This is a genomic window from Bacillus sp. EB106-02-03-XG38 (assembly GCF_058792175.1).
Genome location: NZ_JBYTED010000001.1, coordinates 1,391,901 through 1,821,562, shown reverse-complemented (window position 1 = coordinate 1,821,562; position 429,662 = coordinate 1,391,901). Strand labels below are relative to the sequence as shown.

412 protein-coding genes, 17 pseudogenes, 3 riboswitches and 1 other annotated feature (1 of these 433 only partly in view) are annotated in these 429,662 nt (G+C 35.0%); of the genes and pseudogenes, 306 read left to right on the top strand and 123 right to left on the bottom strand.

All coding sequences use genetic code 11. From position 1 onward, the window contains the following. A partial coding sequence (locus AC3WTI_RS09205) for a collagen-like repeat preface domain-containing protein (protein WP_492304355.1) occupies positions 1 to 881 on the bottom strand: 881 nt, incomplete at its 3' end. 113 nt (positions 882 to 994) lie between these two features. Further along, a complete protein-coding gene (locus tag AC3WTI_RS09200) occupies positions 995 to 1,960 on the bottom strand; it encodes a tyrosine-type recombinase/integrase (protein ID WP_087958687.1) in 966 nt (321 codons plus the stop codon). Positions 1,961 to 2,073: 113 nt separating this feature from the next. Here AC3WTI_RS09200 and spoVK point away from each other — a divergent pair, with 113 nt between their 5' ends. Then, complete coding sequence (spoVK, locus tag AC3WTI_RS09195) at positions 2,074 to 3,030, top strand: stage V sporulation protein K (protein ID WP_087958688.1); 957 nt, start codon at positions 2,074 to 2,076, stop codon at positions 3,028 to 3,030. A gap of 33 nt (positions 3,031 to 3,063) precedes the next feature. Here the strand turns inward: spoVK and AC3WTI_RS09190 are convergent, their stop codons facing one another. Next, on the bottom strand, positions 3,064 to 3,198 hold the full coding sequence (locus AC3WTI_RS09190; RefSeq protein WP_255448302.1) for a hypothetical protein: 135 nt from the start codon (positions 3,196 to 3,198) through the stop codon (positions 3,064 to 3,066). A gap of 99 nt (positions 3,199 to 3,297) precedes the next feature. Continuing rightward, entirely contained in the window at positions 3,298 to 3,921 is a 624-nt protein-coding gene (locus AC3WTI_RS09185; protein ID WP_071757744.1) for a trimeric intracellular cation channel family protein, read from the bottom strand. Positions 3,922 to 4,013: 92 nt separating this feature from the next. On the opposite strand from AC3WTI_RS09185, the gene hflX reads away from it, so the two are divergent. The 7 genes from hflX to AC3WTI_RS09150 all read left to right on the top strand — a co-directional run bounded on the left by hflX (position 4,014) and on the right by AC3WTI_RS09150 (position 10,464). Then, positions 4,014 to 5,288: a GTPase HflX gene (hflX, locus tag AC3WTI_RS09180; protein ID WP_142305906.1), complete on the top strand. Its 1,275-nt coding sequence runs from the start codon at positions 4,014 to 4,016 to the stop codon at positions 5,286 to 5,288. Next, on the top strand, positions 5,281 to 6,552 hold the full coding sequence (locus AC3WTI_RS09175) for a methionine gamma-lyase family protein (RefSeq protein ID WP_087958690.1): 1,272 nt from the start codon (positions 5,281 to 5,283) through the stop codon (positions 6,550 to 6,552). Before hflX ends, AC3WTI_RS09175 begins: the two co-directional genes overlap by 8 nt. A 174-nt stretch (positions 6,553 to 6,726) precedes the next feature. Continuing rightward, positions 6,727 to 7,116 carry a transcriptional repressor GlnR gene (gene glnR / locus AC3WTI_RS09170; protein WP_001978453.1) on the top strand — a complete coding sequence of 130 codons (390 nt, stop codon included), beginning with the start codon at positions 6,727 to 6,729 and terminating at the stop codon, positions 7,114 to 7,116. Between the two features lie 48 nt (positions 7,117 to 7,164). Then, complete coding sequence (glnA, locus tag AC3WTI_RS09165) at positions 7,165 to 8,499, top strand: type I glutamate--ammonia ligase (RefSeq protein ID WP_000135338.1); 1,335 nt, start codon at positions 7,165 to 7,167, stop codon at positions 8,497 to 8,499. 299 nt (positions 8,500 to 8,798) lie between these two features. Then, the gene (locus AC3WTI_RS09160; RefSeq protein WP_142286752.1) at positions 8,799 to 9,122 is read left to right on the top strand and encodes a PadR family transcriptional regulator; all 324 of its coding nucleotides are present in this window, start codon (positions 8,799 to 8,801) and stop codon (positions 9,120 to 9,122) included. Next, complete coding sequence (locus AC3WTI_RS09155; protein ID WP_087958692.1) at positions 9,115 to 9,657, top strand: DUF1700 domain-containing protein; 543 nt, start codon at positions 9,115 to 9,117, stop codon at positions 9,655 to 9,657. The genes AC3WTI_RS09160 and AC3WTI_RS09155 overlap by 8 nt, the downstream gene beginning before the upstream one ends. Then, a complete protein-coding gene (locus tag AC3WTI_RS09150) occupies positions 9,658 to 10,464 on the top strand; it encodes a DUF4097 family beta strand repeat-containing protein (protein WP_097841668.1) in 807 nt (268 codons plus the stop codon). It abuts the gene before it with no gap. An 85-nt stretch (positions 10,465 to 10,549) separates the two neighbouring features. Here the strand turns inward: AC3WTI_RS09150 and lexA are convergent, their stop codons facing one another. Continuing rightward, a complete protein-coding gene (gene lexA, locus AC3WTI_RS09145; RefSeq protein ID WP_048527687.1) occupies positions 10,550 to 11,170 on the bottom strand; it encodes a transcriptional repressor LexA in 621 nt (206 codons plus the stop codon). Positions 11,171 to 11,311: 141 nt separating this feature from the next. Here lexA and AC3WTI_RS09140 point away from each other — a divergent pair, with 141 nt between their 5' ends. Beyond that, positions 11,312 to 11,968 (top strand): YneB family resolvase-like protein, encoded by a 657-nt coding sequence (locus tag AC3WTI_RS09140; protein WP_097841667.1) that lies wholly within the window; start codon positions 11,312 to 11,314, stop codon positions 11,966 to 11,968. Positions 11,969 to 12,013: 45 nt separating this feature from the next. Further along, positions 12,014 to 12,253: a DUF896 domain-containing protein gene (locus tag AC3WTI_RS09135; RefSeq protein WP_000948565.1), complete on the top strand. Its 240-nt coding sequence runs from the start codon at positions 12,014 to 12,016 to the stop codon at positions 12,251 to 12,253. Positions 12,254 to 12,292: 39 nt separating this feature from the next. Here the strand turns inward: AC3WTI_RS09135 and AC3WTI_RS09130 are convergent, their stop codons facing one another. Beyond that, entirely contained in the window at positions 12,293 to 13,876 is a 1,584-nt protein-coding gene (locus AC3WTI_RS09130) for a bifunctional metallophosphatase/5'-nucleotidase (RefSeq protein ID WP_097841666.1), read from the bottom strand. Between the two features lie 183 nt (positions 13,877 to 14,059). Between AC3WTI_RS09130 and AC3WTI_RS09125 the strand changes: the two genes are divergently transcribed. The 14 genes and pseudogenes from AC3WTI_RS09125 (at position 14,060) to AC3WTI_RS09060 (ending at position 28,815) form a co-directional block, all read left to right on the top strand. Continuing rightward, the gene (locus tag AC3WTI_RS09125; protein ID WP_097841665.1) at positions 14,060 to 14,998 is read left to right on the top strand and encodes a phosphate/phosphite/phosphonate ABC transporter substrate-binding protein; all 939 of its coding nucleotides are present in this window, start codon (positions 14,060 to 14,062) and stop codon (positions 14,996 to 14,998) included. An 83-nt stretch (positions 14,999 to 15,081) separates the two neighbouring features. After that, complete coding sequence (gene phnC / locus AC3WTI_RS09120; RefSeq protein ID WP_097841664.1) at positions 15,082 to 15,855, top strand: phosphonate ABC transporter ATP-binding protein; 774 nt, start codon at positions 15,082 to 15,084, stop codon at positions 15,853 to 15,855. Further along, positions 15,852 to 16,646, top strand: coding sequence for a phosphonate ABC transporter, permease protein PhnE (phnE, locus tag AC3WTI_RS09115; protein WP_087958698.1), 795 nt, complete (start codon positions 15,852 to 15,854; stop codon positions 16,644 to 16,646). Before phnC ends, phnE (AC3WTI_RS09115) begins: the two co-directional genes overlap by 4 nt. Then, entirely contained in the window at positions 16,646 to 17,449 is an 804-nt protein-coding gene (gene phnE, locus AC3WTI_RS09110; protein ID WP_097841663.1) for a phosphonate ABC transporter, permease protein PhnE, read from the top strand. The genes phnE (AC3WTI_RS09115) and phnE (AC3WTI_RS09110) overlap by 1 nt, the downstream gene beginning before the upstream one ends. An 88-nt stretch (positions 17,450 to 17,537) precedes the next feature. Then, a pseudogene (locus tag AC3WTI_RS09105) lies at positions 17,538 to 18,019 on the top strand (coproporphyrinogen III oxidase). 224 nt (positions 18,020 to 18,243) lie between these two features. After that, positions 18,244 to 20,244 carry a transketolase gene (gene tkt, locus AC3WTI_RS09100; protein WP_087958700.1) on the top strand — a complete coding sequence of 667 codons (2,001 nt, stop codon included), beginning with the start codon at positions 18,244 to 18,246 and terminating at the stop codon, positions 20,242 to 20,244. A 156-nt stretch (positions 20,245 to 20,400) separates the two neighbouring features. After that, entirely contained in the window at positions 20,401 to 20,841 is a 441-nt protein-coding gene (gene sirA, locus AC3WTI_RS09095; RefSeq protein WP_087958701.1) for a sporulation inhibitor of replication protein SirA, read from the top strand. A gap of 78 nt (positions 20,842 to 20,919) precedes the next feature. Next, complete coding sequence (locus tag AC3WTI_RS09090; RefSeq protein ID WP_001123316.1) at positions 20,920 to 21,141, top strand: YneF family protein; 222 nt, start codon at positions 20,920 to 20,922, stop codon at positions 21,139 to 21,141. Positions 21,142 to 21,262: 121 nt separating this feature from the next. Beyond that, positions 21,263 to 23,014 carry an ABC transporter ATP-binding protein gene (locus AC3WTI_RS09085; RefSeq protein ID WP_097841662.1) on the top strand — a complete coding sequence of 584 codons (1,752 nt, stop codon included), beginning with the start codon at positions 21,263 to 21,265 and terminating at the stop codon, positions 23,012 to 23,014. Next, positions 23,014 to 24,777, top strand: coding sequence for an ABC transporter ATP-binding protein (locus tag AC3WTI_RS09080; RefSeq protein WP_087958703.1), 1,764 nt, complete (start codon positions 23,014 to 23,016; stop codon positions 24,775 to 24,777). The genes AC3WTI_RS09085 and AC3WTI_RS09080 overlap by 1 nt, the downstream gene beginning before the upstream one ends. 119 nt (positions 24,778 to 24,896) lie before the next feature. Continuing rightward, a complete protein-coding gene (locus tag AC3WTI_RS09075) occupies positions 24,897 to 25,916 on the top strand; it encodes a nuclease-related domain-containing protein (RefSeq protein WP_097841661.1) in 1,020 nt (339 codons plus the stop codon). 6 nt (positions 25,917 to 25,922) lie between these two features. Next, on the top strand, positions 25,923 to 26,489 hold the full coding sequence (locus AC3WTI_RS09070) for a hypothetical protein (RefSeq protein WP_087958705.1): 567 nt from the start codon (positions 25,923 to 25,925) through the stop codon (positions 26,487 to 26,489). A 212-nt stretch (positions 26,490 to 26,701) separates the two neighbouring features. Then, entirely contained in the window at positions 26,702 to 28,429 is a 1,728-nt protein-coding gene (locus tag AC3WTI_RS09065) for an S-layer homology domain-containing protein (RefSeq protein WP_097841711.1), read from the top strand. 239 nt (positions 28,430 to 28,668) lie between these two features. Then, positions 28,669 to 28,815, top strand: a complete 147-nt coding sequence (locus AC3WTI_RS09060) for a BC1881 family protein (protein WP_048527526.1) — start codon at positions 28,669 to 28,671, stop codon at positions 28,813 to 28,815. 429 nt (positions 28,816 to 29,244) lie between these two features. On the opposite strand, the gene AC3WTI_RS09055 is transcribed toward AC3WTI_RS09060, so the two are convergent. Beyond that, positions 29,245 to 29,451, bottom strand: coding sequence for a DUF3903 domain-containing protein (locus AC3WTI_RS09055; protein ID WP_087958706.1), 207 nt, complete (start codon positions 29,449 to 29,451; stop codon positions 29,245 to 29,247). Positions 29,452 to 29,593: 142 nt separating this feature from the next. Here AC3WTI_RS09055 and AC3WTI_RS09050 point away from each other — a divergent pair, with 142 nt between their 5' ends. Next, positions 29,594 to 30,007 carry an NUDIX hydrolase gene (locus AC3WTI_RS09050; protein ID WP_087958707.1) on the top strand — a complete coding sequence of 138 codons (414 nt, stop codon included), beginning with the start codon at positions 29,594 to 29,596 and terminating at the stop codon, positions 30,005 to 30,007. A gap of 12 nt (positions 30,008 to 30,019) precedes the next feature. Here AC3WTI_RS09050 and AC3WTI_RS09045 read toward each other — a convergent pair whose 3' ends face one another. Continuing rightward, the gene (locus tag AC3WTI_RS09045; protein WP_087958708.1) at positions 30,020 to 30,697 is read right to left on the bottom strand and encodes an LrgB family protein; all 678 of its coding nucleotides are present in this window, start codon (positions 30,695 to 30,697) and stop codon (positions 30,020 to 30,022) included. Continuing rightward, positions 30,694 to 31,059, bottom strand: a complete 366-nt coding sequence (locus AC3WTI_RS09040) for a CidA/LrgA family holin-like protein (protein WP_492304354.1) — start codon at positions 31,057 to 31,059, stop codon at positions 30,694 to 30,696. The genes AC3WTI_RS09045 and AC3WTI_RS09040 overlap by 4 nt, the downstream gene beginning before the upstream one ends. Before the next feature lie 152 nt (positions 31,060 to 31,211). Here AC3WTI_RS09040 and alsR point away from each other — a divergent pair, with 152 nt between their 5' ends. Next, positions 31,212 to 32,117: an acetoin biosynthesis transcriptional regulator AlsR gene (alsR, locus tag AC3WTI_RS09035; protein ID WP_492304353.1), complete on the top strand. Its 906-nt coding sequence runs from the start codon at positions 31,212 to 31,214 to the stop codon at positions 32,115 to 32,117. Between the two features lie 63 nt (positions 32,118 to 32,180). Here the strand turns inward: alsR and AC3WTI_RS09030 are convergent, their stop codons facing one another. Continuing rightward, the gene (locus tag AC3WTI_RS09030) at positions 32,181 to 32,780 is read right to left on the bottom strand and encodes a YgaN family protein (protein ID WP_097841660.1); all 600 of its coding nucleotides are present in this window, start codon (positions 32,778 to 32,780) and stop codon (positions 32,181 to 32,183) included. A 176-nt stretch (positions 32,781 to 32,956) separates the two neighbouring features. Between AC3WTI_RS09030 and AC3WTI_RS09025 the strand changes: the two genes are divergently transcribed. The 3 genes from AC3WTI_RS09025 (at position 32,957) to AC3WTI_RS09015 (ending at position 35,462) form a co-directional block, all read left to right on the top strand. Further along, positions 32,957 to 33,523 carry an ABC transporter permease gene (locus AC3WTI_RS09025; protein ID WP_087958711.1) on the top strand — a complete coding sequence of 189 codons (567 nt, stop codon included), beginning with the start codon at positions 32,957 to 32,959 and terminating at the stop codon, positions 33,521 to 33,523. Positions 33,524 to 33,613: 90 nt separating this feature from the next. After that, positions 33,614 to 34,525: an ABC transporter ATP-binding protein gene (locus AC3WTI_RS09020; protein WP_142286753.1), complete on the top strand. Its 912-nt coding sequence runs from the start codon at positions 33,614 to 33,616 to the stop codon at positions 34,523 to 34,525. After that, complete coding sequence (locus tag AC3WTI_RS09015) at positions 34,518 to 35,462, top strand: ABC transporter permease (protein ID WP_492304352.1); 945 nt, start codon at positions 34,518 to 34,520, stop codon at positions 35,460 to 35,462. The genes AC3WTI_RS09020 and AC3WTI_RS09015 overlap by 8 nt, the downstream gene beginning before the upstream one ends. Before the next feature lie 41 nt (positions 35,463 to 35,503). On the opposite strand, the gene AC3WTI_RS09010 is transcribed toward AC3WTI_RS09015, so the two are convergent. Then, positions 35,504 to 36,649 carry a M20 peptidase aminoacylase family protein gene (locus tag AC3WTI_RS09010; RefSeq protein WP_097841658.1) on the bottom strand — a complete coding sequence of 382 codons (1,146 nt, stop codon included), beginning with the start codon at positions 36,647 to 36,649 and terminating at the stop codon, positions 35,504 to 35,506. A gap of 88 nt (positions 36,650 to 36,737) precedes the next feature. Continuing rightward, positions 36,738 to 37,646 (bottom strand): EamA family transporter, encoded by a 909-nt coding sequence (locus AC3WTI_RS09005; RefSeq protein ID WP_097841657.1) that lies wholly within the window; start codon positions 37,644 to 37,646, stop codon positions 36,738 to 36,740. Positions 37,647 to 37,972: 326 nt separating this feature from the next. Between AC3WTI_RS09005 and AC3WTI_RS09000 the strand changes: the two are divergent. The 3 genes and pseudogenes from AC3WTI_RS09000 (at position 37,973) to AC3WTI_RS08990 (ending at position 39,437) form a co-directional block, all read left to right on the top strand. Continuing rightward, positions 37,973 to 38,116: pseudogene (locus AC3WTI_RS09000) on the top strand (peptidase T). Positions 38,117 to 38,132: 16 nt separating this feature from the next. Beyond that, positions 38,133 to 38,840: a cytochrome c-type biogenesis protein CcdA gene (gene ccdA / locus AC3WTI_RS08995; RefSeq protein WP_087958716.1), complete on the top strand. Its 708-nt coding sequence runs from the start codon at positions 38,133 to 38,135 to the stop codon at positions 38,838 to 38,840. Positions 38,841 to 38,930: 90 nt separating this feature from the next. Beyond that, a complete protein-coding gene (locus tag AC3WTI_RS08990; protein ID WP_001028637.1) occupies positions 38,931 to 39,437 on the top strand; it encodes a CcdC family protein in 507 nt (168 codons plus the stop codon). A gap of 60 nt (positions 39,438 to 39,497) precedes the next feature. Here AC3WTI_RS08990 and AC3WTI_RS08985 read toward each other — a convergent pair. Next, a pseudogene (locus AC3WTI_RS08985) lies at positions 39,498 to 44,075 on the bottom strand (DUF7507 domain-containing protein); the annotation flags it as partial. On the opposite strand from AC3WTI_RS08985, the pseudogene AC3WTI_RS08980 reads away from it, so the two are divergent. Then, positions 44,071 to 44,358: pseudogene (locus AC3WTI_RS08980) on the top strand (hypothetical protein); the annotation flags it as partial. The pseudogenes AC3WTI_RS08985 and AC3WTI_RS08980 sit on opposite strands and share 5 nt — an antisense overlap. Before the next feature lie 28 nt (positions 44,359 to 44,386). Here AC3WTI_RS08980 and AC3WTI_RS08975 read toward each other — a convergent pair. Beyond that, positions 44,387 to 44,827: a DUF2621 domain-containing protein gene (locus tag AC3WTI_RS08975; protein ID WP_000889381.1), complete on the bottom strand. Its 441-nt coding sequence runs from the start codon at positions 44,825 to 44,827 to the stop codon at positions 44,387 to 44,389. Positions 44,828 to 44,930: 103 nt separating this feature from the next. After that, positions 44,931 to 45,227, bottom strand: coding sequence for a hypothetical protein (locus tag AC3WTI_RS08970; RefSeq protein ID WP_048544144.1), 297 nt, complete (start codon positions 45,225 to 45,227; stop codon positions 44,931 to 44,933). A 245-nt stretch (positions 45,228 to 45,472) separates the two neighbouring features. On the opposite strand from AC3WTI_RS08970, the gene AC3WTI_RS08965 reads away from it, so the two are divergent. Beyond that, the gene (locus tag AC3WTI_RS08965; RefSeq protein ID WP_142286754.1) at positions 45,473 to 46,060 is read left to right on the top strand and encodes an AAA family ATPase; all 588 of its coding nucleotides are present in this window, start codon (positions 45,473 to 45,475) and stop codon (positions 46,058 to 46,060) included. Here AC3WTI_RS08965 and AC3WTI_RS08960 read toward each other — a convergent pair. Beyond that, positions 46,016 to 46,927 (bottom strand): class I SAM-dependent methyltransferase, encoded by a 912-nt coding sequence (locus AC3WTI_RS08960; protein ID WP_309247725.1) that lies wholly within the window; start codon positions 46,925 to 46,927, stop codon positions 46,016 to 46,018. The genes AC3WTI_RS08965 and AC3WTI_RS08960 overlap by 45 nt on opposite strands. Positions 46,928 to 47,120: 193 nt before the next feature. Here AC3WTI_RS08960 and hutP point away from each other — a divergent pair, with 193 nt between their 5' ends. The 11 genes from hutP (at position 47,121) to AC3WTI_RS08905 (ending at position 61,027) form a co-directional block, all read left to right on the top strand. After that, positions 47,121 to 47,561, top strand: a complete 441-nt coding sequence (gene hutP / locus AC3WTI_RS08955) for a histidine utilization transcription antiterminator HutP (RefSeq protein ID WP_000926516.1) — start codon at positions 47,121 to 47,123, stop codon at positions 47,559 to 47,561. Between the two features lie 104 nt (positions 47,562 to 47,665). Continuing rightward, positions 47,666 to 49,183 carry a histidine ammonia-lyase gene (hutH, locus tag AC3WTI_RS08950; RefSeq protein WP_097841656.1) on the top strand — a complete coding sequence of 506 codons (1,518 nt, stop codon included), beginning with the start codon at positions 47,666 to 47,668 and terminating at the stop codon, positions 49,181 to 49,183. Positions 49,184 to 49,206: 23 nt separating this feature from the next. Then, positions 49,207 to 50,865, top strand: coding sequence for a urocanate hydratase (hutU, locus tag AC3WTI_RS08945; RefSeq protein ID WP_097841655.1), 1,659 nt, complete (start codon positions 49,207 to 49,209; stop codon positions 50,863 to 50,865). A gap of 12 nt (positions 50,866 to 50,877) precedes the next feature. Further along, positions 50,878 to 52,149, top strand: coding sequence for an imidazolonepropionase (hutI, locus tag AC3WTI_RS08940; RefSeq protein ID WP_097841654.1), 1,272 nt, complete (start codon positions 50,878 to 50,880; stop codon positions 52,147 to 52,149). After that, positions 52,128 to 53,099 (top strand): formimidoylglutamase, encoded by a 972-nt coding sequence (hutG, locus tag AC3WTI_RS08935; protein ID WP_087958721.1) that lies wholly within the window; start codon positions 52,128 to 52,130, stop codon positions 53,097 to 53,099. Before hutI ends, hutG begins: the two co-directional genes overlap by 22 nt. A 281-nt stretch (positions 53,100 to 53,380) precedes the next feature. Further along, a complete protein-coding gene (locus AC3WTI_RS08930) occupies positions 53,381 to 53,842 on the top strand; it encodes a CarD family transcriptional regulator (protein ID WP_179192020.1) in 462 nt (153 codons plus the stop codon). 589 nt (positions 53,843 to 54,431) lie between these two features. Next, complete coding sequence (locus tag AC3WTI_RS08925; protein WP_253621605.1) at positions 54,432 to 55,559, top strand: alkene reductase; 1,128 nt, start codon at positions 54,432 to 54,434, stop codon at positions 55,557 to 55,559. 67 nt (positions 55,560 to 55,626) lie between these two features. Next, a complete protein-coding gene (locus AC3WTI_RS08920; protein WP_097841651.1) occupies positions 55,627 to 57,195 on the top strand; it encodes an FMN-binding glutamate synthase family protein in 1,569 nt (522 codons plus the stop codon). 291 nt (positions 57,196 to 57,486) lie between these two features. Next, positions 57,487 to 58,965, top strand: a complete 1,479-nt coding sequence (gene putP / locus AC3WTI_RS08915) for a sodium/proline symporter PutP (RefSeq protein ID WP_142305902.1) — start codon at positions 57,487 to 57,489, stop codon at positions 58,963 to 58,965. 490 nt (positions 58,966 to 59,455) lie between these two features. Continuing rightward, a complete protein-coding gene (locus AC3WTI_RS08910) occupies positions 59,456 to 60,394 on the top strand; it encodes a ring-cleaving dioxygenase (RefSeq protein ID WP_097841649.1) in 939 nt (312 codons plus the stop codon). A 24-nt stretch (positions 60,395 to 60,418) separates the two neighbouring features. Next, positions 60,419 to 61,027 (top strand): alpha/beta hydrolase, encoded by a 609-nt coding sequence (locus tag AC3WTI_RS08905; RefSeq protein ID WP_087958727.1) that lies wholly within the window; start codon positions 60,419 to 60,421, stop codon positions 61,025 to 61,027. 44 nt (positions 61,028 to 61,071) lie between these two features. Here the strand turns inward: AC3WTI_RS08905 and AC3WTI_RS08900 are convergent, their stop codons facing one another. Next, positions 61,072 to 62,604, bottom strand: coding sequence for a BA3702 family sensor histidine kinase (locus AC3WTI_RS08900; protein ID WP_087958728.1), 1,533 nt, complete (start codon positions 62,602 to 62,604; stop codon positions 61,072 to 61,074). Between the two features lie 234 nt (positions 62,605 to 62,838). On the opposite strand from AC3WTI_RS08900, the gene AC3WTI_RS08895 reads away from it, so the two are divergent. Then, positions 62,839 to 63,210, top strand: a complete 372-nt coding sequence (locus AC3WTI_RS08895) for a VOC family protein (protein WP_097841648.1) — start codon at positions 62,839 to 62,841, stop codon at positions 63,208 to 63,210. Positions 63,211 to 63,229: 19 nt separating this feature from the next. On the opposite strand, the gene AC3WTI_RS08890 is transcribed toward AC3WTI_RS08895, so the two are convergent. Beyond that, positions 63,230 to 64,066 (bottom strand): YitT family protein, encoded by an 837-nt coding sequence (locus AC3WTI_RS08890; RefSeq protein WP_142286757.1) that lies wholly within the window; start codon positions 64,064 to 64,066, stop codon positions 63,230 to 63,232. Positions 64,067 to 64,162: 96 nt separating this feature from the next. Here AC3WTI_RS08890 and AC3WTI_RS08885 point away from each other — a divergent pair, with 96 nt between their 5' ends. The 4 genes from AC3WTI_RS08885 (at position 64,163) to AC3WTI_RS08870 (ending at position 67,616) form a co-directional block, all read left to right on the top strand. Continuing rightward, positions 64,163 to 64,984, top strand: coding sequence for a protein phosphatase 2C domain-containing protein (locus AC3WTI_RS08885; RefSeq protein ID WP_142286758.1), 822 nt, complete (start codon positions 64,163 to 64,165; stop codon positions 64,982 to 64,984). 13 nt (positions 64,985 to 64,997) lie between these two features. Beyond that, positions 64,998 to 65,456 carry a peptidoglycan recognition protein family protein gene (locus AC3WTI_RS08880; protein ID WP_087958732.1) on the top strand — a complete coding sequence of 153 codons (459 nt, stop codon included), beginning with the start codon at positions 64,998 to 65,000 and terminating at the stop codon, positions 65,454 to 65,456. Between the two features lie 11 nt (positions 65,457 to 65,467). Continuing rightward, a complete protein-coding gene (locus tag AC3WTI_RS08875) occupies positions 65,468 to 65,719 on the top strand; it encodes a DUF2164 domain-containing protein (protein ID WP_001994665.1) in 252 nt (83 codons plus the stop codon). 418 nt (positions 65,720 to 66,137) lie between these two features. Continuing rightward, positions 66,138 to 67,616, top strand: a complete 1,479-nt coding sequence (locus AC3WTI_RS08870) for a DUF4822 domain-containing protein (RefSeq protein WP_142305901.1) — start codon at positions 66,138 to 66,140, stop codon at positions 67,614 to 67,616. Between the two features lie 130 nt (positions 67,617 to 67,746). Here the strand turns inward: AC3WTI_RS08870 and AC3WTI_RS08865 are convergent, their stop codons facing one another. Beyond that, on the bottom strand, positions 67,747 to 67,959 hold the full coding sequence (locus AC3WTI_RS08865; protein ID WP_097841645.1) for a CsbD family protein: 213 nt from the start codon (positions 67,957 to 67,959) through the stop codon (positions 67,747 to 67,749). A 171-nt stretch (positions 67,960 to 68,130) separates the two neighbouring features. After that, positions 68,131 to 68,943 carry a GNAT family N-acetyltransferase gene (locus tag AC3WTI_RS08860; RefSeq protein ID WP_097841644.1) on the bottom strand — a complete coding sequence of 271 codons (813 nt, stop codon included), beginning with the start codon at positions 68,941 to 68,943 and terminating at the stop codon, positions 68,131 to 68,133. A gap of 152 nt (positions 68,944 to 69,095) precedes the next feature. Here AC3WTI_RS08860 and AC3WTI_RS08855 point away from each other — a divergent pair, with 152 nt between their 5' ends. The 8 genes from AC3WTI_RS08855 (at position 69,096) to AC3WTI_RS08820 (ending at position 77,149) form a co-directional block, all read left to right on the top strand. Continuing rightward, on the top strand, positions 69,096 to 69,299 hold the full coding sequence (locus AC3WTI_RS08855; RefSeq protein WP_087958736.1) for a hypothetical protein: 204 nt from the start codon (positions 69,096 to 69,098) through the stop codon (positions 69,297 to 69,299). Positions 69,300 to 69,750: 451 nt separating this feature from the next. Then, complete coding sequence (locus AC3WTI_RS08850; protein ID WP_087958737.1) at positions 69,751 to 70,539, top strand: helix-turn-helix domain-containing protein; 789 nt, start codon at positions 69,751 to 69,753, stop codon at positions 70,537 to 70,539. A 46-nt stretch (positions 70,540 to 70,585) separates the two neighbouring features. Next, positions 70,586 to 71,437, top strand: coding sequence for an ABC transporter ATP-binding protein (locus tag AC3WTI_RS08845; protein WP_087958738.1), 852 nt, complete (start codon positions 70,586 to 70,588; stop codon positions 71,435 to 71,437). Then, a complete protein-coding gene (locus tag AC3WTI_RS08840; RefSeq protein ID WP_097841643.1) occupies positions 71,438 to 72,088 on the top strand; it encodes an ABC-2 transporter permease in 651 nt (216 codons plus the stop codon). 135 nt (positions 72,089 to 72,223) lie between these two features. Continuing rightward, positions 72,224 to 73,837 carry a long-chain fatty acid--CoA ligase gene (locus AC3WTI_RS08835; protein WP_087958740.1) on the top strand — a complete coding sequence of 538 codons (1,614 nt, stop codon included), beginning with the start codon at positions 72,224 to 72,226 and terminating at the stop codon, positions 73,835 to 73,837. Positions 73,838 to 73,960: 123 nt separating this feature from the next. Continuing rightward, on the top strand, positions 73,961 to 74,536 hold the full coding sequence (locus AC3WTI_RS08830; protein WP_087958741.1) for a biotin transporter BioY: 576 nt from the start codon (positions 73,961 to 73,963) through the stop codon (positions 74,534 to 74,536). Between the two features lie 65 nt (positions 74,537 to 74,601). Beyond that, positions 74,602 to 76,065 carry an acyl-CoA synthetase gene (locus AC3WTI_RS08825; protein WP_087958742.1) on the top strand — a complete coding sequence of 488 codons (1,464 nt, stop codon included), beginning with the start codon at positions 74,602 to 74,604 and terminating at the stop codon, positions 76,063 to 76,065. Next, positions 76,058 to 77,149 (top strand): acetyl-CoA C-acyltransferase, encoded by a 1,092-nt coding sequence (locus AC3WTI_RS08820; protein ID WP_087958743.1) that lies wholly within the window; start codon positions 76,058 to 76,060, stop codon positions 77,147 to 77,149. Before AC3WTI_RS08825 ends, AC3WTI_RS08820 begins: the two co-directional genes overlap by 8 nt. Positions 77,150 to 77,156: 7 nt before the next feature. Here the strand turns inward: AC3WTI_RS08820 and AC3WTI_RS08815 are convergent. Continuing rightward, positions 77,157 to 77,738, bottom strand: a pseudogene (locus tag AC3WTI_RS08815) (DUF6434 domain-containing protein). A 104-nt stretch (positions 77,739 to 77,842) separates the two neighbouring features. On the opposite strand from AC3WTI_RS08815, the gene AC3WTI_RS08810 reads away from it, so the two are divergent. Further along, positions 77,843 to 78,286, top strand: a complete 444-nt coding sequence (locus AC3WTI_RS08810) for an NUDIX domain-containing protein (RefSeq protein WP_097841642.1) — start codon at positions 77,843 to 77,845, stop codon at positions 78,284 to 78,286. 44 nt (positions 78,287 to 78,330) lie between these two features. Here the strand turns inward: AC3WTI_RS08810 and AC3WTI_RS08805 are convergent, their stop codons facing one another. After that, complete coding sequence (locus AC3WTI_RS08805; RefSeq protein ID WP_179861177.1) at positions 78,331 to 79,533, bottom strand: alanyl-tRNA editing protein; 1,203 nt, start codon at positions 79,531 to 79,533, stop codon at positions 78,331 to 78,333. A 137-nt stretch (positions 79,534 to 79,670) separates the two neighbouring features. Between AC3WTI_RS08805 and AC3WTI_RS08800 the strand changes: the two genes are divergently transcribed. Both AC3WTI_RS08800 and AC3WTI_RS08795 read left to right on the top strand, forming a co-directional pair. After that, positions 79,671 to 80,078, top strand: a complete 408-nt coding sequence (locus tag AC3WTI_RS08800; RefSeq protein WP_142286760.1) for a hypothetical protein — start codon at positions 79,671 to 79,673, stop codon at positions 80,076 to 80,078. 68 nt (positions 80,079 to 80,146) lie between these two features. Then, the gene (locus AC3WTI_RS08795) at positions 80,147 to 81,385 is read left to right on the top strand and encodes an MDR family MFS transporter (RefSeq protein ID WP_097841640.1); all 1,239 of its coding nucleotides are present in this window, start codon (positions 80,147 to 80,149) and stop codon (positions 81,383 to 81,385) included. A gap of 240 nt (positions 81,386 to 81,625) precedes the next feature. Here the strand turns inward: AC3WTI_RS08795 and AC3WTI_RS08790 are convergent, their stop codons facing one another. After that, positions 81,626 to 82,012, bottom strand: a complete 387-nt coding sequence (locus AC3WTI_RS08790; RefSeq protein WP_142305900.1) for an Hsp20/alpha crystallin family protein — start codon at positions 82,010 to 82,012, stop codon at positions 81,626 to 81,628. 124 nt (positions 82,013 to 82,136) lie between these two features. After that, entirely contained in the window at positions 82,137 to 82,259 is a 123-nt protein-coding gene (locus tag AC3WTI_RS08785) for a small acid-soluble spore protein P (protein WP_000517650.1), read from the bottom strand. Positions 82,260 to 82,380: 121 nt separating this feature from the next. Here AC3WTI_RS08785 and AC3WTI_RS08780 point away from each other — a divergent pair, with 121 nt between their 5' ends. Then, a complete protein-coding gene (locus AC3WTI_RS08780; RefSeq protein ID WP_087958749.1) occupies positions 82,381 to 82,644 on the top strand; it encodes a hypothetical protein in 264 nt (87 codons plus the stop codon). A gap of 45 nt (positions 82,645 to 82,689) precedes the next feature. Next, positions 82,690 to 83,415: a polysaccharide deacetylase family sporulation protein PdaB gene (pdaB, locus tag AC3WTI_RS08775; protein WP_142286794.1), complete on the top strand. Its 726-nt coding sequence runs from the start codon at positions 82,690 to 82,692 to the stop codon at positions 83,413 to 83,415. A gap of 40 nt (positions 83,416 to 83,455) precedes the next feature. Here the strand turns inward: pdaB and sspO are convergent, their stop codons facing one another. Then, complete coding sequence (gene sspO, locus AC3WTI_RS08770) at positions 83,456 to 83,605, bottom strand: small acid-soluble spore protein SspO (RefSeq protein ID WP_000518053.1); 150 nt, start codon at positions 83,603 to 83,605, stop codon at positions 83,456 to 83,458. Positions 83,606 to 83,895: 290 nt separating this feature from the next. On the opposite strand from sspO, the gene acnA reads away from it, so the two are divergent. Beyond that, positions 83,896 to 86,619 (top strand): aconitate hydratase AcnA, encoded by a 2,724-nt coding sequence (acnA, locus tag AC3WTI_RS08765; protein WP_097841638.1) that lies wholly within the window; start codon positions 83,896 to 83,898, stop codon positions 86,617 to 86,619. Positions 86,620 to 86,690: 71 nt separating this feature from the next. After that, on the top strand, positions 86,691 to 88,394 hold the full coding sequence (locus AC3WTI_RS08760; RefSeq protein WP_097841637.1) for an ABC transporter ATP-binding protein: 1,704 nt from the start codon (positions 86,691 to 86,693) through the stop codon (positions 88,392 to 88,394). 22 nt (positions 88,395 to 88,416) lie between these two features. Here AC3WTI_RS08760 and AC3WTI_RS08755 read toward each other — a convergent pair whose 3' ends face one another. Beyond that, positions 88,417 to 88,749 (bottom strand): YmzC family protein, encoded by a 333-nt coding sequence (locus AC3WTI_RS08755; protein WP_253621603.1) that lies wholly within the window; start codon positions 88,747 to 88,749, stop codon positions 88,417 to 88,419. Positions 88,750 to 88,763: 14 nt separating this feature from the next. Then, complete coding sequence (locus AC3WTI_RS08750) at positions 88,764 to 88,973, bottom strand: hypothetical protein (RefSeq protein ID WP_087958753.1); 210 nt, start codon at positions 88,971 to 88,973, stop codon at positions 88,764 to 88,766. Positions 88,974 to 89,456: 483 nt separating this feature from the next. Between AC3WTI_RS08750 and AC3WTI_RS08745 the strand changes: the two genes are divergently transcribed. The 4 genes from AC3WTI_RS08745 to sspN all read left to right on the top strand — a co-directional run bounded on the left by AC3WTI_RS08745 (position 89,457) and on the right by sspN (position 91,558). Then, complete coding sequence (locus tag AC3WTI_RS08745) at positions 89,457 to 90,032, top strand: TlpA family protein disulfide reductase (RefSeq protein WP_087958754.1); 576 nt, start codon at positions 89,457 to 89,459, stop codon at positions 90,030 to 90,032. 115 nt (positions 90,033 to 90,147) lie between these two features. Beyond that, positions 90,148 to 91,095 (top strand): 3'-5' exonuclease, encoded by a 948-nt coding sequence (locus AC3WTI_RS08740; protein ID WP_087958755.1) that lies wholly within the window; start codon positions 90,148 to 90,150, stop codon positions 91,093 to 91,095. Between the two features lie 141 nt (positions 91,096 to 91,236). Further along, a complete protein-coding gene (locus AC3WTI_RS08735) occupies positions 91,237 to 91,380 on the top strand; it encodes an FbpB family small basic protein (protein WP_001254697.1) in 144 nt (47 codons plus the stop codon). Positions 91,381 to 91,423: 43 nt separating this feature from the next. Next, positions 91,424 to 91,558 carry an acid-soluble spore protein SspN gene (gene sspN / locus AC3WTI_RS08730; RefSeq protein ID WP_000527987.1) on the top strand — a complete coding sequence of 45 codons (135 nt, stop codon included), beginning with the start codon at positions 91,424 to 91,426 and terminating at the stop codon, positions 91,556 to 91,558. 58 nt (positions 91,559 to 91,616) lie between these two features. Here the strand turns inward: sspN and AC3WTI_RS08725 are convergent, their stop codons facing one another. Next, positions 91,617 to 92,909, bottom strand: coding sequence for a glycoside hydrolase family 18 protein (locus tag AC3WTI_RS08725; protein WP_087958756.1), 1,293 nt, complete (start codon positions 92,907 to 92,909; stop codon positions 91,617 to 91,619). A 109-nt stretch (positions 92,910 to 93,018) separates the two neighbouring features. Between AC3WTI_RS08725 and AC3WTI_RS08720 the strand changes: the two genes are divergently transcribed. Continuing rightward, positions 93,019 to 93,438 (top strand): acyl-CoA thioesterase, encoded by a 420-nt coding sequence (locus AC3WTI_RS08720; RefSeq protein ID WP_000495807.1) that lies wholly within the window; start codon positions 93,019 to 93,021, stop codon positions 93,436 to 93,438. Positions 93,439 to 93,465: 27 nt separating this feature from the next. Here AC3WTI_RS08720 and AC3WTI_RS08715 read toward each other — a convergent pair whose 3' ends face one another. Beyond that, a complete protein-coding gene (locus tag AC3WTI_RS08715; protein ID WP_001054449.1) occupies positions 93,466 to 93,756 on the bottom strand; it encodes a HesB/YadR/YfhF family protein in 291 nt (96 codons plus the stop codon). A 108-nt stretch (positions 93,757 to 93,864) separates the two neighbouring features. After that, on the bottom strand, positions 93,865 to 94,461 hold the full coding sequence (gene plsY / locus AC3WTI_RS08710; protein WP_000258967.1) for a glycerol-3-phosphate 1-O-acyltransferase PlsY: 597 nt from the start codon (positions 94,459 to 94,461) through the stop codon (positions 93,865 to 93,867). Between the two features lie 225 nt (positions 94,462 to 94,686). Between plsY and AC3WTI_RS08705 the strand changes: the two genes are divergently transcribed. The 8 genes from AC3WTI_RS08705 to AC3WTI_RS08670 all read left to right on the top strand — a co-directional run bounded on the left by AC3WTI_RS08705 (position 94,687) and on the right by AC3WTI_RS08670 (position 105,653). Continuing rightward, positions 94,687 to 96,543 carry an anaerobic ribonucleoside triphosphate reductase gene (locus tag AC3WTI_RS08705; RefSeq protein WP_087958757.1) on the top strand — a complete coding sequence of 619 codons (1,857 nt, stop codon included), beginning with the start codon at positions 94,687 to 94,689 and terminating at the stop codon, positions 96,541 to 96,543. Next, on the top strand, positions 96,540 to 96,992 hold the full coding sequence (gene nrdG / locus AC3WTI_RS08700) for an anaerobic ribonucleoside-triphosphate reductase activating protein (protein WP_087958758.1): 453 nt from the start codon (positions 96,540 to 96,542) through the stop codon (positions 96,990 to 96,992). The genes AC3WTI_RS08705 and nrdG overlap by 4 nt, the downstream gene beginning before the upstream one ends. 18 nt (positions 96,993 to 97,010) lie before the next feature. Then, the gene (locus AC3WTI_RS08695; RefSeq protein WP_087958759.1) at positions 97,011 to 97,688 is read left to right on the top strand and encodes a response regulator transcription factor; all 678 of its coding nucleotides are present in this window, start codon (positions 97,011 to 97,013) and stop codon (positions 97,686 to 97,688) included. Positions 97,689 to 97,889: 201 nt separating this feature from the next. Next, on the top strand, positions 97,890 to 99,131 hold the full coding sequence (locus AC3WTI_RS08690) for a S1C family serine protease (protein ID WP_087958760.1): 1,242 nt from the start codon (positions 97,890 to 97,892) through the stop codon (positions 99,129 to 99,131). A gap of 79 nt (positions 99,132 to 99,210) precedes the next feature. Then, the gene (locus AC3WTI_RS08685; protein ID WP_042512305.1) at positions 99,211 to 99,624 is read left to right on the top strand and encodes a CoA-binding protein; all 414 of its coding nucleotides are present in this window, start codon (positions 99,211 to 99,213) and stop codon (positions 99,622 to 99,624) included. Between the two features lie 377 nt (positions 99,625 to 100,001). Continuing rightward, on the top strand, positions 100,002 to 101,966 hold the full coding sequence (parE, locus tag AC3WTI_RS08680; RefSeq protein WP_048527581.1) for a DNA topoisomerase IV subunit B: 1,965 nt from the start codon (positions 100,002 to 100,004) through the stop codon (positions 101,964 to 101,966). Position 101,967: 1 nt separating this feature from the next. Further along, a complete protein-coding gene (parC, locus tag AC3WTI_RS08675; RefSeq protein ID WP_087958761.1) occupies positions 101,968 to 104,391 on the top strand; it encodes a DNA topoisomerase IV subunit A in 2,424 nt (807 codons plus the stop codon). 230 nt (positions 104,392 to 104,621) lie between these two features. Further along, entirely contained in the window at positions 104,622 to 105,653 is a 1,032-nt protein-coding gene (locus AC3WTI_RS08670; RefSeq protein ID WP_097841636.1) for an oxidoreductase, read from the top strand. A gap of 57 nt (positions 105,654 to 105,710) precedes the next feature. On the opposite strand, the gene AC3WTI_RS08665 is transcribed toward AC3WTI_RS08670, so the two are convergent. After that, a complete protein-coding gene (locus AC3WTI_RS08665; RefSeq protein WP_087958763.1) occupies positions 105,711 to 106,154 on the bottom strand; it encodes a VOC family protein in 444 nt (147 codons plus the stop codon). 82 nt (positions 106,155 to 106,236) lie between these two features. On the opposite strand from AC3WTI_RS08665, the gene AC3WTI_RS08660 reads away from it, so the two are divergent. Further along, the gene (locus AC3WTI_RS08660; RefSeq protein ID WP_087958764.1) at positions 106,237 to 107,181 is read left to right on the top strand and encodes a helix-turn-helix transcriptional regulator; all 945 of its coding nucleotides are present in this window, start codon (positions 106,237 to 106,239) and stop codon (positions 107,179 to 107,181) included. A 92-nt stretch (positions 107,182 to 107,273) separates the two neighbouring features. On the opposite strand, the gene AC3WTI_RS08655 is transcribed toward AC3WTI_RS08660, so the two are convergent. After that, on the bottom strand, positions 107,274 to 107,894 hold the full coding sequence (locus AC3WTI_RS08655) for a TetR/AcrR family transcriptional regulator (protein ID WP_142305899.1): 621 nt from the start codon (positions 107,892 to 107,894) through the stop codon (positions 107,274 to 107,276). Positions 107,895 to 108,031: 137 nt separating this feature from the next. Between AC3WTI_RS08655 and AC3WTI_RS08650 the strand changes: the two genes are divergently transcribed. The 11 genes and pseudogenes from AC3WTI_RS08650 (at position 108,032) to AC3WTI_RS08600 (ending at position 121,188) form a co-directional block, all read left to right on the top strand. After that, positions 108,032 to 108,925 carry an ABC transporter ATP-binding protein gene (locus AC3WTI_RS08650; RefSeq protein ID WP_097841634.1) on the top strand — a complete coding sequence of 298 codons (894 nt, stop codon included), beginning with the start codon at positions 108,032 to 108,034 and terminating at the stop codon, positions 108,923 to 108,925. After that, positions 108,918 to 109,724, top strand: a complete 807-nt coding sequence (locus tag AC3WTI_RS08645) for an ABC transporter permease subunit (protein WP_097841633.1) — start codon at positions 108,918 to 108,920, stop codon at positions 109,722 to 109,724. Before AC3WTI_RS08650 ends, AC3WTI_RS08645 begins: the two co-directional genes overlap by 8 nt. A 50-nt stretch (positions 109,725 to 109,774) precedes the next feature. Continuing rightward, a pseudogene (locus AC3WTI_RS08640) lies at positions 109,775 to 110,145 on the top strand (VOC family protein). A 127-nt stretch (positions 110,146 to 110,272) separates the two neighbouring features. Then, positions 110,273 to 110,806: a sigma-70 family RNA polymerase sigma factor gene (locus tag AC3WTI_RS08635; protein ID WP_097841632.1), complete on the top strand. Its 534-nt coding sequence runs from the start codon at positions 110,273 to 110,275 to the stop codon at positions 110,804 to 110,806. Between the two features lie 12 nt (positions 110,807 to 110,818). Beyond that, complete coding sequence (locus AC3WTI_RS08630; RefSeq protein WP_097841631.1) at positions 110,819 to 111,817, top strand: anti-sigma factor; 999 nt, start codon at positions 110,819 to 110,821, stop codon at positions 111,815 to 111,817. Positions 111,818 to 111,834: 17 nt separating this feature from the next. Next, a complete protein-coding gene (locus tag AC3WTI_RS08625; protein WP_097841630.1) occupies positions 111,835 to 112,872 on the top strand; it encodes an LCP family protein in 1,038 nt (345 codons plus the stop codon). A gap of 204 nt (positions 112,873 to 113,076) precedes the next feature. Beyond that, entirely contained in the window at positions 113,077 to 114,339 is a 1,263-nt protein-coding gene (locus AC3WTI_RS08620) for a dicarboxylate/amino acid:cation symporter (RefSeq protein WP_087958772.1), read from the top strand. A 348-nt stretch (positions 114,340 to 114,687) separates the two neighbouring features. Next, a complete protein-coding gene (locus AC3WTI_RS08615) occupies positions 114,688 to 116,391 on the top strand; it encodes a peptide ABC transporter substrate-binding protein (RefSeq protein ID WP_142286762.1) in 1,704 nt (567 codons plus the stop codon). 307 nt (positions 116,392 to 116,698) lie between these two features. Beyond that, positions 116,699 to 118,405, top strand: a complete 1,707-nt coding sequence (locus tag AC3WTI_RS08610; RefSeq protein WP_492304351.1) for a peptide ABC transporter substrate-binding protein — start codon at positions 116,699 to 116,701, stop codon at positions 118,403 to 118,405. Between the two features lie 244 nt (positions 118,406 to 118,649). Continuing rightward, positions 118,650 to 120,356 (top strand): peptide ABC transporter substrate-binding protein, encoded by a 1,707-nt coding sequence (locus AC3WTI_RS08605; RefSeq protein WP_087958774.1) that lies wholly within the window; start codon positions 118,650 to 118,652, stop codon positions 120,354 to 120,356. A 112-nt stretch (positions 120,357 to 120,468) separates the two neighbouring features. Next, a complete protein-coding gene (locus AC3WTI_RS08600) occupies positions 120,469 to 121,188 on the top strand; it encodes a class I SAM-dependent methyltransferase (RefSeq protein ID WP_087958775.1) in 720 nt (239 codons plus the stop codon). A 40-nt stretch (positions 121,189 to 121,228) separates the two neighbouring features. Here the strand turns inward: AC3WTI_RS08600 and AC3WTI_RS08595 are convergent, their stop codons facing one another. Further along, the gene (locus AC3WTI_RS08595; RefSeq protein ID WP_087958776.1) at positions 121,229 to 121,618 is read right to left on the bottom strand and encodes a hypothetical protein; all 390 of its coding nucleotides are present in this window, start codon (positions 121,616 to 121,618) and stop codon (positions 121,229 to 121,231) included. 134 nt (positions 121,619 to 121,752) lie between these two features. On the opposite strand from AC3WTI_RS08595, the gene AC3WTI_RS08590 reads away from it, so the two are divergent. The 5 genes from AC3WTI_RS08590 to AC3WTI_RS08570 all read left to right on the top strand — a co-directional run bounded on the left by AC3WTI_RS08590 (position 121,753) and on the right by AC3WTI_RS08570 (position 128,575). Next, positions 121,753 to 122,088 (top strand): hypothetical protein, encoded by a 336-nt coding sequence (locus tag AC3WTI_RS08590; RefSeq protein ID WP_097841628.1) that lies wholly within the window; start codon positions 121,753 to 121,755, stop codon positions 122,086 to 122,088. 165 nt (positions 122,089 to 122,253) lie between these two features. Next, a complete protein-coding gene (locus tag AC3WTI_RS08585) occupies positions 122,254 to 122,592 on the top strand; it encodes a VOC family protein (RefSeq protein ID WP_087958778.1) in 339 nt (112 codons plus the stop codon). A 255-nt stretch (positions 122,593 to 122,847) separates the two neighbouring features. Then, the gene (locus AC3WTI_RS08580) at positions 122,848 to 124,947 is read left to right on the top strand and encodes a vWA domain-containing protein (protein WP_087958779.1); all 2,100 of its coding nucleotides are present in this window, start codon (positions 122,848 to 122,850) and stop codon (positions 124,945 to 124,947) included. Positions 124,948 to 125,020: 73 nt separating this feature from the next. Beyond that, positions 125,021 to 128,383, top strand: coding sequence for a tubulin-like doman-containing protein (locus AC3WTI_RS08575; RefSeq protein WP_087958780.1), 3,363 nt, complete (start codon positions 125,021 to 125,023; stop codon positions 128,381 to 128,383). A 57-nt stretch (positions 128,384 to 128,440) separates the two neighbouring features. Then, complete coding sequence (locus tag AC3WTI_RS08570; protein WP_087958781.1) at positions 128,441 to 128,575, top strand: phosphonate ABC transporter permease; 135 nt, start codon at positions 128,441 to 128,443, stop codon at positions 128,573 to 128,575. A gap of 79 nt (positions 128,576 to 128,654) precedes the next feature. On the opposite strand, the gene AC3WTI_RS08565 is transcribed toward AC3WTI_RS08570, so the two are convergent. From AC3WTI_RS08565 to AC3WTI_RS08555, 3 genes are read right to left on the bottom strand one after another with little or no spacing between them, the layout of a single operon-like run. Next, positions 128,655 to 129,791, bottom strand: coding sequence for a Ger(x)C family spore germination protein (locus AC3WTI_RS08565; RefSeq protein ID WP_087958782.1), 1,137 nt, complete (start codon positions 129,789 to 129,791; stop codon positions 128,655 to 128,657). After that, entirely contained in the window at positions 129,792 to 130,889 is a 1,098-nt protein-coding gene (locus tag AC3WTI_RS08560; RefSeq protein ID WP_087958783.1) for an endospore germination permease, read from the bottom strand. Further along, entirely contained in the window at positions 130,886 to 132,424 is a 1,539-nt protein-coding gene (locus AC3WTI_RS08555) for a spore germination protein (protein ID WP_097841627.1), read from the bottom strand. The genes AC3WTI_RS08560 and AC3WTI_RS08555 overlap by 4 nt, the downstream gene beginning before the upstream one ends. A gap of 296 nt (positions 132,425 to 132,720) precedes the next feature. Here AC3WTI_RS08555 and fdhF point away from each other — a divergent pair, with 296 nt between their 5' ends. The 17 genes from fdhF to AC3WTI_RS08470 all read left to right on the top strand — a co-directional run bounded on the left by fdhF (position 132,721) and on the right by AC3WTI_RS08470 (position 148,321). Beyond that, complete coding sequence (gene fdhF / locus AC3WTI_RS08550; protein WP_087958784.1) at positions 132,721 to 135,660, top strand: formate dehydrogenase subunit alpha; 2,940 nt, start codon at positions 132,721 to 132,723, stop codon at positions 135,658 to 135,660. A gap of 12 nt (positions 135,661 to 135,672) precedes the next feature. Beyond that, on the top strand, positions 135,673 to 136,155 hold the full coding sequence (locus tag AC3WTI_RS08545) for a helical membrane plugin domain-containing protein (protein WP_087958785.1): 483 nt from the start codon (positions 135,673 to 135,675) through the stop codon (positions 136,153 to 136,155). 115 nt (positions 136,156 to 136,270) lie between these two features. Then, a complete protein-coding gene (locus tag AC3WTI_RS08540; RefSeq protein ID WP_000039582.1) occupies positions 136,271 to 136,615 on the top strand; it encodes a Na-translocating system protein MpsC family protein in 345 nt (114 codons plus the stop codon). A 16-nt stretch (positions 136,616 to 136,631) separates the two neighbouring features. Continuing rightward, positions 136,632 to 137,429, top strand: a complete 798-nt coding sequence (fdhD, locus tag AC3WTI_RS08535) for a formate dehydrogenase accessory sulfurtransferase FdhD (RefSeq protein ID WP_087958786.1) — start codon at positions 136,632 to 136,634, stop codon at positions 137,427 to 137,429. Positions 137,430 to 137,449: 20 nt separating this feature from the next. Further along, a complete protein-coding gene (gene moaA / locus AC3WTI_RS08530; protein ID WP_218777774.1) occupies positions 137,450 to 138,466 on the top strand; it encodes a GTP 3',8-cyclase MoaA in 1,017 nt (338 codons plus the stop codon). Between the two features lie 202 nt (positions 138,467 to 138,668). Next, positions 138,669 to 139,448 carry a formate channel gene (locus AC3WTI_RS08525; RefSeq protein ID WP_087958788.1) on the top strand — a complete coding sequence of 260 codons (780 nt, stop codon included), beginning with the start codon at positions 138,669 to 138,671 and terminating at the stop codon, positions 139,446 to 139,448. Positions 139,449 to 139,472: 24 nt separating this feature from the next. Continuing rightward, complete coding sequence (locus tag AC3WTI_RS08520; protein ID WP_097841626.1) at positions 139,473 to 140,489, top strand: molybdopterin-synthase adenylyltransferase MoeB; 1,017 nt, start codon at positions 139,473 to 139,475, stop codon at positions 140,487 to 140,489. 18 nt (positions 140,490 to 140,507) lie between these two features. Next, positions 140,508 to 141,815 (top strand): molybdopterin molybdotransferase MoeA, encoded by a 1,308-nt coding sequence (gene moeA / locus AC3WTI_RS08515; RefSeq protein ID WP_097841625.1) that lies wholly within the window; start codon positions 140,508 to 140,510, stop codon positions 141,813 to 141,815. Then, positions 141,796 to 142,260: a molybdopterin synthase catalytic subunit MoaE gene (gene moaE / locus AC3WTI_RS08510; RefSeq protein ID WP_253621602.1), complete on the top strand. Its 465-nt coding sequence runs from the start codon at positions 141,796 to 141,798 to the stop codon at positions 142,258 to 142,260. Before moeA ends, moaE begins: the two co-directional genes overlap by 20 nt. A 4-nt stretch (positions 142,261 to 142,264) precedes the next feature. Next, complete coding sequence (moaD, locus tag AC3WTI_RS08505) at positions 142,265 to 142,501, top strand: molybdopterin converting factor subunit 1 (protein WP_087958792.1); 237 nt, start codon at positions 142,265 to 142,267, stop codon at positions 142,499 to 142,501. Positions 142,502 to 142,561: 60 nt separating this feature from the next. Then, complete coding sequence (locus AC3WTI_RS08500) at positions 142,562 to 143,623, top strand: P-loop NTPase (protein ID WP_087958793.1); 1,062 nt, start codon at positions 142,562 to 142,564, stop codon at positions 143,621 to 143,623. Between the two features lie 156 nt (positions 143,624 to 143,779). Continuing rightward, positions 143,780 to 144,004 (top strand): group-specific protein, encoded by a 225-nt coding sequence (locus AC3WTI_RS08495; protein WP_087958795.1) that lies wholly within the window; start codon positions 143,780 to 143,782, stop codon positions 144,002 to 144,004. A 41-nt stretch (positions 144,005 to 144,045) separates the two neighbouring features. Next, the gene (locus AC3WTI_RS08490; protein ID WP_087958796.1) at positions 144,046 to 144,444 is read left to right on the top strand and encodes a hypothetical protein; all 399 of its coding nucleotides are present in this window, start codon (positions 144,046 to 144,048) and stop codon (positions 144,442 to 144,444) included. A gap of 137 nt (positions 144,445 to 144,581) precedes the next feature. Continuing rightward, a complete protein-coding gene (locus tag AC3WTI_RS08485) occupies positions 144,582 to 144,830 on the top strand; it encodes a DUF1294 domain-containing protein (protein ID WP_087958797.1) in 249 nt (82 codons plus the stop codon). 91 nt (positions 144,831 to 144,921) lie between these two features. After that, positions 144,922 to 145,863: an EamA family transporter RarD gene (rarD, locus tag AC3WTI_RS08480; protein ID WP_087958798.1), complete on the top strand. Its 942-nt coding sequence runs from the start codon at positions 144,922 to 144,924 to the stop codon at positions 145,861 to 145,863. 79 nt (positions 145,864 to 145,942) lie between these two features. Continuing rightward, the gene (locus AC3WTI_RS08475; protein WP_087958799.1) at positions 145,943 to 146,368 is read left to right on the top strand and encodes a divergent PAP2 family protein; all 426 of its coding nucleotides are present in this window, start codon (positions 145,943 to 145,945) and stop codon (positions 146,366 to 146,368) included. Between the two features lie 99 nt (positions 146,369 to 146,467). Then, positions 146,468 to 148,321, top strand: a complete 1,854-nt coding sequence (locus AC3WTI_RS08470; RefSeq protein WP_097841624.1) for a terpene cyclase/mutase family protein — start codon at positions 146,468 to 146,470, stop codon at positions 148,319 to 148,321. 78 nt (positions 148,322 to 148,399) lie between these two features. Here the strand turns inward: AC3WTI_RS08470 and AC3WTI_RS08465 are convergent, their stop codons facing one another. Further along, entirely contained in the window at positions 148,400 to 148,543 is a 144-nt protein-coding gene (locus tag AC3WTI_RS08465) for a YfhD family protein (protein WP_142286795.1), read from the bottom strand. A 133-nt stretch (positions 148,544 to 148,676) separates the two neighbouring features. On the opposite strand from AC3WTI_RS08465, the gene fabG reads away from it, so the two are divergent. Then, the gene (gene fabG / locus AC3WTI_RS08460; protein WP_087958801.1) at positions 148,677 to 149,417 is read left to right on the top strand and encodes a 3-oxoacyl-ACP reductase FabG; all 741 of its coding nucleotides are present in this window, start codon (positions 148,677 to 148,679) and stop codon (positions 149,415 to 149,417) included. A gap of 51 nt (positions 149,418 to 149,468) precedes the next feature. Here the strand turns inward: fabG and dhaS are convergent, their stop codons facing one another. Then, complete coding sequence (dhaS, locus tag AC3WTI_RS08455) at positions 149,469 to 150,953, bottom strand: aldehyde dehydrogenase DhaS (RefSeq protein ID WP_087958802.1); 1,485 nt, start codon at positions 150,951 to 150,953, stop codon at positions 149,469 to 149,471. A gap of 272 nt (positions 150,954 to 151,225) precedes the next feature. On the opposite strand from dhaS, the gene AC3WTI_RS08450 reads away from it, so the two are divergent. From AC3WTI_RS08450 to AC3WTI_RS08425, 6 genes are all read left to right on the top strand, one after another. Next, on the top strand, positions 151,226 to 151,504 hold the full coding sequence (locus AC3WTI_RS08450; RefSeq protein ID WP_000800722.1) for a YhdT family protein: 279 nt from the start codon (positions 151,226 to 151,228) through the stop codon (positions 151,502 to 151,504). 3 nt (positions 151,505 to 151,507) lie between these two features. Beyond that, entirely contained in the window at positions 151,508 to 152,947 is a 1,440-nt protein-coding gene (panF, locus tag AC3WTI_RS08445; RefSeq protein ID WP_097841623.1) for a sodium/pantothenate symporter, read from the top strand. A 68-nt stretch (positions 152,948 to 153,015) separates the two neighbouring features. Next, positions 153,016 to 153,996 carry a nucleoside hydrolase gene (locus AC3WTI_RS08440; RefSeq protein WP_142305898.1) on the top strand — a complete coding sequence of 327 codons (981 nt, stop codon included), beginning with the start codon at positions 153,016 to 153,018 and terminating at the stop codon, positions 153,994 to 153,996. A 117-nt stretch (positions 153,997 to 154,113) separates the two neighbouring features. Further along, positions 154,114 to 155,223, top strand: coding sequence for a serine hydrolase (locus AC3WTI_RS08435; protein WP_087982182.1), 1,110 nt, complete (start codon positions 154,114 to 154,116; stop codon positions 155,221 to 155,223). A 203-nt stretch (positions 155,224 to 155,426) separates the two neighbouring features. Beyond that, entirely contained in the window at positions 155,427 to 156,953 is a 1,527-nt protein-coding gene (gene argH / locus AC3WTI_RS08430; protein ID WP_306298351.1) for an argininosuccinate lyase, read from the top strand. Between the two features lie 67 nt (positions 156,954 to 157,020). Continuing rightward, entirely contained in the window at positions 157,021 to 157,854 is an 834-nt protein-coding gene (locus AC3WTI_RS08425; RefSeq protein ID WP_097841621.1) for a GNAT family N-acetyltransferase, read from the top strand. 34 nt (positions 157,855 to 157,888) lie between these two features. Here AC3WTI_RS08425 and AC3WTI_RS08420 read toward each other — a convergent pair whose 3' ends face one another. Continuing rightward, positions 157,889 to 158,638: a (S)-benzoin forming benzil reductase gene (locus AC3WTI_RS08420; protein WP_087958808.1), complete on the bottom strand. Its 750-nt coding sequence runs from the start codon at positions 158,636 to 158,638 to the stop codon at positions 157,889 to 157,891. A 116-nt stretch (positions 158,639 to 158,754) separates the two neighbouring features. On the opposite strand from AC3WTI_RS08420, the gene AC3WTI_RS08415 reads away from it, so the two are divergent. Next, the gene (locus AC3WTI_RS08415) at positions 158,755 to 166,227 is read left to right on the top strand and encodes a DUF7507 domain-containing protein (protein WP_492304350.1); all 7,473 of its coding nucleotides are present in this window, start codon (positions 158,755 to 158,757) and stop codon (positions 166,225 to 166,227) included. Between the two features lie 47 nt (positions 166,228 to 166,274). Here AC3WTI_RS08415 and AC3WTI_RS08410 read toward each other — a convergent pair whose 3' ends face one another. Beyond that, positions 166,275 to 166,832 carry a CatB-related O-acetyltransferase gene (locus tag AC3WTI_RS08410; protein ID WP_087958810.1) on the bottom strand — a complete coding sequence of 186 codons (558 nt, stop codon included), beginning with the start codon at positions 166,830 to 166,832 and terminating at the stop codon, positions 166,275 to 166,277. Positions 166,833 to 166,969: 137 nt separating this feature from the next. Here AC3WTI_RS08410 and AC3WTI_RS08405 point away from each other — a divergent pair, with 137 nt between their 5' ends. The 8 genes from AC3WTI_RS08405 (at position 166,970) to AC3WTI_RS08370 (ending at position 171,894) form a co-directional block, all read left to right on the top strand. After that, the gene (locus AC3WTI_RS08405) at positions 166,970 to 167,311 is read left to right on the top strand and encodes an ASCH domain-containing protein (RefSeq protein WP_087958811.1); all 342 of its coding nucleotides are present in this window, start codon (positions 166,970 to 166,972) and stop codon (positions 167,309 to 167,311) included. Beyond that, positions 167,308 to 167,703, top strand: a complete 396-nt coding sequence (locus AC3WTI_RS08400; protein WP_097841619.1) for an NUDIX hydrolase — start codon at positions 167,308 to 167,310, stop codon at positions 167,701 to 167,703. Before AC3WTI_RS08405 ends, AC3WTI_RS08400 begins: the two co-directional genes overlap by 4 nt. 86 nt (positions 167,704 to 167,789) lie before the next feature. Beyond that, positions 167,790 to 168,410: an acetate uptake transporter gene (locus AC3WTI_RS08395; protein ID WP_000070938.1), complete on the top strand. Its 621-nt coding sequence runs from the start codon at positions 167,790 to 167,792 to the stop codon at positions 168,408 to 168,410. A 140-nt stretch (positions 168,411 to 168,550) separates the two neighbouring features. Next, positions 168,551 to 168,994, top strand: coding sequence for a flavodoxin (locus AC3WTI_RS08390; protein WP_001062755.1), 444 nt, complete (start codon positions 168,551 to 168,553; stop codon positions 168,992 to 168,994). A 16-nt stretch (positions 168,995 to 169,010) separates the two neighbouring features. Further along, a complete protein-coding gene (locus AC3WTI_RS08385) occupies positions 169,011 to 169,910 on the top strand; it encodes a WD40/YVTN/BNR-like repeat-containing protein (RefSeq protein ID WP_097841618.1) in 900 nt (299 codons plus the stop codon). 216 nt (positions 169,911 to 170,126) lie between these two features. Beyond that, positions 170,127 to 170,327 (top strand): cold shock-like protein CspB, encoded by a 201-nt coding sequence (gene cspB, locus AC3WTI_RS08380; protein WP_001179150.1) that lies wholly within the window; start codon positions 170,127 to 170,129, stop codon positions 170,325 to 170,327. A 190-nt stretch (positions 170,328 to 170,517) separates the two neighbouring features. Continuing rightward, positions 170,518 to 171,363 carry an exonuclease gene (locus AC3WTI_RS08375; protein ID WP_087958814.1) on the top strand — a complete coding sequence of 282 codons (846 nt, stop codon included), beginning with the start codon at positions 170,518 to 170,520 and terminating at the stop codon, positions 171,361 to 171,363. Between the two features lie 183 nt (positions 171,364 to 171,546). Then, the gene (locus tag AC3WTI_RS08370) at positions 171,547 to 171,894 is read left to right on the top strand and encodes a hypothetical protein (RefSeq protein WP_142286764.1); all 348 of its coding nucleotides are present in this window, start codon (positions 171,547 to 171,549) and stop codon (positions 171,892 to 171,894) included. 280 nt (positions 171,895 to 172,174) lie between these two features. Here the strand turns inward: AC3WTI_RS08370 and AC3WTI_RS08365 are convergent, their stop codons facing one another. Both AC3WTI_RS08365 and AC3WTI_RS08360 read right to left on the bottom strand, forming a co-directional pair. Continuing rightward, positions 172,175 to 173,266 (bottom strand): DUF3900 domain-containing protein, encoded by a 1,092-nt coding sequence (locus AC3WTI_RS08365; protein WP_000345047.1) that lies wholly within the window; start codon positions 173,264 to 173,266, stop codon positions 172,175 to 172,177. 116 nt (positions 173,267 to 173,382) lie between these two features. Beyond that, on the bottom strand, positions 173,383 to 173,724 hold the full coding sequence (locus tag AC3WTI_RS08360; protein ID WP_142286796.1) for a hypothetical protein: 342 nt from the start codon (positions 173,722 to 173,724) through the stop codon (positions 173,383 to 173,385). A 363-nt stretch (positions 173,725 to 174,087) separates the two neighbouring features. Here AC3WTI_RS08360 and AC3WTI_RS08355 point away from each other — a divergent pair, with 363 nt between their 5' ends. Then, positions 174,088 to 174,999 carry a VanW family protein gene (locus AC3WTI_RS08355; protein WP_097841617.1) on the top strand — a complete coding sequence of 304 codons (912 nt, stop codon included), beginning with the start codon at positions 174,088 to 174,090 and terminating at the stop codon, positions 174,997 to 174,999. A 174-nt stretch (positions 175,000 to 175,173) separates the two neighbouring features. Further along, positions 175,174 to 176,082: a VOC family protein gene (locus AC3WTI_RS08350; protein ID WP_097841616.1), complete on the top strand. Its 909-nt coding sequence runs from the start codon at positions 175,174 to 175,176 to the stop codon at positions 176,080 to 176,082. A gap of 21 nt (positions 176,083 to 176,103) precedes the next feature. Here the strand turns inward: AC3WTI_RS08350 and AC3WTI_RS08345 are convergent. Both AC3WTI_RS08345 and AC3WTI_RS08340 read right to left on the bottom strand, forming a co-directional pair. Then, positions 176,104 to 177,011, bottom strand: a pseudogene (locus AC3WTI_RS08345) (GNAT family acetyltransferase). Beyond that, complete coding sequence (locus AC3WTI_RS08340) at positions 177,008 to 177,526, bottom strand: GNAT family N-acetyltransferase (protein WP_087958819.1); 519 nt, start codon at positions 177,524 to 177,526, stop codon at positions 177,008 to 177,010. The pseudogene AC3WTI_RS08345 and the gene AC3WTI_RS08340 overlap by 4 nt, the downstream one beginning before the upstream one ends. A gap of 303 nt (positions 177,527 to 177,829) precedes the next feature. Between AC3WTI_RS08340 and AC3WTI_RS08335 the strand changes: the two genes are divergently transcribed. Then, the gene (locus AC3WTI_RS08335) at positions 177,830 to 178,507 is read left to right on the top strand and encodes an MgtC/SapB family protein (protein ID WP_097841615.1); all 678 of its coding nucleotides are present in this window, start codon (positions 177,830 to 177,832) and stop codon (positions 178,505 to 178,507) included. A gap of 202 nt (positions 178,508 to 178,709) precedes the next feature. Further along, on the top strand, positions 178,710 to 181,625 hold the full coding sequence (gene colA, locus AC3WTI_RS08330) for a collagenase ColA (RefSeq protein WP_097841614.1): 2,916 nt from the start codon (positions 178,710 to 178,712) through the stop codon (positions 181,623 to 181,625). Between the two features lie 421 nt (positions 181,626 to 182,046). Here the strand turns inward: colA and AC3WTI_RS08325 are convergent, their stop codons facing one another. Then, a complete protein-coding gene (locus AC3WTI_RS08325) occupies positions 182,047 to 183,300 on the bottom strand; it encodes an ATP-binding protein (RefSeq protein ID WP_097841613.1) in 1,254 nt (417 codons plus the stop codon). 634 nt (positions 183,301 to 183,934) lie between these two features. Between AC3WTI_RS08325 and AC3WTI_RS08320 the strand changes: the two genes are divergently transcribed. The 5 genes from AC3WTI_RS08320 to hlyIIR all read left to right on the top strand — a co-directional run bounded on the left by AC3WTI_RS08320 (position 183,935) and on the right by hlyIIR (position 189,318). After that, positions 183,935 to 184,375, top strand: coding sequence for a hypothetical protein (locus AC3WTI_RS08320; RefSeq protein ID WP_097841612.1), 441 nt, complete (start codon positions 183,935 to 183,937; stop codon positions 184,373 to 184,375). 436 nt (positions 184,376 to 184,811) lie between these two features. After that, the gene (locus AC3WTI_RS08315; RefSeq protein WP_087958824.1) at positions 184,812 to 185,105 is read left to right on the top strand and encodes an ArsR/SmtB family transcription factor; all 294 of its coding nucleotides are present in this window, start codon (positions 184,812 to 184,814) and stop codon (positions 185,103 to 185,105) included. A gap of 433 nt (positions 185,106 to 185,538) precedes the next feature. After that, positions 185,539 to 186,774: an N-acetylmuramoyl-L-alanine amidase gene (locus AC3WTI_RS08310; RefSeq protein WP_097841611.1), complete on the top strand. Its 1,236-nt coding sequence runs from the start codon at positions 185,539 to 185,541 to the stop codon at positions 186,772 to 186,774. A gap of 300 nt (positions 186,775 to 187,074) precedes the next feature. Beyond that, positions 187,075 to 188,313, top strand: coding sequence for a hemolysin II HlyII (hlyII, locus tag AC3WTI_RS08305; protein WP_097841610.1), 1,239 nt, complete (start codon positions 187,075 to 187,077; stop codon positions 188,311 to 188,313). A gap of 399 nt (positions 188,314 to 188,712) precedes the next feature. Further along, a complete protein-coding gene (gene hlyIIR / locus AC3WTI_RS08300) occupies positions 188,713 to 189,318 on the top strand; it encodes a hemolysin II regulator HlyIIR (protein ID WP_097841609.1) in 606 nt (201 codons plus the stop codon). 142 nt (positions 189,319 to 189,460) lie between these two features. On the opposite strand, the gene AC3WTI_RS08295 is transcribed toward hlyIIR, so the two are convergent. Next, a complete protein-coding gene (locus tag AC3WTI_RS08295) occupies positions 189,461 to 190,939 on the bottom strand; it encodes an Lsa family ABC-F type ribosomal protection protein (protein ID WP_000061784.1) in 1,479 nt (492 codons plus the stop codon). 999 nt (positions 190,940 to 191,938) lie between these two features. On the opposite strand from AC3WTI_RS08295, the gene AC3WTI_RS08290 reads away from it, so the two are divergent. Next, positions 191,939 to 194,659 carry a sensor domain-containing protein gene (locus AC3WTI_RS08290; RefSeq protein WP_142305916.1) on the top strand — a complete coding sequence of 907 codons (2,721 nt, stop codon included), beginning with the start codon at positions 191,939 to 191,941 and terminating at the stop codon, positions 194,657 to 194,659. 599 nt (positions 194,660 to 195,258) lie between these two features. Here AC3WTI_RS08290 and AC3WTI_RS08285 read toward each other — a convergent pair. Next, positions 195,259 to 195,762 carry a GNAT family N-acetyltransferase gene (locus AC3WTI_RS08285; RefSeq protein WP_087958827.1) on the bottom strand — a complete coding sequence of 168 codons (504 nt, stop codon included), beginning with the start codon at positions 195,760 to 195,762 and terminating at the stop codon, positions 195,259 to 195,261. Positions 195,763 to 196,017: 255 nt separating this feature from the next. Here AC3WTI_RS08285 and AC3WTI_RS08280 point away from each other — a divergent pair, with 255 nt between their 5' ends. The 6 genes from AC3WTI_RS08280 (at position 196,018) to AC3WTI_RS08255 (ending at position 200,747) form a co-directional block, all read left to right on the top strand. Further along, positions 196,018 to 196,416: a DUF2871 family protein gene (locus AC3WTI_RS08280; RefSeq protein WP_000737900.1), complete on the top strand. Its 399-nt coding sequence runs from the start codon at positions 196,018 to 196,020 to the stop codon at positions 196,414 to 196,416. Positions 196,417 to 196,737: 321 nt separating this feature from the next. Next, positions 196,738 to 198,129 carry an FAD-binding oxidoreductase gene (locus tag AC3WTI_RS08275; protein ID WP_097841828.1) on the top strand — a complete coding sequence of 464 codons (1,392 nt, stop codon included), beginning with the start codon at positions 196,738 to 196,740 and terminating at the stop codon, positions 198,127 to 198,129. 4 nt (positions 198,130 to 198,133) lie between these two features. Continuing rightward, positions 198,134 to 199,102: a bile acid:sodium symporter family protein gene (locus AC3WTI_RS08270; protein WP_097841827.1), complete on the top strand. Its 969-nt coding sequence runs from the start codon at positions 198,134 to 198,136 to the stop codon at positions 199,100 to 199,102. 12 nt (positions 199,103 to 199,114) lie between these two features. Then, positions 199,115 to 199,462 carry a DUF4260 domain-containing protein gene (locus AC3WTI_RS08265; RefSeq protein WP_097841826.1) on the top strand — a complete coding sequence of 116 codons (348 nt, stop codon included), beginning with the start codon at positions 199,115 to 199,117 and terminating at the stop codon, positions 199,460 to 199,462. A 23-nt stretch (positions 199,463 to 199,485) separates the two neighbouring features. Then, on the top strand, positions 199,486 to 200,013 hold the full coding sequence (locus AC3WTI_RS08260; RefSeq protein ID WP_097841825.1) for a GrpB family protein: 528 nt from the start codon (positions 199,486 to 199,488) through the stop codon (positions 200,011 to 200,013). Between the two features lie 134 nt (positions 200,014 to 200,147). Then, complete coding sequence (locus AC3WTI_RS08255) at positions 200,148 to 200,747, top strand: FMN-binding negative transcriptional regulator (RefSeq protein WP_078985193.1); 600 nt, start codon at positions 200,148 to 200,150, stop codon at positions 200,745 to 200,747. 73 nt (positions 200,748 to 200,820) lie between these two features. On the opposite strand, the gene AC3WTI_RS08250 is transcribed toward AC3WTI_RS08255, so the two are convergent. From AC3WTI_RS08250 to AC3WTI_RS08230, 5 genes are all read right to left on the bottom strand, one after another. Beyond that, positions 200,821 to 201,009, bottom strand: a complete 189-nt coding sequence (locus AC3WTI_RS08250) for a Phr family secreted Rap phosphatase inhibitor (RefSeq protein ID WP_087958833.1) — start codon at positions 201,007 to 201,009, stop codon at positions 200,821 to 200,823. Beyond that, on the bottom strand, positions 201,006 to 202,100 hold the full coding sequence (locus AC3WTI_RS08245; protein WP_001102707.1) for a response regulator aspartate phosphatase: 1,095 nt from the start codon (positions 202,098 to 202,100) through the stop codon (positions 201,006 to 201,008). The genes AC3WTI_RS08250 and AC3WTI_RS08245 overlap by 4 nt, the downstream gene beginning before the upstream one ends. Positions 202,101 to 202,354: 254 nt before the next feature. Then, positions 202,355 to 203,821 (bottom strand): protein adenylyltransferase SelO, encoded by a 1,467-nt coding sequence (locus AC3WTI_RS08240; protein ID WP_097841824.1) that lies wholly within the window; start codon positions 203,819 to 203,821, stop codon positions 202,355 to 202,357. A gap of 177 nt (positions 203,822 to 203,998) precedes the next feature. Then, on the bottom strand, positions 203,999 to 204,997 hold the full coding sequence (locus tag AC3WTI_RS08235) for an NADP-dependent oxidoreductase (protein ID WP_087958835.1): 999 nt from the start codon (positions 204,995 to 204,997) through the stop codon (positions 203,999 to 204,001). Between the two features lie 112 nt (positions 204,998 to 205,109). Beyond that, positions 205,110 to 205,511 carry an ArsR/SmtB family transcription factor gene (locus AC3WTI_RS08230; protein ID WP_087958836.1) on the bottom strand — a complete coding sequence of 134 codons (402 nt, stop codon included), beginning with the start codon at positions 205,509 to 205,511 and terminating at the stop codon, positions 205,110 to 205,112. Between the two features lie 475 nt (positions 205,512 to 205,986). On the opposite strand from AC3WTI_RS08230, the gene AC3WTI_RS08225 reads away from it, so the two are divergent. From AC3WTI_RS08225 to AC3WTI_RS08210, 4 genes are all read left to right on the top strand, one after another. Continuing rightward, positions 205,987 to 207,606: an FAD-dependent oxidoreductase gene (locus tag AC3WTI_RS08225; protein ID WP_142305915.1), complete on the top strand. Its 1,620-nt coding sequence runs from the start codon at positions 205,987 to 205,989 to the stop codon at positions 207,604 to 207,606. Positions 207,607 to 207,945: 339 nt separating this feature from the next. Continuing rightward, the gene (locus AC3WTI_RS08220; protein ID WP_063262537.1) at positions 207,946 to 208,599 is read left to right on the top strand and encodes a hypothetical protein; all 654 of its coding nucleotides are present in this window, start codon (positions 207,946 to 207,948) and stop codon (positions 208,597 to 208,599) included. Further along, positions 208,586 to 209,365, top strand: a complete 780-nt coding sequence (locus AC3WTI_RS08215; RefSeq protein ID WP_063262600.1) for a hypothetical protein — start codon at positions 208,586 to 208,588, stop codon at positions 209,363 to 209,365. The genes AC3WTI_RS08220 and AC3WTI_RS08215 overlap by 14 nt, the downstream gene beginning before the upstream one ends. Before the next feature lie 531 nt (positions 209,366 to 209,896). Then, positions 209,897 to 210,841 (top strand): glycerophosphodiester phosphodiesterase, encoded by a 945-nt coding sequence (locus tag AC3WTI_RS08210; protein ID WP_087958839.1) that lies wholly within the window; start codon positions 209,897 to 209,899, stop codon positions 210,839 to 210,841. Positions 210,842 to 210,891: 50 nt separating this feature from the next. On the opposite strand, the pseudogene AC3WTI_RS08205 reads toward AC3WTI_RS08210, so the two are convergent. The 3 genes and pseudogenes from AC3WTI_RS08205 to AC3WTI_RS08195 all read right to left on the bottom strand — a co-directional run bounded on the left by AC3WTI_RS08205 (position 210,892) and on the right by AC3WTI_RS08195 (position 213,016). Beyond that, positions 210,892 to 211,568: pseudogene (locus tag AC3WTI_RS08205) on the bottom strand (YdcF family protein). Positions 211,569 to 211,661: 93 nt separating this feature from the next. Continuing rightward, entirely contained in the window at positions 211,662 to 212,171 is a 510-nt protein-coding gene (locus AC3WTI_RS08200) for a DUF3916 domain-containing protein (protein WP_087958840.1), read from the bottom strand. 2 nt (positions 212,172 to 212,173) lie between these two features. Then, the gene (locus AC3WTI_RS08195; protein ID WP_097841822.1) at positions 212,174 to 213,016 is read right to left on the bottom strand and encodes a LysR family transcriptional regulator; all 843 of its coding nucleotides are present in this window, start codon (positions 213,014 to 213,016) and stop codon (positions 212,174 to 212,176) included. Positions 213,017 to 213,101: 85 nt separating this feature from the next. Here AC3WTI_RS08195 and AC3WTI_RS08190 point away from each other — a divergent pair, with 85 nt between their 5' ends. After that, positions 213,102 to 214,334 carry an MFS transporter gene (locus AC3WTI_RS08190; protein WP_142286768.1) on the top strand — a complete coding sequence of 411 codons (1,233 nt, stop codon included), beginning with the start codon at positions 213,102 to 213,104 and terminating at the stop codon, positions 214,332 to 214,334. 110 nt (positions 214,335 to 214,444) lie between these two features. Here the strand turns inward: AC3WTI_RS08190 and AC3WTI_RS08185 are convergent, their stop codons facing one another. Continuing rightward, on the bottom strand, positions 214,445 to 214,675 hold the full coding sequence (locus AC3WTI_RS08185; RefSeq protein ID WP_087958842.1) for a hypothetical protein: 231 nt from the start codon (positions 214,673 to 214,675) through the stop codon (positions 214,445 to 214,447). 257 nt (positions 214,676 to 214,932) lie between these two features. On the opposite strand from AC3WTI_RS08185, the gene AC3WTI_RS08180 reads away from it, so the two are divergent. From AC3WTI_RS08180 to AC3WTI_RS08165, 4 genes are all read left to right on the top strand, one after another. Then, positions 214,933 to 216,060, top strand: coding sequence for a serine hydrolase domain-containing protein (locus tag AC3WTI_RS08180; protein WP_087958843.1), 1,128 nt, complete (start codon positions 214,933 to 214,935; stop codon positions 216,058 to 216,060). Between the two features lie 229 nt (positions 216,061 to 216,289). Next, positions 216,290 to 217,447: an agmatine deiminase family protein gene (locus AC3WTI_RS08175; RefSeq protein WP_142305914.1), complete on the top strand. Its 1,158-nt coding sequence runs from the start codon at positions 216,290 to 216,292 to the stop codon at positions 217,445 to 217,447. 379 nt (positions 217,448 to 217,826) lie between these two features. Continuing rightward, the gene (locus tag AC3WTI_RS08170; RefSeq protein WP_097841821.1) at positions 217,827 to 218,804 is read left to right on the top strand and encodes an agmatine deiminase family protein; all 978 of its coding nucleotides are present in this window, start codon (positions 217,827 to 217,829) and stop codon (positions 218,802 to 218,804) included. 38 nt (positions 218,805 to 218,842) lie between these two features. After that, entirely contained in the window at positions 218,843 to 219,664 is an 822-nt protein-coding gene (locus tag AC3WTI_RS08165; RefSeq protein WP_097841820.1) for a MerR family transcriptional regulator, read from the top strand. Between the two features lie 54 nt (positions 219,665 to 219,718). Here AC3WTI_RS08165 and pepF read toward each other — a convergent pair whose 3' ends face one another. Next, on the bottom strand, positions 219,719 to 221,506 hold the full coding sequence (gene pepF / locus AC3WTI_RS08160) for an oligoendopeptidase F (RefSeq protein WP_097841819.1): 1,788 nt from the start codon (positions 221,504 to 221,506) through the stop codon (positions 219,719 to 219,721). Positions 221,507 to 221,622: 116 nt separating this feature from the next. Next, a complete protein-coding gene (locus AC3WTI_RS08155) occupies positions 221,623 to 222,414 on the bottom strand; it encodes an arylamine N-acetyltransferase family protein (protein WP_087958847.1) in 792 nt (263 codons plus the stop codon). 216 nt (positions 222,415 to 222,630) lie between these two features. Here AC3WTI_RS08155 and amyS point away from each other — a divergent pair, with 216 nt between their 5' ends. Continuing rightward, positions 222,631 to 224,172 (top strand): alpha-amylase, encoded by a 1,542-nt coding sequence (gene amyS, locus AC3WTI_RS08150; RefSeq protein WP_087958848.1) that lies wholly within the window; start codon positions 222,631 to 222,633, stop codon positions 224,170 to 224,172. Between the two features lie 94 nt (positions 224,173 to 224,266). Here the strand turns inward: amyS and betA are convergent, their stop codons facing one another. After that, the gene (betA, locus tag AC3WTI_RS08145) at positions 224,267 to 224,938 is read right to left on the bottom strand and encodes a collagen-like exosporium glycoprotein BetA (protein ID WP_097841818.1); all 672 of its coding nucleotides are present in this window, start codon (positions 224,936 to 224,938) and stop codon (positions 224,267 to 224,269) included. A gap of 326 nt (positions 224,939 to 225,264) precedes the next feature. Here betA and AC3WTI_RS08140 point away from each other — a divergent pair, with 326 nt between their 5' ends. The 4 genes from AC3WTI_RS08140 (at position 225,265) to AC3WTI_RS08125 (ending at position 229,778) form a co-directional block, all read left to right on the top strand. Continuing rightward, positions 225,265 to 225,981 (top strand): hypothetical protein, encoded by a 717-nt coding sequence (locus tag AC3WTI_RS08140; RefSeq protein WP_097841817.1) that lies wholly within the window; start codon positions 225,265 to 225,267, stop codon positions 225,979 to 225,981. 494 nt (positions 225,982 to 226,475) lie between these two features. Beyond that, a complete protein-coding gene (locus AC3WTI_RS08135; protein ID WP_097841816.1) occupies positions 226,476 to 228,377 on the top strand; it encodes an endonuclease MutS2 in 1,902 nt (633 codons plus the stop codon). A gap of 6 nt (positions 228,378 to 228,383) precedes the next feature. Further along, positions 228,384 to 228,908 (top strand): GNAT family N-acetyltransferase, encoded by a 525-nt coding sequence (locus tag AC3WTI_RS08130; protein ID WP_097841815.1) that lies wholly within the window; start codon positions 228,384 to 228,386, stop codon positions 228,906 to 228,908. A gap of 159 nt (positions 228,909 to 229,067) precedes the next feature. Then, positions 229,068 to 229,778, top strand: coding sequence for a histidine phosphatase family protein (locus AC3WTI_RS08125; protein WP_087958853.1), 711 nt, complete (start codon positions 229,068 to 229,070; stop codon positions 229,776 to 229,778). Between the two features lie 51 nt (positions 229,779 to 229,829). On the opposite strand, the gene AC3WTI_RS08120 is transcribed toward AC3WTI_RS08125, so the two are convergent. Continuing rightward, positions 229,830 to 230,795 carry a quinone oxidoreductase family protein gene (locus AC3WTI_RS08120; RefSeq protein WP_097841814.1) on the bottom strand — a complete coding sequence of 322 codons (966 nt, stop codon included), beginning with the start codon at positions 230,793 to 230,795 and terminating at the stop codon, positions 229,830 to 229,832. Positions 230,796 to 230,917: 122 nt separating this feature from the next. Here AC3WTI_RS08120 and AC3WTI_RS08115 point away from each other — a divergent pair, with 122 nt between their 5' ends. Further along, on the top strand, positions 230,918 to 231,811 hold the full coding sequence (locus AC3WTI_RS08115) for a LysR family transcriptional regulator (RefSeq protein WP_097841813.1): 894 nt from the start codon (positions 230,918 to 230,920) through the stop codon (positions 231,809 to 231,811). Positions 231,812 to 231,946: 135 nt separating this feature from the next. On the opposite strand, the gene AC3WTI_RS08110 is transcribed toward AC3WTI_RS08115, so the two are convergent. Then, positions 231,947 to 232,483: a GNAT family N-acetyltransferase gene (locus AC3WTI_RS08110; RefSeq protein ID WP_097841812.1), complete on the bottom strand. Its 537-nt coding sequence runs from the start codon at positions 232,481 to 232,483 to the stop codon at positions 231,947 to 231,949. 553 nt (positions 232,484 to 233,036) lie between these two features. Here AC3WTI_RS08110 and AC3WTI_RS08105 point away from each other — a divergent pair. Beyond that, positions 233,037 to 233,798: a CPBP family intramembrane glutamic endopeptidase gene (locus AC3WTI_RS08105; RefSeq protein WP_097841811.1), complete on the top strand. Its 762-nt coding sequence runs from the start codon at positions 233,037 to 233,039 to the stop codon at positions 233,796 to 233,798. 215 nt (positions 233,799 to 234,013) lie between these two features. On the opposite strand, the gene AC3WTI_RS08100 is transcribed toward AC3WTI_RS08105, so the two are convergent. Continuing rightward, positions 234,014 to 234,502, bottom strand: a complete 489-nt coding sequence (locus tag AC3WTI_RS08100; protein WP_097841810.1) for a DinB family protein — start codon at positions 234,500 to 234,502, stop codon at positions 234,014 to 234,016. 184 nt (positions 234,503 to 234,686) lie between these two features. Between AC3WTI_RS08100 and AC3WTI_RS08095 the strand changes: the two genes are divergently transcribed. Further along, complete coding sequence (locus AC3WTI_RS08095) at positions 234,687 to 235,163, top strand: DinB family protein (protein ID WP_142305913.1); 477 nt, start codon at positions 234,687 to 234,689, stop codon at positions 235,161 to 235,163. Between the two features lie 218 nt (positions 235,164 to 235,381). Beyond that, complete coding sequence (locus tag AC3WTI_RS08090) at positions 235,382 to 236,419, top strand: DUF4003 domain-containing protein (protein WP_137035660.1); 1,038 nt, start codon at positions 235,382 to 235,384, stop codon at positions 236,417 to 236,419. An 83-nt stretch (positions 236,420 to 236,502) separates the two neighbouring features. Here AC3WTI_RS08090 and AC3WTI_RS08085 read toward each other — a convergent pair whose 3' ends face one another. Further along, positions 236,503 to 237,267 carry a DUF817 domain-containing protein gene (locus tag AC3WTI_RS08085; protein WP_097841807.1) on the bottom strand — a complete coding sequence of 255 codons (765 nt, stop codon included), beginning with the start codon at positions 237,265 to 237,267 and terminating at the stop codon, positions 236,503 to 236,505. Between the two features lie 260 nt (positions 237,268 to 237,527). Here AC3WTI_RS08085 and AC3WTI_RS08080 point away from each other — a divergent pair, with 260 nt between their 5' ends. Further along, the gene (locus tag AC3WTI_RS08080) at positions 237,528 to 238,079 is read left to right on the top strand and encodes a GNAT family N-acetyltransferase (protein ID WP_097841806.1); all 552 of its coding nucleotides are present in this window, start codon (positions 237,528 to 237,530) and stop codon (positions 238,077 to 238,079) included. Between the two features lie 99 nt (positions 238,080 to 238,178). Further along, a complete protein-coding gene (locus AC3WTI_RS08075; RefSeq protein WP_001047302.1) occupies positions 238,179 to 238,406 on the top strand; it encodes a coiled-coil domain-containing protein in 228 nt (75 codons plus the stop codon). A 71-nt stretch (positions 238,407 to 238,477) separates the two neighbouring features. Here AC3WTI_RS08075 and AC3WTI_RS08070 read toward each other — a convergent pair whose 3' ends face one another. Beyond that, positions 238,478 to 239,803: an ArsB/NhaD family transporter gene (locus AC3WTI_RS08070; protein WP_087958862.1), complete on the bottom strand. Its 1,326-nt coding sequence runs from the start codon at positions 239,801 to 239,803 to the stop codon at positions 238,478 to 238,480. A gap of 262 nt (positions 239,804 to 240,065) precedes the next feature. On the opposite strand from AC3WTI_RS08070, the gene AC3WTI_RS08065 reads away from it, so the two are divergent. Both AC3WTI_RS08065 and bshB2 read left to right on the top strand, forming a co-directional pair. After that, a complete protein-coding gene (locus AC3WTI_RS08065) occupies positions 240,066 to 240,416 on the top strand; it encodes a YojF family protein (protein ID WP_000407039.1) in 351 nt (116 codons plus the stop codon). 15 nt (positions 240,417 to 240,431) lie between these two features. After that, positions 240,432 to 241,094 (top strand): bacillithiol biosynthesis deacetylase BshB2, encoded by a 663-nt coding sequence (gene bshB2 / locus AC3WTI_RS08060; protein WP_000439468.1) that lies wholly within the window; start codon positions 240,432 to 240,434, stop codon positions 241,092 to 241,094. A gap of 110 nt (positions 241,095 to 241,204) precedes the next feature. Here the strand turns inward: bshB2 and AC3WTI_RS08055 are convergent, their stop codons facing one another. Next, positions 241,205 to 241,633, bottom strand: a complete 429-nt coding sequence (locus tag AC3WTI_RS08055) for a cytidine deaminase (RefSeq protein ID WP_097841805.1) — start codon at positions 241,631 to 241,633, stop codon at positions 241,205 to 241,207. Between the two features lie 105 nt (positions 241,634 to 241,738). Continuing rightward, complete coding sequence (locus AC3WTI_RS08050) at positions 241,739 to 242,290, bottom strand: DUF5823 family protein (RefSeq protein ID WP_097841804.1); 552 nt, start codon at positions 242,288 to 242,290, stop codon at positions 241,739 to 241,741. Between the two features lie 364 nt (positions 242,291 to 242,654). On the opposite strand from AC3WTI_RS08050, the gene AC3WTI_RS08045 reads away from it, so the two are divergent. Together AC3WTI_RS08045 and AC3WTI_RS08040 are read left to right on the top strand one after the other, a co-directional pair. After that, the gene (locus AC3WTI_RS08045) at positions 242,655 to 243,854 is read left to right on the top strand and encodes a multidrug effflux MFS transporter (protein ID WP_097841803.1); all 1,200 of its coding nucleotides are present in this window, start codon (positions 242,655 to 242,657) and stop codon (positions 243,852 to 243,854) included. A gap of 578 nt (positions 243,855 to 244,432) precedes the next feature. Next, positions 244,433 to 245,824 carry an amino acid permease gene (locus AC3WTI_RS08040; protein ID WP_142286772.1) on the top strand — a complete coding sequence of 464 codons (1,392 nt, stop codon included), beginning with the start codon at positions 244,433 to 244,435 and terminating at the stop codon, positions 245,822 to 245,824. Between the two features lie 49 nt (positions 245,825 to 245,873). Here the strand turns inward: AC3WTI_RS08040 and AC3WTI_RS08035 are convergent, their stop codons facing one another. Beyond that, positions 245,874 to 246,893: a zinc-binding alcohol dehydrogenase family protein gene (locus AC3WTI_RS08035; protein WP_087958867.1), complete on the bottom strand. Its 1,020-nt coding sequence runs from the start codon at positions 246,891 to 246,893 to the stop codon at positions 245,874 to 245,876. Positions 246,894 to 247,231: 338 nt separating this feature from the next. On the opposite strand from AC3WTI_RS08035, the gene aiiA reads away from it, so the two are divergent. Beyond that, entirely contained in the window at positions 247,232 to 247,984 is a 753-nt protein-coding gene (gene aiiA, locus AC3WTI_RS08030; RefSeq protein ID WP_097841802.1) for a quorum-quenching N-acyl homoserine lactonase AiiA, read from the top strand. Between the two features lie 40 nt (positions 247,985 to 248,024). Here the strand turns inward: aiiA and AC3WTI_RS08025 are convergent, their stop codons facing one another. The 3 genes from AC3WTI_RS08025 to AC3WTI_RS08015 form a co-directional block, all read right to left on the bottom strand. Next, the gene (locus AC3WTI_RS08025; RefSeq protein ID WP_142286773.1) at positions 248,025 to 248,519 is read right to left on the bottom strand and encodes a hypothetical protein; all 495 of its coding nucleotides are present in this window, start codon (positions 248,517 to 248,519) and stop codon (positions 248,025 to 248,027) included. A gap of 89 nt (positions 248,520 to 248,608) precedes the next feature. Beyond that, complete coding sequence (locus AC3WTI_RS08020) at positions 248,609 to 249,073, bottom strand: DMT family transporter (RefSeq protein WP_000965804.1); 465 nt, start codon at positions 249,071 to 249,073, stop codon at positions 248,609 to 248,611. A gap of 13 nt (positions 249,074 to 249,086) precedes the next feature. Beyond that, the gene (locus AC3WTI_RS08015; protein ID WP_142286774.1) at positions 249,087 to 249,533 is read right to left on the bottom strand and encodes a DMT family transporter; all 447 of its coding nucleotides are present in this window, start codon (positions 249,531 to 249,533) and stop codon (positions 249,087 to 249,089) included. Positions 249,534 to 249,642: 109 nt separating this feature from the next. Here AC3WTI_RS08015 and yeiL point away from each other — a divergent pair, with 109 nt between their 5' ends. From yeiL to AC3WTI_RS07995, 4 genes are all read left to right on the top strand, one after another. Further along, positions 249,643 to 250,335, top strand: a complete 693-nt coding sequence (gene yeiL, locus AC3WTI_RS08010; RefSeq protein ID WP_087958871.1) for a transcriptional regulator YeiL — start codon at positions 249,643 to 249,645, stop codon at positions 250,333 to 250,335. Between the two features lie 13 nt (positions 250,336 to 250,348). Beyond that, positions 250,349 to 250,702 carry a glyoxalase superfamily protein gene (locus AC3WTI_RS08005; RefSeq protein WP_097841801.1) on the top strand — a complete coding sequence of 118 codons (354 nt, stop codon included), beginning with the start codon at positions 250,349 to 250,351 and terminating at the stop codon, positions 250,700 to 250,702. Positions 250,703 to 250,907: 205 nt separating this feature from the next. Next, complete coding sequence (locus tag AC3WTI_RS08000) at positions 250,908 to 251,951, top strand: flavin-containing monooxygenase (protein WP_087958873.1); 1,044 nt, start codon at positions 250,908 to 250,910, stop codon at positions 251,949 to 251,951. Between the two features lie 385 nt (positions 251,952 to 252,336). Then, positions 252,337 to 252,585 carry a hypothetical protein gene (locus tag AC3WTI_RS07995; RefSeq protein ID WP_000666946.1) on the top strand — a complete coding sequence of 83 codons (249 nt, stop codon included), beginning with the start codon at positions 252,337 to 252,339 and terminating at the stop codon, positions 252,583 to 252,585. A 36-nt stretch (positions 252,586 to 252,621) separates the two neighbouring features. Here AC3WTI_RS07995 and AC3WTI_RS07990 read toward each other — a convergent pair whose 3' ends face one another. Together AC3WTI_RS07990 and AC3WTI_RS07985 are read right to left on the bottom strand one after the other, a co-directional pair. Further along, positions 252,622 to 253,659, bottom strand: a complete 1,038-nt coding sequence (locus AC3WTI_RS07990; protein ID WP_087958874.1) for a serine hydrolase domain-containing protein — start codon at positions 253,657 to 253,659, stop codon at positions 252,622 to 252,624. 102 nt (positions 253,660 to 253,761) lie between these two features. Next, positions 253,762 to 253,956: a hypothetical protein gene (locus AC3WTI_RS07985; RefSeq protein ID WP_097841800.1), complete on the bottom strand. Its 195-nt coding sequence runs from the start codon at positions 253,954 to 253,956 to the stop codon at positions 253,762 to 253,764. A gap of 133 nt (positions 253,957 to 254,089) precedes the next feature. Between AC3WTI_RS07985 and AC3WTI_RS07980 the strand changes: the two genes are divergently transcribed. Next, a complete protein-coding gene (locus AC3WTI_RS07980) occupies positions 254,090 to 254,371 on the top strand; it encodes a hypothetical protein (RefSeq protein WP_000397706.1) in 282 nt (93 codons plus the stop codon). A 29-nt stretch (positions 254,372 to 254,400) separates the two neighbouring features. Here the strand turns inward: AC3WTI_RS07980 and AC3WTI_RS07975 are convergent, their stop codons facing one another. Continuing rightward, positions 254,401 to 254,691, bottom strand: a complete 291-nt coding sequence (locus AC3WTI_RS07975; protein WP_087958876.1) for a DUF3784 domain-containing protein — start codon at positions 254,689 to 254,691, stop codon at positions 254,401 to 254,403. A gap of 117 nt (positions 254,692 to 254,808) precedes the next feature. Here AC3WTI_RS07975 and AC3WTI_RS07970 point away from each other — a divergent pair, with 117 nt between their 5' ends. Both AC3WTI_RS07970 and bla2 read left to right on the top strand, forming a co-directional pair. Then, positions 254,809 to 255,090: a MazG nucleotide pyrophosphohydrolase domain-containing protein gene (locus AC3WTI_RS07970; protein ID WP_060631692.1), complete on the top strand. Its 282-nt coding sequence runs from the start codon at positions 254,809 to 254,811 to the stop codon at positions 255,088 to 255,090. Between the two features lie 142 nt (positions 255,091 to 255,232). After that, positions 255,233 to 256,006, top strand: a complete 774-nt coding sequence (gene bla2, locus AC3WTI_RS07965; RefSeq protein ID WP_087958877.1) for a BcII family subclass B1 metallo-beta-lactamase — start codon at positions 255,233 to 255,235, stop codon at positions 256,004 to 256,006. Positions 256,007 to 256,438: 432 nt separating this feature from the next. Here bla2 and AC3WTI_RS07960 read toward each other — a convergent pair whose 3' ends face one another. Beyond that, positions 256,439 to 257,470 (bottom strand): hypothetical protein, encoded by a 1,032-nt coding sequence (locus AC3WTI_RS07960; protein ID WP_087958878.1) that lies wholly within the window; start codon positions 257,468 to 257,470, stop codon positions 256,439 to 256,441. 273 nt (positions 257,471 to 257,743) lie between these two features. Between AC3WTI_RS07960 and hcp the strand changes: the two genes are divergently transcribed. The 7 genes and pseudogenes from hcp to AC3WTI_RS07925 form a co-directional block, all read left to right on the top strand. Beyond that, positions 257,744 to 259,030, top strand: a complete 1,287-nt coding sequence (gene hcp / locus AC3WTI_RS07955) for a hydroxylamine reductase (RefSeq protein ID WP_087958879.1) — start codon at positions 257,744 to 257,746, stop codon at positions 259,028 to 259,030. 420 nt (positions 259,031 to 259,450) lie between these two features. Then, positions 259,451 to 259,771: a PadR family transcriptional regulator gene (locus AC3WTI_RS07950; RefSeq protein ID WP_000429486.1), complete on the top strand. Its 321-nt coding sequence runs from the start codon at positions 259,451 to 259,453 to the stop codon at positions 259,769 to 259,771. 74 nt (positions 259,772 to 259,845) lie between these two features. Next, positions 259,846 to 260,187 (top strand): DUF1048 domain-containing protein, encoded by a 342-nt coding sequence (locus AC3WTI_RS07945; protein WP_087958880.1) that lies wholly within the window; start codon positions 259,846 to 259,848, stop codon positions 260,185 to 260,187. Positions 260,188 to 260,341: 154 nt separating this feature from the next. Further along, a complete protein-coding gene (locus AC3WTI_RS07940) occupies positions 260,342 to 261,103 on the top strand; it encodes an ABC transporter ATP-binding protein (RefSeq protein WP_087958881.1) in 762 nt (253 codons plus the stop codon). Next, complete coding sequence (locus tag AC3WTI_RS07935) at positions 261,104 to 261,853, top strand: ABC transporter permease (protein ID WP_087958882.1); 750 nt, start codon at positions 261,104 to 261,106, stop codon at positions 261,851 to 261,853. 249 nt (positions 261,854 to 262,102) lie between these two features. After that, complete coding sequence (locus tag AC3WTI_RS07930; protein ID WP_033681224.1) at positions 262,103 to 262,492, top strand: hypothetical protein; 390 nt, start codon at positions 262,103 to 262,105, stop codon at positions 262,490 to 262,492. Between the two features lie 151 nt (positions 262,493 to 262,643). Continuing rightward, positions 262,644 to 262,862, top strand: a pseudogene (locus tag AC3WTI_RS07925) (ABC transporter permease); the annotation flags it as partial. A gap of 146 nt (positions 262,863 to 263,008) precedes the next feature. Here AC3WTI_RS07925 and AC3WTI_RS07920 read toward each other — a convergent pair. Then, complete coding sequence (locus AC3WTI_RS07920) at positions 263,009 to 263,968, bottom strand: helix-turn-helix transcriptional regulator (RefSeq protein WP_087958884.1); 960 nt, start codon at positions 263,966 to 263,968, stop codon at positions 263,009 to 263,011. Positions 263,969 to 264,077: 109 nt separating this feature from the next. Between AC3WTI_RS07920 and AC3WTI_RS07915 the strand changes: the two genes are divergently transcribed. From AC3WTI_RS07915 to AC3WTI_RS07905, 3 genes are all read left to right on the top strand, one after another. Further along, entirely contained in the window at positions 264,078 to 264,557 is a 480-nt protein-coding gene (locus tag AC3WTI_RS07915; protein ID WP_087958885.1) for a GyrI-like domain-containing protein, read from the top strand. Between the two features lie 146 nt (positions 264,558 to 264,703). Beyond that, on the top strand, positions 264,704 to 264,961 hold the full coding sequence (locus AC3WTI_RS07910) for a DUF3963 domain-containing protein (RefSeq protein WP_087958886.1): 258 nt from the start codon (positions 264,704 to 264,706) through the stop codon (positions 264,959 to 264,961). Positions 264,962 to 265,113: 152 nt separating this feature from the next. Then, the gene (locus AC3WTI_RS07905) at positions 265,114 to 265,746 is read left to right on the top strand and encodes a LysE family translocator (protein ID WP_087958887.1); all 633 of its coding nucleotides are present in this window, start codon (positions 265,114 to 265,116) and stop codon (positions 265,744 to 265,746) included. A gap of 252 nt (positions 265,747 to 265,998) precedes the next feature. Here the strand turns inward: AC3WTI_RS07905 and AC3WTI_RS07900 are convergent, their stop codons facing one another. Next, positions 265,999 to 266,589, bottom strand: a complete 591-nt coding sequence (locus AC3WTI_RS07900) for a TetR/AcrR family transcriptional regulator (RefSeq protein WP_087958888.1) — start codon at positions 266,587 to 266,589, stop codon at positions 265,999 to 266,001. 667 nt (positions 266,590 to 267,256) lie between these two features. On the opposite strand from AC3WTI_RS07900, the gene AC3WTI_RS07895 reads away from it, so the two are divergent. The 6 genes and pseudogenes from AC3WTI_RS07895 to AC3WTI_RS07870 all read left to right on the top strand — a co-directional run bounded on the left by AC3WTI_RS07895 (position 267,257) and on the right by AC3WTI_RS07870 (position 274,745). After that, the gene (locus AC3WTI_RS07895; RefSeq protein ID WP_087958889.1) at positions 267,257 to 267,910 is read left to right on the top strand and encodes a CPBP family intramembrane glutamic endopeptidase; all 654 of its coding nucleotides are present in this window, start codon (positions 267,257 to 267,259) and stop codon (positions 267,908 to 267,910) included. Between the two features lie 117 nt (positions 267,911 to 268,027). Then, positions 268,028 to 268,150 (top strand): annotated as a pseudogene (locus tag AC3WTI_RS07890) (glycosyl transferase family 2); the annotation flags it as partial. Between the two features lie 580 nt (positions 268,151 to 268,730). Further along, a complete protein-coding gene (gene sigI / locus AC3WTI_RS07885) occupies positions 268,731 to 269,453 on the top strand; it encodes an RNA polymerase sigma factor SigI (RefSeq protein WP_087958890.1) in 723 nt (240 codons plus the stop codon). Continuing rightward, a complete protein-coding gene (locus tag AC3WTI_RS07880; RefSeq protein ID WP_144488166.1) occupies positions 269,443 to 270,753 on the top strand; it encodes an anti-sigma-I factor RsgI family protein in 1,311 nt (436 codons plus the stop codon). The genes sigI and AC3WTI_RS07880 overlap by 11 nt, the downstream gene beginning before the upstream one ends. Before the next feature lie 203 nt (positions 270,754 to 270,956). Next, positions 270,957 to 274,303 (top strand): annotated as a pseudogene (locus AC3WTI_RS07875) (trifunctional glycoside hydrolase family 18/polysaccharide deacetylase/glycosyltransferase family 2 protein). Between the two features lie 166 nt (positions 274,304 to 274,469). Continuing rightward, entirely contained in the window at positions 274,470 to 274,745 is a 276-nt protein-coding gene (locus AC3WTI_RS07870; RefSeq protein ID WP_087958893.1) for an ArsR/SmtB family transcription factor, read from the top strand. A gap of 244 nt (positions 274,746 to 274,989) precedes the next feature. Here the strand turns inward: AC3WTI_RS07870 and AC3WTI_RS07865 are convergent, their stop codons facing one another. Then, on the bottom strand, positions 274,990 to 275,313 hold the full coding sequence (locus AC3WTI_RS07865) for a winged helix-turn-helix transcriptional regulator (protein WP_087958894.1): 324 nt from the start codon (positions 275,311 to 275,313) through the stop codon (positions 274,990 to 274,992). Between the two features lie 124 nt (positions 275,314 to 275,437). Between AC3WTI_RS07865 and AC3WTI_RS07860 the strand changes: the two genes are divergently transcribed. The 7 genes from AC3WTI_RS07860 (at position 275,438) to AC3WTI_RS07830 (ending at position 281,610) form a co-directional block, all read left to right on the top strand. Further along, positions 275,438 to 275,971 carry an NAD(P)H-dependent oxidoreductase gene (locus tag AC3WTI_RS07860; RefSeq protein ID WP_142286797.1) on the top strand — a complete coding sequence of 178 codons (534 nt, stop codon included), beginning with the start codon at positions 275,438 to 275,440 and terminating at the stop codon, positions 275,969 to 275,971. Between the two features lie 296 nt (positions 275,972 to 276,267). Then, a complete protein-coding gene (locus AC3WTI_RS07855; protein ID WP_142286775.1) occupies positions 276,268 to 277,767 on the top strand; it encodes a class I adenylate-forming enzyme family protein in 1,500 nt (499 codons plus the stop codon). Positions 277,768 to 277,933: 166 nt separating this feature from the next. Next, positions 277,934 to 278,482: a GNAT family N-acetyltransferase gene (locus AC3WTI_RS07850; protein WP_000985511.1), complete on the top strand. Its 549-nt coding sequence runs from the start codon at positions 277,934 to 277,936 to the stop codon at positions 278,480 to 278,482. Between the two features lie 182 nt (positions 278,483 to 278,664). Next, complete coding sequence (locus tag AC3WTI_RS07845; protein WP_087958897.1) at positions 278,665 to 279,228, top strand: GNAT family N-acetyltransferase; 564 nt, start codon at positions 278,665 to 278,667, stop codon at positions 279,226 to 279,228. Next, complete coding sequence (locus AC3WTI_RS07840) at positions 279,225 to 279,929, top strand: SDR family NAD(P)-dependent oxidoreductase (RefSeq protein ID WP_087958898.1); 705 nt, start codon at positions 279,225 to 279,227, stop codon at positions 279,927 to 279,929. The genes AC3WTI_RS07845 and AC3WTI_RS07840 overlap by 4 nt, the downstream gene beginning before the upstream one ends. Continuing rightward, entirely contained in the window at positions 279,926 to 280,699 is a 774-nt protein-coding gene (locus tag AC3WTI_RS07835) for a GNAT family N-acetyltransferase (protein ID WP_142286776.1), read from the top strand. The genes AC3WTI_RS07840 and AC3WTI_RS07835 overlap by 4 nt, the downstream gene beginning before the upstream one ends. A gap of 11 nt (positions 280,700 to 280,710) precedes the next feature. Then, entirely contained in the window at positions 280,711 to 281,610 is a 900-nt protein-coding gene (locus AC3WTI_RS07830) for a PhzF family phenazine biosynthesis protein (protein WP_087958900.1), read from the top strand. 185 nt (positions 281,611 to 281,795) lie between these two features. Here the strand turns inward: AC3WTI_RS07830 and AC3WTI_RS07825 are convergent, their stop codons facing one another. Continuing rightward, the gene (locus tag AC3WTI_RS07825; RefSeq protein WP_000801653.1) at positions 281,796 to 282,005 is read right to left on the bottom strand and encodes a hypothetical protein; all 210 of its coding nucleotides are present in this window, start codon (positions 282,003 to 282,005) and stop codon (positions 281,796 to 281,798) included. A 175-nt stretch (positions 282,006 to 282,180) separates the two neighbouring features. On the opposite strand from AC3WTI_RS07825, the gene AC3WTI_RS07820 reads away from it, so the two are divergent. From AC3WTI_RS07820 to AC3WTI_RS07740, 17 genes and pseudogenes are all read left to right on the top strand, one after another. Further along, positions 282,181 to 283,029: a phosphotransferase gene (locus AC3WTI_RS07820; RefSeq protein WP_087959032.1), complete on the top strand. Its 849-nt coding sequence runs from the start codon at positions 282,181 to 282,183 to the stop codon at positions 283,027 to 283,029. A gap of 18 nt (positions 283,030 to 283,047) precedes the next feature. Further along, a complete protein-coding gene (locus tag AC3WTI_RS07815) occupies positions 283,048 to 283,605 on the top strand; it encodes a DUF7010 family protein (RefSeq protein ID WP_097841797.1) in 558 nt (185 codons plus the stop codon). 28 nt (positions 283,606 to 283,633) lie between these two features. Then, complete coding sequence (locus AC3WTI_RS07810; protein ID WP_097841796.1) at positions 283,634 to 284,458, top strand: MBL fold metallo-hydrolase; 825 nt, start codon at positions 283,634 to 283,636, stop codon at positions 284,456 to 284,458. A 60-nt stretch (positions 284,459 to 284,518) separates the two neighbouring features. Beyond that, positions 284,519 to 284,599 (top strand): annotated as a pseudogene (locus tag AC3WTI_RS07805) (esterase); the annotation flags it as partial. 510 nt (positions 284,600 to 285,109) lie between these two features. Beyond that, positions 285,110 to 285,505, top strand: coding sequence for a transcriptional regulator SpxA (spxA, locus tag AC3WTI_RS07800; protein WP_087958903.1), 396 nt, complete (start codon positions 285,110 to 285,112; stop codon positions 285,503 to 285,505). A gap of 30 nt (positions 285,506 to 285,535) precedes the next feature. Beyond that, positions 285,536 to 285,670: a BA3454 family stress response protein gene (locus AC3WTI_RS07795; RefSeq protein ID WP_087958904.1), complete on the top strand. Its 135-nt coding sequence runs from the start codon at positions 285,536 to 285,538 to the stop codon at positions 285,668 to 285,670. 191 nt (positions 285,671 to 285,861) lie between these two features. Continuing rightward, a complete protein-coding gene (gene saiR, locus AC3WTI_RS07790) occupies positions 285,862 to 286,275 on the top strand; it encodes an Rrf2-family transcriptional regulator SaiR (RefSeq protein ID WP_001083471.1) in 414 nt (137 codons plus the stop codon). A gap of 116 nt (positions 286,276 to 286,391) precedes the next feature. After that, positions 286,392 to 286,727, top strand: coding sequence for an IDEAL domain-containing protein (locus tag AC3WTI_RS07785; protein WP_071758698.1), 336 nt, complete (start codon positions 286,392 to 286,394; stop codon positions 286,725 to 286,727). Positions 286,728 to 286,742: 15 nt separating this feature from the next. Beyond that, a pseudogene (locus AC3WTI_RS07780) lies at positions 286,743 to 286,907 on the top strand (DUF3888 domain-containing protein); the annotation flags it as partial. A 983-nt stretch (positions 286,908 to 287,890) separates the two neighbouring features. Beyond that, positions 287,891 to 289,210, top strand: coding sequence for an aromatic amino acid transport family protein (locus AC3WTI_RS07775; protein WP_087958905.1), 1,320 nt, complete (start codon positions 287,891 to 287,893; stop codon positions 289,208 to 289,210). 107 nt (positions 289,211 to 289,317) lie between these two features. After that, positions 289,318 to 289,740, top strand: coding sequence for a SpoIIAA family protein (locus AC3WTI_RS07770; protein WP_087958906.1), 423 nt, complete (start codon positions 289,318 to 289,320; stop codon positions 289,738 to 289,740). A 215-nt stretch (positions 289,741 to 289,955) separates the two neighbouring features. Then, complete coding sequence (locus AC3WTI_RS07765; protein WP_071758701.1) at positions 289,956 to 290,432, top strand: heme-degrading domain-containing protein; 477 nt, start codon at positions 289,956 to 289,958, stop codon at positions 290,430 to 290,432. A 389-nt stretch (positions 290,433 to 290,821) separates the two neighbouring features. Continuing rightward, the gene (zwf, locus tag AC3WTI_RS07760) at positions 290,822 to 292,306 is read left to right on the top strand and encodes a glucose-6-phosphate dehydrogenase (protein WP_087958907.1); all 1,485 of its coding nucleotides are present in this window, start codon (positions 290,822 to 290,824) and stop codon (positions 292,304 to 292,306) included. Positions 292,307 to 292,402: 96 nt separating this feature from the next. After that, complete coding sequence (gene gnd, locus AC3WTI_RS07755) at positions 292,403 to 293,296, top strand: phosphogluconate dehydrogenase (NAD(+)-dependent, decarboxylating) (protein ID WP_087958908.1); 894 nt, start codon at positions 292,403 to 292,405, stop codon at positions 293,294 to 293,296. Between the two features lie 51 nt (positions 293,297 to 293,347). Continuing rightward, a complete protein-coding gene (gene fsa, locus AC3WTI_RS07750) occupies positions 293,348 to 294,016 on the top strand; it encodes a fructose-6-phosphate aldolase (protein ID WP_071758704.1) in 669 nt (222 codons plus the stop codon). 149 nt (positions 294,017 to 294,165) lie between these two features. Further along, a complete protein-coding gene (gntK, locus tag AC3WTI_RS07745) occupies positions 294,166 to 295,707 on the top strand; it encodes a gluconokinase (RefSeq protein ID WP_087958909.1) in 1,542 nt (513 codons plus the stop codon). A gap of 121 nt (positions 295,708 to 295,828) precedes the next feature. Beyond that, positions 295,829 to 296,896, top strand: a complete 1,068-nt coding sequence (locus tag AC3WTI_RS07740; protein ID WP_087958910.1) for a lactonase family protein — start codon at positions 295,829 to 295,831, stop codon at positions 296,894 to 296,896. 148 nt (positions 296,897 to 297,044) lie between these two features. Here AC3WTI_RS07740 and AC3WTI_RS07735 read toward each other — a convergent pair whose 3' ends face one another. Further along, positions 297,045 to 297,221: a DUF1272 domain-containing protein gene (locus AC3WTI_RS07735; RefSeq protein ID WP_073515708.1), complete on the bottom strand. Its 177-nt coding sequence runs from the start codon at positions 297,219 to 297,221 to the stop codon at positions 297,045 to 297,047. A gap of 195 nt (positions 297,222 to 297,416) precedes the next feature. Here AC3WTI_RS07735 and AC3WTI_RS07730 point away from each other — a divergent pair, with 195 nt between their 5' ends. Together AC3WTI_RS07730 and AC3WTI_RS07725 are read left to right on the top strand one after the other, a co-directional pair. Further along, positions 297,417 to 298,238, top strand: coding sequence for a pentapeptide repeat-containing protein (locus tag AC3WTI_RS07730; protein ID WP_087958911.1), 822 nt, complete (start codon positions 297,417 to 297,419; stop codon positions 298,236 to 298,238). Between the two features lie 20 nt (positions 298,239 to 298,258). Beyond that, the gene (locus AC3WTI_RS07725; RefSeq protein ID WP_097841795.1) at positions 298,259 to 298,795 is read left to right on the top strand and encodes a hypothetical protein; all 537 of its coding nucleotides are present in this window, start codon (positions 298,259 to 298,261) and stop codon (positions 298,793 to 298,795) included. A gap of 18 nt (positions 298,796 to 298,813) precedes the next feature. On the opposite strand, the gene AC3WTI_RS07720 is transcribed toward AC3WTI_RS07725, so the two are convergent. Then, the gene (locus AC3WTI_RS07720) at positions 298,814 to 299,698 is read right to left on the bottom strand and encodes a DMT family transporter (RefSeq protein ID WP_087958913.1); all 885 of its coding nucleotides are present in this window, start codon (positions 299,696 to 299,698) and stop codon (positions 298,814 to 298,816) included. Positions 299,699 to 300,024: 326 nt separating this feature from the next. Here AC3WTI_RS07720 and AC3WTI_RS07715 point away from each other — a divergent pair, with 326 nt between their 5' ends. Next, positions 300,025 to 300,810, top strand: a complete 786-nt coding sequence (locus tag AC3WTI_RS07715; protein ID WP_087958914.1) for a glycosyltransferase family 2 protein — start codon at positions 300,025 to 300,027, stop codon at positions 300,808 to 300,810. Here the strand turns inward: AC3WTI_RS07715 and AC3WTI_RS07710 are convergent. The 4 genes from AC3WTI_RS07710 to rfbF are packed head-to-tail and all read right to left on the bottom strand — an operon-like array spanning position 300,779 to position 304,759. Beyond that, positions 300,779 to 301,702 (bottom strand): NAD-dependent epimerase/dehydratase family protein, encoded by a 924-nt coding sequence (locus tag AC3WTI_RS07710; RefSeq protein ID WP_142286777.1) that lies wholly within the window; start codon positions 301,700 to 301,702, stop codon positions 300,779 to 300,781. The genes AC3WTI_RS07715 and AC3WTI_RS07710 overlap by 32 nt on opposite strands. Continuing rightward, a complete protein-coding gene (locus AC3WTI_RS07705) occupies positions 301,699 to 302,922 on the bottom strand; it encodes a class I SAM-dependent methyltransferase (protein ID WP_097841794.1) in 1,224 nt (407 codons plus the stop codon). Before AC3WTI_RS07705 ends, AC3WTI_RS07710 begins: the two co-directional genes overlap by 4 nt. A gap of 12 nt (positions 302,923 to 302,934) precedes the next feature. After that, positions 302,935 to 303,990 (bottom strand): CDP-glucose 4,6-dehydratase, encoded by a 1,056-nt coding sequence (gene rfbG, locus AC3WTI_RS07700; RefSeq protein ID WP_097841793.1) that lies wholly within the window; start codon positions 303,988 to 303,990, stop codon positions 302,935 to 302,937. Between the two features lies 1 nt (position 303,991). Continuing rightward, positions 303,992 to 304,759, bottom strand: coding sequence for a glucose-1-phosphate cytidylyltransferase (gene rfbF / locus AC3WTI_RS07695; protein ID WP_087958917.1), 768 nt, complete (start codon positions 304,757 to 304,759; stop codon positions 303,992 to 303,994). Between the two features lie 278 nt (positions 304,760 to 305,037). Between rfbF and AC3WTI_RS07690 the strand changes: the two genes are divergently transcribed. The 4 genes from AC3WTI_RS07690 to AC3WTI_RS07675 all read left to right on the top strand — a co-directional run bounded on the left by AC3WTI_RS07690 (position 305,038) and on the right by AC3WTI_RS07675 (position 308,106). Beyond that, complete coding sequence (locus AC3WTI_RS07690) at positions 305,038 to 305,445, top strand: MerR family transcriptional regulator (RefSeq protein ID WP_087958918.1); 408 nt, start codon at positions 305,038 to 305,040, stop codon at positions 305,443 to 305,445. Between the two features lie 120 nt (positions 305,446 to 305,565). Continuing rightward, the gene (locus AC3WTI_RS07685; RefSeq protein ID WP_087958919.1) at positions 305,566 to 306,894 is read left to right on the top strand and encodes a hemolysin family protein; all 1,329 of its coding nucleotides are present in this window, start codon (positions 305,566 to 305,568) and stop codon (positions 306,892 to 306,894) included. Between the two features lie 52 nt (positions 306,895 to 306,946). Then, entirely contained in the window at positions 306,947 to 307,360 is a 414-nt protein-coding gene (locus AC3WTI_RS07680; protein ID WP_000613585.1) for an ATP synthase subunit I, read from the top strand. Between the two features lie 197 nt (positions 307,361 to 307,557). After that, complete coding sequence (locus AC3WTI_RS07675; protein WP_000938438.1) at positions 307,558 to 308,106, top strand: DUF2179 domain-containing protein; 549 nt, start codon at positions 307,558 to 307,560, stop codon at positions 308,104 to 308,106. Positions 308,107 to 308,222: 116 nt separating this feature from the next. On the opposite strand, the gene AC3WTI_RS07670 is transcribed toward AC3WTI_RS07675, so the two are convergent. From AC3WTI_RS07670 to AC3WTI_RS07660, 3 genes are all read right to left on the bottom strand, one after another. After that, a complete protein-coding gene (locus AC3WTI_RS07670) occupies positions 308,223 to 308,462 on the bottom strand; it encodes a DUF3923 family protein (RefSeq protein WP_087958920.1) in 240 nt (79 codons plus the stop codon). Positions 308,463 to 308,538: 76 nt separating this feature from the next. Further along, positions 308,539 to 308,919, bottom strand: a complete 381-nt coding sequence (locus AC3WTI_RS07665; protein WP_142305911.1) for a hypothetical protein — start codon at positions 308,917 to 308,919, stop codon at positions 308,539 to 308,541. A 174-nt stretch (positions 308,920 to 309,093) separates the two neighbouring features. After that, positions 309,094 to 310,272: an MDR family MFS transporter gene (locus tag AC3WTI_RS07660; protein ID WP_087958922.1), complete on the bottom strand. Its 1,179-nt coding sequence runs from the start codon at positions 310,270 to 310,272 to the stop codon at positions 309,094 to 309,096. 112 nt (positions 310,273 to 310,384) lie between these two features. Here AC3WTI_RS07660 and AC3WTI_RS07655 point away from each other — a divergent pair, with 112 nt between their 5' ends. Both AC3WTI_RS07655 and AC3WTI_RS07650 read left to right on the top strand, forming a co-directional pair. Beyond that, on the top strand, positions 310,385 to 310,927 hold the full coding sequence (locus AC3WTI_RS07655; protein WP_087958923.1) for a CGNR zinc finger domain-containing protein: 543 nt from the start codon (positions 310,385 to 310,387) through the stop codon (positions 310,925 to 310,927). A 41-nt stretch (positions 310,928 to 310,968) separates the two neighbouring features. Then, positions 310,969 to 311,724, top strand: a complete 756-nt coding sequence (locus AC3WTI_RS07650) for a class I SAM-dependent methyltransferase (protein WP_097841791.1) — start codon at positions 310,969 to 310,971, stop codon at positions 311,722 to 311,724. 55 nt (positions 311,725 to 311,779) lie between these two features. Here AC3WTI_RS07650 and AC3WTI_RS07645 read toward each other — a convergent pair whose 3' ends face one another. Both AC3WTI_RS07645 and AC3WTI_RS07640 read right to left on the bottom strand, forming a co-directional pair. Then, on the bottom strand, positions 311,780 to 311,923 hold the full coding sequence (locus AC3WTI_RS07645; protein WP_000945246.1) for a hypothetical protein: 144 nt from the start codon (positions 311,921 to 311,923) through the stop codon (positions 311,780 to 311,782). Positions 311,924 to 312,020: 97 nt separating this feature from the next. After that, positions 312,021 to 312,162: riboswitch (cyclic di-AMP (ydaO/yuaA leader) on the bottom strand. Positions 312,163 to 312,195: 33 nt separating this feature from the next. Then, entirely contained in the window at positions 312,196 to 312,765 is a 570-nt protein-coding gene (locus tag AC3WTI_RS07640; RefSeq protein WP_253621599.1) for a GNAT family N-acetyltransferase, read from the bottom strand. A 21-nt stretch (positions 312,766 to 312,786) separates the two neighbouring features. Between AC3WTI_RS07640 and AC3WTI_RS07635 the strand changes: the two genes are divergently transcribed. Both AC3WTI_RS07635 and AC3WTI_RS07630 read left to right on the top strand, forming a co-directional pair. Then, on the top strand, positions 312,787 to 313,035 hold the full coding sequence (locus tag AC3WTI_RS07635) for a GlsB/YeaQ/YmgE family stress response membrane protein (RefSeq protein ID WP_087958926.1): 249 nt from the start codon (positions 312,787 to 312,789) through the stop codon (positions 313,033 to 313,035). A 63-nt stretch (positions 313,036 to 313,098) separates the two neighbouring features. Beyond that, positions 313,099 to 314,220: an AI-2E family transporter gene (locus tag AC3WTI_RS07630; protein WP_142286779.1), complete on the top strand. Its 1,122-nt coding sequence runs from the start codon at positions 313,099 to 313,101 to the stop codon at positions 314,218 to 314,220. Positions 314,221 to 314,248: 28 nt separating this feature from the next. Here AC3WTI_RS07630 and AC3WTI_RS07625 read toward each other — a convergent pair whose 3' ends face one another. Beyond that, positions 314,249 to 315,406: a 1-deoxy-D-xylulose-5-phosphate reductoisomerase gene (locus AC3WTI_RS07625; RefSeq protein ID WP_097841790.1), complete on the bottom strand. Its 1,158-nt coding sequence runs from the start codon at positions 315,404 to 315,406 to the stop codon at positions 314,249 to 314,251. 138 nt (positions 315,407 to 315,544) lie between these two features. After that, positions 315,545 to 315,752, top strand: a binding site (T-box leader). A 43-nt stretch (positions 315,753 to 315,795) separates the two neighbouring features. On the opposite strand from AC3WTI_RS07625, the gene AC3WTI_RS07620 reads away from it, so the two are divergent. From AC3WTI_RS07620 to AC3WTI_RS07600, 5 genes are all read left to right on the top strand, one after another. Further along, on the top strand, positions 315,796 to 316,794 hold the full coding sequence (locus AC3WTI_RS07620; RefSeq protein WP_097841789.1) for a tryptophan--tRNA ligase: 999 nt from the start codon (positions 315,796 to 315,798) through the stop codon (positions 316,792 to 316,794). Between the two features lie 219 nt (positions 316,795 to 317,013). Then, complete coding sequence (locus tag AC3WTI_RS07615) at positions 317,014 to 317,577, top strand: maltose O-acetyltransferase (protein ID WP_097841788.1); 564 nt, start codon at positions 317,014 to 317,016, stop codon at positions 317,575 to 317,577. 56 nt (positions 317,578 to 317,633) lie between these two features. Beyond that, the gene (locus AC3WTI_RS07610; protein ID WP_097841787.1) at positions 317,634 to 318,827 is read left to right on the top strand and encodes an MFS transporter; all 1,194 of its coding nucleotides are present in this window, start codon (positions 317,634 to 317,636) and stop codon (positions 318,825 to 318,827) included. Between the two features lie 117 nt (positions 318,828 to 318,944). Next, complete coding sequence (locus AC3WTI_RS07605) at positions 318,945 to 319,973, top strand: ROK family transcriptional regulator (RefSeq protein ID WP_142305909.1); 1,029 nt, start codon at positions 318,945 to 318,947, stop codon at positions 319,971 to 319,973. Positions 319,974 to 320,018: 45 nt separating this feature from the next. Further along, the gene (locus tag AC3WTI_RS07600; protein ID WP_097841785.1) at positions 320,019 to 320,399 is read left to right on the top strand and encodes a VOC family protein; all 381 of its coding nucleotides are present in this window, start codon (positions 320,019 to 320,021) and stop codon (positions 320,397 to 320,399) included. Between the two features lie 64 nt (positions 320,400 to 320,463). Here AC3WTI_RS07600 and AC3WTI_RS07595 read toward each other — a convergent pair whose 3' ends face one another. Both AC3WTI_RS07595 and AC3WTI_RS07590 read right to left on the bottom strand, forming a co-directional pair. Further along, on the bottom strand, positions 320,464 to 320,913 hold the full coding sequence (locus tag AC3WTI_RS07595) for an NUDIX hydrolase (protein ID WP_097841784.1): 450 nt from the start codon (positions 320,911 to 320,913) through the stop codon (positions 320,464 to 320,466). Positions 320,914 to 320,931: 18 nt separating this feature from the next. Then, on the bottom strand, positions 320,932 to 321,771 hold the full coding sequence (locus tag AC3WTI_RS07590; protein WP_253621597.1) for a DUF2785 domain-containing protein: 840 nt from the start codon (positions 321,769 to 321,771) through the stop codon (positions 320,932 to 320,934). Between the two features lie 123 nt (positions 321,772 to 321,894). On the opposite strand from AC3WTI_RS07590, the gene AC3WTI_RS07585 reads away from it, so the two are divergent. The 5 genes from AC3WTI_RS07585 (at position 321,895) to AC3WTI_RS07565 (ending at position 326,661) form a co-directional block, all read left to right on the top strand. Next, positions 321,895 to 322,617: a GNAT family N-acetyltransferase gene (locus AC3WTI_RS07585; protein WP_087958940.1), complete on the top strand. Its 723-nt coding sequence runs from the start codon at positions 321,895 to 321,897 to the stop codon at positions 322,615 to 322,617. 168 nt (positions 322,618 to 322,785) lie between these two features. Then, positions 322,786 to 323,808 carry a tyrosine-protein phosphatase gene (locus AC3WTI_RS07580; RefSeq protein WP_087958941.1) on the top strand — a complete coding sequence of 341 codons (1,023 nt, stop codon included), beginning with the start codon at positions 322,786 to 322,788 and terminating at the stop codon, positions 323,806 to 323,808. A 111-nt stretch (positions 323,809 to 323,919) separates the two neighbouring features. Next, positions 323,920 to 324,834, top strand: coding sequence for a phosphotransferase family protein (locus AC3WTI_RS07575; protein WP_087958942.1), 915 nt, complete (start codon positions 323,920 to 323,922; stop codon positions 324,832 to 324,834). Positions 324,835 to 324,876: 42 nt separating this feature from the next. After that, positions 324,877 to 325,587 (top strand): YjjG family noncanonical pyrimidine nucleotidase, encoded by a 711-nt coding sequence (locus AC3WTI_RS07570; RefSeq protein WP_087958943.1) that lies wholly within the window; start codon positions 324,877 to 324,879, stop codon positions 325,585 to 325,587. 111 nt (positions 325,588 to 325,698) lie between these two features. Next, entirely contained in the window at positions 325,699 to 326,661 is a 963-nt protein-coding gene (locus AC3WTI_RS07565; RefSeq protein WP_097841782.1) for a tubby C-terminal domain-like protein, read from the top strand. A gap of 46 nt (positions 326,662 to 326,707) precedes the next feature. On the opposite strand, the gene AC3WTI_RS07560 is transcribed toward AC3WTI_RS07565, so the two are convergent. Further along, on the bottom strand, positions 326,708 to 326,911 hold the full coding sequence (locus AC3WTI_RS07560) for a helix-turn-helix transcriptional regulator (protein ID WP_087958945.1): 204 nt from the start codon (positions 326,909 to 326,911) through the stop codon (positions 326,708 to 326,710). Next, complete coding sequence (locus AC3WTI_RS07555) at positions 326,899 to 327,258, bottom strand: DUF3796 domain-containing protein (RefSeq protein ID WP_087958946.1); 360 nt, start codon at positions 327,256 to 327,258, stop codon at positions 326,899 to 326,901. The genes AC3WTI_RS07560 and AC3WTI_RS07555 overlap by 13 nt, the downstream gene beginning before the upstream one ends. Positions 327,259 to 327,437: 179 nt before the next feature. On the opposite strand from AC3WTI_RS07555, the gene AC3WTI_RS07550 reads away from it, so the two are divergent. The 6 genes from AC3WTI_RS07550 (at position 327,438) to AC3WTI_RS07525 (ending at position 333,118) form a co-directional block, all read left to right on the top strand. Next, the gene (locus AC3WTI_RS07550; RefSeq protein ID WP_000958869.1) at positions 327,438 to 327,632 is read left to right on the top strand and encodes a hypothetical protein; all 195 of its coding nucleotides are present in this window, start codon (positions 327,438 to 327,440) and stop codon (positions 327,630 to 327,632) included. 88 nt (positions 327,633 to 327,720) lie between these two features. After that, positions 327,721 to 328,446: an ABC transporter ATP-binding protein gene (locus AC3WTI_RS07545; RefSeq protein ID WP_001968993.1), complete on the top strand. Its 726-nt coding sequence runs from the start codon at positions 327,721 to 327,723 to the stop codon at positions 328,444 to 328,446. Then, positions 328,439 to 330,097 (top strand): putative ABC transporter permease subunit, encoded by a 1,659-nt coding sequence (locus tag AC3WTI_RS07540; protein WP_087958947.1) that lies wholly within the window; start codon positions 328,439 to 328,441, stop codon positions 330,095 to 330,097. Before AC3WTI_RS07545 ends, AC3WTI_RS07540 begins: the two co-directional genes overlap by 8 nt. Before the next feature lie 56 nt (positions 330,098 to 330,153). After that, a complete protein-coding gene (locus AC3WTI_RS07535) occupies positions 330,154 to 330,912 on the top strand; it encodes an SDR family oxidoreductase (protein ID WP_087958948.1) in 759 nt (252 codons plus the stop codon). A gap of 338 nt (positions 330,913 to 331,250) precedes the next feature. Further along, positions 331,251 to 331,967, top strand: a complete 717-nt coding sequence (locus AC3WTI_RS07530) for a hypothetical protein (protein ID WP_087958950.1) — start codon at positions 331,251 to 331,253, stop codon at positions 331,965 to 331,967. 92 nt (positions 331,968 to 332,059) lie between these two features. Beyond that, positions 332,060 to 333,118 (top strand): pyruvate kinase, encoded by a 1,059-nt coding sequence (locus tag AC3WTI_RS07525; RefSeq protein ID WP_087958951.1) that lies wholly within the window; start codon positions 332,060 to 332,062, stop codon positions 333,116 to 333,118. 51 nt (positions 333,119 to 333,169) lie between these two features. On the opposite strand, the gene AC3WTI_RS07520 is transcribed toward AC3WTI_RS07525, so the two are convergent. Both AC3WTI_RS07520 and AC3WTI_RS07515 read right to left on the bottom strand, forming a co-directional pair. Further along, positions 333,170 to 333,454, bottom strand: a complete 285-nt coding sequence (locus AC3WTI_RS07520; RefSeq protein ID WP_142286783.1) for a DUF1292 domain-containing protein — start codon at positions 333,452 to 333,454, stop codon at positions 333,170 to 333,172. A 160-nt stretch (positions 333,455 to 333,614) separates the two neighbouring features. After that, positions 333,615 to 334,295, bottom strand: coding sequence for an NAD(P)H-dependent oxidoreductase (locus tag AC3WTI_RS07515; protein WP_087958953.1), 681 nt, complete (start codon positions 334,293 to 334,295; stop codon positions 333,615 to 333,617). A gap of 129 nt (positions 334,296 to 334,424) precedes the next feature. Between AC3WTI_RS07515 and AC3WTI_RS07510 the strand changes: the two genes are divergently transcribed. Then, positions 334,425 to 334,805, top strand: coding sequence for a winged helix-turn-helix transcriptional regulator (locus AC3WTI_RS07510; protein ID WP_000340656.1), 381 nt, complete (start codon positions 334,425 to 334,427; stop codon positions 334,803 to 334,805). 59 nt (positions 334,806 to 334,864) lie between these two features. On the opposite strand, the gene AC3WTI_RS07505 is transcribed toward AC3WTI_RS07510, so the two are convergent. From AC3WTI_RS07505 to AC3WTI_RS07495, 3 genes are all read right to left on the bottom strand, one after another. Beyond that, positions 334,865 to 335,464 carry a hypothetical protein gene (locus tag AC3WTI_RS07505; protein WP_097841780.1) on the bottom strand — a complete coding sequence of 200 codons (600 nt, stop codon included), beginning with the start codon at positions 335,462 to 335,464 and terminating at the stop codon, positions 334,865 to 334,867. A gap of 265 nt (positions 335,465 to 335,729) precedes the next feature. Further along, on the bottom strand, positions 335,730 to 336,041 hold the full coding sequence (locus AC3WTI_RS07500) for a hypothetical protein (protein ID WP_087958955.1): 312 nt from the start codon (positions 336,039 to 336,041) through the stop codon (positions 335,730 to 335,732). Between the two features lie 162 nt (positions 336,042 to 336,203). Beyond that, positions 336,204 to 337,481: a histidine--tRNA ligase gene (locus AC3WTI_RS07495; RefSeq protein ID WP_087958956.1), complete on the bottom strand. Its 1,278-nt coding sequence runs from the start codon at positions 337,479 to 337,481 to the stop codon at positions 336,204 to 336,206. 339 nt (positions 337,482 to 337,820) lie between these two features. Here AC3WTI_RS07495 and ybaK point away from each other — a divergent pair, with 339 nt between their 5' ends. From ybaK to AC3WTI_RS07465, 6 genes are all read left to right on the top strand, one after another. After that, a complete protein-coding gene (gene ybaK / locus AC3WTI_RS07490) occupies positions 337,821 to 338,297 on the top strand; it encodes a Cys-tRNA(Pro) deacylase (protein ID WP_064475857.1) in 477 nt (158 codons plus the stop codon). Positions 338,298 to 338,543: 246 nt separating this feature from the next. Then, positions 338,544 to 339,053, top strand: coding sequence for a DinB family protein (locus AC3WTI_RS07485; RefSeq protein WP_087958957.1), 510 nt, complete (start codon positions 338,544 to 338,546; stop codon positions 339,051 to 339,053). Positions 339,054 to 339,773: 720 nt separating this feature from the next. After that, on the top strand, positions 339,774 to 340,898 hold the full coding sequence (locus tag AC3WTI_RS07480) for a helix-turn-helix domain-containing protein (RefSeq protein WP_097841779.1): 1,125 nt from the start codon (positions 339,774 to 339,776) through the stop codon (positions 340,896 to 340,898). A gap of 12 nt (positions 340,899 to 340,910) precedes the next feature. Continuing rightward, on the top strand, positions 340,911 to 341,864 hold the full coding sequence (locus tag AC3WTI_RS07475; protein ID WP_142286784.1) for an alpha/beta hydrolase: 954 nt from the start codon (positions 340,911 to 340,913) through the stop codon (positions 341,862 to 341,864). Positions 341,865 to 342,113: 249 nt separating this feature from the next. Then, positions 342,114 to 342,217, top strand: a riboswitch (purine riboswitch). 163 nt (positions 342,218 to 342,380) lie between these two features. Next, a complete protein-coding gene (locus AC3WTI_RS07470; protein ID WP_087958959.1) occupies positions 342,381 to 343,262 on the top strand; it encodes a 5'-methylthioadenosine/S-adenosylhomocysteine nucleosidase in 882 nt (293 codons plus the stop codon). 661 nt (positions 343,263 to 343,923) lie between these two features. Next, entirely contained in the window at positions 343,924 to 344,751 is an 828-nt protein-coding gene (locus tag AC3WTI_RS07465; protein ID WP_097841778.1) for an endonuclease I family protein, read from the top strand. A gap of 137 nt (positions 344,752 to 344,888) precedes the next feature. Here the strand turns inward: AC3WTI_RS07465 and AC3WTI_RS07460 are convergent, their stop codons facing one another. Beyond that, positions 344,889 to 346,319, bottom strand: coding sequence for a YfcC family protein (locus tag AC3WTI_RS07460; protein WP_097841777.1), 1,431 nt, complete (start codon positions 346,317 to 346,319; stop codon positions 344,889 to 344,891). Positions 346,320 to 346,518: 199 nt separating this feature from the next. On the opposite strand from AC3WTI_RS07460, the gene rraA reads away from it, so the two are divergent. The 7 genes from rraA to AC3WTI_RS07425 all read left to right on the top strand — a co-directional run bounded on the left by rraA (position 346,519) and on the right by AC3WTI_RS07425 (position 354,154). Beyond that, on the top strand, positions 346,519 to 346,998 hold the full coding sequence (gene rraA, locus AC3WTI_RS07455) for a ribonuclease E activity regulator RraA (protein WP_087958962.1): 480 nt from the start codon (positions 346,519 to 346,521) through the stop codon (positions 346,996 to 346,998). 338 nt (positions 346,999 to 347,336) lie between these two features. Next, positions 347,337 to 349,142, top strand: coding sequence for a DUF4430 domain-containing protein (locus AC3WTI_RS07450; RefSeq protein WP_097841776.1), 1,806 nt, complete (start codon positions 347,337 to 347,339; stop codon positions 349,140 to 349,142). Between the two features lie 57 nt (positions 349,143 to 349,199). Beyond that, complete coding sequence (locus AC3WTI_RS07445) at positions 349,200 to 350,033, top strand: DUF4430 domain-containing protein (protein WP_097841775.1); 834 nt, start codon at positions 349,200 to 349,202, stop codon at positions 350,031 to 350,033. 27 nt (positions 350,034 to 350,060) lie between these two features. After that, on the top strand, positions 350,061 to 350,939 hold the full coding sequence (locus AC3WTI_RS07440; protein WP_097841774.1) for an energy-coupling factor transporter transmembrane component T: 879 nt from the start codon (positions 350,061 to 350,063) through the stop codon (positions 350,937 to 350,939). Next, positions 350,918 to 352,573, top strand: coding sequence for an ABC transporter ATP-binding protein (locus AC3WTI_RS07435; protein ID WP_097841773.1), 1,656 nt, complete (start codon positions 350,918 to 350,920; stop codon positions 352,571 to 352,573). The genes AC3WTI_RS07440 and AC3WTI_RS07435 overlap by 22 nt, the downstream gene beginning before the upstream one ends. Next, complete coding sequence (locus AC3WTI_RS07430; RefSeq protein ID WP_087958967.1) at positions 352,546 to 353,247, top strand: ECF transporter S component; 702 nt, start codon at positions 352,546 to 352,548, stop codon at positions 353,245 to 353,247. The genes AC3WTI_RS07435 and AC3WTI_RS07430 overlap by 28 nt, the downstream gene beginning before the upstream one ends. Before the next feature lie 184 nt (positions 353,248 to 353,431). Continuing rightward, complete coding sequence (locus tag AC3WTI_RS07425; protein WP_087958968.1) at positions 353,432 to 354,154, top strand: YwiC-like family protein; 723 nt, start codon at positions 353,432 to 353,434, stop codon at positions 354,152 to 354,154. A 32-nt stretch (positions 354,155 to 354,186) separates the two neighbouring features. On the opposite strand, the gene AC3WTI_RS07420 is transcribed toward AC3WTI_RS07425, so the two are convergent. After that, a complete protein-coding gene (locus AC3WTI_RS07420; protein WP_000544998.1) occupies positions 354,187 to 354,378 on the bottom strand; it encodes a hypothetical protein in 192 nt (63 codons plus the stop codon). A gap of 122 nt (positions 354,379 to 354,500) precedes the next feature. After that, positions 354,501 to 354,599, top strand: a riboswitch (SAM riboswitch). Positions 354,600 to 354,699: 100 nt separating this feature from the next. Between AC3WTI_RS07420 and AC3WTI_RS07415 the strand changes: the two genes are divergently transcribed. The 4 genes from AC3WTI_RS07415 (at position 354,700) to AC3WTI_RS07400 (ending at position 356,558) form a co-directional block, all read left to right on the top strand. Further along, entirely contained in the window at positions 354,700 to 354,957 is a 258-nt protein-coding gene (locus AC3WTI_RS07415; protein ID WP_000171477.1) for a hypothetical protein, read from the top strand. Between the two features lie 253 nt (positions 354,958 to 355,210). Then, entirely contained in the window at positions 355,211 to 355,600 is a 390-nt protein-coding gene (locus tag AC3WTI_RS07410) for an SWIM zinc finger family protein (RefSeq protein WP_087958969.1), read from the top strand. A gap of 23 nt (positions 355,601 to 355,623) precedes the next feature. After that, positions 355,624 to 356,199, top strand: coding sequence for an NAD(P)H-dependent oxidoreductase (locus AC3WTI_RS07405; RefSeq protein WP_097841772.1), 576 nt, complete (start codon positions 355,624 to 355,626; stop codon positions 356,197 to 356,199). Next, positions 356,196 to 356,558 (top strand): group-specific protein, encoded by a 363-nt coding sequence (locus AC3WTI_RS07400; protein ID WP_142286785.1) that lies wholly within the window; start codon positions 356,196 to 356,198, stop codon positions 356,556 to 356,558. Before AC3WTI_RS07405 ends, AC3WTI_RS07400 begins: the two co-directional genes overlap by 4 nt. A 181-nt stretch (positions 356,559 to 356,739) precedes the next feature. On the opposite strand, the gene AC3WTI_RS07395 is transcribed toward AC3WTI_RS07400, so the two are convergent. Then, a complete protein-coding gene (locus AC3WTI_RS07395) occupies positions 356,740 to 358,086 on the bottom strand; it encodes a short-chain fatty acid transporter (RefSeq protein ID WP_097841771.1) in 1,347 nt (448 codons plus the stop codon). Between the two features lie 403 nt (positions 358,087 to 358,489). Between AC3WTI_RS07395 and alo the strand changes: the two genes are divergently transcribed. The 3 genes from alo (at position 358,490) to AC3WTI_RS07380 (ending at position 363,100) form a co-directional block, all read left to right on the top strand. Next, positions 358,490 to 360,028 carry an anthrolysin O/cereolysin O family cholesterol-dependent cytolysin Alo gene (gene alo, locus AC3WTI_RS07390; RefSeq protein WP_097841770.1) on the top strand — a complete coding sequence of 513 codons (1,539 nt, stop codon included), beginning with the start codon at positions 358,490 to 358,492 and terminating at the stop codon, positions 360,026 to 360,028. Between the two features lie 321 nt (positions 360,029 to 360,349). After that, complete coding sequence (locus AC3WTI_RS07385) at positions 360,350 to 361,579, top strand: serine hydrolase domain-containing protein (RefSeq protein ID WP_097841769.1); 1,230 nt, start codon at positions 360,350 to 360,352, stop codon at positions 361,577 to 361,579. A gap of 768 nt (positions 361,580 to 362,347) precedes the next feature. Next, the gene (locus tag AC3WTI_RS07380) at positions 362,348 to 363,100 is read left to right on the top strand and encodes a DUF7225 domain-containing protein (RefSeq protein WP_097841768.1); all 753 of its coding nucleotides are present in this window, start codon (positions 362,348 to 362,350) and stop codon (positions 363,098 to 363,100) included. A gap of 22 nt (positions 363,101 to 363,122) precedes the next feature. Here AC3WTI_RS07380 and AC3WTI_RS07375 read toward each other — a convergent pair whose 3' ends face one another. Then, positions 363,123 to 363,221 (bottom strand): YjcZ family sporulation protein, encoded by a 99-nt coding sequence (locus AC3WTI_RS07375; RefSeq protein WP_087958976.1) that lies wholly within the window; start codon positions 363,219 to 363,221, stop codon positions 363,123 to 363,125. On the opposite strand from AC3WTI_RS07375, the gene AC3WTI_RS07370 reads away from it, so the two are divergent. Further along, positions 363,220 to 363,516: a DUF5360 family protein gene (locus AC3WTI_RS07370; protein ID WP_370452560.1), complete on the top strand. Its 297-nt coding sequence runs from the start codon at positions 363,220 to 363,222 to the stop codon at positions 363,514 to 363,516. The genes AC3WTI_RS07375 and AC3WTI_RS07370 overlap by 2 nt on opposite strands. 154 nt (positions 363,517 to 363,670) lie before the next feature. Here AC3WTI_RS07370 and AC3WTI_RS07365 read toward each other — a convergent pair whose 3' ends face one another. After that, complete coding sequence (locus AC3WTI_RS07365) at positions 363,671 to 364,216, bottom strand: transcriptional regulator (protein WP_097841767.1); 546 nt, start codon at positions 364,214 to 364,216, stop codon at positions 363,671 to 363,673. A 123-nt stretch (positions 364,217 to 364,339) separates the two neighbouring features. Between AC3WTI_RS07365 and AC3WTI_RS07360 the strand changes: the two genes are divergently transcribed. Genes AC3WTI_RS07360 through AC3WTI_RS07350 form a run of 3 tightly spaced genes read left to right on the top strand, consistent with a single transcriptional unit; the run spans position 364,340 to position 366,266 of the window. After that, positions 364,340 to 364,579 carry a PLD nuclease N-terminal domain-containing protein gene (locus AC3WTI_RS07360; protein WP_087958979.1) on the top strand — a complete coding sequence of 80 codons (240 nt, stop codon included), beginning with the start codon at positions 364,340 to 364,342 and terminating at the stop codon, positions 364,577 to 364,579. Continuing rightward, positions 364,576 to 365,481, top strand: a complete 906-nt coding sequence (locus AC3WTI_RS07355; RefSeq protein WP_087958980.1) for an ABC transporter ATP-binding protein — start codon at positions 364,576 to 364,578, stop codon at positions 365,479 to 365,481. The genes AC3WTI_RS07360 and AC3WTI_RS07355 overlap by 4 nt, the downstream gene beginning before the upstream one ends. Further along, positions 365,478 to 366,266 (top strand): ABC transporter permease subunit, encoded by a 789-nt coding sequence (locus AC3WTI_RS07350; RefSeq protein WP_087958981.1) that lies wholly within the window; start codon positions 365,478 to 365,480, stop codon positions 366,264 to 366,266. The genes AC3WTI_RS07355 and AC3WTI_RS07350 overlap by 4 nt, the downstream gene beginning before the upstream one ends. A 54-nt stretch (positions 366,267 to 366,320) precedes the next feature. On the opposite strand, the gene AC3WTI_RS07345 is transcribed toward AC3WTI_RS07350, so the two are convergent. The 3 genes from AC3WTI_RS07345 to AC3WTI_RS07335 all read right to left on the bottom strand — a co-directional run bounded on the left by AC3WTI_RS07345 (position 366,321) and on the right by AC3WTI_RS07335 (position 369,313). Continuing rightward, the gene (locus AC3WTI_RS07345; protein WP_492304349.1) at positions 366,321 to 367,580 is read right to left on the bottom strand and encodes a serine hydrolase domain-containing protein; all 1,260 of its coding nucleotides are present in this window, start codon (positions 367,578 to 367,580) and stop codon (positions 366,321 to 366,323) included. 101 nt (positions 367,581 to 367,681) lie between these two features. Then, positions 367,682 to 368,881 (bottom strand): MFS transporter, encoded by a 1,200-nt coding sequence (locus AC3WTI_RS07340; RefSeq protein ID WP_087958983.1) that lies wholly within the window; start codon positions 368,879 to 368,881, stop codon positions 367,682 to 367,684. Positions 368,882 to 368,896: 15 nt separating this feature from the next. Further along, positions 368,897 to 369,313, bottom strand: coding sequence for a MarR family winged helix-turn-helix transcriptional regulator (locus AC3WTI_RS07335; protein WP_139365427.1), 417 nt, complete (start codon positions 369,311 to 369,313; stop codon positions 368,897 to 368,899). A gap of 174 nt (positions 369,314 to 369,487) precedes the next feature. Here AC3WTI_RS07335 and phaZ point away from each other — a divergent pair, with 174 nt between their 5' ends. The 4 genes from phaZ (at position 369,488) to AC3WTI_RS07315 (ending at position 372,187) form a co-directional block, all read left to right on the top strand. Next, on the top strand, positions 369,488 to 370,405 hold the full coding sequence (phaZ, locus tag AC3WTI_RS07330; protein WP_142286786.1) for an intracellular short-chain-length polyhydroxyalkanoate depolymerase: 918 nt from the start codon (positions 369,488 to 369,490) through the stop codon (positions 370,403 to 370,405). A gap of 60 nt (positions 370,406 to 370,465) precedes the next feature. Then, a complete protein-coding gene (locus AC3WTI_RS07325; protein WP_087958986.1) occupies positions 370,466 to 370,693 on the top strand; it encodes a hypothetical protein in 228 nt (75 codons plus the stop codon). A 113-nt stretch (positions 370,694 to 370,806) separates the two neighbouring features. Next, positions 370,807 to 372,003: an MFS transporter gene (locus tag AC3WTI_RS07320; protein WP_097841765.1), complete on the top strand. Its 1,197-nt coding sequence runs from the start codon at positions 370,807 to 370,809 to the stop codon at positions 372,001 to 372,003. Further along, positions 371,987 to 372,187, top strand: a complete 201-nt coding sequence (locus tag AC3WTI_RS07315) for an NETI motif-containing protein (protein ID WP_000166305.1) — start codon at positions 371,987 to 371,989, stop codon at positions 372,185 to 372,187. The genes AC3WTI_RS07320 and AC3WTI_RS07315 overlap by 17 nt, the downstream gene beginning before the upstream one ends. Before the next feature lie 99 nt (positions 372,188 to 372,286). Here the strand turns inward: AC3WTI_RS07315 and AC3WTI_RS07310 are convergent, their stop codons facing one another. Next, entirely contained in the window at positions 372,287 to 372,697 is a 411-nt protein-coding gene (locus AC3WTI_RS07310; RefSeq protein WP_087958988.1) for a DUF4279 domain-containing protein, read from the bottom strand. Between the two features lie 360 nt (positions 372,698 to 373,057). Between AC3WTI_RS07310 and AC3WTI_RS07305 the strand changes: the two genes are divergently transcribed. Then, positions 373,058 to 373,516, top strand: coding sequence for a VOC family protein (locus AC3WTI_RS07305; protein ID WP_087958989.1), 459 nt, complete (start codon positions 373,058 to 373,060; stop codon positions 373,514 to 373,516). A 129-nt stretch (positions 373,517 to 373,645) separates the two neighbouring features. Here the strand turns inward: AC3WTI_RS07305 and AC3WTI_RS07300 are convergent, their stop codons facing one another. Beyond that, on the bottom strand, positions 373,646 to 374,746 hold the full coding sequence (locus AC3WTI_RS07300; RefSeq protein ID WP_087958990.1) for an S-layer homology domain-containing protein: 1,101 nt from the start codon (positions 374,744 to 374,746) through the stop codon (positions 373,646 to 373,648). Positions 374,747 to 375,152: 406 nt separating this feature from the next. Between AC3WTI_RS07300 and AC3WTI_RS07295 the strand changes: the two genes are divergently transcribed. Next, on the top strand, positions 375,153 to 375,485 hold the full coding sequence (locus AC3WTI_RS07295; RefSeq protein WP_087958992.1) for a DUF3895 domain-containing protein: 333 nt from the start codon (positions 375,153 to 375,155) through the stop codon (positions 375,483 to 375,485). A gap of 77 nt (positions 375,486 to 375,562) precedes the next feature. On the opposite strand, the gene AC3WTI_RS07290 is transcribed toward AC3WTI_RS07295, so the two are convergent. Beyond that, the gene (locus AC3WTI_RS07290) at positions 375,563 to 376,270 is read right to left on the bottom strand and encodes a DNA alkylation repair protein (RefSeq protein WP_087958993.1); all 708 of its coding nucleotides are present in this window, start codon (positions 376,268 to 376,270) and stop codon (positions 375,563 to 375,565) included. Positions 376,271 to 376,596: 326 nt separating this feature from the next. Between AC3WTI_RS07290 and AC3WTI_RS07285 the strand changes: the two genes are divergently transcribed. Next, positions 376,597 to 377,055, top strand: coding sequence for a hypothetical protein (locus AC3WTI_RS07285; RefSeq protein ID WP_097841764.1), 459 nt, complete (start codon positions 376,597 to 376,599; stop codon positions 377,053 to 377,055). 166 nt (positions 377,056 to 377,221) lie between these two features. On the opposite strand, the gene AC3WTI_RS07280 is transcribed toward AC3WTI_RS07285, so the two are convergent. Then, positions 377,222 to 378,466 carry an MFS transporter gene (locus AC3WTI_RS07280; RefSeq protein ID WP_087958995.1) on the bottom strand — a complete coding sequence of 415 codons (1,245 nt, stop codon included), beginning with the start codon at positions 378,464 to 378,466 and terminating at the stop codon, positions 377,222 to 377,224. Between the two features lie 222 nt (positions 378,467 to 378,688). On the opposite strand from AC3WTI_RS07280, the gene AC3WTI_RS07275 reads away from it, so the two are divergent. The 4 genes from AC3WTI_RS07275 to AC3WTI_RS07260 all read left to right on the top strand — a co-directional run bounded on the left by AC3WTI_RS07275 (position 378,689) and on the right by AC3WTI_RS07260 (position 384,981). Continuing rightward, positions 378,689 to 379,270 (top strand): TetR/AcrR family transcriptional regulator, encoded by a 582-nt coding sequence (locus tag AC3WTI_RS07275; RefSeq protein ID WP_087958996.1) that lies wholly within the window; start codon positions 378,689 to 378,691, stop codon positions 379,268 to 379,270. A gap of 431 nt (positions 379,271 to 379,701) precedes the next feature. Then, on the top strand, positions 379,702 to 381,477 hold the full coding sequence (locus tag AC3WTI_RS07270) for an S-layer homology domain-containing protein (protein ID WP_097841763.1): 1,776 nt from the start codon (positions 379,702 to 379,704) through the stop codon (positions 381,475 to 381,477). A gap of 287 nt (positions 381,478 to 381,764) precedes the next feature. Next, positions 381,765 to 382,511, top strand: a complete 747-nt coding sequence (locus AC3WTI_RS07265) for a DnaD domain-containing protein (RefSeq protein WP_097841762.1) — start codon at positions 381,765 to 381,767, stop codon at positions 382,509 to 382,511. A gap of 79 nt (positions 382,512 to 382,590) precedes the next feature. Further along, positions 382,591 to 384,981, top strand: coding sequence for a penicillin acylase family protein (locus tag AC3WTI_RS07260; RefSeq protein WP_097841761.1), 2,391 nt, complete (start codon positions 382,591 to 382,593; stop codon positions 384,979 to 384,981). Positions 384,982 to 385,204: 223 nt separating this feature from the next. Here AC3WTI_RS07260 and AC3WTI_RS07255 read toward each other — a convergent pair whose 3' ends face one another. The 3 genes from AC3WTI_RS07255 to AC3WTI_RS07245 all read right to left on the bottom strand — a co-directional run bounded on the left by AC3WTI_RS07255 (position 385,205) and on the right by AC3WTI_RS07245 (position 389,223). Further along, positions 385,205 to 386,992, bottom strand: coding sequence for a helix-turn-helix transcriptional regulator (locus AC3WTI_RS07255; protein WP_087959000.1), 1,788 nt, complete (start codon positions 386,990 to 386,992; stop codon positions 385,205 to 385,207). A gap of 114 nt (positions 386,993 to 387,106) precedes the next feature. Beyond that, positions 387,107 to 387,685, bottom strand: coding sequence for a sensor domain-containing protein (locus AC3WTI_RS07250; protein ID WP_087959001.1), 579 nt, complete (start codon positions 387,683 to 387,685; stop codon positions 387,107 to 387,109). Positions 387,686 to 387,885: 200 nt separating this feature from the next. Continuing rightward, the gene (locus AC3WTI_RS07245) at positions 387,886 to 389,223 is read right to left on the bottom strand and encodes an erythromycin esterase family protein (protein WP_087959002.1); all 1,338 of its coding nucleotides are present in this window, start codon (positions 389,221 to 389,223) and stop codon (positions 387,886 to 387,888) included. Positions 389,224 to 389,583: 360 nt separating this feature from the next. On the opposite strand from AC3WTI_RS07245, the gene AC3WTI_RS07240 reads away from it, so the two are divergent. From AC3WTI_RS07240 to AC3WTI_RS07230, 3 genes and pseudogenes are all read left to right on the top strand, one after another. Continuing rightward, on the top strand, positions 389,584 to 390,462 hold the full coding sequence (locus tag AC3WTI_RS07240; protein ID WP_097841760.1) for a CPBP family intramembrane glutamic endopeptidase: 879 nt from the start codon (positions 389,584 to 389,586) through the stop codon (positions 390,460 to 390,462). A 50-nt stretch (positions 390,463 to 390,512) separates the two neighbouring features. Continuing rightward, positions 390,513 to 390,726, top strand: a pseudogene (locus tag AC3WTI_RS07235) (alpha/beta-type small acid-soluble spore protein). Between the two features lie 618 nt (positions 390,727 to 391,344). Beyond that, a pseudogene (locus AC3WTI_RS07230) lies at positions 391,345 to 391,935 on the top strand (WXG100 family type VII secretion target); the annotation flags it as partial. 22 nt (positions 391,936 to 391,957) lie between these two features. Here AC3WTI_RS07230 and AC3WTI_RS07225 read toward each other — a convergent pair. After that, positions 391,958 to 392,374: a VOC family protein gene (locus tag AC3WTI_RS07225; protein WP_087959005.1), complete on the bottom strand. Its 417-nt coding sequence runs from the start codon at positions 392,372 to 392,374 to the stop codon at positions 391,958 to 391,960. A 953-nt stretch (positions 392,375 to 393,327) separates the two neighbouring features. Here AC3WTI_RS07225 and AC3WTI_RS07220 point away from each other — a divergent pair. From AC3WTI_RS07220 to AC3WTI_RS07180, 9 genes and pseudogenes are all read left to right on the top strand, one after another. Further along, entirely contained in the window at positions 393,328 to 394,155 is an 828-nt protein-coding gene (locus AC3WTI_RS07220; RefSeq protein WP_087959006.1) for a helix-turn-helix transcriptional regulator, read from the top strand. 293 nt (positions 394,156 to 394,448) lie between these two features. Next, a complete protein-coding gene (locus AC3WTI_RS07215; RefSeq protein WP_000997182.1) occupies positions 394,449 to 394,688 on the top strand; it encodes a cupin domain-containing protein in 240 nt (79 codons plus the stop codon). Between the two features lie 952 nt (positions 394,689 to 395,640). Next, the gene (locus AC3WTI_RS07210; RefSeq protein ID WP_142305907.1) at positions 395,641 to 396,708 is read left to right on the top strand and encodes a glycoside hydrolase family 113; all 1,068 of its coding nucleotides are present in this window, start codon (positions 395,641 to 395,643) and stop codon (positions 396,706 to 396,708) included. 89 nt (positions 396,709 to 396,797) lie between these two features. After that, positions 396,798 to 396,989, top strand: a complete 192-nt coding sequence (locus AC3WTI_RS07205; RefSeq protein WP_000670803.1) for a DUF378 domain-containing protein — start codon at positions 396,798 to 396,800, stop codon at positions 396,987 to 396,989. A gap of 210 nt (positions 396,990 to 397,199) precedes the next feature. Next, positions 397,200 to 398,282, top strand: coding sequence for a 3-phosphoserine/phosphohydroxythreonine transaminase (serC, locus tag AC3WTI_RS07200; RefSeq protein ID WP_097841830.1), 1,083 nt, complete (start codon positions 397,200 to 397,202; stop codon positions 398,280 to 398,282). A 12-nt stretch (positions 398,283 to 398,294) separates the two neighbouring features. Next, positions 398,295 to 399,467 (top strand): 3-phosphoglycerate dehydrogenase family protein, encoded by a 1,173-nt coding sequence (locus AC3WTI_RS07195; RefSeq protein ID WP_087959007.1) that lies wholly within the window; start codon positions 398,295 to 398,297, stop codon positions 399,465 to 399,467. A gap of 13 nt (positions 399,468 to 399,480) precedes the next feature. Further along, positions 399,481 to 400,728, top strand: coding sequence for a DUF1015 domain-containing protein (locus tag AC3WTI_RS07190; RefSeq protein ID WP_087959008.1), 1,248 nt, complete (start codon positions 399,481 to 399,483; stop codon positions 400,726 to 400,728). Between the two features lie 143 nt (positions 400,729 to 400,871). Further along, a complete protein-coding gene (locus tag AC3WTI_RS07185) occupies positions 400,872 to 401,381 on the top strand; it encodes a DUF4303 domain-containing protein (protein ID WP_087959009.1) in 510 nt (169 codons plus the stop codon). 72 nt (positions 401,382 to 401,453) lie between these two features. Next, positions 401,454 to 401,573, top strand: a pseudogene (locus tag AC3WTI_RS07180) (enoyl-CoA hydratase); the annotation flags it as partial. Between the two features lie 696 nt (positions 401,574 to 402,269). On the opposite strand, the gene AC3WTI_RS07175 reads toward AC3WTI_RS07180, so the two are convergent. After that, positions 402,270 to 403,565: an APC family permease gene (locus tag AC3WTI_RS07175; protein ID WP_087959010.1), complete on the bottom strand. Its 1,296-nt coding sequence runs from the start codon at positions 403,563 to 403,565 to the stop codon at positions 402,270 to 402,272. Between the two features lie 150 nt (positions 403,566 to 403,715). Here AC3WTI_RS07175 and AC3WTI_RS07170 point away from each other — a divergent pair, with 150 nt between their 5' ends. The 9 genes from AC3WTI_RS07170 (at position 403,716) to AC3WTI_RS07130 (ending at position 414,507) form a co-directional block, all read left to right on the top strand. Beyond that, a complete protein-coding gene (locus AC3WTI_RS07170) occupies positions 403,716 to 404,156 on the top strand; it encodes an Lrp/AsnC family transcriptional regulator (protein ID WP_000344587.1) in 441 nt (146 codons plus the stop codon). Positions 404,157 to 404,359: 203 nt separating this feature from the next. Further along, positions 404,360 to 404,941, top strand: coding sequence for a cysteine hydrolase family protein (locus tag AC3WTI_RS07165; protein WP_087959011.1), 582 nt, complete (start codon positions 404,360 to 404,362; stop codon positions 404,939 to 404,941). Between the two features lie 82 nt (positions 404,942 to 405,023). Next, positions 405,024 to 406,052, top strand: a complete 1,029-nt coding sequence (gene hypE, locus AC3WTI_RS07160; protein ID WP_097841758.1) for a hydrogenase expression/formation protein HypE — start codon at positions 405,024 to 405,026, stop codon at positions 406,050 to 406,052. 10 nt (positions 406,053 to 406,062) lie between these two features. Continuing rightward, a complete protein-coding gene (gene hypF, locus AC3WTI_RS07155) occupies positions 406,063 to 408,393 on the top strand; it encodes a carbamoyltransferase HypF (protein ID WP_097841757.1) in 2,331 nt (776 codons plus the stop codon). Between the two features lie 79 nt (positions 408,394 to 408,472). Next, on the top strand, positions 408,473 to 409,738 hold the full coding sequence (gene ectB, locus AC3WTI_RS07150; protein WP_087959013.1) for a diaminobutyrate--2-oxoglutarate transaminase: 1,266 nt from the start codon (positions 408,473 to 408,475) through the stop codon (positions 409,736 to 409,738). A gap of 107 nt (positions 409,739 to 409,845) precedes the next feature. Next, positions 409,846 to 410,448: a protein adenylyltransferase Fic gene (gene fic, locus AC3WTI_RS07145; protein ID WP_048525267.1), complete on the top strand. Its 603-nt coding sequence runs from the start codon at positions 409,846 to 409,848 to the stop codon at positions 410,446 to 410,448. Between the two features lie 835 nt (positions 410,449 to 411,283). Beyond that, complete coding sequence (gene sdaAB, locus AC3WTI_RS07140; protein WP_087959014.1) at positions 411,284 to 411,982, top strand: L-serine ammonia-lyase, iron-sulfur-dependent subunit beta; 699 nt, start codon at positions 411,284 to 411,286, stop codon at positions 411,980 to 411,982. Positions 411,983 to 412,004: 22 nt separating this feature from the next. Beyond that, positions 412,005 to 412,895, top strand: coding sequence for an L-serine ammonia-lyase, iron-sulfur-dependent, subunit alpha (gene sdaAA, locus AC3WTI_RS07135; RefSeq protein WP_000281945.1), 891 nt, complete (start codon positions 412,005 to 412,007; stop codon positions 412,893 to 412,895). 292 nt (positions 412,896 to 413,187) lie between these two features. Further along, positions 413,188 to 414,507, top strand: coding sequence for an aromatic amino acid transport family protein (locus AC3WTI_RS07130; protein WP_097841756.1), 1,320 nt, complete (start codon positions 413,188 to 413,190; stop codon positions 414,505 to 414,507). An 84-nt stretch (positions 414,508 to 414,591) separates the two neighbouring features. On the opposite strand, the pseudogene AC3WTI_RS07125 reads toward AC3WTI_RS07130, so the two are convergent. After that, a pseudogene (locus AC3WTI_RS07125) lies at positions 414,592 to 414,949 on the bottom strand (hypothetical protein); the annotation flags it as partial. An 878-nt stretch (positions 414,950 to 415,827) separates the two neighbouring features. Between AC3WTI_RS07125 and AC3WTI_RS07120 the strand changes: the two are divergent. Further along, entirely contained in the window at positions 415,828 to 417,810 is a 1,983-nt protein-coding gene (locus AC3WTI_RS07120) for a methyl-accepting chemotaxis protein (protein WP_142286789.1), read from the top strand. A 95-nt stretch (positions 417,811 to 417,905) separates the two neighbouring features. Here the strand turns inward: AC3WTI_RS07120 and AC3WTI_RS07115 are convergent, their stop codons facing one another. Genes AC3WTI_RS07115 through AC3WTI_RS07105 form a run of 3 tightly spaced genes read right to left on the bottom strand, consistent with a single transcriptional unit; the run spans position 417,906 to position 419,926 of the window. Further along, positions 417,906 to 418,280 (bottom strand): hypothetical protein, encoded by a 375-nt coding sequence (locus AC3WTI_RS07115; protein WP_087959016.1) that lies wholly within the window; start codon positions 418,278 to 418,280, stop codon positions 417,906 to 417,908. A gap of 43 nt (positions 418,281 to 418,323) precedes the next feature. Continuing rightward, the gene (locus AC3WTI_RS07110; protein ID WP_097841755.1) at positions 418,324 to 418,665 is read right to left on the bottom strand and encodes a YolD-like family protein; all 342 of its coding nucleotides are present in this window, start codon (positions 418,663 to 418,665) and stop codon (positions 418,324 to 418,326) included. Continuing rightward, entirely contained in the window at positions 418,652 to 419,926 is a 1,275-nt protein-coding gene (locus AC3WTI_RS07105) for a Y-family DNA polymerase (RefSeq protein ID WP_097841754.1), read from the bottom strand. Before AC3WTI_RS07105 ends, AC3WTI_RS07110 begins: the two co-directional genes overlap by 14 nt. Positions 419,927 to 420,264: 338 nt before the next feature. On the opposite strand from AC3WTI_RS07105, the gene AC3WTI_RS07100 reads away from it, so the two are divergent. The 5 genes from AC3WTI_RS07100 to AC3WTI_RS07080 all read left to right on the top strand — a co-directional run bounded on the left by AC3WTI_RS07100 (position 420,265) and on the right by AC3WTI_RS07080 (position 427,918). Next, complete coding sequence (locus AC3WTI_RS07100; RefSeq protein ID WP_000438639.1) at positions 420,265 to 420,492, top strand: hypothetical protein; 228 nt, start codon at positions 420,265 to 420,267, stop codon at positions 420,490 to 420,492. A 289-nt stretch (positions 420,493 to 420,781) separates the two neighbouring features. Then, positions 420,782 to 422,050 carry a glycoside hydrolase family 5 protein gene (locus AC3WTI_RS07095; protein ID WP_087959038.1) on the top strand — a complete coding sequence of 423 codons (1,269 nt, stop codon included), beginning with the start codon at positions 420,782 to 420,784 and terminating at the stop codon, positions 422,048 to 422,050. A gap of 561 nt (positions 422,051 to 422,611) precedes the next feature. Beyond that, positions 422,612 to 425,221, top strand: a complete 2,610-nt coding sequence (locus AC3WTI_RS07090) for a putative mucin/carbohydrate-binding domain-containing protein (RefSeq protein ID WP_144488171.1) — start codon at positions 422,612 to 422,614, stop codon at positions 425,219 to 425,221. A 255-nt stretch (positions 425,222 to 425,476) separates the two neighbouring features. After that, complete coding sequence (locus tag AC3WTI_RS07085; RefSeq protein WP_087956662.1) at positions 425,477 to 426,025, top strand: fascin domain-containing protein; 549 nt, start codon at positions 425,477 to 425,479, stop codon at positions 426,023 to 426,025. 1,557 nt (positions 426,026 to 427,582) lie between these two features. Further along, on the top strand, positions 427,583 to 427,918 hold the full coding sequence (locus AC3WTI_RS07080; RefSeq protein WP_097840794.1) for a hypothetical protein: 336 nt from the start codon (positions 427,583 to 427,585) through the stop codon (positions 427,916 to 427,918). Between the two features lie 482 nt (positions 427,919 to 428,400). Here AC3WTI_RS07080 and AC3WTI_RS07075 read toward each other — a convergent pair whose 3' ends face one another. The 3 genes from AC3WTI_RS07075 to AC3WTI_RS07065 form a co-directional block, all read right to left on the bottom strand. Then, a complete protein-coding gene (locus AC3WTI_RS07075; RefSeq protein ID WP_087956664.1) occupies positions 428,401 to 428,775 on the bottom strand; it encodes a hypothetical protein in 375 nt (124 codons plus the stop codon). A 722-nt stretch (positions 428,776 to 429,497) separates the two neighbouring features. Then, positions 429,498 to 429,659 (bottom strand): hypothetical protein, encoded by a 162-nt coding sequence (locus AC3WTI_RS07070; protein ID WP_087956665.1) that lies wholly within the window; start codon positions 429,657 to 429,659, stop codon positions 429,498 to 429,500. After that, positions 429,659 to 429,662 carry the end of a response regulator aspartate phosphatase gene (locus AC3WTI_RS07065; RefSeq protein ID WP_097840791.1) on the bottom strand. The gene runs 1,112 nt beyond the window's last position, so only the last 4 of its 1,116 coding nucleotides appear in the window; the start codon falls outside the window, past its right edge; its stop codon occupies positions 429,659 to 429,661. The genes AC3WTI_RS07070 and AC3WTI_RS07065 overlap by 1 nt, the downstream gene beginning before the upstream one ends.

Below are 429,662 nucleotides of genomic sequence, written 5' to 3'. Positions count from 1 at the left end.
ACGCCCTGAGGTCCAGTAGCGCCGGTAGCGCCCGTGTTACCTTGAACGCCCTGAGGTCCAGTAGCGCCGGTAGCGCCCGTGTTACCTTGAGGTCCGGTAGCGCCAGCGGGTCCTTGAGCGCCCGTGTTACCTTGAGGTCCTTGAGGTCCGGTAGCGCCAGCGGGTCCTTGAGCGCCCGTGTTACCCTGAGGCCCTTGAGGTCCAGTAGCCCCCGTAGCGCCAGCGGGTCCTTGAGCACCCGTGTTACCTTGAGGCCCGGTAGCGCCAGCGGGTCCTTGAGCGCCAGTGTTACCTTGAGGCCCTTGAGGTCCAGTAGCGCCAGCGGGTCCTTGGGCGCCCGTGTTACCTTGAGGTCCTTGAGGTCCGGTAGCCCCCGTAGCGCCTGCTGGCCCAGTAGGTCCAGTAGGTCCTTGAATAAATGAAGCAGAATTAACTAGAGCGGTTTGTAATGCTGCTATTAATTTAAGAAGCTCTTGAAGTGTGCAAGGGTCGATTCGGAATAATTTTGTAATGTATAGTAAATAATTAATTAAATTTTGAAGCTCGATAAATACCGCGCTTGCTACGAAAGTTGGATTTTTTAATATAGTTATTAAGTTTTTAATAATAGCTAGCCCTTGTGCTTTCAGGGAGGAAGTAGCGTCTAGTGAGCAAATAAATTTACTTAGTAGGTTCAATGTATCGATTAGGTCTTCAATATTTTGGGGAGATGGATTTGCGAAAAGTTTTGGGATTATTTTTGTTAAATCAATAATGATCGCTCGGAATGTTCTAAGTTGTGCCTTAGTAACTGGGATTGATGGGGTATTTGGGATTCGTCCGGCGCTACTTGGAAAGCATGGTTTGGAGAATTTGTTCTGACTGTCGTTATAATGAGACATTAAATCTCTCCTTTCTAATGAGGATATGAACGAAACTCATCATAGTAGATGCAAAAATTAGTTAAATGGTCATAGTAAAATCGTTTGTTTGAAGAAAAAATAGAAAAAACGCCTTATGATAAGGCGTTTTTTCTATTTTCTGCGTATTGATAATATCGTTTTAGTGAAATTTTTGATTTGAATCCAGCTAGTTTTATAATTTCTGACTCTGGAGTTTCTTTTTTTATTAAGTTTAAAATATAGGTGTTACGAAAGTGTTGTCCTGAGATTCCTTTACGTAAATTAGCTCTAGATACTTCAAGGCGAATCATTTTTTGGATAGCGATTTCTGTTAATCCTTTTGGTGCATCATTTTCGTATACCCATCTGTATGTTCCGCGATTAAAATCAAACGCAATAAATAATGGATCATTACTATGGTATTTTGGGCGAACGGGTTCAGGGATGCTTTTATAATAAGTATATAGTTGTTTTTTGTCTTCGCTAGTTAATAAAATTGTTCTTTCTACCCCTGCGGTTGCTGGTATAGATAATGTGTTCGTTTCAAAGTGGACATGATGCATAGTTAATGCTGTCAGTTCCTGTAAGGATAATCCATAGTCAATTAATAAGTTTAAAATAGCGATATTACGATCCATCAATAAAGGGCGTACAGGACGTTGCTTTTCTGAAAGTCCTTCTAATGAAGTAACTATATGTTTTAATCTTTTTTCTTCATCAGATGAAATGAAATCTTCATTGCGGAGTGTGCGGTCTGGTTGAATAGAAATTTCCATGTTCTTTAATGGGTTAGGGATGTTTAAAAAGTGATGCATTCTATTTAATACAATAAATACACGGTGCATCGTTTTCTCTGAGTAATGTCGATTCTTTTTTAAGTCGAAAAAGTAATCTTCGTAGTCTTTTGTACAAAGTGTAGCCCATATATTACTGGAAGGGAGCTTTTTGTTTCTTTCTAACCAATGTCCGAAATCTTCAATGTCATAAACATAACGTTTAATAGTTGAAGGTTTTCGGCCTTTATTTAATAAAAAAATAGAAAAGGCTTGTATTGTATCATGGAATTCCGTTGTCTCCATAGTCCCACCACCTTCATTATTTCTTATATTATAGCAAACTTTTCTGAAAATAGTCATTTGCAAGGGAGACAAGAATAATAATATTTGGTGAGTGGATAAAATGAGGTGATTGTATGGAACAATCGATGCGAAAGAAAAATAATAATCAAATTAACATCGTGTTAAATCATCGAAAGAAAATTTCTTTACCGGCCGCAGAAAATAAAACTGCAATTTCAAGTGAAACTACTACGAAACATGAGATGCTACAAAGAATTGAAGAAGAGATGGGGAAGCTCGTTGGGATGGATGATATAAAAAAGATAATAAAAGAAATATATGCTTGGATTTATGTAAATAAAAAAAGGCAAGAAATAGGATTGAAGTCGGAGAAGCAAGTACTCCATATGTTATTTAAAGGGAATCCCGGTACCGGTAAGACAACTGTTGCTAGAATGATAGGGAAGTTGTTATTTGAGATGAATATTCTATCAAAAGGGCATTTAGTTGAAGCCGAACGTGCGGATCTTGTAGGAGAGTACATCGGTCATACAGCTCAAAAAACAAGGGATTTAATAAAAAAAGCAATGGGGGGGATTTTGTTTATTGATGAGGCGTATTCATTAGCCCGAGGGGGAGAAAAAGATTTTGGAAAAGAAGCAATTGATACGCTCGTAAAACATATGGAAGATAAACAACACGGTTTTGTATTAATTTTGGCCGGATATTCAAGAGAGATGAATCATTTTCTTTCATTGAATCCAGGGCTGCAATCCCGTTTTCCGTTCATAATTGAGTTTGCGGATTACTCGGTAAATCAGCTGTTAGAAATAGGGAAGAGGATGTATGAAGAACGTGAATATCAGTTATCGAAAGAGGCTGAATGGAAATTTAGAGACCATTTACATGCTGTAAAGTATTCGTCGCAAATTACATCGTTTAGTAATGGACGATATGTCCGGAATATTGTTGAAAAATCGATTCGTACACAAGCAATGCGATTGTTGCAAGAGGATTCGTATGATAAATATGATTTGATTGGAATATCAAGTAGTGATTTGATGTTTGAAGAGGAGACGCACAGTACGTAAACTGTGCGTCTGTTTTTTGTATAAATGCTTTTATTATTTTTTTGCTTTTTCTTGATAAGATTTATGGAAGCGTTCCATTTTAGCGCTTTTTTCGTGTGCAGAATTAAAATCGTGTCCAATTTGGCCTACTGAGCTTTTTTGAGACCCTTTATTAACATGGTTTGTCATTTTTATTCACCTCGCTTTGAGGATTAGTATAAACATTATGTAAAGAAAAACTCGTTAGAAAAGAAAAACCTCTTTACGATCTGTAAAGAGGTTGGATTGCTATTTGTTCATTGAACGTTCGTTTGTGTCGATGCGTCTATGCGGTAAATGCCATTTGTAATGAATAGAAACCATGCGGAAGCAAACAATTAAAATGAATAAGGTGTATAGAGCCCAATCGCTAACAATAATTTGAGCGCCGATTAAGAAACCTGCTAGAATCGTCCAAAAAGCATATACATCAGCTCGCAGAACGAGAGGTTTTCTACGGGCTAAAAGGTCGCGAATAATACCGCCGCCAATGCCAGTTAAAACAGCTGCTACGATTGTAGCGCTAATTGGTAAGTTTAGTTTTTGAGCGTATAATGCTCCTTGAACGGCAAATGCTGATAAGCCGATAGCATCAGTAATGTTTTCCCACTTTTTCCAGTGTCTAATTAATTTATTTGGAAAAAGAAAAATAATCGTCATTGATAAAAGTGCGATTTGGAATAACATGTCTTGTTGCCAAAACGCGACAATCGGATAACCGATTAATAAATTACGAAGGGCACCTCCCCCAAATGCGGTGGCCATTCCTAAAATATACACCCCGAAAATATCATAATCCTCTTCCATTGCAACAATGGCTCCGCTTAATGCGAAAGCGATTGTGCCTATGATGCTAAAAATCTCCCATGCCATGAATTTTCTCCCCCGCTAACTAGATGAAATGTGCTTCCTCTGCTATTATATTAGAAGGTTTAAATTTCGAAAAGGATGAGTGAACATATTTGATGGAAGAAAAAGAAAAAGTCATATTAGTGGGCTGTCAATTGCCGCAAGAAGATGATGAAAAATTTATGCATTCCATGAAAGAGCTTGCATCGCTAGCGAAAACTGCACGTGCAGAATTGTTAGTGTCTACAATGCAAAAACGACCGAAGTTTCATCCGGCGACTTATATAGGTAAAGGTAAATTAGAAGAGCTTACAATGCTAACTGAAGAATTAGAACCGGATGTTATCGTATTTAATAACGAATTAACGCCGAGTCAAATTCGGAATTTATCTTCAGTATTAGATGCGAGGGTAATTGATCGAACGCAACTCATATTAGATATTTTTGCGCAACGTGCGAAGTCGAGAGAAGGTAAGCTTCAAGTAGAATTAGCTCAATTGCAATATACAATGCCGCGTCTTATGGGACAAGGGTTGTCTTTGTCACGTCTTGGTGGTGGTATTGGAACGAGAGGACCGGGTGAGACGAAGCTTGAGACGGATCGTCGTCATATTCGATCGCGCATTGATGAAATAAAGAAACAACTTGCGGTTGTTGTGGAACATAGAAAAAGGTATCGTGAAAGAAGAAAAGATAATAAAGTATTTCAAGTTTCATTAATAGGATATACAAATGCGGGAAAATCTACGCTGTTTAATAGATTAACGGAAGCTGATACATTTGAAGAAAACTTGTTGTTTGCAACGCTAGACCCGACAACAAGGAAGATGCCGTTACCTTCTGGTTATACAGTATTACTAACTGATACGGTTGGTTTTATACAAGATTTACCTACATCATTAATCGCTGCTTTTCGTTCGACATTAGAAGAAGCTGGTGAAGCGGATGTTATTTTACATGTTGTTGATTCTGCAGATCCTAATTATGAAGGGCATGAGAAAACAGTAAAACAATTATTGTCAGAACTCGAAATTAATCATATTCCTATTATTACGTTATATAATAAAAAAGATGAATTACATCAAAATTTCATTCCGTTTCCGAAAAATGACTTCTTAATGACTAGTGCTTTTGAAGAAAATGATCTATTACATATAAAAGAAGCGATAGAAACGAAAATGAAGGAAGAAATGAATCGTTATCAAGTGGAAATTCCTCCGAGTGAAGGTAAGTTGTTAACTCTATTGAAGACGGAGACCTTATTAACGAAGATGGATTTTTTGGAAGATAAATTTGTATATGATTGCGCAGGGTATATTTTTGCTCACTCATCGCTTAATGTACAATTAAAGAGATTTTTAGTGGAAGAAGGAGAAAATAAAAATGTTTGATCGTTTGAAAAATGGAGAAAAAATTGCTCCAATCGTAAAAGAAGTAGAGAGTCAAATTATAGAAGTACATAAACGTGCGGATGAAGTAATTGAAAGTAATCAGTTTCGTGTATTAGAAAGTTTTCGTAAACATAAAATTAGCGATTCACATTTTATTCCGACGACAGGTTACGGTTATGATGATATTGGCCGTGATACGTTAGAAAAAGTGTATGCAGATGTATTTGGAGCGGAAGCGGGTCTTGTTCGTCCGCAAATTATTTCAGGTACGCACGCTATTTCTACGGCGTTATTCGGTATTTTACGTCCAGGAGATGAGTTGTTGTACATTACTGGCAAGCCGTATGATACGTTAGAAGAAATCGTTGGTGTGCGCGGAAAAGGTGTAGGTTCATTTAAAGAATATAATATTGGTTATAATGCAGTTCCGCTTACTGAAGAGGGGCTTGTTGATTTTGGAGCTGTTGCGGCTGCCATTCATAGTAATACGAAGATGATTGGTATTCAGCGCTCGAAAGGTTATGCTACTCGTCCGTCATTTACTATTTCGCAAATTAAAGAGATGATAGCGTTTGTTAAAGAAATTAAACCTGATGTTGTCGTTTTTGTAGATAACTGTTATGGCGAGTTTATTGAGGAACAAGAGCCATGTCATGTTGGTGCAGATTTAATGGCGGGTTCGCTTATTAAAAACCCAGGTGGTGGAATTGTTAAAACTGGTGGTTATATTGTTGGTAAAGAACAGTATGTTGAAGCGTGTGCATATCGTTTAACATCTCCAGGAATTGGTGCGGAAGCAGGAGCGTCTTTATATAGTCTGCAAGAAATGTATCAAGGTTTCTTCTTAGCACCGCATGTAGCGGGACAAGCGCTAAAAGGAGCGGTTTTTACAGCTGCATTTTTAGAGAAGTTAGGAATGAATACTTCACCAGCATGGAATGCGCCAAGAACAGATTTAATTCAATCTGTTCAATTTGATGATAAAGATCGTATGATTGCATTCTGCCAAGCGATTCAATATGCATCTCCGATTAATTCTCACTTCACTCCATATGCCAACTATATGCCTGGATATGAAGATGATGTAATTATGGCTGCGGGAACGTTTATTCAAGGTGCAAGTATTGAGTTGTCAGCCGATGGTCCGATTCGCCCGCCGTATGTTGCTTACGTGCAAGGTGGATTAACTTATTCACATGTGAAAATTGCGATTTGTTCTGCAATTGACGCATTAATTGAAAAAGAATTATTAACAATTTCTTAACGGGAAGCTGTCGATTTCGACAGCTTTTTTCGCATGAAAGTAATGATTTATTTCATTAGAAAAAAGAATGAAAAAATTTATAAAAAATCATGTAAGAAAAGCTAACATCTATTGACACTAAACATAACATGGTATAAAATGAGAAGCAGTTAAGGCGAAGGAGGAACTGAGACAATGAAAGAAGATAGACGTTCTGCTCCGCTGTTTCCTATTAGTATTGTTATGGATTTAACACAATTGTCTGCACGTCAAATTCGCTATTATGAAGAGCATAATCTTGTTTCTCCAACCCGTACAAAGGGGAATCGTAGATTATTTTCATTTAACGATGTAGATAAGTTGTTAGAGATTAAAGATTTATTAGATCAAGGCTTGAATATGGCTGGTATTAAACAAGTGTTACTAATGAAAGAAAATCAAACAGAAGCAGTGAAAGTAAAAGAAGAAACGAAAGAAATTTCAAAAACTGAGCTTCGCAAAATACTTCGAGACGAACTACAACATACAGGTAGATTTAATCGAACGTCATTGCGACAAGGTGACATTTCAAGGTTTTTTCACTAAAGACAGCTGATTCTGAAGGTGTTTAGAGGGACTAAGGAGGAATTTATAATGGCTAGATACACAAGAGAAGATATTTTCCGTTTGGCGAAAGAAGAGAATGTAAAGTATATCCGCTTACAATTTACGGACCTTTTAGGGGTAATTAAAAACGTAGAAATTCCAGTGAGCCAATTAACAAAAGCTCTTGATAACAAAATGATGTTTGATGGATCTTCTATTGAAGGTTTCGTACGTATTGAAGAATCTGATATGTACTTATATCCGGATTTAGATACTTGGGTAATTTTCCCTTGGACAGCTGAAAAAGGGAAAGTAGCTCGATTAATCTGTGATATTTACAATGCAGACGGCACTCCATTTGATGGTGATCCACGTAACAATTTAAAGCGTGTGTTAAAAGAAATGGAAGCATTAGGATTCTCAGATTTCAATCTTGGACCAGAGCCAGAATTCTTCCTATTTAAAGTAGATGAAAAAGGAAATCCAACATTAGAATTAAACGATAACGGTGGATACTTCGACCTTGCGCCGATGGATCTAGGGGAAAACTGTCGTCGTGATATCGTTCTTGAACTTGAAGAAATGGGCTTTGAAATTGAAGCGTCTCACCATGAGGTTGCTCCAGGGCAACACGAAATTGACTTTAAATATGCAAATGCAATTCGTTCATGTGATGACATTCAAACATTCAAACTTGTTGTAAAAACAATTGCTCGTAAACACGGTTTACACGCAACATTTATGCCGAAACCATTATACGGTGTGAACGGTTCGGGTATGCACTGTAACTTATCATTATTCAAAAATGGTGAGAATGTATTCTTCGATCAAAACGGTGACTTACAATTAAGTGATGATGCTCGTCACTTCATCGCAGGTATCTTAAAACACGCGCCAGCATTTACAGCGGTAGCGAACCCAACTGTAAACTCTTACAAGCGTTTAGTACCTGGATACGAAGCTCCTTGTTACGTAGCATGGTCTGCACAAAACCGTAGCCCATTAGTACGTATCCCTGCATCTCGTGGTATTAGTACACGCGTAGAAGTACGTAGTGTTGACCCAGCTGCAAACCCATATTTAGTAATGGCTACATTATTAGCAGCAGGTCTTGACGGAATTAAAAACAAATTAACTCCACCAGCTGCAGTAGATCGTAACATCTATGTAATGACAAAAGAAGAGCGCGAAGAAGCGGGTATCGTTGATTTACCAGCAACATTAGCGCAAGCTTTAGTAACATTACAATCGAATGAAGTAGTATGCGGTGCACTAGGTGAGCATTTACTTGAGCACTTCATCGAAGCGAAAGAGATTGAGTGGGATATCTTTAGAACGCAAGTTCACCAATGGGAACGCGATCAATATATGTCTCTATACTAAGAGAGAGAAATGCCTTGATACTACGGTATCAGGGCTTTTTTTATTTGTGGGCAAATGGTTTGTGAAATGAACTGGATGGCTGCCCGCAAAACGCCCGAAAAAAGTCATGTGGACTATTTAAAATGCGTGCTATCTATGAATGAAAATGTGAAAGTTGAAGTATGGTGTGGGTGTAATTAATTCGATAATTAAGTATTGAAAAATATAGTACCTTGCAATAAACAATACCAAGTGGTATATTATGGATATAATAAGTACCGTGTATTGAACAGTACTGAAGTGAGAAAGGGGGATTGACCTTGAATGTTCAGTTTAAAAAAGGTGTGTTAGAGCTGTGTGTGTTGGCACTTGTGAAGCGTAAGGATTGTTACGGTTATGAACTTGTTCAGCAAATCTCAAATAAATTTTTAATATCGGAAGGGTCAGTGTATCCTTTATTACGTCGTTTAACGAAGGAAGAATATTTTCAAACGTATTTGAAAGAATCTACGGAGGGACCACCTCGTAAATATTATCAACTAACGGAGCAAGGGGAAACGCAACTGAATTTGTTAGTAACAGAGTGGCGTGATTTTGCAAAAGGCGTACAAGAAATTATTGAAGGGGTGGAATGGGATGAGTAAAGAGCAGTTTCTAAAAGAATTATCAAGTCATCTTAGAAAGTTACCGGAAGAAGAGAGGAAAGATATTTTATGTGATTATGAAGAGCATTTTCAGTTTGGGAAAGAAGAGGGGAAAACTGAATCGGAAATAATAAAGGGTCTTGGCTCGCCGAAAGTAATTGCGAAAGATTTACTTGCTTTGTATCGCTTTGATGAAATGAAAAAGGACCCATCTACTTCGAATATAACAAGAGCTGTCATGGCAGCGATTGGACTTAGTTTGTTTAATTTCATTATTGTATTAGGCCCGTTAGTCGCAATTATCGCTTTTATATTTTCCTTTTGGGTCGGTGGGATTGTTAGTGTAGTGACACCATTTTTCGTTATTGGAAAAGTATTTATGGGTACATTTATATGGTTAGATGTATTCGTAAGTATAACGTTTGTTGGGATAGGTTTGTTGTTATGTATTGTCGCTTATTATAGTACGATGTGGTTTAAAAGGTTATGTGTACGTTATGTAATATGGAACTTCAAAATGATAAAAGGGGAGTAGATGATGAAAAAAATATTGTTAGTAGCAATCGCTTGTATCATTATTGGAGTAATCGGGATTTCACAAACATATGAAAAAGCAGTACAAACTGCGGAAAAAGGAAACAAGGAAGATGTTATTAAAAACGAAACATTAAAAAATATAGAAGTTAAGTTAGATGCTGGGGATATTGTCGTCCAAAAATCTCCTGATTCTTCTTTTTATGTAAAGCAATCAGGAGATGCACGTAAACAAGAGATTCGTATTGCTGAAGATGGTGACACATTAAAAATTATTGGGGAAAGAGAAAAAGGTGCTTCATTTGATTTTTCCTTTTACGATTTTAGGTTTCAAACGTCTACAGTGACTCTCCTTGTGCCTGAACGCTCTTACCAAGATGTAAAAGTAAATTCATCTGCTGGACAAATAGAAATAAGTGATGTGAAAAGTGATCGTATAACTGCTGGGACATTCGCCGGAGAAGTAGCTTTGAAACATGTCACAGCAAAAAGTGTGGAAGGATCTTCAAAAGCTGGTGAGGTAAATTTTAAAAAGGTAATTGGGAAAATAACAGCGAAAACGGCTAGTGGGGAAGTGCATATTATGGATCATGATCCTAAATATGATGTAGAGGCAAGTTCAACCGCTGGGGATGTAGATATTACTTTATTGGAAAAACCACAAGATGCAGTTATAACTGGGCAAAGTGCTGCTGGCGAAGTAATGATTTTTAATGAAGAAAATAAAAATATAACTATTGGAAATGGCAGTAAAAAGATTAGTGGTAAAACAGCTGCTGGCGATGTGACGATTGAAACTCGCTCGTAAGTAATAGAATGTATGAAAATCTATCAAAATACAAAAAAAGAAGATAATTACCGTATATAAATAAGGTAATTATCTTCTTTTATTATTAATGTAAATCACGATACACGCCAATTACTTTGCCGATAACTGACACTTGTTTTAAAATGATAGGCTCTAATGAAGAGTTTTCCGGTTGTAGACGGAAATGGTCTTTTTCTTTGTAGAAACGTTTAACAGTTGCTTCGTTATCTTCTGTTAAAGCGACTACAATTTCACCATTATATGCAGACTGTTGCTGGCGAACAACAACTAAATCACCATCGAAAATACCAGCTTCAATCATACTATCTCCAGAAATACGTAACATAAACACTTGGTCTGCTCCAGCGACAATGCTAGCTGGAAGTGGGAAGTGATCTTCTACACTTTCAACTGCTGTAATCGGTAATCCAGCAGTAACTTTTCCGACAATTGGAACTTGAATAACAGATTGTGTTTCTGCATCCATTCGATCGTCACCCAAAATTTCAATTGCTCGTGGTTTTGTTGGATCGCGTCGAATATATCCTTTTTCTTCTAGTCGTGATAAATGTCCGTGCACTGTAGAACTAGAAGCGAGGCCGACTGCTTGACCAATTTCACGTACGGAAGGTGGATATCCTTTTTCTTGTACTTTTAGCTTAATAAAGTCGAGAATGTCTTGCTGGCGTTTCGTTAACTTTTCCATGTTTTCTAACACCTCGTTTTCTTTCATTTTTCTTATTAATAAGTATAACATGCGAAAAAACATTCTACAAACATAAGTTCGAACAAAAGGCGAATTTATGTTACACTGGAGGGAAATAATAGTGAGAAAGAGGGGTTCATAATGAATGCAATTATTTATGCGCGTGTGAGTACAACGAAGGAAGCGCAAGAAACGTCATTATTACGTCAAAAAGATGAATTATTGCATTTAGCTGAGCGCTATCAAATGAATGTTACTAAGGTGATTGAAGAGCAGGCGAGTGGCTATACAATTGAACGTGACGGCATATTAGAAGTGCTTGATACAATTCGAGATGAACAAATTGATGTGTTACTTATACAAGATGAAACGCGCCTTGGTAGAGGGAATGCAAAAATTGCATTAATGCACTGTTTACATAAAGAGGGAATAAAAGTATACACGCATACGCATAATGGGGAATTACAATTGTCGGATTCTGATTCGATGGTATTAGATATTATCGGTATTGTTGAAGAGTACCAAAGAAAGATTCATAATTTGAAGATTAAACGTGGTATGCAACGAGCCGTAGAAAAAGGTTATCGTCCAGAAAATAATTTAAAGAATCGTCATTTAAGTGTAGGGCGAGAGAAGAAAGAAGTGCCGATTGAGGAAATTGTACGTTTGCGCAAGAATGAACTTACTTTCGAAGAAATTGCAGCGACGCTTCGCGGCTTTGGTCATAACGTTTCAAAAGCGACAGTACATCGTAGATATGTAGAATATACAAAGCAATTGCTTGATAAAGAAACGTAACTATTGTATGATAATAATCAGTTTTGATTAGAAGGGGGATTCGAGATGCTTAGTCACGAACTCGTTGAACGCATTAACTTCTTAGCGAAAAAAGCAAAAGCTGAAGGTTTAACTGAAGAAGAACAACGTGAGCGTCAATCGCTACGTGAACAATATTTAAAAGGATTTCGTCAAAATATGTTAAACGAACTTAAAGGAATTAAAGTCGTTAACGAACAAGGTACAGATGTTACACCGGCGAAATTAAAAGCTTTAAAAAAGCAAGATAATGCAAAATTAAACTAAAAGATGGGCAAAGCCCATCTTTTTTATTTATTACATTCGTTATTTAATAACTTTCCAGTTGTTATTAACTGTTGCCTCTATCTTTTTGTGTTTCAAAATATAATTAGCAATTAGTTCAGACATATCTGTTGGTATGTCTTTTATTACGGGCTTATTTTGGAACATAAAGAAGTTTCCTCCGCCGCTAGCACGATAATTATTCATAACAACGTCATACTCTTCATCTATATTAAGAGGAATGCCTTTGCATTGTAAGGATTCTACTCTCTCTCCAATAGGTTTGGAAATGTTTAATACGTACGAAATCCCTTCCCACATATCGTAATTATAGTGTTGGGGCTTTGGTTCTATGAAGGTAGGGTTTACGATAATATCTCCATCTGCATGTAATGTGAAATAAGAAGCAGAGAGTTCAAGGGCATCTTTTATATCTGCTCCAGTTATTCTAATTACTTGTAATGTATTTGGATAAATATAATTAGAGACGATGTCACGCATTGTTACATGCTCAGGAAAACCTGGAGATGTATTATGAAATAAGCTTGTACAAGAAATAGAAACATTAGCTATCTCCATCTGTATGTTATTTATAAATTCAATAAAAGGATGGTCTTGCAAACGAGTTTGCATAGCGTCTGAAATTTGCATGTCTCCACAGATTAGTCCAATGGGGTGATCCAGCCAATTTTGTGTTTTCTCTTCATAATCGGCAACTAAGGAAAGAATATGTTGGTCCACCGCGATTCCTTGCACAGGCAATAATTGTGAATAACTCTCTTTTTTCACCCATTTTTGTTCTGTTTTTTCAAAAGTTACTGTTATTTTTCCAACGGAGTGTCCATTGCATCCGGTCTGTAAAATTGTTGTACCATTTATTGCGGTTTCAGCGATTTCCCGGTGTTGGTGTCCTGTTAGTAAAATATCGATTCCTTCAATTTCATGGCACATTGCATATCCTTGGTTTTCACCTGTTAAAACTTCAGTCGGTACCCCGGTTTGTAGATCGCGTTCAAATCCTCCGTGATACGCTACGACTAATAAATCTGGTTTCTCGTGTTCGTGAATATAAGAAACCCATTTTTTTGTTGTTTCTAATGCATCTTCAAATTGTAAATCTTGAATGTGATGGGGTTGTTCCCAATTAGGAATATAATGTGTTGTCACCCCTAAAATAGCAATTTTTATATTTGATTCAATATGTTTTATTATATATGGTTTCCCGAAATAAGGTTCTTTGCTGTTTTTATCTAAAATGTTTGCTGATAGATACGGGAAGTTCGCAGTAGAAATCGCATTGTTTAATACGCCCATTCCATAATTAAATTCATGATTCCCAATCACTGCGGCATCATAACGTAAATAGTTCGCTAATAAAGACATTGGATTTCTCTTATCTTTTTCATATGTAGCGTAATGATAAGTAAAGGGTGTTCCTTGTATGAAGTCACCGTTATCAATTAAAAGAACGTTTCTATTTTGGGAACGTTCTTTTTTTATAAGAGTAGAAATTTTAGCTAAACCAATTTCAGCTTCGGAGTTATCTTGGTAGTAAATTGGATAAACAGTACCATGTATATCACTTGTTAATAAGATGTTTAAAGTTACATTTTGATTTTGGTTCAATATCATTCACCTTTTCTATTGTTATCTACTAATTAAGCATATCAAATATATGAAGAGAATTTTAATGAGAATGTATAGAGTGTGTAAAGATTCTGTAAATAAACAATTATTCATGAAAATGTGTGATATATTTCTTCATGTTTACGGAAGGTAATTTATAACAATAAAAATGGAGGCTTTAATATGTTGAAAAAAGTTTTTGCAATGAGCACGACAGTTGTATTGGCGGCGGGATTATTAAGTGGCTGTGGAACGAAGGAATCTAGTGCAAGTAAAAATGAAGATACGAAAAAAGGTTATGTACCGAAAACCTTAAATGTTCAATTTGTTCCTTCTCAAAATGCAGATACATTAGAGGCGAAAGCAAAACCACTTGAGAAGCTATTAAGTGATAAATTAAATATTCCGGTAAAAGTTAGTATTTCAACGAACTACAATACAATTGTAGAAGCGATGGCATCTAAGCAAGTAGATGTAGGGTTTTTACCTCCAACAGCGTATGTGTTAGCGCATGAGAAAAAGGCTGCAAACGTAATTTTACAAGCACAACGTTTTGGAGTAGATGATGAAACGGGAGCTCCTACAAAGGATTTAGTAGACTTTTATAAATCAGAATTTGTAGTTAAGAAAGATTCAAATATTAATAGTGTAAAAGGTTTAAAAGGTAAAAAAATAGGTTATCAAGATGTAACGTCATCAGCGGGATATGTATGGCCTGCGGCAGTGTTGTTAAAAGATGGAATTGATCCACTGAAAGATGTGAAACCTGTTACATTAAAAGGTCACGATCAGTCGCTTATTGCTCTTTTAAATGGTGATGTAGATGCAGCTGTTGTATTCCAAGATGCTCGTAATATTGTAAAAAAAGATTATCCGAATATATTTGATCAAACGAAAATAGTGAAATTTACAGAGAAGATTCCGAACGATACGATTTCGGTACGTTCGGATTTAGATGCAGAGTGGAGTAAGAAATTACAGGACGCTTTCATTGAAATAGGAAAGAATGAGGAAGGTCACAAAATCATAAAAGAAGTATATTCACATGAAGGATATGTTAAATCTGATGATAGTAAATTTGATATCGTTCGTGAATATGGAAAGAAAGTAAAAACGCAATAATACATATGGAAATGGCAGCTAACTGGAATGATATGTTTTCAGTTAGTTTGCCGTTTTGAATACATAGAAGGTAGGTAAGATGTGTGATAGAGTTTCGAAATGTCTCCAAAGTGTATCCGAATGGTACAAAAGGATTAAATCATATAAATTTGAACATTAAAAAAGGCGAATTTGTTGTAATGGTAGGGCTGTCTGGGGCTGGAAAGTCTACACTTCTCAGATCGGTAAATCGACTTCATGAGATTACAGAAGGCGAAATTATGATTGAAGGGGAGTCTATTACTGCTGCGAAAGGAAAAGGCTTACGACGCATGCGCCGAGATATTGGTATGATTTTTCAAAGTTTTAATCTTGTAAAGCGATCAACGGTATTGAAAAATGTATTAGCTGGCCGTGTTGGGTATCATTCAACACTGCGTACAACGTTAGGTCTATTTCCAAAAGAAGATTTGGAGCTTGCTTTTCAATCGTTAAAAAGGGTGAATATTCTAGAAAAAGCAAATGCGAGAGCTGATGAATTATCAGGAGGACAACAGCAAAGGGTATCGATTGCTAGAGCATTAGCGCAAGAAGCAAAAATCATATTGGCAGATGAACCTGTTGCATCGTTAGATCCACTAACAACAAAGCAAGTATTAGATGATTTGAAAAAAATCAATGAAGATTTTGGAATTACAACAATTGTAAACTTACATTCTATTGAGTTAGCTAGGCAATATGCGACACGCATTATTGGATTACATGCAGGAGAAATTGTTTTTGACGGTTCAGTAGAAGAGGCAACGGATGAAAAATTTGCTGAAATTTATGGAGACGTAACGCGGAAAAGTGAATTGTTAGAGGTGGCAGTTAAATGAGTGACGTAACGATATATTCGAAATCGATACCGAAGCCGCCGAGTAAGTTGAAACATATGTTAACGTTTCTTTTAGTCATTTTACTGTTGTGGGGAAGTAGTGTACAGGTGGACGCATCATTTTCAAAACTAGTAATTGGTTTTCCTAATATGATGGATTTATTAAAAGAGATGGTGCCGCCAGATTGGAGCTATTTTCAAGTTATTACAACAGCGATGTTAGATACAATACGTATGGCGATTATTGGGACAACTCTAGGAGCAATATTAGCTATTCCACTGGCATTATTTGCGGCAAGTAATGTGTTTACTAGTACATTCTTGTACGGTCCAGCCCGATTGGTTTTAAATTTTATCCGAACGATACCAGATTTATTATTAGCGGCAATTTTTGTAGCTATTTTTGGAATAGGACCACTTCCAGGTATTTTGGCTCTTACTTTTTTCTCGATTGGGCTTGTGGCAAAATTATTGTATGAGTCAATTGAATCGATTGATCCAGGTCCATTAGAAGCGATGACAGCAGTAGGAGCAAATAAAATACAATGGATTGTGTATGGGGTAATTCCGCAAGTGAAAGCACATTTTGTCTCCTATGTTCTTTATACATTTGAGGTGAACGTACGTGCAGCAGCTGTTTTAGGTTTAGTAGGGGCTGGTGGTATTGGACTATATTATGATCGTACACTTGGATTTTTACAATATGAACAAACTGCCTCTATTATTATCTATACTCTTGTTGTTGTATTGTTAATTGATTATGTAAGTACATTGTTGCGGGAGAAATTATAATGAGTAAAACGACGTTAATCGTACCAAAACCGAAGAAACCGAGTATGCATCGCTGGATTATTTTTACAGCACTTGCGTTTGTTTATGTATGGGCTTTTTCAGGAGTACCGCTAGAGGGAATAAAGGAAACGGCGGGAGAAATTACAAAAGCAATTATGACAGGTGTATTGAATCCGGATTGGTCGTATGTATCTTTGCCAGATGGTGAAGATTTATTACATGGTTTAATTGATACGTTGGCAATTGCGATATTAGGTACATTTATTTCTGCCTTTTTATCTGTTCCATTCGCTTTTTGGGCAGCAACGAATATGAGCAGTGGAAAATTAACTTCAGGAACTGGAAAATTTGTACTTAGTTTTGTTCGTACATTTCCTGAATTAGTTATGGCTCTTTTATTTATAAAAGCTGTTGGACCAGGCTCTTTTGCCGGAGTTCTAGCTTTAGGGTTACACTCTATTGGGATGTTAGGAAAACTATATTCAGAAGGAATTGAAAATATAGATAAGGGACCGACGGAAGCATTAATAGCAACAGGCGCGAATCGCTTTCAAATACTTTGGTATGCAGTATTACCACAAGTATTACCGGATTTTCTATCGTATACGTTATACAGGTTCGAAATTAATGTACGATCCGCTGCTATTTTAGGTGTTATTGGAGCAGGGGGGATTGGTACGCCTCTCATTTTTGCACTGAGTTCACGCAATTGGTCTCGTGTGGGAATTATTTTATTGGGTATCATTTTAATGGTAATTATCATTGATTATATTTCAAGTTCGATACGGAAGAAAATCGTATAAGTTATGTTAGAAGCACCTACAAAAGGTGCTTTTTTTATATAATTAAGAATAATGAATGTAGACATTATGGAAAACCAGGGGGGATATTTTGGCTTTACAACATGATTTTGTATTTGTTTCAAATAAAAAAAAGGATTAGATTTTAAAGAGATAGATTGGATTGACCTTTGTTTTCTATATAAAGAAGAGGCAACGATAGATGAGTGTGTTGTATTAAGTGATGAGCTAATCGTATATCTATTAGATTTCATCCATTGGATTCCGACCTATTATCCAGCGAAAAGAGCAGAAGGATTCGGAATTCACTATTATGGTATTACGAAAATAGAACAGCGAGGGGCAGTAATAGCAGAACAGTTATTTTGTTCGCTTGTTAGCATGTTTTCTTTAGCCCCAGAAATAATTGAATTGACAGGACAGTTTCAATGGGAAAATGGTAATAATACGGATGGAGAATATGAAAGATACGTATTTAATCGAGATAAATTATCCCAAGATTTACAGTCGTTTATTTGTTTGCTTCGCAGAGTGAAAAATGGGGAAGGATATATTTTGCATTATGGAATTTAAAATTGATGAATAAATATACAGATAATTCCCTTTCTTTTTAAAATAAAAACAATGAAAAAAGTATGTCATATTGAATGCCCATACATTCCTGAAATCATTGATTTTTTTATAAAAAACCAAAAAAATATCAACATATTTGTCGATACATGTTGTATAATCTTGCGTGGGAAGCTATCATATAAATGTATAAAACGTTTACTAATATAAGCGAAGGGAAGAATAGCATGTCACATTCAATCGAACAACTTTCTATCAACACGATTCGCACATTATCCATCGATGCGATTGAAAAAGCAAACTCTGGTCACCCAGGAATGCCAATGGGTGCAGCACCAATGGCTTATACATTATGGACTCAATTTATGAAACACAATCCAAATAACCCAACGTGGTTTAACCGTGATCGTTTCGTATTATCTGCAGGTCATGGTTCAATGTTATTATATAGCCTACTTCACCTATCTGGTTATGATGTAACAATGGATGACTTAAAGAACTTCCGTCAATGGGGAAGCAAAACTCCAGGACATCCTGAGTACGGTCATACAGCTGGTGTAGATGCTACTACTGGTCCACTTGGACAAGGTATTTCAACTGCTGTAGGTATGGCGATGGCTGAAAGACATTTAGCTGCTAAATATAACCGTGATGCGTATAATGTAGTAGATCATTATACATACGCTATTTGTGGTGATGGAGATTTAATGGAAGGCGTTTCTGCTGAAGCATCTTCATTAGCTGCTCACTTACAATTAGGTCGTCTTGTTGTGCTTTACGATTCAAATGATATTTCATTAGATGGCGATTTAAATCGTTCATTCTCTGAAAGTGTAGAAGATCGTTACAAAGCATACGGATGGCAAGTAATCCGTGTTGAGGATGGAAACGATATTGAAGCTATCGCGAAAGCAATCGAAGAAGCGAAAGCTGACGAAAAACGCCCAACGCTAATTGAAGTAAGAACGACAATTGGTTTCGGTTCTCCAAACAAATCAGGAAAATCAGCTTCACATGGTTCTCCACTTGGTGTAGATGAAACAAAATTAACGAAAGCAGCATATGCTTGGACTGCTGAGCAAGATTTCCATGTAGCAGAAGAAGTATATGATAACTTCCGTAAAACAGTACAAGATGTTGGTGAAACTGCACAAGCAGAGTGGAACACGATGCTAGGTGAATATGCACAAGCATACCCAGAATTAGCAAACGAACTGCAATCAGCAATGAATGGTCTTCTTCCAGAAGGTTGGGAGCAAAACTTACCAACTTATGAATTAGGATCAAAAGCGGCAACTCGTAATTCTTCAGGTGCTGTAATTAATGCAATTGCAGAGTCTGTACCATCATTCTTCGGTGGATCTGCTGACCTTGCTGGTTCTAACAAAACATACATGAATAACGAAAAAGACTTTACAAGAGATGATTACAGCGGAAAAAATATTTGGTACGGTGTACGTGAGTTCGCAATGGGTGCAGCAATGAACGGTATTGCACTACATGGCGGTTTAAAAACTTACGGTGGTACGTTCTTCGTATTCTCTGACTACTTACGTCCAGCAATTCGTCTTGCAGCATTAATGCAATTGCCAGTAACGTATGTATTCACACACGACAGTATCGCTGTTGGTGAAGATGGTCCAACACATGAACCAATCGAGCAATTAGCAGCGCTACGTGCAATGCCAAATGTATCTGTTATTCGTCCAGCTGATGGCAATGAATCTGTTGCGGCTTGGAGACTAGCTCTAGAATCTACAAACAAACCAACTGCTTTAGTATTAACTCGTCAAGACCTTCCAACATTAGAAGGTGCAAAAGACGATACGTATGAAAAAGTAGCAAAAGGTGCATATGTAGTTTCTGCAAGCAAAAAAGAAACAGCTGATGTAATCTTACTTGCAACTGGATCTGAAGTAAGTCTAGCTATTGAAGCACAAAAAGCTCTAGCAGCAGACGGCGTTGACGCATCTGTTGTCAGCATGCCATCTATGGATCGCTTTGAAGCTCAAACTGCTGAGTACAAAGAATCTGTATTACCAAAAGCAGTAACAAAACGTTTCGCAATCGAAATGGGTGCTACATTCGGATGGCACCGTTACGTGGGTCTTGAAGGAGATGTGTTAGGTATCGATACATTCGGTGCTTCTGCTCCTGGTGAGAAGATTATGGAAGAGTATGGATTTACTGTAGAGAACGTTGTTCGTAAAGTAAAAGAAATGCTTTAATGATTTTAGAAAAATCTCTCCGGCATGGAGAGGTTTTTCTATGTAAATGAGTTTTTTCGACAGAAAAAGTTTTTTATCTCTCCGCAGTCAGACAATCATTGCAAAATTTCTTCTATATAATGAAGAGAAAAGGTTGTCCAGATTGGGAGGCGAAAGATGAAAACGTATGAATTGTATTTAATTCAAGAGGATATTGCGAAGGCTTACTTTGGTCGTGAATATTTGTTTTTTGATTTATTTGCTCGATTTTCAGAATCTGGGTCCCTTTCGGAGAAAAAAGTGTTATATAAACAAATGATGTATATAACGATGCCATTACAAGTAATGAAAATTCATCATAAATTAGAACAAGCTTTGCGCGTTCTTGGTAAATATGATCGAACACATCATACACATACACTTTATACAGGATCGGAATACGGCGAAATAATGGTGAAACCGCACTATATTCGTATGAATACCTCTGGAAATGTCTCTATGGAAACGACTTTCTTTGAGGTGTTAAGGAAGTGTGAATTAACATTTTTAGCTATGGATTATGAAAATACAAAGTACGGATGGCTGAATCCTCTAAAACAAGTACGAACATATGTGTAAAAAATGTCGAATTGTATCTTGTCTTATTGAAAAGGTTTTAGTACACTGTAAGGTAGACAACATGAAGGAGGAAAATATATGCCAATTTGGTTAGGTATTCTAGTGGGCGTAGTAGCACTAGTAGCAGGTGTGGCGTTAGGATTTTTCATTGCCCGCAAATACATGATGAACTACTTAGAAAAAAATCCACCAATTAATGAACAAATGTTAAAAATGATGATGATGCAAATGGGACAAAAACCTTCCCAAAAGAAAATCAATCAAATGATGAGCGCAATGAGCAAGCAACAAACAAAATAAGCGCTAAAAGACACTCGCTAAGAGTGTCTTTCTTTTTTTAGTTATAGAGTTTAAAACTTTTAAAAATTCTGTATTTTTGGTAAACTGAAAACATCGCTCATTTTAAGGGAGGAGGAGAAGAATGAAGGTATTTATTAATTTAGCGTGGTTTTTTAAACAGGAAAAACGAGCGTACATAATCGGAATTATTATGTTATTTGGTGTCGCGCTTCTTGAACTTGTAGCCCCGAAAGTACTAGGTATTGTGGTAGATGAAATTAATAATGGAACATTAACATCTGAAAAATTGTTGAAGTGGGTTATTTTGTTAGTGGTTGTAGGGGTTACTATGTACATATTACGTTATTTATGGCGTATTATGATTTTTGGGTCTTCGTTAAAATTAGCCCGTCAATTACGAAAGAATTTATATGAACATTTTACAAAGATGAGTCCATCTTTTTATCAATCACGTCGAACTGGAGATTTGATGGCGCATGCGACCAATGATATTCAGGCGATTCAACAAACTGCTGGATCGGGGGTTCTAACGCTCGTTGATTCATTAGCGGTTGGTGGATGTGTACTCGTAGCGATGGGCTTTACAATTAGTTGGAAGTTGACTTTGTTAAGCTTAATTCCAATGCCGATTGTAGCGATTTCGACAAATTATTATGGAACGTTATTACATAAAAGATTTCATAAAGCGCAGCAATCGTTTTCGGAAATCAATGATAAAGTGCAAGAGAGTATGAGTGGGATGAAGGTAATCCGGTCACTTGGACAAGAAAAAGAAGATTTACAAGCATTTCGAAAAAAGTCAGAAGATGTCGTACATAAAAATATGTTGGTTGCACGTATTGATTCGTTGTTTGATCCGACCATCTCTCTTATCGTTGGATTTTCTTTTTTAATTGCAGTATGTTACGGGTCAGTATTAGTTGTGAGAGACGAATTGACTGTAGGTAATCTTGTTACATTTACAACGTACTTAGGTACCCTCGTTTGGCCAATGTTAGCGTTTGGATGGTTGTTTAATATTATGGAGCGTGGGCGTGCTTCGTATGACCGTGTAGAGAAAATACTCTCTCAAAAATCAGATGTCGTAAATAGAGAAGATGCTGTACATAAAGTAGCAAGCGGTGATGTGACATTTGCGGTTGATTCATTTTCATATAAGAAAAATGAATTGTCGCAGCTAATAGATGTTCACTTTGATTTGAAGAAAGGTGAAACACTAGGAGTTGTCGGCCGTACGGGTGCGGGGAAAACGACGTTATTAAAATGTTTAATCCGTGAGTATGATCATTTTAATGGTGAATTAAAAGTTGGGGAGCGGGATATTCGTGATGTGACACTTTACGGTGTTCGTTCTGCCATTTCATATGTGCCGCAAGATCATTTTTTATTTTCAGCGAGTATAGGGGAAAATATTGCCTTCGGAAAGGCGGATGCTACATATAATGAAATTACCCGCGCTGCAGAGATTGCTTGTATTCATAATGACATCCTCCAATTTTCAGAAGGGTATGAAACAGTAGTAGGAGAAAGAGGAGTTTCTTTATCTGGAGGTCAAAAACAGAGAATTTCTATTGCGCGTGCTTTATTAACAGATGCTGAAATTTTAATTTTGGATGATTGTTTATCAGCAGTAGATGCAAAAACAGAAGAAACGATTTTAAGTGCATTAAAGAGGGAAAGAGCAGGGAAAACAACGATTATTACTGCTCATCGCTTAAGTGCAATTCAACATGCCAATCTTATACTTGTTGTGGATGAGGGGCGAATTGTGCAACGAGGTACACATGAGCAATTAATGGAAGAAAACGGTTGGTATAAAGAAATGTATGAGAGCCAGCAGTTAGAAGCATTAGTCGAGAAAGGAGGCGTATGATGACTAAGAAGAAGCGGAGTGATTTAAGTAGGTTACTTTCTTATATGAAGCCATATAAAGGATTGCTATCTTTAGCATTTGTCTTTTTAGTTGGTGCAACTGTAACCGAAATGATGGGGCCTTTTTTAATTAAACAATTTCTTGATGAACATTTAGTACCACGTAACTTTGATCAATCAGCACTTGTTACACTATTTGTAGTGTATCTTATTGCTCATTTATTAAAAGTATTATTTACATATTTAGACTTATTATATTTTCAAAATATCGCTTTTAAAATTGTTCAAGATATGCGTGTGGAAGTATATGATCATGTTCAAAAGCTGTCATTAAGTTTCTTTGATCGTACGCCGATTGGTACGCTCGTATCGCGCATAACGAATGATACGGAAGCAATTAAAGATTTTTATGTAAGTGTATTGTCCACATTTGTCAAAAATGTAGTCTTTTTAATAGGTATTGTAGTAGCAATGTTTTTATTAAATGTAAAATTAGCTCTATTTTCTCTCATATTAATTCCGATCATGTTTGCAATTATGGTGCTATATCGCCGGAAAAGTGCAGTTTTTTATTTAGAAGTACGTAATCAACTTAGCGTGCTAAATGCAAAGTTAAATGAGTCTATTCAAGGAATGAATATTGTTCAAGTGTTCAGACAAGAAAAGCGCATGAGAAAAGAGTTTGAAGAAGTGAATGATAAACATTATAGTGCAGGGCGACGTACGTTAAAGTTAGATGCGTTACTTTTACGTCCAGCAACGGATTTAGTTCATATTGTAGCTATTGCGTTAGTCCTTGGTTTATTTGGAATTGATGCTTTAAAGAGCCCTGTTGAAGTAGGAGTTCTGTATGCCTTTGTTAACTATATACACCGTTTCTTCCAACCTGTAAATGAGATGATGATGAAATTATCATTTTTCCAACAGGCACTTGTTTCATCATCACGTGTATTTCATTTAATGGATGAAAAAGATTTAGCGCCAGTTCAGAAAGGGGAGGGAAATCCTCAAGTCGTTAATGGAGATATTGAATTTAAAAATGTTACTTTTTCATATGATGGTAAACGAGATGTTTTAAAAAATGTATCTTTTCACGTGAAACAAGGGCAAACGGTTGCTTTCGTTGGACACACTGGTAGTGGAAAAAGTACCATTATGAATTTGTTAATGCGATTTTATAATATTAATTCCGGAAATATTGTAATAGATGGTGTAGATTTAGAGGGATTTACAGAACAAGAAATTAGAAAAAAAATAGGACTCGTGCTGCAAGATGCATTTTTATTTGCGGGAAATGTAAAACAAAATATACGTATGTATAATGAAGAGATTACGGATGAAGAAGTAAAAGAAGCAGCGCAATTTGTGCAAGCGAATACGTTTATTGAGAAATTACCAGAGCAGTATGAAACGGAAGTAGTAGAAAGAGGAACCGCTTTTTCTAGTGGTCAACGACAATTAATTGCCTTTGCTAGAACGATAGCAACGAATCCGAAAGTATTAGTATTGGATGAAGCAACAGCTAATATTGATACAGAAACGGAGGATGCAATCCAAACAGCATTACAGCAAATGCGAAAAGGGAGAACGACTATAGCAATTGCGCACAGATTATCTACCATTCAAGATGCAGATCAAATTTTTGTTATGCATGATGGAGAGATAGTGGAAAGAGGGACACATCAAGAATTACTGAGTAAACAAGGGTTGTATCATAATATGTATTTACTACAAAATAAAGGAAGTTTACAAAAGGCCTTGTAGAATTACAAGGTCTTTTGAATGCGCGTGAAATTTTTACAAAAAATATAAGGATAACATAGTATAATGGAGTAGAAATATGTATGGAAAATAGTAGGGAATGAAATGAAGGAGAAAAATATATGGATTATGTGCTAATGGGTGTAATTTTATTATTATTAGCTGCAGTATTCGTACTGTTTTATAAAAATAAACAGCTAGAATCAGAAAGCCAGCAAGTAGAATTTGAAAAGAAACAAGCAATTGAAACGTACGAAAATGAAATTGCAGCTACGGTTACAGAGCATAAAGAACAACAAAATACATTGAAAAATATGGAGCAGAAAAAATACAATGATTTACAAATAAGTGCAGCTAGAGAACTTGAAAATATGCGGATGATGAAAAATCAATTAGCTGTGCAACATAGTAAAGAACGCAGTGAAATGCAAGAAAAGCATAGTAACGAAATACATATGTTTCAAAAGTTAATTGCCGATTTGCGAGAGTATACAAAAAATGGAGCTGAAGTGAGTACATACGAAACATTACAATATATGAAGCGTGGTTTCGTAGAGCAAGGCATAATACTACATAATGAATTTCATATTATGCCGAATGTTTTTATTACAAATCAGCATGGAGGAAATGATCTTCGAATTCATCATCTCGTCTTAAGCAAAACGGGTATATATGTACTTGAGACGAAAGAATGGACAGGGCAATTAATTCATGGCATAACGAAAGAAAATGCTAGTATATATTCATTTATGATTGAGGAAATTGGCAAGTATCAACAAGAGATGGAGAAAGAAGAGACGTTTGCATACATTACAGGTGAAGACTCATTAACGATACAAGTGAAAAATGAAGGGAATCCAGTATATAGAGCGAAGAAACTATCGCATTTTCTATACAATTGTTTGAAAGAAAAGCAAGTTGATATTGTAAAAGAAAACGTAAAACCAATTGTATATTTTTATAATGAGAGCGGAAAAGAAGTGCTAGATCTTTCTGAAGAAAAAACGCCGAGATTAAAAGATAGAGAGCAAATGGTAACGTTCTTCAGAAATGAGATTTTAACAGGGAAAGTAATATATACAGATCAAGAGTTAGAAAAACTTCGAGACGTCATTAATCAAATGAATTATATAATGAATTAAAAAGGAGTGGGCTTTTTGAGTGCTATATTAAGGGGTATTTTGTATGTTTATATTTGTTTGTATATACTAATATATCTTGCGTTTGTTTTTGTGATTGATGCAGTTCATATGTCATTAAGTGTAAAAAGTATGTTTATAGTAGTCATGCCGTTCGTTTTATTATTTGTAATTCAAAAGTTCGTCTTACATGTTTCCGTAAATCGTAATAAAGAAAAGAAGCAAATGCTAGGTGGAATGATAGTAGGTTGTATTCCATTGTTAGTGTGTACAGGACAATTAAGTATGAATACATACACTTCAAAGTTTAATCAAGATCGATGGTTACATGCCGAAGAGAAACGGGTACATATGGTAGATAATCTAATACAAAAATATAAATTAACAGGAAAATCAAATGAAGAAATTACAAAATTATTGGGAACGCCTACTGAAACGAGAAATGGAGAAGACGGGGTTATCACTTCGTACTATCTGGGAACTGAACGAGGCTTTATTCCTATAGATAGTGAACATCTTGTTTTACAATTTGATAGAGATGGTAAAGTTATGAAATATAAGGTGAAAAGAGATTAAAGAACCGTAGAGAGGCTATATATTATAGCTTCTTTTTTATATTCCAATATAGTAAATGTAGGCAAATAGTAGTCATTCCTATCTATACGAATTGGGATGAGTCTGTTATATTGTAAATGGTTATGTTACTTAATAGTTTACTATATAACCTATATTTTGGTTGAGGAGGGGGAATTTAACACGAATTTAATTACTGCGTGTTAAGTATTATGATGAAAAAAAGATTTTATAATGTTTTAGCTGCATCGATTGTATTTGGTACGGTAACGATTCCAAATTATTCCTATGCTAATGAACTTGAAAAAACAGTAGCAGTTTCAACTGATGAACAAGCTTTAAAAAGTATTGAAAACCATATGCAGGATGAAGATGGTCGTGGAGAGGACAAGGGAGTAATAAATGAAGTGCAAGGTGAGTTTCTTGTACATATAGTGAAAGAAGTACCTTTATACGATTCTAGTGATTTTCAAAAAGAGACAGGGGTTCACATTTCGAACCAAGTTGTAAAAGCTGAGAAGAGAAAAGGAAACGCTTACTATGTTCGAACTTCATCTGGAGCTGGGTGGATAGAAAATAGTGAGGGGAATGTAGAAAATAAAGAAATTCACCCTTTATCAAATGAAAAGCTGGTAATTAATGAAGTAACTTCTATTTACTCTGAACCATTTTCTTCATACAAAGAAGGAAATGTATTGGAGCCACAAACTATCCAAGTAATTGGACAGGCCGGAGAATGGTTCCAAGTAAAAATAAATAATGAGGTGAAATGGATTTATTCACCTTCAGCAAAATTTGAAGGAACAAAGGATTCGCTTATTCAAGAAGCGACACCAGCACGTACAAAACGTGCAGCAGTTATGTATGCTGCACCAATAGAAGAGAAAACTACGGATATTTATGGTGTAACTTTAAAAGAAATGATTGTACCGAAAGGAAATGACAATATTCGTCCTGGTTATGCGATGAATCCGAAGTATATTACGATTCACGAGACAGATAATTATAGTGTTGGGGCAAATGCTAGAAACCATGCAATATATTTATATAACCAAGCAACGGGAACGGAAGATCGTTCAGCGTCTTGGCACTTTACAGTAGACGATAAAGAGATTTATCAACACCTTCCATTAAACGAAAATGCTTGGCATGCCGGAGATGGAGCAGAAGGAACTGGAAATCGAGAATCCATTGCGATTGAAATTGCTGTAAACGAAGATGGTGATTATAATAAAGCTGTTGAAAATGCTCGTAAATTAGCAGCTTATTTAATGGGAGAATTACATATTCCTATAGAAAATGTGAAGAAGCATCAATTTTGGAGTGGTAAAAATTGTCCCGCCATTATGATTAAAAACAATGCGTGGGAACCATTTTTACAAGGAACAAAAGCTTATTATGATGCGAACCATAAAGATGATATAACAGGCGGGTGGTACGAAGCAGACATTCGTGAATTAGATAAACGTGGCATTATGGTTGGAGACGGGAAAGGTTCTTATTGGCCAGATCGTCTCGTAACGCGTGGTGAATTCGCGAATTTGATTTCAAGATCATTGCAGTTACCTGAAGGATCATCGAATTTTAATGATTTAAATACAGCACATCCATCGCTAATAGACGGTATTAATCGTGCAGCAACTGCCGGGATAATAAGTGGTAGAGGGAATGGGACATTTGCTCCAAATGATACGATTAAACGAGATGAAGCTGTTATCATGATTGACCGTGCACTGCAATATAAAAAAATTAAAGGTAACTTAGTTCCGTTACCATTCTCGGATCAAGATTTAGCATATGATAAACAAGCTGTACAACGTGTTTATGGATTAGGTATTGTAAAAGGAAATGAAAATAATGAATTTATGCCGAAAGGTTCTGCAACGCGTGGAGAATCGGCAGCATTTATTAATAGAATGTTAAATGTAATAGAAAGTAAATAATGAAAAAGCATTCGCGATTGCGAGTGCTTTTTTATTTTTCAATACGTTACGGAAGGGAGAGAAGAGTTTTAGGGGGAATAAGGAATGAAAGCGGAGGTGATGCATATATATAGATGCATTGGGTTATTTTTATCGTGCATAAACGGGTAGCTCAATTATTATCAATGTGGAGTGTACTGAAGCTCTACTGATTAAAGTTTTACTGTATCATATTGTATAAATGAAAAGGAGGTAAGACGGTGAAAGCTATACCGACTGAAGCCCTGAGTAAAGAATTGATGGAAAGAGAAGGAGTTATATCTATTACAGTAAAAGAATTTGAAAAGATAGAAGTAGCTGGAGTAGTAGTCGCTGGTCCTGCGGTAATTTTGATTAATCAAGACTAAGTACATAGTATTGATTTAGAAAAGTATGAAAAGCATCCGCCGAGGATGCTTTTCATACTTTTGAAGTTTTCTATGATTATGACACCAGTTCTAGCTGGATGTATGCTATTAATGGAATAAAAATAATATAGCAAACTAATATGTTTTACGACTGAATTATGTAAGTAATTCATATTTCCCATATAAAAGGATTTGTTTTAATATAATGAGTGTAAAGTTCGAGTATTCGAAGTACTACTTGAATTATATCCCTATCCCTTTTCTAAAAATGCGAACAAGTTTTGCCCTATTCTATTCAATAATTAATTGCATAGAAATATAATGTTCGATGACCATTATGGAACGTACATAATGGAAAAATCCCGATCCTTAAAGAGGATGCCCCTAATCTTCATGTGAAAATATGATCGGATAAGAAAGCTGACCAATTTATGGTCGGCTTTCTTTTTGTTCAAAAGTTATTTTTTCTTTAATTTCTGTTTGCAATAATAAAGCTTTACCGAAACGACGTTTACATTCCGTACGCACTTTTTCAATGGCTAGTAGCTGAGTAGTGGCGGGAACGGTTACGATAGCTTGGCGAGGTTTTCGATTTTCTTCACAAAAGACACATTCCACAACATATTTAGAAATCATATTTTCATCCTTCCGTTTTTCATTTCTAAGAAGGGATTGCCTTTGAAGTTGATGTAGTCTTTCGTCATTATTTTACTATTTTCCTCTTTTTTTCAAGGGGAAAATAAAAAAGAAGACGAATAGTAGTAGGGGAGGGATGTATATGGAAAGATGGATAGGTTGTGCAGCAGTATGTGTAAACGAAAGAAATGAAGTTCTAATGGTGTTACAAGGACAAAAGGGTGAAGAAAAAAGATGGTCTGTTCCAAGTGGCGGGCTTGAAAAGGGAGAAACACTAGAAGAATGTTGTATTCGAGAAGTTTGGGAAGAAACAGGTTACAATGTGGAAGTTGTAAGTAAAATATATGAAAAAGAAGGTATTACATACGGGGTTCCTGTATACGTTCATTATTATGTCGTTAAAACAATAGGTGGTAGTATGAAAATCCAAGATCCTGATGAATTAATACATGAAATTGCTTGGAAGAGGATAGATGAAATAAAGGAGTTAACGCTATCTTTCCCGGAGGATTATGAGATTTTAAATACATATATAAATAAAAAAGCGAGTGTTTAAACACTTGCTTTTTCAATGTATCCACGATAAGAAAAGCGGAACGATAACTAAACTAGCTCCTGCTGTTAAAAGCATAGATAAACTTGCGATCGTTCCCTCTACAGGACCGATTTCGAATGCTTTTGATGTACCGGTTCCATTTGCGCTCGTTCCTAACATAATACCTTTTGCAATTGCTGTTTTAATACGGCATATACGAATGAGAGAAGGTCCGAGCAATGCTCCTGTTAACGCGGTTAAAACAACAAATACTGCTGTTAATTGTGACATACCACCAATCATTTCTGAAATGGCCATTGCAATTGGCGTCGTTACAATATGAGGTGCTAAACTATGTTCTAACGATGAATCAATTTGAAAATAATTTGCTAGTAGTGCTGAAGTAATAACTGATAAAAACGAACCGACAATGACGTTAAGTAAGATAGCTATTCCATGTTTCTTAAGTAAATCAAAGTATTTATAGATTGGCCATGCAAAAGCAACTGTTGCAGGTTTTAATAATTCTGTTAACCATTGGCCTCCAGTTTCATACGTTTCATAAGATGTGTCTAGTCCGAGTAATAAAGCGATTAAAATAATAGGACAGACGAGAAGAGGAGAAAGTAAGCTCCAATTCCAGCGTTGATACATTTTCTTCGATATCCAATATGTGAATAGTGTTAATAGTAAACAAAGAAAGCCGATCATTGCACGGATTCTTTCCGCTTTAGTAGCAATTCTGTTAAGAGTCCTGTAACGAGAGTGACACAAAGTGTACTAATCATAATAATTAAAATGAGATCGATTCCATATTGTGATAGTGTATCTTTGTAGCGTATGACAGCGACTGCAGAAGGAATGAAAAATAAAATAAGTTCTTTTAATAAAAAGTCTGCACCGTCCTGTATCCACTCTTTTTTCACTAGGTTAAATTTTAATGAGATTAATAATAAAAAAATACCGATAATACTTCCTGGAACCGGGAGGTGTGCCTGTTTTGCAATCCATTCACCTGTCCAAGCGAAACAAAATAATAGTAAAATTTGTCCGCTTAATTTCCACCATTTCATACAGTAACCACCTCTTTCTTTTTTTACATAAAAATTGTAAAAAAGAATTAACAATTTCTACTATACGTTCATTCGAAAAATTTGTCTAATATATAAATTATATGTTATTAATATATTAGACGTATTAATTGAAATGGAAAAGGGTGTCCAAAATGGAATTACGGCATTTGCAATATTTTGTTGTAGTGGCAGAGGAGTTACACTTTGGACGAGCGGCTGCTCGTTTACAAATGACACAACCACCGCTTAGTCAACAAATTCAGCAATTAGAAAAAGAAATGGGAGTTATGTTATTTTCAAGAACGAAGAGAAAGGTTGAATTAACAGAAGCTGGAGAAATGTTTTTGAAAGAAGTAAAAAAAGCGTTTGAACAAATTGAAAAAGCGGTAGAGATTGCACAAAGTGCCCAAAGAGGAGAAGTGGGCTCACTTTCAATTGGTTTTGTAGGTGCGGCGATATATGATATTTTACCATCTATCGTAAGGGAGTATAGAAAGAAATTTCCGAGGGTGTCTGTTGCATTACATGAATTATCTACTCCAGATCAAGTGCATGCACTTCATGATAATCGTATTGATATTGGATTTTTGCGTCCACCAATCCCAACACAATTATTAGAATTAGAGCCAATTCAAAAACTATCTTGTACGTTATGTTTACCGAAGGCTCATCCACTTGCAGAAAAAGATGAAATACATATAGAAGATTTACGGGATGAACCGTTTGTATTTATTACGAGACCAGTATGGCCAGCGCTGTATGATACAATTTTGTCACTTTGCCGCGACGTCGGGTTTAGTCCGCGTATCGTACAAGAAGCAACAGAATACCAAACAGTTATGGGATTTGTAGCGGCAGGGATTGGAATTACGGTAATACCTGTATCGGCAAATAAATTGTATAAAACAGAAGTCGTATATAAAGAGTTATGTGATTCGAATTTTGTTGCAGAAATGTCAGTAGCTTACAAGAAAATGAATACTAACCCAGAACTTTTAGAGTTTTTAAAAATTGCAAGAGAGAAGAAAAGAATTGAAGTTGAGGATGAGATTAATTAATTTGTTAAAAAGTACACCTCGTTAAACACTAAGGCGGAAATGCAATACTATTGCATTTCCGCCTTAGTGTTCTTTTTTTAGCTCTATACTAAAGAGATAAACATGTTCGTTTTCTTTTAAGAGTATATCAATACTTGAATCTTCATCAATTGTAGGGACGCTTACAGTTTCTTTATTTGTTTGAATAACCGCTGCTAAAATTGTTTTTTGATTGTATTTTAAGTTTTTAGTAGATTGGATTGTAGTAGTTGCAGAACTATTTATGCCTAGGAGAGACTCTTGAGGGACAAGTGTTGAACCACCGTCGATATTCATATACCATTGACCTTTCTCTTGTATATCTTTATCAAATTGGAAATGCGGTGGTATAAAAGAAAGTTTCACTTTCTTTTTTGAAAAATGAGAGGTAGCAATATAAGCAATTTCTTTTGTTTTTTTACCATTTTGATAATAATCAATCGTAGCATGTATTTCATCTTTTTCATTTTTTAGTGTAACGTTGTAAAACATGCTGTTTCCTTCTTGAAAAGGGGTCATTTTTAAAATAGAGGATTGTTCTTCTGTTAATTTGTATGGCTCAACAATGGCAACTTCATTATTTTTAAGTGGGTTACAACTGGTGAGAAATAATAAAAACAAGATTGATAGTAACTTTATACGCATGCAATACTCTCCTTTTTTACAATTATATTCTAAATATGATTTTTTTACCATTTTTGTTTTCTAGGACTAAAGACTTAGAAACAATTCAGATTGTAGTGCGATGTTTAAAATGTCATATTTTTATACACTAGTAGTATAGAATGAGTTTGTTATGAAGTAAGGTAGGGGAAGAACATATGTCTTTATGTCAGTTAGTGAGAAAAAATATAAGAACATTTGCTGCCAAAAGGATGAAGCAATTTATGTGGATTGCTATGAGTACTATGGTTTTGTTTTTTATGATATCGCTCCAATTTAATAAAGGGGCTATTGGGGAATTAGGGACTACACTTTTATTTCAAATATGTTTTTACACGCTGTTTCTTATATTCATTATTATATGTATTTTTACTACATATAAAATAATGTTTTCTCTTCTGCAAGTGAGGAAAGAGGAAATTAAAACTTATGCAGCAGAGAATAGGAACGTACTATGTGTATTATGCCAGGAGCAATTATTCATTTATGGCGCAGCGTTTGTTTTTGGATTAGTTAATGGGATGTTATTTTTGAAATTATTTACGATTATCTTTATGAAAATAGTAGGAATACAAGGGGTGAATAGTGCACCGATTACAATGTATGCAATAGTAGTTGTTAGTATAATTATGGTTGGTATCGTTCTATTATCGATGGTGCAATGTTTTCGATTTGTTCAAAATTTACAAGATGAAAATTCATTTCATTTCAAAGAAAAGGCATGAGAAATCATGCCTTTTTCTATTTTACACAGAAAAATAATCATGTTACAGTGTAAAGACCTGACAAAGAATGGGAAGGAAAGGTTGTATAGAATGACAAATGAACAATCGATTGTAAAGGTTGAGCGGTTAACGAAGCGAATCGGTTCAAAGACACTTGTAGAAAATATTAGTTTCGAAGTTAAAAAAGGTGAAGTAGTTGGCCTGCTCGGGCCAAATGGTGCTGGGAAAACGACTTTAATGAGAATGATGGTCGGTATGATTCGTATGACAGAGGGCGAAGTTTGGATTGATGGTCAATCTGTAAAACAGCAATTTGAAAGTACTGCTTCGAAAATTGGAGCAGTAATTGAGACACCGGAATTTTATCCTTTCTTGAGTGGCTATGAAAATTTAACGTATTTCGGACGAATGAATGGTAATGTGACAGAAGAACGTATTGATGAAGTAGTTAAATTGCTAGGGATGGGACAAGTAATTGATCGTAAAGTAAAAGCATATTCACTCGGCATGAGACAACGTTTAGGTATAGCTCAAGCACTTATTCACGATCCAGATGTATTGATATTAGATGAACCAACGAATGGATTAGACCCTAGTGGAATACATGAGATGAGAATGTACATAAAGAAAATTGCTCATGAACAAGGAAAAGCGGTACTTGTATCTAGTCACTTACTTTCAGAAGTTGAATTAATGTGTGACAGAGTTATCATTATTCAGCACGGAGAATATGTGGCGACGCAAAATATTCAGCATAATCAAAGTGAAGAGATGGAGACAATCCGTATACGTGTAGATGATGTGAATAAAGCAGCAGAAATGTTAGAACAAGATGTTTTAATAAAAGGTAATGATCTACTTATTCATGTAAAAGATGAAGAAATCCCAAATGTTATTCGTACATTGCTTGAGAAAAACATTCAAGTGTATCGTGTATATGAAGAAAGAAAAACGTTAGAAGAGCAATTTTTAGAATTAACAGGGGGAAAAGATATTGTTTAATTTAGTGTATAACGAACTGTATAAAATATTTAAGCGAAAGCGAACGATTATTCCATTTGCGGTTATTGCAGTATTAGTAATCGGATTAGGATGGGTTACGGTAAAGTATTTGGAACCGGAAACAAAAGGATGGAAAGCGGATTATACAGAAAGAACTGTAGAAATTGAGAAAAAGCTAGGCATGAAAAAAGAAGCTATTTTAGCAGAACGATCTGGGGACGAGCTTGTAAAGGAATATCAGCTTAAGATGAAGTACTTAGACTCAGATACAGCACCAGCAAGCAGTTCTCCACTTTCTTTCATGAGAGATACAGGTTTTATTGTATTTCCAATATTACTCCCATTTATCCTCGTGTATGCAAGTACAGTTTTTGCGAATGAATATAGCTGGGGAACATATAAATTTTTAACGATACGACCAGCAAGTCGCTTTAAAATTTTGACAGCCAAGTTTTTAGGAATTGTGATATTTGCAGCATTATTGTTTATATTTAATATGATTTTCTCCACTTTATGTGGACTTGTTATTTATAAATTCCAGCAGCCTGCATGGAGCGAGTTTATTTTCCAAGATGGAAATATAATAAAACAAAATATTTTTGTAGAAGCTAGTAAGTATTATATTTTATCTTGGTTGCCGACGATTGTATATGCAGCCTTTGCATTTATGATTTCTGTGTTAACAAGATCTAGTGGAGGCGCGATTGGTATTTCACTATTTCTTGCTTTATCTGGAAACATCGCATTACTAGCAGCAACTAGATATGATTGGGCGAAATATTTATTGCCAGCAAACACAGATTTATACAGTATTTCAAAGAATGGCAGTTTTATTGATGGCGTAACGTTCCCGTTTGCTTCATGTATGTTATTACTATATTTATTTGTATTTTTAAGCATTTCCTATACCGTATTTTTAAAACGTGATTTAACTTAATAAAAAAAGAGCCGTTAAGTATTTCTTAACGGCTCTCTTTTTTATGCAAATTGTTTAAGTGCTTTTTCAGCTAACAAAGCGAAGTATTTTGCACTTATAGGTAATGCCTGCTCGTCTACTGTAAAAGCGGGATGATGCCATTCATGTGTACCACCCGTTCCCATAAAGACGAATGAACCAGGTATTTCTTGTTGATAAAAAGAAAAATCTTCTCCGGCCATTGACGGGGTAGGAGAGATGATATTTAAATTCATATTTTCTGCAACTTGAGTCGATAAGTTTGTTAGAGATGTATCGTTATGAACAGCAGGAGGACCTGCATAAAAACGAAATTCTGTTTTTACACCTAATGCATCAGAAACTCCTTGGATAATACGTTTCATGAGTGCTGGAATCTTTTCGCGTGTTTCCGTTTGGAATGTACGTACAGTTCCTTCCAGCGTTGCTTTTTCAGGAATAACGTTCCACGTATTTCCTGAATGGATGTTTGTGACACTGACGACGGCATTATGTGAAGAACTTATATTTCGGCTTACAATTGTTTGTAGTGCCATCACAATTTGAGAAGACGCGACAATAGGGTCTACCCCAGCATCTGGTACAGCAGCATGTGTACCAACTCCGTGAATTTCAATTTCAAATCGATCAACCCCGGCCATCAGTGGACCATCTTTAATACCGATTGTACCGACTGGTAAATCAGGTTTATTATGCATACCGAAAATAGCTTGAACGCCATGTAAATGCCCGGCTTCAATGACTTTGCAAGCCCCATTACTACTCTCTTCAGCTGGCTGGAATATAAAGCGTACCGTTCCGCTAAGAGAAGATTCCTTTTCCTTTAATAAATAAGCGGCACCTATAATAGCAGCTGTATGAAAATCATGTCCACAAGCATGCATCCTGCCGTGAATTTTTGAAGCGTATGGCAAATTTGTTTCTTCTTGAATAGGAAGAGCATCAATATCAGCACGGATTGCTATAAGTGGTCCGCTATTATTCCCTGAAATTTCAGCAATAACGCCTGTTTCTAAATTAGAATTTATAATCGTAATATTTTTTTCTTCTAACCAATTTTTTATAGCTTTCGTCGTTTCAAATTCTTCATATGATAATTCTGGATGCTCATGTAAATTTCGACGAATAGAAATTAGCGTCTCAGTTAATTGCTCTCGATTTGCTGCCACTTATAATGCCCTCTTTCTTAAATGAAGTATTTACATTAAGTATACAATAAGAAAGGAGAGGATTCTCAAATGAAAATCCTCTCCCGTTTCAAGCTGCCAATTTTTTGTGTGTATGATGTTTACGATAACGTCCACGCATTGCATAGGCAATTTGCGGGATTGCAATACCGATTAAAATAAGGGATACACCAAGCCATTGTGAAGATAATACAGCTTCTTTTAGAATGAATACAGACATAATTGTTGTAACTGGTAGTTCTGCTGCACCAAGAATAGTTGCTAAGCCAGAACCGATTTTTGGAATACCAATTGTAAAGGCGATAGAAGGAATAACGATACTAAATGTTCCTAAACCTAAACCATATTTCCAAAGTCCGTCAGAAATTGCACCATTCAAAATAAATGTTGGCGGGAATACGATCATTACTAAAGTTAAAGCGCCTGCCATTAAGAGAACACCGCGCGGCAATGAAGGTACTTCAACAGCAACTTTTCCGCTGACGAAAATGTATGTTGCAAATGTAACAGCAGATAATAAACCTAATATGATTCCAGTCGTATCGAAATCACCTGCTGATTTTTCTAGTAAACCACTTGATAAAAATGTACCTACAAGTAAAATAATAACGGAAATTACCTTTTCTCTTGAAGGCAATGTTTTTGTTGCGACTGCTTCAATAATAATTCCGACCCAAACGAATTGGAATAAAAGTATAATTGCAATGGATGCTGGTACAGTTTTTAATGAAGCATAATAAAAAATTCCAGTGAAACTTGCAGATGTACCTGCAAAGAATAAAATTAACGCTTGTTTTAATGGAACACGATGTCTAGAAAATAGAAGTGTAATAGCAAGCAAAATAATCCAACCGAACAAATACTGGCTGCCAATTACCTCTCCAAGTGAAAATCCTTCCGCATATGCAAGTTTAACGAAAATAGCTAAAATCCCATAACTACACGCTCCTAATAAAACTAAAAGAGAATAACGAAGCATGAAAAGTTCCTCCCATCTATATGAAATTGTTCCGTAACGGACATATATAACTAGAGGGAGTATACAAAATTAAAAATGAAGGGTCAAATAAAAGAAAAGTGTGACATTTTATAGAATAATAATAAAAGTATGATATTTATGCATAATCTTGAAATTAGTAATAATAGAAGTATTATAAAATCAGGTTTGTAATGTATAAAGACAGCATTTGAAAAAAATATTTTTTAATTAATATGTGGATAGACGTACTCGTAACATGCTAATCATTTGAGAAACTATGTTACCTTTGTTATGTTAATAACAATTAGAGAAGTTTCGTAGTCCAATTGAGATTTTTCTATATAATAGAAGGAAATGAAAACGTTTTTTTAGAAATTGTGTGAAAGAGTAGTTTTTCTTATTGTCACGTTGGAAAAGTAATTTCACGAATTGTTCATAGTATTTTTATATGTTTTTGCTACAATATGTAAGGAGAGGAGTGAGGTAATGCAAGATATTAGTATTTTTTTAGCGTTTGGTGCAGGGTTTTTATCATTTATTTCCCCATGTTGCTTACCGCTTTATCCGGCATTTTTATCGTACATAACAGGTATGTCGGTTTCTGAGTTGAAAGAAGAAAATGCAATGCTTCGCAAAAGAAGTATGATACATACAGCGTTTTTCTTACTTGGATTTTCAATTATATTTATTGCAATTGGATTTGGTACAAGCTTTATCGGAGGAATCTTTACAGATTATAAAGATTTAATTAGACAGTTAGGTGGTATATTTATCATCGTGTTCGGTCTTATTATTGTCGGTGTGTTTAAACCGAAATTCTTAATGCAAGACCGTAAATTTACGTTTAAAAATCGTCCGAGTGGCTATTTTGGATCCGTCCTAATTGGATTGGCATTTGCTGCAGGGTGGACGCCTTGTACGGGACCGATTTTAGTATCTGTCATTGGATTAGCAGCAACGAACCCAGAATCAGCAATGATTTATATGATTGCATACATACTTGGATTTGCTATCCCATTTTTCGTACTATCATTCTTTATTACGAAAATGTCTTGGATTAAAAGAAATAGTATGAAATTCATGAAAATTGGGGGATACGTTATGATTGTCATGGGTATCTTCCTATACTTTAACTGGATGACGAAAATTATCGTATATTTCTCAAGTTTATTTGGTGGTTTTACCGGTTTTTAGTATTATTCTGTGAAAATGTTGGAAATACTAACGGAAAAGCATATAATGAAAGTATATTTTGCATATAGCCACAAAAAAGGATGAGAAAATATGAACATAGTTGTTTTATCCAGTATCGTTGCTGTTTGTATGGCTGTCGGTGCGATGTTTATTCGTTTAAAAGCAGCTAAGAAACCTGCAACATTGAAAAAAATTATACTTCCACCATTTTTTATGAGTACGGGCGCATTGATGTTTGTTTTTCCTGAATTTCGACTAACTCCAGCAGAAATGTTAGAAGCAATTGGCGTAGGTTTGTTTTTCTCTATTTTTCTTATTAAAACATCTAAATTTGAAATTAGAGGACAAGAGATTTATTTGAAGCGTTCAAAAGCATTTGTTTTTATATTAATTGGATTACTTGTCGTGAGGATTGTATTTAAAACATACTTAAGCCAATCTCTTGATTTAGGACAACTTAGTGGCATGTTCTTCTTACTGGCATTTGCGATGATTGTGTCATGGAGAATTGCGATGTACCGTTCCTTTACGAAATTGCAGAAGGAAATGGAAAAAGAAGATGGTTTTTATAATGAAAAAGATATGAAATTAACTTAAAAACCGTATATGTATAAAATAAAAAGACAGCGTTTGACGCTGTCTTTTTATTTTATATTGTTAACACCTTCTGTCCCAGCTGCGCCGTATAAAACGTTCCCCATTAAAGAAACAATTTAAATTTGGTGATACGAACGGACCGATAAATGGAATAATATTTGGCTCTGTAGTCTCATCAACAGGAATCGGTGGCTTAGTAGGATCAGGTCTAAGTGTATAGCGAATGCGGGCGGTATTTTGAATGAGACCGTTTCGTGGCTCTGCTGTTACTTGAACGATAAAACGGACAACAACGGATTCACCTGGATTAACAGTTTCAATAAGAATACCAATTGTCGGATTACTTCCAGGACGTGAAACGCCGTTTACTGTTACTGAATTTGGATAGAAAGTAACTTCGGGAGGCAGTGAATCAGTAATGAGTACATTATTTGCAGGAGTAGAGCCATGGTTAGTAAAGGTAAGTGTATATGTGATGAAGTCACCGAGTTCTACACGATTTATATTTGCGGTCTTAATAAATGTGTTTGGCTCATTAGGGTTTACTTCTATCGTAATTGGTGGTGTTGTTGTCGTTGTTGTGATAGGTGGTCTAGTAGGATCAGGTTGAGACGTATACGTAATGGACGCGATATTTGTAATCATTCTATTAGCTGGAAGTGTAATAACCTGTACTTGGAATGAAATAGTTACGGATTCTGTTGGATTAAGAGTTCCGACTGGAATGCCTGTGGATGGATTTGCGTTTGGAACGGGAATGTTATTAATTGTGACACTATTTGGAATGAATGATGTGCCGACAGGAAGTGAGTCTGTAACAGAAATGTCAGTGACAGGAATCGTACCTTCATTTTGGAATGTGATAGTAAATGTAATCGTATCACCTACTGACACGATAGATTTATCAGCTGTTTTTATCGGATTAATAGTCCCAACGTTTACAGGAGTAATTGTAGTAGGTGTAGGTGTAGTAACGGATACAGGTGGCTTAGTAGGATCAGGTTGGTACTGGAAGGAAACGTTACCTTGGTTTTGAATTTCTCCGCTTGGTGGAATTGAAGTAACTAGGACACGGAAGGAAATCGTTGCGGATTCAGACGGAGCAAGTGTTGAAACCGTGATGCCTGTGGATGGATTTGCGGTTGGTTGCGGCACATTGTTAATAGTAACACTATCTTCAATGAACGAAGTACCGACAGGAATTGTATCAGTTACAACGATATTATTAGCAGGAATGGTACCTGTATTTTGGAGTGAAATTGTATACGTAATGATATCACCTAGTGTAACTGTTTCCGGCGTAGCTGTTTTTTGCGGATTTAATATAGCTGTATTTACGTTCGTTGTGTTAATTGGAGTAGGGTCTGTAATAGTAATAGGTGGTTCACCAGGAACTGGTTCATATGTGAAAGTAACAGTTGCTTGATTTCGAATGATACCACCAGGTGGTACGCTTGTTACCCTCGCTTGGAATTGAACAGCAATTGTATCGTTCGGATTGACTGTACCAATAGGTATACCCACTACAGGATTTGCGCCAAGTTCCGTAATACCATTTATTACTACAGTACCTGGAATAAATGTTAACCCATTTGCTAACGGATCAGTAACGATAACGGAAGTTGCAGGGATCGATCCACGGTTTTGGAATGTAATTGTATATGTTACGATTTCATTCAAATCTACAATTTGTTTGTCTGCTAGTTTATTTGGGTTAGGTGTAGGCGTAATAACGGATACTTCAACGGTTGGAGTAGGATCTGTAATGGTAATAGGTGGTACGCTAGGGTTTGGCTGGAATGTGTAAGTGACAGTTGCAGTGTTTTTAATAATGCCGTCTGACGGGAGTGTAGTTATAGTAACCTGATAAGTTAATGTAACAATTTGCCCTGGAGTTACAGTACCGATATTTACACCACTATTTGGACTTGCTCCAGGTGAAGAAATACCATTTATCGTAACGCTGTTGGGAATAAAAGTAGTACCACTTGGAGTAGGGTCTGTAATAATCACATCTGTCGCATTTATATTTCCGACATTTTGGAACGTAACTGTATAAGTGACAGTATCACCAAGATTAATAACTTGAGGGGATGCTTGTTTGTTAGGGTTAGTAGTCACTTCACTTACTTGCGTCTTTGTAGTAGGTGTAGGTGTAGTAATAGATATAGGTGGTCTAGTAGGATCTGGCTGGTATTGGAATGAAACTGTCCCTTGATTTTCAATAAAGCCTGTTGGTGGTATTGATGTTACTTGAACTTGGAAAGTTACAACGACTGAAGTGTTAGGTTCTAATGTACCGATAAGAATTCCGGAACTAGGAATGATGCCTGGTTGTGTAACACCATTGATCGTAACGCTATTTGGTATGAAAGTGGTACCGGCTGGAATAGGATCGGTTACAAGTACATTTGTTGCAGGGACAGTACCTGTGTTTTGTAAGGAGATTGTATAAGTGATTGTGTCACCTAATAAAGCAAATACTTTATCAGCAGATTTTGTAGGATTCGTTGTTGCTGTGTTGACATTTGTAGTAGTAGGGGGCGTTGGAGTAGTTACTGTTACTGGTGGTTCTCCAGGATTAGGTTGGAAGGTGTAGGTGATAGTGGCTTCATTTACAATAATTCCGTTAGGTGGTATGGAAACAACGCGAACTTGGAAAGTTAAAACGACCGATTCGCTAGGGGTTAATGTGCCAAGAGGTATGCCAAGAGCTGGATCTATATTACTAGTTGGAGTGCCGTTAATTGTAACGCTATTTGGAATGAAAGTAGTTCCTGTTGGGATGGGGTCTGTAAAAACGATGTCTGTCAGTTGTACAGTTTGTAAGTTTTGGAAGGTAACGGTGTACGTAATAATATCACCTATATCAACGTTGTTTCGATCAGCTGTTTTCGATGGATTAATAATACTATTAATGATTTCAGTATTAACTGGTGGTGTTGTCTCTGTTTCTGTAATAGGAGGTTCATTTGGATTAGGCTGAGATGTAAAGTTGACTGAACCAACATTTGTAACAACCCCGTTAGGCGGTATATTTGTAATCGTTATTTGGAATGTGATGGTTACTAATTGACTCGGTTGTAATGTACCGATAGATATTCCAATACTTGGATCAATACCTGGTTGTGAAATACCATTTATTGTAACGGAATCCACAATAAATTGTGTACCTACTGGTGGTGAATCAATGACAGATACATTTTTCATAGGAATATTTCCGATGTTTTCAAGAGTGATTGTATACGTGAGTGCATCTCCAATGTTAGCAACTGATAAATCTACTGTTTTAGTTGACTCTAACTCTGCATTTTGTACAATTGTTTCTGCGATTGGAGTAGGTGTGGTTGTTGTAATGGGCGGAAGAGTAGGGTCTGGTTGAGATGTGTAAGTGACATTTGCTTCATTTGAGATAATACCATTTGGTGGTAGAGCAGTTACTTGTACTTCTAAAGTAACAGTTACTATTTGTCTAGGGTTTAGTGTGCCAACTGGAATTCCTGTTTCAGGGGTCAAATCAGGTTGTGAAATACCGTTAATCGTAATGCTTCCAGGAATAAATGTAGTTCCAGTAGGGATAGAATCTGTAATAATGACATCAGTTGCAGGTATATTACCAGAATTTTGAAGGGTGATTGTATAAGTGAGTGTATCACCAATACTTGCAAACTCACGGTCTACCGTTTTTTGCGGATTCGGGTTAGCGGTACGAACCGGTAAAGTAACAGTAGGAGTTGTTTCCGTCGTTGTAATAGGTGGTTCACTAGGATTAGGTTGAGAAATATAGGTTACAACTGCTGTATTTTCTATTTTTCCGTTAGGTGGAATAGCATTTATTTGTACTTGGAACGTAACCGTGGCGGTTTCGCCAGGGTTAACAGTACCGACAGAAATGCCTGTAAGGGGGCTTACACCAGGTTGAGGGATAGTATTTACTGTAACACTATCAGTAACAAAATTTGTACCAGGTGGCAAAGAGTCTGTAATTGTTACACCTATAGCAGGTATAGTTCCTTGGTTTGTAAAAGTGACAGTATAAGTTACGATATCACCAATTTCTGCAAACGTAAGATTTGCGGTTTTAGTTGGGCTTATGACTACAGTTTGAATAGGAGTCGTTGTTTCGGGAGTCGTTTCTGTTTTTGTGACTGGAGGTAAGTTTGGATCCGGTTGATAATTAAATGTTGCACTTCCTTGATTGCGTATTTCTCCACTAGCAGGGATGTTTACTACTCGTACTTGGAAAGTAATGGTCGCTCGTTCGGATGGTGCTAAAGTTCCAAGTGAAATTCCTGATGCTGGATTGGATCCTGGTTGAGGAATACCATTAATCGTAACACTGTCTGGAACTAATATAGTACCAGCAGGGATAGAATCCACTACTGTTATATTCGTAGCAGGGAAAGTACCTGTGTTTTGAAATGAGAGCGTATAGGTAATGATATCATTTAATGCAACAAAGGAACGATCTGCTGTTTTTTGTGGATTTAGTGTTGCAGTATTAACTGCCGTTTCTGTTTCAGGAGTTGTAATAGTTGTTGTAACAGGAGGTTCATTCGGATTTGGCTCATATGTGAATGTTATATTTGCTTGATTTCTAATGATCCCCCCAAGCGGTATGCTATTTACTACACCTTTAGGAAACTTTTTTAGAGGGCAAGTAAATGATATTAATGGAAATTTAAATACAATTGGTAGTTTTGCAGATCGTAATTTTTCTGGAACAACTACAAATGCAAATGCGAGAGCTGAGTTTGATATTACAAATGTAAATGCAACGGGTTCTATTGCACCAAATACGACATCCACACAAGTCAACATTACAGGCACAGGCGATACGATTTATACGAGTGCGGTCGGATTACAAATAGACTTGGCAGAAGCTAGATTAACAGCCGTAAAATCAGTAACTGTAAGTTAAAAAAGATTGCTATAATCTAGCAATCTTTTTATGAGGAGGATTTTGTCAGTAAAGATTCATAATGAGAATAATCAATTTCTTTTTCTTGTAGTTTTTTTACTAAAAATTTATGGTCGCGTTTTGGTGTAGCAATAATATACCCTTTAATAATTAAATCTTGTGTAATTTGAGAGGCTTTTTCTTGTAATGCCAGTTCTCCGATTTTGCCAGCGATTTTTGATTTAGCAACATCGCGAAATAGTTCTGGAACAGGACTTACGAGCTCTTCTAACAATTGTTTTTGTTCGTCATCCCATAAATGCCTAGTTTTATTAATATAGTGCTCTTCCCAATCTAAAATAGACATACCATCTTCTTTCGGTAATCGTTTTAAAAATTTTCTGAACATAAAGTATCCGCCGATAGACATAAGTCCTAATAAAATAACAGTCCATAGCACAATAAACCAACTGAACCATCCTTCGAGCAAGTATATCCCCCCTTAATGATTGCGGTTTTCTATTATTCATATTATAAACAGTGAGATTCATAGAAAGCAAGAACGCTTGGTCATTTTGACCAAGCGTTATCATTTAAACAAAGTATAGTTGTTCCACACATAAATTATTATTATCATCTTCTACATATTCAATGATTAATGTGCCAACTTTACGATCTTTATCTTCAGTTGTGAAAATAGAGTAAGAAGTAAAACGTGCTGTTGATAGGCCGCTTATATGTGTAGGTAAAGAAATGTAGTCATTATCGTGGAAGAATTCCATCAGTTCAATATCCTCAAATTCTTTTCGGTCAACTTGTTTGTTTGTATAGCGGCGTTGAAGTTGTTTTAAAGACTCATTCCAAGAAATTGCTTTTGTATCGTATACCATTGTTCTATCTCCTTACTGTATGTAATCATTAAGAACATACGTTCTAAATTAGTATACTCTTTTTATTAGAAAAGGGAAAGCAAAAAATAATGTAAGCTCGGATTTCCAAGCTTACATTATTGATGCGTCCGTCATAATCTCTATTTTTTATTATAAGTTACATAAGAATAAGAAACAAGATGATATATATATTGTTGATAGTATTGAAAATTCTGTATATTATAGATGTACTAAAGTTTAAAGGAATGAGAGGAATGGCGTATGTAATTTCACTACAAGGACCGATGGCAAGCGGAAAAACAACATTGGCTAAAAGGTTAGAGCGATGTGGGCTTTCAGTTATATATGAAAATCCTTATCCAATTATAGAAAAGCGAAAGCAATTAAATTTGGATATGAATTCAAAAGAAGGGTTTATAGTAAATCAAAAAATGTTTATCGAAGCTAAAATAAAGGATTTTCAAAATGCGAAGGGTTCAGACGTTATTTTTGATCGTGGACCTGAAGATATTGAATTTTATACACTTTTTTATCCGATGATTATAGGGAAAGAGTGGGATATAGAAACTGAATTGAAAGATGAATTATATAAATTAAGAGAATGCCGTTCAGATTCTATTTTTTATTTAGATGTGACGAAAAAGAATGTATATAATAGAAAAAATAATGATAGAACAAGAAACAGAAGTACATTTGAGGAGCAATTTAAATTAGTAGAAACTGAAAAAGATTGGTATAAACAATTTCCTGTAGCTTATGTGGACACAAATAGATTAACAGTGGACGAATTAGAGATATATTTTATGAGATGGTTGAAGGAGAGAGGGCTGTGAAAAAAATACTTTTATTTGTATATCCTTCATTTCGGCGTGAAGATATGTATTGTCAGGTATATTTAGCGATGGAAACATGCTAGAAATATAGTTTACAATTGGAGTAGCATGATGAAAAACAAGAGCATTATGAATAACTGCTTCTTCAATAGTTGGAAAAAAAGACTGTAATATCTCTTTACCATTTTCCAAACAAAATGGAGTGACTGAAGATGTTGTTTTCGGCAAATCAAATGCGTCTAACATGCGGTTACACATTTCAACTATACGAGGTAATGTAACGTCAGAATTTGTTGTAGCTAAAAGTGAGCCACCAGGACGTATTACTTTATGGAATCCTTGGACTGTTTTTTCGACGTCTTTCATGTGGTATAACATATGTCTTGCGACGATCCAGTCGTAGCAATTAGCTTGAAAAGGGAGTTTACCAGCATCACCTAGTCTCCATTCAATTATGCTATTTTTTATTGTAGCTTCAGAAAGCATCGTTTTCGATTGATCAAAACCGGTTAGTTGTCCTTTATGCCCGTTAGTTTGTAAAAGAGAAAGAAAATTCCCGTTAGCGCATCCAACCTCTAATATTTTTTCGTCTCCTTGAAGTTGTAAATATTCCATTACGAGTTCATCTAAATTTACTTGTTTTTCTTCGTAATGTTTATGCGTATCGATACGAGTTTGTAAATGGTTGCTTACGTTGTATTGGCGTTTTACATCATTCATTTTTTCACATTCCACCTTCGTGCAAAATTGCTGAATTGCATGTGTTAATACGTCGGTTTTCTTTAAACCTTCATATTGAAGTGCAGATTCAAACCTTTCAAGTAATTTTTCTTCAATTCGAAAATGAATATCTTTTCGCTTCGTCATTGAAATATCGCCCCTTTGCATCTGTTAGTGAGACTATAGCACGCCTGAAAAAAATGTGTAAATCATTTGTGTACACAAATGGAGAAGATGAAAAAATGTTTGAATGTGAGTTTAAACTATTGACGATTTAACCGTTTTCATATATTCTTAAATTAAGAAATATTCAAATAATTAAAAGAAATGAGAGAGTCACATGCTTCTTCAAGGAACACATCGAATTGGTCGTATGGCCATGCTGTTGGCACTTGCGGATGAGAATGAAAGCCCTGTATTATCTATTCCAAAAGGTTGGAAGTATTGTACGGGGAAAGTGGGTTCGATGAATTCGCAAAAAGTTGTAGCAGCAATGGAAACAGCGGCTAAGAGCAACCAAGTTATTGAAACAGACGTTTACAGAGAAACACATGCACTTTATCATGCAATTATGGAAGCTTTGTACGGAGTGACGAGAGGTCAAATTCAGTTAGCAGACGTTCTTCGTACAGTAGGACTTCGATTTGCGATTGTGCGCGGTACACCATACGACGGAAAAAAAGAAGGCGAATGGGTTGCTGTTGCATTATATGGAACGATTGGTGCACCTGTAAAAGGATCTGAGCATGAGGCGATTGGTTTAGGAATTAATCACATATGATTTGCCCATAGTCTATTAGTTAGAAGGGGGCCTTACTTTTTTTAGGACAGAAGTCTGTCTTAAAAAGATAAGGTCCCCTTTTGCCTTTTTAAGGAGGAAAAAGAATGATTACGTTAACAGGACACACATTGACAATTGAAGAAATGAAGAGGTTGTTACTTGAAGGAGAAGGTGTAACAGCTTGTCCAAATAGTATGCAAAAGGTGGCGGAGTGCCGCGAAGTAGTTGAGAAAATTGTAGAAGACGGAAAAGTAGTTTACGGTATTACAACTGGATTTGGAAAGTTCAGTGACGTGCTTATTCAAAAAGATGATGTAAAGGCACTTCAACACAATTTAATTCAGTCACATGCATGCGGGATAGGTGATCCATTCCCTGAAGAAGTATCGCGCGGTATGTTGATTTTACGAGCGAATACGATGCTTAAAGGCGTATCTGGCGTTAGACCGCTTGTTGTAAATATGCTTCTTGAGTTTGTAAATCGCAAAATTCACCCAGTCGTTCCGCAACAAGGCTCACTTGGTGCGAGTGGTGATTTAGCACCTTTATCTCATCTTGCACTTGTATTATTAGGAGAAGGTGAAGTGTTCTATAAGGGGAAACGCGTTCATGCGATGGTGGCTCTTACAGAAGAAGGTCTTGAGCCGATTGAACTTGAAGCGAAAGAAGGGCTTGCATTAATCAATGGTACGCAGGCAATGACAGCGCAAGGAGTTCTTTCTTATATAGAAGCTGAAGCAACTGCTTATCAAGCGGAATTCATTGCTTCGATGACAATCGAGGGGTTACAAGGCATTATTGATGCATTTGATGAAAATGTTCATAAAGCACGTGGTTATAAAGAACAAGTGGAAGTAGCGAGCAGAATTCGTGACATCCTTCATGATAGTAAATTAACAACAAAACAAGGAGAACTACGAGTACAGGATGCCTATTCACTTCGCTGTATCCCGCAAGTACACGGTGCTTCTTGGCAAGTTTTAAATTATGTGAAAGAAAAATTAGAAATTGAAATGAATGCTGCAACAGATAATCCGCTAATCTTTGATGGCGGAGAAAAAGTAATTTCGGGTGGTAATTTCCATGGTCAACCGATTGCGTTTGCGATGGACTTCTTAAAGGTAGGAATGGCAGAACTTGCAAATATTTCAGAGCGTCGTATTGAGCGTTTAGTAAACCCGCAATTAAATGATTTACCAGCATTTTTAAGTCCAGAACCAGGACTTCAGTCTGGTGCAATGATTATGCAATACGCAGCAGCATCACTAGTTTCTGAAAATAAAACGTTAGCACATCCGGCGAGTGTTGATTCAATCCCGTCATCAGCTAACCAAGAAGACCACGTAAGTATGGGAACAATCGCTTCACGCCATGCACATCAAATTATTCAAAACGTAAGACGTGTTCTTTCAATTGAAATGATTTGTGCGATGCAAGCTGTAGAATATCGCGGTATTGAAAACATGAGTACAGTGACAAAGAGCTTCTACCATCAAGGTCGTCAGCAAGTACCTTCTATTACTAATGACCGTATATTCTCAACGGATATTGAAAATATTGCGTATTGGTTAAAAACGAATTATTCGATAAAAGAAAGATTAGATGTAAACGCAGCACTATAAAATGAGAAAAGGGAGAGATTGAAATGGAAAAAGTAAAACAAACAATTCGCGCGCCAAGAGGTACTGAGTTACAAACGAAAGGATGGGTTCAAGAAGCTGCACTTCGTATGTTAATGAACAATTTAGATCCTGAAGTTGCTGAAAAACCAGAAGAATTAGTTGTATATGGCGGAATTGGCCGTGCAGCTCGTAACTGGGAAAGTTATCAGGCGATTGTAGATTCATTAAAAACGTTAGAAAGCGATGAAACATTACTTGTTCAATCAGGAAAACCAGTTGCAATCTTTAAATCACATGAAGATGCACCACGCGTTCTTTTAGCGAACTCAAACTTAGTACCGAAGTGGGCGAACTGGGATCACTTCCGTGAACTAGAGAAAAAAGGTCTTATGATGTACGGACAAATGACAGCAGGAAGCTGGATTTATATTGGAACACAAGGTATTTTACAAGGAACATATGAAACGTTTGGAGAAGCGGCACGTCAACATTTCGATGGGTCATTAAAAGGTACATTAACGCTTACTGCTGGTTTAGGTGGTATGGGTGGTGCACAACCTCTTGCTGTAACGATGAACGGCGGTGTTGTTATTGCTATTGATGTTGATAAGCGCAGCATCGATCGTCGTATTGAAAAGAGATATTGTGATATGTATACAGAATCGTTAGAAGAAGCATTAGCAGTTGCGAACGAGTATAAAGAGAAGAAAGAACCAATTTCAATTGGTTTATTAGGAAATGCGGCAGAAATTTTACCAGAGCTAGTGAAGCGTAATATTACGCCAGATTTAGTTACGGATCAAACATCTGCTCATGATCCATTAAACGGTTATATTCCAGTAGGCTACAAATTAGAAGAAGCAGCAAAACTTCGTGAAGAAGATCCAGAACGTTACGTACAATTATCAAAAGAAAGCATGACAAAACATGTAGAAGCAATGCTTGCTATGCAAGCAAAAGGCGCAATTACATTTGATTATGGAAATAACATTCGCCAAGTTGCTTTCGATGAAGGTTTGAAAAATGCGTTTGATTTCCCAGGATTCGTTCCAGCATTTATCCGTCCATTATTCTGCGAAGGAAAAGGACCATTCCGCTGGGTAGCACTTTCTGGTGATCCAGAAGATATTTATAAAACAGACGAAGTAATTTTACGTGAATTCGCTGACAATGAGCATTTATGTAACTGGATTCGTATGGCTCGTCAGCAAGTTGAATTCCAAGGTCTTCCATCACGTATTTGTTGGCTTGGTTACGGTGAGCGCGCGAAATTTGGTCGCATCATTAATGAAATGGTTGCAAATGGTGAATTATCAGCACCGATCGTTATCGGCCGTGACCATTTAGATTGCGGATCAGTAGCATCTCCAAACCGTGAAACAGAAGCGATGAAAGACGGTAGTGATGCAGTAGCAGACTGGCCAATTTTAAATGCATTAATTAACAGTGTAAACGGTGCAAGCTGGGTATCTGTTCACCACGGTGGCGGCGTTGGTATGGGTTATTCACTTCATGCTGGAATGGTTATCGTTGCAGATGGAACAGAAGCAGCAGCTAAACGTATTGAGCGCGTATTAACTTCTGATCCTGGTATGGGTGTTGTTCGTCACGTTGATGCAGGATATGACTTAGCTGTGGAAACTGCGAAAGAAAAAGGCGTAAACATTCCAATGATGAAATAAGGAGGAGAAAACATGCTGGACACTTTACTAATAAATATCGGTCAATTACTAACAATGGATCAAGAAGATGGCTTGTTAAGACGGGAAGCGATGAACACGCTTCCTGTTATCGAAAACGGTGTGGTTGGAATTGAAAATGGTGTAATTACTTTCGTTGGAACAGCGGAAGAAGCGAAAGGACTACAAGCGAAAGAAGTTATTGATTGCGGCGGGAAAATGGTTTCTCCTGGTCTTGTTGATCCGCATACTCACCTTGTATTTGGTGGATCTCGTGAAAATGAAATCGCACTAAAATTACAAGGAGTTCCGTATTTAGAAATTTTAGAACAAGGCGGAGGTATTCTTTCAACCGTAAATGCAACGAAAAAAGCGTCGAAAGAGGAACTTGTTCAAAAAGCGAAATTCCATTTAGACCGTATGCTATCTTTCGGAGTTACAACTGTAGAAGCGAAGAGTGGTTACGGATTGGATGATGAGACGGAATGGAAACAATTAGAGGCAACCGCACAATTACAAAAAGAGCATCCGATTGATTTAGTTTCCACATTTTTAGGTGCTCATGCAGTTCCGAAAGAGTATAAAGGTAGATCGAAAGAATTTTTACAATGGATGTTAGACTTATTGCCAGAAATGAAAGAGAAGCAATTAGCTGAATTCGTTGATATTTTCTGCGAAACAGGTGTGTTCTCTGTCGAAGAATCAAAAGAGTTTTTATTAAAAGCGAAAGAACTTGGCTTTGATGTGAAAATTCATGCAGATGAAATCGACCCACTTGGTGGTGCGGAAGCAGCAGCTGAAATTGGTGCAGCATCAGCCGACCATTTAGTTGGTGCTTCTGATAAAGGAATTGAAATGCTTGCAAACTCTAATACAGTAGCCACCTTATTACCAGGAACAACTTTCTATTTAAATAAAGAAAGCTTTGCGCGCGGTCGTAAAATGATTGATGAAGGTGTTGCAGTTGCGTTAGCAACAGACTTTAACCCAGGTAGCTGTCCAACTGAAAACATTCAGCTTATTATGAGCATTGCAATGCTGAAGTTGAAAATGACACCAGAAGAAGTTTGGAACGCGGTAACAGTTAACTCTTCTTATGCTATTAAACGAGGTGATGTAGCTGGGAAAATTAGAGTTGGTCGCAAGGCAGATGTAGTTTTATGGGATGCTTATAATTATGCTTACGTACCGTATCATTACGGCGTAAGTCATGTGAATACAGTATGGAAGAATGGTAATATTGCATATACAAGAGGTGAACAATCTTGGAGCACGGCCACTATTTAAAGAAGAATGCAAAATTTATTGATCGTGAAGTGACCAAATGGAGTGAAATGATTAAAGATTGGGAGGAAGGCGTAGAAATATTCGGCGCTGCCTTAATTGGAGCACCCCTTTCTAAACCATCTATTAGTCATTCAGGAGCAAGTTTTGCACCAAAAACAATTCGTGCGATGTTAGATGCATATAGCACGTACGCAATTACAGAAGAACATGATATGAAAGAAAGTGTCTTATATGATTGCGGCGATATTACGATGCATGTGACGGATATAAAAGAGAGTCATAACCGAATTGCGAAAACAGTTGGTCATGTAACGAAAGTAAATCCGAACATGATACCAATCGTTCTTGGCGGTGATCACTCCATTAGTTTTCCGAGTATAACAGGATTTGCAAACAGTAAAGGAAAGGTCGGGATTATTCAATTTGATGCCCATCATGATTTACGTAATTTAGATGATGGTGGCCCATCAAATGGTACACCGTTCCGTAGTTTACTAGAAAATGGTGTCATTACAGGGAAACAACTCGTTCAAATCGGAATTCGCAATTTTTCAAATGCGCGAGCGTACCATGAATATGCAAAAGAACATGGCGTGACAGTGTATACAATGAAAGATGTACGAGAGCGAGAAATCAAAGATATTATGACGGAAAGTATTGAAGTATTAAGAAAGCAAGGTGTGACTTCTATTTACATTTCTCTTGATATGGATGTATTAGATCAAGCATTTGCACCAGGTTGTCCAGCAATTGGTCCTGGAGGAATGGATAGTACGACTTTACTTGATGCGATTGAATTTCTTGGTAAAGAACCGCTCGTTCAAGGGATGGATATTGTAGAGATTGATCCAACGCTTGATTTTAGGGATATGACGAGTCGAGTAGCCGCGCAAGTGATTATGAGTTTTCTTTTAGCGAGAGAGACAGTCCAAAAGCAGGTTAGTATATAGGCGTGAAATTAATAGGGAATGTTTAACGATTCCGTATAAAAAACACATTACTACTTATATGTAGTAATGTGTTTTTATGTAAAAAGAGAAGGTAAAATTAGAATGTATATATGTGTGGAAAAGTTAATAAGATTGCGGGTTTTTAGTGATATTTTACGAATTTATTTTCTTAGTTCGAAAGGATTGACATGAAAAATAATTTTATGATAAAATAAAAATTTTGCTAAAAAATCAATTGTGTGTTAAGATTGAGAAGGTTACCATATATGGAGGTGGATTATTTGTTTCAAATTGGCGATAACATTGTTTATCCAATGCACGGAGCAGGTATAATTAAAGCCATAGAAGAGAAGGAAATCGCAGGAGAAAAACAACAGTATTATGTTATAAAAATGTCGGGTAGTAACATGGAAGTAATGATTCCGGCAGGGAGAATATTGAGCTCAAATATACGACCAGTCACGGATATAACGGCAATAGCACACATATTGGATATTTTTCAACATGGAGAATCTGATAGATTACTTACGTGGAAACAAAGGTATAAATTGAACACTGATAAAATAAAGACGGGTAAAATACAAGAAGGTGCTGAAGTTGTACGTGATTTATTACGTATGCAGAAAGAAAAAGCACTTAATGCAAGCGAAAAGAAAATGTTAGATAACGCACACGAATTTTTGATTAGTGAACTGGGATTAATTGAAGGTATCACAGAAAGTCAAATAAAAAGCTTTTGTTAAGATTCATTACTAATAATGTATTACATCCCAAAAAAGATTTTGAATTTTTTGGGAGCATAATTATAGAAAATTAATCCTTTCAAAGACATTCAACTCTTTCAAACCACTTTTAGAGCATTAACCTCTTTTGTTATTACTACAATCAAATCCATTTTTATTTTTTAATTCTTTACGAATGTTCGAAGTTTAATGAAATACTTCGATAGAATAGTTACTTGATTTTTGCAATCCTGATTCACACTGGCACGGACGAGGAGCCGTAAGGATGAAAGAGAGGTAGGGCTTTCATTGTTTTAGGTATATAAGTTATTATTTTTAGAAGAATACTGGACCATTTCCACTTCTATTGATAAGGGATTTTTTATATGTGAAGAGATAATAATTCTTTATATAAAAGAGATAAAGAAATTGATACCCATATATGGTCAACTAAAAAGGTTTCCTACTAAGGAAACCTTTTTTAGTTTATTTATAGGATTCTATTTGTTTGATATTCGAATGTTTTGTGTTTAAAGCGTATAAATTGACGTTACTATCTAAAAGTAAGTATGATGCGTTTATAGTAAGAATATTTTTAGGGGGAAGAAAAATGACGAGTTCAAATAAAAAAGCAGCAAGTATTTATGAAGGAACAAATATAAACGCTTGGGGATCTTTTGAAAATATTGAAGAAACGAAGTTGTTTCATCCGATTCAAATTGGATCTTGGTCTCTTCGTAATCGTATAGCAATGGCTCCGATGACGAGATGTTTCGCAAATCATGAAACAGGAGTCGTTGGTGCTGATGTAGTCGAGTATTATAGAAAACGTGCAGCTGATGGAGTTGGATTAATTATTACAGAGGGAATCATCATTAGCCCAAGGGCAAAAGGTAATCCGGGAGTACCAGGAATTTATACACAAGAACAAATCGATTCGTGGAAGCCTGTTACAGAGGCAGTACATAAAGAGGGCGGAACGATTATTGCTCAAATATGGCATGTTGGACGTATGAGTCATCACGAAATAATTGGTGGACAAATGCCGCAAGCGCCATCTGCAATTGCAGCAGAGGGAAATGTTCCGCGTTTTCGTAAACCGTTTGATACGCCAGAAGCAATGACGTTAGAAGAAATACAAGAAGTGATTGGTCAATACGCACAAGCTGCAAAAAACGCGATTGAAGCTGGGTTTGATGGAGTAGAAATACACGGTGCACACGGATATTTAATTGATCAATTTACGTATGAGCTTGCAAATAAGCGTACTGATAAATATGGTGGAGACTTAAAGGAAAGGTTAACGTTTATGAAAGAAGTAACGGCGGCTGTAATAGAAGCTGTTGGAGCTAATAAAACACTTCTTCGCTTTTCTGCTTTCAAAGGTGATAATCCTACGTATATGTGGGAAAATCCTGAGCTTGCAATTGAAACGTTTGTAAATATGTTCAAAGAAGTTGGATTAACGATGATTCATCCTTCAACGATGAATTATACGGCAGTTATTGCTGACGGAAAGAATTTTCATCAATTAGTTAGAAAATATTGGGATGGTACGATTGTAGGAGTAGGGAACTTAAATCCGAAAGAAGCTGAAGAAGCGTTGCAAGAAGGAACAATTGATGTGGTGGCATTCGGAAGACCATTAATTGCTAATTCAGACTTTGTTCATCGAATTAAAAATGCTGAAAGTTTAGTTGAATATGATGCGAAAGAGCATCTTGCTACATTAATTTGAATAAAGATAAAAGGAGAACAAATCAGGTGTTCTCCTTTTATTATGGATTTTCATAGGAGGAAGCGGGATGAGTGAAACGCTACTCGTTATTATTAGTATATTGCTCTTATTGATGCTACTATTAATCATTTTTTTTATTATTACATTTTTCATTAAAAAACGGACGCATCATTCTATATTAAAGCTGCATCCATACTTAGGGAGAATGCGTTATTTACTTGAAAAGATAGGACCTGAATTTAGGCAATATTGGTTTGATCATGATACGGATGGAAAGCCTTTTTCGCGTTATGATTTTCAAAGTGTAATGTTTCTAGCAAAGTACCGTTCTGAAATACTCGGTTTTGGATCGAAACGAGATTTTGATGCATCTGGCTATTATATTGCTAATACTTTGTTACCGGTATTAACAGATGAACTAAGTGTGAATCTAACGCAAGAACGTGAAGGGAAAAAGTATGTGATTCATAAAGAAGGGTTATTTTCACGAAGAGAAAAATTGACAGCGGATACAACGAATCTTTGGCTATATGAAGAAGACGATGCAATTATCGTTGGTGAAAATCGTAAATATCCATGGAAACTGTATGGTATGTTTGGAGCATCAGCAACTTCGTACGGTGCGATTGGAGAAAATTACATTTTAGCGAGTGGGTTTGGGGCGAAGATGGCTGGTGGCTCGTGGATTAATACGGGAGAAGGTGGTGTAATACCGGAACATTTACATACAGGTGCAAATATTGTTGCGCAAATTGGTCCAGGTTTATTTGGTTACCGTGATGAAGATGGTAATTTTTCAATGGAGCAATTCACGGAGAAAGCAAAGGAAAGCAATATTAAAGCATTCGAATTGAAATTTGGGCAAGGTGCGAAAATACGTGGTGGCCATCTAGAAGGGCAAAAAGTAAATGCAAAGATTGCGTCTGTTCGAAATGTACGAGAAGGCGAGACAATTAATTCACCGAATCGATTTTCATTTTTAAATAATGCAGTAGATACACTTTATTTTATTCAACGTTTGCAAGAAAATGGCGGTAAGCCTGTCGGTATGAAAATTGTAATTGGACAGCAGGAGCCGCTGGAAGATTTATTCAAAACGATGAAAGAGTTAAACATCTATCCAGATTTCATTACAATTGATGGTTCAGAAGGTGGATCAGGAGCAACGTATAAATCGATGGCAGATAGTATGGGAATGCCGCTTATTCCAGCGTTACTGACATGTATTGATACAGCGAATCATTATGGTGTTCGGGATAGATTCAAAGTGTTTGCTTCAGGGAAATTAATTACACCAGATAAAGTGGCAATTGCTTTAGCAATTGGAGCAGATGCTGTAAATTCAGCACGCGGATTTATGATGGCAAGTGGCTGTATTATGGCGCTTCAATGTAATTCGGGGCAATGTCCATCTGGAGTTGCGACAACAAATCTGCATTATCAAAAAGCGCTAGATCCGTATGAGAAGAAATGGCGCGTAATGAATTATGTTGTTAGTATGAGATACAGTTTATTTTCACTTGCAGCAGCAGCAGGAGTAAAGAGTCCGCGTCATTTAACGAGAGAGCATATTGTGTTTAAAGATGAGGTGGGACGGATTGTTCCTCTTTCACAATTGTTTCCTACTTGTAAATAGAAAATAAGCTATGTTAAATAAATTAAAAGTCATACATTTGTATGGCTTTTTTATTTGAAAAATAGGCGTCTTTTAATTTCTGAATATTTTTACTTTAATTTCTTTTGAAAGCCGGGTAATCCACTGGGATAAAGGCGTTTATAGAGGTTTTCACATGTAGTGAAAAGGGCTTGTTCACTTGAAAGAACAAAAAATGTTTGGTAAGGTAGGGAACCATAAGCGAAAACAAGAAAATAGAAAAAGTCATTTTTCGAAATTTTGAATGGCTTATGTAACTAAGGGAGAGATTTGGTGAAGATTGAGATTATGGTTTCGCTTGCTATTTATATGGCAGGTATGTTGTATATCGGTTATTGGTCTTATAAGAAGACATCCGATTTATCAGATTATATGTTAGGCGGAAGGGGACTCGGTCCAGCAGTTACAGCTTTATCAGCTGGTGCTTCTGACATGAGTGGTTGGATGCTAATGGGATTACCTGGTGCGATGTATGCAACAGGGTTATCAAGTGTATGGATTGCGATAGGTTTATTAATAGGTGCTTATACAAACTATTTAATTCTTGCCCCGCGTTTGCGAACGTATACAGAAGTGGCAAATGATTCAATTACGATTCCAGACTTTTTAGAGAATCGTTTTAAAGATCGTACAAAAATACTTCGTTTTGTCTCCGCTATCGTCATTTTAGTATTTTTCACATTTTATGCGTCGGCTGGTTTAGTATCAGGTGGACGTTTGTTTGAGAACTCTTTCAACCTAGATTATAAAGTTGGTTTATTTGTAACTGTCGGTGTCGTAGTTGCTTATACACTATTCGGTGGCTTTTTAGCAGTAAGTTGGACCGACTTTGTGCAAGGGTGTATTATGTTTATTGCTCTTGTATTAGTACCAATTGTTGCTTTTACAGATGTGGGCGGTGTAACAGAAACATTCAATACAATTAAGCAAGTTGATGCATCGCGTTTAGATATGTTTAAAGGGACTACAATTCTTGGTATTATTTCATTTTTAGCATGGGGTCTCGGGTATTTTGGTCAACCGCATATTATTGTCCGCTTTATGGCAATTACCTCTATCAAAGATTTAAAAACTTCTCGTAGAATCGGTATCGGTTGGATGACGATTTCAATTATAGGTGCAATGCTTACTGGACTAATTGGTATTGCTTATTACGCTAAAAATAATGCGACATTACAAGACCCAGAAATGGTCTTCGTAACATTCTCAAATATTTTATTCCATCCGTACATCACTGGGTTTTTACTATCAGCTATTTTGGCTTCGATTATGAGTAGTATTTCCTCGCAATTACTCGTTATTTCAAGTGCTGTAACGGAAGATTTCTATAAAACATTTTTCCGTCGTAACGCAAGTGATAAAGAACTTGTATTTATCGGTAGACTGTCAGTATTAGTAGTAGCTATGATCGCAGTTGTTTTAGCGTATCATCCAAGTGATACAATTTTAACACTTGTCGGTTATGCTTGGGCAGGATTTGGTTCAGCATTCGGACCCGCTATTTTATTAAGTTTATATTGGAAGAGAACGAACAAATGGGGCGTTCTTGCAGGGATGATTGTAGGTGCAGTAGTTGTAATTACTTGGGTACAAATTCCAAGTTTAAAAGCGACTATGTATGAAATGGTACCTGGATTCTTCTGTAGTTTATTAGCTGTTATTATTGTAAGTTTAGTAACGAAAGAACCAGTGAAAGCAATTCATCGTGAATTTAATGAGATGGAAGCAGTGCTGGAAGGGGAAACAAAATAATTAGCGAAGAGAGTAAACTGGCGTTTACTCTCTTTTTATCCCACTTTAATGGGCAGTAAGATCTCCACCTCAAAATTCAGCGAAAGTAAAGAATTTAGGTGGGGGATCCACTGCCCATTAAAGTCCGATTGGTCAGGGCTAATAATCAGTGGGGATGAAGAAAACCCCCACTGATTAAAGTTTCACTTTATTTAAAATGAAAATAAGGAACTTGTTGACAACTAAAAGTAAGTAACTATATAATAAATATAGGTTCAAGATAATTTGTGTTACGAATAAAGATTTCAGATGGAGTAAATATTTTTTTGGAGATTATCTCGAATTTGAGATAATTTCGATACACTCGATATTGATGTGTAATTTTATGGTCAATATCTCGAATTCGAGATAAAATTATAATAGCGGATTTTACTTTTCAGTATGGACAAAATGAATAATGAATTTTAATGTATAACAATTTTTATAAGGGACTTAAAAAGGAGTGAACGAAATGGAAAAGAAAACAATGGGGATCCATCACATTACAGCAATCGTAGGACATCCACAAGAAAATATAGACTTTTATGCTAGTATATTAGGCTTACGTTTAGTGAAACAAACAGTGAATTTTGATGATCCAGGTACGTACCATCTTTATTTTGGGAATGAAGGAGGAAAACCTGGAACAATTATTACGTTTTTCCCATGGGCAGGTGCTCGTCAAGGCGTTATTGGAGACGGTCAAGTAGGCATCACGTCTTATGTCGTACCAAAAGGTGCCATGGAGTTTTGGGAAAATAGATTAGAGAAATTCGATGTTGCATATACAAAAATGACTCGATTTGGAGAGGAGTATTTAGAATTTGATGATCCGCATGGTTTGCATATAGAATTAGTAGAAAGAGAAGAAGGTGAATTAAATAATTGGACTTTTGGAGAAGTTACGCCAGAAGTAGCAATTAAAGGATTTGGCGGTGCTGTTCTTTTATCGGCACAACCTCAAAAAACTGCTGAATTGTTAGAGCATGTTATGGGTCTTGAGAAAATTGGAGAAGAAGGTGAATTCGTTCGATTCCGTTCTCCTGCTGACATTGGAAATATTATCGACTTGAGATTATCAACAATCGGGCGTGGCCAAATGGGTGTTGGTACAGTTCATCATATTGCTTGGAGAGCGAGTGATGATGATGATCAACTAGACTGGAAAGAGCATGTGTCTCGCTTTGGATACGGTGTAACTCCTGTACAAGACCGAAACTATTTTAACGCGATTTATTTTAGAGAACACGGAGAAATTTTATTTGAAATTGCGACAGATCCTCCTGGTTTTGCTCATGATGAATCGTTAGAGACGATGGGTGAGGAATTAAAATTACCGGAGCAATATGAATCACATAGAAACCAAATTGAACAAACACTTCTACCATTTGAAGTGAGAAATTTAGATTAAAGTGATTGAAAGGGGAAAAGGATGATGATGAAACATGTTTTTCAAAAAGGAAAAGATACGTCAAAACCAGTGTTGTTATTACTTCATGGTACAGGAGGTAATGAATTAGATTTATTACCACTCGCAGAAATAATTGACCCCGAAGCATCTGTATTAAGTGTTAGAGGAAATGTATTAGAAAATGGCATGCCACGTTTCTTCCGTAGATTGGCAGAAGGCATTTTTGATGAAGAAGATTTGATTTTCCGTACGAAGGAATTAAATGAGTTTTTAGATGAAGCTGCAAAAACATATGAATTTGATAGAAATAACATTGTAGCTATCGGTTATTCAAATGGGGCAAACATTGCTGCAAGTTTATTATTCCATTACGAAAATGCGTTGAAAGGTGCTGTTCTCCATCACCCAATGGTACCGCGAAGAGGAACGCAATTGCCTAATTTAGCAGGAAAATCCGTGTTTATCGCTGCTGGGACAAATGATCCGATTTGTTCATCAGCAGAGTCAGAGGAATTGAAGGTGCTATTAGAAAGTGCAACTGTAAACGTAACAATGCACTGGGAAAATAGAGGGCATCAATTAACAATGGGTGAAGTAGAAAAAGCGAAAGAATGGTATGGCAAAGTATTTTAAAAAAGAAGCATCTGCTAATAATTAGCAGATGCTTCTTTTATTATTTATGACTGAATTGTAAGATGAGATGAAGAAAGTGGCAATTGAATATCAACGATCGTACCTTTATTTAATTCGCTTGAAATGTATAATTTACCATGATGTTCTTCAATTATTTTGTAACACATCATTAATCCTAGTCCAGTTCCTTTTTCTTTTAAACTATAGAACGGTTCGCCTAGACGAGAGATGCGGTCTTCTGGGATACCGCACCCTTCGTCAATAATCCGTATTAAAATGAAAGCATCATCAAATGGTTTTGTTTGGATGTAAATATTTCCGCCATTTGGCATCGCTTCTATTGCATTTTTTAATATGTTTATAAAAACTTGTTTTAATTGGTTACCATCACACTGAATATCATGTTTGTAAGCAAAATGATCCATAATAATATGAACACTATGCATAACAGCAGTTGGTAAAATAAATGTAACTACTTCTTCAATTAAAGTTTGTATGTTACAAGTTTGGATAGATAATACTTGTGGCTTAGACATCGCCATAAATTGACTTGTAATAGATTCCATCTGTGAAATTTCACTTAACATAACATCGATATACCATTTTTGCTCCTCATTGATTTCAGGGAGGAGCAATGTTAGAAAACCTTTTAGAGAAGTGAGTGGATTTCGAATTTCATGGGCGATTCCAGCTGTCAGTTGTCCGACTACTGCAAGCTTTTCTGATTTTCGTAATAACTTTTCTGTTTCTTTCAGTTCGGTAACGTCTCTACCCATTACGATAAGACCTTTTCGCGAGCCGTCAGGATGATAGAGAGGAACTTTCGATATACTTAAGATTAAGTCGAAATCATCTCTATGAATAATAAATTCCTCACCATGAAGAATTTGTCGTTGTTGCCACGCTAGTTCATCAACTTCTTCACAATGTAAAAAAGCTTCTCGGTACGCTTCATTATATTGAATGAGTTCACTATCTTTTTTTCCGTGATAAGGTACATGGTGGAAATTGAAGCAAGAAAGTGCATAGTCGTTTGCTTCAAGCCAGCGTCCTTCATGATCCTTAAATATAACAAACGCAGGCATGGAGTCCACTAATGTACGTAATCTCTTCTCACTTTCTTTTAGCATATTCTCAATTCTTTCTGATTTTTCAAGAGGTTTCATAATGGCATATACGCCAGTTAAACGATTTCGGACAAAAATAGGAACTAGTTTTGTTACGACATCTAATAAAAATCCATTTTTATGATAAATAGATAAAATATACTCTTGTTGATTATCCGCTTCCGTATTTTTTATATTTTGTAATACTTGCTCAGAAATATGGGCTTCTAAAATAGAGATAATATTTTTCTGTTCTAATTCTAAAGAAGTGTAGCCTAATATTTTTTCGGCAGAAGGATTTATATGTAGAATAACCCCCTCTAAATTTAATGAAATAATACTATCAGGGTTATGTTCGAACAGAGATACATACATTTCTGTTAAAGAACAATCTTGTTTATGTTTTTGCAAACGTCTAGAAATGTTCGGATGACGTTTTTTTTGAGTTGATGAATATTTTTTACGACTCATAATAGTTCCTCCGTACAAATAGCATCTAAAAAGATTTGTCTATTCATAACTATAATATAGATGTAATGTGTATTTCTATAAAAAATGGAAGTTATATAATAAATTTTGTTTTCTTTATTTTGGAAAAGTGAGTGTAAGGTGGTAATAAGGGGAGCTTATATTGTTTTATAAATCTTATGTAAGTTACAAAAGTATGGTTTCCTTATAACATTAGGATAGAAGAGGGGGAAGAAAATGAGACGTTATATTCAAGGGATTGATCATGTGCAAGTAGCTGCGCCTGTAGGGTGTGAAGAAGAAGCACGAGCGTTTTATGGTGAAAAAATTGGCATGGAGGAAATACCGAAACCAGAGGAATTAAAGAAGCGTGGTGGATGTTGGTTTAAGTGTGGAAATCAAGAAATTCATATCGGAGTTGAGCAAAACTTCAATCCAGCTAAAAAGGCGCATCCAGCTTTTTATGTTTTAAGAATAGATGAATTTAAACAAGAGTTAATAAAGCAAGGTATTGAAGTAATAGATGATCATGCACGTCCAGATGTAATTAGATTCTATGTATCAGATCCGTTCGGAAATCGAATTGAATTTATGGAAAATAAAAACTAGGTGGATTTCCACCTAGTTTTTATTTTCTAAACAATCCTAATACTTCAACCGTTTCAGTAATGTTAACGAATGCATGAGGGTCGATTTCAGAAATTGTTAATTTCATACTTGCTAATTCTTCACGAGAAACGACTGTCATAAGTACGCGTTTCTTTTCGCTGGAATAAGCACCTTCGCCATCGAGTAATGTAATTCCACGTACAACAGTTGAAAGAAGTTGTTTTTTCATTTTTTCTGCTTCATTTGTTACAATCATAAGTGTAACTTTTCGATGTTTCGTATGAATAGCATCGATCACTTTACCAGTTACATAAATGGAAAGTAAGCTTGTAAGAGCAACATCCCAAGTGAAGAAGAATCCTGCAATGATTACAACGACTGCATTTAAAATAATAAGGAATCCGCCAAGTTTAATGTCTCGTTTGCGAGATAACAACATACCGATAATATCAAATCCACCAGTTGAGCCATTGCAGTTAAAGACAAGACCGATACCAGCTCCGGCAATAACACCACCAAAGATAGATGATAAAAGTGGATCTGTTGCTACGACTTTCACTGGAACATAGTATAATGCAACAGATAATACAATAACAGAGATAATAGTGTTAAAAATTACTTTTTTTCCAAGCCCTATGTATCCTAAAATAAGGATAGGTAAGTTTAATACAAAGTTAATAATACCTGTGTTTACAGGAGTTACAATCCCTAAAATAATAGCAATTCCGCCAATTCCACTACTTAAAATTTTGTGGGGGATAAGGAAAAGATTAAAGGCAATCGCAATAATAATAGAACCAATAATAACACCAAGAAATCTGACCATCTCTTTCCCGTCCTTCAATAAAAAATTCATATTATTTCAAGATTATATATGATATTGAAAGTTTTAGGTAAAAACAGTTTATTTCGGGAAATTAGATTAATCAAAAGAATTTGAGTATTTTATTATTTGAAAGGGGATACAGTTGTGAAGATAAAAACATATCAACAGAAAAGCCCGTTGAAGCAAGAATGTGAGGATTCTTATTTTTGTAATGAAGAAAAAAAGATTTATGGTGTATGTGACGGTGCAACACCGCTCGTACCCTTTCGTGATGAAAAGGGACATAATGGAGCATACATCGCTTCACATTTATTTGCAAGTTATTTTGCTTCATTACGTGAAAATCATAGTTTACCAGTTGCAGTTGCAAAAGCAAATGAAGCATTGCAAAGCAAAATGTTAGAGTATGAAGTAGATACGAGAAAGAAAGAGCATTTGTGGTGCACATGTATTGCGGCCGTTCAAATAGTTGGTGAGAAAATTGAATATGCACAGTTAGGGGACTGTATGATTGTCGCAATATTTCAAAATGGAACGATGCAAGTATTAACGAAAGACACGGTTGAAGGAATTAGTCAACGAGCAAAAAAGAAAAGAGAAGAAAATCGTAAAAAGGGGTTATCTGTACCGGAAGAACATATTTTTCAAGATGTGAAAGAGCAGTTAAAATATAATCGTTATCTTGCAAATGTGCAGGGTGGGTATTCCGTTGCGAATGGAATGAAAGAAGCGATTCATTATTTGCAGCATGGGGAATTACATATAGATGAAGTGGGTGGGATTTTTATTTGTTCAGACGGATTATTCCACCCAGATTGGCCACTCGAACAAACTGTTGCATATATAAGAAAGAATAGTATAAATGAATATGTAGCAATTATTGAAGAGCTAGAAGGGAAAAAGAGAATACGACCAGATGATAAAACAATGATGATGATTAATTTTTAAGGGGGATATTCAAATGGAAATTAAATGTGTTAATTTAACATTTCAAGATGAATTAGTTCCTTTAGAAAAAGTAAACAAACTGATTATCCACCATACATCCGAAGATGGATGGGATGTGTATAAAACACATGAATTTCATCAAAAAGTAAGAGGATGGAGCGGGATCGGTTACAATTATTTTATTGAAGAAGATGGAACTGTAATCGAAGGACGAGGTTTACATATTGGAGCACATGCGAAAGATAATAATAGAGATACAATTGGAATATGTATGACGGGTAATTTTGATAAATATGATCCAACTACCGCACAAATGAATGCATTATATTCTTTATGTAAAATGTTTATGAAACAGTTTGCTATAAAGAAAGAAAATATACTCGGTCACAGGGAGCTAGAAGGCGTTACAAAAAGTTGTCCTGGAAAGCATTTTTCTATGGTAGAGTTAAGAAACGTACTATCTTACATATAGAGGAGTAATAAATGATGATGAATATAAAAATACCAAATGATAAAAAAGAAGAGCTAGTAGCACAAATTCAGCAATTTTTCGTTGAAGAAGATTTAGATGAAATTGGGCGCTTCCAAGCAGAGCGTTTAATAGAAGAAATGATTAAATTAGTAGGACCATTTGCATACAATCAAGCAATTGGAGATGCTAGAAAACTTGTAACAGAGAAACTATCTAATATTGAAGAAGATTTGTATGTGTTAGAGAAGAATGAAGGGAAGTAAACTTTCTCCAATTATAAAATAAGTATTTGCCACGGCTTCGTTCCGATGTTTTGGTTAGAAAGGGCCGTGAAATTGTTTTTGGATATGTAAAATAAAACCTCTTTTTGGTCAGGATCCTAGAATTAAATAACGTTATTCTTTCTTAACAAGCTAGATGAGAAAGAATAACGTTTTTTTAGATTGAGATTAAAAATATATTATCTTAATTTTATCTTTTTTTTATAATTTATTTATGGGCAATTTATAGTTGCTATTTATAATTTCTATATATAACAGCTATGGATATCACAAAAAAACCTTGGAGTTGTAAGCGATTAGCTGTAATTAAAATTTACAACATGAATTGCTCACATAGAATTTTATTTTGGAAGATAAGTGGTGTGATTTTTTGTTAAATAAAAGAAGGGATTGGGAAGCTATGAATAAAACAATTTTAAAAACATGTATCATATCAGCAGCTTTAGGTGGAAGTCTATTAAGTGAAACAAATGGAGAGGTGAAAGCAGAAGCGGCTACACCAAAAACGAATCATACTGGTGTATTCAAAGATGTTCCAAAGGGGCACTGGGCATATGAGGCGATTCAGCAATTAACAAGTGAGAAAATCCTTTTTGGCTATGATGATGGAAGATTTGGTTTTGGAGATAACGTAACACGCGAACAAGTTGCAGCTTTAATGTATCGTTATTTTAATATGGAAGAAAACAAAAATTATCAAAACCCATACAGTGACGTAAGTGAAGATTCAACAAGCTATATAAAGGAAATTTTATCCTTAACAGAAATGGGTGTTTTTACGGGTGATGATCATGGAAACTTTAGACCGAAGGCATCCTTAACACGCGCAGAAATGGCGCAGGTTCTTACAAATGCTTTTCATTTAAAGGCAAAGCGTGATCATACTTTTACTGACGTTTCAACGAACTCATGGGCAAGAAATGCAATTAGTGCTGTTCAAACAAATAACATTGCAAAAGGAGTAGGAGAAGGGAAATTTGCTCCAAGTATGGATGTGACGCGTGAACAGTACGCACAATTTTTATACAATGCAATACAAGAAACTGAGCAAACCCAACAAACGAAAGGGCAACTATTAGTTAGTATACTTGGTGAAACAAATTGGCAAGGGACAAAAGTCTATGACAAAGATCATAATGATGTAACGAAAGAAAATCAAAATTTCATTGGGCTTGCAAAATATGATGCTAAAACTGCAAGGTATGAATTTTTTTATGCAAATACAGGAGAGAGTCGTAATGATAGCGGTACCTTTTTTATAACGAATGATGGAAAGAAAAGAGTGTTAATTTCTGAAACGCAAAGTTATCAAGCAGTTGTTGAATTAACGCAATTAGATAAAGAGAAATTTACATATAAAAGAATGGGGAAAGATGCAAAAGGAAACGATGTAGAAGTGTTTGTTGAACATATTCCTTATCATGAAAAAGAGTTGTCTTTCACGCGACCTGATAAAAATTTAGAGAGCTCGACGGGTAAAATAGTTACAGATGTTGATGGAGACAAAATATTATCTAGTACACTATGGAACGGAACGGTGGTATTAGACGAACAAGGTAATAATGTAACAAAATACAACTCAAACTTAATCAGTCTAGCAAAATACGATAAAAATACAAATAAATACGAGTTTTTCAATGTGAACACAGGAGAAAGTCGTGGCGACTATGGTTTCTTTGATATTGTACATGGTAATAAAATAAGGGCTCACGTTTCGTTAGGAAATAATAAATACGGTGCTGTCCTTGAACTTACAGAGTTAAATAAAGAGAAATTTACGTATACAAGAATGGGGAAAGATGCGAATGGAAAAGATATAAAAATCTTTGTTGAGCACGAACCGTATACAGGTGACCTAAAACCAAATTTCACAAAGTAAGATGTAAAATAGTTGTTTATAGACAAATAGATGCCTTCAGGCATCTATTTGTCGTTTTAAAATGATTTTATGAGCAAATATAAACTTTAGTAACTTACTACTTGCCCAACCGTACATCTTGGTTCTTTTTTTATTTATTCTCTTTATGCTCTTTATAGTCATTAACTTTCTCTTTTACATTACCGACAGTATCTTTAGCGGTGCCTTTTACCTTATCCCATTTTCCTTCAGCTTGTAATTTCTTATTGTCAGTTACTTTCCCGACAACTTCTTTTACTTCGCCTTTTACCTTATCAATAGCACCTTCTACTTTTTCTTTTAAACCATGATCATGTTTAGTCATACATTTCTCCTCCTTGTAGTTTGATTAGAATGCTCTTTTCATATTGCAAGTTGAATGATGTATCTAGTAATAGCGTATCAAATCTAGTTTGAATATTCAAATGATTAATAGGATAGAAAAGGAATTGTCATGAAATGTATAAAATTGTAATGAGAAGAGAAAGAATGTTAATTATATTTCTTTTGCAGTCCATATAGATTTCGTATAAGCAATTTTCATATGGGCACGTTCCATATTATTTTGACTGCTGCTACCGAACCTTGCTTGTCCAACTATTAACTTACAATTGGCTTCAATAGCTATTTCAATTCGTTTTTGAATTAATGCGGTATGACAGCCTTTACGTTGAAATTCTGGCAAAGTAGCAGAAGCAGCTAATGAAGCAACACCGTTATTTATATAGAGAACTCCTATACTAGCAGGAGTGTTTTGAACTTCGGCTATGAAAAAATGCCAGCCAGGTTTATTGTAGAGAATTTCGTTATTTTGGCGGACTCCATCTTTTGTAAAGGATGGCATGTTAAATCCACGTACATATATGTCTGCAAAAATATGAAATTCACTTTCTTTCAGTTGGCGTACTGAAATGTTGGAAGGAAGCAGGGGTGGATCTTCTTTCGGTATACTATATAAAGCTGTATGGAAGCTGGATTGGTAAAATCCTTTTTCAGATAAGTATTGGAATAATTCAGCTGTACCTTGAGCGGGTGTAATTTCAAAACGACAAGGGATTTGTAATGATTGATAATAAGAGATGATTTCATCTATCTCATCTGTATTTGTAAAGGTGGCGCCTTTTACTGTGTTAAAAGCAGGACCAGCAATTATTTTTGATGAAAAGGCAGTTGCACTCCCAAACTTTTTCATTTGTACTTGCATTGGATTTCCGTTTATTGCTTGTAGTACCTTTAATCTAGAAGAAAGCATATGTATTTCTGAGCTTTCAATTTCTTGTGCTGTATTGAGTGTCATAATTGTACTCATATAATTCCTCCGTCAATAAATATATTTCAAAGTACATATACGATGTTTGTTCTGAGATTCCTGTTGAAATGTAAGAGAATAAGAGGTTTTTTGGAAGGGAAATGGAAGTGAACTGTCGAAGGGAGTGAAAACAGATTAAAGGTGGTGCTCTCATGAAACAGAAAGATGTGCAGACATGCTCTAATTGTGGTTCTCAAAACATAGGAGAAGGTGAGTTTGTCGGATATGCACAAGTACGGAAAAAGGAGACGATGTTTACATCTTCACCAGTAGATGCTTATATTTGTACAGATTGCGGGAATATCCTTTTATTAAAAGTACGACATTATGAAAAATTTAAGCAGAAGCCGTTATGATTATGGAGAAGTGCTTTTGTTAGGGAATTTAATAGGAGTAATATTTTACATATATATGAGTATGCCTTATATAAAGAGATGATAACATATACTGTGTGGGATGCTTATTAATCGTTGCACAATATACAAAAATGTATAGAAGAAATTGTGAATTAATATGAGAAAGAAAATTAGCTCTTCTTGGAATATTTCATATCGAAAACTCCTTTAAATGAATAAGGGAGTTTTTATTTTTTTATAACAAAAATTACCTTTAATTGTTATAATTGGTTATTGAGATAGAGTGTTTTTATTCACACGATAATCATAAAAGAAAACTAGCTAAATTGTATAGAAAACCGCTATATAACATAATCGCAACTGTACGTTGACAAAGTGCAACCGCAGGAAGATAGAGATGAGGGCAATGTTTACATACAATTTAGGTAAGAAAACAAAGGGGGACACACATATGGGATTTGGTGAAAAGCTTTTTAAATTAAGAAAGGAAAAGGGCCTTTCTCAAGAAGCATTAGCTGAAAAATTAAACACAACAAGGCAAGCCGTGAGTAAATGGGAAAACGGTCAAGGTTTTCCTGAAACTGAAAAGTTAATAATGATTGGAAATGTATTTGAAGTATCACTCGACTATTTATTAAAAGAAACTGCTGAGCAAAGTAATGAAAATGTGGATGGCTACTATGTAAGTCAGGAAATGGCAGAAGGGTATATAGTGTACGGGCAAAAGATTTCAAAATATATAGCGTTAGGGTTTAGTTTACTTATTTTGTCTACGATTCCGTATTTATTATTTAAAGAAAATGCAACAATGTCGACATTCCTTGTCATTATTATTGCTGTCCTTGGAATTGGAGCAATGATGGTACCTGTAACGATAGAAGAGAGTCGATACAATGTATTGAAAAAGGAAGAACTACTATTTGATCAAAACTTTCTAAAAGAATTGACAAACAGATATGCGATTATTAAGAAAAAGTATGCAGCAGTAATAATCATTGGATTTTGTTTTATAGCTGCAGGCGCAATCCCGTTTTTGTTTGAGAAAAAGCATATCACTTCAGGGGAATTAGTACAGTATTATCCGTACTGTGTTGTACTTATTGCAATTGGAGTCTATCTTTTTGTTCGTGTGTTAGGAGTATTAGAGGCCTATCGAATTTTAGTAGAAAATAAAGAATATAGTAATCGTCTTATTTTTAAACTGAAAAAGAAAGTGAGAGAAAAAGTGGATAATTTTTAATAGGAGAAAACATACATTTATGAAAAGTTAAGATAGGAGTGAAACGATGTCAAACATTCTAGAAATTAAAAATTTAAGTAAATCATTTGGAAACAAAATTGTTTTAAAAGATGTTACATTCGATGTGCCAGCAGGCTCAATAGTGGGATTCATTGGTGACAATGGGGCAGGCAAATCAACAACATTTAAAACAGTATTACAATTAATTTCTAAAGATAGCGGTACAGTAAAAATATTTGGTGAAGAAAATATAAATAAAGATGCCAAGAATAAGGGGAAGATTGGAGTCGTATTTGATGCTATGAATCTCCCGGCCCATCTTACAATAAAACAACTAAATAACGTTTTTGAAAAGATGTTTGAATCTTGGGATAGAGAAAATTTTTACCGATTAGTTCATTCTTTCTCTTTACCTACTAATGAAAAAGTAGGTAGGTTTTCACGTGGAATGTCGATGAAACTATCTATAGCTGTTGCATTGTCACATAATGCAAAATTATTAATCCTAGATGAAGCGACGGGAGGTCTCGATCCTTCATCTAGGGAGGAGGTGTTAGAGGAATTAAAAAGTTTTGTGAGTAACAGTAATGGTGGTATACTACTTTCTTCTCATATTATGAGTGATGTAGAAAAAATAGCTAGCCATCTTATCATTATAAAAGATGGAGAAATTTTATTGAATGAAGAAAAGGATAAGGTTTTGGACAATTATGCCATTGTAGATGTTGATGAGGAACAACTAACTTTAATCAACAAAGATATAGTTGTGATGAAAAGGAATAATGGTTCTTATTTCAATGTACTTGTATCAGATGTGCATAAACTACCAAATGGGATTGCTCATAGAACCATTTCGATAGAAGAAATAAGTGTTTTATTAACGAGGAGTGAGAAATAAATGAAAGGTTTATTATTGACAAACTATTATCTAGTGTATCGAACTTTCTTTATGTTTATGGGAATAGCGATATTAGGATCGGGATTTGTTTTTTATTTTGGTAATGCTTCAATGTACCGTTTAATCGCTACATTCATTATCTTATTTGCTGCGATTCCTGCACTTGAAGTTATTAAATATGAGAGTAAGTCGGGGTATGAAAAATATGTACTTACTTTACCAGTTACTAGAACTAACATTGTACAAAGTCACTATCTTTTCTATTTTTTAGTTGTAATTATTGGTACTGTATTATCGTACGGCATATTTTATGTACATGGTTTCGTTTCAGATACATCAATTGATGATGGTATATTTAAGAGTGTTTCTTTAGGGACGTTCATCATTCTTAATGCCGGAGCAATAGCTTATCCGCTTCTCTATGTTTTTGGAGCAGAAAAATCTGATGCTATTACAATTGGAGGCGCATGCGGGGGACTTGTTACTTATTTTGGATTACAAAGTGTAATTAGCTTTCTAATAGAACAATTTCCAATATCAAATTTAAATTTATCTGTATACATTTCAATTCTATATACAATATTTGGCGTTATCATATACATCTTTTCTTTTGTTATTTCGGTATTTATATATCGTAAGAAGGAGTTTTAGTATGTTTTCTCTTGGTATTTTCTGAATTATTTCCAAAGAAATGATTCAGAAAATACAGAAAAATGTCGTAATTTTTTGTGGAAGTCTGTTATAATAAACGAAAAATGAAAACGTTTTAAAGGGGGATGTAACCATATGATGATGAATGTACCGCTAACAATTAGTTCTATGATGGAAAGAGCAGAAAAACTGTTTTCAAAGAAAGAAATTGTTTCACGGACACATGATACAATTACGACGTTAACGTATAAGCAGTTAGGTGAAAGGACGAGAAGGCTTTCCAGTTCGTTAAAAAAATTAGGAATTAAAGAAGGCGAGCGTATAGGAACGTTAGCGTGGAATCATCATCGACATGTGGAAGCGTATTTTGCTATTCCTGGTATTGCTTCCGTTTTACACACAATTAATATTCGTTTATCTCCTCAACATATTTCATACATTATTCAGCACGCAGAAGATCGAATTCTACTTATTGATGAAGATCTCGTACCGCTCGTTGAAAAAATTCAATCACAATTATCAACTGTACAAGCCTACATTATTATGACTGATAAAGATGAACTTCCAAATACTACGCTAGAACCTGTATATCATTATGAAAAGCTATTAGAAGAAGGCGATCCAACTTTCCAATTTGTAAAAGATATTGATGAAAATACACCTGCTGGTATGTGTTATACGTCAGCAACTACAGGAAATCCAAAAGGTGTTGTATATACGCATCGTAGTACTGTATTGCATTGTATGGCGCTCGGCTTAGCGGATACAGCTGCTTTATCGGAAAGTGATGCAGCAATGGCAATTGTACCGATGTTCCATGTGAACGCTTGGGGGCTTCCTTTTGCAGCTACTTGGTTTGGAACAAAACAAGTTCTGCCAGGACCAATGTTTACTCCAAAAATTTTATTAGAGATGATTCAAGCTGAAAAAGTAACGATAGCAGCCGGTGTGCCGACAATTTGGCTCGGTGTATTACAAGAATTAGAAAATAATAGTTACGATTTATCTAGTATAACGAGAATATTATGCGGTGGTGCTGCTGCACCGAAAAGCGTTATTAAAGCATTTGAACAAAAATATAATGTTCCTTTCGTACATGCATATGGTATGACTGAAACAAGCCCACTCGTAACACTTGCACGTTTAAAAAGTTATGAAACAGAATTATCATATGAAGAGCAATTAGAAATCCGCTCAAAACAAGGATATCTTGTCCCTGGTGTAGAGATGAAAGTAGTCGGTACAAACGGTGAAGTGAAGTGGGATGGTACTGAGATGGGAGAGTTATGTTTACGAGCACCTTGGATCGCTGAAAGCTATTATAACGATGATCGTACTGTCGAAGGATTCCGAGACGGTTGGTTATATACTGGTGATGTTGTTACAGTTGATGAGGAAGGCTGTGTGAAAATTGTTGACCGTACGAAAGATGTTATTAAAAGCGGAGGTGAGTGGATTTCTTCAGTTGACCTTGAAAATGCATTAATGGCACATGATGCTATATTTGAAGCAGCTGTCGTTGCCGTTCCTCATCCGCAGTGGCAAGAGCGACCAATTGCCTGCGTCGTTCAAAAGAAAAATAGTAAGGTTACGAAAGAGGAAATATATGAGTTTTTAAAACCACAGTTTGCGAAGTGGTGGTTACCAGACGATATTGTATTTATGGAAGAAATACCGAAAACATCTGTTGGGAAGTTTTTAAAGCAGGCGCTTCGGAAAGAACTTGAGCATTTGCATAAAGAGAAATAATTGAAAAAATATTTGTAAACCTATATTCAAAGTAAGTTGACAAATACTAAATGGAAAGATAATATAACTCCTATAATATGTTATCTAAAAAACATTTTAAGTTTACAAATAGGAGAAGCAAATATGAATACAAAAAACTTAGTTTTCGTCGCTTTATTTAGTTCTATTATGGGAGTGTTAGGGTTAATACCTCCAATTGCTCTTGCTATTACACCAGTTCCGATTACATTACAATCACTCGGTGTTATGCTTGCTGGTGGATTGTTAGGATCACGTCTTGGTGCGTTAAGTCAGCTTATTTTCTTACTTATAGTTGGAGTTGGAGCACCATTACTTGCTGGTGGACGCGGTGGTCCAGGCGTATTTGTTGGGCCAAGCGCAGGATATTTACTTGGTTATATTGTAGGAGCATTTGTCATTGGTTATTTAATTGAGCGTTTACGTGAAGTTTCTATAATAAAGGTATTATGTATTAATATAATTGGTGGTATTTTCGTAGTTTATGTATTTGGTATTATTATACAAGCTTTCGTAATGGATATTTCTATATGGCAGACGATGAAAGTGAGCGTCGTATTTTTACCAGGCGATTGCATAAAAGCGATTATAGCAGCAATTCTTGTAACGAAATTACATCGTTCATTGAAACATATTATTACGCCTGCACTAAAGGGCGGGAAATATACAAATGCGGGATAAGAAGGAGAAGAAACACGTTCATTGCGTGTTTCTTTTTATTATTTTGTAAGGGAAGGACGTCTCAAATGGGGATTACAAAAGAATATAAAGAGCATGCCTTTTTACAACCAAATAAAATAGCAATAAGGGAAAATAATCGAGTTTTAACATATAAAGATTGGTTTGAGTCAGTGTGTAAAGTTGCAAACTGGTTGAATGAAAAAGAATCGAAGAATAAAACGATAGCAATTGTATTAGAAAATAGTATAGAGTTTTTACAACTATTTGCTGGTGCTGCTATGGCCGGATGGGTTTGTGTGCCATTAGATATAAAGTGGAAACAGTATGAGCTCAAAGAAAGAATTACAATTAGTAATCCGGATATGATTGTGACAGAGCGATATAAGGTAAATGAACTACCGGATGAAGAAGGAAGAGTAATCGAAATTGATGAGTGGAAAAGTATGATAGAGAACTACCTGCCTACATATTATCCTGTAGAAAATTTACAAAATGCTCCGTTCTATATGGGATTTACATCAGGATCGACTGGGAAGGCGAAAGCATTTTTACGTGCACAACAATCGTGGGTTCATAGCTTTGATTGCAATATATATGATTTTCATATGAAAAAAGAAGATTCTATTTTAATAACTGGGACGCTCGTTCATTCTCTTTTCTTATATGGCGCAATAAGTGCATTATATGTAGGACAAACGGTGCATGTTATGAGAAAGTTTATTGCAGATCAAGTGTTGGATAGGTTAGAAACGGAACATATCTCGGTCATGTATTCAGTTCCGACAATGCTAGAGTCTTTATATAAAGAAAACAGAGTAATAGAAAATGAAATGAAAATTATTTCGTCAGGAGCGAAATGGGAAGCTGAAGCGAAAGAAAAAATAAAGAGTATATTTCCTTATGCACGAAAATATGAATTTTACGGTGCATCGGAACTAAGTTTTGTAACAGCACTAGTTGATGAAGAGAGCGATAGAAGGCCAAATTCAGTAGGAAAACCTTGTCACAATGTGCAAGTTCGAATATGTAATGAAGCAGGAGAAGAAGTACAAAAAGGCGAGATTGGAACTGTTTATGTGAATAGTGATCAGTTTTTTATGGGATACATATTGGATAAGGTTTTATTTCCAGAGTTGACTGAAGATGGCTGGATGACAGTACGAGATGTAGGTTATGAAGATGAAGAAGGCTTTATTTATATTGTCGGTAGAGAGAAGAATATGATTTTATTTGGAGGAATTAATATTTTTCCAGAAGAAATAGAAAGTGTATTACATGAGCATCCAGCCGTTGATGAAACAGTTGTAGTTGGTGTGAAAGATAGTTATTGGGGTGAAAAACCTGTCGCCATTGTAAAAGGAAGTGCTACGAAGCAACAATTAAAAAGTTTTTGCTTACAACGATTATCCTCGTTTAAAATACCGAAAGAATGGCATTTTGTAGATGAATTACCGTATACAAATAGCGGGAAAATCGCTCGTAGTGTAGCAAAAAATATGATTGAAAACCAGGAGAAGATATATGAATAGAGCGGTTATTGTAGAAGCGAAAAGGACACCTATTGGTAAGAAGAATGGGATGTTAAAAGATTATGAAGTTCAGCAATTAGTAGCGCCGCTTCTTACGTTTTTAAGTAAAGGAATTGAGAGAGAGATAGACGATGTTATATTAGGGAATGTTGTTGGACCAGGAGGGAATGTTGCGAGATTATCTGCTTTAGAGGCAGGACTTGGCTATCATATTCCTGGTGTAACGATTGATCGGCAATGTGGTGCTGGATTGGAAGCGATTCGCACCGCATGTCATTTCATTCAAGGCGGTGCAGGTAATTGTTATATTGCAGGAGGAGTAGAGAGTACAAGTACATCACCTTTTCAAAATAGAGCGCGATTTTCACCAGAAACAATTGGTGATCCTAATATGGGAGTGGCGGCTGAATATGTTGCAGAGCGTTATAATATAACGCGAGAAGTGCAAGACGAGTATGCTTGTCTTAGTTATAAACGGACACTGCAAGCATTAGAAAATGGATATTTACAAGATGAAATACTTCCGTTTAATGGCTCTTTTGACGAAGCTATAAAACGAGAAATGAAGTATGAAAGAATGATTAAAAGAACAAAGCCCGCATTTTTACAAAATGGTACAGTAACGGCAGGTAATTCGTGCGGTGTAAACGACGGGGCGTGTGCCGTTCTTGTAATGGAAGAGGGGCAAGCCAGAAAATTAGGATACAAGCCTGTCCTTCGTTTCGTTCGTAGTGCTGTAGTTGGAGTAGATCCAAATCTTCCGGGGACTGGTCCGATATTTGCGGTGAACAAATTATTAAACGAAATGAATATGAAAGTAGAGGACATCGATTATTTTGAAATGAATGAAGCATTTGCTTCAAAGGTCGTTGCTTGTGCAAAGGAGTTACAAATTCCATATGAAAAATTAAATGTAAATGGTGGGGCAATTGCGCTCGGTCACCCGTACGGTGCATCTGGTGCTATGCTTGTAACACGCTTGTTTTATCAGGCGAAACGAGAATATATGAAAAATGGGATTGCGACGTTAGGAATAGGGGGCGGGATAGGGCTGGCGCTATTATTTGAGAAAGTAGAAAATTAGAAAGGGACTAGTTTTCTACTTTTTGAGGAACATAGGCGTTGCTACCAGGTTTTGCTTTTATTTCGTTCCAAGCAGCGATAGCATCAGCTTTTGATTTTCCTTTGTTATTTGGATCTTCGAAAAAGTCGCGAGTGAAACGATTGTATTCAAACTGCGCACTAATAGTTGTTTTATAAGTAGGATCTTTTTTTCGTTCGTTTTCTTCATACCAAAACGTTAGCGCATCTTCATATGTTTTTCCAACATTCTCTTTAAAAAAATTTTGAAGAGCTACTGTAAAGCGGAAGTTTGCTCCGATTTTTTCTTTGAAAAAAGCACGAACATCTTCGCTACAGCGGTGATTGTTAGTAATAATCGTTTGAAGAGAAAGTTCTTTATAAGAGAGAGAGGCTTTACTCACCTTTTGACTAGAGCAGTTTTTTAATATTTTACCAGTATGTAAATAATGTGAGATACGCTCGGTTATTTCAATCTTAGAGCCACTAGCTGGCAACCCATGCTCACGACAAAATGTTTGGAGTTCTGCTTTTAACTAATAAAAGTTTTGGAAATCTTCAAGTGATATAGACTTTGTTAAAGGTGGACGCATGAATGTAATAACTACTTTCTACCATAATTTTCTTTAATTGTAAAACATACGTTCTTTTTATGGAAGGATTAATTTGTAAATATAATGGGAAGAGGAGATTACATATGGAAAATGTAATGCAAGTTCGTGTTACGGGAATTTTAATTGAAGATGAAAAAGTATTGCTAGTAAAGCAAAAAGTGGTTAATCGCGATTGGTCTTTACCTGGAGGAAGGGTAGAGAGTGGTGAAACGTTAGAAGAAGCGATGATTCGAGAAATGAGAGAAGAAACAGGATTAGAAGTTAAAATTAAGAAGCTACTATATGTTTGTGATAAACCAGATGCTAGTCCATCTTTATTACATATTACGTTTCTGCTTGAAAGGATTGAAGGTGAAATTACGCTACCTTCTAATGAGTTTGATCATAATCCAATTCATGATGTGCAAATGGTACCGATTAACGAATTAAGTTATTATGGTTTTTCGGAAACTTTTATCAATCTTATAAGTGGCGGTTTTGCAAATGCAGGGAGTTATCAAGGGTTGAAACAACATATAGGCCTGTAAATATAGTTGAAGGATAGCCGTTAGCTATCCTTCATAAACATGTTTTACACTGCTGACTGTAAAGAAGAAACAAGTTGATTTAAAAACTCTTCTCCGGTCATAACCGCTTTTCCGCCGCCGCGAGCACTCTTTTTATTTCCGCCACCTTTTCCTTCAATTGTAGGAAGTGCCACTTTTAAAAGAGCATTCATATCGAGCGTGACTGTTTTTCCACAAGTGAGGATGCATTGTAGTTTGTCCTCATTTTCAATAACGAAATATGTAAGGGCATGCTCTTGTTGTTCTGTAATAATAGCAGAAAGCTTTGCGATTTCTTGCATAGAACGATTTGTAAATACTTTAGAAATAAGTATGCCAGCATGTATTTCTAAAGGCTGTTGCAGTAGTTTGTTTGCTTCTGCATATAATAATTTTTCATTCATTGTTTGTATTGTTTTTTCGTTTTCTTTTTGAGAAATAAGCAGTTGTGCTACTTTTGCTGGAATATCATTCTCGCTACTGTTTAATTGTTTAGAAACATCCTTCATAATTTGTTGCTGTTGTCCCATTAATTTAAGTGTGCGCCAGCCAGCGATAAACGTTAATCGTATGCCACCTTTATTACGCTCCCATCCTAATACTTGAATAGGACCTACTTCACCTGTATGTTTCGGATGTGTTCCGCCACAGCCGTTGTAGTCGAGGTTTTCAATTATAACAACACGTATATTTTCTGTTAAAGTCGGTTCTTTACGAAGGGGCAATGTTTTCGCTTCTTCTAAGTTCATCCACTGGATGCGGATTGGATGGTTTTCAAAAACAATTTTGTTTGCAATTTGTACTGATTTTTCAACTGTTTCTGCATGCAGATTTTCTGTTTCTAAATCAATTGTTAACGTCTCTTTACCAAGATGGAATCCAATTGTAGGTATGTTAAAATGGTCCCAAAAAGCAGCAGATAAAATGTGCTGAGCCGCATGTTGCTGCATATGATCAAAACGGCGCTCCCAATTGATTTTCCCTTCAACTTCTTCTGTATGTAATTGTTCTACAATGAAGTGACGAATTTCTCCATTTATCTCTTCTACATTGATTACATCGATTTTATTTAGTGTGCCGGTATCAAATGGTTGTCCTCCACCTGTCGGATAAAATGCCGTTTCGTTTAAAACAACGTATAAGTTACCGTCTTTATCATAATCTTGCTTTATAATTTTAGTAGTAAATTCTTTCTTATAAGCATCAGTGTAATATAATTTTTGCTTCAATTTTCTTTCCCCTTTCGTGTTCACTAGTTTCATTGTAAAGCAATTGAAATTAGTTTCCTAATATTTCAGAAGAAAGAAACTATTTTTAGAATTTTCTTGCTATAATAAGAAAAAGAAAATGCGGGGGTGGAATGAATATGTTATATGAAAACGGAGTAGATAAACTACTTAGTTTAAGCAAAAATATTTCTGAATTGTATCGAGAATTAAATGAAATGACCCGGATTTTAACGGACTGTAATCGAGAAAGTGTGAAGTTTGATCGGTTATATGTAAAAGAGGTACTGTGGAAGAAAGAAGATGTAATAGAGAAATATGACGAGCTGCTTGTACAACTTTGTATAAATGAATGTTTTGATCTGAAAAGTGTCATTACAGGGGAATATAAGTATACATATGAAGAAGTAGAAAACATCGTTTTACAATTTAATGAGAAATATAATGTCGCAATTTTAATTAAAGATGTTTGTAAAGAACTACAGTTTACATATGGCATAGATATGGATATAACAAGAACAACGAGAGTATCAACAGCTCAAGTATAAAAAGGGAAAAGAAAGCAGATCCTTTGCTTTCTTTTTTTATGTAAGAACAGGGAGAGTAGGTTTTTAAGATGAAGGGGAAGTTGCAAAATATTCATCCGTTAGGAATGACAATTATAATAGGGACTTTATTTGCGAGGTTTGCCACGTCAATGAGTATTCCTTTTTTAGCAATTTATTTAACGACTGTGAAAGGCGTTTCAGCTGGAATGACGGGTGCTATTATCGGAACGAGTGCACTTGTTGGAGTGTTTGCTAGTTTTATCGGAGGAAATTTATCGGATCGGTTCGGCCGAAATATGATTATAATATGGTCCATGATCGTTTGGGTGTTTGTATTCATAGGTTTTTCACTTGCAGATCATGTTTTAAGTTTCTTTTTATTAAATGCTTTGAATGGATTATGCAGGTCCTTTTTTGAACCGACGTCAAGAGCGTTATTATCAGATTTAACGAAACCTGAGTATCGTTTACTCGTATATAATTTGCGTTACGGTGCAATCAATGTTGGTGTAGCAATTGGCCCACTTGTTGGGTTACAGATTGGAAGCGCAAAATCAACAATTCCGTTTTTAGTAGCAGCTGGAGTATATATTCTATATACAGCTATATTAGCGTTCCAATTTAAGAAGTGTCCGATTGAAAAAAAGAAAGTAAATACAGAAAAGCCTGTCACAATGTTAAATGCAATTCGTATTTTGCGAAAGGATGTCGTATTTTTAGTTGCACTAGTTGGTATTATTTTGAGTAATTGTGGTTTTTCTCATTTAACGACAACAGTATCTCAATATTTTGCAAATGCACATATATTTCAGGATGGAGTGAAATTATTTTCATATATGTTAGCTTTAAATGCGATTGTTGTAGTCGTAATTCAATACCCTGTTATTCAAATGTGTAAAAAGTATACACCGCTAGTATCCATTATGGTCGGAACTTTATTTGTGAGCGGAGGATTGTTTGGATTTGGAATAGTAGAATCTACGCTAGGTGCTGCCATTTGCACAATTATTTTTACAATTGGAGAAGTTCTCATGTTTTCAATGACGGATGTGTTTATAGATGATATAGCTGTTTCACATTTAAAAGGAACCTATTTTGGAGCAATGGGCTTTTCAGGAATTGGAGCAGTAATTGGTCCATGGATTGGGGGCGTACTTCTCGATTACTACGGGTACCAAAATGGATTTATTGTGTTTTCAGCGCTAGCTATATGTGCAACTGTAGCATTTCCTGTACTTTTAATTACAAAAAGTTTATTGAAAAAAAGAGATGATAGAAATTGTAATTTAGAATTACATGCGAAATAAAGTGAAACTTTAATCAGTGGGGGGTTCAACCCCACTGATTGTTAGTTGAACCAATCGGACGTTTACGGACAGTTGATCTCCCACCTAACTTCTTTGCTCCAACTGCATTTTGAGGTGGGAGTTTTACTGTCCGTTAACGCGGGATAAAATAAGCCCCAGCAGACGACTGGGGCTTATTTTTGTATTTCCCCCGCTATTTGCGGGCAGTAAAACTCTCATTGGTTAAAGTTTTACTTTATATTACTTTTCAATTTGAAAAAGAACTTTTTCTTCATGTTTATTAGCAACTTCATTTTTGGAGATATGAATGGCTAAATATCCATTCTCTAAGCAGGCTAGCATCTTCTTATAAATAATAGTAGCGGGTAAAGGAATGATTCGCTGCAAAGAAATATTTTTATGAAGTATGCAAATGTTTAGGCCTGTCTCCATCTTTTTAATGACTACATTTTGTTCGGATATATTTGGTACATCTGTTTCCAAAATGTACTCTTGTTCAGTTTCGCAAAGGTCAATATGAATTTGATTTGGGAAACTAAAGTTACTACAAGAGTCAGAACAAAACTGGTCCATCCATTCTTCGAAACCATCAACATGAAAAAGACAATCCTTCTTTTTCTTGCCCATGTAAGACACCCTCCGTAAAATCTCAATTCATACTATGTTATGCATGAATGAAGTAGGGGTGAAGAATAAATGTAAAAATATAAACATTGTATGTGATAAAGGTAGTTAGTGTGAGCCTTTTGTTTTACATATCATGATGTGCATGATTTTTTTGGCGTGAATGGTTACGGTTTTTTACTTTATGAGATCCGCTTAATGGTTCAGGTTGTCCCTTTTTTTCTTTTGCTTCACGATTGTTTTTTCCCATTGTATGTGACACCTCCTCTTTCTCTTTAGAATGAGAGAAGTTTGCGAATTTATACGAGAATGTTTTTAGAAAAAAAGGTAAAGATAAATGGGACTAACTATTATGGAAAGGGGATTGTATAATGCCATATCATAAAGATAAACAACAAGCTTTTCAAGCGGCGCAGCAAGGAGTTACACAAGCAGAACATGCATATAACAACATTGTGAAGAATGATCCAAACTACGGTCATGATTTAAAAGAGTTACGCCAAGAGGTTCAGGAAGCGTATGAACAGATTCAAAATGCGTTAGAAGTAGCTTCGGAAACACAGCGCCCACAACTTGAGCAATACGAAAATAATCTCCAAAACATTATGCGAAATGTAGATCAATTGGAAGAGTAAATAAGGTTGTTGTGTATTCGACAACCTTTTACTTTCATGAACGTTATGCGAAAACAGAAAATTTTTCTATTCGTTTTTTCTTTACTATGCGCAGTACATATATTTCAAGTTGAAAAAGTGGAAGCGAAAATGTTGCTCAGAAAAGAGCTAGAACCAACTGGCTATGTAACGTGGGAAGTACCTAATAATGAAAAGATTATTGCCATTACATTTGATGATGGACCAGATCCAACGTATACTCCACAAATTTTAAATTTATTACGTCAATATAAAGCAGAAGCGACATTTTTTATGATTGGATTTCGAGTGCAGCGTAATCCATATTTAGTGAAAGAAGTGTTAAAAGAGGGGCATGAAATTGGAAATCATACGATGAATCATTTGTATGCAAGTAATTCATCAGATGAAAAATTAGAAAATGATATTTTAGATGGTAAGAAATATTTTAAAAAATGGGTGAAAGAACCTTTGCTATTCCGTCCTCCTGGTGGATATATTAACGATGCTGTATTTAAAACCGCGAAAGAAGCGGGTTATCAAACTGTACTATGGTCGTGGCATCAAGACCCGCGTGATTGGGCGAATCCAGGGGTGGAATCCATTGTAAATCATGTAGTGAAAAATGCTAAAAGTGGAGATATCGTATTGTTACATGATGGCGGAAATGATCGTAGTCAAACAGTAGCAGCATTAGCAAAAATTTTACCTGAGCTGAACAAGCAAGGTTATCGATTTGTGACGGTTTCGGAATTACTACGTTATAAACATTAAAAAAAATCCCAAAAGGAAATATACCTTTTGGGATTTTTCGTTACTGGTTCTTTTTACGTTTCTTATTATTTTGTCGCTCTGCAGGAGTTAAAGGCTCGTTTGCAAATTCTTCGTTATAACCAGCACCTTGTCCTTGTGCAGATGCCGCATTCATTCCTGAAATAGTATGATTCGCTTTTCTTTTACCCATTTTGTTTCACCTCTATAACTTTTTTGTAAGTTGAATGATGAGCAGTTCATGGTGTGTATGAACTGTAAGTAAAGCGTTAATAGAGCACTTTACTTTACGGTAATAGTATTCATAAGGAGCGTGAACATTATTCAAATTTAGAAACATAAAGAAAACTTATGATAATCTATAAGTTTCTTATTATTTACTTATTTAGAAAGTTGTAATAAGATATTATCGTAAGGTATTGAAAAGTTTGTCTACATTTTATATTCAGACAACTTAGTCACGTTTAACAGGGGGGAAACATAATGGTCAAACATAATCCATTTCAATCACGTGCAACTTTTGAAGTAGATGAAAAAACGTATCATTATTATGATTTGAAAGCGCTTGAAAACGCAGGGGTTGGCAACGTATCTCAATTACCATATTCCGTGAAAGTTTTACTTGAATCAGTACTTCGTCAAGTAGACGGACGTGTAATTACAGAAGAGCATGTTACAAATTTAGCGAAATGGGGAACGAAAGATGTGCAAGATATCGATGTTCCATTTAAACCATCTCGTGTAATTTTACAAGATTTCACTGGTGTACCAGCTGTTGTAGATTTGGCTTCGCTTCGTAAAGCAATGGCAGACATGGGTGGGGATCCTGATAAAATCAATCCAGAAATTACTGTAGACCTTGTAATTGACCACTCTGTACAGGTTGATAGAGCGGGTACGGCAGACGCGCTTGCATTCAACATGGACTTAGAGTTTAAACGTAATGAAGAACGTTATAAATTTTTAAGCTGGGCACAAAAATCATTTGATAACTACCGAGCAGTTCCACCAGCTACAGGTATTGTACACCAAGTAAACCTTGAATATTTAGCACCAGTCGTTCACGCTGTGAAAAATGCTGAAGGTGACTTAGTTGCATACCCAGATTCATTAGTTGGAACAGACTCACATACAACAATGATCAACGGTATCGGCGTTCTTGGATGGGGCGTTGGTGGTATTGAAGCAGAAGCAGGAATGCTTGGACAGCCTTCATACTTCCCAGTACCTGAAGTAATCGGTGTGAAATTAACTGGTACACTTCCAAGTGGAACTACAGCAACAGACGTTGCATTAAAAGTAACACAAGTATTACGTCAAAAAGGTGTAGTTGGTAAATTTGTTGAGTTCTTCGGTAATGGACTAAAGAGCATGCCTTTAGCTGACCGTGCAACAATTTCAAATATGGCACCAGAATATGGCGCAACTTGTGGATTCTTCCCAATTGACGAAATTTCATTAGAATACTTACGTTTAACAGGTAGAGATGAAGAGCAAATCCGCGTTGTTGAAGAATACTGTAAAGCAAACGGCTTATTCTATACAGCAGACAGCAAAGATCCGATTTACACTGATCTTGTTGAAATTGATTTAAATACAATTGAATCTAACCTTTCTGGACCGAAACGCCCACAAGATTTAATTCCACTTTCAGATATGAAAGATGCGTTCCACAAAGCTGTTTTAGCGCCAGTTGGAACACAAGGACTTGGATTTAATGAGCAAGAGTTCGATAAAGAAGTGAAGGTTACATTAGAAGATAAAGAAGTAACGATGAAAACAGGTGCAATTGCAATCGCTGCAATTACAAGCTGTACAAATACATCAAACCCATACGTATTAATCGGGGCAGGTTTAGTTGCGAAAAAAGCAATTGAAAAAGGACTTGTAGTACCTGAGTACGTAAAAACATCATTAGCACCAGGATCTAAAGTTGTTACTGAATACTTAGATAAATCAGGTTTAACAACATATTTAGATCAATTAGGTTTCCAAACAGTTGGTTACGGCTGTACGACTTGTATCGGTAATTCTGGTCCATTAGCGCCAGAATTAGAAGAAGCAATTGCAGCAAACGACTTACTAGTAACATCTGTTTTATCTGGTAACCGTAACTTTGAAGGTCGTATTCACCCACTTGTAAAAGCAAACTACTTAGCATCACCACCACTTGTTGTGGCATATGCACTTGCAGGTACTGTTGATATTGACCTGAAAAATGATGAAATCGGTAAAGATGCAAATGGCAATGCTGTTTACTTCAATGATATTTGGCCATCAGCTAAAGAAATTGAAGATGTAGTTCAAAGCGTTGTTACATCTGAACTGTTCAAGAAAGAATATGCACAAGTATTTAATAGCAATGAGCGTTGGAATGAAATCCAAACTTCAAATGAAGCTCTATATACTTGGGATAATGATTCAACATACATTCAAAATCCACCATTCTTTGAAGGATTATCTAAAGAGCCAGGTGAAGTTGAAACGTTATCAGGTTTACGCATTGTTGGTAAATTTGGTGACTCTGTAACGACAGATCACATTTCACCAGCAGGTTCAATTGGTAAGCATACACCAGCTGGACGCTACTTATTAGAAAACGGCGTACAACCAGTTGACTTTAACTCTTACGGTTCTCGTCGTGGTAACCATGAAGTTATGATGCGTGGTACATTCGCGAACATCCGTATTAAAAACCAAATCGCACCAGGAACAGAAGGCGGATATACAACATATTGGCCAACTGGTGAAGTAACATCTATCTATGATGCTGCTATGAAATATAAAGAAGATGGCACAGGCCTTCTAGTTGTTGCTGGTAAAGATTACGGTATGGGAAGTTCTCGTGACTGGGCTGCGAAAGGTACAAACTTATTAGGTATTAAAGCAGTAATCGCAGAAAGCTTCGAGCGTATTCACCGTAGTAACTTAGTGTTAATGGGTGTGTTACCACTTCAATTTAAAGATGGTGAAAGCGCTGAAACGTTAGGTCTTGTTGGTAACGAGTCATTTGAAATTCAAATTGACAAAACAGTTAGACCACGCGATCTTGTAAAAGTAGTTGCAACTGATGCAGATGGTAACGAAAAACAATTTGAAGTAGTAGCTCGTTTCGATAGTGAAGTTGAAATTGACTACTACCGTCACGGTGGTATCTTACAAATGGTTCTTCGTGAGAAAATTGAAGAATCTAAAGTGTCGAACTAAATAATTGAATTGAACGATAAGGAAGCTAACAATTGTTAGCTTCCTTATTTTATGGAAAGGGATGAAACCATTTGGTTTCATCCCTTTCTTTTTACTATAAAAATGGAGGGAACATCATGAAAGAATATAAAAGAATATTGTTACCGTTACAGAAAGAAAAATTATTAGTAATAGCAGCTGTATGCAGCGGGATTTTTGCTGCTATTTTAAACTTATCTCGTCCACTATTCATGGGGCTAATTGTAGATAATCTTATTCAACGAGAGCTAAAGGGAGCTTATCTTTACATTACTTTGTTTGCAGCTAGTCGATTGTTGATGTGGATTAACAATCTTTCATTTGATTATGTAAGCTCCAAAGCAAGTCAGCGAATATTACTAGAGAAGCGTATAGGTGTATTACGTCATTTTTTCTTATTACCGTTTGAAGAGAGTGAGAAAATTAAACAAGGAGAGTTAGAAACGTTAGTTATGTCTGATATTCCGAATTGGGTCAGGTTATATGGGTCTATATTAATAGAATATATACACGCCATTGCGCAATTTGTAGGTGCGTTCATAGCACTACAACATATAGATATAGAGTTCATATTGTGGGTAACTCCGTTTTTATTTTTAAGTGCAACGGTTCCGGTATTGATGGGGAAAAAGGTAAGAAATATTGCAAGCATTGCTCAAAAGAATCAGTCAAGTGTTGTAGAGATGGTGTCACAGTTTGTAAAAGGAGTGCAAGATTTACGTAGTTTGCAAAAAGAAAAGTGGGCCATTCGCTTATTTAAAGGAGTAACGGCACAATCTTATAAAACAGAAGTAAAGAAGACGATGATGCAACATTGCATTGGAGTAGTTGGAACAGTGATTGAAACAGGAGCATATATCGTTGTTCTCATTATAGGTACGCAAAAAATAATGCAAGGGGAAATGGAAGTTGGTTCACTTGTAGCAGTGTTAGCGACAATTGAAATGCTCTTTTTTCCAGTCCGTTACGTGGGTGATTTATTAATGATGACACAGGTTGCAATCGCTTCGGCAAATAGAGTTTCTTCTTTTTTAGATAAACGAGTGGCAAATAGTAATCTAGAAAGAGCGATGGGGATGACGGTAACAAATGTTTCATTTCAGGAGAAGGGTGAAGAGAAATGCAGAATTGAGAATATTGATTTGCAAATTCACCCTGGTGAACTCGTTATAGTTGTGGGAGAAAGTGGCGCAGGAAAAACGACGCTTTTAAAATTAATGACAGGGTTGTATAAACCATCAAACGGTAGCATTGTTTATCATGGTAATAAGGCTCGTATGACGACAGTGTGGCAAGAACCTCGCTTTTTCCGAACGACTGTAAAAGAGAATACGTATTTCGGGGAAGTGTATGTAGAAAACCAGTTAGAAAAAAATATGGAACTTGTTAATGTGAAGCCAATTATTAGAGATTTACCTGAGGGGATTCAAACTGTACTACATAAAAGCGGTGAAGAGTTTTCGGGAGGGGAAAGAAAACGTCTTGCATTATTGCGAGCAATAGGTTCAAATCCGAATCTTATTATGTTAGATGAACCGACTGCGGGATTAGATCCGAGCAATCAAGAAACTGTCTGGAATATGATAGAAGGATTAGGAAGGGATGTAACGAGAATTGTGGCAACGCATGATGTCGAGAGGGCGATGATAGCGGATTGGATTGTTGTCATGAATAATGGAATTATTGTGGAATGTGGGGATCCTAGAGAATTATTAACATATAAGTCATTTTTCAAAAAGATGTTAATAAAAAGATAAGAGCGACATAGTGCTCTTATCTTTATTCATTCGTATTAAGTTGATGCGTATAAGACTCAGTATCGTTAGCGTCAAACTCTTTCACCAGAGTAAGTTGGTTTGTATCGGGATTATATTTAAAAATTTTGACCGTATGATTGCTACTTAGAGATGGGTTATATTCTTGAATGGCGAATGTGTTTTCAGCAATCTGTGTCATATTATCGGTCGAAATATTTTCTGTAGAATCATGATTTGTAGAAATTTCAACGACCTTTTTACCATTGAAAAATAAAAGAACAATTACTAAAACAACTAAACATATCCGTATATAACGAAGTTCTTTACTTATAGGATGTTCTCCCAAAATAATCATCCTTTCTATAACTACTATATAGTAGTTGTAGTCGTCGTGAAGAAACTAAGAACACCAAGGCCGGCTAATAGTATAAATGAGATTAAAGCGATATAGAGGCAAATACGTCCCACTTGCCTTTTTTCAGGATCTTTACTGAAGAGCGAGATGATCCAAGTGATAATGCCGATTGGGGAAAATATAAAACTAAGAATATATAATAGTATTTTTTCAAATAAATTCATAAAAACATCCTCCTTTTTGACATTTCTATATGTGCCGTTTTCTTCTTATTAATGCTGCCATTATGTAGGAAAGTACAGAATAAACAGCACTAAAAATGATCCAAGCATCAAAGCTTTGTAAAGCTAGGTGTATGTCAAATTCAGAGACGATAATGAAAAATATAAAAGGGACAGTAAAAGAAATAATAATAGCAGCCCATTTAAATTTGTATAGCAAACTGCTCAAACAAATACATAGTAATGGTAAAGTGAAAAAAACGTAAGTGAACGGGTTGATTAGCAATTGTAAAATACATATCACCTCGCAGGTTTCGTATATATTACTAATTATATGATGAAAAGGAAAATATTTCATCTTAGTTACGAATATTTAGATTATTTCGACTGTGAATATTTCCAAGCTTGTCCGTATAAGCTAAAATAAGGTATAGAGTGTTTGAATGATTAAGTTATAAGAAGATAAACACGTTAGGGTGATATAAAATGTGGAGGAAGCTTACGATTATTGTAGTGTTACTTTGTTTAGCGGGATATGCGGCTTATGAACAGTTTGGTGAAAAAAATCAGGCAGTACAAGGAAAACAAGAAAAAAGTGAAGCTGCTATGAAAGAGATGATTGCAAGTAATGGTATTGAAATAGGGAAGAGTGCGCCGGACTTCGAATTAACAAAGTTAGATGGAACGAATGTAAAGTTATCAGATTTAAAAGGAAAGAAAGTAATTTTAAACTTTTGGGCAACGTGGTGTGGACCTTGTCAGCAAGAAATGCCAGATATGGAGGCTTTTTATAAAGAACATAAAGAAAACGTAGAGATTTTAGCAATAAATTATACGCCTTCAGAAAAAGGTGGAGGAGTAGAAAAGGTAAGCAATTTTGCTAAGGAAAAAGGAATTACTTTTCCAATTTTATTGGACAAGAACATTGATGTGACAACAGCGTATAAAGTAATTACGATCCCAACCTCGTATTTTATAGATACGAAAGGTGTCATTCAAGATAAGTTTATTGGACCGATGACGCAAAAAGAAATGGAGAAACGGATTGCTAAATTAAAATAATGGTGAAAAGGTAGAGGTGGAAAGTTACCATTTCTGCCTTTTCTTTTTCACGTAGTGATAGCAGCATGTTATGATAAAAGAAATATAAACGTTTAGAGGTAAAGGAGTGTTTGGAGTGGGGAATATATCCTTACCGTTAGATTATGTTGTAATTGATTTTGAAACAACAGGATTTAACCCTTATAATGATAAAATAATTCAAGTCGCAGCAGTGAAATATCGCAATCATGAACTAGTAGATCAATTTGTTTCCTATGTGAATCCAGAGCGTTCAATTCCGGACCGAATAACAAGTTTAACAGGTATTACAAATTATCGTGTCTCGGATGCACCGACGATTGAAGAAGTGTTGCCTTTATTTTTAGCGTTTTTACATACAAATGTAATTGTCGCTCATAATGCATCTTTTGATATGCGCTTTTTGAAAAGTAATGTGAATATGCTTGGATTACCGGAACCTCAAAATAAAGTGATTGATACTGTGTTTCTAGCAAAGAAATATATGAAGCACGCGCCTAATCATAAACTTGAAACGTTAAAGCGAATGCTTGGCATTCGTTTAAGTTCTCATAATGCATTTGATGATTGTATTACTTGTGCAGCTGTTTATCAAAAATGTGCTTCTATTGAAGAAGAGGCGAAAAGGAAATCAAATACAGAAGTGCTTGATGAAACAGCAGTATATGAAGCAGTAAAAGGGATATTTGTACGAAATAAACGTGATATCGAATGGGTTCGTTGTATCAATGTAGGAAGCTATTTAGATATAAAAGCTTTTTATCCAGTTATGAGGGTGAAAGTAAAAGGACGAAAGAAATACATATTAACAGAGATATTAGAAGATGATGTGAAAGAAATATGTACGAGTTTAAAATGTGAACCGGCGTTAAAAAGTGAAGTTGGTAATACGAGAATTATGCTTAATAGCTTAGAGGACGTCTTGAAATTAGAAAGTTATATTTTAGAACAGTATGATTTCGTACTACAAGCGCTAAGTGAATATAAGCGAAGTGAAATGAATGCGGATGAAAAGCTAAAAGAATATTTAAATATGATGGTATAGAAAATCCCGTGTACGTTTTATTGTACACGGAGTTTTTTTAGGAGTACTAAAACATAAAATTTTCTTACAAATCTGATTAAAGAGTTTTTCCTTTGCTCATACTATGTATAGTAAGAATGCGAAGGAGAGAGGGTGAACAGCGTGAGAAGAAGTCGCCGTAAATCATTTGACGAACTTGTGAAAGAAAATAAACAACAATTATTAAGCGATCGCGATGCAATCGATCGTATTGAAGAGCGTATTGAAAAACGTTATGAAATGAAACTTTTTAAGCAAGCTGAATAATTCTTAACACTAGTACGATACTAGTGTTAAGGAGGCGATAGTAATGGGTAATCCGAAAAAGAATTCAAAAGACTTTGCACCGAATCATATTGGAACACAATCAAAAAAAGCTGGTGGCAATAAAGGAAAGCAAATGCAAGACCAAACAGGCAAACAACCGATTGTTGATAACGGTTAAAAAAGGGAGAATGTTATCATTCTTCTTTTTGTGATGAGTAAAAAAGGGCTGACTTATGTCAGCCCTTTTTCGTAATCGTAAAGTTTTCGACGAGTAAACGCCAATTTTGCGGGAATGGTAAACCGATCTTCCAGTAGCTAATGCCACCAATGCCTTGTTCTTTCATTAAATTGAATTTACTTTGAATAGATCTCGAATCTTCAAACCAAACTTCGTGTTGTACGCCGTTTTCGTCAAAGTAATTGAAATGAGGAGCTTGAGCTGTGAAATCATAGCGGATAGGAACATTGTATTTACGAGCTAATGCAACAGCTGCGACAGAGCTAACTGCTTTTGCCGGCGGATTCCCTTGTTTGAACGGAAGTTTCCAATCGAATCCGTATAAATTTTGTCCCATCATAATCTTTTGGGGAGGCATTTGAGATTTTGCGTATTGAAGTACTTCTTTTACAGGACCGATAGGAGAAATCGCCATCGGTGGTCCGCCTTGCCAACCCCAGTCGTATGTCATAATAACGACGAAATCAACAATTTGTCCTTGTGCTTTATAATCGTGAGCTTCGAAAAATTTTCCTTTTTGGTTTGAACTTGTTTTCGGTACTAGCGTTGTACTCAATGTGTATCCGTTAGGTAAACGGGTTTTCACATTACGTAAAAAGCGATTATACGCCTCTCGGTCTTCAGGAGCTACACTCTCGAAATCAAAATGAATGTCTCGCATGCCATATTTTTCAGCTGTTTGCAAAATGTTTGTAATAAATTTGTTTTGAATTGTTGGATCCCGTAAAATAACTGAGGTCAGATCGGCACTGAAATTTCCATTTTCGATGTTCGTAATAACGAGCATAGGAATGGTGTTGCCTTGCGTTGCAATATTAGCGATTTTAGCTGTTTCCGTTGGTTCTTTTAACGTACCATCTCTTTTTGCCTCGAAACTGAAGTAAGCTAAATATGTTAAAAATGGATTAATGGCACGTGTAGCATTAACTAAACTTTCTTTAATAGGTATAGTTGAAGGTTGTAAATAAGCGATGGATTCTACTGCTCGTTTCGTCCCTTTCGGTATATATAATTGCTGCCCAACGTGGAGAATGGATTTTAAAGATAAGTTATTCACTTTAGCTAAGCTAGCAAGAGGGACGTTATAAGTTTGAGAAATTCGATAGAGGCTATCACCAGGCTGTACATAATAATTATTCCCTTTCGTATTCACGATCAGTGCCTGACCAACAACGAGTGTTTCAGCTGGATTTAGTCCATTGTCCTTTACTATTTCGTCAGGTGTGGATCCGTATTTTGATGCCAAGCTATATACGCTATCCCCGCTACGAACCGTTACAATTTGAATCATATGCTTGCTCCTTTCGGTAAAAGATTCACTGTTTTTATTTTATTTTTGATTCCGCTGTATTATGATTAAATGTATGCAAGGTAGCAGAAGTGAAAGAAGGCGAGTATGTATGTTTGTAGCAGAACATGAAGTTGAAATCCGTTATGCGGAAACAGATCAAATGGGTGTTGTTTACCATTCAAACTATTTAGTGTGGCTTGAATTAGGCCGTACAAAACTTATACAAGATTTAGGTTTTTCATATGTTGAAATGGAGAAAGAGGGCATTATTTCTCCTGTGTTAGATTTGCAAATTTCATATCGTAAAGCGATGCGTTACGGTGAAAAGGCAATTGTGAAAACGTGGGTGGACACTGTGAGCCCGCTTCGTGTTGTATATGGATATGAAATTTATAATGGTGATGGAGACCTTTGTATTACTGCGAGTACGACGAATATTTGTGCGAAAAAAGAAGGATTCAGGCCCGTATCATTTAAAAAGTTCTATCCTGAGTGGTATGCGAAATATGAGGAAATTAAGAAAAAATAAAAAAGCGTGGCAGATGCCACGTTTTTTTTATTTTTCATAATTAAATTGCGGGAAATCATCACCGTCGTTAAATGTAACAGATAAATTATGTCCATCGAAGAACCACTCATCATCGCCTTCAATAAAGAAGTTAATACCTTCTTCTTGAGTTTGAACAGCAGGATGTGCAGGATCATCTTTACGAATACCTAAAGAAAGTCCCTTTTGCACCGTACTGCAACCGCCGTATTGTACGAAAAGGCGTAGTGTTTCACCCGATTGTAAGTTTAATTCGTTTTTATACCATTGTGCTGCTTCTTTTGTTACGGAAAGATTCATGTATAGTTCCTCCAAATTATGTTGCTTTTTCTTTAGTATAAAAAATAACGCAAAAAGACGCTATTAATATGCTTCACGTTTTCTTTTTGCGTTATGTGGGTTACGATCTTATTTTTGCTTTTTTGAAAAGTTTGCTTTCGGTTCAGTTTTATTTATAATTCGTCCGATATTTGCACGGTGTTTATAAATAACCATACCTGCTAATAAACACATCGCAATAATGAAGATTTTATCCCCGCTAACAATTGATGCAATAACAGCAACGACGGCTGTTACCATAGAAGAAAGTGATACGTATCTTGTTGTAAATAAAAGGCTGAAAAAGACAACAGCTAATATTGCAAAAACAACTGGTGAGTAGCATAATAGCACGCCAGCAGAAGTTGCAACTGCTTTACCACCACGGAATTTCGCGAAAATCGGATACACATGTCCAAGAACAGCTGCTAATCCGAACCATAGTGGGTGAACATCTAATCCGAAAATAATCGGTAGACTTGTTGCTAATGTACCTTTTAAAATGTCAGCAATTGTAACGATAAAACCTGCTTTTTTCCCTAGTGTGCGGAATGTATTTGTTCCGCCTAGATTACCGCTTCCGTGCTCACGAATGTCAATTCCATAACCAATCTTTCCAACGACTAGTGCAAATGGAATCGAGCCAAGTAAGTAGGCAACGATAAATAAAAGATATGTAGTAACCATAAGTTCAGTCTCCTTTATTCAAATGTGTTGATAAAGGGTAAAAAGAGTTTTTCCCGTATATTGTACCATACATTTGTAAAGAGCACATTTCTTTTTTGTAAATGAAAAATTCATTATTTCGTGGAAAAAATTTCACAGGAATGTTACATTTCTCACAGAAACAATCAGACTATATGTAGTAACATTTTAATCAAAAGACAACAACATATTGGTGGAGGGTTATAAATGTTACAAAAAAATACACGTGGAGAAGAATTAATGAGAGTATTTGAGACGATTGTCCACGGCAATGAACAAGATTTAATGCAAGAAAATGCAAATGTAGATGGCCGCTCTCCGATGGGAGTAATGGGAACGTTCGCATCTGAGAGTGCGAAATATTACGCTGTTGAAAATTTATTGTCAGATCAAGTGAAAAAAGCGATAAATCAAAATATATTATATCCACATGACTTAGACTTTTATGCGACGGGAACGACGACTTGTTCGCAAATTCCGTTAGCGCAAATGCTTGCGAACGGTTTTCATACCGGACATGGGCATATGAGACAACCACAAGACATTAAAAGTGCATTGGCCCTTTCATCTATTATTTTTCAAGCGAATCAAAATATGCAGCACGGTGGTCAATCCTTTGCACTCTTTGATATTGATTTAGCTCCGTATGTGAGAAAAACAGTAGCGAGACATAAGAAACGATTGCAGTCATATCCGCTTACGAAAGAACAAATAGAAGAATTTGCATGGAAAGAAACAGAAAATGATACGTATCAGGCGTGTGAAGCTTTCATTCATAATTCAAATAGTATGCACAGTAGGGGCGGGGGACAAGTACCGTTTATTTCTATTAATTATGGAACAGACACATCAAAAGAGGGACGGTTACTAGTTAGACAGCTTTTAAAAGCGACACAAGCTGGTCTTGGTAAAGGGGAAACACCAATTTTTCCGATTCAAATTTTTAAAATGAAAAAAGGTGTGAACTTTGAAGAATGCGATCCGAACTATGATTTATTTGAATTAGCGTTAGAGACAACGGCTGAACGATTATTCCCTAACTTTTCATTTTTAGATGCGCCATTTAATGCAGTGCATTATGACGGACGACCGGAAAGTGAAGTGTGTTACATGGGATGTCGTACCCGTGTTATGTCTAACATACACGGAGAAGAAACAGCGATTGGAAGAGGGAATTTATCATTTACGTCTATTAACTTAGTGAAACTAGCGCTCATTAGTGGTTCAAAGGAAGCTTTTTTTGAAGCGTTAAATTATTACTTAGACTTAGGGATTAAGCAATTATTAGAGAGATTTGAGTATCAATGTACGAAGCGAGCAAGAGATTTTCGATTTTTATACTCACAAGGTGTATGGCGCGGTGGCGAAAAGTTACAGCCTGAAGATTCTGTAGCATCCATTTTAAAGCAAGGGACGTTAAGTCTTGGTTTTATAGGTCTTGCGGAGTGTTTAGTAGCTTTAACAGGAAAGCATCATGGGGAAGATGAAGAATCATGGAAACTCGGGTACGAAATCATTTCCTTTATGAGAGATAGAATGGATAAAGCGACAGAAGAACATGAACTGAATTTCTCAGTCATTGCAACTCCTGCAGAAGGGTTATCAGGGAAGTTTGTGAAAAAAGATAGGGAAGAATTTGGCGTGATTAGCGGTATAACGAACCATAATTATTATACAAATTCATTCCATATCCCAGTTTATTATAACATGCAAGCGATAAACAAAATTCGTTTAGAAGGACCTTTCCATGCCTTATGTAACGGGGGACATATTACGTATATTGAATTAGACGGAGCAGCTATGCATAACAAGCAGGCGTTAAAACAAATTGTACAAGCGATGGCAGATCATGGCGTTGGGTACGGTTCAATTAATCATCCTGTAGATCGTTGTAAGTGCTGTAGTTATCACGGAGTCATTGGAAATGAATGTCCAAGTTGCGGAAATGAAGAAGAGGCTAATATAGAAAGAATCCGCCGTATAACAGGATATCTTGTAGGCGATATGTCGAAGTGGAATAGTGCAAAACGTAGTGAAGAGATGGATCGGGTGAAGCATAAATGAAAGTGATGAACATCATTCATGATAGTGTTGTAGACGGGGAAGGGTTGCGGACAGTCGTGTTTTTTGCGGGCTGTCCGCATCGTTGTTTCGGTTGTCATAATCCGAAATCGTGGAATATTGGTAATGGAACTGAAATGGCAGTAGAAGAAATTGTGAAAGAGATTGCAAGTAATCCATTAACTGATGTAACATTTTCAGGTGGAGATCCATTTTTCCAAGCTGCTGAAGTGAAAAAAGTAGCAAAAGCAGTGAAAGATATGAAAAAAAATTTATGGATGTATACAGGTTATACGTTAGAAGAGATACAGAGTTCTCAAAATAATGATATGATAGAGTTGTTACATTATGGGGATGTTTTAGTCGATGGAAGATTTGAAATCGAGAAAAAAGATTTAACACTTCCATTTCGCGGAAGCTCCAATCAACGTATTATTCGATTGAAAGAGTAAAAAGGCGGGATAGATGATATGAATAAAACAGTATTACTTGTTGAAGATGAAAGAAGATTACGTGAAATCGTTAGTGATTATTTTCGTAATGAAGGCTTTGAAGTAATCGAAGCAGAAGACGGAAAAAAAGCGTTAGAGTTATTTGCAGAGCATGAAATTGATTTAATTATGTTAGATATTATGTTACCTGAAATAGATGGATGGTCTGTTTGTAGACGAATTAGAAAAGAATCAGCAGTACCTATCATTATGTTAACAGCACGTTCAGATGAGGATGATACATTACTAGGGTTCGAATTAGGTGCAGATGAGTACGTAACGAAACCCTTCAGCCCGAAAGTGTTAGTAGCTCGCGCGAAGACGTTATTGAAACGTGCGGATGGCGTGGTAGGAGTAGCAGAAGAAAATGCTATGACTTTAGCTGGAATAGAAGTGAATCGTCTATCTAGAACTGTTTTAGTAGATGGAGAAGAGATTATATTGACACATAAAGAGTTTGAGCTTCTTGTTTATTTAATGGAGAACAAAGGAATTGTGTTGTCACGTCAACATTTATTAGATCAGTTATGGGGATATGACTATTATGGTGATGACCGAACGGTTGATACTCATATTAAAAAACTACGAAATAAGCTAGGAGATAAAGCGAAGCATATCGGTACTGTTATTCGAGTTGGTTATAAGTTTGAAGAATAATTGTAACAGATTGTGTAATTTAGCCTAGGAAAATGTCGGTTTTATATCCTCTTTGGCAGGTAGAATGTACAAAAAATACATTTTTTGTCTACAATGTTAGATAAGAGTATTTTTTTAATTGGATTTCACGATGAGTTCACAAGAAGGACACAAAACGTGACTATACTGAAAATACGAATTCACCAGAGAGGGGAAATAAACATGGGATATTACGACGGACCGAATTTAAATGAAGAGCATAGTGAAACGAGAGAAGTGAGAAAATCAGGTAGTAAAAAAGGTTATTTTTTCACAGGTTTAGTCGGAGCTGTAGTTGGGGCTGTCACAATTAGTTTTGCGGCACCATATATGCCATGGGCTCAAAATAATGGAGCTGCTGTGTCATCATTTAGTTCGGATTCAAAAGTTGAAGGTACTGTAGTGCCTGTTGTTAATAAAGCAAAAAATGAAACGGATTTACCTGGTATGATTGAAGGCGCGAAAGATGTTGTTGTAGGTGTGATTAATATGCAACAAAGTATTGATCCATTTGCAATGCAACCGACAGGCCAAGAACAACAAGCTGGTTCAGGATCAGGTGTTATTTATAAAAAAGCAGGAAATAAAGCATATATTGTAACAAACAACCACGTAGTAGATGGAGCAAATAAACTTGCTGTAAAACTAAGTGATGGCAAAAAAGTGGATGCAAAGCTTGTAGGGAAAGACCCTTGGTTAGATTTAGCTGTTGTAGAAATTGACGGGTCTAACGTAAATAAAGTTGCTACTTTAGGTGATTCAAGTAAACTCCGTGCGGGTGAAAAAGCAATTGCAATCGGTAACCCACTAGGATTTGATGGAAGTGTAACAGAAGGTATTATTAGTAGTAAAGAACGTGAAATTCCAGTAGATATCGATGGTGATAAACGCGCGGATTGGAATGCTCAAGTTATTCAAACAGATGCAGCAATTAACCCAGGTAATAGTGGTGGTGCGTTATTTAACCAAAACGGTGAAATAATTGGGATTAATTCAAGTAAAATTGCACAACAAGAAGTTGAAGGAATTGGATTTGCTATTCCAATTAATATTGCAAAGCCAGTTATTGAATCACTTGAAAAAGACGGAGTAGTGAAACGTCCAGCTCTTGGAGTAGGTGTCGTTTCATTAGAAGATGTGCAAGCTTATGCAGTGAATCAATTAAAAGTACCAAAAGAGGTAACAAATGGTGTTGTATTAGGTAAAATTTATCCAATATCACCTGCAGAAAAAGCTGGTTTAGAGCAATATGATATTGTAGTAGCATTAGATAATCAAAAAGTAGAAAACTCACTTCAATTCCGTAAATATTTATATGAAAAGAAAAAAGTAGGCGAGAAAGTAGAAGTTACATTCTATCGTAACGGTCAAAAAATGACGAAAACAGCTACTTTAGCAGATAACTCAGCTACAAAGAATCAATAATCGGAATAAAAGAAAGTCTCTTTCATGTTGAAAGAGACTTTCTTTATCGGCTATACTAAAGGAATAGGAGGGATTGATTATGATGATTGAAAACCCAACTCGTACGGAAATTGGTGAAGTATTAAAGAAAAGCAAAACGATTGCAGTTGTTGGATTGTCGGATAAACCAGAACGTACATCGTATATGGTTTCAAAAGCAATGCAAGATGCTGGGTATCGCATTATTCCAGTAAACCCAACAGTAGATGAGGTGCTAGGAGAGAAAGCAGTTTCTTCACTAAAAGATATTAAGGAACATGTTGACATTGTAAATGTATTCCGCCGTTCAGAATTTTTAATGGATGTTGCAAAAGAGTTTGTAGAGATTGATGCAGATGTTTTTTGGGCACAATTAGGAGTACAAGATGAAGATACATACAAACTTTTAAAAGAAAAAGACTATACAGTTATTATGGATCGTTGTATAAAAGTAGAACATGCAATGACAAAATAGTATAGATTGTAAAGTTAGAAAGATTGCTTCAGCCCTCGTTATAGATAAGTAGGGCCGATGAACGAGGTGTTCATCATGAGATTTTTTAAAGGCTGTTTTTGGGGATTGTTACTTGTTATCCCATTTTGGATATTGATCATTTGGATCATAATAAAGGTTTGGAATGTGTAATCTTGGCATACATATCCATTTCTCGTTGACAAACGATTATTTTTCTGAAATAGTAGCCTAGAGGAATCCTTGTGAAAAAACAAGGATTTTTCTATTGAAAAATGGTATATAAAAGAGATAAGATAACTTGCCAAAACTATAGTCGAGGCGTTATTCTATAATAGAAACATATGTTCTGATTTTTGATTAGGAAAGGGGCAAGGAGTTTGGCGAAGCATCAGTTCCAATATAATGAAGATGCAATTCAAGTGTTAGAAGGACTTGAAGCCGTTCGAAAACGCCCGGGTATGTATATCGGGAGCACGGACAGCCGTGGATTGCATCATTTAGTATATGAAATAGTAGATAACTCCGTTGACGAAGCGTTAGCGGGATTTGGCGACGAAATTTCTGTCGTAATACATAAAGATAATAGTATTAGCGTTATAGATAAAGGGCGAGGAATGCCTACGGGAATGCATAAACTTGGGAAACCTACACCTGAAGTTATTTTAACTGTACTTCATGCTGGTGGTAAGTTTGGACAAGGTGGTTACAAAACGAGTGGTGGTTTACACGGTGTTGGGGCATCAGTTGTAAACGCCTTATCAGAATGGTTAGTCGTAACGATTAAGCGTGACGGAAATATTTATGAACAACGCTTTGAAAACGGCGGTGTTCCTGTAACAACGCTTGAGAAAATCGGAAAGACGAAAGAATCTGGTACGACAATGCATTTCAAACCAGATACAACGATTTTCAGCACGACAAATTACAATTATGAAACATTATGTGAAAGATTACGTGAATCTGCATTCTTATTAAAAGGGATGAAAATCTCAATAAAAGATGAGAGAAATGATTTAGAAGATGTGTTTCATTATGAAACAGGGATTGAAGCTTTCGTTTCATACTTAAATGAAGAAAAAGATTCAATCCATCCGGTTGTATATTTCACTGGTGAACAAAATGGAATTGAGGCAGAGTTAGCATTCCAATTTAACGATGGCTACTCAGAAAATATTTTATCGTTCGTAAATAACGTACGTACAAAAGATGGTGGAACACATGAAGCTGGATTTAAAACAGCCATGACTCGTGTGTTTAATGAGTATGCTCGCAAAGTTTCGCTATTGAAAGAAAAAGATAAGAACTTAGAAGGTACAGATATTCGTGAAGGTGTAGCGGCTATCGTTTCTGTACGTGTACCAGAAGAAGTACTTCAGTTTGAAGGACAAACAAAGGGGAAACTAGGTACAAGTGAAGCTCGTTCTTCTATAGATGCTATTGTATCAGAGCATTTAGCTTACTTTTTAGAAGAAAATCCGGACGTAGCTACACTTCTTGTGAGAAAAGCAATTAAAGCAGCGCAAGCGCGTGAAGCTGCTCGTAAAGCGAGAGAGGAAGCACGTACTGGTAAAAAGAAAAAGAAATCAGAAGGTACATTAAGTGGTAAGTTAACACCTGCACAATCACGTAACCCACAAAAAAATGAACTATACCTAGTAGAGGGTGACTCTGCCGGTGGTTCTGCGAAACAAGGTCGAGACCGACGTTTCCAAGCGGTATTACCATTACGTGGTAAAGTAATTAATACAGAAAAAGCAAAGCTTGCTGATATATTTAAAAATGAAGAGATTAATACAATCATTTATGCTATCGGTGGCGGCGTAGGAAATGAATTTGATGTGGAAGATATTAATTACGATAAAATTGTAATTATGACCGATGCCGATACAGACGGAGCACATATCCAAGTATTGTTATTAACGTTCTTCTACAGATATATGAAACCACTTATCGAAGCTGGTAAAGTGTTTATCGCACTTCCTCCTTTATACAAAGTAAGTAAAGGAAAAGGTAAGAGTGAAGTAATTGAATACGCTTGGTCAGATGAAGAATTAGATGGTGTAACGAAGAAGGTCGGAAAAGGCTATATGTTACAGCGTTATAAGGGACTTGGTGAAATGAATGCAGATCAATTATGGGAAACAACGATGAATCCTGAAACACGTACATTAATTCGCGTGAAAATTGATGATGCAGCAAGAGCAGAGCGCCGCGTAACAACATTAATGGGCGATAAAGTGGAACCACGCCGTAAATGGATTGAGCGTAATGTACAGTTTGGTATGCAAGAAGAAGGAAATATTTTAGAAAATGAAATGATTATGGAGACGGAGGTGGAATAACATGCAAGCAGAGAAGTTTCATGACCTCCCGCTTGAAGACGTGTTAGGTGACCGCTTTGCACGTTATAGTAAATATATTATTCAAGATCGCGCGCTTCCAGATGCGCGTGATGGCTTAAAACCAGTACAAAGACGTATTTTATATTCTATGTATGTAGAAGGAAACGTACATGATAAAGCGTTCCGTAAGTCAGCTAAAACAGTCGGTAACGTTATTGGTAACTATCATCCGCACGGTGATTCCTCTGTATATGAAGCAATGGTTCGTTTAAGTCAAACTTGGAAAGTGCGTAATGTTTTAGTTGAGATGCACGGTAATAACGGTAGCGTTGATGGTGATCCAGCTGCGGCAATGCGTTATACAGAAGCCCGTTTATCACCAATTGCATCTGAGTTATTACGTGATCTTGATAAAGAAACAGTGGAATTTGTATCAAACTTCGATGATACGAGTGAAGAGCCTGTTGTATTACCAGCAATGTTCCCGAACTTATTAGTGAACGGATCTACAGGGATTTCAGCTGGTTATGCGACGGAAATTCCACCTCATCATCTAGGTGAAGTAATCGATGCAACGATGATGCGTATTGATAAACCAAATAGTACGGTAGACGATTTATTAACAGTTATTAAAGGACCTGATTTCCCGACCGGTGGTATTATTCAAGGGATTGATGGTATTAAAAAGGCGTATGAAACAGGTAAAGGTAAAATTATTATTCGCGGAAAAGCAGAAGTTGAAACGATTCGTGGTGGAAAACAACAAATCGTAATTACTGAAATTCCTTATGAAGTGAATAAAGCAAACCTTGTTAAGAAAATGGATGAACTACGTCTAGATAAAAAATTAGACGGTATTGCTGAAGTACGTGATGAGACTGACCGTACAGGGCTTCGTATTGTCGTAGAATTAAAAAAAGAAGCAAATTCTGAAGGTATTTTAAATTATTTATATAAAAATACAGATTTGCAAATTCCATATAACTTTAATATGGTAGCGATAAATAATCGTCGTCCTACACTTATGACATTACCAAAAATTTTGGATGCATATATTGGACACCAAAAAGAAGTTGTAACAAAGCGTTCTCAGTATGAGTTGAGAAAAGCAGAGAATCGTCAACATATTGTTGAAGGTTTAATGAAAGCATTATCGATTTTAGATCAAGTAATCGAAACGATTAGAGCATCTAAAGATAAGCGTAATGCGAAAGATAACTTAAGTGCAAAATTTGGATTTACAGAAGCACAATCAGAAGCAATCGTTTCGTTGCAATTATATCGTTTAACGAATACAGATATTACGGCATTAGAAAAAGAAGCAGATGAATTGAATAAAAAAATTGCGGAATTACAGGCAATTTTACAGAGTGAAAAAAGATTACTTCAAGTAATTAAAACAGATTTAAAGAGAGTTAAGAAAACATATAGTGATGATCGACGTGCGATTATTGAAGACCAAATCGAAGAAATTAAAATAGATGTGGAAGTAATGATCCCGCAAGAAGATGTCATCGTTACTGTAACGAAAGAAGGATATGTGAAACGTACTGGATGGCGCTCGCATAATGCCTCAAATGGCAAAGACTTCGGTATGAAAGAGGGTGACATCTTACTTGAACGATTCGATACGAATACGACAGAGACAGTCCTCTTATTTACGAATAAAGGAAACTATATATATCTGCCAGTATACGAAATGCCGGATATTCGTTGGAAAGATTTAGGTCAGCACGTTGCTAATATCGTTTCACTCGACCGGGATGAAACAATTATTTGGGCAACTGTCGTACCGAACTTTGAGGAAGAAAAGCGATTTATCGTATTTGTAACAAAGAACGGTATGATTAAGAAGACGGAATTAAATCAATATAAAGTACAGCGCTATTCAAGAGCGTTTGTTGCTGTAAACTTGAAAAAAGATGATGAAGTTGTCGATATATTTGCAACAGATGGAACCAGTGATATCGTTCTTGCAACGCATGGTGCATATGCACTTATTTTCCATGAAGATGAAGTAAGTCCAGTCGGTGTAAGAGCTGCTGGTGTGAAAGCAATTAATTTAAAAGAAGATGACTATGTCGCCTCTGGTAAACCGTTAAATGGTGACAAAGATCAACTTATTCTCGTAACGCAGCGCGGTGCTATAAAACGCCTAAAAGCATCAGAAATTGAGAAATCAACGAGGGCGAAGCGAGGACTTGTTATTTTCAAAGAGTTAAAACGTAATCCATACCGCATTGTAGGTATTGAAATCGTTAGAGATGATGAGCTAGTTTACATGAAGACAGAGAAACACATTGTAGAAGAAATTGATCCGAAAGCGTATCGAAATAAAGACCGGTATAGTAATGGTAGTTTAGTACTAGATGTTAATGATACAGGTGAAGTTATTGAAACGTGGACGAAAAAACGACCTGAGTAAAGAAAAGCATCTTGCTATGGATAATGGCAAGATGCTTTTTTCTAGGCAAATTATTATGTAAATAAAAATAATCTTGTTATAATAACTGAATGAAATCGTTCTCATAAAGTGAAACTTTGATCAATCGAACTTTTACGGGCAGTTGATTCCTCAACTAACTTCTTTACTTTCGCTGAATTTTGAGGTAAAGATCTTACTGTCCGTTAAAGCAAGATAAATGGAGGGGCAACATGACAAAAATAGGTGTAGGGATTGTAGGATTTGGATTTTCTAGTACAACATTTCATATCCCATTATTACAAACGATAGAAGAATACGATGTTCGTGCCGTATTATCTTCAAAAGAAGAGGTAGTAAAAGAAGCATTACCGCATGCTAACGTTGTTAGTACAATTGATGAATTGGTGAAGCGAGCTGATATTGACTTAGTCGTCATTACTTCACCAAATACAACTCATTTTCCATATGTAAAAGCAGCAATATTAAACGGTAAGCATGTTGTTGTAGAAAAACCATTTGTTGTTTCAATTGAAGAAGGGGAAGAGCTTATTTCATTAGCACAGAAACATAATTTGGTGTTAAGTGTATATCATAATCGTCGTTTTGATAATGATTTCTTAACGATACAGAAATTGTTAGAAGGAAATAGAATAGGGAATGTATATGCATATGAAGCGCATTTCGATCGTTTCCGTCCACATGTACGTGATCGTTGGAGAGAAAAGAACTTACCAGGATCAGGAATACTATACGATTTAGGATCGCATTTAATTGATCAAGCACTATCATTATTTGGGAAACCAGATGCGATAAGTGCAGATGTAATTAAACAACGACCAGGTGCAGAAATTGATGATTACTTCCATGTTATACTTCACTACGGTGTGAAACGTATCACTTTACATAGCAGCAGTTACGTAAAGCAGACAGGTCCACATTTTACACTGCATGGAGATAAAGGTTCTATCGTGAAATACGGTATGGATTCACAGGAAGAACAATTAAAAAATGGAATGAAGCCAGGCGATAACGGTTATGGAGTAGATGCTGAAGAGAATTTTGCTACTTTACATACGGAAGAAAGTCTAGAGCGTATTCCGACAGAAGTTGGTTGTTATGATATGTATTATAAAGGTGTGCGAGATAGTATTGCAAATGGTGAGAAACCACCAGTAACAGCACAAGAAGGCTTAGAAGTTATCAGGCTTATTCAATTAGCGATTGAAAGTAGTGAAACGGGCAGAGTTATCACTGTAAAATAAAAAAGACACGAAATTCGTGTCTTTTTTTATTGAGAATATGTAAATAGGACAAGTTATTTAGCCTAATCGTTTGTCATACATTAACTGGATTTGTATGCCGTATGGATCTTCAATAATACAATATGCTTCACTAAAGATATTTTTTTCTAGTGGAGAGATTACCTTCACGCTCTTATCGGAAATTAAATTATTATAAAATCTTTGTATTTCTTCTAAATTAGCGCTTTGAATACAAAGCGACATGTTATTTCCAACGTTAAAACGTTCCTTAGGATTCATTGTATCTTCTGCTATCATTAGCTTTGTATTCCCAATTTGTAAAACAGAATGAGCAATATGATCCTTATTTTCACTTGTAATTTTAAAAGAACAATCTCTTTTCGCCAGTTCTTCATACGTAACAATCATTAACTGCTTAGCTTCTAAATTGCGTGTATAAAAATTAATTGCCTCTTTTGCATGCCCATTCATTGAAAGAAAAATAGCTATTTCTAATGTCATACATATCTAACTCCTTTATTAGTTAATAATTATAATATAGACTAAAAAGGTTTCAATACATGACACCTTTCGGGAGGGAAATATGAAAAAAACGGAACGAATTAATGATATGCTTATTTTCTTAAATAATAAAAGGCATTTTAATTTAAAGGATTTAATGGTTAGATATGATATTTCTAAAAGTACCGCGTTGCGAGATATTCAATCATTGGAAGAAATAGGTGTACCATTATATTCTGAACTAGGTAGAAATGGAAGTTATAAAATTATAGAAAATAGTGTGTTATCGCCAATTTATTTTAGTGTGGATGAAATGTATGCGTTATACTTTTCGATTCTTACATTAAATGGATATAAGACAAAACCATTTAATATAGAGAGTATTGCACTTGAAAATAAATTTAAGCATGTATTACCTGAAAATGTGAGTAAAAATATTTCAATTATGGAACGAACGCTTTCTTTTGAAGTAACAAATCATAGTAATTTTAGTCCGTTCTTAAAAGAAATTTTACAGGGGATTTTTGCTGAGCGGGTTTATCATTTAACATATTTAAAAAAAGATATGGAGAAAGTATTGGTTGTCCAATTTATTCGAATCGAATCTAAATTTGGCCAGTGGTATGCTAAAGTCTTTAACTTTGAGACAAATCATGTTCAAATCATTAGATGTGATAAAGTTCTTTCTATTAAGGAAACAAGCAATACGAATCCAAAAAATCTTGAAGAATTGCTAAGTTATCTTACTAATTTTCACAGAAAGCCTGATGCAACTGATTTTATTGTCATTGTTAATCAAAAAGGAAAAGATATTTTTGATAAAGAGAATTATCCTTCTATGAAGATACAAAAAGAAAATGAGAATTATAGTATAACAGGCTATTTTAATAAGCAAGAAGTTGATTTTATCTCGAACTATTTTCTAAATTTCGGTGAAACGATTATCTCCATTCAGCCTGTTATGCTAAAAGAGTTAATCTATAATAAGGTATTATCTATAAAGCAGCATTTAACTTCTTTAAGGTAAAGTTAGTTTTAATCATTTTTTTACATGAAAAAGCCCTTGAGATTTAAATGTCCAAAGGGCTTTTTTGTGATGTTATTTGTTCTTTAGAAATATTATTTTTCTGGGACGGACAGTCCATAAAAGAACATCGTAACGATATCTTGTATATGTTTTTCGCGATTTCCTTCCAGAAGCTGTGCTCCGAAATCATCACCTAATTTCGTGAACATTTGAATGTATAATAACATCATTTCTTTAGTAAGGTGAGGGTTAATTTCATTTTTTTGCTGTGCTTGTTCTAATATTTCTATATACCAAGGCAGTATTTTTTCGTTTTGATAACTATAAATAAACTCTCGGAGCTCTTCATCTCTTTGCATCATTTGTAGTAACATATCAGGCTGAAATAACCCACCAGTATTCATTTTTCTTACAATCATTTTTTGCATCATATCATGAAAAGGTAATTTTTCCGCTGCAAGTTTTTTATAATATTGAAATTCAGATGTTATAAATTCTTGTATAAGTTCTCTAAATAACGCGTCTTTACTTCCGAAATGATTATAAATGGTAACTTGAGAAACGTTTGCTTTTTTTGCAATATGTTCTATTTTCACTTCATTAAATCCGCGTTCTGAAAATAATAAGAAGGCTGCCTCTTTAATGGCACGTTTTTTCTTTTCTTTCACTTTTTCAAAGCCGTTCAATGCAATCACCTCAATTATAATATACAAGAAAAAATAATGGGAAACAATAATTTTGAAATATAGACATATAAATATTTCAAAAAGTTGTTGCGAATATGAAAGATGAGGAGTACAATAATTTTGAAATATCACATATTAAATATTTCAAAAAATGAGGTGGAATTATGATTTCAGTTCAAAATGTCACAAAACAGTTTTCAAATGGAAAAGGTTTGTTTCATATTACATTTGATGTAAAAGAAGGGGAAGTATTCGGTTACTTAGGACCAAATGGTGCTGGGAAATCCACAACAATTCGTAATTTAATGGGATTTATAAAACCGACAGATGGTAAAGCGACAATTTTTGGATTAGATTGTTGGAATGAAGCAGCGAAAATTCAAAGAGAAGTTGGTTATTTACCAGGAGAAATTTCTTTTATTGAAGGAATGAACGGATTAGAATTTTTAAAATTAATGCAAGGAATGCGCGGTTTAAAGGATACAAAAAGACGAGATGAATTAATAGAACGTCTGCAATTTGATGTGAAAACACCGATTCGAAAAATGTCTAAAGGAATGAAGCAAAAAGTAGGAATTGTTGCTGCTTTTATGCATGATCCGGAAGTGTTAATTTTAGATGAACCGACATCAGGACTCGATCCGCTTATGCAGCAAGTATTTATAGATTTAATAGTAGAGGAAAAGCAAAGAGGGAAAACAATCCTTATGTCATCGCACATTTTTACTGAGATTGAGAGAACTTGTGACAGAGTGGCTATAATTAAAGATGGACGCCTTGTAACAGTTGAAAATATTCATGATTTACAAAGTATGAGACGACAAGTAATAGATGTAACTGTATCATCGCAAGAAGAGATTGAATCTCTTACGCAATGTAATTTGGAATTTGAAGCGGTGAAAGGAAGAGAAGCATCGATTATTGTGCAAGGAAACTATCAAACTGTTTTACAAACACTTTCAAACTATAATGTAAAGGCACTTCAAACGAGAGCAATGGATTTAGAACATTTATTTATGCATTATTACGATAAGAAAGAAGGGGTAAAGCATGAATAAGCAACTGTTTTTAGCTAGTTTGAAAGAAACACAAAAAAGTATTTTGAGTTATGCGACTGGTGCAGCTCTATATTTATGGTTATTAATTTGGATATTCCCTTCCATGGTATCAGCGAAAGGGCTAAATGAATTAATAAGTGCTATGCCTGATAGTGTGAAAAAAATTGTTGGCATGGAAAGTCCGATTCAAAACGTAATAGATTTTTTAGCTGGCGAATATTATAGTCTATTGTTTATTATCATATTAACAATTTTTTGTGTAACAGTTGCAACGCATTTAATTGCTCGTCATGTAGATAAAGGAGCGATGGCATACTTGTTAGCAACACCTGTATCTAGGGTGCAAATTGCAATCACGCAAGCATCTATTCTTATATTGGGACTACTGATTATTGTAGCTGTTACGTATGTTGCGGGTATAGTAGGGGCAGAATGGTTTTTAGAAGATAATAACTTAAATAAAGAATTATTCCTGAAGATAAACGTAGTCGGAGGGCTAATATTTTTAGTTGTTAGTGCTTATTCATTTTTCTTTTCTTGTATATGTAATGACGAAAGAAAGGCACTTAGCTACTCAGCAAGTTTAACTATTTTATTTTTCGTAGCGGATATGGTAGGTAAATTAAGTGATAAGTTAGATTGGATGAGAAATATATCATTATTTACGCTATTTCGTCCGAAAGAAATTGCTGAGGGAACGTATAATATATGGCCGGTGAGTATAGGTTTAACTGCTGGAGCACTTTGTATTTTCATAGTAGCGATTGTAATATTTAAGAAGAGGGATTTACCGTTGTAAAGTTGAAAGTCCACTGCTAGAGTGGGCTTTTTTTGATGAGGAGGAAACGAATGAATCATTTGTTCCGGGTGCAGCTATATGTAAATGATATCGAAAAGTCATTATTGTTTTATGAAGAAGTAATTGGTTTAAAGCTGTATAAAAAAGGTATGCATGTAGCGCGTTTTAATCACGACCAGTTTTCTTTATTACTAGTCAGTGATGCAAGATTGAATAAAAATCATTATTTTTACAATCGAAAAGAAATGAAGGGAATGGCTTTGAACTAATTATTGTGGTCAATCGTATTGAAGAAATATATGAACGTTGTAAAGAGAAGCGGTGCACAATACAAGAAGAAATTTAAACTTACCCATGGGAGATAAGGGAATTTAAAGTTTTGGTTCCAGATGGATATTTCCTTAGAATTACATCTGAGTAAAGGTAAACATGAAGAATATTTACCTTTTTTTATGAAAATATTCAAAAAAATGAACCTTTTTCTAGGCTCATCCGTCTAATACATGTAAAGTTAAATTTGAAGTGAGGATGAAACAGGAGGAGCAATTGTGAAAGTAATCCCTTTATATAAAATGATTGTAAGAGAAGAAACGGATGTTTCCTTAGCGAAAAAAGGTGATCATGAAGCGTTTATGGCGCTTATACATACAGAAAAAGTGAAGATGTATCGTATTGCAAAAGCTATGTTACGCGATGAGACAAATATAGAGGATGCGATACAGGCAACAATTTTAAAAGCCTATGAAAATATAAAAAAATTAAAGAAAGAAGAGTTTTTTCAAACTTGGTTAATTCGAATTTTGATAAATGAGTGTAACAATATTATTAGATCATACAAAAAGATAATGGTAATAGAAGAAAATGATTACAATATGAGTGCTTATGATCAATATGAAGATATAGATTTGTGTAATGCAATTCAATCATTACATGAAGAATTAAGAGCTGTTACGGTGCTTTATTATTATGAAGATATGAATCAAGAAAGTATTGCCAAGCTTTTAGAAATACCAAAAGGAACAGTGAAATCCAGATTGTCACGTGCGAGGGAACAACTGCAAAAACGATTAAAGATGGAATAGGGGGTGTATAGGATGGATAACGAAAAATTATTTGATGAGAAATTAAAAAAGAGAATAAAAGAAGAGAATGTTATAGTACCGCCAGAGTTAAATGAAAAGATTAATAGTACACTGCATAATCTTCCTGTCAAAAAGAAAGGTTACAGAGTTTATATGATGGCTATAAGTGCTGCGGTTCTAACACTTTCAATTGTGTCCATGTCGGAGTTTTCTGATCAAATTTTTGCTCAAAATGGTGGGGTATTTGAATATGTAAAGAAAAAGGCGTTTTCTGATTATGAAAACGAAGAAGAAATAAAATCGAACGTAAATTATCCAGATAAAGAAAAGATTCATGAAAAAATGCTGGATTCTATTGATCATTTTAAAAATATTTCAGGACAATTTGAGGAATATTCTAGCTCATCAAGAATTGCTACAACATATAGGTATACGATTGATACGGAGAAACAAAGGGGTATCTCTTCGAAAGAAGATAAGCTAACGAAAAAACGAACAATTATATATAACGAGGGCAAGAAAAAAGAATTTGATGATGAGAAGTACACATATAAAGAAACGAAATGGAGCCCGAAAGAAAGAAATAATGAACTATTAAAATTAAATCCTACAGAAAGGTTATTGAGAAAATCAGGAGAGAAAAAAAGGTATGATGATGAATATATAGGGTTTGCGAAGTATAGTATTCAATCAGAATTTGCTGATTTATTAATCCGATATAAAGATTGGAATTATAAAGAAACAAAGTATCTTGGACTTGATTGCTACAAAATAGAAGGGACAATAAACATAGAAATGCCTGTAAGTACATCTGAAGATTTAAGAGGGAAATTTGAAATGGTTGTAGAGAAAAATACGGGGATTATGCTAAAATTCCTTAGTTTCCACGAAGGTATGATTCAATATTCGATTACGACTGAATGGATACAAATAAACAAAGGATTGAAAGAGAATGTATTTCAAAAGGATAGCGCTAAGTATGAAAAATTGAAAAATATATTAGATGAATAGAAAACGGAGGGAACGATATGGAGAATACCTCTTCTTCAAGAGAAAAGAAAAATAAAAGAAAATATAAGAAGACAATGATAATAAGTGTCTTGTTAGTAGTATTACTATTTGGCGGAGTTGGATATGGTACTTATATATATATGAAAACTTCTAATCTCGTACAAAAGTCTAGTTTGAATTTAGCACGTGGTGAAAAATCAAATTTACGTGAGGAAACTGTAAAGCCAATTGCAAACAATGTTTCACTTTTAATTATGGGAATTGATGAAAATCAAGAACGACAAAAGGAGTATAATGGTGCATTTCATACAGATGCACTCCTGTTAGCTACTTTTAATAAAGATGATAAGACAGTGAAATTAACGAGCATACCACGTGATACATATACATATGTTCCGGTTGAAAAGAAAAAAGATAAAATAACGCATGCGTATGGAAGTGGTTTCGTTAAAAATGGTAAAGATGGAGGACCGCAAGCGTCAGTGGAAGCAGTAGAAAAGTTGCTACAGGTGCCAGTTGATTATTTTGTGAAGTTTAATTTTAATTCATTTACTAAAATTGTTGATGGATTAGATGGGATTGAAGTAAATGTCCCAGTTGAATTTACGGAGCAAAATAGTAAAGATGAACCTGACGCAATCCATTTGAAAAAGGGACTACAAAAATTAACAGGGGAAGAAGCACTTGCACTGGCAAGGACGCGTCATATTGATAGTGATGCAATGAGAGGTCAGCGTCAACAACTTGTTATTGAAGCGATGTTAAGTAAATTAAAAAGTGTAGGATCGATTACGAAGCTAGAAAAAATAGTTGAGGCGGTTGACGGGGATTTTAAAACAAATTTAGTAATGGATGATATTTTATCTTTTTATAAATACGGTTTAAACGGTTCAGTTGAAAAAATACAATTAGCTGGTGATGATTTATATTTACCTAACGGTCCAAATGGGCAACGTGTATATTATTATAATCCTAATAAAAAAGATTTGCAGAGTTTGAGTAATACGCTTAGAACGCATCTAGGATTAAGTGAAAAGCAGATTGAAGAGAATTGAAGCAGGCGAGATGTCTGCTTTTTATTTCGTTTAATAGTATGTCACTTAAATTTTAATATTATATACTATTTTAAAAATGAAACTAATAGTGTAACATAATAATGTAGTTTAAGTTAAATAGCAGGGGGGCTTTTACATAGAATACATCATTAGCATTTATGGAAATCGTATGGGAGAAATGAAAGAAACAGGGGAGTATTAAAAATGAGAATTGTAAAGAATTTAACATTCCAAGTTATTGTGGCAATTATATGTGGTATTGCAGTAGGGGCAATTTGGCCTAGTGTTGGACAAGAGATGAAGCCAATCGGTGAAACGTTTATCAATATGATTAAAATGGTCATTGCACCGATAATCTTTTTAACGATTGTGCTTGGTATTGCAAGTATGGGAAGTATGAAAAAGGTAGGTCGTGTTGGTGGTAAGGCACTATTATATTTTGAAATTGTTACAACAGCGGCTTTACTTATTGGTATCATCGTCGCGAATGTTGTACGTCCCGGAGATGGATTAGATCCTTCAAAGCTAAAGGGTGGAGATGTTTCACAATATGTACAAAGCGGACAAGAAATGAAGTGGATGGATTTCTTTTTACATATTGTGCCGTCTAACATGTTTGAAGCATTTGCAAAAGGTGATATTTTACAAGTGCTGTTCTTCTCCATTTTATTTGGTGCAGGGTTAACGATGCTCGGGAAAAATGGACAGCCGGTTATCGACTTTTTTGAAAGATTATCGAAAGTATTCTTTAATATTTTATCTATTGTTATGAAGTTAGCACCGGTTGGAGCATTCGGCGGGATGGCGTTTACAATTGGTAAATATGGTTTAAGTACGTTAATACCACTTGGTAAATTAATGATTTGTGTATATGCAACAATGGCATTATTTGTTTTTATTGTTTTAAATTTTATTTGTAAACTATACAAATTTAGTTTGTGGAAATATTTAGCTCACATTAAAGAAGAATTACTCATTGTTCTCGGGACATCATCATCAGAATCAGTATTGCCGCGAATGATGACAAAGATGGAAGACTTCGGATGTTCGAAGCCAGTAGTAGGTTTAGTCATTCCTACAGGATACTCTTTTAACTTAGATGGAACGACAATTTATTTATCGATGGCTACAATATTTTTAGCTCAAGTCTTTCACGTCGATCTTTCACTAGGTCAACAATTAACTATAATAGCTATTTTGTTAGTTACATCTAAAGGGGCAGCAGCAGTAACAGGTGGAGGCTTTATTGTATTAGCATCTACGTTATCTGCAATGAATGTTATCCCATTAGAAGGGTTAGCACTATTACTAGGTGTAGATCGTTTCATGTCAGAAGCACGTGCTATTGTCAACTTAATTGGTAACGGTATTGCGACTGTAGTTGTTGCAAAAAGTGAAAATGAATTTGATGAAGAGAAGTATACGAGAGTAATAGAGGAAATGAAAAGAGAGAAAATGGCCGGATAAACAAGTCAGCTTTGCTGACTTGTTTATTTTTGTAGAAAAGAGATTTGTTACGATATACATTATTTATTAACAATAATTTACAAGTGTTTTATAGTGAAGGGATATAAAGACTATTAAATCAATACATAGAATTCAATAAGGTATAGGGTTTCGAAAGAATATGGAATTTTTATGAATATTACTGTAAAAAAATAATTTTTTAAAAATTTTCAATAATAACACTTTACAAAACTCAAAAAATTAGTAGAATAATAGTTAATAAGAATCTTCTGATAAAAATATAAAGAAAAACAGAATTATCAGAAAATTCTTAAATGAGAGCGTTAAGAATTAGGGAGGGTACAGAAAGTGAAAAAGAAAAAAATGAAAAAACTAACAGCGGTTGTAGCACCAGTTTTAGCAATGAGTATGGCATTAACAGCATGTTCTACATCAGGCGGAGATAAGAAGACAAACACAAATTCTAGCTCTGGCGGAGATAGCAAATCAGAAGAAAAATTAGCAGCGAAACAAGTGTTTAATAAAACAGAAAATCAGGAAATTCCAACAATGGATACTTCAAAGAGTACAGATACTTTGGGTTCTCAAATTTTAGGGAATACAATGGAAGGCTTATACCGTTTAGATAAAGAGAATAAACCAATCCCAGCTGCGGCAGAATCAAGTACGAAGAGTGAGGATGGTAAAAAATATACATTTAAGTTACGTAAAGATGCAAAATGGTCAAATGGTGATCCTGTAACAGCGAAAGATTTCGTATTTGCATGGCAACGTTTATTAGATCCAAAAACGGCTGCTGAGTATGCATTTATCGCATTCCCAATTAAAAATGCAGAAGTAGTTAATAAAGGAGAAAAACCTGTAACTGAACTAGGAGTAAAGGCAGTAGATGACCTTACTTTAGAAGTTGAATTAGAACAAGCAGTACCATACTTCTTAAACTTAGTAGCGTTCCCATCGTACTATCCATTAAATGAGAAATTCGTAAAAGAAAAAGGAGATAAATACGGTTTAGAATCTGATACAACTGTATATAACGGACCGTTCGTTCTTTCTGATTGGAAGCATGAGCAAGGTTGGAAACTGAAGAAGAATGATCAATATTGGGATAAAAAGACTGTAAAATTAGATGAAATTAACTATAGTGTTGTAAAAGAGCCAGCAACTAATGTGAATTTATATGATAGTGGTCAAATTGATTTCTCTTTATTAACAGGTGAATTTGTTGACAAATTTAGAAATAATAAAGAGGAATATGGGGTGTATAACGAACCAAGTACTTTCTTTATACGTTTAAACCAAAAACGTGGTGGACAAGATACACCATTAAAGAGTAAAAAATTACGTGAAGCAATTGCACTATCAATTGATAAAAAGAATTTAACAAATGTTATTTTAAATGATGGGTCAAAACCTGCAGATTATTTAGTGCCGAAAGGCTTAGCAGCTGGCCCAGATGGAAAAGACTTCCAAGAAACGTTTAAAAACGGTATTAAACCAGATGCGAAAAAAGCAGCTGCTGCATGGGAAGAAGCGAAAAAAGAACTTGGAAAAGATCAAGTTACAATTGAGTTTTTAAACTATGATACTGGTAATGCGAAAAAAGTTGGGGAATACGTAAAAGATCAAATTGAGAAAAACTTAAAAGGTGTAACAGTAAATATTAAACTACAACCGTTTAAACAAAAACTTAAATTAGAATCAGAGCAAGATTATGATATTTCATATGGTGGATGGAGCCCAGATTATGCGGATCCAATGACATATTTAGATATGTTTGAAAGTAAGCACTCTCATAACCAAATGAGTTTCTCTGATCAGAAATATGATGAAATAATCAAAAAAGCTGGTGGGGAATTAATGACTGATGCGAAGAAACGCTGGGAGGAGCTAGGAAAAGCAGAGGAATTACTTCTTGAAGAAGATGTTGCCCTTGTACCTTTATATCAAAGTGCTAGATCTTATGTTATGAAACCGCATGTAAAAGGTGTTGTTAAGCATAATATTAGCCCAGAATACAGCTATAAGTGGGCATATGTTACTGAAAAATAATAGAGTTGAAAAAGTACTTCAAAGCAGTCTACATGCCTTGAAGTACTTTTTTTATTGTACAATTGAACGCGAAAATGAAAGAGTGGAGAAGAAATGAAATGTAGTAGATGGAGGATACGTATAGTATGGTCATAGAAAATAGAATGTTACTATCGTTAAGTAAAATAAATATTCTAAATGTTTAAAAAATAACTTTACAAAATCAGAAAAATTAGTAGAATATTAATTAATAAGAATTTTCTGATAACTAGTTATTAGAAAATCTCTCAAAATTAGTTTCGTACATATAATTGGGGAGGGTACAAAAATGAAGAAAAAGATGAAAAAGTTCACGGCGGTTGTAGCGCCAGTTTTAGCGATGAGTATGGCGTTGACAGCGTGTTCTGGATCTGGCCGGGAGAAGAAATCAAGTACGACGTCTAGTGGTGGCGGAGAAGAGAAAAAATCAGAAATTAAATACGCAGCGAAACAAGTGTTAAATCGTACAGAGAATCAAGAAATTCCGACGATGGATGTTTCAAAATCTACCGATACATTAGGTTCTCAAATTTTAGGGAACACAATGGAAGGTTTATATCGATTAGATAAAGATAATAAGCCGATCCCAGCTGCTGCAGAATCTAGTACGAAAAGTGAGGATGGCAAAAAATATACATTTAAATTACGTAAAGATGCAAAATGGTCGAATGGTGACCCTGTAACGGCGAAAGATTTCGTATACGGTTGGCAGCGCTTACTTGATAAAAATACAGCTGCAGAATATGCGTTTATCGCTTTCTATATTAAAAACGCAGAAGCAATTAATAAAGGTGAAAAACCTTTAACAGATTTAGGAGCAAAAGCGGTAGATGATTATACGCTAGAAGTAGAATTAGAAAAACCAGTACCATATTTCTTGAATTTAATGGCATTCCCGTCATACTATCCTTTAAATGAGAAATTCGTAAAAGAAAAAGGAGATAAGTTTGGTTTAGAAGCAGATACAACGTTGTATAATGGACCGTTTGTGATGGCTTCATGGAAACATGAACAAGGATGGCAGCTAAAGAAAAATGATAAGTATTGGGATAATAAGACTGTAAAATTAGAAGAAATTAACTACAGTGTAGTAAAAGAAGTTGCGACGAAAGTAAACTTATATGATACAGGATCAATTGATTTCACACTATTATCAGGAGAATTCGTTGATAAATATAAATCAAACAAAGAGGAGTACGGTGAGTATTCAGAAGCGAGTACATTCTTCTTACGTTTAAATCAAAAGCGTAACGGACAAGATACACCGTTAAAGAGCAAAAAACTACGTGAAGCAATCGCATTATCAATTGATAAAAAAGGCTTAGCAAACGTTATTTTAAATAACGGTTCAAAAGCAACAGATCAATTAGTACCAAAAGGACTTGCGACAGGACCAGACGGTAAAGATTACCAAGATACATTTAAAAATGGTCTGAAATATGATCCGAAAAAAGGTGCAGCAGCTTGGGAAGCAGCGAAAAAAGAACTTGGAAAAGATCAAGTGACAATTGAATTACTAAGCTATGATGATGGAACTGCGAAAAAGATTGCTGACTACTTTAAAGATCAAATTGAGAAAAACTTAAAAGGTGTAACGGTTAACACGAAAATTCAGCCGTTCAAACAAAAACTAAAATTAGAGTCAGCACAAGATTATGAAGTTTCGTTTGCAGGTTGGAGCCCAGACTATTCAGATCCAATGACATTTATTGATATGTTTGAATCGAAGAGCCCATATAACCAAATGAGTTATTCGAATCCAAAATATGATGAAATGGTGAAAAAAGCAGGTAATGAATTATTGTCTGATCCGAAGAAGCGTTGGGAAACGTTAGGAAAAGCAGAGAAATTGTTCCTTGAAGAAGATGCAGGATTAGTACCTTTATACCAAACAGGTAGAGCGTATGTAATGAAGCCGAATGTAAAAGGAATTGTGAAACATAACATCAGTCCAGAATATAGCTTTAAGTGGGCTTATGTAACGGAAGGGAAATAATAAAAAAGAGCGTGTTTAAAAGTAGAAACACGCTCTTTTTCTATTCAATTAAATAGAGAAGAATAAGAAAAGTGGTACTGACATATAGTAGATGGGGGAGAATTCATATAGTAGTAATAGTAAAATACATAGTTACTATAAAATAAAAATCTAAAACTGAGGGTAATTATCAGGTATTAATAACCAAGGTCATAGAAAATCTCTCGAAATTAGTTTTGTACATATAATTGGGGAGGGTACAAGAATGAAGAAAAAAATGAAAAAACTAACGGCAGTTGTAGTGCCAGTTTTAGCAATGAGTATGGCATTAACAGCATGTTCTTCTGGATCTGGTGGGGAGAAGAAACCAACTACAACGTCTAATAATGGCGGGGAAGAGAATAAATCTGAAATTAAATATGCGGCAAAGCAAGTGCTAAATCGTACAGAAACGAATGAAATTCCGACAATGGATACTTCAAAAAGTACAGATACACTTGGTGCACAAATTTTAGGGAATACGATGGAAGGGTTATATCGCCTTGATAAAGATAATAAGCCAATCCCAGCTGTAGCAGAATCTAGCACAAAAAGTGAGGATGGCAAGAAATATACATTTAAACTGCGGAAAGATGCAAAATGGTCAAACGGTGATCCTGTAACAGCGAAAGATTTTGTATTTGCATGGCAACGTCTAGTAGATCCAAAAACAGCTGCTGAGTATGCATTTATTGCTTACTATATTAAAAATGCGGAAGCGATTAATCAAGGAAAAGGGGAAGTGTCTACATTAGGTGTAAAAGCGGTAGATGATTATACACTTGAAGTAGAACTAGAAAGACCTGTACCATATTTCTTGAACTTAATGGCATTTGCGTCATACTATCCATTAAATGAAAAGTTCGTAAAAGAAAAAGGGAATAAATTCGGTTTAGAGTCTGATACAACAGTATATAACGGACCGTTCGTTCTTACTGATTGGAAACATGAGCAAGGATGGAAATTAAAGAAAAATGAGCAGTATTGGGACAAAAAGACTGTAAAACTAGAAGAAATTAACTATAGTGTAGTTAAAGAACCAGCTACTAGAGTAAATTTATATGATACAGGAGCGATTGACTTTGCCCTTTTATCAGGAGAATTTGTTGATAAGTATAGAAATAATAAAGAAGAGTTTGGTGCCTATTCGGAAACAAGTACGTTTTACTTACGTTTAAACCAAAAACGTGGTGGGCAAGATACACCGTTAAAGAGCAAAAAATTACGTGAAGCAATTGCATTATCAATTGATAAGAAAGCTTTAACGAATGTCATTTTAAATGATGGTTCAAAACCAGTGGATTACTTAGTACCAAAAGGTTTAGCGAGTGGACCAGACGGTAAAGATTTCGCAGAAACGTTCAAGAATGGTTTAAAACAAGACTCCAAAAAGGCAGCAGCAGCTTGGGAAGAAGCGAAAAAAGAACTTGGAAAAGATCAAGTGACAATAGAGTTATTAAATTATGATACTGGTAATGCGAAAAAAGTTGGGGAATATGTAAAAGATCAAGTTGAAAAGAATTTGAAAGGCGTGACAGTAAATATTAAATTGCAACCATTTAAGCAAAAACTAAAATTAGAATCAGACCAAGATTATGATTTTTCATATGGTGGCTGGAATCCAGATTATGCTGATCCAATGACGTACCTTGATATGTTTGAAACGACAAATTCTCAAAATCAGATGAGCTACTCAAATTCAAAATATGATGACGCTATTACGAAAAGTAAGACAGAATGGATGGCTGATGCAAAAAAACGTTGGACAGAATTAGGGAAGGCTGAGAAATTGTTACTTGAAGAAGATGTAGCGCTCGTACCTTTATATCAAAGTGCTAAATCATATGTTATGAAGCCAAATATAAAGGGCATTGTAAAACACAATATTAGTCCGGAATATAGCTTTAAATGGGCGTATGTAGAAGAGAAATAAAAAAGTGAAGAGCATTTTCAAGTTGCGGTATAGCACTTGGAAATGCTTTTTTATGTGCACGATTTATTGATGGGTGAATATATGTATTATAGAAAATTTAAAGGAGAATTCTATGAAACGAAATACTTACATCGATTTCCTAGCTTATTACGGAATAGGGAGTGCTCATCCTGGTGGTTTTACGTTAACAAAACAATTGTTAGCACAATTGCCTTTTAAATATGGAGCAAATGTCCTTGAAATCGGCTGCGGTACGGGGAAAACAGCGGCGTATATGACAAAAGAATGTGGTTATAAAGTAACGGCGGTTGAAAAGAATGAGATTATGATTCAAAAGGCGAAAGATAGATGGTCGTTTGAACGAATAGATATTCAATTAATTGAAGGAAGTGTAGAGCAATTACCATGTTTGCATGAATCATTTGAGTTCGTACTGGGAGAATCGATACTTGCTTTTACAGAAAAAGAAAAGGTTATTTCAGAGTGCTATCGTGTATTACAGAAAGACGGTAAGCTTGTTGTCATTGAAATGATTATTGATAGGCACATTGATAAGGGAGAGGAAGAAAAAATCTCTCAATTATACGGGATGAAAGAACTATTAACTGAGAGCGAGTGGGTACAATTATTTCAGAAAGCAAATTTTAAGCGGGTTACTATTGCTGGCGGTGGTACAATTGCGGAAACGATCTCTAGCTATATAGAAGAACCGGAATGGAATGTATCACAATTTATTCCAAATGAGTTATATGAGGCATGGGTACAGCATGAAAATGTACGACTTATGTATCAGCACATTTTAGGTCATCGTATTTTTATATGTGAAAAATAAAGGTAAAGAGTTGGCTAAAGGTAGTCAACTCTTTACTATGTTAAATGAAAAATAATGCAGCTAATGTAATTCCGAAGATGAAACCAAATCCGAGTTCGACGCCCCAGCCACAACCGCCGCCTCCCCAGCCGCCGCAACTACCGCAACCACGACCGCCACATCCACAGCCGCTGAATCCACCACCACAACCAAATCCGCAACTATCACATCTGCTAATGCCGCCACAAAGATCACAACCACCGTTTGCATATGCGTCATAGTATCCGAATCCAGTATCAAAAGATGAGCGCTGTTGCACTGGCTCAATCCATACAGAGCTTTTTGTCACATCAATTATTTTACCTAAATGAATGCGACCATCACGATCTTCAATGCGAACGACTTTACCGAAATAACGTCGGCACGTATCATAACATTTTTGTCTATGCATATTCATTCCTCCTTCCCCATTACAGTAATACGATATGTAAAGGGGACAAGTGCGGCTTGTACGAATGCCCTATCTATCATAATTGTTATAGGAAAGGGGAAATATAGGAAGAGGATATATAAGGAGGAAAAAGCATGAAATCTACAGATCAGTTTCAGACATATGAAGTACCGTGGGAAGAATTTATTGAGGCATTGCGTAAGGAAATAAAGAAGCAAGTAGGAGCAGATATTATTGATACAGTAGTTTGTAATTTAGAAGATGGTTTTGAAGTGTATACATATGTGCAAGGGGATTTGGATTTTGAATATAAGGAAGCGCTTGAAAGGAAATACGGGAGCGATGCAAAAACTCCTAACGTGTTAACGATTATGTTATTAGCTAGCATTTATAGTACGAGTGAAGAGAATTTGCGATTACATGCGGATCATAAAGATAATCCGATTGTTGAAGTGTACGTGAAGCAATAAAACACGCTGTGAAGGCGTGTTTTTTATTTGTCCCGCATTAACGGGCTGCCCGTAAAAGTCCGATTGGTGAGGACTAATAATAAGTGGGGGATGAACAAAACCCCGCTTATTAAAGTTTCACTTTATATGGTAAAATGTTAGAAAATTAAGAAAGATGGTGATGGTTTGAAAATTAAACATCTTAATTTAACAGTTTCAGATGTAGCGGTTACTAGAGAGTTTTTAGAAAAATATTTTGGTTTAACTTGTAGCGGAGCAAGGGGAAATGGTTTTGCAGTTATGCGTGATAATGATGGATTTGTATTAACGTTAATGAAAGGGAAAGACGTACATTATCCACAAACATTTCATGTAGGGTTTCCTCAAGAAAGTGAAGAACAAGTAAATAAGATGAATCAAAGGTTGAAGGAGGATGGATTTTTGGTCGAACCTCCTAAGCATGCACATGCGTATACGTTTTATGTGGAAGCACCTGGTGGATTTACAATTGAAGTGATGTGTTAATTCAAAATCAAACTTTTTGTTATGTGTTTTCAATATAAAAAGTAGGAAAAGTCTGTTAAGTGTAGAGCTTGAACAGACTTTTTTTACTTGTAGTATCAGATAGAAAACGCTAGAAGGAATTATATTCAGTTTATAAAGCTATTTACATAATAAAGTTATGGTATGTTAGTTGTCCTAAAATACAAGTCATATATCTTGTATCCTCTCATAAATTTAAACATAGGAATTTGTCTACAAAGGTGGCGAAGCCTCATCATGAAAATTCGAATTTGTGCCACATTCATGTTGTTTCTATTTATATGGTTACATCCTTTTTGGACTTTTGCAAAAGGAGAGGAGGCAAAGGAAAGGGTCGTTTCACTTGTATATGATGATTCGGGCAGCATGAGAAATAACGATCGCTGGAAATATGCCAATTACGCTTTGCAAAGTTTAGTTGCGCTATTAGACGAAAAAGATACATTTTCTTACGTTCCAATGAGCAAGCCGAATGATCCATTAAACATTTCGTTAACGAAGGATAAGAGACAAACAGAAATTGAAGGAATTGGAGCGTGGAAGACGTATTTAAATACTCCGTTTAGCGCAGTAGAAACGGCGATGCAATCTATAAAAAAGGAAGCAGATATAGATGGAAAACGTGAATTTTGGCTTATTGTCTTAACTGACGGGGCATTTAATGATTTAGAGAAAGATAAGGTTGGCGGAAAAGAACAAATTTTGCAGAAGCTAGCGCAGTTTAAGAAAGATATGGATGCAAAAAAGATATCGTTACATCCAATTTTAATTACGATGGAAGAGGATTTAGGACAGCAAGAAAAGGCGCAACTAAATACGTTTAAAGAAATATGGAAGAAAGAGATAAATGGAGTTACGATGCCGTCTAGTGGAGAGGACGGTATTGTAAAGAGCGTCAATCAAGTGGCAGCATTAGTTGCAAATCGTGATCCGTTCTCCTCTGTTGAATCGATTGTAAAAACGAAAGTAGTAGGGAAGAAAGTAGAGATTACAACACCATTTCCATTAAAGCGTATGACGCTTGTACGACAATCGCCTTCTTTGTCTAATTATCAGGTCACACAAATTTCTAAACCGCTACAATTACAATCTTCTTTTTCCATACATGCACCAGGAGAAGCGAAATTATTTGGAAATATAGTTCATATCAGTACGGAAAATCAGGAAGTTATTAAGCCAGGAACTTATACGATAGAGGTGGACCAGGATATTGAGAAAGAAGGACTACAAGTACTAGTTGAACCGGCGCTTAACTATACTGTTTCTACTTATGACAAAGATGATCGTAGTCAAAAGAATGTGGAAAAAATGTACGAAGGTGTTACTGCTGTTATTGAAGCGAAGCCTACGGAATTACCAATTCAATCTTCATATTTTCAGGCAGAAGTAGAAATAGACGGAAAACAGTACCCGATGAAGTGGGACGATAAAAAACATGTATTTTACTACGAAATGAAGGTTGATAAAGGGCTAGTGCGCGGGAAAGTTCATATGAACATAAAGGGATTTTATAGACAGACGAAAGAATTTAAAATTGAAGTAACGGAAAAACCAAAATTATCACTGCAAACCGTTACGAAAGATTATGAAGAAAAAGTAACAAATTTAGAGAATAGTAAACCGTTTATTATACAACCACAGTTAGATGGTAAGCCGATGACAGAAGAGGCTGTAAAGAAACTATTAAAATCTACTGGTGTCACATCTAAACAATCAATCAACTATGAAATAAAACAACATGGTAATCAAATTTATATTTATCCTCGCCCTCATTACTCCGACACATTCAATTTCACAGATACCGGCACCGTAGAAGCTACCATCGTAGTGCAAGATTCAAAACTACAAGAAGTAAAGAAAAAAATATCACTTCATATTCAAAATGCACCGTTTTATGAAAAATATGCGCTTATCTTTAAGTTTGTTATTCCTATCACTTTATTACTGTTAATAGTAGGAATAATCATTTTAGGTTGGATTGTCCGCCCAAGATTTCACCGGAAGGCACTATTGTATTACGAATGGGATCAAGAAGTAGCGAAAGATTGGTTATATCAATCTGAGCCAGAATTACTTAAAAATAAATGGTGGAAACATTATTTTGGTATTCCGTATAGAGCGGAAAGGAAGACGGTACAATCCGTTACGTTTATAGCAAAGAAAGGATCGAAATCAATATTTGTAGCGAAAGAATCCCAAGTAGTAGGAATGATTATTGATGGGATGTTTATAACAGAGGATGAGGTTGGAATGGAACATAAGACATTATATCCAAATGAACTTTTAGTAATTGATAGAGGATATGGTAAAGAGATTTACAGGTACGAGTGTGAATAGTAGATAGGGCAAAGAGGGGGATTTTAGTTTTCCCTCCTCTTTTCAAACAAGCAAGAATAGGAAGGTGGTTCACATGACGTTACAAGTTCCAACGATATTAATTGGCTTAGGTGGAATCGGTAGTACTGTGACACATCAAATATATGAAAGACTGCCTGAGGAACGCCGAAAAAAGGTAGCAATGCACGTATTTGATACAGATGTGAATACATTGAGTAAATTTGATCATATTCGAAAGTTTAAAACGCAAACGAGTTCGAGTAAAACACCAAGAGAGTATATTGCGGGAGATCCAACGATTCCAGAGTGGTTTCCAATGGACCCGACTATACTGGATAAACCACTGACAGAAGGGGCAGGACAGTTACGCGTCATTTCACGTTTAGCGTTACGTGCTGCGATGAAAGAAGATAAATTGACGTCCTTTTGGCAAGAAATTGAGAAAATTTTTCCGGTTACAAGCGATCAAACGGAATATGGAGTGCGTGTCATTATCGTAACATCACTAGCGGGCGGAACAGGTTCAGGGATGTTTCTACAAATTGCATTATATTTGCGTGAAATGCTTCGAAAAAAACTGCAACATCACAACATTTTAATACGTGGTGCGTTTCTAATGCCAGATGTGTTAGTGAAGACGAGAACGGTTAGTGCGAAAGAGTTTGAAACGGTGCAAGCAAACGGCTATGCATCGCTAAAAGAATTACATGCCATTACACTCGGTTCTACTGGAGAATTGTCAAAGCGTGGTGGCGTCACGATTGAATTAGAGTATCGACCTGATCAAGTAGATGAAGACGGGAGAACAAATCATACGATTAAACAACATCATCTACCGTACAATTATTGTTTCTTATACGATTACGAAAATTTACATGGACACCATCTGCATAATTTATCTGATTATATGGAGCAAATGGCCAATACGATTTATTTACAGTTATTTAGTCCGATGTCTGCCAATCATTTCGCACAGGAAGATAATCAAATTCAACAATTAGCAGAATCGAGCGGGAAAGGGCGATATTGCGGGGCAGGAACGGCAAAGATTATTTATCCGTATGAGCACGTGTTAAAATATTGTGCTTTAAAATGGGCTGTGCAAGGTTTAGATGAATCGTGGCTTCATTTAGATCAACTGTTTCAAGAGAAGAAACAAAGATACGATCAAGATGTAAAACGTGGTATGCAACGTGAAAAGCCAGAGCGAGGGAAAAGTTATTTAGAAGACTTAGAACATCTTGCTACTCGCCCAGAGCAGGCTCATATTTTCTATAGACAAATGTATAATGAAACGCGTGAAGGAGCAGAAGGCGGTAAGGTCGGTGTTGCGAAATCAAAACTGTTTTTAGAAGCTGTAGAAAGTTATGTACAGCGTACGGTACAAAAAGACGAAGAATTAAATCGCCTGCAGCATGAGTGTAAAATTTCAGCTGCAAAGCTGAAAATGATGGAACAAATGAAAGGTGAAGTAGCAAGGGTGGATCATGCAGTTCGTTTATATGCGTATGCGATTCCGAGCCGTGTACATGAACATGTAACGACACTTTTATATGACATGATTGAATCAGATCGTTTTTCACCAAGTGGTTCTGAAGGACAGTCATATCAATTAAATACATGGTTTTTAAAGAAAACAGATCCTGTTCATCCAGTATCCGCTCGTTTTATGTTGTATGAAATTCGAAAGCAGTTAGTCGAGAAAATGAATCGACTACATGAAAATAATGAACAAAAGCGTAATTTAATTCAAAACTACGATAAGAAATTTAATGTGAGTAATATTGATGGAACGGTAACAGCTGTGCGCCGAGTAGAAATCGCGCAGCAACAAGGCTGGTTTGGAAAAATGATTAATAATCAGCAGCGTTTATTTAAAAAGGAATTTGAAGACATTGTAACGCAGTACGTACACAAATTAAACGAGTATCGTAAAGAAATGCTATTAGAGCTCGTTTATCAATCGCTATATCAAGCGGTTAATAAAATGATTCAATATTGGGAAAGGTTTTTTGATAATTTACACGAAACACGTGAAAATTTATTGTTCGAAATTCAAAAACGAAGCAAGGAATTTGAAGGGAAAACAAACCCAACGAATGTATACGTATTAGCTGAAGAGAAATTGCAAGAAAAGATATGGCAAGATATGCAGCAACATTTAAATTTAGGTGTATTACCGAAAGATATATCAGCAGAAATTTATATGAGTTTATACGGGGAATATTGCAGGGATGCGAAAACGGAAGAGATTCAATCGAAAAAGGTAGAAGACTTTTATCGTGAGCACATACTAAGTTACTGCTACGATGAATTACAAATACGCTATCGAGATAAATTAGAGCTGAATATCGTTGAAGCACTAAGAAAAGAAGCGGATTATAAGAAACGTGATCGTGATGAATATGTCCGTGAAAAAATTGAAGACTTGTTCCATTTAGCAAGCCCATTCGTGCCGAAAGTTTCACATCATAGGGAATTACAATATTGGGGTATACATCCATCTTTAAAGAAAGAACTGCAAGAGGAATTAATTCAAGAAATGTTTAAAGAAAAAGATACAGTACATGAAGCTTTTTCGCCATTTGAAGTCATTTGTTATCGTGCGCATTACGGTTTATCACTGCAAGACTTTCCTAAGCTTTCGTCTGGACATATTGCAAATGGATTTATGAATGATAAAGGTGATTATTTTCAGTCGTACTATCGCCGTGTAAACAAGTTGAATAGTAAAAAATCTAGTTTAACGCCGCATTTAGATAAGTATTGGCACTTACCAGCCTTTATGCCAGACTTAAATGCAACGCAAACGAAGTTAGATTACGATAAATGCAATCGTGCTCTTCTATACGCGTATATGTATCGCTGGATTAGTTTAGTTGCTGTTGATGGCCAGTTTGTGTATCAATATAACGGCGTTGGACGTAGCTTCTTAATTCAGTCGATGGGGAAAAATATTTCAAGCGAAAGTTATAAATTACACAGAGCATTGCTTCATAACCCATTTATTTATGAAAACATCTTGTCCAGGTTTGAAGAAGAACAAGAGAAGGCAATGATACAGGGCGGACATTTATATACACATCCGTTTGTATTAGGTGCTCAAGATATTAGATGGCTTCGTAAAGAGCATGTCCACAATATTTTAGATATGATTTTAATGTATGACCGTGAAGCGAAATATGACCCAACGTTAGAAGAAACTTCTGATGAATTATTAAGATTATTCCTTGATGAAATTGAGTTATATTTCCAAAACTATTACGGTACAGGTGCCGATATGGTTGCAAAGAAAGAGAAAGAGATGTTTATTAAACAATTGTGGGATCGTTCGTATGCGAAAGGTTACGTAGATCCAAATAGTGCTCCTTATAAAAAATGGCAAAATTTATTAAGTGTTCATGATGACGAGGAAACGCCAAAAACGAATGTATAATGAATGAAAAGGGAATCCTTAAAAGTGGCAATACAACTTTAGAAAAGAGGGATTCCGATGCCGTTTTTAGGAAGTGTATATCAAATATTTGGATTGTATCCAGAAATTTATTATGGAATGATTTCAGCAGAACTTGCAGAGCAGGAAAGAGTGGAACAAGCGGAAAACGAAGAGACAGAAACAGAAGTGTAACAATATAAGAAGCTTTAAAATAAAAATGATAACACGCTACTTACTCTTTAAACGTATAAGAGCAAGTAGCGTGTTTTTGCTATTTAATAATCCCGTTTTCTAAAATTTTTATAGTAGGCGCTACTTTCACATTAGCTTTTGAAAAGGCACTTGGCCAATCATCTTCGACCGTTTTCCATTCTTCATATTGAAACGCTCTCGCATAATCACCAAATCCGAATGGATCAAGTTGCTGCTTTTGAATTTTGTGAATTAAATCATTTAAATCTTTGTTTAGTTGTTTTGTAATAAGTGCAGTTAATTTCTTTCTATCTTTGTCTATATCCATGTTGAATGTAAGTTCAGATACGGAAACTTTAAAATCCATTGCAATATTAAATTTGAATTGATTGTCGCTATAGCCTGTGTGAATGTCACGATTCATGCTAAGAACATTTATTGTTACGAAATCGTCACCTTCTGTATCTTTTCGATGACTATTACTTTCAACTGAATGAGAAGGGATTTTCAGTGTAATTGAAACGGGAATATTCGCTTTCTTTTGCAACATAAGAAGAAAGGCACTTTCATAGCGATTTAAAGACATTTTATAGATTCCGCGAGAAGTTAATAGTGCAGAGCCGGTAACAATCACATCTTTTTTCCCTTTTTTTATTTCAGAGATAGCAGGTGTGATACCTTTATTAAAAGTTTGCCTATGGAATTCATGGAATGTCGTAAACGCAGTTCGATTGTATAGTTTGTTCGTATTAATTAAATCTGTTAAATATTCAGGAAGTGCAGGCTTATCTTTGAAATTATTATATATAACTGAAGAAATTGGACCGTTAACTGCAACCATACGCATATTTCCTGTGTTTTTAGGGTCGCGATACCAAACATCAAGGTAAGGCATAGCTCCTTCTTGTTTTAAAAACTTCGTGCTAAATAAAATGAGCTGTAATTTTTCTGTAGAGACTAATCCGTTACTTGAGCTATTAAACGTCGCTTTTGCTTCTCGAGGTGTATGTACGATTGCTTTATGAGTTTCGAACTTTTTTTCTACATCTTCATTAAAAATAGGGTTTACGTGGTACACGATTAATTTTCCTTTTGCTTTTGCATCAAAACCATAAATTAATGAAATTGATTGTTTTTCTAAGTCGAGCCGATCTCCGCAGCCTGTTAAAAAGGTTATGAGAAAGAAAAGTGTAGTGAAATGAATAAAGCGTCTCATTTAAATTTTTCTCCTTTTCCAATGCTGATAAAGTGTCATGTATAAGAGAAATACGACTGGGAATAGAAAAACGATAAAATAACTTGCAGTTCCCCAAAATTCTCGCAATGCACTTATTTGATACGACGATGGGATATAAAAGAATAAAACGAAAACACACCCGAATAATAAAAACCAAACAGGAAATGAACTCCCTTTTATATTAAGTAATTGATTGATTCCATCTGAAGCAGTGAAAATATAGGGAATACAAGAATCAAAAATAATGAAGAGATAAAATGACAAAAAGATAATTTCAAACCGTTCCAAAAATGAAAAGTGAAATGGTGTAACGAGAGAAAGAGTGGGCCATAAAAACTTAGTTATACCATCCGGGCTAAAATAAAGGAAAGAAACGAACGTAACTTGTAGGTAAACGAATAAAGTAATCATATTTGCAATAACGATTCCTTTTGTTGCAGATGATTTATTACTGAGATAAGGATAAAGGACGAATGCAAACTCAAATCCGAGAAACGCAATAATAGTTGATTTTACGGTGTTGAAAACTGGTATCCATCCCTCTTTAAGGAGAGGAAGAAGATAAACCCAATGCCCATCTTTAAGTGGGATAAATAATAGTAATGGCATCCAAAGTGTAAAGAAGACAGTAAAAACAGCATAGCGGCTAATAATAAGAACACCTTTACATGAGAGCATAACCATTGGAATAGATAGTAAAATCATAATTAAATACATAGGGGATCTAGGTAAAATCCAAATGTGGATAACGTATAAGAGAGAGAAAATTAAGGAAACAGCTGCAAGAACAGCATATAAAACCCAAAAGATCATTCCTACTCTTCCCAGCCACTTCCCAAGATAACGAGTTAGCACATCAAGTAAATGATATCCAGGATGCTTCTCCATAATTTTTACAATACATAGACTGACTAAAGTAGTGATAGCACATCCTATAATAATAGATATCCACCCATCTGTATTGGCCCCTTGTGCAACTTCACGTGGTAGTGTAAGTACACCAAATCCAACTTGAACACCACTAATCGTTAAAATGTATTGAAATAAACTAATCTCCCTCTTTGCACGCTTTGTCACTTATCTTCCTCCTTTTCTTCTATATCCGGTTGTCGATTTTCTTGTTTTAAGTTAAGGGATAGTGGTCGGTTCTTCATTAGTTTCCATGGCAAGCGCACAAGAACGTCTTTTAAATCCGTAGCAAATGATGGAGAAAAAGGACTACCGTAAGGAACACCAAGTGATTCCATAGAAAGAATATGGATGATGATAGCTGACATTCCAACCATAATTCCAATGACCCCGAATAAAGAAGCAATTATCATCATTGGAAAGCGAAGAATCCGAACTCCTGCTGACATTTCCAAATTGGGGATGATAAAAGAAGCGACTGCGGTAATAGATACGACGATAACCATAACATTACTTACGATTCCTGCTTGAACTGCAGCTTGTCCAATGACAATCCCTCCTACGACACCAATTGTTTGCCCGACGGGACCAGGAAGGCGAACAGCAGCTTCGCGGAGCATTTCAAGTACCAATTCCATTAAAAGTGCTTCTAATATAGGTGGGAAAGGGATTTTTGCACGAGACTCTCCAATTGTTAACAATAATTTAAGTGGAATTACTTCATAATGAAAGGAAATCATAGCAATATAAAGAGCCGGGGTGAATATTGCAATAAATAATCCAGTGAAACGAAGTAATCGTATGAAAGATGGAATGATAGGCCTGAAGCTGTAATCATCTATTGTTTGAAAAAAAGATGAAAAGGTCATAGGTCCAATTAATACGCCTGGTGAGCGATCGACAACAATAGCGATTCGTCCATCCAAAATGTGATGGGCCGTTGTGTCAGGGCGTTCAGTGATAGATAATTGCGGAAAGAGAGTATAGGAATTATCTTCAACAAACCCTTCTAATTCTCCGGTAGTAAGAATGGCATCCACTTTGATTGATTCGATGCGGCATGCCATTTCTTGTACGACATCTTCGTTTGCAATGTCTGCTAAGTACAGCAAAAAAATCTTTGAAGTAGCTCGTTCACCAACAGTGAATTCTTTCACTTTTAATTCACGATTTGGAATATATCGACGAATAAGTGCAACGCTGTCACTCGCTACTTCATTAAATCCTTCGTGTGAGCTTTTTATGGAAGTTTCTGTTGTAGGTTCTTCAATACTTCTTTTTGGCGCCGATTGCGTATCAAGTTCTAACGCTGTAAGTTGTCCGTTTATAAATAAAATGCTTTTACCATGTAAAAGGGACTGTTCAATGTCTGACCACTGCTGAACTTTTTTTATATTTCCGATTGTAACGGAAGATTCCCAAAAATCGTCCTCATTCCACTCTTTAAATAGGAGGGGGCGAAGAATATCGATGTTAATAACAGTTTTATCTACAAGTCCTTCCATATATGTAAGTGCGGCTTCGTTTCCGTTTTGTAACGGAAAAGTGCGTGTAATTAATTCTGGAATCCCGCTAAATAGTTTGGACAAGTGTTTTAAATTAAGGGAAAGAGAAGAAGAGATAGTTTTATGTAATAGGTGATCAGCTTGCTCTTGTGCAGAAAAAGATTTTTCACCACGTATCCATTTATTAAAAGACCCCATTTGTTCGCTTACTCCTTGTCATATATTATATGGGTTATTATGGATAGTTCTATGCGGACATATGCGTAGTTTAAATTTTATATTGTATATTTTTAACTTTAACGCTATAATTATAGTGTTAAAGATGGAATCGTGATATGACCTGTTATGAATCTATCGTTTTATTTATGAATAAATGGATTGGTATTTTAGCAAGATGTGCTAATAAACTACTCCACCATGATAATAACGTGCCGAAATGTGGTGCGTATATTTTCGTGGTGGAGTTTTTTTATTCTCAAAAAGGGGGAAAGACCATGAATAACAACATGGTTCATATTACAATTGACGGAAAAAAGTATACAGCGGAGCCTGGTTCAACGATATTGGGTGTTATTAATGAGAACGGGATTGAACATCCGCAAATTTGTTACGTGCCAGAAGTAGATCCTATTCAAACATGTGACACTTGTATTGTAGAAGTTGACGGAAAGTTAATGCGCTCTTGTTCGACAGTGGCGACGGAAGGTATGAACATTGAACGTAATTCTACTCGTGCGAAAGAAGCGCAAACAGAGGCGATGGATCGGTTACTAGAAAATCATTTATTATACTGTACAGTATGTGACAACAACAATGGGAACTGTAAACTGCATAATACAGCAGAATTAATGGAGATTGAACATCAAAAATATCCTTATGAACCGAAAGTAGATGTGAGTGAAGTTGATATGACGCATCCGTTTTATCGCTACGACCCTAATCAATGTATTGCATGCGGTCAATGCGTTGAGGTATGTCAAAACTTACAAGTAAATGAAACGTTATCGATAGACTGGGAAGCGGAACGCCCACGAGTTATTTGGGATGAAGGAGTCAATATTAATGACTCTTCATGCGTGAGCTGTGGTCAATGTGTAACGATTTGTCCTTGTAACGCTTTAATGGAGAAAACGATGCTCGGTGAAGCTGGATTTATGACGGGATTAAAACCAGATATTCTTGAACCGATGGTAGATTTAATTAAAGAAGTTGAGCCTGGATATAGCGGCATTTTTGCGGTATCAGAAGTGGAAGCGGCCATGCGTGATACTCGTACGAAGAAAACGAAAACAGTTTGTACATTTTGTGGTGTAGGTTGTTCATTTGAAGTGTGGACGAAAGGACGTAAAATCCTTAAAGTACAGCCTTCTTCTCATGCACCAGTTAACGCAATTTCTACTTGTGTAAAAGGAAAATTCGGTTGGGATTTCGTAAATTCTAAAGAAAGAATTACAAAACCTTTAATTCGTAAAAATGGAGCGTTTGTTGAATCTACATGGGAAGAAGCATTGAATGTAGTTGCAAGTAAATTAGGATCGATTAAAGAAGAGTACGGTAAAGATGCTATCGGTTTTATTTCTTCATCTAAAATTACGAATGAAGACAATTATGTGATTCAAAAATTAGCACGACAAGTATTTGAAACGAATAATATTGATAACTGCTCACGTTATTGTCAATCACCAGCGACAGACGGATTATTCCGAACAATTGGTATGGGCGGAGATGCTGGAACGATTAAAGATATCGCACAATCTGGTCTTGTTATTATTGTAGGTTGTAATCCGACAGAAGGTCACCCTGTTTTAGCTACACGAATTAAACGTGCACATAAATTACACGGACAAAAATTAATTGTGGCTGATCTTCGTAAAACAGAAATGGCAGAGCGTTCAGACGTCTTTGTTAGTCCAAAACAAGGAACAGATCAAGTGTGGTTAATGGCTGTTACGAAATATATGATTGATCAAGGCTGGCACGATCAACGATTTATCGATGAGAATGTAAACTTCTTTGAAGATTTCAAAGAGAGTCTGACAGAATATACACTTGAATATGCAGAGAAAATGACTGGTATTTCAAAAGAAACACTTATTCAAATGGCTGAAATGATTCGTGATGCAGATGGTACATGTATCCTTTGGGGTATGGGAGTAACGCAAAATACAGGGGGATCTGATACTTCCGCTGCGATTTCAAACTTACTTCTTGCAACTGGTAATTATCGTCGGCCAGGTGCTGGTGCATATCCGCTTCGAGGTCATAATAACGTACAAGGTGCTTGTGATATGGGTACTTTACCAGGATGGCTTCCTGGATATCAACACGTTACGAACGATATGGAACGTGCGAAATTTGAAACTGCTTACGGAGTGAAAATTGATAGTGAACCAGGTCTTAATAATATTGAAATGCTTCACGCAATTGACGAAGGAAAAATGAAAGCAATGTACCTTGTCGGAGAAGATATGGCTCTTGTAGATTCTAATGCAAATCATGTACATGAAGTGTTATCAAGCCTTGATTTCTTCGTTGTGCAAGATGTTTTCCTTTCTAAAACTGCTCAATATGCAGATGTTGTATTACCAGCAGCACCATCTCTTGAGAAAGAAGGTACTTTCACAAATACAGAGCGCCGTGTACAAAGACTATATCAAGTTCTTCCTACGCTTGGAGATGCGAAACCAGACTGGTGGATTGTGCAGGAAGTTGCGAATAAATTAGGTGCAAACTGGAATTATAGCCATCCAAGTGAAATCTTTGCTGAAATGGCAAGCTTATCACCACTATTCTCACAAGCTAACTATGAAGTACTGGAAGGATGGAATAGTTTCCATTGGGGAAGTTTTGATGGTACGAATACACCATTACTTTTCCAAGATGGATTTAACTTCCAGGATAAAAAAGCTCGTTTTGCGATTGCTGACTGGGTGCGCCCAGCTGAATTCCCAGCTGAGTTCGACCTTCATATTAACAACGGTCGTATGCTTGAGCACTTCCATGAAGGGAATATGACAAATAAATCAACAGGTATTCAAACGAAAGTACCTGGCGTTTTCGTTGAAGTTTCTCCAGCACTTGCAAAAGAACGTGGAGTGAAAACTGGTTCATTAGTCCGTCTTGTCTCTCCGTTTGGAGCGTTAAAATTACGTGCACTTGTAACAGACCGTGTAAAAGCAAATGAGTTATATTTACCGATGAACTCTACAGATAATGAAACAGCGATTAATTTCTTAACAGGTCCTGCAGTTGATACGCGTACGAACACACCTGCTTATAAACAGACGAAAGTGCGTATGGAAGTGCTAGAAGTTGATGGCGAAAGTCCGATGCCAAAAGCAAACCCACGCAATAAAAAACGTCACCCTCAAGCTGGTATTGAGGTACATCGTAAGTGGGCACGTCCAGGGTATGTGCATTTAACGGATAAGTAGGAGGAGAAAAATATGGCTGCACCTATAAAAATGATTCAAAAACAAGAATTAACTGAGGAAGAAATAAAACAGCAAAAATTAGATGATTTAAAAGAGCTTCTAGCTAATAATGAAGAAGCTTTAAATCAAATGTTTAATATTGTTGGTGAATTAAATGACATCGGAATGCTAGAAGCTGCAAATTCTATGCTAAAGGCGAAAGAACCAATCGCAAAGATTGTTCTTGGCCAAGTGACTCGTGAGCCTGTTACAAATTTAATTAATAATATGATGGGGGCTGCGGGTGCTTTAACAGAACTTGATCCGGAGCTTACGAAAAAGCTTATAGGTAGCTTATTAGTAGGGCTAGAAAAAGGTAATGAACATTTAGAGAGTAATAAAAAAGTAGGGGTATTCGATCTTATGAAAGTATTGAAAGACCCAGATATTAACCGTGCTATCGGGTTTGGGCTTCATTTCTTAAAAGGTATGGGAAAAGGATTAAAAGAAGAATAAGTTTCATGAAGTGAACCTTTTCGCCCGAATGTTTGTGCGAAATAGTTTGGGCGAAAGGATTATTTTGGTAAAATATATAATAAAGTAAAATGAGGCTTTTGGGAGGTATAATTGTATGTCAAAAAAAGTACATGAATTTAATGATATGATACGAAAACTTCGAAAGGAACTTTTTGGAAAAGGACCGGAACGAATTCATACTGTTTTTGCTGAAAATATGGCGATTGCGACCCTTTATGGAAACTTAACACCTACTGAAAAATTCATTTCAAGTACGATGGACGGTGCGGAAATGGTTCATATGGCTAGAACGAAAATGATTCAAGAAGTGTATGCTGCAAATTCCCGTGAACATTTGGAGGAACTTGTTGGAGCGAAATTAGTGAATTTGTTTTCAGATATGAAAGTAGAAGAAGATATTGCAGTTTCGGTATTTGTTTTCGATAAAAATATAACGTGAGAGAAGGATACTGATCGTGAAGCCGATACAGGTAGAAAGAGAAATCTTTCGCTATGAACAAGGGGCGTTTAAGCATATAGAGGACAGCATTGTAACAGAGTTTCCAGTCACGATTAAAATGAACGGACAGGAGTTTGTTACAATGGTTAGTACTCCAGAATATATAGAAGATATGGTAATAGGCTTCTTAGCATCTGAAGGAATTATTCGGAAGTATGAAGATATTGATGATATATGGGTACAAGAGAAAGAAGGGTTTGTACATGTCACGGCGGCAAAATTGAATCCATATTACGAACAAATGCAAAATAAACGTTATATTACTTCATGCTGTGGCATGAGTAGACAAGGGTTTGTTTTTGCAAATGATGCACTAAGCGCAAAGAAAATGAATGGTGTCCATGTACAGGTTGCTGCAGAAGACTGTTTTCGGTTAATGAAAGAAATGCAGCAATCCGCAGAGACATTTCGTCATACAGGCGGCGTTCATAATGCGTCTTTGTGTGACGTGAATGGTATTATGTTAAGTCGAATGGATATCGGTAGACATAATGCGTTAGATAAAATTTACGGTTATTGTTTAAAAAATAATATTTCTATAAGTGATAAAATCATAGTTTTTAGCGGTCGTATTTCTTCGGAAATATTATTGAAAGTTGCAAAGATTGGTTGTGAAATTATACTTTCAAAATCAGCTCCAACTGAGTTGGCTTTGCAGCTAGCAGAAGAATTAGGTATCACAACGATAGGATTTATTCGGAATCAATCCTTAAATGTATATACGCATCCAGAGCGTGTTTTAAATATAAAATAAGTAAAAGCGAGGCAATAAATATGAAATCTGTCACATTAGACAAACTACAACGCCCTTTAAAGGATTTACGTATTTCTGTTACTGATCGCTGTAATTTTCGCTGTCGCTATTGTATGCCAGAAGAAATATTTGGTCCTGATTATTCGTTTTTGTCTAATGATAAAATTTTATCTTTTGATGAGATTGAAAGGATAACACGTATTTTTGTTTCTTTAGGTGTAAGAAAGTTACGGATTACGGGCGGAGAACCGTTACTGCGAAGAGGTCTTCCACAGCTTATTGAGCGCCTTAATAAAATAGATGGTGTAGAGGATATCGGTTTAACAACCAATGGATCGTTACTTAAAAAGTTTGCTCCTGATTTATATAAGGCGGGTTTATCACGTGTGACAGTTAGTTTAGATTCCTTAGAAGAAAATCGTTTTTTCTATTTGAATGGTAATAGAAGTAAAGTGCAAAGGGTTCTAGAAGGAATACAGGCTGCAGCTGAAGTTGGTATGAAAATTAAAATAAACATGGTCGTTCAAAAGGGAAAAAACGAACAGGACATTTTGCAGATGGCACAATACTTTAAGGAAAATAAGCATATTCTTCGTTTTATTGAGTATATGGACGTTGGGAATTATAACGGTTGGGAATTAAAAGAGGTTGTTTCGAAACAAGAAATAGTAGATGCGATTCATCAAGTTATGCCATTAGAACGGATAGAAGCGAATTATGCAGGTGAGGTTGCGACTCGCTATCGTTATATTGGAAGTGATGAAGAAATAGGTATTATTTCATCAGTAACAGATTCCTTCTGTTCCTCATGTACGAGAGCCCGTATTTCTGCAGAAGGAAAATTATATACTTGTTTGTTTGCTTCTAAAGGAAATGATTTGAGAGAACTACTTCGATCTGGGTACACTGACGAGGAAATAACAGATATCGTACGTGATATATGGAACAACCGAGAAGACCGTTATTCAGATGAACGCTTAAGTCATACAAGTGAAAAAAGAGCACCTAAAATTGAAATGTCACATATTGGCGGTTGATATATATAAGAGTGACGCTTTGAGGAAGTATATACAAAATGGAAAGTATGCAACGTTTGTAGATTTTCTATTTTATAGTAAAAGTGATGATTGATATCTCTGTAAAAGATGTGCAGAGAAATTAAGCAGCATTCAAAAACCTTTATTTTGAGGAGGTTTTTTGAAGCTGCTTTTTTATTTGGAGAAAATGGAGGAATTAGTAATGGCATTTCATAAACCGGAACAAATTGCTGAGCTTGTAATTGAGGCCGGTGTTCAAAAAGTAAGTCAGACGTTGCCAGCAATGCTTATTCTCGGTTTTTTAGGAGGAGCGTTTATTTCGCTCGGTTTTTTACTTAACATTCGCGTTTTAGGTAATTTACCTGAGCGCTGGGGTAGTTTAGTCAATGTTTTAGGAGGAGCGGTTTTTCCTGTTGGATTAATGCTCGTTGTATTAGCAGGAGGAGAATTAATTACCGGAAATATGATGTCACTTTCTATGGCGCTTTATGCAAAGAAAATTACATTGATAAGTGTACTAAATAATTGGGTTTGGATTACTTTCATGAATTTCGTGGGAGCTATTTTTGTTGCGTATTGTTTCGGTCATCTTGGCGGATTAACAGAGGGAGAGTATTTAAATAAAACGGTAGCGATAGCAGAAGGAAAGTTACATGAAACGTTTGGGAGAACTTTAATTTTAGCAATTGGTTGTAATTGGCTCGTTTGTCTTGCACTTTGGCTCGCTTATGGGACGAGTGATTTTGTCGGGAAAATAATCGGAATTTGGATTCCCATTATGGCATTTGTAGTGATTGGATTTCAGCAAGTAGTAGCAAACATGTTTGTCATCTCAGCAGTTATTTTTGCAGGTCATCTGACGTGGATGGATCTTGCTAGAAATTTTGTTCCTGTCTTTATCGGAAATGTAATTGGAGGAGCTGGATTTGTTGGATTTGCTTACTTTGCTTGTTATCAAAAACAACATTCCAATATGAAATAGAGTTCGTGAGAGGAAGGATATGTAATGGGTGAGCGGTATTCACGACAACAGTTGTTCAAACCAATTGGCAGTAAAGGACAAGAAAAAATTCGTAATAAACATGTGTTAATTGTAGGAGCAGGCGCATTAGGAAGTGCGAGTGCCGAAAGTTTCGTACGTGCAGGTATTGGTAAGTTGACGATTATTGATCGTGATTACGTTGAATGGAGTAATTTACAAAGGCAACAATTGTACTCTGAACAAGATGCGAGAGAGAAAATACCAAAAGCAATTGCTGCTAAAAATCGGCTAGAACAAATTAATTCTGAAGTACACATACATGCTTTCGTAATGGATGCAGTTGCAGAAAATATGGATGACCTATTAAAAAATGTAGATGTAATCATTGATGCAACAGATAATTTTGATATTCGATTTGTCATTAATGACTTATCGCAAAAACATAATATCCCGTGGGTATATGGTTCTTGTGTTGGATCGTACGGTATGAGCTATACAATTATTCCGCAAAAGACACCGTGTTTACATTGTGTGCTGAAGAATGTTCCTGTTACAGGTGTGACATGTGATACAGCTGGAATTATTAGTCCGGCTGTCCAAATTGTCGCGGCATATCAAGTGGCGGAAGCAATCAAAATTTTAGTAGAAGATTTTTCCGCAATTAGAAAAACATTTTTCATGTTTGATATATGGAATAATCAAAACCAATTTATAAAACTAGGGAAAATCAAGACTGATGATTGCCCTTCGTGCGGTTTGAATCGAACTTATCCTTATTTATCATACGAAAACCAAACGAAGGTAGCTATTTTATGCGGAAGAAATACAGTTCAAATTAGGCCAGTAGAAAATAGGAAGTACGATTTTGATAATATAGAAAAAGTATTAAAAAAACTAGGGAGAGTAGAGCGGAATCCATATTTACTATCTTGCCAACTAGATGATTACCGCGTCGTTATTTTTCGGGATGGTCGTGTTTTCATTCATGGTACAAATGATATATCGAAAGCGAAACAATTATATTATCGCGTATTCGGTTAATAGAAAGGGTTGTCAACAATGGAAAGAAGAGTGCCAATTACGGTTGAAGAAGCTGTTCGTAAAGTAATGGAATTTGCTAATGAGGGATTAAAGGAGCTATTGCCAATTGAATTAGCCTACGGGCGTATATTAGCAGAGGATTTAGTAGCCGACCATGATGTACCTTCATTCAATCGTTCACCGTATGACGGATTTGCTATTAGGTCAGAAGATACGAATGTAGCAAGTTATGAAACACCAATTGTGTTTGAAGTAATTGGTGAAATTGGTGCAGGATCAATATTCCACGAGAAAGTAGGCCCGTTTCAAGCAGTCCGAATTATGACGGGAGCGCAAATTCCGAATGGGTGTGATGCGGTTGTTATGTTAGAGCTGACTCGTCAATATGAGGAAGCTGGCAACAATTATATGGAAGTGAAGCGATCATTTAAAACGGGCGACAATATTTCTTTTCAAGGGGAAGATGCTCGTAAAGGAACGGTTCTTGCAAAGAAAGGATCATACATTCATCCAGGTATTTCAGCTCTTCTTGCTACGTTCGGCTATAGGGAGGTGCCAGTTGCAAGAAAACCTATAATTGGACTATTAGCGACTGGTAGTGAATTACTGGATGTAAATGATTCACTACAGCCAGGGAAAATCCGAAATAGTAATACGTATATGATACTGTCTCAAATTCGAAGAGCGGGCGGCAGAGTAAAATATTTTGGGAAGTTTAGCGATGATTTTCATACATGTTTCACAGCTGTAAAAGAAGCATTAAGCCAAGTAGATATGCTCATTACAACAGGCGGTGTATCAGTAGGGGATTACGATTATTTGCCAGCTATATATGAAAAATTAGGTGCCTCTGTTCTTTTCAATAAAGTTGCAATGAGACCAGGGAGTGTTACGACTGTAGCGCAATTAAATGGCAAGTTATTATTTGGTTTATCAGGAAATCCATCTGCTTGTTACGTAGGGTTTGAACTATTTGTAAGACCTTGTATTCGGACGTATATGTTTAGTGAAAAAGCACATGTAAAAAGAGAAAAAGCGTTATTAGGAGAAGATTTTCTAAAACCAAATCCATTTACAAGATTTGTACGAGCAAAACTGACATATAACGAAGGACAGTTAATTGCTTATCCGTCACGGTTTGATAAATCTAGTTCGGTTTCTTCTCTGGCAGAGGCAAATATATTTATTGTACTTCCAGGTGGTACGAGAGGTTATAAAAAAGATATGTTCGTAGAAGTTCTCTTGCTGGAAGATAATGAAGGTAGTGAATGGCCTTGGACATTTTATAAAGTGAGAGGTGTTTCTAATGGGACAAGCACTATTTGAGATTGTAGATATACCGATTTTAGTTGAAGAAGTAACGAATAAAGTCGCAAGAAGAGAAGCAGGTGCGATTACAACATTCATTGGCACGGTGAGAGAATTAACAAAAGGAAAACGAACGCTACATTTAGAGTACGAAGCATATAAACCGATGGCAGTAAAACAACTTACGAAAATTGGTGAAGAAATAAATGAAAAGTGGCCGGATGCAAAAGTAGCAATTACGCACCGTGTAGGACGGCTGGAGATTATGGATATCGCGGTAGTCATAGCAGTGTCATCACCGCATCGGAAAGTCGCTTATGAAGCGAATGAATACTCGATTCAACGTATAAAGAGAATCGTCCCAATTTGGAAAAAAGAATTTTGGGAAGATGGAACGATGTGGATTGGAGATCAACTTGAAAATACGGCATATGCAGAAGGAAAACCGAAGAAGGGAGAATGAGAAGATGATTACAATATTATTGTTCGCGAATTTGCGTGAGGAAGTAGGATCGGATCAATTAGTCATTCTAGAAAAACAAGAAATGACAGTGCAGCAAGTAAAAGAATGGCTCAAAGCAAGCTATTGTTTACAATCGCTTGATAGAGTGATGGTCGCTGTTAATGAAGAATTTGTAACGAATGAAGAGATGATAAAAGCTGGAGATGTAGTCGCATTCATTCCGCCTGTTAGCGGGGGATAATAAGCTTTTTCGCCAAGAAGATGTTGTATATAAATTCGAATACGAGAAGGGATGAGTTTTATGATTACTCAAGAACAAATAATGAGCGCGTTAAAACATGTAGAGGATCCGGAGTTACACAAAAGTATTGTAGAATTAAATATGGTTAGAAATATACAAATGAATGGAACAGAGGTTAAACTTGAAGTAGTGCTAACGATTCAAGGTTGTCCATTAAAGGCAAAAATTCAACAAGATGTGGAAGAGTCTCTTCATGCAATTGGTGCATCTAAAGTAGATGTGACATTCGGTTCTATGACACAAGAAGAACGAGCTGCGCTAACAGAAAAGTTAAAGAAAAATAGTAGAACAGAAACTGGTATGCCAAGCATGCTTCGCCTTGATTCAGGGGTACGATTTATTACAGTAACGAGCGGAAAAGGTGGAGTTGGAAAATCAACAGTGACAATTAATCTTGCAACTGCTTTAGCTCGTATGGGCAAAAAAGTGGGGATATTAGATGCAGATATATATGGTTTTAGCATTCCAGCTATGATGGAAACGAATCAAAAACCGACGATGATTGATCAAACAGCAATTCCAGTCGTTAGTCACGGTGTGAAAATCATGTCGATGGGATTTTTTACGGAAGGGAATAACCCGGTTATGTGGCGCGGGCCGATGTTAAATAAATGGATTCAAAACTTTCTTGCGAATACGCACTGGGGAGAATTAGATTATTTACTTCTTGATTTACCACCTGGTACAGGAGATGTTGCCATTGATGTTGCTGCTATGATCCCGCAGGCGCAAGAAATTATCGTTACAACACCACATAATGTAGCTTCATTCGTAGCATCTAGAGTAGGGGTAATGGCAAAACATACGAAACACGAGATTTTAGGGATTGTAGAAAATATGGCTTATTATGAAGAACAAGATGGATCAAAAAACTATCTCTTCGGAAAAGGTGGCGGCGAAATGCTTGCAGAACAATTGCACACAGAAGTGATTGCGCAAGTGCCTTTTGCAAAACGAGAAGAAAATAACGGTTCATCTGTATATGATGAAGACTCTCTTGTGGGAGAAGTGTTTACATCGTTAGCAGAGGATATTATTTACCCCGCTATTTGCGGGAAGTAAGACCCCCACCTCAAAATTCAGAGGAAGCAAAGAAGTTAAGTGGGGGATTAACTGCCCGTAAAAGCCTGATTGGTTCAACTAATAATCAGTGGGGGGATGAACAAAAACCTTACTGATTAAAGTTTCACTTTATAAAGGATAGAGGAGGGATTTTTTATGGCGTGTAATATTGATCATTCTATGGAAGATGTAATGGATAAGCTGGAAAGCCAAAAGAGTTTTTTACCGGAAGTGGTTTTTAAAAAGTTAAAGGGGTTTTTGCAACGTAATCATTCACAAGAAATATTAAACGATATCTTTCACCTTTTAAAAAAGTATGACTTAGTTAGTGAAGAAGAAAGAGAGACGAGAAATACTCAATTATTGCTGATTATAAAATAAATACGCATTGGCTTTTGTTTTTTTCAGGAGGGGTAAATGTAATGGATATGAAAAAGATGATTGAAACGATAGAAGCAATAAAAGTGACTGAAGAAGAATTATCGATTTCTAATTTACATCAAAAGCTTGTGAAGTTGTATAGTCAAAAAAATGTTGCTTATTATACGGAACTATTAAAATATATTTTATCACTATCCGTGCAGCTAAAATTACATCTCGTACTGAAATATTTTGGTGTGCGTCCCGTTGTTGCCGCCGATGAACGTATGCAATTTCAAGAGATATTTAAATGCCTAGCTAACAAAGATGAAAATGGTGAATGGTTTCTAAATTTCGTTTCTTTATATGTAGGGCTAATTGTAGTTTTTCATTTTGATGAAAAAGAGATTGAGAGAAGTTTTTTCGATGATTTGGTAGTGGGCGAAGGGAATGAAATATAAGGTTCTGCTCATAATATCTTTCTGTTTAATTGGCTATATAAATATAAAGGTAACCAATTAATAAAAAGCGTTCTTCAGTTGTTTCCGTAGTTTTTTCATGTTACCATTAAGCGAATTTTTCATAGGGAGAGAAAGCGATGAAATGGGTTTATTTTATTATTATTAACGTTATAGCTTTTAGCCTTATGGGGCTTGATAAACGAAAAGCGAAGAAGAAACAGTGGAGAACGCCAGAAAGTACGTTGTTTTTGTCAGCGGCATCTGGAGGGGCAGTTGGTGCTTGGATCGGTATGTATATGTTTCACCATAAAACACATAAAAAGAAATTTGTTTTCGGTATACCATTACTTGTCGTTATAACAGTATGTTTACTTTTTGCTGTATGAGAAATGTCGAAAGAATTGCAGATTGATTATTGGTAAAGTGAGCATGCGGGACCGTATAATGGAGAAAAACGAGAAGAGGAGAAAAAGGAAGATGGGGAGTCAATCAGCGCAGCAAAAAAAAGGGATTATATATGCGGCTGGTGCTTATACGATGTGGGGAATCCTACCAATCTATTGGAAGTGGGTTGAGGAAGTTCCGGCAGATGAGATATTAGCACACCGCATTGTTTGGGCGTTCGTTTTTATGTTACTCGTATTAGGTGTTACGAAAAGGTTTCGTCAGTTTATTGGGGAGTTCGTGAACCTTTTTAAACGACCTAAATTATTAATGTCATTAACAATAGCTTCAGTTTTGATTAGCGGAAACTGGTTTGTCTACATATGGGCCGTTAATCATAATCATGTCATTGAAGCAAGTCTTGGTTATTATATTAATCCGCTTATTAGTATTTTACTTGGTACAGTCGTTTTAAAGGAAAAGTTAAACTTTTGGCAATATGTTGCAGTTGGTTTAGCTGGAGTAGGGGTTATTATTTTAACAGTACGTTTCGGGGCTATTCCGTGGGTCTCTTTATCACTTGCCCTTTCATTTGGATTATATGGATTAACGAAAAAATTGTTAAACTATGATGCGACAATTGGACTTACGATGGAAACGATGTTAGTGACGCCGTTTGCGATTATTTATCTAGTAATAACAGGAGTACATGGTTTCGGCTCATTTGGCTCTATTTCCATGTTATCGACGTTACTATTAATAGGAGCGGGCATTGTTACTGCTTTACCACTTTTTTATTTTGCAAAAGGAGCACAACTTATTCCGCTTTATATGGTAGGATTTTTACAATATATTGCACCAACGATTAGTTTAATTTTAGGTGTATTCGTATTTGGTGAACATTTCACATCTACTCATATGATTGCATTTTTCTGTATATGGGTTGCATTATTTGTATTCTCAGTAGCGAAAACAAAGTTCTTAGTGCAGATACAACCGAAATTTATAAAAAATAAATCAGCAAAAGTATCATAATGCGTAGTATTTTCTACGCATTTTTCTTTATACTGATACTATAAAGAATTTCCATTATAGCTAGTAGGGAGCTGAGAACATGGAAACAATTTTACATAATGATCCTCTTATGGCCGCTGTAATCTCATGGTTTTTAGCACAATTAACGAAAGTAGTCTTTAAATTGGTTAAAACGGGTGAATTTGATTTTGCAAAGTTTTTCGCTTCCGGTGGGATGCCAAGTTCTCATGCTTCAACTGTTACAGCACTCGCGACAGGTGTTGGCGTTGTGGAAGGCGTGGAAAGTACCTTATTTGCTGTTGCTGCTATCTTTGCAATAATTGTTATGTATGATGCCTCAGGAGTAAGGCTTGCAGTAAGTAAACAAGCGAAAATATTGAATGAGTTTTTTCACGGTAGACAAACAGAATATAAGAAGTTAAATGAACTTGTCGGGCATACACCGTATGAAGTAGTAGTCGGTGCTTTAGTAGGGATTATTGTCGGAGTGGGATATTGCTTATGAGCAGAACATTTTATATGTTCTGCTTTTCTTTGTTTTCATACATATTCAGCTACCTTTTTGAATATCGTTATACGGATTTCGAAAGGGTGGGTGAGTAACTTGTTATTATACGAAAAAGTGCATGAAGAAATAGCGAGGCGAACAACTGCACTTCAAACGATGCAACGGAGAGATGGAACGTGGCGGTTTTGTTTTGAAGGAGCACCATTAACAGATTGCCATATGATTTTTTTATTAAAATTATTAGGTAGAGATAAAGAGATAGAACCGTTTGTAAAAAGGTTAGCATCACTCCAAACTAATGAAGGAACATGGAAATTGTATGAAGATGAAGTGGGTGGTAATTTATCTGCTACAATTCAATCTTATGCGGCCCTGCTAGCATCGAAAAAATATACAAAAGAAGATGCGAATATGAAACGAGCGGAAATATTTATAAATGAGCATGGCGGGGTAGCACGTGCTCATTTTATGACGAAGTTTTTGTTAGCAATTCATGGAGAATATGAATATCCTTCACTCTTTCATTTGCCAACACCAATCATGTTTCTGCAAAATGATTCCCCCCTCAGTATATTTGAATTGAGTAGTTCAGCGCGTATCCATTTAATTCCGATGATGCTTTGTTTAAATAAAAGGTTTCGAGTAGGGAAAAAGTTATTGCCAAATTTAAATCATATTTCGGGTGGAGGCGGAGAATGGTTTCGGGAGGATCGGTCTCCGTTGTTTCAAACGTTAGTAAGTGATGTAAAACAAATTATATCGTATCCACTATCTTTACATCATAAAGGAAATGAGGAAGTCGAACGTTTTATGAAAGAGCGTATTGATAAAAATGGAACGTTATATAGTTACGCAACTGCCTCGTTTTATATGATTTATGCTTTACTCGCATTAGGTCATTCTCTTCAATCAACAATGATACAAAAAGCTGTAACCGGGATAACCTCTTATATATGGAAGATGGAAAGTGGGTATCATTTGCAAAACTCTCCTTCAACTGTATGGGATACGGCTTTAATCAGCTATGCGTTACAAGAAGCTCATGTTCCGAAAGATAACAAGATGATTCAACATGCAACAACATATTTATTAAAAAAACAACATACAAAAAAAGCTGATTGGAGCGTACATGCACCGGCGCTTACTCCAGGCGGTTGGGGTTTTTCGGATGTCAATACGACAATTCCAGATATTGATGATACAACAGCTGTGCTAAGAGCTTTGGCGAGAAGTAGAGGAAACGAAAATATAGATAATGCTTGGAGGAAAGGGATTAGTTGGGTTAAAGGATTACAAAATAATGATGGTGGCTGGGGAGCGTTTGAAAAAGGTGTGACGAGCAATTTATTAGCAAATTTACCAATCGAAAATGCAAGTGATATGATTACAGACCCTTCTACACCAGATATTACAGGGAGAGTATTAGAGTTTTTTGGGACATATGCGCAAAATGATTTGCCTGAGAAACAAAAACAAAGTGCGATAAATTGCTTAATGAATGTACAAGAAGAAAATGGATCATGGTACGGGAAATGGGGGATTTGTTATATATATGGTACGTGGGCGGTGATGACAGGTTTACGGTCACTTGGAATTCCATCTAGCAATCCATCATTGAAACGAGCAGCTTTATGGCTTGAACATATACAGCATGAAGATGGTGGTTGGGGAGAATCATGTAACGGTAGTGTGGAGAAAAAGTTCGTGACTTTGCCATTTAGTACACCATCCCAAACAGCATGGGCGTTAGATGCTCTCATTTCTTACTATGATGAAGAAACACCGGTTATTCGAAAAGGTATTTCATATTTGCTTGCGAATAGTTATGTGAATGAAAAATATCCTACGGGAACAGGTTTACCAGGTGGGTTTTATATTCGTTATCATAGTTATGCCCATATATATCCGCTACTTACTTTCGCACATTATATAAAAAAATATAGAAAATAAACCGAGAGATATCTCTCGGTTTATTTTGGTGGGTAGTAGGTCCCTGTTGAAAAAAATAAGGTTGTGCTTTCCTTATTTTTATGTCGACTGGCGTTTTTGACGTGCATCAGCGGCATTTGCACGTGCGTTTGCTTCTAAGTCATTGTGGTCAGCAAGTTCACGAGAGAACTCAACATCAATGCCATCAGCAGCTTTGTTTTGTTTGGAATTTTTTTTGTTCATTCGACACAATCTCCTTGTGTTTTATGCGACGTTGCAAAGTTAGTTTGACACAAATAGACTTTTTTATACAAAGAGGAATTGGAAAGTAAAAAGCCGAAATATACAGTATAAGTAATAGAAATGGGGGATAGGAATGGAGTTTTTAAATGGGAAAACAGCTGTTGTAACAGGAGCTGCACAGGGAATTGGAAAAGAGATTGCAAAGGTTTATGCAAAACTAGGGGCAAAAGTATTAATTAGTGATATAAATGAAGAGAAGCTACAAAAAACGACACGTGAGTTATCGGATGAAGGATATGAAGTGAGCTTATATCGATGTGATGTAAGTAATCAAAATGAAGCGAAGTCGTTAATTGAATATGCAGTTCAAAAATTCGGTACATTACATATTTTGGTGAATAACGCTGGGATTACAAGAGATGCAATGTTACATAAAATGGAGAAGTCTTCTTGGGAACAAGTATTGCAAGTGAACTTAACTGGGGTTTTTTATTGTATGCAACCAGCGCTTCTTTATATGAGACAACAAGGTTATGGACGCATTATTAATATATCTTCAATTAGTAGAGAAGGAAACATAGGTCAAGCGAATTATGCGGCTACGAAGGCAGGCGTTGTAGGGTTAACGAAAACGGCAGCGAAAGAAGTTGGAAGTTTTGGTATTACGTGTAATGCGATTTGTCCAGGGTTTATGGATACAGATATGACAAAAACGATACCAGATAAAGTGAAAGAAAAGATGGTCGGCGCGATTCCAGTTGGTAGAATTGGAACGCCAGAAGATATTGCGAACGCAGCTGCCTTTTTAGCATCGGAATACGCATCTTATATTACAGGAGAAGTATTGAATGTGAGCGGGGGACTGCAAGTTTAAGGGCATACATAATGAAAAGAACCTGACCGGATAGGTCAGGTTCTTTTTTCGTTAGTTTAAGTTGAGCCAAACGCTCTTCACTTCTGTATAGTTATTTAATGCGTAAGAGCCCATTTCACGGCCAAGACCGGATTGTTTAAATCCTCCAAATGGAGATGCCGCATCAAAGACGTTATAACAGTTTACCCATACAGTACCAGCACGTACTTTACTTGCAACATAGTGTGCTGTTTTAACATTTTCTGTCCACACACCAGCTGCTAAGCCGAATTGTGATTTATTTGCACGTTCAATTACTTCATCAATATCGTTAAAAGGTATTGCAGAAATAACTGGACCGAAAATTTCTTCTTTTGCAATCGTCATTTCGTCATTTACGTCAGCGAATACTGTAGGAGAAACGAAGTAGCCTTGATCGAATGGATTACTTCCTCCGCAAAGTACTTCAGCACCTTCTTCAATGCCTTTTTCAATGAAGCCCATTACACGTTTTTGTTGTTCTTCAGAAACGAGAGGACCGATTGTAGTTTCTGGACTTAAGCCAGCACCTTGATTTAATTTTTTAGAGTAAAGGACAAGGTCAGCCATGACATTATCATACATTTTCTTCGGAACAAATAAGCGTGATCCAGCAGAGCATACTTGTCCTTGGTTAAACATAACACCAGAAAGTGCACCAGGAATCGCGCGAGATAAGTCGGCGTCTGGTAAAATAATGTTCGGTGATTTACCTCCAAGCTCTAAAGTAACACGTTTCAATGATTCAGATGCTTGACGCATAATTTGTTTACCGACTGGAGTAGAACCAGTAAATGCAATTTTATCGACGAGTGGATGATTAACAAGTGCTTGTCCAGCTGATTCACCGAATCCAGGGACGATATTAATAACACCTTTCGGAAATCCAGCTTCTTCAATTAATTCAGCTAAGTATAGAGCGGATAGTGGAGTTTGTTCTGCAGGTTTTAAAACAATTGTACATCCTGTAGCAAGCGCTGCTCCCATTTTCCACATTGCCATAAGAAGTGGGAAGTTCCAAGGGATAATTTGACCAACGACACCAACTGCTTCATGGCGTGTATAGTTAAAGAAGTCACCAGAAACAGGGATTGTTTGACCAACGATTTTCGTCGCCCAGCCAGCATAATAGCGCATATGCTCAATTGCAAGTGGTATGTCTGCTGCCATTGTTTCACGGATTGGCTTTCCGTTATCTAACGTTTCGAGCTGTGCAAGCTCTTCTTTATGTTCTTCCATTAAATCAGCTAATTTGTACATAAGACGGCTGCGTTCAGCAGTACTCATGCGTGACCAAGGACCTTCGTCAAAAGCCATGCGAGCTGCCATGACAGCTTTATGAATATCTTCGCGACCAGCTTCAGAAACGACGGCAAGTGTTTCGCCAGTTGCTGGGTTAGGTGTTTTAAATGTCTTTCCGGAAGCGCTTTCAATGAAAGATCCATTCACATATAACTTTTTTGTACCTTGAAGAAACTTTTCTACTTTTTCATGAAGATTTACAGCTAGTTGACTCATTGTATAACCCCCTTGAAAATATAATGTAAACGCAGTACGAGACGGCGTTTATTCCGAAATCAAGGATGTGGGAACTAGATGGAAAGCCTCTAATATAAATCATAATTAACAAATACTGAAAATTCAAATTTCATTTGTGTTACAATTGTAAAAAATATGTAATGTAAGAGAATCTTCTATATGAATGTAAAAAATCCTGCTTGTTTTTGCTTTCTAGTAGGAAAAACTAGAAGAACAATGGTACAATAATACATCGTGAGAGGAGGGAGAAAATGAAGAATTATCATGATGATCCACGCTTTCGGATTGCCCATAGAGAAGCGTTAATCGGTCTTGGACTTGCTATTATCAATTTTATAATATGGTACGGATTTGCTTATGGGCTTGGTAGTAAAAATCCAAGTGAATATACATATGTATTCGGTTTTCCAGCATGGTTTTTTTATAGCTGTATCGTTGGATTTATCGTTATGGTTATTTTACTTAGTTTAGTTGTTCGTTTTGTATTTCAAGATATTTCACTCGATGAGGAAGAAAAAAGTGAGGAATAATAGATGAATTGGTATGTAATCATTCCAATGATAATTTCGTTTATCGTTGTATTTTTAATTGGTGTATATGCTTCAAGACGCGTACAAGCAACTGCTAATAATAAATTTTTGCAAGAATATTTTCTTGGTGGGCGTGAGCTTGGCGGTTTATTATTAGCAATGACAATGATCGCTACGTACGGTAGTGCAAGTAGTTTTATTGGTGGTCCTGGTATTGCATACAATATGGGGCTTGGATGGGTGCTACTATCTGCGATTCAAGTTGTAACAGGGTATATCGTTTTAACGGTTATCGGTAAAAAGTTTGCAATTATCGCTAGGAAGATGGAAGCCATTACTCTTATCGATTATTTAAAGGGAAGATATAATAATAAAGCAGTTGTTATACTTTCCGCGTTATGTATTATTATTTTCTTATTTTCAGCAACAGTAGCTCAGTGGGTTGGCGGTGGTCGATTAATTGAATCGCTAACGGGTCTCTCTTATACAACGGCACTATTTTTATTTACTTTTTCTGTACTTGTGTACGTATTAATTGGTGGATTCCGTGCAGTTGCTTTATCAGATACGTTATTAGGTATCATTATGTTAGTTGGGACGACAATTATTTTAATTGCTACTGTCATTGCCGGTGGTGGAATTGAAAAGATTATGCAGGAACTTGTTCAAATCAACCCGAATTTAATTACACCATTCGGAGCCGATGGCAGTTTAACGAAATCATATGTAACATCGTTTTGGATTTTAATTGGAATTGGTGTCGTTGGTTTACCACAAATTAGCGTGCGTGCTATGTCTTATAAAAATTCAAAAGCGATGCATCAAGCGTTAATAATTGGGACGATTGTCGTAGGTACAATTATGATTGGTATGCATTTAACGGGTGTGTTTGCACGAGTCGTACTTCCCGGTATAACGGTACCAGATAAAGTAATGCCGCTACTCGCTATGGAAGTATTGCCACCTTGGTTAGCTGGAGTTTTCTTAGCTGCACCAATGGCAGCAATTATGTCTACAGTAAACTCGTTATTGTTACTTGTAAGTTCATCAATTATTAAAGATATATACGTAAATTACATAAATAAAGATGCAGCAGACAGTACAATTAGAAAAGGAAGTTTGTGGATTACTGGTATCGTAGGACTGCTCGTTTATGCAGCAGCAATTAAACCACCAGATTTTTTAATATGGTTAAATTTATTTTCTTTCGGTGGATTAGAAGCGGCATTTATTTGGCCGATCGTATTAGGGTTATATTGGAGGAAAGGAAACGCAACAGGAGCGCTTGCCTCTATTTTAGTTGGGGTAGGCTCATATATGTGTATCCATCTTTTCTATCCAAATCCATTCGGTATACATACAGTTGTCTTCCCGATTTGTTTTGCGTTTATCGCTTATATCATTGGAAGCATGAGTGCTGTGAAGAAAAACAGTATAGGTTAAAGAAGAACGTAGTCCTTGTAGGACTGCGTTTTTTCGTATGAATTTGTTCTTTTTTATTCTGTATATCAATGACTATTCATAAATTAATAACAATTGAGGGGATGGAGTTGAGGGCGATGAAAAAAGTATTATTTTTAGGAGACCCGGGAATTGATGACTCTTTAGCAATTATGTATGGATTGTTGCATCCTGATATTGATATTGTCGGCGTAGTAACGGGATATGGAAATGTAACGCAAGAAAAGGCGACGAGTAATGCAGCATATTTATTACAGTTAGCAGGAAGGGAAGATATACCAGTTATTAATGGTGCGAAGATTCCTTTATCTGGAGATATTACAACATACTATCCAGAAATTCACGGGGCAGAAGGTTTAGGACCAATTCGTCCTCCAAAAAATCTTTCTCCGAATATAAAGCCTTTTTGTGAGTTTTTTGATATTCTTGAAAAATATAAAGGAGAATTAATAATAGTCGATGCTGGTAGGTCAACAACGCTAGCTACAGCATTTATTTTAGAAAAACCGATGATGAAGTATGTGAAAGAATATTATATAATGGGCGGGGCTTTCTTAATGCCAGGAAATGTAACACCAGTCGCAGAGGCGAATTTTCAAGGTGATCCCATTGCATCACAATTAGTGATGCAAAATGCTAAGAATGTGACATTAGTGCCACTTAACGTTACATCTGAAGCTATTATTACGCCGGAAATGGTAAAATATATTACGAAACACTCTAAAACGAGTTTTAATAAATTAATTGAACCTATTTTTACGTATTATTATAAAGCTTATAGAAAGCTAAATCCGAAAATAAAAGGAAGTCCAGTACATGACGTTGTCACAATGATGGTTGCGGCGAATCCGTCTATTTTGGATTATGTGTACCGCCGTGTCGATGTAGATACAGTAGGGATTGCAAAAGGAGAAAGTATTGCTGATTTTCGTCCTCAACCTGATGCAAAAGCCCTCAAGAATTGGGTGCGAATTGGTTGGTCATTACATTATAAAAAATTTCTCGAAGACTTCGTGAAAATTATGACGTAGACATAATAGGAGAATACAAGTTAAAATAATGGAGATGATTACTAAAATAATCATCTCCATTATTTTGTTTGTAAGAGATAGATAGAGAAGAGTTATACAATAGGAGAGGAATTTTACTTGAAAAAAACTATAGTATGCGCAGTGATTGTGGGTATTTTCGTTTTGCTAATATCGGGTAATTTTTTAGTGAAAAAAGTGTGGAGTTCAAATAATGATGATGCACAGTATATCGCATCCTTTATTGAAGAACATAAAGATGAAAAAAATAGTGCGCTTCTCGTGAAGAGAAATGATAAAGTTGTTTATTCTGTAAATCCAAATGTTGTATTGCCAGTTGCTAGTACGATGAAGTTAATTGTGGCGCTTGAATATACGAAACAAGTTACAGAAGGGAAAATTGATCCGTCTAGTTTCGTTTCCATTAATGATATAAATCGTTATTATGTGCCGAATACAGATGGCGGCGCACAAGATAGATGGCAAAGGTATTTGCAAAAGACAGACAAGATAACAGAAGGGGCAGTTTCTTTAGAAGAAGTGGCAAAAGGAATGGTTAAGTTTAGTTCGAATGCGAACGCTGAATATTTGATGGAAGTGTTAGGATTAGATAATATTAATCGTAATTTACAAAGTTTATCGCTTCCAGCACATCAGCCGCTATTTCCGATTGTTTCATCTTTATACATCCCTGGATATTTGCATAAAGAACTACATGTTCCGAAATATAAAATAGAGAAAAAGTTAAAAGAAATGTCTCAAGAGCAATATCGTGAATACGCGATGATTATTCATGAACGCTTAAAAAAGAAGGGACCATTATTACAGAAGGAAATTCCTCTTTATTTAGAGGAACGTTATGATAAAATTTGGTCAGATCGATTACCAGCAGCTTCTGCAAACGATTATATGGTACTGCTTCAAAAGGCGAATCATAAAGGTGGCCTAACAGAAGCCGAAGAAAAAGTGTGGGCGAATATCGTTGAAACAGATATGAGCGCTAAGAAATATCGTAAAACATTTAGACATGCAGGGCAAAAAAATGGTTATACGCCATGGACAGTTACAAAAGCAGTTTATGCGATGGATAAACGCGGGAATTGTACAGAAATAGTGTTTTTAGCAAATAATTTAAATGAAGACGACAGTGCAGAAATACGGAAACATTTAGCAAACTTACATTTCCAAGTGTTGCAAAGTGATAAGTATGATGCGACTTTTATTAAATAAACTCGGTGCAGAGAGCACCGAGTTTATTTTTATCCCGCTTTAATGAGCAGTAAGATCTCCACCTCAAAATTCAGCGAAAGCAAAGAATTTAGGTGGGGGTCGGGCTGCCCATAAAAGTCCGATTGGTGAGGGCTGATTAAAGTTTCACTTTATATACAAGCACTTTTTTCCTATATCTGGGTATGATGGGTAGTAATACTTAGGTGAGAGGGGAAAAGGTGATGAAACAAAGTAAAGAAGAGTTTATAAAGAGTGAAGGCGCTGATTTCCCTGGGGAAACATATGTAGATTGTGTATTACAACATGTATTTCATTTTCAGCGAAATTACTTATTAAAAGATATGTTTCAAGTGCATAAAGCGCATATTGCGATGTTGACTGAAGAAAATTTAATGAAAAAGGAAGAAGCTAAAGTTATATTACACGCATTAAAAATGATAGAGGGAATTCCAAAAGATCAATTGCTATATACAGAGAAGCATGAAGATCTCTTTTTTTTAGTCGAACATTTAATTTCTCAAGAAGCGAAATGCGATTTTGTAAGTAATATGCATATTGGTAGAAGTAGAAATGATATGGGGGTAACAATGTATCGCATGAGTTTAAGGCGATATGTACTACGATTAATGGAGCATCATTTGTTATTGCAAGAAAGTATGTTGCAACTTGCGGATGATCATAAGGAAACGATTATGCCAGCTTATACACATACGCAACCAGCACAGCCAACAACATTTGGTCATTATACGTTAGCGATTTATGATACGATGCAAAGAGATTTAGAACGAATGAAACGAACGTACAAACTTTTAAATCAGTCTCCAATGGGGGCCGCTGCTCTTTCTACAACAAGTTTTCCAATTAAACGGGAGCGAGTTGCCTATTTACTTGGATTTACAAATGTAATCGAGAATTCATATGATGCTGTTGCTGGAGCAGATTATTTATTAGAAGTTAGCTCGTTACTTATGGTAATGATGACGAATACGAGTAGATGGATTCATGACTTCTTACTATTAGCGACGAAAGAATATGATGGTATTACTGTTGCAAAGCCATATGTACAAATTAGTAGCATTATGCCGCAAAAGCGAAATCCAGTTTCCATTGAACATGCCCGTGCGATTACGAGTAGTGCTTTAGGAGAAGCATTTACAGTATTTCAAATGATTCATAATACACCATTTGGTGATATTGTCGATACAGAAGATGATTTGCAGCCGTATTTATATAAAGGAATTGAAAAGACTATTCGTGTTTTTTGTATTATGAATGCGGTCATTCGAACGATGAAAGTAGAAGAAGAAACGTTAAAAAGTCGCTCTTATAAACATGCAATTACGATAACTGATTTCGCAGATGTTTTAACGAAAAACTATGACATTCCATTTCGGCATGCGCATCATGCAGCAAGTGTTATTGCGAATATGTCCTTGGAGCAGAAAAAGGAGCTGCATGAATTGCATTTTAAAGATGTAAATATATACTTACAAGAAAATTTTAAAATGCAACTATTAGAAAAAGAGTGGGAAGAAATTGTATCGCCAGAAGCTTTTATTCAAAAAAGAAATGTATACGGTGGACCGAGTAAAAAAGAAATGGAGCGTATGATTAACAATCGAAAAGAGTCATTTCAAAAAGAAGAAGAGGTATTTGAAAAAGAAAAACAGAGAATTTTACAAGCGGAAAATGATTTGAATACGTTAGCCTCAAATATTATTGAATCGTAAAAGAGGAATTTAGTGAATTAATCGCCAAATACTTAATGAAACTATAAATAGAGAGAAGAGAATGTCGATGATTCAATTACATGTATATGAAGAAATTCTTACTTTTAAAGAAGAGGTTACAATATTTTTAGAAAAGAATGAGCAGGAAAATAATCTCATATTAGGTGTATTACAAATGGTCCAACAACCGATATTTATGGGGATAGCAAAACAAGAGGAAGAAATTGCAGTTGTATTTCTTCAAACAGAAGAAAAGAAACAAATCATTGTTGCTGCGTCTGAAATGACGGATGAGGACATCGTGGAACTTGCAAAAAAATTAGCGGAAGTATATCCGAATGTTCCTGGATTGATTGGAAATAAGAAAATTGTACAGAGATTAGCGGAAGAGATTGCCGTGTTAGAAAATAAGAAAACTAATGTTGCGATGGAGCAAGGTATATATGAATTAAAACAAGTGAAGAAAAAGTGGAACGGGGATGGAACATTTCTAGAAGTAAGTAGTGATGATCTACCATTAATAAAACAGTGGATATATCAATTTTGCGAAGATGTGAATTTGCCTACTACGAAAGAAGAAGCACAACAAACCGCTCATACATTAATTACGAACCGTTGTCTATTTGGTGTAGAAGTAGATGGGAAGCTTGTATCTGTAGCTGCAAAAACACGTCCAACTAAAAATAATATAACAGTTAATTTCGTGTATACGCCGACAGAAGCAAGGAAAAAGGGATACGCATCTAATTGTGTAGCCGCACTTAGTCAACGTATGTTAGATGAAGGTTACAAAACAACGACTTTATATACGGATCTGGCAAATCCGACATCAAATAAAGTTTACCGAGAGATTGGTTATGAACAAATTGCGGAGTCTGTACTTATATTTTTAGAGAAATAATATGAAAGGCACGCTATTAGAGCGGGCCTTTTTGTTATTCATCAATTCGAATGACTTCACCTTGCGGGAAATTCTCAGTTTCTAGTAAGCTACGAATTGCTTTCGCAACGTATTCAGGTGACAATAGTTTTCCTTCTTCTTTTAGTGCGATAAAGCGGTCTAAATTTATGAAGTCTTCTTTATTTGTTTCACGAATTCGTGCTTGCATACTTGTGTCAACAACACCAGGTGCAAAAGAGACGATTTTTACTGGGTATTCTTTTTCTGCTTCTTCGGTTGCTACGCACTGTGTAAACATATTTACACCAGCTTTTGTTGTGCAATAAGCACCCCATCCGAAATAAGGATTTTTCCCTGCACCAGATGAAATGTTTATAACACGTTTATCTACTTTCCAGTTTTTCGTATGTTTCATGAAAGTGGAAGTAAGGAGCATCGGCGCAAGTAAATTAATTTGAACGTTCGTAATAAGCAGTTCACTTTCAGCTTTTTCGATTGGTTTCATCGGTGCTAGTGTACCAGCATTATTAATTAAATGAATAGATGATACTGTGTCTTCTTGAATAGATGAAATAATTTCATTAAAGTTCGTTTCTAAATTATGTACATCTTGAAGATCTAAGGAGTGGAAAACGCAATTGCTGTTATATTGCTGTGCAAGTTTTGTAAGTTCTTTATTTTCTCTTCTAGAAATAGAAATGATGCTCGTGTTTTCTTCTAACAATTGCGCGGCGATTGCCTCGCCTAAACCTTGTGAAGTTCCTGTTACGATAACATAACGCATAGTGCAGTAAGCTCCTCTCGTATGTGCGGAATTTTGTTGGACAAAGTACATTGCATAGTTTGTCTACATTTTATAGTATAGAGCACTTTTTACTATAATTGAAATGAGATGATTGTGTGCCTTTTATAAACCGTTTTACAACAACAGTACCTGGTGCCGTCACGTTCACTGGGAATACGTTGGGACTTAGTCCTACATCACCTGCACCAGGTAATATTTTTGGTACACTTGCTGTTTTTACGACAGTAAATACAGCGCTGCAAGTACCAGGATTCCCGGCAGGGACAACAGATGAATGGCAGTTGAATTCTTCAAGTGCAATTTTAAACCTTCCAGCGGGAAGTAGTGTGTTATATGCAGAATTAGTTTGGGCTGGTACTTTCCGGACTGATACGGAAGATGTTTTACCGTTTCTAAATGATGATATTACATTTACAACACCGGCTGGTACTTTTTCCGTTACGCCAGATCCTGCAACTGCGCAGCAAGGTTCAGTAGGGAATCAATTTTATTATGCTCGCTCTGCCAATGTAACGAATCTTGTTAGTGCGGGTGGGGCAGGCACATATACAACGGGGGCTGTGCCTGCTGCAAGAACTTCATCTGATCCAACTATTAGTCGTTCGGCTGGATGGACGCTTGAGGTTGTGTATCAAAATGCCAGTTTGCCACTTCGGAATTTATCAGTTTATGCAGGTCAAGAAATTATCGATGCTTCATCACCACCAGTTGATGCTACTATCTCAGGATTTGCTACTCCAGCCACAGGAGCTGTAACAGGACGGGTGCTCGTAACTGCTCAAGAAGGTGATTCTAACATTGTTGGAGATCAACTTCGCTTTGGACCGAATGCAAATACTACAGTTGCATTATCCGGACCGAGAAACCCCGCAAATAATTTCTTTCAGTCACAAATTTGTAACGATATTGGAGAATTAGATACAACTGGAACGTTTGGAGATTTGAATCAGCCTTTAGGGATAGCTTTAGCCGTCCGAAGACAAGGGTGGGATATTACAAATGTAAATGCCTCTGCATCATTAGTAAATAATCAAACGTCAGCGACGGTTCGATTCGTTACGAATGGAGATGGATATGCGGCAGCTGGTTTTGGGGTTCAAATTGATGCAACGGGGCCAATTATTAATCCTGTTAAATCGGTCAATAGAACAGTTGCAGGAGTTGGGGATATTCTTACCTACACAGTTACAGTGCCTAATACAGGTACGGGAAGTGCAGAAAATGTTATATTACAAGACAGTATTCCAAACGGAACGACGTTTGTTACAGGTAGTGTAACGGTAGGTGGAGTAACACAGCCGAATGCGAACCCTGCTAATGGAATTAATTTAGGTACAATCCCAAATAACACGCAAAGAGTTGTTACATTTCAAGTGCGAATAACATCGTTTCCGAACCCAAATCCTATTCTGAATCGCGCAATGGTGTCATATCAATTCCGTCCTTTCGTCGGTAGTCCACTAATTACAAGTATGTCTTCTTCAAATACAGTACAAACGACAGTGAATCAAGCAACTATAAGTATGCAAAAATCTGTAGATTTACAGACAGCAACCCTTAATGATGTATTAACATACACGGTTAATGTGACGAATAATGGGAATGTCACTGCAAATAATGTTGTTTTTGTCGATAGTATACCTGCTGGAACAACATTTGTTCCAAATAGTGTTACCGTAAATGGAGTAGCACGTCCAGGAGCAAATCCAGCAAGTAGTATTAATCTAGGAAGTATTAATGCTTCGCAAACGACTGTAGTGCGCTTTCAAGTTCGAGTAACATCTAATCCGCTTGTCAATCCAATTCCGAATCGTGCGAGTGCAACATTTAACTTTACTCCAGTACCTGGTCAACAACCAGTTTCAGGGCAAGCGACAAGTAATACTGTAGTTACTACTATTAATATAGCTGATATAAGAACGAGAAAAACAGTAAATAGAGCTTTTGCGACAGTGAATGACGTTCTTACGTACACTGTTACAATTGAAAATACAGGAAATGTACTTGCGACGAATGTTATTTTTCAAGATCCAATTCCAATTGGAACGACTTTTATCGCAAATAGTGTGACTGTAGACGGGGTTTCACAACCAGGAGCAAATCCAGCGACTGGGTTTACGGTAGCGAATATTTCTCCAGGCGGAAGTAGAACGGTTACATTTCAAGTACGGATTACATCTACGCCATCCGGAGGCACGATTGCGAATCGCGGAAATGTATCTGCTAATTTCGTCGTTATTCCGAACCAACCACCAGTGACGATTAATAGACAAACGAATACAGTTGTGACACAAGTTAATACAGGTGGTTTAAATGTAATAAAAGAAGTGAATACGACACAAGCGGCAGTAGGAGATACTTTAACATATACGATTGCCGTCCAAAATACAGGAAACGTTCCGCTAACAAATGTATTTTTCCAAGATCCTATTCCTTCTGCTGTTTCATTTGTTGCAAATTCTGTAAAAATTAATGGGATATCGCAAAGTGGACTAAATCCGAACACAGGATTTTCTCTTCCAAATATTACGCCAGCTCAAACAGTTGTAGTCACATTTGACGTATTAATTGTGCAGGATCCAGAAAATGAAGATATTTTAAATCAAGCAAATGTAACAGCCAGTTTTCAGGTGAATCCGAGTGAACCACCAGTAACAATTAATGTTCCGAGTAATGTTGTGAATACAACAGTACAATCGGGGAACTTTGAAGTTGTGAAATCAGTGAATACGGATATTGCAACAGTAGGGGATGTTTTAGTATATACAATCGAAATTATAAATGCAGGTAGTGTACCAGCTACAAATGTATTTTTCCAAGATTCCATTCCACAAGGGACTTTATTTATTGAAAATAGTGTAGTTGTTAATGGTGTTTTACAAGAAGGGGCAGATCCAGAACTTGGATTTTCATTAAATAATTTGCCTACTGGAGCGAGTGTAATTGTTACGTTTGAAGTATTAATCGATGAAATTCCCCAAGGAAATAATGTCGTAAATAATGCGAATGTAACTGGAGATTTCCTTGTAAATCCAACAGAGCCACCCATTACTGTAACAGTACCAAGTAATACTGTTATGACAGTCGTGAATTCTTCAGGGTTAAATGTAATGAAGAGTGTAGGCGCTACTGAGGCAGGAGTAGGAGATACGTTAACGTATACAGTTCGTATACAAAATAGTGGAACGGTAGCAGCGACAAATGTATCATTCCTAGATCCAATTCCATCTGGAACAACGTTTGTAGCAAATAGTGTAACAATAAATGGAACGCCTCAACCTGGTTTAAACCCAACAACTGGATTTCCACTTGCTAATATTCCAGTAGGAGGGGTGGTAACAGTTGTTTTTCAAGTGACAATCACGAGTGTACCACCAAATAGAGTTCTTCCGAATAATGCGAATGTAACTGCGGATTTCCAAGTCAGTCCTCTCCAGCCACCAATTACAATTGTAACGATTAGTAATATCGTTGTGACGCGAGTGAATATAGGATCACTTAATGTAACGAAGAGTGTAAATACACTGCAAGCAGGAGTAGGAGATACGTTAACGTATACGATTCGTATTCAAAATACAGGAACGGTTCCGGCAACAAATATTATTTTTCAAGATCCAATTCCTTTAGGTGCTGCATTTGTCGCCAATAGTGTGACGATAAATGGAGTCGTTCAGCCAGGCGCGGATCCTATGGCAGGTTTCCAAGTACCAAATATTCCGGTCGGGCAAACGGCTACGATTACGTTTCAAGTTACAGTGACGAGTGTTCCGAGTGGTGGAAATATAAGAAACCAATCGAACGTTACTGCAAGTTTTCTTATAAATCCTGCAAACCCTCCAATAACGACTGTTACGAATAGTAACTTTGTAGTGACGCAAGTAAATACAGCTCGATTAAATATACAAAAATCTTCATCTGTACAACAAGCTGAACTTGGAGAAACTTACACGTATTCTGTTGTCATACGAAATAACGGCACAGTAACAGCAACGAATGTCTCTTTCATTGACCCAATTGCTCCAGAAACAACATTTGTAGCAAATAGTGTAACGATAAATGGAGCGCCTCAACCTGGATTTGATCCAAATATAGGTTTTACGCTTCCTAATATCGCTGCTGGAACATCATTGACTGTAACATTCCAAGTAACAGTAGTTGCACCATCCACGCGCGGAGCCGTACTAAACACGGCATCTGCTACAGCCACTTTTTTATTAAATCCTTTACAGCCCCCTGTAACAACGACCAATTCAAGTAATACGACAGTAGTGACGATACCGCTACCTCCTCCTGGTGAAATAACAGCAATCAAAGCAGTTGATGTTGCTACTGGAGCGATAGGGGATGTATTAACGTATACTGTACTAATTTCAAATGTAGGAATTATACCTGTTACAGATGTAGTTTTCCAAGATGTTATACCAGAAGGGACGATATTTGTAGAAGATAGTGTGACGATAGGCGGGGTGCAGCAACTTGGTTTCAATCCAGAAATAGGCTTTACAGTTACTCCGTTATTAAATGCTGGTGGGAGTATTGAGGTAGCGTTCCAAGTGACGATTACAGAAATTCCAGATAATGAAGTCATATTAAATGATGCAGACATTACATTTACTTCTCAACCAAACCCGCAAGAACCACCAATTACGGAAACGATATTAACGAATTTAGTCGTTACGACAATTAATATAGCTTCGATTTTTCCGTTAAAACTAGTAGATAAAGAAGTAGCCACTGTAGGAGAAATATTAACGTATGATGTATTGATTTTTAATTTTGGAACAGTGCCGGCGACGAATGTTCAATTTATCGATACGACTTCTGCTGGTGTAGCATTTGTACCAGGAAGTGTGAGCATAAACGGGGTACCTGCACCAGGATTAGATCCTTTTATCGGTTTTACAGTTCCGGATATACCTGTAGATGATTTTGTACTTGTCACATATCAGGAAGTGGTTACAAGCATACCAGAAGGTGGAACGATTGTTAACTTTGTAGACGTTACAGCTACATTTGCTGTAAGTGAAACAGAACCACCGATTACGGAGATGACGACAAGTAATACGACGTTAACAGAAATCAATGAGCCTGGCTTAAATGTATTAAAATCAGTAAGTCAGCCGGTTGTTGCGGTAGGCAATATAATCACATATACAACAGTAGTTCAAAATACAGGGACAGTGGTAGCGACGAATGTTCAATATAGTGATGTATTACCGTCCTCGATTACATTTGTACCGGATAGTGTAACGATAGGCGGTGTGCTACAACCTGGATTCAATCCTAATAATGGATTCCCACTTCCAGATATAAGCCCAGGTGAAAGTGTAGAAGTTACATTCCAAGTAACAGTTGTTAGTGTTCCGTCAAACGGAACAATTGCCAATACGGCAAATGTAACAGGAAGCTTTGTATTAGTACCGGGAGAACCACCAGTTATAGTAAACCAACAGAGCAATACAACACTTACAACTGTAAATAGAGGGCAATTTAATGTAATTAAACAAGTAAATAGAGCCGCTACTCTCGTTGGAGATGTATTAACGTATACGGTTCAAATAACGAATACAGGAACAGTAGCAGCAAATGATGTTCAGTTTATTGATACCATTTCAGCAGGAGCGTCATTTATACCGAATAGTGTAATAATAAATGGAGCCCTGCAACCAAATTTAAATCCGATTATTGGCTTTGGAGTTGGAGATATACCAGTTAGCGAAACAGTTATAGTGACGTTTCAAGCGACAGTTATAAACATCCCGTCATCAGGAACCATTACGAACGTTGCAAATATAACAGGAAGCTTTGTATTAGTACCAGGAGAGCCACCGGTTGTAGTAACAGAGCCGAGTAATACGACGATAACAAGGATAAATAGAGGACGGTTCAGCGTTTTAAAATCTGTAAATAAAGAAGCGACACGTTTAGGAGATACGTTAACGTATAGTGTGCAAGTTACAAATACAGGAACGGTTACTGCGATGAATGTTCAGTTTATTGATGTTCCATCGCCTGATTTAGAGTTCGTTCCAGGAAGCGTACAAATAAACGGGATTCCGCAAATAGGTTTAGATCCTTTTGTAGGTTTTTCATTACCGGATCTTGCAGTAGGGGATAGTATATTAATTACATTTGAAGTAAATGTAATCGCAATTCCGCCTTCTAATAGCATTATGAATACAGCGAGAGTAACTGGTGATTTCGAATTGATTCCAGGAGAACCTCCGTTTACAATTACGAATTCAAGTAATACGACAGTCACACCAGTAAATAGAGGTAGTCTAGATATGCTGAAAGAAGTAGATCATTCAGTTGTTGGTGTCGGGGAAACAGTAACGTATCGTGTTCGTATATTAAATACTGGCACGGCTGATGCGATGAATGTTCAATTTATAGATGTGTTATCGCAGGAAGCTGAATTTGTTCCAAACAGTGTAACGATTAATGGAATACCGCAGCCAGGATTAAACCCGCAAGTTGGATTTACGATACTAGACATTCCAGTCGGTGAAACGGCGATTGTAACATATGAAGCTACGATTACAAGTTTTCCAGATGGAGGTACAGTAGTCAACGTTGCAGGGGCATTAGCAGAATATATTTTAGTACCAGGAGAGCCGCCAGTTACAGTGATGGATACGAGCAATACAGTTATAGTAACGGTAAATACTGCAATCTTATTTGTTGCAAAAGGAGCAAACTTTGAAGTAGCGATGGTAGGAGATGTTGTCACTTACGGAATTGCTGTTATAAATGATAGTACAGTTCCTGTGACCAACATTGTGTTAACAGATATCATTGATCCAAATACGTTATTTATAAATGGCACGGTAACGGTAAATGATGTACCTCTTCCATTTGCTAATCCGAATACTGGTATTCCGTTAGGTGATTTTCAGCCAAACGATGCAGCAATTATTAATTTTCAAGTTGTCATAACAGGAGGACAAATAAATAATTTAGTTACAAATACTGCTACAGCAAGTGGGCTCGCGACTGTAAATCCGAATGAGCCACCAGTAGTAGTTGAAGGTGATAGCAATACAGTTGTTATCCCATTTATATCTCAAAATGTCTCAACGACAGTCGTAAAAACGGCAGATTTACAGGCAGCAACGATTGGAGATGTCATTACGTTTACGACAGTCATCACAAATACAGGTGATACTGTAATGCAAAATATTCGTTTTCAAGATATGTTAGATAGTAGTGTTCGATTTGTTCCTGGAAGTGTAACGGTTGATAATACGCCAGTGCCGAATGTAATCCCGGCAGTAGGGTTTCTTATCGGAAGTTTAAATCCTGGTGAAGCAAGGACAGTTTCGTTCCAAGTAGCAGTACAGAGCGCGCCAAATGGTTCAGGAAATTATATAAATCAAGCGAGTATTCGTTTTGAACATCAAGTAGGCACAGTGTTGCCACCTGTTACACAAATAGTAGAAAGTAACATAGTTGTAATTCCATTTGTTCCAACGATTGAACAAATTTGCGAAACTAATCTTAATTGCTTAGGGAAAATTCCTTTTCAATGTTCTCCGTGTGATCATTTGCAAATAAAGAAAAAATAAATGCAGAAAGAGCATCCTGTAAGAGAAGGATGCTCTTTCTACATTAATCATGTAGATTCTTTTTCGGGCGAGGTGAAAAATTCGTCGATTTTGTCGGAAAGTAGTAATGGAATAGCTCCTTTTATAACAGAAATGTCCCAGTCCCACCATGCGAGATTCTCTAGTTTGTCAATCGTTTCTTGCGGGAAACGATATCGAACAAATTTTGCAGGATTACCAGCTACAATTGCATATGGAGGTACATCTTTTGTAACAACACTCTTTGCTCCAATGATGGCCCCGTTACCAATTGTAACACCAGATAAAATGCAGGATTGATAACCAATCCATACATCATTGCCGACTACGATATCACCTTTTGAAGATGGGTGACCAGTAATATGTGCTCCTTCATTGAAGAGAGCGTTAAATGGATAAGTCGTTATCCAGTCTGCTCGATGTTCGCCGCCAAGTATGAAAACGACTTCTTCTCCTAATGAACAAAACTTTCCTATTTTTAATTTTGTTTCATCGTTCCAAGAAAAAATGGTTGGCCCTACTTTACTATAAGTATAATCACCAATATCATATTTATTATATTCAGGTTTTTGATTTAAATATAACATAACGAATTTAGCATCCTCTCTAAAGCAAGTAATGGATATGGACCATTATATGCAACTTGGAGTAAGTCGAACTGTGTTGTATGAGTTGGTAATGCACAAATATAGTAGTAGGCGCAACGAAAAAAGGAGTGGAATGAATGATATACGAAATGGGGTTATATAATAAACCTTTTCAGTCAATTCAATTAGGAAAAAAAGTATATGAAGTACGTTTATACGATGCAAAACGTCAACTTATAAAACGAGGCGATCATATTGTATTTACGAATCTTACGACAGAGGAAACGATCACTGTAAAAGTAACGGAAATAAAACGATACGAAAGCTTTAAAGAAATGTACGAACAAATTGATAAAAAATTATTGGATTGTGAAAATGATAGCTTAGAGGAAATGTTAGAAAGTACATACAAAATATATACGAAAGAACAAGAAGAAAAGTGGGGAACAGTTGCGATTCATATTGAGATAGTAAAATGATAAGAAATCGCGGCGCGGCTATCATTGTGCAGGAAGGGAAAATCGCACTTATAAAACGTATCCGAGAAGGGGAAACATATTATGTTTTTCCAGGCGGAGGAATTGAAGAAGGAGAAACAGCTGAAGAAGCAACGAAGCGAGAGGCTTATGAAGAATTAGGGGTACATATAAAAGTGGAGCATCTTATTGCAAAGGTGGAGTATAGGGGTACGGAGTATTATTTTAACGCCCGTATTATAGGTGGAGTTTTCGGAAGTGGTAAAGCTGAAGAATTCGAAATAAAAGATAGAGGGATTTATATTCCGTTATGGTTGCCGATACACGAGTTGGAAGAAGTGAATATAAAACCGTATGAAGTAGTCGGAAGTATATTTAATCATTATAAAAAGTAAGGTCTGACAACATACAAAAAAAACCATTGACATAGCCTTCTGATTTAAGTATTGTATTCGAGTATGTTTATAATCAGGAGGTTTATATGAGCAATCAAACAACTACACATCATGTGAAAATGACAACAGCGGATCCATCTGGAATTGGTCTATTTGGATTAGCGATGGTAACACTTGTAGCATCATCTCAAAAGTTAGGCTTAACAGATGGCGTTTCTCTTGTATTACCGTGGGCAATCTTTTTAGGAGGATTTGCACAAATCTTTGCGTGCATTCACGATGCGAAGCATAACAATACGTTCGGTACAACAGCATTCGGTGCGTACGGCCTATTTTGGTTAGGTGTTGGAATGACTTGGTTAATTCAACTTGGAGTATTTGGCGAAAAATTAGCACAAGCTGCAGATTCAAAACAGCTTGGGGTAGCCTTTATCGGATATTTAATTTTCACAATCTTTATGACAATTGGTGCAATGGAAACACATAAAGTATTATTTATGATTTTCGTCCTTATTGATTTCTTATTTATCGGTCTTTCATTAAGTACTTTAGGTGTTATGCCGCATGCAATGCATAATTTAGCAGCATATTCTGAACTTCTTATTTCATTATTATCTTTCTATGGTTCAGCAGCAGCAGTGTTAAATACACACTTCGGAAAAGTTGTTTTACCAGTTGGAAAGCCGTTCGGTATTTTTAAAAAGTAATAAAAAAGCACAGATGATTGTATAGTCATCTGTGCTTTTTTGTGCGGAAAATAGAAATAATAAAAAATACAATTGAAATTGATTCTCATTATTAATATAATGAGAATGAGAATCATTTATTGTAAGAGGGGGATGCCGAAGTGGCGAAAATTTTAATAGCTTATGCAAGTATGTCAGGAAATACAGAGAGTATTGCTGATTTAATTAAAGTTAGCTTAGATGCTTTTGATCATGAAGTAGTATTGCAAGAGATGGAAGGCATGGATGCTGAAGAATTATTAGCTTATGATGGAATCATTTTAGGATCTTATACGTGGGGAGATGGTGAACTACCATTTGAAGCGGAAGATTTCCATGATGACTTAGAAAATATAGATTTATCAGGGAAAAAAGTAGCGGTATTCGGATCAGGAGATACGGCGTATGAATTGTTTTGTGAAGCGGTAACGATATTTGAAGAGAAACTTGTAGAACGCGGCGCAGAGCTTGTACAAGAAGGGTTGAAAATTGAATTAGCTCCAGAAGATGAAGAGGATGTTGAAAAATGCAGTAATTTTGCAATTGCATTTGCTGAGAAGTTCTAAGAATGGGAGTGTCAACGTGGAGACAATGTTAAGTGCGACCGCTATTACAAAGTTAAGAGATGGAAAGCTTATGTTAGCTACTACATATAATGGCTTATTTATTGAACAAGACGGAGAATGGAAACAAAGTTTACATGGTTTTCAAAAACGAATTAGGGATTTACATAGCGAAGGTAATGTAGTGTATGGTGTAGGTGACGAAGGGATTTTTATTCGTAGTATGAATGGTGGAGAGAACTGGACGGTTCAGCGTTTTCCAACAAAAGCAACGAGTTGGAATGTGTGTAGTGATGAAAAAGGAACTGTCATTGCACATGGAGATAAAACGTTGTATCATTCTAATGATTTTGGTTCGACATGGGAAACCATTCATCCATTTCTTGAGTATGGTGGCGGGGCACCGTCTATTCGATCGTTATTTTTATATAAACATTACTTATTTATCGGCACGAAAATACATGCTAAATATGGTGGTGTTTGGCTCTTTAATTTGGAAACACGTAAATTAAAGAGGATTAAAATCGTGATGAATCAGATGATCTCAGCGTTGACTTTACACAATTCTTATTTAGTAGCAGCTAGTGGATCGTGCAAAGGGATTAGCGGGAATATTTCTTTTTGTAAAGTAGATGAAAGTATTGAGATTGAAAAAACATATTGGCACACATGTCAAAGTGAGCAGAAAACAAGTAGCTATTTGGACTTAAGTGTAGATCAACATGTGTTATATACAACGTCAACGCAAAATAAGGCGGGGATTAGTACTGTTTGTCGTGTGCTTCTAGAAGAAGGAATTGTTACAGTATGTGACTCAGTTAAAGGGCATGGATGGCGCATCGTGAACGAAAAAGAATGCTATTTTGTAGCTGGATCAGGTGAATCAAAAGCGATGCAGTGGAAGAAAAAAGTTGTATAGCAAAAAAAACTTTGCTTTTATTATATTGATATGATATATTATATTTAAACCATTTTACTTTTAATAATATAGAGATTTAAATGAGCTGTAACTTCCGAGGAGGATAGCAATGTTAAATCTCCTCAGAGTTGCAGTTTTTTTAATGTCTGACTTATTTTTGTAAAGTGGTTGAAAATGAATATGTACATATAGGTACATTGTAGGAGGATTTTTTACATGCAAAACGGTAAAGTAAAATGGTTTAACTCAGAAAAAGGTTTCGGATTCATCGAAGTTGAAGGCGGAGAAGACGTATTCGTACATTTCTCAGCTATCCAAGGCGAAGGCTTCAAAACTTTAGAAGAAGGTCAAGAAGTTACTTTCGAAGTAGAACAAGGTAACCGTGGACCTCAAGCTACTAACGTTAACAAGAAGTAATTGTGGAAAAAAGAAGGGCTTGCCCTTCTTTTTTTTTTGCATTTTTTATTGAATAATCCCCTATGTACATAGCATAATGAGATTGAATTTTCGTTTTTTGACGAAGTATTACATGCATAAAGTGTATGAATAAATAAATACTGAAAATAAAGTATGTGTGTGAAAAGGAATGTAGAAAGAGGTAAATAAATTGGAAAACGCTACACATTTTATTGTGTTTGATATAGAGAGAAATTTCAGGCCGTATAAATCAGACGATCCGTCAGAGATAGTTGATATCGGGGCTGTAAAAATAGAAGCAAGTACAATGAAGGTAATTGGAGAATTTTCGGAATTAGTAAAACCGGGTGCTAGGCTTACTCGCCATACGACAAAATTAACAGGGATTACAAAGAAAGATTTAATGGGTATAGAGAAATTCCCGCAAATTATAGAGAAATTTATTCAGTTTATCGGAGGGGATTCTATATTTGTTTCATGGGGAAGAGAAGATTATCGCTTTCTATCTCATGATTGTACGTTGCACGGTGTAGAATGCCCCTCTATGGAAAAAGAGAGAAAGTTTGATTTGCAGAAATTTGTTTTCCAAGCGTATGAAGAATTATTTGAGCATACACCAAGTTTACAATTCGCAGTAGAACAGCTCGGTTTAACATGGGAAGGAAAGCAGCACAGAGCTTTAGCAGATGCTGAGAATACAGCCAACATACTTCTAAAAGTATATAACGAGAGAGATATTCATAAACGGTACAAAAGACATGGGGAGCTTGAACTTGTAGAAAACGGAAAACTAACAGAAAAAGCGAAAAAAAAGATGCGAAAATGGGTATTTAAAGAAATGAGAAAAAATACAGAGCGTCCTTTCGTTTGGAGTACATTTGAAAGTAGTGACACGTGGGAAAGTATAACGGAAAGATACTATATAAGTGAAGCCACAATAGAACTTTTGAAAAAGCATTTTCGTACGGCAGTTAGAAAAGCGGAAAGGCAGATTAAGTATTTGGCTGAGATGGAGAAGAATGCAGAGGTTAAATGACATTCTTCTTTATTTCTAGCTACATAAATGTAACGTCATTGTTTTTATAGGTGAATAAAATATTCATATTAAATAGCAATTGATTTGTTGTGATTGGGTCATTATAATTACTTTGAAAATTAAGGTGTATTCATGATTAGAATCAAAGAGTAAGATAAGAGTTTTATATGGGGAGGTGTGATAGTGATAGAGTTAGATATTAAAGACGTCAACGTACAGATGGAATTAAACGGAGTCTTTTGGAATGAGGATGGAATTGCTGAAATGACGGTGACTACAAAAGAAGAGCATTCTTTTCTTCTTCGTCTAGTAGTTGACTTAGAAAGTAAAACGATTAGGGCGACAAATGCTGAAATAGTGAATGGATTTTGTCCTCTGTGCAAACAGAAAAAGGACGAATGTAGTGAACTGAATGACGTACAAAACAAAATGGATATTTTAGAAGAAGCTTACGATTGGATAAGAGAGCATCCGGAATATCGTTTTCAATTATCTTTCTACGAGTACAATAAATTTGAGGTAGTGAAGTGAAATTTTCACTTAAACAACATACATAGTGACTAAAAGGACTTGGTCAACTAGAAATATTGAAGTAGATACTTGTAATGAACATGAGCTTGTACAACAAGGAAACGATATACTTAATACTGTAACAAATGTCCGCTTGGATCAAAAATAAGCATATTTTGTTATAAAGCAGAAAAATCGATTCTAAGTAGAATCGGTTTTTTTATATAACTGTCACAACTATGTTCCAAATAAAAGAGCGCTTATTAAAAGCGCCCAGTAAAAACAGTTAATATAGAAGGATTTATTCAATCCCGTTCGGATCATAAGAATACTGCTGCTTATTCTCAATCCGCTCAATCACATCTTGCAATTCATCTGGCTTCAGGAACTCAATAGGAGAGAAGCCTTTTTCAAACGTAAGTGTATCAGCCTCAATCATTAATACGTATCGGTCATTTACCTTTGCGATGTGTATCTGATCCCCGAAATCAGCGAGCAGGGCCTTTACAGAGATATGGTCTGCTTTTAGCTTTAATTCCACTTCAGGAGCATGCTCAACGATTTGAGCAGTAGCTTCCATTACTTCTTCGGTTGAAAATTGTTCCATAATTTCGCGTTTCGGACTGGCAGCCCATACTTCCATTGCTTGGTCAAATTGTTCACGTTCTTCCGTACCTTCTTCAAATACATCTTCAATTTGGTCATATACCATGTCCATTACTTGAGTTTTCATAATTTCAGGCATAGAGCGTTCATACTCGACGAATTTTAAGAAGTCTTCAAAGTAACGGGCATGTGATGCTTGGTGAATTTTTAGTTCGCCCACTTCGACCATACCTTCTTCAGGCATGTACGGATATTGGATAGATTTCATGTTTTTTGTTGTGATTGCCATTTCAACGTTACGAATCAATGTAGATTCATCTGAAATAGAAGCAACTTTCGGTTCAAAGTCACATTTCATAACGAAAACGAATGGATCATCAAAATATTTACGTAGTTTTGCTTGTGCAATTAAAAATACACCACCACGTACAGCGCTTGTGTCAAGATATGTATAAACGAGTGGTTCACTCATATCTTTGAAGTTTTCCTTAGTTTCCGCGAAGCGAATGCGATTAAATAAGTTGTAATGAGGGTTTGAATCAAGTTCGTGTCCTTCTTCTACAATGAAGCGACCGATTTTCGTCGGAGCTTGTTCTGTTTTCGCATGACGTTCTACTTTTCGCTTTGAAATTTTTAATAATTCACCATTCAAAAATTCTTTTAAGGAGCTATCTTCATACTCTTCAGCGTCTAATGTTTGAAAATGTTTGTAGCGTTTATCAACAGCTTCACCTTTTCCTTCTACTTGTACAACATAAAAGGAAAGATAATTTATTTCGAAATCCATATTTATCACCTTGTTTCATTTCATTAACTCTTATCAGTATAGAGATGGAAAAAACTTTCGTCAATTTATATAAGGAAGGGGGAGCCCCTTCCTTTAAATATTTATTACTTTCGAAATTAAAATCCGTCTTCTAATGCTGCAAATGGAATGTTTAGTCTGTTTTCTATAGTACGTAAACGTTGGTTTAAACGGTTTAATCTACGTGTATGACGCTCAACCGTGTTTTCTAATTGACGTACTCTTTGCTCAAGCTCGTTTACTCGTCTTTCTAGTTGACGGTTTCCGGCACCAGGAAAAGAGATTGGAAGTTGAAATTGTCGAGTTTGATCATATGGATTAACTTGTTCTGCTGGATCTATATATTGTTGGTATTGTGCTTGTAAATCATATTGAGGCTGATAACCATTTTGGTTATATGGATCGTATGGATTGTAGGGGTACATAAAAACATCCTCCATTTCTTTAAAATAGGTTAATTCACCATAATGTATGTGTAAAAGCGGAGTGTGGCACGGCAAATACCTATTTATGTTCACAGGATGTTCCTTTATAAATATGAATATGGAGTTTTTACATTTGTATTTCGTTCGTTTAATGGTATATACTGGATAATAGGGAAGGATTACATAAAGGTTACAATTCTATCAAACTCAAACTTTTATGTAAATATGTATAGACATTTGGAAAATAAAAGAGTAATTTATATAGAGTAAAAAATAACTTGTAACAATTTATAAATATATTGTAAAATGATTGTAACAAAACATACATAAAAATGAAATAATACATAAAAGTAATATTGGGAAAAAGGGGAGAGTATATTGTTCCGTAAAGTAAAGGGTATATTAGTAGGGGTGTTATGTGTAGCTATAGTGAGTGGTTGTGGTACGAAAGTAAGTGATGTTGCATTAGTAAGTGATATTGGTGGCCACACCGTAGAGGCTAAAGCAGAAGTACAGGATTCTATTAGTTTAGTAGATGGTCGTACAGGTACAGAAGTGAAAAAGCTAGATTTATCGAGTCTAGGTTATTTTGAAGATGAAGCAAAATTTAAAAAATCAGTAACGAAGGTTGCTAGCGAAGTTGGGAAAAGCGTAGACAAAAAGATGGTTCCATCACGTTTGGCACCTGACGGAAGTTGGCAAGAAGGAAAGCCTTCTTTTGAATTAATGGAAAAAGAGTTAGTAAATAAATTATTAAACGTAGGTATGTGGGATTCTTCATATCAGTTACCTATTGTTGAGAAAAAACCTACGGCTACATTAAGTGATGCGCAAGGAAGTGGCACGGTAATTGGTAGATATGAAACGAATTTAGGTGGCTCAGCAGGTGGACGTATTGAGAATATTCGTTTGTCAGCAGCGAGCATAAATGGAGTTGTATTAGCAAAAGGGGACAGTTTCTCTTTCAATGCATTAATAGGTGATACAACGCCAGATAAAGGATACCAATTAGGAAAAGAAATTGTAGATGGTAAATTAGTAGATGGATACGGCGGTGGTGTTTGTCAAACATCATCAACTTTATACAATGCAGCAGATCAAGCGGGTTTGAAAATGGTAGAGAGAACAACGCATTCTAAAACGGTAGGATACGTTCCACAAGGAAGAGATGCTACAATTGCATATCCATACTTAGACTTAGTGTTTGAAAACACGAATGATGCACCTGTGAAACTTTATATGGGCATTCAGGGCGGAAAGTTAGTTGCTGAAGTACATAAAATGAGATAAGAGTTATAAGGTCGCCTTTTCTAAAAATTAGAATAGGTGGCTTTTTTATTACGAAAATAAAAATGTGTATAAATTCTGACTTTTCATATTTACATAGGGTGATTTTAGTTGTATCCTTCATAGTAACGGTTATATGAAATAGGAAAATATCGGGATAAGGAGATGGAGTTATTCATGGTACAAATTCATCCGAAAACACGTATTGGTCATGTTGAATTTAAAGTGATAGATTTAGAGCGCCAAATTGCTTTTTATGAGAATGTAGTAGGCTTAGAAGTAATTAAACAAGAGGCGAATAAAGCATATTTATCAGGAAAAGGTGGCAAGAACACGTTACTTGTTCTTGAAAAGCTAGAGGACGGGGTGCTACAAGAGCCGCGTACGACTGGTATGTATCATATTGCCTTTTTAGTTCCGACTCGTGAGGCGTTTGCTTCGGCATTATTTGGTGTGATCCGTAATAAGGATGTAATTGATAGTCCGGCTGAGCAAGAAGGACGTTATACATATTCAAATGAAATTTTACCCATTTCAAGGTTTAATAGTGCAAGTGATCATACGTATAGCGAAGCGTTTTATTTACAAGATTTAGAGGGAAATGGTATTGAAATTTATGCAGACCGTCCGCGTGATCAATGGGGAGAAGGACCAGGAGGAAGTACGCCGCTAGATTTAAAAGAACTGGCAACACTCGTTGATTATGAGGCTGATGGATTACCTGCTAATACTGTCGTTGGGCACGTACATTTACGAATAGCTGATGTAGAGAAGTCACATGAGTTTTATGTAGAGACAGTAGGGTTTGAAGTGCAACAACGCGAAGACGACTGCTTATTCATTTCTGCAGGAGGGTATCATCACCATATAGGTGCAAATACGTGGAACGGAGTACATAATCCACATCCACCAGCACATGCAACTGGACTTAAAGTGTATACAATTGTATTACCGTATAAAGAAGCGTTAGATGAAGTGAAAGAAAGATTAATAGAAAAACAACATAAAGTAAACGAAAGTACAAACGGATTTACAGTAGTAGATCCTAGTGGTATTACAGTGCAGTTTGAAATAGAAACAGCATAAAAGAAGTCGGAAGGTGTATAATCACTTTCCGGCTTCTTTTTGATACGTAATCCAAGTAGCACAAGGATTGAAAGGAAAGGATTTTATTATTTCCATTGCATATATACTCGTTGAATCGAATTCACCTTGAATGAAAGAATAGCCGTGTTTATTTGTATACATAGCTTGTTTGAAAATGAGTGGTTTCAGTAAGGATACATTTTCTGTAGTGTGAGTTCCACACCACCCTAGTTCTACTGTATTATCCTTTTCTGATGTATGGAGGAAAGAGTACGCAATAACTTCATTCTTTTCATCTATTATTACAAAACTCCCATCTAGTAATACATCATCAGCTAAGATTTTTTCTTTCCAAACTCCGAGAGGGAATGAGGCAACAGGATTTGCTAAGTGAGTATCTTCATAATTCGTTTTTACTAAGTGAGCTAGTTTTTCAAGGAAGCTATTATTGGATAAAATGTTTGATAAGCTTTGTACATCATAATCTGAATGAAGCGTTGTCCCGATAGATATGATTTTTTGTACGTCTAATATCGGCATATATGTTCTTCGGATTTCCGTAAAGTTATGTTCTTCATAAAAGGCTTTTAAATGAGCTGATGTTTCCCATATAGAGGTTTGTAATGGGAGTTTAAAGTTTTCTAGCCGTTTAATAAAAACTGTTCAATGTGTAGCTCTGAATAGAAAGGGTTCGTATATATTCGAAAGTATGTGCAGTATGGATGGAAGCTACTGTTCCAGGTAAAAAAGATGCCTACTACATCTTTTTTATAGTAGGCAACATACGCATATTTTGTTTTATTATCTCGTAATAAGTTAAATAGATACGATTCTTCATTGTATAAATCAATAAGTTGTTTTACTTTTAGCTCATTACTTCTACTATATTTCTCTATAACAAGAGTATGTGTATTGGGGGACTTCTTCATAGCTCAATCCAAAATCTTCTTACTACATTCCCATTTTCCTCAGTAAAATCATCATCACGAAGCCCACCGTTATGTAAAATTGTTTTTTCAGAACCTGTATTCACTTCGTCGCAAACGACAAGTACTTTCTCGATGTTTAATTCCTTCGTTTTTTCTAGCGATAATTCTAATAACTTCGTAGCATAACCTTTTCTTCTTTCGGAAGGGCGAATGCCATAACCGATATGACCGCCAGAGTTAAATAAATGTTCGGTTAAACTATGACGTATATTAACAGCTCCTACAATTCTATTATTATCTGTAACGAGCCAATAGGTAGAGTCTGGTACCCAAGATTCGGGCAGGTTTATTCCGTTATGCGCATCGTGAAGTTCTTGAATCATTGCCGTGAAATTAGAGGGATCTTTTGAGATAACCCACGGAATCATCGTTTCACCGCTATCTTTCCATTCTTTATAAAAATCTAAGTATTCTTCTTGTAAATCGGTAGTAGGTGTTAGTAAAGAGACGTTCATTGTTGGTAATCCCCTTTATTTATGTAGTATTTTTAAAAAATTATGATACGAAATGAAAGCGTTTTCTAAACTTTTTCAACCTCATTTTATGCAATCCATATCTCGTTTTTAAATGGAAAATAAAGTTTATGGTTTTTCTTATAAAAAGTAGGTTGAATTCGATTTATGTTAATATTAAAAATATTAACATAAATAACCTAAGATATTAAGTGTATTTTAATAAAATGCCTTTATATCGATAAATGGATGTGTGTGATAATTTTTGTTTCATCTATCTATAATGAATGAAAGGGGGAAGTGCTCGTGAGTGTAAATGTTGATCTAATTATACGAATCGGTGTTGCGGGTTTGTTAGGAGCAATAATCGGTATTGAAAGGGAAATTCGATCAAAAGAGGCGGGATTAAAAACACATTTCCTAGTAGCGGTAGGAAGTGCTTTAATAATGGTCGTTTCAAAATATGCCTTTTCAGATATTATGAATGAGGAACATATGGCTCTTGATCCGAGCCGTATTGCAGCGCAAGTTGTTAGTGGTGTAGGGTTTTTAGGTGCAGGTACAATTATTATTCAAAAGCAGGCGGTGAAAGGATTAACGACAGCGGCGGGTTTATGGGCTAAAGCAGGAATCGGATTAGCAATTGGAGCTGGCATGTATGTAGTAGGAATTGGAGCGACGATTCTCGTTTTAATTGGTTTAGAGATTGTGAGCCGTATTTTTAAGGTGCAATTTTTATTTCCTCAAAACATAACAGTGCAAATACATATAAATAAACATGAAGCGGTACAACAAATAGTAGAAACGCTACAAGTGAAAGGCATTTCAATACTTTCATATGAAGTGGAAGCTTTACAGCAAGAAGCAGAAATAGTTTACAAGTTAGGGATGCAGCTCAAAAATATATCGTCAGAAGAAAAGAATGAGTTGATTCAGCATATGCAAACATTACCGGAAGTTACGTTTATAAAGTTAAAATCATAGCGTTGAAAAAGAGGATAGATGTAGCAGGAATTTCGCTATTATCTATCTTTTTTGGTACAAAATTCACATAAAGTCAAGTATTAATTTTGCACGGGATGGATACATGTGTGAACGTTCCCTTATTTTTTCTCAATACAGAATAAAAAGTAAGAATAGTAAAATAATGGTGCGGTACACTAAAAAATGTAAGGTAGGGGAGAGCATGAAAGGCTATTCAAAAAAAGTGTTAGTAGGGGTAAGTTTTGCTAGTTTAATGTTAGGGAGTTTCCAAGGGAGCACATTGGCAGAAAGTACAAAGGGAGAGCAAGTTTCTTATCGGAATGTGCTCAAAATGGAGCCAGTTGGTGTGCAATTACCAGTGCAAGAATTAGCTCATTCATCAAAAGTACTTGAAAATAAGTCTTTTGAGAAAAGGCTACAATTTGCTGATTTGTCGCAAAGACCGCCTGAAGTGAAAAAAGAAAGTAAGCAATTAGCTGCAGCGAAAACTTATACAATTGCTGAATTAAATCAATTAAGCAATCAGCAGTTAGTAGATTTACTTGTAACAATTGATTGGGAGCAAATTACGGGTCTATTTCAATTTAATAAGGATAGCCTTGCATTCTATCAAAATGATAGTAGGATGCAGGCAATTATTGATAAATTGAAGCAGCAAGGACAAGCTTATACGAAAGATGATTCCAAAGGGATTGAGACTTTAGTAGAGGTATTACGATCAGGATTTTATTTAGGATTTTATCATACAGAATTAAGTAAACTAAATGAGCGGAGCTATCATGATAAATGTTTACCTGCATTAAAAACGATTGCGAATAACTCGAATTTCAAACTCGGTACGTTAGAACAAAATAGAGTAGTATCATCATACGGAAAATTAATAGGAAATGCTTCGAGTGATGTGGAAACGATAACATCAGCTGCAAAGATTTTCAAACAATATAACGATAATTTTTCTACATTGGTAGACAATCTTTCAGCTGGAAATGCGATTTACGATATTATGCAAGGTGTGGATTACGACATTCAATCGTATTTGTACGATACGAGAAAAGCACCGAAAGATACAGTATGGTACCAAAAAATTGACAGCTATATTAATGAATTAAGTCGTTTTGCTTTAATTGGAACGGTGACGGCGAAGAATGGTTGGTTAATTAATAATGGTATTTATTATACAGGTAGACTTGGTACGTTCCATAGTACAGGAACGAAAGGATTGCAAGTTGTAACAGACGCGATGAAAATGTATCCGTATTTAGGAGAGCAATATTTCGTAGCTGCTGAGCAAATCGCGACGAATTATGACGGGAAAGATGCAAATGGAAATGTTGTGAATTTAGATCAAATACGAGAAGATGGGAAGAAAAAGTATTTGCCGAAAACGTATACGTTTGATGATGGTGCAATTGTATTAAAAGCTGGAGATAAAGTGACAGAAGAAAAAGTAAAACGTCTATATTGGGCAGCAAAAGAAGTGAAGGCACAATTCCATCGTACGGTTGAAAGTGACCAACCTTTAGAAAAAGGAAATCCTGATGATGTATTAACGATGGTTATTTATAATAGTCCAGCTGAATATCAATTTAATCGTCAATTGTACGGATATGAAACGAATAACGGTGGCCTTTATATAGAAGGAACAGGTACGTTCTTTACTTATGAGCGCACGCCAGAAGAAAGTATTTATAGTTTAGAAGAATTGTTCCGACACGAGTTCACGCATTACTTACAAGGTAGATATGAAGTACCAGGGCTTTGGGGACAAGGTAAGATGTATGAGAATGAGAGATTATCTTGGTTTGAAGAAGGGAACGCGGAATTTTTTGCAGGGGCAACGAGAACAGATAATGTTGTACCGAGAAAGAGTATTATAGGAGGGATATCTTCAAATCCATCAGAACGTTATACGGCAGAGAGAACGTTAAACGCAAAGTATGGAACGTGGGATTTCTATAATTATTCCTTCGCTTTACAATCGTACATGTACAATAAGAGATATGATATGTTTGACAAAATTCATGATCTTATTAGGAAAAATGATGTGACAGCATATGATGCATACCGCTCTGCATTAAGTAAAGATGCGAATTTAAATAAAGAGTATCAAGATTATATGCAAATGTTAGTCGATAACCGTGAGAAATATAATGTTCCATTAGTATCAAATGATTATTTAGCAACGCACGCACCGAAACCAGTTTCAGATATTGCGGCAGAAATTACAGCAGAAGCAAAATTAAGCAATGTATCAGTTAAGAAAAATAAATCACAGTTCTTTCATACATTTACATTGCAAGGAACATATACAGGTACTACTGCAAAAGGGGAATATGAAGATTGGAAAACAATTACACAAAACGTGAATGATACGTTAAAACGTTTAAGTGCGAAAGAATGGACAGGCTATAAAACAGTAACAGCGTACTTTGTGAATTATCGTGTAAATGCATCAGGACAATTTGAATATGATGTTGTATTCCATGGAATTAATACGGAAGAAGGTGCTGTGAATAAAGCGCCAGTTGCGGTTATAAACGGTCCATATAGCGGAAATGTAAATGAAGCAATCTCGTTTAAAAGCGATGGATCAAAAGATGAAGATGGAAAAATTGTTTCATATAAGTGGGAATTTGGTGATGGTACTGTAAGTAATGAACAAAATCCGACCCATGTATACACAAAAGAAGGAACATATACGGCAAAATTAACAGTAACAGATGACAAAGGATTAACGAATACGGTTACAACGAATGTAACGGTTCAAAAGAAAGAAGATAACAGTGTAGAAAAAGAGCCAAATAACTCATTCCAGACGGCAAACAAACTGCAATTAAATCAAGTTTTACGTGCTAGTTTAGGGAATGGCGATACAAGCGATTACTTTGAAATTAATATAGAAACGGCGAAAAACCTACAAATTAATGTAACGAAGGAAAATAATATCGGAGTAAACTGGGTTCTTTATTCAGAAGCGGATTTAAATAATTATGTTACGTATGCACAGCAAGAGGGGAATAAGTTAGTAGGAAGTTACTACACGTATCCAGGAAAATATTATTTACATGTGTATCAGTATGGCGGGGGAACAGGGAATTATACGGTAGAAGTAAAGTAGAAATTTATGATTGGAAATCAATTTTAGCTTATATTTAGTAATGCAGGTAATGATATCAGTTATAAAGATAAATACTTGAGTATCGTTATGAATATCAAAAAAATTATACTTTAACTGAAAAAATAAATGTAAGTAATGTATCTAATGATATTAAGAAATCAAGTATCACGAGATTTTATCTTGAAGTTAAGTAGACCTAATTAGTAAATGAGATACAATAGTTGATGAATTATGATTTCATAGAGAAGTGAGCAAAGTAATAAGGACTAGAGTTTATCGGTAAAAACGGATATACTCTGGTCCTTGTTACTTTTAATTTATTTAAGAAATGAAGATAATTAATGAATCAAGTAGTGGCATTTTTGAAATTTATTTAATAAGTTAAGTAGAAAGAATTTATCATTCAAATAATTCCGTCATATTAGCATGGGATACTAATAGAAAAGCGTGTCCCCTTACCTAATTCACTCTCTATCTCTATATCACCATTTAACTCTTTAATAACACTATAAGCAATCATGGTACCAAGCCCAGTCCCTTTTTCTGTTGTTGAATAGAATGGCAAAGCAATCCGCTTTATTTGCTGAGAAGACATTCCAATCCCTGAATCAATAATATCAATTATAATATTCCCTTTTATTTTCTGTATATTTATTTGTAATACTCCACCATTTATCATGGCCTCAATTCCGTTTTGTATGATGTTGTTTAGACAGAGTCTGAATTTTTCGGGGTCTCCATTTATATAAAAGGAATCTGTACTATTTTGTTTTATTTCAACTTTGTATGATAGAGCTAGTGGTGAAATATTGTCTTTCACTTGATTTAAAATATGATTAATATCTATTTTCTCTTTTAGGATGTTCTGTGGTTTTGTTAAAGATAAATAGTTATTGATAGTAGATTGTATTTGCTGCATTTCAATTAACATGATTTCTAAGTACTGATCCTGAGGTAACTTAGAGGCATGTTTTTCATTTAACAATTGAGTGAATCCATGTACTGTAGTTAGTGGATTGTGGATTTCGTGTGCAATGGACGCTGCTAGTTCGCTAGCTATATAAAATTTTTCAGCCCGTTGCAGCTTTTCTTTCATTTTATATTTCTCAATCATTCCCTCTATTAAATATACTGATAATAATACTGTGAAAATATTAATGATTATATAATTTAATAAAAATTCTATGAGAGTAGAGTCTATTTTACTACCTGTATGTATTTGAGTTACAATACCGCAGATAGAAAGTGAAGTTGTACATACTAAAATAAGAAGCAAGCTCAATAATATCTTTTTTTCTTTAACATATAGAGGTAATAAGTAATGGAAGAGCATTGTTATAACAGAAATAATAGTAAAGATAATAAATGATGGAAGAACGCCATTTCCGCCTAAGTAAAATCGATAAGAAAGATATAAAATTCCTATAAAAATAATATTTTTTGTATTTCCATATAGAAAAACTAAAATGATAGGAATAAAACGTAAATCATAAATAAATCCAGCATGTAATTGAAAAGGAAAAGTCATGCAAAAAATAATAGCAATGGAGGAAAGGATAGAAATCAATATATTATTACATGTTTTTTTTTCTTTAAATTCTAGCCAAAATACGTGGTAGCTAAGGATACAAATTATTATTATAAAGGTATTTAATAAAAGAGTAGATATTCCCATAGGTTTGCATCTCCGATAGTTTGTATATTGGATTATGTATGAGTTAAACTTAGATGTTTAGTTATTAATAGACTTTCTATCTAAAAAAGGAAGAGCGCTTGAAAAAGTATTATAATATTACTTTTATTAGAATTGATAAGGAAGTTAGGAAAAATAATAGATAAAAAATCTACTTAGATATTTATACATATGAAACTAGAAATTGACTTTTGTATAAGTAAAATTGGGATTGAGTTACTAATAAAATAATAGGATTTTAAGTATGAATATTCTATGAAAAAATATATTTTGTGGATTCTATTTGTAGCCTTCGTTATATTAACATGGAATATACCAAATTATAAAGTGGAAATTTCGAAATTTTTCATTAGTATATTTTATCTAAAATGGAAACGCTATTTATTTGAGTGCGTGGGTACTTAATTGTATGAATTCTCGTTAAACAAATTTTGAAATTTACATGTTTTGTTATGAATCATAATACTGTAGCTTTATCAATGTGAGTTTTTCAGTAACTATTTTAAGATATAAAGTTAAAATATATAGGTTTAAAGATATGAATTATTACATAAAAACGTACTTGAAAAAGAATGTATGATGGTAATAGATTACAAACATCAAGGGGGAGCTTAAAATGAAGTTAAATAAACTAGTGCTTAGTTGTGGAGTAATTTCAGCATTAACACTTGGTGTGTTAGGAAATAATACTTATGCTGAAGAAATACACAAAACAAATGATACCGTTCATATAGTTGCACATGTTCCTGCAGACTTATTATTAACTCAAACAATGGATTATAGTGGAGAGGCTGTAACTTCTTTTGTGTATAATGGGAGTGAAAATTTAAGCTTCTTTATAAAAAATAATGGTCAAAATACAATGGGATATAGTGTGAAAGGTCCAAATATGGAGCTAATTGTTGGTGGTTACATAAAACCTGGTGAACAACAAATTAATGTTACAAATGTACAGAATGCTTTATCTCCATTACCGAGCGGAACATATAAAATTTACGTTTCAAATGATGATGGTTCTAAGGGGCAATTCCAAGTGTCAGTAAGATCTAAGAATTAAATTTAAAACGCTTTGTTTTAAGTTGATTTAATCTTTCCTTATTGGAAAGAAACTAAATTGAATTAAGAATTAACGATCAAAATCAAAACGAGCACCTTGTCTAATTTGAGAGGATGCTCGTTTTTTGCTATTAAACAAAAAACAATTACTTCCAACCGCTTATCAATACATTTTGATATTTCCAACGCTAATCTACTAGTTTGTGTCAACGAGAGAATGTCTACTATAAAATAACTTTTTTAAAACAAAATATAGTTTGGCTAAAAATTAGAGGGCATCAATTCATTGGAACAGTAAAAACTGTTTATAGGATTGATGTCTTTTTTTGTTTAAGAACGAGAATATATTTTCTCAACAGGACAAATGGTAAATATCTATAAGTACTACTTATAAGGATAATTGGAAAATAGAAAATAATAATAAAGGGGAATGTGAAATGACAACATTAATATCTAATAAAGATCTAGCTAAAATCCGAGAGGAAGATGTAGATGTATTAAAGGTAATGGCACATCCCGTTCGATTAAAAATTGTAAATGAATTAATGCACCATAAACTATGTAATGTTACACAGTTGACAGAAATATTAGGACTCTCGCAATCCACTGTTTCACAGCATCTATCAAAATTAAGGGGAACCGTGCTCCGTGCAGAAAGACGAGGATTAGAGATGCATTATTATATTGATAATGCTAAGGCTCGCCAGATTGTAGGAATTCTAGGTTTGTAGCTAAAAAGAGTACTTTTCAAAAGTGCTCTTTTTAAGATGTGCATTAGGACTTGAGGGAGGCATCAATGCTAAGTTAGAAGGAGTGTGCTTTGAATCAATCTTTGCTTAAAATCAGAGATAATTGTTTAATAATTACTTAATATATTATTAAGTTTGTTACCTTACAAAACTGTAAGGTTATTTCAATTGACACTCGTATATATAAGTAACTATACTAGTTACACAATGTTGGTGAATATATTTAATAGTTTCAATCTATAAGTGTATGTTTGGAGATTCTTTTCGGAATAATAGTTCGATTTAAACTTATTCATTTGTAATATAGTGTTAGTGCCAACTTAATCTATTTTTTTATTCAAAGGAATATTATTTAAAGATTAACTATAAATGATATATTTACTAACTTGTAATAAATTTTTAGAGGTGCTAAATTTTGAAGAACAAATTAATTGCTACAGGAATTCTCGCTGGAAGTCTACTATCTTATTCTTCTAGTATTTTTGCAGATACTCACAAATTCCCAGATGTTCCTGCATGGGCTGACAAATCCGTTACTTATTTAGTTGATAAGCAAGTATTGAGTGGTTATCCAGATGGAACTTTTGGTTCAAATGACACATTAGATAGAGCTTCTGCAGCAACCATTATGACAAGGGCTCTTGGTATACACATTGATTTAAATGCAAAACCATCTTTTAAAGATTCACAAAACCACTGGGGAACTCCATATATTGCCGCAGCTGAAAAGGCAGGAATAATTAAAGGTGAAGGAAATGGAATATTTAATCCTTCTGGAAAAGTTACTCGTGCTGCTATGGCTACTATGCTAGTGAATGCATATAAACTACAAAATAAAAGCATTAACAATGGACAAAGTAAATTTGAAGATTTAAAGGGACATTGGGGTGAAAAGTTCGCAAACATCTTAATTGATTTAAAAATTTCAGTTGGTACAGATCATGGTTGGCAACCAAATAAATTTATAACACGTGCTGAAGCTGCACAATTAACCGCAAAAACAGATATGCTTCAATATAGTCAAAGTAATCCTTTAGAAAATAAAGCAATTATTATTGATCCCGGACATGGCGGCGAAGATCCTGGAAAAAACACAAAGGGATTACCTGAAAGTAAGATTGTACTAGACACTTCTTTACGTCTTCAACAATTGCTTGAAAAACATACTCCATTTACAGTTTTACTAACTCGTGAATCTGATACTAGACCTGGACATGATCAAAAAAGCTCTTTACAGGAACGTGTTAAGTTTGCTAAGCAAAATCAGGGTGATATCTTTATAAGCATTCATGCAAATGCTTTTAACGGTAATGCAAAAGGGACAGAAACATATTACTATAAATCTTCTAAATCTGAAAAAACAAATCCTCATGTGGAAGAAAGTCGTGTTTTAGCTGAAAAAATTCAAGAACGATTAGTAGACGCACTTCAAACACGTGATAGAGGTGTTAAACATGGAGATCTTCATGTTATAAGAGAAAATGACATGCCAGCTGTGTTAACGGAACTTGCTTTTATAGATAATGGTATTGATTACAGTAAGTTATCTACAGAAAACGGAAGACAGATTGCAGCAGAAGCCATTTATGAGGGAATTTTAGATTATTATGAATGGAAAGGGAATAATGTATCTGAATATAGGTTGCAATAGGTAAATGAATATATAGTAATTCTCGAAATAAAGAATTCTATAATTTTTTTGCGCTTTTTTAAACAATAATTTTAAATACATATTTAAAATTCTTGTTTAAATCGTTATTCTGTGTTTTAATAATATTGATAATAGTTATCAGTAAAAAGAGATAGAAATTAGCAAAATAAGTGTTGATAGTTATTGTCATAAAGATTAATACATTTCTACATTGTAACGTTATGAATCTATCTCTAGTATTGAGAGCTAAAAATAATACGTTTATATCTTTTAAATGTTTAAAAAGGAGTGGCTGTCTGTATGAAAAAAGCAAATGGAATAGCTAAAAGTGTTGCGGTAGCGTCCGTTATTATGTCTGGATCACTTGGTTTACAAGCAACGTCTGCATTTGCAGATTCTAAAGGAACTGTAGAAAATCTTCAAAATGGTGGAAAAGTCTATAATAGTTTTAAAACTACTTATGACATGAAGCAGAATATTAAAAATTCAATAAAGATTTCTTTTATTGAGGATCCTTACGCAGATAAAAAGATTGCAATTGTTACCACTGATGGTAGTAATATAGATGCGAAATATACAATTAATGGCGGATACTATAACGCAGGTTTAAAATGGCCATCGGCGTATCATACGGAAGCAGAAATAACAAGTGGTGATAGTGCTCAATTTCATAAAGCTGCCCCAGTGAATACAATGACTTCAGCAAAGGTTACTTCTGAAGTAGGGTATACACTTGGCGGAAGTGTGAAAGTTGGGGTAAATGATAAAGGGCCAAATGCCGATGCGAGTATTACAGGTAGCTTTGCTTGGAAAGAAAGTGTATCTTACGATCAAGTAGACTATAAAACGGTATTAGAGACTCACACAGATAAAAAATTAAATTGGAAAGTAGGATTCCAATCATTTAATTATCCGGAGTGGGGAATTTATAATCGTGATTCATTTAATACTTTCTATGGTAATCAACTATTTATGAAATCACGTAGTTATAATGAAGGAACGAATAATTTTGTTTCAAAAGATACAGTACCAGCTTTAACAGGATATGGTTTTTCTCCTAATGTAGTAGCAGTTATTACTGCAGATAAAACAGAATCTACATCTGATTTAAAAATAACAAATCGTAGAATATCAGATCAGTACAATATCGAATGGGTAAGTTCGAAATGGTGGGGAACAAATAATAAAGATACATATAATGAGTTCTTTACAAACAACTATAAGTTAGACTGGAAAAACCATCAAGTTACTCTTGATAACCAAAAAGCCCTTGAAGAACAAATAAGTAGTATCAAAAATGTGAATAACCAACTTAACAAAGGAAAAGGGAAATTATCTTTTTCAATGAATGGAAACCAACTCAAAGCGACATCTAGCAATGCTGGTTATGGTATTAGTTACGAGGATAAAAATTGGGGTATCTTTGTGAATGGTGAAAAGATCTATACGTTTAATGAAAAAACAACTGTAGGTAATATTTCGAATGACATTAACAAATTAAACATCAAAGGACCTTATATTGAGATTAAACAAATCTAATCAGTAAATGAATTGCAAATGAAAGGGCCAGAGTTTATCTGTAAAGATAGATAAACTCTGGCCCTTATTATTTATTTTATTCTTATACGCAATTAGAAAAGAGCGTGAGGTATTTAAAAGCTATTCATGCCACACAGGGAGATATTGTTTTAAGTAGGGTGTTTATTGTTATTTCATTTTTAAATGAATTCTTTGTATGATGACATAGGGTAGGCGATGTTCAGGAGATGTTTCTTTTTGAGGAGTATGTTGTGTAGCGAATAGTTTAAAGTAAGCAAGTCTTCATCGGTTGTTAAGTTATTACTTTAAATATATAATTAAACTTCATTAAAAAGATACTCTATTCAAAGTCCTTAGTGGATTTTTGAAGTGAAATATATATTATTTGAGGTGTGTGAAATGGGGAAATCTCGAGAGCAGACGATGGAAAATATTTTGAAGGCTGCTAAGAAAAAATTTGGAGAGCGTGGTTATGAAGGTACGAGCATACAAGAAATTGCAAAAGAGGCGAAAGTGAATGTTGCTATGGCTTCTTACTATTTTAATGGGAAAGAAAACCTATATTATGAGGTGTTTAAGAAATATGGTCTTGCTAATGAGTTACCTAATTTTCTTGAGAAGAATCGATTTAATCCTATTAATGCTCTAAGAGAATATTTAACAGTCTTTATTACACATATAAAAGAAAATCCTGAAATTGGCACATTGGCATATGAGGAGATTATTAAGGAAAGTGCAAGATTAGAAAAGATTAAACCGTATTTTGTAGGTAGTTTTGAACAGTTAAAAGAAATATTGCAGGAGGGAGAGAAACAAGGAGTATTTCATTTCTTCTCTATAAATCATACGATACATTGGATCACTTCTATTGTTTTATTTCCAAAGTTTAAAAAGTTCATTGATTCTTTAGGACCAAATGAATCGAATGATACAAATTATGAATGGATGCCAGAAGATTTGGTGAGCAGAATTATTTCTGCTTTAACAGATAGGCCTAATATGTAAATTACTCATTGTTTATGAATCCTAATTTTCCTGTTAAAAAGCCTAATTTCTCAATGGATTGTAGAGAAATTAGGCTTTTTTGGACACTTCATTCAAATACTTTATAGACTAATGGCTTGATTTATTAATGATTCGAGTGGAGTTACATAGATATAGTTTTCGTTGCAACGGTTTGTTGAAATGCCTTATCATGCTCAACAATAATCATTGTGGGATTAAATTGTTGAATCAGCTCTTCAATTTGCATACGTGAATAAATATCTATAAAGTTTAATGGTTCATCCCATATATACATATGGGCTTTTTCACATAAACTTTTAGCGATAAGCAGTTTTTTCTTTTGTCCACCAGAATAATGAAATATATCTTTCTCAAATTGAATTCGGTCAAAATCCATCTTTCGTAGGATGGATTTAAATAATGTCTCATCAATCTTGTGCTCTTCAATAAAATTTGATAGGGATCCATTCAAATGAGAAGTATCTTGTTGGACATAGGAGATGGTGAGTCCTGTACCTAAAGTAACTAAACCTGTATGCTGTATCGGATACCCTAGAATTAGTTTTAGGATACTGCTTTTCCCGCTCCCATTCTTGCCATCGAGCACAATTCGGTCACCTTGTTCAACTACGAAGTTAATTGGCTCATTCACGACTTGTTCATCGTACGTAACAGACACGTCAGCCAAAGTAACGAATTCATTTGACTTGAACTTTAATGCTTCTAATTTTAATGACTCAGTTTTCTCCACATTTTTTAGTAATTTTGACTTTTCTTCAATAGCTTTTTGTTGCCTTGATTCTAGGTTTTTTGCTCTTTTCATCATCTTGGCTGCTTTATGTCCTACAAATCCCTTATCCAACTTAGAACCTGAATTCCTTGTTCCATTTTTTGAAGCTTCTACATCATGAGACCAACTTGCTGAACGCTTGGAAGACTGTTTTAATCTTCCTATGTCTTTTTGTAGACGATCATTTGTAGTCTCTTCGTGCTCTTGCTGTCTATCGAAATTTAATTTCCAAGAAGAATAGTTACCGCTTTGAACTTCAATATTTGCTCTATTTATAGATAAGATATGGTCAACGCATCCATCTAAAAAGATTCTGTCATGTGAAATTAAAATAAATCCTTTCTTCTTCCTTAGATAATCAGAGACTATTTTTCGTGCATCTGTGTCTAGGTGGTTTGTTGGTTCGTCAATTAATAGGAATTGGCCCTCATTTAAAAACAGTGCAGCAAGCAACACCTTTGTTTGTTCTCCATTTGATAAAGTTTTAAACGGTCTGTATATGACCTCGGCATCAACATTTAAATAGGATATTTCACGTAGAAATTCCCAATCTTCTGCTTGGGGACAAATTTCTTCAAGGATTTCATGAGTAAATTTGTTCTTATCTGCAACAGGATAGGGGAAGTAATTGAATTCTACAGAAGCAAGGATTTTTCCACTATACTCGTAATTTCCTAATAATAAATTAAAGAATGTCGTTTTACCTCGTCCGTTTCTACCGATAAATCCTAGTTTCCAATCCGTATCTATTTGAAAGTTTACACCTTCAAAAATATTATCAAAGCTACCTGGGTATGAAAAAGTTAAATCTTGAACTTTTATCATTGACATAATAATTCCTCCTTTATATATCGAAACGTTTCATATAAAGTCGGAACATCCATCTATTTTTAAATTCCTCTATATAAGTTTGATGGATATTAACGACTTATATAGAGCATTACATGTGTCACAATAGTATCTGAATTAGCCATTTTTTTTCGCTCCTTTATTTGTTAGGTAAATTTAGCGATTAATAAATTTTAACTTACATAAAAGGGAATAAAAAAATCCCCCAATTTTTAATCGGAAGGATTAGTCTGTCGCTTATACTTAAGTAAGTACTTATTAATCATTTGAATCATGACAAATAAAGTATGAAATGAATTATAAAAATGGATAGACTAACCCTATATTTTGTAGTTTGAAGTTATAAAATTCAACTTAAAATATAAATTAGTTAATCATTATTCATCCATCATTCCTTTCATCATTCTATTTTTAGAGTAACATTCTTTTTTGGGAGATGCAATATCATCTTCACTTAAGGCTAGATCATTTATATTTCTTTGGTTAGGTCGATATAGCATTACATCTTTTTTATAAACATCTTATTTTTGTTCAAAGTGTCACGTCTTTTGTCCATTAAAAGGGGAGGTATTTGAAATTGACAGCACCCTTTACTGTAACTATAATAGTTACAGTAAGTTCGGTCATTTAATTCGAATTTCTAAATTAATGATAGTATATTACCCTTCTTTCTAAGTGTGACAATAAGCGAATAACTACGTTGCTATGGAAGTTTAGATTCTATCTCATATTCAAAGAACAGTTAAGTTGTATTATTCAAATTTACGATGAGCAAATACTAAAAAAATAACATTTTCCATCGTATTCTTTTGGAATGCTTAGTTTAAAAAGAGGAAATATCTGCAGAAAGCAAATCAGGCTGTGGTATGTAGAAAGAAATCCTATAAAAAGGTCATAACATGGAATAATAAGTAAGCTCATTTTAATGAATACGAACAGTGCAGTAATAAAAATCTAGAAAAAATTAAGAAGGTGAGTCCGTTGCGTAAACATTCACATGTGCAATTTTATGTATTGATATTAGCTCTACTAGCTTATTTAAGCTTTTGTTTTATATTTTTATTTGTTTTTCCGAATCATTATTTTGTATCAGATTTTAATATAAGACTATCATCTTTAGTTGTTGAAACTACTGTATTTATCTCATTACTTTACTCTATGGTATCAAGAAAAATTAAATTAGGAGTCTTTTGGGTTTGTATTACTATTGCAATAGGGTGTTTTTTGATAGGAAATTTTATATCCGCTTTTCAAGTACTTAATATAGAATTACCAATACAAAATTTTAATATCTCTGATGTATTTTTATTGTTTTTCTTATTCTTCTTTCTCTTTGCTTTCTTTTATAAAATCATGATGGAATGTAATAAATGGGAAAAAGCATATTTGATTTGTGATTTATGTATTGTTGTTACTGCCATTTTTACCTTAGAGTGGTACCTATTTAATAAACCTTCTGCAAATATCTTATTCTTATCTATTGGAGATGTTTTTCTTTCATTTATTTTCCCAATTATAGATCTATTGCTTCTATTACTAGGAGTTAGCCTTATTTTTCGACCAGCAATTTTTAACGCGAAAAGTAAATTATTTATTTTTATCTTAGTATTAACTGGCTTGTCTATTACGGACTATTTATATTTCTATTTACAAGATGATTTATCACATCGTTCACTTATATTATTAAGGTGTTTGTATAGAGTTTTTCTATTATTTATTGCCATTGCTGCAACTATTCCAAGGAGTACATCTTCTAGAAGAGATTACTTTATTATTAATCCGACATTTGGAAAGAAACTTCTTGTCATATTTCCTTATCTTGCAGTTGCAATTTTAATTGGTTTTACTTTCAAGGAGCAAACTTCGTCCTCTACACTGATTACGGGAAATTGTATTGCCTTTGTATTTGTACTGATGCGTCATACAATTGTACGAATGCAAAACAAAGATTTAACCGAAACATTAAAAGTGTTTAATAATCAATTAGAGCAAAAAGTATCTAAAAGAACAGCAGATTTAATAAAAAAATCTAATGATTTGGTGAAAAATCAAGAGAGGTTTAAGTCTTTATATGAGTACCATCCAGATCCTATATTAACAATTGATTCAAATGGTACCGTATTAAATATAAACCAGTCTGGAAGTATGTTATTAGGAAAAGACAGTGCAGCATTAATAGGAAAAGAGTGCTTTTCTATTTTTTTAGATGAAGATAAACCTGAATTGGAAGCAGCTCTAAAGATGGGGAAACGATGTAGTTCACCTTCGTTACAGTTACGTGTGAAAAATAATAATGAGAAGGATATACATTTTTGGTACGTTACTATTGTTCCTATCATGATAGAAGGACAAACTTTTGGGAGTTATATAATGGTAAAAGACATAACGAGGATGAAGCAACAACAGGATGAGATAAACTATCTAGCATTTCATGATACAGTGACGGGGATTGGAAATCGAATATTCTTCCAACAAGAATTAGACAGATCTATTGAGCGGGTACAAAAAACACAGGATAAGTTTGGACTCCTGTATATAGATTTAAACCGCTTTAAGAACATTAATGATACACTGGGTCATGCAATTGGTGACAAGGTTTTAAAAGAAGTTGCCAACCGTTTTAGGACATGTCTGCCACCAATTATTCATATAGCAAGAATAGGGGGAGATGAGTTTGCAATCATTGTCCATAATAAAACAGAGCAACAGCTATTAGATTTGTGCGAAATACTATTTCGTATAACTGAAGAACCATTTGTAATAAATCAACACAGCTTTTATTTATCCCTTAGTATAGGAATAGCGTTGTATCCGTTTGGAGGAACAAATGCCACAACACTTTTACAACATGCTGATATTGCTATGTATAGCGCAAAGGAAGAAGGTAGCAATGCTGTTTGTATATACGACGAGACATTATCTCAAAAAATAACAAGACGATTACAATTAGAGCAAGATTTACTGAATGCAATTGAAAATAATGAGTTGTTTTTATTGTACCAACCACAAGTTGATAGTAAGACAGGGAAGGTTATTGGTGCAGAGGCATTAATACGTTGGCAACATCCAGAGCTAGGGCTAATTTCACCTTTTGAGTTTATACCTATCGCGGAAGAAACATCACAGATTATTTCAATTGGAAAATGGACGTTACAGCAAGCGTGTTCACAACTGAAAGAATGGCATTCTGCAGGTTATACAAATCTAAAAATGGGGATAAATTTATCAGCTATAGAGTTTGAACAGAAAGATTTTGTTCAAACGATTATATCTACCATAGAAGAAATAAGAGTACCAGCTAATTTGATTGATTTGGAATTAACAGAGCGAATTGCCATGGTAGATGAAAAAGAAACTTTATTGAAGTTAAAAGCATTAAAATCATATGGTGTACATTTATCAATCGATGATTTTGGTACAGGATATTCTTCATTAGCATATCTACCTTTATATCCAATTGATACTTTGAAAATTCCAAGAGAATTTGTGAATAGGATTGGAACTTCGAATGATGGAGATGAAATTATACAAACTATTATTTCGCTCGCTCATACTTTAAATATGAAAGTGATTGCGGAAGGAGTAGAAACGAAGAAACAATTAACAGTGTTACAACAAAATGCATGCTATTTAATTCAAGGCTATTATTACAGTAAACCTGTAAATAAAGATGAGTTTCTCAAGTTTTTAAGCAGGGAATAAGTGAGAACTATGTACTTGTGAAGTAAAGGGAAAAGAAGTTCTACCTATATTAAGTAGAACTTCTTTTTGAGTTAACTAGCAGTTAGGTTTCCAAAATATTTTGCATTAAGATGTATCATTACTCAAGCTATTATCTTGTTCTTAAGTGATTCCTTCTTCATGACTTGTCTTCTCGTCAAGAAATTTGAAGGAAGCGTATTACAGGTGCAGGTCATACTATCTAAAGTTATTTTATTATTTATCGCTTATTACATTTGAAATGACTTTTAATGTGTATATAAGCAAGTGATAAGTAAATTAAATAAACAAAGGCCCTGTAAAAAATACAGGGCCGGATAGAGGTTTAAGAGAACGCATAGTTTCTTAGTAACATATTAGCATAAACTTTTCATGTAGCTATATAAGAGTTTTGACAAATTTAAGAACAAGGTAGAGGGTTTTTAAGAATAAATGCAGTACTGAAAATTAGGGTTGTGATTTAAATGTTAGCATTGTTATCTCGTTAAAAAACAGATGAGTATTTTAATCATGATAACGTTTAGGAATGTATATGTAAGAAATGTTTTTTGATTAGATTAAAAGAGAAATCTGATAATTCATTATATGTTATACCCGAATAACTTTAAATCTTCTCCAGAATCTGAAATTATCTCTTCGAACTGCAATCCTATTTTTTCTAAAAGCTTTCCTGAATTGATGTTATCAATAGTAGTAATTGCTACTATTCGTTTCAGACCGAGCTTTTGTACACCGTAGTCTATTACAGCAGAAGCGGATTCAAAGCCATACCCCTTTGAACGGAATTTCTCTAAAAAGGCAAAGCCGATATCAACATCTTCTAATGAATCTCTTTTAATAAGACCGCACATACCAAGTGGAGTGAAATCTTCTTTTCGTTCTACTAAGTAAAGACCAAAGCCCATTTTATTATACATATCGACGGGTCCGTTTAAGATGTATTTTTTGGCGTCTTCTAAGTTTGTAACTCCCTTATCACCAATAAACTGAATCCATGCAGGATCGTTTACTAATTCGAGAATAAACGGAGCATCTTGTATATCGAACCAACGAAGATTGAGACGTTCAGTTTCTAAAACTATCAATCTTTTACACCACCTTTAAAAGTTATAACAATTAGTATGGATTGCGAAATACAAAAGTGCAATATATTTTAACTATGCTTCATTTGTTCACATAAAGTTCGTTTGTTTTGTATAAAGGGATATCTTATAATTAGGATTGATTGTAAAGAGTGAGATACTTATACAATGACTCCTAGGTAACTAGGAGTTTTTACTATATAACTATCATTATTACTAAATATGACACACTACACATTCTACTCAAGGAGGTACATAATGAAAAAATTATATAATGCATCGTTTACATATTTGATTATCGGTTTATTATCAGGAATTTTCGCTAGGGAGTATGGTAAGTATAAGGGGATTGTAGGATCTACTTTGTTAAATCTTTTGCATACACATACACTTGTACTCGGCTTTTTCTTCTTTTTAATTGCTTTAGGATTAGCAAAAGTATTCGCATTTCATGAAGCGAAAAGTTTTAATAAGTGGTTTGTTTTACATAACATCGCATTAACTTTAATGTTAGGTTCATTGGCAGCAAGAGGGCTTCTTCAGCTAAATGGAGCGGACTTTAAAGGGTTAACTTATATTGTAGGATTTTCCCATTCGTTAATGGCAGTTACTTTAATTTGGTTTATGTTGTTAATAAAGAAGTCATTTAAAATATAGTTTTATCCCGCATTAACGGGCAGTAAGACCTCCACCTCAAAATTCAACGAAAGCAAAGAAGTTAGGTAGGGGATCAACTACCCGTAAAAGCCCGATTGGTTCAACTAATAATCAGTGGGGGATGAATCCCCCTCACTAATTAAAGTTTCGCTTTATAGAAAAGAACTTGCAGCAATTGTTGCAAGTTCTTTTTGTTTATTCGATAGTAGGAATCGAATTTTATATGTATAAAACTTGAATTATTTAATTTTTCGGATTATTATGTATAAAATAGTTAACATATTTTGTAATTCAAATGTATAGAAAGTAGGAGGGCGTACGATGGAAATAACGGTAGAGCGTTTAGTAAATGAATTAAAAGGTGTACTTCCCGAGGATCGAGTAGTTGTAAATACGACAGTAAGAGAGTTACATAGTAAAGATGAATCTTATCATACTAGTAGTTTACCTGATGTAGTAGTTTTTCCAAAAACGACTGAAGAGGTTAGTAGATTAATGAAAGTTGCGAGTGAGCATAAAAAACCTGTCGTTCCTTTTGGGGTAGGTTCTAGTTTAGAAGGACATGTCATTCCATATGAAAAAGGAATTACAATGGACTTTTCACTTATGAATAAAATACTCGAAATAAGAGAGAAAGATTTTCTTGTAAGAGTACAGCCGGGAGTGACTCGCTCTCAGCTTAATAAAGAATTGAAAAAGTATGGATTGTTTTTTAGTGTAGATCCAGGAGCAGACGCAACGTTAGGTGGAATGGCTGCTACAAATGCAAGCGGAACGACAGCAGTTAAATACGGGGTAATGCGTGATCAAGTTCGTGATTTAGAAGTTGTTCTTGCTGATGGGGAAGTAATACATACTGGAAATTTAGCAGCGAAGTCATCATCAGGTTACCATTTAAATGGTGTCTTTGTAGGGTCAGAAGGTACACTTGGATGCTTTACAGAGTTAACGTTAAAAGTATACGGCATACCAGAACATGTTATGGCTGCGAGAGCATCGTTTCCAACTATAAACAATGCAGTAGAAGCTGTTATTAATATACTACAAGCAGGCATTCCAATTGCGAGAATTGAACTTGTAGATGAATTATCTATGAAACAAGTAAATCATTATAATGAAACAAGTTACAGAGAAGAGCCTACACTGTTTTTAGAGTTTCACGGTAATGAAGCAGGGCTAAAGCAAGATATTGAATTTACTAAGGAAATTGTTTTTGATCATAAATGTAAAGAAGTTGCTTTTGAAACGGAAACTGCGGCGAGAAATAAATTATGGGATGCACGGCATAATCTAGCATACTCTTACGTTCATAGCTATCCTGGTAAAAAGCTTATGAGTACAGACGTATGTGTACCAATATCAGAATTAGCTGGCGCAATCCAACATGCGAAAGAGACGTTAGAAAAGAATGGTCTTGTTGGTGGTATTCTTGGTCATGTAGGAGACGGGAATTTCCACGTGCTCCTAATGATAGATCCAAACGATAAAGAAGAAGTGGAAAAGGGCGACGAAATAAATGAAAGTATCGTTTTATATGCTCTTAAACGAGGTGGAACGTGTACGGGAGAACATGGCGTTGGAATCGGAAAACGGAAGTATCAAGAAGAAGAACATGGGGCGGCATTACTCGTAATGGAAAAAATAAAGAAAGCTCTTGACCCGCAAAACATTTTGAATCCAAATAAAGTTTTTCAGTTGAAGGATAGGGGATGATGGGGTGAAAGTACTAGAAGCGATAAGTAATATAGCTGGAAAGTATTTTGCATTTTGGGTTATTTGTATTGCTGCTATTGCATATTTCATTCCTGCTCCATTTCTCGGGTTAACGAGTTACATAACAATTTTACTCGGAGTTGTAATGTTTGGGATGGGATTAACATTAAAAGCTGTTGATTTTAAAATCATTGCTACAAAACCATTGCCAGTTATTATCGGTGTATGTGCTCAGTTTATTATTATGCCACTTGTCGCATACGTACTAGCCTACGTTATGAAGTTGCCAGCGGAATTAGCAGCTGGATTAGTGTTACTCGGTTCAGTACCGGGTGGCACTGCTTCAAATGTTATGGTTTATTTAGCAAAAGGGAACTTAGCGTTGTCTATTGCAATGACGTCATTATCAACGTTACTAGCACCGATTGCTACACCTCTTATTTTATTATTACTCGCGGGACAATGGATGCCAGTGAATGCTATGTCTATGTTTCTTTCTATCGTACAAGTTATTATCATACCTATTATTTTAGGATTAGTAGTGAAGAAGTTTTTCCCTACAACTGTTACGAAAGGAATGACTGTTATTCCGTTAATATCAGTTGTAGCAATTATCATTATTGTTTCAGCAGTAGTTTCAGCGAATGTAAGTAGCATTACTAGTTCAGGCCTACTTATCTTTATTGCAGTGATGCTTCATAATGCATTTGGCTTTTTACTCGGATATATAACAGCGTCCGTACTTAGACTAGACGAAGGGACAAGAAGAGCTATTTCAATAGAAGTAGGAATGCAAAACTCAGGTTTAGGTGTTGCGCTAGCAACAGCACATTTTGGACCAGCAGCTGCACTTCCAAGTGTATTAGCGGCAGTGTGGCATAACATTGCAGGACCGATTTTAGCAACTATCTGGTCAAAAAATGCAAAGAATACTTTCAGTGATGAAAATGTATCTATAAATATAGAAAAATAGGGATGGTAAAGAATGCAAAAACGTATTGTACATTTTGAAGGACTAGTTGTTTTCTTAGCCACGAGTTATGCGTATTCGATATATGAATTTAGTTGGATTATATTTTGGATATTCCTTTTAACGCCGGATTTATCAATGTTCGCGTATGGGATAAATAATCATGTAGGTGCTACAATTTATAATATATGTCACACATATATTATATCGATAATAATAGCTATTATAGGTGTCTATTTTAAGGTAGATACCGTTATAATGATTGGATTAATATGGACAGCGCATATTGGAATGGATCGAATGTTTGGATATGGATTGAAATATGCGACAGATTTTAAGGATACTCATATTCAACGGTTATAATTTGTTTTGAGAAGAGGGATAGGTTGAAACAGAGAATTGCTATCGAAGAATATAATGTCAAATGGGAAAGTGAATTTAATAAAATATACACTCTTATTAACAATGTAATGGAAGACAGCATTGTAACTATTGAACATGTTGGGAGTACATCTGTTAAAGGACTTGTATCAAAACCAATATTAGATATTGATATAGTGATAGAAGATTATGAAATTTTTCCCGAAGTAGCAAAAAGACTTGAAACGATAGGGTATTACCATCAAGTAGACTGGAGCTTCAAAGGAAGAGAGGCGTTTGGTAGAAAGGATGCTTTCGTTCCGTGGAGTGAAGAAAATACAGTTTGGATGGAACATCATTTATATGTTTGTGACAAAAATAGTGAAGAGTTAAGAAAACATTTAGCGTTTCGGAATTACCTTCGTGAACATGAAGATGCTGCTGCTGAATATGGGAGTTTAAAGAAAGAGTTAGCAAGAGAGTCGAAACATCGATCCAGTTATAGTGAAGGTAAGACGGCATTTATTACAAATATATTGGAAAAAATAAACTAAGGTCGCATTGAGTATATGCGGCCTATTCTTTTTTAATTGAGAGCTGCCATTATAAAACAAATATAAACTGGCCCTGTTGAATGCTACGAGACTTAAATATAATGAGAAATAAAAGATCGGAAAAGAGGGAGCTTATGTACGTACCAAAATATTTCGCAATAGAAGATGAAAAGATGAAGTATGAGATAATGGAACAAAATAGCTTTGCAACATTATTTTCTCAACATAACGGGGAACCATATGCAACGCATTTACCGTTGTTATTAAATAGGGAGACTCTAACTTTACATGGTCATTTCGCACGTCCGAATGAACAGTGGAAAGATAGTGAGAATCAAGAAGTGTTAGCTATATTCCAAGGACCACATAGCTACATATCTCCATCGTGGTATGAAACAAACAATGCAGTACCAACATGGAATTACGTTGCAGTGCATGTATATGGGGAATTAGAAATTGTTGAGGATGAACAGGAATTATTAAATTCTCTTCAAGAGTTAGTACATAAATATGAAGATCCAGAGAGCACCTACTCACTTAATGATGTAGATCCGAATTATATGGGAGGATTAAGTAAAGGGATAGTTGGTTTTAAAATTAAGATTAGTAAAATAGAAGGAAAAGCGAAATTAAGTCAAAATCATTCTGTGGCAAGAAGAAAATTAGTTGTGGAGGAACTTGAGAAAGTTGGTAGTGAGGGGAGTAGGGGGATTGCGGAGTTGATGAGAAAATAAAGTCTACATCAAAGGGAGATATTCTAAATAAGCGTATTTAAAAAGACCTTCTTAATTGAAGGTCTTCCGTTTTTTAAAGTGCTTTTTCAGCTGTTGTTGAGTTGTAGTCTTTACTTGCGTCAACAGATTGAACAAGGTCAGGTCTTTGTGGTGCAGGAAGATCAGCATGACCCGCTTGGTATGTAAATGAACTATGAATACCAGTAGCTAGAATACCGAAAACAGATAGTCCTAAAAAAACAGAGCTAATTTTTTTAATCATTTCAATGCCCCTTTCTCAAACGTTTTTTCTTTTGCTTGTAACGCTTTATGAAAATATTCACTTGCCTTAATGTGGTTATTTTCACTATAAAATTTAACAGCTAATTTTTCTGAGTATTCTTGAGTGTAGTTATATAATAATTCTTTGTCGAAAAACGTAATTCCTTTAAGAATAATTGTTTCTAATTCTTCAGAAGCAACATTATTATTTAGTTCGTTTAGAATTTTAAAATGATATATATATTCTTCATTATTTAATTCAGTACAAATTTTTAACCCTTTTTGGATTAACCCTTCAGCAATACTAGTTTCATCTAGTTTAGAGTGTTCTCTTGCTTGCAAGAAGAGAGCTTTGAAATGTGTAGGTTTCTTTTCAGTTACTTCTGATAGGTGACGGATTGCGAGTGTGGAGAGGTTTTGACTCGCATATAACCAACCCAAATTATTACGTACACTTAAAATTAATTCTTTTTCATTAGATTTTTGTAAAAGGTGTATTGCTGAATTATATTGTTCTTCCGCTTGTTCATATTGTTTTAAATATACAAATGAGGCACCTAATGTATTTTTGCATAATCCAACTTTAACTTCGTAGCCAGTATGTTTATCGAAAATCTCTTTAGCCTTAGTTGCATATTCAATGGATTCAATTGGTTGATAGAAGTGATAATGGAAAATCGCCATTCGATAATAAAATTCAGCATGCTCTAGATTATCAGTGTTATTTACTAGTAATAACTTAGCTTGTTCATAATGTTCGCTAGCTAAGTTATAGTCTGTGGTTAAAGTTGCATAAATGCCTTTAAAGAAGTGATAGTAGTAAGCCAGTGGATGGTTGGATGAGATTAAGTAAGAATCTATTTTATCAAAACAATCTTTTGAAATACTTAAACTATCTACTAAAACTTTATATCGAAAGTCTAGTAAGGAATGATATAATGCTAAGTTTTCATCTTCTTCAAAGTTTAGTTCCTTTTCCTCAATTTCATGCTTTAAGTTTGTCGCCTGGGACACATCTTGTTTAAGCATAGCTAAATACCAATCATTAAATAATTTCGTAATTTGTTCATTACCTTGTAGTTGAACGTTCATGAAATCCCCTCGCTTTTTGAATATTCTTATAAAATATATTATCAAAAATAACAATATTTAGAAATGTAATTTTTATTTCTCAATATTTGTTTAACGAGCTTATGAGCAAGTCTATTGGAATAGTTTAATTTTTGTTTTTGAGTAAAGAAAAGGAATCGGGAAAGGTGCATTTTAAAGTTCTAGTTGAGAGGGGAGAATATAAAAAGGTGTGTTCACACAATCTGTATGAACACACCTTTTTACATGTTAAACAATCAAGTCCCACAAAAAGTACGATAAGGACGATTCGTCGGTGCAGGTGGAACGCAGTATTCTTCTTGCTCTGTAGCATACGCATAAGGATTGGATAGAGCTTCAAGAAGTTTTTCCATTACGCTATAGTCGCCATTTGTGACAGCTGCTTCTAGTGCTTCTTCTACGCGGTGGTTCCTTGGGATGATGGATGGGTTATTATTTTTCATCATTTCGTAGGTGTTTTCCTTCGATTCTTCTTGTCTTTCTAATCGAGATTGCCACAGTTTGTACCATTCTTTAAATTCAGGACTTTCAAATAGAGCTGTATTTTCGATCGTATCAAGAGTTAAAGAACGGAATGTATTTGTGTAATCTGCTTTATGTTTCTCCATCATTTTTAAAAGTTGCTCAATAAGTGATTGATCTTGGCCCTCATTGCTAAATAGTCCTAATTTCTTTTTCATTCCAAGGAACCATTGGTTTTCATACTGTACGCTAAATTTTGAAATTTCGTCTTGAGCAATCTTGAGTGCTTCTTCTTCATCTTCGTGCAAAATAGGTATTAAAGATTCAGCTAGTCGCGCCAGGTCCCATGCAGCCATATATGGCTGATTTCCATATGCGTAGCGACCTTGTGTATCGATAGAGCTAAATACAGTTCCTTGGTCGTAATTGTCCATAAAGGCACAAGGGCCGTAATCAATCGTTTCTCCGCTAATTGTTATATTGTCAGTGTTCATTACGCCGTGAATAAATCCAACAAGTTGCCATTTAGCGATGAGATTTGCTTGTTTCTTTATAACTTCTTGTAGTAGTGCAGTATATCGGTTTTCATGAGCTTCAATTTCTGGATAATGCCTTTTTATCGTATAGTCAGCTAGTGATTGTAGATCCTCGATAGAACCACGAGCAGCAGCATATTGAAATGTGCCGACGCGTATATGACTGCTAGCGACTCTAGTTAAAATTGCTCCAGGTAATTTTGTTTCACGATAGGTTGGTTCACCAGTTGTGACAACTGCTAAACTGCGAGTAGTCGGAATATCGAGTGCATACATTGCTTCACTAATAATATACTCACGTAGCATTGGACCGAGTGCAGCACGACCATCACCACGGCGTGAATACGGAGTAGGGCCAGAACCTTTCAGTTGAATGTCAAAACGTTTACCTGAAGGAGTAATTTGTTCACCTATTAAAAGGGCACGACCGTCGCCTAACATATTAAAATGTCCGAATTGATGACCTGCATATGCTTGAGCTAATGGATGAGCTCCTTCTGGGAGAGCATTACCAGCGAAAATAGCAATTTCAGCTTCCTTTTTCAATTCTTCAGGATTAAAGCCAAGAGATATTGCGAGTGAATGATTTAGTTTAACTAGCTCCGGTGAACTTACTGGAGTAGGGGGGATTTCTGTATAAAATGATTGTGGTAAAGTCGTATAACTATTATCTAAATTCCAACCAGTTTCATTTTTTTTAGTCATTTTATCTCCTCCTTGTTTATTTTTTTATTATGTATTTGTACGTATGTATTCTTTGTAAAATTAGCTAAAAGTATAATATGATATTTCCCCTTGCAATCTATTGTAAGGACTTCACTGCACTATGTCTATTTAACAGCAAATATAACAACTCCATTTAAAAAAATGGAGTTGTTATTACTATCTAATTTTTACGATTATTTTTCCTTTTGCTCTTCCAGCCTCTGAATATTCCATTGCTTTTTGCGCATCTTCAAAAGGGAAAACTCGATCGATGACCGGTTTGATTTCACCAGCTTCAATATAGTTTGCGATAGTACGTAATTGATCTCCACTTGGCTTCATAAATAAAAATGAATATTGCGCATTATGCTTCTTTTCAAGTGCTGTAAGTTTTTTGCTCGCTAATGAAAATAAGAGTGTTTTAAAAAATCCGGAACCAAACTCTTTACCGAAACGAGCATTTGGCATTCCTGAAACGGAAACAATGTTGCCGCCGCCTTTTATAATATCGAATGATTTTTCAAGTGTTGTACCGCCGATTGTATCAAATACTGCATCATAATCTTTTAGTATTTCTTCAAATTTTTCTGTTTTGTAATTAATAATTTCATCTGCGCCAAGAGACTTTACTAAATCGGAACCAGCTTCACTAGCAGTTGTTGTAACGGTAGCGCCCATTATTTTTGCTAACTGAATTGCGAAAGTACCGACACCACCAGACCCAGCGTGAATTAATATTTTTTGTCCTTTTTGTAAATGCATAATGTCATGTAGTGCTTGATATGATGTTAAGCCAACGAGTGGAATCGACGCCGCTTCCTCAAAACTTAAATTTTTTGGTTTGAAAGCTATATCATCCTCATGAATGGCTATATATTCCGCAAAAGTACCGATTTTATTTTTTCTTGGACGTGCATATATTTCATCGCCGACTTTAAAACGAGTCACTTTTGATCCAACCTTTACGATGACACCGGAAAAGTCATTACCAAGAATTAAGGGCATTTCATATTTAAGTAACATCTTTACTTTTCCATCGCGTATTTTAAAGTCAATTGGGTTAATACTAGCTGCATGAATTTCTGCGAGTACTTCATGCTCATTTATTTCAGGAGTAGGTACCTCTGCCATACGCATTGGAACTTTCCCGTACTTATCAATTATCATTGCTTTCATTTCTTATACCTCCACATTTCAATAAAGTGAAACTTTAACCAGTGGGGGGTTCTTCATCCCCCACTGGTTATTAGCCCTCACCAATCGGACTTTTATGGGCATTTGATCCCCATCAAACTTCTTTGCTTTCGCTGAATTTTGAGGTGGGGGTCTTACTGCCCGTTAAAGTGGGATAAAAGTTGTGCAATAGTTGTTCAATATCTAATACAAGATTTTTTAATAAGCCTAATTTTGTACGTATATCAATATAATAAAAGTTTTTTGTACCTTCTTTTCGCATTAAAATAATACCGGCTTCTCGTAAAATTCTAAGGTGATGTGATACTGCTGGTCGAGAAAGATGTGTTTGTTTCGTAATTTCACCTACACGTAATCCGGTTTGACATTCTGTTTCCATGAGAACTAACAAAATAGCTTGCCGTGTTTCATCACCAATTGCCAATAATACTTTTTGAGAATCAATAAAATCTTTTTTTATAACGTTTAATTGTTCTTGTTTATTCATTTCAATCACTTTACCTCCAATGAATTAGTCGAAAGGTTTAAGATGATGGACCATTACATCGATACGGTAATGCTACATCATTGTTATATGAGCTGCAATATTGGGAAAGAAAATCGAGACGAATGAAATTTTATGAGTTGAAAATGGTAGGAGGATAGAAAAGACTTTAATAATACGTTGTTTACAGATGAGAAAGGATAAGGATTTTTAAAAAGATAAGCGGTCGTACCCTGAATAACTTATAGGGGTACGACCGCTTATCATGTTTTTATTATGTTGGTGTCTACTAAAGTGAGTTTTTTCGTTTTACTCTTTCAAACATGCATAATTCAAGCAGATTATAGATGTTTGAAAAAGTAAAAGTAATTTTGGGCGTAATCTATCTATATGATAATTTAAAATGAAATATAAGTCTATATCTTTGTTGTTTTTTTGATTATATTTATATCACTGAGCTCAGAACAATGATGTGGAGGGTAAATATATGAAATCGAATTACGTACCGGTTTTAATTGTTGGAGGAGGATTATCAGGGTTAGCATCTGCGCTATTCCTTGCAAAACATAACGTTGATTATTTACTAGTTGAAAGGCACCCGTCTACTGCAATTCATCCAAAAGCGGGTGGAATCACTTTTCGTACGATGGAGTTATTTCGAGAATTAGGTTTAGAACAAAAAATTAGATTGACGGGTAAAGCATTAGAAAATTGCCGTGGAAGAATAGCAGTTCATACAATAGCTGAAGCGAATAAGGAAGAATTAGCAAAAATGCGGGCGAACCAGTATGGAAACGATGAGAAGTTACTTCAAAAAATAGAAGAGATTAGTCCATCAAAACAAACGGCTTGTTATCAAATTACTTTAGAAGAGATGATGTTACAAGAAGCGAGAACACTAGGCGGAGAGTTATCTTTTTATCATGAATTAGTTTCTTATGAACAAAATGAGCAAGGAGTAATCGCAATGATTCGGGATCGCGAAACGGAAGAAGAAAGTATTATTTATTGTGATTATGTAATTGCCGCGGATGGAGCGAAAAGTAAAATACGTAAGCAACTAAGGATAAGTACGGAAGGAAGAGGTACAATCGGTGGCTATTATATGAATATTTATTTTGAAGCGGATTTAAGTGAGTTTATACAAGGAGATGCATTTGGTTTTACTATGATACTTCATCCTGAAGTTCTTGGTGCGCTTATTCCAGTTGATAACGAAAGAAGATGGATTTACCATGTATCCTACGATCCGTTAAAAGGAGAGCGACCAGAGGATTTCACTATAGAACGTTGTAAACAAATTATTCAAACAGCAATTGGAAGTACAAAAGTTGAGTCAGAAATAGTAAGTGTTTTACCGTGGGAAGCGACTGAAAGTACTGCTGCAAAATTTCAAGATAATCGCATTTTTTTAGTTGGTGATTCTGCCCATATTATGCCGCCAACTGGAGGGTTTGGTTCAAATACAGGGATACAAGATACGCACAATCTAGCTTGGAAATTAGCGGCAGTTATAAAAGGGAAGGCAAATTCAAAATTGTTAGAAACATATCATGAAGAGAGGTATCCTGTTGCAAAATTAACGACGGAGTATGCGAGTAGTTTATTGTTCCGTGCTGCGAATAGAGAAGAAGGCAGTTTGAATAATATGGATGGTTTAGCTGTAACTGTCGGGTATCAGTATTGTTCAAAAGCAATACTAGATGAATCAGCCACTCCACATAGAATGGATATCGTAGATTTGAATGGAAGACCTGGAACACGAGCACCGCACTTTTGGGGGATGTATAAAGGGAAAGAAGTTTCTATATTAGACTTATTTGGTAACAATTTTGTATTACTTACTGGAGTAGACAATAGTTTTTGGGCTGAAGCTGTATATGATGTTTCATCTAAATTAGGGATAAATATTAATGTGTATCGAGTAGGGGTAAGCGGAGACTTTATTGCTCAAGAAAATGTTTTTCGTGAATTATATGGGATAGAAAATGAAGGAATTGTATTAATTAGACCAGACGGCTTTATTGGATGGCGTTCGGAAAAAGCAGTGGTAAATCCAGATGTAATGCTGGAGGAGGTAATGAGTAATTTATTATGTGTTTTTTAAGTAACTACGGAAGTATTGTCTTATATAGGACGATGCTTCTATTTTTTAGCTAATAAAAATTATGTAGTGTAGAGGCATTATTTTAAATTACCCCCCCTTTTTTTTATTAGAATTTTTTAAGTTTTTAGTTTTAAATTATATCTATCGCTAGATTAGATTATCTTTTTATTGTATTATTTTTCCTAGAGATTATATATTACGCTAGAGAGTTGAATTGTTTGAATGTTGAATTTATTTTTGTCAAATAAATATATGTATGAATTAGCATATTTGATAATGAGGTTACGATTGTAATCGGAGCAACTTTAGATAAAATTTTTTAGTTTTTAGGAGAGTAATATGGAAAAATATCACGGGAAAAGCACAGAACAAATTATTCAGAAATTGATGCCTGGCAGTGTAAGATCGAGTGTCGTTATGGTGTGGGTAGTTATTAATTTTATGATTTTGACCCCATTTTTATTTCCTCCAACCTTTACCATATACTTATATATAATTTTACCTTTTCTTTTGATTGCTAATATATGGGGAGTATGGGTATTTTTTTATAAACCAAATGAGCCAAGGTTGGTACACATTTTATATAATGGATTTATGGGAATAACTTTTTCTTTTGGAAGCTTTATAGTGATTCAAAAGCTTGCATATACTTTTATTAAAATTGAAACACCTCTGTTTTTTATTGTTACTTTTCTGCTTTACATTCTTACAATCTATAAATTAATTTCTATTGGAATGAAAAGTTTTTTAAGGCGATTAAACAATGAAGAAAATGACAATATAAAAATTTCTCCAATTGTTTATTTATCAGGATTGGGATATGTTATTGGACAAATATGTATAGGTACATTATCACAAAACGGTTTAGCGACGGTATTAATTTTAGTCTTTTCTTTATTTGCTATTGTGCTTAGTATATCTGGAGTATATATATGGGTATATGTTGATTTGAAGAGGAAGGAAATGGATGGGATGCATAATGGACAAATATAATGGCAAAAACATAGTTGATTGTATGCGAATATTAATACCATTTGATATAAGAAATATTGTAGGGGCCTTTGTGTGGGTTATCATGAATTTTATGCTACTCATCATTTTATTCATATTTCCACCGTACAATATATACTCTTACGCAGCTTTTCCATTTTATGTGATATGTAATCTATGGGGAATTTGGGTTTCTATTCATAAGCCTCGGCAGCCTCAATTGCAACATTTACTATATTCTGGATTTGTTTCGTTAAGTATTTCATTTTGTAGTTTTATAGCTGTGCAAAAGTTAGCTTATGAATTCTTAAAAATAGATTCACCTTTATTTTTTATTCTATCGCTTATTGCATATAGTTTAATTGTTTATAAATCTGAATTATTCTGGATTAAATATTTTACAGCTCGCTTAAGAGGGATAACCGATCAAAATGTGAAAATCCCTAAAATTTTATTTTTTTCAAGCTTAGGTTATATAATTGGTCAAATTAGTATTGGAATTTTGAGCCAAAAGGCTTTGGCTATTTTATTAATCATTCTCGCCTCATTTTTTTCCGTTGTGTTCTTAGCGCTAAGTACACATTTGTATTTTTACTTTGATTTCAAAAAACAAGGTATTACTTCGCGACATTTAAAAGAATTATATTTTCAAAAGAAGCCTAAACTGTCAAGGAAGGAAAGGAGACAATCCGTGGCTGCTTCGGGACATGTAAATATACCACATTCTCAAAAGAAACCTAAACTTGCAAGAAAGGATATACAAAATTAAGAATTTGTAATTAAGTAAAGCCTAGATTTACGTAAATATCATGTCAAATGACAATAGAATTTTATCTTGTATGAATGGAAATTAAAGAAGTTAGATAGGAATCGGGCTGTTCGGAAAAATTCGATGTGTTCAAATACTAATCAGTATAAGATAGATATATAACTTATACTGATTAAAGCTTTACCGTACTGAAAAAATAATATTCACAAATATTAATAGGTTTGGTATGATTAATTTCGACAAGTTAATCGAGGCCGGAGATATTTGAGATAAGCCATAAATTTATTTAGGGATGCAATAGTGTCCTCTAAATAATTTATGGCTTTTTTTATTGATGAACTGTAATCAATAAGGAGTTACATGTGAATAGGAGGGATATAGAAAATAAATAGTATAGTAATAACACAGGGGAATTGTATTTGTAAGATTGGAAATTTAATATAAGCTTATAAAAATAATGAAAGTATATCTTCTATTTCGTGTAAATCTCATTAACTTGTTGAAATTTACAACGTAGGAAGGGTTAAAAGGATGAGAAAAATTATTAGCGTATTAGTTATATTCTTTATGACGGGAAGTATTTTTGCTGGGGGAGCTGTTCATGCGAAAGCAGAAGGGAAGCATGAGTGGAATAAGAATAAGTTTTTAAATATTGCACATCGCGGAGCAAGTGGACATGCACCTGAGCATACTTTTGCTTCTTATGATTTAGTGAAAAAAATGAAAGCGGATTATTTGGAGTTAGATATTCAATTAACTAAGGATGGCCAATTAATTGCAATGCATGATACAGCAGTTGATCGCACGACAAATGGAACAGGCGAAGTACGAGATAAAACGTTAAGCGAAATAAAGAGTTTAGATGCAGGATCGTGGTTCAATAAAGCGTATCCAGAAAAGGCTAAGCAAGAGTATGTTGGTCAAAAAGTTCCGACTCTTGAAGAAATTTTCCAAAAGTACGGAAGAAGCATGAAGTATTACATTGAAACAAAATCACCAGATGTGTATCCAGGAATGGAAGAGAAATTATTAGCTTTATTAAATAAATATAATTTAGTAGGTCAAAACATGTCTTCTAGCCGTGTTATGATTCAATCATTTAGTAAAGATAGTTTAACAAAGATTCATAGTATGAATAAAAATATTCCGCTAGTTCAACTGCTTTGGTATTATCCAAATGAAAACAATGAGATTGTTGAATGGTCTGGCATTACACATGAACCGAAAAGTGTAACAAATGAAGATTTTCAAGAAATTAAAAAGTATGCAGTTGGTATTGGACCGAACTTACGTAATGATAACGGAGAACTAATTATTGATGAGTCATATATGAAATTGGCTAGGAAAAATGGACTGTTAATTCATCCTTATACAATTAATGAGAAACCAGATATGAGATTGTTAATGAAATGGGGTGCCACAGGAATGTTTACAAATTATCCTGATCGACTACATAGTGTGTTAAAAGAAAAATAAAGTGAGATAACAAAAAAGGTATACCGGTGTTTTAGGTATACCTTTTTCTATTATGCTAGATTATAGTAGTAGGATACATATTCTTCTAAACCTTCAACCTCTTTTTCAGGTGGCTCAATACCGCCTTTTCTACCATAGCAAATATTTCTCAAGTATTCTCCAAAAATCATAGAGCGACTCTTTTCATTTTCCATCCAATTATATCTATTAATTATAAACTCACCATCGAAACTTGTATCAAATGTAAATGGAATACAAGTAACAGTGTTAGGTAAATGTTTTTTAATACTCTATATTGCCGACCAGCTCCTAAACTTTTGCATACAAATAGTAGCCGATTAATTTTTGTGAAATCAAAAATCTTTTTCGCTTCCATTACATTAGCGATAGAATGAAGGGAGTTTGTCTCGAATATGATAGCGTCTTTTGGTATGCTATGTTCCATTAATTTATTTACAATTACTTCTGCTTCTGACAAATCCCTGTAATTCCAGCTCGGATGTTTCATGCCATGTAAACTAGTACCACCTGTAACGATAATTTTGTTTCCTAAACCTTGTCGATAAGCTTTTAGAGGAGCTTGCCAATTGCCAGGATGAGAGCCGCCGAAAACGAAAATGGCATCACATTTTTGTGGTGTTATTTCTTTTAGAAAAGTGATTTCTGTAATTTGATCGATTTGTTTTTTCGTAAGAGTAGGGACATCAGGATATTTGGAGATTACCATGTGAAAACCTCCTATATAGTAAAATGATGAATTCATTATATAGCGATTTTGTTAGGTGGAAAAAGGGAAGCTTTTCATTCGAAAGTACCCCTTTTAAGATAACTCTCCAATAAACCAAATCTCATTTTCATCGATTGCATCTTCATCATAAATGACTTCTTGAAAATGCAACATTTGGGCAGTAGGACAAATTAAAATTCCCCATACCTTCCAAAAATCAGATTCATTTGAAAGAGGAATCCATTTTTGAAATTTACTATTTCTATTAAAGAAATTATGAAAGTAGTCTTCATTTTTAAATATAATGATTTGTGAGTCCCACAAACTTTCTATAGAAATCAAAACAACAACTCGATATGTATGTGTATCGCTCGGTTTTATTTTTATTAAATGGTTTGCTTGATTTAATAGAGTTTGTATACATAATCGTTTTACTTTTCTAGGTGTTTTACACGAATTGATAAAAGCTTGGGAAACTGGTAATGGCATATACCAATATTCATCGTAATAGAAAGCAGAAGGGAACGTTTTTGTATGTTTTTCAATTCGCTTTATCATTGTGTTTGTTTTACGCTTCATCCCACGTATTTTCTTTTCACGCATTGTTAAATCATCTCCATAAATTTTTGTAATGCAGCTGAGTGATATATATCTTTTCTAGAGATAAAAGTAGTAGGAACTTTTTTGAATCTATTAGGTAAAGGATTAAATGATAAGTTATGTGCATGACCATTTAATATAGATTTCATCATGATTGCTACGCCCATATTTGATTTTACACAGGCGAGTATTGCTTCAATTGTTCCAAACTCTAATACTCGTTTAGGCGAGATGCCTTCTTCTTGAAGCCAGTCTTCTAATAAACTTCTATAATAGCAACCGTGACTAAAAGCGAGTAAATTCATATCTTCTATATTTTTAAGAGAGGATAAAGTGTTTTTACTAATGAGAACTAATTCTTCTTCACGAAATACCTTTGTATGAAGTTCAGTATGCTGAGTAGATCCTGCTATAAACGCTCCGTCTAGTTTTCGTTCTAACACAAGCCTAATTAGTTGTTCGGTCGTATTTGTTTCTAAAATCAATTCGACTTCTCGGTATTTCTCATAATAGGCCGTTAATATAGATGGCAGCCTTACCGCGGTTGTAGATTCTGTACACCCGATTTTCAAAGTCCCTTTAGGATCAGTTCCATTACTTTGAACCGTTATTATAGATTGATCCATTAAGTTTATAATTTGTTTGGCGTATGTTAATAAAATCTCACCGTTGGAAGTTAAAGTTACCCCTTTTCCGTTACGATAAAATAAAGGTACACCTAATTCATTTTCTAGTTGTTTCATACGCATTGTTACGCCTGATTGTACATAGTTCAAATTTTTAGCTGCGTGAGAAATATTACTTTCTTTTGCAACTTCGTAAAATACAGTTAAATCTTTTATGTCCATGCATCTTCCCTCCGAAAAGGTATCAATTTTTTTGATGGATTATATGATGAATCTTTATTTTATATGATATCAGAACTTTCATACAATGGAAGGGGATGGAGGGATTACAGTGTTAATCGAAGAAAGGATGAATCGTGCTAATAAGTGGGTTATGTTAATTTTTGCGACGATTGCTCAAACAACGGCGACACTTATAACATATGGTGTCGGAGCTTTCTCTTTATTTTGGAAAGAAGAATATGCGCTTACGAATATGGAGAGTGGATTATTAGTAAGTGTTGTAAATGTTGGACCGTTATTTTGTATGCTTTTGGCCGGTCGGTTACTCGATCAATATAATGAAAAGTTGTTGATTTCTATCAGTTCATTTTTGCTAGGAGGTTCGTTTTTACTAACTAATATAGTAAATGGATTTAATGTTCTATTATTTGTACTTTTATTAGTAGGAATGTTCTATAGTGTTTCTCAGCCAGGAGGAAGTAAAGTGATTTTAAAATGGTTCCCAAATGAAAACCGCGGATTAGCGATGGGAATAAGGCAAGCTGGTATACCAATTGGTGGTGCGTTAACAGGAGTGCTAATCCCGTTTTTGGCAATACAATATAATGTGACTTACGCGATAAATAGTATGGCATGCATTTGTATAATTGGAGGATTATTATTTTTTATGTTTTATAAAGAGCCATATGTTCAAGAGGATGCAAGGAAAGAACATATTAAAATTTCTTTTTGGACGCAGCTAAAAGTAGTGATACGTAAAAAAGAGTTGTATCCAATATATATAACGGGTATTTGCATGATTTCATTACAAATGGTGTTAGTTGGACACTTCATGAAATTTTTAGTAAGAGAACAAACTATTACATCTATTGTAGCTGGAACAGTATTTTCAGTGATGTTCTTTTCTGGAATGATTGGCCGTGTTGTATTAGCAGCTAGTAGTGATTTGTTTTATAAAGGTAATCGGCGCACGCCATTATTTATTGCTGTCTGTACTTCTATCGGTTTAATTCTATTGTTAGTCATGGGCATACATACAGTAACCAGTGGAGTGTTGTATGGTGTAAGTGCATTGTTAGGCTTCTTTTCAATTGGTTGGTTTAGTCTTTTTATCGTCGAAGTTACTGAATTGGCAAGTGAAGAATCTGTGGGAATAACAGTTAGTTTGGCACTTACATTTAATCAAATTGCGATTATTGTTGCACCTGTTTTATTTGGTTATATTGTCGATGAGAAAGGATATACGTATGCGTGGTTGTGTATAGTGATGTTATTAAGTATCTCGGCAGTGAGTTTATATCGTAAAAATAAAAAATAAAAGAAAGTTAGCAATGTAAATTTTTTATGAAGAAAGTCTAAAGAAATGCCGAAGGAGCGACATTTCTTTTTTTATATGTTGTATAATCAAAATATAAATGAGATTCGTTTTCAATACCGTTCATTGCCTCTTTTGAAGTTGCCTGTAACTTTAGCCATAATGAGTTGTTTTTCTGTATCGTTATGTGCATGATTTATTTTATTTATAAATTTTTCAGCATCATTTCCTTTTAATATCATAATTTGTTTTCCGTAATATTCAATTAAAACTATGTTGTTTTTTGTTACTCTGTAATGGAACATCATATCATCTAAACGATTGCGTTTATCAGTATTTTTCATGTTTATAACTCCTTTTTGATAATGTGTAACAAATGTTACATAATCTGTTGAAATTATAGTAGAGTGTATCCGATTGTAAGGTGGAAATTTTGCAAGAAAGAAATACAATAGAGAGTAGCCAAAAACTCAATGTGAGAAAAAGGAATCTAGTTCATTTAGGTGAATAATAGGTAGTATTATAAAATATTTGAAAATTAAAAGATATAGAACAGAATGGATGCGCGTTAAGTGAAACTAGATAAAAGAGGGTTCCTAATATGCTAAAGAAATGGTTAATTGTTTTCTTTATTTTTGCTATTTTTTGTGGGAGTGTCGTTGCACTAATACATGCAAATAAAGGTAAGAAATATGATATAAAGGCATTTTCTAATGTAAATAGTAAGCAAAAGGATGATATGCAAGAAGTTGATGCAAATGAGAAGCAGCGTTATGAAGTTGTAGCTGGAAAACTAGATCAATATTTAAAAGATAAAGGATTTAATGGGAGTGTTCTTGTAGCTAGTAAAGACCATGTAATTTTACGAAAAGGTTATGGTTATGCGAATGTGAAAGATAAAGTAGTAACAACGCCAAGAACGAAATATCGCATTGGTTCAATTACGAAAACAGTCGTTGCAATATCTATTATGCAGTTAAAAGAAAAAGGAAAATTAAATATTGAAGACAATGTAAATAAGTATATTCCATCGTTTCCGGCAGATAAAAACATTACATTGCGAAATTTGTTAACACACACGTCCGGCTTACCAGATCAGGGACAAGGTAGGGTGAATGCGGCGTCACGTTTAAAGTTAGTAACGTGGATTGGAGGGCAAAAATTGCAATTTCCTGCAGGGACAGGCTGGAAATATACAGACTATAATTATATGGTACTTGCGTATATTGTAGAAAAGATAGCAAATAAACCGCTCGCTGAATATGTGAAAGAAAATATTTTTACTCCTGTTGAAATGCATGAATCTGGAATGGGTGCAACTCTCCCTGAAGATATTTTTTTAGCAGAAGGCTATACGAGAAAAGATAATGAGTTAATAGCTGCACCTCGCTTAAAAATGAACTGGTTGTACGGGTGTGGTGAAATGTATACGACTGTTGAAGATATGAAAAGGTTAGATGAGGCTATTATGGATGGGAAATTGCTCTCTAAACAAAGTGTATTAGATATGTTTACTGCATCACCCGCAAGAAAATATGGATTTAGTTTCTATACGTATCCAGATTATTATCATAACCACGGGGTATTAGCAGGTTGGAATACTTTTAATAATTTTAACTGGGATAAAAAAACGTTCGTCATATTATTCTCTAACGTTCAAAATGGTATGAATGATACATTTAATCAAGAGTTTAGGAAAATGGCGAATGATTTAATAGAAGGAAAATAATAATTTTAAAATCGGTATTGATATGTAATTATCAATATCGATTTTTTTTGCGTAAAGTTTGGCTTACTAAATAAGTAGGTGAGGTAGTTAGTATTTGAATAAATATATATAGGTAGTTAAATGATATAAATACAAGGAATAATTGGTGATTTTTACATTACTGAAAAAGCTTGAGCTTCACATTATGTGAAGCTTTATATTATTGGAGACAAGAACAGGAGGTTGAAAAATGAAAAGAGTAATAAAGTTTGGCTTAATAAGTGTATTATCCACTGCGATTATTAGCGGTTGTTCTTTTGAAGGTGGTAATGAAAATACAAAAGGGAAAGAGAATGAAAAAGTAGAGGTACAGAACAAAGTTGGAAAATATACGATGCCAGATGAAAAAGATAAACATGAAGGTACTTGGCTGCAATGGCCTCATGAATACACATATGGTGAAGAGTATAGACAGGAAGTAGAGCCGATTTGGGTTAAGATGACAAGTGCTTTAACCGAGGGGGAAAATGTCCACATTGTCGCATACGATGATGGGGAGAAAGAGCGCATCAATAATCTTTTAATAGATAAAGGACTGAATATGGATAAAATTGATTTCATTATTGCTCCTACTGATGACGTATGGGCGAGAGATAGTGGACCAATTTTTGTTTATGACAATAATAAAAATCTCAAAATATTAGATCCAGCATTTAATGGTTGGGGAAAGAAAACTCCTTATCAAAATGATGCTCGTGTACGTGAAAATGTTAGTGAACAAGTAGGGATTGAAAGAATTGATTGGGGGGAATTTGTTCTTGAAGGTGGAGCAATTGAATTAGACAGTAATGGGACTGCTTTATTAACTAGGAGTGCGGTAACAAATAAAAATAGAAATCCGGATTTATCAGAAAAGGAAATTGAAAAATATATTAGTGACCTAGGGGTATCAAACTTTATTTGGTTAGATGGAGTACCAAATTTAGATATTACTGATTTCCATATCGATGGATTTGCTAAATTCCATGGTAAATCTACCATTGTAACGATGAAAGAAGATGACTTAGCCGAGTGGGGGTTGTCGAGCAAAGATATGGACACATTGTTAGATGCAAAAAATGCGTCAGGACAGAAATATAAGTATGAATACTTACCTCTTAGTAATAAGAACGTTATTTTAAAAAATGGAAAAGCTCTCGATTATAAAGGTTCGTATATCAATTATTATATTGGGAACACGGTGGTATTAGTGCCTAATTATAATGATCCGAATGATAAAATCGCAAACGATACAATTCAGAAGTTATACCCAGATCGAAAAGTAGTTGGGATTGATGTGAGAGAGCTTTATAAAAATGGGGGCATGATTCATTGTGTTACACAGCAACAACCAATTCCATTGAAGTAATGGATTGAAATTTAGTAACATGCGGACAAAATAGGTACATTGTTACTTTTACCTATTTTGTTATGTTTTATTTTTCGCCAAAAAGGAGTAACAGCATTGAAAGAAATAATATTAACTAGCTTCATAATGATAGGGTTTATGATTCTATTATTCAATTTCATATTTTTATATAAATTTTTAATATTGTATTTTAAAATCCTGTCAAGAGTCAACTTTCCGCTCAACTACAGGGATATATTTTTTATATAAATATATAATATTTCTCCGTGCTATAATCCATTCATGAAATGTGCACGTTTCGAAAATTGTTATGAAAAGAGAAATAGTTGGCATAGTGAAATTATTTATTTAACCATTACTAAAAAGTGAGGTAAATATTATGGAACAAAAACATAATGGAATTATTTTTACTGCAATACCAGATAAATCAAATGAATATTATCGACCATTTTATGAAGATCTGGTTTATTTTAATGAATACTTAAATGAACATAAATCTTTTGCTGATCAACTTGTCTCTTTATCTGTTGAGGAACAAGACTTTCATACAAGCTTTTTTGAGTATGATGATATTTGGCTCAGAGATGTTGCACCAGTTGTCACAAATCATTTAGTTAAATTTAAATATCAACCAAATTACTTACCGAAAGATCAATGGCGATATTTAGATCAACAATTTAATAAATGGTTGAAAAAGAACGACTTTGAATATGTGAAATCTCCATTGATATTAGACGGTGGAAATCTTATTTGGAATAAAAAAGATACTGTAATATTAACGGAACGCATATTTGATGATAATTATGATTGGACGGAAGAAGAAATTATAGAGCAACTGGAATGGGATTTGGATGTGAGCCGCGTTATTATTATTCCTGCTGAAGAAGGGGACGTACTCGCGCATGCAGACGGAATGGTTAAATTTATTGATGAACATACGATGTTTATAAGTGATTTTTTAGGGGATCATGAATTTAGATATAATGTTCAAGAGATTATTCAAGAGCAAATGCCAGAAGCTAAATTTATAGTTGTTCCATCGTCATATACAGAAAAAGGACACTATGATGAAGAAATAGCATCGGCAAAAGGGTTGTATATAAATATGTTAGAAACATGTGATACGATTTACGTTCCTAAGTTTGGATTAGCTAAAGATCGGGAAGTTTTACGATATATTCAACAGTATACGGAGAAACAAGCTATTCAAATTCATGTAGGAGAAATATCAACAATGGGAGGCGCAATAAATTGTTTAACGTGGTATTGTCCTCATCATTTGTTACCTTCAAAAATGAAAAGATTGAACAATCGGAATGAAGATTTTTCAGTTAGGAAGATTTTTGATTGGTTTTAAAATAATTGTAAAAGAAAATGTATTCAAGGGGTAAGTATATGTATACAATTACTGAGTTTTCGCGGATCTGTAAAATGAGTACACGGATGCTAAGGCATTATGACAAAGAGGATATATTAAAACCAGCATATGTGAACCCGGAAAATGGGTATAGATATTATGAGCAAGGACAGTTAGAAATAGCGTTGAAAATAAAAAAGTTAAGAGAGTATAAGTTCCCTCTACCTAAAATTAAAATCATTTTGCAGTCATCAGATCAAGATTCGTTTGTGAAACATATGCAAGCGCAAATTATAGAGTTGTCTCATGAAGTGAAGCAAAATTTACAGGTTATTTCAGAAATGAATGAAATGGTAAATGTGAATAATGGTCTGCATATTGCTCGCCATAGAAGTTACGATATATTAATTGGAATGAGAAATGAAATAACGGTAATTACTCAAAGGTTACAAATAAATATAGATGATATGGATGATTATTTTTATGACTTATATGAAAAGGTACAAAAGCATAACTTTCAAATAGTCGGCTCGCCTTCTACGGTTTTTTATGATGAAGAGTATATCCCAAATGAAAGCGATATTGAATTAAGAATTCCAATTTTGCATGAGAACGATAAAGACGTAGTACAAGAATGCGAAATAAAAAAACTAAATCCGCATCAAATCGTTACTACTATGCACTATGGAAGTTACGACTATATAGGTTACGCATATATAGCGTTAGAAAAATGGATTGAAAGAAATGGTTATGTAGTAGAGAGTTCACCATATGAGGTTTACATCAAAGGACCTGAATGTGATTGTTTAGTAGAGGAGTATGTGACGCAAATTTGTTTTTTAGTTATGAAAATAGACTGAGAATAAAGTAATCGAAATGAAAAAAGCATGCAGAGTATATACTCTGCATGCTTTTTATAATGCTGAAAATTCTTCAACAAGTGAGCTAAAACGATTTAGTGCACTTTCAATTGGTTCTGGCGTAGTTAAATCAACACCAGCTTTTTTCAGTAAGTTTAATGGATAGTCAGAACTTCCGCCTTTAAGGAATTCAATATAATGTTTTTGCGCATTTGGATCACCGCTCAATAACTTATCGGCAATTTGGATTGCAGAAGCGAATCCAGTTGCGTATTTGTATACGTAAAATGGACGATAGAAATGCGGTATTCTAGCCCATCCATATTTTACTTCTTCGTCAAATACGAGGGAGTCGCCATTATACTCTCTAAACAAGTTTTCATAAACTTCGCTAAAGACTTGAGCATTTAATGGTTTACCTTGCTGCGCTATTTCATGTGTGATTTTTTCAAACTCAGCGAACATAATTTGTGTAAAGAAAGTGCCTTTAAATTTGTCGATGAAGTGATTTACTAAATGATTACGTACATTAGCATCTTTTGCTTCTTTTAATAAATGATGAATTAATAGCACTTCATTTACTGTAGAAGCGACTTCTGCAACAAAAATAGTATAGTGTGCAGAAATTCTTGGTTGGTATCCGTGTGAGTAGTGCGTATGCATACCGTGTCCACATTCATGAGTAAGAGTGAAAAGGCTATTTAAATCATCATGGTGATTTAAAAGAATGAAAGGATGAACACCGTATACACCAAAGTTATAAGCACCGGAACGTTTCCCTGGCGTTTCTCTCACGTCAATATAACGTTTATCTTTAAAGCTTTTTAATGTTTCGATATATTCTTCACCTAATGGAGCTAGTGATTCAATCATGATGTCAAACGCTTTGTCATATGGAATGTCTTGTTTTACACCCGTTACTAAATTAACGCTCAAATCGTACTGGCGTAGTTCATCTACATGTAATTTTTCTTTTCGAAGTTCATTATAAGTATGTAGTGATTGAATGTTTTTTTTCGTAGTATTAATTAAATTTTCATAAACTTCTTTTGGAACCATGTCGCCAAATAATGATTTTTCTAAAGCTGATGGGTAGTTTCTTAGCTTTGAAACCGTAACATTATTTTTAATAGCAGCAGATAAAGTAGAAGCGATAGAATTTTTTAATTGAACGTATGGTTTGTAATAAGCTTTATAGGCTTCCTTACGTTTTTCGCGATCCTCATCTTCTATTAACTTTGCATACATTCCGCGTGTTAAATTTACTTTCTCTCCATCATCAGTCGTAATTTCACCAAATAGAATATCCGCATTATTTAACATGCCGTATGTATGCTGAGGAGAGGAAAGTGCTTCGCCCATTTGTGATAAAATCTCTTCCTGGTCCTTATTCAATACGTGTTTTTTATAACGGTATAATTCAAATAAGTCTTCTTTATAATATTGTAAGCCTTCTGCTTCTTCTATGTAAGAATGTAATGTGTCTTCATCTACGCTAAGTAAGAATGGAGAAAAGAAAGATTTAGCCGCACTTACTTTTACATGTAATTGTGACACTTTATCGACAAGAGATTGGGCATCAGTATCACGCGTATCAAGATCAGATTGTAATCGTGCATAAGCGAACATTAAAGATATTATGCTAGATATTTCTTCACTCTTTGTTAAATAAGCTAATAAGCTATTGCCATCGTATATATTTCCATTAAACTCGTGTAATTCTTTCGTTAATACTTCAATTTTATGAAAATCGCTTTCCCAGTCTTCAATGCTATGGTATATATCCGTTAAATTCCATTTTTCTTTATCATCTACTTGTAGTCGATCTTTAAGTTCAGTCATAATCATTTCCTTTCTAAATATGTAGTTATATTCCTATATAACTATGAAATACAACAAATTGCAAAAAATCCCTGCTGGAAAATGAAAGCCTTGCTAAAATGGCAAGGCTTTAAAAATTATAATGTAATTCCGAATTTTGCATGTAAAAGATTTTTATATTGCCCATTTGTAACGTTTTCTTTCATTTTTTTACCGTTTTTCGCTATTGTGAGACTATCCTTTGTTAAAGATGCATGCCCATCTTCAGTTAGTTTTACAATAAGAGGTACTTTGTTAAATGGTGAGCCTTCATGTTCAACGATAATTTTTTGTGCTGCATTTGCTTTTTCTTCATTCACTTCTTCTATATAAAATGCATAGCCTAACGTCCAATCATCAGCAGAAGATTGATCTAAAAACTCATTGTTTTTACGCATCTCTAACATGTAGTTTCCCTTTTCGGTCATTTCTTTACGAATACGATAATTTCCTGTAACAGAGTGAATGACTTCACCTGAGAAAGGGACAGGAGCAAGAGGTAAGTATGATCCGAATCCTACTTCAATTAAATAAAGTTCATTATGATGTGTTAAAACAGTTGCGATGTGTCCAGAATCAACAGCCCATGTAGAATTTGCTGCATTGAACACTGTTCCTGAAACGAGATGAACATCAAATCCAGCGTCTTTAAGGAAGTAGTACATAGTAGGATTAAGTTCATAACAAAGACCGCCACGGTTGTTTGCTAAAATTTTTTCTTTTAGATTTTCTTTTGATATTTCTGTAAAGTTGTTTTCGAGTATATTTAAGTTTTCAAAAGGGACAGTTTGTGCCATCGCGTACATAATGTTAGGTAAATCTTCAAATGAAACGTTGTCTTTTTCTTCTATATGTAATCTTGAAAAAAATTGTTTTTGAAAGTCGGTCATAGAAATCCCTCCATCATGCTTTTATAGATAAATTGTAAACAATCTTGAATAAGATGTGAAATGAAAACTACTTTGAAGTATTTGTTGAATATGTGAAGTTAGGTTGAAAAATAATGTGGGAGAGTGAGAGATTGCTACTTTACTAATTGTAGCGTGAATATTATAATAATTTCGATAAACAATGCAAACGTTTTCTTGAAAGGGGATGGTGTAAATATGTTGAAAAGAATAATAGTAGTCGGTTTGTCGGCTGTTTTGTTTTTATCTAGTATATATGGAGGGGGTAAAGTGTATGCAGATACGGTTAACAATGGAACGTTAATGCAGTATTTTGAGTGGTATGCTCCGAATGATGGGAATCATTGGAATCGTTTGCATTCGGATGCTGGAAATTTAGCTCAGAAAGGAATTACATCTGTCTGGATACCGCCTGCATATAAAGGAACTACGCAAAATGACGTAGGATATGGAGCGTATGATTTATATGATTTAGGAGAATTCAATCAAAAAGGAACGGTGCGGACGAAATATGGGACAAAAGCACAGTTGAAATCTGCAATTGAAGCTTTACATAAGCAAAACATCGATGTATATGGTGATGTAGTTATGAATCATAAAGGTGGAGCAGATTATACTGAAACTGTAACAGCTGTTGAGGTAGACCGTAACAATCGAAATATTGAAGTATCAGGTGATTATGAAATTAATGCATGGACAGGGTTTAACTTTCCAGGGCGTGGAGATGCTTATTCTAATTTCAAATGGAAATGGTATCATTTTGACGGAACGGATTGGGATGAAGGAAGGAAATTAAATCGAATTTATAAATTTAGAGGGATAGGTAAAGCATGGGACTGGGAAGTGTCTAGCGAGAATGGAAATTATGATTATTTGATGTATGCAGATCTTGATTTTGATCATCCAGATGTTGCGAATGAGATGAAAAATTGGGGAACATGGTATGCGAATGAATTAAATTTAGATGGCTTTCGTTTAGATGCTGTTAAGCATATTGATCATGAATATTTACGTGATTGGGTAAATCATGTCAGACAGCAAACGGGAAAAGAAATGTTTGCGGTGGCAGAATATTGGCAAAATGATATCCGGACTTTAAATAACTATTTAGCGAAAGTCAATTATAATCAATCAGTATTTGATGCCCCACTACATTACAATTTTCATTATGCTTCAAAAGGAAATGGGAATTATGATATGAGAAATATTTTAAATGGAACAGTAATGCAAAATCATCCCGCACTTGCAGTTACTCTCGTTGAGAATCATGATTCTCAGCCTGGACAATCATTGGAATCTGTAGTAAGTCCGTGGTTTAAACCGTTGGCATATGCATTTATTTTAACTCGTGCAGAGGGCTATCCTTCAGTTTTCTATGGTGATTACTATGGGACAAACGGAAATAGTAGTTATGAAATTCCAGCGTTAAAAGATAAAATTGATCCGATTTTGACGGCGCGAAAAAACTTTGCATATGGTACGCAGCGTGATTATTTAGACCATCCAGATGTGATTGGATGGACAAGAGAAGGTGATAGTGTACATGCTAATTCTGGTTTAGCGACATTAATCTCTGATGGACCGGGAGGATCAAAGTGGATGGATGTTGGAAAGAATAATGCAGGGGAAGTATGGCACGATATGACGGGTAATCAAACAAATACTGTAACAATTAATAAGGATGGATGGGGGCAGTTCCATGTAAGTGGAGGATCAGTTTCCATATATGTTCAGCAGTGAATTGGTGATAAAAAAGAAGAGGAAGACTGAAATATAAGTCTTCCTCTTCTTTTTATATTGTTATCATTCCTAAATTTTTATTTTCCTAAATGAATTAGTCGACTTTTAAAACAACGAGAGATGCGTTGGAATAAATAATATCACCCGTGGCTTCTCTTATTCGTACTCGAAGAACGTCTCCTTGGTTTAAAGGTAATAGATCAGTTCTGGCGGATGTAGCTCTTACCCCAGAACCACCACCAACTCGTGTTTCAATTGCGAATTGAATCGAATCGTTTATTGTAAGATTTAATATGCTAGATGAAATAGCTTGTATCGCAAATACGATTGAAAAGGATATAGCGTATACACCAGTGGTATTAATTGTAATGGAGTTGTCTACTGGGTTTAGAGTAGTTCCACTAACAGGTCCTGGAATGGTGAAATTAACATTTGTATTAACTACTGCTGAAAAACCAATACCTATTTCAGAAGTTATTGTTCCAAATACGGGGAGGATCCCTAAACCAGTTGCTCCAGTGGGACCAGTAATTCCAAATCCAGTAGGCCCTGTACCCCCAGTGGGACCAGTAATTCCAAATCCAGTAGGTCCTGTAACCCCAGTAGGACCAGTAATTCCAAATCCAGTAAAACCTGTCGCACCAGTAGGTCCTGTGATTCCAGTAGGTCCGGTCGGAAATGTAAATGGTGGAATTGGTGGTAGTGTGGGACCAATTAAACCTGGTTCAAGAGCAGGTCCATGTAAAATAATATATTGTTCGCTCATATAGTAACCTCCTATGATTGCTTGTCATAATTATTAAATGTATTAGGGAAAGTAAATGACATTCGCAATAGCGGAGGCGCTTTTTAAATTTTTATTGTGATTGCTATAGAACTAAATATTAGTATGTTTTCAACGTGAGTTAAATAGATATGATATTTGCTTTACGATAAAATGCTTATAGTGTAAAATTACACTATAAGTGTAATTTTATAATAAATGAGTTTTTTTATACTTGTAGTTATTAAAAGAAGTTCTTTATATAAATCGTAATTTAAAATCGATAAGGACATTTCTTTATAGGAAGTAGTAGTAAAAGGAGAGGCAATATGAAAAGAACAATAATGAAATATAGTATAATGTTTAGTTTACTACTATTAACATCATGTGATATATCGGATGAAGAAATTGAACAAACAGCACAAAGTTATACAAAAGCTGAGTATGGTATGTCTGTTAAATTAAACAGTGTTGAAACACTGAGTAATGGAAAGGATTTCCTTGGTCCAAAGTGGCGGATAGTTACTGTACAGCAAGTCGATGAACCGTATTTGCAATTTCAAATTTCTTTCGAGGGACAAATCTCTCCAAAAGTAAATAATGATAACTATAAAATAAAAAAAGAAGCAAATAATTTGCAAGAAAGATTCAATACATATTATGAAAAAAGAGAGAATAATACTATGCTTATTTTCGATCGAATACAGGCGGGGGATACTGTTTTCGATAAAAATGAAGAGAAAGAAATAGCGAAGAAAAATTTGAAGCAGTATTATACATTAGTTTTTAGAAGTAATACTGTTTTAGATGTAAACAATCCTGTACATATGGAAACAATAGCGGAGGCTGCAAGAAGTGTAAGGGAATTCAATAAAACGATTGGACATAGTAAGAGTAGTGTGGGAGAGATAACAATCCAGCTATCAAATATTAATAAGGATGTTTTACAATATATTGCGGTAGAGCATTTAGTAACAGCTGAAGATGCGAAGAATACCCTTGAGAAAAGAAATGATTATATAAAGATTTTACAATCTATAAAATAAAAGAGTATTATCAGAAAAAAATGTCCTTAGTAAGGTGTGAAAGGGACACCTTTACTTCTTACAAAACATATAGTATGATGATTTCAGTAAATTAGATTTCAATGACTATAATATAAATTAATGAGAGGTGCTTTTTGTGAGTGCGGTAGGTACTAAATAGGAAAAATTTAATGAAATAAATCGGATAAGAACAGGGGATTTTTATGTATACCATACCCCTAATTTTGTCATGGATTTATTTCGATACCTATGAAGATACCTACAATACTTTATAAAGCGTGTAATAAGGGGATTGCCATCTGTTTTTTATGGCTTATTTCCTCATATGTTATTACTCATGCCTTGTAAATGTAAAAGCTGCGGTATCCCCGCAGCTTTTTTGTATATATTTTTAATGTATAAAAATGGTAATTGAATCATGTAGGGCTCATTGGAATCTAATGGGTAGGTATCTTCATTTATGATAAAAATCAATCATAGTGAGGAGAAACAAAATGAATACGATGACTTTTGAAAAGTTACAATATAACGAATTAAAGGAAATAGTGAAAACTTATTGTGTAAGTGGACTAGGTAAGGAATTATTAAATAAATTAGAGCCAAGTACGAGTATAAAAGTAGTGAGGAATCGCTTGAATGAAACGACGGAAGCACGAGCTATAGTAGATGCAGAAGGGCATGTTCCTTTCTTCGGTATTTTAAATATTGCTAGTACAATTCAAAAATTAGAAAAAGGGATGATTTTAGATCCCGAAGAGTTAGTAAGTGTTTCAGATTTTTTACGCGGCTGTAGAAAGATTAAAAAATTTATGTTAGATAAAGAATTTTTTGCGCCAGTATTAGCTTCTTATGCAAATTCGATGACTGAATTTAAAAGTATTGAAGAGGAAATTAATTTTTCCATTAAAGGAAATAGCATTGATGCAGCTGCTAGTAAAGAGCTAAAAAGAATTCGAAATAACATTGATTCGGTAGATGGAAAAATAAAAGAGCGTTTAACGAAGTTTTTAAATAGTAGTACGAATAAGAAGTATATTCAAGAATTCTTTATTAGTAAGAAGGATGACAGGTATACAATTCCAATTAAATCTTCTTATAAAAATCAAGTTGCGGGAAGTATAGTGGAAGCGTCAGCTAAAGGTTCTACTGTATTTATAGAACCGCACACGGTTACAAAGTTAAATGCGGAACTCGCAAGTTTGAAAGCAGAAGAAGCGATGGAAGAGTATCAGATTTTAGCGACTTTATCAGGCTTGGTAGTAGAAAATATTTATCATATAAAAATTAACATGGAATTGATTAGCCAATATGATATGGTATTTGCGAAAGCGAAGTTTAGTAAATCAATCGATGGAATAGAGCCGAAGTTAAATGATCATGGCTACATTCATTTAGTAAATTGTAAGCATCCGCTTTTAAGTGGAAAAGTAGTACCATTACACTTTGAAATCGGTCAAAACTACCGTAGTTTAATTATTACAGGACCAAATGCAGGCGGGAAAACAATTGTATTAAAAACAATCGGATTGTTAACTTTAGCGACAATGTCAGGATTGCACATCGCTGGAGATAAAGAAACAGAAATTGCTATTTTTGAAAATGTATTTGTAGATATTGGAGATAATCAAAGTATCGAAAACGCACTAAGTACATTTTCATCTCATATGAAAAATCTATCTGAAATAATGAGGATGTCAAATAATAATACGTTGCTACTATTTGATGAAATAGGAAGCGGGACTGAACCGAATGAAGGGGCAGCACTTGCAATCTCTATTTTAGAGGAGTTTTATCTTGCAGGATGTATTACAGTTGCGAGTACGCATTACGGTGAAATTAAACGCTTTTCAGAAATGCATGATGATTTTATGAACGCAGCGATGCAATTTAATAGTGAGACACTAGAACCGCTTTATAAATTAGTAATCGGTAAATCAGGTGAAAGTAATGCACTTTGGATTGCGAGTAAAATGAACGTAAGAGAGCGTGTACTGCAAAGAGCGAAAGCGTATATGGAAAATAAAGAATATGCGCTAGAAAAAGTGAATGAAAGTAAAATTAGAAAACCGAAATTTGTGCAAGAAAAAAGAGAGAATCATTACGAGTACAAAATCGGCGATCGTGTAAATTTATTAGATCGTGATGATTTTGGTATTATCTATAAGGAAATAGATAATTTCTATAACGTCGTTGTATATTATAACGGTGAATTTGTTGAAGTGAATGTAAAACGTATTACGTTAGAGGTAGCAGCAAAGGAATTATACCCAGAGGGATACGATTTAAATACACTATTTGTCGATTATAAAGAAAGAAAAATGCAGCATGATATAGAGCGCGGATCGAAAAAAGCGCTTCGTAAAATCCAAAAAGAAATAAGAAAGAATAGAGGATAAGTTTAAATGGTAACGATTAGACAAGAACAAAAAAATGATTATAGAAAAACAGAAGAAGTTGTACAACAAGCATTTTTACATGAAGAATTTAGTGATAAAACAGAACATGAACTTGTAAAACGTATTAGAGAATGTGACGCGTTTATTCCTGAATTATCAATCGTTGCAGTAGATGAGGAAATCATTGGTCACATTATGTTATCCAAAATTACGATTGAACAGGATGGAATTTCTGTAGAATCATTAGCACTTGCACCGGTTTCAGTTGTTAGGGACCATCAGAAAAAAGGAATTGGTGGAAAACTTATTGTAGCTGCTTTAGAAAAAGCGAAAGAACTTGGATACGGATCAGTAGTAGTAGTAGGACATCCAGAGTACTATCCGAAATTTGGTTTTAATAAAGCAAGTGAGTGGAATATAAAATCACCATTTGAAGTACCAGATGAAGTGTTTATGGTAATGGAGCTAAGTGAGAATGCTCTACAAGGTGTAGAAGGAGTTGTGCAATATTCGAGTGCTTTTGCTGAGTAGGAGTACCGGTTAAAAAATGTAATCATAAAAGATGCTATCTTTTTGTAGGGATATACAGAAAGATAGCTTTTTTACTAAGCAAATTCACTTACGTATATTTTGCTCAATGAATAATTAAGGTGGTAAAATTGATATAGAAATGTAAAGGGAGAGAAGAGAATGAAGAAGCGAGAAACAGATAGCAATGAGAATGTAGTTACGTTATATGTTACGAGACACGGTAAAACAATATTAAATACGAATCATCGTGCGCAAGGGTGGGCAGACTCTCCGTTAGTAGAAATAGGTGTGGAAGTTGCCTCTAATTTAGGAACGGGATTAAAAGGAGTTCATTTTGCGAATGCGTATAGTAGTGATAGTGGCCGAGCGATTGAAACTGCTAATTTAGTATTAAAATATAGTGAGCAAACAAAGTTAAAACTTGAGAAAAGAAAAAATTTACGAGAATTAAATTTTGGTATTTTTGAAGGTGAAAAACTTGAAAATATGTGGGATGTGGTTGGAAAAGCTGCGGGCGTTGCATCACCAGAAGAACTTATGAAGTTTTCTATTCAAGAAGTGATTAATCTTATTAGAGCAGCGGACCCTACAAAACAGGCGGAAGACTGGGAATTATTTTCTACTCGTATAAAAGCAGAGATTGATAAAATTAGTGAAGAATCAGCTGCAAATGGTGGCGGTAACGTTTTAGTTGTGGTTCATGGGCTTTTAATTACTACCTTAATAGAAATGTTAGACAGTAGCAAAACAAAACTTGGAGTGGAAAATGCTAGTGTGACGAAGATTGTATATCAAGATGGAACATATACAGTCGAGTCAGTTGGAGATATGAGTTATGTTGCAAAAGGGAAAGAGAGTGTGGAAATATAAAAATAAGAAAAGGAAGGTAGAGAAATCTAGCTTCCTTTTTTATTGGAATGATTATGGGATTAATAAAATCTTCCCTGTGCTTTTTCGGCTCTCTAATAATTCATGAGCACGGGCACCATCTTGTAAAGAGAATGTAGTAGGACTTGCGACCTTTAATTTTTCGGTAGCAATCCATTCGAATAATTGAGAGGAGCGTTCTTTTCGCTCTTCATAAGATGTAAGCACGTTCCAAAGGTCTCCGCCAGTTAAAGTTTTTGAAGTATCCATAAGCATACGCGGATCAACGGGCGCAGGATTACCGCCAGCCATTCCGTAAAATACGACAGTACCACCAGTTTTAGTAGCATTAAAACTTTCCGCTAATGTAGAACCTACTGATTCATATACAACATTTACTCCATCACCGTTTGTTATTTCAAGTACTTTCGCAGGCCATGCTTCCGTATATAAAAATACGTGATCAGCACCAGCTAATGTAGCTATTTGTGCTTTTTCTTTTGATGACGTGAGGCCGATTACTTTTCCGCCTAGTAGTTTAATTATTTGGATAAGAAGTTGCCCAACACCACCAGCTGCGGCATGTACTAAAGCTATATCACCTTGTTTTATTTCATAGCTATCTTTCGTTAAATAATGTGCTGTTAACCCTTGTAATAAGACAGAAGCGGCTGTTTCAAAAGAGATAGAATCTGGAAGCTTAATTGCTTTCTCAGACGGAACAGCAACTAGTTCTGCATTTGCAAATGGAACGTCAGCAAATGCAATACGATCTCCAGGATTAATATTCGTAACGTCAGCTCCTACTTTTTCAACAATACCAGCCCCTTCATAACCTAATATATACGGCGGATTGCCAGCGAGATGATAATCGCCGCGGCGTCTATAAATATCGGCGAAATTTAAACCGATTGCTTTCGTGCGGACAAGAATTTCATTTGGATTTATGATTGGATCATTTAGTTCTTTATATTGTAGTACATCCGGATTTCCAAACTGTTCGAAACAAAGTGCTTTCATATGGAATACCTCCATTTTATTGTTTGTCGATGCTCTTTATCATACAATACAAATATCGATAGACAAAGAGGATTATTTCGATGAAATCAATCGAAAATTACGATTGAAAAGAGGGATGATAAATGGAGATAAAACAATTAATTACATTTAAAATAGCCGCGGAAACTTTGAATTTTACACAAACTGCGAAGAAATTAAACTTTGCTCAATCGAGCGTAACAGCGCAAATTAAAACGTTAGAAGCTGAGCTAGGTACGCCGTTATTTGAAAGATTAGGAAAACGCCTTTTCTTAACTGAAGCAGGTAGGAAGTTTCAACTATATGCCGACAAGATGATTGCGCTCAGTAACGAAGCAAAAATGGCTGTGAAAGATGATGAAGAAATAGCAGGGACGTTAATAATCGGTGCACAAGAAAGCCAATGTACATATAGACTTCCTTCTATATTAAAGAGATTTAAAGTACAATTTCCTCAAATAAAACTTATATTTAAACCAGCGCATTCCAATAAAGATGCGAAGGAACAATTGATGGAGGGAAAAGTCGATCTTGCCTTTATTTTGGACGAATGTAAAACAGAAGATACTTTACATGTGGAGCCGCTTATGAAAGAAGAATTAAAAGTAGTAGCTGCTTCAGGGCATCATTTACTCGAGCAAACTTCCGTTTCTATAAAAGATTTAGAGAGGGAAACACTTTTGTTAACAGAACTTGGTTGCTCGTACCGAACTTTATTTGAAGAGCTATTTCGTACAGAAGATGTGTATCCAGCAAATAAGATTGAGTTCGTTAGTGTCGAGGCAATTAAACAATGTGTTATTGCAGATTTAGGAATAGCCGTTTTACCGGCGATAGTAGTAGAAAAAGATTTACGAGAGGGGACGATAAAAGAGTTACATGTAGAAAATGCAATTTCACCGATTTATACACAAATTGCTTGGCATAAAGATAAATGGATGACAGCGCCACTGCAACAATTTATTGATGTGACGAGGGAGTTTTTTACGACGGATTAAGTGGAGAAATTGGTATTAATATTAGTATAAAAGTGTTCGGAGTGTTATTTGATTTTGATATAAAAGTGAAAGAGCCTTACTACATTATATTGTGGTAAGGTTCTTTCAAGTTGTTAATAGTTTAAGAACAGTTATTTACAATGACATATCTTTATAATCACTTTCAAGTATCGCCATAATAATTTCATCAGAGAATGTATCGTTATAAAATAAAGATTGACGTAAGGTGCCTTCTTTTAAAAAACCAACCTTTTCATAAGTTTTAATTCCGCGTAAATTATGGCTAAATACTTCTAACTGTAACCGATTTAATGATAGTTGTTCAAAAACAAATTTTAAAACAATTGTAATAGCTTCAGTTCCATAGCCGTGTCCTGTTAATGCTATGGAAAGCATTGATATTCTGAATCCTGCTCTTTTGTTCTCCTCATCGATATCTAAAACCGACAACTCTCCAATCATTTCGTCAGTGCTTTTTAAACAAATAGCGAAATCATAGCGACTTGAATCATTATTTATATGATCTATATGTGCTTTAATTTGCTCCAATGAAAAAGTAGACTTGGTTCCAGTCATATATCTTATTTCATCATCCATTGTACTTTCTAATACAATAGGCGCATCTAGCTGACAAAGAGGTCTTAAATAAATTCTTTCACTCTCTAATCTCATTATAAATTTCTCCTTAAGGTTGGTGATACAGTATCTAAATATTTTTGATAAAAGTTGTATTGTTTGAAAAGTATGAGTCTGACTTTAATGTTACGTGAATTTTATAATGATATGGTATACCTAAAACAAATGATAATAGTTTTATACACAACAAAATATATCATTAAACTTTTTGTTATTATCATTATTATTGTTTTTCATTCCACTTTTAAATGAACATGAGTTTTTTCTAGATAGTTTAAGTAGAAAATAAATATGTAATACTAATCTGCATCGTGGTTCAACAAGAACTAAATAATTTTATCGACACTTTAAAAGAGCGTGTTTTGATCATTTTTCAAAATAAGCCCTTTCTTTTTGTTTATTCCCGATTAACGGATAGTAAGACACCACATTCGAGTCGCGAATGAAGCAAAGTAGGTAGGGGGAAGTTTGTCCACTCATAAAAGCTGGATAGAGTATGGATGTTCCTTTAGGTTTTTGGGATAATTTAACATAATATATTTTCTTTCATCCAAATTTATGCTGTAATTAAAACAAAGGAGGCAAGTAAATGGGAAAAGAAATTAAACGATACGTAATATGCACTTTAATATTTACATGGATACTATGGGGGCTACTAATTAACTTAATAAAATTTAACATTACGACATTTGGTACACCGTTAGCGATGATAGTATTTGTTTTTGGAGGAATCATGCCGGCAATCGTTGCAATTAGCTTAAAGAAAAAATATGGATCAAAAGAAGAGTTCAGAGTGTTTATAAAAAATGTTGGTAATCCTAGGTATCATTTTTTATGGTATATTCTAATCATTGTTTTGGCTTTTATTAGTTGTTATCTGCCAATAATATTTGGTGGAGCAACGATGCAAAAACCATTATATGTGGCATTGCTTAGTTTTCCAATAATGATCGTTGGTGGTGGTCTTGAAGAAATCGGATGGAGAGGATTCTTACAGCCTGCCCTTCAGAAAAGGTTTTCGGCATTTTTTAGTACGATTATTGTGAGCTTTATATGGGCTATTTGGCACTGGCCGTTATGGTTTATTCCGGGCACGAATCAAACTCAAAGGGATTTTATAGCTTTTATAATTACGACAATTGCCATATCGTTCTTATTAACTACAATTTATAACGCAACTAAAAGTATTTTTATGTGTCTAATTTTCCATGCGCTTCTTAATTCTTTTTGGAGTGTGTATGTGCCAAATGATGAAGTGTTACCAGCATTTTCAACTTTTATTTTTGGAATTTTCGTGTTTATTGTGTATAAAGTCGTAATAAAAAGAAAGAACCTCTTATTGATTAGGTAACTGAAATAATAAAAGGAAACATATTAATATATTTTTTTATAAATATGAAACTAATTAATAAGAACACGACACAAACATAATTAAAATATAATACAGGTTTGTGCCGCAAAAAAATTGTAAAACTATAAACAACGTTAAAAAGAATGAAGAGTCTTTCCGTATACATAAACAATGTTAATGACAGTTATAGTAGTTCATTTGTTAAAACAATCGAATTAACTAAGGTCCGTATCAGGAGGAGTGTACCCAAGGTGCCGAGCCATTGATACAATTTGTCCTTTATGATGAAACTCATGTGTCTCTGTATGAGTTAAAAGCCATAGCGGTGTTGTACTCCAATGTTCTTTTTGCCATTTCACTTCATTTGCTATATTTTCGAGCCAACGGTCATTGTATTCGTCTAAAAAACGTTGTACAGTCTCATCTACTAGCTTAAATCTATCACGGACTTTCGCGACATCTGCATGCTCAATTTCATCATCACTAGCGAATGAAAAATCTGCTCGCTTTTGCTTAAATGCAAATGATCCAAGCCAGTATCGATAGCAATCGGCTACATGAATATGCGTCTTTATAATGCTACCGCCCCCAAAATTTGAAACAGTGCTATGTAATTTTTCTAGTGGGATTTCTTCCAAAAACGAAAATAGGGTTTCTCTTGTAGAGCTAATAAGATTATATTGTTGTTTTAAAATATGTAACATGAAATTAACACTCCTTTTTTATTTACTAAACTATTTGTGTAGTAAATAATTCTATATGTACGAGAGGTGAACCTTTTTATTATTTTTGCTAAGCATATTAGATGTATTTCTTCATTGTTTCTGATAGATTAAACAAGGTGAAACTTTAATAAATTGAACATTTTTAGTTCATAATAAATGGTACATGAAGAGGGAGAACGATCAAATGAATAGATTAGTTGGTTTAAAACAATTTGAAATAACGCGCGGGGCATTACTTAAATTTATGGAAACGTTAGATGATAAAACTGTGGATACGCAACCGGAAGGTTTTAACAATACAATTCGCTGGCATATCGGCCATGTGTTAACGGCAGCAGAAGTTTTCATGTTTGGAAAAGAATTCAAACAATTACCAACTGAATATCCAGGTATGTTTGGGTATGGATCAAGACCATCTAAATGGAAAACAGAGGGGCCGTCATTGGAAGTGTTAGCGGCTCAATTAAAAGAACAAGCAAAACGTATTAATGAAATTCCAGCAGAAGCATTTGAAAATAAACTGCCAGAGCCATTCCTAGGATTGGAAACGGTAGGGGAGCTTTATGGTATGATGCTTTATCATGAAGCTGATCATATTGGGCAAATGAAGGCGATGGAGCGTATTATTAAGGCTCTTTAGTTGTAATTGCATGTAAAAAACGAAATTACACCTGTATTGTGAAATAATATAACGACAAAAAGGATAGATAATTTATTATCTATCCTTTTTGTCGTTGAGCTTAAAGGGGTGTAAGCGCTTGTAATCTTGATACTGATAAAGTAGATATAGTTATTATATTTGTTTTACATAATAGAAAAATATTGAAGGAAATACAGAAATAAGGTTGCAAAACCTGTATGAAATATAAGTATAATAATAGAGAAGAACTAGAAATAGGGGTGAATACTATGATTACATTAGAACAAAAGTTGGAGCAATACACACATACATATGGACAGTTAAAGGGAGAGCTCAAATGGAAAACGAGTGATTCTCGAACAGGTATGATGATTGCTGCGATGTATACAGGTAGTGATAAATTGTTTGATCTTGGACGTTTTTTAGAAATTAGTAGTTATATTAAGAATCAGGTGGGGATGTTTTCATACTTAAAGTCTTATCATCGCTTTGTGGTAGCCGCAACTTTAGATATTCACTTTACAGATTATAAGAAAGCTTTTCGGAAGTTTTTAGATTTATATGAACAATTAGTCGCTGGTGGTTTTAGCCGAAGTATATTTACTTATCTCGCAGCAGCTGTGCTTTTAACAGAAGAAAATGAACAGCATGGCACGCACATTCAGCGTTCGATGCAAGTATATAAACGGATGAAAGAGGATCATCTTTTTCTTACAGGTACAAATGATTATCCGCTCGCGGTTTTACTAGCAGGACAATTAGAGAATGTAGAAACACTTATGGACCGAGTGGAACGTCTGTATCAGAAACTAGCGAAAGCTGGTTTGCGTAAAGGGAATGATCTTCAGTTTTTAAGTCACATTCTTTCACTAAAGAAGGATGTCCGTGAAGAAATGTTAGTTGCAACATGTACAAACATATGGAATTCGTTAAAAAAAGAAAAGGTAAAAGTGAAACAGATGCATTATCCAGCAGTTGGGCTACTAGCGTTACTTGAGGATGGAGAAAAAGAGATTCATTCTATTAAAGCATTGATTGAAAAGTTGCAGGGGGAGAAATTATTCCGTTGGCATACAGATGCGAATATTCTTATTGCTATTCAATTGTTCGTAAGTCAGAAAGGTGAGGAAAGTAAAGCTACCAACACAGGTTTACAAACTATGATAGAAGTCCTCATACAAGCACAACAAGCAGCTATGATGGCAACGATTGCCGCTTCATCTGCAGCGACATCTTCTGCTAGTAGTAGCTCATAATGTGTAACTCCTTTAATAAGGAAAGTAAAAAAGCCCATCACTTTTTAATGAGTGATGGGCTACCTGTTTTTACATAATCAGCGTTATCTTTTCAACGCCTTCAAATGTTTAAGTTGTGTAACAATCATAATGCTAATAACAACGAGTAAAAACCAGGAGCTAATTTTGCTTAAGTGAACGAGATTCCACGCTTCCCGCTGATTTGGATATTGCCATGCTCCGAAAAATGTTGCGATGTTCTCTGCAATCCAAATAAAGAAACCAATAAGGAAAAAGGAGAGAACGAGTGGCATTTTATATGTAACGCCTCGTAATGAAAATTCTACAAATGTTCGAAAGAAAACGATGAATAATAGTAAAGTTAATACCCATCTAAAGTCATATAGAAAATGATGTGTGAAAAAATTAAAGTAAATCATTGCTCCTAGAGGTATTGCAAAAATAGCCCTTGGCCAATGATGCATTTGTAAATGCAATCTTCTCCACGCTTGGCATATGTAACTGGCAACACTTGCATACATAAAACCACTGTAAAGCGGAACTCCAAAAACTTTTGAATATGCTTCTTCCGGATAACTCCATGAGCCGAAATGTACTTTATATATTTCTAGTAGAAGGCCGATGAGATGGAAGATAGTAATTACTTTTAATTCGTCTTTCGTTTCAATTCCAGTTTTGTACATAATCCACTGCATAAGAAGACATACGATGAGTATGAAATCATATCGGTATAATCCTGGGATAAAAACGATTTTTGAAAGGGCTAGTGTTAAAAAAATAACGACAGGGAATAAACAGGATAATGCTTGTTCATAAGTAAAATAGAGTAGTTGTTTTACATAAAACATGTTTTCACCTTCTAGGATTTCTTGTTTTGATTGAATAATCTGAAGAATAATTAAGTATACTATAGTTCTAAATGATAGAGAACTATAATTAGTTTGTTTGAAAAAACAAAAAAATGTAAAATGGAGTTAATTCAATGTAGAGGAGATGTGCCAATGTCAGCGCTTATTGTAAGTATCCCGTGTATAAATCAGTTTATAGAACAAGGGGATAAATAGGCTAGAATAATTATCCCCGTTACTTAATAAAGGGGGAGTTTGAAATGACAATGAATCTTTTTCAAAATAAATCAATTAAATTATCAGCTATGAGAGAAGCTGATGCTGTAGTAATGGCTATGTGGCAAGAAGATAGTGAGTATTTAAGGAATGTAGATACAGATGTAGCATTCCCGCAATCGATACAACAAATAGCAAGTGATGGTCTATTAAAGGGGCGAAGATCGAATAGTGTTTCTTTCATGGTAAGGACAGTTCAAGATGATCGCTTAATTGGTTTTGTTGCAATTCATGGTATAGAGTGGAATAACAGAACGGGTTTATTAGCAATTGGTATAGGAGATGCAAATGATAGAGGGAAAGGATATGGAAGAGAAGCGATCCATCTTATCTTAAAATATGCTTTCTATGAATTAAATTTGCACCGCGTTGGTCTGGATGTTATTTCTTATAATAAAGCTGCTATTGAGTTGTATAAAAAGATGGGTTTTCAGATGGAAGGTTGTATGAGAGAAGCGGTGCAAAGAGATGGGAAGTATTTTGATCGTATCATTATGGGGATATTAAGGGATGAATGGATAGAGCTGCAAGGTTAGAAAGTACATTCGAAATTATATATGTAGTATGCAGGAGATATAATGATAATTGGCGAAATTTTACAGTGTACTGATTGAATTTATAAGGAGTTATGCAAAATGAATTTAGAAAAAGCAAAACCAGTAAATGAAGAGGTCGCTGAATTAAAGGAACTAATTAAAGAATTACACGGAAGTGTACATCAACTGCAAAGTGAAGTACAGCAACTAAGGCACGAAAGACCAGTTGTTGAAGTACGAAAGGGTGTTCAACTATCACCAGCAATCGTTGGACAAATTGGTGGTATGATATTAGGTGGGTTAGCAATTATCGGTATATTTTGGTGATGAAAAAAGGTTTGCAGCATAGTGCTGCAAACCTTTTGTATTTGACGATATAATTTCAGGCAATATAACTTTTACATTAAATAACGTAAATATATGTAAGCATGTGATAACAATAGCGCAATAATTGTTAACGGTAAACCAATTTTTAAGAAGTCCATATACGAGAATCCGTGTCCTTCACGTTTTGCAATACCAGCAACGACTACGTTTGCGGATGCCCCGATTAATGTTCCGTTTCCTCCTAAGCAAGCCCCAAGTGATAACGCCCACCATAGTACTTCAATTTGCGGAGAATCGACAGATAGTCCGAGTCCTGTAGCTAAATCTTGAATAAGTGGTATCATCGTTGCGACAAAGGGGATATTGTCAATTGTTGCAGATGCAATGCCTGATACCCATAAAATAAGTATCGCAGCGAAACCGATATCGCCATTTGTTACGTCGAGCACTTCTTTTGCGAGTGAAGAAATGAGCCCGATATCAATTAACCCGCCAACGAGAACGAATAATCCAGCGAAGAAGAAAATGGTTACCCATTCAACGTGGGCAAATACATCTTCAATATCATGTTCTTTTACGCCAATTAGCATAAGAAGTGTAGCGCCTGTCATCGCGATAACTGCAGCGTCTACATGAATAATCGAATGAAGTACAAAGCCTAAAATAGTTAGTCCTAAAATTGAAATGGATTTTAAAAGGAGGCTTTGATCTTTAATATAATCTTTTTCGTTCAATGCCATTAATATTTTAATTTGCTCAGGTGTTGTTTTTAGTTTGTTACGATACATAAAGTAAATAATACCAAGTGTAACGATAGAGATAATGATTACGATTGGAGCTAAGTTTAGTAAAAAGGCATTAAAGTCTAAATGCTTATTTGCTGATCCGATCATAATGTTCGGTGGGTCACCGATTAATGTTGCTGTTCCGCCTATATTTGAAAATAGTACTTCTGAAATCAAATATGGAACAGGGTTTACTTTTAAAATACGTGTAATGGATAGTGTAACAGGTACGATTAATAAGACGGTTGTTACGTTGTCCAAAAATGCAGAACCAACTGCGGTTAATAAGGATAGTAATAATAAAATGCGGATTGGTTTTCCACCAGCTGCTTTTGCCGCTTTAATGGCCACAAATTCAAATACGCCCGATTGACTCGTAATATGTACGAGAATCATCATCCCAATTAAAAGGGTGATTGTTTCCCATTGAATATGTGATGTGAAAGCGGTATGTAAATCTACAGCTCCAAAAATAATCATAATAGCAGCGCCGAATAATGCAATTACAGCACGATTCAATTTCTCAGAAATAATAAATCCGTACGTGACTAAAAATACGGCAATTGCAAAATAATATTGCCAATTTGCTACTTCATGTGCTGATTGTTCCAATCATGTCACCTTCTTTAAAGTATGTATTCAATTGTCAAAACGTATCTCGCTGTATAAATACGGGATAAAATATATTGTAGCAAATTCAAAAAAGAAAGAAAACTATTTAACAAAGTGAAGGAAAAGACGATGATTTTACATATGATATAAAAAAATAAAGAAACACAGTGCAAATTATTAGGAAAAGTGGGCGCTGTCCTCTAATATAGAGATAGCAATTTACATTATTTTTGCGTAAAATGGTTTAAAGAGGTGAATTCCGATGGAAATAGTAAAAGATAGTTCTCTTATTCAAAATGAAATTGAACGTTTTGTAAATAAAGATGTATATATTCATTTAGAAACAACGAACGGAGCGTATGCGTCACACTTTAACGAAAAGATGATGACAGTTGGTGCATTCATTCGAAATGCAATTATTCGCTTTGAACGCGGAAAGATTACTGGAACGAATCCATACCGAGTTGGTCTGAAAATGGATCATGGCTGGGTATATGCAGAAGGTATTACGCACTGGGAAGTAGACGATAAAGAGCGTTTATTACTTGCAGGGCATGATAATCAAGGTCGCTTAGCAGTTGCACTTGAGTTAAGCTTAACGCCATTTAAGTAAGAAGGAGGGAAACTTATGGAGAGACATGTACTTGTTGTATTTCCGCATCCAGATGATGAAGCATTTGCGGCGGGAGGAACAATTCGCTTATTAACAGATCAAGGAGTACCTGTAACGTATGCATGTGGTACTTTAGGACAAATGGGACGTAACATGGGGAAAAATGTATTCGCTAACCGTGAAACGATTCCAAATATCCGTGAAAAAGAATTAAAAGATGCATGTGAAGCGATGGGAATTCAAGATTTAAGAATGCTTGGTTTCCATGATAAAACGTTAGAATTTGAAGATGTTGATTTCGTTGCAGATAAAATTGAAGCAATCATTCAAGAAGTAAATCCATCTCGAATTATTACATTTTATCCAGAGCACGGCGTACATCCAGATCATGATGCATTTGGCCGCGCAGTCGTTCGTGCTGTATCACGTATGCAAAAAGAAGAACGTCCAGTCATTCATGCAGTTGCGATTACGAGAAATCGTGAAGCTGTATTAGGTGAGCCGGATGTTGTAAATAATATTAGTGAAGTATTCGAGCATAAATTAGCTGCACTAGGTGCACATCGTTCACAAACAGAAGCGATGTTAGAAGAAACACATGCAAAAATCAAAAATAAAGATGCAGCAACTTTAAAATGGCTGCAACTTGAACAATTTTGGACTTATAAATGGGAGTAGGCTAGAAGGAAACTTCTAGTAGCTCTTACATAGAAAAAGCACCGTCATTTGTGACGGTGCTTTTTTAGTGAATAATCTTTATTCTCCGCTATTTGAGAGTAACCTCCACTTTATCGTGTACTCCATTCTTTTGTAAATTCATCATGATATGCTTCGCTCCAATGGTATGGCTGCAACTCTTTTAACGGTTTGAAAATGATATCTTGTTTCGAATTTGTAATGGCGCATAGTACTTCTGGTCCCCAATAAAATAAACGTTCTTGGCATACACCACAAGGTGATAATACTTTTAATTCAGAATGCTCATTTTCTCTTGCAAGACAAATCGAATGTGTAACTTTCTTATGAAATTTATGAGCTTCTAAAATTGCACCTGTTTCCATACAAAGTTCTGTTGAAGCGTTTATTACGTCAGGGGCCACGCTTGTATAAATGGATCCATCTTCTACACGGATTGCTGCAGCTCCGCCCCAATTATGCGGATATCTTTGGTCAATTAAAGTTTTCACTGCATCATATAATTGTTGTTCAATGCTCAATTGTATTTCCTCATTTCTATGTAATTTTCGGTTTAATGACTGTTATTTTTTAGTAATACCGTTAAAAAAGAATAGATACTCAATTTCAAACTATAAATGCAAGAATTACTTTTCATCTGCATACTTTTCCTCTAAGGCAATTAATAGAGGAATTGATATAGTTACAAGAATGATTAAAGTGGTTATAAAAGATTTAGAAAGAGAAACAGAACCTGCGATTAAAGGTGATAAAAACTTGAATGAAAGTATACTTGTTATTAAGGAAACTACTAAAAAGCTAAAAAGAGACACATTTTTATTTTTGATATATGTTTCTATAAAATCTTTAAGACAGCTTATGACGACAAATATAGTTAATATAATAAGAGAAATAAAATAATGTGTTACATTTGTCATACTAATAGTAGGATCGTCTATTATGTAAGCAAGTAACTTAGATACTAACATACCTCCAAATAATAAAATAATAAAAGCAAGTAATCCTTCCGATGTATAAGTGCTGAAATTATCTTTCTTGTTAAAGAGTTTATAATTCAGAGTAGATTGGCTTATTTGAATTAGGAACAGGGTAATAATCCACACATAATATACAATTGGTAATTCTCCTGAGAATAGAGCAATCAGGAAATTTATTAATGTCTTTAAAATTTCAATCATTACGAAAGGCCTCCTGTTTGTAAGCTTTACGACATTAAAAATGCTGGTCTATTGCTTGATAATTAGAACTGTTAATTCAAACTATTTCTAATTATTCCATAAAAAGGTGGTATCTTCAAGTTATCTTTTTAACAAAGCCTCCAAGGCTCAACACTAGAAAAAGAAACGCAATATGTAATATAATTGAAAAAGTATATTTAAAAAATCAATGTTAATATTACCCTCCTATAAGTATTAACATACGTAATTGAGGTGTTTTCTTTGTTGTTTTATGATCGAATTTCTATAATGGCCCCTCCTGTTCCGTAGCTTAGGAAAGTCTCTTTATTTCTGAGATTTTCAAAGTTATAGGAGGGTATGAAAAATGAAAAAAGTCTCAGTACCATCAATTTTGTTAATGATTATTCTTGTGGCATTTCCGCAAATTAGTGAAACGATTTACACACCGTCTTTACCTGACATTTCAAAGGCGTTACATGTAAGTAATAATGAGGTGCAGTTAACACTTAGTGTGTATTTTGCTGGATTTGCTTTAGGCGTATTTTTTATTGGATGGTTATCAGATATAATTGGCCGTCGCCCGGCAATGTTATTTGGAATTGTCGTATATGGCGTGGGGAGTTTCTTATGCTTTATTGCAAATTCCATTGAAGTTTTATTGGTAAGTCGTTTTATTCAAGCGTTTGGAGCAAGTGCTGGCTCTGTTGTGACACAAACGATTCTACGTGAAAGTGTAGAAGGGCATAAGAGGCATGTTATGTTTGCTCAAATCTCCGCAGTCATTGCCTTTACACCAGCGATAGGACCGTTAATTGGTGGCTTTCTAGATCAAATGTTTGGATTTAAAATCGTATTTTTAAGTTTAGTAGTTATGAGTGTCGGAATTTTTCTGTATACGTTTGTTTCTCTTCCGGAAACAAAAACGGACTCAGTAACGAATAAAATAAATGTGTTTTCAGTCTTGAAGAGGTTAATTACAAATCCAAAAGTAGTAACATATGGGTTATTAATTGGAGGAGCGAATGGTGTTTTATTTAGCTATTATGCAGAAGCGCCGTTTATCTTTATTGAATACTTTCAGTTATCGCCTAGTATGTATGGACTTCTAGGAATTGTTGTTGCTTCCGCTTCTATTATTGGAGCGAAAGTTTCGAAACGATTGCTTGCCACGTATAAACCAGAGAAGATTATATATATCGGTTGTCTCGTAATGACAGGAGGAGCTATCCTTTTATCTGTTATTACGTTTGTTGGATCAAATCCGAATGTAATATATATGATTGGATTTTTACTAGCGATGTTTATATTGCTATTAGGAATTGGAGTAGCGTTGCCTAACTGTTTAAGTTTAGCATTAGTAGATTTTCAAGATGTTATTGGTACAGCAGGAGCATTGTTTAGCTTAGGGTACTATGTAATTGTAACGATGACAATTTTGGGAATGAGCAAGCTGCATACGGGATCTTTACTCGTGATGCCACTTTATTTTCTGGTTATTGTAGTTATCATGATGGTGTTTACTAAAGTGTTTATTTTAGGTAAACAAACTTCAAAAATGATTTAAATGTGAAATGGTAAAAGGGTCTCATTAAAAATGAGACCCTTTTATATGTTATCTCGCTGTTTTGAGGTAGTAAGGTTCCTGCCTCAAAATTGGGCTGGACTAAAGAAATTAGTAGTTTATTAATATATTAAATTTCTGGTTGGTATATGAATCGGACGTGTGGGAAATTACGTTATCAACTATAAAGATTGAAGTGCATGGGATGTGAAACAGAGGGAAAAATACTCTCCTCGGTTATTTATATTGTAATAATATTCATACCGGAATCATATTGAATAGATGTATTTTATTGTTAATTTAGTTAAAAATTAATCAGACTTATGTATAATAATTTATCGAAAAAATAATTGAATTTTTCAGATTAATGAATTAATATAAGGTAAGTAATTTTAAGATTTATAGAATATTGGAAGATGAAAGGTTTTGAGGGTTTTATAAGAGGCAAAAAACGATTTTAGGATAGCTTTAAAGTTAGTCTAAAATGACGTTTGCTTCATCATTTTCAGAGCCGAAAGGAATTAGGGGAAAGCATCTTGTATTAAAATGCGGCTATGAATCATCTAAGAGGGGGAAATGAAGTGGCAAACAAGGAATTGAAAAGGGGCTTAGAAGCACGTCATATTCAAATGATCGCTTTAGGCGGAACGATTGGTGTTGGTTTGTTTATGGGGTCGGCCAGCACGATTAAATGGACAGGTCCGTCAGTAATGCTTGCTTATGCAATTGCAGGTATTTTTATCTTCTTCATTATGCGTGCGATGGGTGAAATGCTGTATATGGAGCCGAGTACAGGTTCATTTGCGACGTTCGGTCATAAGTATATTCATCCGTTAGCTGGTTATATGACAGCGTGGAGTAACTGGTTCCAGTGGGTTATCGTTGGGATGTCAGAAATTATTGCGGTTGGGGCATATATGCAATATTGGTTCCCAGACTTACCAGCTTGGATACCAGGTGTAATCGCAATGGTTATTCTTGGCGCAGCTAACTTAATTTCTGTTAAGTCATTTGGTGAATTTGAATTTTGGTTTGCGATGATTAAAATCGTTACGATTCTATTAATGATTATTGCGGGATTTGGACTTATTTTCTTTGGAATTGGTAACGGCGGAGAAGCGATTGGTATATCAAATCTTTGGTCAAATGGCGGTTTCTTTACAGGTGGTTTTTCAGGATTCTTCTTTGCATTATCACTTGTAGTTGGTGCATACCAAGGTGTGGAATTAATCGGTATTACTGCTGGTGAAGCGAAGGATCCGAAGAAGACACTTACTAGAGCGATTCAAAGTACAATTTGGCGTATTTTAATTTTCTATATTGGTGCTATTTTCGTTATTGTAACTGTATATCCATGGGATCAATTAAGTACAATTGGTAGCCCGTTCGTAGCAACTTTTGCGAAAGTTGGTATTACGGCTGCTGCTGGACTTATTAACTTCGTTGTTATTACAGCAGCGATGTCTGGTTGTAATAGTGGTATTTATAGTGCGGGACGTATGCTTTATACGTTAGGTGTAAATGGACAAGCACCGAAATATTTCACGAAACTTTCTGGAAATGGTGTACCTTTATTCGGTACAGTTGGTGTAATTATCGGTTTAGCAGTTGGTGTTGTATTAAGTTATATTGCGCCGAAAAATTTATTTGTATATGTATATAGTGCGAGTGTACTTCCTGGTATGGTACCATGGTTCGTCATTTTAATTAGTCAAATTAATTTTAGAAAAGCAAAAGGAGCAGAGATGAAAGATCATCCGTTCAAAATGCCATTTGCTCCTGTTACAAACTATTTGACGATTGCTTTTTTAATTATGGTATTAATCGGAATGTGGTTTAACGATGATACGCGTATTTCATTAGTTGTAGGTATTGTTTTCTTAGCTATCGTAACAATTAGTTTCTATGCTTTCGGAATAGGGAAACGACCTCCGTTAGATGTTCCAAATGATCAAGAGATTTCAAGTAAATAAACATAGTAAAAAAGTCCGATTTCTCATTTGGAAATCGGACTTTTTGTTATTAAAAATTTTCTAAAACGATTTTCCCAATCGTACTCCCGCTTTCAAGTAGTGCATGTGCTTTCTTTACGTTTTCAGCGTTAATTGGTGTTAGTGTTTCATTTAATGTAGTCTTTAAAATGCCTTCATCTAATAGTTCGCTTACTTTATTTAATAGTTCGTGCTGCGTAATCATATCGCCAGTTTCATACATTGCTTTTGTGAACATAAATTCCCAAACGAATGTAGCACTTTTGCTTTTTAAAATACCCATCTCAAGAGGGTGTTCATTTTCTACGATAGAGCAAATTTTTCCTTGTGGTTTAATAAGCTCACATATTGCTTGCCAATGTTGATCTGTATTGTTTAAGCAGAAAATATAATCTACATCTTTTAGTCCAAACTCTAATATTTGATCTTGTAAAGGTTGGTGATGGTTAATAATATAATCGGCACCAAATTTTTCAACCCAGTGTATCGTTTCATTGCGGGATGCAGTTGTAATTACATTTAGTCCAGCCCATTTTGCAAGTTGAATGGCAATCGAGCCAACACCACCAGCTCCTCCGATAATTAAAATATTTTTAAATGTATTTGTGTCCTTCTTATTATAATCAATACCTAAGCGTTCAAATAAACCCTCCCATGCTGTAATAGCTGTTAAAGGAAGTGCTGCAGATTCAGCATCACTTAACGTTTTTGGTTTCTTGCCAACGATTCTTTCGTCAACTAGGTGGTATTCACTATATGTACCTTGTCTCGTAATGCTTCCAGCGTAAAACACTTCGTCGCCTTCTTTAAATAGCGTACAACTTTCGCCCGTTTGCACGACAACACCAGTAGCGTCCCAGCCAAGTATTTTCGCTACATCTTCTTTTTTATCTTTCGGAGAGCGAACTTTTGTATCAACTGGATTAACGGAAATAGCGTTAATTTTAACGAGTATATCTCTTCCTGTAGCAGTAGGTCTTTCAACTTCAATATCAATTAAACTGTTTTCTTCTTCAATAGGTAAGTATTCATGTAAACCAATTGCTTTCATTTATATTCCCTCCATTAAAGTAAGAGTCATTTACTCTTTTATTATAGATGGTGAAATGCCATTATGTAAAAAAGTACACTCTTTTTATTTATGCTGGTATGAAAGTGTGGAAGGAGTTTGTTTCTAAAAAGCAGAATTTTTTACTGTGTTACTTTATCCCACTTTAATGGGCAGTAAGACTCCCACCTCAAAATTCAGCGAAAGCAAAGAATTTAGGTGGGGGATCAACTGCCCCTAAAAGTCCGATTGGTTCAACTAATAATCAGTGGGGGATGAAGAAAACCCCCACTGATTAAAGTTTCACTTTATCTCAAATTAAATGTAAAGGTGGATACATAATGACAGTAAAGAAGCTTTATTTCATCCCAGCAGGCCGTTGTATGTTAGATCATTCTTCTGTTAATAGTACGCTCACACCGGGAAAGTTATTGAACTTACCTGTATGGTGTTATCTTTTGGAGACAGAAGAGGGGCCTATTTTAGTAGATACAGGTATGCCAGAAAGTGCGGTTAATAATGAAGGGCTTTTTAACGGTACATTTGTTGAAGGGCAGATTTTACCGAAAATGACTGAAGAAGATAGAATCGTAGCTATTTTAAAACGTGCAGGGTATAAGTCAGATGATCTTCTATATATTATTAGTTCACATTTGCATTTTGATCATGCAGGAGGAAATGGTGCTTTTTCGAATACGCCAATCATTATACAGCGTGCTGAATATGAGGCAGCACAATATAGGGAGGAATATTTGAAAGAGTGTATACTGCCGAATTTAAACTACAAAATTATTGAAGGTGATTATGAAGTGGTACCTGGTATTCAGTTATTGTATACACCAGGACATTCTCCGGGGCATCAGTCATTATTAATTGAGACGGAAAAATCCGGTCCTGTATTATTAACGATTGATGCATCTTATACGAAAGAGAATTTTGAAGATGAAGTGCCGTTTGCTGGATTTGATCCAGAATTAGCTTTATCTTCAATTAAGCGTTTAAAAGAAGTTGTGATAAAAGAGAAGCCGATTGTTTTCTTTGGGCATGATATAGAGCAGGAAAAGGGATGTAAAGTGTTCCCGGAATATATATAGTTCAAAAAGTCATGAGCTCATTTGCTCATGACTTTTTAGTTTAAATAATTTTTTTAAATAAGTTATAAACTTTTTTTGAATTATCTTCATTTAATTGATAGTACGTAAGGTTTACATCATCAGGAGTATCTTGCTGAGCAATCATCACTTCGTTACTGTGATGGTCAACTACCCATATGAAATATTTTTTATAAGTTCCATCCTCAAAAGTAATCCACATATCACAATCTATTAAATCTGATCCTTCTTCATCTAATGTTAATTTTCCTTTTTTGGCGGTATCCATACTGTTAATGAATGTTTTTAATTCATCTGTTTTTGTGAGAAAGATATCCTTTTTTGTTTTAATTGACTCGACATGTATATCTTTTATTTCCTGTTTTCCTAAAAAGACAGGGGGCTCATTTGGATCTCTTTGAGTGGAAATGATAGTAGCTTTCTTCTTTGGCTTATTTGCTGTATAGAAATCTTGAATAGATTTCCCAGAGGTGAAAAACCACGCGATTCCAAAAATAATCAATGCACTACCTAGCAGTAAAATGATTTTCTTAATAGAATATTCTCCTCTCTATTACTTCGTATGAAGAGCGTTTCTATTAATATATGATAGGGAGGGGTAAAGTATTATAGTTGAACTTGGTTATTCTGCACAGTTTTAACAGGGCGATCTACGAGTAGATTGTAAGTGAGTCCGATTAGTACGAAAATGCCACCGACAACCTTTCCCATAGAGAGTTCCTGTGACAAGATGAAATCAATGATAGTCCCCGCAAATAATTGTCCAATAAAGATGAGTAACGTTAAATAAAATGCTGATATTTTAGGTGTAATATAGTTTGATAGCGAAATGACGATAACGCCTACTAATCCGCCTAAGTACACAGCGATAGGAATAGATTGTAGCGTCTGCATTGGAATATACAATGAATCTGAACTGAAAATTAAAAATAACATAGAGAAAAATAATCCAGTAATATAATTAAAAAACGTGCCTTCCCAATTTCCGATTTTCGCTGCTAAATTCGCGTTAATAATTCTAGCAACAACGATAGAAACACCAGCTAAAATAGCGATAGTAATATATAACATTTTCTTGCCCCCATTAATAAATTGTCATGATTATAATTCCGGAAGAGATGAAACATAATCCAATTAGTTTTTTCTTTTCAAACTTTGCAACTTTCATTCCTAATAAGCCGAAATGATCAATAACGATGGAAGCAATGGATTGACCGAATAAACTTAATGCGATCGTAATAGAAGCACCGAGGACGGAGAAACTTATATTATTAAAAAGAACAGTGAATACTCCAATCGCTCCAGCGCTATATAAAAAAAGTGGGATGCTTTTATCGAAATGAATTTTATTTTTGTTTATGATTAAAATGAAGATAACTGCAATTAAACCGACAAGGTGAATGACAACGCTCGCTGTGTACTTGCCAATTAACTCAGATAAAATCCCATTCAATGGAAGCATAACGGCGATGAGCACACCAATAAAGACAGAAAGAAAGTTATACAATGTAATATCCCCTTTAATTTTCATATTTGTAATGACTGTATCATGCTGAAATTGTGTATTACTATGACATATGTCATAGTGGAAGAAGAAAATTTTGATTACAATGGGGATGAGTTGTAAAGGCGGGGGAACTATGAAGAAAGTATGTAATTCTATTAAATTAGCAGAGTATATGAAACAAAATAATATTGACTCATTTTTTAGTAATGATATGAATCCGTATATGGAACTTATATTTTTTAAAAAGAATGAGTTTATTTGTAGAGAAAATGAAGAGATAGATTATTTATTTTTCTTCGTTGAAGGAAAAGCGAAAGCGTTTAATACATTAAGTAACGGGAAATCTGTATTACTATGTTTTTATGATAGTTTGCAGCTGTTAGGAGATGTGGAGTTAATTCATTCTCAAAAGACAGCTTCAAACGTACAAGTAATGGCAGATTCATATTGTGTTGGTTTGCCTTTAGGGAAAGTGAGAAATCAACTATTTCATGATGCAAAATTTTTACGATGTATTTGCGGATCGTTGGCACATAAATTAAACCGACTTTCAAAAAACAGTACAATTAATTTACTATATCCACTTGAAAATAGACTTGCGAGTTACATATTAGCAGCAGGGGAGCGAGCGGTGCAGCATGGAAATAGAATTGTATTTAGTGGGAATTTAACGGAAACAGCTGAATTGTTAGGAACGAGTTATCGTCACCTATTACGTACATTAAATATTTTTTGTGATAAAGAGATTATAAAGAAGAACAATGGTTGCTTTGAAGTAGTGAATGTAGATGTTTTGAGGAAATTGGCGGCAGATGTTTATAAATAGGAGGAGACTTTAAATGATTACACCTATATTTAGAATTTTTGATGTTGAAAAAGCAAAGCGATTTTACATAGATTTTTTAGGATTTAAAATGGATTGGGAACATCGGTATGAGGAACATATGCCATTATATATGCAAATTTCGTTACACGATGCTGTAATACATTTATCAGAACACCATGGAGATGCTTCGCCAGGCGGTGCGATTCGGGTCAAAATAGATAATGTAGAGGAGTATCATTCTATATTATTGAATAAAGAATTTGCTTATTCAAAACCTGACATAGAGGGAACACCGTGGGATACAATGGAATTAACTGTGATTGATCCGTTTTCAAATAGAATTATATTTTATGAGGAAAAATTGTAGAGCCGCAAGGAATTAATATATAAATTTTTTAGAGATAGTGCAGTGTAATTACGTATTAAATAAATGGAATGAAGAGTAGTTCATAAAGCAGTGAACTACTCTTTTTCATTTTGTTAAACAGATTGAAATATTGAAAAATAAATCGTATCATAAAACATATGAACGAATGAGCATATATTCATACGTTTTGAGAAGGAGGAAAAAGATGTTAGATGTAATTATTATTGGAGCTGGTCAAGCTGGATTAACAATGGGATATTACTTGAAGCAAGAAGGATATAATTTTTTATTACTTGAGGCAGGAAACCGAATTGGGGATTCATGGAGAAACAGATATGATTCTTTACAGCTCTTTACACCGAGGGAATATAGTAGTTTACCCGGGATGATATTAAAAGGGGAAAGGAATGAATTTCCACATAAAGATGAAATTGCAACGTATTTAGAAGAATATGCAAGACATTTTCAATTACCAATCCAATTGCAAACGGAAGTTTTAAAAATAAGGAAAGAGAAAGAAATATTTGAATTGCACACTCCTACAGAAATTTTACAATCGAAAAAAGTTATTATCGCATCGGGTGGGTTTCATCAACCATTTATCCCTTCAGTTTCAGAAAATCTTTCATCACATGTTTTTCAAATACATTCATCACAATATAAATCACCATCACAAATTCCACAGGGGAAAGTACTAGTAGTAGGTGGCGGGAATTCAGGAATGCAAATAGCGGTAGAACTTGCAAAAACTCATGAAGTTATGATGTCTATCAGTCATCCTTTAACGTTTTTACCGTTACATTTTTTTAGAAAAAGTATTTTTAATTGGTTAGAAAAATTGGGTTTATTGTATGCTGAAGTTAGTACCAAGAGGGGGAAATGGTTTCAGAAGAGAAAAGATCCTATTTTTGGATTTGAAGGTAAGGAACTCATTCGTAATGGAGCAATACAACTACAGGAAAAAGTAGTAAGTGCATCAGAAAATAACATTATGTTTCAGAACGGTGAAACATATAGTACAGAAAGCATTATATGGTCAACGGGTTTTATTCAGAATTATAACTGGATTGAAATTGAAAAGGCAGTGAATGAGAATGGATTTCCCAATCATGTAAAGGGGATAAGTCCAGTAGGAGGATTGTATTATATCGGTTTACCGTGGCAGTCTCAAAGAGGTTCTGCACTTATTTGTGGTGTAGGAAAGGATGCGGCGTATTTACTTTCTGAAATCAAAAAAATAGATCAGTAGCAGCGACTACTGATCATCCATATGTACATGAATTAGGAGAGGTCAAACATTTATTAACTTTATTATAATTGATTTTTATAAGAATAAAAACTGAAAATTCTAATTTTATGTTGAGAAAGTTTTTTGTATCGAAATATATAAAAGAATAGGGGTTTTAAGTAAAAAGAAATATGATATTTATCCCGCATTAACGGGCAGTAAGACCCCTACCTCAAAATCCAGCGAAAGCAAAGAAGTTAGGTGGGGGTCGGGCTGCCCGTAAAAGCCCGATTGGTGAGGGCTGATTAAAGTTTCACTTTATATTTTAATAAAGTGTGATATAGTTTATAAAGAATAGATTACCTTAAATGTTATTTTATTACATATAAAGTAAGGGGGAATGGTTGTGAAGTTTGATGATCAACGCCTACTAGGAGTACGATTAGGTTCTGTACTAGTAACAGAGGAAAATCAATATTTAGTAATTAAGAAAAAAGATCATTATGCACTATTAAATATACATAATTTAGAATGCACACATGTTGAAGTGCAGTTAGAACATATTGAAGAAATGTTGCAGGAAGATTTCCAAGAAAGTATAACGGAGATTATTGCGCCAGAACATATAAAAATTGTTGCGAAAAATGTTATATAAGTAAAGAAGCTGTAAGGAACAGCTTCTTTCTTTTCATTATAAAGATAAAGTTTTTAAAATGTCACCAATAATCCCTTCCATTTGATGAACACCTAAGTCAGCGTTAGTCATTATAACAGCACCGTTACCTCTGTATGGATAGCATACCATCATACATTGAAATCCCACGCCCCATCCAAGTGAATACATTTGTAAGTCTTCGTTAGAATCATCTAGAAAAACACCTAATCCAGTCCATTTTGAGCAACCTTGAGGAGAAATCATATCTTGTACTAATTTTTGAGAAAGTTTTAGTCTGCCCTTTCCTTGTAAGGAATGAATGATTTCAATTACTAAAGTTGATAAGTCTGTTGGTGTGGTCCAAATACCTGAAGCAGCTGCGAATGGATAAAATGGATACTTCTCATTTGTAACGGTGCCATCCTTATTATGTCCGCAAGCAAAAGCATCGGTTTTATGTATGTCTTTAGAAGAGAAGATTGTACTATTCTTCATTTGCAGTGGCTGAAAGATATATTCTTCAAGTAAAAGGTTGAATGATTTTCCAGTTATATCTTCAAGTAGTAGTTCAATAATGCAAAAGTTTGCATCAGAGTAGCGAAATTCACTTTCTGGTTTATAAGTCACTTCAATAGGTATGGAGCAATATGAAGTTTTACCGGCAAGGAGTTCAGACATGTTTGGTCGCCCTTGTGCAAATGTATAATGTTCAAAACTATTAGGAGGGTCAATAATTCCAGATTGGTGACTTAATAAATTTCGTAACGTAACTTTTTTCTGAGAGGTGAATAGATTGGTAGGTATGTTCCAAGATGTGAGTGTATTATTTACGTCTTCGTCTAAATGCACGATTTCTTGATCTGATAATGTTAGTACGAGCATTGTAGTGATGAATTTACTAATTGAACAAGAATTGAATATAGAATTTGTAGTGACAGTTCTAGTTGTTCCTGATTCAAGTGTTCCGAAAGCAGCGACTTCGTCTAGTGTGCCATCACGTATAACGGCAAGACTTAAACCTGCAACGGAATATTGGTTCATTTTTTCGTATATATTGTTACTTTTTAAGTTCATAGTGACTCCTTTCTTTAAAAAGACAGAATGTTAGTTCTATTATACAGTAGTAAATAGAGAGAATAAGAAAAAACTTCATCTTTTGTCGATGAAGTTTTTTAGTTAATTTGAAGTGAATGTTTTAAAAAATTTGTCTCGGTACATGTACATAAGCCATGAGGTTGTTAGTAAGGAAATGATAACTTGTTTGTTTTGAATTGGCGTATTGAAAACAAGCCAGCCAACGATATCAAATAATAAATGTAGTGCAATTGAAAGAACTACAAATTGTAGTAACGTAGTTAAAAATCTTTTCATAAAGTGTCCCCCTAAAATAAAAGGTTTTATCAATAGTGTTGTATATTACTATTATACATTAAATGTGTTTCGTGGTAAAATTTACATAAGTTAGTGAAATAAAACAAATGAAAGCTAATAAGGAGGGATAGTCATGGAATTTTGGATGATCATACCGATAGCGGTCTTTGGGTTTATTTATATTGCTGAAAAATTAAATAGAATCGAAAAGAAAACGGATGCACGTTTAAAGAGGATGGAAGATAGATTACAGCTAATTTCGAAAGAAATGGGAATTGTAGATAGAGAACCTGAAATTAATAAAGAGTTGCGCCAGCTTATGGAAGAAGGAAAAACAGTTACAGCAGTTAAGAGAGTAAGAGAAGCTTTTGGTTTTTCCTTATTAGAAGCGAAGCAATATGTTGATAAATTATAAAAAAGATCATCCATTTGGGTGATCTTTTTTCAATGCACCATGCGTGTATTTACATAAGCAGCGATTATAAAGTGGCCGATTATAATGACAGGAAATAAGATTTTGACATTAGGAGTAGTGAAGACACTACCAATTGTGGCAATAGCACCGGCAATTAAATTATAAAGACCAACTATTTTTGATAACTTACCTTTATCTGGCACACGCTGTTCATTAAATCCTGATAAGAGCCAAGTGTATTGTTTAACTCCGATGAAATAGGCTAGTGCAAATGAAATAATTGCTAGTATGAATAATGATGGGGAAGCGAAGAGAGTCATTGAAAACACCTCCGTTAAAGGGTTATAAATAAATTATAGTATGAATGTTATAATTTAACAAAATACATTTTAAGTGTAATAGAAAAACGGAGTATGTATCATGAAGGGAGAGTAAGTATGAATATTGTGGAATTCCAGAGATATGTATTAAATTTCAGTAAAGAAAAAGGATTTCAGGATACAACCATTGAAGAGCGTACGATGTATACGATGGCGGAATTAGGTGAGTTAGCGGAAGTTATACTAAAGCGTGATAAAATACAAGATTCGAAAAGAGAGATTGGTTTAGAAATGTTTGATGTCATTTGGAATGTATGTGATTTAGCAAACAAGTTAGAAATTGATTTAGAGAAGGCATTTGAAGAAAAAATGATGATTAATAAAAAACGTGAATGGTAAAAGGAAAGTTAAAAAGCGCACAAAATTTTGTGCGCTTTTTATTAATGATATGGAAATATGTAAGAAAAGATGGAACAAACTGTTAAGGTGAATTGTCTAATATAAGTAATAACTATTTCGTTTGAAAGAAAGGGTGGAGAAAATGAAAAAGAATACATTATTAAAAGTAGGGGTATGTGTTAGTTTGCTAGGAACAACTCAATTTGTTAGTGCTGTTTCTTCTGTGAAAGCGGAACAAAAGCTAGAGCAAAAAATAATAAAAAATGAGACAGGAACTATTTCAATTTCTCAGTTAAACAAGCATGTATGGGTTCATACGGAGTTAGGTTATTTTAACGGAGAAGCAGTTCCTTCGAACGGGCTAGTTCTTAGTACTTCTAAAGGGTTAGTACTTGTTGATTCTTCTTGGGATGATAAGTTAACGAAGGAATTAATAGAGATGGTAGAAAAGAAATTTAAGAAGCGCGTAACAGATGTCATTATTACACATGCACACGCTGATCGGATTGGTGGAATAAAAACGTTGAAAGAAAGAGGAATTAAAGCGCATAGTACATCGCTAACTGCAGAACTAGCAAAGAAAAATGGATATGAAGAACCACTTGGAGATTTACAAACCGTTACAAATTTGAAGTTTGGAAATATGAAAGTAGAAACGTTTTATCCAGGGAAAGGACATACAGAGGATAATATCATCGTATGGTTACCGCAATACAACATTTTAGCTGGTGGTTGTTTAGTGAAATCTGCGTCCGCGAAAGATTTAGGAAACGTTGCTGATGCTTATGTAAATGAATGGTCTACATCGATTGAGAATGTGCTGACGCGATATAGAAATATAAATGCAGTAGTGCCTGGTCATGGAGAAGTAGGGGACAGAGGATTACTTTTACATACATTAGATTTGTTAAAATAAAAAGTGAGGAAAAACAATTTCTCCTCACTTTCTTTTAAATATATTTAAATGCGAAGCTATGCATACGTTACTGAGATTTTAATTCTAAGTATACAAATACCAGTACCGTCATAATTGCGATAACAACGTAAGTAACATCAAGCATTATAAGTGTTTTTAAAGTTTCAGTCATCCTAATTCACCCCTGGTATGAAAATATAACATAATCTCTTATCAATCAGATAATAGATTATAAAGATAACAATGTACATGAAATTTATTAAGTAGATTCCATATAAATATATCATATAAATACTGTAAACAATGTTAAGATAATGTAAATGTATTGTAAAGAGAGGGGTGGTTTATCATGACTATAAATCTTTAATTTGTAAATGCTATGTATCTCTCGTGTGCCGGATAGAACGCAGTTGTAATATGTGAAAAATAGATTCATTTTGATAAATCAATCACGATGCTAGTTGTTACTACATTTTCCTCTATTACTTCTACCTGTACTTGTTCATCGTTTCTCCAATTGATATTGAAGTTGTCTGTCGTATACATTTCCTTAAGGGTGACCTCTTTATATTTTTCTAAAATGCTACCTCTTTTCCCATAATAGATTCTTACAGTTGAAGTGGGACTTGGTCCTTTTGATTTTATTGTTTCTCTAAGCTCGATAATATTTATGAGATTTGGAGATTCACTGTTTTGAAAGGTAAAGGAACTGACCACTTTTTGTACCTTCTTAAAAACAGGACCATTGGATTTATTTGATATGTTAAATTCCACAACTTCAGGTACAGATTCTTTTTCTCGTAGCGTTATCGTTGCTTCATAATCATTTTTCCAATATACGGAAACATCTGAGGAGTCGAGACATTCCCCGTCATTTGCAATACTTGTGTCAAAATGTTCCCATAAACCGTATTTGATTCTGACGGGAGCGGGACCAAGAGAAGAGTCTGAATCTAGTTTCACTACTTTAATCGTATTTTTATTATTTGGAGAATGACTTTTTTTAAGTGTAATGTCCTGTAAATACAAAATGTAAGACAAACAGCCTACTACTAAAATAATTGGAATTACGATACGTAAGGCAGTAATGGGACCTCTCTGTGTCGCTTTTTTCTTAGTGCTTTTACTATTTTGTTCAAGTTCTTTTTCAATACTCGTTTGAACCGTTAATTTTGGTGGGCGAATAAGCCACCAAATGAAAGCTATAAGTAGTAAGAAAAGAGGTATTCCTTGAATAAAGAGAAATCCTTTCCAAAAATCTAGTCTAGTACTATAGGGAGAATCTGTTGCCATCACACCTATAAAAAGTGCCACTGGACTTGCAAGTATATTTATCCCTAAACCGATCAATACGAATGAAAGATTTTTATTCCTAATTTTTCGTGATCCAGCCATAATAAACAGAAATACTGCAATACCGAGTATAAGAAACAGTATTCCGTAATAAAAAATCATATATACCATATTATCCCTCCATAATTTTAATTGTACCATCAGTAAGGAAAATTTTGTGAAATGTTAGGTGGATATGATATCTATATTCCTTAAAAGTGCGCCGATATATGATGCGAATAAATCATGTGCAAGTGTGAATATCAGAAGACAGTAACAATATTATGTCAACAATGTGAACTGTCACAAATTTTTATATATTTTTGTGATTGATATCACATCCCTTTTCCTCAATGGGTATTATGCTTGATTTGTAAGGAATGATTGGGAGAGGGTGGGATGATCATGTTTTGTTATCAATGTGAACAAACGCCAACAGGCGGATGTAAAGTAATGGGTGTTTGCGGTAAAAATGAAACAATTGCAAGTTTACAAGATACGATTGTGTTTGGATTAAAAGGAATTGCGGCTTATCGTACGCATGCTGCTCAGCTAGGGTATACGGATGCTTTTGTAGATGCTACGACGCAAGAAGCATTGTATATGACATTAACCAATTCTAACTTTAATGAACAAGAGCATATTGATATGGCTATGAAAGTTGGGAAATCTGCTTTACGAGTAATGGAGTTGTTAGATGAGGCGCATACGAATCACTTTGGTGTTCCAGAGCCTGTTCAAATTACACAAAACTATGTAGAAGGTAAAGCAATTGTAGTTACTGGTCATAATTTGTTTGCGTTAGAAGAATTATTAAAACAAACAGAAGGAAAAGAAATTAATATTTATACGCACTCTGAAATGTTACCAGCACACGGGTATCCGCAGCTGAAAAAATATAAGCATTTAAAAGGAAACATCGGTAAGGCATGGTATGATCAACGACGTCTTTTTGAAAAATTTACAGGTGCCATATTAGCGACAACGAACTGTGTTATGCCAATTAAAGGATCATACTCTGATCGATTCTTTTCATATGATATTGCAGGTTTAGAAGGTGTACAAAAAATTGAAAATGATGATTTCACGCCGTTGATTGAAAAAGCGCTAGAACTTCCAGAAGTACATATGGAATCGGATGAACAGTTAGTAACGGGGTTTCATCATAATACAGTATTATCATTAGCTCCAGAAATTATTGAGGCAGTAAAAGAAGGGAAGATTAAGCGTTTCTTTGTCATCGCAGGTTGTGATGCTCCAGGAAAAGGCGGAGAATATTATCGTGAATTAGCAACGTCACTTCCGCCAGAAACAGTTATTTTAACGACTTCTTGCGGGAAATTCCGCTTTAATGATGTGCAGTACGGTGTTGTACCTGGTACAGAGATTCCGCGTTACATTGATTTAGGGCAATGCAATAATTCAATTTCTACAGTGAAAATAGCAGCCGCTTTAGCAGATGCTTTTCAATGCGAAGTGAACGAATTGCCAGTTAGTATTGTCCTGTCATGGTTTGAACAAAAAGCGGTTGCCATTTTACTTGGGCTATTTAGTCTTGGTATTCAAGATATTCGCATCGGTCCAAAGGCGCCTGAATTTATTTCACCTGGCGTGCTTGATGTTTTACAAGAAACATTCGGTTTAAAACTGATTACAACTGCAGCGGAAGATATGGAAATGATGTTATCGTAACAAAAGGATGATCTGTCTTATTAAGAAAAAGAGCTTGCCTATAGTGCCCCAAAACAAAAATGTAGACTTTTTGTTTTGAGGCATTTTCTTCTTAGCGGGATAGGTAATAGTTGATTTTAGAAAAATATAAAAATCGAGTTGACATTTACGACTACTCAGTCATACAATATACTTGTAATAGGTAATACGGAGTAGTGTTGTTTCTCAAAATATTTTCAGTAAACAATGGGTAATAGCGAATTTTAGAAAAACTTTGAAAATTAGTTGACATTCATCGCTACTTAGTCATACAATGTAGTTGTAATAAGTAATACTGAATAGTGTGGTTTTAGTCAAAAGCTATTCAGTAAAAATTCGCCTTAGTACTCTGTGATACTGAATATAAGTCAGACAGAATAGGGGGTAAAGGAGGATCATAACATGGAAAATTTAACTGAAATGCTGAAAGGTTCACTGGAAGGGTGTGTACTGGAAATCATTAGCCGCCGTGAAACGTACGGCTATGAGATTACCCGCCACCTAAATGATCTTGGGTTTACCGAAGTTGTGGAAGGGACGGTTTATACTATCCTCGTACGATTAGAAAAGAAAAAGCTTGTAAATATTGAAAAGAAACCATCAGATATGGGACCGCCACGTAAGTTTTATTCATTAAATGAAGATGGCCGTCAAGAGCTTGAACTGTTTTGGAAAAAATGGGATTTTGTATCTTCAAAAATTAACGTCTTGAAGTCAAACTAGCCTCATAATATAAAATGTTCCGGCTCATATTTGGAGAGTTTCTTGTTCTGCTTTATAAAAAGGAGGAAAATAAGATGTTGGAAATATTTAAAAAATTAATTGGTGATAAAAAAGAGTACAAAATGATGATGGCACGTGTTGCGGCACTACCCGAGGACTATCAGTTTGTGTTTAAGAAAATTCAAAATTACATGTGGAATTTTTCGGCTGGAAACGGGATGGATATGCTGCACATACAGTATGAATTAATCGATTTATTTGAAGCTGGTGCAGCAGAAGGCAGACAAGTGCTTGATATTACTGGGGAGGACGTAGCATCTTTTGCTGATGAACTAGTCGCAAACGCGAAAACGTATGTTTCTAAGTATCGTGAGGATTTGAATGAAAGTATTATGAAGAAATTGAGAAAAAAATAAATGCAATTAGTAATACCGACTGATTAGCTGGTTACAAATGTGAATTGCCGCCATCGCTATTCAGTTATATTTTTAATCTGCTACTAAGTATTACAGATTATCAGTGGTACTAAATAGAGGGTGTAGATAACCTATTTTAATAAGGGGGAAAAGTATGAGTAATGCAGCGATTTCTATAAAAGGGTTAAAAAAATCTTTTAAAGATAAAGAAGTCTTAAAGGGAGTAGATTTTGAAGTGCAGTGTGGTGAAATTTTCGCGCTGCTAGGCTCAAATGGAGCGGGAAAGACGACAACGGTCAATATCCTTTCAACACTAATGAAACAAGATAATGGTGAAGTAAGTATTTGCGGGTTTGACATTCAGCGTCAACCAGATCATGTTCGTCAAAGCATCAGTTTGACAGGGCAGTTCGCTGCTTTAGACGGCATGCTTACTGGGCGGGAAAACTTGATCATGATCGCCAAGTTACGTGGTGTTTCCAGTCCCGCACAAGTTGCTGATAATCTACTTGCAAGATTTAGCCTGACTGATGCAGCTAACCAAAGGGCAGATCAGTATTCAGGCGGGATGAAGCGCCGACTTGATATTGCGATGAGTTTGATTGGGGCGCCAGCAGTTATTTTTCTAGACGAACCAACGACTGGACTTGATCCGGAAGCGCGGATTGAAGTGTGGGATACAGTTAAGGAACTTGCTGGTGGAGGCACAACTATCTTGCTAACAACCCAGTATTTAGAGGAAGCAGAACAACTGGCAGACCGTATCGCTATTTTGCATGGTGGAAAAATTATTACGACAGGTACTCTTACTGAACTGAAAGAGATGTTCCCGCCAGCAAAAGTGGAGTATATCGAGAAGCAGCCGACATTGGAAGAAATTTTCCTTGCGATTATCGGTAAAAAGGGGGAGATGTAAATGAAAAGCAAAACAGGGGTATTACTAGGGCGCTTAATGCGCAATATTATGCGTAGTCCAGATACAATTATTACAGTAGCGATTACACCGATTATGATGATGCTATTGTTTGTCTACGTATTTGGAGGCGCAATAAAGACCGGAACGGATAACTACGTGAATTATTTATTGCCAGGAATTTTGCTAATGGCTATCGCATCCGGTGTAGCTTACACTTCTGTACGATTATTTTCGGATGTAAAAAGTGGGTTGATGGCACGTTTCATTACGATGCCAATTAAGCGCTCATCGATATTGTGGGCTCACGTTTTAACCTCTCTTGTTGCAAATGCTCTTACTATCGTAGTGGTTATTCTTGTTGCACTCTTAATGGGCTTCCGCTCCAGTGCTAATATGTTAGAATGGCTTGCAGTAGCTGGGATTCTAGGTACATTTACGCTAGCACTCACATGGCTAGCTATCATTCCAGGTCTGAAAGCGAAGTCTATGGAAGGAGCAACAGCATACTCATACCCACTCGTTTTTCTTCCATTTATTAGTTCAGCCTTCGTACCTACTGAAACGATGCCCAAAATTGTTCGTGCGTTTGCTGAAAATCAGCCTGTAACTTCAATCGTGAATGCAATTCGTGCCCTCTTATATGAAGGGACTGTTGGTAACGATATTTGGATTGCACTTGCTTGGTGCGTAGGGATCATGATCATTTCGTACTTTTTTGCTAGTAAAGCATTTAAACGTCAGTTAGGGTAAGTGAATTAAGTTATCTGAAATAATATATATGTTTGAAAAAGCACGGAAGATTTTCTGTGCTTTTCTTATTTATTGTCTTTTTAATGTAACAATTTTCGGTATAATACCTTTATGTTATGAAACGATCGATATAATTCTGGAATAAGAATTTAGCGTTTTATCTCTTTCTTGGAATTAATTTATAAACATTGTATTATAAAGGTAAAGGATAAAATATGAGTTTATGTGTAAACTCTTTATAGTGTGATTATATTGAAAATAATAAAAAGTATAATGTTAGTAGCTTGTTGTTTATTAATTGTCAGTGGATGTTCTTCTAGGGAAGGAAAAGTTGTTGGCGGAAAAGTAAAAAGTTCTTCAAATAGAATATTGGGAGACTACAGAGAGTTTACTGGTTCCGCGAGTCGCGACATGGAAGTTAAAAAAGGTGAGAATTGGGTGTTTTCTTTTGATGAAACAACAAGGAAAGGAACTGTAGTTGCTTATGTTGTGGATTCAAATGATAAGACAATATTAGAGTTTGATAATGGTAAGGATGAAAAGATCCTTAAAGTCTCTAAAGATGATAAATATAAAGTGAAAGTTAAAACAGAAGAACATGGTGGGAAATTTTTAATAGAGTGGAAAAAATCATCTTAAATTGAAGAGGGAAATTTCTATGAAAAGGGGTTAGGTACCGAGAGGCATTAAAAAAATTTAAGATTACGCTTTTTAGACCGTAACCTGCACTTAATTACTTTGAATTGTTAGTCTTTTTATATTGTTTTAAATGAGAGAAGTGTCCCATCATTTTATTAGGTCAGCCATCCTACCTACTGAAACGATGCCCAAAATTGTTCGTGCGTTTGCTGAAAATCAGCCTGTAACTTCAATCGTGAATGCAATTCGTGCCCTCTTATATGAAGGGACTGTTGGCAACGACATTTGGATTGCACTTGCTTGGTGCGTAGGGATCATGATCATTTCGTACTTTTTTGCTAGTAAAGCATTTAAACGTCAGTTAGGGTAAGTGAATCTAGTCATCTGAAATAATATATATTTGAAAAAGCACGGAAGATTTTCCGTGCTTTTATTATTTGTTGCGCACTCATGGTAAAAAATATGGACAATTGGTAACGAATTAAACTCAATATTTTTGATTTAACGGATTATCGCTCAAGGGCAATATAAGGATAGTTGCTCTTGTAAAGCTTCTAATACTTCGTTAGGCATTTCCTTGATTGTAATATCCTTCCCTAGGAAAAGCAGCCAATTTGTTATCTCTGTTACTTCATCGGAATTGTGAACATCGATAAATATTTTTAAAATGGCTGTGGATTGGTAAGGATTTGTATAAGAAAGAGAAACTTTGAAAGGATGGTATTTTTTGTACTGGGCAATTGCTTTTGGGCCAAGTTCAAGTACAAGGTTAATTGCTTCGTCCTTCTTACTGAGTTTTTCTAAAATCTGTTTCTTATGTAACCTCTTTTTAGTCGTGTACGGTTCTATATTGATGACATTATCGACAGGGAAAGTTAGCTTCTTTTCTTCTTTTAAGTCAAATCCTTCAATGATCCAATGGCTTTTTTCTTGATATAGGTGTAATAGATAAATTGGATAAGACTTGATTTCTTCTTCTTTGATGGTAATCAATAAATGTCTATCCGAAAGAAGGATTTGAATGAGTTTTTCTAACATCGGATGTGGGAGGTCAGAAAGCTCAAGTAGATCGGGATTATGAGGGTTAGTCCCTTCAAAAAGCAAGATTTGATTTAAAAGAACAAGGTCATCTTGCTGGGTTTCTGAGATGAGTCCTAGCAGTTTTTCAGCTAAAGATTGCCGACTTTTTAAATAGGGAAGTTGCTGATTTCTCGTAGCCATAAAGGCAATAAAAAGAGCTTTGACTTCATTATCAGTAAAGCGAACAACGGGCAGGATAGAGTTATGCATGACAAAATATCCACCAGTTCTCCCAACTTCAGCGACAAGTGGCATGCCCATAGCTTCAATTTCTCTAATATCTCTAATAGCTGTCGATCGTGATATGTTAAATTCTCGTATGATTTCAGAAATTGTAAAGTGGGAGCGGTTGTTGATATACCGCATAATTGTATTAATCCGTTCAACTTTTTTCATTGGAGTCTCCTAAACAGTATCATTTTTTGACATGATTTAAAGTTATTATAAACTCATCAGATGAAAAGATAAATCGTTTGATTCATTTTAAAAAAGGAAGGTATTGAATATGAAAAATTATACGATTGAAGAAAAAGATAGCTTTATTGTGTTAGGTATTGGAACTGAAATTAAGAGTGACTATACAGACTTTGCTGGAATCAATAAAGAAAAGGAAGACTTTTGGTCAGCTGTTAAAGAAGATGGAAGGCTCGATACTTTAAAAGCTTTAGCTACAAACGAATACATTTTTTCTGTGAGTGAAGCGGTGAATAACAAGATGATGTATTATGCTGGTGTTATGACAGAGGCACAAATAAAAGAAGCATCTAGAGTAATCCAATTTCCAAAGGGAGAATACTTGGTTGTGAAAGGGGAAGATAAAACGGCTGAAGAGTTAAGTAATAAGCTGACTGGCATCGCCTTCGGTCAAGCTTTACCAGATGCAAAAGATTTTGCTTATGTTGGTGGCCCGAATACAACAGTTGAGATGGGGCAAAGAAACGGCTTAGTATTTGGTGAAATGTGGATTCCAGTTGTTAGGAAGTAAAGTGATAAAAGGTACGAATATGGAAAGTAGAGGCTAACAATATTGCATTGTTAGCCCTTTTGATATGAATACAATATTCATATGCTGCTACACATTATGTTCTGGTAAAATGGAATAAAAGGAAATTAATGTAAGGTGGTGGCGAGTTGAATAAAAAAAGGATATTTGAGCTATTCATAGTAACGTTGGTTTTTCTATTCCTTCATGTAAGTACATTTACTAATGAAAAATTTAACGATAAATTTGGATCCTTTACTTTCATTGTGCTACTTCTTATGCTTTCTATTTACACTGCATTTATAGAAAAGTATTTTGATGATATACAAAAGTGGATTCGAAATATCACATTTTGTTTTGCTTTGTTAGTAGTTGCTGTAGTAGCTCTATGGATAGGATATTTTTAAATCGCTCTTTAAGAGAAGGATAAGTATATGATTACCATACATTCGATCCGATCATATTACTTAGCTGCATCGGCGTATATTAATCTTTTCTCTCCTTAATCATGATAAAATGTACAATAGGAAATTTTATGTAACATAAAGGGGGAAGGGTTATGGTCAGCTTTAGTACTTTGTTAGCTTTTGCAATTGTTTCGCTTAGTATGGTTTGTTCACCAGGGCCTAATATGATTTATCTCATTTCTCGTTCCATTACGCAAGGACGTATGGCAGGATTTATTTCTCTCTTAGGCATTATGCTCGGATTTGTAATTTATATAATCGCAACAATGTTCGGACTTACAGTTCTATTCCTTGCAGTACCTGCTGTCTACGAAGCAGTCAAGTGGGCAGGTGCTGCTTACTTGCTTTGGCTCGCCTGGAATTCGATAAAACCGGGTGCTACTTCTATTATGGAACCTCGTACTATTTCTAATGAGCCACCACGGAAATTATTTTTGATGGGGCTTATGACTAATCTTCTAAATCCAAAGATTGCTATTTTGTATGTGTCACTGTTACCTCAATTTGAAGATCCTGAGAAGGGATCGTTGCTTATACAAGGTGCAGTTTTAGGCCTTACGCAAATCACTGTTAGTTTTATAGTCAACCTTCTAATTGTGTTTACAGCAAGTAAAATTGCTACATGGTTTGGCACACGCCCAACGTGGCTGCGAGTGCAGCGTTGGCTTATGGCAAGTGTATTAACGGGTCTGGCTGTACGTCTTGCTTTTGAACGCCGACAGTAGGAGTATCTAAAAATTTGAAGATCTTTTTTAATGTTACGGAAGGAATGCCATTTTTTATTTTAAGGGTAAGATAAAAAGGAGAGGTATGTGAAGAATATACAACGATAAATGAAATTCCTACTTACTAGCGATAAGTCATTTTTTATATAAATATATGAATAAACCCTCTCATAAACAGAAAATACTTTTTATGAGAGGGTTTATTCAATTTAATGCTATTAAAAATGGAATAAAAGCAATGCAAGTTCTCACTTATCTAGAATAAGTGAAAAGATGATGTTTTATTTGTTCAATAAAATACTGATGGTGTATATTATCGTTCGATACTCGACTTGCCATAATAGCGCCCTCCATTGAAGATGCAAGAAAAGAAGCGAGCGATTTAATGTCTATATCTTCTTTAAGTTCATGTTTTTCTATTCCTTCTTTTATGAGAGAAGCCATTAACATTACTGTATCATCATAACCTTTTGCTGCTGCTGTTTGTAATTCTGGGAATACTCCAGTACTTTCAATTGCGCTATTAAGCAATGGACAGCCTCCAGCAATAGGGGGATTATTAGCTGCATCTTGATATACAAGGAAAATGGCAAGAATTTTATCGATTGCTGTTTTTTTATTTTCCATTGCTTTATGAAAATGATCCCACATAATCTCACCACTTTTGTTGTAGGCAGCAAGGACAATTTCTTCTTTATTTTTGAATCTACGATAAATAGATCCTTTAGGTAGTTCAGTAGCTGTCATTATATCCTGGATGGATGTGCGAGTTATCCCATTAGTATTAAATAAATATAAAGATGTTTCAATAATTTTTTCCTTTACCGTATCAACTTTAGTCATGCTTTGTAGTCCTCCTCATAAAAACGAGCTTAATATTCCAGGTAATGTTTATCCTCTATTTTTTTGTAAGTATAAATAAGTGCGAAGCAAAAATATATTATCCCTATCTTATGGAAACCTCAAACAATACAGTTTGAACAGAGGTTAATCAAATTGTATTATTTATATTTTTAAAATGAATTTTCTGTCAAAAATAACATGATCAATTGTTTAATTTAGTCATGTTAGACAACTAATTTTACCTAAAATCGTAGAAGATGTAAAAATATATAGTTAATTTTAGTGCATAGATATATGAGTATTATATATAATCTTTATCAATATGTTTAGCTAAAGTGTTTGAATTACTCCCACTTTCACTTCTTATATAATAATATTTCTCGCAGTTCTTGTGGGTAAAAGTCTGATCACTTCATTCTATAAAAGAAATAATTAATGAGTACTAGAATTGGATTGTAAATAAGAAACCGAGTTATAAATATATTTGCTTTTTTCTATTTTGTTAATCATTTGTAAAAAGGGTTTAAAAAACTAGAAACTTATAGTATCATTATATTCCGGACCGGACCGTTCGGTCTGTTAACTTGTATGAATATATTTGGAAGGAGAACTTTATGAAGAAAGAAAAATCAAAGATTGTAGGTAATTTAATTAGGAGGATAATAAAATGAACTTTATAAAAATGAATAAAAAAGAAATTATTATGCTAGTAATTTTAACACTGTTCTTACCATTTCAAATTGGTTTGTTTATATTATTTGGCATATCACTTTTAACTAACAACAATTTAGTTGAATCAGAATTTGCTCTTGGTGCCATCGGTTTTACTGTACCTGCTATTGTTGGAATAATTTTATTTAAGAACGAAATTATTGAGAGTTTTGCATATTTTAAAAAGAAAACAATTTTGAAAATAGTAAGTATTCCTATGGTGGTTTTACTTATGGTAATTATCGAAAATTCTATTATGCATTTTCTAGCAACTGGTCAGCCAGAGAACCAAGAACAGCTCCTTGAAGCAGGTGCGGAGGTACCTCTTATATTTACATTGCTTGTATTTGGTATTCTGGGTCCAATACTTGAAGAAATTGTGTTTCGTTATATTTTAATAAATCGTTTTTCACATTATATTGGTACTACCATTGCATCTATCATTTCGATTCTAATCTTTACATTCCTTCATACGAACCAGCTTTCTGATTATGCCATTTATTTACCAGGCGCGGTGATACTTACTATTGCGTATCTGATTTCTAAAAGATCCCTTGCATATGTCATGGCGATACATATATTAAACAATTGCCTTAGTTTCATACTGTAAGAAATTAGCCTTGCATCTGTTACAGAGTTAAAAATAGAAACAGATATTGATAACTCATTAGACAGCCAACTAATGAGTTATGTAATTCCTTGTACGTCGAAAAACCGCAATTCGTGAAGAAAATTTAATACATATGGAGACTGGGCCTTACTTAAAAATTTCAAAGTAATATTAGCTTCTCTAAAAGAAAATGATCAAAAATATGCACATAAGACATATTATGATAATCAAGAAAGATAACAATAGAGAGAATCGGCAGGAAATAGTGAGAACAGCAGATATTCTTATATATAATGAGAGTCCAACTTAATTTAATAGATCTTATGAGAAAACCATTGATTAGCTTTTTTCAAATCAATGGTTTTTATATTTGAAATAAATATTTTTTATAAAAAATATTTTTGACCCCCATAAAACTTTGTATTCCTCCGAATATGTATAGTGAAGAAAATTAATAGAAGAAAAATGATTATGAAAGAATATTGAAATGTTAATAAAATTACTAGATTAAGTGGCCATCCGAAATAAAAGGATGGAATTACCAATGATATAAAGAAGAGTTATTCAAGGATTGCAGATAAAATAGAAAAAGAGTAAGCAAAATAAGCGGAAGAAAATAAGAACGTACATTAAAATATAGGCTTAACTATAGTGCAGAGAGAAAAGAGAAATCATTAGGGAAACGGTGAAAAAAGTTAGTCTCGAAAAATATAAGTAACAGCAAGAAGACAAACCGAAAGACAAGTACTAACAAAATGTGGTTGAATGGTCACTTGTTTAGTGGCCATTTTGCTATGTGAAGGAGGCTGGGAGATTACAAGTGTTGAGTTTAGTAATGAAGATCTTAAAAAAACCAAAAATAGAAGATATCGTATATAACATACAAAATAACGAAGAAGATAAAGAAGCTTTTATCGTGCAGTATCAACCGTTTATTAGAAAATCAATCTCGTCTGTCTGCCGCCGATATATTACAGAACAGGATGATGAATATAGTATTGGACTGTTTGCGTTTAATGAAGCAATAGAAAAGTATTCATATAAAAAAGGGAAATCTTTTTTAGCGTTTGCTGATCTTCTTATAAAAAGAGATGTAATTGACTATATACGCAAGGAGTCTAAGCATAACCTTGTCTTTTTAAAAGAAGATGAGCAAGAGGAAATGTTAGAAATGCAAGTATCGCTTACGGAGTATATGAAAGAGATGGAAAATAGTAACCGCAAAGAGGAAATTCTTCATTTTCAAAGTGTGCTAGCTGAGTTTAAAATCACATTTTCAGAGCTTGCTAAAGAATCTCCTAAGCATCGTGATACGCGTGAGCACTTAATAGAAATTGTGAAGATTATTATAAAAGACGAGGAAATGATGGAAGAGCTGTTCCGAAAGAAAAAATTACCGCTTAAACATATTGAACCGCGTGTTAGGGTAAGTCGTAAAACGTTGGAGCGACATAGAAAATATATCATTGCAATGTGTATTATCTTCGCAAATAACTATACATACATTCTTGATTATATAAAGGGAGGGAAGCATGATGAATAAAGGAATTGTGATGGATATAAAAAAACATAGCGTAGTTGTTTTAACACCAAATGGAGAGTTTATTACGTGTAAAAGAAAAGGCGATTCTTGCGTGATTGGAGAGGAAATCTCGTTTGAAGAACAAGAACAAAGAGCATCGCTTTTTTCAATCCCTTATTTCTTAAAGCCTGCATCATTACTTATTGCTTGTTTTCTATGTGCGCTTTTATTTTTCTACAACCAACCGGAAGAAAAAGTATTCGCTTACGTCTCAGTTGACATTAATCCAAGTTTAGAGGTGAGCGTAACGAAGGATCTTCGCGTTATAGATTTACAAGCTTGTAATGATGATGGAAGGCGTATTTTAAAAGAATTGAAGCAATGGGAAAATAAACAATTGCAAGACGTAATACGTACAATTATAAAGCAAAGTCAAGAGGATAAGTATTTAACGGGTGATAAGCAAGTTATGCTAACAGCTGTTGCAAAGGAGAATTCGCTAGAAGCACAGTTGGAAAAGGCAATGAAAGAATTAAAGAAAGAGTATGAGCTAAAACATATTACAGTTGAATATCAAAGTAGCACTATGCAAGTACGAGAGAATGCTAGAAAAGCTGGAATTGGCACTGGTGTTTATATAAAGCAAGAGAATGAGAAGAATAAACCGCTTACTCCGCCCGCCTCGCCGTCTAATCAGGTGGAAAACGAAGAAGAGGTGCAATCGCAGCCGGAGTCATCTCCTGATGCATCACCGAATTTGTCTCCTGTAAAAGAAAAAAAATATGAGAAGCCGGAACATAAAGAACAAAAGAAAACAGAGGAACAGCCATCTAGGCAAATAAAAGAAACTAATGGACAACAGCAAGGAAATAACGGAAGAGGGTCTCAACAAGGGAATAATGGAAATCAGCAAGGAAACAACGGAAGAGGGTCTCAACAAGGGAATAATGGAAATCAGCAAGAAAACAACGGAAGAGGATCCCAACAAGGAAATAATGAGAATCAGCAAGGAAACAACGGAAGAGGATCTCAACAAGGGAAGAATGGAAACGAGCGAGGGAACAATGGAAGAGGATCCCAACAGGGGAATAATGGGAATGAACAAGGGAACAACGGAAGAGGATCCCAACAAGGAAATAATGAGAATGAGCAAGGGAACAATGGAAGAGGATCCCAACAGGGGAATAATGGGAATGAGCAAGGGAATAACGGAAGAGGGTCCCAACAAGGAAATAATGAGAATGAGCAAGGGAACAATGGTAGGGGGTCTCAACAAGAAAATAGAGGCCACCAGCAAGGCAATGAAAAAAAGAATCAATAGAATATGGAAGTGAGAGATTCAATTTAAAGCTAAAAGGATTTATCTCGCTATTGTGGGCAGTAAAACTCCCATCTCAAAAATTGGCTAAGGCAAAGAAGTTAGATGGGAGTTGGGCTGCTTATAAACGTTCGATTGGTGAGGCTAATTAAAGTTTCACTTTATTATTCTATAGTTCTATTAAGAAGGAGTATGAGAAAAATATAATGGAGAAAAACATTCAACAAGAGAAGGATAAATCCAAACCTGTTTTTTATGATCCGAAAGGAAGGAGAAATATAGTTTTTAGATGGTTTCTATGTATCGCATTAGTTAGCGTAAGTATTGTATTTTATTTTTTCTTTCGAAGTATTTTTACAACACCAGAAATTCCAAATATGAATCCTACTGTAAAACAAGATACGAAACTTGTACCAATTAATCCAAAGCTTAGTGACGAGCAGTTAAAGAAGGAAGAATTCAAACCAAGTACCGAAATGAAGGATAATAAAAAATTGGTGAATCCGACAAACGATAGTAAACAACGTAAAGAAGTGTATGGTTTTTATGTAAATTGGGATGAAAATAGTACAGCGTCTTTAAAAGAAAATATCGATTCATTAACTACGTTAGTACCAGAATGGTATCATTTAAAAGAAGATTTAACGATTAGAAGTGAGATAAAACCTGAGATTGTAAAACTAGCAAAAAAAATCATGTAAAAATTATGCCGTTACTTACTAACTATACAGAAAAAGCTTCTGGCCCTGATAGTGAGCTTATCCATAAGTTATTGAATTCGCCGAATGATGTGAAGACGAAATTTATTAATGATTTAGTAAACCAAGTGAAAAAGAGTCAGTTTTCAGGTATTAATATTGACTTTGAGGCCGTACCTGAAAGCGATAGAGAGTACTTAACAAATTTCATGAAAGAACTTACTACGGCCTTTCATAAACATGATTTGCTTGTCACACAAGATGTTCCAGCTAATGATAAGGCTTTTGATTATGGTGCGTTAGCAAAGATAATTGATCGAATGATTGTAATGATGTACGATGAGCACTATGGAGCGGGGGAACCAGGACCAATTGCTTCAAATAAGTGGTTCCAACATACATTAAAAGAACTGAATATTCCGTCTAATAAACTTGTAGTTGCTTTCGGTAACTATGGATATGATTGGAAAGTAAATAGTAAAGAACCAGCGAAGTCATTAACTTTTTCAGAAGTTATGGCAATGGCTCAAGGTTCAAATATGAAAATTCATTGGGATAAGATGAGTGGAAATCCTTATTTTAGATATAAAGCAGGAGAGAAAGAACATACTGCTTGGTTCTTAGACAGCGTTACTCTCTATAATCAAGTGAAAATCGCAATGGACAACAATGCAAAGGGGTTTGCGTTATGGAGATTAGGAGCAGAAGACCCTGCAATATGGAAAGTTTTAAAAAATCCGATTGAGGGACAAAAGAATCCTGATGTATTACATAAAATCACTAGTTTAGATGAAGTGAATTATGCTGGACAAGGTGAAATTTTACAGATTGAGAATGAAAAGCAAAATGGATTGAGAGATTTTAAAGTAGGCAAAGATGGTTATCTTACAGATGAAGTATATCAATCCTTACCATCTGCATACGAAGTGCAACGATATGGAAAACCAAAGGGGAAACAAGTAGTATTAACATTTGATGATGGGCCAGACCCGAAATATACACCGGAAATTTTAGATATATTAAAAGAGAATAAAGTAAACGCTGCTTTTTTTGTACTTGGTGAAAACGCGCAACTACATCCTAGTATTGTGAAAAGAATATACGATGAGGGGCATGAAATTGGCAATCATACTTTCAAGCATCCTAACGTCGCTGATACGTCTTTACTACGAACAAAAGTAGAGCTTAATACGACGCAACGTTTAATTCAAGAAATAACTGGACATTCTACAGTTTTATTTAGACCACCATATGAAGCGGATGCTAACCCGGATTCCTCAAATGAAATATTGCCTATTTTACGGGCACAAAATATGAACTATACAATGGTAGCAGAAAAAGTGGATCCTGAGGACTGGGCAACACCATCAACAAATGAATTAGTAAAGCGCGCTCTTAATCCTGTTTATAAGGGAGAGGGAAATATTATTCTTCTCCACGATGCGGGAGGGAATCGTACCCATACGGTAGAGGCGTTGCCGATCATTATTAAAGAGCTTAAAAAGCATGGATATAGTTTTGTAACAATTTCAGATTTAATGAATAAAGAACGAGATGAAATTATGCCCCCTGTTTCTTCTGAGGGGAAGCGATATTTACTATATAATAAAGCTGTCTTTTCAGGGGCGGGATACTTTAAACATATATTAACGACTATTTTTTATATTGCTATTGGATTAGGTATTTTTCGATTCTTATTCTTAATTTATTTTGCATGGAAGCAGAAAAGAAAAACGCTATCTCGCTATATTAATTCGTCCTATCAACCTTTTGTTAGTGTTGTCATAGCAGCATATAATGAAGAAAAGGTGATAGCCAAGACGATTCGCTCAATTTTAGATAGCAATTATAGTGAGTTTGAAGTTATTGTTGTGGATGACGGATCGACAGATGATACGTCAAAAGTAATGCAAGAAACATTTTATAAACACCCTAAAGTTCGTTTCATTCAGAAAGAAAACGGCGGGAAATCATCTGCAATGAACCTAGGGTTTCAACAATCGCGAGGAGAAATCATTGTCACTTTAGATGCGGATACTATTATTGCGCAAGACGCTATTTCTCTCATGATTAGACACTTTGAAGATCAAAATGTAGCGGCAGTTTCAGGTAATGTCAAAGTGGGGAATAGACGAAACTTGTTAACTACTTGGCAACATGTTGAGTATATTACCGGGTTTAATTTAGAACGTAGAGCTTTTGATGAGTTAAATTGTATTACAGTAGTTCCAGGAGCTATTGGGGCATGGCGTAAAGAGAATGTAGTTCAATCTGGATATTTAAGTGAGGATACGTTAGCAGAAGATACGGATCTTACTATTACATTTTTACGTCAAGGATATAGAATTGTATATGAAGAAAAGGCCTATGCTTTTACGGAATCACCTGAAGATGTGAAAAGTCTCATTAAACAGCGATATCGTTGGTCATATGGTACACTTCAATGTCTTTGGAAACATCGAGAAGCAGTGTTTCATTCAAAACATAAAACGTTAGGATTTATTGCATTGCCTAACATGTGGTTATTCCAATATGTTCTGCAATTCATTGCTCCTTTAGCAGATATTTTAATGATTGTGGGGCTATTTGGTAGTAATCCGCTAAAAGTATTAGGGTTTTACCTTGCATTCTTTTTATTGGACCTTCTCGCAGCTCTCTTTGCATTTAAATTAGAGAAAGAGGATCCTAAACCGTTAGTGTGGTTAATTTTACAACGCTTTATTTATCGTCAATTTATGACTTATGTTGTCATTAAATCTATATTCTCATCTATTCGAGGCGTAGCGGTAGGATGGAATAAATTAAAGAGAATGGGGAGTGTTAAGCATTCCGCGGAACATAAGGAGGCATCATAAGAGGGCAGGTTATCTGCTCTCTTTTTCATTAGTATTAGTAGGTTGACTTTAGTTTTGGACTAAAGTTTTTTTATTTTTTTTTAAAATGACGGACACAAAATCTTATATCCTTTCGAATTATATATATGGATATCAATAATATTTACATAAAAGGGGAGTAAGAAATATGAAAATGAATAAAGAAATGTACGTAGAAATCACTGAAGTGTTAAAGGTATTGGCACATCCTGTCCGTTTATCTTTAGTAGAAATAATGCTAACAAAAGGCCCTACTAATGTAACAACAATGTATGAAACATTACAAATGCCTCAAAGTACAATTAGTCAACATTTATCTAAACTAAAAGCCACTAAAATGGTTACAGGTACTCGGAAAGGATTAGAAATTTATTATGAAGTTACGGATAAGCGTACAAAAGCAATTTTATCAAGTTTGTTTTAGAAGGTGACTGTTTAAAATTCGAGGATATGAAAGCTATTCAGTGTCTATAATTTTTCATTTAACAGTACTTGAATACCATGTTGTTTTTTAATGTGTCTAATGCATTTATTTGGTTTTTGCCATATCACTATCAAGCTAAATTTTAAATAGACTATAAAAATGAAAGTTTTCTTATTTAGGGTCTTTTTGTTAGCTTGATAGTAATGTCCCGTCCCCACTAGTAGGTAAAGAAGTGGTAGTTTTTTTAGTCATGTAATCTTTTCATTTGATGATCTTTTCCCCATTCGCATAGTTCATCCATAATTTGTATTAAAGATTTCCCATAGTCACTTATTGTGTATTCAACCTTTGGTGGTACTTCTTGATATACAGTACGATGGATAATCCCATCAGCTTCAAGTTGCCGAAGTTGTTGTGTAAGAACTTTCTGCGTAATGTTTGGGATTTCTCGCCGGATTTCATTTGTTCGCATTTTTCCATCCATCAACACACATAAAATATGAACTTTCCATTTTCCGCCGATTACATCGAGTGTCGTTGCAATTGGGCAGTCATCATTTTGATTCATATAACACCTCCACAGGTACTTTAAGGTTCCTATAGCACTTTAAAGTACGTACTTTTCAATTATATGTGACTCATTCATACTAATACGTAAAGGGTTGAATAATTTATAAAGGGGATGGAAGATGATGAAAACACTTGTAATTGTAGCACATCCAGATATTGAAAAATCAAAAATTAATAAAAGATGGATTGAAGAACTTGAGAAACATTCGGATGAAATTACAGTGCATGAATTATATAAAGTGGCACCAAATTGGGAGTTTAATGTGGAAGAGGAACAAAAGCTGTTAGTAGAACACGACCGATATATATTTCAATTTCCGCTATACTGGTACAGCTCACCACCATTATTAAAAAAATGGTTTGACGATGTATTAACATATGGATTTGCTTACGGATCAAAAGGAGATAAAGTGAAGGGGAAAGAATTTGGTGTAGCTATTTCTATAGGTGGATTAGAAAAAGACTATGATAATAGCGGAATCACAATGGATGAGTTAACAAAACCATTTCAAGCTACGTGTTTATATACAGACATGAAATTTATACCTTCATTTTATTTATACGGTGCTGAATATAAATTAAGTGATGAAGAGATTGATAAAAGCGCACCGGAGTATGTACGATATGTGATGAATAAGGAGTATTCTAACATATAAGAGGGAATAGCCATTTACTTGTTAAGTAGATGGCTATTTTTATTGAATTTATCCCGCTTTAATGGGCAGTAGGACCCCCACCTCAAAATTCAGCGAAAGCAAAGAAGTTAGGTGGGGGTCGGGCTGCCCATTAAAGTCCGATTGGTGAGGGCTAATAATCAGTGGGGAATGAACAAAACCCCCCACTGATTAAAGTTTCACTTTATAAAATTTATATTCACTAAGTGTAATCTTTAGTAAATTAATAGTTAATCTGGTAAAATAAAAAACCTAACATATATAAAGGGGAGTTTTACTTGAGAACGATGCAAAAACTATTACAAAAAAGAGCAATGCAATCACCAAGTTTGGAAGCGCTTGTGGGGGGAGAGAAAAGGTATTCGTTTCAGCAGTACAATGAACGAGTAAATCAGCTTGCACACTATTTGTTACAAAGCGGTGTACAAAGAGGAGATCGTATTGGAATACTATGCAAAAATAATCATCAGTTTCCAAGCGTTATGATGGCAAGTTTAAAAATTGGAGCGGTATGTATTCCACTAAATCATCAGCTTACTGCGTATGAATTAGAAACGATTGTAAAAGAAGCAAAATTAAAAGTGTTAGTTATTGATGAAGAGTTCCATGAAGCTTTAAAGATTGATGCTGTTAAAGAAATTCCTTATGTAATGAAAACAACAAAAGAAGGCTTTGGTTCATTTGAATTAACATTACAAGAACAGCCAAGTACAGAGCCGAACGTAGAAGTTCATGAAGAGGATGATGCGATTTACTTATTTACTTCAGGAACGACTGGACAGGCGAAGGCATGTGTAATTGGTCATAAAAACTTACATCATTATTTTGCTGAAATTGCAGGACAAAGAGAAATTCCAGCAGGTGAACGCTTTTTATCTGTGCATCCATTGTTCCATATGAGTGGCGTGCTTTCTATTTTAAATTGTATTTATCATGGCGTTACGATGATTTTCTTAGCTGATTCAAACCCTACTCTCATTTGGGATAAGATTGAAGAAGAGAAAATTACGACAATGCTTGCGTTCCCAGCAGTTTATAGCTACATGCTTGATGAGCTAAATAAAAAGGAACGAAACATTTCAACTTTTAAAGTAGCACAAAGCGGTGGTACAAAAGTGCCAGAAACACTTATTTACAAATATATGGAAAAAGGAATATATATGGTGCAAGGCTATGGGAGTACAGAAGGTTGGGTGGTCACTTCATGGCATCCAATGATGGGAAAAGAAAAGATGTCTTCTGTAGGAAAAACTCTTAAACATGTAGAGCTGAAAATTGTTCACCCAGAAACAGGTGATGAACTAACAACAAATGAAGTCGGAGAAATTCATGTGAAAAGTCCATATATGTTTAAAGGGTATTGGAATAATGAAAAGGCGACAAAGAGGGTAGTAAAAGATAGTTGGTTTAACATGGGCGATGCTGGCATGATAGATGATGACGGATTCCTGCATATTATGGGAAGATATAAAGACGTTATCATACGCGGTGGTGACAACGTATATCCAGATCAAGTAGAAGATGTTATTCATGAAATAAATGGTGTTTTAGAAGTTGCAGTAGTTGGGGTTCCGGATGACTTTTGGGGTGAGGTTCCGACAGCGTATATTGTAAAAGATATGCAAACGTCTTTAACAGAAGAAGAGATTATACAGCATTGTAAAGAAAAACTAGCAAGTTATAAAATACCAGAAGTTGTATTTATGGAAGAATTACCGAAAAATGCTTTAGGGAAAGTGTTGAAGAGGGAATTAAGAGAAGGTGTACTTGTAAAATAAAAAGTGATTAGATGATGAGGAATCCAGTTATGTACAAAGCATAACTGGATCTTTTGTTTATGATTCTGTTAGTGGATATTGTTAATATTTGAAACTTTTTGTTTGTTTTTAGTGTAATATTGAAAATAAAGGAAGTTAATTAATTTCAGTACAAGGGGGAGAAAATGTGGCTATAAAATTAGAATCTGAGCATTTATGTATAGAACCTTTTACCAATGATGATGTATGTAGAATTAAAGAATTAGCTAATGACAAGGAATTAGCCAATATTCTTGGGCTTCCACACCCATATAAATTGGAGTTCGCGCAAGATTGGGTTGATATGCAACCAGAACTTATAAGGCAAGGAATCGAATATCCTTTAGGAATCATTTCTAAAGAATCAAGAGAAATTGTAGGTACAATTACATTAAGAATTGACAAAGGTAACAATAGAGGTGAGCTTGGTTATTGGATTGGTAAGAATTATTGGGGGAAAGGTTTTGCAACCGAGGCTGTAAATAGAATGATTCATTTTGGCTTTATTGAATTAGGTCTAAACAAAATTTGGGCATCTGCTATTTCCAGAAACAGATCATCGATTAAGGTGTTAGAAAAGTCGGGTTTGCGTAAAGAAGGCACATTGAGACAGAATAGACTTTTATTAAATACATATGAAGATGTTGATGTTTATGGGATATTAAAGACAGAATATACCGTTTTAAATCATAGATAACATTGGTAGTGTAATGGCAAAAGGAAACCCTTCAGAACGGGGTTTCCTTTTTGTATGTCTCAAAAATCGACATTGTAGTTTAACAGAGCTCTGTTTATCAAAAACATAATAATTTACTAGATTTTGTATTTCTTGTAATATAATAAAGAATATTCAATCAATAATTAAAGGAAGAGATATAAATGAAGCTGCCGCCATTACAAATAGAGACAGAGAGACTTATGATTCGTCCGTTCCAAAATGATGATTATGAAAGTTGGTTCGATGGATTTCATAAGAGGTTACCATCGCAGTACAAATATGACGATGGCTATCAAGTTATGGCATCATCAACAAAAGAATGGTTCACGGAATGGATAAGAGGGTTTGATGAAGCAGCACATCGAGATGAGATGTATGTATTAGGTATTTTTCGTAAAGAAGACGGGGCTAACATTGGAAAGCTAGAGCTTATAAAAATTTTACGTATGGACTATCAATGGGCGATGATGGGGTATTCCATACATAATCAATACTGGAAAAATGGGTATGGCATGGAAAGTGTGAAAGCTGCGCTATCATTATTTTTTAATAGTCTTCATTTTCATAGAATTGAATTACATATACATGTTGATAATGAGCCATCCGTTCGTCTCGCGGAAAGAGCGGGTTTTTCTTTTGAATGCAAGAGAGAGGCGTTTTCTTTAGAGAATGGGAAGTGGATGGATTTTCTTATTTATTATAAAAATAAGGAGATGAATATATGAGAGTGTTTATTACAGGTGGAAATCGCGGATTAGGGTTACAGTTAGTGAAAGTATTTCATAAAAATGGGCATATTGTTTACCCGTTAGTTAGAACTGAGGTTGCGGTAACACAATTGAAGCAAATGTTTAGTTGTAGATGTTTTCCTATACTGGCAGACTTATCGATTGATGAGAGTACAGAGCAAATTAAGAACCAGCTCGAAGAATATACAGATTATATGGATCTAGTTATAAATAGCGCTGGAATTACTGGGAAAGAGACTGAGGTTTTACGTACGAATTCAGAAGAGTTAACGGACTTATTTAATATTCATTGCTTAGGTGTAATTCGAGCTGTAAAAGGTACATATGTAGCTTTAGTTAAATCGGATCATCCGAGAATAATAAATGTGTCCTCTCGATTAGGATCATTACACAAAATGGCGAACAAAGAGTTTCCGCAAGGTCAGTTCTCCTATTCCTATCGAATTGCTAAAGCAGCACAAAATATGTTAACACTCTGCTTACAACAAGAGTTTGAAAGTAAAGGAATTGGTGTTACGGCAATTCATCCTGGAAAATTAAAGACTGACATTGGTGCCTTTGATGCGAATATGACTCCGGCTGAAGGAGCACAAAATATATATGATTGGGTAATCGATTCAAATGAGGATGTTTCAGGGAAGTTTATTGAGCCTGGGATAGGAGAATTAATGTGGTGAAGTACGATCTTACAGTTGTTCAAAGTTTATTTGGTCCTTCGAATAAAGTATTAAATGGTTTACCAAATGCAGTAACGATTGAAGAGATAGAAGAAGATGCCTTTTATAACGTACAAACTTATAAAGAAAAGATAAGTAGATTTGAAGAAATTTGTTTTAACTGGGAATTGAAAAGAGCGAGTATTGTATTAAATAAAATGTTTAGTAGTTATAACTCAAGTGCGAGAGTGTTACTTAATGCTGGTTTTTCTTTACATGCAGCAAAGATAGAAGTGTGTAGAGAGTTAGACGATGTAGAGGCGCTTGAAAAACAATTTACATACCGTTCAATAGAAGAAACGTTATCGGAGAAAGATTTTAAATGCATTTGGGAGCAATGTATGTTGAATTCAGGAAATCAAACTTCCATTTTAAATATAGATGAGCATTTTCATTCAGTGCAAACAGAGTTAGGTAAAGGTTGGGAGAAGTCATGCATTGTTTTTTATGATAAAAATGAGCCGGTTGGTTTGTCTATACCGCATATAGAGACTGGAACAGAAAGTGAAGGACGATTATTTTACTTTGGGGTAATGCCTCATTATCGCGGGAAAGGAATCTCTTCCCAACTGCATCTTCAATCTTTACATATGTTAAAGGAAATGGGCGCTACTTATTACATCGGAAGCACACATACTTCAAATGAAAAGATGCAGAGGATATTTTGGAGAAATAATTGTTCGATGAAAACGGAGATAGAGATTTATTATAAAATTTTTAAAGAAGGTTAGGAGAAAAGAAAATGAAGACTATAAACGTATTTCATTACGATGCATTTACGAATCAACCAAATATGGGGAATCCAGCAGGTGTTGTATTAGAAGCGGATGGATTAATAGAAGGGGAGATGCAGCGTATTGCTGAAAAAGTTAGGTTTAACGAAACGTCTTTCGTTCTTTCTTCAGAAGTAGCAGATATAAGAATGCGCTTTTTTACACCTCGTTTTGAAATGGATTTATGTGGTCATGGGACAGTTGGGACAATATTTGCCTTGCATGAAAGAGGTTTATTAGAAGAGAAAAGTAACCTTACGATTGAAACGAAGGCTGGGATTTTGCCGATACAAATAGGTGTAAATGAAAATGGAGAAACCTTTATTAAAATGAGGCAGGCAACACCTCAGTTTAAAGAATTTACCGGTTCAAAAGAAGAATTAGCTCATAGTATCGGTTTAGAAGTAAATGATGTAGATGTAAGTGTGCCGATTGTATATGGAAGTACGGGGAACTGGACTGTAATTGTACCGGTTAAAAATCTAGATGTATGTGAGAGAATGAAACCTAACAATAAGGTGTTTCCATCCGTATTAAGAGAAATACCTAACGCTTCTATTCATCCAGTTTGTTTAGAAACTTATGATGAGCAGGCACAAATGCACGGGCGTCATTTCTCATCGGCTTATGCGGGAACGATTGAAGATCCAGTGACAGGAACAGCTTCAGGTGTAATGGGTGCGTACTATGCGACGTATTTGGAGAAAGATTTTGATCATGAAATGGAATTAGTCGTTGAACAAGGACAGGAAATGAATAAAGATGGTCGTGTAACGGTATATGTAACGAAAGATATAGAGAATGAAAAGTTACAAATAGATATTGCGGGAACAGCGGTGTATGTGAAAGAGTTTGAAGTTTCGATATAAAGTGAAACTTTAATCAGTGGGGGTTTTGTTCATCCCCCACTGATTATCAGCCCTCACCAATCGGGCTTTTACGGGCAGTTGATCCCTCACCTAACTTCTTTGCTTCCGCTGAATTTTGAGGTGGGGGTCTTACTGCCCGTTAAAGCGGGATAAAAAAGAAAGCCCGGAATACATCCGGACTTTCATTATCTGTTCAATACTTCAATATACGAAGCATCTCCAGTTGTTCTTAAAGCAGAGCGGAAATTGTTGTTTTCTAACGTTTTAGCAACTTGTTGTAATTGTTGTGCATCATCATGATGGATAAGTAAGCTGTCGGCACCACTTTCTTCTATATGAATGTGTTCGACATTTCCGATGGCATCATGTACCGCTTTTAAAAATTCAGGTTTCATAGTGTCCTCCTATATGTATGTAACGTTGTTGTTAGTATTTCCCCATTTTTGAAATGTAAAAGTAAATGAATTTTTGTTATATTAAGATTTTGGAAGGAGTTTCCTATTTGTTTGTCAAATAATAGTAAAGTTGTCTTTTAAATTAAGGGAATCTTCGGAATTAAAGGGTGAGGAAATGGACATTTCAATAATTGCTGCACAACTCGTTAAGGAGAAAGTTATTTCACATGATCCAAATAGCGTAAAAGTACTGAACGGAGGAACGACAAGCACAGTATATTTGTTGGACGAAAAATATGTTGTAAAGCTGAATGAAGCGGAAGTAATACGTGAAGAATCTCATTTTCTTTCGTTTTATGAGGGGAATACTTTATTGTCAAAGCTTTTATATAAGGAACCTTTCCATACATATTTCGTGTATTCTTTCCTTGAAGGCAGTACGTCGTGCGAACAAGGATATAAACGAAGTACGCTTCGTACACTTGTAAAAGAAGTTATTAATAAGTATAAAATTGTTCCAGAGGCAGATGGCTGGGGATGGAAAGAAAACCCGGTTCAATCTTGGAATGAATTTTTAACGGGAAATGTGAAGACAGCTTATGAAAATGTAAAACGTTACATAAGTGAGGAAGAGTATAGAACAGTTCTTAAACTAGCGAATAGGGATGCCAAAGTAAATCATCCATTTTTATTACATGGTGATTGCGGATTTCATAATTTTATATTTCGAGAGAATAGGTTACATGGCGTAATTGATCCGTTACCTGTTTTAGGAGAACCTTTATATGATTTAATTTACGCGTTTTGTTCAACTCCTGAAGATCTTACAAAAGAAACGATTGCTTATGCGATGAAGCAATGTATATTTCATAAAAAAGAACGAGATTTGTACGAGGAAATAGTCATAGGATTATATTTGCGTATAGATACATGTTTAAGACACCACCCGAAAGATTTAAAAGATTACTTAGTAGCTTGGCGGTATTGGATGGACGAAATTGAGCCGGTTTTACAGTACCAATAGTTTGGGGGAGATAGTGAAATGAACATAGCAGAAGCAAAAAGAGATTTAGCACAAAGAACGAAAAGGGGATTTCCCGTAATAATAGCTGGTATTTTATTTTGGATTGTAGCGAGTGTAACTGGTGTCCTTCTTTCAGAAAAGCAAGTTGTGTGGGTGTATTTAATTGGTATGGGCTGTGTGTTTCCTTTTGGCTTAATGATTGCTGCTATATTGAAAATTGATATGTTTGCGAAAGGAAATCCGCTAGGGACTTTAGCTGGATTAATTGGCGGGATAAATGTATTAAATATTCCGTTTGTATTACTTGCCTATTTTCAATTTCCAGAGTGGTTACCTTTTGTAGTAGCGATGTTAATAGGTGTTCATTTCGTACCGTATGTATGGATTTATGAAAGTAAAAGTTATGGTTTATTGGCAGTAGGGACTGTATTCGTAACGTCAGTTTGCGGGATTCTTTTTGCAGACAATGGATTTACTGTCATTCCATTGTCAGTTACAGCTATCTATTTACTGACTCTAATAGGTTTATTAATCGAAAATAAAAAAGTAGATCACTATCAAAAAAAATCAGCTTAATAAAAATATAGGGATAAGGGGAATTATTATGAAAAATTTTGTTTGTACAACGTGCGGCGTACAGTATGCAGCGAGTGTGGAAGAACCGGTAAGTTGTGTTATTTGTGATGAGGAGAGACAATATGTAAATCCGAAAGGGCAGTCTTGGACGACTTTAGAAAACTTGCAATCGAGTGGTACATATAAAAATGAAATAATAGAAGAAGAAAATGGGCTTTATAGTATTACGACAAAACCAGAATTTGCGATTGGTCAAACGGGATATGTAGTGAAAACAGAGTCATATCGTTTACTGTGGGACTGTATTACTTATTTAGATGAAACGACAATTGAGAAAATAAAAGAGCTTGGTGGATTAGATGCAATTGCATTGTCTCATCCTCATTACTATTCAACGCAAGTAGAATGGGCAGAAACGTTTGATGTACCAATTTATATACATGAAGACGATAAAGAGTGGGTAGTACGCCCGAGTAGTCGTATTATTTACTGGTCTGGCGAGTCTTTACAATTAGTGGACGGAATTACTATGCATCGTCTCGGAGGACATTTTAGCGGCGGTTCTGTATTACATTGGGAAGAAGGAAATGATGGGAAAGGTATTTTATTGACAGGTGATATTATTCAAGTCGTAGCGGATAGGCAGTGGGTGAGCTTCATGTACAGTTATCCAAACTTAATTCCATTACCAGCGAGAAAAGTAGAGGAAATGGCGAATCGAGTGAAGCCGTTACAATTTAATCGTTTATATAATGCTTTTCACCGAGTAGTGAAAGAGAATGCAAATGAGGCGGTAGAACGTTCTGCTGAAAGATATATTAAGGCGGTAGAAGGAAAGCTGTTTCATACGTAAAAGGAGAATTAGCTCTATGAAAACGTTAGTATGCTTCGGTGATAGTATTAAAGCTGATGAAAAAACGGTTTACATTTTGGTCGACAAGGTTATGAGTATGTAGCGGAGTTAATTGGTAAAAAGTTAAAAGGGATTTTGTAAGAAGCAAAGTGTGCGCACTTTGCTTTTTTGTTCGCGTACTTCCTCCTACAATGCAGTAGCAAAATATATTTCACAGTAGCACATGTAGGAAAGAAATGAATAAAGTGAAATATAATTAGACCTTATTAATCGGATTATTAGGGGGAGCCCGACTTCGACCTAACTTTTTTGCTCTTATCAAATGTTGAGGAGTTGCACTTAAATAGCGGGATAAAATGTACTTTAAAGAAGTGGTTAGCCGTAATACTATGAGACATTCGTACAAAAGAAAATGATTTACTGTGCTAATGGAATACATCCAAGACTTAACAGTTGATTAATTGAACTGTAAAGTTTAAAATTACAGTATAGTTTTTAGAAGTGAGTTGTCATCGTTTGTAAAAAAACAGATAAATTAAATATTCTCGAATAAATAATATAATGTGTATTTCACTTTAAACTGTAATTTTTTTTAATACATTTTAATAATCTATATAATAATTTTAAAATGTAAAGGAGTGTGTGTAAAATATGGTGACTTTATATACGACAGCAAGCTGTAGTTCATGCCGAAAAGCAAAAGCGTGGCTTGAAGAACATCAAATTGATTATACCGAAAAAAATATCGTATCAAATTCGCTTACAGTCGATGAACTGAAATCCATTCTTCGTTTAACTGAAGATGGTGCTACTGAAATTATTTCAACCAGATCTAAAACTTTTCAGGAATTAAATATAAACATTGAGGCGCTTTCGCTTAATGAGTTTTATCAATTAATAATTGAGTATCCTCAAATGTTACGTCGTCCAATTATGCTGGATGAAAAAAGATTACAGGTTGGTTTTAACGAGGAAGAAATTAGGAAATTTTTACCGCGTAGCGTTCGAACATTTTTGAATATTGAATTGCAAAAAATGGCTAATTAATAAGTAATATTTTGAAAGGAGGAAACAGAAGTGATTGAAGTACGTGTTACAGTTAATTATAAAGATAGAAATTATCACACAAATGTTATTGTGAATAAAGATACGATTTGGACAAAAATTAAACAATTGGCAGAAGAACAAGTTAAGAAACAGTGGACTGTTTAAATTAATTTGTAACTTGAAAAGTTAATGGAAGTTAGGAGATATAGGGAAGTTCTGATAGAATATAAAGAGATTTAATTTTTCATGCTAAGCATGCTTCTTATATTTTACGTTTGACTAACCTATCTGTAATATTTATGGCTACAGTAAGTTACTAAGCGAAAAATCATATTTTTTATCGTAGGAGGACAACAATGAATAGCGACTTTACCTTGGCCATTCACAGTTTAACTTATTTAGCTTTACAACCAGATCGGATGTCAACAAGTAATGCTATTTCCGAAAGTGCAGGTGTTCATCCCGTGCGCATTCGCAAAGTGTTAAGTTTGTTAAAAAAACATAAGTTTATACAATCAAAAGAGGGAACTGGTGGAGGCTTTATTTTTGCACGTGATTTAAGTGAAATTAATCTTTGGAATATGTATCAAATAACTTCTGAAGGTGCATTGCAGCCTAAATGTCCAGAATCAAATGATCAGTGTATTGTAGGTTCGAACATGCGGAAAGTTCTTTTTGCTATTTTCTTAGGTGCGGAAGAACATCTAGGTGAATATTTAAAGAATTATACAATGAAAGAAGTTGTTGACCTTATTAATCAAGAACGTTAAGCGGCTTAATTATTATGTAGCCGTAAGTTCTTAAAAAATAACTGTAAATAAAAATATTACATTTAAATTTAGTTTTTATATCGTTACAAAAAATATGTATAAGAAGGTGAAAAAGTATGATGTCAAATAATAATCATGTTTTAAAAGTGGGAGATTGGGTTCGTGGAATATCAAATGAGGGTGAATTCATAGTTGGTTACATTGTATCACTTGATGAAGTAGAAGATGTAGTTACAGTTAGCATTGTGAAACGCGACGATAAGTATACAAAAAACGAAGCGATTTTACTCTTTAGTAAACACGTTAACAAACTCCCTGAATCAAAGGTAATAAATAAGGAACAAATCCTTTATCTGATAGACCTTGCATTATTAACAGGGGATGAAGAATGGTTTATTGAGCTCTCAGCAAAATTAAACTCGATAAAAGAGCTAGTTAATGAGGGGTTTTAAAGATTATATTATGATATTTTCTATGTAACGGTGCAAATTCAAACTTTTGAAGGGGCACACAATCCGCCTTATGGAGAGGACACAATTACTTTTCGTTTAAAAGGAAATGAAATAAAAGCCATTCATTACAAACATAGAAATATCCCTAAAGAAGAGTTGAAAAAACTAAAATTAAGATGACATTGAAGTGATTTGTTTGCTAACTCCTAATAATGATAATGATGTAAATAAGCTGTCCGTATACGGGCAGCTTATTTTATGTTTTCGTTTAGCAAAATGTTAGCGGCTCTCTTGTTACTATCAAGTTGAAAGTGTATGTGAATGCAATGTCTATAATATATATCCTAAAAATTGGTTTGTGCATTTAAAAAAATATTTCTTTTTAACCACATTAATTATTTATTAGAATATCTTTTTTAAATTAAAATAAAATTTTTCGATAAAGAAATATATATAAATTTTTAAAATGAGTAGCTTGAATAAACAATATTTTATTGTATTTTATGCTAATAAATTCCGTTTTAAGTGATAGGAACAAGGGTTGCGTGCCAACTGTAAAATATTATCCATGTAAAATTATATCCATTTAATATTTCTGAAAATATAAAAATATTAATTTTATAAATATACACGTTATAATGAGGGCGTCGAGAGAAATTTTATTATCTCTGGAGAAAATATAAAAAATGCGATGACTAGTAAGAAAGGTGTGTGGTTAGAGGCGAAATGTATGTAAAGTGCTTCAGTGGCTTGTGTAATCAATACCATAAATGCTACCGAAGCTATTAAAGTGATGTATAGAATTGAGAAAGAAATGCCTCATAAATGAAGAGAGGCCGGTTTAACTGAAATTACTGTTACAAGTAATTTAGAGAAACCATTAAAGTAATACACTGTTATTAGAAATGTTGCAACGTATTTATGAAATCTATTCAATATTGTTCTCTTAAGCGGTCTTTATATAAGGAGCGAATATTACGAGTGAACTTTTTTGTGAACGCTAACAATTATATTAGGACGCTAACTAGCGACTGTTTTAATTTGGATTCATTACGATGAAGGACTTGCAATGTGGGGCAACTTGTAAGGAATTCATTTTCCGAAAAAAATATTCGTTAGCTATAAAGAGAGACGCAGGAATAGATAAAAGGGGGAGTTATTATATGAACGGGAATACTGCAAAGAAAATAGAAGTTCAAGCTGAAAATACCGCACTAAAAAATGAGCAATATGCAGATCCGAAAAAGTGGCATAAGCAGGATACTACATGGGCATTGAGCCTATTTGGAACTGCAATTGGAGCAGGGGTGCTCTTTTTACCGATTAATGCAGGTTCAGGTGGATTATTATCATTACTACTAATTACATTGCTTGCATATCCAGTTATGTATTACTCACATAGGGCGCTTGCTAAAATGATATACGCTTCTAATTCTGCTGATGAGGGGATCACAGGTACAATTAGAGAGTATTTCGGAAATAAAGCGAGTATCATTTTTAACATCGTATATTTCGTTTCAATTTATACAATCGTACTAATGTATTCGGTTGCACTTACAAACACTGCAAGTAGTTTTATCGTGCATCAATTGCACATGCCAGAGCCTCCAAGAGCTATTTTATCACTTGTATTAGTTCTTGGTCTTATCGCTATACTGAATTTTGGTCAAGATATTACTGTGAAAATCATGAGTATGCTAGTGTATCCTTTCATAGCTTCTCTACTGTTTATCGCAATATCTTTAATTCCACAGTGGAATACGTCAATGCTTAGCTTTTCAGCTGTTTCTACTGCTTCAACAGGAACAGGATATTTTGGAACGATATTGTTAATTCTACCAATCATCGTATTCTCATTTAATCATTCACCTATGATTTCATCATTTGTTGTGAAACAGAGAGCTACGTATGGAATAGAAGCTACTGATGCTAAATGTGCGCAAATACAAAAAGTTTGTTATATTATGACATTCGTTGTAGTTATGTTCTTCGTTTGGAGTAGTGCACTAAGCTTAACTCCAGAGGATTTAAAAATGGCAAAAGAGCAAAACTTATCAATTCTTTCATATCTTGCTAATGAACTGAATTCACCTGTAATTACGATTGCAGCTCCAATCATTGCTTTTGTGGCTATTACAAAATCTTTCCTTGGCCATTATATCGGAGCATTTGAAGTAATGCGTGACATGATTATTAAGTTCGGTAAATCACGTGGAAAAGTAATTGAAGAAAAAACAATTAAGACAATCGTTCTTACTTTTGTTGTATTATCATGCTGGTTTGTTGCTTATACAAATCCAAGTATTCTTGGACTTATTGATTCTCTAAGTGGTCCATTAGTTGCTGCTATCTTATGTCTATTACCGATGTATGCGATTCAAAAAGTACCAGTATTAGCTAAATACAAAGGGAAAATGAGTAACGTATTTGTTATTATTGTAGGTGTACTTACTGTTTTAGCAAGTATTAAATCATTATTCTAATTCACGATTGTTAGTTCTAATATTAAATAGAACGATTTTGGGACAGGCTTCTCCGTTTGGAGGATCTGTCCCTTTTTAATGTGTGACAATTTAATCTTATTGATTTTATGGGATATTTCCGCATAATTGTAGCTAAGGGAGCTGATTTTAAGTTGAGTAAACTGAATATTGGTACAATGGTTTGGGGAGATATAATTGTTACCCGTCTTATCGGTAAAATTAAAACAGATGATGTGTATGAATGGTTTAATGGATTCGAGCAAGTTTGTCAGCAATTCAATTCCGAGGGGCGGAAATACAAATTGCTGGTCGATAGAAAAGGATACACGCCAGATCATTTTTCTGTTCAAAAAGCATGGAAAGATACGTTTTTTAATGAAGCGATTTTGAAACACAGTAAGGCAATTGCTTTTCTTCTTGAAGAAGGGGAGATACTGAATTATTTACAACAGTCCAATACAAAAGAATCTGTAAAATTCTTCGATGATTATGAACAAGCATTCCTTTGGTTGAATGAATATCCTATATGAAATTATTAGTGAAACGGTTGCTTAAGCAACTGGTTTTTTTATGCTTGCGAGTAGTATTGGGAAGAAAATTTCTATACGAAATGTTTAGCATTAGAGGACATACATTTTTAATGCGTTAAATATAATTCATAATAGCACCAGGAAGAAGAGAATACGTAGATATATTGATTTCAAAAATATCAATGTAGCGTAAAGTGAGTAAGGGGGATAAAGACATGAGTACTTCAAATTTGAATGAAATCAGTAAACAAATTTTAATAGAGGAGGAAACACTTCAATTTTCCTCTTTTACAAATGAAGATGCACTGCAGATAGGTTTATTTATCGTTGAAACAGCGAAAAAGGAAGGGAAATTGATTGCTGTTGATATAGCGAAAAATGGTGTACAACTATTTCATTTCAAGATGACAGGGACAACTGCGGAAAATACGCAATGGATTGAGCGTAAAAAACGAGTTGTTTCTTTGCATAATCATAGCTCGTATTATATGCAAATACAAAGTGAAATAACGGGCGTTCCATATAATGAAAAATATCTTTTAGATAGGTCGGATTATGCTGCGTTTGGTGGATGTGTTCCTGTCCAAATAAAAGACGTAGGGGTTATTGGAATGATAACTGTTTCAGGATTACCACCAGAAGAAGATCATGAATTAGTTATAAGGGCAATTAAAAATCATTTGAAGCAATAATAAAAAGGCAAGACCGAACAAGAATATGTTCGATCTTGCCTTTTTGTTATTCAGTTCATGAACATATTTCTAATACGGTGTTACGGAATGAAAAATCTTTAATTCGAGACACTTTTCTTGACGATAATAATCTATGGAAATAATATGATAGACATAACATAATTAAATTACTAAAAGTAATTAAGTTATTTTATATAAGTATAAGTGGGTAAGTAGTATGTGGTGAAAATGCTTTGAATTGCCACTATTAATATTGGGGACAATTAGAAAGCGACAAATATAAAGAATTAGCAATTAAGAAGTAAGATTGGATACACAACAATAGTAGCTTCTGTACAATGCATTTTTACTATAGTGAAAATGACTATACATCACGAGGGGGACTGAAATTGGAATCAATGACCTTTGTTTTATTTGGAGCAACAGGGGATTTAGCTAAAAGAAAAATTTACCCCGCGCTATATAACTTATATAGAGATCAAAAGCTTCCGAAGCAAATATCTGTTATTGGGCTTGGAAGACGTGAAGTATCTCATTTAGATTTTCAAAAAAGAGTAAAAGAATCTATAGAAACTTTTTCTCGTCGCAAGGAAGAAGGTACTCCGAACATAGAGGGTTTTTTAGCGTATTTTCGTTATTGTCCGTTGGATGTGAATAAGCCAGAAGATTATAAAAGGTTATTACAAGTAGTTCGTGAAAGGGAAGAAGAACAAAATATACAAGGGAATAGAATGTTCTACCTTTCAGTTACTCCTGACTTCTTTGAGACCATTGCTTTAAATATTAAGGAAAGTGAACTTGATAAAACGGATGGATGGAAGCGCCTAATGATTGAGAAACCGTTTGGTCATGATCTTACATCTGCCCGAGAGCTGAATGATAAGCTTAGCCGAACGTTTGAAGAAGACGAAATATACCGTATTGATCATTATTTAGGTAAGCCGATGGTTCAAAATATTGAAGCACTTGAATTTGCAAACCCTGTTCTCCAATCGATTTGGAATAAAGAACATATTGCGAATGTACAAATCACAGCTAGTGAAACTGTTGGTGTAGAAGAAAGGGCAGGATATTATGATCATGCAGGAGCCATTCGCGATATGGTTCAAAATCATATGCTGCAAATATTAATGATGACTGCTATGAATCTGCCGGAAAAGATTAATGCATGTGAAATTCGTGAGGAAAAACGAAAGGTCATGGAGACTCTTCGTAAAGTGAAAAAAGAAGACGTTCAGAAGCATATCATCCGCGGACAATATGCTTCAGGGGAGATAAAAGGACAACAAGTTGTAGCGTATAGAGAGGAGCCAGGAGTAAATCCTTCTTCTCAAACAGATACATTTGTTGCGGCTCGTTTATGGATTGATAACCCATTTTGGACTGATGTTCCTTTTTACATACGAACAGGAAAAAGAATGAAAGAAAAGTCTACTCGTATTGTAATTGAGTTTAAAAATACATTAAAACAGCAGTATCAAGATAGTAATCCAAATGCAGCACCTAATTTGTTAATCATTGAAATTAGCCCAAATGAAAATGTTTCACTCCAATTAAATAGTAAAAATCCATTGAACAATGGAGAGCTTGAACCAATCCGTATTCATTTTACTTGTGAGCAAACAGGATTGGGAGTACCGGAAGCTTACGAAAGACTTATCTATGACGCTGTATGTGGAGATTCTACATTCTTTGCACACTGGAGAGAAGTTGAATTGTCATGGGAATGGGTGCAGCCAATTCTTGAAGCGTTCGAAGAGAACTTGTTACCTCTTCATGAATATGAGTCTGGCTCGTATGGTCCGGATGCTGCTCATGCTCTATTACAAGAAAGTGAATTTAAATGGTGGTTAGATGAGGAATGGAAAAAGTAAGTACATTCTTATAAGTAAAGCAATATGACAAAAAGATATTCATCATTTTATTAACATGTATTTATGATGAAAGGTAATTCAAGGAGGAATTATATTATGAGAGTAGGATTAATTGGTTTAGGTAAAATGGGATTAAATTTAGGGAAGAATTTAATGGATCATAAACATGAAGTAGCAGCATTTGATTTAAATACAAGTGCAGTGGAAGAAATGAAAGAGTATGGTGCTACAGGTGTATCTAGCTTAAGCGAACTTGTTCAATCATTACAATCACCAAGAATTCTTTGGGTAATGGTTCCGCACGCTGTCGTTGATTCTGTTATTAATGAGGTTACCCCGCTGTTATCAAAAGGAGATATTTTAATTGAAGCTGGGAATTCACATTATAAAGAGTCTATTCGCCGATATGAGCAATTAAAGAAAGACGGAATTCACTTTATGGATGCAGGAACTTCTGGCGGAATGGAAGGTGCTCGTAATGGTGCTTGTTACATGATCGGAGGCGATCAAGAAGCTTGGGACATCGTTGAGCCTATCTTCCGAGATACAGCTGTAGAAAATGGATACTTATATGCTGGGAAAGCTGGTAGTGGTCACTTTTTAAAAATGATTCACAACGGAATTGAATACGGAATGATGGCCGCTATTGGTGAAGGATTTGAGGTTTTAGAGAAGAGTGAATTTGACTACGATTATGAAAAAGTATCAAGAGTATGGAACAACGGTTCAGTAATCCGTTCATGGTTAATGGAATTAACAGAAAATGCATTTTCTAAAGATGCGAAACTGGATGAGATTAAGGGAGTTATGCATTCTTCTGGTGAAGGGAAATGGACAGTAGAAACCGCATTAGACCTTCAAACAGCAACTCCTGTTATCGCAATGTCTTTATTAATGCGCTACCGCTCATTAGACAATGATACGTTTACAGGAAAAGTTGTCGCAGCTCTGCGTAATGAATTTGGCGGGCATGCAGTAGAAAAGAAATAAACTTCTTAAAATTTTAACTCATCAACGTTTAAAAACTGGAGGGAATTGATCATGAAATTTTTTATTGATACTGCAAATCTTGAGGACATAAAAAAAGCATATAAACTAGGAGTTTTAGCTGGCGTCACAACGAATCCGTCTTTAGTAGCAAAAGAAGGCATTAAGTTTGAAGACCGTATTGCAGAAATTTGTCAAGCAGTGCCTAAAGTTGAATCTGTTTCGGCAGAAGTAACACCAGATGCTATTACAGCCGAAGAGATGATCGCTCAAGCAGAAGAACTAATTAAAATTAACGGTGGCGATGAAAAAGTTACAATAAAACTTCCGATGACATTAGCAGGATTAGAAGCTTGTCGCTACCTTACTGAAAAAGGTGTGAAAACGAACGTTACACTAATTTTCACTGTGAACCAAGCTCTTTTAGCTGCTCGAGCAGGTGCCACGTACGTTTCTCCATTTTTAGGTCGTTTAGATGATATTTCTGAAGATGGCGTACTATTAGTTGCTAAAATTGCTGAATTATTCGATGTTCATCTATTAGATACACAAATTATTGCAGCTTCAGTGAGACATCCAGACCATGTAACTCGCGTAGCAATGGCAGGTGCTCACATCGCAACAATTCCTTATAAAGTCATTGAACAACTTGCTATGCACCCATTAACTGATCAAGGTATTGAAAAGTTTGCTGCGGACTGGGCGAAAGCGCCTAAGTTATAATGAAGTGAGGCCTTCAATTTTCAAAATAGCACTATAGTTAGAAAAAGGACCTCCTTATGAGAGTGAAGTTTATGAAAACGTAGCTCTCATAAGGAAGCGTCTTTTTTGTATAAATCTTTTATGTATAGGAATGTTTTGAAAGGGGTTACATGGTGAACTCAAAATATATGATTGGTGTAGATATTGGGACAACTAGTACAAAAGCAGTTTTGTTTTCGATTGATGGATCTGTTATTGCAAGTCATGGGATTGAATATCCTTTGTATTCTCCTACGCCAGAAACAGCAGAACAAGATCCAGAAGAGATTTTTCAAGCGGTCATACATACGATTAAAGAAACTATACAAACAAGTAATGTGCAGCCAGCTGATATTCTTTGTGTTTCTTTTAGTTCGGCAATGCATAGTGTCATTGCTGTAGACGAAGCAGGGAATCCATTAACGAGATGTATTACTTGGGCAGATAATAGAAGTGCGAGCTGGGCAGAGAAAATAAAGAATGATATGAATGGTCATGAAATTTACCTCCGTACTGGTACACCAATCCATCCTATGTCACCACTTTCGAAATTAGTTTGGCTTAAAAATGAGCATGCTGAGTTATTTGCGAAAAGCTATAAATTCATCTCTATTAAAGAGTATGTTTTCTATAAGTTATTTAAAGAATATGTAATTGATTATTCTATTGCATCAGCGACAGGAATGTTCAATTTGAAATCTTTAAAATGGGATGAAGAAGCTTTGCATGTTGCAGGAATTACAGATGAAAAGCTATCTACAGTTGTTCCCACGACGCACAGTTTAATAGGGATACATGAAGAACTTGCAAGAGAGGTGAATGTACTTGTTACGACTCCTTTTATAGTCGGTGCGAGTGATGGAGTTCTATCAAATTTAGGAGTAAATGCAATAGAACCTGGAGTAGTTGCTATTACAATTGGTACGAGCGGTGCGGTGCGAGTTGTCACAAATCAGCCTGTAACGGATCCGAAGGGTAGGACTTTTTGTTACACGTTAACTGAGGACCTTTGGGTAATTGGTGGACCGGTGAATAATGGCGGTATGATTTTTAGGTGGGTTCGTGACCAGTTATGTGCGTTAGAAGTTGAGCAAGGGAAGCGCTTAGGACAAGATCCTTATGAATTGCTTACGGAAATAGCAGCAAAAGTGAATCCTGGATCTGACGGTTTATTGTTTCATCCGTATTTAGCAGGAGAAAGAGCTCCTATATGGAATGCGAATGCACGGGGATCTTTCTTTGGACTTGGTCTACATCATAAGAAAGAGCATCTTATCCGTGCTGTTTTAGAGGGAATTATTTATAACTTGTATACCGTTCTCCTTGCTTTAAAAGAGCTAATTGGTGAACCGAAAAAAATTCAAGCAACAGGTGGCTTTGCAAGATCGGAACTTTGGAGACAGATGATGGCGGATATTTTTCATCAAGACGTATACGTTCCCGAAAGTTTCGAAAGCTCTTGTCTAGGAGCAGCTATCCTCGGTTTATATAGTCTAGGTGAAATAGATACATTATGCGTAGTATCTGAAATGGTAGGTGCCAACTTTTATCATGAGCCAAATATGGAAAGTGTGGAAAAATATAAAGATTTGACACCGATCTATATTCGTCTATCCCGTCAATTGGAAGAAGAATATGAAAGTATTGCAGCGTATCAAAAAAAGTGGGTTTAAAGGTAATTTAGTAGGAAAATATGGTAACGTATAAAGAGGTACTCCGATTTTTTTAGGATACTCTTTCAACATAAAATATTTTAAGTAGTATGGTGAACGAAAAATATAGGGAGAGAGGGTTATGAAAATGAAGGAAAACAAAGAGTTTATTGGATATGTTGGAACGTACACGAAAGAAAATAGTGAAGGAATATATAAGTTTACTTTAGATACGGAAGCAAAGAAAATTAGTAATGTAACACTTGCGGCTAAGCTGGATAACCCTACATATGTAACGATTAGCAAAAATAATGAATATCTCTATTCTGTTGTTAAGGAAGGCGAATCTGGTGGTGTAGCTGCTTATTCTATTCATAGTCATACTGGAGAGCTAACGGAACAAAACAGACAAGTAGTAGAAGGGGCTTCTCCTTGTCATATTAGTGTTGATAGTGGAAATCGTACGGTAGTTACAGCGAATTACCATAAAGGAACGATTGAGTCTTTTGTAGTTAATGAAGAAGATGGAACTGTAAATCCTGCCACATCTATTATGGCACATGAAGGTTCAGGTCCGAACAAAGAAAGACAAGAAAAACCACATGCACATTACGCAGGATATACTCCAGGTGAAAAGTATGTAGTAGGTGTTGATTTAGGGATTGATAAAATACTTACGTATGAAATAAAAGATAGTAAGTTAAAAGAAGTAAATAGCTTGTCTGTAAAACCAGGAAGTGGTCCGAGACATATTGCTTTTCACCCGAACGGAAAGCATGCTTATGTGATGACTGAACTTAGCTCGGAAGTTATTGCATTATCATATAATCCGGAAGAAGGGTCCTTTACAGAGTTGCAGTATATTTCTACCGTTCCGAAAGAATTTGATGACAATAGTCAAGGAAGTGCGATTCATATTTCTTCTGACGGCCACTTTGTATATGCAGGTAATCGCGGTCATAATAGTATCGCTGTATTCAGTGTGGATCAAAATTCAGGTGAGCTTACATTTGTTGCACATACATCTACAGAAGGAAATTGGCCGAGGGATTTCGTATTAGATCCGACTGAAAAGTTTCTTATTGCTACAAATGAAAAGTCACATAACCTTGTGCTATTTTCAAGAAATGAAACGACAGGGGAGTTAACATTGTTACAATCTGATGTTGTTGTACCGGAGCCTGTTTGTGTGAAGTTTTTGAATGTTTAATTTGAGTTGAGGTTCAATGCATATAGCGGTGTCGGTATTTGTCGGTAAGTCGATATTCCTTGTCGAAACGTCGATATATTTGAAAAATCGTTGATACAATTTCAAATCCTCAAAAACAGAGAAAAGCAAAGCGATATCGCTTTGCTTTTTACTGTTTTTTCTTAGGTCTACGTACTAATTCGCCACCGCAGTTTGGGCAAACGTTGTGTCTTTCTTCTGTACACGGTGCACAAAATGTACATTCATACACGCAAATGTAAGCTTCAGAGTTTGGTTCGAGAGATTGATCGCAAATTTGACAGTTTGTTTTCATTTCGAGTGCCATAGTAAGTCTCCTTTTAGTTTGAATATTTATAATTTAATTATAATTCATTAGATAGAAGTTGTCTTTTTCAATTGAAAGGAAATCGAATGATAAAGTTATGATTTGAAATGAAAGAAGCTCGTTTATTTTTAAATTGATTATTTAATAAGGTTGGAATATTATGAAATAGTCAAAAGACAACAGGGGGTACATATTTTGACTAATCATAACGATCATTTAAAAGCAAACTGCGAAAAATGCTTCGGTTTATGTTGCGTGGCGTTACCATTCGCAGCATCGGTAGATTTTGCGGTGAATAAAGATGGCGGGAAGCCATGTACTAACTTACAATCAGATTTTAAATGTAGCATACATAAAAATCTTAGAGGAAAAGGTTATAAAGGTTGTACAGTATTTGAATGTTTTGGTGCAGGGCAGAAGATTTCGCAAGTTACATTTAACGGGATGGATTGGCGGAAAGATGCTAAGCATGCGAAAAAAATGTACGATGCTTTTCCAGTTATGCATCAGCTTCATGAAATGCTTTGGTATTTGAATGAGGCTATTCTGTTAAAGGCGACACAATCGATTCATAAAGAACTAAGTAAAGCGATTGAAGAGACGGAGCGCCTTTCAAATTTAAATGCGGACGAGTTAATGAAAGTAAATATTCCATTACACCGTGCAGAAGTAAATGTGTTACTTTTAGAAACGAGTGAGCTAGTTTGGAAGGAAATGAATGTCGCGCGCAAGAAACGAGTGAGTCACCGCGGGGCAGACCTTATGGGAGCAAATTTGAAAAAGAAAGATTTGCAAGGAGCGAATTTAAGAGGGGCTTACTTAATTGCGGCTAACTTAAATGGAGCAAATTTAAGAGGAGCAGATCTTATCGGAGCAGATTTGCGAGATGCAGATATTCGCGGGGCTGATTTTACAAATAGTATTTTTCTAACGCAAGTTCAAATTAATGCAGCGAAAGGGGACAAACATACGAAATTGCCGAAAATGTTGTCCCGTCCATCGCATTGGAGTGCGTAAATAATGTGGAGTGAAATAGTTTGGATATGTTTCAGTATTTAGAAGAAATGCAAGAAGATATATTTTCGTTATCAGTAGAGAGAATAGAATTGAAGTATTTTGAAATTTGTAGCATGTTAGCATCTGCAAAATATGCAGAAAGAATTAAAGCAATTGATTTAGAGTTATATAAGGAAAGTATTCGATTAGGTTTGGATGCAGCTGTAGAAATGGCTACTAATGAAGAAGCAAAAGCAATTTATTTTGAGTATGATCTTGATAACGAGTGGAATAGCCAGTTTTATATTTGTGAGGAGTATGCTCCACTTGAAGAAGAGGATGATGATTGGGCTTCTGAATGGACATATGATGTTGAGGGACCGAAGTTTATAGAATTAGCAGATGTGTATGTTGAAAATGGTTTTGATACAAATGAAAAGGCAATTGGGATCACTTTATATTTAATTGCCAGAACGGTATGTAGTTTTATAAGTGCATGTAATGGTGTACAAAGTAGAATACCAATTTGTATTGGTTTTCATGATCAAGACCCGATTATTAGAACAGGCAGAGATTAAAAATCTCTGCCTGTTTTTTCATTTCTTTTCAAAAGTAGTAATGAAAACACTACATACAATAAGAATACCACCAATAAAAAAGTTACTATTTAATGTCTCATTTAAGAGCAACCAACCAAGCAATGACCCGACGATAGGTTGGAAGAAAAAAAATAAGGAACCGATGCTTGCGTCCATTAATTCTAATCCTTTATTCCAAAGGAAAAAGGCACCTGCTGTTGAGACGACTCCTAAGTAAACGACGCCTAATATTACGTACGTATTTACTGTTTCGAAAGAGGCTGATTGTAGCTCCCATATCATAAAAGGTGTAATGAAAAAGAGTGAAAAGAATATGGCGTACGTTGTAATGACTAAAGATGAAAATCGAACTGAAGCGATTTTCACATAGATGGATAGTAAAGCCCACGTAATAGCGGCCCCGACTAATATGATTGTACCGATAAAATAGGAGCCAATTTCAATATCCCATCCAATGACGATAATGACACCGATTGTCGCTATGATAGTAGAAAGTAGTCTGCGAGCGGTTAGTTTTTCTTTTAAAATGATCGCTGCAAATATAACCATAAATGCTGGAGTGGCTGACGTTACTAACGAGCCTGTATGAGCGTCGGATAATTTTGTTCCGATAAATTGACATGTAATCGAAATGAAATATCCGATAAATCCAATCCAGGCGAAGAGGAGCCAATCTTTTTTACGAATGGTTACTTTCTTCTTTTGCTTTTTCTCAGCTATTTTTAAAATTGCATATAAAACAACAAAAGCAATGATAAAGCGTAGCCAAACGAGTGTCAGCGGTGGGATAAAGTCGAGTGCATATTTGCTAACAACATACATACCGCCCCATATACTTGCTGCTAGTGATAAACATATAGCTCCTAAAATTGTTTGTTTCATGTAAAGTACCTCCGTCTATTTTTAGGGTTTTATGAGTTCCCTAAGACGAGGCATAGTGTTATGTGTTATAGGAATGCCCGCCTTAGTTTATAGACGGCCTACAGGTTGATCGTTTTCGAATGAAGTGTTGTAGTACATGAGTGCATTCCTCCTTCATATTTTATAAAGATATTATAACTTAATTTTCAGTTTATTGGGATGATTCTTTAGAAAATAGTGGTTTTGTAAGAAAGCATAGTATATGGTAGAAAAACATATTTTTAAAATAAAAGAAACCAATTACATAACTGATAAGTATAGTAAGAGTAGGATGAAAAAGTAGATTAATAGAGAACGAGGAGGAGATTTACATTACTACAACCGTTATTTCTCATTTTTATAACGAAGAGTATTTATTACCGTGGTGGCTTGCTCATCACACGAAACTGTTTGATCATGGCATTTTAATTAATAAAGGCTCAACAGATCGTTCGGTTGAGATTTGTAAAAAATTCGCGCCACACTGGGAAGTACGAGATTCTGTAAATCCAGAGTTTGATGCATATGCGACAGATCATGAAGTGATGAGGGTAGAACAAGAAGTAAAGGGATGGAAAATGATTTTAAATACGACTGAGTTTCTTTGTGTGCAAGATAAAAATCAGTTTTGGAAATCACTAAATGAATTGGGAGGGAGGATGTATTGGCTGGAAGGGCTTATTATGGTCGATGATCTTAAATATAATTATCCAGACCTTAACTTTGGAATACCTTTAATGAAACAGCGATTTCACGGTTATTTACCAGAAGATTGGCCATTATGGAGAAGAGGTAGATTTATTCATAATCATGAACACGGAAGTTATACGGTTGGAAGACATTTATCTGCACATGAATCTATGATTTATCCGCCACTTGCGTGTATTGCATGGTTTGGTTTCAGCCCTTGGAACGATGCGATGAGAAAGAGGAAATTACAAATTGGTCCGACTCTTTCAGAAGCTAGTAAGCAAGGGGGAATGGGAACGCATCATATTATTACACCTGAAAAATTAGAAGAATGGTATAAAGATTTAGCAAGAGGGACGAAGGATTTACGTTTTAGTGATGCATATCGTTATGTTTTTTTATAAATGATTCCCACCATAAAATTGTTTCTTCGATTCCTGTATTTAGATTGTATGTTGGTTTCCAGTTTACTTCATTTTTTAAACGTTCTATATTCACGCCGACAAATAAAGGTTCATCTTTAGAGAAAGGAACCGCACCTAGTTTAATTAAATGTTCTTTTCCTATCTTTTTAGCAATGATAGATGCTAATTCTTTAATTTGTATAGATTGACCAGAAGCGATATTGATTGTGCCTGTAACGCCGTGTTCTAATACTGTTACGAGAGCATGAGCGACGTCACCCACATGGAGGAAATCTCTTGATTGTTTTCCATGTGTACATAGTGCTTCCTCATTCTTTAATAAGGAAGTGATAATGTTAGAAACGAGCCGATTCCCTTGTTCGTGAGGGCCATACATATGAAAAATGCGGCCCCAACACATGCTGAGGCTGGTTTGCTCAGCGTATGATTGTAGCCAGGAGTGCAGTGCGTTTTTACATAATGAATACGGTGTTTTATAGGAAAGAAGCGGTGAATCTTCAAATAATACGCCGTTAAACCATTCATACTCTGCACCAGTACCGGCAACAACGACTCGCTTTCCGCCGCATGTTGTGAAGTGTTGAATTAATGAGATGCTAGATGTAAGCCAATAGTAATTATGAATAGATACATAACAAGCTGGCGGCACTGCTTCCCAAGCTAAATGAATGAGATGACTAGGCTTCATGTCGTAAATGAGTTTTTTTACTTCTTCATCGCAAAGTAAGTTTACTTTATGCCAATGACAAGAAAGGTGAGAGGGTTTATTTGTATGATAAGTGGCGTGCACTTCATAGCCCTTTTGTATAAGAGAATTTACAACATATTTACCAATCCATCCACTACCGCCTGTTACAAGAATTTTTTTCATGGCTCAATTACCTCAACTTCTGGAATTGTTACTAAAAATTTGCCGCCCCATTCACGAATGAAAGAGCATTCTTTCATAATTTCATCTTTCAAATTCCAAGGGAGTATGAGAATGTAATCAGGTTTTGTACGCTTAATTTCTTCTGGAGATTTTATTGGAATGCGTGTTCCTGGTAGTAGGAGATTTTGTTTGTGAGGGTTTTTATCTACTGTATAAGCTAAAAATTCTTTTCCTATTCCGCAATAATTTAAAAGGGTGTTTCCTTTAGCTGGAGCACCGTAGCCAATAATTTGTTTGTTTAAAGCTTTTGCTTCGATAAAAAACCTTAAAATATTTATTTTCAATTGTTCGATGTGTTTAGAGAAAAGGAGATAACAATCTAATGTATCTAGCCCGTGATTTACTTCTTTTTGGATTAAGTTTGTAACATTGGAATGGATAGTAGATGAGTCATTATGATGGTTTATAAATATACGCAATGAACCACCGTGCGTTGCAAGTTCTTCTACATCAACAATTTGTAAATGATGATGCGCTAAAATTTTTTGAAGACTTATAAGTGAGAAGTAGGAGAAATGCTCATGATATATAGTATCAAATTGTTTAAAGGATATGAGGTTTAATAAGTGCGGGAATTCAATTGTTATCGTGCCATCTTGTTTTAATAACGTTTTTAAACCGGCAACAAAATCGTGTAAGTTCGGAACGTGTGCTAATACGTTATTTGCGACGATTAAATCTGCTTGCGGTAATTTTTTTGCTAAGTCATTGCTGAAAAAAATTACTTCAGTAGGGATTCCTTTTTGAATCGCAATTTCCGCTACATTTTTTGCTGGTTCAATTCCTAACGTTTCGATATGTTCTTTTTGAAAGTATTGTAATAAGTACCCGTCGTTACTTGCGATTTCAATTACTTGCGAGTGGTTTGTTAAGTTAAAACGTTTCATAGCCATTTCTACATATTGCTTAGCGTGTAGTAGCCAGCTTGATGAGTAAGAACTGAAGTATAAATAGTCATGAAAAATATTGTGTGGAGATTCAAATTCATCTAATTGTACAAGTAGACAAGAGTTGCAAACAAATGTGTGCAGCGGATAAAACGGTTCCATTTTATATGAGTGTTCTGGAGTTATAAATGAGTTAGCCAGAGGGGAAACGCCTAAATCTAAAAAAGTATTTGTTAATAATGAGTGGCAAAAACGGCATGTTTTCTGTTCCATTTTGTAGCCCCCTTATAAATTTTTGAATGCATCGATTTGTTGTCGCGTGAAAGATCCCATATTTTCACCAGATGCATATTTTTTGTACCAATCAACAGTCCAAGCGATAGAATGATCTGTTGATAACATAGGAGTCCAACCGAGTTTATTTACTGCTTTTGTACTATCAAGTGTTAAAATTGGCGATTCATAAGGGGTATTTGTATGAGGAGAAATGATTGTTAGTGGTTGATTCCATAATGTTATTATTGATTGAATGACATCATAAACTGTTCTGTTAGATTCATGCATCGGGCCAAAATTCCACGCCTCTGCATATTCGGCATCTTGCCAAAGTTTTTCAGCTAAAAGGATATAACCATGTAAAGGATCTAATACGTGTTGCCACGGGCGAATAGCGTGTTTGTTTCTAATGTTTAACGTACCATCTTGTAAATATGCACGAATAACATCTGGGAATAATCGGTCATTTGCCCAATCACCACCGCCGATAACGTTTCCTGCTCTTACTGAGGCAAGATTCGGAGTGTTAGTGCGGAAGAATGATTTCTGATAGGACGTTGTCACTAGTTCAGCACAAGCTTTACTCGCACTATAAGGATCGAAACCACCTAACCGGTCACTTTCCATGAATGCACGGTTACCACTACCGTCGTTTTCATAGCATTTATCACTTGTAACATTAATGATGCCGCGTATACTTTCTATATGTTTTGCTGCTTCTAATATGTGAACGGTACCTAAAACATTCGTTTTAAATGTCTCAATAGGATTTTTGTATGAAGTGGTGACGATTGGCTGGGCTGCTAAATGAAATAGTATGTCAGGGTTATGTTGTTTCAGGGAATGGAATAAAGCATCGTAATCTGTAATGTCGCCATGAATTGATGTGCATTCATTTGCTACATTACCTTGCTCAAAAAGGCTAGGGTTTGAGGGGAGTTGATAGGAGTATCCGATTACTTCTGCTCCTAAAGAAGTTAAAAAGAGGGTAAGCCAGGAGCCTTTAAAGCCAGTATGTCCTGTAATAAATACTTTTTTCTTATTCCAAAAAGATGATAAAGCCATATTACCAAACCTTCCACGGAGCGTTATTACTTTCCCATAGCTCGACTAATTTATTTTTATCGCGCAATGTATCCATCGGATGCCAAAAGCCAGTATGTTGATATGCGGCTAGTTCATTTTTGTTTACTAACTGAACTAAAGTGTCTGTTTCAAAAACAGATTTATCGCCACTAATGTAATTGAAAACATCAGGATTTAAAACGAAAAATCCACCGTTAACCCATCCGCCATCCCCGAGTGGCTTCTCTTGAAAGGATGTGACAGACTGTTTATCTAATAAGAGAGAACCGAATCTACCAGGAGGTTGTACGGCTGTAACAGTCGCCATTTTCCCATGTTTTTTATGAAATGTAATGAGCTCTTTTATATTTACATTGCTTAATCCATCGCCATAAGTGAGGCAGAAAGGTTCATCCCCGACGTAATGTTGTATTTTTTTAACTCGTCCACCTGTTTCGGTATTTAGACCAGTATCAATTAATGTAACTTTCCACGGTTCAATGCGATGAGAGTGGTTCGTAATTGTATTGTCACTTAAATGTATCGTAAAATCGGACATGTGTAAGTTGTAATTTAGAAAGAATTCTTTAATTGCATATCCTTTATAGCCTAAGCAAATAATAAACTCCGTAATGCCGTAATAACTATACAAACTCATAATGTGCCATAGAATAGGCTTTGTCCCAATTTCAATCATAGGTTTTGGTTTTAAATGAGTTTCTTCCCCAATCCTCGTTCCGTATCCACCTGCAAGAATAACAGCTTTCATTTTTTCCTCCTACTTATAAAAAAGAATTTGATATCGATTTTATTATGATATGTACTTAAATGAGAAAGGAACGGGCAATTCGATGGTTATGGTTCGTGTGTTTTTGGTTTTTTTAATTTAAGTATTTTATTATAAAGTTAAAATAATAGAATAGATTATATAAAATGGGACGAAAAATTTTGTATAAATTGTGAATAATAAACCGTCACGTTTGACTGTACAGTTTATGTATTGTATGATGTTAGTAATATAAACAAGGGGGGAAGATCGTTGGGAAGGTGTATCGAATCGGACAGTTGGCTCTCATGGCTCACGTGTCGAAACGAACGATTGATTATTATACGAATCTAGGTATCTTAAAAGCGGAGCGATCTCAATCTAATTATCGCTATTACGACGAAACAGCATTTGAGACATTACAATTTATTGAGAAGTGCAAAGAAATGCATATGCCGCTTTGTGAGATTAAAGAGAAAATCGAGGAGAAGAAAAAGCTGCTCGGTATCAATGAACACGTTTCGAAACATGTGAATGAAGTGACAGACCATATTCATAGATTAGAAGCAGAGTTAACAGAGTTAAAGCCGCTTTTAGATGGATTGACTGATTCACAACGTGAAAAAATATCGAAATCTTTATCAGGTCAAACGACAGCTTTAATACAGACACTTGCTCTATTATTATAGAAAAAGTGAAATCCGACCTCTTTAATTTTTGTATCGGGCTATGTTTTCTAAGAAACAAATAAGAAAACATTATAGTATACAGGAGGTGGACACCTTAGTTTTTTAAACTAAGGGGATTCATTGGAAATATTTAATTTAGTCATGGTTGCGATTTTAATCGCATTTACTGGATTTTTCGTAGCAGCAGAGTTTGCGATTGTAAAAATACGTTCAAGTCGTATTGATCAGCTTGTTGCGGAAGGAAAACGCGGTGCTTTAGCAGCGAAAAAAGTAACAACAAATTTAGATGAATATTTATCTGCTTGTCAATTAGGTATTACAGTTACAGCTATGGGATTAGGTTGGTTAGGTGAACCGACAATCGAAAAGTTATTACACCCGTTATTTGAGAAATGGAACTTAAATCCTTCTATTTCATCAGTATTAACGTTTGGTCTTGCTTTTATGATTATGACGTACTTACACGTTGTAGTCGGGGAATTAGCTCCGAAAACGATGGCAATTCAAAAGGCTGAAAGGGTAACGTTATTATTGTCAGGTCCATTAATGATGTTCTATAAAGTTATGTATCCATTTATTTGGGTATTAAACGGTTCAGCGCGTGTGGTAACTGGTTTATTCGGTCTGAAACCGGCTTCTGAACATGAAGTAGCTCATACAGAAGAAGAATTACGTCTTATTCTTTCAGATAGCTATGAAAGTGGCGAAATTAATCAAGCTGAATACAAGTATGTAAATAACATTTTTGAATTTGATAATCGTATTGCAAAAGAGATTATGGTACCGCGAACAGAAATCGTTGGTTTCTACCTGGAAGATTCAGTAGAAGAACACATGAAAGTAATCCAAAATGAGCGATACACACGTTATCCGATTTTTGGAGAAGATAAAGATGATATTATCGGTATGGTCAATGTAAAAGATTTCTTTATTCGATATATGACCGAGGATCAAAAAGATTTATCATCAATTCGCTCGTATATGCGTCCGATTATTGAAGTGATGGAAACGACTCCAATTCACGATTTATTACTTCAAATGCAGAAGAAGCGAATTCCGATGGCTGTTTTATATGATGAGTACGGAGGAACAGCTGGAATTGTAACGCTTGAGGACATCTTGGAGGAAATCGTCGGCGAAATTCGTGACGAATATGATGAAGATGAAGCACCACCAATTCAACATGTAAATGAGCAACATATCATTGTTGATGGAAAAGTGCTTATCTCAGAAGTGAAAGATTTATTTGGATTACACATTGAAGAAGATGATGTGGATACAATCGGTGGATGGATCATGATGCAAAATCATGAAATTGAAGAAGGACAACACGTTGAGGCAGAAGGTTATGAATTTAAAGTGTTAGAAAAAGACGCTTACCAAATTAAACGTGTTGAAATTCGTAAGATGGAAGAGGAACAAGAAGAAGAGAAAGCAGCAACTGTGTAAGTTGCTGCTTTTCTTCTAACGTATAAAAAATGTGAAATTAGGAGCGGATATTTTGATTCAAGCAGCCTTACGTGTATATCGATTACAATTGTATGTGATCTTTAGTGGTTTACTACTTATGTGGACGATTACTCCGTTTGGAAAACAAGTAACAGGGTTTGGTATCGGATTAGCTGTAAGTGCATATTGTCTTTGGTTATTAGCTCGCAGAGTGGAGAAACTAGGGAAAAGTATCGTAATGAAAGAAAAAGCTCCTGGATTAGGAGTTTTAAACCGATTTGCAGCTGCCATTTTAGGAGCTATCATCATGTATGAAATTGAACATGAAATGGAAATGTGGGCATTTGGTACAGGCATTTTAGGTGGTCACTTTTTAATGATTGCGAATTTAGCCTATGCAAATATGCAGTTAGTGAAAGAAGAAGAGAAGCAAAGAGAACATGCTTCGAAAAACATAGAGCTATGATGAAAGGGGCCTAATGGGGTTCCTTTTTTATTTTAGTGATTTGATACAAGTACCAAATTAACGACAAATATAATACGCTTCTTTTTTACGTTTTTCAATAGTATGAAAAATAATGTAAAAAAATTTAAAAACCCATCGATTTCTAAAGGTTATGTATGTTATTATGACAAAAGACTTTTTGAAAGAGGTGGATACCAATGTTACAAGCGTTACTTATTTTTGTGCTTCAAATTATTTACGTTCCAATTTTGACAATCCGTACGATTTTGCTTGTAAAGAATCAAACAAGATCCGCTGCTGGTGTTGGATTGTTAGAGGGAGCTATTTACATTGTCAGTTTAGGTATTGTGTTTCAAGATTTATCAAATTGGATGAACATCGTTGCCTATGTCATTGGCTTTAGTGCAGGACTATTATTAGGCGGTTATATAGAGAATAAATTAGCAATTGGTTATATTACGTATCAAGTTAGTTTACTAGACCGTTGTAATGAATTAGTAGATGAATTACGTCACTCTGGATTTGGCGTTACAGTATTTGAAGGTGAAGGTATTAATTCAATCCGTTATCGCTTAGATATCGTTGCAAAGCGTTCTAGAGAAAAAGAACTGTTAGAAATTATTAATGAAATTGCACCGAAAGCGTTTATGTCTTCTTATGAAATTCGTTCATTCAAAGGCGGATATTTAACGAAGGCGATGAAGAAGAGAGCGTTAATGAAGAAGAAAGATGAACATGCATCGTAAAAAAGGGGAGTCGTGCTGCATTAAAAGTGCAGTATAAACCCATATGTTAAAGAGAGGAATCTATTTGATCTAGATTCCTCTCTTTTTATGAAAAAATTCATCTGTTCATTAAAAAACTAAATCGTATAATTATTTTTTCTACTCATTCTCAAATTAATGATGAGCCATATAACTTGAAAGAATACAGGTATGATAAACGCGATTAATAAAACGATAAGTGATATGGATTTAATTTCGGGTGTTTGGATAACACCAGCGCCATCAACGTCGCGTAGCCAAATAATAGCGGCCCATATTCCAAAAATGATAATCCAAAATATGTTACCAATCCACCAAGAAATCCATCGTTTTTTCATGTTAACACCCCTTACATTTCTTCTCTGTTAAAAGTATATTTTCGTTCGTTACATTTATAATGAAAAGACTATAAAATTAGTTTTTATTAACTGTATATCTAACTTGTTTAAAGGTTACCATTTCACCATCTTTATCATCATCTTCATTCTGTAAAAGTTGAACTCGTGGTTTGTAGTCTGTCCTATGAGCATCCTTGATACCTGTAATATCAAGCTTGTAGGATTCACCATTCTTTATTTTTTGTTCGAATACTTTTGTATTGGCAACATAAATAAAAGTTATTTTATTTTCATCAATGCCTTCAGTCTTAATTTCTAATTCGTTATCTTTTGTTGTAATCGTTGGTGTTAATAATTCTATACTGCCGTTTCCGGTTTCTAAAGAATTTTCTGCTATAGTTGAACATCCTGATAATATGATTGCGGTGAATAGAAGTATAGCTAATTTCTGTTTCATAACATCCTCCAATTTCAAGTGATTTTTGATTTTGGCATTGCTAGACTGCTAGTGTTTTATGTAAATGTTTAGTTAGCATTCTTTTTTATTATACCATAATATGTAAATTAAAACAGGTGTATATCCAATTTAAGGAGGATTGAAAAGTTTACTTATTGCCGAGAATCAGTATTTTTATAGTAGGCATATATCTTCTTTAGGAAATCCTTTTTTTATATTTAAAATGTGTAGTGAAATAAAACCAATAACTCCTATTCCGCCGAAAATAAGCCATGGTGTATACATTCCGTTTAAATTGGATGTAAAAGATGTACCGGTATAATTACCGATGATAAAACCAAATGCGAGTGATAGTTGATAAAATCCGAAGTAAGTAGCTGTATATGATTCGTTACTGTAATTTGCAATAGCGATATCAGCGTTAGGTAATACGAGTGTTTCACCGATTGTAAATAAAATTACACAAATAAATAACCAATACGGGTGTTGAAATAAAGGGATAAGTAAAAAGGAAATACTCATTAATAAAACACCGTATTTAATAATCGAAAGTGTGTTGTATTTATGAAATAGTTTTCGGAATAACACCATAAATATGACGCCTGTTATTGCATTTATCGTAATAACGAGTGTAGCAAGCTGATTGCTATTACTAATGTTTTTCATATGAAGTGGAAGTGCGACAGTAAGCTGAGTAAACATAATATAGAAGAAAATCATGATAAATGAAAACAGAAGAAAAGGTTTATTTTGTAAGATAGCCTGTATTCCTAGTGTGATAGACGTGTTTTCAGTAGTGACTTGGAAGTGATTTTTAAGTAAGTAAAAGATAAAAGCGAATAACAGCATAAGAGACCCTGTTAGAGAAAAAGCATAGATTGGATTGAGTAAGAGTAAGAATCCTCCGGCAATTGGTCCAATTATTGCACCGCAATTAAAACTAAGGTTTAAATATGTAAATAAATTTTTTCTTGTATGAGCTGGTTGTGAGCCGAATATGGCGCGCGCAGCAGGTTCATAAAATGCAGTTCCAAAGCCGATAAGTGCAGAAGAAATAGAAATGGTATAGAAATCAGAGCATATTCCTAAAGCGATAAATCCAATTCCTCTTAAAGATAATCCGGCTATCATCATAATGATATAGCCTATTTTGTCAGCGATTAATCCTGAAAATAAAGGGACAACTCGTGATGTGATTGTCATAACCGTTAACACTGTCCCTACTTGCAAAGCTGAAAAATGAAGAAAGGTTAATAGATAAATAGCTAAAAATGCGTATACCGCAAAATACCCAAAAGACATAAAAAATGAAGAAATAAGCATGAAACGTATCGGCAGTGAGAAACTTTTCATAGAACTCCTCCTAATATTGTAACCAGTAAAACAATTTGATGGTTAACTATTTTATATTATAATTATACATAAAGTCAGAAAAAAGTAAATTTTAAGAAGAAGGTGGAAGGAATTGAATCAAAATGCACCAAATGAACTAGAATATATTCGGGAATTTTTAAATACATGGAGAATACCAAATGATACAAGAGAAGCAATTGATTTATTGCAGACCGAAGATGATATAAATCAATTTATGAACAAACATTTTCATGAAGAGTTTCCGTTTCATACGATAGAGGAATTAAAAAGTTTTCGAGAAGACATTCGGATGACGATTGAAGGCGAAGGATTATTACAAAAGTGGTTAGAGAAATATCCATTTCATGTACATGTAAAGGAAGATATGAAAGGTGTTACGTATGAACCAATGAACGAAGAAAATATATATACAAAAGTATTAAGCATTGTTTTAATGGCAGTTCAAGAACATTTGTGGGGGAGGTTAAAAGCATGTCCAGATTGCCACTGGGTATTTTATGACAATTCACGAAATGGAAGTAAAAGATGGTGCGGTATGTACGCTGGAGAAGAAGGAGGGAGAGCGTGCGGTACGATTGCGAAAGTGAAAAACTACCGAGCGAAAAGAAAAGGAAGATCGGGTTATAATGTGTAATTTATATTAGGGAAGAAAATGGAATGGGGGGAATGTAGAGTATGAAGGGTACACAAATGTTAGCTTTAAATAAAAAGTGTTGGGATACAGTTGCGCCTTATTTCTTTCAAGTAGATTGTTTACCGAAATATGGTCCGTATACAGCTTCTGAAGACGAGATTCATTTGTTCGATTCAATTAGAAATAAAAAGATTCTTGATATCGGATGTGGAAGTGGGCATTCGCTACAATATATGGCAGAGCATGGGGCGGAAGAGTTATGGGGTCTTGATCTTTCAAGTGAACAAATTAAAACAGCGAATGAAACGTTAAAGAGTTGGAATCCAAAGTTAATATGCGGAGCAATGGAAGAAGAAGGAGATATTCCGAAAGGGTATTTTGATATTGTATATTCCATTTATGCATTAGGTTGGACTTCGAATTTACGAAAAACGTTGGAACTGATTTATTCATATGTAAAGCCAGGAGGAAGTTTTATTTTTAGCTGGGAGCACCCAATATATTCAAATTTACAGTATGGTACAGAAGAAATTGCTTTAAAGTCTTCTTACCATGAGGAAACGCCTATTACGTTTGAAACATTTAAAGGGGAAAATGTACAAGCGACATTATATAAGAGAAAAATAAGTACATACATAAATGAGTTAAATAGAGCGGGGTTTACAATTGAGAGAATTGAAGAACCTGAACCATCTAGCGCGTTTGATGAAGGATTAGCTGCGCCGTCTACGAAATATTATTCTTTATATAAAGCTAGGATGGTGCCAACTACTTTTATTATTAAGGCGAGAAAATGAAAAATACAGCGTACACTTTTTTCAGTGTACGCTGTATTTTGTTAAAGGTCAGTACTTATCTTTTCGGTTGGAAAATATGTTGAAAGAAGTATTTGTGATGTAAATTATCTACAACTTTATTTGCTTGATATGTGCGATGTTGTTCGAGTCGAAGTCTTTGCTCCATCATTTTTATTGCGTGATCAGATAAACGTAACATTTTACATTTCTCCTTTTCTATAAATATAGGTGACTATTTGGTATCGATCCCATATTTACAATTAAGGAGGCAAAATGTGTAACATAGGCAAAAAGCACCTTCCTCTCCCATTACGCTTACGAGGTTAGCTGTCGGACTCGGGAAGTGAGAGTTTCCCTACTTAAATAAGATTCGCCCCAAGTAGCATGGCTACAAAAATGGTTCCCCCGCTCCAAAATTGGACTCAGCAAAAGGTTTTATAAAGTAAAAGATAACATAAATAAAATAACAAGTCAAACTGTTTGTTGTTTTCTGATTTTTTTGAGCGAGGTTAAAATCACTCCATCAGGTAATATGATATCCTTTACTTCAATAAATCCATGTTTTTTATATAAAGACAGAGCGGGGGTATTTTCTTTCCCTGTTTGTACAATATATGTTTTAGAAGGGGAGAACATGTCAAATACATATAGTAGTAGTTTTGTTGCAATTCCTTTATGAAAATGATCAAGGGATACTACTAAACGATGAATATCAACTTCCTCTTCATCCATTTTAAAAGAAATAAACCCGGCAAGTGTATCTTCATAAAAATAGCCGTAAAAAATTTCATCACATAATTGAATATCGGCTACAGTATCATAAAGACGAGGGATGGCCGTACTATTTATATATTTTGCTTCAATTTCATAAGCGGGTATTTGAATGTTTAAAATAGAAGTAGCAGTGTTGTGAGAAGTTGAATCATAGGGTAAAACCTCCTTATAGGCTTTATTTTCATAGATTTGACAAGATTTTTCTTTATTGGATATAATAATTATAATAGTTACATAACAATTTAGTATGAAAAAGAAATACACCATAATAGAAGTGGAGGACTAAAAATGGGATGGATTATCACATTAATAGTTGGTGCTATTATAGGTGCAATAGCAGGTTCTATAACGGGTAAAAATTTTCCAGGTGGTATGTTTGGAAATATTATCGCAGGTTTATTAGGTGCTTCGTTAGGTGATAGATTATTTGGATCTTTTGGGCCATCATTTGGTGGGATTCATGTCGTGCCAGCATTATTAGGTGCAATTGTATTAATTCTTATTGTATCATTTGTAGTGAAAGCTGCAAAGAAATAGAGATATAGATTATGACGAAAAGCCCTGAATAAGGGCTTTTCAACTTTCGAAGAGGTGGTTTCGTTGGAGAAATTAAATATAAGAAAAAGAGATAAGTTGAAAAAGTTTTTTAGAGAGCACAATTATTTAGCGGTGTTACTTGGTTTTGCGTTATTGTTTATTAATATATTACTGCTAACGAAAATTTCTTTTGTGTTTACTCCGTTTATCGTCTTTTTAAAAACAATTTTCTTCCCCGTATTATTAGCGGGTGTACTATTTTATATTTTGCATCCATTCGTTTCGCTTTTAGAAAAGAAAGGTGTATCAAGAATCGTATCGATAGCTTCTATATATTTAATAGTAATAGGATTATTTGTATTTTTAGTCTTGACGGTTATTCCTATTATTAAAGATCAAATTGATGCATTAATAGATAACTTACCTTATTTCGGTCATGAAATTGAGAGAGCAGCACGTAGATTTGGAGAAAGTAATTTACTAGGCAAAATTCAGGAGAATTTAAATATCGATGTAGCGAGTATGGTAAAAGACTACACGGTTGATTTTACGAAGTCGTTATCATCAGTAACTGGAAATGTAACTGGATTTTTAAGTACTATTACAGAGGTCGTTTTAACATTTGTAATGGTTCCATTTATATTGTTCTACCTTTTAAAAGATGGTGAGCAATTACCGAATCATTTTTTAAAGTTTATTTCAGAACAAAGACAGCCAGCAGCGATGAGAATACTAGATGATATGCATTATGCGATTAGCTCGTATATTAGAGGGCAAATTATTGTTAGCTTGTTTATCGGAATTATGCTATTAATTGGTTACCTTATTATCGGTATTAAATATGCGGTACTGCTTGCAATTTTAGCGATGATTGTAAATATCGTTCCGTACGTAGGACCGATTATTGCAATTACACCAGCGTTAATTATTGCATTTATTGACTCGCCAGCAATGGTTCTAAAAGTAATTATTGTTATGATGATTGTACAATTAGCAGAAGGTAAATTTATTTCTCCGCAAGTCATGGGGAAAAAGTTAGATATTCATCCAATTACAATCATTTTTATCATTTTAACTGCCGGAAACTTATTTGGTATTATGGGGATTATTTTAGCGATTCCAGGGTATGCGATATTAAAAGTGTTAGTGACGCACGGGTATAGATTTGTTAAGTTGAATACGTGAAAAAAGAGCTAAAACAGATAAAACTGTTTTAGCTCTTTTTTATTAACAATTGATGTGCATATTCGCGCGCCCATTGATCCGCTTCTAATATAGCATCTAATGAAGGATCTTTTACGTTATGATGAGCTTCAATTGTTTTGTAAATTGTTTTTTCAATATCGAAAAAGGCAATTTCGTTTTTAAGGAACAGTGCATTTGCAATTTCATTTGCTGCATTTAATACAGCGGGAGTAGTACCACCGATTTTGCCACATTCATATGCGTATTGTAGGCAAGGAAACTTCACTAAATCTGGTTTTTCAAAATGTAAACTACCGATTTCTAATAAATTTAATTTTTCATAGGAAGAAGGTAGCCGAGTAGGATAGTGAAACGCATATTGAATCGGCATTCTCATATCAGGGGCACCGAGCTGCGCCATAACTGATCCATCAATAAACTCCACTAAAGAGTGAATGATACTTTCTTTATGAATCATAACATCAATTTTTTCATAAGGAATATCAAATAGCCATCTCGCTTCCATTACTTCAAAACCTTTATTCATTAACGTAGCAGAATCAATCGTTAGTTTTGCACCCATTAGCCAGTTGGGGTGTTTTAAAGCATCCTTCGCTTGTAATGTTTTCATTTCTTCACGTGTTTTATCACGAAAAGCACCGCCAGAAGCTGTAACAATTAATTTTTCAATTTCCTTATTATTTTCTCCGTTTAAACATTGGAAAATAGCTGAATGTTCGCTATCAACTGGAATTAAACGACATCCGTTTTGTTTCGCGAGTTCAGTTACGATATGTCCAGCTGCAACCAAAGTTTCTTTATTAGCAATGGCGATATCTTTCTTCGCTTTTAATGCTTCAATTGTTGGGAGTAATCCCGAAACACCAACGACGGAACTTAATACAAGATTTGAATCAGGGTGAGTAGCTACCGCAATTAAACCGTCAGTTCCATATGTAATTTTTGTGTTGGTTGAAATACGCGTACGAAGCGTGTCTGCTAATTCTTTTGTCGCAACGCTTACAATGCGAGGTTGAAACGTTTCGATTTGTTGTTCAAGAAGATCAATATTATAATTTGCGGTTAAACCGACGATTTTAAAATGTTCAGGATGGGCTGAAACGACATCTAATGCAGATGTGCCAATGGATCCTGTTGAACCTAAAATAGATATATATTTTACCATGAAAAAACCTCCAAAGTTGTTTCGAATATTTCTGCAAACCTATATAGCATTAGACAATAGAAGTGGAAATTCCTGCTATATAAAATAGAAAATTCGGGTTTGTTTGGAAGCGAAATGTGATAAACTGTAAAAAAAAACGAAAAAGCAATGAAAGAGAAGAGTACATATTCAAAACTTTTCAGAGAGCTGATGTGTGGTGGAAATCAGTAAGGGATGAATATGGAATGGGCTCTGGAGCTTCTAACTGAAATGAGTAGGTAAAGACGGTTGCTTCACGTTAAGAAGTTGAAGTGAGCTATAATGATAGCTAATTAAGGTGGTACCGCGGGAGTCTCTCGTCCTTTTTAAGGATGAGGGGCTCTTTTTATTTTGAGAAAGGAGGAGTTAGGATGAGTGAGAAAATAATGTTAACTGGGATTAAGCCGACAGGTTATCCGCATTTAGGAAATTATATTGGCGCTATTAAACCTGCGTTGCAAATGTCAAAGAAGAATGAAGGGAAAGCATTGTATTTCATAGCTGATTATCATGCGTTAAATGCTGTGCATGATCCGGGTCAGTTTAGTAGTTATACGAAAGAGGTAGCAGCTACTTGGTTATCACTCGGACTTGGAGAAGATGTTATTTTTTACAGGCAAACAGAAGTGCCGGAGATTCTAGAACTAGCTTGGATATTAGCTTGCCTAACTCCGAAAGGTCTTATGAACCGTGCCCATGCGTATAAAGCGAAGGTGGAGCAAAATAAAGAAGTGGGTTTAGAGGTAGATGCGGGAGTGAATATGGGATTATATACGTACCCGATTTTAATGGCAGCTGACATATTATTATTTCAAGCTACGCATGTACCAGTTGGAAAAGACCAAATTCAGCACATTGAAATTGCGCGTGATATTGCGACGTATTTTAATCATACATTCGGCACGACATTTACACTTCCTCAGTATGTCATACAAGAAGAAGGTGCCATTTTACCTGGTCTTGATGGAAGGAAGATGAGTAAAAGTTACGGAAATGTGATCCCGTTATTTGCAGAACAAGAAAAACTACGAAAGTTAATCTTTAAAATTAAAACAGACTCTTCACTTCCAAATGAACCGAAAGAACTAGAAGCGTTATTTACGATATATAAAGAATTTGCGACGGAAGATGAAATACTGTTGATGCGTGAAAAGTATGAAACTGGCATTGGATGGGGCGATGTGAAAAAAGAGTTGTTTCGTGTTATAGACCGTGAATTAGCTGAACCTCGTGAAAAATATGAGATGTATATGAATGAGCCGAATTTATTATATGAAGCGTTAGAAAAAGGTGCTGAGCGGGCAAGAGAAATCGCAAAGGTAAATTTAGCAGAAATAAAGAAACGGATTGGATTTGAGAGGGGGCGCTGAGCGTTCCCTTGTTTTTTTGATATGAAGCTTAATGATTTTGTCGTAACATCATAAGGTGAAGTAAGGATTTCACATTTTTGTTCAAAACTTATTAGTTGCGTATATTAAAAAGTATGCTAATATAGGGTTACTTATTAAATGTGTTTAATAAGTATAATTTAAGTCACTTATTAAAGGTGTTTAATAAGTGAACTCACTCTATAAAAAGGAGATGATCGTATGAAAACGGAGAAAGAAAAGATGGTGGCGGGAGAAATGTATATTGCGGATGACGAAGAATTAGTAGCTGATAGGGTGGAGGCAAAACGTTTAACACGCCTTTATAATGAGGCGATGGAGATAGGAGATGAAAAACGTTTTACGTTATTAAATCAGCTTTTAGGTTCTTCAGCTGACGGGAAAGCCCAAATCAATCCTGATTTTCGTTGTGATTACGGCTACAATATCCACGTTGGAAAGAGTTTTTTCGCAAATTTTAATTGTGTTATTTTGGATGTTTGTGAAGTGCAAATCGGTGATAATTGTATGTTTGCACCTGGAGTTCACATTTATACTGCTACGCATCCGCTACATCCGGTAGAGCGGAATTCTGGCAAAGAATATGGGAAGCCTGTAAAGATTGGTAACAATGTTTGGGTTGGCGGGGGCGCTATTATTAACCCTGGTATTTCAATTGGGGATAATGTCGTAATTGCTTCAGGGGCAGTTGTGACAAAAGATGTACCTCATAATGTAGTAGTTGGTGGTAATCCAGCTAAAGTTATTAAAACGATAGACGAATAAAGGGTGTTTTCACCAGTTCGTAAATTATCGTATAGACAATGTGAAAGGTGTTTCATATGGAGAAATATAGTACGGACAATTATACAAAGACATTACTTGCCTCTCGAAATGCTCTTTTTCTCTTATTTGCTTTGCCAGGTGTCGCATTTGCTACATGGATTTCAAGAACAGCAGCTACTCGAGATATTTTAGCAGTGTCAAATGCAGAAATGGGCTGGATTTTGTTCGGACTATCTGTCGGTTCAATAATTGGTTTACTAAGTGCAAGCCGCTTTATTGACTGTAAGGGAGCTAGAGAAGTTATTATAGGCAGTATGTTTTTTATGATTGTTGGATTAATTAGTTTAGGTATAAATATTTATTTTGTTTCTAGTATGGGGGCTTTTAGTAGCTTACTAGTATTTGGAATAGGGTACGGATTGGCTGAAGTCGCATTGAATGTAGAAGGTTCTTCCATTGAGCAAAAATTAGGAACGACTCTTCTTCCGAAATTCCATGGCTTTTTTAGTGTAGGAACTTTAGTAGGTGCGCTCAGTGGTTCAGTCGCAGCGTCGCTTCATATCCCGATTTTATATCAGTTTCTTGCGATTTCGGTTGTGTTTGTATTACTTGTATGTATGTTGTATCGTTTTCTTCCGCATGGAACAGGAAAGAAGGAGAAATCGCAGAACGAAAAGAAAGCGAAGCGCACGTCCTTACGTATGGAAAAAAAGGTGCTTTTAATTGGTCTTTTTGTGCTTGGCATGGCATTTGCCGAAGGAAGTGCAAATGATTGGCTACCTATCGTAATGGTAGATGGACATGAGCAAAGTGTAGTGACAGGTTCTATTATGTACACAATTTTTGTATTGGCAATGACGTTAGCTCGTATGTGTAGTAGCTATTTCCTTGATCGATTCGGCCGTGTCGCTGTCGTGCGTGCCACTATTATGATGGCAATTCTAGGAATTTCAATCGTCATATTTGGGAGTAATTCGTATTTTCTAGCATTTGGTGTAGTACTGTGGGGGATTGGTACAGCGCTAGGTTTCCCGATTGGTCTGTCAGCAGCTGGAGATGACCGAGAAAATGCGACTTCTAATGTTGCGGCAGTTTCTATCATTGGTTATACAGCCTTTTTAGTCGGACCACCATTTTTAGGGATACTTGGGGAAGCATTTGGAATACGTAATGCCTTGCTAGCTGTTTTATTATTTGTTCTTTTGTCTGGAATTGTATCATCTATTACGAGAGAGAATACATCAAGCTAGAATTACATGCAGCGGAAATATATCATCTCTATTGCTTTAGAAAATGATGTATGATATATTGTCAACGCAACTTATTAAAAGTGTTTAATAAGTATGTTGATTAAGGTGGTGAGCGATTTGAGTGAACAATTTGTTACTCAAAAATCGATTAAAGATACGATCCTTCGCGGCATTCGTACAGCTCTTCTAGAGCAAGAAAGTGCGACGAAAGTTGAACTTAGTAATACATTAGAAATTAGTTTTCCAACGATAAGTAAATTTATAGAAAATATGAAACAAGATGGTGAAGTCACTTTAGTTGGTTTAGATGATTCAAGTGGCGGAAGAAGAGCGAAACGATATGCGTATAATCCAGAATATATGTTAGGGTTAGCAATATTTTTAGAGAAAAATGAAACAAACTATACCATTTTTAACTGTTTTGGGGAAGTAAAAGAACAAGGAAGTACTTCAAGTGTATTAATGGATACTGGTGTGAATCTATTATCAAAACATATTGAGAATCTTATCTCTACATTCCCGAAAATAAGCTCTATATCAATTGGAGTGCCTGGTGCGGTCGATAATGGGCGCATTTTCTATATTCCTGGTTATGAAAAGTTCCAAAATTTTCATTTGCAAAACCACTTAGAGGATCTGTTTTCAATACCTGTAGTAATAGAAAACGATATGAATGCCGCCGTGCTTGGCTATTATAAGAGCACTGGAAATAACGACAATTCATCTCTTGTGTATTTGTATTCAGGTCAAAATGGCCCAGGTGCGGGGATTATGGTAAATGGAGATGTCGTACGAGGAAGCACCTTTTTCTCAGGAGAGATATCTTTCGTTCCGCAGTATGATAATAAAAATTTCTTACAGGCATTGAGAAGTGGAGATTCGAATAATCCAGAGGAATATAATATAGATGCTTTTACCCGTTTAATAGCTACATATATAGCTATTATTAATCCACATGCGTTTATTTTCTGTGATGATGAAGTGAACCAATTTGTAATAGATCAAATTGTAAAAAGCTGTCCGCAGTACATTCCAGCAGAACATATTCCGAGCATAACAGTGAGCAATTGGAAAGAAGATTATTTATATGGATTAAAAAACCTTGGACTTGATCTGATGATTACAAGAACAAGCAAAGAAAATTAAATATCAAATTGTTGGTTGAATATTGTAAAAGAAAAGGTGTCGATTATGAAAATTGAACATGTAGCAATTTGGGTAAATGATTTAGAAGGTATGCGTGATTTTTATAAACAGTACTTCGGTGGTGAAGAAAATAGCTTATATCACAATCCGAAAAAGCAGTTTGAATCTTATTTTATAACTTTTAAAGGTGGAGCACGTCTTGAACTTATGAGGCAAGTAGGGATAGACGTTAATACAGAAACACAAACAATAGGATATGCGCATATTGCTTTTTCTGTAGGCAGTAAAGAAAAGGTGAACGAATTAACTAATATGTTAAGAGAAGCAGGGTACCCTGTGTTAAACGGTCCGCGTACTACAGGGGATGGTTACTACGAAAGTGTAGTAAGCGACCCTGAAGGAAATCAGATTGAGATAACGATCTAACATAAACAACCTCATTTCGCGTTATCATGACGGGAAATGAGGTTGTTTTAATATGTAATATTTTTTAATTGAAGTGCTGAAACTCCTTAATAATCTTTTCAATAACAGGAGGAAAGTTACTAGGTAACTCATCAAGTGAAAAGAAGCGTAGTTCTTTCGATTCCATTTGGTCGCATACAAGTTCACCGCTGAATTCACGGCAAATATAAACAACGAGTACACCGTGTACTTGATCGCCGTTTGGATAGATTTGAAAGAAATCGGGTCCTGAGTATGTACGGAATAGTTTTGGATTTTTAATAATAAGTCCAGTTTCTTCAAATACTTCTCGCTTTAAAGCATCTTCTAATGTTTCGTTATATTCTAATGCACCTCCAATAATGCCCCAGCGGTTAAAATCTGTACGGAGTTGCAGTAATATTTCATTTTTCTCATTTAATATAATGGCGTGTGAACCTATTAAAATAAGTGGATGATTTCCTACTAAATTTCTCATGTCTTCAATATAACCCATACTTGTTCTCCTTATATGTTAATAATAGTTAGGAAGTTCTTTTAACATTGTTTCTGTTTTACGTGCAGTAAAGGCTAAGTTATGATCATCTTTCGTTCTTAAAAATAATGTACGTAAAAAGGTTTTAATGTTGGCACATAAAATACAATATTCATTTAGCGAAAGGCGTTTTCTAATTTGAGGAAGCCTTTTTATTTTTTTATGAATAATTGAAATTAACTCATCTTGCGGGAAGTCATGATATAGCATGGATAGTAACGGCGTAACAATTCGTTCATCTTCATTATTATGAAAAAGGTCAGATGGAATGAAGATTTTATTTAATAAACAATGAATTAATTCTTCGTACCACTCAAAAGTCGTATAGGAATTGTGAACAATTTCAGTAAAGGCATCAGATACGTGAGCAAGACAATGAGCCCATCCTTTATTTTCAATATAGCCCCGGAAATCTGTTTCTAAGTTTGTGTATGTAATGAGTTTGTTTTTTATGTCTTCGATATCCTCCTCTGTAAAAAAGTAGTGGGAGTTAGCGAATTGGAGTATTAACGCAATTAACGAAACAGTGTAAGAACGTGTGAAAACCCCATCTGTATGTGGGGAGTAAATGTCACAATATAAATACTCATCACTTAAACAAGTTTGCAACAGTAATTTTAGCTGATCGTCCATAAGGAATTCATGATGAATGAAATGTGCAAAACATTTATATATAAGCTGATAACGAACGTAACTATCAGTTGTTCCGACATGCTGAAGCATATTGAGTGTTAACTCATTTATATCTATATGTTGCAGTTGCGTATAATCATTTTGTTGTATAAGCTCTAACTGTTGTTGCAGCGCTGTAATATCCAATGGAGAACCTCCTCCGCACTTTAAAGATGCGATGTTTTCTAGTATTCTATATATTCAAGGACAATCCTGCTCATGCAAGGAGAACAAGTAGAAATTCGAGTATGACATAGATGAGGGAAGTATATGATGACTATAAAACAGTTGAAAAAACATTTTAAAATAAGAAGAAATGGTTCTTCTATCATGATAAAAGAAAATAATGCAGAAGTTTTTACAGAAGAGCAATTAAAGGAAATCATGCAATACTGCGTTGCTGAGGCTGAAAAAGAGGGATTAGAAAAACTACATTTTGAAATTTCTTCAAAAAGCCCAAATTATGATGTGTATAAAAAATGTTTCGACACGTATTCATTTGAATATGTTACTGAAAACATGATTGTATTTAAAGATATATATGAAGTAGAAGATGTAGATAGTGAAATTGATTTTAAGCTTATTGAAGAAGTTGGAGAAGATACATTTTACTCTCTTTGGAACGAAATGACGGAAGAACAAGTCACTTATGATCAATTTGTAAATATGATGCTACAAGAAATTGGTGAGCAATGGAAAGAGCATTGTTTAACAGCGAGTATCGATGAAGAGCCAATAGGAATTGTAATCCCGCATATTGAAAGAGGTACGTTAGAAGAAGGGAAACTTATGTACTTTGCAGTTACTCCAAATATGCGTAATAAGGGATATGAAGCTGCATTATTTGCAGGTGCGATGTTTGTCTTAAAGGAAATAGGCGCATCTTATTATATTGGCGAGACAAATGTACAAAATGAATGGATGAAGGATGTTTTTGAAAAGAACGGATGTCAGCTGCTTAGTTGTACTGAGCGATATGTGAGGGTGTTTTAGGAGTACTATTTTGAACTTATTTAGCGGGAATCCGTGTACAACTTATGAACAAGTAAAAGAACTTCTTGCCTGTTTGTAAGATAAAAAGAAAAATGAGAACGACAAAATAGATATTTCTATAATACAATAAAGAAAGATTCGATTATACGAGAAAGCGTTGGTGAAAGAATGGAGCAGCAAAGAAATGGGTTACAAGTAACTGTAGAAAGAAATAAAGATAATACGTTACAAATAAAGTGGGAAAATAATATAGAAGAAGTTCGCATTTATTGGAGTACTTCACCAGAGCATATTGAAGAAACTGGAGAATTACTTGCAACGGTAAATGGAGAATCATCATGTACAATTGAAAATCCGAGTGAAAATGAGCGTCCATATTTTAGACTAGTAGGAAGTAATGGACAAGCAGTGACAGTAGCTGAGCGTAGATTGCCATTACAAGGCGCGTTTAACTTCCGTGATATGGGAGGATATGAAACGACTGAAGGGCGTAAAGTAAAATGGGGCAAGTTGTACCGCTCTGAAGAATTAGCAGGACTAACAGAGTGGGATATCGACTATTTACAAAAGTCTGGCTTAAAGTTAATTTGTGACTACCGTACAGACTTTGAGGTAAAGCATAAGCCAAACCCAGAAATTACAGGCGCTCGTCAAGTGTGCTTACCAGTTATGCAAGACTTAGCAAAAGATTTAAATATAAACGAGTTTTTCCAAGTTGGTGACCTTTCTATGTTAGGGAAACCAGGCGAGTATCTTGTGAAAATGAATCAAGATTTCGTAAGTGGTAATGAAGCATTCGTGAGCTTCTTAAACTTAGCGCAAAACCCAGAAAACTTACCGTTAGTCAACCACTGTACAGCTGGAAAAGACCGTACTGGATTTGGATCGGCACTGTTATTACTTTTACTAGGTGTACCAGAAAAAACAGTAATGGAAGACTACTTACTAAGTAACGGTTTCCGTGAAAAGTTAAATGAAAAAATGATGGCCTTTTTAGGTGCAAAATTACAAAACGATGAAAGTAGAGCAATATTAGGTGCAATGTTTGAAGCGCGTGCTGAATATTTACAAGCTGCGATTGATGAATTGAAAAAGCAATATGGTTCAGTTGAAGCGTATGCTGAAAAAGCACTTGGCTTTACGAAAGAGTCGTTAGAGGAAATGAAAGAGTTATTGCTAGAGGATAAATAATGAGGGGGAGGCTGATTGGATTAGCCTCCTTTTCTCATTGTTGTTATAATTTTGTTTATGAGGATTGTTGTGCACCGGGGGATGAAAAGAAATTAAGAATCGGGGGATAAAATGATTCATACACGTGTAAAAGCAGAGGGGTTAAAAGGGAAGCTAGCAACAATACTAAGTCAAGATTATAAGGAACTGGCGGTTCAGAATTTAAAGGTGATTGGAACAGGAGTGCAAAATATTGTTTTTCGGGGAGATTCAGAAAAGGGAGCTTTAGCTTTTCGAGTGCCATGGGAGAGAGAAGTAGAAAATATAAATGAAGATTTATTTAATAGTCGGATTTCATTAGAAAAGGAAGCAGAGCTCTCTGAGTTTTGTCATTCAAAAGGTATTCCAGTGCCAAAGATACATGGATTGCATCTTTCTGCAGAACTTGATTTTTTAATTTCGGATTGTGTGTGTACTAATCATGTTCCAATTTCTGCGTACAAAATAGGCAAGTTAGTTAGTAAGCTTCATAGTATGCCAATTGAGGATTTACATTACGGACAAAACATTAGAGAGCCGATCAGTAAGTATATAGCAGAACGAATTGTGAAACGGGTAGAAGGGTTTCATACAATTACGAACTGTGGAATGAAACTTCCAGATACGAAAACAATTGAACATATTCTTAGTACAGCAGATCATGAAAAGTGTTTACTACATATGGATGTTCGACCTGCCAATTTGATTGGATATAATGGAGAGGTTAAAGCGATAGTTGATTGGGATAACGCTCTTATTGGTCACCCATTACTGGAGCTTATGAGAATAGCTGAAACAAATGAGGTTAGTTGGGATGAATTTAAAGATGGATATAAGAATGATAGTATCTTTAACGCTACTCCTCATATTGTTAGTTTATTTTATAGGTTAGATACAGCGGTCATGCTTGCAAACTTATTTATAGCACATTTGAAAATAGAGGATAAAGGTGTATTCTATAAAGAGCGGGTTAAAGCAATACATCACGAAATATATATAAGTTTATAAGCTATGGGAATGAATTTTTGAAATAGAATTGAGGAGAACATCATGAAATACAAAGTTATATTATTCGACGTAGATGATACATTACTAGATTTCCCTGAAACGGAAAGAAACGCATTACATAACGCGTTTGTACAGTTCGGGATGCCTACAGGGTATAATGATTATCTTGCAAGTTATAAAGAGATTAGTAATGGATTATGGAGAGATTTAGAAAATAAAATGATTACGCTAAGTGAATTAGCGGTAGATCGATTTAGACAATTATTTGCCCTTCATAATATAGAAGTAGATGCGCAGCAATTTAGTGATAGATACCTTGAAAACTTAGGAAAAGAAGTACACCTTATAGAAGGTGCAGTGCAATTATGTGAGAATCTACAAGATTGTAAGTTAGGTATTATTACGAATGGATATACGAAGGTGCAACAATCTAGAATCGGAAATTCACCTTTATGTAACTTCTTTGATCATATTATTATTTCAGAAGAGGTTGGTCATCAAAAACCAGCGGGAGAAATTTTTGATTATGCATTTGAAAAATTGGAGATTACTGATAAATCAAGTGTATTAATCGTTGGAGATTCTTTAACTTCTGATATGAAAGGCGGAGAAGATTTCGGCATTGATACGTGCTGGTATAATCCGAGTTTGAAAGAGAACATGACGAGTGTTAAGCCGACTTATGAAGTGGAGAACCTGCTACAAATTTTAGAAATTGTAGAAGTGGCGGAAGAAAAAGTAGCCTCATTTTAATCGTGTTGATATTTTTCGATAAGTCGATATTCTTTGTCGAATCGTCGATATAATTTGAGTTGCGTTCAATGTATATCGATGATCGGTGTAATAACTAGAGGTGAGTGAAAGATGTTAACGTTTTTATTTGAGTTAGACAAGAGTATTCCGCAAAAGGATGAGCCGCGGTATGCCGCTTATGCAAATGGCTTTATTGAAGGGGATGTAACAATTCTTGTCGGTGACAGCGTACTTTTCCAGAAGTCATGCATGAAGGTCGCAGAGCTCGGAATTTATTTAGGACAGTGGATGGAACAAGTGCAACATGGGCAGAACGAACAGTTAAATTATGAAACGAATGACCGTGAGGAAGTAATTCTCGGATTCTTTTGTGAAGAGGAAGATCAGTGGAGAGTGTCTTCTAGTTGGCAACAATTTGAACTGCAAGAGCGTATATCCACTACAGCATTAGTAGAGAGCGTTCAAAGTTATTTGAATGAACTAAATAAGGAACTGCGCGCGATAGAATATCCCGTGACGTTTGATCAGTATTTACGAGGAGAGCGAATGATGCAGCTTTCTTATAAACGTCTGTGTGATAGTAAAGCGGATACGACGTCGATAGAAGTTTACAATGAAAGCGAAAGAGTAGGCGCAGTACGGGGATATTATAAAAATACGTTGATGAAAGTGCTAGACTTTATTCCGAAAGTCGGTAGTAATATCATTTATGAAATAAAGGATAGTAAGGACAATATTCGCGTCATTGCAAAGGATGTAAGTAGGCAGCGTCAAAGAAGGATTTTAGTTACGTATATCGATCATCATGAAGCAGAACATGAAATACTTATATGTGACGGAAAGTTATTAGATGCAAATTTCTTATTTACCTTTACATATAAGACAGAAGAATATGTTGTTCATAAAACTACAATTGGGCTTGGAAAGTTATTACGAAACGGCTATGTAATCGCAGATTGGAATATTCGTCTTGAGGAAGATATGTATGATATTGAGATGAATGTATATGATGAGAATTATATAGAGGATCAATATTTATTGTTAGGCGTATTTCATGCTGTTTTGTATGGGTGATAAATGAGAAGTACCGGCATTCTTCATGGGAAGGATGCCGGTACTTTTATTTATCCTCAAAAATAAAAATCTCATCAATTGTACTATGAAGTGCCTTCGCTATATCGTGAGCGAGCTGTAAGGAAGGATTATATTTTCCTTTTTCGAGATGGCTAATTGTTTCACGGCGTACACCAACAGTTTTCGCTAAATCTTCTTGTGTCATGTTCAACTTGGCGCGGTATTCTTTTATTTTCGTTACGAACGCCATGGCGCATCTTCCATTTCATCAACAGGTTTATCATAAAAGAACATAGAGAAGCCGAACGTAAGAATGAGTGTGCCGAAAATAAGAGCGATATCAATCTCTTGTAGCGCCGGGTTTGGAAACAGTAATTCAATAAACAGAATGATAGCGGTAGTTAGTAATGTAACGATAAAGGCATTGCGGCACGATTTATTAACGATTTGTTCAAATAGTTCATCGTGTTGAACCGTTCTATACGTTGTGAAAAAAGAGAAGAAACAGAACATAGTAAACAATCCTTTGTCGTAAAAAAAGCCGAGGAATCCAAAGAAACCGAGAAATCCTAAATATTTAATCCAAGTTGTTTTCATAATAGGTCCTCCTTGCAATGTTAGAAATAATTCACGTTATGTTATAAATATATCACGTTCGGAAATCTATAGTAATAATAGTTTTCCAATTCTTTTCATAATAATAGTAAAAAGAGGAAATATACTGCGAAATAAAGAGGATAATATTGTAAAATGGTTGTAAGGAGGGGGAGGAAGGCATGCTAACTTGGATTATGATCGTTGTATTACTTGTAGTGATTACTGTAGTGGCGACGGTGTTAATTGGGCGAAATGGTGATGCGAATTATAGTAAAGCGACAAAGGGAAATATTAGAAGACTTACGATGATTTATATTATACTAGCTGTCGTTTTAATCGTTGGATTAGGTTTGTATATTTATTTTAAAGGTTAAAAAACTGAAAAAATATAAAAATCTAAAAATAGAAGTATGCTATAATATCAATATAGTTATTTGGTAATTAAGGAAAGGATTGGATGTAATGATTGAAATTACGAATGTGTCAAAAAGTTATAATGGGTCTACCTATGCAGTAAAAGATTTAAGTTTATCAGTGCCTAGCGGAGAAATCTTTGGATTTTTAGGACCGAATGGTGCGGGTAAATCAACGACAATTAAGATGATTACTGGTATTCATGGGGTGGACAAAGGGACGATTACGATTAACGGTATAGATATTATGAAAAATCCGATGGAAGCGAAAAAGACGTTTGGTTATGTTCCAGATAGCCCAGATATGTTTTTACGATTAAAGGGAATTGAATATTTAAACTTTATGGCAGATATGTATGAAGTGCCGAAAGAAGTACGACAAGAGCGAATTGAGTCTTTAGCGAAGAAATTTGATCTTTACAATGCGTTATCGGATCAAATTCAAAGTTATTCGCACGGTATGAGACAAAAAATCGTTATTATTGGTGTGCTCGTGCATGAGCCAGATATATGGATTTTAGATGAACCGTTAACGGGGCTTGATCCGAAATCCGCCTATATTTTAAAAGAAATGATGAGAGAACATGCGGATAAAGGAAAGATTGTATTCTTCTCGACACACGTATTAGAAGTAGCAGAAAAAATATGTGACCGCGTTGCAATTATTAATAAGGGGAATCTTCAGTTTAAAGGGAATTTAGATGAAATGAGAGATCATTTTAAATCCAATGAATCACTTGAAAAAATGTTCTTGGAGATGACGGGCAATGAGTAAAATTTGGACGTTAACGAAAGTATTATTAAAATTAAATTATGCAGATTTTATAACAGATAAGAAGAAGCGATGGGCGTATGTATTTTCATTTGCAGCCATTTTATTTGTCGGCTTTTTACTATTTGGTTCTATCACGCACGCAATGTATGAGGGAATGATACATTTAGGGCAAGATCCAGGAATGATTATCGCAATGGGACTTGCGATTGCGAGTATATGGGTATTTTTAATGAGTATAACGAACATTTTAACTGTATTTTACTATAGTAATGACATTGAAATGTTACTACCATTACCATTAAAACCAGCCCAGATTATTTCGGCAAAATTTTTAACAGTATTAATAACACAATACGTAATGAGTTCATTCATTTTATTACCAATCTTTATTACGTACGGATTAAAAAGTGGCGCATTTATTACATATTACATATACATGATTTTTATTTACTTACTCTTCCCGATTGTGCCGTTAGTACTAGCTTCGTTACTGATGACAGTTATTATGAGGTATACAAATATAGCAAAAAATAAAGACCGAGGAAATATATTTATTGGAATTGTAAGTATACTATTTATTGTAGGAATTAATGTATTTTTACAGTGGAAAAATAAAAGTTCGTTTTCTGAAGATGCAATTGCGGATTACCTTGCGAACAACCAATCTTCTCTTTTAGTACAAATGACAAACTATTTTCCAACTACATATTTCGGAGCAGTGGCATTAGTAGAAAATGCAAATTGGAAGGGTCCTTTATATGTAATCATCTTTGCACTTATTTCATTTGTATTCTTTGTGTTGTTTTATTACATTGCAGAGCGTACATATTTAAAAGGGGTTATTGGACTTTCAACGAGTACAGCAAAAAAAGAGGTCATTTCAGCCGAAGGATTACAGAAATCAACGGTACAAAGTTCACATTTAAAAGCGTATGTGAAAAAGGAATTTAAAACGTTATTCCGTACACCACAATTTTTCTTAAATTGTATCGTACAAACTTTCGTTATGCCGATTATGTTATTCTTTGTTTTATTCGTACAAGATGGAAATTTAGAGTGGATTACAGGGTATATTGATAACCCAAAATCTGCAGGCCTTGCAATTGGTGTTGGCCTTTGTGCATCGCTATTTTTAATGGGAAGTAACGTTATCGCGACAACATCATTTTCACGTGATGGAAGTTCATGGTTTGTGAATCGTTATTTACCTGTAAAAGCTTCGGATATCTTTTTTGCGAAAGCAATCACTGCTTGGTTAATTAATGTGATCATTTTAGCAGTATTCGGCATTACGATGGCAGTTGTAGCTGGGATTTCTCCTGTATTCATGTTACTGTGGTTTTTACTAAGTGCGAACGGGTTATTGTTAATTAATTTAATCGGTACACGCTGGGATGCACAAACTGCAGATATTCATTGGGATACAGAGCAGAAATTATTTAAGAGCCGATATACAACATTGTGGAATTTTTTAGCTAATATTTTTATAGCTTTAGTTATTGTTGCGGGAGTAGGTTTATTATACTTCTTCCTTCAAGTAGGACTGTGGGTTATGTTTATCGTTTTATTTGTAATGTTTACGATTGTAAATTATATCTTTATTAAAATTTTAAAATTAGGTGCAGAACGTATATTGTCAAATATTGAATAAATAGATAGATCCTCTGTATTCGTGCAGAGGATTTATCCATAGATGGAGGAGAAAAGGTGAAGAAAATAGCAATTGTAACAGGGGCAACTCGTCTGAATGGAATTGGTGCAGCTGTATGCAAGGTGCTTGCTCAAGAAGGGATAGACATTTTTTTCACGTACTGGTCTCAGTATGATAAAGCGATGCCGTGGGGAATGCATGACAAAGAGCCCTTTTTGTTGAAAGAGGAGATTGAAAGTTTAGGTGTTCGATGTGAAATGGCAGAAATCAATTTATCGCAGTCGTATTCGCCAAATCGTTTGTTTTATATGGTCTCAGAACGTTTAGGTGATCCATCTATTTTAATTAATAATGCAGCGTATGCTAATCATACGAGAATTGAAGAATTAAACGTAGAACAGTTAGATAAACATTATACAGTGAATGTTCGCGCTACTATGTTATTAAGTTCATTATTTATAAAACACTATGCACTGAAAACGAGTGGAAGTATTATTAATCTTACTTCAGGGCAGTCGTTAGGGCCAATGCCTGATGAACTAGCATACGTAGCGACGAAAGGAGCAATTGAAGCATTTACAAAATCAGTAGCACCAGTTGCGATGGAGAAGGGAATTACAGTGAATGCTGTAGATCCTGGACCGACGAACACAGGATGGATTACAGAGGAGCTGAAGCATCATTTAGTATGGAAGTTCCCGCAAAGTAAAGTAGGGGAACCGGCGGATGCAGCACGCTTAATTTCTTTTTTAGTAAGTGAAGAAGCAAAATGGATTACGGGTCAAGTTATTCATTCAAATGGTGGTTACTCATAAAAATATTATGTTAATAGAAGTTGAGAAACAAATAAATGAAAGAAAATTTTATTTTTTTGTTTAAATAAAATGTCAAGAAAGATAAAAATTTGATAGGAGAGTATATCGTCATATGAAGATAGTATTTCTTCATGTGACAATATACTCTTTTTCTTTTGCCAAAGAGAAGAAAAATGCAGTAGAAGAAACTCGAATATTCAAAATGGTTTATCGGTTTTTGTACGTATTATTATGAAGATTACTGTCGGAAAGATGGTAATTCGTATGAAAAGGGATTTTTTAAGGGGAAATCGAATCGTAAAGGGGAGGATAAATAAAGTAAACATAGGGGGATTTAAATGAAAATGAAAAAGGTCGCTATCGCATCGATAACAATTGGTACAATGCTTACTATGGCAGCTTGTAGTCCTTCAGCAGATAAAGAAACAGAAAAGAAAGAGCAAGTAACAGCGCAAAATGAAGGAGAATCAAAAACGACAAGTGCAGATGAAGCGTCAAAAACAACGAAAGATACTGAAAAAGAAACAAATACTTCTTCAAATGAAAAAACAGATAAAGATACAAAAAATACGAAAGAATCATCAGGGACAGAAAGTAACGGTAAAACATCATCTCAAAATGAGAATGTGAAAACAAAAGAAAAAGAAACGACAGGAAAAACGAATGATCAAACGACTAGTGGAAAAACGACAGATCAAAGTACAAGTACAAACGCAAACGCAAACGGAAAAACAACGAAAGATCCGAAGAAAAGCGTAGCCGTGAAAACAAATGTTAAAGAAGTTGCTGCATTAGTTGATAGCTTGGACAAGCAATTAGCTGCAAATCCGAAATTAGAAACAGTAAATAAACTTGGAAAACAAATTAATGAAAAGTGGGATGTGATTGAGAAAGAGCTAGAGGCATCACACCCAGCTGAATATAAAACAATTGGGCAAAGTATGTACCCGTTAATTGTAGGAGCGGAGAAAGAAAAGATAGATATTGCTAAAATGAAGTCATTAACGACGAAAACGAAAAAAGATTTAACTCAGTTATTAACGAAACTTTCGTAGTTTGACAAGCCTACTGTGTAAGTAGGCTTTTTTATGTTGAGAGTGTAATGAAAGTTTATGGGAATCCTAATGAAGAAAGGATAGTGATAAATATGACAATCGATCGAGTTTGTACAATTGGGCCAGCAAGTAATAATCAAGAAACGTTAGCACAGTTAATAAACAATGGTATGAAAATTGTGCGGCTAAATTTATCACATGGCACGCATGAAAGTCATAAAGATATCATTCATTTAGTCAAATCGTTAGATGATTCTATTAAAATTTTAGGCGATGTACAAGGTCCTAAAATAAGATTAGGTGAGATGAGCGGCGAACAAATTACACTTCAGGCGGGAGATTCATTTCTTTTACATACACAACCAGTTACAGGGAGCGATAGAGAAGCAAGTGTTGATTATGAAGGAATCGCGAATGATGTGAAAGTTGGCAGTAGAATTTTAATTAATGATGGCGAAGTTGAGTTAATCGTTGAGAAGATAAGTACGGACAAAATAGAAACAAATGTGAAAATAGGTGGTAATATCTCATCTCATAAAGGGGTGAACTTACCAGGGGCAATCGTTAGCTTACCAGCTATTACAGAGAAAGATAAAAAAGACATTCAGTTTCTGTTAGAAGAGGATGTTGATTTTATCGCATGTTCTTTCGTAAGAAAACCTAGTCATATAAAAGAAATACGAGATTATATACAACAGTACAAAGAAACGTCACCTAATATAATTGCTAAAATAGAAACGATGGAAGCAATCGAGAATTTTCAAGATATTTGTAAAGAAGTAGATGGAATTATGATTGCAAGGGGGGATTTAGGAGTAGAGTTACCGTATCAATTTATTCCGCTCTTGCAGAAAATGATGATTCAGGAATGTAATCGAACGAATACATATGTTATTACAGCGACACAAATGCTGCAATCTATGGTAGATCATTCTATTCCAACAAGGGCTGAGGTGACCGATGTGTTTCAAGCTGTACTGGACGGAACGAATGCCGTTATGCTTTCTGCTGAAAGTGCATCAGGCGAGCATCCGATTGAAAGTGTAAAAACATTACGTCTCGTTTCTGAATTCGCTGAGCATGTAAAAAAAGACGGGCCTTTTGTGATGAAAGATGTACTGGAATTGCTGCATAAGTCTTTGGATGAGTGATGAATAAAAAACAAGAGGCCGGATATGCATCCGTCCTCTTGTTTTTTATTCCTATTCTTCTTGCTCCTGCTCATCCAAAATTTTATCAAAAGCAGCAGATACTTTATCAAATTCTTCATCATTTTCAATGTATGAAAACTCATTATCTTCTTCTACTTTTAAAAAGAAAATATCAATGTCTTCCTCAGTTTCTGTTTGGATATCCTCCACAAAGGCAACAGCAATATATTCTGCACCTTCGACATCCATCGCTCCAAGCACTTCTACTTCTTGCTCTTCGTTATTTTCATCACTAAGAGTAAATACTTCGCCAACTTCAATATCAGACATATTCATTCTCCTCCTGTCCAACTCTAATAAAAAGAGTGTTTAAACTGCATACATACTAATATAGTTTTCCATGAAAAATCAATTTCATACATAAGAAAAATCAAATGCTACTTCTTTAGTATGGGTGTATAGCAATAAGGAGGATTATTTTTTGCGTGCTATATTACTAAATCCATTCAACAATTGTATCCATAGTCTGTCTTGTTTTATCACGCTTTGGCTCTTCTTTACGATAACCAAAAGCAACCATAACAGACACTTCAAGATTATCGTCTTTTATAATGCCTTCTTGACGAAGTAAAGAATCTACTTTCTCTTTATCAAATCCTTCTATTGGACAAGAATCAATGCCAATTTGAGCTGCACTCGTCATCATATTTCCTAAAGCAATATAAGATTGTTTAGATGACCAATCAAATACAGCACGATCGGAGTGTAATAAGTTAAAATCTGTTTCCTGGAACTTTTTGAAGAATTCATATCTGATTTTTTGAGTGTCTTCAGGTAATCCAATAATATCGTTCATCATATATTTAATATACTCTGCATCATAATGCATATCTTTAATATTTCTTGAAAGAACAATAACAAAGTGACTAGCTGTTGCAAGTTGCCCACCAGCGCCCCATGAATACGGTTGTAGCTTTTCTCTTAATTCTTTATTTTGTACGACAATAAATTTCCATGGTTCATAACCAAAAGAAGAAGGAGATAATCTGCCTGTTTCTAAAATGAATTTAAAATCCTCTTCTGAAATTTTGTGCATAGGATCGAACTCTTTACATGCATGTCTGAAATGGAAAGCCTCCATAATTTTTTCTTTTGTAATTTGTTTTGTATTTGTCATAAAAGTACCTCTTTTCATTAATTTATTTTTGTAAGTAAATTATATTTTTAAAGTAACATAGATACAAGTACGCACATTTATGTGTTATAGTATCAAAAAAGATACTATTGGTAAGGGAAGGGATTTATGATGGATTGTTCGAATGAAAATAATATAAATTACCCATTTCTAAATAAATATTCTTGTCCAGTTGAAGCAATGGTTGAGGTTATTGGTGGGAAATGGAAAGGGGTTATTTTGTATCATTTATTAGATGGTACAAAGAGGTTTAATGAATTAAAAAGATTAAAACCTAATATCACACAACGAATGTTAACACTGCAGCTGAGAGAACTTGAAGCAGACGGCATCATACATCGTGAAGTGTACCGTGAAGTTCCTCCGAAAGTAGAATATTCGTTAACTGAGCTTGGTGAATCACTACGTCCAATGATTTTATTAATGATGGAATGGGCAACTCATAATATGGAGAAAGTTTTGGAGAGTAGAAATACAAAAAATAATAGTTAAGAGTTGTAGAAATAAAAGGTGTTTTCCATATGTGAAGCCACCTTTTATTTCTATATTTTTTACTTTTTAACTTCAACCGCTGAAATTGCAAAGTCATTCAAGTTTACAGTTTTACCATACCAATCAGAGTGTTTGAAGACGATACCTTTACCATATCCTTCAGTTGAAGTACGATCCCATAGCGTTGTTGAATAGCTAGCAGTAGGGGATGCTGTACTTACAGAAGAAATTCTATTTTGCCAATTAGGAGGCAAATTTTTAAAACCGCTACTAAGAGAAAAATACTCGCCACCATTATTTGCATGTTCATAGAAATCTGTATTATTAGGTCCGCTCCCTCCTACACCAAGGGGATTGATTGTATGATTCAACCTTTGTTTATCTTTTTCAATAAAAGAATCTAAACTTTTTTTGCTCGAAAATCCATAAGATAACCAGTCTCCATTTTGATTTTGTTTCGGTAAAACTACAGTTATTTTTATGTCTTCCTTAGATAGAGCACCCAATTTGTTAAACGAATCTACAGTCTTTTCATCTACAGTTACATATTCAAAAGAGGTAATCGAATACTCTTTTTCGGTACTAGCTGATACTGAACCCATTCCGCCAGTTAATGCTGAAATGGCTACAGCTGCACCTACTATCAATTTTTTAAGCATGCATTCATCTCCTTTAAACTTAGATTTTTTGTGTAACTAAAATGTATGTTAATTCATCTTAATTGTAAATATTTAGAATTTTATAAAAATAAAACAGAATATTCTTTTATTAATTTGAAGTAAGGAATACAAATTTAAATAAAAAAGATTTACTTAAAAAGTAAATCTTTTTTGGGGGTTAGCAATAAGTTTAGTTTGTAAGATTGATTTTGTAATTTGCTAACCTAATTCAAAACTCTACTGATTAAAGTTTTATTTTATTCAGCTATGAATCATATACTTTTTTTGCATTTGTAGAAGCAGCATCTAATAAAAGGAAAACGGCTGCTATAAAATGTAGAACCAGTTCTATATAAGGAAAGAAGGCAAATAGGGTAACGATAATACCGATAGAATGAGGATACGTATTCATGCCTTCTTTTTTAGCCAATAAAATAGTAGTGATATGTAAAACAATCAATAGGAGTAAAGGTATCCCATAAAGGTTAACACGACTTAGAAATAAAAAACAAAAAGGAATCAATAAAAGATGATAGATCCCTGTGATCCACTTTAGTGCTTGTATGTAGGTTTTCAAAGTTAATCCTCCTAAAACAATTAATATCTATATATTACCAAAATTAATAGGTGATTGGATATTAAATATTTGTGGTTTTTAGTAGAATATAATTATTTTATGTAAACTAATTGTTTCGTTATCTTTAAAATAGAAAAACCACCCAAGCGAAGGTGGTTCGTATTATAAATACCTACTTAAAGAAGAAAGGGAGACTTTCACCTCACTACTTTCCTTCATATTCCGCAGCACAACAGTGTCTGTACTAAGTTCTTCTTCCCCAATAATGAGCACATAAGGGATATTCTCTTTATTCGCGTAATTAAGGGCACGTTTTAATTTACGTCCTGCTAGTTCGAGTTCGACTTTTAAGGAAGTGGTAGAACGTAATTGCTGGGCAATTTGTAAGCATTGTAACTCTGTCCCGAGTGGGATTATAAATACATCTGCTGTAGATGATATTGTTTCTTTCTGCGATAGTGCTGTATAAATAACGTCTAAACCGAATGAAATACCGACTGTTGGATAGTTCATATTATCACCACGGAATGCTCCAATAATATTATCATATCGACCACCGCTACCGATGCTGGATGTAATCGATCCATCTTTTAAAAAGATTTCATACACGGTACCTGTGTACATTGTAAGTCCTCGTGCTAAAAATGGATTGAATATAGCATTTTCATTTATTCCAAGCGCAATTAAATATTGCTGTAATTGTTGTAATTCGTTTACTCCTTCGGCAACGAGTGGAGTATTGAAAACGTCTTTAAAGTCAGCAATTGAAAGCTTTAAACAAGATAAAACGGTATTACATATCGTATTAGCCATTTCTTCAGAAATTCCGCGCTCTAATACATCTTTTCGTACACCATCAATCCCAATCTTTTCGATTTTATCTAATGATAAAATGACGTCACTCGTTCGTTCAGTAGGAATGTTTATGGACTCGAGAATACCGTTTAACAATTTTCGGTTATTATATTGGATCGTTACTTCTAAGTTTAACGTTCGGAACAGTTCAAACGCCATACTCATAAGTTCCGCTTCTGCCATAACTGATTCTACACCGACTATATCCACGTCACATTGAATGAACTCACGAAATCTTCCTTGTTTAATTGGCCCATCTCGAAATACTTTCCCAATTTCATAACGTTTAAAAGGAAGGCGGATGTTTGGATTCATTGCCACGACTTTTGCGAATGGAATTGTTAAATCGTATCGTAAGGCAAGGTCGCGTTTTCCTTGATCTTGAAGCCTATATATTTCTTTTAAAATTTCATCACCGCCGCCGTACTTGTAAGACATAAGTTCATACATATTTAACGTTGGTGTTTCTAACGGCTTACATCCGTATCGCTCAAACGTATCTTCACAGGCCCTTTTAATTTTATTTCGCAGTACTTGTTCCTCTGGTAAATAGTCTTTCGTTCCTTTTACATTTTTCATTTCCATTGTAATCACTCCTTTTTAAATTAAAAAAAGCTATGCAGGTATAAAAATACCCACATAGCTTTATGAACGCTTCGTGGGTCAACAGGAAAAGCCCTGTACCCACGAAGAGAAATTTTTCTTCGGATACACGGCGTTACGTATGATGATGAAGTTGGAAAGAAGTATTAACATTTCGCATGACAAATCTCTCCTTAACATAAGTTTTTCCAAATTATATCAGATGATTTTTGAATTATCAATATTTTTAGTTTTGAAATATACGTGAAGTTATGTAGGAGAAAGAGAAATGGGTGTATAATAAAACTTAATAATATGAAATAACCTTTTAAGGAGACCGTTATGAAAAAAGATAAAACAAATGCGATGCGAATATTAGATAAAGAAAAGATCGAATATTCGATGATGTCATATGATCCAGACGATGGAAAAATTGATGGCGTATCAGTAGCCGAGAAAATTGGACGAGAAGTGAGAGAAGTATATAAAACGTTAATCGCTCAAGGGAATAGTAAAAATTATCATGTGTTTATCATTCCAGTAGATGAGGAACTGAACTTGAAAGCTGCCGCAAAAGCGGTTAGTGAAAAGAAGATTGAAATGATTCCTGTAAAAGATATTACGAAAGTGTCAGGATATATTCGCGGTGGTTGTTCACCAGTAGGGATGAAGAAGTTATTTTCTACATGTATTGATGCGACTGCTCAATCGCTTGAAACAATCATTGTAAGTGGCGGGAAAATTGGTATACAAATTGAGCTGAAAGTGGATGACTTAGCGAAAGTGACGAGAGCGCAGTTTGGTGAGATAACGAAATAATGATACATAGGGAAAGAAGTGCTAATTTTATTAAGTTTAAATACAGATTTTAGGATGATTAGTCCGTTAAAGGGCAGCTTATCGTGGCCACCGACCAACTAAGTGGTTGCTTACGCTCAATTATTGAAAGGAAAGTTTTATCCTTTCGCGAATTCATTATACATGCCGAAATTCGCAAAAAAATCGCGGTAGAGCATTGGAAAGAGCAGTTTAATTTTCTATAACCCCATAGAGAGGTGATTACGCATGAATCAAAGACCGTCTGAAGAGGAATATGCCGTCAACCTCGGAGAATATATTAGGTTGGTACCGGAAGGCAATATCATCGACATTTTGCTTGCTCAGGAAAAGCAAATGACCGAGCTGCTGGCATCGTTGACCGAAAGCGATGGCGCGTATCGGTATGCGGAAGGGAAATGGACGCTGAAAGAAGTCGTGGGCCACATTGCAGACGGAGAACGCGTCATGGCCTACCGCCTACTCCGTTTCGCAAGAGGGGATCAGACGCCTTTGTCCGGTTTCGACCAGGAATTGTTTATGCCTCCTTTCGGAAACTGGACGACCGCGCAATTGGCCGAAGACTACCGGGCCGTACGGCAATCGACGATCACACTGCTGCGCGGGTTACCAGCGGAGGCGTGGTCTCGCAAAGGCACAGCGAACAACGCAAGTATTACGGTGCGCGCCCTCGCGTACGGAATTGCAGGACACGAGATTCATCACATGGGGGTCATCCGACATCGGTATTTGAGTTAGTTGTCCGGAAAATCGGGACGGAAGCTGTACGGAAAACGCGGCATCCGTCCCGTTCATAGACTGATGTGAAGAGGGGACAAGATGGGTTAAAAAAAGCAGCAGCGATTGGTTGCAGACTGGATTTTGTCTAAAAATGAAAAGCAAAAAATAATCTCAAACAAAGGGTTTCGTCAACCAAATGACATAAAACCCACGTTAAGATATTTTTGGGAAGTGAAAGACTTGATTTTTGTACGCTAAGGATTGTAACTAAATTGAGCGTTTTTGTTACAACATTGATTTCAAGAAGCGTTAACCTGTATTTAGCCAATCTTGCTGTAACAAAATACCACATCAAAAATAATTCGTAACATTATTTTCAACACCCCTTTTTGTTACACTATAAACCTTGATATAAAAGGATTTATTTTCCTTAGCGTGGGTTTTATGTTAGTACGTTGGCGGTACCCCTAATCGATAATTTTGTAAATAAGCTGTTCACTGGATTCTCATAGAAAACGGTGTTGAGCTAAAATTTTTGATTTTGCAGCACTTCAAAATCTTAGCTAGATGGCTATGTATAGGTACCCCACAATAAAAAGGCAGGAACATATCAAATATGTTCCTGCCTTTGATTTTAGAGAGAAGTTTCCTAACAGTTGATTTTGTTAACGAAAGTCGACTTCAAATCTATATTTCGTGTAAAAAAAAGAACATATAATAAAAGTATGAGGTGATGATGTGAAGGAGATAAACATTCATAAAATTATTGCGGATAAGAGAAAAGAAAAGGGAATTACACAGGAAGAGTTAGCGGCGTATATCGGTATTACGAAGGCATCTGTTTCCAAATGGGAGACTGGGCAGAGTTATCCGGATATTACATTTTTACCACTATTGGCATCGTATTTTAACGTAAGTATAGATGAACTAATCTGTTATACACCACAAATGGAGCAGGAAGATATTAAAAATTTATATCATAGACTAGCGGAAGCTTTTAGTGAAGAACCGTTTGATGAAGTAATGAAGGAGTGTAGAGAAATAATTAAAAAATATTATTCTTGTTTTCCATTATTACTTCAAATGGGACTACTTTTTATTAACCACCATATGTTAACAGAGGATATGGATAAAAGAATTGAAATTTTAGAAGAAGCAATGTCTTTCTTTAGCAGGGTGCAGGAAGAAAGTGATGATATTTCTCTTGTGAAAGAGGCGGTAACGTTTCAAGCAACTTGCTATCTTATACTCAATAGACCAAATGAGGTGCTTCAATTACTTGGCGAAACGATACGTCCTAGCGTTCCAGAAGAAGACTTAATCGCACAAGCGTATCAAATGCTTGGAAGTACTGAGAAGGCGAATGAAATGATGCAGATTAGTATGTACCAACATTTAATACAACTCGTTTCAACAATACCGAATTATGTAGTAGTAAATGCTTCAAACGCTGAAAAGGTAGAGTTAATTTTAAATAGAGCTTTCATGTTAATAGATATATATGAAATAGAAACATTACATCCAAATATGACTTTAAAAGTATACTATGCTGCTGCACAAGTATATTGTATGCAAGCGAATTTTGAAAGAGCGTTAGAAATGTTGCAGAAATACGTAACAGTTTGTGCAGCTAGTTTCACAGTAAATAGTCTGCATTTACACGGCGATTCCTATTTTGATGCGATTGATGAATGGTTTGCAGGATTTCCACTCGGTGCTAAAACGGTTAGAAATGAAGAGATTATAAAGCGGAGCATGTTACAAAGTATTGCAGAGAATCCAGTTTTCGCTCCGATGAAAGATGTAAGAGAGTACAAAAATATAATAGCGAGTTTGAAGTTTAAATTGGATATAAAAGAATAGAGGGGTGAAAAAATGATGGCCTTTGATGAATATGAAGTAGCGATAAATAGTGAATTTACTTTGCGTGGTACACTTACTAAACCGAAAGCTGAAGGGAAGCATACTGCAGTTGTTATTATCGCTGGATCTGGAGAGATTGATCGTGATGGAATGATTGTACCGTTAAAGCTTGCGTCGAATATTTACAAAGATTTAGCGCATGTAATGGCGAGACTTGGAGTAGTGACGCTCCGCTTTGATAAGCGTGGAGTAGGAAAGAGTGAAGGGGAATTTCTGAAGACTGGAATGTGGGATTTAGTTAGTGATATAGAGGCTACGATTACGTATGTAAAAGAACAACCATTTGTTGATTCGGAAAATATCATTTTAGCTGGGCATAGTGAAGGGTGTATGTTAGCAACTGTAGTAAACGCAAGAACGCCAGTTAATGGACTCATACTTCTTACAGGAGCTGCGGAATCGTTAGAAGAGGCTACGAAAAGACAAAGAGAGATTGCTTATAAAGAATTAAAAGAACAAAAAGGAATAAAGGGAAAACTAATGCGCCTTCTCAATGTGGAGAAACGTGGAGAGAAGCAGATGGAAAAAATAAAAGAGAAAATGATGAACACAGAAAAAGATACGATTAAAGTTGGTTTTAAACCGATGAACGCAAAATGGTTTAGAGAACATTTCCGGCATGATATTTATAAAGATTTACAACAAGTAACATGTCCAGTGCTAGCAATCGCTGGTGATAAAGACATTCAGGCTGATCCTGAAAAAGCGAAGCGAATTGGTCATTATGTGAAAGGTGATTCAGAAGTACATGTAGTAAAAAATATGGATCATAGTTTAAAAAGTTTTGAAGGAGAATTTAAAGTATTAGAGCTCCGAAAGAACTATAAAGAAGGGACGGGAAAGCCAATTCATCCGATGCTGGAAGAAATAATTGTGAAGTGGATAGAGGCGCATTGTATCTCGTAATACGAGGGGAATAAGACTTCCAGCTCGATATAAGGCGGAAGTAAGAAAGCTTAATTGTTTGTAAAAGCTCGGTTGTTGTAGGTGTATTTAGTTTAGTTTTCAGAATATAAGTTTTTGGCGGTATTTTTCGCTTAGAAATGGATAAAAAAATTAATTTCCCATTTAAAAACGAACATTAAAAATAATTTTAATAAAAATGTTCACATTTAGATTGCGTGCACACTAAAAGTTTGATATATTACCAATATAATAATTTTACACATCATCACTCGTATATACTCGGTAATATGGTCCGAGCGTTTCTACCTAGTTCCCAATGAAAGAACTGGACTACGGGTTAAAGTACTCGGCCGTACTATGTAATGTACGCTACCGATTTATAATTTTGCATGTGCTTAATTAACTTTGACTACCGTAGTTCTAGAAAGTAGAGATTCTTCTACAATTTCTAGAACTTTTTTGTTTGGACCAAAAGCATCGAGTATAGAAAACAACAAGAGAAAGAGGAGATTATTTATGAAGAACAATATGTTGAAAAAGTGTGCGGCGCTAGTAACTACTACTGTATTGTCATTCTCAATACTTGCAGGGTGTAATGCGAGTCCAAAACAAGTAGTCGAGGCAAAAAGTAATCAACAACCTATTATAATTCAAGGGCCAATGCCGATAGAGGCTGAGAAGTTTGCAAAAAGGTTAAAAAATGTGAAAGAAGAAAAGTCTGGCACTTTTACATTTTATAAAGGCACTGTCGACAATTATCCTGTAATCGTTGCGAAAACAGGTAAAGGAATGGAAAATACAGCAGCCGCTACAGCAGTGGCTATTGAAAAATATAAGCCTATAGCGATTATTAACCAAGGAACATCAGGTGGACATGATCCTAATTTACATGTATTTGATATTGTTTTAGGAAAAAAAGTCGCGAATATAGGTTCATTAAAAACAACAAATATGGATGAGAATCAAGGGATTGAACCGACAAAATGGATTTCAATGGACTTAATGGCTTCTGAAGGAAGTGCAGGAGAAGATCCAAATGCTGAGAAAATCCGATACTACGAGGGAGATAAGGATTTACTTGCAGCAGCTAATGCGGTAAAGGATAAATATACAAAAGGTAAAGTGGTTGAAGGGACTATAGGTTCAGCAGATCTTTGGAATAATGAAGTGGATAGAATTAAGTGGTTCCATACAAAATACGGTACATCTGTAGAGGAAATGGAAGGTGCTGCAGCAGCGCAAATTGCAAAAGCTTATGACGTACCATTTTTAGGGATTCGAGTATTATCTAACAATAAAACTAACGGCGGAAAATACAATCCAAATACAGCGGCGGCAAATCAAGAATATGTATATGAAGTAGTTAAAAAGTACATAGATTCGATACCAAATAAATAGTAGTAGTTCTGTCTCAAGATAAAAATGTTATCATTGCTGCACAAAGTGTTGTGAACTCAGAATTGACACAGTTTCTTTCATTAAAATAGATTGGTGCCTTACATGGTATCCAATCTATTTTTGTACTTATTCTTCAGAGGAAGAAGGGTTTTACACAAAAAATAAAGACAGTTATAGAAAAAGGAAAAGTCGAACAATCATCTTAATTTTTATTCAAAATGTTTTTTGAACGATTTATCCCACTTTAATGGGCAGTAAGACCCCCACCTCAAAATTCAGCGAAAGGAAAGAATTTAGATGGGGGATCAACTGCCCATAAAAGTCCGATTGGTTCAACTAATAATCAGTGGGGGATGAAGAAAACCCCCACTGATTAAAGTTTCACTTTATCAAATATGCATAATTGCATAAAAAAATTGAATTTTATAAGTTAACATTAAACTACTTTTAAATAGTAAAGAATATTTTAATAACCTTTACTAGAGAAGGATATTCCTTGAGAAGTAGATAAACCAAAAGTGTGGAAATAATACAGACTCAATAGAGTTTTGTATTAAATAAAGAGAAAAGGATGGGTATGGCTTTCTAAAAGTTTTTTGGGGGGGAGAAAGCACTTATTAGTTAATAGCTTCAAATTATATTTTAAAGGGGAAATGGGTATATGAAGTTTCGAAATACAAAACTTGCTATGGTTACACTATCTTCATTTTTTATTTTAGGTACTGCATCTCTATCATTCACAGATATCATACACGGTGAAGTAGCTTCTGCACCACCACAAGAGATGACTGTAAAAAGCTATGACGATACATATTATAATAATGCAATAGGAAAAACGGGTTTAGAATTAAAGAAGGAACTTCATAATATTATTGATGATCATACAAAATTATCATATAGTGCGGTTTGGGAAGCACTAAGAGATACGGATGAAGATCCAAATAATAAAAACAATGTAATACTCTTATATACTGGGCGTTCGCAAGGGAAACTTACGAATGGTTCAGGAGTTGATAATTGGAACCGAGAGCATGTTTGGGCAAAATCTCACGGTGATTTTGGAACGACTGCAGGACCTGGAACAGATTTGCATCATTTAAGAGCGACGGATGTATCTGTAAATAGTTCACGTGGAAATCTGGATTTTGATAATGGTGGTGTGAATCATTCGGAAGCGACAGAATGTAAGTACGATAGTGATTCTTGGGAACCTCGTGATAGTGTAAAAGGAGATATCGCTAGAATGCTATTTTACATGGCTGTTCGTTATGAAGGAGACAATGGCGAAATAGACTTAGAATTAAATGAAAAGGTGAATAATAATAAAGATCCATACATGGGGAAACTATCCGTTTTACTAAAATGGAATGAACAAGACCCGGTAGATGATTTAGAGCGAAAGCGTAATGAAGTGATTTTTACGAAATATCAACATAATCGTAATCCTTTTATTGATCATCCGGAATGGGTAAATAAAATTTGGAACTAAAATACATAAAGTTATTTTACTTTGAGAGAAGGGATTGATCAATATGATCAATCCCTGTTTATATCTATACTAGAATAAGTAATTTTTATAGGATTGGAGAATAGAAATTTTATCAAGTTAAATATAAAATGAGTTTTTTAATACGGTCCCCACTCAATATTTACACCAACAATAAGAAAAATAAGTCCAATGATAAACCAAATGAATGCAAGTGGAGCCATAAATCGGATCCATTTTCCGTAAGAAATGCCGCTCGCTGCGAGGACACCCATTAAAACACCGGAAGTTGGGTTGAGGCAGTTCACTACACCTTCTCCAAGCATAACAGCTTGTACTGTAACTTGGCGTGTAATGTGCATGAAATCAGCTAATGGAGCTAATATCGGGATGAAAATAACAGATTCACCTGTCCCGGATGAAATGAGGAAATGTAATGCGGCGCTACTTACATACATACCGAGAACGCCAAATACAGGGCTATGTCCTTCGAGAGACTGTGCGAGCTGATTCACAATTGTATCAAGTAATTTACCTTGTTCTAGAATAACTGAAATACAACGAGCCATTCCGACGATCAAAGCACCGTATATGAGATTTTGGCAGCCTGCTAGAAAAGTAGAAGCGATATCGTTTGCTTTCATGCCACCTATTATTCCCGCTGTAATTGCGATGAAAATAAAAGTAGCGGTCATTTCGGCGTCTGTCCAATGTAGACGAAAAGCACCTATTAAAAATACAATTAATGATAAAGTCGAAACGACTAAAATTAATTTATGACGTATTGTCCAAGGAACTTCTGTTTTCTCTATTTTTTTCTCACTTGAAAGAGCATTACTTGGAAACCAGTTATCTCCGAGTATGCTTCCTTTATTCGATTTTTTTAAACGTTTTACATACCAATTAATATATAAAATGGTGGCAATTAAAAAAGAGATATAGATTGCCGTACGTAAACCAATCCCTGAAAACATCGGAAGTTCTGCGATTTTTTGTGAAATGCCTAAAGGTGAGGGAGATAATATAGTAGCATTAAAACCAGCATAGGTGCCTAAGTAAATAATTGCTACACCGACGATAGCGTCCCATTTTAATGTGCGTGCAACGATGATGCCGATGGGGATAAAGCCGATAACTGAGTTAACGATAATGCCAGTCGTTCCGAGAATAGAAAAGAGTGCGGCGACAATACAAATGAAAAGTAATTGCTGATTACGAAATTTATTAATAACATGATAGATTAACCCGTCAAGAGCACCTGTTTTTTCAAGAATGGCAATAGCCCCGCCCGTAAATAAAATTAAAAAGATGATCGGAGCAGCAAGCGTCATCCCTTTTTCAATAGCTGTAAAAAAAGAAACAAACCCTACCGGCGATTGTGGAACAGAATGATAACTTCCTGGTATTGTCGTTGTAACAGTCCCGTTAGTAACTCTTTTAAACTCTCCAGCAGGAACGAAATATGTAGCAATGGCACAAAGTAATGCAATAAAAAATAATAGTACGTACGCGTCAGGCATTTTAAACTTTCGTTTACTCGGCTGCTTTTTTACTTCGGTATGTAATTGCATAAAAAACCTCCTTTTTCACTTGGTTAATTTTTAATATTCTGAAATTTATCTGTGAAATAGATTATAATAAAGGTAGCTTCCTAAGGCAATAGTTTTTCTATCCTCTTCCCGCAATACAAATTCTTGCAACATTAGACAGGGAAACGAAAAGAATCAAAGAATATGTTATATAGAAAGAATAAGGAAAAGAGGGAGAAAGATGTGGAAAACTACGGATTTATGTGATGGGTTTGAAAAGGATTTACAAATATGTCGCCAGTCTTTTCGGTCTTTTGGGAAGAAAGAACAATTTCACGGGAAAATTGCAACGGTAAAAGTGAAGGATGATAACGTACTAGTGAAGGAAGGATTGCAAACACTACCAGAAGGAACGGTGTTAGTTGTTGATGGCGGAGCGTCTACGAATTGTGCGTTACTGGGCGATAATTTGGCAGCTATTGCGGAGGAAAGAAAGCTGGCAGGGATTATTGTGAATGGATATGTTCGTGATTCTAGTGAACTAAAGAATATTAATATTGGTATTTTAGCGTTAGGAACGATGCCGAATAGAAGTGTAAAAGAAGGAAAAGGAGAGCGGAATATTTCGTTGCAATTTGGACAAGTAGAATGGAAGCCGAATGAATATGTATATGCGGATGAAGATGGCGTCATTATTAGTGAAAAGCGATTACATCGTTAAAGGCTAGTATGTTACTATTCTTAGAAAATAAATCCGATAAAGCATGGACAAAATTCTTTGTCAATAGTAAAATAATACAGAAATTTATAATTAACAGAATGTATAGGTTTATCGTTTTACGATAACTGAAATGGAAGTAAGTAGTGCCTAGAAAAGTGAATGTTATCACAATGATACGTTCATAAACAAAATTATTTTTCCTATACAAATATAGCCGCGAATGATGCGGGTCGGAGGTGTTGCGCAGTTTGTTCGACACTTACAAAAAAAGAGTGTCAATTGCACGCCCTTGAAGGGCCTTTTTTTGTGTAAATAGTAGTAAGGGAGGAAATTTTGGGATGGCAATGTTGAAAAAATGGCTGCTTACGTCGTTAATGGCAGTTACACTCGTATTTGTTTCTTTTGCGAATACAGTACATATTACGTTTGCTGAAGGAAATACAGCAAAACTTGCAATTATTGGGGAATCACAAAAGGGCATTATGTTATGTCCAAAAGAAGAGCAAATTAAAGATGGGGAAACAGCTTTAAGTTTGCTGCAAAAGGTCATGGGGGACAAAGTAGAATCTGAAACGATGTCGTTTGGAACATATGTAAAAGGCATCGACGGTTTAATGGCCGGGGCTACAAGTGGTTGGACGTACGATGTAAATGATACATCTGCACAAGTTGGGGCAGATAGTTATAAATTAGAGTCTGGTGATGTTGTTGTTTTCCGCTTTGTTTCAGATTGGAGCAATATGAGCCAGGAAACATTACAGCAAACATTAGATAAATTTGGTACTTGTAAAACTGTAGAAGAACCAAAGACAGATGATCCAAAACAAGAAAAACCAGAAGAACCAAAAACGGATGATCCAAAACAAGAAAAACCAGAAGAACCAAAAACGGATGATCCGAAACAAGAAAAACCAGAAGAACCAAAAACGGATGATCTGAAACAAGAAAAACCAGAAGAACCAAAAACAGATGATCCAAAACAAGAAAAACCAGAACAACCAAAGCAAGAGAACATTCAAGTTCCAGCAGCGCAAGTAAATGACGCAATCGATAAGACATCTGAAAAGATGTTACAAGATGGAATTGAAAGTGATTGGGTAGCTTTAGGTCTTTCTCGTTCTGGAAAGAATGTTCCAATTGAGGCGAAATTAAATTATGTTAAGTCAGTAAATGAAAAAGTAGAAAAGCGCATTAACCGTTTTTCAGCGACAGATTTAGCTAGAACGATTATTATGATGAATGCAATGCAAGCAGACCCTACAAAGGTTGGCGAACATAATTTAGTTCAAAAATTGTACGAATCAGATAAAGTGAATTCTGTTACAGGTTATACATTTGCTTTACTTGCATTTGATACGAAGAAATATGAAGTGCCAGTGAATTCAAAATGGAATCGAGTTGCTTTAGTAGATGCGCTATTAAACGCACAACATACGGATGGCGGCTGGACTTACGATAGCGCAAGCAGTAAGGACAGTGCTAGTAGTGTTGATGTAACAGGTATGGTTTTATCAGCATTAGCTCCTTATCAAGATCGACCAGATGTGAAGCCGGCTGTAGAAAAAGCTGTTGCCTATTTATATAAAGAACAGTTACAAAATGGTGGTTTTTCTGCTGATGGACAAGAAAATTCTAATAGTGTTGCGCAAGCAATTATTGGATTATCACTTGTGAAAGATGTAGATCAAAATCGTCTACATAAGGCAGTGCAAAATCTACTGTCATATCAACTTCCAAATGGCGAATTCAAATGGTTACCAAGTGATCAAAACGGTAGCGGCATGGCTACAGAACAAGCATTTTTAGCTTTACTTCAGTTTAAAGATCTTGGAAAATCGATTTATGACTGGTCAAATGTATCTGTTCCTGAAATCGATATGAAACCAAATGTGGATTCAGAAAATGTTGTAGTAGAAAAAGAAGTTACTGAACAACCACAAGAACAAAAACAAGTACAACAAGAAATGAAAGATGACACTTTAAAAGTTGTTGTCGATAACGAACCGGTTAAAAGCAAAAAATCCGGAAATGGTAGCGTACTACCAAAAACAGGAGCATCTTCTCATAGTGCAGCTACAGAAGTAGGTATGGGTGTATTATGTATCGCTTCTGCATATGTATTATGGAGACGTAAAGCAGCTTAACAAAAATTAGGAGCAAATATTTGCTCCTAATTTTTAATATGAAAGGTGAGAGACAACATGAATAAGATGAAGTGGTTGATTTCTTTAATGCTTTCACTTGGGCTACTTGCCGGATGTGAAGAGGCAGCTGTAAAGCCTGAGAAGAAAGCAGAACCAAAGCAAGAAGAGGTAGCAAAACAAGAAGAGAAACAAAATGAAGCGAAACCGGAAGAAAAACCGGAGGAAAAACAAGCTGAACAAGAGCAAAATAAGCAAGACGAACAGAAAGAGCAAAAAGAACAAAAAGTAGAAGAGAAGCCGAAAGAAGAAAAGCAACAGGCACAACCGGAAGTAAAGAAAGAAGAGAAACCGCAGGAACAGCCTGCTACTAAGCAACCAGAACAGCAAAAAGTACAAGAAGAGAAACCACAACAGCAACAACAATCGAAAGCACCAGAAGTAAAAGAAGAAGCGAAGGTTGTGAATCAACCGAAAGAAACACCGAAGCAGGAGCAGAAAGGAAATCCTGAGGAACCAAAAAATGTACCGGTTCCGCCAACGCCAAAACCAGTACCAGACCCAGTTCCATCACCAAAACCAGTACCTAAACCACAAGCAAAACAAGTCACGATCTCAGTAAAAGGTGACAAAGGCTACTTATTAGGTGCGAGAAAAATGGATGTACAAGAAGGCGATACAGTTTATAAAGTATTGCAACGCACAGGTTTAGATGTGGATGCAATGGGCTCTAAAGGTGATATTTACGTAAAAGGTATTAATGATTTATATGAAAAAGATGTAAATGATAATAGTGGGTGGAAATATCGTTTGAACGGTTCGTTTCCAAACTATAGTGCGGGTGTAGTTACAGTGAAGCCAGGAGATACAATCGAATGGGTGTATGTATACTAAATTAAGAAAGGCATTCGGTAAAGGACTATGAAAATAAGTTTTTCTTCTTTACATCCTTTTGTGAATTTTTTCTATTATATCGGGGTGATGATACTATGTATGATGTGTCTTCATCCTCTTTTTTTAATTGGAGCAATTCTATTAATCGTTATAATCAATGTGATGCAAGGGAATAGCGAAAAGATAAGAAAGATGTTACCGAGCACAATCGTATTCTTTTTGATGGTCATTTTATTTAATTCATTCTTAACACATAGAGGCCGAACTACGTTATTTTGGTTAGGTGATAGCCGTATTAAGCTTGAGGCGATCATGTTTGGAGTAGTAATGGGGTTATTACTAGTTGCGATAATGTTTACGTTTGCTTCGTATAATGATATTATTTCAAGTCATAAATTTTTATATTTGTTTTCCAGAATTTCACCGAAAGTAGCATTGTTAACGATGATTACAATGAGGTTTGTTCCGTTGTTTATGAGACGATTACAGAAAATAACACTCGTCCAAAAGACAAAAGGTGTACAAGTAGATGCAGGTTCCATTGTGGAACGGGTGAAAAATGGTATGCAACTGTTGCAAGTATTATTAATTTGTTCGTTAGAAGATGCGCTACAAACAGCAGATTCTATGCAAGCTCGTGGATTTGGTGTAACGAAGCGTACGACATATATTCGGTATAGAATGGAAAGACGAGATTGGTATACGCTCAGTTATTTAAGTATTCTACTTATCATTGCTATTATATGTAGTAATTATGGCGGAGGAAAGTTAATCATTTATCCGAAAGTTGAATCTATTCTATTTCAGCAATATGATGGAATAATGTTTGGCGTATTTACGATGTTTATTAGTTTACCAATTATAATGGAAGGAAGGGAGTGGATATGGTGGCGCATGCAGAAATAAACAATTTATCATTTGTATATGCTGATGAAAACGAATATGCGTTACAGCATATTTCTCTTTCTATTCAAAAAGGAGAGTTTATTGCACTTGCCGGCGGATCAGGATCTGGGAAGACGACTTTATTAAAACATTTTAAAAAGGAATTGCTTCCAATCGGTAGACGCTCAGGAGAGATATTTTATGATGACGTTTTATTAGAGGAGGTACCTGATTTATTATCTGCGCAAGAGATTGGAATGGTATTTCAAAATCCAGAAAATCAGCTCGTAATGGATACGGTCATTCAAGAATTAGCATTTTCTTTAGAAAATATCGGATTACCATCACAGATTATTCAAAAACGAATAGCAGAGCTTATTAGCTTCTTAGGATTTCAAGATTTATTGCACCAATCTGTTCATACGTTATCTGGCGGGCAAAAGCAGCTTGTCAATTTAGCTGCGGTATTAGTTATGCAGCCGAAATTATTATTATTAGATGAACCGACGGCGCAGTTAGACCCCATTACTGCGAAAGAATTTTTAGGATTGTTAAAACGTATTAACGAAGAACTTGGCATTACGATTGTGTTAAGTGAACATCGTTTAGATGAAGTGATCCCACTTGCTACGCGCGTTATTTGTATGAATAATGGTCGAATCGTGTATGATGGTAATCCTAAAACAGTTATCACGAATATGTGGGAAGTAGAAAACTTTCGTCCATTTATTCCGCAAATTCCAAGATTGTTTTTAGAGTGGAATGCGAAAGATATCCCGTTTACAGTGCGAGAAGCGCAAATAAAATTGAATAACTTTTCAGCGATATCATATGTGAATGGGCCAATCGCACAAAGTGAAAAGCGAGAAGTCATTTTAAGTGCAGAGCATATTTCATTCCAATATGAAAAAAGTAGCCCACTTATTTTACGAGACTTAACAGTATCAATTGAAAAAGGAAAATGGGTAGCTCTCGTTGGGAAAAATGGTACAGGTAAATCTACACTGTTAACGATTTTAGCTGGATTACAAAAAGCGAGAAGAGGGAAAGTAAAGTGGAATGGGAAAGTGATACATAAAATTGATTCGAAAGAACGATTTAAAAGTATTGGGTATGTATCGCAGCATCCGTATTATCATTTTACATTTGATACAGTGTGGGAAGAAGTGTATGAACATGCACGAGAGTTATACGGAGAACAGGGAAAAGAAATAGCAGAAGATATGCTCAAACAGTTTTGGTTGTATTCGCTTAAAGAACGCCATCCGCATGATTGTAGCGGGGGAGAGCAGCAATTACTCGCGTTATGTACAACGTTATTATCAAAGCCAACTTTATTATTACTCGATGAACCGACAAAAGGATTAGATCCATGGAAGAAAGAAAGAGTAGGAGAGCTATTTAGGAAGTTACAACAAGAAGGTACAACAATTGTAATGGCGACGCATGATATTGAATTTGCAGCGAAGTACGTTGATCAATGTATGATGTTATTTGACGGAGCAGTCATTATGAATGATGCACCGAAAGAATTTTTTAGTGGAAACTTCTTTTATACAACATCTATCAATCGATTCATTCGAAAAGAATTGCCATATGCATTAACGTGGGAGGATGTGTACGAAGCGTGTCCAAACGATATGTTGCATTTATAATATGTATTTTTGCAGTAATAGTAGGCACATTACTCTTTACGACACTTATCATGGACGGTTATTACATGTTAAGTAGTTTGTTTTTATTAGTTGTTATTATGTTACCGTTTTATATCCGCTTTGAAAGAAAGGCGTTTGTTTCACGTGAAATTGTTCTCGTTGCTGTGTTAGCAGCAATTGCAGCAGTTAGCCGCGTACCATTTTCTCTTTTACCAAGTGTACAACCGACTTCTTTTGTCATTATCGTTTCTGCAATTGTATTTGGGAGTGAAACTGGTTTTATGATCGGGGCAACCGCGGCTATTGTATCTAACATCTTTTTAGGACAAGGTCCGTGGACGCCGTGGCAAATGTTTTCGTGGGGGATGATTGGTTTTATAGCTGGATTATTACGTAATACATTTTTAATGAAAAAGCTATGGGGAAGACTTCTATACGGATTGTTTGTTGGGTTTTTATTTGGCTGGATTATGAATTTATGGGGGCTGCTCGGTTTTATACGTGAGGCAACGTGGGAAGCAGTCATTTCGTACTATATTGCAAGTTTTTATTTTGATTTGAGCCATGCGATTTCGAATGTTATTTTCTTACTACTATTTAGTACGTCTTGGATTACGACTCTTACAAGGTTTAAAAAGAAATACGGCATATTAGATAAGCATAACATGGCATAGAAAAGCATACTCATATAAGGTAGGGTCGCGACTTACATATTCGTTTGCCTCTTTCATGCTTCTTACATATTGTAAGGAGCATTTTTTATTGTCAAAAAATTGATCCAATATACTTCCGTTATTATATAAGATTATTTGTATAATAGTAGGTGAGAAATGTTTTCGAAGAGGAGGTGTATAGTTAATGAAGTTAGTTATTCCGAAGCAACACGGTGCATGGGCCATGCTCGTTATACCATTTCTATTAAGTGTCATACTTGGGAAACCTACTATGTATCATATTCCATTGTTTTTAGCTTGGTTCTTTATCTATTTAGCTACGTATCCATTCCTTACGTACATAAAGCAAAGACGAAAAAAAGAGTTTTTACATGCAGCAATTGTATATTTTATCATCGCATTTATATTTGGGATGATTTCTCTATTATATGAATGGCGCATTCTTTTATTCGTAGTGTTCATGATTCCATTATTTATTGTAAATATGTATTACGCTCGTCAAAAAAATGAAAGAGCATTATTAAATGATATTAGTGCAATTATTGTTTTCTGTATTGGCGGTTTAGTTAGTTATTATTTTTCAATGAAACTCATAGATAAAACAGCATTATTTATTGCGTCTATATCATTTTTATATTTTTTAGGAAGTACGTTTTATGTGAAAACGATGATACGTGAGAAAAATAACCCGAAGTATCGTCTTATATCATGGGGGTATCATATTCTATTAACAATCATTATATTTGCTATCAATCCGTGGTGTTCTCTTATTTTTATACCGAGTGTCATTCGAGCAATTATGTTGTACGGTAAAAAGATTTCTATTATAAAAGTAGGTATTTTAGAAATTGCTAATTCTGTATATTTTTTAATTATAACGGTAATAATTATGAAGTATGCCATTTGAAAAAGCTTCCCACCTTATGATGGGAAGCTTTTTCAATCTTGTTCTAAAATGTGAACTGTGTAATCACAACGTTGAATAGCTTGTTCGATCGCATAAAGGGATTGTTCAATACGTGCGCGATTAAAATCTTTTTCAACAGTCTGTAGCGCTGCTTCTAAACAATGTTTTGCTTCTTGTAAGGATTGAAAAGAATCTTGTACATATCCGCGAGCATTTTCGTGCATTTCATATTCCTCCTTGCATATTCATATATGTATAGTATGAACAGTAAAGGTGAAAATATTATTTGTTATATTTGTTTGACAATTAAAATGAAATTACGTATAGTAAGAATTAAGTGAATATTTTCTTATCCAGAGAGGTGGAGGGACTGGCCCGATGAAACCCAGCAACCGCGATGCAGGTGCTAATTCCAGCAGAACATATTTGTTCTGGGAGATAAGACGAAGATATATACGTAACTTCTTCTTATCGGAGAGGTTTTTTTATTGCAAAAAAACCGATTACGAAAATTTATATTAAGAAGAAAGGGGTTGCGAAGTACTGTGACACTCGAAAAATACGTAAAACTGCGTAGTACAGTTTATGAATATATGATAGAGCAAGATAAGCCGATATCATTGTTAGATATTCAAGAACATATCGTTTCGCATCATGAAGGAAAATTCACGAAAAAGATGTTACATCAATTTTATTTATCAAGACTATTAGATGAACTGAAACTGGATGGGAAAATTACATTAGCTGATGAATATCTCTATACGGAAAAAGGGGTGTTTTATAAGGCGGGAAAAGGGAGCTAAGCTCTCTTTTTTTTGAAGTATGTAGAGTAAAAGACTGCTTAAGCAGCCTGATACAGGGAATGGTGTTGAGTGTGTAGTGTCAAAGATTGAATGTGCCTGAAAGAGGCACTTCATATCGGCTGCAAATGAAAAGAGACACCTTCGCCGAATAGGTGTCAGTCGTTTTGTCATATAGACTTGCTATTTGACAGTTATTAGAATAACATGCAGCGGCTCTAGAAGTCAAAAGGGAATTAAAGGAAGAGGTGTTGTTATGTACGCTTACTTATTACATGATATAACGAAATGGATTCCTAAGTACATTATAGATCAAGGGTATGAATATTATGAAGAAGGACATGTAGATGATGTTGAAATACAAGATAAGAAAATATTTGCTTTCGTTACTGGAAACGCAGGAAACTATGAAGTGATTATTGATCTTGAAGACTTTACAGAAAGTAGCTGCGAATGTCCATATGAAAACTATTGTAAGCATATGGCGGCAGTTGTTTATGATATTCAAAGTACTGGTGAGAGTACGGTAAAAGAGAAACTGAAAGATTTAGAAAAGGAAGAGTTACTTACTGTACTAAATCGATTGTTACAAAGTTCGAAAAACGTGCAAATTGTAGAGAAAATGTTAAAGAAGGGGAAAATTTAACTTATAGAGGGAGTTGTTATGTAGTGAATGTACTAATTGTATACGCTCATCCTAGTCCTTCAAGTTTTAACGCGGCGATTTTAAAATATGTGCAAAAAGGATTACAAGAAACAGATCATTCGGTTACAGTACTTGATTTATATAAAGAACGATTTGATCCCGTCCTTGTATTTAATGAAGAGAAGAAAAGACGTGATTTAGTAAATGAAGAAGAAACAGCTCGGTACAGAACGTTAGTCGAAGAAGCAGATATGCTTCTCTTTATATATCCGATATGGTGGTGGGGGATGCCCGCTATTTTAAAAGGGTTTGTTGATCGCATTTTCGTAGCTGGATTTGCTTATAAATATGAAGGTGCCTTGCCGAAAGGATTATTGAAGGGGAAGAAAGCGTGGGTAATTAATACATTAGATTCACCGTTATGGTACGTGTCTCTATTATATCGTTCAGCAGATTGGATTATGATGAAGAGAGGTGTTTTACGTTTTTGCGGCATTCGCGATATAAAACGATCTGTTTTTCAATCTGTGAAAACGAGTAAACGAGAGAAGCGGGAAAAGTGGTTATTACAAATAGAAGAAAAGGCTCGTACATTATGAATGAAATCGAACGTATTATAAAGTGTTGTCAGTATGATAACGAACTTTTTCGTACATATATTAATTGCTTACTTCAATTGAAGAAATGCAGTGAAACGTTTCAACAAATACAGATTCAATTAAGAAATGATTATTTAATAAGAGGAATTTGTGAAAGAGAAGTGGATGAGGTAGTAAGAGGAAGTAAAGAGTATGAAACGTATTTTCTTCCTAAAGCGTTACAATGGAATTTCCTTAAGAAAAATCCACATGTAATTGAACAAGTATGTGAAGATTTTTTTGCACTTGAGGCATTACATCTTACGGAGATAGAGTGGAGGAAGATTATAAATTGCATGGGAAATAAAGTGAAACTTTAATCAGTGGGGGTTTTGTTCTCTCCCACTGATTATTAGTTGAACCAATAGGGCGTTTACGGGCAGTTGATCGCCCGCAGAACTGCTTTGCTTCAATTGGATAAATGGCGGGGGGATTACTGCCCGTTAATGCGGGGTGAATAAATTATTATGTAAAAAAGCTAGTATAAAACTAGCTTTTCGTTTAAATAAATAAGAAACATAGACTAATGATGAATCCTGCATATAGTAAGTTCGCAACGCAAAATCCCATAATATCACGAGCACCTAAACCAGCTATCGCTAATGCCGGTAATGCCCAGAAAGGTTGAATTAAATTTGTCCAAGCATCACCCCACGCAATTGCCATTGCTGTTTTTGCAGCAGGTACACCAAGTTCAGCGCCAGCTGGAATCATAATGGGTGCTTGCACAGCCCATTGACCGCCACCAGATGGAACGAAAATATTAACGATGCCAGCACTTAAAAAAGTAAAGAACGGGAAAGTCGTTTCGTTTGAAATGCTAATAAAGAAATTAGAAATAGCTCCTCCAAGTGAAAGTCCTTCACTATTTGCTCCAATCATCATCCCCATAATTCCTGCGTAAAACGGAAATTGAAGTAAAATACCAGAAGCACTTTTTGTAGAATCTGAAAAAGCGCGAATATATTGAATCGGAGTACGGTGGAAAATAAGTCCAGCAATTAATAACATAAAGATCACAATATCGAGAGTAAGATTAAAGCCTTTCGTATAAAAGTAATTGAAAATATAAATGAGACCTAACAATCCAACGCAAAGTGTAATAATGATGCTATTTTCCATTTTCTCAGCGAACGTATTGTTTCCTACTTCTTGAGCGGCAGCTTCTTCATGGAATACGCTAGGATCTACAGTTATCGTATGTTTTTCATCTGGATGCATCGCTTTATTAATGAGAGGCATCGTAACGAGAAAAATAATAACCGGTACAAGTGCGTATGGTGAGAATAACGTTTCTGTTATTGGAATTGCTTCTTTAATACTGCCTGCTGTCGTTTTAATTAACGTTTCACCGCCAGTTGCTAACGTAAGAGGAATAGAAGCAGAAAGCCCCGCATGCCAAATGAGAAATCCAGAGTAGGAAGAGGCAATGGCTAGTCTATAATCTAATCCTTCCAGCTGCCTTGCTACTTCTTTTGCATATAAAACAGATACAACAATACCAAATCCCCAGTTTATGTATGCCCCTAGTAAACTAACGATTGAAATAGCAATAATACCTTGTCCATTCGTTTTCGGTAGTTTTGCCGCTTTCGTTAATCCTTTTTTAATAAGAGGAGCGTTTGCTAAAGCAGATCCTGTCACGAGTACAAGTGCCATTTGCATAGAAAAGGCGAGAAGTCCCCAAATTCCATTACCCCAATGATTAATCATTTCCACAGGTGTTTGGTGAGTCGCAAACATGCCGAAGAAGATTACAAAAACAGTTAATAAACATGATAAAATAAACGGTTCTGGCAAGAAACGTTGCACTAAGGCGACGCAACCATTTGTAAAAGAACGAAACAAAATAGATCAACCTCCTTATGTATGTTTATTACAATTATTCGAGGTTGATTCGTTCATAACCTTTAAGAATTAGAAAATTCTGATATTTATAGAGGGGGGGGAATATTGTCAAGAAGAGTAGTACCCATCACTCTGACAGAAAAAGTTGCTTTCCTCAATATGAAATATTGCATATAAAAATGAATTGATGCAAATGTAAAAGCTTATTATAATGAAAGCATAAATATACAACACATCTTAATACAGCAAAGAGGAGGAAGTAATATGGAAATCGCAATGGCAGTTTTAAAATTTTTAGGTGGAGTAATTCCGTTAGTTCAAGAACTTTTAAAAGCGTTTATGTAAGTTTATTAGTTAGCTATCATGTATCAATCATTATTATATCTTACTAAAAAAGAACGGGGTGATTTTTCTGAACATTAAGAAAAATACCAAAAAAAGAAAGTTCCTTGCATGTTTATTAGTTAGTCTAAGCACTCTTAATTATTCATCTATTTCTTTCGCAGAAACACAAATCGTTAATGCAAATGATATAACTAAAAATGCTAGTAGCATTGATACTGGCATAGCAAACCTTAAATATAATAATCAAGAGGTTTTAGCTGTAAATGGTGATAAAGTAGAGAGTTTTGTTCCGAAAGAAAGTATCAATTCAAATGGTAAATTTGTAGTAGTGGAACGCGAGAAAAAATCACTTACAACGTCACCAGTCGATATTTCGATTATTGATTCTGTAGTGAATCGCACGTATCCAGGAGCTGTACAACTTGCCAATAAAGCTTTTGCAGACAATCAACCAAGCTTATTAGTGGCTAAGAGAAAGCCTTTGAATATTAGTATAGACTTACCTGGCATGAGAAAAGAAAATACAATCACTGTCCAAAACCCAACATATGGTAATGTGGCTGGAGCAGTAGACGATTTAGTATCTACTTGGAATGAAAAGTATTCCGCAACACATACGTTACCTGCAAGAATGCAGTATACAGAATCTATGGTTTATAGTAAATCACAAATCGCAAGTGCTCTTAATGTTAATGCTAAATACCTTGATAACAGTCTAAACATTGATTTTAATGCGGTTGCAAATGGAGAGAAAAAAGTGATGGTAGCGGCATATAAGCAAATATTTTATACCGTAAGTGCTGAGCTACCTAACAATCCATCCGATCTATTTGATAATAGTGTTACTTTTGATGAGCTAACTCGTAAAGGAGTAAGTAATTCAGCTCCACCTGTTATGGTTTCAAATGTAGCTTATGGTAGAACGGTTTATGTAAAATTAGAAACAACATCTAAGAGTAAAGATGTACAAGCTGCTTTTAAAGCTTTACTTAAGAATAACAGTGTCGAAACGAGTGGACAGTACAAAGATATTTTTGAAGAAAGTACCTTTACTGCTGTAGTATTAGGCGGAGATGCGAAAGAGCATAACAAGGTTGTTACAAAAGATTTCAATGAAATCCGAAATATCATTAAAGATAATGCTGAATTAAGTTTTAAAAATCCAGCATATCCAATTTCATATACAAGCACTTTCTTAAAAGATAATGCAACTGCTGCTGTTCATAACAATACAGATTATATCGAGACGACAACTACAGAATATTCAAGTGCTAAAATGACACTTGATCATTACGGTGCTTACGTTGCTCAATTTGATGTATCTTGGGATGAATTCACATTTGATCAAAATGGGAAAGAAGTACTAACACATAAAACATGGGAAGGTAGTGGCAAAGACAAAACAGCTCATTACTCTACAGTTATCCCTCTTCCACCAAATTCCAAAAATATAAAAATCGTTGCAAGAGAATGTACAGGTCTTGCATGGGAATGGTGGAGAACAATTATTAATGAACAAAATGTTCCATTAACAAATGAAATAAAGGTTTCAATTGGAGGAACAACGTTATACCCAACTGCTACTATTAGTCATTAGGTTGGAGCAAAGCGCCCTGGTTATAGGGCGCTTTTTTACTTGTTTGAAAGAATGTCGGTGTTTTTAGATGTATCATAATCAATTCGCAAATCTTGTAATCATATTTTTTATGGCTGTATCAATGTTATTAATGATTGTATTCCCCTTTATTAAATCCCCATAAATGTAGCCTATCTTAGGTTGATAGTGATGCATGGTGTCTCCATGTATATAAATGCATTTTGTCGAAATTATTAAAAAGGGGAATTTTTCTATTTGAAGAACTAATAATTGATTGTCAATATGTATTAGAAATCTTAATCTAAACTAAAGGAGAACAAAATGGGACAAAACAATAAGGGCTTTTCTGAAACAGGATTGCGCAAAATGCGCAATATATTGGCGCGGCATGTCGATTCTGGAAAGATTCCTGGGCTCGTCGCCTTAGTCAGCCGAAACGGCGAGACGCATGTCGAAGCGCTTGGAACAATGAGGCATGATGGTGGTGCACCAATGCGTCGGGACACGATTTTTCGATTGGCGTCCACTAGCAAGCCAATCGCAGTTTCACCAGTAATGGTTCTGCTCGATGAGTGCAAACTGCATTTAGACGACCCAGTAGACAAATGGCTACCGGAACTTGCAGACCGGAAAGTGTTGAAACAGCCCGATGGCCCGCTAGAAGAGACCGTCCCAGCACGGCGTCCTATCACTGTACGAGACTTGTTGACCTCCACATTCGGGCTCGGAGTGGATCTCACGTTGATGGGTTCTCCAATCATGAACGCGTTCTTCGAGAGTGGGATATTTGACACGCCAGGGCAGGATATGCCCGATCCAGATGAGTTTATGCGTCGCCTAGGTGGACTTCCGCTAAGCTATCAGCCCGGAGAGCGGTGGCAGTATCATATCAGTATAGAAGTAATCGGCGTTCTTGTTGCCAGGGTCACGGGTCAGACGTTCGAGTCGTTCTTGCACGAACGCATATTCGATCCGCTAGGAATGAAGGACACTGGATTCTACGTATCTCAGCTCAAGATTGATCGGCTTCCACCAGCCTTCAACCCCAATCCGCAGACAGGTGAATTCATCGTGTGGGATGAGGGGGCGGGTGGACGTTATAGTAAACCTCCAGCATTCCAAGCAGGCGGTGGTGGACTGCTTGGAACCGTCGACGATTATCACGCGTATTTGCAGATGCTTTTGAATAAAGGGATGCACGGTACTAAACGGATCCTGTCTAGACCCGCAGTCCAGCTGATGACCACCAACCGTCTTACTCCGGAACAACAAGTATACCGAGACGATTTGGCCAAAAATAACGTCCATTTGTCGTTCGGACAAGGGATCCAAGGTGGCTGGGGCTTTGGGATGGCGGTGCGTACCTATCTTGGAGACTACGCGTCTATTGGTCAATTCGGCTGGGATGGTGGAACCGGTACTTCAGCTTACGCTGATCCAGATAAACAGTTTATTGGAATTCTGTTCACACAGGTTGGGATGTCCACTCCGGCCCCATCGCATCTTATCCAAGACTTCTGGACTACGGCTTATCAAGCAATCGAAGACTAGGGTACGTTTAAAGGAAAACGCCAAGACGGATAGATAATCATAGGCTTGATGGCCACGATCGACACCATGGTTAAAAGTTAGGATAGGACCGTGTTGGAAGTACTGCGGTAACAGTTGGGCATTATTAATAATAGCACAACAAAAAATCCTCTTGGATGCAAGAGGATTTTTTTATTGGGAATAGTAAGGACGTGAGGAGGTGCATTACATATGGGAAAAGGTAGAAGTAATAATGCTGGTAAAAAGCAACCGAATTTCGATGATTCATCTAATTTCGCTAAACAAAGCCAACCGACAGAAAAGAAGAAGAAGTAAAAAAAGGATCTCTCTTTATAAAGAGAGATCCTTTTTTTAATATATTGACGTTTCGGCACAACATATCGATTGCTCAACCAAATAGTCATTATAGTCATTCATGCAAGGCTTAAACTCCTTCGAATGGAAGTTAATTTAATATTATTGTCCTGCTTTTTATAATACTTATTCACGTTTACCTTATTTAAAAAGCCAATAAAAAAAAGACACGTTTCCTAAATAAACGAGCTCTTAATGGAGTATTATCTTTATTTTGAGCATTTAATAAAATTCTCCAATTTATATTTTACTCTAATAGTCTATGAAATTTAATTAATTAAATGTAAAATTTATATAGTAAGTTATAAGAATCTATGAAGAACTTTAAATATATTATTCTACAATTAGGCCAAATTATAGAGTGCAAGTTCTACTAGGTTTAAAACTATTGAGAGACATGAGGAGAGGATTACATTGACTAGTTATGAGCAATTCATAGAGGCTCTTAAAGAAAAAATAGGCGATACTGTAACATCGGCAGAGATAAAGGACAGATTAATAACAAAATTTAATACGAAACCGGGGAGTATTAATCCTGCTGATTATTGTTATAACCGTTATAACAAAGGGAGAGCTGTTAATAAAAATCTGTTTATATATATAAATAAAAAAACTTATAGATATGTAGGTGAAAATTATCCCTATACAGGATTAGTTTTTCACAAACCTAAAGGGACAGATTGTGAATATGTTGTAGGTGAGTGGGATAATGGGAAACTTCTTTTTTATAAGGATAAGTATCAAATAGGAATCTCACAAATTAAAAAATTATATGAAGCATACTTTGAAATGTTACGATTTGAAATGAATGTTCTTGGTTGTAAGGCGACTGAATTAAGGCATCTTATAGGTCGTCTAGGTGAATTTTTTTGTGTTCTTTACACAAATGGTGAGTTATCCAAAGTGACGAATCAGCATGGATATGATGTCATTAAAGATGGGCGAAGAATAAGTGTTAAAACAACTGCCCAAGAAAAAGGATTTATCACTATCAATCAAAACACATTTGATCAATTTGATGATTTCTTCGTAGTTCAGTATAAAGATGATGATTTGAAACTATTATTTTATGGGCCAAAGGAAGAGATACCATCGCTTAGACCATATGGGAATACTTATGAGGTTGATATCTCTTCTTTAAAGAGAGTAGAAAAGACACTCCTATAAGGGGGTCTTTTTTATACTTTTTTTAGCAGAAGCAAGCAGCTCCAACGATGATTAATAAAATAAACAATACATCTAATAAAGAAAATCCTTCAGAAAAACCGCAACTACCGCAAAATCCCATAATAGTTCTTCCTTTAATAAGAGGGAACAATAGGGGGATGCTCATGTATTTACATTCTAAACAAAAACATATTTGGAGCCACTTTGCGTTCTTATCATTAATTTTAACTTTTTGTTCGGGATTACAAGCTCTAGCATTTTGGACAATCCGTTTAGATTTCGATATTTCTTGGTGGATTCCTAATTTATATTTACTAGTTTACCCATGCTTCTTTTTAAAAAGTATTTGTAGAGAGTGCGGATGGTATGAGACGAATATGAGAAAAGAAAGAAAAGAAAGAAAAGAATTCATTTAATATAAGAAAGATAGGATCTTTAAGTACATTCGAATTGCTAAATTAGTTTTTTCGCCAGCCATACAGCAGAAGTCAAAACAATTTTCGAACTGAAGATAGCCGATGCTTCCTATGGTAAGGAAACATCGGCCTGTATGATTTATATTGGATTAGTTTAAGTCTCTGGAATAATTGTAATAGCGACAGTCCGAACCGGAGCCTCTATTTCGTTGCCTTTACTTTGGTTATTATAGTATTTAATCATTAATTCGTTAAGTTCGTTTTGGAATTTTCCAAAGTGTTCATCATCTAGCTTGAATTCTACTACAGAAAAAGTAGCCTTATCTTCTTGATTGTTTTGTTCCTCTAATTTCTTAAGGTAACTTTGATATTGTGTCATAAGTGATAACTGGTAATAAGAAATATAGTTTAACTTTTCATCATCAGATAATCCTTTCCATTCACTTCCTTCAATTTTTGCATCTTCTTCATTGATTGCGTAATATTTTTCAGAAACAGATTTCACCTTTTTTTCTTTAATTACATGGACAATACCAGAATCAACCATAGTTTGTAACTGTCTATATAGTGTTGCTTGTGGTACATTTTTAATGATTTTTACCATTTCTAATGGTGTTAGCCCATCTTCCTTATGTCTCATTAACACTTGGCAAATTTTCATTCTTACCGGATGCATTAAAATTTCAACTTTATTACTCATTATATCACCTTATATATCGTTTTTTTATTCTCATTATAAATAATGAGAATAATGATTGCAATCCATCTGTTTTTATTTTATCATTATCAATAATGATAATGAGATTTAAAAGGAGTGATGACAATGAAAATACATTATGGATTGAATGATCTTAAAGACATTGATATTATGGCTTTTCTACCCATTATATTGCCAGTTATTGCAGTGGGAGCACTTTTAGTTTTAATTGCATTCATTGATTTATATCGACATAGGAAAACAAGAAAAAATGTACTTGTATGGACGTTAATTATTCTTTTCGTTAATATATTGGGACCTATCTTGTACTTTGTTATAGGGAGAAAGGACAGTGGGAAATTATGAAATTAGAGATTAAAAATGTAACAAAATCATTTAAAGGAAAAATTGCTGTCAATAATTTCTCGATGGAATTGCAAGCTGGGGAATGCGTCGGATTAATTGGACCAAACGGAGCAGGGAAATCCACATTAATAAAAGTAATTTCGGATATTACTAATCCAACTGCTGGTGAAGTTTTATTGAATGGGATAAAAATATCAAAAATGAAAAGTGAAATTGGTTATCTACCTCAATATCCAAATTTTTTTCATTGGATGACAGCGAGAGAAACGCTTACGTTTATGGGCCAACTTTCGGGGTTGAAAAAAGAAGAATTGTCAAAGTCGATTCCGAAAATGTTGGAGAAAGTTGGACTAAAGGGAGAAGAAAATAAAAAGGTTAGTACATTTTCTGGTGGAATGAAGCAACGACTTGGTATTGCACAAGCATTATTGCATAAACCTTCGCTTATTGTCATGGATGAACCGGTATCCGCATTAGATCCGATCGGCCGGCGGGAAGTATTGAATCTGATTGAAGAAATAAAAAAAGATACAACCATTTTATTATCAACCCACATCTTAAGCGATGCAGAAGAAATCTGTGAACGATTTGTCATTATAAAAGATGGAACAAAAATAGAAGACACAACGATTACGGAGCTTTTACATCGTAATCGTGAAAATAAATTAGTTATTGAAATAACAGCTAAAGATCAAAAGTGGATTGAAATTGTGAAAAAATTACCGTATGTGAAGAACGTAGAAGTGGTTGGGCTTAAAATCAAAGTGAAGGTTGAAAGTATCGAAATAAGCAAAAATATGTTATTACAAAATGCACTCGAACATAAAGTGGACATCGTTAAATTTGAAATGAGCAACGATACTTTAGAAGAGATTTTCTTGAAATTGGTGGTGCAAAAATGAATAACTCAATGGTATTGATAAAAAAAGAATGTGTTCAAATGTTACGTGATTTTAAGATCATTTGGCTACCAATTGTTTTTATATTTTTAGGTGCAACACAACCGATAGTAACTCATTATTTACCATCAATTCTAGAAGCGTTAGGTGGAGGCCAGGGAATTACAATTGATCTGAGTATGGCAGCGCAAAAAGGGGGCGAAGTATTAGCGACTACTTTGGGATCCCAGTTTGACCAGCTTGGACTTATGATTCTAGTGATTTCTATGATGGGTGCAATTCAAACAGATAAAGCTAATGGTATGCTGGCCTTTATTTTAACAAGGCCCGTTACTGTTACTTCATATGTAGGTGGGAAAATAGTGTCAAACTATGTAATGGTAGCGTTTAGTGTAACAATTGGATACGTAACTTCTTATTTATATGTAAATTTTCTTTTTACTGCTGTTCCATTTGCACACCTAATTACTGGATTACTATTTTATCTAATTTGGGTTCTTTTTATCGTATCTTTTACAACGATGATAAGTGCTATTTTTCACAGTCAAGGTATTATTGCATTAATTTCAATTGTTTTCCTTTTAGCCTGCAGAGTAATTGTCGGTTTGAATCCAATAATGGATCGGCTTAATCCAGCCGGTATGAGTAAGTATGCAATGGAAACGTTAGTTACGGGGGGCGTAAATTCAAACGCAATAATTACTGGATTACTAACTATAGTGTGGATTTTATTGACACTCTTCGTAACGTATTATTGGATTGCTAATAAAAAGTTTCATTATGAATAAACGTGATGAGGATAATGGGTTTAAATAATACACCCCAACAATAAAAAGCTTCCACTACTGTGGAAGCTTCTCTAAATGATGTGCAATATCAATATACATATTAGAGTAAACGGAATGTATTTCATTACTAGGTGTAGCGTTAGAAGAGAAGTGGACAATGACCATATTGGCTTTCGGATCGATGTAAAGAGTTTGTCCGTAACTACCTAACACTTCAAAAGCACCTTGTTCATTGTGCGGTATCCACCATTGATTATGATAAGAAATGGAAGCCCCGGGGCCAACTGCAAGTTCACCTTCTTGGACATTTTTTATATCTTCAGTAATAGAAGAAGGGAGGATTTGTTTTCCGTTATATTCCCCGTTATTTAGTAGTAGTTGTCCGAATCTAGCCATATCTCTAGCAGTTGCATTTAAGCCAGCGCTTGCTTGTTCTACTTTTGTTTCATCTGTAACGTAATACGCGTTTTCTTCCATACCAATTTGAGACCATATGCGCTCGCTAACATTTTCCGCTAATGATTTACCCGTGATTGTTCGAATCACCCAAACGAGTGTTTCCGCTGATCCGTTATCGTAAGAAAAATCAGAACCAGGCGTTGCAGTTTCTTCTGCTTCTCGTAACATATCATAAATTTTCATCGGACCGTCGTAGTTTTTACCTCGAGGTAAAATATTGCTAGCTAAATATAGTTGTGCATCTTGATTTTCTAACGCTGGATGTTCATATCCGTGAGTAGGATATTCTACAGAAACTTGCATGTCCATTAATTGCTGAAGTGTGGCATTACCGAACGGTGTATTTTTTAATTCTTTTATATAAGTGTCAGCTGTTTTTTCTAAGTCAATGCGGTTTTCTTCAGCAAGAGATTGTATAATTGCTCCGGTAAAAACCTTCGCTAATGACGCCATACCATGAGGCTCACTCTCGTTATATCCATTCAAATATCGTTCATATACAAGTTGTCCATTATGTACAACGACAAAAGCATCCGTTTTGTTATCGTCTAAAAGTTTTTTTAGAGGAGTTGTATTTTCAAATCTACGCGCCACAGCAAAATCGTCTAAGTTTTGCGATGCGGTAGAGAAGTGGAAAACTTGATCCGGGTTATTTTTCACCTCGTTAATTAAAGTGAATTCTTTCATATGTGTATACGACCAACGTAAGTACGGATCATCTAACCAATTTTTCTTCGTCACGTTATTTTTTGATGGGATTGTTTTATTATGTTTGAAGTATGTAAAACCGAGCCCTGTAATTACAAATATGAATGTGATTATGAGTAAGAGTAGGGGAGATTTTTTAAGTTTCATATCGGTCCCTCCTTTTTTATTTCTATTATAAGTATACGCTTCTATTAAAAGAAATACAAAATAAGGAAAGTAAACGGGGAAGTTTACTTTCCTTATTCATGTTAAGCGGAAACTTGTCCGTCTGTATGTTGTTTCTTGAATTTTTGTTTTCGTCCGTGTAAGCCATAATAGAGTAGTAAAGTGAATGCAACGATAATAGCTGCGATAAAATACATATTATGGTAACTTGATTTCGCTGCGACGATACCTAAAATGAAAGAACCAAAACCGAGACCACTATCAAAGAATGAGAAGTACGTAGCTGTCGCAGAACCTCGTCGATGGTTTGCAGCGGCAGAGATTGCAATCGTTTGAAAACTTGGAATTAATGTTCCGTAACCTAAGCCGATTAACATACCTGCGCCAAGGAACCAAAACGGAGTTTGCGCTTGGCTTAAAATGAACATCCCGATTGTGAAAATAATGATAGCTGGGTAAACGAGTACATTTTCACCGAAGCGATCAAAAATCTTTCCTGTAAATGGACGAGAAATGACAACAACGAGTGCGTATAAAATAAAGAAGTAACTAGCAACTTCTCCTAAACCGATTTCTTTCGCATAAATAGGGATAAAGGATAAAATACCACTATAAGAAAAGGCTAAAACAAATCCTGTCAGAGCAATCGGAATAGAGGATGGTTCAATTAAGTCCTTCCATTTCATTTTTTCTCGTTTTTGTTTGCTCACTGGTACTTCATGCGGAATATTTACAAGTAGTCCTAATAAAAATGCAAGCAATGAAAATACGGAACAAACGATAAATAGTACAGTAAATGAAAAATGAGAAATAATTGTTAAACCTAAAAAAGGACCAATTACCATCGGCAAACTCATGAATACGCCGAAATAGGCAAGTGCTTCGCCTCGTCTATGATCGGGCGCAACATCTGTGACAATCGTACCAGTTGCAGTTGTTGCCATACCGAACCCAATACCATGTAAGAAGCGAAGGGCAAGTAATAAGAATAAACTTTGTGCACCAAAATACATAACAGTAGCAGCTAAAAATAATGACAATGAAATAAATAAAATTTTCTTTCTCCCTAATTCATCGAGCCATTTTCCTGTAAATGGTCTACATAAAACAGATGAAATAAGAAAAACAGTTGCAACTAAACCAATTTCCTCAGGTTTTCCTTTTAGGCCGTCTATGACATAGACAGGCAAAGTAGTCATGAGCATATAAAATGTTAAGAAAAGAAATAGACTACTAAAACAAGTTCCGAGGAAATCCTTCGTCCAAAGTTTTTCACTTTGCATCGTCATCCCTCCAATTTAATCTAAGTTTTTAATAATTTGTTGTAACACTTGAAATGCTTGATGTAACTCATCTTCGTTAATACCTTCTAGTGTCTTTTCTTCGAAAGTATCAACTTCTTCTTGCCATACCGGAATCATTTTTATCGCTGTTTCTGATAAAGAAATAAGCTTCTCACGGCGATCTTTTCCTTCTGTACGAATAATCCAGCCCATCGTTTCCATACGTGTTAATGTACGAGTCATCGTTGGTGATTCAACATTTAAATACTGACATAATTCGGTTTGCGTACAAGAACCAGTTTGATTGATGCGGAAAATTACAGCCCATTGCGCACTAAATAACCCAGTGGGAGATACGCGTTCATTAAATTTCTTTGTGAATTTTCGAGAAGTCTGGCTGACAATGTGAAAAAAATGTTGTTTTTCGTCCATATAGTTAGATCCTTTCAAATTAGTTACCTAGCTAACTATATCCTTTTTTATTATAATTGTCTAGTAATAGACATGTTGATTTATGTAATAATTTCGTATAGCTTTTTTGTTGAGAACATACATTCTGCATGTTATTCTTTAAGTAAGTAAAGAATTTTCTTTCTATTAAAAAGAATGGGGGACCTTGTGATGATTAAGCCTGCAACAATGGAGTTTGTTTCACTATCGAACGGAGAAACGATTGCGTATCAGGAAGTTGGAAGGCAAAATACAGAAATTCTTGTACTCATTCACGGAAACATGACATCGTCACAACATTGGGATTTAGTTATTGAAAAGCTGCAAGATCAATACCACATTTACGCTCTTGATTTAAGAGGATTTGGCCAATCAACATATAATCAATCGATAGATTCATTACAAGACTTTGCGGTCGATGTAAAACTATTTATCGATCAATTAAAACTAGAGAAATTTTCATTAATGGGCTGGTCAATGGGTGGTGGTGTTGCGATGCAATTTACAGCGAATCATCCAACGTTTGTCGAAAAGTTAATTTTAGTAGAATCAGTGGGCATGAAGGGATATCCAATTTTTAAAAAAGATATAAATGGGCAGCCAATCGTATCAAGTTTAGTAAAGACGAAAGAAGAAATCGCACAAGATCCCGTACAAATTGCGCCAGTGCTAGATGCGATAAAAAATATGAATAAATTATATTACCGTACAGTATGGAACCTATTAATATATACACATAATCAACCGGAACCAGATCGCTATGAAAAATATTTAGACGATATGTTAACGCAGCGTAATTTCGTGGATGTAAATTATGCGCTCATTACATTTAATATTTCGGATGAACATAACGGGGTTGTAGAGGGAAATAAGAAAATTCATCACATTAAAGCTCCGACACTCGTCATACAAGGTGACAGAGATTATGTCGTACCGCAAGTAGTCGGTGAAGAATTAGCAAAACATTTGCCGAATGCAGAGTTGAAGATATTAGAAGATTGTGGGCACTCGCCGTTTATAGACTGCTTAGATGTATTTATTAAGCATGTAGAGGATTGGTTAGAAGAGAAATAATCCCCGAAAGTAAAAGTATTGCATATACTATAACATTGTAGGTAAAAGGGGAGATTATCCATGCATCATCCGCTCTTAATTGCGCATTCACCATATAATCATCACTTATATACAAAAATAATGCTAGATCCGATGTATATGCAAGTTTCAACAACAGTAGTTCCTTTACAAATGCAGCAGCCACCAATAGCTCATGTACACCACTACTTATATGGCCAATCATTTTATGAAAATCCATATTTCAAGCACTTTCATTACAATGTGAAAGCGCAGGTATGGGAAGGATAAGAAGCTAAAAGAATCATTCTTTTAGCTTCTTTTTTATTACGAATATTCGTACACGCATTTGAAGAAACAGTTTATAATGAAAGGTGGACAGCGTGAGAAGGAGAGGGAAAGAGATGTCAATGCGTTTTACGTTTTGGATTATGGTTGGAATTGTAGCAATCTCAGGTTTGTCACAAGGGATGCTCTTACCGGCCATTGCAATGATTTTTGAACAAGAAGGGGTTAGTTCAAGTATTAATGGTATTCATGCGACGGCATTATATATTGGGATATTAGTTATTTCACCGTTTCTTGAAAAACCGATGCAAAAGTTTGGAATGAAGCCAATTATCGTGATTGGTGGGTTTCTCGTTGTTATATCATTATTCTTTTTTACACAAACTTTTTCATTTTGGGTATGGTTTATTCTTAGATTTTTAGTTGGAGTCGGAGATCATATGCTTCATGTCGGAACACAAACATGGATTACGACAACATCAGACCCGAGTAAAATTGGTAGACAAGTATCGATATACGGTGTATTCTTCGGAATTGGTTTTGCGGTTGGTCCGTATTTAGCAAGCACTGTTCAGTACGGTCTTGCAACGCCATTTATTATATCTACTGTACTTTGTCTAATAGGTTGGCTGTTACTATTACCAACAAAAAATGCATTCCCAGCGCAAGATGAAAGAGAAGTGAAGAGTGAATCATCATTTTCGCGTTATAAACAAGTTGTTGGATTAGGATGGATTGCACTGCTGGGACCACTTGCATACGGCGTACTGGAAGCTATGTTAAACAGTAATTTACCAGTATACGCGCTGCGTAAAGGATGGTCTGTTTCAGAAGTATCCTTCTTATTACCGGCATTTGCAGTTGGGGGCATTATTACACAAATTCCGCTCGGTATATTAAGTGATAAATACGGAAGAGACCGTATTTTAACGTGGACGTTCAGCATAAGTACGGGGATTTTCCTACTGGCAGCAGTATTTGATCAATATTATTGGATCATCTTTGCCTGTATGCTATTAGCGGGTATGGTCATTGGATCGTGCTTCTCTTTAGGGCTTGGATTTATGACAGATTTATTACCGAGGCACTTATTGCCAGCAGGTAATATATTGTCTGGAATCGCCTTTAGTTTAGGAAGTATACTGGGACCTGTATTAGGAGGCGTATTTATAGAAAAAATACAGTATACAAGCTTTTTTATTGCGGTTATGATTATAATAGGAATTCTCGCAATGTTATATATCGTCTACATGAAGAATCAATTCGCATCAAGAAAAATAGAAAGTAGGTTAGGGCATGACAAAACAACCTAATAAAAAGAAATTTGAAGTACTCGAAAACGAAACAATTACAGATTGCTTAGCACGTATGGAACAAGAAGGCTATGCACCGTCTCGTCGTATGGAAGAACCAATCTTTCATGAAGTGAAGAAAAACGGCAAAACAGAAGTTGAACCGTGCGGTAGAAAGATTGTCTTTGAGGGGAAATTGAAGTAATACATTATATAAAAAGAATTTGCTTTTGGGTACAAGTAAGATAAAATAGATAGTCACAAAAAAACGCTATTGATTTCAATATCAATAGCGTTTTTATTTTTAATAAATATATAGGTCAAAATGAATTTCTGCTTGAATGGAACTAGCAAAATTAATAATCTCTTTTTGTAAATACATCGCGGGTGATTCGTTATTCTCCACTTGAATGACTACCATAAGAAGAAAATGTAAATCATATTTCTTCTTAAGCTGTTTTAATGGTTCTGTTTTCTCTCCAAGAGATTTTACAATAACATGCAACTGATCATTTATATCGTATGACTCTTGGTATCCAGTGCTTAAAGTCCAATCCGTCCCTTTTCTATATAGGTTTTTTGTGGATACAAGATTTGGATTATCACGTCTTTCAACAACATCTCCTTTTTTATAAGTTTTTGTAGGCTCGATATTTAAGGCATCGGAAATTGCTTCGACAGGGAATATATCACCTGTTACATTAAAATAAGCCATAACTTTAGTTTTATCCAGAACGGTTCCTCCTCTTATTATTAAGATGTTAACTTTATTACATTATAAAAATTTACGAATGTAAATAGAATTTTTATACTGCTTTAATGGGCAGTAAAGCTTTTAATGGGAGAAAAGTAGGTGAGAGCCAATTTTTTATAAAAGCATGATTAGTGTGGGGAGAATAAAACTGCACTAGTTTCATTGAATTGAATTCTGGCGTTCGGACATTAGTTAAAGCTAATATCTATACCTTTGTAGGAAAGAACAATGATACAAAAGTAGGATGCTTAAAAATATATTAATTTGTATGATAAAAACAAAACAAATTTTTAAAAATCAGAATGTAGGGGGGAATATATAATGATACAAAGCATATACGAAACCCATTTACATGTAAGAAATTTAGAAAAAGCGATAGATTTCTATCAAAATAAGTTAGGTTTAGCATTAGCGAAAAAATTATCGAATAGACGAGTTGCGTTCTTTTGGGTAGGAGAAAATAAAGAGCAAATGCTCGGGTTATGGGAAGTACATAGTAATGAAGATTTTGAGACGAAACACTTCGCTTTTCGTGTAGATTTAGAGTTTTTAAAGACTTCTAAATTATGGTTAGGTGAGCGTGGAATAGAGGTAGTTGGGAGTCAAGGGAAAGGAAATGAAGAGCCAATTGTTCAAAGGTGGATGCCAGCTGCAAGCGTATATTTTCTAGAGTGTGATGGAAATAAATTAGAGTTTATTTCTATGTTACATGATGATCCAGATGAATTAGAATATGCAACGTATTTAAGTGAATGGGATGCTGAGCATGAAGAAAAATAAATTTTAATCAGTAGGAGTTTTATAGCTTTGGATTTTGTTAAATAGATAGGGGAAAATAAAATCCCTCAAGAAAAGGCATGTTCTTGAAGGATTTTTTATGATTTATATATTTATATTGTTTGTAACTTATTAATTATATTCATGATTAGATATTTCAGCGCGTTGAATATAACCATCAGAGAAGCTGAAATAAAGATAATAGCTTCCTCGATTATATATAAAGCCTTCGCTAGTCATATCTCCCCCGATTTCATCGGGTTCACCAAACCACTCTTTTAATTCATTGATAGTTATATCCATTTTTACCCATATATGTCTTGCGTCCGAAGGGTACATGTCAATATTATAATCGCCGTATACTGCTATATTAGGTGCATCACATTCTGTACATGGTGCTTTTTTCAAAACATCAGGCACTCCATATTCTTTTTTTACGTCAGATAGATCTTTACCCAATGAATTTAATTTAAATGGACCAAACGTTCCATTATGTAAAGCTGTTGTTAGCATTTGTTTCAATTCTTCTTTTGAATTGATGTTGAAATTATAATCTCTGTTTTTAGCTATTGCATTATAGAAAAATTGTGCATATTGCTCACGCTTCACAATCATGTTTCCGTTAAAATTACCTGCCTCGTCACCTTGTGCTATACGGTTACTACGCAGTGTATTTACAGCTTCATAAGCCCAATGACCTTTTGGTACGTCTTTAAATTTCTCTTGTCCTTTAAACTCTAAATGAAATGCTTTTTGTAATATTACTGCCATCTCATAACGAGTTAATACATCATCTGGACGAAATGTACCTGTTCCATCACCTTTCATAATTCCAGCTTGCGCAATGGCTTTAATATCTTTTTCAAACATATGATTTGTAATATCACTAAACATATTTCCTTGTTTATCGTCTGCTTTTAAACCTAAATATCGATTGACTAAAGAAGCTACCTGACCTCTAGTGATGTTGTCCCCAAAACCAAATTTCCCATTTCCATACCCCTTATAAATCCCTGCTGCTGCTAAGTAATCAATAGCAACTTTTGACCAGTGGTCCTTTGGTACATCTGTAAATACAGTGTCATTATTGCTAACTACCGTATAGCTTTTTTCATTACCGTTTGTTTTCGTAGTTGTTTCTGCATTTACTGTGCCTACCATCGTTGTAGTTGCTAGTGCTGCGGTTAGTACGAATCCAAAAAACTTTTTAACTTTCCTTGTTTTTCTTCCCATTTGTGAACCCCCTTGTTATATGAAACGAATTGAATAACCTAAACATTTAATATAATTTAATGTTTACATCGTGATTATAACATGTAATTAATGAATATTTACCATAAATTTCTATGGAATAAATGTCTATTTTTCTAACCTGCATGAAACTTAATCATCTTATTTATAAATCAATTCAACAAAAGTATATAAAAACTCATTTTTGCTATTTGCGAACAGTAAAACGCGTCTTTTTTCAATCTACAATAGAAGACAGAACGTATATTTGGTATAATCAAAACATACTATATGAAACGATGTACATGAGTTTGAGACTTATGTGAAAAGGTAAGTAATACATAACAATAACTACGCTATAGGATTCAGTTCATGTTTTACAAATTAATCGTTAGAAAGGAATAGAAGTATGAATCAAATTTCATTTGAAGATTTATTTGAAGAAGAAAACGAGAAAGAAACGGTGGAGGTAGTTGAAATACCAGTACCTTTATCGCCATTGCAAAAAGATATATTGGAATTAGTGGATTCTGAAGAAATAAGTGCTCTTGAGTTATGCGAACAATTAATACGAGCTGGAAAAATATCAGATGAAAGATTCACAACGAATAAGCCTAAAGCATATGGAGAAGTATGCTTACTATTAGAAGGTTTTGTTAAAGAAGGCAAGCTTATTTTTGTCAAAAGTGATGAGAAAAGAGATAGAGTTTATAAATTGAATGAAGAAATGTTTAACGGATAAGGTGTACAAGGGGAATTTATACGTTTTTCTCATCAAAAAGGTGTCAATCTTGCTTAGATTGACACCTTTTTGATCATTTAACATCTAACATACTTACGTTTGAAACCAAGTCTTCCTCTATCAAGTTCTTTCTGAATACTTTCTGTAGCATTTAGCAAACTGTTCTTTTTATTTTCACGTTTTATTTCAACTATACCAACCTCTTTTGCGATTTCGACTGCCTTTTCATGTAGTGGTACATATGAAATTGCTACCGTGTTTAGGAAATTATTCATAGCGGATTTTGTTCGTTCTGGCGAATCATGGATTGTATTTTTCACCATTTCAAGCATAGCGGCAATTTTGCTTTCGGCAAATTCGTTGTCTTTGCGATTTCCTAAAAGCCAACAGTAGCAACTCCAGCCTGCAGACATTCGTAGCTCGTCTCCACTTGCAATCCATTTGTCAGCAACATCTTGTGCAATATCTGACTCGGATAAAGTTACTGCTACTACATAATCAGATAGCATATAAAAATACGCCCCATCCATCCAGCGATTAAAATCCGATTCACTCATAGCTTTCGGATCCGCGATAATGCCTGCAAAGTACATAGCATCGTAGTTACCCGTGGCATAAAGTTCTTCAGCTAATTCTTGATTTAATTTTATTTTTTTAGCGATTGGTTTCATCGCACCTGTGGCTACGCCGAAAACTGGCTCGTGCGCACCGTTAGATATGTATATTTTTTTCGTTCTTTCCTTGCCTAGGGCTTCAAGCTCCTGCATAATTGTTTTAAAATCCAAAGCTGTGCACTTCCTTCCTTAATATAAAGACCATTTTAATTGTGAGCATCTAGCCTATATTTTTTAGCATGTCTTCCATACTTCTCAATTTTAAGTCTTATGTGGGTAGGATGTCTACTTTGTGTCATTTATCAATAATTCAGTTAGTTATTTATTATTGTGAATATACAACATGAAGATAAAAAGGGGGAGAAATAATATGGATGTATGGCTCTCCGCATAGTGAGGGGATGTAAATAATGCTTTCTCTTTGACGTTTTTGCTGTAGTATCATGTTATCCTTTAATAAATGGAGTTTTATATTAAATATGTGAGGTCGATTCTAAATGATAAAGAAATTTACTAGAGTGGTACTAGCTACGGTGATGCCAATCAGTTTAATTATGGGTTGTGGGAACGATGAAAAAACTAAAGCACAAGAGACGAAAGCGGTACAATCTGAGAAAAAGGACTATATGGATTACTCATATGGTAGCAAAGGTATATTAGTAAGTGGCAAAGCGAAAGAACGTCAACAATACGAGGTTGGATTTATAGATGACAACAAGTTAATAGGGATTGATGAAAATATTGAGGACTGTATTATTTTAGATAATAAAGATGAAGCAGGTTACATTTGGAAACAAGTAGAGCGGGGAGCTATTATTGAAGTGCAATTTGGTAAGAACCGCAACGATATCGTGGGTGTACAACTAGTAGGAGATCGTGAGTCATACGAAATTAGTGATAAGTTTGATCGAAATACGATAAATGAGATCGTCGAAAATGTTAAAGGGAGTTTGTAATAGATGTATTTCGCTAGTATAGAATCTATTATCATGAAATAGCGAATCGTATACATAATAGTTTGGAATCAACGGCATTTTTCATATGAAAATGCCGTTGATTTGTGTTGAAAAGTACATGCGATTTTATAGTCTTGTAGAAAAACACGTATTAAATATAAATAAATTATTCCTCTTTCAGCTGTGATGATCGCCGTAAGGTTATTATCCAAAATATAAGAGCACAAGCACTAACAGATACACCTAATATACATACTCCATCCCAACCATATTTTGCATACGTATTTGTTGAAAGAATTGCACCTATTGCACTACCGATAGAATAAAAAATCATGTAACTGGCAGTGAGTCGACTTCTTGCTTCGGGACGCACTGTGAACAGCATACTTTGATTGGTGACATGTACAGCTTGCACAGCTAAATCTAAAAGGATAATGCCGAAAATTAGTAATAATAGAGAGTGGTTAATAGATTTAATTAGGAGCCATGAAAGTATTAATAATGATAAGGCTATGCCAGTTGTTTTTTGTCCTAATCCTTTATCAGCTAATTGTCCAGCTTTAGTAGCCGCTAATGCACCCGCCACTCCAGCAAGACCGAACGCACCAATAGCTGTATGCGAAAGGTTAAGTGGTGTAGCACTTAGAGGCAATACTAAAGAAGTCCATAAAATACTGAATGAAGTGAAAATAAGCAATGCTAATATTCCGCGAATGCGTAAGAGTCGTTCTTCCACAAATAATAAGAGAACAGAGTATAATAATTTTCGGTAAGGCATAGTTGTCACTTTTTTATGTTCAAGAGTAGGTAAATTTCGGTGTAACAAAACAGTTACGAAGAGTAAAAGAATAGCGGAGGTGAGATAAACAGATCGCCATCCAGCTAAATCTGTTAATGTGCCTGCAAATGTACGAGCAAGGAGAATACCTATGACAACGCCACTTGTAACGAAACCTACTACGCGTCCACGTTCTGCTGGATTAGCTAAAATTGATGCGTATGCGACAAGTGTTTGCGTAACAGTTGCAAGAATTCCTACTAAGGCCATACCTATAAAAAGTACGATGGTTGAGGGAGCGACTCCAATTATAATTAAAGCAATAACGGATAAAAGCATTTGAGCAATAATAAGTTTCTTTTGGTTTAATAAGTCACCGAGTGGAACTAATAAAAGTAATCCGATTGCATAACAAATTTGAGTAATAGTAATCACAATACCGATAGTTGAATGACTAATCTTAAATTCATTTGATAAAGAATCAAGTAGTGGATGGGCGAAGTATATATTTGCTACAGTCATCCCACAAGCTATTGCGAATAATAGAGTCATATAACGAGACATTGCTGCATGAACAGGTGAATGTATCTGAGTATGTTTTCGAATGGTCATCATTTTTTCTTTACTATTCATAAAATCAGCTCCTTTTTTTATCATTGAAAATAACGTACCGAACGGTATGTTATTTATAAGTAAAATATAATCTCGAAGAAATATATATGTCAAGTTTGTTTTGAGTTAATTATGATTTTTGACATGTCGTTTATAATCTAATACGATATATAATATACCGATTGGTACATAAATGATGATGTATAGTCTTAATAACTAGATGTAGAAAGGAGATGGTTTTAAATGGCGCGACTACGTGAATTTGATGAAGAAAAGGCTTTAGATGCTGCTATGCAACTTTTTTGGGAGAAGGGATACGCAGCTACTTCATTAAGTGAATTAACTGCAAAAATGGAAATACAAAAGCCAAGTTTATATTCAGCCTTTGGTGATAAAGAGGGTTTATTTGAAGCGGCATTAAGGCGATACACAAATTTACATGCGGCTAATATACGAACAAAACTTCAAAACGAACAATCTGTAAAAGAAGCTATTCGGACGTTTTTTGAAAATATGGTGGAAGAGGAATATAAAAAAGAGTTCAGTAAAGGTTGTTTTTGTATTAACACAATGGTTGAACTTGCTCCTCATAATGAAAAATTTGAAGTACTGACTAGAGAACATCAAATGTATCTTACAGTTATTTTTCAAGAATTAATTACGAAGGGAATTCAATCAGGTGAACTACAAAATGATTTGAACGCTAAAGCAGTAGCGCAAACATTAGTTACGTCCTTAATTGGATTAACAGTGTTAATGAAATCACGTCCAGAACGTTCTGTTATAGATAATTCGGTATCTATAATAGTGTCTTTACTAAAATGACTTTTGCAGAAATGTATTTCAATGTTAGTGAGTAAAATAAGAGTAATCTTTTCCATATAATAACTCCTTTCAATGTGAAAATATTGATATTTAAAAATGGGGAAAGTATACAGCAATAGGATTGATTAATAGATACATAATAGTTATGAAAAATCATAAAGGTCCTTCTTGTTGAAGAATTAGTAAAAGGTATCCTAATCTATTTTTTGAGCAGTAGTGGAGTGTAAGGTGGATAAGTGCTTTTGACGGCAATTACAATTGGTTTTAAAATAATGTCTGTTAAGGAATTTTATAGAAACTATCATTCACCTGCTGGGGAAAGTATTTATAAAAGGGTGAAATAAACATAGTAGATTTATAGTCTTTCACTAATGAGAAAATAAAGGGAGGTTAAGATACTTACACGAACTGTGTAGGTATTTCCTACAGCAATGAATATTAAAAAACGAGTAATCACATTATCAACAAGTTTAGTAATGTTAGGGAGCGCACCTTTAGTGATATCAGCAGAAGAGAGTAAACACCCTCAAGCTGATCAACTTCGTATCGCACAAGGAGAACGTGGAACGAACGGATTAAGTTATTCTGATTTCAATCTAGAAACTTCAGATTACATGCAAATTAATGAAGCGGAAGTATCAGAAAACGAGAAAATTCTCCTAGAAGAATATAAGCATAAACATGATGAAACTGAAGAGTTACATAAAATGAAAGAAGCGAAAAAAGGTCAAGTAGCGGAAGAAGAAGCTATTTCAAATATTGAAAAGGCATTTGAACATGTAGACGGTCGAAATGATGGTTCTACTCGCGAAATGAAGCCGGTTGAAAAACCAAGAGCGATTCAGTATAGTGCATCGATGACTACAAAGAAATATGGAACTCTTGCAGGTACTCCGTTTGTAGAGTGGATTGTTCCAGCAGGAAATCCTGATATTCGCCCTGCCAATCCGATGAAAGCACGTTACATTACAATTCACGAGACTGCAAACACAGCTCGTGGTGCGAATGCTGAAAATCATGCGAAATACTTGTATAAACAAGCAACGGAAGGTACGTTCCGAACTGCTTCATGGCATTTTACTGTAGACGATAAACAAATCTATCAGCACTTACCAACAAATGAAAACGGTTGGCATGCAGGAGATGGTGATGGCTCAGGAAATAGAGAATCTATTGGGATTGAAATTTCAGTTAACCAAGATGGAGATTACAATAAAGCGTTAGAGAATGCGAAGCGACTTGCAGGTTACTTAATGAATAAAGAAGGAATTAGTGCGGACCATATTTACAGGCATCAACAATGGAGCGGAAAAAACTGTCCTGATATTTTAATTTCTCGTGGGAATTGGACTGGCTTCGTACAAGGTATTCAATGGTATGCAAATGTTAACGCACAAATTGACTCGCCTTTACAAGAAAGAAACGAGCTATTTGATTCAAATGAATATAATCCAGCTGAACCTAACATGGAGCTTGTAGTGAATGGTGACGGTATAAACGTACGTAGTGGTGCGGACCTTGAGCATCATATTGTTCGTAAAGCTTCAAAAGGTGACCGTTACAAAGTGTTAGCAGTTAAAAACGGTTGGTACAAAGTAGGAAATGGAGAGTGGATCTTCTATAATCCAAGTTGGATTAAGATTAACTACAATGTACCAAAAGAAGAAGTACAAAAGCCAAAAGATGATATTACAGGTGGATGGTTTGAGGGACATATTCGTAAACTACACAGTCTAGGTATTATGCACGGAGAAGGAAATGGTGTATTCGCGCCTTATCGTAATGTAACGAGAGCTGAGTTTGCGACATTAATCTCAAATGCTCTTAAACTCCCAGAAGGAAATAAGTCATTTGTAGATATTAACAAAGCGCACCCATCACTTCATGACGGTATTAAACGTAGTGCAAGTGCAGGAATTATTAGCGGTCGTGGCGGAGGGATTTTTGACCCGAATGCGCCAATCACTCGTGAAGAAGCATCTATCATGATTGACAACGCCTTACAGTATAAAGGTGTTATAGGTGAATTAGTCGCATTACCATTTAGGGATAAACATTTGATCACATATAAACAGCCTGTTCAACGATTATATAGTTTACAGGTAGTTACTGGTGTTGGAAATAATGAGTTTAACCCTAAAGGTACAACAACTCGTGGTGAGGCAGCTGCCTTTTTAGTGAAGATGTTAGATGCAAGTCAAAAATAGAAAGAATGGTAAAGGAGCTATCCAACATGAAAAATTGGAACAGCTCTTTTTTTTAGCCCCTATGAAGCCCCTTCCAAGCCCCTTATAAGCACCTACCAAGTAATAAATCACTAAGAAAAAACAAAACAAAAACAACTACAAGAACAAAAAAGAGCGAAAAAATAAAACCGGCGTTGTAGTAGTTAAAAAAATTTGGAATTCAAATGCCAAAACAAACTCTTTATTCCTATATGTATATTGAAGGATTGAATTCTGCCTTTTTAAAACTAAAAGGAGGAGGAAAACATATGGCTGTGTACCGTAATGTGCAGGTGAACTTTTGGCAAGATGAATTCATATTAGATTTAACGCCAGAGGAGCGTTATTTTTACATATATTTGTTAACTAGTACGAAAACGAAGCAATGTGGAATTTACGTATTACCGAAGCGTGTGGCAGAACTTGAAACAGGCTACAATATGGAGACTGTTGAGAAGTTATTAAATAGGTTTGTTGAATACGGAAAGATTTTATACGATGCGGAAACGAAAGAGTTATACATATTAAATTGGCTACACTATAACCCTATTTTAAATACGAATGTAGAAAAATGTGTGTTACGTGAGTTAAAGACTGTAAAAAATAAAGAATTCATACATATGTTTTTACGTACATGTCTGGAAGAAGAATGGAAGATTCCATTGTTATTGCAGCATTTTGGTATGCCGGCAGAAGAGGATAATAGTAGTTTACAAGTAGTTACCGAGGAGAAGGAAGAAGAGATAGAAGAGATAGAAGAGGATACTTCGCATAGTGAAGTGTATAAGTTTTACGAACAACATATGAGTAGTCTATCCCCATATATCGTGAAGGAATTGAAAGAGTGGATACAAAAATTTTCAGGAGAGACAGTACTAGAGGCACTTAAAATTGCGTTTGAACAGAATAAGCGAACGTTTGCTTATGTGAAGGGGATTTTGAGGAATTGGTTTAAGAAAGGACGGGGGGATTTCAGTGGAAGAAAGGAAGGAGAAGTCTGTTTACATGATCCATAACATGAGAAAAGAAGGATTTTTCCTATTCAAAAAGGTTCTTTCAAAATAGAAGCGAATTGTTTGAGAAAGGAGGGGTTATATGGAAGTCGTCATAAAGAAGAAACGAACTAGGGGTAAGAGAATTTTCATTTGGTCTAGTAGTATCGTTCTTTTGTTAGTTATTTGTACAGTGATTTTTTTGAACATATATACGCTTAGTTCTGTGCCAAAGATAGATGGAACGATAAAGCTAGAGGATTTACAACATGCTGTTACTGTAAAACGGGATAGTAAAGGGGTACCGCATATTAAAGCGGAAAATGCACATGATTTATATTTTTCGCAAGGGTATGTACAAGCGCAAGATCGTTTGTTTCAAATGGATTTAAGTAGGAGGCAAGCTTCTGGGATGTTGAGTGAAGTTGTAGGGGAAGCAGCTGTTGATCGAGATAAGTTGTTTCGAACGCTCGGTTTACGGCGAGCAGCCGAAGCGTCTGTTAGTCAATATGATGGGGAAGCGAAGTATGCCCTGCAGTCATTTGCTGATGGAGTGAACGCTTTTATACGCGAGGCAAAAGAGGAAAAGAAATTACCAGTTGAGTTTACTCTATTAGGCTATGAACCTGCTGAATGGTCTATTGTTGATACGTTAACGATTGGAAAGTATATGGCGTTTGATTTAGGCGGACATTGGCACGGACAGGCGTTTCGATATTGGGCGCTGAAAAATTTACCGAAAGAGCAAGCAAATGAGCTATTTCCTACATATCCGAAAGATGCGCCCAGATTACTAGCTGAACTGAAAAACACAAATGTGGACGTAGCACAAAGTTTTGCAAAAACGATCATTCCGCCAGAGTTTAATGGTAGCAATAACTGGGTCATAAGCGGTGAGAAGAGTGCGTCTGGTAAGCCAATTTTAGCGGATGATCCTCATTTATCTCTTGCGACACCTTCTATTTGGTATCAATCAAAACTTGAAATGAAAGATTTACAAGTAAGTGGTGTTATTTTCGCGGGAGTACCAGGTGTTATATTAGGACACAATGACAAAATAGCATGGGGCGTTACGAATACAGGTCCTGATGTGCAAGATTTATATATTGAGAAGCGAAATCCTAATAATGATAATGAATTTTTGTATAAAGATAAGTGGGAAAAAGCTACAGTTGTTGATGAATCTATTAAAGTAAAAGGCGGGAAAACAATTCCGTATAATGTGACGGTTACGAGGCATGGTCCAGTCATTTCAGAGTTTGCGGATAAGGGGAAAGAGAAAACGAAAACAGTATTCGCTTTGAAATGGACTGCTTTGGAGCCTTCCGCTGAATTAAAGGCTGTATTAAATATGAATAAAGCGAAAGATTGGAATGAGTTTGAAACGGCACTTCAAGACTTTCATACACCAACTCAAAACTTTGTATTTGCATCAAATGACGGCACAATTGCTTATAAAGCGAACGGAAATATACCAGTGCGTAAAAAAGGTGATGGTAGTTTACCAGTGCCAGGATGGACAGACGAATATGAATGGGAAGGGTATATCCCGTATGATCAACTTCCAAAAGTAATCAATCCAAAACAAGGGTTTATTTCAACTGCGAATAATAAAATTGTGGATGATAACTATCCGTACCATATTAGTAATACGTGGGCACAGCCGTATAGGCAAATGCGTATTCAAGAGTTTTTACAAAAGAAAGAAAAGTATACGGTGAAAGATTTAGAAGCGTTACAGATGGATCAAAAAAATTTATACGGGAAAGAATTTACTCCTATATTGTTAAAAGAGTTAAATAAAGCATCTTTAAATGAAGTAGAGAAAGAAGGCGTAAAACAATTAACAAAGTGGAATTTTTACGATAGTAAAGATGAAGCAGCACCATTACTATTCCATTTGTTAATGAAGGAGATTTCGAATACGTTATTTTCAAAAGAAATACCGAAAGATGTGATGGAGTTATTTGAAGGGAAGTCACAAGTTGTTGATGAATTGATTCGAAAAGAAGTAGAAGGGGAAAATAGTGCTTGGTTTACGAAGTACGGCGGCTTCACGAAAGTTGTGCATACTTCGTACGAAAATGTAATGAAGAAATTGCAAAAGGAATATGGACCGAATGTTGCGGAGTGGAAGTGGGGCGATTACCATCAGCTTGCTTTTACACATCCGATTTCAAAATCATCTAATATGCTAGCACTACTTGCATTTAATCGCGAGAAACCAGTTCCAATCGGCGGAAGCCAAGTTACCGTTCAAGCAGCGAGTTACGGAGAAAATGGTATTGTAAATCACGGAGCTTCTTGGCGATTCGTTATTGATACGAAAGATATGTCAAACGGTTATCATATCGTAGGGCCAGGACAATCGGGACATTTTAGAAGCAATTGGTATCATGATCAAATAGATGATTGGGTAAATGGAACGTATCATACGACTACATTGAATACGGAGGGAATAGAGGGGAAAGTGTTAACTTTACAGCCGAAGTGATAATATTTCCACTGATGAAAACTGTTAAATTAGAACATAACCCAGTTCTTAAATAATTTTAATAGCCTACTATCAGTTAAGTGGATAGTAGGCTATTTTATAGGATAAGATTCAATGATTTTATTATGACAAAACAGTCAGTGTTTTAACATTTACTTATACGATAACGGGCCCTATTTACTCTGTTACAGTTGCTCATTTTTATATACCGCATAACATTTTGTTATTCAATAATTCCAATTTCTAGAGCCTTTTGAACAGCTTCTTCTTTGTTACGAACGCCTAGCTTTGTATAAGCTGTGGAAGCATAATTTCTGACCGTACCATTTGATAAGTATAACCTTGATGCTATGGTAGTGTATCGAAGTCCTTTTGCTACTAGTTGCAATATTTCTATCTCCCTAGCTGTTAGCTCATAAGCGATTGCTTTTGATTGTGGTGTCTCTTTTTGCTCATCAAACTTCTCGAATATTTTGTGAGACATTCCCTGATCAATCAGTGTCCCGCCTTTGTGAGTAAGTCGGATCGTATTAGCTAGCTCCAACGTTTCAATAGATTTGAGTAAAAAACCATCCGCACCGTTGCGAAGTGATTCTAACGCCTGTTCGGTATCCTGAAACGTTGTGAAAATCAATACGCGGATATGTGGCCATTGTTGCTTGATTTTTTTGGTTGCTTCGACTCCATCCATGTGCTGCATATCTAAATCCATAAGTATAACATGGGGTTGAAGGCGCCCACATAAATCGATGGCTTGATTGCCATCTTCAGCTAAACCGACTACATTGAAATCTTCATATCTATCGAGTAGTGTCCTCAAACTTTCCCGGACAAATGGCTGATCGTCTACAATTAACAAACGAATAAGTCCATCTTTTATTTCAGTTTGTCGCGGTATGGTACAAGTAACAAGCATTCCTTCCTCTGGCTTTGTATATACAGACAATTGACCTTGCAAGTTCATTGCCCGTTCTTTCATCGCATTCATACCAAAGCCTTCCTGCCATTCTACATTTCCTTTTCCATTATCTTGAACTTCTAACCTCGTATATTGTTCGTCAAACTGTAATGAAACTATAATTTCAGTCCCCTGACCATGACGTACTGCATTCGTAAGGGACTCTTGTAAGCACCGAATGAATGCAATCTTCGCTTGCCGAGACAGCTGATATTCCTCTCCGAATGTTCTAAAACTTACATTTACCTGAGCGTGCTCCTGAAATTCGGCTCCAAGATTTTGTAGAGATTGAATTAAGGAAGGCGATTGACATGGAGAATCCATTTGATGTAGGTAACCTCTCACGTCCTCGATACTTTTCCGTCCCATTTCAAGCAGAGAGTCTAGCCTCTGTATACCCATTTCAGTAGAAAGTTCGGTACGCAACGTTTCCATCCCCATAATAATAGAAGTATAAGCATGACCAACTGTATCATGAAGCTCACTCGACAGTCTGTTCCGTTCTTCGGCCAGTGTAATGCGTTCAATCTGAGACATATATTGCTCAAGTACTGCGTTTTGTTTACGAATCGCTTCATTTTGCTTATGATTGACGATTAATAAATGGAAAGCGAAGCCCATTACATAAGCAAGTCCATAGTAGGTAACCAAAATCCAATAGCTATTACTTGGCGCAACCGCGTAGAGAATTCCAGTTGTTATAAAAACTATTGTTGGAGCTGTCCAATAATAGGACAAATGCTTACTATTCGCAGCAATCAGAAAAGCCGATATAAGAAATGTAACGTTAGCTTCCGGAAATAAAGAAGTTAAATATATACACAGTCCACCATATAGCAGTATTTCTGTGAACAAGTAATATTTGTAATTGAATAGTAAGGCTACCCATGGAATCGAGAAGGCAATAATTTCCCAAAGAATAATAATCCAAAGTGGCAATGTTAAACTATCCTGAAAATCTAATGTGGTTATGGCGATAGAGACACTAACAAGTATACGGACTCCTAACATAATCCAATCGTACCAAAACCAATACTTAACCATATCTAACAAGTCATTTACCCCCTAAATAGCCTACCTTTTTACTTCCTATATTATAAATTAATCCTTCATGCCTATTATACTTTTAAATTTAAAACTGTGATATTACTCACAGACTGTAGACTTCTATTGATTTAGTTGCCGGATCATGCTACGTGTATAGCCTCCAATTTTCTTTGTCAAACCATCTACTATTCTAATACTTATGGCGATAAATACTATACCTATAAACATTACAAAGAGTGACTTGGCAAAAGTATCTATTTGTATGAATATAATATTCATTTCGATGTGGCGATACAGTAGTGGTGCCAACAGGAACATAAGAGGCATTACATAAAAAATGATTGCACTAATGAGACTGAAAATGCCAATCACTAATTTCTGCATTAACCAAAAGACAGCAGACCAAGTGCGACGATCTGTAAGCACTAATTTCACCTGAGTCCAGTTTGATGTAGCCATTTTTATACTTTTATCGTAAGAGTCGGTCGAAATATCAGTATAAATTTTCGTCTGTATGCGTTCGAATTGGATAAAAGGTGTCGTAGTCTGTAGTACGCGTATAACTAGTGGAATCCCAATTACCGTAAATGAAAGGGTAAAACTGAATAGCAGAGCTATTAGATAAAAACAAAAATAAAATAATCCTGTAACGAAAGTTAGCAATAAAAAATAACCATTCTGGATGAATCTTGATTTCATAAAGTTCTCGCTCCTATCTATGTAATAACCGAATTGTACTGCTTTTTTTGTCATTCTCACTAGTGTAAAAGTGTCATATGACATTTCTAAATGATGTTAAAAGGGGAAAGCAACCTACTTCTGATTAAAAAAATACTTGTATTAATCTCCACAAAACAATCCCGTTCTTGCATCTGCAAAAACGGGATTGTTTTGTACTTTTATTTAATATGAGATGGACTTGTTTTTCGAATGTGAAAAATAATATCAAATTGCTCAAGCAATGATTTATCAAAGTATACCGATTCGTTCGGGAAGATTTGTCCCCCTATACTTAGTAATGGTCTTTTTGCTTTAACCCATTTCTCTGCTTGTCCTTTAAGGTGACGGTTATCCAATAAAAACATGTTATATGGTACTTTTCCAAGGGTATAATTAAAACTATTTACATTTTGTGGAATATCGCGCGTTGTAATCTTACCTCCAGTGGAAGGGTCATATTCGCTATATAAGGTGAAATTCCCCTCCGTAGTTGTACTACCAATGGTGACATAATTATTGTCTAAACGTTCCTTCAAAAACTGCCCCGCAACATAAGGATATAATTTCTCATCGATAATTCCTTTAGCTATATGAATATTGTGTCCCCATACCATCGTTTTACCACCAAATGTCTCTTGTGCCCACATTGCATGATCGGCCAAGTATTGCTCATGTAGTTTTAACATACTTGGATAGTCGTTAGGAATTAGCATTGTGGTAAATTTCTCTATTGCATTTGCCGTTGCTTTCGCCCAGATGTACTCGGGTGAAACTATTTCTGTGTTGGCTTGATTATTCTCATCTTTTAGTAATCGAGCTACTCTCTCAGCGTTTGCTTTAAACTTTTCTTTTATTTCAGGAGCAAGGTTCATATATTCCTGTGTACTACCATTAAAAGCCGACAATTCTTTATAATTTTCTTCTACTTCTGCCAGTAAATCTGGTCGATGCAGCCTTACATAATCAATTACTTTATTAAAACAACCTTGGTCCAATTCCTTTAAGTCGAGCCCAATAAATTGGATCTTTTTTTTATTGGATGGATCAGCATTATAATCTTTCATCCACTCAATCATGGCTATAATTTCATCAGTAGGATATAACAAGTTTAAAAATTCCCTAGGGTTTCCTTTTCCTGTTTGGATATATTCATTTAGTTTTAAGCCATTTCCCCAATCTTCTTCCATTGTGAAATTTGTAAAACCCATCTCAGTAACCAAATATTTCACAAGGCGAAACTTCATAGTGAAAATTTCAGAGCTTCCATGAGTATTCTCTCCTAATGCTACATATTGTGCGCTCCCAATCATTTTCTTAAGTGGTTTTAAATCCTCAAATGGTTTTGACGGGTCTATCGTTTTTAATGGGTTAGCCTGTGATTGTATTGATTTAACTATATTTTTTTTGATTGATTGGTCTGAATTTTCGACTGCTATTGTTTGAGCCTTTCCTACTTCTACATATCCTGTGACTAATAAAGCTGTACTAACCATTGCAATTATTCTTTTCTTATTCATTTTTTTCCACCTCAATTGAATTATTTGTAAAAGCAAGATTGATTCATGTACTTGCACGAATCAATCGCCTTAATTCAATTGTTATCTATCCCATATCATATTTTCTAGTTACATATTGTCATAAGGTTAATTGACACAGGTCATAGACTAATCATTACACTTTTGTACTAGCGGCTATGACAACTTATAAATAATAATTGCATGGATGAGTCGTAAGTAAGACTAGACTATAGATTGGGGAGTGATGTTAAAGATGAATGAATCTGTATACAAAAATATTTTTATTCTAAGTTGTGTCTGTACAAATGACAAGAAGTGAATTCAATAAACAAGTGAATGAAAGGGGAAGGGCGGATTACAATGAAATTACACGTAAAATCGTTCCATAATAAAGCTAAAATCCAACGTGCTAAAATAGGACTTCAACTCTTTCTGAGTATCTTAATCATTACTTCTATTATCCTAAATATAGTAGTAATAATTACGAAAAGTATGCCGCTTATTGTGGTATATATGTTTACCCCAGCATTATCTTCTATTTTGACTCGCATAATACTGAAAGAAGGGTTTAAAGATGTATCTTTTAGTCTCGGTAACTTAAAGATATGGAAGGGGATTGGTTTTGCTCTGCTAATCCCTATGATTATTTGTGGAATTACTTATTCTATCGCCTGGCTGAGCGGAATTGTAGGGTTTCAGCATCCTGAAGGTGGTATGTTAGAACCGATCTACAATATGCTTGGACTTCAGTATGTAACGGCACCATTCAGTTTCATTTATCTAGTAGTATTGAGCGGCATCTTCGGAAGTTTGCTTAACTTAATCCCAGTTTTGGGAGAAGAAATGGGTTGGCGAGGTTATATGCTCACAAGGCTAGTCGATGCAGAGTTTTCACGGCCGATCCTTATTAGTGGATTGATTTGGGCAACGTGGCATGTTCCAATTGTTATTGCTGGTCTATATGTAGTGGGACCATCTGTCCTACTTTCAGTGCTTGGCATCTATTTTTGTATTGTGCCATTCAGTTATATTACAGCTTATTTACGACTAATCACAGGTAGCGTTTGGCCTTCCGTTATCATCCATACTACTTGGAATGCTATTATTCAAGGACCTTTCGCACGTGCAAGTACAGGATATCAAACTGAGATTTGGGTTGGAGAATCTGGCTTGATAACCGCTATTATTATCTTGATAACTGCAATAATTATGTCTCGAATAGTAAATCTTACTAAATAGCATACGGATGTGTTGTAAATTCAATTAGTGAAATATGACGAGGCGCAATTATGAATGCTCAAAGATATGAAAGTAATACAAATGAGATTCTTATTTCTGCTGAGAGCTATTGAGCAGATGAAGTACGTGATTGCTCGTGAATTAGGAGTCACATTAGGACCGGATACATCAGCACGTGCAAATGGTTCTGTCGGTGGAGAAATAATAAAACGCTTAGTTCGAATGGCCGAAGAACAGTTAACAGGACAATATAGGTTACAGTAAGTTAAGGTGATAAATAAAAAAACATATATATGGATTCTTTTCAGACTGTGAAGGAAATCTTCTCCACAGTCTGTTTTTGTGTAAAAAGAGGAGTAAGGACTTCTGGAAGAAATACAACGGATACTGAATTAAAGCATGGATTCAATCCTTCTGATTTCATCAGTACGCCAGTTGAAAGTTTTTACAATAAGTATAGCGTTTTTTTATTTTGAAGATATAATTTTAACTTCGCTTGATGAGCATGTGGCGTTACCCTATTATGTTTTTCTTATGACTATCAATCGAATATCAAAAATTATATAATGACCGAAATATATTTTTCGGAAATTTGTTGTTTTATTAATTATTTATTCGAATATATAATTTCATTGCAATATTAATAAACCGCTTATTTTATAATACTATCAGTATAAAAACGTGATGTCTCTTATGACAACCGGGGCTATTTTTAAAGTTGCGGGTTATTTACGAAGTCCGTTCATTTTTCTAAGGCGGAATTGGAGCTGTTTTTATGATGGAATATACTTTCACTTTTAGGAACGGATATTTTCAAATGCTAACTCTTAATGAAATAATGATATGTTATAATTTTCATAATATATACAAAGAAGGGATGGAATGAGCACACAAATAAAGGTAACACCGGAACAATTAGAACAAGCTGCTAAAAACGTAAGCAATACGAGATCATCATTAGAACATATACATAAAGATTTATACTCTCAAATTGAATATATAGCTTTTCAGTGGAGCGGAGCAAGTAGTGATCGTTTCTATCAGATGTTTAATGATGCGAAGCCAATGATGTTTAACATTTTGCAAGAATTAGATAAAATCGCAGTAGAATTAGAGCGTGCAGCTGTTAAATTCCGAGAAGCGGATGAATTGTATGGCGGAAATTTAGTTGACTCTAATATTCAAGAAGGAGCTATGTGTGGAAAAATCCCTCCAAAATCGAAAGAGTCATTTTTTAACAAAAAGGATTTAAATGCTGCGTGGACTGGTATTTCTACTGGTTTTGTAGATGGTGTTGTAGATGCATGGAAAGGATTCGTAGCTTTAGGAGATAAAGAAACTTGGTTAAATATGCGAGATGCGATTGTAAACTATAGAGAGACTATTCCTCCTGCATGGAACACTCTATCAGATATATTTATGAATAATTTTTGGAATGGAGATTTGGAAAGCAGAGAACATTATGCAGCTTACCAAGCCTTGGTGAACTGTAAAATTACGTTTTTCTAGTCGAACCCAGAACCTCTAAATAATGCTGATTGTACATAATCCCTAAGATGTTCCCAAAGGGATCGACCACGGAAGCAGTAATAAACCCCTCACCGCGCTCTGTGGGTGCCTCGTATTCTTTCGCTCCCATAGATATCAGATATTTGAAAGTTGCTGCTACATTATCGACGTGCCAGTACACTACAGCACCGGCCGGTCCGGTCGCTGAACCATTGGGCGCATAGCGGCTATCAATCAGCCCCAGCTCGTGCTGGTAATCGCCAAGACGAAACTCGGTATATCCTGGACGTTCGAAGTAAGGTTCGATGCCCAACAGCTCGGCGTACCACTTCTTTGCCGCTGCTAGATCATCCGTCCAAAAACTGACTGTGGTTAATCCTCGTAATATCTGTGTGTCACTCATAATCGATTTCCTCCTTAATGTTGAGTAGTACGTGCCGATGCTATACTAGATAACAGCTTCTGAATTAACTTCGATTTACTTATGAATATTCCTTTCTATTATTCAAGAAAATGTACCTGTAACCGAATAAAATCACTGGAATTTTTAAATACCTTTATTGTAAATGTAACAATTTTATTTGTAATTAAACAATTGTATTATTACTTAACAGCAGAGGGAATCTACCTATTACTATAATATTGATATCCATTATATACATGAGTATAATAATACTAATAATGTCAGAGCATGTTCTGAACAGTTAGCGTTATAGGGGTATAACAGATGACACTCATTTTTAAAATCATAAAATCGGATTCACTTATATGAAAGATAAAAGTCCTCCTAATTTTAGGCGGGCTTTTATCCTCGAACAAGAATATTTTCAATCGAGAATGGAGGTTTAAAATATGAAAAATATAAAGGGGTTCCTAAAAAATCCATTTATTAAATATACATTGGCCCTAATTTCAGTTATAGCTATAATAAAAACCGGCTATGATTTAGGCTCTTTTATAATAAAATTAAAATACATTTAAATCATAAAAAGAAATTAATCATTTTTAAACAAAAGATTAATTTCTTATTTATCGCAAACTACATTGTAAACAGTCTCGATTTAAAACTTCATACAAACTAAAAATTACACTATGAACACAAACTAAAATCGTATAATTTAATTAATGTAATTCGTAAATAACATTCATACATACTAATATTATGTAGTAAGGTTAAATTTCTGACTTTCAATAAAGCTACTTAACAGTAGACTAAATAAAAAACAATATATTTATAGGTTAGTAACCAGATCTTGTTAAGTCGTATGTACTATTTTTATTTTAGCGTTGCCCAGAATGTACACCAATTAATCTCGCGAATTACAAGAAAACTATCATTGAAATGAGGCGTGCATTGTGAAGTTAGACGTGAATGAGTTAGCAGAGTATCTTGCCAATAATCCTTTCCGAGTAGAAGGAGTATATCGTTATGCTAAAAATCCAGGTGTGCCTTGTGCTGAGTCTACAGATTCTTTCCCAGGATTTGTATTTCCACTTACAGGGAAGACGCAATTTCAATTTAATGGTACGCCGTATACCCTTTCTCCAGGAAAAGTTATACATGGGGGTGCAAAAATGACATTAGCCCATAAAAAGCTTGGTGAAATAAACTGGGAATATATTCTTGTTTTATATCGGATAAGCAATTCAGAACGAGAAGACTCTGGCTTTATTCATCAGCATTTTGAATTATTAACAGGACAATCTCCTCGTCTTGTCGAATTACTTATGCGTCTTTGGGATGTGTATAATCAGCGTGGAGGCATTTCGATGTTTCAGACCGAAATGTTGTTTCGCGAAGCGTTGAATGAAGCTTTATTAAGTGTTGTCAATAGAGAAAACAACTATGAGTCGCATACTTTATTCGAACGAATATCTAGTTACGTCCATAAATACTATTATAAGGATATTACGATACATATGCTTACAGAACTAAATAATGTTAATCGAAATCGTCTTTCTTACGTGTTTAGAAAGCATGCAGGTATGGGGCCAGCAGAATATTTATTGAACTATCGTATAAAGATGGCTCAAAAAATGTTATGTACAAGTGTTGCGCCTGTACAACAAATTGCGCAGGCTGTTGGAATCGCAGACCCTTTTTATTTTAGTAGAGTTTTCAAGAAGCGAGTTGGCATTTCGCCTACTAAATATCGCGAGAAGTTCATCAATAATCCATACTAATGTCAACAGGGGTCCATTCTTATTTGAAAATCACTGTTCTATACTTATGGAGAGTTAAAGGAAACATTGGATTGAAAGAACTTTCATTGAAATCACTCCTTTGTACTATCTGAATGAAAAGTTCTGGCCTGAGCATTTTCTTTTTAAGTGTAATGATGACTTTTTTAATTAGATTACTGTAATATAGTGGAAGTTAAAAATGAGGAGGGGTTATTATCCATTACCAACCTATTAAACTAAATGACGAGTTATCTAAAATTAACGATTATTGGTATCCACGAGTGATTGGTGAAATGAATGATGATCAAATTCAGCTTTTTAAGGCTAATGGAGATTTTATATGGCATGAGCATCCTAATACGGATAAGCTATTTATTGTGCTTGAAGGGGAGATGTTCATCGATTTTCGTGATGGACAGGTGAAAATTTCTAAGGGCGAGATGTTTATTGTCCCGAGAGGCGTTGAGCATAAACCTTTCACTGAAAAGGAATCCCACATCATGTTGGTAGAGCCTAAAAGGGAAATGGATTGATAATTGTATCTAATGTTTCGTTGGCAGATAAGAAAGTATAGATAAAATTGAGAATTTAGGATTTAAATGCTCTATTATGGAATAAAGTATGCATCTTTAATTGATACCCTATTATAGAAATATTATGCAGTAACCTTTTCCTTATTAATTCGCCCGGATTCCTATTCTAATATCTAAAATAAAAGCACATCACTATTAAATAGTGATGTGCTTTTATTTTAGAAAGAATCGTTAAACGCAACTATACCTTTTAATTAACAGATTTGATATTAAAAATCATGGTAAAGATGTACATAGAAATTTACAACTAAAGTAACTCCTTTATAAAAAAGTATTCACTTTCTTGTCCTAAAACAAGGATAGAATTAGAAGTACCCACTTTCTTGTCTAAAAAGTATCCATTTTCATGTCTTTGTACAGTAATAAGAAGGGAGGTTAACTTCCATTCTTTCAAGTGTTCGTTAAATCCCGATTTAATGAACACCTGGATAATATATGTATCTCTCTCCCTTCTTTATTTTTTAACTAAAAGAATTAATTATAGGTATAATATTCATGAAGTAATTATTACTTTGCACACAATTAAGAATGTATTTGTATGATGATACGATTTTTGAAAGAAGAACAAAGGAACTCTTAACTGAAAAGGTAAATAATGAAGTAAATATAAAAGTAATACAAACAAAAAGTGAATATAGATAAAAATTTATTTATACGAAAAATAAGAGGTGGTTAGGTTATCAGAAAAAATTTAATAACTTCAATTGTGAAAAGATAGAAAAGGAGCAGAAATACGCTCTTTTTTTATTTATCTTACTATTTTTAGGAGGTTAGTGTGAATAAAGGATGAATAGCATTTTTATTGATGAAATTTCATTAAATATTCTTGTGGAATATATGTGAAACATTGTATAGAATAAGCAAGAATGCCAAAAATTATAGGAGGAAAGTTGTGAAGAAAAATAAGAGTTTAGTAAGTTTTTTAGGAGTGTTTATCATGCTATTTTCTTTTTGTTTTCAAGGAAATGTACAGGCAGATGTAAATACTGTTCAATCTGGGAAAATCAAATCAGGAAATGTAACGGTATGGGAAGTTGGAAATGTGGCGAAAGTGTTAGCTGATGTAGAGCGCTTAAATTTAAATACAGTAAATGTACCGATTCAAGTAGATATTCCGAATGTAACTTCTACGAACATGGTAATTAATCAAGCACAAAAGAAACAGGCTATTCTTTTAATTCAAGAATTATTAAAGCGTAATATTCAAGTTATTGTGGAACCGTTCCCGTATATTCAGCAAGGAAATGTTGGGGAAACGGAATGGAATCCAAGTAATATTAATGATTTCTTCTGGAATTGGAAAACGGTTGTTTTGCAAGATATCTTTCATTCGATTACAAGTAAATACAATGTGTACGGGCTCAAGATTGCTTCTAATTTCGTGAATATGGAATATGCAGAAGGTTATTGGAGTGATACGATTGATTTCGTCCGTCAACAGTATAAAGGAAATGTTTTGTATCAAATGAATTGGTGGTTAACAGCAAGTTGGGATTTTTCGTATGAAGCGAAGTTTAAAGAGAAAATCAATCGTCCGTATTTAAAGAAGGTTGATATTGTAAGTATCGATAGTTGGTTTGAAGTTTCAGGAAAAAGAAATCCGACATATGAAGAAGTAAAGAAAAGTTTATTTGCGACGACAGTGTATAATCGAGGACAAAATGTTGTGCAACAGTTGGAACAATTACATAAAGCAACAGGGAAGCCCGTTTATTTTGGTGGATTTAACGTTCCGGCGCGTGAACTTGGATTGCAAAATCCGTGGAATCCAGATGTAACAAATGTGTTTTCAAAAGATGTACAGCGAAACGGGTGGCGTGCTTATCGAGAAGTGTTAGAAACGAAACCGTATTTTAAAGGTTTTTCTATTTGGTTTATTGGCTCTCATAATAGTACGCATGCGTACCAAATCCATAGTAAAGAAGCAGAAACGATTATTAACGGCTGGTACCGAAAATAATTTTTATTAAATAGGTCAGTTTTGAATTTTACCACATATACTTCTAGTGAAAGGCCTTTCACCATCTTATCACCTAGGGGGCAATCATAATGAAATTTTTGTCTTACCTTACAGTAATTTTGGTGATTCTTGGCGGTTTGAATTGGTTGTTTGTAGCGTTAGATTACAATGTAGTTGAGAAATGGTTTGGTTCTATGCCGGCGCTTGTGGACACTATTTATTGGCTCATTGGTCTTTCTGCTATTTATCAAATTTTTGATCGGTTCTTCACGGACAATTAGCAATTATACTTTATTACTAGAGTGTTAAGTACGATTATGTACTTAACACTTTTTTGTATGTTTATAAAAAGTAGTTTGCACATGCAAGCGATTCCATTGCGTCTTGCGACGTAATAGTGGAAAACAAATTGACCACGTATTATATTTCGGGTTATAATTCAGAAAGTTTAAAAATTAATAAAAATGAGAAATAGGGAGGTTTTCAGGGTGATGGAGAGAGTGTATAATTTTTCAGCTGGACCATCAATACTCCCTTTGCCGGTTTTAGAGAAAGTGCAAAAGGAGCTTGTAAATTATAACGGGACAGGCATGTCTATTATGGAAATGAGTCATCGATCTTCTTATTTTCAAAGCATTATAGATGAAGCGAGTAACCTAATTCGTGAATTAATGAACATTCCTGATGAGTATGAAGTATTGTTTTTACAAGGCGGTGCTTCATTACAATTTTCTATGATACCGTTAAATTTAATGAATACGTATAAAAAAGCAGGGTACGTGTTGACTGGCTCATGGTCTAAAAAGGCGTTGCAAGAAGCTGATAAAGTAGGGGAAGTACAAGTGATTGCTTCTTCTGAACAGGCGAAGTTTACTACAATTCCTAAATTGGATGGTTTACTAAGCGATGAAAAACTAGATTATGTACATATTACAACGAATAATACAATTGAGGGGACGAAATATGTGGACGTTCCACAATTAGATAAAGTACCGCTCATTGCGGATATGTCCTCAAATATTTTATCAGAACAATACGATGTTACGAAGTTTGGCCTTATATATGCGGGAGCGCAAAAGAATTTAGGGCCAGCGGGCTTAACGATTGCTATTATAAAAAGAGATTTAATTGGAGGAGCAGATTGCTCTTGTCCTACGATGTTAAACTATGAAACTTACAGCAAAAATAACTCCTTATATAATACACCGCCGTCCTTTAGTATTTACGTAACGAAACTTGTACTAGAGTGGCTGAAAGAACAGGGCGGGGTATCTGCGATTGAAGAACAGAATAGAATGAAATCTTCACTTCTTTACAATTTCTTAGATGAATCAACATTGTTTACTTCACCAGTTGATCCTACGTATCGATCACTTATGAACATTCCGTTTACAACACCGTCAGAAGATCTGAACAATGAGTTTTTACAAAAAGCGAAAGAACGCGGTCTTGTTACGCTAAAAGGACATCGCTCAGTCGGTGGTATGCGAGCTAGTATTTACAATGCGATGCCAGTACAAGGCGTACAGCAATTAGTAAATTATATGAAGGAATTTGAGCTTGAGAATAGATAGGGAGATGGGGATATGTTTCGTGTTCAAACGTTAAATCAAATTGCGGAAAAAGGTTTACAAGTTCTTAGCGGAGAGCGTTATGAAGTAGGGGAGAGAATGGATTACCCAGATGGTATTTTACTTCGCAGCTATTCTTTACATCAAGAAGATTTTTCAAAAGACTTAAAGGCGATTGCAAGAGCTGGTGCTGGTGTAAATAATATTCCTGTCGAGCGCTGTACAGAAAAAGGGATTGTAGTATTTAATACACCAGGAGCGAATGCAAATGCAGTGAAGGAACTTATTATCGCCAGCCTTATTATGTCTTCACGTAATATTATTAACGGAGTAAGCTGGACGAAAAATTTAGAGGGTGAAGAAGTACCACAGCTTGTTGAATCAGGGAAAAAACAATTCGTTGGATCAGAGATTGCAGGGAAACGTCTAGGGGTTATCGGACTTGGCGCAATTGGTGCTTTAGTTGCGAACGATGCGTTAGCTTTAGGGATGGACGTCGTCGGATATGATCCTTACATTTCAGTTGAAACAGCTTGGCGCCTTTCTACACATGTGCAAAGAGCATTTAGTTTAGATGAAATTTTTGCAACGTGTGATTATATTACGCTGCATATTCCTCTTACGAATCAAACGAAGGGGCTTATTGGTGAACACGCTATAGAGAAGATGAAAAAAGGAATGCGTTTATTCAATTTCTCAAGAGGAGAACTTGTAGATGAAAAAGTTCTTCAAAAAGCGTTAGAAGAAGAGGTTATTGCGCATTACGTAACGGACTTCCCGAATGAAAATGTGATTAAAATGAAAAACGTAACAGCGACGCCTCACCTCGGTGCATCTACATCTGAATCTGAAGAAAATTGTGCAATAATGGCGGCGCGTCAATTACGTGAATATTTAGAGACAGGAAATATTCGTAATTCAGTAAACTATCCAAACGTAGAACTTCCGTATATCGGAAAGAAACGTATTACGATCATGCATCAAAACGTTCCAAACATGGTAGGACAAATTACAGGATGTTTAGCAGAACATCATATTAATATTGCTGATATGATTAATCGTAGTAAACATTCTTGGGCGTACACAATGATTGATATTGATAACGGAATTGATGATATAATAAAAGAGAATATTGTGGAAAATATAAGCAAAATTACAGGTGTTGTAGCCGTTCGAATGATTGTGTAAAGGAGAGAGGAACTTGGCAAAAATCCGACCGTTTCGGGCCATTCGTCCAGTAGAAGAAAAAGCAGCGGAAGTGGCAGCTTTACCGTATGACGTATTAAATAGTGAAGAAGCAAGAGAGGTTGTAAAAGGGAATCCGTATTCTTTCTTACACGTTGATAAAGCAGAAATTGATTTAGACCCGGCACTTTCACCGTACGATGATCGCGTATATGAAAAAGCGGGTGAAAATTTAAGCCGATTTATACGAGAAGAAGTTTTCATTCAAGACGAAGAGCCAGCGTTATACATTTATGAATTGACGATGCAAGGAAGAACGCAGTCAGGCCTTGTCGTTTGTACATCTATTGATGAGTATGAAGATGATACAATTAAAAAACATGAAAGAACGCGTCATGAAAAAGAACTTGATCGCATTCGCCACGTAGATGTGTGTGACGCAAATACAGGTCCTATCTTTTTAACGTATCGTACAAAAGAAGAGATAAAGCGTTTCGTTGCCAGCTGGAAAGAAGAACATGTGCCAATTTATACATTTACAGCAGAAGACGGCGTTAAGCATGTTGCCTGGAAAATAGCTGATGAAGAAGTAATTGCAAGTTTAGTAAACTTATTTGAAGATATTCCTAATCTTTATATTGCAGATGGGCATCACCGCTCCGCATCAGCTGCAAAAGTAGGGCTCATGCGAAGAGAACAATATCCGAATTACACAGGAGAAGAAGAGTTTAATTTCTTCTTATCTGTTTTATTCCCTCACGATGAGTTATCTATTTGGGACTATAACCGAGTTGTAAAAGACTTAAACGGTTTATCAGAAGAACAGTTTTTAAAACAAATCACGCAATACTTTTATGTAGAAGAAGCGGCTGTTTCTCCGTATAAACCAAATGAGCCAAAAACATTTGGAATGTATGTGAATGAGAAGTGGTATAAGCTCACAGTGAAAGAGGAAACGTTTGATGCGAATGATCTCGTGAAAGGTTTGGATGTATCTATTCTGCAAGATCATTTATTAAGCCAAGTACTTGAAATACACGATCCGCGATCTGATTCACGCGTTGATTTTGTCGGAGGAATCCGCGGGTTAGAAGAACTAGAACGCCTTGTAAATAGCGGTGAATATAAAGCGGCGTTCTCGTTATATCCGACATCAATGGAATCCTTATTAGCAATCGCAGACGCTGGAGAAGTTATGCCGCCAAAGTCAACGTGGTTTGAACCGAAACTGCGCAGTGGGTTGTTTGTACATTCTTTAAAATAAATATAGACTTCATTAGTTTGAAAAACCGAAATGATTTTAGTTTCGGTTTTTCTTATTTTGGCTCAGTTAACGTTTCATGTTGATTTTCATGTTAAGATTGAAATATGTAACGACAGATCGCTACAAAAAACGGAGGAAATACGATGAAAATGCAACTGCAAGAACGTTTTTATGTTGAGTTGAAAAATGCAATTCGTTGTCATTATAACGAACTTATAACTAGGTGCGGTGTTGACACAATATATGGGTACGCCATATTAACAGACGATTGTGTCAATAGCATTGGACCAGTGGCTAATAAAGAAAGACTAATCAAAGTTAATAAGTCGGACCCTTTATACAATTATTATAGATACGGAGCTGTTGAGTGGAGCGAATGGGACGATTTTGGAATGTTTGATGAAGTGAACAAATTTATTAACAAATATCATGATATCGTCGAAGAGGACTTTAACATACGAGTAAATACACTGTTGAAAGAAACGTTAAATGTGTTAATGGAACTTGAATCAGAAGGCTTGTTTGGAGACGGAGATGATAATCGATTTATTGTCATTTGTGTAACTGATTCATCGAACGAAATCATGATTGAATCAGCTCGATTGCTTAATACATTAAAGACATACGAAGAATATGCCTCAGAATTTGCATAAGAATGAATATAAGTAAAACTGCGCTCTATATGAGGCGATTTTCATTTAATCAAAAGTCACAAATTAATAGTAACAATTCGTTGTGACGTAACCATCGAACAATTTGAGCCTGATGAAAAAAATCGCACAAAGATTATTACGATGTTTACATGTAGGAATCAACTTGAAAAAGAAGTTATGAAGGAGAGATAAGGCTAGGTAGCATAAAATATATCACTATATGTGGAGTGGTTAATGCAAACATGTGGGTTCATTGGTTTTAAATGATGAATTTGCAGTGGTAGCGGTAGTGGAGGGGAAAGAATATGTTGAGTATAAAGATAAAAAGGTATTTTGGCTTTGTTGTTTTTCAAAAATAACGGATAAAATTTTCGTATTCACGAACTTAGTGCATAATGATTGTTGGATAAATTGGAATACCATGTTCCTTTAGAATTTCAGACATATTATCTTTCTCAAACCACTTTTCTTTAACATATCTCATTTATTATGCTCCTTAGTTGGTTTTCTGGAGTTTATTATAGTTAAAAAAAACCTGCACGAGAACCTATATTTATACTGTTTTGGTGCAGGTTCGCTACAATATAAAATACACAACAGTAAGGATAAAACCTAATTTATAATTGCAAATGAAACTTATGTATATGTGAAGTAAGGGGAAAGAGGGTCTGCACATAATCAATCACCCTTTTTTATAACGTTTCTTTGCAGAGGCACGTTATAAAAAAGGGTTGTTAATTGAAAGATGAAAAATAACTTCTATTAATCATTCATATTTTATTAAATTACATTGATCTAATTATAAGTCAGCTGAAACTGTACTTATTCCAACCTGGATAGTGCTAATAACAGTATATAATCTGTGGTATTAGTTTATAGGAGTAGAAACTAATTTTCATTTGATGTATTTATTTGATGATTGGTTATAGTACTATACTTTTTATTCATAACTATATAAATCCAACCAATAATTGATAAGATAACCGGATAGAAAATAGCCCAACCACTAAATGAGTATACAATAATACATATAATTAGAGAAAGGAAGGCCATCCACCAACCAATATCACGCACTTTTAATAATTTAAGAGCAGCTAGCATTGTAAAAATATATGAGGTAATAAATATTACACTAGGACCTTTAAGAAGCATTTCTAAATTTGGTCGTGCCATACCATAAAAAATTAAAATACAACTAAAAATTCCTCCTAAAACTAGTAATACCCTAGTTGGAGTTTGAAATTGAGAATGTAACTTAGCAAAGAAGGAAGGGAAATGTCCTTCTCTAGCTTGAGCATAAATCATTCTTGAAAAACCCGCAATGTTAGCATGTACAGCACTAAACGATATGAAAATTGCTAAGATAGTTGTTATATAGGTACCTATTGGTCCTATTCCTTTTGATATTAGAATACTAAGGGAAGCTATCTGATTCTTATCACCATATGAGTGGGTTCCTATTGTTACAAAAGATATAGCAATGTACATAATGGAGATACAAATTGCTCCTAAAAATAAACTAATGGAAATATCTTTAGCGGGTCTTTTAAATTCTTCAGCTAATGGGGTTATCATTTCCCACCCTACAAAGGAGAAAAAGATAATTACAGAAGAAGCGCCAACGGAAGACCACCCGTTTGGTACAAATGGTGTAAAAGAACTGAATTTTACATATGGTATAGAAACGATAACAGCGACAACTATTAAAAGTGAAATAATACAAATTACAAACACACTAACTTTTGATGATAGCTCGATTCCCTTTATATGTAAGAGTAAAGAGGTAATTAAAATTAATGCTGCAATTCCTATAACACTAAGATTGCTTATTGGAAAAACATATCCAATATAATGGGCACCTGTTAAAGCAATAATAGGAACTCCAATAGGAATAGATCCTAACATAATCCAGCCTAGGATGGCACTTGTATTTGCATTAAATGCCATTTGAACATAAGCTGTAATTCCTCCAGCACTAGGAATCATTTTAGCGAGACGCGCTAGAGTCGCTACAATAGGAAAAGCTAATATAGACATGATAACCCAAGATAAAATTGAAGCTGGTCCAGCGCTATTTGCAGTAATTGAAGGTAAAATAAGGATTCCACACCCTAACACAGCTCCTATGGTTAATGCGGTCCCCTGTACCCAAGTAATTGAGCGTTTCAATGATTGTTGTGTCAAGATACTCAGCCTCTCTTTCATTAATTGATATTAATTATATAAAGTTTTAAAAAAGGATAACATGCTATAATTTATGTATTAATTATAATTTTCTTAAAAAATTTAAGAATTATTAAATGTTTTCTTAATTAATCAAGGGGAGGCCCAGCAATGGATGAAACAGATTTAAAAATTCTTTCTCATCTTCAAGAAAATGCACGTTTAAGTATGGTTGAAATAGGAAAACTGGTAGGTTTGAGTTCCCCTTCTGTTACAGAGCGAGTTAGAAGACTAGAAGAACAGGAGGTTATTACAAGTTATCGCACGATTGTTAATCCGAAAGAATTAAAAAAACATATTACTGCGTTTGTTTTGATGGAACCAAAGGATTGCAACAAATATAAAAAATTCGCAATGGAACATTCAGATGTAGTCGAATGTCACCGTATTGCCGGTATGTATAGTTATCTAACAAAGGTAGTGACGGAATCTGTACATACACTCGAAGACTATATTAATTTGTGTTTAGAGTATGGAAAGCCTACAACCTTAATAGTGCTTTCTTCTCCAGTAGAACATAAATCATTTTTTACAGAGAGTGAAAAACTTTAATTACATATGAGAGATTATTCTAAATAAAAAGCGTAAAATTAATGCCTAATGGGAAATAGAGTCCTATTAGGCATTAATTTTCAGAAAACTATTTAGAAAATTTGGATAAAAAATAATATTTGACATATTCTTACTACTGGTGGAATAATGAACATTGTATTTTAGAAAAATTAAATTCTTAGTTAATTGGAGGTAGGATTATTATGAAATATGCAGTGCTTACAAATGACTTACAGTACGATTTGGTTAATAAAAATGAGGATAGAATTGCAGCTGTGGAGGCTTTTACGCCTAAAATGATGTCTTTCTTAAATACTATGAGAGAAAATGATGTTTCTATTATTCACCTACAGTTAATTAACTTAGAAGATGATCCGAAAGCTGAACGATATGGTGATTTTTTACCAGTCACAAAGGGATCTAAAGGTGCAGAAATCTTACCTGAGTTTCTTCATGAAAAAGATATTATTATGGAGAAAAATAAGGATAGTGGTTTTTTTGAGACAAATCTAGATGAAACCTTAAAAAAATTAGGAGTAGATACAATTATTATTACGGGTATGCAAACTCAAATTTGCGTACAAACAACTGCAGCAGATGGATTTTTCCGTGGTTATAATGTAATCGTACCAGAAGATGCGGTTGTTTCAGCGAAGGCTGAAGATAAAGAACGGGCTTTAAAGTGGTTAGGTTCATATTGTGCAAAGATTATGAGTATCGAGGAAATCTGTAATTCGATTTCTAAAAATGAAGATATTTCTTTTGATGGAGTTGCAATTCCGTAAGTAAATACGTTGTAATATCACTTGTTCTATGTAGCAAGTGATATTATTTTTCAAAAATAAAAATAAAAAGGAGTTTTAACAAATGAAATTGACTAAAGATTTAGAAAGTATAATTTTAGATCATGGAACAGGAGGACTATTGAGTCATGATTTAATTAGTTCAATTATTACTGCAAAACTAGAAGATGTTCACCTTGGAAAAATGGAGGATAGTGCCATTCTTGAGGTGAGTAGTAGAAGATTGGCGATGACAACAGACTCTTTTGTTATTGATCCTATCTTTTTTGGTGAGGGAAATATAGGTAAAGTAGCAGTTTGTGGAACGGTTAATGATTTAGCGGTTAGTGGTGCAAAACCACTTTATCTATCATTGGCATTAGTACTAGAAGAGGGTTTTCCAATTAAAGATTTGGAAGAAATATTAGATTCTATAAGAGAGACCGCGAAAGAAGCTGGCGTGTATATTGTTGCTGGGGATACAAAAGTTGTTAAAAAAGGTGAAGTAGACAAAATTTTTATTAATACAACTGGAATAGGAGTTTTTGAAGGAGATGTATCACCATTTTCGGTAAATTCTATTCAAGAAGGTGACGATATCATTATAACAGGACAACTAGGAAACCATAGTATACATATCCTTTCTATCAGAGAAGGATTAGGGTTTGAACAGAGAATAAATAGTGATTGTGCACCATTAAATCATATGATATCAGAGTTAAAAAATCATTTTGGTGATTCTATACATTGTATGCGAGATATTACAAGAGGCGGGTTAGGTACAGTTTTAAATGAAGTCTCAGAAACAATTAATACTGGAATAAAAATACAAGAAAGAGATATTCCTATGTTAGCAGAAACTATTATGGCTGCCGACATGTTAGGTGTTAATCCAATGTATCTAGCTAATGAGGGCAATGTTTGTATGTTTGTGTCTCCAGAGGTAAGTGAGGAAGTCGTGAGGGTATTAAAAAATACTAAATATGGTAAAGAAGCTGCGGTAATTGGTAAAGTTACTCAAACAAAAGAAAGACAAGTGCTCATGGAAGCAAAATCAGGTGAATTGAAACTCATTGAGTTATTATATGGGGCAGAATTACCTCGATTATGTTAGGAGACAATTTATGAAAAAAGTAATAAATATGTTTATAAAAAAGTATCAAGTTAAAGGCATTGTGCAAGGTGTTGGTTTTAGACCTTTTGTATATAGAATAGCAAAAAAATATGATCTAAACGGATGGGTGTTAAATGATTCAAATGGAGTGCTGATAGAAGTAGAAGGGGAACAAAATAATATTACACTTTTTATTCATGATATAGAATTTAATTCCCCAGAATTGGCTTATGTGCAAGAGGTTAAATTGATAGAGGAACAAGAATCCAATAATCGTTATAGCTCTTTTGATATTTTGAGTAGCCAAAAACATAGCAGTAGGCAAACTTTAATATCTCCTGATACTTATGTATGTAATGAATGTTTAGAAGAATTATTTAATCCAACGAATAGAAGGTTTCGTTATCCATTTATTAATTGTACAAATTGTGGACCTAGATATTCAATAATAAAAGATATTCCTTATGATAGACCGTATACTACAATGGTAAAATTTCCTATGTGCAAAGAGTGTGATAAAGAATACAAGGACATATTGGATCGGAGATTCCATGCACAACCAAATGCTTGCTGGAAATGTGGACCACAAGTTCAATTGAAAACAGCAGATGGTACAAATGTCCCCACTGATAATCCAATAGAGAAAACTATTGATTTGTTAAAAAAGGGGAAAATCCTAGCTATTAAAGGGTTAGGTGGATATCACTTAGTTGTAGATCCAATGAATCATGAAGCTGTAAAAGAATTAAGAAAAAGAAAAAAACGGGATGAAAAACCTTTTGCTTTAATGTCATCTCAATTAGATGATGTGAAAAATTTTGCTGAAATAACAAAAAATGAAGAAGCTTTATTAGTATCTAAAGAACGGCCAATTGTGCTATTGAACAAAAAGGAAAATGAGTATATTTCTTCAGATGTTGCACCTAATAATAATACCTATGGGGTAATGTTAGCCTATACACCACTTCATCATCTCATTTTAAGAGGGAATTTTCTTGCATTAATAGCTACGAGCGCCAATGTTTCTGATGAACCAATTGTATATAAAGATGGAGATGCAATTGAGCAGCTAAAAGGAATTGCAGATTATTATTTAGTACACAATAGGGAGATATTCACTAGAGTAGATGACTCTATTGTTAGGGGTATTGATTTAGATGATGAAATAACAAAACTACAAATAATTCGTCGCGCTAGAGGTTATGTACCAAACCCAATTGATTTTAAAGAAGGATCAACTAATGTACTAGCTTTAGGAGCAGAATTAAAGAATACGATTTGCTTAACTAAAGGGGAAAAAGCTTTTATTAGTCATCATATTGGCGATTTAAAAAACTATAAAATTTATGAATCATTTAAAAATACTATAGCTCATTTACAAAAAATCTTTGAAATCAGTCCTTCCGTAATAGCAAGTGATCTTCATCCTGATTTTTATAGTACAAAATATGCATTTGATCAAAAAACTTTACCAGTTGTACAGGTTCAGCATCATCATGCCCACATGGCTTCTTGTATGGTGGATAATCAATTAGATGGTCCTGTTTTAGGAGTTATTTTAGATGGAACGGGTTATGGTGATGATGGGAATATTTGGGGTGGAGAGTTTTTAATCGGTGATTTTCTTAATTATCAAAGAGCGGCATATATCGATTACTTTCAGCTACCAGGCGGTGATAAAGCCGTTAAAGAACCGTATAGAATTGCTTTAGGAATATTGACGCAAATATATGGTGAACAAGTCAAAGAATTACCAATAAAGATAATTTCAGAGCGAAATAATTTTGAACTAGATGTACTTATAAAAATGATTCAAAAAGGAATTAATTCTCCTCTTACTTCAAGTATGGGAAGGCTTTTTGATGCTATTTCATCACTATTGGGTGTCCGTGAAACAGTCCAATATGAAGGACAGGCTGCTATTGAGTTGGAGCAAGCAATTGATATCAATAATTCTTCCAATCCTTTATTATCTTATGAAATAGTTGCTTCGAATGGTATTAGAAAAATTGATATAAAACCTATGTTTAAAGAGTTGGTATCTTTGATACTTAAAAATAAGTATACCAAGGGTGAATTAAGCTATCGTTTTCATTATACAATGGTTCAGATGATTACAGAAACCTGTAAACAAATTCGTCAAGAAACAGGGATTGATAAACTAGTTCTTAGTGGGGGAGTATTTTTAAATAAGTTTTTACTTGTAGAAACCTATAAGTCACTTAAGGCTTGTAAATTCGAGGTTTACATGCACAAACAAGTACCTACCAATGATGGGGGAATCTCTCTTGGTCAAGCAGCAATAGCAGCTCATCGCTATAAAGATACGCATTCAGTATAAAATTTAGGATAGAAATTATATAACTTTTCATTATTCTTTGTGAGTATAGCAAAAAAGAAAAATTAGGAGGTGCTCTTTTATGGTAGTGAGTTCAAAAATGGATATATTTAATGAACTGGAATCCCAGGTTCGAAGTTATAGTAGAAGCTTTCCAACGATTTTTACTAAGTCTAAAGGGTATAAATTATGGGATGTAGATGGAAAAGAGTATATTGACTTTTTCTCAGGTGCTGGTGCTCTTAATTATGGACATAATGATGAAAAAATGAAACAGGTATTAATAGATTATCTTTTAGAAGATGGTATTATTCATAGTCTTGATATGGGAACAAGTGCTAAAGTGAACTTTTTAAAGCACTTTAACAAAATTATTTTGGAACCACGTGATTTAGACTATAAAATTATGTTTCCTGGTCCAACAGGTACAAATTCTGTTGAAAGTGCACTGAAAATTGCTCGAAAAGTGACCGGGCGTACAAATATCATAAGTTTTTCTAATGCTTTTCATGGAATGAGTATAGGATCACTTTCAATAACGAGTAATCATTTTAAGAGAAAGGGTGCTGGAGTACCACTAAATAATAGTATTATCATGCCGTATGAAAATTATTTAGATTCTCTTAATTCTTTATCATATTTAGAAAAAGTATTAGGTGATAGCGGAAGTGGAGTGGATTTACCTGCTGCAATTATTCTAGAAACAGTTCAAGGTGAGGGTGGTTTAAATACCGCTAGCTCCCAATGGTTAAAGGGAATTGACAGACTGTGTAAAAAATATAATATATTATTGATTGTTGATGATATTCAAGCAGGGTGCGGACGTACGGGTACATTTTTTAGTTTTGAACCTGCGAACATTAAACCAGACATAATTTGTTTGTCAAAATCTATAAGTGGTATTGGCCTTCCGATGGCTATTACACTAATTAAACCAGAATATGATAAGTGGGAACCAGGAGAACATAATGGAACGTTTCGAGGGAATAATCTAGCATTTTTAGCAGCTACAGAAGCATTGAGTTATTGGCAAGATATAGAGTTTATTAATGCTTTAAAATGGAAAAGTGAAAAAATAACTAGTTTTCTTAATGGGATTTGTTTAAAATATCCCCAACTTCAAGGAGAAGTACGAGGGAGAGGCTTTATGCAAGGAATAGCGTGTAATACTTTTGGAATAGCTAAAAAAATCTGCTCAGTTGCATTTGAAAGTGGTTTAATTATTGAAACGTCTGGGCCTAATGATGAAGTAATTAAGTTGTTACCTTCTTTAACAATTGATATAGAAGGCTTAAGTAATGGATTTGAATTGTTAGAAGAAAGTATTTCTAATATTATAAAAGAGTAACCGGGTAATAAATAAAACTATGGCTAGAAGTTTCATCAAGAATTTAGCCACACAAGAAGATTTGGATATGGTAAAAGAATTAATGGTAGAAAAAGAGGAGAGTGACTGTGCTAGAAAATGAATTAGGTATCAAAAATCAATTGGAATTGAATCGAGTGGAAGAACGTTTATCAAAAATGAAAGCCAAAGATATATATGATTCAGGAGAAATAAACCACATAGAAGTTGGCACATTTAAGGGTCTTTCTCACATTCATAATTATCTATTTGAGGATATTTATTTCTTTGCTGGAAAGGTTCGCAAGGTTAATCTTGCGAAGGGGAACTTTCGATTTGCTCCTGTTATGTATCTAAGTCATTCACTAGAACATATAAACACTATGCCACAAACAACTTTTGATGAAATCGTTGAGAAGTATGTTGAAATGAATATTGCTCACCCTTTTAGAGAAGGAAATGGTAGAGCGACTAGAATATGGTTAGATTTAATTTTTAAGAATGAAATTCAACAGGTGGTTGACTGGACTAGAATTGATAAAGAAGATTATTTACTGGCAATGGAACGCAGCCCAATTAAAGATATTGAAATTAAGCATTTACTCCAAAATGCACTAGTAGATAAAATTAATAGCCGTGAAGTATTCATGAGAGGCATTGATATTAGTTACTATTATGAGGGATATACTGAATATGATATAGAGGATTTATAAATAAAAAAGGGCTGAAATAGCCCTTTTTTATTTGCGTTATGAAGAGGATTTTTATATGAAAATAGTATAAAAAGTCCATATTGTTATATGGGACTTATCTTTCATTTGCGCTAAAACCGACATAATGCTGTACCTTTATAAAAAGAAAATATTTAATTTAAAGGAGTGAATACTGCTAAAGTATTACTTTATGTTAAGAGTCGCAAAAGAAGTATCTCTTTTCTGATAATAAATATTCATGCTTAATTTATAATTAATATACATTAATTGTTTTATGTTTGATTCGTGTATTCCTTTCCATCTACATGAATCATTTATTGTAACAGCTTTCATGTCCAAAATAAGATGTTCCAACCAAGGACAATATAAGTATTCTTATAATGATTTTCCAATATAATCAAAGTGTTAATGAAAGTAACTCTGTGTTATTTTTGCTTTTCTATTAACTAATACAGCTTCAAACAAAGGACATAATTATTACATACTAAGTGTAATTTATTAACCATTCAAAATTCTGTCTATTCAATCTTTCTAAAAATAAAAAAAGATTGAACTCATAAATATACAAGTTATAATGAGGGCGTCGAGAGATAATTTATAACCTCTAGAGAAAATATCAAACCTCGTTTTGGTTCGAAAATTCTAAAGAACTTGCCAGTAAGTTTCTAAAATTGGACATACTGATATGATTACTATATGAAGGGTTGTGGATCAAAAGGAAAGTTTATTCAACTCAACAAAGAAAGCGCTATCAAACAGATCTTATTTTCAATTGATCATTCTAATAACTTAGATTCAACAGCAATTAAAAATAATAAACTATGGGGGTGCTTATATGAACATAAATGTAGCATCTATTAAAGAAAAAAAGGTTGTTAAATACAAAAGCTGTTTTGACGTGATTGGTCCGGTAATGATAGGTCCTTCGAGTTCACATACTGCAGGGGCTTTGGCTATTGGAGCAGTTGCAAATAAATTATTTCAAGATCTTCCAAAAAAAGTCGTGGTTAGGTATTATGAATCATTTGCTGAAACCCATAAAGGACATGGAACTGATTTTGCGATTATTGCTGGGATATTAGGATTTGCAGCCGATGACAGCAAAGTGCCAGATGCTATTAAAATAGCAAAATCTAAAGGGATTGATATTACTTTTATTGAAAAATCAGGTGATAGTCCTGCCGGTCATCCAAATACGGCAGATGTATATTTAGAGGATGACAGTCGAAGTATTAGAACGATGGGTATTTCGGTTGGTGGTGGATTAATTGAAATTAAACATGTTGAAATTGACGGATTTAGCTTAGAACTGCAGGGGCCATTGCCAGTTGTTATTGCGATTTCAGAAAGAGCTGACTTTGAATTTATCTTACGCAGGATCTTTAAACAATATGATGTGGAAATTAATAATTTTTATAGTTTAGAAGAAAATAGAAAATTTTTATTTGTATTCGCATTAGATTCAATATTGCCTGTTAATATTCAGGAGGAGTTAAGAAATTTAAGCAATATAGCTAATCTCATTATTCTTTAGTTACATTAAGGAGTGAAAAAATATGTATATGTCCATAAAAGAAATTGTGGATGCAGCTAATAAAAGCCAAAAGCCAATTTATGAATTAGCAATTGAACAGGAAATGGAACAAACTAAATCTACTTATGAAGAAGTTTTGAATAAAATGGAACGAAATTTAGCGACTATGAAAAATGCTATAAATAAAAGTATTGAGGGCGACGGGGTATTTTCTCCGACTGGTTTAACTGGAGGGGATGCTGTTAAAATTAAAAATTATCGAGAAAATAGGAAAACTCTTTCTGGAGATTTGATGGTGTTAGGGATCCAAAGTGCTATTGGTGTTAATGAAGTAAATGCTGCATTAGGAGCTATTTGTGCAACTCCAACAGCAGGTGCGAGTGGAACGATTCCGGGAGTTCTATTTAGTATTAAAGATACGTTAGATTTAAGTCATGAAGATATGATTCATTTTCTATTCACTTCAGCGTTATTTGGAACAATAGTCGCAAACAATGCTTGTATATCAGGAGCGTACGGAGGATGTCAAGCTGAAATAGGAAGTGCCTCAGCGATGGCGGCTGCAGCTGCAGTAGAAGCTGCGGGTGGAACGCCACAGCAATCTTCTGAAGCTTTTTCAATTGCGTTACAAAATTTACTCGGTTTAGTTTGTGATCCAGTCGCTGGTTTGGTAGAAATTCCTTGTGTAAAGAGAAACGCCATTGGGACGGCAAATGCTTTAGCAGCAGGTGACATCGCATTAGCAGGTGTAAACAATATCATCAATGCTGACGAAGTTATTGAAGCGATGTATAGAGTTGGAAGACAGATGCCTCGCGAATTAAGAGAGACAGGTTTAGGTGGAATTGCGGCTACACCTACAGGGATTGCCATTAAAAATAAAATATTTGGGGAGAAACAATCAAATCAATGAACAGTTAACGTCTATATTGTGAAATAGTTAACAATCTATTCTCTATTGTTCGCTTAAGGATTTCTAGATATTGGGGAATTATCAATAATATATCCTACTATATAATTGAAACATTTTGTAAGTGGTAACAAACTCGTCAGGTTGATGCCTCGTAAATTTTTAAATGTTGATCAACTTAAAAGAAGGATATACGATGTGGCGCACTTTATAACCAATTCATTTTTAAAGAACGGTCTATATTCCGATGCCTTAAATAGAGAAGTAAGAATAGGACACTAGGAGGAATTATTATATGAATGGGAATACTGCAAAAAACATAGAATTTCAAGCTGATAATACTACAGGAAAAAATAAGAAATATCTAGACCCTAAAAAGTGGCATAAACAGGATACTACCTGGGCATTGAGTCTATTTGGAACAGCAATTGGAGCAGGAGTACTCTTCTTACCGATTAATGCAGGTTCAGGTGGTTTATTATCGTTGCTGATAATTACTATACTTGCATATCCTGTTATGTATTACTCACATAGGGCGCTTGCTAAAATGATATACGCTTCGAATTCTGCCGACGAGGGGATTACAGGAACAATAAGAGAGTATTTCGGTAATAAAGCAAGTATCATTTTTAACATCGTATATTTCGTCTCAATTTATACGATCGTGCTGATGTATTCGGTTGCACTTACAAATACTGCAAGTAGTTTTATTGTACACCAATTGCACATGCCGGAGCCTCCAAGGGCTATTTTATCACTTGTATTAGTACTCGGTCTTATCACTATACTAAATTTTGGTCAGGATATTACTGTAAAGATAATGAGCATGCTAGTATATCCTTTCATTGCTTCTCTACTTTTTATTGCAATATCTTTAATTCCACAATGGAATACTTCAATGCTAAGTTTTTCAAGTGTTTCTACTGCTTCAACTGGAACAGGGTATTTTGGAATGATTTGGATGATACTACCAATCATCGTATTCTCGTTTAATCATTCTCCTATGATTTCGTCATTTGTTATGAAGCAGAGAGCTACGTATGGAATAGACGCTACTGATGCTAAGTGTGCTCAAATACAAAAAGTTTGTTATATTATGACATTCGCTGTTGTTATGTTCTTTGTTTGGAGCAGTACTTTAAGTTTGACTCCAGATGATCTTAAGGTGGCGAAAGAACAGAATTTGTCAATTCTATCATATCTTGCTAATGAGCTTAATTCGCCTGTAATCACGATTGCAGCTCCTATCATTGCGTTTGTGGCTATTACAAAGTCTTTCCTTGGCCATTATATAGGAGCGTATGAGGTAATGCGTGACATGATTATCAAGTCCGGTAAAAAACGTGGGAAAGATATAGGAGAAAAAACAGTTAAGACAATGATTCTTACTTTTGTTGTACTAACATGCTGGTATGTTGCTTATACAAATCCAAGTATTCTTGGAATCATTGATGCCCTTAGCGGTCCGTTAGTCGCTGCTATCTTATGTCTATTACCGATGTATGCGATTCGTAAAGTACCAGTACTAGCAAAATACAGAGGGAAAATGAGCAATGTATTTGTAATTATTATAGGGATACTTACTGTTCTAGCAAGTATTAAGTCATTATTCTAATTCACTATTGTTAGTTCTAATGCAAAAATAGTAGGATATGAAAAGAGAATAAAAGACTTTTAGCGGAACTGAAGTATATATTGTTTACCCAGAGAGATTATGGTTTTGGACAAACTTTTCACCTTGGATAGTTTGTCCTTTTTTGATTATATGCATAACTTCTATGCCTAAGATATCAATGACTGTTTTCTTCTTATGCCTATGGGATTTTCGTCCGTTTTTCTGTAAGAGATTAAACAGACGAAACAATATCTTTGTTAATTCTTAGGTGTCTTCTGTAAAGATTGATAAAGAAGTGAAAAATAATCTTTTATGATATAAATCGCTTTATATTCGCTTAGTTCTCGTTCCTTCTTGCTGAGAGTAGTTGGCGCATTTGAAACATGGTGGGAGAACAAAGAAAGGTGCTAATTAATCGTCCATATAAATGACATTCAAGTCGTCCTTAATTAATGTACACCCAAAATGTTAGACAAGAACAACAATTGGGGTGTACTTTTTTATGGTTAAATTTTCGCGAGAGGAAAAAGTAATTGTAGTAAGAAGGTGTTTAGATGGAAATGATGGAGCGAAGAGACGTGCAAAATCTATAAAGATTCATCCAAGTGTAATTCAGCAGTGAGGTAGTTCAAAACAGTTTATTTCGCAAAATACATATGAATTGGTGCTGTTATTCATTTGAATCATGATCTAAATGCTAGCCCAAAAAAGTTCGCAATCTATTATTAGTAATTCATAAAGATAAGATAACGAAAAAATATTTTTTTATTTTAATATTTAAAACTTATGTATACGTGTTACAATGAAGTCCTCCAATTTATTTTATTCTTCTATTTAGAATTTATGGTTTAGTTTCCAATAATACAAAAGTGGCTGTAGTAAATAGATAAATGAATGAAGTGAAGCGGTTAGAGTGGTTAAAAGGCAGTTAAGCATAATTATCCAAAAAATAAATTCACTTAGTTAAGTTTTAGGGGTTTATTATGGTAAGGATTTCATCAAATTTGAATAGTTCTAGATTAAACTTTTGATCCAATTAAAGTCAAAAATTATCTTTTAAATGAAGTTTATGTTTCAACCAGGTAATTTAGAATAATTCGTAGCCTTAACATTGCTTAATATAGCAAAATAACATATTCGAAAGGTGGATAGATAAAACTCCGCTTGTAAAAACTAAATTTTTATATAAGAAGATGTATGTAAAAGGATATAACGGTAATTTCATTTCGAATAATACCCATAAATCAATGTAGAAAAAATAAAGGAGCAAACAATTAAATACACTATATCAGTTGTAAGAATGAAGGGAAGAAGTAGAAAGTGTTTAAAATAAAAGAGAGATTGGAACAAATGAAGCTTAAAACGAAGTTGTCTATGGCATTTATTGCAATATTAATTATACCTAGTCTTATCGTGGGAATAGCATCTTATGATGAGGCGAAAACAGATCTTAATGATACAATTCTACAATCTGCGAAAGATAATGTGAGTATTTTAAATAAGATAGTTGATGATGAATTAGAAAATAAACATGTAGATGTAACTCATTTTGCAAAGATACTTACACAAGGTGATTATAACGCTGACCAATTGCAAAATGTGCAAGGTAAATTTGATCAATATATACAGTTACATCCAGAGATAGAAACAATTTATACTACATCTAGTAATAATCAATTTATTCATGCGCCCGTTGGAAAAATACCTGAAGGATTTAACCCATTAGAAAGTAGTTGGTATAAGGATGCAGTAAAAGCTAATGGAGAGATTATTGTTTCGTCTCCCTATAAATCAAAGGCTACAGGCAATATGGTAATAGCAATTGCAAAGCAAAATGCTGATAAAAGTGGTGTCATTGGTGTGGACTTGAATATTAATGATATCGTAAAAACTTCTAAAATGATAAAAATAGGAAAACAAGGATTTGTATCTATAGTAAGTCAAGATAAGACTATAGTTGTTCATCCTACACTTAAGCCAGGTGAGAAATTAGAGAAATCATTAGCAGATGAACTATACAAGAAAGAAGATGGAGTAATTACTTATAGCCTTAATGGTGAGGATCGAAACATAAGCTTTAAAACAAACAAAAAAACAGGTTGGAAAATAGCTGGTGTAATGCCTATTAAAGAAATTGAAGAAGCTACCAATCCTATTTTTTATAAAACACTCACTATAATAGGGGCTTCATTGTTGTTAGGTGGAATTGTAATTTTCTTCATTCTTAAATCTATTATTAATCCATTAAGACAATTAGTTATTTCAGCTCAAAGAATTAGTCATGGAGATTTAACTGAGAAAATAAATATTCGTTCAAAGGATGAACTTGGTCAATTAGGTGGTAGTTTCAATACAATGGCAGAGTCGTTACGTAATATAATTTCTCAAATTAACACATCTGCAGGACATGTGGCTGCTTCATCTGAGGAACTAACCGCTAGCGTAGAGCAAGCCAGTGTTGCGACAGAACAAATTACAAAAGAAATGGAAGAAATATCGAATAGTGCAGAAGTTCAAAATAATGAAGTGGCGTCTGGAGCGAAATTAATTGGTGAGGTAACACGAAACATTCAATGCGTAGCTGATAATGCTTCTGAAGTATCGGCTTCATCCTTATACACAAAACAAAAAGCCAATGAGGGTGAACAATTAGTAGAACAAACTGTAACGCAAATGCAGTCAATCCATCATTCTGTTTCTCAATCTGATAATGTAATTAAATTATTAGATAAGAAATCGCAGCAAATCGGAAGTATATTAGAAGTAATTCAAAATATTGCAGCACAAACAAATTTATTAGCATTGAATGCAGCGATTGAAGCGGCAAGGGCAGGAGAACAGGGGCGTGGCTTTGCAATTGTTGCCGATGAAGTCAGGAAGTTAGCGGAGCAATCATCCGAATCTTCAATGGAAATTGGAAGTTTAATTAATGAAATACAAGCAGATGTACATGAGACTGTAAAAGCTATGAATGAAGTAGGAGTTGAAGTGCAGTCAGGGATTCAGGTTGCGAATGATACAAAACAAAGTTTTTATGAAATTTCAAAATCTGCAAATGATATCGTGTCAAAAGTACATGGTATGGTGGAATTATCAAATAAAATGACAAGTGATGTAATGGAAGTTGATACATCAATTAATCAAATATCTATGGCTGTGAAAGAGAATGCTTCAAGTATGCAAACGATAGCCGGCTCATCTGAAGAACAACATGCTTCTATGGAAGAGATAAATTCTTCAGCAATACAATTAGCACAGATGGCCGAAGAACTTCAAGAATTAATTGGTGGATTTAAGATATAAGTTCAGAATCTAGGATAGAATCCTAGATAGTGTGTTTAAGGATAGAAGTTAAAAATCTTATAACGATAAAAGGAGCAAATTAATTTGCTCCTTTTTCACTTGAATTCGACATGAAATTTAGTATCAATGATTCCAAAAGCAACTTTACATGGGAACGGATTTCTCCCTGTTGAAGCAGCACACATACATGAAAGTACCCAATATTCCAATTCTAAAGGTAAGCGGAATGCTTGGATACTACCATCATTGTTTTTTACTGTTACAATCGGTGTATTTACCCTAGTTGTAGCGAAACCATCTGTCGTTATCATCGCTACTGCATCATTATTATGAAAACCAGCGCTTAAAATCTCGTAAGTTATTCCATCTTTCTCATTGATAATCATAGGTATATTTAAATAGGGATAGTTATTTATATCATTATGATTAATGGTTCTCGCTGTATTCTTTCTTATCTGATTCCCTTGCATTTTATATGCTCCTTTATACTACTCCAAAGATAATCACCTAAATCTATTTTACGTCTATTATATTTGAAAATTGTATTGTTATCTTATTATAGAAAGCATCAGTACATATGATAGAGCTATGTAATGGATCTATATCGATAACGGTCATATAGTTGGTGAGTAAATAACCATCTTCATAATATGTAATTAATATCTCTTCTTCAGATAGCAACGAACATAGTAACATGTTCTCAATCAGTTCTTTCTTTTCAGAGGTTAAAATGGGACGCGCTACTTTATTTTTCTCTTTGATCATTTCATGTATTCCGACGAATTGTTCTGGCATTGCTGCAAACGGCGTCCATTTTATTATTCCTCTGCCTTTTGGCATATTAGCGTTGTTCATGCTTTGTGTCCCCTAACAGTGTGTTTCTGTATCTTGCTGTTGCATTATTTGTATAGGAAATTCCTCTTAATATGCTATTTTTTCCAAACTTTGTGCGTATTTCATCCATTACTTTCGTTAGCTTTATTTCTTTTTCTCGTTGTATGATGTTATCAAAAAGGGAAATTTGTTCTTCGCCTTCACCAATTAGTTTTGTTAGAGAAATAGTAATACTTCTAATTGGTTCTCCAGTATATTGTTGATGTAGAAAATATAGACAAACTTGATAAATATCCATGGTTAAGTTGGTGGGACGGCTTAAGGTATGTGTTTTGCTAAAGCCACCTGAATAACCTTTACTATATCCAATTGAAAATTGAACAGTTTGAGCAAGTTTGTTTTGTTGTCTTAATCGATAGCAAACTTCTTCGGTATGTTCCAGTAGGATAATAGGAAATTCTTCTATTGTATAATCACGCATTAAAATTTGGCTTTTTCCTATAGAAGTTGTAACCGGAACATATTTCTCTGAAATTCGACTAAAATCAATCCCATTACTATGTAAGTGTAATTCTTCGCCAATCACGCCGAAGCTTTGTTTTAAATATTTAAGAGGATAATTGGCTAAATCACCAATTGAATGTATTCCTTTTTGATTTAATTTTGTTTCTGTTTTATGCGAAATCCCCCAAAACTTACTAAGCGGCCGTATGCTCCATAATTTTGTAGGTATATCTTCATATGTCCAATAAGCGACTCCGTCTTTATTTTTCTTTGCTTCAATATCTAAAGCTACCTTACTCATCAATAGGTTAGGTGCAATCCCGATTGTGCATTCAATTCGTGTATGTTCATATATTTCACGTTTAAACTGTAATGCAAATTCATTTGGATTCCGGGCAAAGAGATGGATGCTATCGGTAATATCCATAAAAAATTCATCGATGCTGTATTGATGAAAGTCTTCAATAGGAACATATTGTAGAGCTAACTTCGTTATGTAATTGGAGCACTTAATATAGGTTCCCATAATTGGATTCACAATAAGAATATCTTTTTGTCGAGGAATCTCGTATAGCCTTGCCAACTTCTTTACTCCCATTGCTTTTAAAGGTGGAGTTGCGGCTAAAACAATGGACCCATTTCGATTCACATCACCAACTACAGATAATTTTGTATGAAGTGGGTCTACTCCCATTTTGATGCAACTAACAGAAGCATAAAAGCTACGAAGATCAACACATAAAATGATTCTATCCGGTAAAATTGAATAGTCATACACTATAACTCCTCCTAATAATAACGAGAACATTTGTTCTTATTTCTGTTCTTATTATACACGAACTTACGTTCTTTAATGAAGTGGTTTTTGAAAAAATATTTAATTATATGTAGTAGAAATATGTTGAACGACAGAGAGAAGTAACAGCTTAATGTTATTGAAATTTGTAGGATATAAACTGTATTATTTATTTTGGGTAGTGCAGGAAGAAAATGCTGGGAGGATGTAAGGTATATTATTTTTTCAAAAAGTTACAGTAATTTATCGTAAAAGAGGTTGCGATTACGAGTTTATGTGAAAATATAATTTCAAATAGATTTTAGGAGGACGTTTCATAAATGGAGCAGGTTATACAAGAGTTTTTTTCTCCAAGTAAAAACTATAAGGTTCAAATCATTAAAAGAAAAGATGGGCTATACACAACAGAAGCTTATAGATGGATGGAGGATTGTGGATATGAATTTTGGAGTTATATATCACAAGGATTGACTTTGATAGATAGTGAGGAACATGCGCGAAAGATTGCTATGGAGCAACTAAAGGAATGTTCAAGAGATGAGTTTTAATAATACGCTATTTTATTTGTAAAATTATAAGGAAATATGATATTTTTTGAAAATATAGAAATGAAATTCATTTAATCTTATTTATTTTATAAGAATTGTAAGGTATACTAAAAGTAGGTGCAAAAATGCACTATTTGAAAAAGAGTGCAAGTCAAAAAGGAATCCGTAAAGGATTCCTTTTTTTGTTTTTTAGTAAATGAAGCAACTTCCTATTATCTCTGTCTTTTTTATAACATAAAAGGTATTTTTGGAAAATTGCCATATTCCTGTAACAAAACACAGGTATGTTATGTGTGTAAAATATAAAGAGAAAGAAGGAAAAGTTGTGAAAAAATTTTTACCAATTGTTGCGTTGTTAGGCATGATGAATTTTGGAGTACAGGAAATGAATGTAAGAGCTGATACCTATTACAAGAGCGATTCAAAAATTAGTTTTTGGGATTCGAAAAGGAAGGGTACTAATTTCATGAATAGTACGTCGTTACCCGAGAACTATAAAAGTGCAAAAGAAGCTAATATTGAATATGTTCGTTTAGCACCTGATAAATGGGCAAAGGATAAAGATTTTTTATTTGAGGATAAACTGGATACCTCTGGAAAGGATTTTCTGATAGGTAGTGCAGATAACTATCAGGGATTAGTAAAGGAGGATCTACAAAAATTAAAAGCGGATTTAGATGCCGCACAATCACAGGGAATGAAAGTTGTTCTTACAATGTTATCCTTGCCTGGTGATCGATGGCGCCAATTTAATAATAACAAGAATGACGACAGAATATGGGAAGAAGAGAAGTATCAAGAACAAGCAAGTCAATTTTGGAAAGACCTTGCTTTGGAACTAAAAGATCACCCTGCAGTGGTCGGTTATAATATTATAAATGAACCGCATCCAGAAACAGCTAAAAATAATAGATATAATGATTTTTGGAAGGAAGATTACGAGAAATGGTATGCAAAAGTGAAAGGAACGACAGCAGATTTAAACAAATTTTATGAAAAGGTGATTCATTCTATCCGTGAAGTGGACCAAGAAACACCGATTATTTTAGATTCAGGTTTATATGCTACTCCATGGGCCTTTAAATATTTAAAACCAGTAGAGGATAAAAAAACACTATACGCATTTCATATGTATGAACCATATGAATTAACGAGCCAAGGTGAAAAACAAAACAAGGAATATCAATATCCAGGATTAGTAAAAGTAGGGGATTTAGAGAAACCTGTAATGTGGAATAAACAGGGATTAGAAAAATTTTTAAAGCCACTCCAACAATGGTCTAAGAAAAATCATGTACCATCTAACCGAATTATTGCAGAGGAGTTTGGAATTAACCGTACCGTTCCAGGAGCTACCCAATACATGCAAGATCTTATTTCTATCTTCAACCAAAGAGGTTGGCATAAATCATTCTATGCATTCCGTGAAGACACATGGACGGGAATGAATTATGAATTAGGAACAGGAAAAATAAAATGGGACGAAGAGGGTAAACCGATACGTCAAGATAATCCACTCTGGGATGTAATAAAAAAAGATTTACAGGGGCATAAGTAGTTTAGAATGCTTGGTTTAAGAACTAAATGTAAGCATCTAATTCTAATAGAATTAGATGCTTTTTATATCAAAGAAGGCGGAGTCATATTAAAGATTCCGCCTTTCTTTTACATATAGAGTAGCAACCTGGTTTATTTACAATAAATAATAAGATTCTTAGAGAATAGTTTAAAAAAAGTTAAGGAAGTTTAAATAAATGTGGTTGCAATTATTTAAACCTTTGAAGTTAAAAAAACTTTTATGAATTTTTCGCTAGACTATAAGCTTTAAATGTTGAAATTTATTTACTTATTTCGCCAAATGAATACATTTATACAATTAGATGGAAGTTAAGGGTGTTGAATCAAAACATAATAGTTTGTTATTGATGAGTTTATCGTAAAGTTGTTATTTAATGTGTCATCAAATAGTATTTGTATACAATGTTAAATAAAGAAAAGGAGATTATTATGAGAAAAAATAGATTAAAAGATACAACATAGATAGCATGAATAGCTTGGGGTGTAAAACATAAAAAAACAAAAATCCTTAAGTGCATTAAGGAAAAATGAGGGAGTTAATATGGGGAATAATTCAAAACATAAAACTAGAAAAATACTTGCAGCCACCGCTACAGTAACGATGCTTGCAACGGGAATGATTTCTACAACAGATATCATTGCAGAGGAAACGCAGCAGCAAAATAAAATATCGACATCACTTCAAGATGAAAAGTCAGTTAAATCAGAAAACAGAACATATATAGTCCCAGGAAAAGGGGATGTTGAGGTACTGAAACAACAGGAAAGAAAAAGTATGGCATTTAGTCCATATGAACCGACTGGTTTATATGCAAAGCCAAATGAACAAATAACGATTAATGTAGAAGGAAATCAAAATATTCAAGCATACATTGGAACGTATTCGTATGATGCTTCTTGGAGAGAAGATTCTAAAATAAAATCATTTACATTAAAACCAGGTATAAACACAATCCAATCTCCAAATGGAGGAATGATTTATTTTTACAATAAACAACAAGGTGGTACCATTCGAACAACGGTTACAACTGGTGGAACGACTACCCCTCTCTTTGAACTAGGCAAGCATACAAAACAAGATTTAATAGACATGCTGAACCAATATCCAAATGCACATGCAGTGGAGCTAAAAGGAGAACGTGTATTAATTACGGCCAGCCCTGCACGTGTTAAGAAATATTTGCTAGGTTCTAATACAGATCCTGTACAACTCTTAAAAAAGATGGATGAAGCTACCCGAATCCAAGACAAAGTAGCTGGATTATCCGAAGAACAAGCAGACAAGCATTATATTCATTACGTAGAAGAAAATCATTCACCAGATTATTATATGTATGCGACTTCTTATCGAACTGCATATGTAGGAGATGCAATTCAATACGTGTTAGATATTAATAAATTTATAAAAGATGGTTGGGGTCCTTGGCATGAGGCAGGGCATTTGAGACAGCAATCACCTTGGAAATTTTATAATATGACAGAAGTACAAAATAATATTTACAGCCTTTCTGTAGAAAAAGCATTTACATCTAATCAACCTTATAGATTGCAACAAGAGGGTGCGTATACTAAGGCATTTCAATACTTAGAACAACCTAATAAAAATTATGACGAAGTTAGTGATGTTTTTGTTAAGCTTGTTATGCTTTGGCAACTACAATTAGCATATGGAGAAGATTTCTATCCTAAACTGCATCAATTGTATAGAGATATGCCTTCTAATGAACTTCCACAAACTGATGAAAATAAAAAACAATTATTTATGATCTCAGCATCAAAAGTAGCCAAACAAAATTTGATGCCTTTCTTTGAGAAGTGGGGATTACGTCCGAATAACGATACGATTCAAAAAGTAGCTGCATTGGGATATCCAATTTTAACAGCAGAGATTTGGAAGGGGACGGATTCTAATCCGATTAAACCAGATGTGCCTAATGCAAATAATATTTTAGAAGGAAGCCAGTTTGCATGGTCAATGAAAGGGATTAGTGATTTCGAGTTTGCTAAAATCAATTTCAATAAGTCGGCTGAAGAAATGCAAGTGGACTTAAAAGCAGGCGTACCGCATCATTATTTTAATGAAACATATGCGAGTATTAAAGTGCAAAATGCATCAGGTAAAGTAGTATACAATAAAGACATTTATGGAAACAAACAACAAAATGCTGAATTGCAAAAAATTCCAGTTAAAGTAGGAGATTATATTGAGTTAACACATCTAGAAGGTGTGCATAGAGCTACTTTAACAAATGTAGATAATAGTAAACAAGAAAGCTTTGGAAAAAAAGCCATGTACGAAGTTACAAAAGAAGGCCTGAAAAAAGTAGAAAAAATGCCAGAAGTAACAATTTTAGACGGAAATCAATTTGCATGGTCACTAAAAGGAATAAGTGATTTTGAGTTTGCTAAAATCAATTTCAATAAGTCGGCTGAAGAAATGCAAGTGGACTTAAAAGCAGGCGTACCGCATCATTATTTTAATGAAACATATGCGAGTATTAAAGTGCAAAATGAATCAGGCAAAGTAGTATACAATAAAGATATTTATGGAAACAAACAACAAAATGCTGAATCACAAAAAGTTCCAGTTAAAGTAGGAGATTATATTGAGTTAACACATCTAGAAGGTGTGCATAGAGCTACTTTAACAAATGTAGATAATAGTAAACAAGAAAGCTTTGGAAAAAAAGCAATGTACGAAATTACAAAAGAAGGTCTGAAGAAAGTAGAAAAAATGCCAGAAACAACGGTTTTAGATGGAAATCAATTTAGTTGGTCTTTAAAAGGATATAGTGATAGAGAAATTGCAAAAGTAAATTATAATAGGGTAACAGAGAAAATGCAGGTGAATTTAGAAGCAGGCGTACCACATTCTTATTTTAATAATACGTATGCGAGTATCAGAGTACAGAATTCATCCGGTAGTGTTGTGTACAATAAGGAAATAGTGGGAAATAGACAGCAAACTGCTGAAAGCCAAACTGTGCCAGTCAAAGTGGGAGATTATATTGAGTTTACCCATATAGAAGGGGAAGCAGTGAATGAAAAGGCTCGGGCTACACTTACTAACTTTGAGAATAATAAACAAGAATATATAGGCAAAAAAAGAATCTATCAAGTTACTTCAACGGGATTAAACAAAATAGATTAACATGAAAAATATTCAAATTTTTAGTTAGATGCTTAATAGTCGTTCTTTATGAACGGCTATTTGGCTTTTATTTAAAATAAAGTGAAATTAATTTTAAAAATATGTTTGAGGATTGAGTGATGTTTAGGTGCTATAGATTTGAGAAAAAAGAAACAGAATAATAAGGTATTTGTTGATAAAGACTCTCTTGCATTACAATATTTTACATATTTGGTATGATGTATATGAGTGCTATATATTAAGGGAGGAATGAGAATGAAGAGGTTCATAGCTCATGCAAATGGTAATAAGATCTTTAAAAAGTTAGTTTTAATGGTGTTACCAATGGTTCTAATGATAATGATGATAACCCCATCGAATGATGCATTGGCAGCCGACCAATCAAATGCGGGTTCACTAAAAGGTGTGAGTCTATTGAATGGGAGCTGGACTGTTGCTATACAAGCTGCAAATTTACAATATGTGTCTGCTGAGCCATCGGGAAATGTGATAGCAAATCGTAGTGCAGTTAATGAATGGGAGAAATTCGAATTAATTCCGACTGGAGAATTATATACGTTTGCTTTAAAAGCGAAAAGTAATGGAAAGTACGTTTCGTTTGAGCCAAATGGTAGAGTAGTAGCAGATCGTACATCAATTGGAGCATGGGAAAAATTTATCTTATATAATGGTGGGGACAATAGGATATATGTATTACAAGCGTTAAGTAATGGTAGATTTATATCAGCAAATGGTGGTAGAGAATTAACTGCTAATAGTTATGTAGCTGGAAGTTGGGAAAGATTTGTTATTGTGTATTTCTAAGTTTTGAAGTGTTTTATATATAAATAATAATGACTGGTTTAGTTTAAATGCATGCTAAATAAAGAGTTAAGTACTTAATACAAGTGTATATTAAGGTGTAAAAAGGATTGCAAGTAATTGTCAGTCCTTTTTGTATGTTAAATAAGTAATTACTGAGGATGTAATCAGAAGAAAAAGAACCCTATTGGGTTCTTTTTCAAGGCATATTAACAGTAAGGAGAATCATGAAATGCTACTTCAAATCTTTATTAGGGGAAAGATTTTGAAAAAGCTTAACATACATCTATTTTTACATAAATGTAAGATATAGTAAATTGATAATCTTTATACTTACTATTACTAATATTCAATTAAGAAAGTTAACACTATGTTTATAGTGTTAACTGATGTTTAGTGTAGCATACATTTAGAAATCTAGTATTAGATTACAATTGTCAAAAAAGCTAATAGATTTATCATTTTAAATTCTCACTAATATTTAAACGATTTTAATTGAAATGGGGTGTGTAGTAACTCTTATAAGCTAATGAAAGTAAATAAAATAAACAAAGACCCTGTAACAAAATACAGGGTCGGATACAGGGTTAAGGGAACGCATAGTTTCTTAAAAACATGATAGCATATATTTTTTGTATAGCTATATGAGGATTTTGACAAAATTAAGAACAAGACAGAAAATCTTTGAGAAAGCAAATATAGTGGTGGAAATATGATTTGGAAGTGAACAATTTACATGTTGATATAGACGAAAAATCTTGAGCACCATGATCAAATTGTCTTTAAATAAGAGGTTTAGGTTAGTGAAATAGTTGAATCTTCCGGAAAAAGAAAAATGATTTTTTAATTAAAAGAAGAAAAGACACCTTTTGAGTGTCTTTTCTTTTGGGGTACAGCTCACATATTGCTGAATTAGATATGAAACCATAATTCAATATGAAATAAACAACTTAAGAAATTTTAACATAATCTGAACCGAAAAAAATATGTAATAGTGCATCTTTAGTTTTCAATTGCTGTATTGGATATAGAACAGCAATATAAATAAAAAGGGCATGCAGTCGTATCTGCCGCCCCTTTAGGAGGAATTCAAGACACCAATAGGACACGTATTGGTAAAAAGGCTCAAAAATAGTATATGTAAAAAGAAAAAGTCCTATTCCAAAAGTGGGCTGAGCTGTATCTTTTTTACTTATTCAAAAATCAAATACCGTTCTTTTCAAAAGCAGTACAGCAAACATATGGTTTGGAATAGAATCAGAAAAAGTATACATGAAAATGGCAGACAACAATTTTGTCGCCTGCCAGTGCCAATGGACTGAATGAGTTAGTCAATTACTATAAATTTACTACCCCATTACCAGAAGAGTGAAGCCGCTAGTTCAAACGGCTTAAACCTAGTTTGCCTAAGAAAGAAAAAATTATGAGTAGAAATTTTGTTTGCTCTATATGAAAAGATAATGAGATATTCATCAGACAAGGATAATACAGCATACCTTGAATAGGGTGTAGGAACGAATTAAGGAAAAGAATGTGATTAAGGAAGGGACTGAATCGGGAGTGGAAATTTCGGACAGGATTTGGGGAGCTGTTGTTGCCTTTGGTATTGCGACTAATATCGTTGCTTGTGTAATGGCAGTATACATTCAAAAATATGAGCTAATGATAAACTACCTTACAAATATTTTATTTTTAATAATTATAGCCATAACGTATATTAAGATGAAAATTAATAAGTGGGTGGCGTTAGGATTTACGTTAGTTGTAATGGAAAAAGGTATTAAGGCAGGTTATGACTTCTACACACATGATTACTATGGTGTCAGTTGGAGTTTAGCTATCATTGTCTATTGCATATACGAGATGAAAAATTATTATGTTGAAACAAATAAATAACCGCAAAAAATAAAGGTTAGTAGGGGGAATTCTTGTTAAAGTATACAATTTTTTTAACAATGATATTACGGTCCTAGTTTTTACTTCAATAGCAAAAAAAGACGCCATAAGGCGCCCGAAAATTGGGTAAACGAAGTTTTAGTTTTCCAATCTAAAGAAATTATGTATCAGCTCACAATGAGAGTATATCATAATATACAATCAAAAAATATGCATTATTACATATATGAGTTTAATAAAAGTAAGATGAGAGTAAATCAAAATAATATAAAAAAGACACTACAAGAGTGTCTTTTTTGAGAAAATACTCTATAATTAACTTTAGGGAAGGTAATGTTAGAGTATATATTTAGCATTATCTTTATATTTGATAAACCATGAAATCAAAAGATTTTGTGGTTTATTTTTTGAACAATAGCTATTACAGTATTGGCAGTGAGTTATTAATCATTATAAGTATTAGGAGAGAAGGGATTAAAAGTCTAACATCGAATAACTGTTCCGGAATATAGCGTTGCGAAATGATCCCCCATATCCCAAACGGTACTTGCTTGTATATAGCCCTTAAAGCCTTCTGAAGAATAATAAATCTCTTTTGGTATACTTTCTTTAGTTTGGAAATGTGCTTTAGAATATTTTACATAATGGTTTTTAATAACTTTTGATTCTGGAACAATATTGTTTTTTTGTTCCAATGTTTGCCTAGCACTAGAAGGTGGTATGAATTTTTGAGTGTCTTGGTAATTATGATCTAAGGTGTCAGCCTGTACACTGTGTGACGACACAAAGACGCTTAAACTACTTCCCACAATTAATGTTGCAAGTGCTAACTTTGAGACTTTCGTTAAACTAATCATTTTATAATCTCCTTTTCATTATTTTATAAGGTACCTCCTTACACCTCACAGTCTATATCCACTACATAAGGGTGTACATACATATTGATAGACAAAATTCTACAAAATATCACGTGTTTTTTGATTTGTGTATAATAATTCAATATTTGATAATTTATCAGAAGTAAAAATGTAGGCCTTATATAAATGAAAATGAATAATTTATGCAGAGCTTGTATATAAAATTATTGTTCAAATATTCTAAAATGAGTTGATAAAGATGGTGTGGTATTATTAGACAATAATTGATTCGATAGGTTGGATTTGAAAAGTGAATTCTCTTTTTGAGCTTTTATTATTTAAAATAACTAAAGAATAAGTACAAGCACATAATTTAAATAAAAAAAGTGAGAAAAATGATAAACATTCTTCTCACTTTCATCAATTAGGGTGGCATATATATAAATATGCGTTTGAGAGGATTTTTGGATGAAAAATCCACATACATAGTATAACAAAATATTTAAGACACCTCGCATGTAATATTGCATATAAAGAGTTGATAGATATAATAGTTAGTCTACTTCTATTATTTAAAGGATTTTCCAAAAGAATAATCCTGCCTTAAGAGAGTGCAGGGTGATAGGCGAGAGAAGAATTTTGATTTGGCGTAGCCAAAAAGAACAATACATATTTTGATATGTAAAGACCCTCCAAATGGAGGGTCTTTACATACACTTATATTAATTTTGTTGTGGTGCACCACCATGATCGCCAACACTATATGAAGGAGCCGGATAATGTCCATGGGTTGCAAGCTGATCTGTTTTATAAAACTGAGAAATTCCCACCGTTAGAACCCCAATAAAAGCAATACCTGATAATAGTAGGCTGATTTTTTTCATTAT

What these genes read in the sequence shown, in the direction of transcription:
- fdhF (WP_087958784.1), top strand. Translation starts at nt 132,721, where the DNA reads ATGAATAACAACATGGTTCATATTACAATTGACGGAAAAAAGTATACA.
- AC3WTI_RS08420 (WP_087958808.1), bottom strand. Translation starts at nt 158,638, where the DNA reads ATGCGTTATGTTATCGTAACAGGAACTTCACAAGGTTTAGGCGAGGCA.
- AC3WTI_RS08845 (WP_087958738.1), top strand. Translation starts at nt 70,586, where the DNA reads ATGTCAAACATTCTAGAAATTAAAAATTTAAGTAAATCATTTGGAAAC.
- AC3WTI_RS07450 (WP_097841776.1), top strand. Translation starts at nt 347,337, where the DNA reads ATGGCAATGTTGAAAAAATGGCTGCTTACGTCGTTAATGGCAGTTACA.
- AC3WTI_RS07720 (WP_087958913.1), bottom strand. Translation starts at nt 299,698, where the DNA reads ATGAAACAAACAATTTTAGGAGCTATATGTTTATCACTAGCAGCAAGT.
- AC3WTI_RS08265 (WP_097841826.1), top strand. Translation starts at nt 199,115, where the DNA reads ATGCAAAAACGTATTGTACATTTTGAAGGACTAGTTGTTTTCTTAGCC.
- AC3WTI_RS08175 (WP_142305914.1), top strand. Translation starts at nt 216,290, where the DNA reads ATGAAAAGAGTAATAAAGTTTGGCTTAATAAGTGTATTATCCACTGCG.
- AC3WTI_RS07570 (WP_087958943.1), top strand. Translation starts at nt 324,877, where the DNA reads ATGAAATACAAAGTTATATTATTCGACGTAGATGATACATTACTAGAT.
- AC3WTI_RS07460 (WP_097841777.1), bottom strand. Translation starts at nt 346,319, where the DNA reads ATGCAATTACATACCGAAGTAAAAAAGCAGCCGAGTAAACGAAAGTTT.
- AC3WTI_RS07300 (WP_087958990.1), bottom strand. Translation starts at nt 374,746, where the DNA reads ATGGGAAGAAAAACAAGGAAAGTTAAAAAGTTTTTTGGATTCGTACTA.
- AC3WTI_RS08105 (WP_097841811.1), top strand. Translation starts at nt 233,037, where the DNA reads ATGGGAAAAGAAATTAAACGATACGTAATATGCACTTTAATATTTACA.
- phnE (WP_087958698.1), top strand. Translation starts at nt 15,852, where the DNA reads ATGAGTGACGTAACGATATATTCGAAATCGATACCGAAGCCGCCGAGT.
- AC3WTI_RS08050 (WP_097841804.1), bottom strand. Translation starts at nt 242,290, where the DNA reads ATGATTGAAATTTTAAAGACATTAATAAATTTCCTGATTGCTCTATTC.
- sdaAB (WP_087959014.1), top strand. Translation starts at nt 411,284, where the DNA reads ATGAACATAAATGTAGCATCTATTAAAGAAAAAAAGGTTGTTAAATAC.
- AC3WTI_RS07665 (WP_142305911.1), bottom strand. Translation starts at nt 308,919, where the DNA reads ATGAAACAGAAATTAGCTATACTTCTATTCACCGCAATCATATTATCA.
- AC3WTI_RS07325 (WP_087958986.1), top strand. Translation starts at nt 370,466, where the DNA reads ATGCATCATCCGCTCTTAATTGCGCATTCACCATATAATCATCACTTA.
- AC3WTI_RS07520 (WP_142286783.1), bottom strand. Translation starts at nt 333,454, where the DNA reads ATGAATATGTCTGATATTGAAGTTGGCGAAGTATTTACTCTTAGTGAT.
- AC3WTI_RS07205 (WP_000670803.1), top strand. Translation starts at nt 396,798, where the DNA reads ATGAAATTTTTGTCTTACCTTACAGTAATTTTGGTGATTCTTGGCGGT.
- AC3WTI_RS07420 (WP_000544998.1), bottom strand. Translation starts at nt 354,378, where the DNA reads ATGCACGAAAATGCTCGCGGATATGTACAAGATTCTTTTCAATCCTTA.
- plsY (WP_000258967.1), bottom strand. Translation starts at nt 94,461, where the DNA reads ATGGTTACTACATATCTTTTATTTATCGTTGCCTACTTACTTGGCTCG.
- hutU (WP_097841655.1), top strand. Translation starts at nt 49,207, where the DNA reads ATGGAAAAAGTAAAACAAACAATTCGCGCGCCAAGAGGTACTGAGTTA.
- hypF (WP_097841757.1), top strand. Translation starts at nt 406,063, where the DNA reads ATGAAAAAAGTAATAAATATGTTTATAAAAAAGTATCAAGTTAAAGGC.
- AC3WTI_RS07075 (WP_087956664.1), bottom strand. Translation starts at nt 428,775, where the DNA reads ATGATTAGTTTAACGAAAGTCTCAAAGTTAGCACTTGCAACATTAATT.
- AC3WTI_RS08910 (WP_097841649.1), top strand. Translation starts at nt 59,456, where the DNA reads ATGGAAAAGAAAACAATGGGGATCCATCACATTACAGCAATCGTAGGA.
- AC3WTI_RS08580 (WP_087958779.1), top strand. Translation starts at nt 122,848, where the DNA reads ATGAAAATTCGAATTTGTGCCACATTCATGTTGTTTCTATTTATATGG.
- gnd (WP_087958908.1), top strand. Translation starts at nt 292,403, where the DNA reads ATGAGAGTAGGATTAATTGGTTTAGGTAAAATGGGATTAAATTTAGGG.
- AC3WTI_RS08565 (WP_087958782.1), bottom strand. Translation starts at nt 129,791, where the DNA reads ATGAGACGCTTTATTCATTTCACTACACTTTTCTTTCTCATAACCTTT.
- AC3WTI_RS08835 (WP_087958740.1), top strand. Translation starts at nt 72,224, where the DNA reads ATGATGATGAATGTACCGCTAACAATTAGTTCTATGATGGAAAGAGCA.
- AC3WTI_RS07830 (WP_087958900.1), top strand. Translation starts at nt 280,711, where the DNA reads ATGAAGACTATAAACGTATTTCATTACGATGCATTTACGAATCAACCA.
- AC3WTI_RS07540 (WP_087958947.1), top strand. Translation starts at nt 328,439, where the DNA reads ATGAGTAAAATTTGGACGTTAACGAAAGTATTATTAAAATTAAATTAT.
- AC3WTI_RS08990 (WP_001028637.1), top strand. Translation starts at nt 38,931, where the DNA reads ATGAACATAGTTGTTTTATCCAGTATCGTTGCTGTTTGTATGGCTGTC.
- AC3WTI_RS07625 (WP_097841790.1), bottom strand. Translation starts at nt 315,406, where the DNA reads ATGGTAAAATATATATCTATTTTAGGTTCAACAGGATCCATTGGCACA.
- AC3WTI_RS08825 (WP_087958742.1), top strand. Translation starts at nt 74,602, where the DNA reads ATGGGGATTACAAAAGAATATAAAGAGCATGCCTTTTTACAACCAAAT.
- AC3WTI_RS07350 (WP_087958981.1), top strand. Translation starts at nt 365,478, where the DNA reads ATGAATAACTCAATGGTATTGATAAAAAAAGAATGTGTTCAAATGTTA.
- hutH (WP_097841656.1), top strand. Translation starts at nt 47,666, where the DNA reads ATGATTACGTTAACAGGACACACATTGACAATTGAAGAAATGAAGAGG.
- AC3WTI_RS07470 (WP_087958959.1), top strand. Translation starts at nt 342,381, where the DNA reads ATGAAGAACAATATGTTGAAAAAGTGTGCGGCGCTAGTAACTACTACT.
- AC3WTI_RS07360 (WP_087958979.1), top strand. Translation starts at nt 364,340, where the DNA reads ATGAAAATACATTATGGATTGAATGATCTTAAAGACATTGATATTATG.
- AC3WTI_RS08440 (WP_142305898.1), top strand. Translation starts at nt 153,016, where the DNA reads ATGACTATTCATAAATTAATAACAATTGAGGGGATGGAGTTGAGGGCG.
- AC3WTI_RS08450 (WP_000800722.1), top strand. Translation starts at nt 151,226, where the DNA reads ATGAAGAATTATCATGATGATCCACGCTTTCGGATTGCCCATAGAGAA.
- AC3WTI_RS08590 (WP_097841628.1), top strand. Translation starts at nt 121,753, where the DNA reads ATGAAATCTACAGATCAGTTTCAGACATATGAAGTACCGTGGGAAGAA.
- AC3WTI_RS08715 (WP_001054449.1), bottom strand. Translation starts at nt 93,756, where the DNA reads ATGAATCTTTCCGTAACAAAAGAAGCAGCACAATGGTATAAAAACGAA.
- AC3WTI_RS08195 (WP_097841822.1), bottom strand. Translation starts at nt 213,016, where the DNA reads ATGGACATAAAAGATTTAACTGTATTTTACGAAGTTGCAAAAGAAAGT.
- AC3WTI_RS07940 (WP_087958881.1), top strand. Translation starts at nt 260,342, where the DNA reads ATGAGTAATGCAGCGATTTCTATAAAAGGGTTAAAAAAATCTTTTAAA.
- AC3WTI_RS09005 (WP_097841657.1), bottom strand. Translation starts at nt 37,646, where the DNA reads ATGCTTCGTTATTCTCTTTTAGTTTTATTAGGAGCGTGTAGTTATGGG.
- AC3WTI_RS09020 (WP_142286753.1), top strand. Translation starts at nt 33,614, where the DNA reads ATGACAAATGAACAATCGATTGTAAAGGTTGAGCGGTTAACGAAGCGA.
- AC3WTI_RS07920 (WP_087958884.1), bottom strand. Translation starts at nt 263,968, where the DNA reads ATGAAAAAAGTTGAACGGATTAATACAATTATGCGGTATATCAACAAC.
- AC3WTI_RS08065 (WP_000407039.1), top strand. Translation starts at nt 240,066, where the DNA reads ATGGAAATAGTAAAAGATAGTTCTCTTATTCAAAATGAAATTGAACGT.
- AC3WTI_RS08800 (WP_142286760.1), top strand. Translation starts at nt 79,671, where the DNA reads ATGTTATATGAAAACGGAGTAGATAAACTACTTAGTTTAAGCAAAAAT.
- AC3WTI_RS08875 (WP_001994665.1), top strand. Translation starts at nt 65,468, where the DNA reads ATGATGATGAATATAAAAATACCAAATGATAAAAAAGAAGAGCTAGTA.
- AC3WTI_RS08165 (WP_097841820.1), top strand. Translation starts at nt 218,843, where the DNA reads ATGTATACAATTACTGAGTTTTCGCGGATCTGTAAAATGAGTACACGG.
- AC3WTI_RS08895 (WP_097841648.1), top strand. Translation starts at nt 62,839, where the DNA reads ATGAGACGTTATATTCAAGGGATTGATCATGTGCAAGTAGCTGCGCCT.
- AC3WTI_RS08785 (WP_000517650.1), bottom strand. Translation starts at nt 82,259, where the DNA reads ATGGGAAAAAACAATCGTGAAGCAAAAGAAAAAAAGGGACAACCTGAA.
- AC3WTI_RS08855 (WP_087958736.1), top strand. Translation starts at nt 69,096, where the DNA reads ATGAAACAGAAAGATGTGCAGACATGCTCTAATTGTGGTTCTCAAAAC.
- hflX (WP_142305906.1), top strand. Translation starts at nt 4,014, where the DNA reads ATGGAAGAAAAAGAAAAAGTCATATTAGTGGGCTGTCAATTGCCGCAA.
- AC3WTI_RS08035 (WP_087958867.1), bottom strand. Translation starts at nt 246,893, where the DNA reads ATGAAAGCAATTGGTTTACATGAATACTTACCTATTGAAGAAGAAAAC.
- AC3WTI_RS08325 (WP_097841613.1), bottom strand. Translation starts at nt 183,300, where the DNA reads ATGGGAATATCTACTCTTTTATTAAATACCTTTATAATAATAATTTGT.
- AC3WTI_RS07615 (WP_097841788.1), top strand. Translation starts at nt 317,014, where the DNA reads ATGAAAACGGAGAAAGAAAAGATGGTGGCGGGAGAAATGTATATTGCG.
- hlyII (WP_097841610.1), top strand. Translation starts at nt 187,075, where the DNA reads ATGAAAAAAGCAAATGGAATAGCTAAAAGTGTTGCGGTAGCGTCCGTT.
- AC3WTI_RS08045 (WP_097841803.1), top strand. Translation starts at nt 242,655, where the DNA reads ATGAAAAAAGTCTCAGTACCATCAATTTTGTTAATGATTATTCTTGTG.
- AC3WTI_RS09090 (WP_001123316.1), top strand. Translation starts at nt 20,920, where the DNA reads ATGCCAATTTGGTTAGGTATTCTAGTGGGCGTAGTAGCACTAGTAGCA.
- AC3WTI_RS08860 (WP_097841644.1), bottom strand. Translation starts at nt 68,943, where the DNA reads ATGAGTACAATTATGACACTCAATACAGCACAAGAAATTGAAAGCTCA.
- AC3WTI_RS08280 (WP_000737900.1), top strand. Translation starts at nt 196,018, where the DNA reads ATGAAAAAATTATATAATGCATCGTTTACATATTTGATTATCGGTTTA.
- AC3WTI_RS07385 (WP_097841769.1), top strand. Translation starts at nt 360,350, where the DNA reads ATGGGACAAAACAATAAGGGCTTTTCTGAAACAGGATTGCGCAAAATG.
- AC3WTI_RS07345 (WP_492304349.1), bottom strand. Translation starts at nt 367,580, where the DNA reads ATGAAACTTAAAAAATCTCCCCTACTCTTACTCATAATCACATTCATA.
- AC3WTI_RS07515 (WP_087958953.1), bottom strand. Translation starts at nt 334,295, where the DNA reads ATGACAAATACAAAACAAATTACAAAAGAAAAAATTATGGAGGCTTTC.
- hlyIIR (WP_097841609.1), top strand. Translation starts at nt 188,713, where the DNA reads ATGGGGAAATCTCGAGAGCAGACGATGGAAAATATTTTGAAGGCTGCT.
- nrdG (WP_087958758.1), top strand. Translation starts at nt 96,540, where the DNA reads ATGAAAGTGATGAACATCATTCATGATAGTGTTGTAGACGGGGAAGGG.
- AC3WTI_RS08275 (WP_097841828.1), top strand. Translation starts at nt 196,738, where the DNA reads ATGGAAATAACGGTAGAGCGTTTAGTAAATGAATTAAAAGGTGTACTT.
- dhaS (WP_087958802.1), bottom strand. Translation starts at nt 150,953, where the DNA reads ATGAGTCAACTAGCTGTAAATCTTCATGAAAAAGTAGAAAAGTTTCTT.
- AC3WTI_RS08425 (WP_097841621.1), top strand. Translation starts at nt 157,021, where the DNA reads ATGATTCAATTACATGTATATGAAGAAATTCTTACTTTTAAAGAAGAG.
- AC3WTI_RS07710 (WP_142286777.1), bottom strand. Translation starts at nt 301,702, where the DNA reads ATGAAAAAAATTCTTGTAACAGGCGGTAGTGGATGGATTGGTAAATAT.
- betA (WP_097841818.1), bottom strand. Translation starts at nt 224,938, where the DNA reads ATGAGCGAACAATATATTATTTTACATGGACCTGCTCTTGAACCAGGT.
- AC3WTI_RS08170 (WP_097841821.1), top strand. Translation starts at nt 217,827, where the DNA reads ATGGAACAAAAACATAATGGAATTATTTTTACTGCAATACCAGATAAA.
- AC3WTI_RS07555 (WP_087958946.1), bottom strand. Translation starts at nt 327,258, where the DNA reads ATGAAAACAACTTGGATTAAATATTTAGGATTTCTCGGTTTCTTTGGA.
- AC3WTI_RS08665 (WP_087958763.1), bottom strand. Translation starts at nt 106,154, where the DNA reads ATGACATTAGAAATAGCTATTTTTCTTTCAATGAATGGGCATGCAAAA.
- AC3WTI_RS08210 (WP_087958839.1), top strand. Translation starts at nt 209,897, where the DNA reads ATGAGAAAAATTATTAGCGTATTAGTTATATTCTTTATGACGGGAAGT.
- AC3WTI_RS09175 (WP_087958690.1), top strand. Translation starts at nt 5,281, where the DNA reads ATGTTTGATCGTTTGAAAAATGGAGAAAAAATTGCTCCAATCGTAAAA.
- AC3WTI_RS08820 (WP_087958743.1), top strand. Translation starts at nt 76,058, where the DNA reads ATGAATAGAGCGGTTATTGTAGAAGCGAAAAGGACACCTATTGGTAAG.
- AC3WTI_RS08890 (WP_142286757.1), bottom strand. Translation starts at nt 64,066, where the DNA reads ATGAATTTTTTATTGAAGGACGGGAAAGAGATGGTCAGATTTCTTGGT.
- acnA (WP_097841638.1), top strand. Translation starts at nt 83,896, where the DNA reads ATGGTCAAACATAATCCATTTCAATCACGTGCAACTTTTGAAGTAGAT.
- panF (WP_097841623.1), top strand. Translation starts at nt 151,508, where the DNA reads ATGAATTGGTATGTAATCATTCCAATGATAATTTCGTTTATCGTTGTA.
- AC3WTI_RS08475 (WP_087958799.1), top strand. Translation starts at nt 145,943, where the DNA reads ATGGAAACAATTTTACATAATGATCCTCTTATGGCCGCTGTAATCTCA.
- hutP (WP_000926516.1), top strand. Translation starts at nt 47,121, where the DNA reads ATGCTTCTTCAAGGAACACATCGAATTGGTCGTATGGCCATGCTGTTG.
- phnE (WP_097841663.1), top strand. Translation starts at nt 16,646, where the DNA reads ATGAGTAAAACGACGTTAATCGTACCAAAACCGAAGAAACCGAGTATG.
- AC3WTI_RS09085 (WP_097841662.1), top strand. Translation starts at nt 21,263, where the DNA reads ATGAAGGTATTTATTAATTTAGCGTGGTTTTTTAAACAGGAAAAACGA.
- AC3WTI_RS08115 (WP_097841813.1), top strand. Translation starts at nt 230,918, where the DNA reads ATGGAGATAAAACAATTAATTACATTTAAAATAGCCGCGGAAACTTTG.
- AC3WTI_RS08490 (WP_087958796.1), top strand. Translation starts at nt 144,046, where the DNA reads ATGGATATGAAAAAGATGATTGAAACGATAGAAGCAATAAAAGTGACT.
- AC3WTI_RS07510 (WP_000340656.1), top strand. Translation starts at nt 334,425, where the DNA reads ATGGATTGTTCGAATGAAAATAATATAAATTACCCATTTCTAAATAAA.
- AC3WTI_RS07945 (WP_087958880.1), top strand. Translation starts at nt 259,846, where the DNA reads ATGTTGGAAATATTTAAAAAATTAATTGGTGATAAAAAAGAGTACAAA.
- AC3WTI_RS08250 (WP_087958833.1), bottom strand. Translation starts at nt 201,009, where the DNA reads ATGATTAAAAAAATTAGCTCTGTTTTTTTAGGACTATCTGTTTTCGGT.
- bla2 (WP_087958877.1), top strand. Translation starts at nt 255,233, where the DNA reads ATGAAAAAGAATACATTATTAAAAGTAGGGGTATGTGTTAGTTTGCTA.
- AC3WTI_RS08745 (WP_087958754.1), top strand. Translation starts at nt 89,457, where the DNA reads ATGTGGAGGAAGCTTACGATTATTGTAGTGTTACTTTGTTTAGCGGGA.
- hcp (WP_087958879.1), top strand. Translation starts at nt 257,744, where the DNA reads ATGTTTTGTTATCAATGTGAACAAACGCCAACAGGCGGATGTAAAGTA.
- glnR (WP_001978453.1), top strand. Translation starts at nt 6,727, where the DNA reads ATGAAAGAAGATAGACGTTCTGCTCCGCTGTTTCCTATTAGTATTGTT.
- AC3WTI_RS08685 (WP_042512305.1), top strand. Translation starts at nt 99,211, where the DNA reads ATGATGATTGAAAACCCAACTCGTACGGAAATTGGTGAAGTATTAAAG.
- fsa (WP_071758704.1), top strand. Translation starts at nt 293,348, where the DNA reads ATGAAATTTTTTATTGATACTGCAAATCTTGAGGACATAAAAAAAGCA.
- AC3WTI_RS07170 (WP_000344587.1), top strand. Translation starts at nt 403,716, where the DNA reads ATGGATGAAACAGATTTAAAAATTCTTTCTCATCTTCAAGAAAATGCA.
- AC3WTI_RS08540 (WP_000039582.1), top strand. Translation starts at nt 136,271, where the DNA reads ATGTCAAAAAAAGTACATGAATTTAATGATATGATACGAAAACTTCGA.
- saiR (WP_001083471.1), top strand. Translation starts at nt 285,862, where the DNA reads ATGAATAGCGACTTTACCTTGGCCATTCACAGTTTAACTTATTTAGCT.
- phaZ (WP_142286786.1), top strand. Translation starts at nt 369,488, where the DNA reads ATGGGGGACCTTGTGATGATTAAGCCTGCAACAATGGAGTTTGTTTCA.
- AC3WTI_RS07860 (WP_142286797.1), top strand. Translation starts at nt 275,438, where the DNA reads ATGAAAACACTTGTAATTGTAGCACATCCAGATATTGAAAAATCAAAA.
- AC3WTI_RS08120 (WP_097841814.1), bottom strand. Translation starts at nt 230,795, where the DNA reads ATGAAAGCACTTTGTTTCGAACAGTTTGGAAATCCGGATGTACTACAA.
- AC3WTI_RS07465 (WP_097841778.1), top strand. Translation starts at nt 343,924, where the DNA reads ATGAAGTTTCGAAATACAAAACTTGCTATGGTTACACTATCTTCATTT.
- AC3WTI_RS08850 (WP_087958737.1), top strand. Translation starts at nt 69,751, where the DNA reads ATGGGATTTGGTGAAAAGCTTTTTAAATTAAGAAAGGAAAAGGGCCTT.
- AC3WTI_RS07320 (WP_097841765.1), top strand. Translation starts at nt 370,807, where the DNA reads ATGTCAATGCGTTTTACGTTTTGGATTATGGTTGGAATTGTAGCAATC.
- AC3WTI_RS08880 (WP_087958732.1), top strand. Translation starts at nt 64,998, where the DNA reads ATGGAAATTAAATGTGTTAATTTAACATTTCAAGATGAATTAGTTCCT.
- AC3WTI_RS08630 (WP_097841631.1), top strand. Translation starts at nt 110,819, where the DNA reads ATGGATAACGAAAAATTATTTGATGAGAAATTAAAAAAGAGAATAAAA.
- AC3WTI_RS07610 (WP_097841787.1), top strand. Translation starts at nt 317,634, where the DNA reads ATGGAGAAATATAGTACGGACAATTATACAAAGACATTACTTGCCTCT.
- lexA (WP_048527687.1), bottom strand. Translation starts at nt 11,170, where the DNA reads ATGGAAAAGTTAACGAAACGCCAGCAAGACATTCTCGACTTTATTAAG.
- AC3WTI_RS07785 (WP_071758698.1), top strand. Translation starts at nt 286,392, where the DNA reads ATGATGTCAAATAATAATCATGTTTTAAAAGTGGGAGATTGGGTTCGT.
- AC3WTI_RS07335 (WP_139365427.1), bottom strand. Translation starts at nt 369,313, where the DNA reads ATGGACGAAAAACAACATTTTTTTCACATTGTCAGCCAGACTTCTCGA.
- AC3WTI_RS07250 (WP_087959001.1), bottom strand. Translation starts at nt 387,685, where the DNA reads ATGAAATCAAGATTCATCCAGAATGGTTATTTTTTATTGCTAACTTTC.
- AC3WTI_RS08905 (WP_087958727.1), top strand. Translation starts at nt 60,419, where the DNA reads ATGATGAAACATGTTTTTCAAAAAGGAAAAGATACGTCAAAACCAGTG.
- AC3WTI_RS07110 (WP_097841755.1), bottom strand. Translation starts at nt 418,665, where the DNA reads ATGAACAACGCTAATATGCCAAAAGGCAGAGGAATAATAAAATGGACG.
- AC3WTI_RS08900 (WP_087958728.1), bottom strand. Translation starts at nt 62,604, where the DNA reads ATGAGTCGTAAAAAATATTCATCAACTCAAAAAAAACGTCATCCGAAC.
- AC3WTI_RS07310 (WP_087958988.1), bottom strand. Translation starts at nt 372,697, where the DNA reads ATGGCTTATTTTAATGTAACAGGTGATATATTCCCTGTCGAAGCAATT.
- fabG (WP_087958801.1), top strand. Translation starts at nt 148,677, where the DNA reads ATGGAGTTTTTAAATGGGAAAACAGCTGTTGTAACAGGAGCTGCACAG.
- AC3WTI_RS07130 (WP_097841756.1), top strand. Translation starts at nt 413,188, where the DNA reads ATGAATGGGAATACTGCAAAAAACATAGAATTTCAAGCTGATAATACT.
- AC3WTI_RS07365 (WP_097841767.1), bottom strand. Translation starts at nt 364,216, where the DNA reads ATGAGTAATAAAGTTGAAATTTTAATGCATCCGGTAAGAATGAAAATT.
- AC3WTI_RS07275 (WP_087958996.1), top strand. Translation starts at nt 378,689, where the DNA reads ATGGCGCGACTACGTGAATTTGATGAAGAAAAGGCTTTAGATGCTGCT.
- AC3WTI_RS08125 (WP_087958853.1), top strand. Translation starts at nt 229,068, where the DNA reads ATGAAGAAGCGAGAAACAGATAGCAATGAGAATGTAGTTACGTTATAT.
- AC3WTI_RS07990 (WP_087958874.1), bottom strand. Translation starts at nt 253,659, where the DNA reads ATGAACTTAAAAAGTAACAATATATACGAAAAAATGAACCAATATTCC.
- AC3WTI_RS07675 (WP_000938438.1), top strand. Translation starts at nt 307,558, where the DNA reads ATGTTACAAGCGTTACTTATTTTTGTGCTTCAAATTATTTACGTTCCA.
- amyS (WP_087958848.1), top strand. Translation starts at nt 222,631, where the DNA reads ATGTTGAAAAGAATAATAGTAGTCGGTTTGTCGGCTGTTTTGTTTTTA.
- AC3WTI_RS07575 (WP_087958942.1), top strand. Translation starts at nt 323,920, where the DNA reads ATGATTCATACACGTGTAAAAGCAGAGGGGTTAAAAGGGAAGCTAGCA.
- AC3WTI_RS09155 (WP_087958692.1), top strand. Translation starts at nt 9,115, where the DNA reads ATGAGTAAAGAGCAGTTTCTAAAAGAATTATCAAGTCATCTTAGAAAG.
- yeiL (WP_087958871.1), top strand. Translation starts at nt 249,643, where the DNA reads ATGAAGAAAGTATGTAATTCTATTAAATTAGCAGAGTATATGAAACAA.
- colA (WP_097841614.1), top strand. Translation starts at nt 178,710, where the DNA reads ATGAAAGGCTATTCAAAAAAAGTGTTAGTAGGGGTAAGTTTTGCTAGT.
- AC3WTI_RS07305 (WP_087958989.1), top strand. Translation starts at nt 373,058, where the DNA reads ATGATACAAAGCATATACGAAACCCATTTACATGTAAGAAATTTAGAA.
- AC3WTI_RS08830 (WP_087958741.1), top strand. Translation starts at nt 73,961, where the DNA reads ATGAATACAAAAAACTTAGTTTTCGTCGCTTTATTTAGTTCTATTATG.
- AC3WTI_RS07240 (WP_097841760.1), top strand. Translation starts at nt 389,584, where the DNA reads ATGAAATTACACGTAAAATCGTTCCATAATAAAGCTAAAATCCAACGT.
- AC3WTI_RS08520 (WP_097841626.1), top strand. Translation starts at nt 139,473, where the DNA reads ATGGGTGAGCGGTATTCACGACAACAGTTGTTCAAACCAATTGGCAGT.
- AC3WTI_RS08555 (WP_097841627.1), bottom strand. Translation starts at nt 132,424, where the DNA reads ATGGGGTCTTTTAATAAATGGATACGTGGTGAAAAATCTTTTTCTGCA.
- AC3WTI_RS08075 (WP_001047302.1), top strand. Translation starts at nt 238,179, where the DNA reads ATGAATTTAGAAAAAGCAAAACCAGTAAATGAAGAGGTCGCTGAATTA.
- AC3WTI_RS09185 (WP_071757744.1), bottom strand. Translation starts at nt 3,921, where the DNA reads ATGGCATGGGAGATTTTTAGCATCATAGGCACAATCGCTTTCGCATTA.
- AC3WTI_RS07505 (WP_097841780.1), bottom strand. Translation starts at nt 335,464, where the DNA reads ATGCTTAAAAAATTGATAGTAGGTGCAGCTGTAGCCATTTCAGCATTA.
- AC3WTI_RS09190 (WP_255448302.1), bottom strand. Translation starts at nt 3,198, where the DNA reads ATGACAAACCATGTTAATAAAGGGTCTCAAAAAAGCTCAGTAGGCCAA.
- AC3WTI_RS08000 (WP_087958873.1), top strand. Translation starts at nt 250,908, where the DNA reads ATGTTAGATGTAATTATTATTGGAGCTGGTCAAGCTGGATTAACAATG.
- AC3WTI_RS08925 (WP_253621605.1), top strand. Translation starts at nt 54,432, where the DNA reads ATGACGAGTTCAAATAAAAAAGCAGCAAGTATTTATGAAGGAACAAAT.
- AC3WTI_RS08810 (WP_097841642.1), top strand. Translation starts at nt 77,843, where the DNA reads ATGGAAAATGTAATGCAAGTTCGTGTTACGGGAATTTTAATTGAAGAT.
- AC3WTI_RS07580 (WP_087958941.1), top strand. Translation starts at nt 322,786, where the DNA reads ATGGAGCAGCAAAGAAATGGGTTACAAGTAACTGTAGAAAGAAATAAA.
- sirA (WP_087958701.1), top strand. Translation starts at nt 20,401, where the DNA reads ATGAAAACGTATGAATTGTATTTAATTCAAGAGGATATTGCGAAGGCT.
- AC3WTI_RS07770 (WP_087958906.1), top strand. Translation starts at nt 289,318, where the DNA reads ATGGGATATTTCCGCATAATTGTAGCTAAGGGAGCTGATTTTAAGTTG.
- AC3WTI_RS07435 (WP_097841773.1), top strand. Translation starts at nt 350,918, where the DNA reads ATGGTGGCGCATGCAGAAATAAACAATTTATCATTTGTATATGCTGAT.
- AC3WTI_RS09030 (WP_097841660.1), bottom strand. Translation starts at nt 32,780, where the DNA reads ATGCGTATAAAGTTACTATCAATCTTGTTTTTATTATTTCTCACCAGT.
- AC3WTI_RS07905 (WP_087958887.1), top strand. Translation starts at nt 265,114, where the DNA reads ATGGTCAGCTTTAGTACTTTGTTAGCTTTTGCAATTGTTTCGCTTAGT.
- AC3WTI_RS08015 (WP_142286774.1), bottom strand. Translation starts at nt 249,533, where the DNA reads ATGAAAATTAAAGGGGATATTACATTGTATAACTTTCTTTCTGTCTTT.
- spoVK (WP_087958688.1), top strand. Translation starts at nt 2,074, where the DNA reads ATGGAACAATCGATGCGAAAGAAAAATAATAATCAAATTAACATCGTG.
- AC3WTI_RS08235 (WP_087958835.1), bottom strand. Translation starts at nt 204,997, where the DNA reads ATGAAAGCAATGATAATTGATAAGTACGGGAAAGTTCCAATGCGTATG.
- moaA (WP_218777774.1), top strand. Translation starts at nt 137,450, where the DNA reads ATGAAATCTGTCACATTAGACAAACTACAACGCCCTTTAAAGGATTTA.
- AC3WTI_RS07270 (WP_097841763.1), top strand. Translation starts at nt 379,702, where the DNA reads ATGAATATTAAAAAACGAGTAATCACATTATCAACAAGTTTAGTAATG.
- sspO (WP_000518053.1), bottom strand. Translation starts at nt 83,605, where the DNA reads ATGGGTAAAAGAAAAGCGAATCATACTATTTCAGGAATGAATGCGGCA.
- gntK (WP_087958909.1), top strand. Translation starts at nt 294,166, where the DNA reads ATGGTGAACTCAAAATATATGATTGGTGTAGATATTGGGACAACTAGT.
- AC3WTI_RS07285 (WP_097841764.1), top strand. Translation starts at nt 376,597, where the DNA reads ATGATAAAGAAATTTACTAGAGTGGTACTAGCTACGGTGATGCCAATC.
- AC3WTI_RS08090 (WP_137035660.1), top strand. Translation starts at nt 235,382, where the DNA reads ATGAAATATAAGTATAATAATAGAGAAGAACTAGAAATAGGGGTGAAT.
- AC3WTI_RS07070 (WP_087956665.1), bottom strand. Translation starts at nt 429,659, where the DNA reads ATGAAAAAAATCAGCCTACTATTATCAGGTATTGCTTTTATTGGGGTT.
- AC3WTI_RS08180 (WP_087958843.1), top strand. Translation starts at nt 214,933, where the DNA reads ATGCTAAAGAAATGGTTAATTGTTTTCTTTATTTTTGCTATTTTTTGT.
- AC3WTI_RS07280 (WP_087958995.1), bottom strand. Translation starts at nt 378,466, where the DNA reads ATGAATAGTAAAGAAAAAATGATGACCATTCGAAAACATACTCAGATA.
- AC3WTI_RS09125 (WP_097841665.1), top strand. Translation starts at nt 14,060, where the DNA reads ATGTTGAAAAAAGTTTTTGCAATGAGCACGACAGTTGTATTGGCGGCG.
- AC3WTI_RS07900 (WP_087958888.1), bottom strand. Translation starts at nt 266,589, where the DNA reads ATGACTAAAGTTGATACGGTAAAGGAAAAAATTATTGAAACATCTTTA.
- alsR (WP_492304353.1), top strand. Translation starts at nt 31,212, where the DNA reads ATGGAATTACGGCATTTGCAATATTTTGTTGTAGTGGCAGAGGAGTTA.
- AC3WTI_RS07650 (WP_097841791.1), top strand. Translation starts at nt 310,969, where the DNA reads ATGAAGGGTACACAAATGTTAGCTTTAAATAAAAAGTGTTGGGATACA.
- AC3WTI_RS09055 (WP_087958706.1), bottom strand. Translation starts at nt 29,451, where the DNA reads ATGATTTCTAAATATGTTGTGGAATGTGTCTTTTGTGAAGAAAATCGA.
- AC3WTI_RS08350 (WP_097841616.1), top strand. Translation starts at nt 175,174, where the DNA reads ATGGTACAAATTCATCCGAAAACACGTATTGGTCATGTTGAATTTAAA.
- AC3WTI_RS08095 (WP_142305913.1), top strand. Translation starts at nt 234,687, where the DNA reads ATGAAGAGGGAGAACGATCAAATGAATAGATTAGTTGGTTTAAAACAA.
- AC3WTI_RS07915 (WP_087958885.1), top strand. Translation starts at nt 264,078, where the DNA reads ATGAAAAATTATACGATTGAAGAAAAAGATAGCTTTATTGTGTTAGGT.
- AC3WTI_RS08130 (WP_097841815.1), top strand. Translation starts at nt 228,384, where the DNA reads ATGGTAACGATTAGACAAGAACAAAAAAATGATTATAGAAAAACAGAA.
- tkt (WP_087958700.1), top strand. Translation starts at nt 18,244, where the DNA reads ATGTCACATTCAATCGAACAACTTTCTATCAACACGATTCGCACATTA.
- AC3WTI_RS07975 (WP_087958876.1), bottom strand. Translation starts at nt 254,691, where the DNA reads ATGACTCTCTTCGCTTCCCCATCATTATTCATACTAGCAATTATTTCA.
- AC3WTI_RS07980 (WP_000397706.1), top strand. Translation starts at nt 254,090, where the DNA reads ATGGAATTTTGGATGATCATACCGATAGCGGTCTTTGGGTTTATTTAT.
- AC3WTI_RS07245 (WP_087959002.1), bottom strand. Translation starts at nt 389,223, where the DNA reads ATGAATAAGAAAAGAATAATTGCAATGGTTAGTACAGCTTTATTAGTC.
- AC3WTI_RS08610 (WP_492304351.1), top strand. Translation starts at nt 116,699, where the DNA reads ATGAAGAAAAAGATGAAAAAGTTCACGGCGGTTGTAGCGCCAGTTTTA.
- AC3WTI_RS08080 (WP_097841806.1), top strand. Translation starts at nt 237,528, where the DNA reads ATGACAATGAATCTTTTTCAAAATAAATCAATTAAATTATCAGCTATG.
- AC3WTI_RS08410 (WP_087958810.1), bottom strand. Translation starts at nt 166,832, where the DNA reads ATGTTATATTTAAATCAAAAACCTGAATATAATAAATATGATATTGGT.
- AC3WTI_RS08695 (WP_087958759.1), top strand. Translation starts at nt 97,011, where the DNA reads ATGAATAAAACAGTATTACTTGTTGAAGATGAAAGAAGATTACGTGAA.
- AC3WTI_RS08485 (WP_087958797.1), top strand. Translation starts at nt 144,582, where the DNA reads ATGAAATGGGTTTATTTTATTATTATTAACGTTATAGCTTTTAGCCTT.
- AC3WTI_RS08620 (WP_087958772.1), top strand. Translation starts at nt 113,077, where the DNA reads ATGAGAATTGTAAAGAATTTAACATTCCAAGTTATTGTGGCAATTATA.
- AC3WTI_RS07085 (WP_087956662.1), top strand. Translation starts at nt 425,477, where the DNA reads ATGAAGAGGTTCATAGCTCATGCAAATGGTAATAAGATCTTTAAAAAG.
- AC3WTI_RS07100 (WP_000438639.1), top strand. Translation starts at nt 420,265, where the DNA reads ATGGAGCAGGTTATACAAGAGTTTTTTTCTCCAAGTAAAAACTATAAG.
- AC3WTI_RS08365 (WP_000345047.1), bottom strand. Translation starts at nt 173,266, where the DNA reads ATGGATTTCGAAATAAATTATCTTTCCTTTTATGTTGTACAAGTAGAA.
- AC3WTI_RS07735 (WP_073515708.1), bottom strand. Translation starts at nt 297,221, where the DNA reads ATGGCACTCGAAATGAAAACAAACTGTCAAATTTGCGATCAATCTCTC.
- AC3WTI_RS08295 (WP_000061784.1), bottom strand. Translation starts at nt 190,939, where the DNA reads ATGTCAATGATAAAAGTTCAAGATTTAACTTTTTCATACCCAGGTAGC.
- ectB (WP_087959013.1), top strand. Translation starts at nt 408,473, where the DNA reads ATGGTAGTGAGTTCAAAAATGGATATATTTAATGAACTGGAATCCCAG.
- AC3WTI_RS08215 (WP_063262600.1), top strand. Translation starts at nt 208,586, where the DNA reads ATGGACAAATATAATGGCAAAAACATAGTTGATTGTATGCGAATATTA.
- AC3WTI_RS07740 (WP_087958910.1), top strand. Translation starts at nt 295,829, where the DNA reads ATGAAAATGAAGGAAAACAAAGAGTTTATTGGATATGTTGGAACGTAC.
- AC3WTI_RS08220 (WP_063262537.1), top strand. Translation starts at nt 207,946, where the DNA reads ATGGAAAAATATCACGGGAAAAGCACAGAACAAATTATTCAGAAATTG.
- AC3WTI_RS07375 (WP_087958976.1), bottom strand. Translation starts at nt 363,221, where the DNA reads ATGGGATTTTGCGGTAGTTGCGGTTTTTCTGAAGGATTTTCTTTATTA.
- AC3WTI_RS08255 (WP_078985193.1), top strand. Translation starts at nt 200,148, where the DNA reads ATGTACGTACCAAAATATTTCGCAATAGAAGATGAAAAGATGAAGTAT.
- AC3WTI_RS08970 (WP_048544144.1), bottom strand. Translation starts at nt 45,227, where the DNA reads ATGGTATACGATACAAAAGCAATTTCTTGGAATGAGTCTTTAAAACAA.
- glnA (WP_000135338.1), top strand. Translation starts at nt 7,165, where the DNA reads ATGGCTAGATACACAAGAGAAGATATTTTCCGTTTGGCGAAAGAAGAG.
- AC3WTI_RS08870 (WP_142305901.1), top strand. Translation starts at nt 66,138, where the DNA reads ATGAATAAAACAATTTTAAAAACATGTATCATATCAGCAGCTTTAGGT.
- aiiA (WP_097841802.1), top strand. Translation starts at nt 247,232, where the DNA reads ATGACAGTAAAGAAGCTTTATTTCATCCCAGCAGGCCGTTGTATGTTA.
- AC3WTI_RS08360 (WP_142286796.1), bottom strand. Translation starts at nt 173,724, where the DNA reads ATGGAGGATGTTTTTATGTACCCCTACAATCCATACGATCCATATAAC.
- moaD (WP_087958792.1), top strand. Translation starts at nt 142,265, where the DNA reads ATGATTACAATATTATTGTTCGCGAATTTGCGTGAGGAAGTAGGATCG.
- AC3WTI_RS08755 (WP_253621603.1), bottom strand. Translation starts at nt 88,749, where the DNA reads ATGATTATTTTGGGAGAACATCCTATAAGTAAAGAACTTCGTTATATA.
- AC3WTI_RS07870 (WP_087958893.1), top strand. Translation starts at nt 274,470, where the DNA reads ATGAAAATGAATAAAGAAATGTACGTAGAAATCACTGAAGTGTTAAAG.
- AC3WTI_RS07970 (WP_060631692.1), top strand. Translation starts at nt 254,809, where the DNA reads ATGAATATTGTGGAATTCCAGAGATATGTATTAAATTTCAGTAAAGAA.
- AC3WTI_RS07960 (WP_087958878.1), bottom strand. Translation starts at nt 257,470, where the DNA reads ATGGTATATATGATTTTTTATTACGGAATACTGTTTCTTATACTCGGT.
- AC3WTI_RS08110 (WP_097841812.1), bottom strand. Translation starts at nt 232,483, where the DNA reads ATGAGATTAGAGAGTGAAAGAATTTATTTAAGACCTCTTTGTCAGCTA.
- AC3WTI_RS08960 (WP_309247725.1), bottom strand. Translation starts at nt 46,927, where the DNA reads ATGACGAAGCGAAAAGATATTCATTTTCGAATTGAAGAAAAATTACTT.
- AC3WTI_RS08570 (WP_087958781.1), top strand. Translation starts at nt 128,441, where the DNA reads ATGCCGTTTTTAGGAAGTGTATATCAAATATTTGGATTGTATCCAGAA.
- AC3WTI_RS08600 (WP_087958775.1), top strand. Translation starts at nt 120,469, where the DNA reads ATGAAACGAAATACTTACATCGATTTCCTAGCTTATTACGGAATAGGG.
- AC3WTI_RS08135 (WP_097841816.1), top strand. Translation starts at nt 226,476, where the DNA reads ATGAATACGATGACTTTTGAAAAGTTACAATATAACGAATTAAAGGAA.
- hypE (WP_097841758.1), top strand. Translation starts at nt 405,024, where the DNA reads ATGAAATTGACTAAAGATTTAGAAAGTATAATTTTAGATCATGGAACA.
- AC3WTI_RS09200 (WP_087958687.1), bottom strand. Translation starts at nt 1,960, where the DNA reads ATGGAGACAACGGAATTCCATGATACAATACAAGCCTTTTCTATTTTT.
- AC3WTI_RS08525 (WP_087958788.1), top strand. Translation starts at nt 138,669, where the DNA reads ATGGCATTTCATAAACCGGAACAAATTGCTGAGCTTGTAATTGAGGCC.
- AC3WTI_RS08670 (WP_097841636.1), top strand. Translation starts at nt 104,622, where the DNA reads ATGACAAAAATAGGTGTAGGGATTGTAGGATTTGGATTTTCTAGTACA.
- AC3WTI_RS08720 (WP_000495807.1), top strand. Translation starts at nt 93,019, where the DNA reads ATGTTTGTAGCAGAACATGAAGTTGAAATCCGTTATGCGGAAACAGAT.
- sspN (WP_000527987.1), top strand. Translation starts at nt 91,424, where the DNA reads ATGGGTAATCCGAAAAAGAATTCAAAAGACTTTGCACCGAATCATATT.
- AC3WTI_RS08605 (WP_087958774.1), top strand. Translation starts at nt 118,650, where the DNA reads ATGAAGAAAAAAATGAAAAAACTAACGGCAGTTGTAGTGCCAGTTTTA.
- AC3WTI_RS08020 (WP_000965804.1), bottom strand. Translation starts at nt 249,073, where the DNA reads ATGTTATATATTACTATCGCTATTTTAGCTGGTGTTTCTATCGTTGTT.
- AC3WTI_RS07865 (WP_087958894.1), bottom strand. Translation starts at nt 275,313, where the DNA reads ATGAATCAAAATGATGACTGCCCAATTGCAACGACACTCGATGTAATC.
- AC3WTI_RS07090 (WP_144488171.1), top strand. Translation starts at nt 422,612, where the DNA reads ATGGGGAATAATTCAAAACATAAAACTAGAAAAATACTTGCAGCCACC.
- AC3WTI_RS08840 (WP_097841643.1), top strand. Translation starts at nt 71,438, where the DNA reads ATGAAAGGTTTATTATTGACAAACTATTATCTAGTGTATCGAACTTTC.
- AC3WTI_RS08100 (WP_097841810.1), bottom strand. Translation starts at nt 234,502, where the DNA reads ATGTTACATATTTTAAAACAACAATATAATCTTATTAGCTCTACAAGA.
- AC3WTI_RS07825 (WP_000801653.1), bottom strand. Translation starts at nt 282,005, where the DNA reads ATGAAACCTGAATTTTTAAAAGCGGTACATGATGCCATCGGAAATGTC.
- AC3WTI_RS08495 (WP_087958795.1), top strand. Translation starts at nt 143,780, where the DNA reads ATGGCGTGTAATATTGATCATTCTATGGAAGATGTAATGGATAAGCTG.
- AC3WTI_RS07475 (WP_142286784.1), top strand. Translation starts at nt 340,911, where the DNA reads ATGATGGCCTTTGATGAATATGAAGTAGCGATAAATAGTGAATTTACT.
- AC3WTI_RS07115 (WP_087959016.1), bottom strand. Translation starts at nt 418,280, where the DNA reads ATGCAAGGGAATCAGATAAGAAAGAATACAGCGAGAACCATTAATCAT.
- AC3WTI_RS07670 (WP_087958920.1), bottom strand. Translation starts at nt 308,462, where the DNA reads ATGAAAAAACGATGGATTTCTTGGTGGATTGGTAACATATTTTGGATT.
- AC3WTI_RS07425 (WP_087958968.1), top strand. Translation starts at nt 353,432, where the DNA reads ATGAAGTTAGTTATTCCGAAGCAACACGGTGCATGGGCCATGCTCGTT.
- AC3WTI_RS08780 (WP_087958749.1), top strand. Translation starts at nt 82,381, where the DNA reads ATGCCATATCATAAAGATAAACAACAAGCTTTTCAAGCGGCGCAGCAA.
- AC3WTI_RS08185 (WP_087958842.1), bottom strand. Translation starts at nt 214,675, where the DNA reads ATGAAAAATACTGATAAACGCAATCGTTTAGATGATATGATGTTCCAT.
- AC3WTI_RS07440 (WP_097841774.1), top strand. Translation starts at nt 350,061, where the DNA reads ATGAAAATAAGTTTTTCTTCTTTACATCCTTTTGTGAATTTTTTCTAT.
- AC3WTI_RS07660 (WP_087958922.1), bottom strand. Translation starts at nt 310,272, where the DNA reads ATGAAAAGTTTCTCACTGCCGATACGTTTCATGCTTATTTCTTCATTT.
- AC3WTI_RS08315 (WP_087958824.1), top strand. Translation starts at nt 184,812, where the DNA reads ATGACAACATTAATATCTAATAAAGATCTAGCTAAAATCCGAGAGGAA.
- AC3WTI_RS07185 (WP_087959009.1), top strand. Translation starts at nt 400,872, where the DNA reads ATGAAAATGCAACTGCAAGAACGTTTTTATGTTGAGTTGAAAAATGCA.
- AC3WTI_RS09025 (WP_087958711.1), top strand. Translation starts at nt 32,957, where the DNA reads ATGTCTTTATGTCAGTTAGTGAGAAAAAATATAAGAACATTTGCTGCC.
- AC3WTI_RS08085 (WP_097841807.1), bottom strand. Translation starts at nt 237,267, where the DNA reads ATGTTTTATGTAAAACAACTACTCTATTTTACTTATGAACAAGCATTA.
- bshB2 (WP_000439468.1), top strand. Translation starts at nt 240,432, where the DNA reads ATGGAGAGACATGTACTTGTTGTATTTCCGCATCCAGATGATGAAGCA.
- AC3WTI_RS07445 (WP_097841775.1), top strand. Translation starts at nt 349,200, where the DNA reads ATGAATAAGATGAAGTGGTTGATTTCTTTAATGCTTTCACTTGGGCTA.
- AC3WTI_RS09045 (WP_087958708.1), bottom strand. Translation starts at nt 30,697, where the DNA reads ATGATCGGCTTTCTTTGTTTACTATTAACACTATTCACATATTGGATA.
- ccdA (WP_087958716.1), top strand. Translation starts at nt 38,133, where the DNA reads ATGCAAGATATTAGTATTTTTTTAGCGTTTGGTGCAGGGTTTTTATCA.
- AC3WTI_RS07485 (WP_087958957.1), top strand. Translation starts at nt 338,544, where the DNA reads ATGAATCAAAGACCGTCTGAAGAGGAATATGCCGTCAACCTCGGAGAA.
- AC3WTI_RS07595 (WP_097841784.1), bottom strand. Translation starts at nt 320,913, where the DNA reads ATGGGTTATATTGAAGACATGAGAAATTTAGTAGGAAATCATCCACTT.
- AC3WTI_RS07815 (WP_097841797.1), top strand. Translation starts at nt 283,048, where the DNA reads ATGAACATAGCAGAAGCAAAAAGAGATTTAGCACAAAGAACGAAAAGG.
- AC3WTI_RS08625 (WP_097841630.1), top strand. Translation starts at nt 111,835, where the DNA reads ATGGAGAATACCTCTTCTTCAAGAGAAAAGAAAAATAAAAGAAAATAT.
- rraA (WP_087958962.1), top strand. Translation starts at nt 346,519, where the DNA reads ATGTGGAAAACTACGGATTTATGTGATGGGTTTGAAAAGGATTTACAA.
- AC3WTI_RS08705 (WP_087958757.1), top strand. Translation starts at nt 94,687, where the DNA reads ATGTTACAAAAAAATACACGTGGAGAAGAATTAATGAGAGTATTTGAG.
- AC3WTI_RS07810 (WP_097841796.1), top strand. Translation starts at nt 283,634, where the DNA reads ATGAAAAATTTTGTTTGTACAACGTGCGGCGTACAGTATGCAGCGAGT.
- AC3WTI_RS08660 (WP_087958764.1), top strand. Translation starts at nt 106,237, where the DNA reads ATGAAAAAAACGGAACGAATTAATGATATGCTTATTTTCTTAAATAAT.
- rfbF (WP_087958917.1), bottom strand. Translation starts at nt 304,759, where the DNA reads ATGAAAGCTGTTATTCTTGCAGGTGGATACGGAACGAGGATTGGGGAA.
- AC3WTI_RS07400 (WP_142286785.1), top strand. Translation starts at nt 356,196, where the DNA reads ATGAATGAAATCGAACGTATTATAAAGTGTTGTCAGTATGATAACGAA.
- AC3WTI_RS07635 (WP_087958926.1), top strand. Translation starts at nt 312,787, where the DNA reads ATGGGATGGATTATCACATTAATAGTTGGTGCTATTATAGGTGCAATA.
- AC3WTI_RS07950 (WP_000429486.1), top strand. Translation starts at nt 259,451, where the DNA reads ATGGAAAATTTAACTGAAATGCTGAAAGGTTCACTGGAAGGGTGTGTA.
- AC3WTI_RS08320 (WP_097841612.1), top strand. Translation starts at nt 183,935, where the DNA reads ATGAAGTTAAATAAACTAGTGCTTAGTTGTGGAGTAATTTCAGCATTA.
- AC3WTI_RS08790 (WP_142305900.1), bottom strand. Translation starts at nt 82,012, where the DNA reads ATGGGCAAGAAAAAGAAGGATTGTCTTTTTCATGTTGATGGTTTCGAA.
- AC3WTI_RS09140 (WP_097841667.1), top strand. Translation starts at nt 11,312, where the DNA reads ATGAATGCAATTATTTATGCGCGTGTGAGTACAACGAAGGAAGCGCAA.
- AC3WTI_RS07355 (WP_087958980.1), top strand. Translation starts at nt 364,576, where the DNA reads ATGAAATTAGAGATTAAAAATGTAACAAAATCATTTAAAGGAAAAATT.
- spxA (WP_087958903.1), top strand. Translation starts at nt 285,110, where the DNA reads ATGGTGACTTTATATACGACAGCAAGCTGTAGTTCATGCCGAAAAGCA.
- AC3WTI_RS08920 (WP_097841651.1), top strand. Translation starts at nt 55,627, where the DNA reads ATGAGTGAAACGCTACTCGTTATTATTAGTATATTGCTCTTATTGATG.
- AC3WTI_RS08190 (WP_142286768.1), top strand. Translation starts at nt 213,102, where the DNA reads ATGGAAGGGGATGGAGGGATTACAGTGTTAATCGAAGAAAGGATGAAT.
- rfbG (WP_097841793.1), bottom strand. Translation starts at nt 303,990, where the DNA reads ATGGCTTTATCATCTTTTTGGAATAAGAAAAAAGTATTTATTACAGGA.
- AC3WTI_RS07620 (WP_097841789.1), top strand. Translation starts at nt 315,796, where the DNA reads ATGAGTGAGAAAATAATGTTAACTGGGATTAAGCCGACAGGTTATCCG.
- AC3WTI_RS07165 (WP_087959011.1), top strand. Translation starts at nt 404,360, where the DNA reads ATGAAATATGCAGTGCTTACAAATGACTTACAGTACGATTTGGTTAAT.
- AC3WTI_RS07295 (WP_087958992.1), top strand. Translation starts at nt 375,153, where the DNA reads ATGAATCAAATTTCATTTGAAGATTTATTTGAAGAAGAAAACGAGAAA.
- AC3WTI_RS08400 (WP_097841619.1), top strand. Translation starts at nt 167,308, where the DNA reads ATGATAAGAAATCGCGGCGCGGCTATCATTGTGCAGGAAGGGAAAATC.
- AC3WTI_RS08200 (WP_087958840.1), bottom strand. Translation starts at nt 212,171, where the DNA reads ATGCGTGAAAAGAAAATACGTGGGATGAAGCGTAAAACAAACACAATG.
- AC3WTI_RS08405 (WP_087958811.1), top strand. Translation starts at nt 166,970, where the DNA reads ATGATATACGAAATGGGGTTATATAATAAACCTTTTCAGTCAATTCAA.
- AC3WTI_RS07225 (WP_087959005.1), bottom strand. Translation starts at nt 392,374, where the DNA reads ATGAGTGACACACAGATATTACGAGGATTAACCACAGTCAGTTTTTGG.
- hutI (WP_097841654.1), top strand. Translation starts at nt 50,878, where the DNA reads ATGCTGGACACTTTACTAATAAATATCGGTCAATTACTAACAATGGAT.
- ybaK (WP_064475857.1), top strand. Translation starts at nt 337,821, where the DNA reads ATGAAAAAAGATAAAACAAATGCGATGCGAATATTAGATAAAGAAAAG.
- AC3WTI_RS09040 (WP_492304354.1), bottom strand. Translation starts at nt 31,059, where the DNA reads ATGAAATGGTGGAAATTAAGCGGACAAATTTTACTATTATTTTGTTTC.
- AC3WTI_RS07705 (WP_097841794.1), bottom strand. Translation starts at nt 302,922, where the DNA reads ATGGAACAGAAAACATGCCGTTTTTGCCACTCATTATTAACAAATACT.
- AC3WTI_RS08690 (WP_087958760.1), top strand. Translation starts at nt 97,890, where the DNA reads ATGGGATATTACGACGGACCGAATTTAAATGAAGAGCATAGTGAAACG.
- AC3WTI_RS09080 (WP_087958703.1), top strand. Translation starts at nt 23,014, where the DNA reads ATGACTAAGAAGAAGCGGAGTGATTTAAGTAGGTTACTTTCTTATATG.
- AC3WTI_RS08650 (WP_097841634.1), top strand. Translation starts at nt 108,032, where the DNA reads ATGATTTCAGTTCAAAATGTCACAAAACAGTTTTCAAATGGAAAAGGT.
- AC3WTI_RS09050 (WP_087958707.1), top strand. Translation starts at nt 29,594, where the DNA reads ATGGAAAGATGGATAGGTTGTGCAGCAGTATGTGTAAACGAAAGAAAT.
- AC3WTI_RS07495 (WP_087958956.1), bottom strand. Translation starts at nt 337,481, where the DNA reads ATGGAAATGAAAAATGTAAAAGGAACGAAAGACTATTTACCAGAGGAA.
- AC3WTI_RS07935 (WP_087958882.1), top strand. Translation starts at nt 261,104, where the DNA reads ATGAAAAGCAAAACAGGGGTATTACTAGGGCGCTTAATGCGCAATATT.
- AC3WTI_RS07845 (WP_087958897.1), top strand. Translation starts at nt 278,665, where the DNA reads ATGAAGCTGCCGCCATTACAAATAGAGACAGAGAGACTTATGATTCGT.
- AC3WTI_RS07315 (WP_000166305.1), top strand. Translation starts at nt 371,987, where the DNA reads ATGACAAAACAACCTAATAAAAAGAAATTTGAAGTACTCGAAAACGAA.
- AC3WTI_RS07645 (WP_000945246.1), bottom strand. Translation starts at nt 311,923, where the DNA reads ATGTTACGTTTATCTGATCACGCAATAAAAATGATGGAGCAAAGACTT.
- AC3WTI_RS07215 (WP_000997182.1), top strand. Translation starts at nt 394,449, where the DNA reads ATGAATGATGATCAAATTCAGCTTTTTAAGGCTAATGGAGATTTTATA.
- sdaAA (WP_000281945.1), top strand. Translation starts at nt 412,005, where the DNA reads ATGTATATGTCCATAAAAGAAATTGTGGATGCAGCTAATAAAAGCCAA.
- AC3WTI_RS08575 (WP_087958780.1), top strand. Translation starts at nt 125,021, where the DNA reads ATGACGTTACAAGTTCCAACGATATTAATTGGCTTAGGTGGAATCGGT.
- AC3WTI_RS07340 (WP_087958983.1), bottom strand. Translation starts at nt 368,881, where the DNA reads ATGCAAAGTGAAAAACTTTGGACGAAGGATTTCCTCGGAACTTGTTTT.
- AC3WTI_RS08155 (WP_087958847.1), bottom strand. Translation starts at nt 222,414, where the DNA reads ATGACCGACTTTCAAAAACAATTTTTTTCAAGATTACATATAGAAGAA.
- AC3WTI_RS09075 (WP_097841661.1), top strand. Translation starts at nt 24,897, where the DNA reads ATGGATTATGTGCTAATGGGTGTAATTTTATTATTATTAGCTGCAGTA.
- AC3WTI_RS07775 (WP_087958905.1), top strand. Translation starts at nt 287,891, where the DNA reads ATGAACGGGAATACTGCAAAGAAAATAGAAGTTCAAGCTGAAAATACC.
- AC3WTI_RS09135 (WP_000948565.1), top strand. Translation starts at nt 12,014, where the DNA reads ATGCTTAGTCACGAACTCGTTGAACGCATTAACTTCTTAGCGAAAAAA.
- serC (WP_097841830.1), top strand. Translation starts at nt 397,200, where the DNA reads ATGGAGAGAGTGTATAATTTTTCAGCTGGACCATCAATACTCCCTTTG.
- AC3WTI_RS08725 (WP_087958756.1), bottom strand. Translation starts at nt 92,909, where the DNA reads ATGATTCAAATTGTAACGGTTCGTAGCGGGGATAGCGTATATAGCTTG.
- AC3WTI_RS08865 (WP_097841645.1), bottom strand. Translation starts at nt 67,959, where the DNA reads ATGACTAAACATGATCATGGTTTAAAAGAAAAAGTAGAAGGTGCTATT.
- AC3WTI_RS07560 (WP_087958945.1), bottom strand. Translation starts at nt 326,911, where the DNA reads ATGGCGTTCGTAACGAAAATAAAAGAATACCGCGCCAAGTTGAACATG.
- AC3WTI_RS07985 (WP_097841800.1), bottom strand. Translation starts at nt 253,956, where the DNA reads ATGAAAAGATTTTTAACTACGTTACTACAATTTGTAGTTCTTTCAATT.
- AC3WTI_RS07545 (WP_001968993.1), top strand. Translation starts at nt 327,721, where the DNA reads ATGATTGAAATTACGAATGTGTCAAAAAGTTATAATGGGTCTACCTAT.
- AC3WTI_RS07410 (WP_087958969.1), top strand. Translation starts at nt 355,211, where the DNA reads ATGTACGCTTACTTATTACATGATATAACGAAATGGATTCCTAAGTAC.
- AC3WTI_RS08005 (WP_097841801.1), top strand. Translation starts at nt 250,349, where the DNA reads ATGATTACACCTATATTTAGAATTTTTGATGTTGAAAAAGCAAAGCGA.
- AC3WTI_RS08500 (WP_087958793.1), top strand. Translation starts at nt 142,562, where the DNA reads ATGATTACTCAAGAACAAATAATGAGCGCGTTAAAACATGTAGAGGAT.
- AC3WTI_RS08595 (WP_087958776.1), bottom strand. Translation starts at nt 121,618, where the DNA reads ATGCATAGACAAAAATGTTATGATACGTGCCGACGTTATTTCGGTAAA.
- AC3WTI_RS07585 (WP_087958940.1), top strand. Translation starts at nt 321,895, where the DNA reads ATGATGACTATAAAACAGTTGAAAAAACATTTTAAAATAAGAAGAAAT.
- AC3WTI_RS07265 (WP_097841762.1), top strand. Translation starts at nt 381,765, where the DNA reads ATGGCTGTGTACCGTAATGTGCAGGTGAACTTTTGGCAAGATGAATTC.
- AC3WTI_RS07095 (WP_087959038.1), top strand. Translation starts at nt 420,782, where the DNA reads ATGTGTGTAAAATATAAAGAGAAAGAAGGAAAAGTTGTGAAAAAATTT.
- pdaB (WP_142286794.1), top strand. Translation starts at nt 82,690, where the DNA reads ATGCGAAAACAGAAAATTTTTCTATTCGTTTTTTCTTTACTATGCGCA.
- AC3WTI_RS08465 (WP_142286795.1), bottom strand. Translation starts at nt 148,543, where the DNA reads ATGAACAAAAAAAATTCCAAACAAAACAAAGCTGCTGATGGCATTGAT.
- moeA (WP_097841625.1), top strand. Translation starts at nt 140,508, where the DNA reads ATGGAAAGAAGAGTGCCAATTACGGTTGAAGAAGCTGTTCGTAAAGTA.
- AC3WTI_RS08245 (WP_001102707.1), bottom strand. Translation starts at nt 202,100, where the DNA reads ATGAACGTTCAACTACAAGGTAATGAACAAATTACGAAATTATTTAAT.
- AC3WTI_RS09065 (WP_097841711.1), top strand. Translation starts at nt 26,702, where the DNA reads ATGAAAAAAAGATTTTATAATGTTTTAGCTGCATCGATTGTATTTGGT.
- AC3WTI_RS07565 (WP_097841782.1), top strand. Translation starts at nt 325,699, where the DNA reads ATGTTAACGTTTTTATTTGAGTTAGACAAGAGTATTCCGCAAAAGGAT.
- AC3WTI_RS08965 (WP_142286754.1), top strand. Translation starts at nt 45,473, where the DNA reads ATGAGAGGAATGGCGTATGTAATTTCACTACAAGGACCGATGGCAAGC.
- AC3WTI_RS08225 (WP_142305915.1), top strand. Translation starts at nt 205,987, where the DNA reads ATGAAATCGAATTACGTACCGGTTTTAATTGTTGGAGGAGGATTATCA.
- AC3WTI_RS08545 (WP_087958785.1), top strand. Translation starts at nt 135,673, where the DNA reads ATGGCTGCACCTATAAAAATGATTCAAAAACAAGAATTAACTGAGGAA.
- parC (WP_087958761.1), top strand. Translation starts at nt 101,968, where the DNA reads ATGCAAGCAGAGAAGTTTCATGACCTCCCGCTTGAAGACGTGTTAGGT.
- AC3WTI_RS07550 (WP_000958869.1), top strand. Translation starts at nt 327,438, where the DNA reads ATGCTAACTTGGATTATGATCGTTGTATTACTTGTAGTGATTACTGTA.
- AC3WTI_RS08395 (WP_000070938.1), top strand. Translation starts at nt 167,790, where the DNA reads ATGAGCAATCAAACAACTACACATCATGTGAAAATGACAACAGCGGAT.
- cspB (WP_001179150.1), top strand. Translation starts at nt 170,127, where the DNA reads ATGCAAAACGGTAAAGTAAAATGGTTTAACTCAGAAAAAGGTTTCGGA.
- moaE (WP_253621602.1), top strand. Translation starts at nt 141,796, where the DNA reads ATGGGACAAGCACTATTTGAGATTGTAGATATACCGATTTTAGTTGAA.
- AC3WTI_RS07260 (WP_097841761.1), top strand. Translation starts at nt 382,591, where the DNA reads ATGGAAGTCGTCATAAAGAAGAAACGAACTAGGGGTAAGAGAATTTTC.
- AC3WTI_RS07195 (WP_087959007.1), top strand. Translation starts at nt 398,295, where the DNA reads ATGTTTCGTGTTCAAACGTTAAATCAAATTGCGGAAAAAGGTTTACAA.
- AC3WTI_RS08140 (WP_097841817.1), top strand. Translation starts at nt 225,265, where the DNA reads ATGAAAAGAACAATAATGAAATATAGTATAATGTTTAGTTTACTACTA.
- AC3WTI_RS08645 (WP_097841633.1), top strand. Translation starts at nt 108,918, where the DNA reads ATGAATAAGCAACTGTTTTTAGCTAGTTTGAAAGAAACACAAAAAAGT.
- AC3WTI_RS08340 (WP_087958819.1), bottom strand. Translation starts at nt 177,526, where the DNA reads ATGAACGTCTCTTTACTAACACCTACTACCGATTTACAAGAAGAATAC.
- AC3WTI_RS07530 (WP_087958950.1), top strand. Translation starts at nt 331,251, where the DNA reads ATGAAAATGAAAAAGGTCGCTATCGCATCGATAACAATTGGTACAATG.
- AC3WTI_RS08750 (WP_087958753.1), bottom strand. Translation starts at nt 88,973, where the DNA reads ATGAATTTATTTGAAAAAATACTATTATATATTCTTAGTTTTATATTT.
- AC3WTI_RS07765 (WP_071758701.1), top strand. Translation starts at nt 289,956, where the DNA reads ATGAGTACTTCAAATTTGAATGAAATCAGTAAACAAATTTTAATAGAG.
- AC3WTI_RS07640 (WP_253621599.1), bottom strand. Translation starts at nt 312,765, where the DNA reads ATGGTGTATTTCTTTTTCATACTAAATTGTTATGTAACTATTATAATT.
- pepF (WP_097841819.1), bottom strand. Translation starts at nt 221,506, where the DNA reads ATGACTGAACTTAAAGATCGACTACAAGTAGATGATAAAGAAAAATGG.
- AC3WTI_RS07840 (WP_087958898.1), top strand. Translation starts at nt 279,225, where the DNA reads ATGAGAGTGTTTATTACAGGTGGAAATCGCGGATTAGGGTTACAGTTA.
- AC3WTI_RS08240 (WP_097841824.1), bottom strand. Translation starts at nt 203,821, where the DNA reads ATGACTAAAAAAAATGAAACTGGTTGGAATTTAGATAATAGTTATACG.
- AC3WTI_RS09150 (WP_097841668.1), top strand. Translation starts at nt 9,658, where the DNA reads ATGATGAAAAAAATATTGTTAGTAGCAATCGCTTGTATCATTATTGGA.
- AC3WTI_RS07525 (WP_087958951.1), top strand. Translation starts at nt 332,060, where the DNA reads ATGACAATCGATCGAGTTTGTACAATTGGGCCAGCAAGTAATAATCAA.
- rarD (WP_087958798.1), top strand. Translation starts at nt 144,922, where the DNA reads ATGGGGAGTCAATCAGCGCAGCAAAAAAAAGGGATTATATATGCGGCT.
- AC3WTI_RS08795 (WP_097841640.1), top strand. Translation starts at nt 80,147, where the DNA reads ATGAAGGGGAAGTTGCAAAATATTCATCCGTTAGGAATGACAATTATA.
- AC3WTI_RS07600 (WP_097841785.1), top strand. Translation starts at nt 320,019, where the DNA reads ATGAAAATTGAACATGTAGCAATTTGGGTAAATGATTTAGAAGGTATG.
- AC3WTI_RS07895 (WP_087958889.1), top strand. Translation starts at nt 267,257, where the DNA reads ATGAACTTTATAAAAATGAATAAAAAAGAAATTATTATGCTAGTAATT.
- AC3WTI_RS07820 (WP_087959032.1), top strand. Translation starts at nt 282,181, where the DNA reads ATGGACATTTCAATAATTGCTGCACAACTCGTTAAGGAGAAAGTTATT.
- AC3WTI_RS07880 (WP_144488166.1), top strand. Translation starts at nt 269,443, where the DNA reads ATGATGAATAAAGGAATTGTGATGGATATAAAAAAACATAGCGTAGTT.